Genomic DNA, 444,095 nt, shown 5'->3' with positions numbered 1-444,095 from the left:
ATCAAATCAGGGGGCGCAGCGCCAATCATCCCTCGTGAGCAGGCGGAGCGGGCGGTTCGCCCAGTGCATCGCCCATGCGGCGCAAGCGGGCGATCTTGTCGTAGAGCGGTGCCCAGTCGTCGCGCTCGTCGATGGCGGACCACAGCGTCTCGACCTCGTCGATCAGCATCGTTTCCGGTGCGCCCTCGCGCCAGTAATCGTGGCTGGAATCGAGAGGGCTGCTGCCTTCGAGGGCTTCTGCCAGCGCCCCTTGCGCGTTCCTGCCGCCGCGATGGCGATAGAAGAATTCGTCCGGCCCCATCTTGCCTTCCCGCATCGTGCCCTCGGCAGCATTGATGACAGCGGCATCGGTCTCCAGTCCGCGCTCCTCGATCCCCAGCCGCCAGCAGAACCGGCGCGCCATTGCGTGATGGTAGAGCGTGCCGAACCGCTCCAGCGCGGCGACCAGCGACTCTGCCTCAACCAGCGGGCGCAGGGCGATGGCGAACTGGCCGAGGTTCCAGCGGATCGCTTCGGGCTGGCGGCCGAAGGCGTAGAGGCCGGTCTGGTCGAAGTAGGCGGCGGTGAAGCCGGGGTCCCACCGAGGCAGCCAGCGCCACGGCCCGTAATCGAAGCTTTCCCCGCTGATGTTCATGTTGTCGGTGTTGAGCACGCCGTGGACGAAGCCTACCACCATGTAACTGGCGGCAAGGTCCGCCATCCGTTCCGTCACCTGGTGCATCAGCCGGATCGCAGGCTCGTCGCGTCCCGGCGCGTCTTCGGGCGGCGGGGGGCCGGGATAGGTGGCGAGGCAATAGTCGACCAGCCGGGCGAGGTGCTCGTTTTCCTCGAACGCCATCAGCCGCTGGAAGCTGCCTATGCGGATGTGCCCGTGGCTGAGGCGCACCATCACGGCGGAGCGGGTGGGGGAGGGCTCGTCCCCGCGTTCCAGCGCCTCTCCGGTCTCGACGATGGAGAAGGTCTTGGACGTGTTCACGCCCAGCGCTTCCAGCATTTCGGTGGCGAGAATCTCGCGCACCCCGCCTTTCAGCGTCAGGCGTCCGTCGGCGGTGCGGCTGTAGGGCGTGGTGCCGCTGCCCTTGGTGCCGAGGTCCAGCAGGCGGCCTTCGCCGTCCCTCATCTGCGCGAACAGAAACCCGCGACCGTCGCCGATTTCGGGGTTGTACACGCGGAACTGGTGGCCGTGATACCTGAGCGCGAGAGGCTGGGGCAGGTTATCGGGAAGTGGTTCGAACCTGCCGAAGTGGCGCAGCCAGTCCTCCTCCGACAGCGAACCCAGGCCCACGGCCTTGTCCCACCTTTCATTGCGGAAGCGCAGCACGTGCTTCGGGAAGTCGGCGGCAACAACCGGATCGGCGAGGAAATCCGCCACCTCTTCGATTCGTGTGTCGGGAGTGTACTTGGCCGGTTGCGGTTCGTGTCGCATCAATCCATTAGTGGCCCTTCGCAAGGCGCACCGCAAGGCGCGCGGGACAAAGGGACATGATTTGAGCGACGCGGCCTACTCGACAGGCACATGGGAAAGCAGCGACGGGCTGACGCTGCATTACCGGGACTATCCGGGACGGGCCGACCGCCCGGCGATCCTGTGCATCCCCGGCCTTACCCGCAACGCCCGCGATTTCGAGCCGCTGGCAGAGACTTTCGCGGGGGAATGGCGAGTGGTCTGCGCGGACCTGCGCGGGCGCGGGCAGAGCGACTATGCCAAGGATCCGGCCAGCTATACGCCTGCGCACTACATCGAGGACGTCACTGCCCTGATCGAGCAGGCGAACCTGGGTGAAGTGGTAGCCGTGGGTACCTCGCTTGGCGGGATCATCACCATGCTGCTGGCGCAGGCGAGGGTGAAATTCGCAGGAGCCGTCATCAACGATATCGGTCCCGTGATCGAGGAAGACGGGATGGCCCGCATTCGCGACTACGTGGGGCAGGGCCGCAGCTATCCAACGTGGATGCACGCCGCCTGGGCCACGCGCGACGGGGCGAGCCACATCTATCCCGGTTTCGATATCGAGGACTGGCTGCGCTACACCAAGCGGCTGATGTGCGTGTCGGGCAACGGGCGCATCGCCTACGACTACGACATGAAGATCGCCCTTCCGTTCGCGCAGCCCGGCGGCGGGCTGGGCATGGACCTGTGGCCTGCGCTCAAGTCTCTCCAGGGCCTGCCCTTGCTGGCCCTGCGGGGTGAACTCTCGGACCTGCTGTCGGATGCCACTTTCCGCCGCATGGGGGAGGAAGTGAAGGGCATGGAACTCGTCACCGTGCCCGGCGTCGGCCACGCGCCAACGCTGGAAGAACCCGCCGCGCTGGAGGCTATCGCGCGGCTGCTGGCCAAGGTGGCACAGGCATGAGCAAGACACCGAAGATACTGCACCTGCACTCCACTTTCGATCCAGGGGGCAAGGAACTGCGCAATGTCCGCCTCATCAACGAATGGGGCAAGGAAGTGGACCACGCCATAGTTTCGGGCGATCTGGAAAAGCGCGGCGCGGCAGCGATGCTGGGCAAGAAGGCGCGCGTCTCCTGGCCCAAGTTCCCTCCGCTGCAGGGCAGGCCCACGCCGGGCCGGCTGGCGGCACTGGCCAAGGCGATGCGGGGCTACGACCTGGTCTGCACCTACAACTGGGGCGCGATCGATGCGGTAATGGCGCACACGGTCTTTGCCGATGCCTTCAAGCTGCCGCCGCTGGTGCACCACGAGGATGGCTTCAACGAGGACGAGGCGAAGCGCCTGAAGAAGCGGCGCAACTGGTATCGCAAGATCGCGCTGGGCCGCACGGCGGCGCTGGTGGTGCCCTCTGCCAAGCTTGAGGATATCGCTCTCAACGTATGGAGCCAGCCGCGCACTCGCGTACGGCGCATTCCCAACGGCATCGATACCCGCGCCTTTGCCGCCCCGCCAAAGCGCGACATCCTGCCCGGCCTCATCAAGCACAAAGACGAGTTCTGGCTGGGCGCCATGGCGGGCCTGCGCGCGGTCAAGCAGCTCGACGTGCTGGTGCGGGTGATGGAATGGATGCCGCCCGAATGGCAACTGGTGATCGCGGGCGAGGGGCCGGAGCGCGATGCCCTGCTGGCCGAGGCGGAGCGCGTGGGCGTGGAAGACCGCGTGCACCTGCCCGGTTTCGTGGCGGAGCCTGCCAAGCTGATCGGCCTGTTCGACATGTTCGCGCTCTCCAGCCGGTCGGAGCAGTTTCCCATCGCCGTCGTGGAAGCGATGGCCGCCGGCCTGCCGGTGGTTGTGCCGCGCGTGGGAGATATCGGTTCGATGGTGTCGAGCGACAACGGGCCTGCATTGGTTGAGCCGGGTGACGAGACCGAACTGCGCCGGTCGTTGACCCGGCTGGCCGACGATCCCGCCACGCGCAAACGCATGGGACAGGCCAACCGCCAGAAAGCGCGCGAGGAATTCGACGACCGGCGGATGATCGAGCGCTACCGTGCGCTCTACTGGGGCCTGATGCAGAAATATCCGCGTGGCCAGTGACTTGGTCGCCCTGTTGGTGATCGTACACGCTTCATGGGGCGTTCACCACGACGGGGACACTCTCGCCTCTTCGATTGAAATGCCCGCGCCATCCGTTAAAGAGCGCGGCTTGATATCAAATCCGGACATGATCGAAAGCTAGTGGCCAAAGAACCGACCAACCCCAACGTGCCCGCCCGTTCGAAGTCGCGGGAACGCGCCGATGCCGAGCAGGACATGCTCATGCGCGAGGTGGACGAGGCCGTCCGTCAGGACGAAGTGGGCGATTTCGCGAAGAAATACGGCTGGCCGCTGGGCATTGCCTTCGTACTTGCCATGGCGGCCTTCGCCGGTTTCCTGTGGTGGCAGGGCAGCCAGGAAGGCAACCTGGAGGAGCAGTCCGATCAGTTGATTGTCGCCATCGACGAACTCGAGGCGGGCAACATCGATATTGCCGACGAGGAACTGGCGCTTCTCGCACAGGGCGAAGGCGGCACTGCCGCCATGGCCAAGATGCTGCGCGCCGGGATCGCGGTGGAACGCGGCGATGCCGAGGCAGGGGCCGCCCTGTTCAACGAGATCGCCAATGACGGCGACCTGCCCGCAGAACTGCGCGACGTTGCCACCATTCGCAGCGTTACCGCCCGTTTCGACGAACTGGACCCGCAGGAAGTGATCGACCGCGTCGGTCCGCTGGCCGTGGCGGACAATCCCTATTACGGCAGCGCAGGCGAGCTGGTGGCCCATGCCTACCTCGCGCAGGAAAAGAACGACGAGGCGGGCGCGCTGCTGGTCGACATTGCCGCAAGCGACGATGTGCCCGGCTCCATCCGGGAGCGCGCACGCCGCCTGGCCGGCTTGCTGGGCTTCGACGCCATCGAGGATGTCGATGCCACCCTTGCCGAAATGACCGGACAGGACCTCGAAGAGCCCGCCGTAGAGCTGGTCGAATAAGAGCGAGATTTATGACGATGACGAACCGCAACCGCCCTAACCGAAACGGGGCCCGTAGCTGGGCAAAGAGAACCGCCGTCCCCATGCTCGCGCTGGCTCTTGCCGGGTGCGCCGGTGGCCTGTTCGGCGGCGGCGGGGACGACGAGGACCAGACGCCCACCACCGGCAACCGCGTTCCCATCCTCTCGCGCATTGCCACCGATATCAGTGCCGACCCGGCGCTGGCGAACGTCGCGGTCGTGGTGCCCCCTGCGCAGACCAACGAAGCCTGGCCTCAGGCTGGCGGCAACGCTGCCAAAGTGCCCGGCCATGTCACGCTGTCCAACAATCCCACCCGCGCATGGACGGCCAGCATCGCCGGCACCACCAAGACCCGCCGTCTTGCCGCTGCGCCCGTGGTGGGTGGCGGAAAGCTGTTCGTGGTGGACACCGCAGCCGTCATTCACGCGTTCGACGCAGCCACCGGCGCGCGCCGCTGGCAGCACCAGATCGAGGTGTCGGGCGACCTGAGGGACGCGACCTTCGGCGGCGGCGCTGCCTACAGCGATGGCCGCGTCTACGCCACGAACGGCGTGGGCGACGTGGTGGCGCTGGATGCCGAAACCGGCGCCCAGCTCTGGCGCGCGAAGCCCGCCGGCCCGCTGCGCGGCGCGCCGACCATTGCGTTCAATGAAGTGTTCGTGATGACGCAGGACAACCAGGTCTTCGCGCTCGACACGGACGATGGCGAGATCGTGTGGCAACGCGCCGCCGCCTCGGGCCAGTCCGGCGTGTTCGGCGTGGCCGCTCCGGCCGCCGGGCAGGGCACTGTCGTTGCCGGGTTCTCGTCCGGCGAACTGGTGGCCTACCGTTACGAGAATGGCCGCGAACTGTGGTCCGACGCGCTTGCGCGCACCTCGATCAGCACGCAGGTCGGTACGCTGACCGACGTGGATGCCGATCCCATCATCGACCAGGGCCGCGTCTATGCGCTGGGCCAGGGTGGCCGCATGGCCGCCTACGAACTGCTGACCGGCCAGCGTATCTGGGAACTGACGCTGGCGGGCATCTCCACTCCCACCGTGGTGGGCGAATGGGTATTCACGCTGACCGACGATGCGCAGCTTCTGGCCATCCAGCGCAACACCGGCCGCATCCGCTGGCTCACCCAGTTCGATCGCTGGCGCGACGCCGAAGACCGCGAGGGCCCGATTTTCTGGACCGGCCCGGTGCTGGCCAGCGGCCGCCTGTGGATCGCCAGCAGCCGCGGCGTGGTGAAAAGCGTCGACGTGATGACCGGCGAGGCGACCGATTTCACCGAGCTGGATGACGGTGTCTCGCTGCCCCCGGTTGTGGCGAACAACACCCTCTATATTCTGGACGACAGCGGCGAAATTCACGCCTTCCGCTAAGCTGTTCCTTACAGGGACAACGGCGAGGGAAAGGGGCAAGGTGTTACCTGCCCTTTAACCCTTCGTTACTACCACGGCGGCGATGAGCGCAAAGGTGCAGGATTCGCGGCCCCCGGCCAGCGATGTTTCCCCGTGGGTGGGTCTAGTCGGCCTGATCACGCTGCTGTCCTGCATCCTGCTTGCGCGCAGCTGGCCGGAAATCTGCGAGTTCATGGGCTGGGCAAACGATCGCGGGCGGCTATCCGGTCCCAACGCTGCGCTCGCAACGATGGTGCTGACGGGCATAGCCATGGCGGCATGGTCGGTGCTGGTGGAAAAGGTCCACCGCAATCCCAGCACCGGCATAGACTGGTCGCGCCGCCGGCCGGTGTCAGAAGTGCTGGACGTGTCTACCACCAAGCTTGCCGGGCTGTGGGCCACGTGGTTCATCATCGGCGCGTTCTATATGCTTGGTCGCTGGTACTGGGACGGCAATTACCTGTTCGCCATGCAGGTGATCGGCTGGGCCGTGGTGCCCATGTGCGTCCTTTCCGTGCCCTACGTCATCTGGATCGACCGGGTGATGGTGAACCCGAGGGACCATTGCTGGCACTTCGGCGCCATGCTGGTGGGGCGCGAGGCGTGGGACGGCGAGCAGGTGAAGAAGCACTGGCGCGCATGGATCATCAAGGCGTTCTTCAGCGCATTCATGATCGGCATCCTCCCGCCCGGTTTCGCTGCCGTGGTGGAGGCCAGCGGCGCGGATATCCTGAACGATCCGGTCCGTCTTGGCGTGACGCTATTCGAATTGCTGTTCGTGATCGACGTGCAGATCGGCACCGTCGGCTATCTGCTGACGCTGAGGCCGCTGGACGCACACATCCGCAGCGGCAACCCGTTCCTTGCCGGGTGGGTGGCCGCGTTGCTGTGCTATCCGCCGTTCGTCTATGGCATCATGGGTGAGGGCGGGATGATCCAGTACGAATACAACACCGCCGACTGGGCCTACTGGTTCGCCGGAAATCAGCCAATGCTCTACCTGTGGGCGGCGTGGCTGGTGTTCCTTACCGGCATCTATGCGTGGGCGACGGTGGCTTTCGGCATCCGCTTTTCCAATCTCACCTATCGCGGGGTGATTACCAACGGGCCGTATCGCTACACGCGGCATCCGGCCTACCTCTCCAAGAACGCCTTTTGGTGGTTCTGCTACATGCCCTTCCTCGTCACTTCTGACACCCTGACGGATGCGATCCGCAATACCGTGTTCCTGGGTGTGGTCAGCGCCATCTACTACTGGCGCGCACGCACGGAAGAAGCGCACCTGCTGGCCGAAGATCCGAAGTATCGCGAATACTGCGACTGGATGCAGGAGAACGGCATCATCACCTCCCGCCTTGCGCGTCTCTTCCATCGTGCGAACCCGCGAAAGGCCGCCCCGGTGCCGCAACCCGCGGAATAGGTCGTCAGCCGCCCGCATTGCCCACAACGAAGCACGCGGCTGCTACCAGCGCGCCTGCATAGCGGTTCGAGCGGAAGCGGCTGAGCGGATTCATCGGATCGTCTCCGTCCAGCGTCATCACCTGCCATCCAAGGTGCAGGGCCGCTGGAACCAGCGCAAGCAGCGCGATCCAGTCTCCGCGCAATTGCCAGAAGGCCAGCGCCCAGAGCGCCACGGCGGCGGCATAGAAGCCCGCGACGCCCGGCTTTACCTTGTTGCCAAGGCGCAGGGCGGAAGACTTGATGCCCACCAGCGCATCGTCCTCCCGGTCCTGCATGGCGTAGATCGTGTCGTATCCCATGCACCAGAAGAACGCGCCCGCGTAGAGTGCCAGCATCACGCCGAGGTTGTCATCCCGCAGCGCCGTCCAGCCAACCAGCGCGCCCCAGGTGAAGACGAGGCCCAGCCACGCCTGCGGCCACCAGGTAATCCGCTTCATGAAAGGATAGGCCGCCACCAGTGCAAGACTGCCGAGCGCCACCAGTTGCGCCTGCCAGCGTAATTGGAGCAAGACGACGAGGCCCACGCCGCACAGTACCAGCAGCCATATCCACGCCTGGTTCCGGCTCACCCGGCCGCTAGCGATGGGGCGATTGGCCGTGCGCGACACGCTGCTGTCGAGATCGCGGTCGACGATGTCGTTGTAGACGCAACCGGCACTCCGCATGGCGATGCTGCCCAGCAGGAACCACGCGACAAGCTGCCATTGCAGGCCAGCGCCTGCCAGCCAGGTGCCCCAGGCGCAGGGCCAGAACAGGAGCCACCAGCCGATGGGCCTGTCGAACCGCGCCAGCAGGGCATAGTCGCGCGCGGGCTGCGGCAGGCGTTCGGCCAGCGACTTGTGCTCGCTGTCGGGAGTTACGGTTTCGGACTGGGCACGAGAGGGGGACATGGCTTGCCTGTTAGCCGCGCTTGGCCCTAGTGGAAAGCCATGCCCGCAACGCCAGCCTGGCCGCCCAAGTCCGCCCCGCGCCTGTTCGTGGAGACCGCCCTTGCCGAAGGGCAGGTGCTGTCCGTCGACGGTCAGCAGGGCCACTATCTCGCCAAGGTCATGCGCGTGTCGCCGGGCGATGCGGTGATCCTGTGCGACGACGTGACCGGCGAATGGCTGGCCACGGTTGATGAAGCTGGCAAGCGCGCCGTCTCGCTCACCGTCAGCGAAAAGCTGCGCGAACGCGAGGCCGTGCCCGACTTCTGGCTGTGCCCCGCGCTGCTGAAGAAAGACCGGTTCGACATGGTGCTGGAGAAGGCAACCGAGCTTGGCGTCGCCGCCATCCATCCCGTCGTCACCCGCCGCTGCGTGGCGGACAAGCTGAACCCCGACCGTGCCTGCACCATCGTAACCGAAGCGGCGGAGCAGTGCGCCCGCACCGCCTTGCCCGCGCTGGAAGCGCCGCAGAAACTCGATGCCCTGTTGCGCGATTGGCCGGAAGACCGCCTGCTGTTCTTCGCCGACGAGGAAGGCGGCACACCCGCGGCGGAGGCGTTCACCTTCACCAAGTATCCTGAACGCGGGGAGGGGGCGCACAAGGCTGCCATCCTCACCGGCCCCGAAGGCGGCTTCGACGATGCCGAGCGCGAGGCGATCCGTGCCCATCCGCAAGCCCGCCCGATTTCGCTCGGCCCCCGCATCCTGCGCGGAGAGACTGCTGCGCTGGCGGCGGTCGCCCTGTGGATGGGGCTGGCGGGCGACTGGGGTGGCGACGCCTGAACCGGGGCAAGGTCAATTTGCTGCTGGCTTCGGCGGCATGATCCGCTAGAGGCTGGCAACCATGAGCACGCGCAAGGCATCCGAGGGGCAGGAGCCCGTGATCGAAAGCCGCGACCAGCTGGTCGCACCCATGCAGGCTGGCGAGAAGCCACGCGAGAAATGGCGCATCGGCACGGAGCACGAGAAGCTCGTCTTCAAGACCGCAGATTTCCACGCGCCTTCCTACGACGAGGAAGGCGGCATCCACGACATCCTGATGTCGATGCGGCAGTTCGGCTGGGAGCCGGTGAAGGAGCGCGGGCCGGATGGCACCGTCAATACCATTGCCATGAGCGGCAGCGACGGCACCATCAGCCTGGAGCCTGCGGGCCAGCTTGAGCTGTCGGGTGCCCCGCTGGAAACGCTGCATCAGACCTGCGCCGAAACCGGTCGCCACCTCGACCAGTGCAAGCAGGTGGGCGAGGCATGTGGCGTCGGTTTTCTTGGCCTCGGCATGTGGCCGGACAAGGCGCGCGAAGACCTGCCGATCATGCCCAAGCAGCGCTACGAGATCATGCGCAACCACATGCCGCGCGTGGGCAACCTCGGTCTCGACATGATGCTGCGCACATGCACCATCCAGGTGAACCTCGACTATTCGAGCGAGGCGGACATGGCGAAGAAGTTCCGCACCGGCCTCGCGCTGCAACCGCTCGCCACCGCGCTGTTCGCCAATTCACCGTTCACGGAGGGTAAGCCCAACGGCTTCCTCTCCTATCGCAGCCACATCTGGTCGGACACCGATCCGCACCGCACCGGCATGCTGCCTTTCGTGTTCGACGACGATTTCGGCTACGAACGCTACGTCGACTACATGCTCGATGTGCCGATGTACTTCGTCTACCGCGACGGCACCTACATCCATGCCGCCGGACAGAGCTTCCGCGACTTCCTGAAGGGCGAACTGCCCGCGCTGCCGGGCGAGAAGCCGACCGCCAGCGACTGGGAAGATCACCTCTCCACCGCCTTCCCCGAGGTGCGCCTGAAAAGCTTCCTCGAAATGCGCGGCGCCGATGGCGGGCCGTGGAACCGCATCTGCGCGCTGCCCGCGCTGTGGGTCGGCCTGCTTTACAACGATGCCGCGCTCGATGCCGCCTGGGACCTGGTGAAGGGCTGGACGATGGAAGAGCGCGAGCACCTGCGCAATGCCGTGCCGGCGCAGGCGCTCGACGCGCCGCTGCCGCGTGGTGGAACCCTTCGCGACCTCGCCCGCCACGTGCTCGATATCGCGCACGACGGGTTGGTGGCGCGTGGACGGCAGAACTCGATGGGCGACAACGAAAGCGGCTTCCTCGCCCCGCTCAAGGAGATCGTGGAGAGCGGCAAGGTGCCCGCCCAGCGCCTGCTCGACAAGTATCACGGCGAGTGGGGCGGCGACATTTCGCGCGTCTACGAAGAAGCCTTCTGACGCCGCCCGGTCGCCGTCAGGCGTAGCTGGCGACTTCGAACTCGATCCCGTCCCAGTCGAAGAAATAGAAGCTGGTCGGGCCGGGATCGTAGGCGCCGTGGTTGAAGGGCTCCAGCCCTGCATCCCTGATAACGCGCACTGCCGCATCCAGATCGTCAACCACGAAGCCGACGTGGTTGAGCGGCTTGCCCTTCTCGCGCCGCTCGGCACCTTCGTCGTCGCTGTAAAGCGCGAGGTAGGTGTCTCGCTCGCCAAGGTGGATCGTACGACCGCCCAGTTTGGACGCCCCGCGCCAGCGTTCGTGCCAGCCCAACAGCTTCGTGAACAGCGCCGCCGAACGCTCGGCATCGCTGACGGTGAGATTGACGTGTTCGATTCGACCTTGCGACATGATGGCAGTTCCTTGTTCCAAGTTTCTGTTTCACAACGAGAACGTGATGTCATTTCAAGCCACCTGCGAATCGCTGCTTGCCCTTTCATGCAACCTCAAGCTAAGTTGAGGTCAAGCATTTGTGGAAATCGGGGATAGCGGGGACAAGTCTTGCAGGCGCACTTCATCAGCATCGGCCAGCTTTCGAAACGCACCGGCGTCGCGGTGTCTGCGCTGCGGTTTTACGAGGAGAAGGGGCTGCTCCATCCCCTGCGCAGCGGCGGTAATCAGCGGCGTTACCTGCGCAGCGATATCCGCCGGGTCAGCTTCGTGCTGATCGCCCAGAAACTGGGGCTGGGCCTTTCGGAAATCGAGGATCACCTCGCGCAGCTACCCGAAGGGCGCAACCCCACGCTTGAGGACTGGCGCAGGATCAGCCGCGCGATGCGCGAACAGATCGACGAGAAGATCACCCTGCTCAACCGCACGCGCAACCAGCTGGACCAGTGCATCGGTTGCGGCTGCCTCAGCCTGACGAAGTGCCAGCTCTACAACAAGGACGACAAGCTGGGCCTGAAAGGGCCGGGGCCGCGGGCGGTTCTCGACTGACGCAGCGGTCTCTTGCTGCACTGCGAATTGACTCTGGTGTAAAAAGATAGATTATTACGCCTGCCAATAGGGGGCAGCCAGTTTCTGGATGGGTCGCCCGTCTCCCGGCGCTGCTGCGGTGAATTCCCGCCGCGGCTCTACAGGGGGACTCTATCATGAATAATCTGATCAAATGCACCGCCGCCGCCGTTACCCTGGCTGTCGCGCTACCGGCCGCCGTCGCCGCACAGGAGCAGCCGTTGCGGCCTGCCGAATATGTCGACGTGAGCGCGATCCATATCGATGACGGGCACCAGCTCGAATATGCCAATCACCTTGCCAGCATGTGGCGCAGCTCGATGGATTTCCAGGTCGAGCAGGGCTGGATCGACAGCTACGAAATTCTCGCCAACACTTATGCCCGTGATGGCGAGCCGGACCTTTACCTGCTCGTCCGCTACTCCGAATGGCCATCGACAGAAGACGGGCAGGCGCGGGGCGAAGCCATGCGCGCGCACATGCAGATGACGAGGGAACAGATGCAGGAAGCATCGGCCGGCCGCGCCGAATACCGCCGGGTCGGCAGCGACATGCTGCTGCGCCGCCTCGTCTGGAACGACTGATCGACCAAACACCCGATCCACAGGGGGAAGGGGCGCTGCTTGCGGCGCCCCTTTATTATTCAGCTGCCATCGCTTCAGCTTCGCCCAGGTCCACGCTGACCAGGCGGGAGACGCCGCGTTCCACCATGGTCACGCCGAACAGGCGATGCATCCGGCTCATGGTGACGGCGTTATGGGTGACAATCAGGTAGCGCGTTTTCGTGTCGCGGTTCATCGCGTCCAGCAAGTCGCAGAAACGCTCGATATTGGCATCGTCCAATGGCGCGTCGACTTCGTCCAGCACGCAGATCGGAGCAGGATTGGTGAGGAACAGCGCGAAGATCAGCGCCGTGGCGGTCAGCGCCTGTTCGCCGCCTGAAAGCAGGCTCAATGACTGGAGCCGCTTGCCCGGCGGCTGGGCGTAGATCTCGAGGCCCGCTTCCAGCGGATCGTCGCTGTCCACCAGCGCGAGGTGTGCCTGCCCGCCGTCGAACAGGCGCGCGAACAGCTTGCGGAAATGGCCGTCCACTTCCTCGAACGCCTTGCGCAGCCGCTCGCGCCCTTCGCGGTTGAGATTGCCGATGGAACCGCGCAGCCGCGCTACTGCTTCGGCCAGTTCGGCCTGTTCCGCAGCGCTCGCGCCGTGCTCGGCCTCGATGCGCTCCAGTTCGTCGGCAGCGACGAGGTTGACCGGCCCGATCCGCTCCCGGCTGGCGGTGAGGCGATCCATTTCCTCGCTCTCGGCGGCGGAGTCCTTCACGCTTCCTTCGTCGAATTCGAACTTTGACGGCAGCAGTGGCGGCGGTGACTGGAAGCGTTCGCCGGAAAGCCGCGCCATTTCCTCGCGCCGCTGCTCCTCGTTTTCCGCGCGCGTGGCGAGCGTGGCGCGGTTCTCGCGCGCGGCGGAGAGCGTTTCGTTGACATCGTTGAGCTTCGCGTCGGCGGCGCGGGCCTGTTCCTCGGTTTCGCGCACGGCGGCCTCGGCTTTCGCCAATTCCTCGCCAAGCCGCGCACGCACGGTCTCGCCACCCTCAATTTCCTTCATCAGCCCGGCGGGCTTGGCGGCAATGACGGCGCGTTCCTCGGCGATTTCCTCGAACCGGGCTTCCATGCCGGCAAGGCGGTTTGCGGCATCGCCTGCGCGGGCTTGCCACGCGGCCATGTCCTTGCGCTGCGTGGCCACGCGTTCGCGCGACACCGCCAGCGCCTGGTCGTGCGAGGCAAGCGCAGCGGCGGCGGACTGGGCGGCCTCGCGCGCGGCCTCGTTTTTGGCGCGGGCGGCCTCCAGCGCAGCGCGGCCGCTCTCGGGATCGGGCAGGTCGGCCTTTTTCGCCCTTGCGGCTTCGAGGTCGGCGAGTGCTGCTGCTTTCTGTTCGTCCAGATCCTTGCCGCTTTCCGCCAGTTCCTCGCGCCGGGCGGCGAGGCGTTCGCGGCGAGCCTCCGCCTGGTCGAGCGCGCGCAGAGCCTGCCGTTCGGCCTCGGATGCCTCGTTGATACCGCGCTCCTGCGCCACCAGGTCGCGCTGGAGGTCCGACAGTTCCGCCTGTGCCGTGTCTTGAGCGGAAGTTGCCGCCTCGACGGTCTCGCGCAGCGCGGGCAATTCGCCCTCCAGCGCGGCGAAGCGATTGTCCGCTTCCAGCCGTGCCGCCTCGGCAGCGCCTTCGCCGCGAGCGACGAAACCGTCCCAGCGGCGCAGGAACCCGTCCTTCGTCACCAGCCACTCGCCGGGTTTCAGTTCGCGCCCGTCGTCGCTCTCGGCAACGTGGACCAGCGCCAGCCGCGCGGCGAGTTCCTGCGGGCAATCGCGCACGTGCGCGGCAAGGCTGTCTGCAACGGGGGCGGGGGACTTGGAGCCGGTCCAGTAGCGGCCTTCCGCCTTGGCATCGGGCGAACCAAGCGGCGCTTTCGCATCGCGGCCCAGTGCAGCGGCCAGCGCGCGTTCATAGCCCGGCTCGGCCGACACGCGATCGAGCGCGGCGGGCAGGCCGTGACCGCCCTTTTTCTGCCGCTCGCGCGCCTCGCGGTCGCGCTTCAGCGCCTGCCACTCGCGCTCCACGCCCGCGAGTTCGGCGCGGGCGGTGGACAGCTGCGAGGCGGCCTCGTCGCGCGCGTCGGCGAGTTCGTCCTTTCGGGAGCGGGCCTGTTCCAGCCCCTCGCGAAGCTGCGCCAGCCGCGCCGCGGCTTCTTCGGCGGACTTCTGCGCAGCGGCAACATCCTCCTCGGGATCGCTTTCGCCCAGAAGCGCCGCGCGTTGATCCTCCAGCCTCCGTTTTTCGGCCTCAAGCCGATCCACCCGCGATTGCGCCTGCGCGATCTCCGCTTCCGCCACGCGCCACTCCGCCTCGACACCGGCGTGGTCCGCCGTGGCCTTGGCCAGCGCGAGTTCGGCCTTGCGCCCCTCGCTCTCCGCCTTGTCGACGGCCTTGGCGATATCGGGGCGCTTCGCCTCGTCCGCCACCAGCGCCTTCGCGCCCTTGTCGAGCGCGGATTCGAGCTCCTTCAGGGCATTGGCGGCGTCGCGCGTCATGCGGTCCGCGTCGATCTTGTCTTCCTCGAGGCGGGTTTGCTGCCGATCGAGGTCTTTCAGGCGTTGCTCTGCCGCTTCCAGCTGGCTGACGAGCGCCGCCATGCGGTGCCCGTGGGCGCTGGCATCGTCGCGGCGGTCGGCCAGTTCGTCTCGCAATTCATGGAGCGATTCCGCCAGCGCGGCCTGCGCCTTCTGCGCTTCTTTCGCGGCGGCCTGCGCATCGGCAACCGCCTCGTCCGCGCCCTTTGCCTGCTTGCGCGCAGCTTCGGCCGCAGCGGCGGCATCGCGCCAGCGGGCGAAGACAAGCCGCGCCTCGGCCACGCGGATCTGGTCCGACAGCACCTTGTACCGCTCGGCCTGCTTTGCCTGCCGCCTGAGCGAGCCGATCTGCGAATCGAGGCTCGACATCAGATCCTCGAGCCGTTCGAGGTTCTTCTCCGTGCTGCGAAGCTTGCTCTCCGCGTCGCGGCGGCGAACGTGAAGGCCGGCGATCCCCGCCGCCTCCTCCAGCATCATGCGCCGCTCGGTGGGTTTGGCGGCAATGACCTGCGCGATCTTGCCCTGGCTGACGAGGGCGGGCGAATGCGCGCCAGTGGCGGCATCGGCGAACAGCAGGCCGATATCCTTGGCGCGCACGTCGTTGCCGTTAAGGCGATAGGCGCTGCCCGCGCCGCGCTCGATCCTGCGCGTCACGTCCAGCGGCTCACCCTCGTCGTCGACGGCGTGCAGCACGACCTCGGCAAAATCGCGCGGGGGGCGGTTGGCGGTGCCGGCGAAGATCACGTCTTCCATGCCGCCCGATCGCATGGACTTGGGGGAATTCTCCCCCATCACCCAGCGGATCGCTTCCAGCACGTTGGACTTGCCGCAGCCATTGGGGCCGACAACGCCCGTCAGGCCGGGTTCTATGCGCAGTTCGGCGGGCTCTACGAAGCTCTTGAAGCCGCTAAGTCTGAGCTTGCGAAACTCCATAAGCGCCCGCCGCTACCCCTTATCCCTCTGCCGGACGCGCGCCTGCGGTCTGCAGCACGCTTTCCAGGTCTTCCCAGCTACGCTCTTCCAGAACGCGGCCGTTGAGGATGAAGGTGGGGGTGGCATTGACGCCCAGTTCCTCGGACTGCTGTTCCGAGCGATCGCCGATGGCCATCACTTCCTCGGTATCGGCAAGGCAGGCGGCGGCCTGGTCGCGGCTGATGCCGCGGGCGGCGAAGAAATCGAGGAAACCGGCGGCATCGGCAATGGCGACGAACCGCTGCTCGTCCGGCACGTCGGACAGGTTGGCAAGCTGCGCCTGCCCGCCCTGCATCTGGCCCATCACGTCGTTGAAGTTCTTCCACACCTGGTCGGCCAGCGGGTGGAAGCTTTCCGGCGCGGAGCAGCGCACCAGCGCCGCCAGCGTCAGGTCGAAAGCGTTGTGCACCTGGTTGCGCAGTTCGAACGAGACGACGCCGGTGGAGACATAGTCTTCCTTCAACGCGTCGGCCCCGGTCTGCGCGAAGTTGGCGCAGGCGCCGCAGGTGAGCGAGCCGTATTCGATGAGCTTGATCGGCGCATCGGGATTGCCCATCAGGTAGCCGTCTGCGTCCGTCACCTGCACCATGTCGGTCCATGCCTGCCCATCGGGGGCCGCGATGTGTTCGATCGGTTCGCTGGAAGTGAGTTCGCCTTCTGCGCTGTCGCCGCATGCGGCGAGGCCCAGCGCCAGAGGCGCTGCGAGAGTGGCGAAAGCGATACGGCGCGAAATGGTCATGGCAATAATCTTCCCGTCATGATCTTGGCCGGCCCAATCAGGCGAATGCGCAGATTAGAACCGGATGGTTGGTGTTTGGAAAGCGCCTCTATGCGTAAATCGGCGCTTTTGCACAGGCTTGTCCCCTATTCGGTCTGCCCTATTCGTTATCCTGCCGCGCGGCGACCAGCGCCTGGCGCAGCGGCTGCCACGCGTGCACGCCTTCCAGCAGGGTGCCGTTGAGCACGAAGCTGGGCGTGCCCGGAACGGCATATTCGGCGACATTGGCCTCTGATTTCTCGGCGATTTCGAGCGCGCGGCTCTCGTCGTTCAGGCACGCGGAGACTTCGCTGGCGGAATAGCCGCGGCCTTCCATCAGGTCGTCGAGGCCGAGGTCCGAGGCAATGGCGCGCATCCGGTTGCCCACGCTGCCGCTGGCCCAGCGCGCCATTTGCGCCTGGGTGAGGCCGCGGGCGGTGGCGAGCCAATCGTCCTGCGTCGCCAGCACGGCCTTGTGATTGTCGAAGAAGCGCGAGGGGTTTCCGCATTCGGTCAGCAGCGCGGCGGCAAGGTCCACCGGGTTGCGGATCATGTGCCGAACTTCCACGGCGGCGTAGCCTTCGTGGACGTAGTGATAGCGCAGTTCCGCTTCCGCTTCCCTGTCGAAAGTGGCGCAGTGAGGGCAGGTGTAGCTGATGAATTCGATGATCTGGAGTGGGGCCTCGGGATCGCCGACGCGGTATCCCTGCTCCGTCTCGACCACTTCCGCGTTCCAGTTCTGCGCCGTGGCCGGGGCCATCGGCACGGCCATGGCCACCAGCGCGGCGGCTGCCCAGCGTGTCATCCCTGTTCGTCCTCTTCCTTCTGCGCGACCGTGCGCGCGAGTGATTCCAGTACCGCCCGCAGTTCGGGGTCGCCGATATCACGCAAGCTGTCTCCCAGTTCCATCGGAATGGGCTTGAGCGAGGGCGGGGTGGTTCTCTTCTCCTGAGCAGCAGGTGGCTTAACCGCACCTTGCCGCATCTTCACCTTGGCAACGGCGCGATAGCCGAAAAAGCGGTTCACCCGCTCCATGATTTCGGGGATCACGTGCTGGATCAGCGGCGCATGGGCGGGCAGCACGACGAGTTGCAGGATGCCTTCGCTCTTCTCGCCCGGCGGGAAACGGATGCTTTCAGGCGCGCAGACCTTGGCGTGATGTTCGCCTACGATTTCCGGCCAGCGGGTGACGACGCTCGATTGCACGAAGCCATAGCGGCGGAAAGCCGCGCGGCCGATCTGCGGCACCAGTTCGGAAACCGGCCTTGCCGGGCCGCCACGCGGCCGCTGGTAGGGCTTGGCGCCTTTCCTGGGCACCTTCCTGGCAGTCTTCCCCGATTTCGATGGCGTGTCGCGTTCCATGGCTGGCGCTCCCATGCCATAGGCGCGGCGTGTCCGCCACCGTTTCAGACAAGCTTTTGGCCTGGTACGATAGCCACGCCCGCGCCCTGCCGTGGCGCAGCACACCCGGCGCACCTGCGCCCGATCCCTATCGCGTATGGCTGTCCGAAGTGATGCTGCAACAGACGACCGTGGCCGCCGTCGCGCCCTATTTCGAGAAATTCACCAGGACCTGGCCAACGGTGGAGGCTTTGGCCGCCGCGCCGGACGACGATGTGATGGCCGCCTGGGCGGGCCTCGGTTACTATTCGCGGGCGCGCAACCTCGTGAAATGCGCGAAGGAAGTGGCCGCTCAGGGCGGCTTTCCCGATACAGAAGCCGAACTACGTAAGCTGCCGGGGCTGGGCGCCTATACCGCGGCGGCTGTAGCAGCGATTGCCTTTGGCAAGCGCGCCGTGGTGGTCGATGCCAACGTCGAGCGGGTGGTCTCCCGCCTGTTCGCCATTCGCGAGCCGCTTCCTGCATCGCGCCCGGCGATCCGCGCGGCGACCGACACGATCACGCCGGAGCGGCGCGCAGGCGACTTTGCGCAGGCCATGATGGACCTTGGCGCAACGATCTGCACCGCGCGCGATGCGCGGTGCCTGCTGTGCCCGCTTAATGCCGATTGCCGCGCGCGGGCGGAGGGCGATCCGCTGGAACTGCCGGTGAAGGCGAAGAAGAAGGCCAAGCCCAGCCGCACGGGTACGGCCTTCTGGATCGAGCGGGAGGACAGGGTCTGGCTGGTGAAACGTCCCGGCACCGGAATGCTGGGCGGAATGCGCGCCTTGCCGGACGACGGCTGGTCCGCTCGCGGTGATGGGGAGGGCGATGCGCCTGTGTCAGGGGCGTGGAGAGCGGCGGGCGTGGTGCGCCACGGCTTCACCCATTTCGACATCGAACTGGGCGTGGCCGTTCACGCAGGCGACGATCCTTCGCCGCATGGCGAGGGCGAGTGGTGGCCCGTCGACGCTATCGACGATGCCGGATTGCCGACGCTATTCCTGAAGGCCGCCCGGCTGGTGCTGGCGGGCCGGGAAACGGAATAGCTGCACCGGTGGGCGTAGCACACCGCAAGGCCATGCGGCCGCCCCGCAGCGGGCGCAGCAACGCTGCGCATCTAGCGAGGACGCTCACGCGGAGGCGTGAGCGCAAGACGAACTTAGAAAATCCCGCCGCCCAAAGTCAGGCGTACGGCAGCGATCAGCAGCACGATCAGGCAGAAATTGCGGCCCGAATTGCTGCTGGAAAGCTGTCCGATCACGATACCCACAACGATGAAGGGGAGGGCGATCCAGTTGGCCCAGCCCAGCAGCGGGATCTGCGCGGGGATGACGATGAGCAGGGACAGCAGTCCGATGAGAATCGAGATGATGTTCAGCATGTGTTATAGATAGGTAACACAGCAGGCGGGTGCAAGGTTGCGGCATCCATTTTCGCTGCCTAAGCCTTGCTTCACGCTACACGCTTGCCGAAGGTCGCCTGCCCGATGCTCCACGAATCCGCTTCCCAGTTCGTATCCCGCCGCACGATGCTGCGCTCCTCCGCCATGCTGGGGGCGGGGGCCGTTGCGGCCTCGCTGCCCTTCGCCGATCCGCTGTTCGCGCGCGAAGCGGCCGCCACTCGCTGGCCCACGGTTGCCAATTTCGTGAACGGCTATGTCGAGCGCGACATCGTTGCCTGCATGGTGGCGCGCGTGGGCCTTGGCCAGGGAGAGGCCGATACCATCGCTGCCGGCACACGCACGTTCGGCGGTCGCGGCGCGGTGGACGCGGATACGCTGTTTCGCATCTATTCGATGACGAAGCCGATCACCGGGATGGCCACGGTCATGCTGATCGCCGATGGCCTGCTGGAGCTGGACCAGCCGCTGGCAGACGTGCTGCCGGCCTTCGCCAACATGCAGGTGCAGCGCCGGTACGACGGGCCGATCACGCGCGACAACCTGGAGCCTGCGGCGCGGCCCATCACCATTCGCCACCTGCTCACCCACACGGCGGGCCTTGGCTACACCATCATTCAGGACGGGCCGATCAGCGCCGCCTACCGCGCCAACGGCATCGTGCCTGGCAAGGTCAGCAACATGGCCATCGCGCAGGAGATTTTTGGCGGTCAGCCCGCGCGTTCGCTGGCGGACTTCGCGGACGGACTGGCGGAGCTGCCGCTTGTCTACCAGCCAGGCACGCGCTGGAGCTATTCGGTCAGCCTCGACCTGCTGGGCCGGGTGATCGAGGTGGTGAGTGGGCAGTCGTTCGACAGCTTCCTGCAAGAGCGCATCTTCACGCCGTGCGGCATGACCTCCACCGGTTTCCGCGTGGCTCACGGCGACGTTCAGCGGTTTACCGGCAACTACTTCCTACTGGGCGGAATACCCGTGCCGATCGATCTGCCGCAAAGCTCGGTCTATCTGGACGAGCCTGCTTTCCCCTTCGGCGGGGCAGGGCTTGTTTCCAGCGCGCACGACTATGATCGTTTCCTGCAAATGCTGGCCGGACGCGGGGTGATCGAGGGTACGCAGGTCGCGAGCGAAGCGGCGGTGGCGCTCGCTACATCAGACCTGTTCCCTGAAACGCTGGCCGCTAACGGCGGGTTCGAGCGGAACGGGCGCCGTTTTGGTTTCGGTGCAGGCGGACTTGTCGGCACGGGTGCTGCAGCAGGGCTGTTCGGCTGGTTCGGCGCTGCGGGCACCGTAGGGCTCGTCAACACGAATTGGGGCCTGCGCCACACGCTGATGACGCAATACATGCCCGCCGATGCCTACGACGTGCAGGGCGATTTCCCGCTCGCCGTGGCGCGCGACGCAGCAAGGATGATGCAGGGTTGATGACCACACCACTCGCCTTCACCGGTCACGATCTCGACCGCGACGATCACGCCCGCGCCGACCCTGCGCAACTGGCGCAGCTTCGAGCAAGGGACGATGCGCGGCTGGTGGCCCTCGATGGCGTAATGCCACGGTTTGACGACGGCGGCGCGCTGCTGACGAGCGACCTTTCGGGCGTGAGCGAGGAAGCGGAACTCGTCTACCTCGGCCTGCGGGGCGGGGCGCCGCTGTTCGTCGCCGTACCGCCCGAGGGTGACATGCGCCAGGCCGTCACGATACGCGAGACCATGTTGGCTCTGATGCAACTGCCGGCCGAGGAATTGGCCCTGTTCGGCGGCGCGCGCTCCATCGCGGACTGGCACGCACGGCACCGCTTCTGCGCCCGCTGCGGAGAGCGCACGCACATTGCCAAGGGCGGCTGGCAGCGCAACTGCGGGTCCTGCGAGGGGCAGCATTTCCCGCGCGTCGACCCGGTCGCGATCATGCTGGTGGAGCGTGATGGCGCGCTGCTTGTCGGGCGCGGAAAGGGCTGGCCGGAACGCAGCTATTCCGCGCTTGCCGGGTTCATTGAGCCCGGCGAAAGTATCGAGGAAGGCGTGAAGCGCGAGGTGTGGGAAGAGGTTGGCGTGCGGGTGCGCGATGTGTCCTACATTGCCAGCCAGCCGTGGCCGTTCCCCAGCCAGTTGATGATCGGCTGCCATTCCTTTGCGGATAGCCGCGAACTCACCATCGACGAGACCGAGATCGAGGACGCGCGCTGGTTCACCCGCGAGGAGGTGGCCGATGCGATGGCGAACCCGAAGGACGCGCAGAGCTTCCTGCCGCCGCCGCACACGGCTATCGCGCATTACCTGTTCGAATACTGGCTGGAGAACATGGCATGAGCCATCCGATGATCGTCGATATCTGGTCCGACGTGATGTGCCCGTGGTGCCTCGTTGGCTGGCGCAGCTTTGCCGAGGGCGTGCGGCTGGCGGGCAGCGACGTGGAGGTGACGATCCGGTGGATGCCCTTCGAACTCAACCCGCAGATGCCGCCCGAGGGCAAGTTGCAGGCCGAGCACCTGGCCAAGACCTACAACCGCGGCGAGGACGAGATTGCCGCGATGCGCGCCGAACTGGAAGGCGCGGCGGAGCGTGTGGGTTTCCCCATCTCCTGGCAGGGCCAAAACGAAAATGGGGGCGAGGAACCGCCCGCGATGATGTGGAACACCTTCGATTGCCACAAGCTGCTGCGCTGGGCGCTGGCAGCCTACGGACCGGCAGAGCAGACGAAACTGAAGGAGACGATGTTCGCCGCGCACTTCCAGCAACGCCGCAACATGGCGGACCGGGACGTGCTTGTCGCTATCTGCGAAGAGGCGGGCCTTGATGGCAAGGCAGCGCGAAAGGCGCTGGACGACGAGGCGTTGGAGCTCGCTGTGCGCGCGGAGGAAGAACGCGGCGTGTCTGGCGGCATCTCTGCGGTGCCGACTTTCGTCATCAACCACAAGTACATGCTACAGGGCGCCCAGGAACCGGAAGGGTTCGCGAGCGCCCTGCTGAAAATCGCTTCGATGGAAGCGGCGGCCTAGTTACGAATCGTTGCGCTCGTCCTGGATGGCGGCGCGGGTCTTCGGGCCTTTCTTCGCGTCGTCTGCCGGATTGTCGCTGCCCACTTCGGGCTCGCGGTTGTCTGGGTCCGTGGCGCGATTGATCTCGTCGCGCGTGCCGACGCGGGTGTTCACTTCGCCGCCCGACCGGCTGCCCTGCGACGGCGTGGCACCATCCTGCATGCCTTCGATCAGGTCGTTGTCGGGGTGGCGGCTCTGGCGTTCTGGCATTTGCATTCTCCTTTCCCGTTCAACGGGATGGGGAGGGGCAATGTTCCGAACGGATTTCCATGAATGCCGCGCCGGTGGGCAGGTAAACGCGACCTAGGTCCGCGACAGCCGCTCTGGCGCAAGAAAGTTGATGGAAGCGCCCAGCGTAGAATGCTTGACTACGCGCTGCCCACGCTCGGCCACGTAGTCGCCATCATCCTGCGCACGCAAGGCAAAGGCGCTATGGGAATAGGACGGACGACAGGCCTCGTGCAGGCGGCGCATCAATGTCTGGTCCACGCGCGTGTCCTTCGAATTTGCCATGGCGACTGAACCGCCGGAGGGAGTTTTTGTTCCTCCTCTCGATAACGAGTTATGTTGCAATGCACAATGAGGTTGGGACGCGATAACTACCGGATTTCGAAAGAGTTGTCTCAGATAAGGCCCAACCGCTGGAGTTTCCCGGCCAGCTTGCCGGGCAGCACGTCGCCGATCTCCTCGCCGTCCTCCAGATCGCGCGGCGGCTCCCCTTTCAGGTATCGCCAGCCCTGGTGCGCCCGCTTGGGCCTTGGCATCACGCGCACGAGATTGGGCTCCAGCTCGATCAGCCAGCGGCCGTTGTCGGTTTGCGAAAAGCCGAGGATTTTCGAGCGGGCGACGATGTTGTGCTGGTGAATCCAGAACAGCGAACCGCCTATGCATTCTTCCCACCGGGTCGGCCGATAACGGGTGGTGACATGGGGACTGCGCCGCCCGGCGTACCAGCTTTCGATATCGGCGAAGCTCGCAGCGCCGAAAGCGATCTTGGTCAGGTGGGCGGGCATGGGGACAAGATAGGCACTCGGGCCCCGCCCTCAAGACTTGCATAGCGGCCCCCGCCGTCGCAGTCTGCGCAAAAGCAAAATGGGAGGGGATTGATATGCGTAAACTGGTATCCGCCACGGCGGCAATGGCGCTGGCCGCATGCACTGCGCAGGCCGACGATAGAGAAACGACGGAAACGGCAGAGCAGCTTTACACCGATCCGGACGCGGGCGCGCTTACCGGTCTCACCACCGCCATGGTTCGCGACGCGGCCGACCTCGTCACCGAAGGCAAGGTCTATCGGCTGGGCGTGGTCAGCGGGCCGGAAACGCCGGTCTGGGGCGATCGCACCTATTCCATGGAAATCTTCGACCTCGGCGTGAACGGACCGAACAAGGTGACAGGGCACGATGACCGGGTGGAAACCCACCTCGGCATCGGCACCCAGATCGACGGGCTTGGCCACATCGGGCTGGACGGCGTGCATTACAACGGCGTCGCCAACACCGATATCATGCGCGAGGACGGGCTGGTGCGCTACGGAGCCGAGAATATACCTGCCATCGCCACGCGCGGCGTGATGATCGACATGGCGGCCTACAGGGGCGTGGACGTGAACGAGCCTATGGATTCGTTCAGCGCAGCCGATGTGCAGGCGGCGGCAGAGGCGCAGGGCGTCACCGTTCGCGCAGGCGACGTGGTGCTGATTCACACCGGCTGGCTGAACCGGATCGACGAGACGGACGTGTTCATCAACCAGGCACCCGGCATCAATGCCGATGCCGCGGCATGGCTGGTGGAGCAGGGCGTGGTCGCCGTGGGATCGGATTCGGCGGGCGGCGAAACCAATGCACCCGATCCCGAAGGCCGGGTCCTTCCGGTCCACGCGATGCTGATTGCCGAGAACGGCATCTACATCCTCGAGACGGTCGATACCCGCGAACTGGCAGCAGACGGCGTGCACGAGTTCTTCTTCGTGCTGGGCGCGCCGCGCCTGAAAGGCAGCGTGCAGGCGATCATCAACCCTGTTGCCATTCGCTAGCCGGTAGCGCGATCTTCCGTTGAGGCAGGACGGCTTCGCGCGGCCTGCTCCAGCTGTTCGCGCGTTTCGGCAATGAACTGGCGCACGAGGTCCGCGGTATCCTGCGCTGCCCGCCGATAGCCTTGGCGGTCGTCTTCGATCTGCCGCGGCTGCCAGGCCAGCGTATAGGACATGAGCCTGATCCGCAGCGTTTCGAGGCGCCCCTGCAATTCATCATGCAGAGTGCCCTGGGCGGGCGCGTTCAGATCGTCACCAAGTGTGAGGAGCAGGGTGTCGAACTCGACGGCGAAACGCTGGCGCAGCGCAAGGATTGCCAAGAGGTCGGGCGGCGTGTCGGCGAGGGTCGCGGATACCAGCAGGTGGTAGACGTTCTCCAATCGATCAAGCGACTCAAAAGAATACAAGCAGCGGTCTCCGACTAGGGAATACGACCGCTGTTACAGTTCGCATGATCCGGGTGGTGTCCGGTGAGTATAATCAACCGGATTGCGACAGGTTCCTGACTGGGCCAAGTCGCCCCTGAAGGACAGAAAGCATTTATACTTAACGGCTTGCCTGAATGACAAAGCCGTTACGCCGTAATGCTAACCGAGTCGTTCGAGAACCACGATGGTGGAGCCGCTGTTGTCGCCGTACTTGGCCAGGTGCGGTCCGTGTTCTTCGGAAAGCACCTTTACCTTTCCGGCCTCGACACTGTCCGGCACCAGACGGGAATAGTCCGGGTCTTCCAGGCTCAGGTCGTTGAGCGAGAAGGCCAGCAGCGCGCCGGGCTTCATCAGCCCCAGCAAGTCGTCGTAGACGAAGGACGGGGCCGCGCCCTTGCTGATGACGCCGACGGCAGTGAAGACGCGGTAGTCGCCAAGCTGCGCGTCTAGGGGCTTGTCGGGATCGACGTGCTGCAGCTTGCGATAGACATTCCTCTCGCGGGCCCGTTCCAGCATCCCTGCCGAAAGGTCCGCCCCATCGATTGCCGTGAAACCGGCATCGGCGAGGGCTTCGCCCGAGAGACCCGTGCCGCAGCCATAGTCGAGGATGGGGGTGTCGCGCTCGGCTACGAAGCGGGCCAGCGTTTCCGCCAGCCGCTTGGGCGTCAGGTAGCCGTTGCCGACGACATCGTCGTCGTACTGCTCGGCCCATTCGTCGTAGATCTCGCGCATTTCGGAATTGCCGGATGCCTGGTAAACTCGGTCCAGGTGCTTGTTCGCCATGTGGATTTCCCTGTTCGCCATGATGGTGTCGGGGTTGAAAGTGCAGAGTCGCACCAGGATTCGAATGGATGGGTCGGACCCATGTTCCGAAATACCTCGGATAGTCCATTCTACATGGAGACGAGACCACTGGCGACGGCCAGGCCGAGGAAGGCGAAGAAGCCCATCGAATCGGTGATCATCGTCACGAACACACTGGAGGCCACGGCCGGGTCCTGGTCCAGCCGTTCGAACGCGACGGGCACCAGTACGCCTGCCATGCCCGATACGATGATGTTGATGACCATGGCTGCAGCAATCACGCCGCCCAGTTGCGGGGTGAAGATTGCCGCCGTCGCAAGCCCGATCAGCACCGCGATGGTCGCGCCGTTCATCAGCGCGACTTTCAGCTCTCGCAGCACGAGCCTGCGTGTGTTCGACTTGGTCAGCTGGTTCATGGCGATGGCGCGCACGGTTACGGCCATGGTCTGCGTGCCCGCATTGCCGCCGATGCTCGCGACGATCGGCATCAGCACGGCCAGCGCCACCAGTTGCTCGATCGCCGCGCCGAACCACGCGATGATCGCGCTCGCCACCACCGCAGTGCCGAGGTTCGCCACAAGCCAGCGCACACGCGCGGAATAGGCATCGCGCAGCGGTTCGTTGATGTCGCCTTCGCCCGCGCCGCTCATCAGCAGGGCGTCCTCGCCCGCTTCCTCGGAAATGATGTGGACGATATCGTCGACCGTCAGCTGGCCCACGAGCCGCCCGTTCTCGTCCACCACGGCGGCGGAGATCAGCGCGTATTTCTGGAAGCGCAGGGCCACCTCTTCCTGGTCCATGCCGACAGGGATCAGCGTCTGGTCACGCTTCATCACGTCGGTGATCTTCACGGAGCGCGGCGTGCGCAGGATCCACGAAAGCTGGCAGGTGCCGAGCGGATGGAAGCGGTGATCGACCACGAAGACTTCCCAGAACTCGGTGGTCAGGTTCTCCTCGCTGCGCAGGTAATCAATGAGGTCGCCCACCGTCATGGAATCGGGCACCGCGATCAGCTCGCGCTGCATCAGGCGGCCGGCGGTTTCTTCCGGGTAGGCGAGGGCGGTCTCGATGACCGCGCGGTCCTCCGCCTCCACTTCGGCGAGGATGGCGCGCTGGTCGCCCTCGTCGAGATCCTCGATCAGCTGGACGGCATCGTCGGTGTCGAGCTGGCCGACGATCTCCGCCACCGCTTCGGGCGGCAGGTCTTCCAGCATGTCCTCGCGGACGTAGTCGTTCAGCTCCGCCACCACCTCGCTGCTCATCAGGTCGGTGATGGCGGCGGCCAGTTCGCGGCGATCCTCGCGCTCCAGCAGCTCGAACAGGTCGGCGATGTCGGCGGGGTGGAGCGGTTCTACGAGGTCGTAGGTGCTCTCCTCGTTATCGTCGTTCAGGCTTTCGCGAACCTGCCGGACGAATTCCGGCTTCAGCCGGTTCTCCTCGTCGAACTGCTCGCCTTCGCCCTGCTGGGCTGCCTCTGCGTCATGTTCGTGGAGATCGGTTTCGGCCATGTCTGCGGGGTCTATGCACAATGGCCGTAAAAGCAAGGCGGGCCTTGCAGGGCGTGGGTGACTTTCCCCGCGCGATCATCTAGGCGGCGGGCAACCCTATCACAGGAGATACGTAAATGGCCGATGAGAAACTGACTTTCACCCTCGATTGCGGAGACGGGAAGGGCGGCGATGTCGTCATCAAGCTGCGCAGCGACGTTGCGCCCAACCACGTGGCCCGCATCACCGAGCTGGCGAAGGAAGGCTTCTATGACGGCGTGGTGTTCCACCGCGTGATCCCCGGCTTCATGGCGCAGGGCGGCGATCCCACCGGCACCGGCATGAGCGGTTCGGACAAGCCCGACCTGAAGCAGGAATTCAGCAACGTGCCGCACGTGCGCGGCGTGTGCTCGATGGCCCGCACGATGGACCCCAACAGCGCCAACTCGCAGTTCTTCATCGTGTTCGACGATGCCCGCTTCCTCGACAACCAGTACACCGTCTGGGGCGAGGTCGAGAGCGGCATGGAGCATGTCGACGCGCTGCCGACCGGCGAACCGCCCGCCAACCCGGGCAAGATCGTCAAGGCCACCGTCGCCTGATGTGAAAAGGGGCGCCCGCTGCGGCGCCCCTTTCTTTATGTGGTGAGGTGGCGGTGGGGCGATCAGCCCTCCGTCGGCACCACGTTGCGGCTGCGGATCAGCCACTCGCCGTCCACGCGCACCACGTCGTCCACGCCGCGGCCCACGGCGGCCACACGCGGCGCTGGTTCCACTCCGGCACCGCCGCCGAACAGCGTCTGCCAGTAGTAGTGGACGCGGGCGTGATCGGCATCGACGAACTCGATCCGCTGGTTCGACATTATGTGGTACATGCCCGCTCCCGGCATCTCGCCGCGCGCGAAGCGCCCGGCATTGCCTTCTTCCAGCGATGCGATCATCCCGCGCAGCGCGTCGCGGCCTTCCACATTGTTGAACGAACCGTCAGGCGTGAACACCGAGGCATAGGCGTCGGCGTCCAGCGTGTCCGTCGCTCTGACATAGCGCCACATCAGCTCCTCGATCGCGGCGCGGTCGGCCAGTTCCTGTTCCGGCGAGGCGGGAGCGGCGGATTGCGGCGGTGCCGATTGAGTTTGGGCAGGCGGCAGGGTGGCCGGGTCCCAGTGGACGTCGGCCTTGCCGTCGACGAAGCGCCAGGTGTCGAACCAGGTGGTGGTGTAGGTATCCTCCGGGTCGTCGCCGTAGGGAATCTCGCGCTTGATCAGCACCGTGACGAGGTCGTCCTCTGCCACCACGTCCACGATGGGGCTGGTGAGCTCGCCGCAATCGTCGATGCGTTCCACCTTGGCGACTTCGGTGAAGTAATAGATCACGCCTTCGAGGCCCGAGGCTGCCATGGGGTTGTGCTGGATATAACGGTCGGTCAACCACTCGCCCGCGCGATCCCACTGGTTGCACTGGAGCAGTTCGCGCATGATGTGCAGCGCGGCCTGCTTGTTGCGGTGCAGTTCCGGGTCGTCGCTGGTGAACAGGCTTTCAGGATCGGGGTGGGCCACCACCGGATCGTTCAACGCCCGCATCTGCGCAGCGGCAGGCGTGGCAAGCGTTACGGCGGCAGTGGCGGCAAGCAGGGTTGCAAGTTTCATCGGACAGTCCTCCCTCGTTGACTTTGCCCGACGATGCCCGATTTCGCTGATCTAGGCTAGAGGCCAGATTACAAACCTGCGTTGACGATCCAGTCGTGGAAGATACGCACCGGTCGCGCTGCTAGGTCGGCCTGACGACAGACGAACCAGTACGAATAGGGGCTTTCGATCTGCTTGTCGTAGATACGCGCCAGTCGCGGGTCGTTGATGCGGTTGAGGTGATCGTCGTGCATCATGGCGATGCCCATGCCCTGCGCTGCGGCCTCCAGAATGATCTGTCCCGAATCGTAATGGTCGATGGCGGCAGGTTGCAGCTTTTCCAGACCCAGTGCCGCTTTCCACGCATCGAAGCTCATCACCATGTCGGTATGGAGCAGGAAGGTCTGCTTGGACAGCACGTCGATCCCGGGGTTCTCGCCCATCTCCTCCGCCAGCTGGGCACTGGCAATGGCGTGAACCGTGTTCTGATCTAGCTGCACGGAATAGAGCGAGGGATCGGGCCGATGGGTCAGGGTTATGGCCGCGTCCAGCGTGTCGCCGACGCGGTCGATCAGGTGCGGGCCGGTGTCGATATCGAGGTGCAGGCGGGGATGTGCCTTGCGCAGTTCGATTAGCCGCGGGAACAGCCGCTGCGTGCCGAACAGCGGCATTACGCCAAGGCGCAGGCGCATCAGTTGCAGGTTCTCGCTCTGCGTTTCCACCGCGGCCGCCAGTGATTCCAGGTGCGGCGCCACGGCATCGTAGAACGCGCGCCCCTCGTCGGTCAGCCGCATGGTCTGCCCGGAACGGGAGAACAGCTTGCGCCCTGTAAAGCTTTCCAGATTGCTGATCCGCCGCGACAGGGCCGACGGGCTGAGGCCCAGTTCGGTGGCCGCCGAGCGTGCCGAACCCAGCCGCACCACGCGAATGAAGGCCTCGAGGGCGCGCAGGGGCGGAAGACGACGCATGTGCACAATGTCGAGTGAAAACCGGCCCCTGTCGAGACCGAAATTGCAGGACGGGCAGCTTTTTGCCGCACTGCACCCAAAAACTGTGCAGCGTAAAGGACTTGGCCGCCCGCTCTCGTTTCAGGCCTCTTCTGTCTCGCGTTCCCCGTCGGGGCTGTGGAGCCGCAGCCGAGTGACGTGGGTTTCGTCCCCCGCCGTCACCTCTATGCGCCATCCGCTCGGGTGGGTGAGAATCGTACCGGGCTGGGGGACTTCCTCCGCCAGCACGAAGGCAAGACCGCCCAGCGTGTCGACGGCTTCCTCGACCTCTGCAAGAGCCGGGTCGCCGACAACCTCGGCAACATCGTCCAGTTCCACGCTGGCATCGGCATCCCACACGCCTTCGTCGACGGCCACGACCTGCTCGATCGGGGCTTCGTCATGCTCATCCTCGATCTCGCCGACGATTTCCTCGACCAGGTCCTCGATGGTGATGATCCCGTCGGTGCCGGAAAACTCGTCCACCACGATCGCGAGATGGACGCGGCGCTGGCGCATGTCGGCCAGCACGTCCAGCGCGCCGCGTGCCTGCGGCACGTAAAGCGGCTGGCGCATCATCGTGGTCCAGTCCGGCGGCGGGGTCTTGCCGCTGGCGAGAACGGCGAACACGTCCTTCAGGTGCATCATGCCGATCACGTCGTCCAGCTGGTCGCGATAGACGGGCATGCGCGATATGCCGTGTTCGGCAAACAGGGCGACCATGTCGTCCCACGGCACGGTGGCTTCCACCGCGATGATCTCCTTGCGAGGGATCGCCACGTCGTCGGCATCGTGCTCGCTGAAATGCAGCAGGTTGCGCAGCATCGTCAGCTCGACGGAGGACAGGTCCCCCTTCGAAGGCTGCTCGCCGCCGTTGGCGGCCTCGTCCTCGTGCTCGTCGATGGCCTCTTCCAGCTGCGCGCGCAGGCTGGTGTCGCCCTGTTCTTCAAACAGTCCGCGGATCGCGTTCCATAAGCCGCCCCCAGTACCTGAGGGGCTGCTACTCTCCGATTCTCCGTTTTGGGAATCGTCAGGTCTGTCACTATCGGGCATTGCCCTGTTACTTTCTCCGTTCAGGATGTGGCCGCGCTATATGGGTCTGCTATCCCCAAAAGTGCAAGCGCCTTCACTTCCAGTTGCTCCATTTTGTCGGCGTCCGCGTCCGAAATCTCGTGATCGTGACCGGCAAGATGGAGCAGGCCGTGCAGGATCAGGTGCGCGGCGTGCGTCTCCAGATCAATGCCCTTTGCCTCGGCCTCGCGCTCGCAGGTCTCGTGGGCGAGAGCGATGTCACCCAGCATTTCTGGCGGGCCATCCTCGGGGTCGAGGTGAACGAGGTCGCTGCGCTCCAGCATGGGAAAGCTCAGCACGTTGGTGGGCTTGTCGCGCTGGCGCCATTCGCGATTGAGTTCGTGCACCCGCGCGTCGCTGGTAAACAGCAGGCTGGTGACGAGGCGGGGATTGGCGAGTTCCGGGGCGACCTGCTGCGCCGCCCCGGCAACGCGCTCGGCAAGATCTTCCCAGTCGTGCTCGGGCCAGTCTTCGATGTCGATTTCGAGTTCCAAGGGACTAGTCGGCGTGTCCGCGCCCTTCGGCAGGGCCTTCGTAAGCTTCCACGATGCGTCCCACGATCGGGTGCCGCACCACGTCGGCAGCGGTGAAGCGGGTCACGCCGATGCCTTCCAGCCCTTCCACGCGCTGCACCGCATCGGCAAGTCCGCTCATGCGGTCGCCGCCGGGAATGTCCACCTGCCTGGGATCGCCGCAGATCACCATGCGGCTGTTCTGGCCGAAACGGGTGAGGAACATCTTCATCTGCTCGCGGGTGGTGTTCTGCGCTTCGTCCAGAATTACGAAGGCATCGGCCAGCGTGCGCCCGCGCATGAAAGCGATGGGCGCGATCTCGATCTCGCCCGATGCGATGCGGCGGTCCACCTGTTCGGGCGGCATGCAATCGTAGAGCGCATCGTAAAGCGGGCGCAGGTAAGGATCGACCTTGTCCTTCATGTCGCCGGGAAGGAAGCCCAGCTTCTCGCCCGCTTCCACGGCTGGGCGCGAGAGGATCAGGCGCTGCACGCTGCCGGTGATGAGCTGACTGATGGCCTGCGCCACGGCAAGGTAGGTCTTGCCGGTGCCCGCGGGGCCAAGCGCGAAGATGATGTCGCGGCTGTTGAGCTGCCGCATGTAATCGGCCTGCGTGTTGCTGCGCGGGGTTATCGTCTTCTTGCGGGTGCGGATCATGATCGGCGGGCCCTTGGCCTTGCCCGTCACGATGCCGTCCAGCAGCGGCTCGTCCGCCATGGTGATGAGCGCGTCGATCGCGCCTGCGTCGATGTCCTCGCCGGTCAGCAGCTTCTCGTGCAGCTTGATGAGCACGTCGCGTGCGCGGGCGACGTCGTCTTCCGTCCCTTCGATGGAAACCGTGTCCCCGCGTGCGGCGATATAGACACCGAGGCGGTTCTCGATCTGGACGAGGTTGGCGTCGAATTCCCCGAACAGCGCGCCAAGCGTGGTCTGGTCGTCGAAAGAAACCTCCACCCTTGCTCGCCTTGACGCATCGCGTCGTTCCTCGGGATGGGCGATCGTGGCGGCATTGTCGCCGGCGTCACGGGGAGGTTTGCGGGCCATGCGGGTCTTGGCGATTCCTTTCGATTGGCTACCTGCGAAGATAGGCTTCGCCCGCGTTGAGGCAAGCCGGACGGGGCAAGATGACGGTGGAAAGTCGCCCAGCTGTCATATTGACCGGGTCCACCGACCTCCGCGCAGAAGCAGCCGGTCTTGCAAGGACGCCTTCACTTGCGGCAGTTTCTTACCCACCATCAGGGGAGAGTCGTGATGAAAGGTCTTCAAGCGTTCGCAGTTCTGGGTGCCATAACCGTTTCGGCCTGTTCGGCCAGCGAAGAGGCACCCGCGCCGGCAGAGACTTACACCGTAGAGGTGGCCGATACTGCGCCCGGCGGCCAGCCTTCGGCGCAGGAAGACATCCGGCGCTATCTCCTCCAGAACTATCCCGATGTGGCACCGGGGCAATTCGCCTACGCCCTGCACGATCTCGATGGCGACGGTGCCGATGAAGCGATTGTCTATCTCGCCAGCCGCTATTTCTGCGGGACCGGCGGGTGCAACACGCTGGTGCTGGCGCCGGCGGGCCCGATGTGGCGCGAAGTGGCGAACATCAGCGTCTCGCGCACGCCCGTCGCCGTCGCCCAAACGGCCAGCAACGGCTGGCAGGACCTGCTGGTATCGGTCGGCGGCGGAGGGGCCGAGGCAGGCATGGCACTGCTGAAGTTCGACGGCGATGCCTACCCGTCAAACCCCACGGTCCCGCCGGCGGAATTGACCGATCAGACAGGCGAAGTTCTGCTTGCCGAGGAGCCGGAGATGATCGCGCTGGAGGCCGAGGCCGCGTCGGGGGAATGACTGGGCAGCTTCCGAAACGCTCCTGATTGCGTGAAGCATTGAAAATCAAGGAGATTGTCACCAGCGCGATTGCAGTGCTAGTCGTGGGCTCATGAAAAGTCGCTCGAGCACCCGTATGGTACGCGTCTCGCATTCGATGTGCCTGCCTCTCGCGATTTTGGCCCTGCTGTACGCAGCCGGCAGCGGAGTAGCGGCAGCGCAGGATGATCCTGATGACAATTCCATTATCGTTCGCGGAACAACCGAGGAAGAAGCCGAGCGTGCGGTTCGCGACCTCAGCCGGGAGGTGACGCGGGACCGGCGTTTCGGCGAGCAGATGCCGCGGTTCCAGAGCCCTGTCTGCGTCCTCGTCTACGGCCTCCCGCGGGAGAATGCGGTCGCGCTGGTGGCCCGCGTCCGGGCGAATGCCGAGCGCGTGGGGCTGCAGGTAGGCGAGGATGGCTGCGAGCCCAACATCGTCATCGGCGTGGTGGAGGACAGTGAAGCTGCCGTTTCCTTGCTGCGCGAGGAAAAGCCGTGGCTGTTCGATTCCCTGCGCGAATACGAGATCGAGCGCGATCTTTGGCGCAGGCCGGTCGGCGCGGGCCTGGCACGTAATCGAGGAAACCCTTGCATCAGGGCGGGAAATCGATGTTGGTCTGGACCTTGAAGTCGGCAACTCCAACCCGTCAGAAACCGAGGCCGGGACAGGCGCTCCGATCACAGCCGACACCTATGCTACGCGTTTCCGACCCCCGACACAGGCGGTGATCGCACGCGGCATGGTGCTGCTGGAATACGATGCGATCCTCGGATTGCAGACCGAGCAGGTCGCCGACTACGCCTCGATGCGCATGTTCGCCTCCGTCGACGATGCGCCTATTGAGGGAGACGAGCCTCTCGACACGATCCTCTCGCTCTTCTCCGATCCAGAAAGGGCGCCCGCCGAGTTGACCCAGTTTGACCTCGCTTACCTGCAGGCACTCTACAGCACCGGCCGCAACGCCGGGGACGCGGCGCTGTCGCGCGCAGCATCGCGGGCCTATCGCAGGAACGTGTTCGACGGGGAATAGGTAGAGCGCGCCGCTATGCGGCCACACGCTCCAGCAGGCGGCCTTGCAGCGAGCTCGGCCCGGCGTGGACCAGTTCTGCCCGCACGGTGTCGCCGATCTGCAATTCGCTGTCGAAGAACACCGATTGCAGCCAGGGGGACTTGCCCAGCCACTGGCCCGGCCGGCGGCCCTTGCGCTCGATCAGGACGTCGCAGGTCTTGCCGACGCTGGCCTTGTTGAAGGCATACTGGTCGCGCCCGAGGTGTGCCTGCAGGCGTTGCAGGCGCTCGTCCATCACTTCCTTCGCCACATGGTTTTCCATGCCGGCGGCAGGCGTGCCGGGGCGGGGCGAATACTTGAAACTGAAGGCCTGGGCGTAACCAACGGCATCGACGATGTTCAGCGTTTCCTCGAATTCCGCCTCGGTCTCGCCGGGGAAGCCAACGATGAAATCACCCGACAGCGCGATATCGGGCCGCGCAGCGCGGAAGCGTTCGAGCAGCTTGAGATAGCTTTCGGCAGTGTGCGAGCGGTTCATTGCTTTCAGCACCCGGTCGCTGCCGCTCTGCACCGGCAGGTGCAGGTAGGGCATCAGCTTCTCCACCTCGCCGTGCGCGGCGATCAGGCCCTCGGTCACGTCGTTGGGGTGGCTGGTGGTGTAGCGGATACGCTTCAGATCCGGCAGTTTCGCCAGTTCGCGGATCAGCCCGTCGAGGCCGAGCGTGTGGCCCTTGGCATCCTCACCGCTCCAGGCATTGACGTTCTGGCCCAGCAGCGTGATTTCCCGCGCGCCTGCATCAACCAGTTTTGCAGCCTCGTCCACCAGCTCGCTATAAGGACGGGAGATTTCCGCGCCGCGGGTATAGGGCACCACGCAATAGGTGCAGAACTTGTCGCACCCTTCCTGCACCGTCAGAAAGGCGGTGGGGGACACCTTGCGGCGTTTGGGCAGGGCAGCGAACTTCGCATCCTCCGGCATGTCCGTATCGGTGGAGCGTTCGCCCTTCACGGCGCGGTCCAGCATGTCGCCCAGACGGTGATAGGCCTGCGGGCCGACCACCATGCCGACGGCAGGTGCGCGCTTCATGATCTCCTCACCCTCGGCCTGCGCCACGCAGCCTGCCACCGCGATCATCGGCTCCTTGCCCGCCTCCGCGCCGCTTTTCACCAGCCGGCCGATGTCGGAATAGACCTTCTCGGTCGCCTTCTCGCGAATGTGGCAGGTGTTGAGCACCACGAGGTCCGCCGCTTCACCCTCGGATGCGGGCGTGATGCCCTTGGCTTCCAGCAATTCGGCCATGCGCTCGCCATCGTAGACGTTCATCTGGCAGCCGAAGCTCTTGACCCTGTAGGTCCTGGGGGAACTGGTGGATTTCATGATGGGCGCGCTCTTAGGCGAAAGCGGGCCGCCATTCAATCGCTGCCGCTAACGGACCACCCCGCCGATGGCCGCCTGCGCGGCGGCGGTGATGGTCTTGCGGTTCGTCAGGTCCTCGCCGCTGACGGGCGGCAGGAAGTGCACGTCCAGCCGCACCGGGCGAAGGCGGGCGAGGATGCGCTTGAAGTTGTCGAGCCCCGGCTCTTCGCCGACCCAGCTCACTTCCGGCACGTCCTCGTAGACGAGGGCGACCGGCTGCACGACCGCGCCTTCCGGCAAGGGCTCCAGCGCGCCGAGCAGGCTGGACTTGAAAGGGATGATCCCGGTGCCGTCGCTGGTCGTGCCCTCAGGGAACAGCGTGAGCGTGCCGCCGTGGTCCATCGCCAGCCGGATCTGCTCCGCCTGGTTGCCGACGTCGGAACGCTTGTGCCGGGCGATGAAAACCGTCTCGTTCATGTCGCACAGCCATTTGAGCAGGCCGAACTGCGCCAGCCCGTCGTGCGCAATGAAGGCGCTGTTGGCGGCGTGGGAGAGCGCGGGGATATCCAGCCAGCTGACATGGTTGGAAAGCAGCAGCGCGCCGCGCTGTCGCTGGCCGTGGCGTTTGAGATCCAGCCCCGCAACAATGCCGATCCCGGCCAGGAAAACGCGCGGCCAGAACCGGTCGAGGCCAAGCAGCTTCCAGAGGTAGTGCAGCGGCACGCACACGCAGAGCAGCGCCACCATCAGCAGAAGGCGAAAGCCGATCAGCAACCAACCGAGGGAGGAAATCGCGGGCGCAGCGGGAGCCACAGCGGGTGCCATGGCGCGGCGCCTCAGTTCTTGTCTTCGCGGTCGATCCGCACGCCGTAGAGTTCCATGCGGTGGTCCACGAGGCGATAGCCCAGTTTTTCGGCGATCTGCTTTTGCAGGGCTTCCAGTTCGGGATCGACGAATTCCACGACCTTGCCGGTTTCCACGTCGATCAGGTGATCGTGGTGCGCTTCGGGCGCGGCTTCGTAACGGGCGCGGCCATCGCCGAAATCGTGACGGTCGAGGATGCCGGCCTCCTCGAACAGGCGCACGGTGCGGTAGACGGTGGCGATGGAAATCTTGGGATCGACCGCGCTGGCGCGTTCGTGCACCTTCTCCACGTCCGGATGGTCGGTGCTTTCCGACAGGACCTTTGCGATCACCCGGCGCTGGTCGGTAATCCGCAGGCCACGTTCGGCGCAAAGGGCTTCAAGATCGATCTGCTGGTGCAAGGCTGGTCCCGCATAAAAATGAAAACGCCCCGTAGCCATAGTGGCCCGGGGCGTTTCACTCAAGCTTGGGCCTTCGCCCATCTACAGGCGCTTAGGCAGCCTTCTTGCGGCCGCGCTTCTGACCGGGCTTGCGCCCGAGGCCGATCTTCTTCGCCAGTTCGCGGCGTTTCTCGGCATAGTCGGGGGCGACCATCGGGTAGTCGGCCGGCAAATTCCAGCGCTCGCGATACTCTTCCGGCGTCATGCCGTGATCGGTCATCAGGTGGCGCTTGAGCATCTTCATCTTCTTGCCGTCTTCCAGGCACACGAGATGATCGCTCTTCACCGAGGCGCGCACGGTTACGGCAGGCTCGGGACGTTCTTCGACAGTTTCTTCTGTGCCGAGGCCCGACAGAGCGCCGTAAACGCTCTCGATCAGGCCGGGCAGGGTTTCCCCGTCGACATTGTTGTTGGCGACGTGGGCGGTCACGATGTCTGCTGTCAGCGTGATCAGCATTTCGTTGGCACCGGTTTCGGATGTTTCCATTTGTACCTCGGTATTTTTGGGACCCGTTATTGACCCTTCCTCTTGGCGGGAAGGAAAGGCGGCATTTACGGAATTGCGCGCCGTTCACAAGGTCTTTGAGTTAGAAATACGGGAAAAAGCGTTCGAGAAATGCTTAACGAATTATCATTTCGCTTACTTTGCCTTTTGCTTCAGATATCTTTCGCAAAAGTAATGGCATCCAGCGGGCCGCCAACAGCGCCGCGGTAATAGCCAGCACGGTGACCGATCTTCTCAAAGCCGAATCCGCGATACAAGTGCTCTGCAGGGTTACCGTCGCGCATCTCAAGAAAAACGCGCGTAACGCTGCGATTCCGCGCGCGATCTATAACTTCCTGCAGCAATTGCTTGCCCACGCCCTTGCCGCGATGCTGGGGCAGGACGGCAATCAGCAGGATCTCCTCTTCATCCAGTACCTGCCGCGTCAGGGCAAAGCCGGTGACGCGGTCCGGATCGACGTCTTGCGCGCCTGCTGGATCGATCAGGGTAAAGAACACATTGCGCAGCGTCAGCGAATCCGCCACCTGCCGCCGCGTCCACGCCTCTCCGAAGCGTGGATCGAAGGCGCCTTCCATGACGGCCATGATGGCATCGAGCGCGTCCGTCACCGGCGCTTCTCCGGCAGCTTCGCGTCGGGACCGCGACCATAGATGGGCGCCAAATCCGGCGTCAGCCGCGCGTCGTCGAGGAGATGGGCGTAATTGGCATCCGGCAACAGGTCGAGCGCCAACCTGCCGTCCCCAAGCAGGTCCGCCAGTTCCTGCGCCCGGTTCCCGGCAATTACCGGATGCCGCGCGGCGTTGGCGGCCTCGGCCGGGGGCAGGGAGCGCACCTGGTCCTCGGCGCTCGCATCGGCGGCAAAGTTCTGCACGAAATACTCGCCGTGGCCGCCGTTCATGCACACGGTGACGGCGCGCGGTTGCGCTTGCCCGCTGCGGGCGCGCACCAGTTCCAGCGTAGGATAGCCCAGCACCGGCGCGCCCCATGCCAGTCCCAGCGCGCGGGCAGCGGCAAGACCGATGCGCACGCCTGTAAAACTGCCGGGGCCGAGCGAGACGAGGATATGGTCCGCGCGGCCCTTGTCCGGCAGTTCGGCTATCATCGGCACCAGCCGCTCGGCATGGCCGCGCCCGATGGTCTCGCACCGGCCATCGACCAGCTTCGCATCATCGAACAGGGCCGCCGAGCAAGCCTCCGTCGCACATTCAATCGCAAGCGTTCTCACGCGCCCCGGTTAGGGGGCGTTGGCGATCAGATCAATTGGTTGAAGCGGTCAAAATCCGGGCGCGGGCTGCGATCGAAGATCGTCGTGCGGTCTCCATACCCGATAGAGCAGAGCCAGTCGGCACGGTAACGCGGCTGGTCGGCGAAGAATTCCCTGGTCGTCGCGTCCTGGTCGAAGCCGGACATCGGCCCGCAGTCGAGACCGAGCGAGCGCGCCGCGATCATCAGGTAGGCACCTTGCAGCGCGGAGTTGCGGAAGGCTTGTTCGCGGCGGCCTTCCTCGTCGCCTTCGAACCAGCTTTTCGCATCGGTATGCGGGAACAGCCAGGGCAGTTGCTCGTGGAAGTCGAGGTCGTAACCGATGATCACGCAGACGGGGGCGGTGAGGATTTTCTCCTTGTTGCCTTCCATCGCGTGCTGCGCGAGGCGTTCCTTCGATTCCTTCGACTTGCACCACACGAAGCGGCCGGACTGCTGGTTGGCAGACGTCGGCCCCATCTTCAGCAATTCGTAGATCGCATGGATCTGCTCGTCGGTCACTTCCTTGTCGAGCCAGCCGTTCATGCTGCGCGCTTCGCGGAAGATCAGGTCGAGGTCGGCGTCGGATAGCGTATCGGTCATGTGCGGGGAAATCTCCGGTGAATTGGTTTCACGACCCCAACGCCGAACCCCCGCAATCGTTCAAACGCGTTTTTTCGATCAGGCTGCGCGGACTTCCTGCACTTCCGGCACGTAATGCTTCAGCAGCCCCTCGATTCCGTGCTTCAGCGTGGCGGTGGAACTGGGGCAGCCGGAACAGGCTCCCTGCATGGCAAGGTAGACGACGCCGGAGCGGAACCCGCGATAGCGGATGTCGCCGCCGTCGTTGGCCACGGCGGGGCGAACGCGGGTCTCGATCAGTTCCTTGATCTGGGCCACGATATCCTCGGTCCCCTCGTCATCGCCAAGGTCGGCCTCGTCGGCTTCGGGCGGCACGGAAATGCCGCTGGCATCGCCGCCGGTGAACAGCGGGGCCTGCGATACGAAATGATCGAGCAGCACGGCCACCACCTGCGGCTTCAGGTCCGCCCAGGCGACGCCCGGCGCAGCGGTGACGGAGACGAAATCGCTGCCGAAGAACACGCCGGTCACTTCGCCGGTATCGAACAGCGCCTGCGCCAGCGGGCTGGCCTCGGCCTCCTCCGGCGTGGCGAAATCGCGGGTGCCCGAAGGCATCACCTGCTGCCCCGGAAGGAACTTCAGGGTGGAGGGGTTGGGCGTGGTTTCGGTCTCGATGAACATGGGTGTCGATGTAGGCGCGGGGCAAGGCGCTCGCAAGAGCGGGAACCATGCAGGTGTCGCAAGGCTTTCCGTCATGGTTTAAAGACCACCTATTCACCCTTGCTTCATCGCTTCATGGCCTAAGGGGCAGCATGACCTTACTCTCGCGCATCGCAGGCGCCCTTCTTCCGCTCGCTCTTCTCGCACCGGCCCCTGCGCTGGCGCAGTATCAGGCCAGTTGCACCATCACCGCCACGGCGGAAGATGCGCCCCGATATGCAGAGCCGGACGATCCGTGGATCTATCGCGGCACCGATATCCCCATCGATACGCAGTGGCTGTTCGGCGAACTGCCCAATGGTGTGCGCTATGCCGTGCGCCAGAACGGCGTGCCGCCGTGCCAGATGTCCCTGCGCGTCGCGATCGATGCGGGCTCCATCCACGAGCGCGAGGAAGAGCGCGGCTTTGCCCACCTGGTGGAGCACCTCGTGTTCCGCGAGTCGGTCTATTTCGGCCCCGGCGAGGCGATCCCGCATTTCCAGCGGCAGGGCGCGGCGCTGGGCAACGATACCAACGCCACCACCAGCCCGACGCAGACGGTCTACAAGCTGGACCTGCCCAATGCCACGCGATCCAGCATGGACGATGCCGTGCGCCTGTTCACCGGCATGGTGACGCAGCCGACGCTATCGGCGCAGAACGTGGCGACGGACGTACCCATCGTCCTGTCCGAGCGGCGAGAACGTGCAGGCCCGGCCCGCCGCGTGCAGGAAGCCGTCACCGCCACGCTGTTCTCGGGCCAGCGCCTTGCCAGCCGCAGCCCCATCGGCACGGTCGAAACGCTGGAAGGCGCAACGGCAGAGGCCGTGCAGGCCTTTCACCAGCGCTGGTACCGGCCCGAAAATGCCACCGTCGTCCTCGTCGGCGATGCTGACGTGCAGGTGCTGGCCGCGATGGTGGAGAAGCACTTCGCCGACTGGGACGTGCCGGGCGAGCCCGCACCGGCTCCCGATTTTGGCGATCCCGTCGCGCCTCCCGGTGCCGACCCGGACAATCCCGTGGGGGAAGTGAACATCGTTGTCGAACCCGGCCAGACCCGCACGCTGACCTTCGCCGTCATGCGCCCGTGGGTGCAGGTGATCGACAACCTCGAATACAACCGCCGCAACCTGCTGATGCAGGTCGCCGCCGCCGTGGTGAACCGGCGGCTGGAAAACCGCGCGCGGGCCGGTGGCAGCTACCTTGCCGCCTCCGTGGGCCGCGAAAAGGTGAGCCGCACGGTCGACGGTACTTTCGTGTCGGTCACGCCGTCTGGAGAGAACTGGGAGTCCGCGCTGGCGGACGTGCGCGGGGTGATTGCCGATGCCCTGGCGCAGCCGCCCAGCCAGGCGGAGATCGACCAGGCCGTGGCCCTGTTCGATGTGGCTTTCGTGGACATGGTGGAGCAATCGCGCATCCAGGCCGGATCGCAACTGGCGGACCAGATCACGCAGGCCGTAGACATTCGCGAGGCCGTGGCGAGTCCCGAGACCTTCCTCGAGGTCTTCCGCTCCATCAGCGAACGCTTCACGCCCGCGCAGGTGCAGGAAGCGACGCAGGCATTGTTCGATGGCGAGGTGATCCGCGCGATCATGCTCACCCCCGATCCCATGGACGCGAACGAGCAGGAACTGCGCGCCGCGCTGCAATCGCCCGCCGTGGCACTGGCCGGTGGCCGGGACGATGCGGAACCCATCGATTTTGCCGACCTGCCGCCGATCGGCGATCCCGCGCTGCCATCGCTGCGCGAACCGCTGGGCGTGCTGGACGTGGAGCGGCTGGAATTCGAGAACGGCGTTCGCGCCCTGCTGTTCAGCCGCAACAACGAGCCGGGCCGCGTCACCGTGCGGGTCCGCTTCGGTGCTGGCTGGCGCGGGTTCGAGAAAGACGAGGCGGCCTATGCCCACCTCGCGCCCAGCGCGCTGGTGAATTCCGGCGTCGGCCCGCTGGACCAGAACGACCTCGACCGCGCGGCGGCAGGCAGCAAGCTGGGCTTCGATTTCCGCATCGAGGACGGCGCCTTCGTGTTCGAGGGGCTGACCCGGCAGGAAGACCTCGCCAACCAGCTTTACCTGTTCGCGGCCAAACTGCAGATGCCCGGCTGGGATCCTGCTCCCTTCGAGCGGGCCAAGGCCAGTGCGCTGCTGGGCTACGAATCCTACAGCCGTGATCCCAACGGCGTGCTCAACCGCGATCTCGACTGGCTGCTGCGCGACCGCGATCCGCGTTTCGTTACGCCGGGGCCGGACTTGATCGAGGATGCAACGGCGGAAGGTTTCCGTCGCACGTGGTCACGCCTGCTCTCGCAAGGTCCGGTGGAAGTCGCCGTCTTCGGCGATATCAACCGCGAGGAAACCATCCAGGCCCTGTCGCGCACGTTCGGGGCGCTCGATCCGCGCATGCCGCTGGCGCCCGAAGTGGCCAATCGCCCGCTCGAATTCCCCGAGCTGGGGGCAGGGCCGGTGCGCCTGACGCACGAGGGCGACCCCGATCAGGCCGCCGCTGTCATCGCCTGGCCCACGGCGGGCGGGTCCGGCGGGCTGGTGCAGAGCCGCAAGCTGGACCTGCTCTCGCAAGTCTTCTCCAACCGCCTGATGGATAACCTGCGCGAGCGGGCAGGCGCGGCCTATGCGCCCTTCGTCACCTCCAGCTGGCCGCTGGACACGCAGAGCGGCGGACTGGTGTTCGCCCTCGCGCAGATCGATCCCGCGCTGGTGCCCGCATTTTATGACGAGGCCGAGACCATCGTTGCCGACCTTGCCGAGAACGGCCCGACACCGGACGAGCTTGCCCGCGTGGTGGAGCCGATCCGGCAGCGTATCGAGCGCGCCAGTACCGGCCACACCTTCTGGCTGAACCAGCTGGAAGGCGCGGCCTTCGACCCGAACCGCGCGATCTACCTGCAATCGCTCTACAGCGACTATTCCAACGCCACGCCGGAAGAGATGCAGGCGCTGGCGCAGCGATACCTCGTCGCGCGGCCGGGCTTGCGGATTTCGGTGTTGCCAGAGGGTGCGGGCGCAGGCGCCGGGCAGATGACATCCGGGCGCTGAACCCGCTCGCTTGGCCCGCGTCCGTTTCTCAAGTAACCTTTGCGCCCTGCGGAACCGGGCTGTAGGAGCCGTGTCTCCCCAGCAAAATGGAAACTGATCGCCCGGCGGGGAGCGGGCGCGCATGGACGAGTAGAATACGTGGCACAGAACTGGACACCCGAGAGCTGGAAGCAGGACCGTTTCACCGCGAAGCACCTGCCCAAGTACGAAGACGCGGACGCGCTGGCCGAGGCCGAGCGCACGCTGGCAGGGTTTCCGCCGCTGGTATTTGCTGGCGAGGCGCGCAATTTGAAGGCCGACCTCGCGCAGGTGGCTGCGGGCCAGGCCTTCCTGGTGCAGGGCGGCGACTGTGCGGAAAGCTTCGCCGAATTCTCGCCCAACAATATCCGCGATACCTTCCGCGTGATCCTGCAGATGGCCGCCGTGCTGACTTTCGCCAGCAAGATGCCGGTGGTGAAAGTGGGCCGCATGGCCGGGCAGTTCGCCAAGCCGCGCAGCAGTGACACCGAGACGCAGGGCGACATGACGCTGCCGAGCTACTTCGGTGACAATGTGAACGGCATCGACTTCAGCCCCGAATCGCGCCGCAACGATCCGCAGCGGATGTTGCGTGCCTATTCGCAGGCTGCCGCCACGCTGAACCTGCTTCGCGCCTTTGCCGGGGGCGGCTATGCCAACCTGCGGCAGGTGCACCAGTGGACGCTGGATTTCATGGATCGCAGCGCCTGGACCAGCGAGTTCAAGCAGATCGCGGACCGCATCGGCGAGGCGCTCGATTTCATCGAGGCATGCGGCATCGATATTGAGGAGCAGCAGTCGCTCAAGACCGCGACGTTCTACACCAGCCACGAGGCGCTGCTGCTGCCCTACGAGCAGGCGATGACCCGCAAGGACTCGCTCACCGGCGACTGGTACGACACCTCCGCCCACATGCTGTGGATCGGCGATCGCACCCGCTTCATCGATTCCGCCCACGTGGAATTCCTGCGCGGCGTGAACAATCCGATCGGCGTGAAGTGTGGCCCCTCGCTGGAGCCGGACGCGCTGCTGAAGATGCTCGACGTGCTGAACCCGGCGCGCGAGCCGGGGCGCATCACGCTCATCAGCCGCTTCGGCGCGGGCAAGGTGGAAGAGGGCCTGCCGCCGCTGGTGCGCGCGATCGAGCGCGAGGGGCAGCCGGTGGTGTGGAGCTGCGACCCGATGCACGGCAACGTCATCAAGTCCGACAGCGGTTACAAGACCCGCCCGTTCGACCGCATCCTGTCCGAAGTGCGCGGCTTTTTCGCCGTGCACCGCGCGGAAGGCACCCATGCCGGCGGCATCCACGTGGAAATGACCGGGCAGGACGTGACCGAGTGCACCGGCGGGGCCGTTGCCATCACCGACGAGGGACTGGCCGATCGCTACCACACGCACTGCGACCCGCGCCTCAATGCCGCGCAGTCGCTGGAACTGTCGTTCCTGCTGGCAGAGATGATCAACCTGGAACTAGGCGAAGCGCGCGAAGCGGCGGAATAACGTTCCCGGATAGGGTGTTATCCCTATCCGGTCGTGGCGCGTCCGCTTACTCCTGAACCCTAAGGCATCCCCATCGCTATGCATGGGGAGCAGCCAAAGGTGCATGTCTGGCGCGCATTGCGCGAACCTGTTCTGGCAGGGGTGATCTGGTCGCTGACGGCGCTCGGCTGCCTTGCCTTGCGCGATGCCTTGGGCGGGGTGATCCTCGTCTGGGTGCCTTCGGGCGTGGCGGTCGCCGCTTTCTACGTGGTGCGGAAAAGGCACTGGGCCGTGCTGGCGCTGGCCATGCTGCCGATACAGGCCGCCACGATCTGGAGCGCGGGCATCCCGCTGGCCGAAGCGATCGTCTATTCCATTTCCAGCGTCGTGCAGTCCGCCATCATCGCCAGCCTCAGCACCATGGCGCTGGGCGGGCGCAGCCAGGTGCCGCGCAAGTTCCGGCAACTGGGCGGAGCCTTCGCGGCGGCCATCGCGGGATGCCTTGCCGGCGCGCTGATCGCCATTCCGTTCCGCGCAGAGCAGACCGTCGGGGAATTCTCGTGGTGGTTCATGGCGAATGTCCATGCCGTCATCATCTTCTCCCCGATCCTGCTAAACCTGGTGCGCAAGCTGACTGCGCGCGGAAACGATGTTGCGCGTTCGGGCGTCGAGCCTTCGCTCTACCCGCTGCTGCTCGCCTGCGCGGGGCTGGCCATGCTCGCCCTGCAAATCTCGCAGGTCACGCTGATGCCGCTGCTGGTGGCGGCCATGGTGATGATTGCCGTGCGCTATGGACAGGTGGCCAGCCTGCTGGTCGTGCTGGTCTACGCCGTGTGCGCCACGGCGCTCAGTATCTTTGCGGGCTCGCCGATGCCCCACCTCGGCGTGGGCGCAGGGGAGGCCACGCTGGTGTTCCAGACCTGGATGCTGACCATGCTCGCAACCGCCCTTCCGATCGCCGCCGCCCTGATGAAACGCCAGCAGTTGCAGCGCGAGCTGATCGCCCGCAACCGGGAGATGCGCGAAAGCCTCACCTTGTTCGACCTTGCGGAAGAAACCGCTTCCATCGGGCGTTGGCGCCTCGATCTGGTGACGGGAGAACAGGACTGGTCGCCCAAGATGCTGGAAATGAATGGCCTGCCGCGCTCCCTCGCGCCCGATCCCGGCGACCTGCGCCATCGCCTGCCCGACGGTGGCAGCGAGGTTTTCGGCCAGATTGCCAGGAACAAGGAGACGCTGGGCACCTACACCTTCACCTATCGCATCAGGCCGACGAACGAGCTGGAGCGGGTGCTGCGCATGACGATGCTGAACGAATTCGATCAACGCGGCAAACGCACCGCGGTGTTCGGTGTGGCGATGGACGTGACCGAGCAGGTGCGCCGGGAGGAAGCCCTCGATACCGCCCGCAGCCGGGCCATGCGGCTCGCTACCGAGGCACAGAAACTGGCCAACACAGATCCGCTGACCGGACTGCCCAACAGGCGTTGCACCTTTTCAAAGCTCGACAGCATGTCCCTGGTTGCAGAGAACTGCGGCAGCCCCCTGAGCGCGATGCTGTTCGATATCGACTACTTCAAGTCGGTGAACGACACCTACGGCCACCAGGTGGGCGACGAGGTGATCCAGCGGGTCGCCGAGATCGCCCGCGCGCAATCGCGCAAGGGTGACGTGGTGGGGCGCATCGGCGGCGAGGAATTCGTGTGGCTGATCGCGGGCACGCAGGAAAGCGCGGCGCGGCTGCTGGCAGAACGCCTGCGGCAGGCGGTCGAGCAGGGCTTTACCGGCACCCGCCTGCCCAGCGTGACGATCAGCGTGGGACTGGCCTATTTCCGCCCCGGAGACGATTGCGAAAGCCTTCTCGCCCGCGCCGATGCGGCGCTTTACGAAGCCAAAGGCTCCGGGCGCAACCGGGTCCAGCGCGCCGCCTGACGTCTCGCTTTCGGGATATTTTGTTCGGAACAGGGGTTTTAATCGGAAACCCGATAGGCCATTCGTTCGTAGGACGTTCACAGATCGTCTTCCGGGAGAGGGCCTTGTCTCAGACCAGTACCCGCCAGATTTTTGACCGGCCTTCCTCTCTGGCAGACCGTTTCGCCGCCACGCGCGCCGTGATGGAGGGCTTGCTCGAACCATTGAGCGAGGCCGATGCCACCATCCAGTCGATGGAAGATGCCTCGCCTGCGAAGTGGCATGCCGCGCACACCACGTGGTTCTGGGAAACCTTCCTGCTGCGCGATCACGTGCCGGGTTATCGCCTGTTCGACGAGCGGTGGCCCTTCCTGTTCAATTCCTATTACGAGGCCGAGGGCGAGCGGATCATGCGCGGCAACCGCGGCCTGGTGACGCGGCCCACGCTGTCGCAGGTGCTCGAATGGCGGGCCCATGTGAACGAGGCGATGCAGCCGCTGATGGCGGACGAGCGTTGCACGGACCTGATCGAGCTGGGCATCGCGCACGAACAGCAGCACATCGAATTGCTGCTGACCGATATCAAGCACGCCTTTTCCAGGAACCCGCTCGGCCCCGCGATCTGGGACAGGCAGCCCAAGGCGCGGCCCGCGCAGCAGGACGGCTGGATCGAGCATCCCGGCGGGATTGCCCGCGTGGGCCACCAGTCCGATGGTTTCGCCTTCGACAATGAAGGCCCCGCGCACCGCGTGCTGCTGGAACCCTTCGCGCTGTCGCGCCGCCTCGTCACAAACGGCGAATGGGCGCAGTTCATCGCCGACGGCGGCTATAAGGACCATCGCCTGTGGCTGTCAGATGCCTGGGCCTGGCTCGATCGTTGCAACATTTCCGCGCCGCTCTACTGGCGTGAGGGCGAGCATTTCACCCATGCCGGGTGGCAGGAGCGCGATCCCGATGCGCCGGTGTCGCACATTTCCTATTACGAGGCCGATGCCTTCGCTTCGTGGGCGGGATGCCGCCTGCCGACCGAGTTCGAGTGGGAAGCCGTGGCCCGCGGGCAGGACGCGCCGGAGACGGACCAGCGTTTCGATGCCGCTGCGGGCAACCAGCTCGATACCGCCGCGCCGCCGCTGCCGGTGGGCACGGGCGAATTGTTCGGCGACGTATGGCAGTTCACCCGTTCCGGCTACCTGCCCTATCCGCGCTTCAAGCCCGCCGAAGGCGCGGTGGGTGAGTACAACGGCAAGTTCATGGCCGGGCAGTGGGTGCTGAAAGGCGCCAGTTGCGTCACCGTGCGCGGCCACTCGCGGGCGAGTTATCGAAATTTCTTCTACCCCCAGCAACGCTGGCAATTCACCGGCCTGCGGCTGGCAAAGGACCTCTAAATGGCGAACTCTCAGGGAATCCAGCTCGTCGACCTGGACGAGCAGGGGATCGACCGTGCCTTCCGCGCCGACGTGCTGGCGGGCCTCGCGCAGGAGCAGAAGGCCATTCCCGCGCGCTGGCTCTATGACGATGCCGGATCGCAGTTGTTCGAGGACATCACGCAAGTCCCCGAGTACTATCCCACGCGGGCGGAGACCGAGATCCTGGAAAACCGTGGCGAGGAATTCGCCGAAGCCATCGGGGCGGGCCGCGCTGTCGTGGAATTCGGCTCAGGTTCCTCGGTCAAGACGCCGCTGCTGCTGAAGGCGATAGAGCCGGGCGCTTACGTACCGCTCGACATCGCAGGCGATTTCCTGCGCGCTGCGGCAGCCGACCTGTCCGCCAAGTTTCCCGGCCTGCCGGTCCATCCGGTGGAGGCCGACTTCACGAAGAAGGTGGAGCTTCCCGCCGAAGTGGCTGACATGCCCAAGCTCGGCTTCTTCCCCGGCTCCACCATCGGCAACATGGTGCCGCGCACGGCAGTGGACCTGCTGCGCTCCATGCGCGAGACGCTGAGCGACAGGGCCAAGCTGCTGATCGGCATGGACCTGATCAAGGACCGCAAGGTGCTGGAAGCGGCATACGACGATGCGGCAGGCGTGACTGCGGAGTTCAACCTCAACCTGCTGCGCCGTATCAACCGCGAACTGGACGGCACCATCCCGGTGGATAAATTCCACCACGAGGCGCGCTGGAACGACACTTTCGCCCGCATCGAGATGCACGCCGTTGCCGATGCCGACGTCGAATTCGCCGTGGCGGGCCAGACCTTTGCCATGCAGGCGGGCGAGACGATCCACACCGAAAACAGCCACAAGTTCGACGTGCGCAGCGCCAATACCCTGTTGCTGGCCGGGCACTGGACGCCCGTCGCCCGCTGGACCGATGCGGAAGGCCGGTTCTCCGTCATCCTTGCCGAGGCGACGATAAAGCGCCCCGCGCCCTGAGATCGTTCTTAACAAATTCAGGCGACGCACCCTATATTGCTTGTCATGGACGTTGCCGCCATCTTCGATCAGCTTGCCATGATGATCCGCGAGATTCCGCAATCGGGCCTGCTGATGGCCGCGGTGGCGGCAATGGTGGCTGGCGTTCTTGGCTCCCTGCTCCTTTCACGCGTGCCTGCGCTGGGCCGGCTGCTGCGCTATGCCAGCACGCTGACTCTGGTGGGCGTGCTGGTGCTGGTGGTGCTGCAACTCTCGCGGCTGGATCCGCGCTTTTCGATGGCCGTCCCCGAACTGGGCCTGCCCGAACAGGTGGTGCAGGGCGGTGAAACCCGCGTGCCCCTGTCGCGCGACGGGCACTATTGGCTGGAGGCAGAGGTCAACGGTAAGCGGTTTCCCTTCATGGTCGATACCGGCGCAACGCTGACCGCCGTCAGTCAGGAAACGGCCGAGGCCGCCGGGCTGGAAGCGCGCGACGGCGGCCTGCCCATCCGCCTGCAAACCGCCAACGGCACCGTCGCCGCCCACCTTACCAGCATCGAGAGCCTGCGCTTCGGCAACGTGGCGGCGAACGGTCTCGACGCGGTGATCGCGCCGGGGCTGGGCGAGACCAACGTGATCGGCATGAACCTGCTGTCTCGCCTTGCCAGCGTGCGCATCGAGCAGGGCGAGCTCATCCTCGTCCCCAACAACCCGCAGCCCGCGCTGGAAAGCGCCCGTTGACGTAAGCTTCGGACATCGTCAATCTCCCGCATCGAGGGAGAGGACATGGCCAGCATAAACGCCAGCACCGGCGAACGCGCGCGTTTCGACGTTGCCGAATACATCGACAATCGGCCCGTGGGGAAACGCGAGATAGCGACACTGGTGATCGTCTCCATCGTGCTGTTCCTCGATGGTTTCGACATGTATTTCCTCGGCAAGATCCTGCCCGCCATTGCCGAGGGGCTGGGCGGCACGTCGGTCGATATGGCGCCGGTCGTGAATTACCAGCAGATCGGCATGGCGATCGGCGCCTTCATCATGCCGCCGCTGGCCGACCGCATCGGCCGAAAGCCGGTGCTGGGGCTGTGCCTTTCGGTGTTCGGATCGCTGACCCTGTGGGCCGCGTGGGCCACCAGTTTCGACATGCTCGCGATCCTGCGCGGCGTTGCCGGCATCTTCTTTTCCGCGATGCTGCCCGTCGGCCTCGCCCTGCTATCGGAAAGCACGCCCAAGAAACGGCGCGCGCTGTTCATGTCTATTGCGCTGGTGTGCTTTTCCGGCGGCAACCTGGGCAGCGGGATCATGGTGAACCAGTTTCTGGACGAACTGGGCTGGGAGGGATTCTTCATCGTCGGCGGCGTGGTGCCGCTGGCGGCGTTGCTGTTCCTGCTGTTCATCCCCGAAAGCCTGTCGTTCCGCGTCAACCGCAACGGCCGCGACCCGCGCATTGCCGAGGCGATCCGTCGGCGCAATCCCGAGGTGCAACTGGCCGACGACACCGAGTTCTACATGGGCGACCAGGCGGAAGTCTCGAAATACGGGCCGCTCGCCATGTTCGGCTCGCGCTACCGGGTGCAGACCATCCTGCTGTTCGCGCTGTGCTTCTTCAGCCTCGGCAACATCGCCCTGCTGGCGAATTACCTCGCCACCTTCCTGTACGAATTTGCCGATCTCTCGCTGGAGACCTTCGCCTTCTACATGATCATCGGATACTTCGGCGGCGCGTCGGGAACGCTGGTGATGGGCTGGCTGATGGACCGGATGAACCCCTACTGGCTGATTACCGCCTACTTCGTGGTCGATGCCGTTGCGATCTTCTCGCTGGGCCAGATCCCGCCGCAGCTCGCCGTGGCCTTCGTCACCGCGCTGGTGGTGTGGAACTTCGCGCAGGTCGGCGGGCAGACCGGCATCAACAACCTCGCGACGCTCAGCTACCCGCCCGAAATGCGCTCCAGCGGGATCGGCTGGGCTGGCGGTTTCGGGCGGCTGGGCGGCATCGCCTTCCCGGCATTGGGCGGACTGGCGCTGGCGGCCGCCATGCCGCTGGAAATGATCATGACGGTAACGGCCATCCCGGCTCTGGTGATCGCCGCGCTCGTATTCGCGCTGGGCGTGGTAAACGGCGGCGTGATCGGGGGGCGGCAGGGCGCCAAGGCGTAAGAGCCGCTTCAGCCGAGCGGCTGCACCAGCTCGATCTCGTGCCCCTGCGGTGATTTCAGCATCGAGACGAGCACACCGCCCACGTCGAGCGGGTCCATCAGGGATGTCGCGCCAGATGCCAGCGCATGGGCATGGCTGGCCGCGATATCGTCGCAGACCAGCCCCACGGGCCCGTGGCCCGGCCCCACGGAAACGTCGCGCGCCGGCTTGCTCTCCACCAGCATCAGGCTCGGTCCGGCCTCGGCCTGTCCGGGCAGCGCCATGATGTGTTCGACGAAGCTGTCCTCGTCGTAGGTCTGCGTCACGGCGAACCCGAAGGCGTCTTCCCAGAAGGCGCGGGCTTCGTCGGCATCGGGCACGTTCAGCTTGAAGAAGGCCAGCCGGGCCGTGGGTATCGTCATCGTCGTGTCTCCCCTCCCGCCGACATCTGCCGCGCGCAGTTGGCTTTTGCAATTCCCGTCGCCGTGGGGCAGGGGCGGAGGCATCATGATGCGTCGTGCGCTACAGAACACCGGCTGGCTGATGGGCGCGCGCGGAATCAATGCGGTGCTCAGCCTTGTCTACCTCGCGCTAGCGACGCGGGCGCTGGGGCTGGAGGGCTTCGGCCAGTTCGTGATCGCCTTCACCTTCGCGCAGCTCGTGGTGGGCTTCACCAGCTTCCAGACGTGGCAGGCGGTCGTGCGCTGGGGACAGGACGAGGACGGGCGCAATACCGCGACAGGCTATGCCCTCGCGCTGGATGCGGTGACGGTAATGGTGGGCACGCTTGCCGCCGCACTCATTCTCGCATTGGCCGGGGACTGGCTGCCGATCCCGCCCGATTTGCGGCTGCCGACCTTCCTGTTCACATTCGTCTCGCTCCTCTCGATCCGCTCGACCCCCACGGGCCTCTTGCGCGTGCACGACAGGTACGCGCGCGCCGCCGCCGCTGACGCCACTACCAGCGTGATGCGCGCCGTGGGCGCTGCCGTGGTTGCCTTCACAGCGCCCAGCATCGCCGCCTTCCTCGTCGTCTGGGGCATTGCCGAGATTGCCACGGCCGCGATGTACTGGCGCATGGCCGGGCAGACCGAGACGATCCGCTGGCGCCGCTTCAGCCTCACCCGCCTGCCGAAAGAGCAGGCCGCGCTGACGGGCGGAACCTGGAGCTTCGTGATCGGCACCTCGCTCACCGGGATGCTCACCATCGCCAGCCGTCAGCTGCTGGTGCTGCTGGTGGGCGCGTTCGGCGGCGCGGCGCTGGCGGGGATTTACCGCGTGGCGGCGCAGCTGGGCGAGGGGCTGCTGAAGCTGGCGCAGGCGCTGCTGCGCGCCGTCTACCCCGAACTGGTGCGCAATCCCGAAAGCGCGCGCAAGCTTGCGGGCAAGATGACGAAGCTCGCTGTCGGCACCGGCGTGGTGGTGGTGGGCTTCGGCCTCGTCGCGGGCGAGTGGATCATCGTCGCCATCGCAGGCAGCGCCTTCCTTGCCGCCTACTGGCCGATGATCATCCTCGCCGCCGCCGCCGCGCTGGAACTGGCAGGGGCCAGTCTGGAGGCGTTGCTGCTGGCGCATGGCAAGGCGATCACCAATTTCCTGCTGCGCGGCATTCCGACGGCGATCGGCCTCGTCGCGCTGCCGTGGCTTGTCGACTGGCTGGGCGCGGCAGGCGCGGCGCTTGTAGTGCTGGGCACGAGCGTCTTCGCCGTCACCGGCTTCGTGCTGGCGACGCGGCGGGGTGTCGGCTGAGATCAGGGATGGATGGCTGGGGTGGCAGGGATCGAACCTGCGAATGTCGGTACCAAAAACCGATGCCTTACCACTTGGCTACACCCCAGCAGGAGGGCGCTCATATAGCGGGCCGCGCGCGCGGCGCAACCCGCCCTTTTTGGCTATATCCTCACACGTCGGCGCGCTTGCGCACGCGATCGAACAGGCTCTTGTCCTCGACATTGCCGAAATCGGCGGCGCTGTGGCGTTCGGGCATGGCCTTGGTGTTCACCAGCCGCCCACGGATCGCGGCGGGGCGGGCGTCGATTTCCTTCACCCAGCGGCCCACGTTCTCGTATTCGTGCAGCGATAGAAACCTGTCCGATCCGCTGTAGGCGCCGTGGTAGAGGTTGCCCAACCACGGGTAGGCGGCGATATCGGCGATGGTCAGCTCGTCACCGGCCAGGAAATTGGTCTTCGCCAGCTGGTTGTTGGCCACGTCGAAGATGCGCTTCGTTTCCATCGCGTAGCGGTTGATCGGGTATTCGTATTTCTCGGGCGCATATTCGTAGAAGTGGCCGAAGCCGCCGCCGATGAAGGGCGCGGTGCCGATCTGCCAGCTCAGCCAGCTCAAGGTTTCGGCGCGGGCCGGGTTGGTCTTCGGCAGCAGGTAATCGAACTTCTCCGCCAGGTGCTGCAGGATCGCGCCGCCTTCGAACACCCGGAAAGGCGTGTCGCCGGAACGGTCCACCAGCGCGGGGATCTTGGAATTCGGGTTGATATCGACAAAGCCGGACCAGAATTGCTCGCCTTTGGAAATGTCGATCTTCCATGCATCGTATTCCGCCTCGGCATAGCCGCGTTCCAGCAGTTCCTCGAACATGATGGTGACTTTCACGCCGTTGGGCGTGCCCAGAGAATAGAGCTGGAAGGGATGCTCGCCCACCGGCAGGTCCTTCTGCACCCGTGCGCCGGCCGTGGGACGATTGATGCCGGAGAACTGCCCGCCGCTTTCCGTCGGCTGCCAGACTTCGGGCGGGGTGTAGACATCGGACATCAATATTCTCCTGCAATCGGGTGTTGGCGCGCAACATGGGTCGTGGGCGCGGGTGCTGCAAGAAAGCTATGCTTGGGAAAGGGGCAAGCCGCGCTTTCGCGTCGGCGATGACGGGGCACCCGGTCTTTCGTCCAGCCCGCGGAACCGCCCGACATATCAGGCCGTTATCCGCGCACCATGGCAACGCGCCCTTCCAACCTCATCCATGTCGATGACACTCTTCCCGGCATTACCCGCAAGGGGGCAGGCAAGGGCTGGGCCTACTACGATCCCGACGGCAAGCTCATCACCGACCGGGCGGAGAAGAAGCGCCTCAACGCCATCGCCCTGCCGCCCGCCTATGTTGATGCGTGGTTTTGCCCGGTGCCCAACGGCCACATCCTGGCCACCGGCATCGATGCGCGCGGGCGCAAGCAGTATCGATATCACCCCGAATTCCGCATCTGGCGCGAGAGCGAGAAGTTCGACGGTTGCGTCGCTTTCGGCGAGAGCCTGCCGCTGCTGCGCAAGCGGGTGGAGGAGGACATGCGCGCTCGCGGCGTGCACCGGGAACGCGCGATTGCCAGCGTGGTGCGCCTGCTGGACCTCGGCGCGATCCGGGTGGGCAACACCAGTTACGCCCGCGAGAACCGCAGTTTCGGGGCGACCACGCTGCGCCGCCGCCATGCCGAACTGACCGGGCGGACGCTGCGCCTGCGCTTTACCGGCAAGGGCGGGAAGGATCGCGAGATGGAACTGTCCGACAGCGCGCTGGCATCGTGCGTGCGCAAGATGCAGGACCTGCCCGGCCAGCACCTGTTCTGCTGGGTGGACGAGGACAGCGCCGTGCACGAAGTCAGCTCGGGCGATGTGAACGCCTACCTTGGCGAGACGACTGGCGAGGCCTTCACCGCCAAGAATTTCCGAACCTGGCATGCAAGCGTGATGGCCCTGCGCCTGCTGGGAGAGGCGGGCGAGGTGCTGACGATCAAGGCGGTGCTGGAACGGGTGGCGGAATACCTTGGCAACACGCCTGCCGTGACGCGCAAGAGCTATGTGCACCCGGCGGTGATAGACCTGATCGCGCGGCAGGAGGAATGGCGCGCATCGCTGAAACTGCCGCGCCGCACGCAGTATCAGAACCGCTGGGAACGCGCGCTGCTGGAACTGCTGGAAGCCTCGCCCGCGGCGGAGGAATTGCTGGCCGCGGCCTGACCTTGCCACACGCCTGTCACGAAAGAGTCGTCGTCTCGTAATAAAACTCGTGTCTTTCGCGGGGCATGACCCGCATAGCCATCCTTGCCAGCGCCGCCGCTCTCTTCGCCATGCCGAGCCTCGCCCATGCAGGCGACCTTTCGGGCACGGTGAACGATTCGACCGCGCGCCCGGTGGCAGGGGCGCAGGTGACGATCCCGGCGCTCGGCCTGTCGACCATCACCGACGCCGATGGCACCTATCGCTTTGAGGGTCTGGCAGCGGGCGAGCACCGCGTGGCCGTGGAACTGGCCAAAGACGAGCGCCAGTTTGCCGAAGCCGACGTCCCCGAAACCGGCGAGGCGACGCGCAACATCTTCCTCTATTCAAGCGCCTCGCTGGATCAGGCCCGCAACGGCATCAACCCGGTGGAGGCCATGCTGGCCGAGGCCCTGATGGCGCAGGCGTGGGACGAAGCGCGCCGGATGATCGCGCAGGCCGAGACGCGCGAACCGCTCTCGCTGCCCGACTTTACCGGCTGAGCATCTCCACCTCGTCGACCCGCGCAGCCTGCCCGTGCAGGGTGCCGCTGGCGTCGCGCAGGTTCCATATCGTCGCATTTAGGATGCGAAAGCGCGACCCGTCCGAGGCTACGCGAAGGCCGGAGTAACCTGTCACGATGTCCTCCGCTTCCAGCTTGGCGAACATTGCGGCACGCTCTTCCCGCGCTTCCGGCTCGGCGGAGAGGTGGGAGGGCAGGCCGATCATTTCGTCGGCAGACCGCTTGAACAACGAAAGCGTGCGGGCGTTGGCGTAGAAAAACACAGGCGGCGCCGCGCGATCGTGCGCCAGCACCGCATGAGGCGCATTCCACAGCGCATCGGCATCGGCCGCCAGCGCCTCACCCGTCAGCCTGCGATAGCTTTCCAGCAGCAGCGCCAGCCGCTCGCCCGCGCTGGCCTGTATTCGTTCGAAATCCCCGCTTGTCATGGGCCGGGAATAGCTCTCCGTCGACGCAAGGCAAGCGCGTGACTTCGCGATGGCGCTCGGCTAGATGCTTGCGCCTGTTACCAGTTGGAGGAATACCCGAATGCGCCGCGCCCTCATCGCCCTATCGCTCGCCACCGCGCCCGTTGCCCTGCTGGCAGCGTGCTCTCCCACCGCCGAGCAGGCCGAGACCGGCGGCTACGACATGGCCGCGAGCCGCGCGAGCATTGCCGACGTGGAGATGGCGCCCGACACCAGCTACCTCACCGACGAGGAGCGGCAGGTGGTGAACCTGCTGATCGAGGCCAGCGGCTACATGGACGAGATATACCTGCGCCAGCGCGGCGGCGACCTGCCCGCCCTCCGCGAGGAGATCGAGGCGAGCGGCGATGCCGCCATGCTGGAAATGTTCGACCTGCACTACGGCCCGTGGGACACCGTGGCCGACAACCGGCCCTTCTACGGCGAGAACGACTGGCCCGAGGGCGCGGGCTTCTATCCCGCCGACCTGACGCGCGAGGAATTCGACGCCTACCTCGAGGCCAACCCGGACCAGCGCGAAGACCTGATGAGCCCCTACACCGTGGTGAAGCGGGATGGCGAAGGCGGCTTGGTCGCCGTGCCGTACAGCGAGGAATATGCCGAGTTCCTCCAGCCCGCCGCGGAACTGCTGCGCGAGGCGGCGAGCATCACCACCAACGAAAGCCTCAAGCGCTTCCTGAACTTGCGCGCCGACAGCTTCCTTTCCGACGACTATTTCGAAAGCGAAATGGCCTGGATGGACCTGACCGACACGCCCATCGAAATCGCCATCGGCCCCTACGAGGTCTACACCGACCGCCTCTACGGCACCAAGACCGCGTTCGAGAGCTTCGTGACGCTGAAGAACCCGGATGAGAGCGCCGCGCTCGATCGCTATGTCGGCTACCTGCGCGACATGGAGGGCAACCTTCCGGTCGACCCGCAGTATCACAATTTCGCCCGCGGCTTCGAAAGCCCCATCGCGGTGGCCGATCAGGTCCACGGCGGCGGCGACAACGTGCCGGGCGTGCAGACCATCGCCTTCAACCTGCCCAACGACGAGCGCGTGCGCGAAGCCAAGGGCGCGAAGAAGGTGATCCTCTCCAACGTGCTGGGCGCGAAGTTCGACCGCATCCTCGATCCCATCGCCGACGTTGTGTTGGCGCAGGAGCAGGCCGCACTGGTCAGCCGCCGCTACATGCAGCTCTTCACCCTCTTCCACGAACTCAGCCACTCGCTGGGTCCGGGCACGATCACCGTCGACGGCCAGCAGACCACGGTGAACGAGCAGCTGCGCGAACAGTATTCGGCGCTGGAGGAGAGTAAGGCCGATGTCATGGGCATCTACAATCTCCTCTACATGATGGAGCGCGGCGAACTGCCCGCCGCAGAGCGCAGCGAACTGCTGGCGACCTACGTCGCGGGCTTGTTCCGCTCAATGCGTTTCGGCATCGAGGAAGCCCACGGCAAGGGTGCAGCCGCGCAGTACGGCTACCTGCTGGACTACGGCGCCTACCGTTTCGACGAGGACAACGACCACTACGTCATCGACGAGGACAAGCTGGTCGAGGGCATCACCGAGCTGCTGCGCACCGAACTGATGCTGCAGGCCACAGGCGATTACGAAGGCACCAAGGCGTTCTTTGAACAGTACGCCCGGCTGGACGAACATGCAGAGGCAGCGATTGCCGGAATGGACGACATCCCGGTCGATATCCGCCCGATCTATCCCGACAGCGTCTGACGAACGGGAACGACGAACGGGGAACATAGCCGTTTCCGGGGGTGTTGGTGGAGAAAGGGCGCGGTTCGCGCCTGTATCGAAACTGCCACCAAACCCTCGGAGCGATCCCATGAAAGCCTACACCCTCACCGGATACGGTGACGCCAGCAAAGCGCAGATGCGCGAGGTCGAACGCCCCGTGCCCGGCCCCGGCGAAGTGCTGGTGCGGGTCCGCGCGGCGGGCCTCAACCCGGTTGATTACAAGATCCGCGACGGGATGCTGAAACCCATCCTGCGGCTCGACCTGCCCACGACGCTGGGCAACGAACTGGCTGGCGTGGTTGAGGCGAACGGCAAGGGCGCGCGCCGCTTCCTTCCCGGCAACCGCGTGATGGCGCGGGTGGGCAAGGAACGGCTGGGCGCATTTGCCGAATATGCCGTGGTGCGCGAGGAATTCCTCACCGACATTCCCGAAAGCCTCGATTTCAAGACCGCCGCCGCCATTCCGCTGGCGGGCCTCACCGCCCTCCAGGCATTGCGCGACGAATTGCAGGTGAAGCCCGGTTTCCGCGTGCTGATCACTGGCGGCGCGGGCGGGGTGGGCACTTTCGCCATCCAGATCGCCAAGCACCTTGGAGCCGAAGTCGTCACCACCGCATCCCAGCGCGGGCGCGACCTGGTGAAGGACATGGGCGCCGACGTGGTGATCGATTACGAGCACGAGAAGTTCGAGGACGTGATCGACCCCGTCGACGGCGCGTTCGACCTGATCGGCGGCGAGACCCTGTCGCGCACCTTCGGCGTGGTGAAGAAGGGCGGGCGCGTCGTCTCCATCGCCGGAATGCCCGAACCGCGCACCGCCACAAAGGACCTGGACGGACGCTATGGCCTCGCCGCGACGTTCTGGTTCGCCAGCCTGAAATTCCGTGCCCACGCGGCCAGGGCGGGCGTCGACTATCGCTACCTGTTCATGCACCCCAGCGGCAGCGAACTCGCCTACCTCGCCGAAATGGCGCACCGGAGGCTGCTCAAGCCCGTGATCGACAGCACCTACCCGTTCGAGAAGATCGACGAAGCGATGGCCGAACTGGAAGAAGGCCACGCCAAGGGCAAGATCGTGGTGACGCTGGACGGGTGAGGCGAGGGGGCTGACTGCTTCGGCGTTTTTCTTCGAAAAGTCGCGTGGAAGTGAGAGTAGAACAGAACTATTCGACAGGCCCGTACTTGGGGGTGTATTCCGCTCGTGGGCACATGACGGAACTTTAATGTTTCCTTATCCATGATTCTCTAGACCCGTAACCGAAGGCTCGAACGAGGGCCCGTGGTCACAAGGTCATGTCATGAAGCTGGCTCCTGAGACGCCTTATTGCACGATCTACCAGTTGCTCGACGAACTGCGTCTTGCGCAGTCCATTCCGGTCGGCGCGCTGGGACGTGTCTTCGAGGCGGTCGACACGCTGCGAACCACCGGAGCGCCCGCCTTCGACATTGCCATCGCCGAAAGGCTCTCGGTCGCCCTGCTGCGCTGGGGACACTCCGGCCGAACCCGCGAGGAAGCTTTCCGCACGGAACTCGCCGAGCTTACCGCAGACTGGCTGGAGGTCCGCCTGCCGCATCCCGTCCGGGTTCGGGTGCCGACAAACGCACAGGCGCCCATGGCCGCCCACGTCCGCTGACGGATTTGTCACTGTCGGAACCGGAAGCGGATTGTCAGCTAACGACCCGATTGCAGAAATTTCATTCTGCTGGAGTACCATTGCGATACGTACTTGCATTGGAGTATGTCCGACGGGGAGCAATGGAGCGGAGGTAACGTCGACTATGTACTCTCGCATTCTCGTCCCCGTAGATCTCGACGAACCCAGCTCGTGGGGCAAGGCTGTGCCAGTTGCTCAGGCGATGGCCAAGACATTTGATGCCATCGTGATCCTATGCACCATAGTTCCTGACAGGGTTGCCATGCTGGAGGCTCAGTGGTCGCGCTTGTCGATGCAGGCCCTGCTCGACAAGGCATCAGCCAGACTTGCCTTGCTCGCCAATGATCTGGACGCGAGGGAATTAGAGAGGGAAGTCTGGGTGGGCAGCATTGGCAGCGGAATATTGGCAGTTGCCGAGAAGGTTGATGCAGACCTCATCGTCCTCTCTTCCCACAGACCCGAGATGAAGGATTGGCTTCTTGCCGCTAACGCTTCGCGCGTCGTCCGTCATGCCAACTGCTCGGTTTTGGTGGTTCGCGACTAGCAGGGGTGGCGCGCAAAATCCGAAACCTGTTTGACGAGCATTCGCTTGAGCGCATTCGCAGTCGAGTAACCCGTCCTCGTGGAGAAAGCCCTCTGGGAGATTTCATGCTCGGCGGTGTCGACGGTGTCGTTACGACCTTTGCAGTGGTAGCCGGGAGTGCGGGTGGAAAGCTGGTCGCTTCGACAGTGATTATCTTGGGCATAGCCAATCTCGTGGCAGACGGCTTCAGCATGGCCGTCAGCAATTACCTTGGAACGCGTGCTCGTCAGCAGGAAGTCGAGCAGCAGCGCGAAGATGAAGACTGGCAAATTAAACATTTTCCGGAGGGTGAGCGTAAGGAGATACGCGAGATTTTTGCCAAGAAGGGTTTCGAGGGCGATACGCTCGACAAGATCGTCGATGTTATAACTTCGGACAGGGAGGTCTGGCTCGATACGATGATGGCCGAGGAACTACACCTGTCTGAGACTTCGGCTCGTCCCATGCGGGCCGCTTTTGTCACTTTTATCGCATTTTCAATTTGCGGCCTGTTGCCTCTCTTGCCCTTCTTCTTTGGCACCGGCGATTTCGACCAGACGTTCTGCGCCAGTACGGTGCTGAGTGCGGCAACGTTTTTCGCGTTGGGGATAGGCAAGGGACGGGTGCTCGGTAAATCGCCGCTCATATCCGGGCTGCAGACGCTCGGCATCGGGGGCGCTGCAGCGATCCTTGCTTACGCGGCTGGTTATTTGTTGCACGTAGTATTCGCCGCATGAACATTCGAGGGTCCGCTTCCCATCTGTGGACGCCCCTAAAGAAGCAAGGGTAAAAATCGGGCTTGGCTTTGGTCGGATGCTGCCATCTGTCCGGCCTGTTCTTGCGGCGTAGTTCCGCTGGCCTGTATGGGAGTTCGCGCACCGGATCCACATCACCCTAAGCGTGCTCTTGGGCACGGTGGAAAGCACTGGATGTCCGGTCCCGTCTCGCCGACTGTGGTGCCATACCCTCCTTCGTTCTCTTGCCTCTACCGACGCCTCCTAGTCCGCCCCGGCTTACGCCGCAGCTGCAACCGGAGCCCTGTAATCCTCCTTCTTCGCCAGCACTGCCCAGACGATCCGTGCCGTCTTGTTGGCGAGCGCGACGGTCACCAGCATGCGCGGCTTTCTGGCCAGCATCTGTTCGAGCCATGAGCCTTCGGGTGCCCCGCGCTTGCTGGCATGTAGCACCACCGCGCTGCTGCCGATGATGAGCAGCCGCCTCAGCGTGCGCTCCCCCATCTTGGAGATCGAGCCCAGCTTCTCCCGTCCCCCACTCGAGTGCTGTCTCGGCGTAAGGCCCAGCCATGCCGCGAAGTCCCGTCCCCTTGAGAAGGTCTCGACCGGAGGTGCCAGCGCCAGTAGCGCAGTGGCGGTGATCGGACCCACGCCGGGGATGGTCATCAACCTGCGTGCATCCTCATCCTCGCGCGCTCGCCGGGCGATCTCCTTGTCGAGCAGGGCAATCTCTTCATCGAGCCGCGCCAGCTGACCGGTCATCACCTGGAGCATCACCCGGGCTGCCTCGGGAAGCGATGCACCCAGTTCCTCTTCCTCGTCGAGCAGGCTCGCCAGCACGCTCACATGCGAGGGTCCCTTAGGCGCTACCCATCCGAACTCGGCGAGATGGCCGCGGATCGCGTTGATCAGCTGCGTCCGCTGACGCACGAGAAGGTCGCGCGTGCGAAACACCATGGCCGAGGCCTGCTGCTCTTCAGTCTTGATCGCGGCAAAGCGCATACTCGGGCGCTCGGCTGCTTCGCAGATCGCCTCGGCATCGATCGCATCGCTCTTGCCGCGCTTGAGGAAGGGCTTCACGTATGCCGGCGGGATGAGCCGCACATCATGACCCAGCGCCGAAATCTCTCGCGCCCAGTGATGCGCGCCGCCGCAGGCCTCGAGCGCGACCACGCAAGGTGCCTGCTGCGCGAAGAAGTCTAGCAGCCTTGCCCGGGTCAACCGCCGACTGAAGACCACCCGTCCCGAGGCATCGGCCCCGTGAGCATGAAAAACACTCTTCGCAATATCCAGACCAATCGTGCTAACCTCTGCCATGGACGCCTCCTTCGCTAGTGGTGTGTAAACACCTCCACTATGGCACATAAATGCCGTCGGGGGGCGTCCACCCCATCACCCAGTTTCGGTCATTCCTGCCATTCGCACGAATAGCCAGAAGCTGACGCAATCCCATTCGACAGAAGTGGCTGCCATCCCTTTCCTACTGCCGGGTGCGCGTGGTCGAGTGCTTCGTCATGCGCTCGGACAACCTCTCGACACCCGTCAACCATACCGTGCCGAAGTTGACACTTCGCCGCGCCGAGGGTGACGCCTGCACGGCTCAGGGTCACATTTTACGCTGCAAGGTTACGCGCCATGCCGCTAGAGTGACACTCCGGGCGGTTTTTGCCCCTGAACCCTGTTCCAGGTGTTCCAGGTGTTCCAGGTTCGCCCGCGCAGGGCTCTGGCATCGCCGTAGCCGGGCGGCTAAAGGGCGGCGCATGGCCAGCCCGCTTCCCATCGACAATACGCCCATCCGCGTCGCCGCGCTCTATCGCTTTGCCACGTTCGACGATCCCGCCGCGCTGCGGGGGCCCCTGCTGGCCGCCTGCCGGGAGGGCGGCGTGCGGGGAACGTTGCTGCTGGCGAAGGAGGGGATCAACGGCACCATCGCGGGCGCTCCTGCAGCCATCGACGCGGTGCTGGATCATATCCGTTCGCTACCCGGCTGCGCCGATATCGAGGTGAAGTTCTCGGGCGCTGTCACCATGCCCTTCCACCGCATGAAGGTGCGGCTGAAGCAGGAGATCGTCACCATGGGGCAGGGCGATCTGGACCCGGGCACCAATGCCGGCGTCTATGTCGATCCCGCCGACTGGAACGCCCTGATCGCCGACCCGGACACCATCGTGATCGACACGCGCAACGACTACGAGGTGGCCGTGGGTCGGTTCGAAGGCGCGATCGATCCCAAGACCCCCAGCTTCCGCGACTTCCCCGAATGGTTCCGCGCCGAGCGCGAGCGGCTGCTGGGCGAGGGCAAGCAGCCCAAGGTCGCCATGTACTGCACCGGCGGTATCCGGTGCGAGAAGTCCACCGCCTTCCTGAAGGCCGAGGGGGTGGAGGAGGTCTATCACCTCAATGGCGGCATCCTGAAATACCTCGAGACGGTGCCGGAGGAACTGAGCATGTGGCGCGGCGAGTGCTTCGTGTTCGACCAGCGCGTGACCGTGGGGCACGGCCTTGCGCTGGGCAGCTACGGCCTGTGCTTCGCCTGCCGCCGCCCTGTCAGCGCTGAGGACATGCAATCGGAGCACTACGAGGAAGGCGTCAGTTGCCCCGCCTGCTGGGACGAACGCACAGACGAGCAGCGCGCGGCCTACCGCGAGCGGCAGCGGCAGGAAGAGCTTGCGATGGCACAGGGGCGTGCCCACGTCGGGGCGGTACTGCCGAGCCAGCTCGTGAAAGACGAAGAACCGGAGCCAGAAGACCATTCCTGACCGCATCCTCTACAGCTTCCGCCGCTGCCCCTACGCCATGCGCGCCCGCCTCGCGCTGGTGGTGAGCGGGACGCAGTGCGAGCTGCGAGAGGTCAAGCTGTCGGACAAGCCGGAGGCGATGCTGGAAGCCTCGCCCAAGGGCACGGTGCCGGTGCTGGTGCTGCCCGATGGAACGGTGATCGAGGAAAGCATCGAGGTGATGCGCTGGGCGCTTGGCCAGAGCGATCCCGAAGGCTGGCTGGAGCGCGACGACCCGGACCTGATCGCCGACTGCGATGGCCCCTTCAAGCACGCGCTGGACCACTACAAGTATCCCAACCGCTACGACGATTGCGATCCGTTGCCGCACCGCGCACGCGGCCTCGAATTCCTGGAGATGCTGGACGCGCGGCTGGCCGACGGCGGGCAGCTATGCGGCAGGAAGCGCGGCATCACGGACGCGGCAGTGTTCCCCTTCGTCCGCCAATTCGCCAATCACGATCGCGACTGGTTCGACGCGGCCGACCTGCCGCATGTCCACCCGTGGCTGGAAGGGCACCTGCAATCGCCGCTGTTCAAGACGGTGATGCAACGCGAAAAACCGTGGAAGCCCGGACAAGAGCCGGTGGCTCTGGCGCTCTAGTCGAGCTTCATCACCCAGCCGTGGGTATCCTCCACGGTGCCGCGCTGGATGCCGACCAGCTTGTCGCGGATGGTTGTGGTGAGCTGTCCCGGCCCGCCGCTGCCGATGGTGAACTCGCCATCGCGTCCGGCAACCTTGCCCACCGCCGTCACGACCGCAGCCGTGCCGCAGGCGAAGGTTTCCACCAGCTTGCCGCTCTGCGCATCCTCGCGCCACTGGTCGATGGAATACATTTCCTCGGCCACGTCGAGGCCCTGCTCGCGCGCCAGCGTGATGATCGAATCGCGGGTGATGCCAGGCAGGATCGTGCCGCCCAGCGGCGGGGTGATCACGCGCCCGTCGTCGAACACGAAGAACAGGTTCATGCCGCCCAGTTCCTCCACCCACTTGTGCTCCGCCGCATCGAGGAACACGGTCTGGTCGTGCCCCTTGGCGAATGCTTCTCCGGTGGGCACCAGGCTGGCGGCGTAGTTGCCGCCGCACTTGGCAGCGCCGGTGCCGCCGGGGGCGGCGCGGGTGTATTCGCTGATCCACACGGACACCGCTGGCGCGCCGGACTTGAAGTAGTTGCCTGCGGGCGAGAGGATCACGATGAACTTGTACTTCGTCGCCGGACGCACGCCCAGGAAATGCTCGTTGGCGAACATGAAGGGACGGATATAGAGCGAACCGCCCTCGACGCCGGGGAACCAGTCGGCGTCTTTCTTCACCACCTGCTTCACCGCCTCGATGAACACGTCCTCGGGCAATTCGGGCATGGCGAGGCGCTTGGCGCTCTCGTTGAAACGCTTCGCATTCGCCTCGGGACGGAACAGCGCCATCGTGCCGTCGGCCAGCTTGTATGCCTTCAGTCCCTCGAAGATTTCCTGCGCATAGTGCAGCACGCTGGATGCCGGGTGCAGCGGGATCGGCTCGCACGGGCCCAGCGTGGCGTTGTGCCAGCCTTCACCTTCGTCGTAGTCGATCATCACCATGTGATCGGTGAAGACCTTGCCGAAACCGGGATCGGCAATCGCCTGCGCGCGTGTGGCACCGGGGACGGGAGCGGGATGCTGGATATGCTCGAACTTCATGGCACCGGCGATTAGTGGGCGGCGCGGGGAGAGGCAAGAGTTTCGCTTGCTTGTGAACCCCGGAAAATGAGAAGGCCAGCTCCACCTGAAGTGGAACTGGCCTTCGCATGGTCAGCGGTCAGTTAGACCGCCCACGAAACCTTACTCGGCGAGTAGGAAATTACCGAATATGCTCCGCATGGGTCATCACCGACCTCCCTGCTGAACCATGAGACATCGGATCACCTCCTTTCGCGCTTTTGAGCCAGAACCCTGCCGTTTCACCGGGGGCCAAGACCGCGTGGTTTCGCAGGTCTTGAACGCAGTTGTGAATCACTGAACAGGCGAACGCAAGTCTTGTATTATTGTTTTTCACAGTCAGAATAGAGCGCCTGTTCGAAGAGGCCGTGGCGCTCTCGATTTCCTAACCCCTGCAATCCTCGATCACCCGCGTGATCTCCGGCCAGGCTGGCGCGTAGACGGGGCTGGTGCCGGCCACGTCCACGGCGAAACGACCTTTCGAGAAAGCCATCGCGTCAAGCAACGGATCGCTGGCGGCAAGCTGTGCCACGATCAACCCGGCGCCGCCGCTCTGCATTGGGCTGGCGGTGAGGCGGCGGTCCTGCGTCTCGGTGCGCACCAGCATCTCCACCTGCCCGCTGGTAGTGCCGGCGCGGGCGATGCTGACGCGGCGCGAGGCGCGTTCGCAGCGCAGGATGAGCTGCACGGTATCGGGCGTGCGCCCGGTGCCGAATACGGCCAGCGTGTCCCCGCCTTCCGCAACATAGCGCCAGTCACCCGGCGTCTGAGGCGCGTCCATCCAGTTGTCGAAGCTGGGCGTCACCACCTGCGGCGGGGCGGCTTCGGGCTGGGCCTGCGCGGGTGTGGGCGTAGGCGTCGGCGAAGGCGAGGGGACCGGCGTAGGTTCGGGCGAGGGCGGCACGCAGGCCGAGAGCGCAAGAACGCCAAGAAGGGCGGAAGTGGCGGCGAGGAGTCGTTTGTTCATCAGCTGCATGCATCCAGTACGCGCGAGATGCCCGGATGTGTCGGGAACTGCATCTTTTCTCCGGTCGCATTGGTCAGCGAGACGACCTGCCCGGTGGTGGAGAAGGCATGGAAAATCGCGAGGCCCGGCTCGATCTCGGCGGAAAGTCCGCCTTCGACCGGTGCCATATCGAGCCGCGCGGCTTCACCGCCGGCATCCACGCGCCAGGCCTCGGGCGTTTGCGAGCTGCTGGCGACGTCGAGCGTCACCGTGCCGCTCATCGCGTCGCAGTTGAACGAGAGCGCGGGCGCTGCGCCTTCCTCGCCGAAGACCGCGCTGCCGCCTTCTGGCGTTTCGCGCACGTTCCAGGTGCCTGCCATCAGGGCGGTGCCGTCTTCTGCGGCAGTGGCCACCGGGGCAGGCGTCAGTTCCGGCTCGGGCGCGGCTACTTCCTCTGCCGGAGCGGCATCGTCGCTGTTGTTGCAGGCTGCCAGTGCGAGGGTGGCGAGGGGCAGGGTGAGAACGTGGGCAAGTTTCATCGCGGCGGTTCCTTCTGGACGGTTGGCCATGGTCGGCTCTATCGACTTCCCCATGAGTGAGCGCAAGCCGTCCCGTAACCGTATTGACACATTGCTGGTGGAGCGTGGGGAGGCAGAGAGCCGCACCCGCGCGCAGGCGCTCATCATGGCGGGGCTGGTGTTCGCCGGGCCTCCCGGGAAGCTCAGCCGGATCGACAAGTCCGGGCAACAAGTGCCTGATAGCTGGGCGGTGGAGGTGCGCGGGCGCGACCATCCGTGGGTCGGACGCGGCGGCATGAAGCTGGATCACGCGATCAGGGAATTCGGCCTCGATCCCACGGGCGCGGTGGCGATGGATATCGGCAGCTCAACCGGCGGCTTTACCGAGGTGCTGCTGCACCACGGCGCGGCCCATGTCTTCGCGGTGGACGTGGGCACTAACCAACTCGCCTGGAAGCTGCGGCAGGACGAGCGCATCACCGTGCTGGAACAGACCAACGCCCGCGCCCTGACGCCCGCAATCATCGACCGGCCCTGCAACTGGGTGGTGTGCGACGCCAGCTTCATCGGCCTTGCCAAGGTGCTGGAAGTGCCGCTGGCGCTGGCCGCGCCGCGATGCCAGCTCGTCGCTCTCATCAAGCCGCAATTCGAAGTCGCCAGGGGAGAAGTGGGCAAGGGCGGCATCGTGCGCGATCCGGCACTTCACCAACGCGTGTGCGACGAGGTGCGCGAATGGCTGGAAAGCGGCGGCTGGCGCATACAGGGAATTATCGAGAGTCCCATAACGGGAACGGAGGGTAACGTGGAGTACCTCGTGTCCGCCTTGCGTGATAGCTGACCGCCCGTCAGATTGACGCAACGAATCAGGGAGAGACCGATAACGATGAACCGTCTTGCGTCCCCGTCGCAATTGCGCGCCAGCCTGATCCGCTGGGCGCTGTTCATCGTGCCCACGGTGATGCTGCTGGGTTTCCTCTCCGGCCAGGTGGGCGGCAGCAGCGCCGACAGCCCCTGGTTCCAGGCGCTGGAAAAGCCCGCGCTGTTCCCGCCGCCCGCGACTTTCGGCATCGTGTGGACCGTGCTCTACTTCATGATGGGGCTGGCCTTCGCGATGGTCTGCGCCGCATGGGGATCGCGCCTGCGCAAATGGGCGATCATCGCCTTCATCGTGCAACTTGCCATCAACCTCGCTTGGTCGCCGACCTTCTTCGCGGCCCGCCAGATAGAGCAGGCGCTGTGGGTGATCGTGGCGCTGGACGTGGCGCTGATCGTCACCGTCGTGCTGTTCTTCAAGGTGCGCAAGTGGGCGGGCGTGCTGCTGCTGCCCTACCTCGCCTGGGCGCTGTTCGCGACGGTGCTGAACTGGCAGTTCCTCGAAGCCAATCCCGATGCGGGCGAGGGCGAGGGAACAGGCGCGGTTCAGCGCATGACGCTTTAGTTTTTCGATCGCGCCTCCGCGCGATCGTCCTCGCTAGACGCGCAGCAAGCTGCGCCCGCTGCAGGCGGCCGTTCGGCCTTGCGGTCCTGCGGTCCGTTTTCTCTTGCGAACCAACCTTCGACCGCCCAGATATACCGCATGCAGAGCCAGAACCCCCTGATCGCCGACTTCGTCAAACTCGCCAACAGCGCGGCTGGCACCTTTGCCGGCATGAGCCGGGAGGCCCGCGATGCCGGGCGCGAGAAGTTGAAGGAAGCCATGGGCGGCCTCGATTTCGTCAGCCGCGAGGAATTCGACGCGGTGAAGGACATGGCGGCGATCGCCCGCGAGAGGGTCGAGGTGCTGGAAGCCAAGATCGCCGCGCTCGAAGCGAAGCTGGCCGACAAGGGCTGATCGCCCGAACGGGCGCTTTTCCTTTCCGACAATCTGTGCTGTTTTCGGCCTTTCTCCAGAGAAGGGTCCGAATTCATGCGTCTTGTCGCCAGCCTGCTGATTTCCACTGCCGCCTTGGCAACAAGTGCCCAGGCACAAGATACCGCGTTCGGCGGCCAGTCTGGCCCGGACATGAGCATAGAGGCGATGGAGCCGGACGATTCCTCCGTCGACATCGGGCTTGCCGGAGAGCAGCCGGTCGACATCGCCCGCTACCTGCTGGCGAGCGGGGCGGGCGGGGCGAGGCTCTCTCCCGATGGCGAACTGGTCGCCTTCTCATCCAGCGTGACGGGTCAGCCCGAGGTGTGGATCGTGCCCGTCACCGGCGGCCAGCCGCGCCAGCTGACGTTCCGCACCAACCCCAGCGAGTTTCACTGGACGCCCGACGGCAGCGGCCTGCTCTATTCGGCGGACCGCAACGGCAACGAGCAGCCCGGCTACTTCTGGATCAGCCGTGATGGGACGCAGGAACGCGAAATCCTGCCTGCGGCGGAGGGGGATTTCCGCCGCTTCGGCGGGTTCGCAGACGATGGCAGCTTCGTCTATTCCTCCACGCTGCGCAACGGACGCGACTTCGACATCTGGCGCACCGATCTTAACGGCAATGCCGAGCTGATCTACGAAGGCACCTTCGGCTACTACGCGCAGAGCCTCTCGCCCGACGGCCGCCATGCCGTTGTTACCGAGGGCGTGGGCGAGGATGCCGACAACCTCTATCTCCTCGATCTCGAAAGCCGCGAACTCACCACCATCAGCGCGCCGCCGCTGGAGGACCGCGCCAGTCATTCGCTGGGCGGGTTCGAATGGACGCCGGATTCGACCACGTTCGTCTATTCCAGCAACGCCGGGCGCGAGTTCGGCGCGCTGACCGAATACAACGTCACCACCGGCGAAACTAACGTCTACCACGCGCCGGACCGCGATGTGGGCAACGTGGAAATGTGCGGGGACTTCATGGCCTGGACCGAGAGCCAGGACGGGTTCGACAGCCTGCACCTGTGGCACGGAACCGAGATGCGCGGCGTCGCCGGGCCGGACATGCCCGAGGGCAGCTATTCGCTCGATTGCGAAGGCGATACCGCCGTGGTCGGCGTGAACGGCTGGCAGACCCCCGGCGACATTTACAGCTTTACGCCCGGCGAGAGCGAGGCACAGCGCATCTACGCATCGAACTACGCGGGCCTGGACCCCGAAAGCCTCGTGCGTCCGCAGGTCGTGCGCTTCCCGGCGCGCGACGGGGTGGAATTGCAAGGAATGCTCTACCTGCCCGAGGGCGCTGGCACGGGCGAAGACGCGCCGCCCGTCGTCTTCAGCGTCCACGGCGGACCCAGCGGCCAGTCCGGCCCTACGTGGGACCCCGTCACGCAATACCACGTCGCCCGCGGCGTGGCCGTGTTCGAGCCGAACGTGCGAGGGTCCACCGGCCTTGGCCGCACCTATTCCACGCTCGACGACCGCGAGGCGCGGCTGGATTCGGTGCGTGACCTCGTGGACCTGCTGGCGGCGCTCGATACCCAAGGCCTGGTCGACGGAGAGCGCGCGGCGGTGATGGGCGGTTCCTACGGCGGGTATATGGTCAACGCCGTGCTGGCCGACTACCCCGATGCCTTTGCCGCCGGTGTCTCGCTGTTCGGCGTTGGCAACTGGATCACCGCACTGGAAGTCGCCTCGCCCGGCCTCAAGGCCAGCGACCGGATCGAATACGGAGACATCACTGAAGACCGCTGGCGCGATTTCTATGGCGAGATTAGCCCCGTCTTCCGCGCCGAGCAGATACGCGTGCCGGTGCTGTACTCGCACGGCGCGATGGACCCGCGCATCGACATTTCCGAGACGGAAATCATGGTGAAGGCCCTTCGCGAAAACGGCGTGCGCGCTGATTTCGTGCGCATCCCGGACGAGGGGCACGGCTGGCGCAAGCTGTCCAACAGGCTCTACTATTTCCGCAAGCAGGCCGAATTCCTGGAAGATGTTCTTGGGGAGGATGTGCTTGGGGAAGACGGCGCAGGCGACTAGGGGCAGCGGATGCACGTCCGCGCGCCCGCCATCCTCGTCGCCGCCCGCCAGCATGGCGAGACGGCTGTCGTGGCGCGGTTCTTCACCGAGGAATTCGGAATTGTCGCGGGCTATGTCGCGGGCGGCCGCGGGCGTAACTTGCGACCCGTGATGATCCCCGGAAACCTCGTGGACCTGCAACTCAGCGCCCGTTCGGCCAGCCAGTTGCCTTTCGCCAGGGTAGAACTGACCGAGAGCCGCGGACCATGGCTAGCCGAGCCGCTGCCCGCCGCGGCCATCGGCTGGATCACCGCACTCACCGCTTCCGCCCTGCCGGAGCGGGAGCCATATCCCCCGCTTTTCAGTGCCCTGGAAGGCACGCTTTCCGCCATCTGTCATGCGCCCAGCGCGCGCGGCTGGGCCAGCGCGCTGCTGGGTTACGAAGTGCTGCTGCTGCGCGAACTGGGCTATGGCGGAGCGGGGGAGAGGCCGCAGGGCGAGATGGCACAGGTGCTGGAGGCAATGGACGCGCTCGGCCCCGCGCTCGATCACTACCTGCTTGCCGACAGGCGCGCAGACGTTATGGCGGCGCGCAATCGCTTGAGAGAATTGCTGGGACGGATTGCCTGAGATGAAAATTGCACTGCTGGCTGGGGACGGTATCGGCCCTGAAATCATGGCGCAGGCGCGCCGCGTGCTGGATGCGCTGGAGCTGTCGGACCTCGACCTTGCCGAAGCCGACGTGGGCGGCGCGGCCTATCGCAAGCACGGCCACCCGCTGCCCGACGAGACGCTGGCCATTGCGCGCGATGCCGATGCCGTGCTGTTCGGCGCCGTGGGCGATCCCGGGTGCGACAACCTGGAGCGGCACCTGCGTCCGGAGCAGGCGATCCTCGGCCTGCGCTCGAACCTCGGCCTGTTCGCCAACCTGCGTCCTGCCAAGATGTTTCCGGGGCTGGAGGACATGTCCGGCCTGAAGCCCGAAATCGCCCGCGAGATCGACGTGCTGATCGTGCGCGAGCTGAATGGCGATGTGTACTTCGGCGAGAAGGCCATGCGCGTGCTGGATGATGGCAGGCGGCAGGGCTACGATTTCATGTCCTACGCAGAGGATGAGGTGCGCCGCATCGCCCACGTCGCATTCCGCGCCGCACAGGGCAGGGGCGGCAAGCTGTGCAGCGTGGACAAGGCCAACGTGCTGGAGACCAGCCAGCTCTGGCGCGAGGTGGTGATCGAGACTGCCGCCGACTATCCCGATGTCGAGCTCAGCCACATGTATGTCGACAACGCCGCCATGCAGATGGTGCGCAACCCCGGCCAGTTCGACGTCATCGTGACCGGCAACCTGTTCGGCGATATCCTGTCCGACCAGGCGAGCATGTGCGTCGGCTCCATCGGCCTTCTCGCCAGCGCGTCGCTGGGCGAGAGGCAGACGCAATACGGCACCTTCGGCATGTACGAACCGATCCACGGCTCCGCGCCAGATATTGCCGGGCAGGGCAAGGCCAACCCGATGGCCATGATCCTGTCGCTCGCCATGCTGCTGCGCCATTCGCTGGGGCTGGAGGACAAGGCCGCGCAGGTCGAGGCCGCGGTAGCCAAGGCGCTGGAGGACGGCGTGCTTGGCGGAGACCTTGGCGGCACGGCTGGCACGGCAGAAATCGGTGATGCGGTGGTGGCCCGACTCTGAGCCAAATCTGTCCCGCAGTAACCTTATGGTTAACAATTCGCCGTAATGCGGGCACATGAAGATGGTGACAGAGCAATTCCAGCAGCAGATCGAGACCGCCGCGCGGCTGGCGAAGGCGAACGGATCGCGCCCGCTGGAACTGGCCGTCGTGCTGCCCACGCTCAACGAGCGCGGCAATATCGCACCGATGGTGGAGCGGCTGGAGAAGGCGCTTGGCCCCTCTGGCTGGGAAGCGGTCTTCGTCGATGACAATTCGCACGATGGCACCGCGGAGGAAGCGCGCCGCATCGGCCAGACCGACCCGCGCATCCGCGTGATCCAGCGCATCGGCAGGCGCGGCCTCGCCAGCGCCGCGATCGAGGGCATGTGCGCCACCGCCGCGCCTTTCGTGGCCGTGATGGATGCCGATCACCAGCACGATCCTGCGCTGCTGAACGAGATGCTGGAAGCGGTGAAATCCGGCGAATACGACCTCGCCTACGCCAGCCGTTTCGCCGTAGGCGGCAATGCCGATGGCCTGTCCAGCAAGGGCCGCGAGACGGGCAGCCGCATTGCCAATGCGCTGGCGCGCAAGCTGACCGGCACCGAACTGACCGATGCGATGAGCGGCTTCTTCCTCCTGCGCACCGAGCAGCTGCGCAAGCAGGCGGCAAGCCTTTCCGGTATCGGCTTCAAGATCATGCTGGATATCCTCGCGACCGCCCAGCCACGGCTGAAAGTAAAGGAATTCCCGTTGAAATTTGCCGAACGCCTGAGGGGAGAGAGCAAGCTGGACAACGGCGTGGTCGTGGATTTCGTCGCCGGACTGCTCGATCGCTACCTCGGCCGCTGGATCCCTGTCCGCTTTGCGCTGTTCGGCATGGTCGGCGGGCTGGGCGTATTCGTGCACATGGCCGTGCTGGCGGTGCTCTACTGGCCGGAAGAAATCGGCTTCGGCTGGGCGCAGGCGATCGCCACGATGGTGGCGATGACATTCAATTTCTGGCTCAACAACCTGCTCACCTATCGCGACAAGAAACTGGGCGGGGCGAGCGACATGTTCTGGGGCTGGGTGAAATTCTGCGGCGCCTGCGCGGTGGGCGCTTTCGCCAACGTGGCCGTCGCCACCGTGCTGAACGACGAGGGGCTGGTCTGGTGGGCCGCCGCGCTTGTCGGCGTGGCGATTGCGTCGGTGTGGAATTACGCGCTGTCGAGCAAGTTCGTTTGGGGCCGGTTCCGGTAGGGTTGCGCTAGCGTATCAAGTCATTTTGTTACCGAAACATAGTTCAGGCGGCCCGGTTCGAAGCAATAAATGCGAACACTTCGTTGCGTGAAGAAAAGCCGGGCGCAGATTTAACCATATACTTGGCTATTCCTTGCTTAACAGCGGATTTCACTGTACATTTTGCAGTGCAGCAACAGGGAATCAGCGGCCGTGGCCAAGTCCATCGAAGCCTACGTCGACAATCGGGGTCATCTGCACATGACGCCCAAGAGCGCGGTGATCGGCGATATCGCCGCCGCGCTCGGCCGCGTGGGTGACGAAGGCGGCCTGACCGAAGGCGTCGCCCGCCTGATCTTGGAAAAGCGCGCGGAGATCGAGCAGGCCTTTGCCGACCTCGACACCATGGACGAACGCGAACCCGTTCGTATCGACCACAGCGAGGCCGACACCGTCGAAGTGTTCGACCTGGAAGACCGCCGCAAGAAGGGCTAGCGCCACCCTTCCGTCCACGCCCATTTCAGGAAGTCCTGCGGATCGTCCAGCGGGGCTGCCGTCAGGATCGGGAACCAGTAGAGGAAAAACCCCAGCGCGCCCAGCATCAGCAAGGCAGGAACAAGCCGCTCGCCGCGTTGCCACAGCCGCTCCACGCCCAGCGCCAGCGCCGCGCTGACCGCCATTCCGGCGAGGAAATAGTGGAAGTAGAACTGCACCGCCTTGGGCGCGACGATCCACAGGCCCAAGCTGGCCAGATAGATCACCACCAGCGCAATGCAGTCCCATCGCGGAGCTTCGGCGCGGCTGACCCATGCCGTCCAGGCGCACCACGCCATCGCGATCAGGCCGAACCACATCGTCAGCGGGTTGCCGATCAGCATGACGCCGCGCATCGCGCCATCCACCGGCTCGTAGAGATACCAGATCGCCCGGCGGTTGATCACCCAGTCCCACCACTGGCTCTGGTAGGGATGGGCCTCCGGAACCTGCGTCTGAAGGGCCAGCATGTGCCGGTGCAGGTCGACAAGGCCTGATGGATCGCCGCCCGGCACGCTCCAGTAGAGAAACGGCCAGTACGATGCGGCATAGACCAGCAGCGGCACGAGGCCGAGCCATACGCCCGCTTCCCACAGCGTCATCCCCCTGACGGGCGCACCGCGTGCCGACATGACCAGTCGCCGCCGTCCGGCTGTCCAGCGTGCGGCGAGGAAGGCGAGGCCCGGCAGCATGGCGAGGGGGATAGCGTTCCATTTCGATGCCATCGCGCAGCCCAGCGCCACCCCCGCAATCGCCAGCCGCCAACGGGCGGTCTCGTTCTCTCGCAAGGCCCCTGCAAACATCCATGCCGCCAGCATCAGGAAGGCGACCATGAACACGTCCAGCATGGCGATGCGCGCATGGATGAAGAGGACGAAATTCGTGCCGACGAACAGGCCGGTCAGAACGCTGGCGGCTCGCGAACAACTGGCGAACCACATGGCCCGCATGGATGCGAACAGCGCCAGCGTTCCGGCCACCACGCTGAAAATGCGCCAGCCGAAAGGCTCGTCCCCGAACAGCGCTATGCCCGCCGCCATGATCTGCTTGGCAAGCGGCGGATGCTCGACATTGGTGGCCTGGAACAATTCCAGTACCGCGCGAGCGGCGGGCAGATAATGCACTTCGTCGAAATAGGGTGTCGTCGGAATGCCGAGCCGCACGAGGCAGGCGAGCAGGAAGGCCAGCGCCATCGCACCATTCCAGAAGATCGGATCGCCGGACTGGCGGATTCGGGAGAGACTGGGCGCGGCGCTCATCGATGTGAGGGCATAGCAGGCGCCACGCTGATGACAATTGCCATCGGAACCAGGCGCAACCCCGGCACTTGATTCGGCATGGCCGACATCCTCTACCTCGTCTGGTTCGATGCGCCGTCCGGCTTGCCCGAAAGGTTCGAATGGCACGGTGATGCCCAAGCGCTGGCGGATGGCCTCTGGCTGGTCCGGTCCGACCTTACGCGTTCGGAACTCTATCACCGGATAAAATGGCAAATGCCGGAGGATTCGCCCCTGCTGGTCGCGCCGCTGGAAGACACGCGGGACGGCTGGCCCAAGTTCAAGGGTATGGAGGCGGGGGCACTGAAATGGTTGCGGCAGGGCTGACGCAGCTTGCTCCCGTTGGCGTGCCTGCCTAAACGCACAGCCGCAATGAAAAAGACGACCGGAACAGACCTCGCCATCACCGCCAAGTGGCGCCCTGCAACGCAGGCCGTTCGCGCGGGCACGCACCGTAGCGAGCATGGCGAGACGAGCGAAGCGCTCTACCTCACCAGCGGCTTCACTTTCGACAGCGCGCAGGAAGTGGCCGCGCGCTTCGCGGGCGAGGCGCAGGGGATGCAATACTCGCGCTTCAAGAACCCCACGGTGGAGATGCTGCAAAGCCGCATCGCCGCGATGGAGGGGGCAGAGGCGTGCCTGGTGCAGGCAAGCGGCATGGCGGCGATGACGAGTTCGCTGCTGTGCATGCTCTCCGCAGGCGATCACGTGGTGGCGGGCCGCGCGGCCTTCGGCTCGTGCCGGTGGATCCTCGACAACGTGCTGAACCGCTTCGGCATCACGCACACCGCGATCGACGGGACGGACAACGCTGCCTGGGAAGCTGCCGTGCAGCCCAACACCAAGGCGTTCTTCTTCGAAACGCCCGCCAACCCGACGATGGACCTGGTGGACCTGGAATTCGTCTGCGGCCTCGCGAAGTCGAAGGGGATCACCACCATTGTCGACAATGCCTTTGCGACGCCCATCCTCCAGCGCCCGATGGATTTCGGCGCTGACGTGGTGGCCTATTCGGCGACCAAGCTGATGGACGGGCAGGGCCGCGTGATGGCGGGCGCAGTGTGTTCCAGCCGCGAATGGATCGAGGAAAAGCTCTCCCCGTTCCAGCGCAACACCGGGCCGATCTGCGCGCCGTTCAACGCCTGGGTGGTGATGAAGGGGCTGGAGACGCTGCCGCTGCGCGCGCCCGCGCAAAGCGCCAATGCCCTGCAGGTGGCCAAGTTCATCGAGGATCGCGGTCTTCGCGTGCTGCATCCCTGGCTGCCGAGCCATCCGCAGCACGAGCTGGCCAAGCGGCAGATGGTGGCGGCAGGGCCGATCTTCGCCTTCTTCGCGCCGGGTTCGGGCGATCAGGCGAAAGAGAACGCCATGGCCATCTGCAACGCGCTGGAACTGGTCGATATCTCCAACAACATCGGCGATGCGAAAAGCCTGATGTGCCACCCGGCCACCACCACGCACCACAACATGGGCGCGGAAGGCCGCGCGGCCGCAGGTATCGAGGACGGGATGCTGCGTATCAACGTGGGGCTGGAAGACCCGCTCGACCTGATCGAGGATATCGGACAGGCGCTGGACAAGGCCGGGGTCTGATCCTCAACAGGCTTGCCTAAGTCCTTGGTTTCGCTATCGTCCACCCGGTCCGGGGATTGGGGAACGATTTTACCATGCGCGTTGTGAAACTGGCTGCGGCACTGTCTCTGGCAGCAGGGCTGATCCCTCTTGTGGCTCATTCCCCGGCAGCGGCCCAGTCGGTCGAGGCCCAGTCGGTCGAGGCCCAGACGGCAATTTCCGGAGATACCTCGACCATCCCGCCGATCATCCCGACCGGTGCATTCGCCGCGCAGTCGCAGTTGCGCGGAGCACGGCTTTCTCCCGACGGATCGCATTTCGCCTTCACCACCGTGGTGAGCGAGGACCTGTTCGTCACCGTCTTCGATGCGGAGACACTGGAGCTCGCCGATGCCGTGAAGGTAGGGGAGCAGGACGATTTCAACTGGTTCCGCTGGGCCGGCAATGACAGGCTGCTGATCTCCATGCTGATGGAGGACCGCCGCGAGACCTACAGATACTCGCGGCTGCTGGCCGTCGAGGTGGGCAGCGGCAATCTTGCGCCGCTCATCCTGCGGCGGATGTCGTTCAACGGCGACAACATCGTGCACATCGATCCGGACGGCAATTTCGTGCTCGTCTCCATGGGGCAGGGCATCGGGGCCTATCCCGGCGTCTATCGCTTCGATCTCGATAATCTCGCCGCCGGGCCGCCGGAAGGGGTGCTGGTGCAGCGGCCCGTCACGGGCCTGGTGGACTGGTTCGCCGACGAGAAAGGCGTCATGCGGCTGGGCTATGGCCGCCAGCGCGGCGGTCGGCGGCACCTCGAATACCGCAGCAGCGCGGCAGACGATTTCCGCACCATCGCGCGCACCCGCGTGGATGACGAGGATGCCTTCGAATACTGGAACTGGACCGGCCTGCGCTCAGGACGCGACAGCGCCTTCGTCTTCGCCAAGCCGGAGGGGAGCGACCGGCAGGCGCTGATGGAATTCGATTTCGCCACTGGCCAGCCCGGCGCGGTGGTCTTCGAATCGGCAGATGCGGACGTTGATTCGGTTTCTCTCGACCGGGACGGCGTCCCACTCGCGGTCGGTTATGCCGGAGACAATTTCCGCCGCGAATGGATCGACCCCGAAATCCGCGAATGGAAGCGCCAGCTTGCCGTTGCCCTGCCGGGCAGCCGTGTCACGATCCTCGGCATATCAGACGATCGCAGCCGCCTGCTGGTGCTGCAATCGGGTTCCGCCGATCCGGGCGCACTCTACGTTTTTACCCCGGAAGCCCGCAACCTTGCGCTGTTCGCGGAATACCGGCCGCAGGTGCGCGCGCAGAACCTCAGCGAACCGCGCAGCTTCCGCTACGAAGCGCGCGATGGCACCTCGATCCAGGCCTACCTCACCCTGCCGCGCGGTCGCGGGGAGAGCGGCTTGCCGCTGATCGTCAATCCCCACGGCGGGCCCTACGGTGTGCGCGACTGGGACGAATACGACGACATGGTACAACTGCTGGCCAACCGCGGTTACGCCGTGGTCCAGCCCAATTTCCGCGGCTCCGGCGGATTCGGCGAGAATTTCGAACTGCTCGGCAACGGCCAGATCGGGCGCGCCATGCAGGACGATCTCGACGATGTGGTGGCGCACCTCGTGGCGCGCGGGACAGTCGATCCCGAGCGGGTTTGCATCCTCGGGGCCAGCTACGGCGGCTTTGCCGCGCTGTGGGGCGCAATCCGCAATCCGGAGATCTACCGCTGCGCCGTGAGCTTTGCAGGCGTGACGCATTTCGAGCGGCAACTGCACTACAACCAGGACTTCCTGTTCGGCCGTAATCGCGGGCGCTGGTGGGACCGGGTTGACGGCGACCAGACCGATTTCGACCTCGACGACGTATCGCCCGCCGTGCAGGTGGGCCGCCTCACCCGGCCGGTACTGCTGGTCCACGGGGAGGAGGACGAGGTGGTTCCTTACTCGCAGTACGAACTGATGGTCAGCCGCGCCGAGCGCGATGGGATCGAGCTGGAAACGCTCAGCTTCGAAAATGCCGGTCACGGCTTCGACAAGCCGGAGGACGAGCAGGCCTATTACGACGCCATCTTGGACTTCCTGGGGCGCCACAACCCGGCGGACTGAGTCCAAAGGCCCCTTGTAGCGACCCGTAAACCCGCTACCTTGTGGGTGTAATGACTCACTCCGCGCTCTCCTCGCTTTTCCAGCACACGGCCATCACGGCGGGCGTTACAGTCCGCGTTGCCGTCAGCTTCATGCCGGAGCAGTCGCGCGTGGGCGCGGGCCGCTGGTTCTGGGTCTACCACATTCGCATCGAGAACGGCCGCGACGATACCGTGCAGCTCAAGAGCCGCCACTGGCGCATCACCGATTCGAACGGGATGGTGAACATCGTAGACGGCGAAGGCGTGGTGGGGGAAACCCCGGTGCTGACTCCCGGCGAAACGCATGATTACGTGTCCGGGTGCGAACTGACGACCAACATGGGCGCAATGGAAGGGCACTACACCTTCATCCGGGCCGATGGCTCGCAGTTCGAAGTCGCGATCCCATATTTCCCGCTCGCCGCGCCTGCGGATAGTTCTGTTTGATTTTCGAAGCCGCCTCCGCGGCTTCGTCCTCGATGATTATTCTTTGTTCCCTCAGACGCCGGGGCGGGGCATGTCCGTGCCCCTTGGCTTTCCTCGCATGAGTTCGGGCGCCCGTTCGGGCTTGCGGTCCGCTAGGCGCAGACCGAACCGGAGACCGCCATTGCTGGATGCGCGGGAGACGGCGCACGCCTAGTGCGCCGCAAGGGCGACTGCCCGCCCGCAGCGGGCGCGCAGCGAAGCGGAGCCGTATAGCGAGGACGATCCGGCGGAGGCCGGATCGAAAAACAAACAGTCGCGGAACCCTGGCTCTACTTCTTTACCTCACCCTGCTGGGCGCCACGATCACCGCGTTTGCGAGCAGCATGTCCAGACCGTCCATGTAGCCGCGCACGCTCGGGTCGTGGGCGAAGCCGATGGCGAGGCCCCGCCCGCTGGGCTGGGCGAGCATGTAGGGCTTGAACGCCATCTGGCGGCGGTTCTCGTCCCACACGTAGCCGGAGGCGACAAGTTCATCGGCGGCGGCATAGCGCACCACGTTCACCCCGTCCGTCAGGCTGAGCGGGGTGAGGATCAGCGAGCCGTCGGCGAACACCGTGGGCGCGCTGCCGTCGTAGCCTGCGGCGAGGAAGTTCTCCGGGTCCACTTCGGTATTCAGCAGCGCGCCGGGCAACGTGTCCGGGCGGCGGGTGGGGTCGGCAATGGCATTGCGGTAGTCGTCCACGCTCTCGATCGCGGTGCCGGGAGCGGTCTCGCCCTCGGCCTCCTCCTCGTCGGGATCACCGCCCAGAACTGTTTCGGCTCGGGTGGAGAAGAGGGCGTCGTCGCCGCCCGCAAAACTGCCGAGCGCGCCGCCGAAAGCCACCAGCACCCCACCGTCGCTGACATAGTCGGCAAGGGCAGGGCGGGCGGCGGAAGGCAGGTCGTAGCTGTCGGCCACGACGATCACGTCCCAGTCGGAAAGGTCGGCACTGGCGATGGAGCCGCTGCGAATGGGCGCGACCGGCAGGCCGAAGCGCTGTTCGATCACATAGCGGGCTGAGCCTGTGGAAAGCGGCGAGACGCCGTCGTCCCACACCATCGCGATGGTAGGCGCGGAAAGACGCACGAAGCTGTCGCTGCCAAGGTTCGGGCCTTCGTCCACCCAGCCCGATTCGAGCGCCACGGTTTCGGCCCCGATTGCGTTCGCCAGCGTCAGCAGGCCGTCCAGCGAGCCGTCGTTGTCAGCCAGCGTGAAGACCACGGTGCCGCGCGGGAACTCGCGGCCACCGATGGCGAAGGCGGTGTCGGTTGCCCGGCCCACGATGCCAGCCTTCAGCGCTTCGCCCACCAGCCGCACCTGGCCACTGTCGGTCCACGGTACGGCCACGCCGAAGGCACCCGGCGCGCTGGCAAGGGCGGGGATGGGGCTGTCCGCCACCACGGCGGTTCCGGCAGACGCGCTGGAGCACTGCGCCACGTCCAGCCCGCTCATCTGCCCGACGGACCACGCGGTCGTGTCGTAGATTTCGTGCGGCAGGTCGATGGCGCGGCGGTCCTCCTGTCCCTCGATGAAGTCGGCGGGCAGGGCGATGTCGTCGTCCAGCAGGCTGCGGATCAGCCGCGCGGTAGGCTGGCGCATGGATACCGAGAGATAGCCTTGCGGGTAGGAGCGGCCACAGGCGCTGGCGGGGCCATTCACCTTGCCCACGGCAATGCCCTGGTGCGCCAGCCTGCGAGCCAGCGCCTCGGCGTTCCAGCGACGATCCGCCAGGTCGATCACGAACCAGCCGCTGCCCGCCGCGCCATCGGCCGCGCTGCGACGATAGCTGGCATAGTCGGCAAGGAACATCGACGGGTTGCGCGCCACGGTTTCCGCCGTCGCCAGCGTGGTGACGAAGTGGTTGCGCACGCCTTCCGCATAGGTCAGCAATTCGCCGTTGCGGCGCTCCCACACGAGACCGCGCGAACTCGACTGCTCGAAAGTCATCGCGATGGAGCCGTTGAGCGTGGGCCAGGTGTCGCCGTAGCCGGGGTAGAAGGCGTCGAACACCTCGCGCGTGAAATAGGGCACGCCCAGCCGGTCCAGCCAGCCGGCGATATTGCGGCCCAGCACCACCTGCTTCTGCCGCTGGGCGGCGGTGATGTAGGGGTTGAACGGGTCCGCGCTGGGGGGGAAGAAGTAGGTCTCGTCGCCGCCCATCTCGTGCGCGTCCACCAGCACCACGGGCTGCCAGTCGCGCACGGCGGCCACCTTCCCTTGCGTTTCGGGCTGGGTCAGCGCGAACCAGTCGCGGTTTAGGTCGAACAGGTAGTGATTGAAGCGCCCGCCCGGCCACGGTTCGTCATGTCCTGCCGTCGCGCGGTTGGGAGAGGGGGCGATGCCGAGCTGCTGGTAATAGCTGTTCGTGAAGCGCGCCCGTCCATCCGGGTTCTGCATCGGGTCGATGATGACGACGCTTTGGGAAAGGATCGTGTCGACCAGCTCGTCACCCTGCGCCGCCAGCAGGTGATAGGCGAGAGCCAGCGCCGCGTCCGAACTGCTGATCTCGTTGCCATGCACGCCGTAGCTGAGCCACGTTACCGGCACGCTGTCCGGCCCCGGCGCGCCGCCACTGGCGATGCGCTGCATGTCGGCCTGGATCGCGTCGATCCGCGCCATGTTCTCGCGGCTGGAGATGACTGCGTAGACGAGCGGGCGGCCTTCCCAGCTGGTGGCATATTGCACCAGCCGCATCCGGTCGGGCGCGGCCTGCGCCAGTTCTTCCATGTAGTCGATCACCACGTCGGGCCGGGTGATCTGCTCTCCCGAACGGTGCCCCGCCAGCTGTGCCAGCGTGGGAATGTCGGCATCGAAGGTGCCTTCGAGGAAACTTTGCGCAGACGCGGGCGCGGCAAACATCAGTGCGGCGGCAGTGAGGCCGAGCAAGTGGCGGAACATCGATAACTCCCGGAATTCCCTGATGCGGGCAGCATTGTGACCAAGCGCGCCCCCGGTCAAGCCGCTTGCGGCGCACTGTCACCATGGCCTAGAGGCAGCTTCGACGATGAAACGCACACATTTGCCTTTGAACGCCCTGCGCGTATTCGATGCCGCGGCCCGGCACCTGTCGTTCACCCGCGCGGCGGACGAGCTGGCGGTGACGCCCGCTGCCGTGGGACAGCAGATCCGCGCGCTGGAGGATGTGCTGGGCGTGGTCCTGTTCCGCCGCACGTCGAAGGGGCTGGAACTGACGGACGAGGCCGAGGCGGGTCTCGATTCGCTGCGCGACGGGTTCCTGAAGTTCGAGGAAAGCGTGCAGGCGATGCAGGCCGGGCAAAGCTCGTCCAACTACGCGATTGCCTGCCCGCGCGAATTCTTCGCCCAGTGGCTCGCCCCGCGGTTGGCGGCTTTCCGCAAGGCCAACCCGGAAATCACCGTGCAGCTGACGGCGGACGAGAACGCCGACTTTACCGAGGCCAATCTCGACCTTGCCATCAGGCTGGTGGAAGGACCGGGCGAACTGGAAGGTTCGCAGCTGGTGAACGGCTGCAAGGTCATGGTGGCAGCGCCCGGCGCGCCCGATGCGTGGATCAGCTGGCCGACCTACGAAGCGCCCGAAGGCGCCGAGGTCGCCCTGCAGGTCGGCAATGCCGGGCAGGTATTGTCCTCCGCCATCGCCGGGATCGGTCGCGCGTGGCTGCCCCTGCCACTGGTGGAGGAAGCGCTGGCCGACGGCAGGCTGGAGGCATTGCAGGAACAGGAAGATTGCCGCCGCGCCTACTGGCTGGTCGCCCCGCGTCCGCAGTGGCGGCAGAAGAAGGTGAAGGCGCTGGTGGATTTCCTCACGGCACGCTAGCGGCACTTTCGCGCGATCAATTCCCGCCCCGCTCCTCGCTCTGGTCGAGGCCGAAGCTCTCGTCGACGATGCGCGCGGCCAGCACGTGCTTCTCGCTCGTGTCCTCCACGGCGATGACCGCCTCGAGCGGGGCGACGATCCGGTAGACCATCTCGCCGTCCTCGATCCGGCGCGTGGCTTCGCCTTGCAGGATCGTCGGGATCACCCGCGTCAGCAGCTTGGTGCCGAAACCCTCGGTTCGCGAGGCGTCGGAGATGCCCCCGATCGACTGGTCGTGCTCGCGCCACACGAGTTCGAACGTGTCGCCCTGCACGGCCCATGACACGTCGATCTCTCGCGTCTCGGAATCCACGATGCCGTATTTCTGGGTATTGGTCCCAAGTTCGTAGAGCGCGAGGCTCAATTGCTGCGCGGCTTCGGAATTCACCTTCACTTGCGGACCGGAATGGCGCACGCGCTCGGCATAGATCTCTTTCAGCCCGGCAAGCCCGTTCTCGACAACATGCTCAAGCTGGGCCGACGCGCCGTCGCTGCGGTTGATCTGCCGCGTGGCTTCGGCCAGCGCGCGGACCCGGCCGAGGAAGGTGTCGAGGAAGTCCTCGGTCCGCTCTTTCCCGCGCGCCGTCTGGTTGGCGAGGGACGACACCACGGCCAGCAGGTTGCCGCTGCGGTGCACGGCCTCGCGCGTTTGCACGGCAAGGGTCTGGTTCACGGTCTTGAGTTCCTTAGTCCGCTCCTCGACCTCTTTCTCCAGCGATGCGAGGGTCGCCTTGTGCGCGGCGATTTCCTGCGTGAGCCTGTCGTTCACCTTCTGCACGTCCGCCGGGGATGGAAGCGCGACGAGCGTGGGGACGAGGCGGAACAGCACGACGGCCGTGGTCATCGAGACGATGCCGGTCGCCAGCTTCACCCAGCCTACGATGGGATAGATCGGGTACCACAGCGTGACGATGCCGAAGAGGTGGGTGAGGCCGCAAAGCAGGATGAACGAGGCGAACAGCGCGATCAGTCCGCGGTGCGGCAGTTCCTTGCGCTGGCGCATGACGGAAAGCAGCGCAATGGGTATCGCGGTATAGGACAGGAAGATGAGCAGGTCGGACCCCGCCCACAGGACGACCAGCCACGGTTGCCACAGCAGGCACATCCCGTGCGGCATGTAATCGCCATATCTTACAATGTGTTCCATCGATCGTCCCACCATCCCGTCAGTCGCGTTCCCCTGTCTTAAACGAACCCTCGAAACAAGCCAGCGGCAGGAGAGCCGCTTTCGCAAATCCGCAGGAAATCGCGTCACGCCTTCGACAATGCCGCTGCGGGCGGTCTATGCACGGCGCCGCAATGACCAAGACACCTGCACTTGCCACCCCGCGCTTCAATTGCCGCCCGCTGCAACGGGGTGACGAGCGCGCGCTGTGGCCGGCCTTTTCCAGCGACGAAGCCATGCGCTACTGGGGCCGCGGGCCGTTCGACGATCGCGACGAATTTCGCGACTACCTGTTCGACAAGGGCGGTACTTGGGGCGGGCGCACCTGGGTGTGCGAGCCGAAAGAAGGCGGCGCTCCCGTATTCCGCATGGTCGCCAGCAGCGATGTGGAGCAGGTGGCGGAGATCGGCTACATCCTCGTGCCCGGCAACGAGGGGCGCGGTATCGCGCGAGAGTGCCTTACCGCGCTCATCACCCATCTTTTCCGCACCGAGGGCTATCACCGCATCTTCGCCGACGTCGACCCGCGCAATCGCCGCTCCAACGCGCTGCTGGAACGGCTGGGCTTCACGCGCGAGGGACACCTGCGCCATACGATGAAGACTCACATCGGCTGGTGCGACACGGCGCTGTGGGGCCTGCTGAGCGACGAATGGAACGAGGGTTAGGGGCGGATAACTTCGATTAAGCTTTGACGGCCTATCGTGGATATGCTGCCTGATCGCAGGCACCCGGAAACGGGCTACAAGGGGGAACATACCTGATGCACAAGACCATTCGCCACGCCGCCTTGTTTGCAGGTGCGGCCCTGATCGCCTCGACCGCCCACGCACAGGTGCGCAACCTTGACGGAGAGCAGAGCGATGTGCGCGTGTTCCAGGGCACGGTCGCCGGCGAAGCGGCGGTCTTCACCGTCACGCTGCCAGCCGATACCGGCCTTCAGGTGGACGCGATTGCGACGGGCGACCTCGATCCCGTCCTGCGGGTGAAGGACGGGAGCGGCGCATTGCTGGGCGAGAACGACGACTTCGGCGACGAGTTGAATTCCCGCGTGATGATCGGCGCGAGTGATCGCAGCCGCCGCCTCACCATCGAAGTCGACAGCTTCGATGCCGAATGGGCGGGCGACGGCGAAAGCTCCGGCGGTACGTTCGACCTGCGCCTTTCCACCAGCGACTATGTCGACGTTGGCACGCGCGCCGTCACCTATGGCGCGCGCGAGACCGGCACCCTGATGGGCGGGGAGCACCTGTTCACGATCCGCGGCGAGGCAGGGGAAGCCGTGGAAGTGGCGCTGATCGCCACCGACGACGCGCTCGACCCCTATCTCGAACTGCGCGACCCTGCGGGCGAGAGCGTGGCTTTCGATGACGATGGCGGCGGCGACCTCAATGCCCTGCTGCGCCACACTTTCGCGCAGGACGGCACCTACACCATCGTCGCCACCGGCTTTGGGGAGAGCACCGGCGCCTACCGCCTGCGCGTGCGCGAACAGCGCGAGGTGCCAGCGCAGTTGCCCTTGCAGGTGATCGGCATCAGTGACGAGGCGACTGGCGTGCTGGCCCAGGGCTGGGACGAGGCGGGCGATGCCACGCTGATGCCGAGCTATATCGACTACCAGTTGAGCGAGGAGGCGAAGGCCGCGATCCGCGCCGGCAACGGAGAACTCTCCATCCGCATGACCGGCGGCGGGGAAAGCGATCCCGATTTCGGTGGCACCATCGATCCCTATATCGAACTGGGCTTCGACACGCCGCTGGGCTTCGCCGTGGTCGAGAGCGACGACGACGGCGCCGGCGATCTCGATGCGCTGCTGCCGGTTGACCTGGGCCTGCTGGCCGGGGAGCCGGGCCTGCTCGACAAGCTGCGCATCCGGGCCCAGGGCTATGGCGGTTCGGGCGGCGAGTACACGCTCTTCATCACGCCGGGCATGGCAGAGCGCGCGGAGCAGGCGTGGAGCGATGCGGCCGCCATCGAGGAGGTCGCGGACGACTGAACCGCCTTTCGGTTCGAATCGGAAAAGCGGGTTTCGCGCCCCGCTCCTCGGTCAGATTGCTATTTGTCATAGTTTTCTGGTGATTGATTTATCCAAGTCTGATAGCGACTTGCATGTCGTCCGAACGCTAATTCGGACGTCCGGTCTTCATGGCCGAGGGGAACACAAATTCGAGAGGCACGTCGAATGCATGACGTCCGCAAGAATCACGTATCATCCGCAGAGCTCGTCCGCTCTTTCGCGAAATGGCGCGACACATCGCAGACGACGCCGGTTTTCGTCACCACCCACGGAAGACCGTCGCACGTCCTGACCAGCGAAGGCTATTCCAGCAGCTCACGCATGGCGCCGGGGACGAGAGCGCGCTGAGCGCGGAGGAGCAGCTTACGGGACTTGCCGACTGGCTTGGCGAAAGCGTGATCCTGTGCACGGCGCAAGAGGAGATCATCTACGCCAACGCGCGTGCCCGGCAGTATTGCCGACTGCCTGCGCTTCGGCGCGGACTCACGCTTGCCGAAGCGATGCCTTCCCTGGAAGGGAGCGTGATCCAGGTGCAGCACCGCCGCACCATGGCGACAGGGGAAGCGCTGCAGGCAGACATCCCCTCCGTATTCGCGAAGGATTGCTGGACCCACCTGCAGTCGATCCCACTGGGCGATCGCCTGGTCCTTGTCATGCGCGACATTACCGACGAGGTGGAACATTACCGGATGGCCGATGCGAAGCTTGGCTTGCTGGATGCCATCAGCCTCCATCCCGATGTCAGCTATGTGCGCATCACCCCGCGCGGGCTGATCGAAGCGACGGATCAATCGTTTCGCGATTGGATGGGAGTCGCGGACGCGAAGCTTATCGGCGTACGACTGGGGGATCTCGTGGTGCGCCAGCAGCGCCTGGCGTTCCGCAAGGCGCTGGACAGGGTATGCGAGGACAACGAGCAGGAACGGATCGAGATCGAACTGATGCCCAACAGGTCTGCCGCGCTGCGGGTAAGGCTCGCGATCGTCCCCCTCCACGGCGCCTACGGGCTGGAAGGCGCATCGGTCATCATGACCCGCGTTCCGGACTGATAGAGAAAGGGCGGGGAATCGCTCCCCGCCCCTGTCATCCGGGCCCCTTTTCGTATCAGCCCTCGGCTTCGTCCTCGTCATCGCTTTCGCTGCTGCCCACGGGAGGCGGGCCGGGGCGCGGACCGACGCCGGGATCCCAGTCGAAGGGCCGTGCGAAGCGGCTGCGGTCGTCGTTCTCGGCGGTGACGGGCTCCTCCAGCCCCTGCGCGATGCGCTCCTGCTGCGCGCGGCTGGCGCTGATGTAGTCGCGCGGCATGTAGTTGCCTTCGTGACAGGCGTATTCGAAGAACTGGTAGTCCTCGTCCCGGCTCCAGGCGATGCGCGTGGTCCACGGCTCCACGTAGACCTGCGGGTCGGAATAGGTGAGTTCATGGATGATGGTGTCCGGCCCGGTCATGGTCAGGCGTTCCACCGTCATCGCCTCGGTGCTCATCGGCACGGTGTTGAAGGCGGGCACGTCCAGCGTGCCAGTGAACTGGGTGGCCATGTTGAGCGGCGCGGCGGAGCGTTCGTAGACGTTTTCGGTGGCGCTGTCGCCGCTGACGATGTTGGTCGTCTCGATCACCAGCGTCTTGCCTTCCCACCACCCGCGCGAGTTGCCCATCCAGGCTTCCACCGGCTCCGCCCACTTGGCGGCGCGGGCTTCCTCGGCGCTGTCGTAGAGCTTCACCACGCGGGTGCCGAGCATCTCCAGCATGATGGTGATCTGGCCGGGCGACTGGAACACGCGGATGCCGTTGTTGTAGCGGAAGGGGTACATCGATGCGGGGAAGCCGCGCGAAACGCAGCGATCCCAGCTGTCGAAGTCGTCCACCCAGTCGTAGGCCTGTCCCGGCACCCAGCCGCTGCGGCCCTGCTGGAACAGCTCCATCGCCTGCGGGGTGAGGTCGGGCAGCTGTCCGTCGGCGGGGGAGACGAGCATGGCGGTGGACTTTGCCCAGTCCGTGTCGAGGAACCACTGCTCCAGACCCGTGGTGCCGCTGGCGCCGATGCCGGTCTCGTTCGCCTGCGTGAAGCTGGCATCGTCCCCGCGTGCGGAGGCGAGGCGGCGCTCGAACTCCTCGTCGTTTACCCAGAAACGGTTGCCGTACTGCTCGGGCCGCTGGAACAGGATGTGCCCCTGGTTGATGTTCTCGATCGGCCAGGTGCCGGTGAAATCGTAGTCGCCCCAAGGCAGGCGATCGGGCGTGTAGTCGGTGGGGACGGGCGGCAGCTCGGTGAGGTCCGCCGGGCGTTCCTGCGACACGACAGGCGCGGCGGCGAGCGCCAGGGTAGAGGCGGCAAAAGCAAGGGTAATGCGGCGGATCATGCAAGGTTCTCCCGGTAAGGCTCTTCGGCCAAATTGATTTTGTCCGGGTTGTAGATTGGAAATGGCCAAGGGACAAGACGGGAGGTTGCGCCAGGTGTCCGCGGGGATGTTTGTTTGTGTGAGCGCCTCCGCGCTCACATCCTCGCTAGACGCGCTCCGCTTCGCTACGCGCCCGCTGCGGGCGGGCGGTCGCCCTTGCGGTTGGCTAGGCGCCGACCGAACTCCAGCATGACTTCAAAGCGTGCGCGGGAAACGGGCGCGCAGCGACCGCAAGCGCGAATGCGCGCCAGAGCTTATGCGAGGAAAGCCAAGGGGCACGGACGTGCCCCGCCCGGCGCTTGAGGGAACAAACAAAAATTCCCGCGGAGGCGCTCACACAAACAAACTACGCCGCAGAACCTTCCCCCTTATCCCCCGCCAGCATCGCCTCTGCCGCCGCGCGGCGTTCGCGCATCTTGTCGAGCTTGGCGTTGAGGCGGGCGAGCGTCTCTGCCTTGCTGGGACGGCTGGCGTGGTATTCGGCCAGCACCTGCGCCTTGATCGTCTCGTAGAGCGGGCTGCCGGGCAGCACCTGCTTGCCATAGCGGTCCGCCCGGCGGCTGCGCAGGAAGAACATCACCAGCGCCTCGTTATGCCGCCGCTCGGTGCCCAGCACCTTGCCGGAGGAGACGACCATGCGCTCCTCCCCCTCTATCGCGCGGGCGAGCGCGCAATCCTCCAGCCGGGAGACGCCGCGATCCACCGCCATGTCCCACGCAGCGCGGAACTCCTCCGCCCCGGGCCGCTGGCGAAGCTTGTAGAGCGCCTCCAGACTGGCCCCGATATGGAGCGCGGCCTGCTTGACGATGCCGGTGGCGGCAAGATGGGCGATGAAGCGGCGCTGGCGATCGGGCGTGATGGAATTCCTGCGCGGAGCCGTGTGCGGCACCGGCGCAAAATCGAGCAGTGGATCGCACGGCTCGACCGGCGAGGGCGGGGCGGTGACGTAGGACGTGGCTTGCGAGGGCGTGGCGCGGGGACGATGAGGGAGGTTCTTGGTCATGCTCGGCGGTGGAGCAACTTACCCGCAGCGTAGGAAAGAGCTTTCTGGCTGGCGATGCTCGGCGCGCGTCAGCGCGCCGCAAGCGCAAACGCGCGCCCGGAGCGAAGCGGAGGAAAGCCAAGTGAGCGGACGCGAACGCCGGCGCTTGAGGCTGAACAAAAGATTGGGTGCTTGGTCATTTGTCGGCGTAGAGTATGCCCGGGGGGCTTATAGGGGAGGGCGACCGTAAAACACGATGCTAAACTCTTTGATCTTCTTGGTGGAAATGTAGCTCAGCCAACTTGAGGTTGATGCTACATTGGTTGAAGAGAGAGCATGATTGACTCAATAAGCGATCCTTGGGCGGACGATCTATTCGGTCGAAAGGATGACGCGAATGATCTAATTTCCTATATCCGAAGCGCTTATCGCTATGGCTCATTTGTTGGTGAAGAGCGTTCTCAGGTCATTGCTGTCGATGCAAGCTATGGAATAGGAAAGACGTTCTTTTTGAAGCGATTAGCTCGCCAGATTTCCTGCGAATCTCCCGTTGCATATCTTGATACTTGGTCTGATGATTTTGTCGGAGAGCCATTGATTTCGCTGGCTGCGACCCTCGAAGAAGCCTTCAAGAGTGAATCTTACACAAAAGAGATCGAAGATAGATGGACTAACTTTGCGAGTAAGGCTGGCAAGATTGCGCTAATAGGCGGGAAAGGTCTTAGTAAACAAGCTCTCAAATTCCTTATTACGCAAGGTGCTGTTGAAGGGATCGAGGCGGTTTGGGACGGCTCCGATGAGGAACTCCGGAGCGAGGTTAGAACGGCTACGGACGATGCTTTAGAAGACGCATCGGATGATCTAGCTAAGACTTCACCTTCGACATCATCGAGAGAGTATCTTCGCGAAAGGATTTTCGAGCATAAGCGCGCAAGAGGCCTAGTTAACGAATTACGCGCCGCTCTTTCGGAGTTAGCTAAGCAGGCTGAGAGGCAGGGTCTCTCATTGCCAGTCTTTATCATTATTGAAGAATTAGACAGGTGCCGCCCAAATTATGCAATCAAAGTGCTCGAAGAGATAAAGCACCTATTTAACGTCCCCGAAGTATATTTCATAATCGGGATAAATTCTGATCAGTTGTCCAGCTCTTTTTCGCATGAATACGGATCGCAGTTTGATGGTCGACAATATTTAGATCGATTCATTGATCGAACTTTCAGACTGCCATTTCCAAGCATGGAAAGCTTGGTTCAATCTATTTACCCATCCATCGCTCAATCTCATGATAATGAGCTTTGGTTTCCGCAGACACATATCGGCGACAATAGGAATTCACTGACTTCAATTCAGTGGCTAGCTTATCTATTAGAATTTCACCGAATATCGCCACGAGGCATCTTCAAATTCTTTGATCGGTTGCGCACGGCGTTAGCCTTGATTGAAAACCGCGTCGTTCCAATGAATTATTTATGCCAATTGATTGCGGAAGAAATTGCAGATGTGAAACCGTCTGGCGCACCGAAATGGCGAATGCTCATACCTGGACATTTCGGCAATTCTGGCGAGTGGGCTGAAGGGAACAAACTCTTTCAGACAATGAGGAATGTTTATGGCGTTCCGCGATCCGAAATGCGTAAGGTCCTTAACGACGAAACCCCCATTGGCGAATTGGTTTGGGAGTTTGTCGTGCAGCCGCCGCAGCTTGGCCCGGAGAGTTACGAGAAGCTTGTTCATCGACTTTCGAAGTTTGGCGACGTTGATGAGTAAGGCTAAGATCCAACTCTGCTAACGGCGCTCGCGTCTCCCCTTGACCCCCCGCCCAAATCCAACTATCTGCGCGCCCATCCGAGGCCGCTCTCGTAGCGAGTCCCCGGCCAGATAGAGCTGAACATTGCCGGTCATGTCCCGGGGCTCCCCGACAGGTGGAGCCTTTTTCTATTGGAGCGGAAACGTCCTGATTTGGACGCTACGCTTTCGGGGGCAGCCGTCAAAGTAACCCGGTGCTTCAGGTTTCCGGGTGGAGCGTTTCAGGCTCGCGCGATCCTTCGACAGGCTCAGGACGAGCGGTCGTATGGCGTCGCACGAACCCGATACATTCCATCCGGTCTGCCGATGGTGCCATCCACGGGTGAAGGGCATTTGCCGCACTCCCGTTCGTTCGCGAGCGAGGGAGGGGGCAAGGCTCCAGCCCACAAAACGGTGAAGAGATTTTATGCCGACTATTAACCAGCTGGTCCGCAAGCCGCGCCAGCCCATCGTCAAGAAGAGCAAGTCTGCGGCGATGGAATCCAGCCCGCAGAAGCGCGGCGTTTGCACCCGCGTCTACACGACGACCCCGAAGAAGCCGAACTCGGCACTGCGCAAGGTTGCCAAGATCCGTCTGACCAACCAGCGCGAGATCATCGCCTACATTCCCGGCGAAGGTCACAACCTGCAGGAACACTCCGTGGTGCTGATCCGCGGCGGCCGTGTGCGCGACCTTCCCGGCGTGCGTTACCACGTGCTGCGCGGCGTGCTCGACACGCAGGGCGTGAAGGATCGCAAGCAGTCCCGTTCGAAGTACGGCGCCAAGCGTCCGAAGTAAGTTTCACGCGGCGTCGGCGCGCTCCCCCACCCGGACACCTTACAAGGTATCCTCTGGGTGGCCGGGTGGGGGAGCGGGCTGGCACCGCAAGGCGGCCCGGAGGGGTCGCCGCATTCCGAAGGAATTGAAAGATGAGTCGTCGTCGTCGTCCCGAGAAGCGGGAAATCCTGCCCGATCCCAAGTTTGGTGATCAGGTGCTGTCGAAGTTCATGAACAACCTTATGCTGGACGGTAAGAAGGCCGTGGCCGAAGGTATCGTCTACACCGCGCTCGACACTGTCGAGAGCCGTGCCAAGAGCGATCCCGTCGCCCTGTTCCATGAAGCGCTGAACAACGTGAAGCCGCAGGTCGAAGTGCGCAGCCGCCGTGTCGGTGGTGCCACCTACCAGGTGCCAGTCGAGGTTCGCCCCGAGCGTGCCCAGGCGCTGGCCATCCGCTGGCTGATCAACGCCGCGCGCGGCCGTGCCGAAACCACCATGAGCGCACGCCTCTCGGCAGAGCTGATGGATGCCGCCAACAACCGCGGCAATGCCGTGAAGAAGCGCGAGGACACGCACCGCATGGCGGACGCGAACCGCGCCTTCTCGCACTACCGCTGGTAAAGTGTTCTGCTTGTGAGACCGGGGCCTCGGCCTCGGTCTTCAAGCGGTCACATTCGAGACTATATGGGGCGCGATCCTTTTCGCCCCGAACCTTTTGAGGAATTCAACATGGCCCGCGACTATCCGCTGGAGCGTTATCGCAACATCGGCATCATGGCTCACATCGATGCCGGCAAGACCACCACGACAGAGCGTATTCTCTACTACACCGGCAAGTCCTACAAGATCGGCGAAGTGCACGATGGTGCCGCGACGATGGACTGGATGGAGCAGGAGCAGGAACGCGGGATCACCATCACGTCGGCTGCGACGACCACCTTCTGGTCCGCCGAAGACGGCCAGGGACCCAAGCACCGCATCAACATCATCGACACCCCCGGACACGTGGACTTCACCATTGAAGTCGAGCGTTCGCTGCGCGTGCTCGACGGCGCGGTCGCCGTGTTCGACGGCGTGGCCGGCGTGGAGCCGCAGTCCGAAACCGTGTGGCGCCAGGCGGACAAGTACAAGGTTCCGCGGATGTGCTTCATCAATAAGCTCGACCGTACCGGTGCCGACTTCTACTATTGCGTGCAGTCGATCATCGATCGCCTCGGCGCAACGCCGCTGGTGCTTTACCTGCCGATCGGTGCGGAAAGCGACCTTCAGGGCGTGGTCGACCTCGTCAACATGCGCGGCATCGTTTGGGAATCGGAAGGCCTCGGTGCCGAGTTCAACTACGTCGACATTCCCGCCGACCTCGCCGACAAGGCTGCCGAATATCGCGAGAAGCTGGTTGAGACTGCCGTCGAGCAGGACGACGACGCGATGGAAGCTTACCTCGAAAGCGGTGAAGAGCCCGATGCGGCCACGCTGAAGAAGCTGATCCGCAAGGGCACCATGGCGCAGGCTTTCGTTCCCGTGCTGTGCGGCTCGGCGTTCAAGAACAAGGGTGTGCAGCCCCTGCTCGACGCCGTGGTCGACTACATGCCGAGCCCGATCGACGTTCCCGCCATCAAGGGCGTCGTTCCGGGTGACGAGGAGAAGGAAGAGACGCGTCCGTCCTCGGATGACGAGCCTTTTGCCGCTCTCGCCTTCAAGATCATGAACGACCCGTTCGTCGGCTCGCTCACCTTCACCCGCATCTACTCGGGCAAGCTCTCCAAGGGCACCGTGCTGAACTCGGTGAAGGACAAGCGCGAGAAGATCGGCCGTATGCTGCTCATGCACTCCAACAACCGTGAGGACATCGAAGAAGCATTCGCCGGTGACATCGTCGCCATCGCGGGCCTGAAGGAAACCACCACCGGTGATACCCTGTGTGCCCCGCAGCACCCGATCATTCTCGAGCGGATGGAATTCCCCGAGCCCGTGATCGAGCTGTCGGTGGAGCCGAAGACCAAGGCCGACCAGGAAAAGATGGGCGTTGCCCTCAACCGCCTGGCTGCCGAGGATCCCAGCTTCCGCGTGTCGACCGACCACGAATCGGGCCAGACGATCATCAAGGGCATGGGCGAACTTCACCTCGACATCCTGGTCGATCGCATGAAGCGCGAGTTCAAGGTGGAAGCCAACGTGGGTGCACCGCAGGTTGCCTACCGCGAATCCATCCGCAAGCCGGTCGAAGTGACCTACACCCACAAGAAGCAGTCGGGTGGCTCGGGCCAGTTCGGTGAAGCCAAGGTTCGCGTCGTCCCCGGCGAACGCGGCCAGGGCATCATCTTCGACGACCAGATCAAGGGCGGCAACATTCCCCGCGAATACATCCCGTCGGTCGAGAAGGGCATGCGCGAGCAGGCCGAGAGCGGCTACCTGGTCGGCTTCCCGATCATCGACTTCACCATCGAGCTGATCGACGGCAAGTACCACGACGTCGACTCGAGCACGGTGGCATTCGAAATCACCGGTCGCGGCGCGATGCGCGAAGCGGCCGAGCGTGCGGGCATCAACCTGCTCGAGCCGGTGATGAAGGTGGAAGTCGTGACTCCGGAAGAGTTCATGGGCGACGTGATCGGCGACCTGAACTCCCGTCGTGGCCAGATCCAGGGTACCGACAGCCGCGGCAATGCCCAGGTTGTCGAGGCTCACGTGCCGCTGGCGAACATGTTCGGTTACGTGAACGAGCTGCGTTCGTTCACCCAGGGCCGTGCCCAGTACACGATGCAGTTCAGCCACTATGACGAAGTTCCGTCGAATGTGGCGCAGGAGATCAAGGAGAAGCTTGCCTAAGCATGGGCAAGCGTCTAGGGGCGGCGCCTTATTCAACGGGTGCCGCTTCCTCTCCCGGTGAAATTCAACTTTTGACTAACAGAGGTTATTAGAAAAATGGCGAAGGAAAAATTCGAGCGGAACAAGCCGCACTGCAACATCGGCACCATCGGTCACGTTGACCACGGCAAGACCACGCTGACGGCTGCTATCACCAAGGTGATGGCTGAAACCTACGGCGGTGCTGCTGTCGATTTCGCAAACATCGACAAGGCTCCGGAAGAGCGCGAGCGCGGCATCACCATCTCGACCGCACACGTCGAGTACGAAACCGAAGCTCGTCACTATGCTCACGTCGACTGCCCGGGTCACGCTGACTACGTGAAGAACATGATCACCGGTGCTGCCCAGATGGACGGTGCTATCCTGGTTGTGAACGCTGCTGACGGCCCCATGCCGCAGACCCGCGAGCACATCCTGCTGTCGCGTCAGGTCGGCGTGCCGGCCCTGGTCGTGTACCTGAACAAGGTCGACCAGGTTGACGACGAAGAGCTGCTCGAGCTGGTCGAACTGGAAGTTCGCGAACTGCTGAGCGACTACGACTTCGACGGCGACAACATTCCGATCATCAAGGGTTCGGCTCTGGCCGCTCTCGAAGGTCGTGACGACGAAATCGGCAAGAACTCCATCATCGAACTGATGAAGGCTGTCGACGAGCACATCCCGCAGCCCGACCGTCCGGTCGACCAGGCCTTCCTGATGCCGATCGAAGACGTGTTCTCGATCTCGGGTCGTGGTACGGTTGTTACCGGCCGTGTCGAAACCGGCGTTGTGAACGTTGGCGACGAAGTCGAAATCGTCGGCATCAAGGACACCACCAAGACGACCGTGACCGGCGTCGAAATGTTCCGCAAGCTGCTCGACCGTGGCGAAGCCGGCGACAACATCGGTGCCCTGATCCGCGGCGTTGGCCGTGACGAAGTGGAGCGTGGCCAGGTTCTCGCGAAGCCGGGTTCCGTGACCCCGCACACCGAGTTCTCGGCTGAGGTTTACGTCCTGTCGAAGGACGAAGGCGGCCGTCACACTCCGTTCTTCGCCAACTACCGCCCGCAGTTCTACTTCCGCACGACCGACGTGACGGGCGAAGTGATCCTGCCGGAAGGCACCGAAATGGTGATGCCGGGCGACAACGTGACCATCTCGGTCAAGCTGATCGCTCCGATCGCCATGGACGAAGGCCTGCGCTTCGCTATCCGCGAAGGCGGCCGTACGGTTGGCTCGGGCGTCGTCTCGAAGATCACCAAGTAATCCGGCCCGCGCCACCAGGCGCGGCGGAATAAAGGGGCCCGGCACTCACATCGAGTGCCGGGCCCTTTTTATGAGGGCGGCCTCCTGTTTTCCCGCCGTTTCAACGGGGGAGGGGTGGTGTCCGAAAAATGACGCATTTCGGGGGTTGTCAGTTCACCCTCTCCCCCGTATATGCGCGCCAACAGAAAGAGATTCGTCTCTTTCAAAACGAATTTAAGGGAAGGCCGCCCGTTCCGGAATACCGGGTTAGAGCGGGGCGGGCCTTTTTATTTTTGGCGGGCCGGAGGCGGCAACTGTTGATGGCTCGCTTGGCTCTTTCGCATCGGTAGACGGAATTATGGACGCACAGAATATTCGTATTCGCCTCAAGGCTTTCGATCACCGCGTGCTCGACCAGGCAACTGGCGAAATCGCGGATACGGCACGTCGCACTGGCGCGCTTATTCGTGGTCCGATTCCGATGCCGACGCGTATCGAGAAGTTCACCGTGAACCGCGGCCCGCACATCGACAAGAAGTCGCGCGAGCAGTTCGAGGTGCGCACGTACAAGCGGCTGCTCGACATCGTGCAGCCCAACGCCCAGACGGTCGACGCGCTGATGAAGCTCGATCTTGCCGCGGGTGTGAACGTGGAAATCAAGCTGGCCTGAGTCAGCAACCGCTCCGGTCCTGCCGGAGCATACCGATCTCCAGATAGGGAGATCGCGAAGACAGCGCCCGGTGACACATCATCGGGACACAAGGAATACCGCCGGACCTTCCCTCGGGAAATTCATGGTCCGGGCTGCGTTCCCCGTCTCGCCCGATCGGCCTAGGCCGTGAAAGCAGTTCAGCCCGGACGGGGCTCGCAGCATAAAAATCGATGGGTTGGGCACGCACCTGGGGATGGTCCCCTTGTGCCTCTGTTTAAGGAGTTTGGATCATGCGCACTGGCGTGATCGCGAAGAAAGTCGGGATGACCCGCCTGTTCCAGGAGGATGGACGTCACGTACCTGTGACGGTTCTGTCGCTGGAAGGGTGCCAGGTCACCGGACAGCGTACGGCCGACCGCGACGGCTATTTCTCGGTGCAGCTCGGCGCCGGCGATGCGAAGCAGAAGAACGTCAACAAGCCGCAGCGTGAGGCCTTTGCGAAGGCCAACGTCGGCCTGAAGATGAAGGTTGCCGAATTCCGCGTGGAAAACGAGGAAGGTCTCCTTCCTGTTGGTGCCACCATCACCGCCGACCATTTCGTCGCTGGCCAGAAGGTCGACATCACGGGTCACACCGTGGGTAAGGGCTTTGCCGGCGCCATGAAGCGTTGGGGTTTCGGCGGTCTGCGTGCAACGCACGGCGTATCGATCTCCCACCGTTCGCACGGTTCGACGGGTAACCGCCAGGATCCGGGCAAGGTCTTCAAGAACAAGAAGATGGCCGGTCACATGGGCGACCGTCAGCGCACCCAGCAGAACCTCGAAGTCGTGCGCACCGATGCAGAGCGCGGCCTGATCTTCGTGCGCGGCTCCGTGCCGGGTGCCAAGAATGGCTGGTTGCTGGTTCGCGATGCCGTGAAGTTGCCGCTTCCCGAAGGTCTGCCGTTCCCCGGCGCCATGCGTCGTAACGCCGATGAATTCTCTTCCGAAGAGGCCGATGCAGGCCTGGTCGAAAGCGCGGCAGAACACGCTGTGAACCCCGAAGTCTCGCCCGAGCAGCAGGAAAAGCTGGCTCAGCAGCAGGACGCGGGTGTCGGCACCGAGAGCGGAACGCCCGAGGCCGAACCTAACGACAAGAAGGAGTCCTGATCGTGAAGGTCAAGGTCCAGAAAATTGACGGCAAGGCCGCCGGCGACGTCGAACTGAACGACGCTGTCTTCGGTGTCGAGCCGCGTGCCGATATCCTGCACCGCGTGGTTACGTGGCAGCTGGAAAACCGCCGCGCCACGGCCCGCCCGACGCGTGAGCGTTCGGACGTTGCCCGCACCGGCAAGAAGTGGGGTCGCCAGAAGGGTTCCGGCGGCGCTCGCCACGGTGACCGGGGTGCCCCGATCTTCATCGGCGGCGGCAAGGCCCACGGTGCCCGCAAGCGTGACTTCGAGCAGTCGCTCAACAAGAAGGTGCGCGCGCTCGGCCTGAAGATGGCTCTGTCCAGCAAGGCGAAGGATGGCCTGGTCATCCTCGACAGCCTGGAGCTGTCCGATGCCAAGACGAAGGCCCTCAAGGGTCACTTCGACAAGAATGGCTGGAACGGCAAGGTGCTGGTGATCGGCGGCGAAAGCGTCGACGATGGCTTCGCCAAGGCTGCCCGCAACCTTCCGGGTGTGGATGTCCTGCCGGCTGTCGGCGCGAACGTCTACGACATCCTCAACCACGACACGCTGGTCCTTACCAAGGATGCTGTCGAAAAGCTGGAGGCGCGTTTCAATGGCTAAGAAAGAAGCAATCGACGCGCGTCACTATGACGTGATTCTTGCTCCGCACATCACGGAGAAGGCAACGCTCCTGTCGGAAGACAATGCAGTTGTGTTCAAGGTGGCGAACGATGCGACGAAGCCGCAGATCAAGGAGGCCATCGAGGCTCTTTTCGATCGCAAGGTGAAGAGCGTGAACACGATCGTCTCGAAGGGCAAGAGCAAGCGCTGGAAGGGCAAGCTCTACAAGCGCAACGATGAAAAGAAGGCAATCGTGACTCTCGCAGAGGGTCAGGATCCGATCGACATCACGGAAGGCGTGGGCTGATCCGATGGCACTGAAAACATATAATCCGACAAGCCCGGCACGCCGCGGCCTCGTCCTGGTCGACAAGACCGGCCTCCACCGCGGTGGCCCGGTCAAGTCGCTCACCGAAGGCAAGCGCAAGACCGGTGGCCGTAACAACAAGGGCCATGTTACCTCGCGCGGCAAGGGCGGCGGTAACAAGCAGAAGTACCGCTTCATCGACTTCAAGCGTCGCAAGTGGGACATGGAAGCGACCGTGGAACGGATCGAATACGATCCCAACCGCACCGCTTTCATCGCGCTGATCAAGTACGAAGACGGCGAGCTGTCCTACATCATCGCGCCCAACCGTCTCGCACCGGGTGACAAGGTTGTCGCCGGCGAGAAGGTCGACACGAAGCCGGGCAACGCGATGCTGCTGGGCCAGATGCCGGTCGGCACCATCATCCACAACGTGGAGATGAAGCCGGGCAAGGGCGGCCAGATCGCCCGTTCGGCAGGCACCTACGTGCAGCTGGTCGGTCGCGACCGCGGCATGGTTATCGTGCGTCTGAACAGCGGCGAGCAGCGCTACCTGCGCGCCGATTGCATGGGCACCGTGGGTTCGGTTTCGAACCCCGACAACCAGAACCAGAACCTGGGTAAGGCCGGTCGTCGCCGTCACATGGGCGTTAAGCCCCTGACGCGCGGTGTCGCCAAGAACCCGGTCGACCACCCGCACGGTGGTGGTGAAGGCCGCACCAGCGGTGGCCGTCATCCGGTTACTCCGTGGGGCAAGCCGACCAAGGGTGCCCGTACCCGCAAGAACAAGCAGACGGACAAGATGATTATCCGTTCGCGTCACGCGAAGAAGAAGAGGTAAGCACCAATGGCACGTTCCGTCTGGAAAGGTCCGTTTGTCGAGCTGAGCCTTCTGAAGAAGGCGCAGGAAGCGCAGGAAGCGAACAACACCAAGCCGATCAAGACCTGGTCGCGCCGTTCGACGATCCTGCCCGATTTTGTCGGCCTGACGTTCAACGTCTACAATGGGCACAAGTTCGTGCCCGTCTCGGTCAACGAGGAAATGGTCGGTCACAAGCTTGGCGAGTTCGCGCCCACGCGCAGCTTCCCTGGCCACGCTGCCGACAAGAAGGGTAAGCGCTAATGGCAAAGGCTAAGTCTCCCCGCCGCGTGGCGGACAACGAGGCGCTGGCTGTCGGCACCACCATCCGTGGTTCCGCGCAGAAGCTGAACCTCGTGGCCGCCCTCATCCGTGGCAAGAAGGCCGAGGAAGCGATGAACATCCTCTCCTTCTCCAAGCGCGCGATGGCCCGCGATGCACAGAAGGTGCTCGCATCGGCAATCGCCAATGCCGAGAACAATCACGATCTCGACGTCGACTCCCTGGTCGTCGCCGAGGCGTCGGTCGGCAAGTCGATCACCATGAAGCGGTTCGCAACGCGCGGCCGTGGCAAGTCCACGCGGATCCTGAAGCCGTTCAGCCGGCTGCGGATCGTCGTACGCGAAGCAGAAGAGGCGTAAGATGGGTCACAAGAGCAATCCGATCGGTCTGCGCCTGCAGATCAACCGCACCTGGGACAGCCGCTGGTACGCCGAAGGTGGCGACTATGCCAAGCTGCTCAAGGAAGACATTGAGATCCGCAAGTACATCATCGATACCCTGCCGCAGGCAGCGATTTCGAAGGTGGTGATCGAGCGTCCGGCCAAGCTGTGCCGCATCTCGATCTATGCTGCGCGTCCCGGCGTCATCATCGGCAAGAAGGGCGCTGACATCGAGAAGCTGCGCGCCAAGCTGTCGACCATGACCGAAAGCGAAGTGAAGCTGAACATCGTCGAGATCCGCAAGCCGGAAATCGATGCCAAGCTCGTCGCCCAGGGCATTGCCGATCAGCTGGTTCGCCGTGTCGCCTTCCGCCGCGCCATGAAGCGCGCGATGCAGTCGGCCATGCGCCTTGGTGCCGAAGGCATCAAGATCATGTGCGGCGGCCGTCTGGGTGGTGCCGAAATCGCCCGCGTCGAACAGTATCGCGAAGGCCGCGTGCCGCTGCACACGCTGCGCGCCAACATCGACTATGCCGAAGCCGAGGCGCTGACCGCCTATGGCATCATCGGCATCAAGGTGTGGGTCTTCAAGGGCGAGATCCTGGGTCACGATCCGACCTCGCAGGACCGCCTGATGATGGAATCGCAGACGTCCGGCGTCCGCCCGGCTCGTTGAGGTAAAGAACCATGCTGCAACCGAAAAAGACCAAGTATCGCAAGGCCTTCAAGGGCAAGATCCATGGCACCGCCAAGGGTGGCACCACCCTCAACTTCGGCGCCTACGGTCTCAAGGCTCTCGAGCCGGAGCGTCTGACCGCTCGCCAGATCGAGGCCGCCCGTCGTGCCATCACCCGTGCGATGAAGCGCCAGGGTCGCCTGTGGATCCGCGTGTTCCCCGACGTTCCCGTGTCGAAGAAGCCTGCCGAAGTCCGTCAGGGTAAGGGCAAGGGTTCCGTCGAATACTGGGCCGCTCGCGTGAAGCCGGGCCGCGTCCTGTTCGAACTCGACGGCGTTCCCGGCCCCGTGGCCGCGCTCGCTTTCGAACGTGCTGCCATGAAGCTGCCCATCAAGACCAAGGTCATCGCCCGCTTCGGCGACACCTCGCACCTGGGAGGCGAATAATGGCTGACAAGAGCAACACCGAAGACCTGCGCACGAAGACCGACGACCAGCTGAACGAAGCGCTGACCATGCTCAAGAAAGAGCAGTTCAACCTGCGCTTCCAGGCTGCGACCAACCAGCTGGAAGGTCCGGCCCGCGTCAAGGAAGTCCGTCGCCAGATCGCGCGCATCAAGACGCTTCAGGGCGAACGCGCCCGTGAAGCAGCGAAAGCGTAAGGAGTAGACAATGCCCAAGCGTATCCTGACCGGGACTGTCACCTCCGACAAGACCGACAAGACCGTGACCGTGCTCGTCGAACGCCGCGTGAAGCACCCGCTTTACGGCAAGATCATCAAGCGTTCGAAGAAGTATCACGCTCACGACGAGAAGAACGAATATGTCGTTGGCGACAAGGTTCGTATCGAGGAGACCAAGCCGATCTCCAAGACCAAGACCTGGGCGGTGAAGGATCGCCTGGTCGCGAGCCGTGGCCAGGCCGTGGAAGCGGATCTGGAAGTCGCCGAAGCCACCCCCGGTGGCGCTGAGTAATTTGACGTAGGAACTGCCGGGCGCCGATGATCGGACCGTCCCGGCAAGCCAAGAGAAGGAACCGGATCGATGATCCAGATGCAATCCAATCTCGACGTCGCGGACAACAGCGGCGCAAAGCGCGTCCAGTGCATCAAGGTGCTGGGCGGGTCTAAGCGTCGTACCGCGTCTGTCGGCGATGTGATCGTGGTTTCCGTGAAGGAAGCCCAGCCGCGTGCCCGCGTGAAGAAGGGCGATGTGCACCGTGCGGTTATCGTGCGTACCAAGAAGGACGTTCGTCGTCCCGATGGCACCGTGATCCGCTTCGACAGCAACGCCGCGGTGCTCGTGAACAAGAACGAGGAGCCGCTTGGCACCCGTATCTTCGGCCCGGTCGTGCGCGAACTGCGCGGCAAGGGTTTCATGAAGATCATCTCGCTCGCTCCGGAGGTGCTCTGATGGCATCCGCTAAGATCAAGAAGGGCGACACGGTCGTCGTGCTCTCGGGCAAGGACAAGGGCCAGACCGGCACTGTCCAGAAGGTCATGCCGAAGGAAGGCAAGATCGTCGTCGAGGGCGTCAACGTGATGACCCGTCACCGCAAGCCTTCGCAGGCTAATCCGCAGGGCGGCATCGATCGCATGCCTGCCCCGATGGCAATCGCCAAGGTTGCCGTTGCAGATCCCAAGGATGGCAAGCCCACCCGCGTCCGTTTCGAGGAAAAGGACGGCAAGAAGGTGCGCGTCGCCGTCAAGTCCGGGGAGACCATCGATGGCTGATTACACACCCCGCCTGAAGAAGAAGTACCAGGACGAGATCGCGAAAGCGATGACCGAGAAGTTCGGTTACAAGAACCACATGGAGGTTCCTCGTCTGGAAAAGATCACGCTCAACATGGGCGTGGGCGAAGCGAGCCAGGACAAGAAGAAGGTCCAGACCGCTGCCGAGGAAATGGAACGCATCGCTGGTCAGAAGCCGGTGATCACCAAGGCCAAGAAGTCGATCGCACAGTTCAAGCTGCGCGACGGCATGCCCATCGGCTGCAAGGTGAACCTGCGTCGTGATCGCATGTACGAATTTCTCGACCGCCTGGTGACGATCGCAATGCCCCGCATCCGCGACTTCCGTGGCCTGAATCCGAAGAGCTTCGATGGCAATGGCAACTATGCCATGGGCATCAAGGAGCAGATCATCTTCCCGGAGATCAGCTACGACAAGATCGAAAAGGTGCGCGGCATGGACATCATCGTCACCACCTCCGCCAAGACCGACGAAGAAGCGCGCGAACTGCTGCGCCTGTTCGGTTTCCCGTTCCCGGCCGAAAGTGCCGAAGAGAAGGAAGCGGCGTGAGCCGTTCCCTTGAACTGAAGAAGCAAGAGAGAGCTTAAGTCCAATGGCGAAACTGAGTTCCATCAACAAGAACGAGAAGCGCAAGCAGCTCGTCAAGAAGTACGCGGAAAAGTACGCGAAGCTGAAGGCAATTGCCGACGATGAGTCGCTCGACGATACCGAGCGCCTCATGGCCCGCCTGAAGATGGCTGAGCTGCCGCGTAATGCGAACCCCACTCGTGTGCGCAACCGCTGCACCACCACCGGCCGCCCGCGCGGCTACTACCGCAAGTTCGGGCTTAACCGCATCGAACTCCGGAACCTGGCCAACAAGGGTCTGATTCCGGGCGTGACCAAGTCGAGCTGGTGAGGAAACGATAGATGGCTATGACCGATCCCCTGGGTGATATGCTCACCCGTATCCGCAACGGCCAGCAGGCGAAGAAGGACTCCGTCCTGTCGCCCGCTTCCAAGCTGCGTGCGAACGTGCTCGAAGTGCTGCAGCGCGAAGGCTACATCCGTGGCTACAGCGAAGACAGCAGCGGCAAGCACCCCGCACTGCGGATCGAACTGAAGTATTTCGAGGGCGAACCTGCGATCAAGCACGTCGCCCGTGTCTCCAAGCCGGGTCGCCGCATCTACTCGGGCAGCAAGGATCTGCCGGCAGTGCGCAACGGCCTTGGCATCACCATCGTCTCGACGCCCAAGGGTGTGCTTTCGGATAACGAAGCGCGCATCGAGAACGTCGGCGGCGAAGTGCTGGCGGAGGTGTTCTGATGAGCCGCATTGGCAAACGTCCGGTAGCGCTCCCCAGCGGGGTGACTGCCAAGATCGAGAACGGCACGCTGACCGTGAAGGGCCCCAAGGGTGAGCTCTCCATGTCGACGATCGACCTGATCGATTACAAGATCGAAGGCGGGGAAATCTCGGTGCAGCCCGCGAACAAGACGCAGAAGGCGCGTCAGTTCTGGGGTATGCAGCGCACCCTCGTGCAGAATCTCGTCGACGGTGTGACCGAAGGGTTCACCAAGGTGCTGGAAATCACCGGCGTCGGCTACCGTGCACAGGCCCAGGGCAAGAAGCTCAAGCTCCAGCTCGGGTTCAGCCACGACGTCGATCTGGATGTTCCGGAAGGTGTCGAAGTGAAGACGCCCGACCAGACCACGGTCGAGATTTCGGGCATCGACAAGCAGAAGGTCGGTCAGTTCGCTGCCGAGATCCGCGAATGGCGCAAGCCGGAGCCCTACAAGGGCAAGGGCGTGAAGTATCGCGGTGAGTATATCTTCCGCAAGGAAGGGAAGAAGAAGTAAGATGGCAAAGCTTTCTCTCTTTGAACGTCGCCGCCGCCGTGTGCGCACCGCGCTTCGCAAGCGTTCCGGCGACAAGCCGCGCCTGTCGGTGCACCGCACCGGCCAGCACATCTATGCGCAGATCATCGATGACAAGGACGGCCGTACCGTTGCCGCCGCCAGCACGCTGGGTGGCAAGGGCTCGGGCGCCAATGTCGATGCTGCCAAGAAGGTCGGCAGCGATATCGCCGCCGCCGCCAAGAAGGCTGGCGTGACGACTGTCGTGTTCGATCGCGGCGGGTTCCTGTTCCATGGCCGCGTCAAGGCGCTGGCTGATGCCGCTCGTGAAGGCGGGCTGGAGTTCTGATGATGGCTGACGAAAACAAGAACGAAGAAACCGGCGCCGAAGCGCAGGTCGAGCAGAACATCGAAGGTTCGACCCCGACTCCGACGACCGCAAGCACCGAAGCGGCCGACAACCAGTCGCCGGCGCACGCCGACGAAGGTCGTCCGCGCCAGCGTGGTGGCCGTGGCGGCAACCGTGACGATAATCGTGGCGGCGGCCGTGGCCGCGGTCGCGGTGGCCGTGACGATCGCCGTGGCAACCGTGGCGACGACGATGGCGAGGAGCTGATCGAAAAGCTCGTCCACATCAACCGCGTCGCCAAGGTGGTGAAGGGCGGCAAGCGCTTCGGTTTCGCCGCGCTCGTCGTGGTGGGTGACGGCAAGGGCCGCGTGGGCTTCGGCCACGGCAAAGCCCGCGAAGTGCCGGAAGCCATCAACAAGGCAACCGCCGCTGCCAAGAAGAAGATGATCCGCGTTCCGCTGAAGGAAGGTCGCACCCTCCATCACGACGGTCGTGGTCACTTCGGTGCTGGCAAGGTGAACGTGCGTTCGGCTCCGGCTGGTACGGGCATCATCGCCGGTGGCCCGATGCGTGCGGTGTTTGAAAGCCTTGGCGTTGCCGACGTGGTGACCAAGTCGATTGGCACGTCCAACCCCTACAACATGATCCGCGCCACCTTCGACGCGCTGGTGAACCAGTCTTCGCCGAAGTCGGTTGCCCAGCGTCGTGGCAAGAAGGTTGCCGACCTGCTGGGTCGCGGTGGCCAGGTGAGCGAAGCCGAGGCCCAGGCCGAAGCCGAAGCGATCACGGAGTAATTCAAGATGGCTACCATCAAGATCAAGCAGATCGGTTCGCCGATCCGTCGTCCCGAAAGCCAGCGCAAGATCCTGATCGGCCTCGGGCTGAACAAGATGCACAAGGTTGTCGAACTGAAGGACACCCCGGAAGTGCGCGGCGCCATCGCGAAGGTGCCGCACATGGTGGAGATCGTGGAGGGCTGAGGCCCTTTGCGACCCGCGAAACAATTTGACGGTCGTGGCCCGCTCGCGTAGCGGGCCGCTTCCATTTAAGCGCGAAGACAGCGAAAGCGAGTGCAGACTATGAAACTGAACGACATCCGTGACAACGAAGGCGCCCGCAAGGGTCGCATCCGCGTGGGCCGTGGCATCGGCTCGGGCAAGGGCAAGACCGGTGGCCGTGGCCAGAAGGGCCAGAAGAGCCGTTCGGGCGTTGCCATCAAGGGCTTTGAAGGCGGCCAGATGCCCCTTCACATGCGCCTGCCGAAGCGCGGCTTCAACAATCCGTTCGGCAAGGACTATGCCGAAGTGAACCTGGGCCAGGTCCAGAAGCTGGTCGATGCCAAGAAGCTCGACGCCAAGAACACCATCGACCACGAAGCGCTCAAGGCTGCTGGTGTGGCTCGTGGCGGCAAGGACGGCGTGCGCCTGCTGGCGAAGGGTGAACTCACCGCGAAGCTGACCTTCAAGGTTGCCGGTGCCTCCAAGGCCGCCGTCGAAGCCGTGGAAAAGGCTGGCGGTTCGGTAGAGCAGACCGCACCCAAGAAGACCGACAAGGCTTCCGGCAAGGACGCCGAATAATCGGATAAAGGGATGCGCGGGTTCGACATCGGGCCCGCGCACCCCTATCTAGCCTTCCTGAGCCGGGAGGGTCCGGCGCCCAATACCAGGATTTAGATATTTCTCATGGCATCCCGCGCCGATAATCTCGCAAGCTCGCTGAGTTTTTCCAACTTCAGCAAGGCCACCGAACTCAAGCAGCGCATCTGGTTCACCATCGGTGCGCTCATCGTTTTCCGTTTCCTCAGCTTCGTGCCGCTGCCTGGCGTGAACCCGCTCATCCTGGGAACGCTGTACGACCAGACGCGCGGTGGCATCCTCGACATGTTCAACATGTTCTCCGGCGGTTCGCTGGAGCGTATGAGCCTGATCGCGCTGGGCGTGATGCCCTATATCACCGCCTCCATCGTCATCCAGCTGGCAGCCTCGCTGCACCCCAGCCTGATGGCGTTGAAGAAGGAGGGCGAAGCCGGGCGCAAGAAGCTGAACCAGTATACCCGTTACGGCACGGTCTTCCTGTGCGCGATCCAGGGCTGGTTCCTCGCCAGCGGCCTCGAAGCCTACGGCGCATCCAGCGGTCTGCAGGCCGTCGTCGATCCCGGCATCATGTTCAAGGTCGTGGCCGTCATCAACCTGGTTGGCGGGACCATGTTCCTGCTGTGGCTGGGTGAGCAGATCACCGCGCGCGGCATCGGCAACGGCGTGTCGCTCATCATCATGGCGGGCATCGTCGCCCAGTTCCCGACCTTTACCGCCAATCTCTTCGAGGGCGGTCGTACCGGCTCCATCAGCGGCGTGCTGATCGGCGGGCTTATCGTGATGGTCGTCGTGCTGATCCTCGTCATCTGCTTCTTCGAGCGGGCCCAGCGTCGTCTGCTGATCCAGTATCCCAAGCGCGCTACCCAGCGCGGCGGGATGCAGGCGGACCGTTCGCACCTGCCGCTGAAGCTCAACACCGCAGGCGTCATTCCGCCGATCTTCGCCAGCTCGCTGCTGCTGCTGCCGCTCACGATTACGCAATTTGCAGGCAACTCGGTCGACACCGACAGCGCCTGGGGCAGCACGATCGTGACGCTGAACCAGTACCTGGCGCACGGGCAGCCGCTCTACATGCTGCTCTATGGCCTCGGCATCATGTTCTTCTGCTTCTTCTACACCGCCGTTGTCTTCAACCCGGAAGATACGGCGGAGAACCTGAAGAAGAACGGCGGCTTTATCCCCGGCATCCGTCCGGGCAAGCGCACCGCCGACTACCTCGACTATGTGCTCACGCGCATCACCGTGGTCGGTGCAATCTATCTCACCGCTGTCTGCATCATCCCCGAATGGGGTATCGCGCAGACCGGCCTGCCGCTGTTCCTTGGCGGCACCAGCCTGCTGATCGTCGTCAACGTGACCGTCGACACCATCAGCCAGATCCAGTCGCACCTGCTGGCTCACCAGTACGGCGACCTCATCAAGAAGGCGAAGTTGAAGGGGCGGATGCGCTAGTCTAGCGTCCGACTTCTCTTCACTCGGGGGAATCGCGTTTCATGAATATCATCCTTCTCGGCCCTCCGGGCGCAGGCAAGGGCACCCAGGCAAACCTGCTGGTCGAACATCACGGCATGAAGCAGCTTTCCACCGGTGACATGCTGCGCGCCGCCGTAAAGGCGCAGACCCCGGTCGGGGTCGAGGCCAAGGCGGTGATGGATCGCGGGGAACTGGTGTCCGACGATATCGTGTCTGCGCTGATCGATGCCGAACTGGCCGCGATGGGCGAGGATGTCGGCGCGATCTTCGACGGCTATCCCCGCACCGAGGCTCAGGCTGTCGCGCTGGACGAACTGCTCGCCAAGCATGGCCGCAAGCTTGCACACGTGATCGAACTGGTGGTCGACGAGGAGGCCTTGGTCGACCGCGTCGAGGGCCGCTACACCTGTGCGAATTGCGGTGAGGGCTATCACGATCGCCACAAGCAGCCCGAAGTCGAGGGCGTGTGTGACAAGTGCGGTTCCACCGAATTCAAGCGCCGCCCGGACGACAATGCGGAAACCGTGCGCACGCGCATGAAAGAATATCGCGCCAAGACCGCGCCGATCCTTCCCTACTACGAGCAACGCGGCATCGTGCAGCGGGTGGACGGCATGGCCTCGATCGACGAGGTAACGACCGCCATCGAGAAGGTCTTGGCCACCGCCTGACCTGCGCGCTATCCTTCCGTCAAAGGATGGAGGGACTCTTGCGGAATTTAGCTACAGCACTGGTTCTCGGCCTGCTGGCCGCGCCCGCTTCTGCCGAAGTCGTCGAATCGTCCACGGGTGGATTTGCCACGCACGACAGCGCCGTCGTCGCCGCGGATCGCCAGGCGGTCTGGGAAGCGCTGATCCACCCGGAGGACTGGTGGAGCCACACCTGGTCGAACGATTCGGCAAACCTTTCCCTCGATCCCCGCGCTGGCGGCTGTTTCTGCGAGACCCTGCCTGCCGCCGATGGCTGGGGGGAGGGTTCGGTCGAACACATGCGCGTCATCACGGTCATGGCGGGAAGCACGCTGCGGATGTCCGGATCGCTAGGGCCGCTCCAGGCGGAAGGGTTGACCGGAACGCTCACCGTCACAGTCGAGGATGCAGGCGCAGGCACGCGCATCAGCTGGGATTACGTGACCGGCGGCGAGGCGCGCTTTCCGGCAGCGCAGTTCGCGCCGGTGGTGGATTCGGTCCAGACCGAATTTCTGACTGCATTGGTCGACCGCCTCGGCGGAGCTGTGGAAGAACCGGGGCAGGGCGAGTGATGAGGGGTTTTGACTAGGCCGCAGACACGGGTTATACAGCCCTCATCGAAACCGAGGGGTTTCAGCAGCGCAGCGGAAGATTCCGTTTGCGCCCTTTCGCCTGTTGACGAACAGGCAGAATCACCCTATCTGCGCCCTCTATTCGTCCATTAGTATCGATAGTCACCATCAGGCGGCCAGCCACCGGCAAGCCTCCTGTTTTTTGCTTTCGAGGCGGGCGGATAGGTTTTTGTAGCGATGAGATAGGGGCGTCCGCAGCGATGATCCCCTGTGGAGCATGGAGATTTAAGTGGCTCGTATTGCCGGGGTAAACATCCCCACCAACAAGCGCGTTATCGTCGCGCTCACCTACATTCACGGTATCGGTCCCACCACTGCGAAGAAGATCGCCGACAAGCTCGGCATCGATCATTCGCGCCGCGTGCAGGACCTGACGGACGCCGAAGTCCTGCAGATCCGTGAAACCATCGACGCCGAATACACCGTGGAAGGCGACCTGCGTCGCGACACCGCGATGAACATCAAGCGCCTGATGGACCTCGCCTGCTATCGTGGCCTGCGTCACCGCAAGGGCCTGCCCGTTCGCGGTCAGCGCACTCACACCAACGCCCGCACCCGCAAGGGCAAGGCCAAGCCGATCGCCGGCAAGAAGAAGTAAGCTGCGGATTTCCGCGCTTTTCCCTTCTCAGGTTTAAAGGAACAGACAGATGGCACGCGAACCAGGCCGTATTCGGCGCCGTGACAAGAAGAACATTTCCAGCGGTGTTGCTCACGTCAACGCCAGCTTCAACAACACCATGATCACCATCACCGATGCGCAGGGCAATGCGATCAGCTGGTCCAGCGCCGGCATGATGGGCTTCAAGGGCAGCCGCAAGTCGACGCCCTATGCAGCACAGGTTGCGGCGGACGATGCGGGCAAGAAGGCCGCTGAACACGGCGTCCGCACGCTCGAGGTGGAAATCAAGGGTCCGGGTTCGGGTCGTGAAAGCGCGCTGCGGGCGCTGCAGGCGGTGGGCTTCACCATCACCAGCATCCGCGACGTGACGCCGATCCCGCACAACGGCGTGCGGCCGTCCAAGCGTCGCCGCGTCTGATCGAAGCCTGCCGCGGGGCCTTGTAGTTCAGGGCTCCCGCACCAAGTCACTCGCATCGGCCGCGGCGCTCCAGCGCTCCGCGGCCTTTGCGCCACGAAATACCTTTAGGGGAAGTCCATGTCCGTCAATACGAAGAACTGGCAGGAACTGAAGAAGCCCAACACCCTCGAGATCAAGGAAGGCTCCGACAAGAAGCGCAAAGCTACTTTCGTGGCCGAACCGCTCGAGCGTGGCTACGGCCTGACGCTCGGCAACGCCCTGCGCCGCGTCCTGCTTGCCAGCCTTCAGGGTGCCGCCATCACCTCGATCAAGATCGAGAACGTGCTGCACGAATTCTCGTCTCTCGCCGGTGTGCGTGAAGACGTTACCGACATTGTCCTCAACGTGAAGCAGATCGCGCTGAAGATGGAAGGCGAAGGCCCCAAGCGCCTGCAGCTTTCCGCTACCGGCCCCGGCGAAGTGAAAGCCGGCGACATTGCCGTTTCCGGCGATATCGAAGTGCTCAACAAGGACCTGGTGCTGTGCCATCTCGATGAAGGCGCCACGCTCAACATGGAGCTGACCGCCGACACGGGCAAGGGCTACTCGCCCGCCGTGCAGAACCGTCCCGCTGACGCGCCGATCGGCCTGATCCCGGTCGACAGCCTGTATTCGCCGATCAAGCAGGTGAGCTACAAGGTCGAGAACGCTCGCGTCGGGCAGGAACTGGACTTCGACAAGCTGTCGCTGACCATCGAGACCGACGGCACCGTAACCCCTGAAGATGCCATCGCCTACGCGGCGCGCATCCTGCAGGACCAGCTGACCCTGTTCGTCCACTTCGAGGATGGCATCCCGCAGCCTTCCAGCGCCATGATCGGCGTTGCCGCAGAGCCGCAGGAAAGCGACACCAACCAGCTCAACCGCTACCTCCTCAAGAAGGTGGACGAGCTGGAACTGTCGGTGCGTTCGGCCAATTGCCTGAAGAACGATAACATCATCTACATCGGCGACCTGGTCCAGAAGACCGAGGCCGAGATGCTCCGTACGCCGAATTTCGGCCGCAAGTCGCTCAACGAGATCAAGGAAGTCCTTTCCTCGATGGGTCTGCGTCTCGGCATGGACATCCCGGGCTGGCCGCCCGAGAACATTGAGGAAATGGCCAAGAAGCTGGAGCAGGAACTGCTCGGCTAATTGCCACTTAGGGGGCTTGGGCCGGACCCCGTTTTCCGGCCTGCACTGGGCTTTCCGTCAAACGGGCCCTTTTCGAACTGGAGTAAGTAACAATGCGTCACGGTATTTCCGGCCGTAAGCTCAGCCGCAAGAGCCAGCACCGCACCGCCATGTTCCGCAACATGGCTGCCGCGCTGATCAAGCACGAGCAGATCCTCACCACCACGGCAAAGGCCAAGGAACTGCGTCCCTATGTCGAAAAGCTGATCACGCTCGCAAAGCGTGGCGGCCTTTCCAACCGTCGCCTGGCGCACAGCCGCCTGATGGATGAAGCGCAGGAAAAGAAGCTGTTCGAAGTGCTGGCCGAGCGTTACGCCGACCGCAACGGCGGCTACACCCGCATCATCAAGGCTGGCTATCGTGCGTCTGACGCCGCTGCCATCGCCTACATCGAACTCGTCGACCGTGACGAAGATGCCAAGGGCCAGGACAGCGGCCCGGTGATGACCGAGGACGAATACGAAGACGCATAAGCGCATCGTAACCGAACAAGTGAGGGGCCGTCGGAGCAATCCGGCGGCCCTTCTGTTTTGCGCGGATGGCCTTCTTGCCGGAGTAGTCCAAAGGACCGCCTTGCATTCACTGGGGCGATGGTTACATCGTCAACCAACTGCTTATCCCGCGGAGAATTCATGCGTTTCCACATCCTCGCAGCAACGCTGCTTGCCGCTTCTGCAACACCCGCTATCGCCCAGGACATGACTGCACCAGACTATCCCGAAACCCGCCAGGGCGACGTTTCCGAGACATTCTTCGGCGAGGAAATTGCCGATCCCTACCGCTGGCTTGAGGAGGACGTTCGCAATAGAGAGGAGGTTGCCGACTGGGTGGAACGGCAGAACGCCGTGACCGATGCATATCTCGATGCACTGCCCGCGCGTGACTGGTTCACGCAGCGCATCGGCGAGCTTTACGATTACGAGCGCTTCTCCGTGCCCGTCGAGCGCGGTGGGCGCTATTTCTACACCGGCAATTCCGGCCTGCAGAACCAGTCGCCGCTCTACGTGCGCGATAGCCTGGATGCAGAGCCCCGCCTGCTGATCGACCCGAACGAATGGGCCGACGATGGTGCCACCGCGCTCGCAGGCTGGGTGCCATCGCCCGATGGCTCCAAGCTGCTCTACTCCGTGCAGGACGGCGGCACCGACTGGCGTATCCTGCGGGTGATGGACGTTGCGACCGGGGAGCAGATCGGCGGCGAGATCCGCTGGGCCAAGTTCACTTCGCTTTCGTGGGTGGGCAACGACGGCTTCCTCTACTCCCGCTTCCCCGAGCCGGAGGAAGGCGAGGACTTCCAGGCGCTAAACATGGACCAGGCGGTCTATTACCACGCGCTCGGCAGCGATCAGGCAGCCGACAAGCTGGTTTTCTCCACGCCCGACCATCCCGAACGCAACCACACCGCGCAGACCACCAGCGACGGCCGCTGGGCTATCGTCACGTCCTCCACCGGCACCGATTCCCGGTACGAAGTGAACGTGATCGACCTCGCCGCGGGATGGGATACGCGCGTGCTCGTACCAGGCTTCGAGAACAGTTGGAGCCTGATCGATTCCGTTGGCTCGCGCCTGTTCTTCACCACCAACCAGGGCGCGCCGCTTTATCGCGTGGTTTCCATCGACATGGACGCACCCGAAGCTGGCTGGACCGAGGTCGTCGCAGAGCGCGAACAGCCCATCGCCGATGCGTCGCTGGTGGGCGGCCACCTCGTGCTCGAATACCTCGAAGACGCCTCCAGCGCAGCCTACGTCTATTCGCTGGACGGGGAACTCGTGCGCGAGATGGACTTTGCCGGGATCGGCAGCGCCAGCGGCTTCTACGGCGATCCGGACAGTCCGGAAATGTTCTACAGCTTCTCGAGCTTCAATCGTCCGGCCACGATCTACCGGTATGATGTGGTGACCGGTGACAGCACGGTCTTCGCCGAGGCCGAACTGACGTTCGATCCCGACGATTTCGTGGTCGAACAGCGCTTTTACGAGAGCAAGGACGGCACGCGCGTGCCCATGTTCATCATGCGCAGCGCCGAAGTGGCCGCGAGCGGCGAAGCCGTGCCCACGCTGCTTTACGGCTACGGCGGCTTCGACGTCTCGCTCACGCCGTCCTTCTCCACCAGTCGCCTTGCATGGGTGGAGGCCGGCGGTGCCTTCGCGCTCGCCAACATTCGCGGCGGCGGCGAGTACGGCAAGGCATGGCACGATGCCGGACGCCGCGCGAACAAGCAGAACGTGTTCGACGATTTCATCGCGGCGGGCGAATTCCTGATTTCCGAAGGCGTCACGCCGGAGGATGGCCTTGCCATCCAGGGCGGTTCCAACGGCGGCCTGCTGGTCGGCGCGGTCGCCAACCAGCGTCCGGACCTGTTTGCCGCGGGCAATGCAGCCGTTGGCGTGATGGACATGCTGCGCTTCGACCAGTGGACCGCGGGACGCTATTGGGTGGACGATTACGGCTATCCCGACCGGGAAGAGGACTGGCGCATCCTGCGCGCCTATTCCCCGCTGCACAACATCCAGCCCGATACGGACTATCCCGCCTTGCTGGTGACGACCGCCGATACCGACGACCGCGTGGTTCCGGGACATTCTTTCAAGTACACCGCAGCCTTGCAGGCGGAGGACCTTGGAGAACGCCCGCAAATCATCCGGATCGAGACGCGTGCGGGCCACGGATCGGGCAAGCCGACCGACAAGGCCATTGCGGAAGCCTCTGATATCGCGGCTTTTCTTGCCTACTGGACGGGTCTGGAGCCGACGGAGTAGAGTGTTCAGGTAAGTCTTGGCTTTCCTGAACATCCGCTAACGCGCGAGTTCAGCGAGACCTCACTGCGACTCGGGTAGAACCTGTCTCAACGATGGCAATCCCGTCATCGGCACGAGAAGGAGAGACCCATGAAGTCCATTACCAAAGCTCTCGCCAAGGGCACGCTCGGAACAGTCGCGGCTGGCGCGATGGCAGTGGCCTCGGCGTCTCCCGCCATGGCGGACGACCATCGCTATCGCGATCGCGATCGTGGCGGCATTTCCGCCGGTGAAGTGATTGCCGGTGCTGTTGTCCTGGGTGGCCTCGCCGCCATCCTGTCTTCGCGCAACAACGACCGTTACGACCGCGATTATCGCTACGATCGCCGCGATTACCGTGGCAGCTATCGCGGTGGCTACGACAACGGGCGCTACGCCGTCGAACAGTGTGTCCGCGAAGTCGAACGCTATGCCCAGCGACGCACCGGCAGCCGCGCCGAAGTCTACGAAATCCGCGATGTCGACCGCGAACGTCGTGGCTACGAAGTCGAAGGTCGGATCGCCGTGCGCGACGACTACCGCTATCGCGACCGTCGCGGGTGGGGCCGTAACGACTACCGCCGTGGCTATCGCAACGATGGCTGGGATGAGGGCCGCTTCAGCTGCGACATCCGCCGCGGCCGGGTGACCGACATCGATATCGATGGCATCCGCGGCCTTTGATCGGCGCACCGTGATGCATCGCCGCCGGGCGGTTCAGGCTGACGTCAGTCTGGACCGCCTAGCCATGTCCGCAATCCGTATTCCCAAGGGGAACCGACCATGACATTCCGCCCAACCCGTCTCGCCAGCGTGGCAGCGCTTGCCGCTGCCCTGTCCATGGCCGCGACCCCGGCATCCGCGCTGGACCTGCCTTCGGCTGCTGTTCCCGCGAGTGTCGCCCCGCAGGCAGACGTCCTTACGATCGGCGCGGGTGAAGCGAACCAGTGGCGCCGTTATCGTCCCTATCGTCACCGCCATAACCGCGGCGTGGATGCAGGGGACGTGATCGCAGGCGTCGCCGTGGTGGGCGTTCTGGCGGCGATCCTCAGTTCGTCGAACCGCAACCGCGACCGGGATCGCTACGATGATCGGCGCGCGCGCGTGCGCTATGACGACCGCCGGGATCGTTACGATGGTCGCGGTATCGAAAGCGCTGTCGATATGTGCGTCGACCAGGTCGAATATCGCGACAACCGCGTGGAGAACGTCGACCGGGCGGACCGCGATGCCGGAGGGTGGAACGTCTCCGGTTCGCTGGAGAACGGCGAGCGCTGGACCTGTTTCATCGACAATTCGGGCGAAGTGCGCAGTATCGATTACGGCGGTGTCGCCTACTCGTCGCAGGCACCTTCGGCTAATGCCACCGGACAGCTGAGCGATGCGGCCTATTCCCGCGCCCGCGCCACCACGCGGACCGCGGCGGACGAGCCCTATTCGTATGATGAAGCTCTCGTCAGCGAGGTCCCCGGTGCCGGCGACCCGCGCCCGGCCTATCCCGGCGGCCCGCTGCCGGGCGAGGAAGGCTATGACGAGGACTGGCAGGTCGACGGCGACATCGAGGACGGCGAATGGGTAGGCGATGGCCGCTACACCACGGCGCAGGCCCCCGATTTCGAGCAGCTCGCCCGCTAGTCGGTGCCTTCTTTCGAATAGGCGGGCAGTTCTATCCGCCACACCATCGCCGCGCCGCGCAGCACGAAACCTGCCAGCGCGGCGATCCCCATGGCCCAGCCTTGTTGCACCCCCAGCAGCAGCATGATGCCGCATAGCGAGGAGGCGAGGGCGGCTGCGGTCACGTAGAGTTCCGGCCGCATCAGGATGCTGGGCACGCCCGCGATCACGTCCCTGACAACGCCGCCCACGCATCCCGTCACCACGCCGAGGATGATGGCGGGGAAGGGTGCAACGTCGAACGCGAGCGCCTTTGCGACCCCAAGCGTGCTGAACAGCGCCAGCCCCATCGCGTCGGCCCATTCCAGCCAGCTGTCCCGGCCCTGCCACCACTTGCGCGGAATGAACCACGCGATCAGCGCGGTGATCAGGATGACCGGGGCGACCCAGAAATCGCGCAGCCAGAAGGCGGGCACGCCCAGCAACGCATCGCGAACCGACCCGCCGCCAACACCCGTCAGCAAGGCGAAGAAGGCGCAGGTCACGAACGTCTGGTTCAGCCGCGCCGCCAGCAGTGCGCCCGAGAGCGCGAACACGGCGGTGCCGCCAAGATCGAGAAACGGGGGCAGGACGGGGGCGATCATGCGGGTACCTTCACGCGCGCTTTGCGGCGGCGGAACATCAGCATGCACCCCAGCAGCGATCCTGCCACGCCCAGCGCGGCGAAGATGATCAGGATCGGATGGCTGGTATCCTCGCGATCCTGCAGGTCCATGATGTGCAGGCCCCACATGAAATCGAACACCCGCCACCATCCGCTGCGCACAGCGAGGATCTCGCCGGTCTGCGAATGGATGTAGATGTGCGTGTCGTCCGCAAAGCGCGCCTGCCAGGCGTTCGTCCCGGCGCGCAGGTCCATCGGGTTGGCATCGCCGGGAAAGTAGGTTAGCGCTTCCAAGGCCGCATCTCCGGCATAGGCCGTCTCCGCAATGGCACGCGCGTCCCGTTCCAGTACGGGATTGTAGAGCCGCCCGTCCGTAGGCGAGTAGCGGTAGCGGCCGCCGTCCTCCTCCACCACGATCCAACCCGCACCATCGGGGAAGTTTTCCAACGTCACGCTCTGCACCGGGCCGCTGAGTTGCGGCAGGACCAGCGAGGCTGTCTCTACCGGCGGCAGTTCAGCACGCAGATGGTTGCCGCGCACGTATTCGATGGGATGCCACACCATGATGAGACCCGTGACGGTCCACATCAGCACGGGTACGCCCACAAGCCAGCCCAGCCAGATGTGCCACTTGGCGAACCGCTGCATGATCTTCTGCTTTGCCATGTGCGCCCGATAGTCGCTCCGGCGGCGGGCCGCTAGTGCGTGGCGAACAGTTTGGAGCGGTCGGCGAAGGCTTTCATCTCGATGGCGTTGCCTGCGGGATCGCGGAAGAACATCGTCGCCTGCTCGCCCGGTTCACCCTGGAAACGGATGCGCGGGGCGATGTCGAACTGCACGCCCTTTTCGATCAGCCGTTCGGCCAGCGCCTTCCATTCATCCATGTCCAGCACGATGCCGAAATGCGGCACCGGCACCTCGTCGCCGTCGACCGGATTGGTGCCGTGACCCGCCTTGGCGACGATGGAGGGCGCCTGGTGCGCCACGATCTGGTGGCCGTAGAAATCGAAGTCGCACCAGTCCTTGCTGGAGCGGCCTTCCTTGCAGCCCATCACGTCGCCCCAGAATTCGCGCGCGGCTTCCAGGTTGTCGACGGGGAAGGCGAGGTGGAAGGGCGAAAGCTGGGTCATCTCTTGGGTATCCTGTGCAGTCCTAGGGCAAGGCCGAAGCCGAGTATGGGCGAGGCGCCGTAGCCGATCAACGGTGTGGGATAGGTCGACATCAGGGCGAGCACGGCGAAGCCGAACAGCAGCCCGGCGAGGGCAAAGCGCTTTTCGCGGTCGAACGGAATCGCGAACAGCATCAGCGCAAAGGATGCAGCCAGCGCAAGGCCGAGGGCAATGGCGAGGAAAATGCTCATCCCGGCAGCCTCGACCAGCACGCGCTCGACGAATGGTTGCGGCGGCAGTTCACCGCGCAGGGCCATGTTGATCGAGGCGAAGAACCCGGCGATGGCGACCGCGCCCACTTTCCAGTCGCGGGTGACGTGGTGCAGTCCCACGGCGGCAAAGGTGAGGGCAAAGCCGGTCGCCGCATCGGGCTGGAACCAGACGCAGGCGATGGCCGCCAGCAGGATCGGTGCGCCAAGGGTGCGGTGCCGCGCCGCCAGCACGCACAGCGCGGGTGCCACCAGCATCCCCGTGTGCAGGTTGACCGAGCCGAGCGGGAACCAGCGCATCACGCGGTCGCCGGTCACGGATATCGCTTCCGGACTGACGGCAAGCGGGGTGAGCAGGGTGAACAGCAGAACGCCGGTCATCAGGTGGCGGCTGAGCGAGGTATGCGGCCCGCGTCCGCCGAGGATCCACAGACAGGCGATCGCCAGCGCGCCAAGATTGGCCAGCGCGTAGTGCGCGGGTGCTCCGGCCAGCGCCATGTAGAGCGCACCCGCCAGCACCGGGATCGCGAGCGCGAGAAGCGCGGGGACGCGATCCCGGAAGGGCACTTCAGATGTGGATCGGCTTGCCCTGCACGCCCATCGCAGCCTCTTTCAGGGCTTCGGCATGGGTGGGGTGGGCATGGCAGGTGTAGGCGATGTCCTCGCTCGTCGCGCCGAATTCCATGGCCAGCGCGGCCTCGGCGATCATCGTTCCGGCAACGGATGCGATGGCCCAGACGCCCAGCACGCGGTCGCTCTCGGCTTCCGCGATCACCTTTACGAAGCCGTCCGGTTCGTGATTGGTCTTGGCGCGGGAGTTGGCCATCATCGGGAACTTGGAAGTTTTGACAGCCTTCTTGTCGCCGCCCATCTTCTCCACGGCCTGCTCTTCGGTAAGGCCGACACCGGCAATCTCGGGCCAGGTGTAGACGACCGACGGGATCACGTCGTGGTTCACGATGCCGGTCTCGCCAGCGATCCATTCCGCCACGGCGATGCCTTCGTCTTCTGCCTTGTGAGCGAGCATGGGCCCGGGCACCACGTCACCGATGGCGCGCACGCCTTCGACCGCGGTGCGGAATTCGCCGTCGACTTCGATTTGGCCGCGATCGTTGGTTTCGAGGCCGATGTTCTCAAGGCCAAGACCTTCGGTATTGGGCTTGCGGCCGATGGACACGAGCACGCAGTCGGCGGTCATCGTTTCTTCGTCGCCGCCCTTGGCAGGCTCCAGCGTCAGCGTGGCCTTGTTGCCTTTCACCGATACGCCGGTGACCTTGGTCGACAGCTTGAACTCGATGCCCTGCTTCTTGAAGATCTTGCGCGATTCCTTGCGCACGTCGCCGTCCATGCCGGGCAGCACTTCGTCGAGGAATTCGACGCAGGTAACTTTCGCGCCAAGGCGGCGCCAGACGCTTCCGAGTTCGAGGCCGATCACGCCCGCACCGATAACCACCATGTGTTCCGGAACCTTGGGCAGTTCCAGCGCGCCAGTGGAATCGACCACCACGTGCTTGGAATTGTCGACCTCGACATTGGGAAGCGGCGTGACGCTGGAACCGGTGGCGATCACCACTTCCTTCGCCGTCACCTTCTCGCCGCCCACTTCGACGGTGTGCGCGTCCACGAACTTCGCGTGGCCTTTCTTCCAGTCGACCTTGTTCTTCTTGAACAGGAACTCGATGCCCTTGGTCAGGCCATCGACCGCTTCGATGCGCTGGCCGTGCAGCTTTTCCATGTTGAGCTTCGGGCTGACTTCGATGCCCATGTGCTCCATCGCGCCATTGGCGGCAGCATCGTAGAATTCCGATGCGTGCAGCATGGCCTTGGAAGGAATGCAGCCGACGTTGAGGCAAGTGCCGCCCAGCGTTTCGCGGCTTTCGGCGCAGGCGGTTTTCAGGCCCAGCTGCGCGGCGCGAATTGCCGCGACATAGCCGCCGGGACCGGCACCGATAACAAGGACGTCGTAGTCGTATTCAGCCATTGGTATTTCCTCAGAGGTCGATCAGCATCCGCATGGGATCTTCGATCGCTTCCTTCATGATCTTGAGCGCGGTCACGGCTTCGCGGCCGTCGATGATGCGGTGGTCGTAGCTGAGCGCGAGGTACATCATCGGGCGGATCACCACTTCGCCGTTCACGGCAACGGGGCGGTCTTCGATGCGGTGGAGGCCCAGCACGGCCGATTGCGGCGGGTTGATGATCGGGGTCGACATCAGCGAACCGAAAACGCCGCCGTTCGAAATGGTGAACGTGCCGCCGCGCATGTCTTCCATGGTCAGCTCGCCTGCCTTGGCGCGCTTGCCGAAGTCGGCGATGGCGAGCTCGATCTCGGCGAAGCTCATCTGGTCGATCGAGCGGACCACCGGGACCACGAGGCCGTTGGGCGCAGACACGGCCACCGAGAGGTCGACGTAGTCGTGGTACACGATCTCGTCGCCCTGGATCTGGGCATTGACGGCGGGGACATCCTTCAGCGCCAGAGCTGCGGCCTTGGCGAAGAAGCTCATGAAGCCGAGCTTGATGCCGTGCTTCTTGGCGAACACGTCCTTGTAGGCCTCGCGCGCTTCGATCACGGCGGTCATGTCGCAATCGTTGAACGTGGTGAGCAGCGCCGCCTCTTCCTGCGCGCCCTTCAGGCGCTTGGCGATGGTCTGGCGCATGCGCGTCATCTTCACGCGCTCCTCGCGGCGCTCGCCCTTGGCGGAGGGAGCGGGGGCGGGCGACGGAGAAGGCGCGGGGGCAGGTGCGCTCTCGCCCGAGCCCTTCGATTTGGCTGCGGCCAGCACGTCTTCCTTGGTCAGGCGGCCGTCCTTGCCGGTGCCCTTGATGGTTGTGGGATCGACACCGTGTTCCAGCACGGCGCGGCGCACGGCGGGAGACATGGTGGGCGCATCGCCGCCCTTCGCATCCTCGTCGGGAAGCTTCTCCATTTCCTTGGCGCTTTCCTTCGCCGCGGAATCGTCGGACTTTGCCGCAGCGGGCTTGTCGGCGGACTTGCCTTCCGCGCCTTCCTCGACACGCGCGATCACCGCGCCGACTTCCACCGTTTCGCCCAGTTCGACAGTGAATTCGGCCAGCACGCCCGCCACGGGGGAGGGCACTTCCACGGCGACCTTGTCGGTTTCGAGACTGGCAATCGGCTCGTCCGCTTCCACGGCATCGCCGGGCTGCTTCAGCCATTCGCCAACGGTGGCTTCGGTGACCGATTCACCAAGCGTGGGGACTTTTACTTCGGTTGCCATGCGGTGGGTTCCTTGGCTCTCTAATGCTTACTTCTTGCCGCGCGTCTTGCGCGATGCGGCGGTCTTGCCGCGTTCGGAAAGGCCCAGCGCCACGGAGACGAGCGCCTCCTGCTGTGCCTGGTGACGCTTGGCATAGCCGGTAGCGGGCGATGCCGCTTCCTCGCGGCCTGCATAGCGCGGGCGCATGCCATCGTGACCGGCGGCGGTCAGCGCATCCTCGATGCGGTTCTGCACGAAGAACCAGGCACCGTTGTTGTGCGGTTCTTCCTGGCACCAGACGACTTCTTCGAGGTTGGTCATGCGCTTCATGCGCACGGCCAGCGGCTCTCCCGGGAAGGGGTAGAGCTGCTCGATCCGCACGATGGAAACGTCGTCCAGTTCCTCCTCGTCGCGCTTTTCCATCAGGTCGTAGGCGACCTTGCCCGAACACAGCACGAGACGGCGAACCTTCTTGTCGTCGATCTCGGTCTTGTCGGAAAGGATACGCTGGAAGTGATGGTCCCCCATGAAGCGATAGGCATCGCTCTTGGCCTTGGGGTGGCGCAGCAGGCTCTTGGGGCTCATGATGACGAGCGGCTTGCGGAACGGGCGCAGCATCTGGCGGCGAAGCACGTGGAAGTAGTTCGCCGGGCTGGTGATGTTGCAGACCTGGATGTTGTCGTTCGCGCACAGTTGCAGGAAGCGTTCGAGGCGCGCGGAAGAGTGCTCCGGTCCCTGTCCCTCGTATCCGTGCGGAAGCAGCATCACGAGGCCGTTGGCGCGCTGCCACTTCACCTCGCCCGCGGCGATGAACTGGTCGATCATCACCTGCGCGCCGTTGGCGAAGTCGCCGAACTGCGCTTCCCACAGAACCAGTGTCTTGGGATCGGCGAGGGCGAAGCCGTATTCGAACCCGAGCACGCCGAACTCGCTCAGCGTGGAATCGTACACCTCGAACTTGCCGTGCGGCAGGGTCGCGAGGGGAATGTACTTCTCCTCAGTCTTCTGGTCGACCCAGATGGCGTGGCGCTGGCTGAACGTCCCGCGCCCGGAGTCCTGGCCCGAAAGGCGCACGCCGAAGCCCTCGGTCACGAGGCTGCCGAACGCCAGCGCCTCGGCCGTTGCCCAGTCGAATCCTTCGCCGGTCTTGAACATCTCGCGCTTGGCATCGAGCACGCGGCCTAGCGTCTTGTGAATCTCGTGATTTTCCGGAACCGTGGTGAGCGTGCGGCCGAGGCTGTCGAACAGCTTCTTGTCGAGCGCGGTTTCCACGTTGCGGCGCGCGGTTTCGGGGTCGGCGGGCTTGTGCAACCCGCTCCACCGGCCGGCGAACCAGTCGATCTCGTTGGGCTTGTAGGTCTTGCCGGCCTCGAACTCCTCGTCGAGGTGGGCGATGAACTCGGCACGCATTTCCGGCGCGGTGCCGTCTTCCAGCACGCCCTGTTCCTTCAGCCGTTCGGAGTAAAGTTCCGAAACGCGAGGATGGTCCTTGATCTCGTCGTACATCAGCGGCTGGGTGAACTTGGGTTCGTCACCCTCGTTGTGGCCGAACCGGCGATAGCACCACATGTCGATCACGATGTCGCGCTTGAAGCGCTGGCGATATTCGATGGCCAGCTTGCAGGCGAAGGTCACCGCTTCCGGATCATCGCCGTTCACGTGCAGGATCGGGGCCTGGACGCCCTTCGCCACGTCGGACGGGTAGGGGCTGGAACGAGCGAATTTCGGGCTGGTGGTGAAGCCGATCTGGTTGTTGATCACGAAGTGGATGCAACCGCCGGTGGAATAGCCGCGCACGCCGGAAAGGCCGAAGCATTCCCATACCACCCCTTGTCCAGCAAACGCCGCGTCGCCATGGATCAGCACGGGCAGCACCTGCTCGTGATTGTCCAGATCGTCGCGGAAGGCTTGCTGCGCGCGGGTCTTGCCCAGCACCACGGGGTTCACCGCTTCGAGGTGGGAGGGGTTGGGCACCAGGCTCATGTGCACCTTGATGCCGTCGAACTCGCGGTCCGTGCTGGTGCCGAGGTGGTATTTCACGTCGCCCGATCCGCCGACATCATCAGGGTTGGAACTGCCGCCGGAGAACTCATGGAAGATCACCTTGTAGGGCTTGGCCATCACGTTCGCGAGCACGTTCAGGCGGCCCCGGTGGGCCATGCCGTAGATGATCTCGCGCACGCCCAGCGCGCCGCCGTACTTGATGACCGCTTCCAGCGCCGGAATCATCGATTCCCCGCCGTCGAGGCCGAAACGCTTGGTGCCGACATATTTCTTGGCGAGGTACTTCTCGTATTCCTCGCCGCGGATGACGGCCTTCAGGATCGCCTTCTTGCCCTCGGGCGTAAACTGGATCGTCTCTTCCGGGCTTTCGAACTTGTCCTGCAGGAAACGCCGTTCCTCGGTGTCGGCGATGTGCATGTATTCGAGGCCGACGTGCCCGCAATAGGTGAGACGCAGCGCGTTGTAGAGCGTGCCCACCTTCACCCAGTCGAAGCCGAAGGCACCGCCGACGTAGACTTCCTTGTCCTGCTGCCCGTCGAAGCCGTGCCATTTGAGTGACAGCTCTTCCGGCTCGTCGGTGTGCGAGAGCCCCAGCGGGTCGAGCTTTGCCGCCAGGTGCCCGCGCACGCGGTAGAGCCGGATCAGCAGCATGGCCTGGATGGAATCGCGTGCCGCCGCCTCGATCGAGGCGGAATCGGTCGGCTTGCCGGCCTTGGCGGCCGCTTCCTTCACCACGGCGACCATGTCGGTCGGGTCCATGGCCTGCGACCACCCGCCCGCGTCGTCCGTCAGCGGCCAGCGCGGGTTGCTCCACGACGGTCCGGGCTGCGCGCCTTCCTGTGACGGCATCTCGGGGAGGAAGTTGTCCGGCTCTTTACCCATGGCTCTATCCTTTGGAGTCTAAAGGAACGGCGGTTACGCCAGTTCCTTCAGCAATGCGTCGAGCGTGGTGCCAAGTTCGCTGGGGGACTGGGCAACGCGGATTCCTGCGTCTTCCATCGCCGCGATCTTGTCGTCCGCGCCGCCCTTGCCGCCGGACACGATAGCGCCCGCGTGGCCCATGCGCCGACCCGGAGGGGCCGTGCGACCGGCGATGAAGCCGACCATCGGCTTGCGGCGGCCCTTGGCGGCTTCCTGCTTGATGAACTCGGCGGCTTCTTCCTCGGCGCTGCCGCCGATCTCGCCGATCATGATCATCGACTTGGTGTCATCGTCGTCGAGGAACATGTCCAGCACGTCGATGAAGTTGGTGCCGTTGACGGGATCGCCGCCGATGCCGACAGCGGTCGTCTGGCCGAGGCCGACCGCCGTGGTCTGGTGCACGGCTTCGTAGGTCAGCGTGCCCGAGCGCGAGACGACGCCCACGCTGCCCTTCTTGAAGATGGAGCCGGGCATGATGCCGATCTTGCATTCCTCAGGCGTCAGCACGCCGGGGCAGTTGGGGCCGATCAGGCGCGACTTGGAGCCGGTCAGTGCACGCTTCACCGTCACCATGTCCATCACGGGAACGCCCTCGGTGATGGTGATGATCAGCTCGATCTCGGCCTCGATGGCTTCGAGGATCGCGTCGGCTGCGAAGGGCGGCGGCACGTAGATGCACGAAGCCGTCGCACCGGTGGCTTCCTTCGCCTGGCGCACGGTATCGAACTGCGGCAGGCCGAGGTGCTCGGAACCGCCTTTGCCCGGCGTGACGCCCGCAACCATCTGGGTGCCGTAATCCAGCGCCTGCTGCGTGTGGAAGGTGCCGGTGTTGCCGGTCATCCCCTGGGTTATGACCTTGGTGTTCTTGTCTACGAGGATGGACATAATCTTCCTTCGACTAAATTAAGAGTGCAGCGGCGATCGTAGGGAATGCGACGACTATTAAGTAAATTACCAGAAATTCTAAAGCCCGACCCCGCCATCGCTTACGTCCGAATATGCCGAGTAGTGGCGGAACAAGCAGGACAAGGAGGAAAGACGGTGCGAGCCAAAGTATGCCATAAGCAAAAGCGAACGAGATGATGGCACCTAACCCATAGATTATGACCTTATCCCTGTGCGGAGAGGGTCCTATTCGTTGGGGGTAGCCAGACTTCGCCATTACGCCAGCGAGCTATCCAGACCCTTGCAGGCCTCGAGCAGTTCCTTGACCGCATCGATGCTGACCTGGAGGTTGTTCTTTTCTTCGTCCGACAGCTCGATTTCGACCACGCCTTCGATGCCGTCGGCACCGATCACGGCGGGCACGCCGACGTAGAGACCGTCAACGCCGTATTCGCCCGTCAGGTGCGCGGCGCAGGGCAGGATGCGCTTCTGGTCGCCCAGGTAGGCTTCGGCCATCGAAATGGCGCTGGTGGCGGGGGCGTAATAGGCCGAGCCGTTGCCGAGCAGGCCAACGATCTCGCCGCCGCCCTTGCGGGTGCGGTCCACGATCTCGTCGAGGCGGCTTTCGGAAACGCCCTTGATCTTGGCCATGTCCGCCACGGGGATGCCGTTGATGGTGGAATAGGAGAGTACGGGCACCATGGTGTCGCCGTGGCCGCCCAGCACGAAGGCGTTCACGTCCTTCACGGATGTGTCGAATTCCCAGGCGAGGAAGGTGGCGAAGCGCGCGGAGTCCAGCACGCCCGCCATGCCGACCACCTTGTTGTGCGGCAGGCCGGAGAATTCGCGCAGCGCCCAGACCATCGCATCCAGCGGGTTGGTGATGCAGATCACGAAAGCGTCGGGGCAGTTGTTCTTGATGCCTTCGCCGACGGCCTTCATCACCTTGAGGTTGATGCCCAGCAGGTCGTCACGGCTCATGCCCGGCTTGCGCGGCACGCCAGCGGTCACGATCACCACGTCCGCACCCGCAATGTCGGCATAGTCATTGGTGCCGGTGATCTTGGCGTCGAAGCCTTCGATCGGGCCGCACTGCGACAGGTCCAGCGCCTTGCCCTGCGGCATGCCCTCGGCGATGTCGAAGAGGACGACGTCGCCCATTTCCTTCTTCGCTGCGAGGTGGGCGAGGGTGCCGCCGATCATGCCGGCGCCGATAAGGGCGATCTTCTTGCGAGCCATGGAAAGTCTCTATCCTTCTCGGGCGCGTCTGCCTGCCTGTGGTGACTGCCCAGCGCCCACGCGGGACCAGTCACCCGGATTCGATATGGCCGCCCTAGGGCGCGGGGAAGGGCATTGCAACAGCGAAAAGGAATTGTTTTTGCAAATAGTTCGCAATAGCAATAACGCCCTGCAGCTCAAGCCGGATGCATAGTCACAAGACGCGGCAAGGCGCCAACGGTTCCCCGCCCTGTCTTGGCGGGACGCTGGCGTGCGAGTTGTCCGGTATTGTCGGGTATAAAGGGTGGTTCAGCCGCCGGCCTGCGCCAGCATGTCGATCCGGCTGGCCATGCGACGATCGAGCGCGCGGCAGATTTCCAGCCACCATTCGAAAGTCTCGCGATCACCGGCATCGGCGGCGGCAAGGGCCTGTTGCCGCGCGTGGTCTGCCGCGGCGAGCCCATGCTCTGCAAAGTGGCGCAGCGCCGCGTGAAGGTGAGGGCTGGAAACCTGCTTGCCGCGATTGTCGTTGGCAGGGCGGAAATGCATGGCGCGCGCTTTCTGGCGAGGCATCCGGCAACTGGTGCGATGGAGCGATGCGGCGAAGCGAATGGGCATGGTTTGCGAACTTCCGAATTTTCTCGACCTCGCCTCTGCGGGCGATGGCACGACCTCTAGCCACCCTCGCGCTAAGCGAAGGTTGGAAGGCATGGTTTCCGAATTGTTGAGGCTGTCCGGCCTGTTTGCTCAGGGCCGCGCTATCCAGCGTCCGCTGTTGGCATATTCGCTGCGCACCGTGCCCGAGGAAGGCAACAGATGGGTGTTGGCGGGCGCGGCAGCGGACGTCGCTGCCGGTGCGCTCTGGGGCGCGCCGGGCGGCGTTTCCGGTACCTCTGGCAGCGAAGTAGCCTGCGCCAGCGCGACCGGATTCGGCCCCTTCGCCGGTGCCCGCGAATGCCGCGTGGTGGCGCGGCCCGGCTGCGGCTCCCCGCCGACGTAGTTGAAGGCGAAAGCCGCGCTCTGCCCCGCCCCTCCCGGCCAGCGATAGAACACGTGCGCGCCGATCACCGTCGTGCGCGTCAGGCTGGGTGCCCAGTAGGGGTGCACGGCCAGCGTGTGGTAGTGGGTAGAGAGGCCCACCGGCGCGTAAACGCTGCCCGCAAGTGCCGCGCGGGCGATGCGGCTAGCGCGCTCCCACCCGCCGCGCGAGGGGCGACGGGCCAGCGAACCATCGCATGTAAAGGTGAACTGGCACCCGGTCCGGCGGGCCGATCCCTGGTAGACGACGCCGCACACGGTATTGGGCCATGCGCTGTGGGCCACGCGGTTCAGCACCACCTGCGCCACCGCGCGCTGGCCCGCATCGCTTTCGCTGGCGGCTTCGTAGTAGATCGCCGTCGCGAGGCATTCCTGCGCGCGCACCATGTCGCTGCCCGTTCCCATCGCCACCAATGCGGCGGCAGCCGGGCCGATGCCGGGCCGGGCGGACGGGACGAGTGCGGCGCTGTCCGGTGACGCACCGTTGGGGGTGTAGGAGTCAGCGGCAACTGGCGCGTCCTCCAGGTAGTAGAAGGCAGAGCCGGGAAAGCTCTGGCCCGGTGTCTCGTATCCCATCGGCTCGACGGCTACGGAGGGTGCCTGCCGGATCTCCGGCTCGAACGCGGTCTCCGCCGCCAGCGCCGGGACGGCAAGCATTGCGGCCACCACGCCCAGGCGGCGGTACAGCGCGGTCCGGCGCGCGGCGCGTGCACGGCGGCGCTCGGCGATCATCATCTGCGGAGTCGGGCGGGCATTCTGGTTCACGCGGCCGCCCATAGGGCCGGCAGCTTGGCCAGACATCAGCGCCGACAGGGCCGTTCCAGAGAGGGACGCCGCCTACCGACCCGTTAACCATGGGGCCGTTCACCATTGCCACTACGGCATTTGGACCATATGGCGGGCGCGACGTCACGGGTGTTCGTGCCGGAACTCTTCCGGAGCGAGCCTAAGAGGGAAGCGGGTGAAACACCCGCGCTGCCCCCGCAACTGTGACCGGGGAGCGACCTGCTCAGATGCCACTGTCTGCCTGATTCGACTCAGGGGGCGGGAAGGCGGGCGGAAAGCGACGATCCGGGAGCCAGGAGACCTGCCTGAGACGGTCGCTTACGCTATCGGGCGGGGTGTACCGACAGCCAGCGGGAGAGCGCATTTCCGCGCTCCCTCCGTCATGAGCGGCAAGCACGCTTTTGACTGGAGGTCTTGTGTACAAATATCTGTTTTTCGGCGTTTTCCTTGCATCTCTCGCCCATCCTGCATTCGCGCAGGACGAGGCGACCATCACCGTTACCGCCACCGGCACCCGGATCGAGGTGGTCGATACCGGACAAGCCGTCACCGTAATCGGCGAGGACGAGATCGGGGCGGTTCAGGGGGCTGACCTCACTCGCATACTCGAACGCGCACCGGGCGTTGCCATCAGTCGCAACGGCGGCACCGGCGGGTTCACCGGCGTGCGGCTGCGCGGCAGCGAGGCGGAGCAGGTGCTGACCGTGATCGACGGCGTGCGCGTTTCGGACCCTGCCGCACCCACCGGCGGATATGATTTCGGCAACCTGCTGGCGCTCGATCTCGACAAGCTGGAGATCCTGCGCGGCTCCAACTCCACCATCTGGGGATCGGACGCGATCGGCGGCGTCATCGTCGCCTCGACTCGCGCGCAAGGCGGAGTTCGTGCCATGGCCGAATACGGCGCCCGCGATACCGCGAGCGGCACCGTTTCCGCCGGATTGAGCGATGCCGATACGGGTTTCCTCGGTTTGTCGGGTACATGGTTCAGCACCGACGGCATCTCCGCGGCTGATGTGGGCACCGAGGCCGATGGGTTCGAGCAATGGGCGCTGAACGGCCACGCACGCTACTACTTCAACGACCGTTTCGAACTTTTCGCCCGCACCCGCTACGCCGAGGGCGAACTGGACCTCGACGGCTTTCCCGCGCCCGATTTCATCCTCGCCGACACCGACGAGGTGCAGGAAACCCGCCAGTGGACGGGCTCTGCGGGCGCGGTGCTGGATACGGGCGCGCTGTTCCTGTCTGCCGCCTACAGCTTTGCCGATACCGACCGAGACAACCTCGACACCGCGGGCGCGGAGACATTCACCAGCCAGGGCCGGTCCGACCGGATCGAAGTGCGCGGCGAGTGGCGGCCGATCGGACCCTTCCTGCTGCACTTCGGCGCGGAGAACGAGTGGACCAGCTACGCGACGGCTTTCGATGCTGGCGAGAATACTCGCAGCAGCGGCGCCTATGCGCAGGCGGGGATCGAATACAACGCGATTTCCGGCCACATCGGCGCGCGGGTGGACGACCACGCCGACTTCGGCACGACCGTCAGCTTCGGCGCCGATGCCAGCTATGAACTCTCGCCCGGCCTGCGCCTGCGCGCCAGCATCGGGGAAGGGTTCAAGGCACCCAGCCTGTTCCAGCTCTACTCCGACTACGGCAACCTCGCCCTCGATCCCGAGCAGAGCACCAGCTTCGACCTCGGACTTGCCTATGGCGAACGCACGCTGTCGCGCGAGCCGATCTACGGCGCGGTGACGCTGTTCCAACGCAACACCGACAACCAGATCGCTTTCGTCAGCTGCTTTGGCGAGACGACGGGCATCTGCACCGACCGTCCTTTCGGCACCTACGACAATGTCACCCGCACCCGCGCGCGCGGGATCGAGGCGGAACTGTGGGCGCGCGCTGCCGATGGCGTGTCGCTGGCGGCAGTCTACACGCTAACCGATACCGAGGACCGCGATACCGGCCTTACGCTGGCCCGCCGCCCGCGCCATGCGGCCACGCTGACGGGCGAATGGCAGCCGGTGCAAGCCGTCACGCTCGGCGCGGACCTGCGCGTGGTTTCGGACAGCTTCGACGATGCGGCCAATGCCGTGCGGCTGAACGGTTACGAAGTGCTCACCCTGCGCGGCAGATGGACCGTGAGCGAGCGCGTGGAACTGTTCGGACGGGTGGAGAACCTGTGGGACGAGCAATACCAGACTGCCGCCGGTTACGGCACGGCGGGCACGGGCGCGCACATCGGGGCAAGGCTGTCGCTTTGAGGGGCGCGGTCGTCCTCGTCCTTGTGCTGGCGGCCTGTTCCGGGCCGGTAGAGCGTGCGCAGGGCGATTATCCCACCGTGGTCAGCCTGAACCCCTGCGCAGACGCAATCCTCGCCGAAATCGTCGCACCGGGGCAGTTGCTGGCCGTGTCGCACTACAGCCACGATCCCGCCGCCAGCTCGATGCTGCCGCAGCGCGCGGCGCAGTTCGCCGGCACCGGGGGCACGGCGGAGGAAGTGCTGGCCCTCGCGCCCGACGTGGTGGTGGCCGACGTTTTCATCCAGCCCGCAACCCGCCGCGCGCTGGAACAGGCGGGCATCCGGGTGGTGGCACTGGGGATCGCTTCGTCGCTGGAAGCGAGCCTAGAACAGGTAGAACTGCTCGGCGCTGCGACAGGAAACGAGGTGCGCGCCGCGAAATTATCCGGAGAAATCGCGACGAGCTGGCAGACGCATCGCTGGAATGGCGAGCCTGCGACCGCGATCCTGTGGCAGCAGGGCGGCATCGTCGCGGGCGAGGGTTCGCTCGCCCACGATCTGATGCAGCAGAGCGGTTTCGCCAGCCTGTCCGCCGCGCGCGGACTGGGGCAGGGCGCCTACCTGCCGCTGGAGGAAGTGCTGGCCGACCCGCCGCAGGTCGTCATCACGGCGGGCGATGAACGCGCCTTCTCTCATCCGGTGATGGTCGAGGCCGACGGCACGGCGCATCACACGCTTGCATCCTCGCTGCTCTATTGCGGCGGGCCGACCATCCCGCGCGCGCTGGAACGGCTGGCGGAAATCAGGCGGCAGGTGCCATGAACCGCGCCAGCCTGATCTTTGCCGCCCTGCTGCTTATCGCGGTGCCGCTATCGCTGCTGGCAGGGCGGGTGTGGGTCGATCCCGACACGACGCCCAACGCGTTCGCGATCCTTGCCGAACTCCGCCTGCCACGTGCGGTGCTGGCCGTGGTGATCGGGGCGGGGCTGGGCGCTGCGGGTGCTGCCATGCAGGGGTATCTCCGCAACCCACTTGCCGACCCCGGCCTGTTCGGAATCGCGCCGGGCGCGGCGCTGGGCGCAGTGATCGCGCTCTACATCGGCGTTGCGAGCGCGATCCTGCTGCCGCTGTTCGCGCTGGTGGGCGCTGGCGGGGCCATGGCGCTGCTGGCGCTGATCGCAGGGCGCACGGCGAACCCCGCCAACGGTATCGCGCTGTTCACGCTGGCGGGCATGATGATCGCCAGCCTGGCAGGCGCGCTCACTTCGCTGGCGATCAGCCTTGCGCCCAATGCGTTTGCCATGAGCAGCATCGTAACCTGGCTGATGGGCGCATTGACGGACCGTAGCTGGGCCGACGTAACGCTGGCCACACCATTGACGCTGGCGGGCCTTGCCGCGCTGTGGTGGGCGGGACGCGACCTCGACGCGATGACGCTGGGCGAACCCGCTGCGCGTTCGCTGGGTGTCTCACCGGGGCGGCTGATGGCGCTGCTGGTTGTGGGCACCGGCCTCACCGTGGGCAGCGGGGTGGCAGTGGCGGGGATCATCGGTTTCGTCGGCCTCATCGTGCCGCATCTCGTGCGCCCGCTGACCGACAAGCGCCCCTCTAGCCTGATCGTCCCGAGCGCGCTGGCGGGCGCGCTGCTGGTGCTGGTGGCGGATGTGGTGGTGCGTATCCTGCCGCTGGTGACCGAACTGCGCCTCGGCATCGCGCTTTCGCTGATCGGTGCGCCGTTCTTCCTGATGCTCCTGCTGCGAATGCGGAGGGCGGCGTGATGCTGGAGACCGTTGATCTCTGCATAAGCGAACGCCTCACAGGCGTGACCACCGCGCTGCAACCCGGCACGATCACCGCAATCTGCGGACCCAATGGCGCGGGTAAATCGACGCTGCTTTCGGCGCTCGCGGGGCTACTGCCAGCGGACGAGGGCAAGGTGCTGCTCGACAGCGCCCCGCTATCTGCCATGCCGCCGCGAGAGCGGGCCAGGGCCATCGGCTACCTGCCGCAATCGGGCGAGGTCGCATGGGACGTATCGGTTGCCAACCTCGTCGCCCTTGGCCGCCTGCCGCACGGCGACGCGGGCAAGTTCGCCGTTGCCAGCGCGCTGGCCGCCACCGCCATGTCCGACTTTGCCGCGCGGCCCATGTCCACCCTTTCGGGCGGCGAGAAGGCGCGCGCGCTGCTGGCCCGCGTGCTGGCGGGAGAGCCGCGCTGGATATTGGCCGATGAGCCCCTCGCCGCACTGGACCTTGCGCACCAGATCGGCCTGCTGAAAGTGCTGCGCGCGCAGGCGGACAGCGGCGTGGGCGTGGTGCTGGTGGTGCACGATCTCGCCCTCGCCATGAACTACGCCGACCGGGTGCTGGTGCTGGACGAAGGACGCCTGAAAGCAGACAGCGCCCCCGAAGAGGCGCTGTCGCTCGATATCATCAACGATGTCTGGGGTGTGAAAGCGCGCTGGCTGGGCGAACCGGGCCAGCGCGCTTTAACCACGATTGAATAGGTCCGCTGGATAAGCGGCTATTCCGTCCAATGAGAACCCGGCTCATTACCTTCCCTGACAAAGCAGCTTCTGCAACGACGGAAGAGAAAGAATGCAGTGGGACTGAAAGAAAAATAGCGATCGTCGCAGTTCGGGCATTTGGAGAAAAACGGCAGGAGGATCACTCCGAGAACTGCAATGAAACCTGCAGCGAAACAGGCAATGAAAGCAATTGCTGCCCAAGCGGAATCTTGAGAACCGCTCGTCATCACAATCAGGAAACTGACCGGGAAGGCGAAGAACGCGGCAATGATGACCTTACGTTTCGCTTCCAGACCCATGCCGCCCAAATCTCTCAAGAAAGCGTGGCGGGGCATGTGCTTGCCCCGCCGATTGATTAAATTTCGCCTTCTGCGCCATCGACACCCGTTACGTCGTCATCCTCGGGGATCAGCCCCCGTGCCTCCAGCAGCGGCTCGACGCGCGGGTCGCGGCCGGTGAAGTCGCGGAACATCTGTTCGTAAGTCTTCGAGTGGCCCTGGCCGAGGAAGGTGTTCACGATGTGGTCGCCCATCTCGCGGGTCATGCCGCCGTTTGCCGCCACGTAGCTGTAGGCGTCGTGGTGCAGCATTTCGGTCCACGTGTAGGCATAATAGCCCGCATCGTAGCCGTGTTCGAAAATGTGACGGTAGTAGGGCGTGCGGTAGCGCGGCGGCACCAGGTCGCTGCGCAGGCCGATCCGTTCCAGCGCTTCGGCTTCGAAGGCCATCACGTCCGTCGGCGCGGGCTGGCTCGGGTCGAGCGAGTGCCATTCCATGTCCAGCAGCGATGCGGCGATGATCTCGCCGAAGCTGTGGCCCTGGTTGAACTTGCTGGCGCGGTCGATCGCTTCCACCAGTTCCATCGGGATCACTTCGCCGGTCTCGTTGTGACGAGCGTAGCGTTGCAGCACCTCGGGAACGGCGGCGAAGTTCTCGTGGAACTGGCTGGGGAATTCCACCCAGTCGCGCGCGGTGTTCGTGCCCGAGAGCGAGGGATACTGCTGATCGGCGAAGATGCCGTGCAGCGCGTGGCCGAACTCGTGGAACATCGTGGTCACGTCGTCCCAGGTCGCCAGCGCGGGTTGGCCGGCGGCGGGCGGAGCGATGTTCTGCGTGTTGGTGACGACAGGCTTCAGGCCTAGCAGGTGGCTCTGCTCGATGAAGTTACTCATCCACGCACCGCCACGCTTGCTCTCGCGCTGGAACGGATCGAAGTAGAACAGCGCCTGTTCCTCACCGTCGTGGAAGACGGTGTAGACCTTCACGTCCGGGTGATAGGTGGGGATGTCGGTGCGTTCCTCGAAGGTCAGGCCGTAAAGCTGCTCGGCCATGTAGAACACGCCGTCCTCCAGCACGTTCTCGACGACGAAGTACTGCTTGATCTCCTCGTTATCGAGGGCGTAGCGCTCTGCCCGCACCTTGCTGGCGTAATACTGCCAGTCCCACGGGGCGAGGGTGAAGTCGTGCCCGTCTTCCTCGATACGGGCCTGCAGCACGGCAGCCTCGCGTTCCTGCGTGGCGCGCAGGGCGGGAACCATGTCCGACATGAAGCCGATGGCGGCCGCGGGGTCGGAAACCATGCGGTCATACATCTGCCAGTTGGCGTGGCTCGGTTCACCGAACAGCTGGGCGCGGCGGTTGCGCAGCGCGACCACTTCCTGGATCAGCGGCAGCGTGCTGGCCTCGCCCGACTGGTTGCGGTTGATGCTGGCCTTGTAGAGCATCTCGCGCACGTCGCGGTTGTCGAGCTGCGCGAGCTGCGGGACGCCGGTTGTGTTGCTGACGTTCAACATGAACTCGCCATCGCGGCCCGCTTCGGCGGCGGCAGCGGCGGCGGACGCGATCTGGCCTTCGGAAAGACCGGACAGCATGGCCCGGTCATCCACGAAGATCGAGGCGTTGTTCTGGCCCGTCGTGATGCGCTGCGAGATCTGCGAAGAAAGCGAGGAAAGCCGCTCGTTGATCTGGCGCAGTTCGGTTTGCGCATTGTCGCCCAGCAGCGCGCCGCGGTGGACGAATTCGTCGTATGTCGTCTCCAGCAGCATCGCGTCTTCCGGCGTCATGCTCATCGCGGCGCGGTTGTCGTAGACGGCCTTCACGCGGGCGAACAGCTGCGGGTTGAGGTAGATGCTGTCGGTCATCGCGGCGACTTGCGGAGCGAGCTCCTCGTCGGTCATGGCGATGGTATCGTTGATGTTCGCCGAAACGATCTGGCTGAATGCGCCGTAGGCACGGCTGAACACCTGGCCCGAACGCTCCATCGCCACCAACGTGTTGTCGAAGGTGGGCGGATTGGGGTTCTCGGCAATCGCCTCGATCTCGGCCAGCTGGATGGCGATGGCTTCCTCGATGATGCCCTGCCACTCGCTGTCCTCGATCTGGTCGAACTGCGGGGCATGCATGTAGAGCGGGGACAGCTCGGCAAAGATGCTGGTCGCTTCGGGAATGTCGGGATTGTATTCTGCCGTATCGGGCAGGGCGGCAGGCGTGTTCATGCTGCCTTCTTCCATCGTTGTGCAGGCGCTGGCAAGCGCGGCGATCATGGTGGTGGCGAGAAGTTTGCTCTTGCGCATTCGGGCGTCTCTTCCTTCAGGATTTGGTCTTGGCGCGCCGGACGGCGCAGCTTTGTGGTTTCGACTGAAACTTGGCGCATAGTCCTACAGATGGAACCTGCCAAGAGCCTGAACGCGGGTTTCAGGAGGAGGTTTCCCCCTCCGTGGTCGTCGCCGCAGCAGCCGCTTCGGCCAGCGCCTGCCTGTTCACCGTCACCACGCGCGGACGGCCTCCCGGCTCACCGGGGCTGAGCCAGATCGCACCAAGTTCGAAGAAGCCGCCCTGATCGGGCACGACAGTCATGTCGCGAAGGTCCAGGCTGCGCATCAGGGCGAGCATTTCGGGGGAGAAGACTTCGGTGAACTCGCGCTCCGCAAGATCCGTTTCCATCATGTCGCGGCGGTTGCCGTCTGCATCGATGTAGAGCAGGGGGACGCCGATCTCGCCCAGCAGGGCGTCGCGATCCTCGCCGGTCGCGGCCTCGCGCAGGGCGGTGAGGGCGGCCTCGAACTGGCTCGCGCTCGTGCCTGTGGCGCAGGAGATAAGTCCGCCCTCGGCAGGATCGTTGGCACGGTCGAATTCGCGATCGGGAGAGACCTGCTGTTCCCACACCACCAGCAGACAATCACGCTCGGCCTCGGCAGCGGCGGAACCTGCGGGTGCGGGAATGTCCAGGCTGCCGGCCATTTCGCCAGACGCATCGACCGGAGGACCTTCCTGCGCCGAACACGCGCCAAGCATCGCAAGACCCGCCAGCGCGGCAACGATACGGGCCGGGGCGGGTCTTGCTGTCTGGTCTGTGCGGCTATGCAACATGGGCTGGCTTTTGGCCGGAGGAAATGCTGGGTTCAAGCTTCGCGTATCACGTGGTCGCCTGGCCACTCGTGTTGATTTCAATTGCGCGCGGGTCTTCATACTGGGCGCTCATGAAAATCGACTGACGACGCTCGGAACGAAATTCCAGTCCGCGCGCCACCTTGCCGGCGGCAGTCGTATAGGTCAGCTCTCGAGCGATCCCGTCATAATCCGCCATCTGGATAGCGGCATTGAGATTGGGGCTCTGGTCTTCGGAGACGTTCCCCTCACCGACGTTGTAGACAAGGTCCACAAGCGCATCGAACTCGTGCTGGTAGAGCGGCAGGTCGCCGACGAGGCGTTTCACACCCTGTTCGGCGCGGCGCAAGTCGGCTTCGAGGAAATCGAGCGCCTGGTCGTAAGTGATGCGGTCCCCGACACGAAGACCGTCTTCCGGGCGAACGAGGTGGCCCACACCAACGGTCGGATAACCTGCGACGTCGCGATAAACGGTCAGCCGCACGCCTTCCTCTTCGGCGAGCGCTTCCTTCATGGTGTCACTGGACACCAGTTCCAGCGCGTGAACGCGCGTTTGCGTCGGGTCGACCTGCTGGAAAGTGATCTTGTGCTGCGGATCGAAGGCCGCGATATCAACCGCGCCCGTGCTGAAGCCCATAACGGCGGCAGACATGGCGAGCGCGGCCTTGCGCTTGCGCATCCTGCCACGCAGGTTCTCCCCCTTGATGGAGCGGTACTTGCGGCGCATCCGGCGCACCAGTTCGCGCACCATTTCGCCGCGCATCCAGCTCAAGGCCGGTTCGAGTTCGTTCGAACTATCAGCCCTTTCCTCGTTCCCCTTCGTTGATGTTTCAGCAGACGAACGTGCGGGTTTGGGAGGGTGGGTCGAGCCGTCGCGCGGGTTCAAGCGCGGCGCCTGGGCGGCAATCGCGTGTGCGTCGATCGGGTTTTCTAGCGTCGTATGCGACATGGGAGTCCTGTTGTGCCTGTGGCAACCGGCGCGGATAGGAACTGTCGGCGGTCGCCGTGTATCGTTTCACCTTATCAACGGGTTGCAGAAAGGATCGGTCCACACTTCGTCCGATCAGGCCCACGGTTCACGAGTTGCGCGGGAACGAATGGCGCGGGACATGTGCCTTGAGAAACATTCTTAGACGTTTGGGTAAGTCACGGAAATTTCGTTATTTCCGAATATATCGCTCCGTTCGGCGTAAGGTCACTTTCGAACAGGGAAAAGCCATCCACTTGCCACGGGCCAAGGCTCAGTGCGCCGTTTGCGTGCAGCCAGTCGCCGATGAAGCCGCTGCCCGAATTGAGGCGCGCCAGCGTGATATGCGGGGTGAACCGGCGCGTTTCCGAAGGCAGTCCGGCGCGGCGGCAGGCCATCTCCACGCGCATCTGCAAAAGGTCCAGTTCCGCACTGGGGCCGATACGCGCCCAGATCGCGCGGGCACGGCCCTTGCCCTCGAAATGGCCGACGCCCGAGATGCGGATCGGGAAGGGGGCGAACAGCACGCTTTCCAGCGCGGTGGTCAGGTCTGCGGCCGTGTGACGGTCCACCTCGCCGACGAAGCGCAGGGTCACGTGCAGGTTGTCGGCATCCTGCCAACGCGCGCCGGGCACGCCTTCCATCGAGTCGAGCAGGGCTTCGGCGACATCTTCGGGAGGGCGAAGGGCGACGAAGAGGCGGCGTGACGACATGGGGAGCACATGGCGATTGCGGACATATTCGTCCAGCTTTCCCCGTGCCCTATGGACAATCCCGCGCAGCAGGCGCAGATAGCCGCCCACCCGGATATCTTCCATGCATTTCAATCGCCTCTCCCTCGCATCGGTCCTGTGTGCCGCGCTGATCGCGGCCACCCCTGTGCACGCCGCCGCGCAAGAGGTTCGGCAGGGCGAGCGTGGCGGGACCGAAACGGTAAACCTCACGCCCGCACAATTGTTCGCCTTTGCCGACGAGGCGCGCGATGCCGGCGATTTCGACACGGCAGAAACCGCCTATCGCGCCCTGGCGCAGCATCCCGAGATCGAACTGCGCACGGAAGCGCGCTTTCGCCTCGCCATGATGCTGGACGGGCAGGGCGAGACGCGCGAGGCGGCAACGATCCTGCGGCAGATCCTCGACGAAAAGCCCGATGCGGCGCGGGTGCGCGTGGAACTGGCGCGGATGCAGGCGGCGATGGGCAACCTGCGCGCGGCGGAGCGGGAACTGCGGGCCGCCCAAGCGTCGGGCCTGCCGCCGGAAGTGGAGCGGCTGGTGCGCTTCTACGCCAGCGCGCTCAATTCCTCGCGCCTCTACGGTGCCAGCCTCGAACTGGCGTTCGCGCCCGACAGCAACATCAATCGCGCCACCCGGTCGGACACGCTGGGCACGATCATCGGCGATTTCGACCTCAGTGACGATGCCCAGGCGACCAGCGGTCTCGGCCTCGCCACGCGCGCGCAGCTGTGGGGTCGCTTGCCGGTATCCTCGAAAGTGCTGCTGCGCGGCGAGGTGAACGCGGGCGGCTCCTTCTACAAGGAAAACCAGTTCGACGACTATTCGATCGGCGTGGAGCTGGGGCCGGAGCTGCAATCGGGCGCGGACCGTTTCGCCTTGACCGGCGTGGTGCAGTGGCGGTGGTTCGGCGGGGATCCCTATGCCTTCTCCTACGGCGCGCAGGGGGACTGGCGCCACCCGATCGGCCAGCGCACGCAGCTGCGCGTCGATGGCTCCGTGCTGCGCAGCGAGGACAAGTTCAACGATCTGCGCGATGCCACGCGATACTCGCTCTCGACCGGCGTGGACCGTGCCTTCTCGCAGCGGTTCGGCGGGGGGCTGAGCGTTTCGGGCAGCCGCAGCGAGGCGCGCGATCCGGGCTATTCCACCACGCGCGGCGGCATTGCCGCCTACGCCTATCGCGAGGCGGGGCAGACCACGCTGGTGGCCAATCTCGGCTATTCGCACCTCGAGGCGGACGAGCGACTGTTACTTTATCCCGAACGCCGCCGCGATGACCGTTTCGATGCGGGCATCTCCGCGACGCTGCGCGCGCTGCGCGTCGGCACCTTCGCGCCGGTGGCGCGGCTGCGGTACGAGCGGAACTGGTCGACGGTAGAGATTTACGACTACGACCGCGTCGCTGCGGAATTCGGCGTAACCGCTGCATTCTGAGTATTGCCAGAATTTAGAATCGGGGGCACTATCGCATTGTCAGGAAGGGGCGCTAAACCCTTCGGACAGGGGATCTTTCAGGGGCTTTCAGAAAATATGAATTCCAAGCGTCGGATTGCGGCCATGGCGTCGCTGTCGAGTCTTGCTCTTGCCTTGTCCGCATGTGGCGGCGGCAGCACCAGCGGCGATGGCGGGCCGATCATAACGCCGGGACCGGCACCTTCGCCGACACCGTCGCCCAGTCCGACACCGACACCGACACCGACACCGACACCCACGCCTACGCCTGCGCCGACACCAACGCCAACTCCGGCGCCAACACCGACGCCTACGCCCACGCCAACACCGACGCCCGCTCCCGGTGCGAATGCCGATCTCGTCGGCACGCTGCAGAGCCAGAGCTTCGGCAATACGTCCTTGCGCGGACAGGCAAGCTATCCCTCAGGGAACAGGTCCGTCGCCCAATCCGACGTGGTTTTCGAATACATCGCGTCCAGCAACAGTTACCGTGTCACAAGCGGCTCGGTCAGCCAGACCTTCCCGCTGTCGTCACGCAGTTCCGCGCTCAGCAGTGCTGAGGCGAACGTCTACGTCGTCACTTCCGGCACGCGTACGGACAGCCTGCTGGTCACCACCAATTCCGAAGATCTCGGCACGCCGGACAACCCGCTCTTCCGCTATGTCGGCGCGGCGATCTGGCAGCGCACTGACGAGACAGCAACCACGATCAGCGGGCAGATCGAGGCGATCGCCTATGGCATCGTGACGCCGATTGCCGACATTCCCACCACTGGCTCGGCGGATTACGAAGTGCGTCTTTACGGCACCACGGCCTTCGAGGATACCGTCCTGCCCTCGCGCGGCGATGGTCTGCTGACGGTGAATTTCGGAGGTGGCAGCATCGTTGGCACCGGAGAGCTCAGCACACTGAGCAATGGCTCTGTCACGCAGATCGACCCGTGGAGGGTGCAGGGCACGATCTACGGAGACACGAAGACCTTCGGCGGCATTTTCTCGGTCACCAACTACACCGGCGGCACGGTTTCGCTGGAAGGGCAATTCTACGGCCCGAATGCCGACGAACTGGGTGCGGTCTATTCCCACAACACCGGACTTGGCGGTCCGATTTTCTTCGGCGTCATGCTTGGCAAGGACACCAGCCTGTTCCCCACCAACGATTCGCTGCGCGCGATGGTGGTGAACGAGAACCTTGCCGAAATGGGCATGGAGTATCGCACCCAGATCGACACCGACACAGGGTTCAATTTCAACGGCGGAGAGCCCAATCCGCACACCTCGGACGGTTCATCGGTCAACTTTTCGGAGGGTGCCGGAACCTTCGTTTACACCGCCGGTGCGGGCACGGTTGAGCGTGCGCTTCCTGCCACGCGCAACGCATCGCTCAGCAATGCTGCCTTCGACGGTTACAGCTTCCAGACCACCCGCGAGGTGAATGGAGAGGACGTGGCCGAACAGCACACGGCCTATGTCCTGCGACCTGCAGACGACAATCCCGAACTCGCGCTGACCTATTCCAGCCTGCTCGCGTTCGAATACCGTTCGCTGGACCGGCTCACCTATTTCGACGTCGAGCAGGGCTACGTCGCATTCGGCCAGCTGACCCCGGCAGATGCGATCCCTCGCACCGGGCAGGCGACCTATGGCGCGCTGCTCTACGGCCAGTCCGACAACACCACCATGTCGAACGGGCGTGGCGGAAATTACGAGGTGACCGGCACCGGCCAGTTCGTCGTCAATTTCGGCGCAGGCACGGTGGGCGGCTCGCTCAGCCCGTGGCTTTACGATCCTATTGCCGGGACGCTGACGCAATTGGGTGATTACACGCTGGAAACCGGCCAGATCACATACGACAATTCCGAATTCTTCCCCGATCCCGCGTTCTTCGGCGGCATCGCCGGGCCGAACACGCCATCGGGCAGCGGGGGCTATTACCAGGGCCAGTTCACCGGTCCCAATGCCGAGGAACTGATCGCGCGCTGGTTCGCCCAGACGGTGGACCCCGTGTCGGGCGGCCAACTCGACATCTTCGGCGCGGCCGTGGGCAAGGCGGGGGCGAGCGTCTCCCTTCCGGACCTGCTGCCGGGTCGTGCAGATCCCACGCTGGTGACGCTGCCCAGCCTGCCGCCGGGCACCACGTCCCTGATCGATCCCGATGGCCGGTATGGCTTTGCGACGCGCGCCTCGCTGCTCAGTCTCGACACCAATTCCACCGGCGGCGTGGTGACGCAGCCGGAATCCGGCACCAGCAGGCTCGATATCGTCTACGATTCCGCCACCGGCAATTACGAAGTGGTGGTCGGTGCCGACACGGTCACTTTCGTTCCGGGCAGCGAGACGGGCAGCTTCGCGGCTGGCAACGTCAACTATTCGCGCTTCGTCAACGGCACCGGCAACAACCAGGATGTGCTGGTGGTCGCGGACTTCCCGGCAACGCCGGACAAGAACCTTTCCTATGTCACGCACGGTCTGTTCAGCAGCCGCAATCCTGCGGGCGCGGGCAGCGTGTTCGATGCCTACGGCTTCTACGCCGGTATCCCCACAGCGGCTTCCGAAGTGCCGCGCACGGGCTCTGCCAACTACTCGGTCTATCTCTATGCGATGGCCGGGCAGAACGGCGCGCCGACGGAACTGGTGCGCTCGCTCGTGCCCGGCACGATGGACGTCTATTTCCAGGGCGACAGCATCTACCTGACGGGCGATGCCGAGCGGTACAATCTGGCCACCGGCGCTTCGCTGGGCACGGTGAACTACAACGCCAGCGCCGACATTTCGGGCTTCGAAAACGACTTCGACGGCGTGTTCCGCCTGAACGGCGTGGAAGGAAGCTGGGAAGGGCTGTTCTTTGGCCCTGCTGCGCTGGAAGTCGCCGCCACGTTCCAGTCGCTGGGCGGCGGATATTCCTACGCCGGTTCGCTGGCTGGCTCTCGCGATCCCGCGTTCCGGGGCATTGCCACCAACTTTGCCGAGCTGACCGAGCCGACCGATTTCGGCGCGATCCAGCTGCGCACGCAGCAGTCGCGCTATTCGTTCAGCACCGAGGTTTACCAGCAGTTCGGCCAGGTGGGCGATTTCATGGAAGTGACCGGTGTCGCGCCCGTCAGCTACGATCCTGCCACCGGCGAATGGACCGTCGTGCGCGGGATCGAGGCAACATTCGACGAAACCGACATCAACGCCGCGCAGTCGAATGACCAGTTCATCGCCTATGGCGATACCGTGCTGGGCGAAACCGGGGTGGACCCGGTAAACGGCATGAAGCTGCTCAACCCCGCGGCTGGCAATTCGCTGGTGGAGCTGACCTACACCTCCTTCATCGATTACCAGGCGGGTGACGGCACGGTGGACCGTTATCTGCTCGTCTTCGGGTTCGAGACAGAGGACGTGGACGTGCCGACCACCGGCAGCGCCAGCTACACCACCACGGTCGTGGGCGTGGGGGCCAGCACCGGCTTCGACGGTGACGAGTTCTACACCGTGGATGGCACCAACGCGATCACGGTGAACTTCGGGGCAGGTTCGTGGAGCGCGGCTCTGGACCTGAACGGCACGAACGAGAACACCGGGGCCACGCGCGATCTGGGCACCTACACCACGGACCTTGGCTCGATCACCGGCAACAAGCTGAACCAGGCGAACCTGCGCGACGGGGCCGACACCGATGTGGGCGACATGTTCGCCTACTTCTTCGGCCCGCAGGCGGCAGAGATCGGCGGCGGCTTCGATATCTACACCCGCGACACCATTCGCGGCGGCGACAACCAGCTGGATATCGACGGCGTGTTCTTCGGCAAGAAAGACTGACAACGGGTTGGCGCGTCGCCCGCAGGGGTGGCGCGCCTGCTGGCATACCGGGCGCTCCCGCTAAGGCGCAAGAAGGGTACACATGCACTCCTTGAAGACGGTTTCGATCTCCAGCCTCGCGCTGGCACTGGCAGCGTGCGGCGGGGGCGGAACCTCAAGCGGCGGCGGCGGCCCGGTCATCACGCCCGGCCCCGCGCCCACGGCAACGCCGACACCTTCTCCAGCGCCGACGCCGACGCCGACGCCGACGCCGACGCCCACTCCTTCGCCCACACCCACGCCGGTGCCGACAGCACCGAACACCAGCGTGCAGCCGCCGCTGGAAACGGGCACATTCGCGACGCAGGCCGATATCACCGCCGTTACCTACGACCGCGGCGCGGCGCAGGCTTCTACGAAGGGCGATGGTTCGCAAGTCACCATCAGTTACGATGCGGCCGACAATGCCTACGTGATCGGGGTCGGGCCGCAGAATTACCGCTTCCTGCCGAGTGACGCGCTGCCCTCTGCCGGGAACTTCGCCTTTGCGAACAGCGCGAACGGAGAAGAGCGCAACCTCCTCCTCTCCACTGGCGACCAGGGGCTGATCGAACCGCGTCCGGAATACGTGCGGGAGGGGTTGTTCTACACCTCGAGCTACAATGCCATCGACGACGAGCGCGAATATTCCGCATCCAGCTTCGTCTTCGGCCTGCCCAGCGATGTGGCCGATATCGCGCCCAGGGGCCGGGCGGCGCATTTCATCACCCTTCGCGGCGCGCTGTCCGGGTCTTCCGCACAGGGTGCGCCGTACGACACGCTCTCGCTGTTGAGCGGCGTCGGCTCCGTCCAGGTCGACTTTGCCACCGGCAAGGTGACGATCGCCGCGAACACCTCGGTCAGCAACACGCAGGGCCAGTCGCGCGACGAGGCCAATGCGGGAACGCTGTCCGGCACAGCAGACTTGGCCTCGGGCGAGAACCTGTTCACCGGCAGCTTTACCGCCAACCATACCGACGGGGCCGGGGCGCTGGCGTTCAACGGCGACTGGTCGGGCCGGTTCTACGGGCCGGATGCGGACGAGGTCGGCGGCACGCTCTACGCAACCTCGGGCGACTACTTCTACAGCGCCAGCTTCGCGGGCCGCGAATACGATGCCGTCCTGCCCGGCGACACGCTGGCGAACCTCACCGGCGTCACACGTTTCCGCACCAGCCGCAATGCGAACCTGTTCCCGGAGGCAGGCGGCATCGAATCCCTGCTGAGCGAATATTTCCTCACCTACGACGCGGCGACGCAGCGGTGGGAAGTGGGGACGAGCCAGTTCACCATCGGCTTCGGCCCCGGCAACCGGGTCTCCGCGCAGGATGCGAACGACCTGCTTGCCTACCGCGCCACGCAGCCGGTGGCGGGTGGGGGCGAGGTGCAGTACGACATCGGCCTGTTCGACGGCAGTTCGCAGGGCGTGGCGCTGACCTATACCAGCTTTGCCCGCGTGATCGGCACCCGACTGGACGCGGGCGGCGCGGTGGAGGCAACCTCGCTCGACTGGATCGCCTTCGGCATTGCCACGCCGCTCGACCAGATACCGCTCACCGGCAGCGCCAGCTATACGGGGCGCACGGCGGGCACCCTGCGGCAGGGATCGGACATCCTGGCGGAGTTCGGCGGCACCTCGCTGCTGCGGGTGAATTTCGGCGACCAGACGCTGACCGTGCGGATTGCACCGAGCGGCGTAGACGCGGGCGGTGTGCCCATCGCCTACGGTATCTACGATTTCGCCGGCGCATTGTCGGCGGTGACGGGCGAGATCGAGGCGGACCTGAACGGCGGGAACGGCTCCCTGCTGGGCCGCTTCTTCGGTGATGCCGCGCAGGAGTACGGCGCCACCTTCAGGATCGAGGACGCAGGGCTGGGCACGCTCGACGGGGTCAGCTTCGGGAAGCGCGACTGAAAAAGAGAAGGGCGCGCCACCCGGCTGGGTGACACGCCCTCCTCCTGTCTGCCGATCTGGCGTTAGAAGCTGATACCGGCCCCGGCGCTGAAGCCGCCCTTGCCGTTGGTATCGATCGTGCCGCCCACGCTCAGCACGCCCGCGCCGTCGTTGAACGTGGTGGACGCGCCGATCGCAAAGGCCGTTTCGCCGCGGTAGTGGCCGATCGCGCCGCCAACCATCGAGCGGCCCGGATCCATCGTCTGCGGGACGCCCGCGAGAGCCATGGCGCCCGCGGTTCCGGCAAAGGCCTCGTCGCGCAGTTCGTCGAGGTCGAAGGCCAGCTGGTCCAGCCCGGCGCTGATGATGTCGAACCGCTGGTCGGTATATTCCATCGAGCTGCTCATCACGTCGGCAAGCCCCGCCTGCAACTGCCCCAGGTTCACTGCGTCGTTCGCTAGCGTGCCGTTGGCGACGTTGTGCACCCGCACCGGCGCGGAGGAGTCGAGGCCCACGAAGGTCACGTCCTGCGTGATCGTGCCGCCGTTGCTCTGCGTCGGGTTGTCGGGATCGGAATACTGCACCGCGACGACCGTGCTGCCCGAGAGGTTGGCATTGATCGTCGCGATGTCCGAGGTGTTCTGGTCGATATCCACACGGTTCTCTGCCACGGCTGCGTTGGTGGCCGCCAGCTGCGAACCGTTGACCGCGTCGGTCGACCCGGCTGCGACATTGCCCGCTGCCACGTTCGTCACGCGAACAGGATCGCCGCCGGCACCGATCAGCGCAGCGGTGTTGGTGGGCGTATCGCTCAGCATCGTGGGATCGGCATCTGCCACGTAGCCGATGGGGACGTTGGCAAGCTGCTGCTGCACTTCGACGATCGAGGTTTCGTTCACCGTCACGCGGTTGTCGATGTTGGCAATCGCGGTGCTGTTGTCCGCAATGTCGCCCTCGTTCACGGTAACGCGGGCATCGATGTCGCTGATATCGCCCTCGTTCACCGTAACCCGGTCGTCCAGGTTGGCGATCTCCGTAGTGTTGTTGGCGATATCGCCTTCATTCACCGTTACGCGGGCGTCGATATCGGCGATATCGCCCTCGTTGATCGTCACCCGGTCATCGAGATTGGCGATGTCGGTGGTATTGGTGGCGATGTCACCCTCGCTCACCGTCACGCGCGCGTCGATGTTGGCGATGTCGGTCTCGTTCGTGGTGACACGGTTGTCGAGGTCGACAATGTCGCCCTCGTTGGTGGTGACCCGCGTATCGAGATCGGCAACGGCCTCGTTGGTCTCGAACAGCTGGCTGCCGTTCACCGCTTCGTCGGACGTGGCGCTGACTTCGCCATCCCGGACATTGGCGAGCGTCGTGCCGCCGGCGCCGTCGAAGGTGACACTGGTGCGCGTCGCATCGTCATAAGTCACGCCCAGCGGATCGCCGTTGGTCTCGATCGCCAGGATAGCGTCGGCATTGGCCTGGATCGCCGCCGTGTTCGCATCCACCTGAGTGTTGGTGGCGAACAGCTGCGAGCCGTTGACGGCATCGCTGGAGCCTGCGCTGAGCGCGCCATCGGCGACATTGGTGACGGTCGTCCCGCCGGCACCGCCCAGGGTCACGCTGGCCTGGGTGGCATCGTCGTATTGCACCGCCGTATCCTGCAATTCCGCGATATCGGTGGTGTTCGTCGTGACGTCCGCCTGCAGGTTCGTAATGTCGGTGGTGTTTGTTGCCATGTCCGTCTGGAGATCGGCAATGTCGCCGGTATTCGCGGCTACGTTCTCGTTGGTTGCGAACAACTGGGAGCCGTTCACCGCCTCGTCCGACGTTGCGCTTACCTCGCCATCGGCCAGATTGCCGATGGTGGTGCCGCCGGCACCGCCCAGGGTCACGCTGGCCTGGGTGGCATCGTCGTATTGCACGGCCGTGTCCTGGAGCGCCGCGATATCGGTGGTGTTCGCCGCAACGTCCGTCTGCAGGTTCGTGATATTCGTGGTGTTCGTGGCGACATCCGTTTGCAGGTCGGCGATATCGCTGGCGTTCGCGGCCACGTCCTGATTGGTGGCGAACAGCTGGGAGCCGTTGACTGCCTCGCCCGACGTTGCGCTTACCTCGCCATCGGCCAGGTTGGCGATGGTGGTTCCACCGGCACCGCCCAGGGTGATGGAAGTCTGCGTGGCGTCATCGTATTGCACGGCATTGGCGACCGCGCCGCTGACGCTGTCGATGGCGGCCTGCACCTGTCCGACGGTCGCGGCATCGGTCGGGGCGGAGCCGGGGGCGACGTTGGTGATCTGTCGCAGCGCGCCCGGCGCGCCCACCGATACCGAACCGACGGAGTCGAATGTCCCGGCAAGGAAATCGGCGGTGTAGCCGGTCTGCGCACCGCGATCCGCAATGGAGCCTGCGCCAAGGGCCACGCTGTTTGCTGCCGTTGCGCTGGCATCCGTGCCGATGGCGATGGCACCGTTCGCGCCTACTGTGGTGGAAGCGTTGTTGCCCAGCGCAATGGCGTCGAGCTCTCCGGCCGATGCCGTCAGTCCTTCCGCTCCCAGCCCGGTGATCTGGTTGCCACCGATGGCAAGCCCTGCTTCGTCGCTCAGCGTGTAATTGTCTGCCTGGAGGTTGCAATCGCCGGGCGATACCAGGTTGCCGTCGGTATCGAGAACCTGAAGCGTAACCGCGTCTCCGGACGCAAGCGCCGCAGTGGTCTCCGCGATGCCGAGATCCACGTCGGGAATGTCGAGCAGGTCGATCGTGCCGATGCCGAGGTCCAGCTCGATACTGAGCAGATTGTCGTAAAGCGTTTCAAGCCCTGTCGCCGTGGGTACGACCGTGGTGTTCAGCACATCCGTCAGCACGGAATCGTCGAGGGATATTCCGGTGCAGACATCGACGACCGGCTGGAGAGCCTGGGCCTGGACGGGCTTGGTAAGTCCCGGTGCGGTCAGGCTGGCCACGCCAACCCCGGCCATCATCGTCGCTCGGAGAATCGCGGTGTTTGTCTTCCTCATTTCTCTTCCTCTCTCATTCCCGTCCAAGGTATTGAGATTATGGAGATTTTAGGAAGAGCCGCGTTAAGAGTATGCTACCGCGAATTAAGTGCAGATTGCGCAAAATGCGTACTCTTGAAAGATGGCAGATCGTCAGCCTACCTCGCCGGATCAGCGAAATTCAGCGGGTTTTCAGACGGCGGAAGAACAAACGGTTAATATTTGGTTAACCCTAATCGCGACTTGTTCACGCATATTGATAAATTTTCCGCGGTTCGATTTTCGAGCGTGATTTCAACGATTTCGGCCAGGCATAGCGTTACGGGAATCGCGCCAGCGGCGCACTACGGCTTTTGGGCTGCCTTGCGTCAGTTGCCGGAACATTATAGGAACAGATGCGGACCGGCCACCTTCGGTCAGGCACGGACTTCAGGCCCACTGGACTTGTGACATACAAGGCCCCACTTGGACGGCTTATGGCTCTTACCAAAATCTCCGTAAAAGGCGCTCGCGAACATAACCTCAAGGGGGTCGACATCGACCTTCCGCGCGACAGCCTGATCGTCATCACCGGGCTTTCCGGCTCCGGCAAGTCGAGCCTCGCGTTCGACACCATCTATGCCGAGGGGCAGCGACGCTACGTGGAGAGCCTCTCGGCCTACGCGCGCCAGTTCCTGGAAATGATGCAGAAGCCCGATGTGGAGCACATCGACGGGCTCTCTCCAGCGATCAGCATCGAGCAGAAGACCACGAGCCGCAACCCGCGCTCCACCGTGGCGACCGTTACCGAGATCTACGACTACATGCGCCTGTTGTGGGCGAGGGTGGGCGTTCCCTACTCGCCTGCCACCGGACTGCCGATCGAGGCGCAGACCGTCTCTAACATGGTCGACCGGGTGATGGAATTGCCCGAAGGCACGCGGCTCTACCTGCTTGCCCCCGTGGTGCGCGGCCGCAAGGGCGAATACCGCAAGGAACTGGCCGAGTGGCAGAAGGCGGGCTTTACCCGCGTACGCATCGACGGCGAGATGTACGCGATCGAGGACGCGCCTGCGCTCGACAAGAAATTCAAGCACGACATCGAGGTGGTGGTGGATCGCCTCGCGGTGAAGGAAGGGCTGGAAACGCGGCTGGCGGACTCGTTCGAACAGGCGCTGAAGCTGGCCGAGGGGCTGGCCTACGTGGACCTCGCCGATGGCGTGGTGCGGGGGCGCGAGGACGAGGCCGACAGCGGCGGCAACCTGAAAGGCGCAGGCATCCCTGCCAACCGTATCGTGTTCTCAGAGAAATTCGCCTGCCCGGTGTCGGGCTTCACCATCGAGGAGATCGAGCCGCGCCTGTTCTCCTTCAACGCCCCGCAAGGCGCCTGCCCCACGTGCGACGGCATCGGCGAGAAGCAGCTGTTCGACCCGCAACTGGTGGTGCCGAACGAGGAACTGAGCCTGAAGAAGGGCGCCGTGGTGCCTTGGGCCAAGTCCAACCCGCCGTCGCCCTACTACATGCAGGTGCTCGGCAGCCTGGCGGCGGAATACGGCTTCGACCTCACCACGCCCTGGAGCGACCTGAAACCCGAGCACCGCGATGTGATCCTCTACGGCACTAAGGGCAAGCGCGTGCCGCTCACCTTCAAGGACGGGCGCAAGGAATATACCGTGCAGAAGGCGTTCGAGGGGGTGATGGGCAACCTCAACCGCCGCATGGCGCAGACCGAGAGCGCGTGGATGCAGGAGGAGCTGGCCCGCTTCCAGACCGCGCAGCCGTGCGAGACCTGCGGCGGCGCGCGCCTGAATGAAAAGGCGCGCGCGGTGAAGATCGTCGATACCGACATTTCCCAGCCCACGCGCCTCAGCGTCTCCGATGCGCTCGAATGGTTCGAGGCGCTGCCGGAGAAGCTCACCGCCACGCAGAACCAGATCGCGCGCGCCATCCTCAAGGAAATCGTGGAGCGGCTGGGCTTCCTCAACAACGTCGGCCTCGACTACCTCAACCTCGACCGCACCAGCGGCACCCTGTCCGGGGGCGAGAGCCAGCGCATCCGCCTCGCATCGCAGATCGGCTCCGGCCTGTCGGGCGTGCTCTACGTGCTGGACGAGCCGTCCATCGGCCTCCATCAGCGCGACAACGACCGGCTGCTGGAAACCCTCAAGCGTCTGCGCGACCTCGGCAACACCGTGATCGTGGTGGAGCACGACGAGGACGCCATCCGTGCGGCGGACCACGTGGTGGACCTTGGCCCCGGCGCGGGCGTGCACGGCGGCGAGGTGGTGGCGCAGGGCACCCTGAATCAGGTGCTGAAGGCCAGGAACTCGCTCACCGCCGATTACCTGACCGGCCGCCGCAAGATCGAGGTTCCGGAAAAGCGCCGCAAGGGCAACGGCCACAAGCTCACCGTCCACGGCGCGCGGGCGAACAACCTCAACAACGTCACCGCCTCGATACCCCTGGGCACCTTCACCTGCGTCACCGGCGTCAGCGGGTCGGGCAAGTCCAGCTTCACCATCGACACGCTATATGCCTCCGCCGCGCGCACGCTCAACAACGCCCGCGTGGTGGCCGGCGCGCACGACAAGGTGACGGGCCTGGAATACTGCGACAAGGTGATCGAGATCGACCAGTCGCCCATCGGCCGCACCCCGCGCTCCAACCCCGCCACCTACACCGGCGCCTTCACCAATATCCGCGACTGGTTCGCAGGCCTGCCCGAAGCGCAGGCGCGCGGATACAAGCCGGGTCGCTTCAGCTTCAACGTGAAGGGCGGCCGGTGCGAGGCGTGCCAGGGCGACGGCCTGATCAAGATCGAGATGCACTTCCTGCCCGACGTCTACGTGACGTGCGAGGAATGCGACGGCAAGCGCTACAACCGCGAAACGCTGGAGGTGAAGTTCAAGGGCATGTCCATCGCCGACGTGCTGGACATGACGATCGAGGACGCGGAGGAATTCTTCAAGGCCGTGCCCCCCATCCGCGACAAGATGCACATGCTGAACGAGGTGGGCCTCAGCTACGTGAAGGTGGGCCAGCAGGCCACCACGCTATCGGGCGGGGAGGCGCAGCGCGTGAAACTGGCCAAGGAACTGTCGAAACGCAGCACCGGGCAGACGCTGTACATCCTCGACGAGCCGACCACCGGCCTGCATTTCGAGGACGTGCGAAAGCTGCTGGAAGTGCTTCACCGATTGGTGGACCAGGGCAATTCCGTGGTGGTGATCGAACACAACCTCGACGTGATCAAGACCGCCGACTGGCTGCTGGACCTCGGCCCGGACGGCGGTGTGCGCGGCGGCGAGATCGTCGCGCAGGGGACGCCGGAGGAGGTTGCCAGCGTGGAGGGGAGTTATACGGGGGCTTATTTGAAGCCGATGTTGGGGTAGTCGATTGAGCACACTCAAGTGAGGACGATTCCTTTCCAGTTGTCTGAATCACGGGAAAAATTGTCGAAACCGGTTGGGCAGGCTACGCCACTGATCATTAGGTAAGTCCAACGAGGAGGGCGATGTGTTGACAACAATCAGATCGTTTTTCGCCCGCGAGAAAGTCAAGCCGGTCCAAAAGGCGGAGCCGAAAAGCCACCATTATACAGGCCACATGGGTCATCGGCGCAGAGACTGCTGGTGGGACCCAATTCACAATCCGGATCTCGATGGAAATTTGACCGAGGGCAGCTGGGATTTCGATCAGACGGCTGGCCCCTGCGAGAAATACTTTATTGGACAGCACCTCGATGGCGTTGTTTCGCGGGGGGATACTTTCAAGATCATTGGTATTACATTCAAAAACTGCGATTTTCAGGGCCTTTTCGATTCGGACACACTGTTCATGTTCGACCGATGTATCTTTATCGGATGTGATTTTGCCTATTCGAGTTGGCGAGATACCCATTTCAGAAGTTGTTCGTTTGAAAGCTGCTCTTTCTCCCTATCGCATTTTAGTCGTTGTTAGTTTCGGAATAACACCTTCAAAAAAATAGGGATGTCAGGCAGCAAAACTGATTTTGATCGAACGTTTCTCACCAATCCAAGTGATTTGATTGAAGCCGGATTCAGCGGCGTTCAAGAAGATAGCGCAGGGATCAGAAACAGGTTGTATCAGTGGTTTAGACTTCAAGGCACGCGAGCACATCTCGCTAGGACCTTGCTGTCTTCACATGATTCCGTTGGTGACGATCACACCTTTTATAAGACTGCAAAATTACACGACCTTCAGCAGTCTAAGGCCAAGATTGCGTCTGATCTCTTTCACGTATTGTTCCCCGAGAACCGTAATCGGATTGCGTCCGCTTTTGGCTTGGTTTTCAACATTCTCGAGAATTTGCTTTTGCGGCTAATCGGAGTGCTCAATGGCTGGGGCGCCTCGGCATTGCGCCCATTGATGGGTATCGCCGCGCTATGGTTCGTAGCGGGATTGGCTTACTTACATCTCTTTGAATTCTCGCAGCCTTGGCGAAAGAGTTTCAACATCACAATCTTGGCTGGATATAGCAACGAATATGCTAGCGATCTGGGGTCTAATCTCGTACTTTTTCAGAGTATCCATGCGATGCTTGCGGTGATCTTCTACACCGTCTTTTTCGGTACGATTATCGCAAAATTGTCGAGGGTTAGATGAGTTTGGCTATCGTCCTCTATGGTAGTCGAGCAAGGGGTGATGCACGCGAAGACTCTGACGTAGATGTCTTGGTAGCTGCAAAAACAGGAAAGCTGTTGAGTCCAAGAAAATTTGATGGACTTAGCGTACATTTTTATCCGCAGGATTGGATGATTTCGAGGGCGGCGGAAGGAGACTTGTTCGCCTGTCACATTGCTTTCGAAGGTGTTTCGGTTTTTGAGGCGCAGAGTTTCCTTGATGAAATGCGTCACAGCTTTCAACGGAAGCGAAGTTATCAGAAGGAGCGCGATATTGCTGTCGCGGTTTTAAGCCTTACTGCGCGGTCGGATTGGACTTTCAACGATGAAATTCGACGGCGCTTCTTCTGGTCGATACGCACTCTTGCGCTGACGATTTTAGCTGAACGGAAAGAAGCCGATTTTTCACTGGCCGGTCTAGATCGCGCTCTTGGTAGGCAAGATGTAGCGGACCTTTTTCGGAATCGTGAGGGCGTAACATTCGAGATTTGTAAGCAGATCGCAAACGAAATTCTGCAAGATCACGATACGTACGAAGGAATCTCGACGAGTTCCCTCGTGCGATTTTTAATAAAACAGGGTGGTATCGGATTGAATACTGCCAAACTCGTCGAGATGGACGAAGCTATAAATGTTGGTTCACTCCCAACATATATCTGAAATCACTCCCCACGCCCCCCACACCCACCCTCCGGCACCTTCCTCCCCATCGTCCAGTTCCCCTGCATCCGCACTTTCGGGTTGGGCGCGCACCAGATTTCTCCGTTTTCATTGAGTGCCGTCACCCAGATCAGGTGGTGTTCGGGGCCGTAGTCGATCACCGCGACGGCGTAGCCCTTGCCCTTGTCGATGATCGTCACGGGCAGGGGCGGGTTCAGTTGGGTGAGCATGGGGCGGGTCCGGTCTGTACATGGGTTGCAGTCGTTAGGGGTTGCAGTCGTCAGGGGTGCAGGGTCGCAACGCGCCGCCCGCGCGAATGGGGGCGAGGTTGCTTTTTGCTAAGCGGGGCGGGTGACGGGGAGGCGTGTTGGCGCTTTCCTACCGGGGCGGCGCTGTGGCTCCCTCTCGCGGTCCTGACACTTACGGAGCCGCTCATGTCTCGCCATACGTCCATCGACCGTTTCACCCTTCCCAAAGACATTCCCGACCTCGCGCCCGAACTAGCACCGGGCGAAATTCCCTCGCCCACGGATGCCTGCTGGAGCCGGCCCGGCGGCGGCGATCCTGTCGATCACGCGCCCAGTCCCGCAAACACGCCCGCACGCCCGAAAACGTCCGCTCCGCACGGGGAAGCCGCGCGGGGCTATGTGATGCGCTCTGCCGCGGGGCGCGGGTGGGCGCCGGAGGGGGAGGTTCGCGAGCCTGTCACCATGATGGAGGGGTTGCCGTGCACGGCGGAGGACTTGCGGCTCATGGCGCTCGATGCTGCCCACCCCGCTGCGACTAACCTCGCCTGCGGCTCGGAAAGTCTCGCTCCCTTCCCGGTGGCGGGAGGGGCTGGGGGTGGGCCGTCCTCGCACGCCCGGCCCAAATCCCGCCCTGGCCCTGTGCCGCTGCTCACCCCGGCGAAGCAGGCGGCGTTCTGCTCGGCTCTGGCGGAGCATGGCAATGTGCGCCTCGCGTGCCGGGCGGTACAGGTCTCTCCGCAGACGGCCTACCGAGCGCGGCGGGCCTCATACGCCTTTCGCAAGTGCTGGGATGCGGCGCTGGTGCTGGCGCGCGACCATGCCGAGCAGGTGCTGGCCGACCGCGCGCTGAACGGGGTGGAGGAAAAGGTCTTCTACCACGGGGAGGAGGTCGCCACGCGCACCCGCTATTCCGACCGCCTGCTGCTCGCCCACCTGGCGCGGCTCGACAAGCGGGCCGAGGCGCGGGAGGTGTGCGACGATTGCCACGCGCCGCTGATGGCGGAGGAGGACTTCGACGAGGCGATAGAGGCGCTGGAAGCGGGCGAGGGGGAGGGTCCGGAATTTGCTTCAGGACAGTGTTCCATGTGTTCCACATTCGCCTGCGACGAGGGCGTGCCGGACACGCCGCCGGTGCCTTTGGAGCAGCGCCTCGCAGCGATGCAGGCTGCGCTGCCGCCCGATGCCGAGGCGCAAAGCGGCATGACCGACGCGCAGTGGCGCTGGGCGGAACCGGAGCGGCTCTGCGCTTACGAGGCTGGGGAGGAGGACTGGTGGCTGGCGCGCCCGGAAGAGGTGGGCGCGGCGGAGGACTAGGGGCTCAGCTGTCGAGCAGTTCCAGCTCCACCCGGCCATGCCCGGCGCGCACGATGCCGATCTCCTCTGCCGCGGCGCGCGACAGGTCGATATGCCGCCCGCGCACGAACGGCCCGCGATCGTTGATGCGCACCACGACGGAAGCGCCGTTGCGCGTGTTCGTCACCCGCACGCGGCTGCCGAAGGGCAGCGTCTTGTGGGCGGCGGTAAAGTCATGCATGTCGAACGCCTCGCCGCTGGCCGTGGGCCGACCGTGGAAGCGGCGGCCGTAGTAGCTGGCGATGCCGGGGCCGATGGGGGTGGCGGCGGGCTCGGCAGGCTCGATGGTGGTGATGTCCACCGCGTGATCGGGCAGGGCAGGCTCCGCCGGGATGTCGAACCGGGCGAAAGCGGTTTCGAACTGCGCTTCCTCGCTGGGCTGGAAGGCGGGCTGGTCCGGCTTGGCAACGGGCGCGAGATCGGCGCTCAGCGGCGCGGTCGCAGGCGCGTCCTGCGCAAGGCCCATGCCTCCGCCGCCCAGCAGGGCAAGTGCGGCAATCGGTGCCAGCCAGCGTCCGAAAGCGCGATGGGGATTGGTCCCGTCCATGGCAGGGGGCTTAGCGCAAGAAGGTTGAGACACCGAGTTCGGGCAGGGCCGGTTGCCGCTGAGCCGGGGCGACTGGTCGCGAAATGAGGCGAAAATGCGACGAACCGATGGGCCGAAGGGAACGCGGGCTGTCCTAACCACGAAAAATGGGGTCGGTATCGCTACCGACCCCACTCTCACCGGCGGTGGGTTCCTTGAAGGAACGCTTATCGCCTGGCGTGTCTCCGTCTGTTCCGCCCCCTTTCGGGTTTGGCCATCGGGATATGTCGCCCGGCGCTCGCGCCGGTGCCGGACCGGTGCCTTGACAAGTCAGGGGGCCTGAGGCCGGTCCCGACAGGTCTGGCTGCCTGTCCGCAACCGGGGCTGTTACTCTGGTGTCTCGAGCGGTTCGTGTTGCAGCAAGCTGCGCCTCGATCCATCGACACCGGGGTTCATCGCTCCGGCTGTCCGATGATAGATCTTCGCGGTCTCGACAGTCCGGGATGGTGTCGCCCGAAGGCTCCGTTTTCCCTTTCCTACTCCGCAATGATGCTGTCATCGCGTCGAGATCGGTTCGGTTTCCGTCTTCCTGTCTCGGCAGGCGATCCAGGGAGGCGATCCGTCTTCGCTCTCGATGAATTGAGAATGCGCCGGAGAGCCGAGTCGGGCAAGGGCGCGAGCGTCGACTTATCCACTTCTTGGCGAAATGCCAGTGGACAAGGGTGGATAAGTCAACGGCTCGGCGTAGATCGTGAAACTTTCTCGCTGTTGCAGCAGGAAAGTCACGTTTTCACTGGCCTAGCGGTCCCGCTGGGCGAGCAGGCGCAGGCGCAGCGCGTTCAGTTTGATGAAGCCTGCCGCATCAGCCTGGTCGTAGGCACCGGCATCGTCCTCGAAGGTGACGTGCGCCTCCGAGTAGAGCGAATTGGGCGACTTACGGCCCACGACGCTGGCAAGACCCTTGTAGAGCTTCAGGCGGACGGTGCCGTTCACCTTCTCCTGGCTGAGGTCGATCGCGGCCTGCAGCATCTCGCGCTCCGGGCTGAACCAGAAGCCGTTGTAGATGAGCTCTGCATACTTCGGCATCAGCTCGTCCTTGAGGTGCGCGGCGCCGCGATCGAGGGTGATCTGCTCGATCCCGCGGTGGGCGCGGGCATAGATCTCGCCGCCGGGTGTCTCGTACATGCCGCGCGACTTCATGCCCACGAAGCGATTCTCGACAAGGTCGAGGCGGCCGATCCCGTGCTTGCGGCCAAGGTCGTTGAGCGCAGCAAGCAGGGTGGCCGGGCTCATTGCCTCGCCATTGAGGGCAACGCCGTCGCCCTTCTCGAAATCGATGGTGATGTATTCGGGCGTGTCGGGCGCGTCTTCCGGGTGATCCGTGCGCGAATAGACGTAGTCGGGTGTCTCTTCCCACGGGTCTTCCAGCACCTTGCCTTCGGACGAGGTGTGCAGGAGGTTCGCGTCGGTGGAGAAGGGGCTTTCGCCGCGCTTGTCCTTCGGCACTGCGATCTGGTGCGCTTCCGCCCAAGCGATCAGCGCGGTGCGGCTGTTGAGGTCCCACTCGCGCCAGGGGGCAATCACCTTGATGTTGGGATCGAGCGCGTAGGCCGACAGCTCGAAACGCACCTGGTCGTTGCCCTTGCCGGTGGCGCCGTGAGCGATGGCATCGGCGCCGGTCTCGTGCGCGATCTCAACGAGGCGCTTGGAGATCAGCGGGCGCGCGATGGAAGTGCCGAGCAGGTAGTCGCCTTCGTAGCGGGCGTTGGCGCGCATCATCGGGAAGACATAGTCGCGAACGAACTCCTCGCGCACGTCCTCGATGAAGATGTGCTTGTCGGGGATGCCCATGGCACGGGCCTTGGCGCGGGCAGGCTCGATTTCCTCGCCCTGGCCGAGATCGGCGGTAAAGGTCACGACTTCGAGGCCGCGCTCGCTCTCGAGCCACTTGGCGATGACACTGGTATCGAGGCCGCCGGAGTAGGCGAGCACGACGCGTTTGATTTCAGACATGGCCGAATCCCGTTCACACAATTTGCGCGGCGGCGGTTAGCAGCGCATTTCGCTTACGGCAAACTAGGGAATCTCTCTGGCACCCAATTGAGGGTTCTTGCGGCTGATGTAGTTCAGCCATGCCTTCGGACGGCGCAGGTAGTCTTCCGGCACGTCCGCCTCCAGCCCGACAACCCGGGCAAGGGCGGCCACGAAGTGGATGCAGTTGTTCTCGTCGAGGTCGTAGTAGTCGCCGGGATAGTCACGCCAGGCGAGAACGGTGGCAAGCAGGCGACGGTATTCCCGGTCGCTCACCGTCACCGTGAAATGGCGGTTGGTCGCGGCAATGGTCCGCTCGGTCTCGGTCATGATCATGTGTTCGGCGGGGCCGGAGGAGATCGCCTGCGAGGTGTAGCGGGCGGAGAAGCCGTAATTGGCATCGACCTTCGTGCCGTCGTCCAGCTCGCCCTTCAGCACCACGAAGGTGTGTGGATAGCGACCCCAGAGGACCGAACCGTTGAAAGAATGGAACGAGACCTGCACGTCGGCCTGTGCCGGAGTGGCAAGACCCACGGCGGCGACGGCCAGCAGCACGGCGGCGACCATGCGGGCAGTAAAGCGTGAAAGCACCTGGGGGATCATGCGGATTTCGGAGCCCTTGTCTGGCGGATGTCCTTGAGCAGTGCGGGGAAATACAGTGCGAGGCCTCCTGCGCGCAAGAGATAGCTGGCCGTCATGGCGATCCAGGCGCCGGTGTTGTCGTAGGGACGCAGCAGCAGGTCCAGCGCAATGTATAGGGTCGTAGCGGCGCCCCCCGCATTCCGCAGCGCCCGTCCGCGCGTGGTGCCGATGAACACGCCGTCCATCATGTAGCTGGGCATCCCGATCAGCGGGATCAGCGCGGCAAAGGGCAGGTAGGTGCGGGCCACTTCGCGCACCTCTGCGTCCGTGGTGAGAAAATCGATCAACGGTCCGCCCAGAATGAAGAACGCCAGCGCCAGCAAGGCGCCGCTCAGCAGCGAGAACTCGCCTGTGAGCCGGATTGCGCGCATGAAGCGGTCGCGGTCTCCTTTGCCGTAGGCGCTGCCGACGCGCTCTTCTGCGGTAAAGGCGAAGGCATCGAGGATGAAGGCCGCGAAGCTGACGAATTGCAGCAGGACGTGGTTGGCCGCCAGCGTGGCTGCGCCGAGGCGCGCGCCGGCATTGGCGAACCACGTGAAGAGGATAAGCAGCGCGACCGTGCGGATCATGATGTCGCGGTTCACGGCGAACAGCTTTCCCAGCCGCGCACGGTCGGTGAGCAGCGAACGCGGCGTGCGCGAGACCAGCGCAAGGATGTTGGCTCCCGCCACGCGGCCCACGATCAGCAAGCCGAGTAGCAGCGCGATCCCTTCCGCGCAGGCCGTGCCGAGCCCGACCCCGTAGGCACCCAGGCCCATGCCCCAGACGAACCAGATATCGAGGCCCATGTTGGCCACGTTCATCGCGATCTGGAGCGCCAGCGCTTCCCTCGTGCGCCCAAGGCCCAGCAGCCAACCGTTGATGGCATAGACGGCCAGAGCCGCAGGCGCGCCGAGAAAGCGGCCCTGCATGTAACCGCTGGCCTCATCGTCTACGGCAGGCGTGCCGGACATGATAGCCAGCGCCGCCTCACGGATCGGCCAGCTGATCGCCAGCAGGACGAAGCCGAGACCCAGCCCGAGGGCAAGAGCGCGCAGCAGCAGCGCGTCCACTTCCGCCCTGTCGCCCGAGCCGTGCGCCTGCGCGGTCAGCCCGGTCATGCCCATGCGTAGGAACCCGAAGGTCCAGAACACCAGCGTGATGATCGTCGCGCCCAGCGCTACGCCGGCGAGCGCGGTCGCATCGCCGGTGCGTCCGATCACGGCGGTATCGACGATTCCGACGAGCGGCACCGATGCCTGCCCGAGCATGATCGGCCAGGCCTGCGCGAACACCGCGCGCCGGGTGAGGGGACTTGTTGCGGTCAAGACCTAGCTGGAAAGCAGCTTGCGCTCTGCTTGTTCCATGTAATCGCGCGTCAGCGGCAGGGCATAGCGATTGCGGCTGTACTGCACCTGGAAGTTGCACAGGCCGCCCCATTCGAAAGTGGACGTCGCGGCGGCAAGGTAGAAGGTCCACATGCGGAAGAACCGCTCGTCGAACATGGCGACGATCTCATCGCGGTGCTCCATGCAGCGGGCATACCATTCGCGCAGCGTCTTTGCGTAATGCACGCGCAGCACTTCCACGTCGGTTGTCATCAGGCGAACCTTCTGGCTCGCTTCCATCATCTGGCTGAGCGAGGGGATGTAGCCGCCGGGGAAGATGTACTTGCGCGTGAATGCCTCCGCCGCCACAGGGCTGCCGAAGCGGCCGATGGTATGGAGCAGCATCACCCCGTCGCCGCTCAGCATCTTCGCGCAGTCGCGATAGAAGGTCTCGTACTGCGGCACGCCGACATGCTCGAACATGCCGACGGAGACGATGCGATCGTAAGTCTCTCCGCGCGTGGCAAGGTCGCGGTAATCCACCAGTTCGAAGGCCACGCGGTCCGAGACGCCCGCGGCTTCGGCGCGTTCGCGGGCGAGGGCGAGCTGCTCTTCGCTTAGCGTAATGCCCGTGACCTTCACGTCGGCACGGCTGGCAAGAAAGATCGCCATGCCACCCCAGCCGCACCCGATATCGAGTACATGATTGCCCGGCTCCAACATCAGCTTGGCGGCGATATGGGCAAGCTTCGCTTCCTGCGCCTCGCCCAGCGTCATGCCGTCTCGCGGCCAATAAGCACACGAATACTGCATGTGCTCTTCATCAAGCATCAACTTGTAGAGATCGTTGCCGATATCGTAGTGATGCGAAACATTATCCTTCGATTTGAAGGGGTTGTTTACGCTGTCCTTGATATAGGCGAGCCGTTTCAGGAGCTTGCGATGCGGCGCCATACGGCCGAAGCCGCCCTTCGCCTCCCACGGGGCATTGCGGCGCGCGAGTTCGATCAGCTCCATGATCCCGCCGCGCTCGATGATGATGCGGCCATCCATGTAGGCCTCGCCCACGCCCAGCTTGGTATCGAGCGCAATGTCGCGGATTACCTTGCCGTCCGCCAGGCGAATTTCCACGTCCGGGTAGTCCGGATGCGGCGTACCGTAGGTGGACGTCCGCCCATCGTGCAGGGTGAGTTTCAGCGTGCCATACGTGATGGCCTTGCCGATCAGCCGGTCGATCAGGGTCTGGCTCATCCTGTCCCTCTCCGCTCTATTCAGCAGCTTCCTTCAGCGCCGGATCGAGATGCCAGCGCGGCGGTTCTTCGAGGCTGCGCAGGCGGGCGCTTTCCTCGTAGACATAATCGCCCGTCGTCGGGATCGCGTCACGCTCCTTCACGTACTGGATCTGCCAGTTCACCAGCGTGCCGTGGCGGAAGCTCTGCTCCGCGCCCGCAAGGTAGAACTGCCACATGCGGAAGAATTCCTCGTCGTAGAGTTCGACCAGTTCCTCGCGGTGCATGGTGGTGCGATTGTACCATTCCTCCAGCGTGTGACTGTAGTGGAAGCGCATGGCCTCCACGTCCATGATCTGCCAGCCGGCCTTCTCGCTTTCGGTCACGAGTTCGGACAGGGCGGGGATATAGCCACCGGGGAAGATGTACTTGCGCGTCCAGGCGTCGGTAAAGCCGGGAGGGCCCGCACGGCCGCAACAGTGGCTGAACATCACGCCCTTGGGCGCGAGCAGTTCGTGCGTCTTCTTCATGAACTGCGGGTAGTGCGGGGTGCCGACATGCTCCAGCAGGCCGACCGAACTGATCCGGTCGAACGTGCCTTCGACGTCGCGGTAGTCCATCAGTGCGAACTTCACCTTGTCGGAAACGCCCGCTTCCTTCGCCCGCTCCTTGCAGAAGGCGATCTGGTCCGGTGCGAGGGCCACGCCCAGCACTTCCGCGCCGTAATGCTTGTTGAGGTAGAGCGCGAGGCCGCCCCAGCCGCAGCCGATATCGAGCACGCGCAAGGGGCGATCCATTTCGCGCGCCTGCTGCATGTACATCTTTGCGGCGATGTGCGCCTTCTTGTCGAGCTGCGCCTTCTCCAGAGAGTTCGACGTGTCGCGGTAGTAGCCCATGGTGTACTGCCGATCCTCGTCGAGGAACAGCTCGTACAGCCGCCGCGTCAGGTTGTATGTGTGCTCGGCGTTCTTGCGCGCCTTGGTCTTCAGGTTGACACTGTCGATCTTCGCCGCGGTCTTCTGCGCCAGCCGTTTCAGCGTGCCCTGCGGTTGCAGCGCCTTGTCGCCGTGCGCCTTGGCCTGGCTGGTGACGTAGAGCACCATGTCACGAATATCGTGCGGCTCCTCCACCTCCAGCCAGCCCCACATGTAGGCCTCGCCTGCGCCGACCTGGGGATAGCGGGCGATGTGGCTGCTCGCCTTCTTGTCGGTGAGGCGCACCCTGATCGGCTCGCCATATTCGCCGTTTACGTTGCCACCGGGGCCGTATTCGTAAACCTTGCCGTCGTAGTCGGTGATCACGAGCTTGCCCGCCCGGATCAGTTTTTTCAGCATCTTGTCGAGCAGCCACATAGAGCCCGCGTCCCCCGGTCATTGATTTGGTCCGGCAAGGTTTGCGGACCGATTGGCCGCCTGTCAATTCTGCGCAAGGATATGCGCCGCTAAGCGCGGTCGGGGCCCTGTCCGATCAGATACCGGCATACCACCGGTAGCCGCGATCTTCCCAGTAACCGCCGCTGCCGCCCCCGATATCGTCGAGGCTGGCGACCGCTTCGATGCCGGTGAGGTACTTGGCGTGCTTGTACCCGAGCTGGCGCTCGATCCGCAGGCGCAGCGGCGCGCCGTTGCGCACGGGAAGGGGTTCGCCGTTCAATTCGTGCGCGATGATGGTCTGCGGGTGGAAGGCATCGTCCATGTCGCAGCTTTCGTAATAGTCCGCGCCGTTGAGATTATCGGCGCAGCGGAAGACGATGAAATTCGCCTCCGGCTGCACGCCTGCCGCATCGAGGATCTGCGAGAGTTGCGGGCCGGTCCATTCGCCGATCGCGCTCCAGCCTTCTACACAGTCGTGGCGGGTGATCTGCGTGCGCTGGGGAAGGGCGCGGATGTCGTCCATCGACAATTCGCCGGGATTGTCCACCAGCCCGCCTACGGCCAGTCGCCAGTTGGCAAAACCTTCTGCCTCCGCAGCACGGTAGGCATCGGTATCGACGGTGAGGCTGCCGTTGCCGCGAAAGTATGGAGAGAGGTCGGCGCGGGTATATTCCGGCGCCATGGGAATGCGACCGCCGCCCAGCGCGCGGTGAAGCTCGCGGTGCCAGCCCTGCGCGCCGTCCACTACCTTGCCGAACCAGTCCGACTTGCCGATTTCGTTGCACCCGGCAAGGAAGGCACCAAGGCCCGCGACCAGGAAATTGCGACGCTTCATGGCTCTTTCCCCCCGGTAATCATGTCCCTGATCTGCCTGATCGGACCGGACGCCAGCACCAGCAGCACATGCACCACGAAGAAGGCAAACAGGCCCCAGGCGGCAAGGAAGTGCAGAGAACGCGCGCTTTGCCTGCCGCCGAATACCTCGGTTAGCCACGGCCAGGCGGCTTCCATGCCGGGGCTCATCACCATGCCGGTGAAGATCATCAGCGGGATCAGCACCAGGATCACGCTGGCGTAGGCGATTTTCTGCAGGATGTTGTACTTGCCCTCGCCGTGTTCGAAATTGAATTTCAGGTGCTCGCGAATGTCGCGCCAGATGTTGGAAGGTTTCCACTCTTTCGCACGGGCGAAAATATCGCGCTTCAGGTGGCCGTTGATGAGGGCCAGCACAAGGAAGGCGAGCAGCGAGAAGCCGAATACGAGGCTGAACACCACGTGCCAGTCACGCGCTGCGGCCAGGCTGTAGTAATCGGGAATTGTCGCCCAACCGGGGAAGCGGGGCACTTCCAGCCACGCCTGCTCCGGTGCGAAACCGGAATCGCCCCAGTAGAGGCGGCGGTGGGCGTTCGAGATGTTGAGCCCGCTCATGAACAGCACGATCACGCTGACAACGTTGATCCAGTGCCACAGCCGCGTGGACAGGGCGTGGCGTTTCTTCGGTTTCGTCATTCCCCGTTCCCTTCGCGTTCAAGGTATATAACGTCTCGCGGCTGGTTGAGCAGGTGCTGGCCCGAATCGACGTAGATCGCCTGCCCGCTGGCCAGCGGACCCTCCGCCAGGAACAGCGCGGCATCGGCCACTTCGCTAGCAGCGGTATGCCGTTCCAGCAGGTTCAGCCGGTGAGAGCGCTGGGCTTCCTCGCTGCTCTGGTCGTGGCTTGGCAGGATAGCTCCGGGGGCCAGCGTGTACACCCTGTCGCGCCCTTCGTGCACCATCGCCATCATCCGTGCGGCAATGTCGGCGGCGGACTTGCTCATCGTGTAGCTGAAGAAATCGGGGTTGAGGTTGGCCAGCTTCTGGTCCGTCACCTGGATGACGCGCCGCCCGTCATGGCTGCGCGCGTAGGCGAAATAGGCTTGCGCCAGCAGGGCGGGTGAGGCCGCGTTGATACGCATCGCCTTGCGGTTCGTCTCGATATCGAGTGCGTCGACATCGTCGGGTTCGAAAATAGATGCCGAATTGACGAGGCAGCGCCAGTCTTCCTGCTTTTCCGCCAGGTTACGCACCATCGTCGTCGCAGCATCGAGATCGACGAGGTCGCACTGCACCACCTCCGCGCCCTCCAGTTCTGCCGCCAGCTGGTCCGCCGCATCGCGCGAGGTGTTGCAGTGAATGATAACGTGCCAGCCCGCCCCGGCAAAGCACCGACACATCGCGGCACCCACACGTTTTGCGCCGCCAGTGACGAGGACGGACTTGCGTGTCATCGAAAAATGGACAAAGTCAATGCGAAAGGGGTCGTCATGACCCTACGATAGTGACGGGCCACGGCGACACAACCGGGCTTTTGGTTTGGGGAGAGGAAAATGATCTGGCGCTTTGGCTTCACAGCAGGTGTCGCGGCATTGGCATTGGCGACGGGAACGGCATCGGCCCAGGAGGAGCCCGCCCCCGCAAGGCCGATGTTCCAGGGCGCGGACCTCGGCTCCGGGCCGTGGGATTCTCATACCGAGCACGGTCCCATCCACCTGGAACTCGTCGCCGAACTTGAACGACCCTGGGGAATGGCTTTCCTGCCGGAAGGCGGAATGCTGGTGACCGAACGCGTCGGGCGGCTGCGCCATATCGATGCCGACGGCACGCTCGATCCGCAGCCGATCGCAGGGCTTCCCGCTATGTACACGCTCGGCATCGCGGGGCTGAAAGGCATTGCGCTGCACCCCGATTTCGCCGATAACCGGTTGGTTTACATGGCCTATTCCAAGGTCGATCCGGATGACGAGCAAGTTTCCACCCTTGCCGTGATGCGTGGGCGATGGGCCCCCGGTGCGCATGAACTGACCGATGTGGAAGACATCTTCGTGGCGGATACCTGGTACGGTGCGCAGCCGTTGCCGGAGCGGTGCTGCGGACAGGGACCGGCCTTCGGTTCCTACGGCGGTCGGCTGCTGTTCGATCCGGACGGATACCTGTTCGTCACCAGCGGTGACCGCAACTGGGGAGAACAGGTGCAGGACCCGGCATCCCACTACGGCAAGATCTTCCGCATGACCGACGAGGGCGAAGTGCCGCCGGGCAATCCCTGGGTCGGCATGGAGGGACACGAGCCGCTAACGTGGTCCACCGGCCACCGCAACCCGCTTGGTCTCGCCTACAACAGCCTCACGGGTGAGCTGTGGGAGAGCGAATTCGGCCCGCGCGGCGGGGACGAAGTCAATCGTATCCTGCGTGGTGGTAACTACGGCTGGATGCCGGTTACACAGGGGATGCATTACAACGGGCAGCAGGCGGAAGGTCTCCGCAACGTTCCCGGCATGATCGACCCCGTGCTGGTCTACGGTCCGCAAAGCTTCAATCCCGGAAACCTGATGTTCTATACCGGCGATCTGCTGGAAGACTGGCTGGGCGACATGCTCCTGGGCAGCTTCACGCAAGGTCTCTTGCGCTACGACACCGATAACACGGGCATGCCGATCGGAGAGCCGGAGCGTCTGCTGCAGGAGATGGGCCAGCGCTGGCGCGACGTGCAGCAGGCGCCCGATGGCAGCATCTACCTGCTGACGGACCAAGGCGAAGGCGTGGTCCTGCGACTAAGTCCCGGCGAGTAGGCCTGATCTCAGCCGGCTCCTCTCAGCCGCCCACGTTCATCACGTTGTATTCCAGCACTTCATCATCGCTCAGGCAGTAGCGGGTGCTGGGATCGGCATCGGTGCCGACCGCCTGCACCTGGTACATGACCTCGGTCAGCAACAGGCGGCTGATGCCCATGCGGATCAGGAAGTCGTTGTCTTCGCTCGCCAGCAGGGCGGAGCTTTGCTCGATCGCGCCGATAAGCTCCGTGGTCGCCTCTGTGCCGTCCAGCACACTCTCGTTGATGACAGAGCGGTCGCCCGTGTGGGTGAACATGTGCACCATGAAGATGCCACCCGGGTCCACGTGACGGATACTGCCGCCCATGAACACGAAATTGCAGGCGGAGAAGCAGGCCCAGCCGCTGGGAATGCGCGTTACCATTCCGGGGTAGGAGCGGATGATGCGGCCCGCCTCGTTACCTGCGCGCGCGTCTCCCCCGCGAGACTTTATCCAGATTTCGCCGATCATCGGATCGGCCTCGATGGCTTCGCGCAGCCGATCGGGAAAACCCGTGTCCACCATTCCCTCGGCCACCAGCACGTTCATGTCCTCGCCCTCGCGGGTGGACAATTGCATGCGTTCGGCTGGGCCCCAGTCCGGCTCGGCCGGGCAGGTGGGATTGGCCGGGTCCATCGCCGATTGCGCCGCGCCTTGCGCTGACAGCGAGACCAGCGCGCCGATGGCAAGCAATGTACGGGAAAGCCGCCTCATGCGGCGATGGCGTAGCGCGGGGATGGCGGACGGCGACACATGCGCTTGTCGGCGCGGGTCTCTTCGCCCGAAACGATGATCACGTCGGATACGACGATGCAATCAAGGCCTTGCCCCGGACGTTCATCGCGGGACGTGACGGTGGAACGACCCGAGACACCCTCGCGCGTTTCCGATACCCACGCCGATGTCGCTCCGACTTCCGCACCGCTGCCATCGTCGGTGCCGCGCGTTGCCGCCATTGTCGCTTCCGCGGCCTGGCGCTGCTCTTCCGGATCGAGGCGGCAGGCGATGGCGCCGGTCAACTGGTCGGAAAACTCCGCCACCGGCAGGAAGGACGAAACGCCCGCCCGGTTGGCCACATCACGGCTCGCCCGCCCAAGGATGCCGCCGAGCACGGCCCGACCGACCGAGGGGCTGGAGTCCTGCACGCACTCTTCCTGCGTCTGCGGCTCGTCCTCGTCCTGGTTTTCCGCAGCGTTGCGGGCATCGTTGATGACGCGGCCAATCCCGCCGAACTGGGCGCTCGCCGGCGCGGCAAGTGAAGCCAGCGCAAAGGGCGCGAGGACGATACCTGCGATGCGAATGAGCTTTTTCATGTCGACTGCCCCCGCAGTTGCCTAAGGCATGGGCCGGATTATCCGGCAAACCTCCACACTTGCAGTAGTCTACGTGCCGCGGGCAGGCCCGTCAAACGGCGACCTGCACAGGTCAGTCGGGCAAGTTGTCGCGCAGGTCTGCCAGCCAGACGTCGGCCACGGCATCGCTGGGCGCGCGCCAGTCGCCGCGCGGCGACAACGCGCCGCCTGCGCTGACCTTCGGCCCGTTGGGCAGGGCGCTGCGCTTGAACTGGCTATACTGGAAGAACCGGCGGGCGAAGTTTTCCAGCCACTTGCGGATGGTGGGCAGGTCGTATTCGTTCTTCAGTTCCGGCGGGAAGGCGTGCGGCCACAGCCCCTCGTCCCTGTCGCGCCACGCGTGCCAGCACAGGAACGCGATGTGGCTGGGCGATTGTCCGTAGCGGATCGTGTGGTGCAGGAAGAAATCGTTCAGCTCGTAAGGGCCGATGATGCTTTGCGTGCTCTGGATCTCGCCGGTCGAGTCGGCAGGCACGAGCTCGGGGCTGATCTCGGTGTTCAGCACGGCTTCCAGCACCTCGTCGCTGCCGGGATCGAACTGCCGGCTGCTCACGGTCCAGCGGATCAGGTACTGGATCAGCGTCTTGGGCACGCCGGAATTGACGGCGTAGTGGCTCATCTGGTCGCCGACGCCATAGGTACACCAGCCAAGGGCCAGTTCGCTCAGGTCGCCGGTGCCGATGACGAAGCCCTTATGATGGCCCGCCAGGCGGAACAGGTAATCGGTGCGCAGCCCTGCCTGGACGTTCTCGAACGTCACATCGTAGTGCGGTTCGCCGTCGGCGAAGGGGTGTCCCATGTCCTCCAGCATCTGCCGGGCGGCGGGCCTGATGTCGATTTCCTCGGCCGTGCAGCCAAAGGCTTCCATCAGCTTCCAGGCGTTGGACTTGGTCTCGTCCGAAGTGGCGAAGCCCGGCATGGTGTAGGCACGGATGGTGGAACGGGGCAGGCCGAGCATGTCGCACGCCTTGGCCGCCACGATCAGCGCGTGGGTGGAATCGAGACCGCCCGAAATGCCGATCACGAGGCTTTCCGGCTTCGTCGCCGTGATCCGCCGCATGAGCGCATCGACCTGGATGTTGAACGCCTCGTAGGCGTCCTGATCCAGCATGTCCTGCCGGTTGGGCACGAAAGGGAAGCGGCGGATGGGGCGGCGAAGGCCGATGTCGCCGCGTTCGTAGGTGTGTTCGAAACCGATGGTGCGGTAGTTGTCCTCGGGCCGTCCGGCATCTTCGGCGGCATCGTTGAACGTGCCCATCCGCATCCGCTCGTTCAGGATACGACGCGTGTCGACATCGGTGACGCACAGCTCCGGCTCCAGTTCGAAGCGCACGCTTTCCACCATCAGGTCGCCCAGTTCGTAGATCATGCCCTGGCCGTCCCACGAAAGGTCCGTCGTGCTCTCGCCGAAACCGCTGGCGGAATAGGCATAGGCGCAGACGTTGCGGCTGGAACTGGCGCGGCTGAGCAGGTGCCGTTCGTCCGACTTGCCGATGGTAATGTTGCTGGCGGACAGGTTCAGGAGGATGGTGGCACCGGCGAGCGCGGCCATCGTGCCGGGCTGGACCGGGCTCCAGAAATCCTCGCAGATCTCGATGCCGAAAGTGAAGCCGGGCAGGTTCTGCGCAGCGAAGATCAGGTCGACACCGAAAGGCACTTCCGCCCCGTTCACGCCGATCCACAGGTCGCGGCAATTGTTGCCGCGCGCGAACCAGCGCTTTTCGTAGAACTCGCGGTAATTGGGCAGATAACTCTTGGGCACGGCGCCCAGCACCTCGCCGTGGGCGATCACCACGGCGCAGTTGTAGATGCGCCCATTGCGACGCAGCGGCGCGCCGATCACCAGCACCGGGGTCAAGTCCTCGCTGGCCGCTTGGATATTCTCGATGTGGGCCTCCACGCTATCCAGCAGGGCGGCCTGGATATGCAGGTCGTCCAGTGCGTAGGAGGACAGGCACATCTCCGGATAGAGCAGCAGGTCCACGTTCTGCTCGTGCGCCATCTTCGCCTGGGCGATGATGCCATCGGCATTGTAGGCTACATCGGCGGTGCGAACCTTGGGCGTGCTGGTGGCAACGCGAACGAAGCCGTGCGTGTGCAGGTCGAAGAAGGGGTGCGTATCGGCGCTCATGCGTCGATCTGCTCGGCGATGAGATCAAGCGCGGTGTCGAGTGCGGCAATGCGCACGCCCTGGCGACCCTGCGGGCCGAAATGGCATTCCTTGTGGTTCATCGCGCCACCTTTGCTGCAACATGCGAAATGGACAAGCCCTTCCTCTCCCTCGTCGTCTTTTCCCGGCGGGCCGGCGTAACCGGTGATCGACAGTGCCACGCGTGCCCTGGCGTGAGACAGGGCCCCGCGCGCCATCGCGATCGCCACCTCCCGGCTGACCGCGCCGCAATCCGTCACCATCTGCCGGTCCAGCCCAAGGAGATCGCACTTCGCCTCGTCGGAATAGACGATGAAGCTGCGCTCGAAGATGTGGCTGCAACCGGGAATGTCGGTGAGCAGGGCCGACAGCAATCCACCGGTGCAACTCTCGGCCGCAGTTATCGGCATGTCCGCCTCGCAGGCCTTCTCCAGGACGTCGCGAGCCTTTTCCTGCAGTTCGTGAGGCAAGGCTGGGCCAAGCGTCTCCGCCATCGGTTTTCTCCTGCATCCCAGTGTCGGGAATATACGAAAGGTGCCGGGGCGAAGTTCCGCGCGGATGCGGAACCGGCACCTGCGCGGCCCATTGGCAAGGGTAGGACAAGAGGAGACGTGCATGTCGCTCGAACGCTCGATGGGGCTGGGCAACCTGATATTCTATGGAACCGGCACCATCCTGGGGGCCGGCATATTCGTGGTAATCGGCGAGGTGATGGGAAAGGCCGGGCCGGGGGCACCGCTGGCCTATGGCGTGGCCGGACTTGTCGCCGTGTTCACGGCGCTGTCCTTCGCCGAGATCGGCGCACGGATTCCGACGGCGGGCGGCGCGATCGACTATGTGGAGGAAGCATTCGGCACGTCCCGCGCGCTGCCTTCCGTGGCAGGATGGATGCTGATCGCTGCCAACATCGTCTCCGGCGCGACGATCTCAACCGGTTTCGTCAGCTATCTCGCCAGTTTCGTCGACGTTCCGCACTGGATCGCAACGCTGGGCATCGTCGGCCTTGCGGGCGGCATCTCGATCGTCGGCATGAAGCAGAGCGCCTGGTTCATGACCATCACCACGGCGCTGGGCCTTGTCACCCTGCTGGCTATCCTCTGGCTAGCGCGGGACGGTCTCATGGCCTGGCCGGGCAAGCTGATGAGCGGAGAGGCATTCTCGGGCGGGCAGGCGTGGAGCGGCATCCTGGCGGGCGCTTTCCTCGCCATCTATTCCTTCATCGGGTTCGGCGACATGGCGCAGACTGCGGAGGAACTGAAAGAGCCCAAGCGCAACCTGCCGCGCGGCATCATCGTCACCATTGTCATCGTTTTTGTCTTCTACCTCGCCATCGCGGCTGCATTAGGCGGGCGGAGCGATATCGGCGAAATTGCCGAGGCAGATGCGCCACTCGTCTACGCCGCGGTGCAGGACCAGGGGATGCTGCAGACGGTGCTGGTGATTGCCAGCCTGCTGGTGATCGTCAACGGCGCTTTGACCCAGGTGGTTGCCGCCAGCCGCCTGCTGATGGACATGGGCCGCGACGGGCGCAGCGGAATGCCCGGCTGGCTTGGCTCAGTAAGCGAGCGGACGGACACGCCGGTGATCGCAACCCTGATTACGACCGGGATCGTGCTGGCGCTCGCGCTGTTCATTCCGCTGGGCACGCTGGCGAGCGGCACCAGCCTCGCCATCCTGATCGTCTTTGCCATGGTCAATGCGGCCCTGTGGCGATTGAAGAACCGCAACCAGCCCGACGATGTGCCGAACCTGTGGAAGGCGGTGCCGATTCTGGGCTGTGCGTTCTGCGTGCTCACCATCGTCGGACAGGTCATCTTGTGGACCACGGGCCTCTGACGAAAAACGCCGCCGCTCCGCAGGACTGGAGCGACGGCGTCACAGGAGAAATAACTCCGCTCGGGACTTAGCGGCAGCGAGCCTCGCCGCGGTCGATTTCGCGTCCGAGCACGGCGCCGAGCGCTGCGCCCAGGACGGTGCCGACGGTACGGTCGCCGCGGGTGTCGATGGTCCGTCCGACCAGTGCGCCACCGGCGGCACCGATGATCAGGCCGGTCGTGCCGTTGTCACGCTCGCAGTAGTAACGGCCATCGCGGCCCTGCCACACGCGGTCGCCGCGGCGCACGCGGCGCGGTTCGTAATAGCGGCCACGGTCATCGTAGACGCGATGGCGGCGGTCGCGGTCGCGATAGCGGCGGTCGCGGCGATCGTCGCGATCATAGCGGACCTCGTAACGGTCATAGCGGTCGTAACGGTCATGCCGGTCGTTGTCGCGATAACCATGCGCCGGTGCCCAAGGCGGCGGTCCGCCCTGCGCCATGGCGGGGGCGGCGGGAATGGCCAGCGAGGCGGCGGCGATTGCTAGAAGTGTCTTTTTCATGGGCTTTACCTTTCCGATTCGACATCGCTCGGGTGTCTGACAGCCCTTTTCGTTCAGACAGGTGATACTGAAGATGAACGGCCCGTTGGGTTTTGAAAATTGCGACGAGCCGTTATTTGCCGCGGTTCAGCCGTGTTTTCTTGCAGTTATGGCGATCCAGTCACGCTCTACCTTGTCGAGGCCGCCGTCGCGGTAATCCTCCACCTCTTCCAGGTGCCAGCCGGCATCGCCGTAGAGGTCGAGAAGATGCTGCCGGGGGGAGAAGTTATAGAGCCGCCCGAACTTGTCGCGATCGTCGCCGTCGCCCAGCTTGTAGTTGGCGAAGAACAATCCGCCGGGGCGGACGGCGCGACGAACGCGCGCCAAAACGTCGCCAAGCCCCGCCAACGGCTGGTGGTGCAGCGAGGCATGAGCCCAGACCGCATCATAGGCTTCCACTGCGTCGAGGTCCTCGAACCTCAGCAGGCGCACGTCCTGCCCGGTGCGCTCTCGCGCTTTCTTCGCCATGCCCTTCGAGCCATCGGTCATGTCGACGCTGAACCCGCGCTCGATCATTCGGCTGGCATCGCGCCCACCGCCGCAGCCGAGTTCGAGGATGTGCGCGCCGTCGGGCAACTGGTCGAGGAAAGCATCGAGATACCGCGCCGGCCCCTGCGCGAAGCTCATCGTATAGCTTGGCGCTTCCCGATCATAGAAGGCGAGGGTGGCTTCGTCGGTCATGAAGCAGATAACTAACGCGGGCTTTGCATGGCGGGCAAGCAGAAGTAGGCTTTCCGCTAAAGGGGGCGGTCATGGTCAATCACGCAAGCGGTGCAGCGCCCGTCACGGCCACGGAGCGGCTCGGCGAACTCGATGTCTTGCGCGGCTTCGCGCTTCTTGGGGTGTTGCTGGCCAATGTGCTGGAGGCTGCCTATCCGCCGTGGCTGGCGACCGAGGCGCAGCTTGCGGCCTTGCCGACTTCCGACCTGGACAGCACGGTATTCTTTCTCGAGCAGTGGCTGGTCTACGGCAAGGCCAACACGATCTTCGCCACTCTGTTCGGCATCGGTTTCTGGGTCCAGCTGGAAAGGTTGCGCGCACGCGGCGGTGATTTTGAACGCATCTACGTTCGGCGTTTAAGCATCCTGCTGGCGTTGGGCGCCTTTCACGCGATCTTCATCTGGGTCTGGGACATCCTGCACCTCTACGCCCTGGCCGGCTTTGCGCTGTTCTTCATGCGCAAGCTGAGCGCGCGCGCATTTCTCGTTCTCGGCCTGTTACTCGCCATTCTTGGCGAACCGCTGATCTCCCTCATGGTCGATACCGTCGGTTTGCCCGACTACGCGGGGCCCTATTTCAGCGATACTGCGATTGTCGCCCGGCAGACGGCAAGCCAGGCTGGCGACTATCTGGCGCTGCTGGAGATATTCACGAAGATAACCTTTTTTGCCTGGATCGGGCAGGGCGTGATTGTCGGCTGGGCATTGTACGCGCTCGGGCGCTTCCTGCTGGGTGCCTTTATCGCGCGCAAGGGATGGATCCGACGCGCAACCGAACTGCGCAAGAGCTATATCCTTACCTTGCTGGTAGCGCTCCCTGTCGGACTGGGCGGGCAGTATATCGTTGCGTCGGTTAACACCGGCGCGATGAACACGCCGGGCGACCTCGAGTGGGTGCTGACACTACTGCACGAGGTCAGCAAGCCGATCCTGAGCCTCGCCTACGGTTGCGCCCTGATCCTGGTGTTTCATTCGGCAGCGAGGCCACTGGTGGTGCTGTTCGGGCCGGTCGGGCGCATGGCACTGACCAATTACGTGTCGCAGAGCTTCTTCATCGGCTACCTGCTGTTCGGCATCGGGCCGGGCCGTGCGCTGGCGGGATACGCCGGAACCGCCCATCTGGCCGTCCAGTCGCTCTATTTCTTCGCGTTCCAGATAGTCTTCAGCGTCGTCTGGCTGAGGCTATTCAACTACGGGCCGCTGGAATACCTTTGGCGCTGGGCCACCTATGAGCAGCGTCCGCGCCTCGTGCGGTCGAGCGCGGCTGAAGCTCAGCCTGCGTGAGCAGCCGCTTCCGCCGCCTCGCGATCGCGCTGGGCCCGGCTCTTCTTTTCGGCAGCAGTCTTCAATTGGCCGCAAGCCGCGTCGATATCGCGGCCGCGCGGGGTGCGGACGGGGGCGGAGATGCCGCCTTCGAACACGATGTCGGAAAAGCGCTTGATCCGCTCCGGCGTCGAGCACTCGTACGCAGCGCCGGGCCACGGATTGAACGGGATGAGATTGACCTTGGCGGGCAGCTTGTAGGCTTTCAGCAGGCGGAGCAGTTCGCGCGCGTCATCGTCGCTGTCGTTCTTGTCCTTCAGCATCACGTATTCGAACGTGATGCGACGGGCGTTGCTCGCGCCGGGATAGTCCGCGCAGGCCTGCAGCAGTTCTTCCAGACCGTACTTCTTGTTGATCGGCACGATCTCGTCGCGGATTTCCTTGGTCACCGCGTGGAGTGAGACGGCAAGGTTCACGCCGATCTCCTCGCCGCAGCGGGCCATGGCGGGCACGACGCCGCTGGTGGACAGCGTGATGCGGCGCTTGGAGAGGGCCAGACCATCGCCGTCCATCACCAGTTGCAGCGCATCGCGCACGTTGTCGAAATTGTAGAGCGGCTCACCCATGCCCATCATCACGATGTTGGTGAGCAGGCGGCCGTCGGCAGTGTACTCGGCTTCGCTCTCGTCGCCCAGGTCGTCCATCCGGCCCTTGGGCCATTCGCCAAGAGAGTCGCGTGCGAGCATCACCTGGCCCACGATCTCGCCCGGCGTCAGGTTGCGCACGAGGCGCATGGTGCCAGTGTGGCAGAAGCGGCAGTTGAGCGTGCAGCCGACCTGGCTGGAAACGCACAGGGTGCCCCGGTCCGCATCGGGGATGAAGACCATCTCGAACTCGTGTCCGTCGCTGGTCTTGAGCAGCCACTTGCGCGTGCCGTCGGTGGAATGCTGCGCCTCCACCACGTCCGGGCGGCCGATGACGAAGCGTTCCGCCAGCCACGGGCGCATGGTCTTGGCGATGTCGGTCATCGCCTCGAAATCGGTGACGCCGCGGTGGTAGAGCCAGTGGAACACCTGCTTGGCGCGCAGCTTGGCCTGCCGCTTGTCCAGCCCTGCGCCTTCGAAAAGCGCGGTGATGTCCTTCTTCGGCAGACCGATCAGGTCTACGCGTCCATCCTCGCGCGGCGTGATGTCACGCGCGACGGGAACCGGATCAACCTGTCCGGGAATGCTCATCAGTGTCGTATCGGCCATGGGAACCGCGCATATAGGGATAAGCACCCCGTTTGGGAAGCGGGCGCGGAATCTGCCTTTCAGGGTTGGTTCCGCAGGCTGTGTCGGTGAGCCGAGAAGTATGATCGACTAGCTGCGGGGAACCGCGTTTTCCGCGCTGGATCGGGCTTCGCATGCGCCGAATTGTGTTCGATTGGTGCGCCCTTCGGGTTTTTCCGAAGCGTTCCCGCCGCTCGTCGAGCAAATATGTCGTTCTGTCGAGCAACAATGTTGCTGAAAAACCACACCGGAATCGTTGTGAAAGGTTAATGAAACGAAGTCCGCCTGCGCTTCATTCTGGCTGTCCAAACGCGGGAAAATCCGCGTTTTTGAATACGAATGGAGACTACAATGAAAAAGGGTATCGCACTCATCCTCGCAACCGCATCGGCAACCGCCCTGGCCGTTCCCGCCGCCGCGCAGGACAACTCGGCTTTCACCGGCCCGCGCATCGAAGGCATCGCCGGCTATGACATCAGCAAGGCCGGCAGCGACGTCGACAACGAACTGAACGACGAGGACGACGAGTCCATCGACGGCTTCATGTACGGCGTGGGCATCGGTTACGATTTCCCGGTGGGCGACCGCGTGGTGCTGGGTCTCGAGGCCGAAGGCACCTTCTCGACCGCTGAAACCGAAGTCGTCGATGGCGACCTCGAAGACCTCGGCTTCGGTGCCGAACTCGACACGGGCCGCGATCTCTACGTCGGCGCGCGTGCGGGTGTCGTCGCCGGCGAGAACCTGCTGCTCTACGCCAAGGGCGGTTACACCAACGCTCGCTACAACCTGCTGGCCGATGACGGGACGACCGAGCTCGAAACCGACGTCGACCTCGACGGCTGGCGCGTCGGCGCTGGCGCAGAATACGCCATGAGCGAGAACACCTTCGTGAAGCTGGAATACCGTTATTCCAACTACACCGAGGGTGAGTTCGACTTCAACGACGACGACTTCTTCGATTCCGACACCGGCGAAAGCGACCGCTTCGACGCAGACCTGGACCGTCATCAGGTTGCCGTTGGCTTCGGCCTGCGCTTCTGATCGAAGCCTGATGTGAATGAAACGGGGCCGGGAGGAGCAATCCTTCCGGCCCTTTTTCTTTGCGCGCTATCGAGAGGCGCAGCCCACGCTGGCGGCGTCGAGCGCTGTTGCAGCGCCTTCCAGCGAATAGCGATCGGTGAAGCGGTTGCCGCGATTGTCGGTGGCGCTGATGCTCATGCGGTTGCCGCTGCGCATCGCGGCGACAATGGCGGCATCATCGCTGCCATCCACGGCCCAGCCTTCGTTGCCGCCGCCTGTCAGGTCGAACCGCTGGCTGCCTATGGCGAGGCGCAGGCGCGGGCTGTCCGACAATTCCCGGCTCAGGCGGAAATGCACTTGTCCGCGCACTCGGCGCTCAGGCCAAGTGCCGACGCTGGCGTAGGGTTCGAAGTCGCGCCGGTTACGACTGTCCACCGCTTCCGCGATGGCATAGCAACGCGGCACCTCCGCATCGCGAAAAGCGCCCCAATGTCCGAACACGCCAAGACTATCCTTCGCGGCGACAGGCGTTGCGAAGGCTAGCAGGGCAAGCGGAATGAGAAGTTGCTTCATGCCTGTTCTATAGGCGACTGTATCGCGCCTGTGGAATCCCGAAAATCGTATCATCTGAATCCGGTTTTTCTGGAATTTTTGCGAGATTTCTGCAATATGAATGCAACGGGAAGGGGCATCCGGAAAAATTGACCCGAACTTGGAAAGGACGCCCTCGGCCGCTCGCCGGGTGGTGAGCGATACGATGAGCCTGCTTGCCGACTACAACCTGCCATTCGCGATCGCCTTTGGCCTGATGGTTTGTGCATTGGTGCTCCAGCTGATCGGCCTTGGCGACTTCGATTTCGGCGGCGACATCGAACTGGACGTCGACGCGCCGGACTTCGATGCGAACGCGGCGGAAGTGCCCGATGCCGGGTTTGGCGGAGCCTTGCTGACCCTGCTGGGGCTGGGCCGGGTTCCGCTGATGGTATGGCTGATGGTCTTCCTGCTGCTGTTCACCGTGGTGGGCATGGGCATCCAGGTGTTCGCGGAAGAACTCACCGGCAACCCGCTCTACCCATGGCTGGCCGCGCTGTTTTCCGGCGGGGCGAGCTTGCCAATCACGGCCACGCTGGTGCGTCCGCTCGGGAACATCCTGCCGCAGGACGAGACGAGCGCCGTGGGGCTGGGCAGCCTTGTCGGAAGGCGCGGAACCATCACCACCGGGAAGGCCGAGCGTGGCTCTCCCGCAAGAACGAAAGTGCGCGACCGTCATGGCCACGCGCATTACGTAATGCTCGAGCCACATGAGGATGCGAGCACGATCCACGAGGGGGACGAGGTATTGCTCGTGCGCCGCGAGGGAGGCGTCTTTTTCGGCGTCCCCCTGGCAGAGCGCAAGCTGGGGCCAGTGTCCTGACACTAGATAACGACAGGAGAAGACATGGAAGGATTACTGGATCTCGGCTTCGTGACATTGCTGGGAGGGGCCATCGCGGTCCTCGTCATCATCATCTTCCTGCTGAAGATGTATCGTCGCGCTTCGAAGGAAATCGCATTCGTGCGGACAGGCGTCGGCGGCGAAAAGGTCGTGATGAACGGGGGCGCGCTGGTGTTCCCGATCTTCCACGAGACCATGCCCGTCAACATGAACACGCTGGTGCTGAGCGTGGTGCGTCGGGATGGGGAAGCGCTGATCACGCTCGACCGGCTGCGCATCGACGTGAAGGCGGAGTTCTACGTCCGCGTGAAGCCCGACAGCGAAGCCATCGCCATGGCAGCCCAAACGCTGGGCCAGCGCACGATGCAACCCGAAATGCTGAAGGACCTGGTCGAAGGCAAGTTCGTCGACGCGCTGCGCTCCGTCGCTGCGGGCATGACCATGAACGAGCTGCACGAACAGCGCGCGGACTTCGTGCAGAAGGTGCAGCAGGTCTCGTCGAACGACCTCGCCATGAACGGCCTGGAACTTGAATCGGTCTCGCTGACCGGGCTCGACCAGACCAGCATCGAGCACTTCAACGCCAACAACGCCTTCGACGCCGAGGGCCTGACCAAGCTGACCGAACAGATCGAGGCGCGCAAGAAACTGCGCAACGATATCGAGCAGGATACCCGCGTGCAGATGGAGACGAAGAACCTCGAGGCGGCGCAGAAGAGCTTCGAGATCAGCCGCGATACTGAATATGCCCGGCTTGAGCAGGAGCGCGAAGTCGAAGTGCGCCGCGCCGCGCAGATGTCCGAGATTGCCAGCCAGCAGGCCGAGCGCCAGCGCGAGGCCGACGCCGCACGGATCGAGGCGAAGAAGCTGGTCGACGCGCAGCAGATCGAGGCTGACAGGCTGGTGGAAGAACGCCGGATCGACCAGGTCCGCGCGCTCGAGATCGCCCGCCAGGAGCAGCAGATCGCGGTGCAGAACAAGTCCCGCGAGGAAAGCCAGGCCAAGGCCGAAGCCGACGCTGCGCGCGCCAAGGCCGTCGCTGCCGAGGAACAGGTCGCCACGGCCCGCGAAAGCGAGATTGCCGAGCGTCAGAAGAAGATCGAACTGATCGAGGCGGCCAAGCAGGCAGAGCGGGACGCGATCAAGATCCGCGTCGATGCCGAGGCCGATAAGGATGCCGCCACCAACCGCGCCGAAGCTGCCCGCATGGCCGCCAAGGGCGAGGCCGACGCCACCAAGCTGCTGGCCGAAGCCGACCGCGTGAAGTTCGAAGTGGAAGCTGCCGGCCAGCGCGCCGTCAACGAAGCGGCTAACATCCTGTCGATGGAGCAGATCAGCCTGCAGACCAAGCTGGCCTTGCTGAAAGTGCTACCGGAAGTCATCCGCGAAAGCGCGAAGCCGATGGAAGCGATCGACTCGATCAAGATCGTGCAGGTCGACGGCCTTACGCAGAAGTCCGGCGCGCCCGGCACGACTGCAAACGGCTCTGGCGGCGGTTCGGGCAATCTTGCCAACGATGCCGTGGCCGCAGCGCTCGCCTACCGCGCGCAGGCACCCGTGCTGGACGGGCTGATGAAGGAACTCGGCCTCGATGGCAGCTCGCTCGGCAAGCTCGTGGAAGGCGCGGCCAACGGCAATGCCACGGCCGATTTCAGTGCCGAAGCGGAAGTGGCGGACGAAAAGAGCACGCCTTCGCTGTTCGAGGCTGAAGCCGAGGCTGGCGACAAGGATGGTAAAAGCGAAGCTGCCGAATAGTCGCAGTTCGTCTGGACAAGAAAGGGCCTCCGGCTCGCGCCGGGGGCCTTTTTGCTGGGGTGAAGACTACTCGCCGATCAGGTCGAGCCAGGCAACCACGTCGTTGTCGGTAGCGATGTAGAGGCCTTCCTGCACCTCCGCCGACTGCGCGTCGGCAATCTTCATCGCTTCCGCCAGCGGACCGTAGAACAGCGTGTTCGCCGCTCCGCCTTCGGGGCCGCCGTCGAGGTGATAGAGCCGCACGGTTGCATCCATGTAAGTCGTGCGCATCAGTCGTCCCGCTCCAGTTTCGCACCGTCCAACTGGCGTCGGGCACGCGTATCTTCCGCCTTTCGGGCCTGCTGCTCGGCCCTTCCCACGCCGTGCTGTGCGCGGGCAGAGGCGGCGTCTTTTTCCCTCGCCGCGCGGTCGCGCCGATTGCGGGCCATGCGCAGGTTTATCACTTCGGCCACGGCTCAGGCACCCTGGTCGGGATAGGTAATGGCAACCACTTCCCATTCCTTTTCGCCGCCCGGCAGGCGCACGGTGCGAAGATCACCCACCTGCGCGCCGCGCAGGGCACGGGCGATGGGGCTGGACCAGCCGACAAGGCCCTTGCCTGCGTCCTGCTCCTTGTCTCCCACGATGGTGAGCGTGCGCTCCTCGTCGTCCTCGTCCGCAATCGTCACGGTCGCTCCGAAGAACACCCGGCTCTTGTCCGGCTGCTGGCTGGGGTCGACCACCTTGGCGTGCTTCATCACCTTGGCGAGGAAAGCCAGTTCCCGGTCGATCTCGCGCATCTTCTTGCGGCCATACAGGTAATCGCCGTTCTCGCTGCGATCGCCGTTGCCGGCGGCCCAGCTGACGATCTCCACGATCTCGGGACGTTCCTTTCCCAGCAGGTGATCGTAACGGTCCTTCAGCGCGGCAAGGCCTGCGGGGGTGATGGGCTGGGTGTTGTCCGGAGAGGGCATGGACGCGCTATAAAACGAAACAGCGTTTGCTCAAGCTTTGCCGCTCGTCGAAGCCTGCGCCTCACGCAAACACGAGATGGGACGCGCCCATCGAAGCGGCGGCACTGCGCCCGCGCAACGCCGCCCTGTTCGCCTGAAACCGAGAAACCTAGCGCAGAAAGTCGGTCACGTGGCGCGGCTCTCCGGCGCGGCCGGTGCGGTCGGGATAGAGGTGTTCGTAGACCACCGCATTTTCCACCACGCGTTGCACGTAGTTCTTCGTTTCGAAGAAACCGATCTGCTCGATCCACTTGAGCCAGTCACCCGTCACCCGCGGGTCACCGTTCTCGCGCAGCCAGCGGTTCACGTTGCCGGGGCCGGCATTGTAGGCCGCGATGGCGAGCGGATAGCTGCCGTCGTAATAGGAAATCAGCCGCTCGATGTGGTTGGAACCCAGCATCATCGCATATTGCGGATCGTCGATCAGGCGGCTTGCCGAATACTGCACGCGGGCGCGGCGCGCCTCTTCCTGCGCGGTGGCGGGCATGAACTGCATGATCCCGCGCGCGCCTGCATGGCTGATGGCGTTCTCGGCAAACTGGCTTTCCTGCCGGGCAAGGGCATGGATCATGGTCCAGTTGGTGCCTGGCGGGGTATCCAGCGTGGGATAGCCGATGCGGGTAAAGCCCTCGTGCCCGTCCTCCATCGCCGAATCGGCGAGGTTCACTGCAAGGTCGCGGCGGCCGATATCGCGGGCGAGTTCGGCAACCAGCACATGCTCGGCCACTGTCTCCGCCTGGTCGGCGATGGAGCGGTAGAAGCGAATGCCGGTGCTCCACGGCGCATCGCGGGCGACTTCGGAGACAGCGCGGGTGATCGGCTTGTTGAGGAACGCCTGGCGTTCCGCCTCGGTCGGCGTGCCCTGCGGCATCCGGTCGAAGCTGGGCACGTCGCGGCCCAGCCGGTCGAGCGCCATCAGGCCATAGAACTTGTCGGCATAGTCGGCGGCCATCTCGTAATGGCGCGTCGCCTCCGCCGTGTTCCCGGCGCGGCGATAGGCCTCGCCTGCCCAGAAGAAGCCCTTGGAGCGGGTCTGCGGTGTGCGCGCGGCGGCGCCATACTGGTAGAACAGCGGCGCGGCGGCGGCGCCATCACCCAGCTGCCACAAAGCGTTGGTGCCGCCCAGCCACATCAGCGAGGTGTAATCGTCGCGCAGGCGGTATTCGCCGGTGGAGATGTCGTAGCCCGGCTCGAACGCCTCGATCGCGCGCTGCGCCACGCGGACGCTGTCGCGCGTGTTCGCGGCGCGGGCCACGGCAAGCAATTCGGTAATCCAGGCGGTCTGGTCGAGGGGAAGGGCGGCAAGCTGCGGCCCGTCCACGATCATGCGCACGGCTTCGCCGGAGCGACCTTCCTGGCGCAGTTCGCGGCTGCGGTTGAACAGATAGCCCGGATCGGCCGTCGCGCCCGGCGCGTCGGTCGCCCCGTCGCCGCCCTGAAGGATGGCGAGGCGCGCGGCGAAAACGCGGCGCTTGTTCGGAGAAACCCGATCGATCTGGCGCGCGGCGGCCTCGCCATCGCGCTGCCACAGCAGGGCGTCCATGCGCATGTCCTGGTCGGCCTGGGTGAAATCGCTGCCGAAATTGGCGAAGAGCGCGGCTTCTGCCGTCGGGCTCATCTCGCCGCCGCGCCATGCCTCCAGCGCCCAGCGCTCGGACGCGGCGCGATCCTGCCCCATCAGGGCCAGCGCATAGTGCGCCTTGGCATAGTTGGTGACGGGGTCCTGGTTCTCGAAGAAGCGCAGCAGTACGCCGGGCTCTGTGAATTCGGAACGCAGGCGCTGCTCGGCGCGGGCGCGTAGCGTCGTCTCGTCCGGGAAACCGGGGTTGGCGAGCAGGAAGTTCGCGTACTCGGTGAACGGCAACTGCGCCTGCCGATCATCCCACAAACGCTCCCACCGGGTGATTTCCTGCGCCATCGGGCCGGGCTGCTGGGCCACGAGCTGGGCGCGGTTGCGATTCCATTCGGCGGCATCCTGCGCCAATGCGCCGGAAGACATGAAAGCAGGGGCGGCCATGGCCGCAACGAGAGCTACAAGGGGAAGTCGAACCATGCTGGACATCCTATGGGGCGCATCCTTATCAGGCGCTGAATACATAATCCCTCCGAATGGGTAAGGCTATTGGGAAAGGGCGCTGTTTCGGCGCGATTTTCCTTCGAGTCGTCTTTTCACACCAACGCACGAGAGGCGTAAAATGTTCTCAGGTTCCATTCCCGCGCTCGCCACCCCGTTTGCAGGCGACGATGTCGACGAGGAAGCCTACCGCCGCTTCATCGACTGGCAGATCGAAAACGGGTCAAGCGCGCTCGTCCCCTGCGGCACGACGGGCGAAAGTGCCACGCTGGACAATGACGAGCACCACAAGGTCATCGCCGTGTGCGCAGAGGTCGCCAAGGGCCGCGTTCCGGTGATCGCGGGCGCAGGCTCCAACGATACGCAGACCGCGCTGTGGCACATCAAGGAAGCACAGACCGCCGGAGCCGACGCGCTGTTGCTGGTCGCGCCCTATTACAACCGTCCCTCGCAGGAAGGTCTGCTGGCGCATTTCAGCTACCTGGCGGAGCGGGCGGACCTGCCGATCGTGCTTTACAACGTGCCCGGCCGCACGGTGACGGACATCGCGCCCGAAACGGTGATCGAACTGCATCGCCGCTTCCCGGACAAGATCGTGGCGATCAAGGATGCCAGCGGCGACCTGTCGCGCGTCGTCACGCATCGCATGGGCGCAGGGCCGGACTTCTGCCAGCTGTCGGGCGACGATCCGCTGGTGCTGGCAGGCTACGCGCTGGGCCAGTCCGGCTGCATCTCGGTGACGGCCAACGTCGCGCCGAAGCTGTGCGCCGATTTCCACGCCGCCGCCGCCAGGGGCGATTTCGCAACGGCGCGCGAACGCAACGAGCGGCTCTACCCGCTGCACAGGGCGATGTTCGCCGACGCCAGCCCCGCGCCCGCCAAGTATGCGCTCAGCAAGCTGTTCGACTGGTTCAGCCCCGATGTGCGCCTGCCCATCGTGCCGTGCTCGGATGCCGCGAGGAAAGCGGTGGACGAGGCGATGGACCTTGCGGGGATCGCTGCGTGATCCGTCCCGTCCTCCTCGCCGCCAGCGCCCTCGCGCTCACATCCTGCGCCACCATGCCCGGCATCCAGCCGCCCGCGCTCGATGTGCTGGCGCGTGACTATTTGGCAATCCAACTGGCCATCGGCGAAAAGGACCCCGGCTACGTGGATGCCTATTACGGGCCGGAGGAACTCGCGACCCGCGCTGCCGAGCAGGACGACGACACCACGCTGCCGATGTTGCAGGCCCGCGTCACCGCGCTCGACGCGACGCTCGGGCTGATCGAGACGCAGCCCGGCACACTGGAAGCAGAGCGGGTGCGTTACCTGCGCGCAATGCTGTCCAGCGCCAAGGTGCGCCTGAGGATGCTGCGCGGCGAAGAAATCCCGTTCCAAGACGAAGCCGAGGGCCTGTTCGGCGTGCGCCCCGAACTGATCGACCTCACCACGCTGGACCCGGTGCTGGACCGCATCGAGGAACTGGTGCCCGGCGATCCATCAGACGGCCCGCTGAACGAGCGGCTCAATGCCTACCAGGACCGCTTCATCATCCCCAACGACCGCCTTCGCGCGGTGATCGACGCGGCGGTGGACGAGTGCCGCAAGCGCACCTTGCCGCACATTCCGCTTCCCGAAAGCGAGAGCTTCGACCTCTCCCTCGTCACCGACAAGCCGTGGGGCGGGTTCAACTATTACCAAGGCGACTATCACTCGGTGATCGAGATCAACACCGACCTGCCGACCCGGCTGGACCGCGCGGTGGATGTCGGCTGTCACGAGGCCTATCCCGGCCACCACGTCTATTCCACGCTGATCGAGCGGGACCGGGTGAATGAACTGGGCCAGATCGAATTCACCCTCCTGCCGCTCTATTCGCCGCGCGCGATCATTTCCGAAGGCAGCGCGGAATACGGCGTAAAGCTGGCCTTCCCCGGCAACAGTCAGCTGGAATACGAGCGCGACGTGCTGGCTCCGCTGGCAGGCATCGATGCCAGCGATATCGAGCAGTATTACGAGCTACGCGAGGCGCTGGAGGGACTGTCCGGCGCCTACTACACCATCGCTGCCGCCTATCTCGACGAAACCATGACGCGCGAGGAAGTGATCGACGCCTCGATGCGCTACCGCCTGATGAGCCGCGAACGCGCCGAACAGAGCCTGCGCTTCATGGATACCTACCGCAGCTACGTGATCAACTACGGGCTCGGCTCCGAGATCGTGGGCGCGGCCGTCGAGGCGGGAGACGCCGACATGGCGACGCAGTGGGATCGCTTCATCGGCATCCTCAGCAGCCCGACGCTGCCGGAGGATTTGATGTAGGCGCGAGGTTCCCGCTCCTAATCGGCCCTTGCCTATTGGCCTTTGCCTTTTTGCGGGGGCATCCCTACATGCGGCCACCTTATGGCCCGTCCCAAACACGCCACGTTCGACAAGCAGAAGGTCGTCGCAGAAAACCGCAAGGCGCGGTTCAATTATACTATCGAGGATACCTTCGAGGCGGGCATCGCCTTGCAGGGCACCGAGGTGAAGGCGCTGCGGGCGGGCGAGGGCTCCATTGCCGAGAGTTATGCCGAGGTGAAGGACGGGCAGGTGTGGCTGGTCAACGCCAACATTCCCGAATTCAGCCACGGCAATCGCCACAACCATGAGCCCAAGCGGCCGCGCAAGCTGCTGCTGCACCAGCGCGAGATCAACCGCCTGTTCGGCGCAGTCGAGCGCAAGGGCATGACGCTGGTTCCGCTGTCCGTCTATTTCAACGGACGAGGCCGGGCGAAAGTCGAGCTGGCGCTGGCCAAGGGCAAGCAGGCGCACGACAAGCGCGCGGCGATCAAGGACCGGGACTGGCAGCGCGACAAGGCCAGACTGCTCAGAGAACGATCCTGATGCGCGAAGCGGGCTGAATTCGCCTTCGATTGGAAGAATGCGACAGGCCGGGCGAAAATATCGCCTGAAATAGCGCGAGGGCCGTTAAGCGACGGTTGTCATCTGCTGGGCTAAAACCATCTATGAATGGCGGCGCAAAGGAGTATGGGCCAACCCATGATGAAAAGGGCGAGTCGATGGCTTTCGGCAAGGATGCCGAAAATGCCGGAGAAGGAAGAGATGGCGAGGAATCGCTGGCTCTCTCCTGTCGCCGGGACCATTGCGCGTTCGGAATTGTGGCGTTTCAATCGCCGCAGCGTGCCGCGCGGCGTGGCGCTTGGCGTGTTCGCCGCTTTCATCATCCCGTTGGGGCAGACGATCCTCGCGGTGGCGCTGGCCCTGCCTTCGCGCGCCAACCTGCCGCTTGCCGCCGTCACCACGCTGATCACCAACCCCTTCACCGTCGCCTTCTGGGCGGTAATCGCGCACAAGCTGGGCCAGTTCGTGCTGAAAATCGACGCCGCCACCACCGGCGCCGCGAACGAGCATGTGCAAAGCACCTGGTTCCAGGAATTCGCGCAGTGGGCGGAGATCGCGGGCGTTGCCGCTTTCGGCTTTGTCGTGCTGGCCGTGGTTGGTGCCGCTGTGGGCTACCTCGTGTCCAGCTTTGCCTGGCGCTTCGTGGTTGCACGCAAGTGGGGGCAGCGCCCCGGAAAACTGAAGACGCCGCAACCGGCCGAATGAACATTTTCGGGCATTGGCCTGCTATGCCGGCTAGGGCGCGGCAGGCGGCTTTGCTAGGGCTTTCGCAATGAAGATCGTCAATGCGAAGGAATCGGGCCGGCTGATCGATGTGATCGCCGTGGCGGCCGCCGTGCTGGCCAGCATCGCCCTTATCCAGCTTGCGACTTCCAACGTGACGGCAACGCTTGCCTACGCAGGCGGGCTGGTGGTGCTGGGGCTGATTGCCTTTGCAGCCGCGCGGGCGCGCGTCGGCGGGCACGCGCAGCCCGCTCTTGATACGCCCGACTGGTCAGTCACCGTTGCCGCCATAGAGCGTGCGGATCAGGCGGTTGCCATCACCGACCGTGCCAATCGGCTCGTCTGCGCAAACGCCACGTTCGAGCTGTGGTTCGGCTCCAGCAACGCGCCGCCGCGCCTGCCGGTCGACGGCACGAGTGCCGAAAAGCTCACGCGCCTGGCGCGCGCGGCCTGGCGCGACGGGCAGGGCGGGGAGCCGGTGGTCGTCGCCGACGAGGAGAAGAGCTGGGAAGCGCGCGCTGTGCGCGCAGGCGGCGGGGACGACTATCTCGTCTGGCGCTTCACCCCCGTTACCCGCACCAATCCGCTGGCCGGGATCGGCGGCCACATTACCGGCCTGTTCGGCCGCGTGCTCGGCTCCGCCGGGATCGCCGTGGCGCTGGTTTCGCCCGATGGCATGGTGCGCGCGGCCAGCCCCGCGCTCGCGCGCCGCGCTCTGGGAGACGAGAACGCCAGCATGTCGGGCCAGGAATTCGTGCGCCTGCTTCGTTCAGACGATCGCGAGCGCATCTTCTTTGCGCGCGAGGGGCAGAAGGGCTCTCCGCAAACGCTGGTGCAGGTGCCGCTGGTCGATCCCGATGTGGCGGCAGCGGAACAGGTGCCCGGCAAGGCTGCTGCCGAAGCGCCCTCGATCATGCTGCTCATCGATTCCGGCATCGGCCTTGGCGGCTGGGGCGGGGAAGCGAAGGGGCAGGCGGCGCAACTGGAAAGCTTGCTGGAACAGTTGCCGCTGGGCCTTGCCACGACCAATCGCGATGGCAAGTTCCTCTTCGCCAACCCGGCCTTCCGGCGTGCATCCGGTATCGGCGCGGACCTGCCGCCCTATCCCTCGGACCTGGTGGTGCCGCGAGACAAGACCGCCATGTCCGATGCCGTGCGACGCTATGGCCAGGGGCCTGCTTCCAGCGGCGACGTGGCCGTGCGCCTGCGCGGCGATCCGGACGAGCCTGTCAGCATCGGCCTTGCCGGTGTGCGCGGGCTGGGGGAAGCGGCGGTGCTGCTTTCGCTGGCGGACACGACGGAGGAAGCGCGGCTGAAGCGGCAGGTGGCGCAGGCCACCAAGATGCAGGCCGTGGGCCAACTGGCGGGCGGCGTCGCGCACGATTTCAACAACGTGCTCACCGCTATAATCGGTTATTGCGACCTCATGCTGCTGCGCCATACGCCGGGCGACAGCGACTACGACGATATCCAGCAGATCAAGGCCAACTCCAACCGCGCGGCCAGCCTGACGCGGCAGTTGCTCGCCTTCAGTCGCCAGCAGACGCTGCAACCCGAAGTGCTGCAACTGCCCGACGTGCTGAGCGAGGTCAGCCATCTGCTCAAGCGGCTGCTGGGCGCCAAGATCACGCTGAAAGTGCGACACGACCGCGGCCTCGGCCCCGTGCGCGCCGACCCGCGCCAGCTCGAGCAGGTGATCATCAACCTCGCCGTGAACGCGCGCGATGCGATCCAGGCCAGCGGCGGCGGAGAGGGTGCCAGCGGCACGCTGACCTTCGCCACCCGCCGGGTGGAAGCGAAGGATATCCGCCGCATGGGGAGCGAGATCATCCCCGCAGGCGACTACACCGTGCTGATCGCGGAGGATACCGGCGGCGGCATCCCGCAGCACGTGCTGGGCAAGATCTTCGAGCCGTTCTTCACCACCAAGGAGCAGGGCAAGGGCACTGGACTCGGCCTCTCCACCGTCTACGGCATCATCAAGCAGTCAGGCGGGTTCATCTTCGCCTCCAACGCCAAGGCGCCTGACGGCGGCATCAAGGGCGCGCGCTTCACCATCTACCTGCCCGTTCACGAGGCGACCGAGGAAGAGCTGAAACGCGCCGAGGTGGAAGAGAAGGGCCGCGACTGGTCGGGCGGCGGCTGCATCCTTGTGGTGGAGGACGAGGACATGGTCCGCGCCGTCGCCGAGCGCGCGCTGGCGCGGCAGGGCTACACCATCGTCACCGCCAGCGACGGGGACGAGGGACTGGAGATCGTCCAGTCCGGCAAGCACGAGTTCGACCTCGTCGTGTCCGACGTGGTGATGCCCAGCATGGATGGCCCCGCCATGGCCCGCGAGATTCGCAAGACCAATCCGGACCTGCCGATCCTGTTCATGTCGGGCTATGCCGAGGGACAGTTGCGCGACGAAATCGATATCGAGGCGATGCATTTCATCCCCAAGCCCTTCAGCGTCAGGCAGATCGCCGACAAGGTTGGCGAAGTGCTGGCGAACCCGCGCAAAGGCGGTTAGCGTGCTGATCGCAAAGGATGATTCCGGCGTTCACGTACGATACAGGTCGTGATACCTTATATCATCGTCGTGTAGAGGGAGGGACTGCCGACATGAAATTCACCCGCCAGGCCACAGCCGCAATTCTCGCTGCCAGCGCGCTGACGCTGCCTGCATCGGCCCAGCAGCAGGTGCAGGAGGGAACGGCGCAGGGCGACGTTTCCGTCACCATCTACCAGAACGGCCAGTCGCTGGTGCAGGATATCCGCCGGCTCGATATCCCGCGCGGCACAACGCGCATCGAGTTTCCCGATGTCTCCGCGCAGATCCGCCCGGCAACGCTCAGCTTCAATGCCGAGAACACCGCCATCGTCGAGCAGAACTTCGACTTCGACCTGCTGACACCCACCAAGCTGATGGAAAAGGCCATCGGCCAGACCGTAACGCTGGTGCGCACCAATCCTGCCACCGGCACCGAAGTGCGCGAGCGGGCCGAAGTCCTCTCCACCGCGGGCGGCGTGGTGGTGCGCATCGGCGACCGGATCGAGGTGCTGCGCGACGACGGCCTGCCCGTGCGCGTGGTGTTTGACGAGGTGCCGCCCAACCTGCGCGCGCGCCCCACCTTGTCCGTCACCCTGAATTCCACCAGCAGCGGTACGCGCGATGCCTCCATCCGCTATCTCACGCCGGGCCTTGGCTGGACGGCAGACTATGTCGCGCTGTTCGATGAAACGAACGGCACGGTGGACATGCAGGGCTGGGTCACGCTCACCAACACCACCGGCACCACGTTCCACGCTGCCGATACGCTGCTCGTGGCAGGCTCGCCCAATGGTGGCGGAGGCCCGCGCCGCGACATGGTGCGCCCCGGTACCCAGACTGCCGACCGCGAGCGGCTCGGCGATTTCTACCTTTACCCGCTGGAAGAGCGCACCACGATCGCCAACGCTCAGACCAAGCAGGTCGGCTTCCTCGACGCGCAGGGCGTGCCCGCGAGCCGCGTCTATTCGATCGGCGCCTACTGGCTGGCGAACGATGAGGACTTCCGCCCCGCCTCCACCGCCATCAGTTTCAACTCCAGCCGTGAAGGCGGGCTGGGCGATGCGCTGCCTGCGGGCACCGTCCGCTTCTACCAGCGCGATGCCGAGGGTAACCCGCAGTTCATCGGCGAAAACGGCATCGGCCACACGCCCATGGGCAGCACGCTGTCGCTGCGCACCGGCGATGCCTTCGACGTCTACATGCAGGCCGAGGTCGAGGACCGCGAACGCATCACCGCCGCCGAATACGAGGCGAGCCGTCGCTACCGCGTGCTCGAGGATGGCCAGGTGGTGCGCGAAGTCGAGGTGGAGCGCGCAGTCGACTATTACCGCACCACGATGAAATACACCTTCACCAATGCCAAGCCGGAGCCGGTTGTGGTGCAACTCACGCAGAACGGCCTCGGACAGTACTGGTGGGGTTGGGATTTCCGCGTGGTGAGCGAGGACGTGGAAGGCGAGCAGATCAACCGCGACACCCGCCTCTATCGCGTCTCCGTGCCCGCCAACGGCGAGCGCGAAGTGCGCGTGACTTACGAGACGCGGTTCTGAGGGGAAGGGCGGTGCGCCTCCCTACCTTGCTTAGTGCGACTGTCATGGCGTCTCTTGCCGTGGCCTGTTCGACAGCGGCCAACGCGCAGGATCGCGTGATCGTTGAGGCGAGCGAGCCGGAAAGCCTCGCCGTCACCGTCTATCGCGATCCCAATCGCGGCGTGGGCGGCACGATGAACACGCGCTGGCCGCAGGGTTTCGCGATGATTTCCGAAACCCGCACCGTTACCCTGCCGCCGGGGGAATCCCGCATCCGTTTCGAAGGCGTGGCGGAAGGCATGGTCGCCGTTTCCGCCATCGTCACGGGCCTGCCGGGCGGCACGATCGAGAAGAACCGCAACGCCGACCTGCTAAGCCCTGCCGCACTGGTGGACGGCACGCTTGGCAACCGCGTCACCATTACCCGCACCAATCCGGGCACCGGAGAGGCAGCGAGCGAGGACGCGATCATCCGCACCCGCGCCGACGGCGGTATCGTCCTGCAAACGCGGGACGGCTACGAGGCGGTGCGCTGCTCCGGCCTGCCCGAACGGCTGACGTTCGATGACATTCCCGATGGCCTCTCGTCCGAACCGATCTTCTCCATCGACACCCGCGATGCCAGCGGCGGCACATATACGGTCACGCTCTCCTACCTCGCCTGGGGCTTCGACTGGGAGGCGAGCTATGTCGCCACCCTCCACGAAGGCCGCGACGCCGACGATGTCCGTTTCGACCTGACGAGCTGGCTGACGATCCTCAACGACAACGGCCAGAGCTTCCCCGACGCAGAACTGATGGCCGTTGCGGGTACGCTGAACGTGACCAGCGATTTCGAGAACCTTGCCGATCCGCCGACTGCGCGGCCCCTTCGCCTTACGTGCTATCCCATCGGCAGCACCGCGCGCGGTTCACCCATCAATTATCCGCCGCCGCCTCCTCCGCCGCCGCCCCCTCCGCCGATGGCGATGATGGCGGACGGGATCGTCGTCACCGGCTCGCGGGTTCAGCGCGTGGCGATGGAATCGGCAGCGCCGGTGATGGCCGGGGAAGAACAGCTGGGCGACCTCAAGCTCTACCGCGTGCCCGTGCCGGTCGATGTGAACGCGCAAGGGCTGAAGCAGGTCGCATTCCTGCGCGAGGAGGGCGTCGAGGGCGAACTCGTTTACGAGAGCGATTGTACCCCGTGGAACTGGAACGCCGATCCCGCACCTGCGCGCCTCCTGCTGGAAACGGTGAACGACGACGAACACGGCCTCGGCGTGGCACTGCCCACAGGCACGGTCTCGGTCTTCGAGCGGGGGCCGCGCGGCGAGCTGCTGGTGGCGGAGGAGACGCTGCGCGATTACGCTTCGGGGCAGGATGTGGAACTCTCGCTGGGCGAATCCGCGCAGGTGTTCGTCGCCTGCAACCATGCCGGAGCGAAGGACCCGCGTGAGGCGGGCGCGCGCTGGATGGATGCGCGCGCGACTCTCACCAATGCCAATCCACATCCCGTCACCGTGCGCATCCAGCTTGGCTTCAACAGCCAGTGGCGGTTTCGCGGCCTGCGGGAGCGTTTGCGCAACGGCCAGCGAATCGTTCTGGTCAATGTTCCGGCAAACGGAACGCGAGTTCTGGATTGGCAGGTTGGGGAAGTCACTGACTAGGCGCGATTTCACGCCAGCAATGGCGGAAATCCGAGCCTGCCGGCCGAAATCCAACAAAAATTCTGTTCCACTCTTGTTCTTATGGAACAAAGTGGGTACATCTGCTGCTGTTGAAGAGTTAGACAAGACCCTAGCAAGCAGATGGAGGCCATGTCATGGCAGGTGCAAATCTGAAATTGGTTGAAAAGGAATCCAACGTGGACCGTCAGAAGGCGCTGGACGCCGCACTTGCCCAGATCGATCGCGCATTCGGCAAGGGCTCGGCAATGAAGCTGGGCCAGAAGGAAGCCATGCAGGTGGAATCGATTTCCACTGGCTCGCTCGGGCTTGATATCGCGCTTGGCGTGGGCGGCCTGCCCAAGGGCCGCGTGATCGAGGTCTACGGGCCTGAAAGCTCGGGCAAGACCACGCTGGCGCTGCACTGCATTGCAGAGGCGCAGAAGGCCGGCGGCACCGCTGCCTTCGTCGATGCCGAGCACGCGCTCGATCCCGTCTATGCCAAGAAGCTGGGCGTCGACATCGACGAACTGATCGTCTCGCAGCCCGACACGGGTGAGCAGGCGCTGGAAATCACCGATACGCTCGTGCGGTCGAATGCGATCGACATTCTCGTTGTCGACTCGGTTGCAGCCCTGGTGCCGCGTGCCGAGATCGAAGGCGAGATGGGCGACAGCCACGTCGGTCTCCAGGCGCGCCTGATGTCGCAATCGCTGCGCAAGCTGACCGGCTCGATCAACCGTTCCAAGTGCATGGTGATCTTCATCAATCAGCTGCGCATGAAGATCGGCGTGATGTACGGCAACCCGGAGACGACGACGGGCGGCAACGCGCTGAAGTTCTACGCCTCGGTCCGTCTCGACATCCGTCGCACCGGCCAGATCAAGGACCGCGACGAAGTGGTGGGCAACTCCACCCGCGTGAAGGTGGTCAAGAACAAGGTCGCCCCGCCGTTCAAGCAGGTCGAATTCGACATCATGTACGGCGAGGGCATCTCGAAGATCGGCGAAATTCTCGATCTCGGCGTGAAGGCCGGGGTGGTCGAGAAGAGCGGCTCGTGGTTCAGCTACGACAGCGTTCGCATCGGCCAGGGCCGCGAGAACGCCAAGACCTTCCTCAAGGAGAATCCCGAAGTTCGCGACAAGTTGGAGGCTGCTATCCGCGGCAAAACCGATGAAGTCGCCGAGGAGATGATGACAGGGCCGGACGCGGACCCCGAAGACTGATCTCCTCAAGAAGGCCGCCGGAGGTTTTTGCGTCCAGGACTGTGTTCCAGGTGTTCCAGGATAGTTGGAAACCGCCAGTCCGAATGGCCTTGCGAAACCGGAGCCGGCGAGCGGTGGCCCTCGTGCCCCCAACGCCGGCTTCTTCGCATCTTGCACATTGCCGAGTGCCGGGTCGCCCGATAACACCGGCGTCTCTAGGGGAGAAACGTGTTGGTCGACAAGAGCGAGTGGCAGGGCAAGAGCGGCGAGACCTGGGCTGCAGAATGGCGCAGGACGGATCGCAGTTTTACCCGCCTGACCGAACGGCTCCTCCAGAGAACCCGGGAGTTCACCTTCCGCAAGGTGCTGGACGTCGGCTGCGGCGCGGGCGAACTCTCCCTCGCGATCGCCCGCGGACGCCGGGACGTGACCGTCACCGGGGTAGATGTCTCACCGAAGCTCATTGAAGCGGCGACCGAACGGGGTAGCCATCTCGGGAACGTGCGGTTCATACTGGCGGATGCCGCCGAATGGGCCAGCGATCACGCGACCGCGCCTGATTTCCTGATCTCCCGTCACGGTGTCATGTTCTTCGGCGATCCCCCCGCGGCTTTTGCAAACCTGGCCAGGCAGGCCCAGAAGGACGCGGGACTGATGTTCTCGTGCTTCCGCGATGTATCCGAGAATCCGTTCTTCACCGAGGTCGGCAAGCTCCTTCCGGAAGCTCCACCCCCCATAGACGCGGCGGCACCTGGTCCTTTCGCCTTTGCGGACAAAGACAGGGTGACGTCCATCCTCTCGGCGGGAGGCTGGACCGATATCGCATTCGAGGCGGTCGACTTTCCGATGATCGCCGGAGCTGGCGAAAATGCCGTGGAGGATGCTTTCGCCTATTTCTGCCGCATCGGTCCCGCAGCCCGCGCTTCGGCCGAGCTTGAAGGCGAGGAGAAAGACCGGTTCCTTAGCCGCGTGCACGCTCTATGTGAGCGCCACGACCATGACGGGATCGTCGCCTTGCCCGCCGCTGCGTGGATCGTGACGGCAAAGAAGGCCAGTTAGTGGCGCAACGCGGCTTGCCGGAGGGCCAATTGCCCCCTAATTCGCCTTGCATGACTTCGACCAACGATATTCGCCGCACTTTTCTCGATTACTTCGCGGCCAACGATCACCAGATCGTCCCGTCGGCACCCCTAGTGCCGTACAACGATCCTTCGCTCATGTTCGTGAATGCGGGCATGGTGCCGTTCAAGAACGTGTTCACGGGTGTCGAGACGCCGCCCGCGCCGCGCGCCACCAGCAGCCAGAAATGCGTGCGTGCCGGTGGTAAGCACAACGACCTCGACAATGTCGGGTACACTGCGCGGCACCTGACGTTCTTCGAGATGCTCGGCAACTTCAGCTTCGGCGACTATTTCAAGGAGCGGGCGATCGAACTCGCCTGGAACATGGTCACGAAGGAATTCGGCCTGGATCCGAAACGCCTTACAGCCACGGTCTATCATACGGACGATGAAGCTTTCGACCTGTGGAAACGAATCGCCGGCCTGCCTGAAGAGCGCATCATCCGCATCCCCACGAAAGACAATTTCTGGGCGATGGGCTCCGATGGTCCCTGCGGTCCTTGCTCGGAAATATTCTGGGATCACGGGCCCGATGTGGCGGGCGGCCCTCCCGGCTCGCCGGAGGAGGACGGGGACCGGTTCGTTGAAATCTGGAACCTCGTCTTCATGCAGCACCTGCAGGAAGCCGACGAGATTACCGGAGACCTGCCGCGCCCCAGTATCGATACCGGGATGGGGCTCGAGCGCATTTCTACCGTCCTCCAGGGTGTCCACAACGTGTTCGAGACGGATACGTTCAAGACCATCATCGCAGCCAGCGAAGACCTCTCCGGCGCGCGCGCCGAGGAAGATAGCGCGCTGGCAAGCCACCGGGTGATCGCAGACCACCTGCGCTCCACGAGTTTCCTGATCGCGGATGGCGTGCTGCCGTCGAACGAGGGGCGCGGATACGTGCTGCGTCGCATCATGCGCCGCGCGATGCGGCATGCGCATCTGCTGGGCGCGGACAAGCCGCTCATGCACCGCCTCGTGCCGACGCTGGTAAGCGAGATGGGGCAGGCTTATCCCGATCTTGGCCGCGCGCAGGCGCTCATCACCGAAGTTCTCGAGCGGGAGGAAAGCCGCTTCCGTCAAACGCTGGAAAAAGGCCTGCGCCTGCTCGACGACGAAGCCGGCTCGCTCGGTGAAGGCGATAGCCTGCCGGGTGAGACCGCCTTCATGCTCTACGACACCTATGGCTTCCCCTATGACCTTACCGAAGACGCGCTGCGTTCGCGCGGCGTTGGTGTGGATCGCGAGGGCTTCGATGCCGCCATGGCTCAGCAGAAGGCCGCCGCACGTGCGGCATGGAAGGGCTCCGGTGCTGCGGCAGATGGCGACCATTGGTTCGACATCGCCGAGCGCGAGGGTGCTACAGAATTTACCGGCTATGCCTCCACGGAAGGCGAGGGCCGTGTTGTCGCGCTCGTCGTCGACGGCAAGGAAGTGAGCAGGGCAGACAGCGGGCAGGAGGTGACGATCCTGACCAACCAGACCCCGTTCTACGGCGAAAGCGGCGGGCAGACCGGCGATGCCGGCGTGATTACCGGCGACCATCGCCTGGAGATCGCGGTCTCGGATACCTCCAAACCACTTGGTCGCCTGCACGCGCACCATGGCAAGATCAATTCCGGTACCATCGCAGTAGGCGATACCGTCCATCTCGCCATCGATGCGGAGCGCCGCGACAAGATTCGCGCAAATCACTCGGCCACGCATCTGGTCCACGCCGCTCTTCGCAATCACCTTGGCGAGCACGTGACCCAGAAAGGTTCACTCGTCGCCGAGGACCGCCTTCGTTTTGACTTCTCGCATCCCAAACCGATCACGCCCTCGGAAATCGCTGCGATCGAAGCCGAAGTGAACGCCGAAATCCGCGCCAACGACGAAGTGCGCACGCAGTTGATGAGCCCAGACGATGCCATCGAAGCGGGCGCGATGGCGCTGTTCGGAGAGAAATACGGCGAGGAAGTGCGCGTCCTCTCCATAGGCCGGCCGAACTGGGAAGGCACCGGGCGCAATTACTCCGTGGAACTTTGCGGAGGGACACACGTGCGCGCGACCGGCGATATCGGCCTGTTCCGCATCATTTCGGAAAGCGCCGTCTCGTCGGGCGTGCGGCGGATCGAGGCCCTGACAGGCGAAGCCGCGCGCCAGTGGATCGTGAGCCGCGAGGAAGCTCTCAAATCGGTCGCGGCAACGCTCAAGACCGTACCGGACGAGGTCGAGGCGCGCGTGGCAGCACTGGTCGACGAACGTAAGACACTTGAACGCGAACTGGCCGAAGCGAAGAAGCAGCTCGCTCTTGGTGGGGGTGGGGCTGCCCCTCAGACCGACGAAGAGGTCGGCGGAGTCAAGTTTTCCGGCCAAGTGCTTTCCGGCATGAATTACAAGGAATTGCGCGGCCTGCTTGATGAGGCAAAGTCCCGCATGGGTTCCGGCGTTGCCGCGATCTGCGCGGTGAATGACGGAAAAGCGGCTTTTGCGGTCGGTGTTACCGACGACCTTACGAGCACGATCAGTGCAGTCGATCTCGTCCGGGTCGGTGTAGAGGCGCTTGGCGGAAAAGGCGGCGGTGGCCGACCGGACATGGCACAAGGCGGTGGGCCTGATGGCGGGAACGCAGATGCCGCCCTGGCCGCCGTGCGCGAGGCACTGGCGACCGAAGCGGCATAAGCTTCAGTAATCGGTCCGTACGGGAATCAGTCCGTGCGGTTTTGGGCGGCGCGGCGGCGGTCTCCGTCGCTGCCGCGCGGAACGTCCTTCATGTTGCGCGTTGCGCGGCCGTGCTCTTGGCCGTCGGCGACGTTCTTCGGCTTGAACTTCTCGTCGTTGGGAACGGGCTTCGTCGGATCTTTTTGTTCGCTCATGGGAAATTCTCCTTTCCCACCCAACGCGCCAATCCGTTTGAATTTCCGAGAATTTCAGCTTTCTGCCGTGCTTGTGCGCAGTTTCGGCTTGCTTTCCAGGGCGCCTTCCTCACGGATCTGCTCCCTGAATTCGTCGCGTTTTTCGTGGATGGACGCGATTACCGGCCCCATGGCGACGCCCAGGTCCACCAGTGCCGCTTCGGATAGCTGGAGTGAGCTCTCGAGGGTCTCCGGTACGGCGGTAGAGGCGCCGCTTCGGTAAAGCTCCGCCGCGTGGAAACTGTCGCGCGCTCGGGCGATGATCGGCATATCAGGACGTGCGGCGCGCAATTTCTTGACCAGCCTTTGCGCGAGAACGTGCTCGTCCATGGTCAGGATAACCGCCGGTGCGTTTTCAATGCCCAGCCTGTCCAGCGCGTCCGAACGCATGGCGTTGCCGTAAATGGCATAATAGCCTTCACGCCGCGCCCTTTCGATCAGGTCCGAATCGGCATCGACGCCGACGTAGGCCTTTCCGTGGGCATCCAGCATCTGCGCAACTAGCCTGCCGACGCGGCCGAAGCCCACGATGACAACCCGCGGCGTGGATGGATCGCCATCGATTTCCTCCAGCGAGGGGGCGGGCTCCACCCGGCCTGCCACGTGGCGCCCGAGAAGCGCGAGGAGCGGCGTGATGGTGAGGCCGATGGCGGTTACGATCTGCCAGAACTGGGCTGTTCCGGGCTGGATCAGCAGGGCGTTCGTCGCGGCCGCCAGGACGATGAGGGTCGTCTCCGAGGGGCTGGCCATCAGGATGCCGGTTTCCGTCGCCGTGCTGCGCCGCGCGCCCATCAGGCGCAGCAACACGCCGGTGACGACGGCTTTCAAGGTCAGCACGCCCACCACGGCAGCAAGTATCAGCCAGAGGTTGTCCCAGATCGTGGCGAGGTCGATGCTCATGCCCACGGTAATGAGGAAGATGCCCAGAGCGAGGCCCTTGAAGGGCTCCATGATGCCTTCGACTTCGGTGTGGTATTCGGTTTCGGCGATCAGCAGGCCCGCGATCAGCGCGCCCACGATAGGCGACAGGCCGACGAATGCCGTGGCAAGGCTCGCGCCGATTACGACCAGAAGACTGGCGGCAAGGAAGAGTTCCGGGCTCTTCGTACGGGCAGCCTGGGCAAACAGGCGCGGTAGCAGCAGGCGTCCGCCCACCATCAGCACTACGACGACGATAAGCCCATGCAGCAGCGTATCCCACAAACCGGTCAAACCTTCCGCCTGCGCGAACGGTGCCATCGCGCCGAGCAGGAAGATGACCGGGACGATCATGATATCCTCGAACAGCAGCATGGACAGTGCAGCGCGGCCCACCGGTGTATTCGTTCCAGAAATAGGCAGCACGAGGGCAGTGGAGGAGAACGCCAATGCCAGGCCCAGCGCCATCGCGCCTGTCCAGTACTGGCCCATCATCGACAGGATCGCCGCCATCAGCGAACCGATCACAAGCAATTCCAGCGCACCGAGGCCGAACACCAGCCGTCGTAACTGCCACAGGCGGTTGAAGCTGAGTTCCAGCCCGATGGCGAACAGCAGCAGAATGATGCCGAATTCGGCGAACGGCTCAAGCCGCTCCTGATCGGTGATGGTAACGTGCGACAGCCATTCGTATTCCATCACCATTCGGCCAAGCCCGTAGGGGCCGACCAACAGGCCAACGAGGATGAAGCCGATGATCGGGGTCACCCGGAACCTGGCGAAAAGGGGGATCACGATCCCGGCCGCGCCCAGGATAACAAGCGCGTCCTTCATGATCGGGGAAATTGCTTCAGCACCGTGCATTGTGCGTCATTATCAAAGATCGGCAGCGGGATAACAACCGTTATATTGCGCTGCAGCGGTCTGTCTCGAAAAGCTATGACAAAGTTGGCCGCAGCGGGTGACAAGCCTCGCGCGTTCTGTATGCATGCATCCCATGCAGACACCTACACTGATTGCACTCGCACTCTATTTCATCCTGATGCTCGGCATCGGGCTTTATGCCTGGAAACGCTCGACGGAGGACAGTGAAGGCTATCTCCTGGGCGGACGCGACCTGCCTCCGGCTGTCGCCGCGCTCTCCGCCGGGGCCTCCGACATGTCGGGCTGGTTGTTGCTGGGACTGCCCGGTGCGCTGTATCTCTCCGGGCTTGTCGAAGCGTGGATCGGTATAGGTCTCTTCCTGGGGGCCGTGGTCAACTGGATCGTGGTTGCGCCGCGTTTGCGCAAGCAGACCGTCCAGTACGGCAATGCGTTGACCATTCCCGAATTCCTCGCCAACCGTTTCCCTGACAAGGCCGTGGCCCTGCGGGTGACCTCGGCGATTATCATCGTGGTGTTCTTCGCGGTCTATTCCGCAGCGGGCCTCGTCGGCGGTGGACTCCTGTTCGAGAGCACCTTTATCGATGCGCCGGTCATGGGCTTCAGCCCCTATATGGCCGGCGTTCTGCTCACCGCGCTGGTGGTGCTGGCCTATACTATGGTCGGCGGCTTTCTGGCGGTCAGCCTGACCGACTTCGTGCAAGGCTGCATCATGGTTGTGGCGCTGGTGGTGATGCCGCTGGTGGTGCTGTTCGGCGACGGGTGGGGGACGACTGCGGATGTCCTGCGCGAAGTCGATCCGAACTTCCTGAGCTGGTTCGGCGGGCTTTCCGTCATCGGCTTCCTCTCGGCCATCGCCTGGGGCCTCGGTTATTTCGGGCAGCCGCATATCATCGTGCGGTTCATGGCCATCCGCGAGGGCGGGGTGAAGTCCGCCCGCAACATCGGCCTTGGATGGATGTTCATTGCGTTGATTGGTGCCCTGGGTGTCGGCCTTGCGGGCCGCGCGCACGTGGAAATGAACGGGCTGACGCTGGAGAACTCGGAGACGATCTTCATCCTGCTCGCCAACACGCTGTTCCACCCGTTCGTCACCGGCTTCCTGCTGGCCGCGCTGCTGGCCGCCATCATGTCGACGATTTCCTCGCAGCTGCTGGTCAGCTCCAGTTCGCTGACCGAGGACTTCTACCGCCTGTTTCTGAAGAAGGACGCCAGCGAGAGCGAAGCCGTGACCGTAGGCCGTATCAGCACGGCGTTGGTGGCCGTGGCCGCGATCCTGATCGCCAGCGATCCCGAAAGCGGTGTTCTGGCGCTGGTGGCCAATGCCTGGGCAGGCTTCGGTGCTGCCTTCGGTCCTCTGATCATCCTGTCGCTGACGTGGAAGCGCATGACCGGTGCGGGCGCCGTCGCCGGCCTGGTAGTCGGCGCAGGCGTGGTGATGGCGTGGATCGCCCTTGGCTGGAACAGCGAGTTCCTCGGCGGGCCGGGCGTCTACGAGATTATTCCGGGATTTGCCGCCTCTTGGCTGGCGATCTGGTTGGTGAGCAAGGTAACGGCAGGAGCGGCGGAGGGCGGCGCGCAGACCGTGTAAGGCGTTTTGACGTTTATGGGAGCGGCTAGCCCCCACCCGGCCCATGCTGCCGCGTCGGGGGCGGGCCGCTGATGTCGGTGGCGTCGCCGCCGGAGCCTTTCTGCTCCCACTCGATGCGATAGAGGTCGAAGCGGCGGTCTGCCAAATTGCGCACCGTGCCCTCGGCGCGGGCCCAGGCGAGATCCGCCAGGTTCACGTCGCTGATGGTCAGCGTTTCGACGTTCTCGCTCGCTTCCGCCGCGATACCGTCGCGGGCGAAGGGAAAGTCGCAGGGCGTCAGGATGCAGCTTTGTGCGTACTGGATATCCATGTTGGCGACGTTGGGCAGGTTGCCCACGTTGCCGCTCATCACGACATAGACCTGGTTCTCAATCGCGCGGGCAGCGGCGCAGTAGCGTACGCGCATGTAGCCCTGCCGCGAGTCCGTGCAGAACGGCACGAAGATGATCCGCGCGCCTTCGTCCGCCAGGCGTCGGGCGAGTTCGGGAAATTCGCTGTCGTAGCAGATCAGTACGCCCACGGGGCCACAGTCGGTCTGGATCACGTCCACGCTGTCGCCGCCGTGGATGTTCCACCAGTACGCCTCGTTGGGCGTGGGGTGGATCTTTTCCTGCTCGTGAATCGAGCCATCGCGCAGGCACACCATGGCGACATTGTGAATATCACCGTCCTCCATCCGCGTGGGGTGTGAACCGCCGATGATGTTGATGTTGAACCGCAGCGCCATCTCCGACAGCGCCTCGCGAATGCGCGGGGTGTATTCGGAAAGGCGTTCGATGCTTTCCAGAGGGGAAAGTTCCTTTTCCTCCGCGCTCAGCAGCATCAGCGTGAACATCTCGGGGAAGAGGATGAAGTCCGCTTCGTAATCCGCTGCCACGTCGACGAAATAGCGCACCTGGCGCATGAACTCGTCGAAGTCGGCCACCGCGCGGGCCTGCAACTGGCAGGTGGCGACGCGCACGTTCTCCACCCCGCGCGGCACACGGGCCTTGGGGCTTGCCTCCTGATCCACGAAGGGATTGCGCCACACCATGTGGGTGGCGAAAGCGCGGCTGCGCTTGTCCTCGGGCAGGTAGTTCTTGAGGATGCCGATTGGCTCGAACCCGTTGGCAAGCTGGAAGCGCACCACCGGATCGTGGATCTTGCCGGAGATGACCTTGTCGAGGTAATCCTGCGGCCCGTCCACCTTGCGCCACTGGCGCGAGAGGTTCGGCATCCGCCCGCCGAAGACGATGCCTTTCAGTTCCAGCCGCTCGGCCAGCTTGCGGCGTTCTTCGTAGAGGCGCCGCCCTATCCGGGTGCCGCGCGTCTTTGGATCGACGCAGAGCTCGTAGCCATAGAGCCAGTCCCCGTTGGGATCGTGGCGGCTGCCGTAGCCCTTGCCGGTGATCTCGTCCCATCCGTGCGGGCGCAGCGCCTTGTCCCCGCCGATGCGGATCGAGGCGCAATAGCCGATCAGCTCATCGTCGAGGAAGGCGACGAAGCAGCCTTCGCGGTAGTTGTTCAACTGCCCGCGAATTTCGCTCTGCGTGTATGGGACAAAGTCTTCGTATACCCGCTTGGCGAGAGCGGCGATATTGCGAATATCGCCGATCTTCGCCTGGCGGACTTCGAGGCGGGCCTTGGTCATCGACGTAAGGCCTTGTGGCTTACGCCAGCCCCTGCTTCTTCATCTCGGCTTCGAGGCCTTCGACGATGGCTTCGAAGAACTGCTCGGTCGTCATCCAGTTCTGGCCGGGGCCGATGAGCAGCGCGAGGTCCTTCGTCATCTTGCCATCCTCGACGCACTTGATGCAGACCTTTTCCAGCGATTCCGCGAAGGCGACCACATCAGGCGTGTTGTCGAAGCGGCCGCGATACATCAGGCCGCGCGTCCATGCGAAGATCGAGGCGATCGGGTTGGTGCTGGTGGCCTTGCCCTGTTGGTGCTGGCGATAGTGACGCGTGACGGTGCCGTGCGCGGCTTCGGCTTCCACGGTCTTGCCGTCGGGCGTCATCAGGACGCTGGTCATCAGGCCGAGCGAGCCGAAGCCCTGTGCCACCACGTCCGACTGCACGTCGCCGTCGTAATTCTTGCAGGCCCAGACGAACTTGCCGTTCCACTTGAGCGCGGCGGCAACCATGTCGTCGATCAGGCGGTGTTCGTAGGTGATGCCCGCTTCCTCGAACTTCTTGTCGAAGCCTTCGGTGTCGAACACTTCCTGGAACAGGTCCTTGAAGCGGCCATCGTACTTTTTCATGATGGTATTCTTGGTCGACAGGTACACCGGCCAGCCACGGTCGAGGCCGTAGTTGAAGCTGGCACGCGCGAAGTCGCGGATGGACTCGTCGTGGTTGTACATCGTCATCGCCACGCCGGGCTGGTCGAACTGGTGAACTTCCAGGTCGATGTTCTGGCCGTCCTCGCCTTCGAACACCATGCGCAGGGTGCCCTTGCCGGGGATCAGCGTGTCGGTGGCGCGGTACTGGTCACCGAAGGCGTGACGGCCGACCACGATGGGATCGGTCCAGCCGGGCACGAGGCGTGGCACGTTGTCGATCACGATGGGCTCACGGAAGATCGTGCCGCCAAGGATGTTGCGGATCGTGCCGTTGGGCGAACGCCACATCTGCTTGAGGTTGAATTCCTCGACGCGCGCTTCGTCCGGCGTGATGGTGGCGCACTTCACGCCCACGCCGTACTGCTTGATGGCGTTGGCGGCATCGACGGTGATCTGGTCGTCGGTCTCGTCACGCTTCTCGACCGAGAGATCGTAGTACTTCAGGTCCACGTCGAGGTAGGGCAGGATCAGTCGTTCGCGGATCCACTGCCAGATGATCTTCGTCATCTCGTCGCCGTCGATCTCGACAATGGGGTTCTTGACCTGAATCTTCGCCATGGGGTGTCCTGTCTGTTTCGTGGAGTTCGTATTCGTTTGCGGGCCTCTTAGCAGGGACGCGCCTTCGTGCAAGCCGGAGGGGGCTAGACTGGATTGGGAGCATCGATCCTGCAGTGTTCCGCGAGACGAGGTAGAAAGCCGGGCGCCAAACGGGCCAGGGCAGGTGCGGCAAGGTGGCCAAACCGTGTTTCGGCCAGACTGCGGGCGGCTTTCGCCAGTTGTACCGGAGGAAAAGCCCGCGCGGCAAAGGCGCGCTGGTAGGCGGGGGCAGCCTCAGCGCCGCCTTGCAGCCAGTAACGTGCGGCCATAGTGCCGCTGGCGAGGGCGATGGACATGCCTTCGCCTGCAAGGGACGGGATGACCGCGGCCTGGTCTCCCAGACGGAAAAAACCGTGCGGCGTGTCCTCGGCAATCCAGCCATAGGGCACGGCGCCGATAGTCTCGATCTTCGCGGAATGCCAGTCGCTGCCCAGGCGGTCGGCAAAGTGTCCATTCCTTTCGGCGACCTTCTCCAGCAGGCGCCGCGGATCGCCCCCGGCAGCGGCAAGCGCGGATTTGCGAAGCGCAAGGCAGATGTTGGCAGAGCCTCCTTCCTGAAGGACGATTCCCGCATAGCCGCCGCGAAACAGGTGCAGTTCGATGGCCGAGCCGATCAGGGAGCGGCGCTGGGAGGACGCCGGGAGACGAATGCGCAGGCCGAGAGCGGGGTCGCCCGCCGTGCGAGGGCGGGCTTGTTCTCGAACATCGTGCTTGCCGCTGGCGAGGAATATCGTCTCGGCCTGCCATTCCTGCGATTGCCCGGTTGCGAGACCCGGCACGACTGCGCGGATCGTGTCGATTTCCAGCTTCGCGCCTGCCTCAAGCGCGGCCTTGCGCAGCGCGGTATCCAGAGCGTGGCGGGACAGGCCGAGCGCGGTGTGGGGGAGGGGCGTCTGCGCTACGCGGTCGCCTGTAAAGAGCTTGAGATGATCGACCGTGTGGCCACCCAGGGTTAGTGGATCGACGCCCAGCGTCTCCAGTTGCGCAAGTGTGCGCCAACTCATGAAACCGCCGCACAAGGGGTCGCCCACTGACTCGCTGCGATCGATGAGGACCGGAGAGGCACCGGCGCGCGCGAGTTCAATCGCGGCCGCGCACCCCGCGGGGCCTGCACCCAGGATCAGCGGAGCCGCGAGACGCACAGTCGAAAGGGAAACTTGCGCGTGACTTGCGCGGAAGTGATCCCGGCCTCTTCCAGCAGCGCAAGCCACTCGTCACGGCGGAAGGATCGTGCAATCGAGGTCTGTCCGTCCATGCGCACGATGCGGTGCCACCCGGCAAGCTGGGCGAGCAGCGGGTAGCCGAGATAGCTGAAGCCATGACGGTGCAAGTCGTTCACGAACCAGCCGCGCCGCGCCTCGTTTTCCATCACCTGCAGGAACAGCACGAGCTCCTCGCGGCTCATGTGGTGGGCCACCAAGCTGGAGACGATGAAGTCCCACTTCTCGCTCGTCAGGTCGGCATAGTCGCCGGTGAGGTAGGTGATCGGCAGGCCGGGATCGGTAGCAGCGCGGGCCGCTGCCTCGCTGCGGGGGTTGAGATCGACGCCGACGAGCCTCGCCTTGATGCCGCGCTTGTCCGCCCAGTGAGCGATCTCGCGCAGCATGTCTCCTTGTCCGAATCCGACGTCGAGGAGAGTAAAACTCTCCTTTTTCGCTAGTGCCTTGCCAAGGAAATCGAGGGTAGGGCGGTAGGCCATCGTCATTCGGTTGACCTGTGCGAGATCGGCGAGGACCTGGCGATAGACCGCTTCCGGCAGGGCCGGGTCGTCCATCAGTTCCTCTGTTTCCAGCCGTTCCTCAAGCATCGCCTGTTACCCAACCGAACCGCAGGCCCTCCATTGCGAGGCCGGGGCCGAAGGCGAGTGCTATGCCTGTTTCGGGTTTGTCCGGCGCCAGTTTTTCGAGCACGAACAGCACGGTAGCAGACGACATGTTGCCGAAAGTGTCGAGAACGGAGCGGGACGCAGAAAGGGCGGCAGGGTCCAGGGAGAGGCCGCGCTCGACCGCATCGAGAACGGAGCGCCCGCCCGGATGAACTGCCCAAGCGACAGGCGGATCATCGCCCATGATGGCGTTGCAAACGGAAGCGTCGTCCAGCGCCTCGGCCAGCTTGCCGGGCACTTCGCCAGAGAGGTGCATCACGAAGCCGCTGTCGCCGATGGTCCAGGTAATCAGCTCGTCAGATTCCTCCAGCGCGAGCGACAAGCCTTTGCCCAGCCCGAGGCCTTCGCCTTGCGCGCTCACGATCACGGCTGCCGCGCCATCGGCGAACTGGCCCATGGCGAGCAGACTTTCGATATTGTCCGATTGCTGGAGATGCAGGGAGCAAAGTTCCACCGAAACTGCTAGCGCCCTAGCCCATGGATCCGAGCGCACGATATGCGCCGCTGTGCGCAGCAGGGTGACGCCGGCGTAGCAGCCCATGAAGCCGATGGAAACGCGCTCCACCCCGGTGGACAGACCGAGTCGCCGGGCAATGATCTGGTCCAGCCCCGGCGCCAGGAAGCCGGTGCAGCTGGCGATCACGATGTGGGTGATGCCCTCGGTGGACGGCAGGCCCGCGATGGCTTGCATGGCAAGATCGGGCGCGTGGGCGGCATAGCGTTCCATCCGGGCACGCGTGCCCGGTTCGTCGCCGCGCTTGTAGAAGCTGCCGAAATCCATCGCCGCGTCGCCGCCGGTGAGGACCGAGTAGCGATGCGAGATGCCGCCGCGCGATTCCATGCGGCGAAACAGCTTTGCCTTTCGTTCGTCGTCCAGTTGCGACGCTGCCCATTCGGTGTAACGCTCGTGTACATCGCAATCCGGCACTGCCGTTGCGATGGCGTTTATGCGAGGGGCAGGGCTGGCGAAATCGGCTGGCATTCAGCAGCTACAACGTCCTTGCGGGCTGCCTGTGCCAATCGATCCAGAAAATCTCACTGGCAGAAATTCGCCTTTGCCGCTTCGTATTCCGCGATCAATTGCTCGCAAATTGCCTTCGTCGGCCGAACATCGCGCACCGCGCCGGTACCGTGTCCGGCAGACCAGATGGTCTTCCAGGCCTTGGCTTCCTCGTTCAGCGACATTTCGCCCGGCGCATCGTGCAGGGTCGCCGCCTCCAGGCTGGGCGTCAGGAAGTTCGCGCCCACGCCCGTCACCTTGTTGGTGTAAGTGATGTCCTTCGCCGAAGCGCCGATCATCATGTCCTTCTGGTCCTGCGGTGCCATGCTTTCCTCTGCCGCGATGAAGTGGCTGCCGAAGTAGGCGAAATCGCAACCCATCATCTGCGCCGCAGCGATATGGCCGCCGTGACTCATCGAGCCCGACAGGATCAGCGCCCCGTCCCAGAATTCACGGATTTCGCTGGTGAGGGCGAAGGGGCTGAACGTGCCTGCATGGCCACCGGCACCAGCCGCCACGGCGATGATGCCGTCGACACCGGCCTCCGCCGCCTTTTCCGCATGGCGTCGCTGGATCACGTCGTGAAACACAAGGCCGCCGTAGGAATGCACCGCCTTGACGAGATCAGGCACCGCGCCGAGCGAGGTGATGATCAGCGGCACCTTGTGCTTGATGCACACCTCCAGATCGGCCTCGACCCGCGGGTTGGAGCCGTGGACGATCAGGTTCACTCCGTAAGGCGCGCCGCCGTCGCCCAGCCGCTCCTCGATCTCGTAGAGCCAGTCCTCGAAGCCTTCGGTCGTGCGCTGGTTCAGCGCCGGGAAAGTGCCGCAAAGCCCTGCCTTGCAGCTTTCCACGATGAGGTCCGGCCCGGAAACGAGAAACATGGGCGCAACGATGGCGGGCACTTTCAGCCCACCAGCGAAGCTATCGAGCGCCGGGTTGGCGGCGCGGCGCATCAGAATGCGTCCTCCGGCATGTCCATCATGCTGGCCTTGCCGCTGGTGATGGCCATCATCTGCGCCATGACCGGCGGCAACAGGCGATCGAAGAAGTAACGCGCGGTGATGATCTTCGCCTCGTAGAACGGCTTGTCATCGGCGCCTTCTTCCAGTCGCCTGTGGGCGATCTGCGCCGACTTGGCGAAGCAGTAACCCATGGCAACGAAGCCCAGCAGGCGCAGGTAATCGGTGGCAGCGGCAGCCGCTTCCTCCGGATCCTTCAGGCCCTTCTGCGCGATGTGCCCGGTGGACATCTGCAATGCGCCAAAGGCCTGCTGAAGCCCTGCGATCATCTTGCCGATCTTCTCGTCGCCCGCGTTGTCCTCGATATATTGCGAGACGGGGTGGAAGAAGCTGCGCAAATTGCGGCCCATGCGATCGGGCAGCTTGCGGCCGACCAGGTCGAGCGCCTGAATGCCGTTGGTGCCTTCGTAGATCTGCGCAATGCGGGCGTCGCGGGCGAACTGTTCCACACCCGTTTCCTGGATGTAGCCGTGGCCGCCGTAGACCTGCACCGCAAGGTGCGCGGTCTCGTGGCCGAGGTCGGTGAAGAGCGCCTTCACCACCGGCGTCATCAGCGCCACGAAATCCTTGGCGCGGGCGCGCGCTTCGGGTTCGGGGGAAGCGTGCTCTGCATCCAGCGCGCGGCTGACCCATGCGGAAACCGCACGGCTGCCTTCGTTGTAGGCGCGCATCGTCATCAGCATCCGCCGCACGTCCGGGTGGACGATGATCGGATCGGCGGGACCGTCAGGGTTCTTCACGCCCGACAGGGAGCGGCCCTGCAAGCGGTCCTTCGCGTAGTAGACAGCCGACTGGTAGGCGATCTCGCCCACGCCCAGACCCTGAATGCCCACGGCCACGCGTTCGGTGTTCATCATGGCGAACATGGCTTCCAGCCCGCGATGCGGCTTGCCGACCAGCCATCCCTTCGAATCCTCGAAGGTCATCTGGCAAGTGGCCGATGCCTTCAGGCCCATCTTGTGCTCGATGGCGGTGGGCTTGGCATTGTTGTGGTTGCCCAGCGTGCCGTCTTCGTTCGGCAGGAACTTGGGCACCAGGAACAGCGAGATACCCTTCACGCCCGGAGGTGCATCGGGCAGCTTCGCCAGCACCAGGTGGACGATGTTGTCCGCCAGGTCATGGTCTCCCGCGCTGATGAAGATCTTGTTGCCGGTGACGAGGAAGCTGCCGTCGTCCTGCGGCACTGCCTTCGTGCGCAGCATGCCAAGGTCCGTGCCGCAATGCGGTTCGGTAAGGCACATGGTGCCGCTCCATTCGCCGCTGGCCATGCGGGGCATGTAGAAGTTCTTCAGCTCGTCGCTGCCGTAGGCTTCCAGCGCCACCATCGCGCCGCCCGTCAGGCCGGGATAGAGGCCGAACGACAGGTTGGCGGAACAGGTCATTTCCTCCACCATCTTGCCGATGGAGTGCGGGGCACCCTGGCCGCCCCATTCCTGCGAGACGCCGAGGCTCGCCCAGCCGGCCTCGCAGAACTGCTTGTAGGCTTCCTGGAAACCCTTGGGCGTGCGAACGACGCCGTTCTCGATCCGGCAGCCTTCCTGGTCGCCGGGCCAGTTGATCGGCAGCAGCACATCGCGGCAGAACTTGTTCGCTTCTTCCAGGATTGCGGCAGTCACGTCCTCGTCGAAATCCTCGAACCCTTCGAGATTGCCGAAACCGTCGTCTTCATGCAGCTCGTTAAGGTTGAACAGCATGTCCTTGATGGGGGCTTCATAGACCTGCATTGGACAAATCCTCTCTGATCAATTGCGAAGCGGCTTGCCGGTTTCGAGCATGTGCTCGACCCGCGCCTGCGACTTCGGATTTCGAACGAGGCGCATGAACGCTTCCCGTTCCAGTTTCAGCATCTCGGCCTCGGTCACCACCTGGGTGATATCGGTATCGCCTCCGGTAAGCACATAGGCAAGCTCGCCCGCCACGGTCACGTCGTGGTCGGTGGCCTTGCCCTGCTTGTGGAAGCTCTCGACAGCCAGTTCCAGCGCGGCCTTGCCGCTGGGGCCAGGCAGGCGGTACTCGGGCTTTTCGGGGGCTTCATAGCCATCGACCATGGCGAGTGCGCGCTGCTTTGCGTCGTACAGCAGGCGATCGCGGTTCATGGTGATGCCGTCGTCGCGGCGCAGGAAGCCCAGTTCCTTCGCCTCGGCAGCGGACTTCGCAACCGTGGCGGTGGAAATGGTCTCGAACGCCTTCGACACGGCAGGCATCGGGCCAGCGGGATGGCGCGGATTGTCCTTCCAGCGGGAGATGAATTCGCCGCAGCCGCCCCAGCCGGGAATGATGCCCACGCCGCATTCGACGAGGCCGATATAGGTCTCGGCATGGGCCTGGATGGCATCGGAATTGAGGCAGATCTCGCAGCCACCGCCCAGCGCCATGCCGGCCGGAGCCGAGACGACGGGGAAGGGGGCATACTTCAGTGCCTTGTAGGCATCTTGTCCGCCCTTCACGAGCTTTTCCACTTCGCTCCACGCCGCGATATTCATCGCGAACATGGCGAGGCCGAGGTTGGCCCCTGCGGAGAAGTTGGAGCCTTCGTTGTAGACGACGAAAGCCTTGTAATCCTTCTTCACCACCGGGATGGCCTTCTGGATCAGCTTCATCACCTGCTCGTCCAGCGCGTTCATCTTGCCGGTGAATTCCAGCGCGACAACGCCATCGCCGATGTCCCACAGGGCGGCAGAGCCATTGGCCATGATCGGCTCGCTGGACAGCTTGATGTCCTCCAGCAGCAACACGCCGTCGGGGCGCACGATGTCGTGATATTCGCCATCGGTGCCGAGGTACTGGCGCTTGCCGTTCTCGACGCGGTAGAAGCTGCGGTCGCCCGCTATCTTCAGGATTTCGGGCACCGGAAGGTCGTCCGCCTCGAGGCGTTCGACCAGCTTGGCCGCGCCGATCTTGTCGATCATCTCGAACGGGCCGAACTTCCAGTTATAGCCCAGCTTCATCGCGTCATCCACGCCCACCACGGTGGCGGTCGCTTCGGGAACGATGCTGGCGGCATAGGACAGCGTCGGGCCGAGCACGGCCCAGGCGTAGTCGCCGACCTTGCCCTTCATCGAAATCAGCTTGCCGAGATCGCCCTTGGCGGCAGAGCCTCGCACCAGACCGGGACGCGCCGCGGCGCGATATTCGCCGGACTTCAGGTCCTTGGCCATCTTCGTGCGCTTGCCGTCTTCGCCCTTTTCCAGGGTGTAGAATCCGCCCTTGCCCTTGCGCCCGGTGTAGCCGCTCTCGATCATTTCCTCGATCAGCGGCTCGCTGCGGGCGATCTTCTGGTACCAGTCGTCCTTTGGCAGGGTGCTGGTAAGCGACTTCATCAGGTGCGGCATCAGGTCGATGCCGATGAGGTCGATGAGGCCGAAGATGCCGGTCTTGGGAACGCCCATCGGCTTGCCGCCGATCTCGTCCACTTCCTCCACCGTCATGCCCATGTCGAAGGCGGAGTTCACCGCCTGCTGAATCCAGAAGGTGCCGATGCGGTTGGCGATGAAGCCGGGGCTGTCCTCGGCATCGACCGGAGTCTTGCCCAGCTTCCGGTCCACGAATTCGCGGACCATTTCCAGTGTATCGGGATTGGTCTTGGGGCCTGCCACCAGCTCGATCAAACGCATGTAGCGCGGCGGATTGAAGAAGTGGGTGATCAGGAAATCGCGCTTGAACGCATCCGACCGGCCATCGGTCAGCTGCTCCAGCGGGATGGTGGACGTGTTCGAGGAAACGGCCGTGCCGTCTTTCCGCACCTCTTCCAGCTTGGCGTAAAGGTCCTGCTTGATGTCGAGCCGTTCGATGATGGCTTCCACCACCCAGTCGCACTCGGCAACCTTACCAAGGTCGTCCTCGATATTGCCGGTTTCCACCAGCTTGGCCGGACGCTTGCCCATGAACGGGGCCGGGTCGGTCTTGAGCATTTTCTTGACCGCGCCCTCGGCAATCGCGTTGCGGTTGTCGCCGTCCTTGGGGACGATATCCAGCAGCAGCACGGGCACGCCGGCGTTGGCGATCTGGGCGGCAATACCGGCACCCATCGTGCCGGCGCCGATCACGCAGACTTTCTTGATGGTTGCGTCAGCCATTATGCGGTCTCCAGGATAGTCGCGATGCCCTGTCCGCCACCGATGCACTGGGTGGAAAGGGCGTATTTCTTGCCTTCACGCTGCAGCAGGCTGGCCGCCTTGCCGACGATGCGCGCACCGGTGGCACCCAGCGGGTGGCCGATGGCAATCGCGCCGCCATCGAGATTGATGCGCTCTTCCTTGATGCCGAGGTCGCCGATGCAGGCGAGCGACTGGCTGGAGAAGGCTTCGTTGAGTTCGACGATGTCGATGTCGTCCATGGTCAGACCCGCGCGGGACAGGGCCTTCTTGGACGATTCCACCGGGCCCAGACCCATCAGTTCGGGCGCGCAGCCGGAAATGGCCATCGACTTGATCTTCGCCATCACCTTCAGCCCGTTCTTTGCGGCATAGTCCGCGCTGCACACCAGCACGGCGGCAGAGCCATCGGTGAGGGGGGAGGCGGTGCCTGCGGTCACGGTGCCATTCTCGTCAAACGAGAGCTTGAGGCCAGCCAGACCTTCGGCGGTGGTATCGGGGCGGGGCGTTCCGTCCACGTCGATCACGGTGCCATCGGGCAGGGTGTAGGGGACAATCTCGTCCTTGAAGGAGCCCTTTTGCACGGCTTCGCCAGCCTTCTTCTGGCTGGTGAGGGCGAAGGCTTCCTGCGATTCGCGCGACAGTTCGTACTTCTTGGCCACGTTCTCAGCCGTGTCGCCCATGCCGATGTAGGCGGCGCTGCGCTTGGCGAGTTCGGGGTTCGGCATCGGGTTGAAACCGGTCATCGGCACGCGGCTCATCGATTCGACGCCTGCCGCGATGAACACTTCGCCAGCGCCCATCGCGATCTGGCCTGCGGCATAGTGCACCGCGCTCATGGAAGACCCGCAGAAGCGGTTCATGGTCATGCCGCCGATGCTGAGAGGCAGGTCGGCCAGCAGCACCACGAGGCGCGCGATGTTGAAGCCCTGTTCGCCTTCGGGGAAGGCGCAGCCCATCAGCACGTCCTCGATATCCTCGGCGTTGACGCCGGTGCGTTCGATCAGACCCTTGATGGTGTTCGCCGCCAGGTCGTCAGGACGAACCTTGGCCAGCGCGCCGCGATGCGCGGGGTGGAACGGGGATCGGACATATCCTGCAATGACGACATCACTCATGGTTCTATTCTGCCTTTCTTTTTCGCGCATCGACCTTTGTTGACCTTTTGCGCCGAATGGTTACGATAAAGTCTGTGACCTGACGTATACGTCAAGCAAGGTGAAATCAAGACGCAGTTTGGCCAAAAACTGCGCCACAAATGGAAAGGATGATCGATGAACGAGGCCGCGGTTACGTCCCACCCGCTTGATCCCAGCCGGATCCTGGACGCGGAAGGGAACCTGCGTCCGCGACTGCTGACCGAAGCGTTCGACCGCGCGATCACCCAGTTTCCGAACCGCGTTGCCATCGATTTCCTCGGCAAGGAGTACACCTACGGCGAACTTGGCAAGGAAGTGGAGCGGGTTGCCACGGGCCTCCAGGCGCTGGGCTTCGAGAAGGACGACCGCTTCGGCCTGTGCCTTCCCAACACCCCCTATTCCATCATCCTTTATTACGCGGTACTGCGCGCCGGCGGCATCGTGGTGCAGTTGAACCCGCTCTATTCCGACAGCGAGATCGAATTCCTCATCACCAATTCGGGCGCCAAGATGGTTGCCGTGCCCGATCTGGAACTCCTGCATTCGAAGGTCGCGAATGCGTGGGGTGCGGAAGACTCCGCGATGGAGCGCATTGTCCTGTGCTCGATGGCCGACGTGCTGCCCTTCTGGAAAAGTATCGGCCTGCGCACGCTCAAGCGCTCCTCCCTCGCGAAAAAGCGGGCTGGCATCACCTATTCCGACTACAGCGATCTCGCTGCGCACCAGCCCAATCTCCGCTCCGTTCCGCAGAATCCGCGCGACGTGGCAGTCCTGCAATATACAGGGGGAACGACCGGGCTGCCAAAGGGTGCCATGCTCACCCACGCCAGCCTTGCCGCGAACTCGGCGCAGATGCTGCTGCACATCGGCGAAGAGCGTGACCAGCAGGAACGCACCCTGGGGGTGCTGCCGCTGTTCCACGTCTTCGCGCTTACCTGCGTGCTGAATTTCGGTGTCGAAGTAGCCGCCGAACTGGTGCTGTTGCCGCGCTTCGAGATGGATGAAGTGCTGGCCACCATAAAGCGCAAGCCGCCCACCATGATGTTCGGCGTGCCCACGATCTACAACGCGCTGGGATCGCTGCCGGACAACAAGGTGCCGGACCTTTCTGGCGTTCGCACCAGCATTTCGGGCGGGGCGCCGCTGCCGCTGGAAGTGCGTCACCAGTACGAGACGCGCACCGGCTCGCCGGTGTCGGAAGGCTATGGCCTGACGGAAGCTTCGCCCATCATCACCAGCAACCCTCTGCTGGGCCGCACGCCCGTGAAGGACAATTCGGCAGGGCCCGCTTTCCCGCACACCGTGGTCGAGATTCGCGATCCGGAAACCGGCGAGCTGATGGAGCAAGGCGAACGCGGCGAAATCTGCGCACGCGGCCCGCAGCTGATGAAAGGCTACTGGAAGCGTGACGATGCGACCGAGAAGGTCTTCATCGACGGCGCGCTGCGCACCGGCGACATCGGCTACCTCGACGAGGACGGCTATCTCTTCATCGTCGATCGCATCAAGGACCTGATCCTGTGCAGCGGATACAACGTCTATCCGCGCGTGATCGAGGATGCGGCCTACGAACATCCGGCCGTGAAGGAAGCCGTCGCCATCGGGATTCCCGACGAGTATCGCGGCGAAGCACCGAAGCTGTTCATCGCCCTGCACGAGGGGGAAGAGCTGGACGCGGCAACCCTGCACGCGTTTCTGAAGATGCGTCTCAGCCCGATCGAGATGCCAGACGCCTACGAGTTTCGGGACGAACTGCCGAAAACCCTCGTCGGCAAGCTGGAAAAGAAGGCGCTTGTCGCAGAGGAGAAGGCAAAGCGCGAGGCGGCGGCAGCCGAAGGGGGGACTGCATGAGCGAACAGCAGGAACGCATCTCGGGCGAACTGCCCGGCTTCGAGGATATGAAACAGGGCGATCTGAAGAGCATCGCCGAGGCATCCGAAGCGCTCGGCGTGACCCAGCGCACCTTGCGCTTCTACGAGGACAAGGGACTTATCCAGCCGGGCCGCGTCGGCTCCATGCGTGTCTATTCGCGCCGCGAGATGGGGCGGATGCAGCTCATTCTGCGCGGCAAGCGGCTGGGCTTCTCGATTCGCGAGATCGGCGAATTCCTGAGCCTTTACGATCATGACCCGGACCAGGTGGTGCAGGCCCAGCGGATGCTGGATGCAACGCAGGAACGCCTGGCGGAACTGCGCCACCAGCGCGAGGCCATCGACCAGACGATTTCCGAACTGGAAAGCATCGAGAAGATGTCGCGCCAGCACCTTGCCAAGAAGGAAAAGTAGTGGCGGATTACGCTGTTATTTCAAGGGAATGCGAATGGTGGGCGTAGCAAGGATTGAACTTGCGACCCCTACGATGTCAACATAGTGCTCTACCACTGAGCTATACGCCCACACCATTCGGGTGTTGCAGACCGTATTTCGGTCGGCAGGCGGGCCAGATAGCGCCGCCTCGTTCGTTTCGCAAGAGCCTACTTGCGCGTTATAGCGAAGCGACTGCACTATCCTCGAACATGCGCTCCACTTCCAGCACCAGGTCCTTCAGGTGGAAGGGCTTGGAAAGCATCTTTGCATGCGGGGCTTCACGGTTCGCCTTCAGGGCGACGGCGGCGAAACCGGTGATGAACATCACCTTGGTCGACGGGCTCAGCTCGTTGCAGCGCTGGGCCAGTTCGATCCCGTCCATTTCCGGCATCACGATATCGGACAGGAGAAGGTCGTAAATCTCGGTTTCCAGTAGCGGCATCGCTTCGGTACCGCAGGATACCGCCATGACCGAAAAGCCAGCCTGTTCCAGCGCGCGCTTCAGGTAGGTGCGCATCGCGGTGTCGTCTTCGGCCAGCAGGATACGGATCATGCTTCTTACTCTTCCCCGTGAATGTTCGTGAGGAGCGTCTTTAAGCAGATTCGCGTTAAGAATCTGCCCCCTCGTAAGACTTGCCCAGCATTGGGACAGCCACCGCACGGGGCCGCGCCCTTTGACAGTGACAGACTTCCCCGCCAGCAATGCCAAAGCAATGACCCAGCACGACAATGGCTCCCCTGATTCGCAACTGCAGGAAGGCGGACTGATCCCCGGCGGGGAGGGCCAGCCGGCCTATGTCCTGCATCGGCCACGCGCGCTGGCGATTCCCGTGCTGATCGCCGTCCCCCACGCCGGGCGCGAATATCCGCTCAGCCTCGTGAACCGGATGCGCCATCCCGGAGAGGCCGCGCCGCGGCTGGAAGATCGCTACGTCGATCTCGTCGCCCGCCAGGTGGCCGACGCGACCGGGGCAACGCTGCTGGTTGCCAATGCGCCGCGCGCGATGATCGATCTCAACCGCTCGCCCGAAGACGTGGACTGGGACATGATTACGGGCCCGCGCACGGGCTTCGTGCGCTCTCGCCTTGCCGCTGGTCGCCGCTCTCGCAGCGGGCTGGGACTGGTTCCGCGGCGACTGCCGGGCCTTGGCGAGCTATGGCGCCAGCCGTTGCCGTCCGCCGACCTTGCGAAGCGTATAGACCAGGTCCACGCGCCCTATCACCTGGCGCTGTCGCACACGCTGGAGGCGCTGCGGGACAAGTGGGGCGGGGCCCTGCTGCTCGACGTGCATTCGATGCCCCCGCTCGGCCCCAAGACGGGGGAGGGTGCTGCGGTGGATTTCGTCATCGGAGATCGGTTCGGCGCTTCGTGCGAAAGCAACCTCGTTTCCACCGCGCTCGACCATTTCGACGCACACGGCGTGCGGGCGGCGCACAATCGCCCCTACGCGGGCGGATACGTGCTCGATCGTCACGGCGCTCCGGCGCGGGGAATTTCTGCGATGCAACTGGAAATCTGCCGTGCGACCTATCTTGACCGGCACCTGCGCGAGCCGGGCGATGGTGTTGAGCCTGTTGGCACCATATTGGCCGCCCTCGTGCGCCGGCTGGCCGAAGAGGTGGCAAAAGGTGCGAGCGGCTTCGCCCAAGCTGCTGAATAGGCAAGAAAAAACCGCCCCGTGCACGATGCACGAGGCGGCCAAGGTTCAGGGAGGAGGCGCGCCGAAGCGCACCTATCCGGCCGGGCCATGAGGGGAGCGCCGACCGGACAATTCAAAGATAAGCCGAAGCGCAAATGTTTCAAGATCACATGGACCAAGGGCGGCCCTCCCGGACCGCCCCTAGCTGATGTCGTCCTCAAAAACGGGCGTCTCGTCGACGCCGCTCAGGAATGTCTGGTTACGCCTGGGGCGCGGTTGCCGCCATCGCGGCTTCCATGCCCTGCGGGCCCTTGCCCTGTTCAACCTGGCGCGCGAAGATCGTGCGCATCAGGTCCAGCGAGAAGAGGTGGGCGAAGATCAGCGGCAGCAGGCCGTTCTCGTTCCACTTGCGCAGCTGGTCACCGCGAAGCTGGCGCAGCTTTTCCTGGTTCACCATGCGGAAGCCGCGATAGACGAAGGGCTGGTCGGGCTTGTCCGAACGGTTGATGGCGATTTCGCCGTCCATCAGCAGGTCGTGGGCTTCCAGTTCCTGCATGAACAACTGGGTGCGGTTGCCCGCTTCCTCGAACTTCTCGCAGAACTGCAGCAGGCCCTTGGTGTGCTCGCTGGGTTCCTTGTCGTCGTTGAACAGCTTCTGGCCTTCGTCGAACTTGCCGATGAGGTCGCTGGTCGGATCGAAGCAGAGCGACAGGTTTTCCGAGTTCGGATCCAGCTTCGCCAGCAGGAACGGATAGCGGCGGATGTAGGCCGGAATGTACGGCGGCGTCGCATCGCGCGGGGCGCCTTCGTCGTCGAAGAACACGTTCACGCCTTCGTTGAGGCCCATCAGCGCCAGCGGCACCGAACGTTCACCCGAGGAGAACACGATTGGGAAGTTGCGCTGGGCGGAGGGAAATTCCTCGACGGTCAGCGGGATGGCGTGGTTGTTGACCACCCAGGGAGCCTTGTCGACCGAGCGGGCGTTCCAGTCGCCGTGGTCGTTGCTGTTGAGGGGGATCAGTTCGTTGTAGAAAACGGGCAAACTGGCTTTCGGCGCGCTGGCCATCATACTCTCCGATCAGGTTGAATTCGGCTGTGCGGCCAACAAGGCCCTTATCCGAAATAGAATCTCGTGAAACTGTTGGGGCGCGGCCTTAAAGGGGTTCGGTGCCGGTTTCAAGCGGCACCAGCTTGCCCGGATTGAGCAGGCCGGCGGGATCGAGCGCGCGTTTCACCTGCCGCATGATGCCGAGCTGCGCGGGGTCGCCCAGCCGCGCCAGTTCGTCACGCTTCAATTGCCCGATCCCGTGTTCTGCGCTGATCGATCCGTTCCACGCCGTCACCTCGTCGTGCACGAATGCGCTGATGGCCTTGCCTTCGCCAAGCTCCCACTTGCCCGGAACGGCGCCCTCCGGAGCGAGCACGTGGAAGTGGACGTTGCCGTCCCCAAGGTGGCCGAAGGCGACCGCGGTGGTGCCGGGGAAGGCTTTCTCCACCTTCGGCACGGCATCGGCGACGAATTCGGCCATGTCCGGCACGGGCACGGAGATATCGTGCTGCATGGCAGGTCCGATCGCGCGCTCGGCCGGGGCGATCTCGTCGCGCAGCATCCAGAATTCCTCCGCCTGCGCCTCGTTGCGGGCGATGGTGGCATCGGCGACCAGCCCCTCCTCGAACGCACTCTCCAGCAGCGACTGGGCGAGGGCGGGCAGGGCGTCTGCGCCGGATGCATCGGCGGTCAGTTCGATCAGCGCGTTCCATTCGTGATGGTCCTGCAAGGGCGCGCGGGCATTGGCGCTGTGAGCCAGCACGGCCTCCAGCGAGTGGCGCGGCATCACCTCGAAACCTTCCAGCGCATCGCCTGCCACGCGCTCTGCATGGAGCAGCAGCTTGCGCGCATCGCGAATGTCGCCAAGCCCCGCCCACAGCACGGCGCGGTCGGCGAGGGCGGGCAGCAGGCGCAAGGTGGCCGCTGTAACGATGCCCAGCGTCCCTTCCGAACCGATCAGCAGCTGCTTCAGATCGAAGCCGCGATTGTCCTTCTTCAGCGGTCGCAGCGAATCGAACACCGTGCCGTCGGCCATCACTGCCTCGATCCCCAGCACCTGCGCCCGCATGGAGCCGTGACGCAATACTTGCGTTCCACCCGCATTCGTGGAGATCAATCCGCCGATGGTGGCGGAACCCTTTCCGCCCAGCGTGAGCGGGAAGCGCAGGCGCTCGGCCTCAACCGTGTCGTGCAGCGTCTGCAGGATCAATCCGGCATCGCAGGTGATCTGCCGCGCAACCACATCGAAGCTGCGCACCTTGTCCATCCGCCTGAGCGAGAGCACAATCGCCTTGCCGGTATCGTCAGGCGTGGCCCCGCCCGACATGCCGCTGTTGCCGCCCTGCGGAACGATGGGCACGCCGTGCGCGGCGCACAGCTTCACGAGGTCTGCTACCTCCTGCGTGCTGGCGGGGGAGGCCATGCCCAGCGCATGCCCGGTAAAGCGTCCGCGCCAGTCGGTCAGCCAGGGTTCGATAAGCTCTGCATCGGTGGTAAAGCCGCGGTCTCCAAGCAGGCTGCTGGCGGCGGAAAGGAATTCGTCGGTCGTGCTCATGGTTTCTCGCGTTGCCAGCATTATGGCCGGGTTGCAAAGGTGCAAATGCAGGTTAAGCCACCATTCAATCCTTCCTGCTATCTCCAGCCCTCATCGCTGTGACAAGCGAGTGACGGGACGCCTGCCGACCAATTATCCGAACCCATGAAACGCCTTATCGCCATCCTCGCGCTTGTCGCACTGCTTGCCCCGATCTTCGCGGCGCAGGTGCCGGTGCGCGTGGCGGCGCAGGACAACGTGCGGCTGACGGGGCCGCAATCCGGCCTGCCCTTGGGTTTCGGGCCCTCGCAAGTTTCTCCCGGCACGCTGTTGGACGGGGCACACCGGGCGCAGGAGCAGAACCAGGTCCGCATTCGGCAGCGCGTGATCGTGCGGGTCTCGCCTGCACCGGCACGAGCCCGCTCGCAGATGATGGCAGACTTGCCGCGACGTCCGATGCGGCAGAGCTTCGCGGAAGTGGAGCATGATGACTGCGTCGAGGTGGATGACATCCTGGGCGTACAGCCCGCCGAGGGAAATCGCCTGCTGATGTTCACCCGTCAGCGCCAGATCCTGTCGGCCAGGTTAGGCGAGTCCTGCGTTGCAAGGGCCTTCTACGCTGGTTTCTATGTGGAGCGTAGCGACGATGGCCGCCTGTGCGTAGCGCGCGACCTGTTGCAATCGCGCGCCGGGGCCAGCTGCGAAGTGACCGAATTCAGCCGCCTCGTCGCCGTCAGCCAGTAGCGGCGATTTACCCGTAAATCTTGACTTTCTGCCCACCTGCTGCATAGGGCGCGGCGCATGCACCGTGCCGGGCGATCGGCACTCCCTCTTATTTCCGGATCTTACGATTTGACCACTTTTGCCGATCTCGGCCTTTCGCCTGAATTGCTCCAAGCCGTCGAGGAGGCTGGCTACACCGAGCCGACTCCGATCCAGGCAGAAGCGATTCCTGCGGTGCTGATGATGAAGGACGTGCTGGGCATCGCCCAGACCGGCACCGGCAAGACGGCCAGCTTCGTGCTGCCGATGATCGATGTTCTGGCCAGCGGCCGCCGCCGTGCGCTGATGCCGCGCAGCCTTATTCTCGCCCCCACGCGTGAGCTGGCCGCGCAGGTCGCCGAGAACTTCGAGAAATACGGCAAGAACCACGATCTCACCATGGCGCTGCTGATCGGCGGCGTGCAGATGGGCGAGCAGGTCAAGGCGCTGAATGACGGCGTCGACGTGCTGATCGCGACGCCGGGCCGCCTGATGGACCTGTTCGAGCGTGGCAAGATCATGCTCAACGCCTGCGAGCTGGTGGTGATCGACGAGGCCGACCGGATGCTCGACATGGGGTTCATCCCCGATATCGAGTTCATTTGCGACAAGCTGCCGGAAAAGCGCCAGACCCTGCTGTTCAGCGCCACGATGCCGCCGCCGATTGCCAAGCTGGCGAAGAAGTTCCTCGACAATCCCAAGCGGATCGAGGTGACGCGCGCAGCCTCCACCAACGAGAACATCACCGCATTCAAGATCCCGGTGGAGAGCCGCGAGAAGCGCGAGACGCTGCGCTGGCTGCTGCGCAACGACCTGGTCGAGAACGCGATTATCTTCTGCAACCGCAAGACGACGGTACGTGAGCTCAACAAGAGCCTGCAACGCCACGGCTTTGCCAGCGGCGAAATCCACGGCGATATCGACCAGAACCAGCGCAACGCGGAATTGCAGCGGTTCAAGAACAACGAGATCAACATCCTCGTCGCCAGTGACGTTGCCGCGCGCGGGCTGGACATCAAGGGCGTGTCCCACGTGTTCAACTTCGATACGCCCTGGCATCCGGACGACTACGTCCACCGCATCGGTCGCACGGGCCGCGCGGGGGCCAAGGGCCGCGCGTTCACTTTCGTCGCGCCCGAAGATGCCGAGGCCATCGAGAACGTCGAGAAGCTGACCGGCAGTGAAGTGCCGGTGTTCGGCAAGAAGGACGTGCGGGTCGAACTGCCAAAGGCGCAGCCCAAGAAGGAAGCGCCGAAGCAGGACGAGACCGAGAACGAGCAGGACGAGAAGCCGAAGCGCTCCCGCTCGCGCCGCAATGAGAGCCGCGACGACGATCGCCAGCAGGATGATCGCCAAACCGAGCGCGCACCCCGCCGGGAAAAGCGCGAAGATCGCTCTGGCTCGCGCTCGGGTGGTTCGAGGTCCGGCAACCAGTCGCGCCGCCGCGACCAGGACGATGAGCCGGTGCCTGCGGGTGAGTGGAACGGGCCGAAGCCCGATTTCCTCGGCGTAGGCTTCAACTGATCGGCTGATCCTAAAGCCGGGGCCGCACCAGCAGCCCCTTGAAGATGGTCTTGCTGGGTCGCACCGCGATCACCAGCACGCCGCTCACTGCCAGCGCCGCGCCTGCCAGCATCATCAGGCCAACGGGTTCGCGCGCCAGCGTCGCGCCCATAAGGATCGTGAACACGGGCGTCAGCAGCGTGATCGGTGCGACCACGCCTGCCTCGTTCTTCTGCAGAATGCGGAAGTAGACGGTGTGCGCGAAGACGGAAACGATGAGCCCCGAGAAAGCCAGCGCGCCTGCCAGTTCCAGCGGGGCCGCCAGCGAAGCCTCGATCTGGCCGCGTTCCAGCAGCAGGCTGAGCGGCAGCAGCAGCGCGGTGGAGAAGAACCCCGCCCATGCCATCATACGCAGGGCCGAAAGCTCGATTGTCTTGAGATAGACAGACCCAAGCGCACCGACGAAAGCACCGGCAAAGACGAACAGCAGCCCGGTGGAATTCTCCCAGCCCGACGGTGATGCAACCGCCAGCAAGACCCCGCCCAGCGCCATGACAATGCCGATGCCGCGCCGCCAGCGAACCTGTTCCTTGAGGATGACCATTGCCATCAGCACCGTCATCGGCGCACCGGCCAGCTGGACGATGGCAGCGGACGAAGCCGTGGCGTCCTGCAGGCCCACGAAAAGAAGGGCGAACCCGCCGCCGCTTACCGCCGTCGTTACCAGGGCCACGCGCCACCAGTCGCGCCCGGGCCATTTCAGCCACGGAGCGAGCGCCACCATCACGACGACCGTGCGCAGCGCGGCATACCAAAGCGGCGGCACGCCGAGGTCCGTCACGACCACGCGGCTCACCAGCACGTTTCCCGCCCAGATCAGGCAAAGGAGGACTAGCAAGGCAATGTCGCGGAACGGCATTGCTCGCCGTTAGACCTGCTTTCCGGCAAGGGAAAGCGCGCGGCGCAAAATCTCACGCAATTGACATATGTTGTCGCCCCCCGCTCTCGGCCTCTGCCAATGCTGGCGGCTTCGGGGTCACGCGGAAGGGGCGCACGTGTTCAGGAAAGACGGGATAGGCGGTGGCGGCGGTGCGCTGCCGAAGAACAGCTTTCGATTGCGCGGCAGTCGGCCCGACTGCGCGACCATCGAAGAGATGGTTTGCGAGGCTGCGGATATCGTCGAGGCCATCGGCATCGCAAGCCGGCATTTCGGTGTGGGCGAGGTCGAACTGCGTTGCTGGCGAAGCCGCGACTACGAAGTTCGCCTTTACGCGGACAAGTCCTGGTCGCTCAAACCCCTTTACACGCTGTAGCGTCGGCGCGGATAGAGGTCAGCCGTCGCGCGGGGTCAGATACAGGTAATCCGGATCGAACTGCGCGAGTTCGCTCAGGCCCTCCCAATCGTGGATCTTCACCTTCTGGGACTGGAGCGTCACCAACCCCTGCTCGCGCAATTCCCTCAGCATCCGGTTCACGTGCATCTGGGTAAAGCCCAGGCACTCGCCGATCTGCGTCTGGTTGAGCGGCAGCCAGTAGGAGTGATCGGTTGTCAGTCCCACGACCTTGCAGCGATGGTACAGTTCGCACAGCAGATGCGCGATCCGCGCCTTGCCCGAGCGGGAACCGATGTTCACGATCCACTGCCGGTGGATGGAGGCATCTACCATCGTGGTGAACCACATGATCCGCGCCAGGCGAGGGCTCTCGTCGATCAGGCGCGAGATTTCGGCATGGGGAAACTTGACGATCCGGCACTCCGACAGCGCGCAGATGCCATGGTCGAGCACTTCGAGCGGGTAGGAATGCAGGTCCACGAAATCGCCGGGAATCTGAATTTCCATGATTTGCCGCATCCCGTCGGGGCTGTCCTTGCAGCGGCAGGCGAACCCCTCGAGGATCAGGGAAGAGTAATTGATGCGGTCTCCTTCGCGCACCATGTATTCACCGGGCGCGAACACGGAGGTTTCCCGCATCGCATCCTTCAACAGACCGGCTTCTTCTTCGGAAAGTCTGAAACGCCGGCGAACCGTTGCGAGAAACTTCCAGATATCCGGTGTCGATTCCCGCCCGTAGGAATCCATGATGTCGCGATCGTCCTGCCGCAATTTTCCCGCCCTGCTGATGTTGATCCTTCCGCCTGATAACCCGAAGTCGGCGAGGCGCTATAACAAATATCTAGTCGGGGCGATTTTGGCGCTTGTGCCGGCGCTACTTCGCCAGTGTCACGAAACTGTCGATCACGCGCTTGGTCCCCGCCTTCTCGAAATCGATCTCGAGCTTGTTGCCTTCCTGCCCGATGACTTCCCCGTAACCGAACTTTTCGTGGAACACGCGCGCGCCGATTTCGACATCGGTGCGTGGCTTCGCCGCGAAGCTGGCGGCGCTGCGGCCCGGTTCCTTCAGGCGCGCAGGCTTCGTCTCATATCCCGTGGCGAGCGCACGTTGCCAACCGGGGCCGCGCGCGCTGGAACGGTCGGGTCGACTGGTGGACACGTGGGCAAAGGGGTCTTCGCTTTCGCTCCAGTTGGCCTGCCACAGCGACTTGCCGCCCGTCATCGTGGTTTCCTGCTCGATATGCTCGTCGGGCAGTTCCTCGATGAAGCGGCTGGGGATGGAACTCGTCCACTGGCCGTAGATGCGGCGATTTGCCGCGTGCAGGATGGTGCAGCGTCGTTTCGCGCGGGTGATGGCGACGTAGGCAAGGCGCCGCTCTTCCTCCAGGCTGGCAAGGCCGCCTTCGTCGAGCGAACGCTGCGACGGAAACACGCCTTCTTCCCAACCGGGCAGGAACACGTGATCGAACTCCAGTCCCTTGGCCGCGTGCATGGTCATGATGGTGACCTTGTCCTCGTCGTCGTTCGCGTCGTTGTCCATCACGAGGCTGACGTGTTCGAGGAAATCGCCGAGCGTTTCGTATTCCTCCATCGCGCGGGCAAGCTCGACGAGGTTGTCCGCGCGGCCTGCGCTCTCAGCGGATCGGTCCGCCTTCAGCATCGCATCGTAACCGGACTCCTCCAGCACGGCGCGCATCAGTTCGGACGGGCTGACTGCCTCGCTCATCTCGCGCCATCGCAGGAAATCGCCCATCAGCGCGGCGATGGTGTTGCGGGCGCGGGCGGGCAGTTCGTCGCTGTCGGCCAGTTCCAGCGCGGCGGCGGCGAGCGGTTGTCCGGTGCGGCGGGCGTGCTGGTACATCTTCTCCAGCGTTTTCGCGCCAAGTCCGCGCTTGGGCTGGTTGTAGATACGTTCGAACGCGAGATCGTCGGCGGGCTGGGCGATCACGCGCAGGTACGCCAGAGCATCACGGATTTCGGCGCGTTCATAGAAGCGGAAGCCGCCGATAATGCGATAGGAGAGGCCGATCTGGATGAAGCGGTCCTCGAACTCGCGGGTCTGGTACTGAGCGCGCACGAGGATTGCGGCCTGTTCCAGCGACAGCCCCTCGCGCTCAAGCCGTTCCAGCTCCTCGCCCACGCGGCGGGCTTCCTCGGGCGCGTCCCATACGCCGATCACGCGGACTTTCTGCCCCTCGGGAAGCTGCGTCCACAGCGTCTTGCCGAGGCGCTGTGAATTGGCTTCGATCAGCCCGCTGGCGGCGGCCAGGATTTGCGGAGTGGAGCGATAGTTCTGCTCCAGCTTCACCACCTTTGCGCCGGGAAAATCCTTCTCGAAACGAAGGATGTTCGCCACCTCGGCCCCGCGCCAGGAATAGATCGACTGGTCGTCATCCCCCACCACGCAGATGTTCTTGCGCTCCTGCGCCATCAGTCGCAGCCAAAGGTACTGCACGGCATTGGTGTCCTGGTACTCGTCTACCAGGATATATTTGTAGCGCTGCTGGTAGCTCTTCAGCACGTCCGTATGGCGGCGGAAGATGTTGAGCATGTGCAGCAGCAGGTCGCCGAAATCGCAGGCGTTCAGGCTCTTCAGCCGCTCCTGGTAGATGCGGTACATCTCCGCACCCCTGCCGTTGGCATAGCTTTCGTTGTCGACGGCTGTCAGATCCTCGGGGTTGAGGCCGCGGTTCTTCCAGCTGTCGATCAGCCCAGCGAGTTGGCGCGGGGGCCAGCGCTTCTCGTCCAGCTCCGCCTCGCGAATGAGCGTTTTCAGCAGGCGCAACTGATCATCGGTGTCGATGATGGTGAAGTTGCTTTCCAGCCCGACCAGTTCGGCATGGCGGCGCAGCATCTTGGCGCAGATCGAGTGGAACGTGCCGAGCCACGGCATCCCCTCCAGCGCGCCATTGGTGAGCGTGCCTACGCGCTCCCGCATTTCGCGCGCGGCCTTGTTGGTGAAGGTGACGCATAGGATCTCGCTGGGCCAGGCCATACGTTCCCGAACGATATGGGCGAGGCGGTGGGTGAGGGCGGCTGTCTTGCCAGTGCCGGCCCCTGCCAGCATCAGCACTGGCCCTTCCGTCGTCAGCACGGCATCGCGCTGCGGCGGATTGAGGTGCGCGAGCCATTCGGGTGCGCTGTCTGCGGGTAGTGAATCGGATGTGGAGGGGGACTGGGTCACTGGTGAACAACTAGGGAACAGGGGCGCGCCGTGCAAGGCCAGCGACGAACCGGGGAACCGCGTTTTCTCGGAACAGGCGCACGGTCCACCCCGTTTCAGGGGCAATCGCAACAACGCGAACCGACACAGGAGACCAGTGATGAACAAGACACTTTTGGCCGCCGCCACCGCGCTTTCGATGATTTCCGTGCCTGTCATGGCCGACCATCATGAAAGCGGCGAAATGACTGCCGACCAGCAGATGATGTACGATGAACTCAGCCCCGCTGATCGCGCCGAGTTCGATACCTATACCGCCGATCAGCAGACGATGTATTTCGGCTGGAACGATGCCCTTCGCGGCTACTACTGGTCGCTGAATGACGAACAGCAGGACGCATGGTGGTATCTGAACGATGAACAGCGCGCCACGATCTTCCAGATCCAGGCGCCTGAACAGCGGGCTGCAGCCTGGAATTCGGTGATTGCCCAGGTTTCGGAACTGGAAGATGGCAATGCCACGACCCAGCAGACCGCTGCGACGACCAGCACGACCGACATGCGCTTCGTGAGCAATGCCGTGGTGCAGGATGCACCGGCACCGCACCAGGGTGAATACCCCGTGTGTGAGAGTGATGCGGACGACAACTGCATCAACGCATGGGCCGCTGGACAGCGTGGTCCCGGTGTTGACCGTCCGCTCGACTACTGGCCGGGTGAGCCTGCCAGTTCGTAATAACTGACGAGCCGTCAAGACCTTGAAGGGCCGTTCGGGAAACCGGGCGGCCCTTCGTCGATTATGATATGCATTGCTGGTGTGCCGTGAGGAGAAGCGCCGTGAAATTCGCAATTGTCCTGCCTGTTATCGCCCTGTGCATCGGAACACCTGTTTTGGCCGACAATCACGAGGGTGAGGAAAAGCCGCAGGCCGAAGTCATCGAGCGAGACGAGGACGGGCGCGCAATGCGGGTCCGCGTCAATGGTTACGAAGTCGACGTTTGCCGCGAAGGCCAGCAGGACAACTGCATCAATCCGCGCGAGGCCGGCCTCGATTTCGGCGGTGTGCCGATCGATTACTGGCCCGGCAGACCGGCGAGCGAGATCGAAGACGGCCTACCGCCCGAAGCGCCGGCGCAGAAAACGGGAGACGGCGAGGGCTAGTCCGCGATTTCGGGCCAGCGGAGGAGGACCAGCTTCGCCGGGCCGACCTTGCGCTCGGTCTCGATGTCGAGCGCCTTGATCTTCACATCGTCCTTCGCGCCCACTTCCAGCGCGACCCACGTCGCAGGTCCGATCCAGCCAAGCCGGACCAGCCGATCGATCGCCACGGCGCCTGCGTTGGTGCCATACGGTGGGTCAAGCAGCACGAGGTCACGCGCAATCTTTGCCGGGCCTAGCGACATGACGGAGCCCGCCACCACTTCGCATTGTTGCTGGGCGCGCAGGGAGGCTATGTTCTGACGGATGCACCGGATCGCGGCGGCGTCCTGCTCCACGAACAGACAATTGTCGGCCCCCCGCGAAAGTGCCTCCAGCCCAAGCGCGCCGGAGCCTGCGAACAGGTCTGCCACTGAAAGTCCCTCGAAAGATCCGAGGCGGCTCACCAGCATGGAGAACAGCGTTTCGCGCGTGCGGTCTGCCGTGGGGCGCGTGGCTTCGCCCGCAGGCGCGCGGAGCTGGCGCCGTTTCCAGTCGCCTGCGATGATCCTCATTTCAGGCTGCTCCGGAAGCGTTCGATATCTTCCTTGCGGATTTCCTGCGCCGCGCCGCGCGGCAGGTCTGCCAGGCCGAAGGGGCCGTAGGCGGTGCGGATCAGGCGGCTGACTTCGAGGCCCAGGTGCTCCAGCACGCGGCGAACCTCGCGGTTCTTGCCCTCGGTCAGCGTCACCTCGATCCACTGGTTGCGGCCCGTGCGCCGTTCCAGGTTGGCATCGATGGGGGCATATCGCATCCCTTCGATCTCAATGCCGTCCATCAGGTCTTCCAGTTGTTCCTGTGTCACGTCGCCGAAGGTGCGGGCGCGGTATGTGCGGGGGATTTCCGTGGCGGGCAGTTCCAGCAGCCGCTTGAACTCGCCGTCGTTGGTGAGCAGCAGCAGGCCTTCGGTATTCATGTCTAGCCGCCCGACCGGCATCAGGCGGGGCGTGTCCTTGGGCAGGGCATTGCGAAGGGCGGTGTAGATCGTGGGACGGCCCGAGAAATCGCGTTCCGCCGTCAACAGCCCGGTGGGCTTGTGGAAGGCGAACAGGCGCGTGCGCTCGGGCTTGGCCACGGGCTTCCCGTCCACCGTCACCCCGCGCAAGCTTGTCAGAAAGGTGGCGGGCGTGGTGACGAATTCGTCGCCGATCTTGATGCGGCGATCGTCGATCATGCGCTCGATCTCGCGGCGGCTGGCAACGCCTGCGCGGGCAAGCAGTTTGGCGATGCGGTCACCCTCTGGGCGTTCTTCCTGGGACATTCGCCGGGCCTTAGTCGTTGATGGGCCGTTCATCCAGCCTTCCATTGCAATGGATTACGGCTAGACCGGCACGACGGGCACCAGAGCGGAGAGCAATTTATGGCCGAAGCGGCCGCCGATACGAAGAAATCCAAGCCCGGCTGGCGCACGCTGGCCCGTTCGCTAAAGAATCCCAAGAGCGGCTACATGGCGCTGTTCGGCTTTGCCAGCGGCCTGCCGTTCGCGCTGTTCCTTGGCACGCTCTACGCCTGGCTGTCCGAGGCCGAGGTGGAACTGGAGACGATGGGCGTCTTTTCCCTGATCGGGCTTGCCTATGCGTTCCAGTTCCTGTGGTCCCCGCTGATCGACAAGGTGTCCATCCCCGGTTTCCGCAAGCTGGGCCGGCGCAAGCAGTGGATCGTGCCCTCGCAGATCCTGCTCGGCGTTATCCTGATCGCGCTCTCGCTGTCGAACCCCACGAACGAGGCAATCGGCTGGTTCAGCCTGCTTGCCGGTATCGGCGCATTGGCCAGCGCCACGCAGGATATCGCCATCAACGCCTGGCGCATCGACGTGGCGGACGAGGAGGCGACGCTCGATATCCTCTCCACCGTTTATCAGATGGGCTATCGCCTCGCCGCGCTGGTGGGCGGCGCGCTCGGCCTGATCATCGCCGCGCGGATAGGCTGGCCACAGACCTACCTGATGATGGGCGGCATCCTGCTTGCCATCGGCATCGCGGGCCTGTTCGCGCCGGACAGCAAGGCGGGCGAAAACGTGGACGGCACGGTAACAGACGACCTGCTGCTTAGCCTGCGCAAAAAAGGCGAGTTGAAGCCTTCAGTCCGCGCCAAGGCGCTGGGCGCTGTCGGCCTGCTGTGGGCGCTGGCAATCGGCGTGGTGCTCACCTTCATGTTCATGTCGCTGGCCTATCCGCCGGAGGAGCGGCCCAACCCGACCGACTTCACACTGAACTACGGCCCGTGGATCATCGTGGCGACCGTGGTGATCCCGGCGCTGATCGCGGGCTGGCTCGCCTCGCAGAAGGCCAAGGGCGAGAACGTGATGACCGAGGACCTGGCCGAGCGTGCGGGCAATTCCTATGCGGTCGATCATCTCTACCGCGCGCTGGTGATGCCGCTGGTGGAGTTCGTCGGTCGCATGGGCTGGTCGCTGGTGCTGATCCTCTCGTTGGTGCTGACGTATCGCATCTGCGACGCGATCTGGGGCACCTTCGCCTATCCGTTCTATCTGGGCGAATTGAATTACACGAACGACGAGGTGGCCTTCGCTTCCAAGTTCTTCGGCGTTGGCGCAATTATCGCGGGGCTAGCGTTCGGTGGCTATCTGCTCACCGTGATCGGGCGCATGGCGACGCTGACGCTGGGCGCGCTGATCGCGGCGCTGACGAACCTGCTTTATGCCGACATGGCAATCGGCGGCGCGAACATGCAGGCGGCCAGCGACTTCATCGGCTTTTCCGCCCTGATCAACTTCATGGCTCCGTTCGGCTCCGAGGCCTTGCCGCGCCTGACGTTCACAATCATGTGGGAGAACCTCGCCATCGGTATCGCGGGCGCTGCCTACGTCGCCTGGCTCAGTTCCATCGTCTCGAAGAAGTATTCCGCCGTGCAATACGCGCTGCTGTCGTCGTTGACCCTGCTGGTCGGCACGCTGGGGCGCGGCGCGCTGGGCGAGATGATCGAGGACCGGGGCTATTACGACGTCTTCATCCTCACCACGCTGATCGGCTTCGTGGCGGTCGTGCTGTGCGTGTTCGAGTGGATTAGGGTGAGCCGCGCCGGGGCGAAGTCCGGCGTCGTCACGCCCGATCGCCACGATGCCGCCCCTGAACCGGCCGAATAGTGATGGCGAGAAAGCACGGCCCCTATTGCCCCGATTGCGGCACGGACGCGCCGTTCAAGCTGCTATTCTGGGGAATGGGCAAACCGTTCACCTGCAAGGGATGTGGTGCGCGGCTGATGGTGCCGAAGGGAACGGGGGGCGGCGTTGCGCTGCTCGGCTTTCTGGCCTTCTGGCAGTTCAAGGATGCCTACGACAGCGGCTGGTGGGTGCTGGCCCTGATTAGCGGCCTCATGCTGATTGTCGGCATCCTGAGCTGGTACACGATGAAAGTGCGCAAGCTGGAGCCGGAGAAGCCCGTCAGTCCGGAAGCTCCCGGTTCAGGCTGAGCACCTTGCCCGCAAGATAGAGCGAACCGAAGATCAGCACCGTGCCTTCGGTCGCCTCACCCAGCGTGCTGACAGCGGCGGGCACGTCCGCTGCGGTCGTAACCGTGACGATACCAGCCTCGCGTGCCAGCTCTGCAAGAACCTCGGGAGCGACGCAGTCGTTGCCGGGGATCGGCACCGCCGTGATCGAATCGATATGCGGCGCGACGATCGCCAGGAAGCGGCGTGCATCCTTCGCCGCCATCATGCCGATAATCGCATCGACCGGCTTTTCCGCCTTCGCTTCGAGATAGCGGGCGAGGGCATTCGCCGCATCGGGGTTGTGCCCGCCATCCAGCAGGAACCCGCGCTGAGGCAGCAGTTCGGTGAGCGGGCCATCGCCCAGCTTCTGGAGGCGCGCAGGCCAGCGGCAGTTGCGAATACCTTCGGCCATGGCGGCTGCCGACACCGGCACCGTGTCCTGATGGCGAAGCATGGCGACTGCCAGCGCGGCATTGTCCGACTGGTGCGCGCCGGGCATTGTGGGCAGGGGCAGGTCCAGTTGTCCGTGCCTGTCACGGTAGGCGATGGCATCCGGCCCTGATTCGGCCCACCAGTCGTGCCCGCGCATGTGCAGCGGGGCTCCGGCAAGGCCAGCACGGCGCTCCACCTCGGCCGCCACATCGGGCGAATAGCCCTGAGTCACCAGCGGCGAACCGGCGCGCGCGATGCCCGATTTCTCGAACGCGATGCGGACCATGGGATTGGCCTTGGGATCGGGTGCCTCGTGATCTTCGGTCAACAGGAACTGGTCGTGATCGATGCCGAGCGAGGCGATGCCGCAGGCAGCAGGCCGCTCCATCACGTTGGTAGCATCGAAACGACCCCCAAGGCCGACTTCGATCACGCAGGCATCGGCAGGCTCGCGCGAGAACGCGAGGAACGTCGCTGCCGTCGTCACTTCGAAGAAGCTGGGAGAAAGGTCTTCCGCCGTATCCAGCACTTCTTTCAGCAGGCTTGCCAGCATGGCATCGGAGATCAACTCGCCGCCGACGCGAATACGCTCGTTGTAGCGCACCAGGTGCGGCTTCGTGGCGACGTGGACCTTCAGGCCCTCCGCCTCCAGCATGGCGCGAAGGAACGCGCAGGTGGAGCCCTTGCCGTTGGTGCCTGCAACGTGGAACACGGGCGGCAGGTGCTTTTCGGGATTGCCCAGCCGCGCCAGCAGTTCGTGGATCACGTCCAGCCCGATGCGGCCTTGCGGCAGGGAGAGCGCGCCGAGACGGTCCAGCTGGCGCTGGACGTCCTCGTTATCCGAAATGGCGAAGTCTTTCATCGCGGGAAGGTCGCAGAAAGGCTCAGGCAGCCTTGGCCGGAGTGAGATACTCCAGCAACTGCGCCAGCCTTCCGCGCAGGTCCTTGCGATGCACCACCATGTCCACCATGCCGTGCTTGTGCAGGTATTCGGCGCGCTGGAAACCCTCGGGCAACTGCTCGCGAATGGTTTCCTGGATCACGCGCTGCCCGGCAAAGCCGATGAGGGCGCCAGGCTCTGCGATATGCACGTCGCCCAGCATGGCATAGCTGGCGGTGACGCCGCCCGTGGTCGGATCGGTCAGCACGACGATATAGGGCCTGCCCGCTTCGCGCAGGCGGCGAGTCATCACCGTGGCGCGCGGCATCTGCATGAGGGAGAGAATGCCCTCCTGCATCCGCGCCCCGCCAGCGGCGGTGATGCAGACGAAGCCGCACTTCTCGTCCAGCGCGCGCTGCGCCGCGTTGCAGAAGGCATCGCCCACGGCCATGCCCATGGAGCCGCCCATGAACAAGAAGTCCTGCACGCCCACGACAGCTTTCTGGCCCTCGATCGTGCCGAAGGCGGCGGTGAAGGCATCGTCATGCGGATTGCTGGCGCGGGCGGCCTTAAGCCGGTCGGTGTAGCGCTTGGTATCCTTGAAGCGCAGCGGGTCCTCGGTCACCTGCGGCGAGGGGAGCAGTTCGAAGCTGCCTTCGTCCATCACCTGGGAAAGGCGCTTGTCGGCACCGATGCGACCGTGATGCTCGCAATGCGGGCAGACGCTCATGTTCTGCTCGTATTCGGTGCGGAACACCATCTCGGTGCACCGCGGACACTTGATCCACAGATTGTCGGGCGATTCGCGCTTGTTGCCGAAGGGCAGGCGCTCTCGGACACGGGTTAACCAGCTCATGGATGGGGCCTATCGGGCAGAATGGACCGCATTGGCAAGTTTTTCGACCAATGCGCGAAGGTGCTGCGGGGCGTTTTCCCCATGCTCGGCGACGATCTCCACCAATGCGGAGCCGACAACGACGCCGTCCGCGACCCTGGCAATCGCCTCGGCCTGTTCGGGCGTGCGCACGCCGAAGCCGACCGCGACGGGCAAATCCGTGTGTTGTTTGATGCGGCTGACATTGGCCTCGATCGTATCCACTGCAGCCTGCTGCTTCCCGGTGATCCCGGCGACGGAGACGTAGTAGAGAAAGCCCGCCGACTTATCGAGCACCATGGGCAGGCGCGCGTCGTCGGTTGTCGGGGTGGCGAGGCGAATGGGGGCGATGCCCTTGTCGCGCAGGGCGGGACCAAGGTCCTCGTCCTCTTCGGGCGCGAGGTCGACGCAGATCACGCCATCGATGCCAGCCTTGTCCGCCGCATCGGCAAACCATTCCGGCCCGCGCCGGATCATCGGGTTGGCATAGCCCATCAGCACCAGCGGCACGTCCGGGTGGCGTGCGCGAAACTCGGTCGCGTGGCGCATCACGTCGGCAGTCTTGGTGCCACCGGTCAGCGAGCGAATGTTCGCGGCCTGGATAGCGGGGCCATCGGCCATCGGATCGGTAAAGGGCATCCCCAGCTCGATCACATCAGCGCCGCCTTCGACCAGCGCATCGAGATTGGCGGCAGTGTCACCATCGCCTGCGGTGATGAAGCAGACAAGGGCGGGGCCACGGGAGAAGGTGTCGGTAAAACGGGTCATGATGCCGGGCGCCATAGCCCCGCTGCCACGGCAATCACAATGGCAATTCCACCTGCATAGGGCGCAATCTGCGGCGCGCTGACCTCCTGCCCGGTGACGGCAAAGCCGAGAGCCGAAAGGATGAAGCCTATTGGCAGGCCGATCAGGAAGAAGACGCCAGCGCGGGCGGGGGAGAAGGTCACATCTCCACCCCGAGCGCCTCCGCCACGGTGAAGATGTCCTTGTCGCCCCTGCCACACAGGTTCGCGCAGATAATCGCGTCCTTCGGCATGGTCGGTGCGACCTTGGTGATTGCGGCGATGGCGTGCGAAGGTTCCAGCGCTGGGATGATGCCTTCGGTACGGCAGAGCAGTTGGAAGGCTTCCAGCGCTTCTGTGTCCGTCGCGTGAGTATATTCCACGCGGCCCGTTTCCTTAAGCCAGGCGTGTTCGGGTCCTATGCCGGGGTAGTCGAGGCCTGCCGAAATCGAGTGGCCTTCGGTGATCTGGCCGTCCTCGTCCTGCAGCAGGTAGGTCTTGTTGCCGTGGAGCACGCCGGGGAAACCGCCTGCCAAGCTGGCGGCGTGCTCGTCTCCGTCGAGACCGTGGCCCGCCGCTTCAACGCCCAGCATCTTCACCGAAGGGTCGTCGAGAAAGGGGTGGAACAGGCCGATGGCGTTTGAGCCGCCGCCGATGGCCGCCACCAGCAGGTCCGGCAGCTTGCCGGTGCGGTCCAGCAACTGGGCGCGGGCTTCCTTGCCGATCACGCTCTGGAAATCGCGAACGAGTTCCGGATAGGGATGCGGCCCGGCGGCGGTGCCGATGATGTAGAAGGTGTCGTGCACGTTCGCGACCCAATCGCGGAGCGCCTCGTTCATCGCATCCTTCAGCGTGCCGCGCCCGGCGGTGACGGGGCGCACTTCCGCGCCCAGCAGCTTCATGCGGAACACGTTGGGCGACTGCCGCCGCACGTCCTCTGCACCCATGTAGACCACGCAGGGCAGGCCGAAGCGCGCGCAGACGGTGGCCGTCGCCACGCCGTGCTGGCCCGCGCCGGTTTCCGCGATGATGCGCGTCTTGCCCATGCGGATCGCCAACAAAATCTGGCCAATGCAGTTGTTGATCTTGTGCGCGCCGGTGTGGTTCAACTCGTCGCGCTTGAACCAGATCTGCGCCCCCTTCCCGGGAGGGGCATTCTTGCCCAATTCTTCCGTCAGACGAGGTGCGAAATACATCGGGCTGGGGCGGCCGACGTAGTGTTCCAGCAGGTCGTCGAACTGTTCCTTGAACGCTGGGTCCACCTTGGCGGCGTTGTATTCACGCTCGAGGTCGAGGATCAGCGGCATCAGCGTTTCGGCGACGTAGCGGCCGCCGAACTGGCCGAAATGCCCGCGATCGTCGGGCTGGTTGCGGAAGGAATTGGGTTTGTTCTCGGTCATGGCCTGCCGATTGGCAGAGCCGTGCGGCCAAGTCCAGCGAGTCGAAAGCCCTAGGCCGCTTTCGCGCGCGCCTCTTTCGCGGCCTTGCAGAAGGCGGCGATCTTGGCGGGGTCCTTCTTGCCGGGCTCGCTCTCGAGGCCGGAGGAGGCATCCACCAGCGGCGCACCGGTGTAGCGGATGGCATCGGCGACGTTGTGCGGCCCAAGACCGCCGGCGAGGCCCCAAGGCAGGACGTGCCGATGGTTCAGCAGCAGCCGCCAGTCGAGCGCGAGGCCGTTGCCGCCAGGCAGGGCGCCGCCTGCAGCGTCGTAAAGGAGGCGATGGGCGCAGTCCTTGAACTTCGCCGCACGTTCCAGCGAGGCGCGGTCCTTCACGCCGACCGCCTTCCAGATTTCGAGGTTCGATTTCTCACGCAGCAGGGAAAGCCACTCGGGCTTCTCCGAGCCGTGCAGTTGCAGCACGTCGGGCTGGATTTCCTGGAGCGCCTCTGCCGTGGGTTTCGGCTCCATGTTCACCGTCAGCAGCACGACTTTCACGTGGTCCGGCACACGCGCGCGCAGCTTTGCCGCATCTGCGATCGACACGTGGCGCGGCGATTTCTCGAAATGGACGAGGCCGACGTGAGTCGCGCCGGCTTCCACCGCGGCGTCGATGCTCTCGCCTGTACTAAGGCCGCAAATCTTGATGAGCTGATCTGGCATATGGATGACTTAGTGAAAGCGGGACGGTTGGTGAAGGGTTAAGCCGTCACCGTCGTTCGCAGAAAATTTTCTACAAAGTCGCCTCGATCTCGCGCGCGGCCTGCAACGGATCGTCCGCGCGGCTGATCGGGCGACCGATCACCAGCACCGACGCGCCATCGTCGCGCGCCTGTCGCGGGGTGACGACACGCTTCTGGTCGCCCGTCGCCTTGCCGCCGGGACGCAGGCCGGGAACGACGAAGAAGCCGTCCTTCCACTGCTTGTGGACCGATTTGACTTCCTGGCCGGAGCATACGATCCCGTCCAGCCCGCTGTCCTGCGCCAGTTCGGCCAGCCGCATCACGTGATGGTGCGGCGTGCCCTGAACGCCTGTGCGTTCCAGATCGCGCTCGTCGAGGCTGGTGAGCATGGTGACGGCGACGACCTTGGTGTTCTCCCCCGCCGCCGCCTTTGCATCCTCCATCATCGCCCGCCCGCCGCTGGCGTGCACGGTCATGATGGCAGGCTCCACCACGTGCAGAGACTGCATTGCACCCGCCACGGTGTTGGGAATGTCGTGCAGCTTCAGGTCGAGGAAGATCGGCAGGCCGAGGTGGGCGATCTCGTGCACCCCGTGGGTGCCGTGGGCGCAGAAGAATTCCAGACCCAGCTTCACCCCGCCGATGTGGCCTTTCACCTTCTCGACCAGCGCCTTTGCCGCATCCAGCTGCGGCACGTCCAGCGCCAGGTAGACGGGATTGCTCATGCCTTGGATTCGCTCTCGCTGTCGGGCTTGTCGCTCTTGGGTTCGTCACTACCGAACAGCGGGCCGGGTTTGTCCGCCTCGGTGGGCTCGGTGGCCGTCGCCTCGGGGCCGATATGTTCGGGGGTGGTGGGCTTCAGCGGCGTGTCGGGATCGGCGCGCACGTCGGGTTCGGTGTTGACCGGCTCCTCATCATGCTCTTGCCTCATTGCGACCGGGGTTGCCGCAGCGGTTCGCGCGGCGTTTTCGAGGCTCGCGATCTTGCGATTGAGGCGCCACTTGCTCGCCCGGTGATAGAGCCACATCGGCACGAAACCGATGGCGAAGGACACGATCACGATCGCGGGAATCTTGGTGTCCACCACGATGCCATCCCAGATCCGCACGGTGACGGTGGGATCCCAGTTGGCGATGGAAAACAGCAACAGGCCTACAAGCAGCAGTACCCAGATGACGGTGCGAACGATTTGCATCGGCTTCTCTCTTCTGTCCGTTTCGCTTTTGGCCGCGATGCTAGGGCAGCAATCGGGCCAAGGGAAGGGCGCTGCGGCTTACTCCCCGAAGACGCGGGCGAAGATCGTGTCGACGTGCTTGAAGTGATAGTCGAGGTTGAACTTCTCCTCGAGCTGTTCCTCGGTGAGGGCTGCGGTCACTTCCTCGTCGGCCTTCAGCAGGTCCAGCAGCGACATCTGGCCGTCCGATTCCCACACCTTCATCGCGTTGCGCTGCACCAGGCGATAGGCGTTGTCGCGGGTGATGCCTGCCTGCGTCAGCGCCAGCAGGACGCGCTGCGAGTGGACAAGGCCGCCCATCTTGTCGAGGTTCTTCTGCATCCGCTCGGGATAGACCAGCAGCTTGTCGACAACGCCCGTCAGGCGAGCGAGTGCGAAGTCCAGCGTGATGGTGGCATCGGGGCCGATGAACCGCTCGACCGACGAGTGCGAGATATCGCGCTCATGCCACAGCGCCACGTTTTCCAGCGCCGGGATGGCATAGCCGCGGATCATGCGGGCCTGCCCGGTCAGGTTCTCGGTCAGGATCGGGTTTCGCTTGTGCGGCATGGCGCTGGAACCCTTCTGGCCTGGGGAAAAATACTCCTCCGCTTCCAGCACCTCTGTGCGCTGCAGGTGCCGTACTTCCACTGCGAGCCGCTCCATCGAAGAGGCGATGACGGCCAGCACGCTGAAATACATGGCATGGCGGTCACGCGGGATGACCTGCGTGGAAACCGGTTCTACCGTCAGGCCGAGCTGTTCGGCGACGTATTCCTCGACGCTGGGATCGATGTTGGCAAAGGTGCCCACCGCGCCGCTGATCGCGCAGGTGGCGATTTCGGCGCGGGCGGCCTGCAGGCGCGAGCGGCAACGGTCGAACTCGGCATAGGCCTGCGCCAGCTTGAGGCCGAAGGTCGTCGGCTCAGCATGGATGCCGTGGCTGCGGCCGATGGTGGCGGTATACTTGTGCTCTTCCGCCCGCCGCTTCAGCGCGTCCAGCAGCGCGTCGAGGTCTTCCAGCAGGATATCGGTGGCGCGGGCGAGCTGCACTGCCAGCGTGGTGTCCAGCACGTCGGAACTGGTCATGCCTTGGTGCATGAAGCGCGCTTCGGGGCCCACTTCGTCAGCCACCCAGTCGAGGAAGGCGATCACATCGTGCTTCAGCACGCGTTCCTTTTCATCGATGGCGGCGACGTCGATCTTCGGGTTCGTCGCCCACCAGTCCCACAGCGCCTTCGCGCCGCTTTCTGGCACTACGCCCAGCTCGGCAAGCTTCTGCGTCGCGTGCGCTTCGATCAGGAACCAGATCTCATACTTGGTCTCGGGCTCCCAGATGGCGGTCATGGCGGGGCGGGCGTAACGGGGGACCATCGTGAACTCCGGTTGTTCTGTGCTGGGAATATTGCTGGGCGGCTAGGGCCTGCGCCCGCGATTGGCAAGACGCCCGTTCGCCGCCGTTGCAATCGAAACCGGTTCGTGGTGAGAATACAGTAACATCGCCGCGTTATCCGCGTGCGATCAACAGGGGAAATTCATGCACCGTTCCGTCGCCGCCCTCCCGCTCGTGGCCATTGCCATCAGCGCGCCAGCCTACGCCGGGGAAGAGCCGCTTTACCAACCGGCGCCTGCATGGGTGGACGAAGCTGACGTCGCCGGACTGATCGCGGAGGATGGACCGGCAACGATCCTTTACGACTGGCAGCACCGGCTGGAGGACGGCGTGGCCTGGGGCTACATCGACTGGGTCCAGCGCATCGACAATCCGCAGTCCCTGATGCAGGTGAACACGCAGACGCTGGAATGGCTTCCGGACAAGGGCGACCTGATCGTCCACCGCATGGAAATCCACCGCGACGGCGAAGTGATCGACCTGCTGGAACAGGGCGTCACCTTCGACGTGCTGAGGCGTGAGCAGGGACTGGAGCAACGCCTGCTCGACGGCAGCCTTACGGCGACCGTCTCCGTTCCGGGCCTGCGCGAAGGCGACGTGCTGCGCATCTCGCGCACCGTTTCCACGGCTGACCAGGCACTGGGTGACGAGGTGCAGGCCACGCAGTACCTGCCGACGGAGCCGTGGCAGGTAGGCACCGCACGCGCCACTATGAGCTGGCCGGCGGACGAGGAAATCTACTGGGGCGTGGAAGACAAGGTCGACCTGCCGGAGCCCGAATTGCGCGATGGCTATCGCTATCTCAGCGTCGAACTTCCGCTGGCAGAGCCCGATCCGGTGCCGAACGACGCACCGCGCCGCTATCACCGCCCCGCGATTCTGCGCGCCGGCAGCTTTGCCGACTGGCAGGAAGTCTCCGCTGTAATGGCGCCGCATTTCGACCAGGCGGCAACCATCGCAAGCGATTCGGACGTGGCCCGGCTGGCGCGCGAGATCATGGCGCAGACCGACGACCCGCTGGACCGCACCGCCCGCGCCGTGCGCCTTGTGCAAGACGAAGTCAGCTACCTGCTCAACGGCCTCGACGGCGGCAACTACCTGCCGCAATCTGCAGAGGAAACGTGGGACATCCGCTATGGCGATTGCAAGGCCAAGACCGTGCTGCTGCTCGCCCTGCTGCGCGAGATGGACATTGATGCAGAGCCGGTGCTGGTCAGCTCACAGATGGGCGATGCCGTGCCCGAATTGCTCCCTCTGCCCGCCGCGTTCGATCACGTGATCGTACACGCTATGATCGACGGCACGGATTACTGGCTGGACGGCACCAGTTCCGCCACCCGGCTGGCCACGCTCGCCAACGTGCCGCCGTTCCACTACGCGCTGCCGCTGCGGGAAGGCGGGGCAGGGCTGATCCCGATGACCCAGCGCGACCTGGCCGTGCCGCAAATGCGCGCCAACATCACGATGGACCATTCCGCGGGGATCGATTTCCCCGCGCTGGTAACCGTGAATATCGAGTTCAGCGGCCCTGCCGCGGCCCAGATGCAGGCCATGGTCGATGCCGACGATCCGGCGATGTTGCAGACCCTGGCGCGCAATTTTGCCGGTGACGAGGCCATGGCCATGCAGGTCAGTTCGCTGACTCTCGACTACGAAGAGGACGATGCCGTCGCCACCGTGCAGGTGAACGGCGTGACCCAGCCGCAGTTCGAATGGATCGACGGACGCCTGCGCTCCAGCGTGGAGCCGGGCGAGGACGTCAACGATTTCAACCCCAATCGTGCCCGCCCGGCATGGCGCGACATTCCCGTGGCGACACCCGGTCCGATGCGGCAGCAGTTCGGCATGCGCATGGTCCTGCCGCAGGATGGCACGGGCTTCACGCTGGAGGGGGAGCGCGATGTTGAAATGGGCTTTGGCAACCTGCGCATCACGCGCACGGCCAGCATTGATGGCAACGAACTGCTGGCAACGGGCGAAACCTTCGCGCGCCTTGGCGAAATCGCCGCCGACGACCTGCCCGAAGCGCGCCGCGCCGCGCGCCGGATCAGCAGCAATTTGCTCGAACTCGTACCGCCCGAAAGCGTGACCTGGCGCTGGGAACTGTCCGATGCCGAGCGGTTTGAACGCGCGGCCCCGCTGCTCGAAGCCTACGATCAGGCCATCGATTTTGCGAAGGAAGATGATTTCCAGCCACTGATCGCCCGTGCACTGTTCCTGCGCTCTATCTACGATTTCGATGCTGCGATGGCGGATTTCGATGTGCTGGTGGAAGAGCAGCCGTCGTCGTGGGCCTTCCGTTCACGTTCCTGGCTGCACCGTACGCAGGGCGACAGGGACGCGATGCTGGCCGACATGCAGGCGGCTTACGAACTCGACCTTGATAACGGTGTGGCGCGCGAAGTCGCAGAGATGCTCGCATACGAAGGTCGCTTCGACGAGGCGCGCGAATTGATGCAATCGCTGGCCGTCGCGGACGACGATCTTATCTGGCACTATTCCACCCTTGCCACCATCGCTGCGGCGGAAGGCAAGCTGGAGGATGCCGAGGCGTTCATGTCCGATGCCGTGGCGCAGGCCCCGCAAAGCGCCGATGCGCTGAACGCGGACTGCTGGTTCCGCGGCCTGTGGAACACCGGGCTGGACGATGCCGTGGACGTTTGCACGCGATCTATCGAGCGCGCCAGCAATGCCGCCGCTGCGCTGGACAGCCGGGCGCTGGTCCGGTTCCGCGAGGGCGACTACGAAGGCGCGATCGCCGATCTCGACGGGGCGCTGGCGATCTCTCCGGGCCTCGCCGAATCGCTTTACCTACGGGCACTTGCCAAGATGCACGCCGACATCGACGGGGCCGAGGCCGACCGGACGATGGCCCTTCGCATGGCGCCGTACCTTGAAGATTTCTACGCCCGGCACGGTATCGCCGTGCCGGTGTCGTGATTTAGATCAGCCACTTGGCGCGCATGGAGATATGTCCTTCGCGCCCCACGATCACGTGATCGTGCACGGTGATACCCAGCGGCCTGCCTGCATCGGCGATACGGCGGGTGATCTGGATATCGGCGCGGCTCGGCTCCGGGTTGCCGCTGGGATGGTTGTGCACCAGGATCATGGCCGAAGCGCCAAGGTCCAGCCCGCGCTTGATCACCTCTCGCGGGTGGATCGCGGCTTCGTCCACCGTACCATCGCCGAAATGGTGATCCAGCAGCAGGCGATTGCGCGCGTTAAGGTATAGCACCCGCACGCGCTCTGTATTGAGGTGCGCCATGTCGATGGCGAGATAGTCCAGCAAAGCCTGCCAGCTACCCAGCACCGGCTTGTCCTGCACTTCGCTGCGCGCCATGCGCCGGGCGATCAGCGCGCCGATCTTGATCATGCCGACGCTGGCATCGCTGACGCCCTTCACCTGTTTCAGCGCGGCAGGCTCTGCATTCAGGACGCCCGCCAGCGTGCCGAAGCGTGCCAGCAGCGCCTTTGCCTGCGGCTTCGTGTCGCCGCGGGCCAGCGCCCCGAACAGCAGGTATTCGAGCACTTCGTAGTCGGCCAGCGCCTCCGCCCCGCCACCCAGCAGGCGTTCGCGAAGGCGCGCGCGGTGGCCCGAAGCCCCCGATTTGCCCGAGTTTTGAATATCCTGCGACACGTTTCGGCGCGACCCCCTCACGCCATGCATTGCCTTTGTCTCCGCTCTCGCGCAAGTGTGCCCGTGCAATGGCGCAATCTCCGCAAGAGACCGGGAATGCCCGTCCGAAGGGTCGCACGCGCCGCGCTTTGCGAGCGGGCTTTCGTGTGGCTGTCGTTGTCGTGCTGGTGGCGTTGGCCGTTCTGTGGTTCCGGCGCGAGGAGATCGCCGACGATTTCATCGCCGATACCTTTGCCGACCGGGACATACCTGCAGCGTACGACGTGGAGCAGATATCCCCGCGCCGCCAGGTCCTCACCAATGTCGTCATCGGCGATCCGCGGCAGCCAGACCTGACCGTTGAGCGTATCGAGGTGCTCATCGCTCCGCGCCTTGGCTTGCCCGACATCCGCGAAGTGCGCCTGACCAGGCCGCGCCTCTTCGGTACGTACCGAAATGGGCAATTGAGCTTCGGTGCGCTCGATTCGTTTATTTTCACCGGGAGCGACGATCCGTTCGAATTCCCCGCCATGCGCCTGGCCATCGACGATGGTCGCGCGCTGATCCAGACCGATTACGGCCGCGTCGGCATGAAGCTGGCGGGGAGCGGACACCTGCGTGGCGGTTTCGAAGGCGAACTGGCCGTTGCCGCTCCCGAACTGGCCATCGGTGACTGTGCGGCGGAGGATGCAACGCTCTACGGCCGCGTCGCCATCGATGCGGAGCGGCCCGAGTTTCGCGGACCTGTCCGCTTCGCCGCGCTGGAATGCGAAGGCAGCGGACTTGAGGTGCGCGATGCAGGTGTGCAGCTGGACCTGCAGGCCGAACGCAACCTCGTCGAATTCGAGGGCGACCTCGATTTCGTAGCCGGGGCAGTCGCCGTCGCCGATATGCAGGCCGCCCTGCGCGGCGATGGCCGTTTCACCTGGCGCGATGGTGATCTGAACGTTCGATACGATCTTGCCGCCGCCGATGCCGATACGCCGTGGGCAACGATCGGGAGCCTCGCGGTAGAAGGCCGGCTCCGCGCGCTGGACAATTTCTCACAGGCGGAGATCGAAGGCGAGATCGCCGGGGAAGACTTGCGGATGGGGCCCGAGGTCAACGATGCCATCGCTAATGCCGCAGATGCGACACAAGGCAGCTTGCTGGCGCCGCTGCTGAACCGCGTCGGTTTGAACCTTGCAAGGGACCTTCGCGGCAGCCGGCTTGCGGCAACCTTCAACGCTCGCCAGCGAGAAGGCCAGGCCAGCCTTTCAATCCCCGAAGCGCGGCTGCGCGGAGGAAGCGGCGAGACGCTGCTGGCGCTTTCGCGCGGGCAGGTGATGACAGGCGAGAGCGGTCTGCCCATGTTCTCGGGCAATTTCCAGACCGGTGGCGCGGGCCTTCCACGCATCGCGGGGCGCATGGAGCAGACGCCGGGCGGCGCGCTGGAACTGCGCATGGCCATGCGCGAATATTCAGCGGGCGGTGCGAGCCTCGCGCTAGCCGACTTGCGCCTGTTGCAAGGGCGGGGCGGAGAACTGGCCCTTAATGGCCGCGCCCTGGCCAGCGGGGAAATTCCCGGGGGTACGGTGGCCGGACTGGAGATTCCCATCGATGCCATACTCTCCGCCAATGGGACGGTGAGCCTCTGGCGGGGCTGCCGCGACCTGCGTTTCGGCAGTCTTACGCTCGCCAACCTGCGTCTCGGGCGCGAATCGCTTACGCTGTGCCCGCCCTCGGGTCGTCCTGTCCTGCGCTACGGCGCAAATGGCCTGCAATTCGCTGCGGGCGTGGACTCGCTGGACCTGGCCGGTGAACTGGCCGAAACGCCTATCGCCGTGCGCTCCGGTCCCATAGGGTTTGCCTGGCCCGGCGCGCTTGCCGCCAGCAATCTCGACATCCGCCTCGGCCCCGCAGACAGCCAGCAACGCTTCACCATCACCGACCTGCGCGCCGATCTGACTGCTGACGATGTTGGCGGCGAATTCTCCGGGGCCGACGTTCTCCTTGCTTCCGTGCCGCTCGATATCCTCGATGCCTCGGGCGCGTGGACTTACGCCGATGACCGCCTGATCATCACGAACGGCGCGTTGCAGGTGGAGGATCGCGAGGGAGTGGATCGCTTTGAGCCGCTGGTGGCACGCGATGCCAGCCTCACGCTGTTCGACAACCTGATCACCGCCGATGCCGTGCTGCGCGAGCCGGTGCTGGACCGGCCGATCACCCGCGTGCGCATTGCCCATGATCTTGTAACCAGCGCCGGCCACGCAGACCTCATCGTGAACGAGCTTGCATTCGACGATACGTTCCAGCCTGCGCCTTCGTACAGCCAGTGCCGGAATGGCGCGGCTCCGGAATTGCGCCCGCGCGGCCTAACGTGCCTTGCGCTTGGTATCGTCAGCGACGTGCAGGGAAGCGTGAGCGGAACAGGGCGGATCGACTGGGATGCGCAGGGCGTCACTTCAACCGGCACGTTCACCACCGACGGGATCGACGTTGCCGCACCGTTCGGCCCGGTAAAGGGCGCGCGGGGTACGATCGAATTCACGGACCTGCTGGGCCTCACCACTGCGCCTGACCAGCGCCTTTTCGTCGACGCGGTGAACCCTGGTATCGAGATCTACGACGGGGTCGTGAACTACCGGATCAGCGAGGGCGAACTGCTGCAACTGCGCGGCGGTTCGTGGCCGTTCATGGGCGGCACGTTGACCATGCGACCGGTCGATATCCGCTTCGGCGCATCGGAAGTGCGCGCCTACATCATGGTGATCGAAGGGCTGGAAGCCTCGCAGTTCGTGCAGAACATGGAACTGGGCAACCTTGCCGCGAACGGCGTGTTCGATGGCGTCGTGCCGATCATCTTCGACGAGAACGGCAACGGTAGGCTGGAGAACGGCGTGCTCACGTCCCGTCCGCCGGGCGGCAATGTCGCCTACATCGGCGAACTGACTTACGAGGACATGGGCTTTTTCGCCAACTACGCCTTCAGCGCCCTGCGCGACCTGAAATATGACCGGATGGAAATATTCATGGACGGGCCACTGACGGGCGAGCTCGTCACGCGGGTACGGTTCGACGGCATCGGGCAGGGCGAGACGGCCGAAAGCAATTTCGTCACCCGCGCCGTGGCCGACCTGCCGATCGAACTGCGCATCAACATCCGCGCGCCGTTCTACCAGCTCATCACCTCCCTGCGCAGTCTTTACGACCCGTCCGCCGTGCGCGATCCGCGCTCCATCGGGCTGGTGACCGAAGATGGCGTTCGCCTGCAGGAATCTGTGAACCAGCAGACCGTCGATGAACGCGATGCCGCGGCCGAGGCGGAAGAGGAGCGCCTCCTGCGCGAGGCGCTCGAACAGAATGACCCCGATATTCAGCCCCAGGAAAGCGAGCCTGTGCCATGACCACGACGAAATTGACGAATTGCGGCTGCGCTGCGCATAATCCCCGTATGAGAGGGGCAGGGCGCAATATGGTCGCGGTGGTGGCGATGGCGGCCACGGTCATGCTCGGCGGATGCATTACCTTGGAAGCGCCGGACGAGCCGATCGTGATCGAGTTGAACATCAACATCACGCAGGAAGTGATCTATCGCCTGGCAGACGATGCCGAGCAGACCATTGAAGACAATTCCGCGATCTTCTGATCGCGTGCCCTTGGGGAGCGAATGAAATGACCAGTGCCATGACCATGCTGAAATTCGCCGGAGCCGCCGCCATGCTGGGCCTGCTGGCCTCGCCTGCCGCTGCCCAGCGCGACCCTGCCTACCAGGCGGCGCGCGAAGCCGGGCAGGTGGGCGAGAAGATGGACGGCTATCTCGGCATCGTGGGCGCCGCGACTCCCGCGCTGCGCGACATGGTGAACGACATCAACAACCGTCGCCGCGCCGTCTATGCGGAGCAGGCACAGGCGAACAACGCTACGCTGGAGGAATACGCTTTCACCGCCGGCTGCCTCGCCATCTCGCGCACCTCGCCCGGCGAAATGTACCAGGCGCCCGACGGCACCTGGCAGCAACGCGGCAGCGGCGCACCGCAGCGCGACCCGCGCTGTCCCTGACGACATCAGCCTCGTAATTGCTGCAATCGCGAAGATATCGGCAAAACGAAGCCCTCCACCGGTTGACTCGTTCATACCCCCCATCTAAGGGGGCGGCGCCCTCGGCGGGTAGCGCGTTGCGCGTGTCATTTCCCTGACCTACAGGAGGCGGCATGAGTGACGAAAAGCCTGCACGGGAACCCATCGGCGAAGATGCGCGGATCGATGCGCTCGAAGGGCGGCTGAAAGCCGCACGCGAGCGAGAAGAGAAGCGCAACGCGCCGCAGGTCAAAGGCTCCGATGCCAGCTACAAGGCGGGCAACAAGGTGCTGGCGGATTTGCTTGGTGGGATTCTCGGTGGATGCGTTGTCGGATATGCCATCGGATGGCTGACCGGCACCAATCCCTGGGCCCTGTTGATCGGCTTGTTCCTCGGGATCGTGGTCGCCTTCAGGAATATCATTCGGTCTTCCAGCCAGCCGCCCTCGGGCGACTGAACGGACTAGAAACGCAAGGGTTTACAGAGACGTGGCAGCCGAAACCGCCAAGGTCGATCCGATGCACCAGTTCACCATCGAGCCGCTGCTCGGTGCGAACATGGATGTCGCCGGATTCAACATCGCCTTCACGAATTCCGCCCTGTGGATGCTGATCACGGCCATCGTGCTGTGGGTCTTCATGCTCGGCGGCATGAAGCGCGAGCTGGTGCCCGGCCGCTGGCAGATGACGGTGGAAACCTTCACCGGCTTCATCGACGACATGCTGGAAGCGAACGTTGGCAAGGAAGGGCGCAAGTACGTGCCCTACATCTTCAGCCTGTTCATGTTCATTCTGTTCGCCAACCTGCTCGGCCTGCTGCCGCTGGGCATCGTCGGCCTGCACCCCTTCACCTTCACCAGCCACTTCACCGTCACCGGCGTCCTGGCGATCATCTCCTTCTCGATCGTGCTGATCGTGGGTTTCTGGAAGCACGGCTTCCACTTCTTCAGCCTGTTCGTGCCGCACGGCACGCCGCTGCCCATGATCCCGGTCATCTTCCCGATCGAGCTTATCTCGTTCCTCGTGCGCCCCTTCAGCCTCGGCCTGCGACTGTTCGTTGCCATGATGGCCGGTCACGTGCTGCTGGAAGTGCTGTCCAGCTTTGTGATCGACGGCTGGAACGCGGGCGCCGGTTTCGGCCTGCTGGTGGGTGTCCCCAGCTTCCTGCTGATGATCGGTATCTGCGCGCTGGAAATCCTCGTCGCCGCGATCCAGGCCTACGTTTTCGCACTGCTCTCGTCGCTCTACATCAACGACGCCGAGAACCTGCACTAATCTCGCAATCCCTCTTAGTAACGAATTCTCTTGAAAGGATAATCTCATGGATATGGAAGCTGCCAAGCTGATCGGTGCCGGTCTTGCTGCAATCGGTGCCGGTATGGCCGCCATCGGTGTGGGTAACGTGTTCGGCTCGTTCCTCGAATCCGCCCTGCGCAACCCAGGTGCCGCCGACGGCCAGCAGGGTCGCCTGTTCATCGGCTTCGCCGCTGCCGAACTTCTCGGCCTGCTGGCGTTCGTCGTGGCGATGATCCTGATCTTCGTCGCCTGATCGAATTCGATCATCGGCTGGCCGGGCGAATTCGCGCCCGGCTGGCTTTCAAATTGTAATCTCGCGCTTACAGGCGGAATCCGTCCATGCCCCAGATAGCCCAATTGGCCGAAACCTATGCCAGCCAGATCTTCTGGCTGCTGGTGATCTTCGGCTTCGTCTATTTCGTCATCGGCCGCGGCATGGTGCCCAAGGTGATGGATACCGTGGGCCTGCGTGACAAGCAGATTGCCGACGACCTGGCCGCTGCCCAGTCCGCCCGCGATGCGGCTGACGAGGCGGAGGAAGCCTGGCGCAAGCGCGAGAACGCCAACCGTGAGGCGGCACAGGCGCTGGTGACGGAAGCCAAGGGCAAGGCCCAGGCTTCTACCGAAAGCAAGCTGGCCGAAGTGCAGGCTCGCATCGATGCGCAACTGGCCGAGGCCGAAGCGCGTATCGAGGAAAGCCGCGCCAAGGCTGCTGCCGAGATCGAAAGCGTCGCTGCCGAGGCCGCGCAGGATATCACTGCGCGCCTCGCCGGTGTGACCGTGTCCGACGCCGAGGCCCGCTCGGCAGTTCAGAAGGCGATGGCCCATGGCTAATTCCACCACCATCCCCGAAACGACAGAGGAACTGCCCGAAGTCTTCGCCACGCAAGAGGCGATGATCGAGGTTTCCGACGAGCACGGCGGCGCGACGCACGCCGAACCCGAGCTGCTGGGCCTCGTGCCGTTCCAGTGGGTCTCGATCGCGATGGCCGTGCTGCTGCTGATCGCGTTTGCCGGCATGAAGGTGCACAAGTCGATCGCCGGCGGTCTCGATGCCAAGATCAAGGCGATCCGCGACAATCTCGACGAAGCGAAGCAGCTTCGCGCCGAGGCAGAGGCTCTTCGCGAAGAGTATGCGGCGAAGATTGCCGGTGCCGAGAAGGACGCCGAGGCCATGCTCGACAATGCCCGCCGCGAGGCCGAACGTATCGTCGCCAAGGCCGAGGAAGACACAGCGGCCATGGTCGCCCGTCGTGAGCGCATGGCGCAGGACAAGATCGCCGCCGCGGAACGCCAGGCTCTGGCCGACCTGCGCGCCAAGGCTGCCGATGCGTCCACCGCCGCTTCCGCCCAGTTGATCCGCGACAAGCACGATGCTTCCGCCGATAAGGCGCTGGCCGACGATGTGATCGCCAGCCTCTAAGGCTTAACGAATGTCGCACATGAGGCCCTCGCTTCGGCGAGGGCTTTTTGTATGTGCGCTCCGCTTGCCTCATTTGTCCTTCACAAGGGGGGTGAAGGGCGGTTAGGCATTTGCCCGGTTAGCGAGTAATCGGAGAGCGGGAATGCATGTTGCGGTACTGGGAGCGAGCGGCAAGGGCGGCTCTGAAATCGTCAAGGAACTGGTGTCCCGGGGGCACACGGTACTCGGCATCGCGCGCGATCCTGCCAAGATACCCTCGCTCGACGGCGTGACGGCCAAGGCGGGCGATGCGGGCAAGCCGGACGAGCTTGCACCCATGCTGGAAGGCGTCGATGCCGTCATCAGCGCGGTGCATTTCGACATCGACTGCGACACGCTGCTGACCTCGGTGCGCAATGCGGGTGTCGATCGGTTGCTGGTCATGGGCGGCGCGGCCAGCCTGCTGGGGCCGGACGGCGTGATGCTCTACGATTCGCCCACTTTCCCGGAGCAGATCAAGCCGATGGTAAAGCCCGCGATCACCTTCCTCGAGGAACTGCGCAAGGAGAAGGACATCGACTGGACCTTCTTCTCGCCCGCCATGCTGATCTTCGAGGGAGAACGGCAGGGGCCCGGCAGCTTCCGCCTGGGCGAAGACGAACTGGTTACCGATGCCGACGGCAATTCGAAGATCAGCTATGCCGACTACGCCATCGCCATGGTGGACGAACTGGAGCAGCACCGCCACAGCCGGGCACGGTTCACGGCTGCCTACTAGGCAAGCGTCCTAGAAGTTGTCCTTCGCCTCGCGCAGGGCCGCGAAGGTCTCGTGCGGCGCATCGCCGCCCCAGCGGGCTTGCATCGCAGGATCGTCGGCGCGCAGGAACGGATTGGTTTCCAGCTCGCGTTCCAGCGGGAACGGCACCGTTGGCTCGCCCGCAGCCCGCTTCGTGTCGATTTCTTCGGCATAGGCCCGAAGCGCTTCGTTATCGGGGTCTGCGTACAGCGCGAACTTTGCGTTAGCCTTGGTATATTCGTGCGCGCAGTAGAGCGTCGTGTCGGCGGGCAGACGCTTGATGCGCGAGAGGCTGTCCCAGAACTGTGGTGCGGTTCCTTCGAACATGCGTCCACAGCCCAGCGCGAACACGCTGTCCCCCACGAAGGCCATGCCGCTTTCCGGCAGGTGATAGGCGATGTGGCCCATGGTGTGCCCGCTCACGTCGATCACCCAGGCGTTGTGCTCACCCAGCTTCACGAAATCGCCATCGCGCACCGTGCGGTCGACGCCTGCGATCTTCTCCGCATCCACCAGCGGAGCGACGATCGTGCAGCCGGTTGCGGCCTTGATCGCCTCGTTCCCGCCAGCATGGTCCGGATGCCAGTGGGTGTTCCAGATCTGCGTTATGGTCCAGCCCTTGGCCTTCGCCTCTCGCAGGTAGACTTCGGCATCGGGCGTATCGATGCAGGCCGTTTCGCCGCTTTCGGGATCGTGCAGCAGGAAACCGTAGTTGTCGGACAGGCAGGGGAACTGGTGAACTTCTAGCATGGGCACCATTCTACACGAGCCCCAGATGTAGGAAAGGCCCGCCCGGATCGTCCCGGACGGGCCTTTTCAGTATTTGCTTTGTCCCTCAAGCGCCGGGCGCAGCGCGTCCGCGCTGCTTGGCTTTCGGCCTAACCGGCCGACGGGCGGTTGCCCTTGCGATGCATCCTGCATCGTTCGGTGCCGACTCTCCTCGGTTGCGGAGCAACCGCAAGGCCGACGGGCCGCCCGCAGCTGCCGCTCAGTCCGAAGGACAGAGCGAACAGCGGCGAGGACGCTCCCACGGAGACGGGAGCATGAGACAAATCAGTCGTTCTTCTTCAGGGCTTCGCCCAGAATGTCGCCCAGCGAAGCGCCGGAGTCGGCAGAGCCGAACTGTGCCACGGCTTCCTTTTCCTCGGCGATCTGGTGCGCCTTGATCGAGAAGTTCGGCTTCTTCGAACGATCGAAGCCGGTGACCATCGCATCCACCTTCTGGCCGGTCTGGAAGCGGTCGGGACGCTGTTCGTCACGGTCGCGGCCCAGGTCCGAACGCTTGATGAAGCCGGTCGCGCCATCGTCACCCACCTGCACTTCGAGGCCGCCATCGCGGACTTCCAGCACGGTGACGGTGACGACTTCGCCGCGACGCAGCGAACCGGCGCCGGCAGCGCCTTCAGCCGAGGGAGCACCCTTTTCGAGCTGCTTCATGCCGAGGCTGATGCGTTCCTTGTCGACGTCGACATCGAGAACCACGGCTTCGACTTCCTCGCCCTTGCGGTGCAGGGCCAGCGCGTCTTCACCCGAGATGCCCCAGGCGATGTCGGACATGTGAACCATGCCGTCCACGTCGCCGGGCAGGCCGATGAACAGGCCGAACTCGGTGGCGTTCTTGACTTCGCCGGTAACCTGGCTGCCGACTGGATGCGCTTCGGCGAATTCTTCCCACGGATTGCGCTGGGCCTGCTTGAGGCCGAGCGAAATGCGACGCTTCTCGGAATCCACTTCCAGCACCATGACTTCCACTTCCTGCGAGGTGGAGACGATCTTGCCGGGGTGCACGTTCTTCTTGGTCCAGCTCATTTCGGAAACGTGGACCAGACCTTCGATGCCCGGCTCAAGTTCCACGAACGCACCGTATTCGGTGATGTTCGTCACCTGGCCGGTGACTTTCGCACCCACCGGGTACTTGGCGCCGACGCCTTCCCACGGATCGCTTTCCAGCTGCTTCATGCCCAGCGAGATGCGCTGCGTATCGGCATTGATGCGGATGATCTGGACGGTCACGGTCTGGCCGATCTCGATCACTTCGCTGGGGTGGTTGACGCGCTTGTAGCTCATGTCGGTGACGTGCAGCAGGCCGTCGATGCCGCCCAGGTCCACGAAGGCACCGTAGTCGGTGATGTTCTTCACGACGCCGTCGGTGATCTGGCCTTCTGCCAGCTTGTCGATCAGTTCGCTGCGCTGTTCGGCGCGGGTTTCTTCCAGCACGGCACGACGCGAGACGACGATGTTGCCGCGGCGACGGTCCATCTTCAGGATCTGGAAGGGCTGCGGCACGTCCATCAGCGGGGTCACGTCACGCACGGGACGGATGTCGACCTGGCTGCCGGGGAGGAAGGCCACGGCGCCGTCGAGATCGACGGTGAAGCCACCCTTCACGCGGCCGAAGATGCGGCCTTCTACGCGCTTGCCTTCGCCGAACTCGCTTTCCAGCTTGTCCCACGCGGCTTCGCGGCGGGCGCGGTCGCGGCTCAGCATGGCTTCGCCGTCGGCGTTTTCCACGCGGTCGACGAAGACTTCGACTTCGCTGCCGACGCTGAGGCCGTGCTCGCCGTCAACGCGGCTGAATTCCTTGAGGTTGACGCGGCCTTCGCTCTTCAGGCCAACGTCGATAACGGCCATGCCGTTTTCGATTGCGGTAACGGTGCCCTTGACCACGCGGCCTTCGAAGCCGCCCTCGGCGCCGCCGAGCTGTTCGTCAAGGAGAGCCGCGAAATCGTCGCGGCTGGGATTGGCAGAGGTTGCCATGTTTCTAGGTTCCTACTTCACGTTTTTTCCGGCCACCCGGTTGATCCGGGGGTCTTTTCTCCGCGCCTCGCGGGATTGCGAGAGGCGGGCCAAAGGGCCGAACTGCCCGTGCGGCCGAATACCGGCACAGGCGCTCTTCGAATGGCATGAGGGCGGGCGGGAAAGCAGCTGGCAAAGGCGTCGTTGCGCCCCGGTGGAAAGCCGACCATGCTGGCAATCACGCTCGCGGACATGTGATCCGTCCGTCGAACGAGCGCGCGCCTATGCGAAAATGCGCAGTTTGGCAAGGCGAAAGCGACTCGGGGGGAGGGCTGGCAGGCGCTAACCTGGAACACATGGAACACTGTCCTGAAGCAGAAAACCGCTCCCGCATTTCTGCGCGGTCCAAGGGCTTCCGGGAAAGGTGGGCGCGGGGTGTCGTCATGGCTTGTTTTGTGCCGTTCCAATTTCGGTGTAGGACAGGCAAATGACGACTGAGAACGGCCTTGCATGGCAGCTCGCGAAGTATCGCGATTACCACCACGATCATCGCAACGTGCTGACCCACGTGGTCGGCATTCCGCTGATCGTGCTCTCCATCACGACCCTGCTGGCCCCGTGGCAGCTTCCGCTTCCCGGCACCGCGGTTCCGCTTTCGCTGGTCGCGGCGGTCCTTGCGGCGGGCTGGTATCTCAGTCTCGATCTGAAGCTGGGTCTGCTGATGACCGCGCTGCTGGCCCTCTTCGTCGTCGCGGGAGCGCAGATCGCTTCCATTTCAACCGCAGCATGGCTCGGCGGCGGGATCGCGATGTTCGTCGTCGGCTGGGTGTTCCAGCTGGTCGGGCACAAGTTCGAGGGGCGCAAACCGGCGTTCGTGGACGATCTGCGCAGCTTCCTCGTCGGGCCGCTGTTCTTAGTGGTGGAGGGGCTGTTTGCGCTAGGCTTGATGAAAGGGCTGCGCCGTGAGGTGGAGACGCGCTGAACCACTTGCACAAGGGGGACATGGTATGAGGAATGTCACAGGGATCATCGCCGGAGGCATGGTGCTTGCATCCTGCGGCGCGGCGACGGAAAACACTGCCTCCGGGGGTAACGACCCGGTCGAGCAGCGCAACAAGGAGACCGCCCGCGCTTTCTACGAGGAGCTATGGTTCTCCGACAATACCGATGCCTATGCCGAATTCGTCGCCGACGAATATGTCGTCCACGATATCGGTGATCGCAAGAACGTGACCGAACCGGCCATCGAGCAGAAGAACGTCGCCGACCTGTTTCACAGCTTCGGCGACCTCAGCGGCGAGATCGATTGGCAGATGGCCGATGGCGACATGGTGGCAACGCGCTGGACCATTTCTCTCGATGCCTCGCCGGAGGCGGCTGAAATGGGCATGACCAGTGTGGAGAATGTGCCGATCATCAACGTCTTCCGCTTCAATCCCGAAGGCAAGATCGTGGAGATATGGAACCACCGTCACGATATCGACCTGCCGCAGCCGCCGGGACCGCCCCCGGAGACTATCGGCGCGATGTAATTCCGGCGCGCCCTACGGGCAGGGTTTCTGCCCGGTGGCTTCCAACACCGCATCGATTGCAGCAGCGATGCTCGCGTCCTTGTCCAGCGCGGTGGTGTCGAGGACGTAGGCATCGTCAGGCACCACCAGCGGTGCAGCGGTGCGGTTGCGGTCTCGCTCGTCGCGGCGGCGCAGGTCTTCCTCGATTTCCAGCAAGGTGTGGCTCTCGCCCCGGTCGCGCATTTCCTGCCAGCGGCGCTGCGCCCGCGCTTCCACGCTGGCGGTGACGAACAGCTTCACGTCCGCATTGGGAGCGATGACGGTGCCGATATCGCGTCCGTCCAGCACCGCGCCGCCGGGTTGTCCCGCAAAAGCCTGCTGCCGCTCCAGCAGCGCCTTGCGCACGCCGGGATGGACGGAAACGCGGCTGGCGAGGCCCCCCGTCGCCTCGCTGCGCAATTCCGGATGGCCAAGCAGTTCGTCGGCAAACCGCGTGGCGGCCAGCGCCTCGGCCGGATCGTCGGGATCGCCGTCGTAAAGCGAGACCTGGTAGCCCACCGCGCGGTAGAGCAGCCCCGTATCGAGGTGCGGCAGACCGAAGTGTTTCGCCAGCGCCTTGGCTATGGTGCCCTTGCCCGAGGCCGTGGGTCCGTCGACGGCGATGATCATGCCTCGCGCGCTCCTTCTTCGGTGCGCCTGCGACCGCGCAGCGCCTTGGTTAGGCCCCAGATGGCGATGGCGGCCCAGAACCCTTCCAGGATCAGGCTGGGCCAGTTTGTGTGTTTCAGCAGTGAGGTGAACAGCAGCGCAGCGCCGACGAGGTTCGTGCCGTGCAGCAGCCACGGGTTCGGCTTGTCGACCGCCGTCAGGTAGAAATAGGCGCCGATGATGCAGGCAGTGCCGATGAAGCCGATGAAGGCGAAGACGTCGAGTTCCGGACCCATTTCAGGCTCGGGTCACTCGTAGCTTGCGAAAACGGACATGCCCGCATCGCCGAAGGCAATCACCTGGTAGGGCTGGGTGCGGTCCCCCATTTCCATGCCGGGGGAGCCAATGGGCATGCCGGGCACGGCAAGGCCGCGCACGCCTTCGGGGCGCTCGGCCAGCAGCCGTTCGATCTCGGCGGCAGGCACATGGCCCTCGATCACGTAGCCATCGACGATCATGGTGTGGCAGGAGCGAAGCTGCGCAGGCACGCCGTGCTCGTCCTTCACGGCAGCCATGTCGGTGCTCTGCGTCACGGCGACTTCTGTCTCCATGCCTTCGCGCACGTGATCGGCCCAGTGGTCGCAGCAGCCGCAGTTCGGGTCCTTGAACATGGTGTAGGTCGCGGCCTGTGCGGCGCTGGAGCAGGCGGCCAGCGCCAGCAGGGCGGGGGCGACGAAGCGGCGGAAGGATCGGTTGGTCATGGACATGATCGTGGACGGGGCCTTTCGTTTCGATTGTAGCCTAGCTGGTGCCTGTAGCCTTCGCCAGCAAGGTCTCGAACGTGGGAAAGCTGGTGGCGACGGGCGCGGTATCGTCAACCGCCACGCCTTCGCGGCTGGCAAGACCCGCCACGGCCATCGACATGGCGATGCGGTGGTCGAGGTGGGTGGTCACTTCCGCGCCTGCGGGCGTACCCGGCAGCGGGTCGCCGCCGGTGCCGTGGATCACGAGGCCGTCCTCGCGCTCTTCCGCCCGCGCGCCTGCCAGCGTCAGGGCATTCGCCATGGCGGTGATACGGTCCGATTCCTTGACGCGCAGTTCTTCGAGGCCGGACGTGGTCGTGGTGCCCTGCGCCAGCGCGGCGGCGACGAACAGGATGGGAAACTCGTCCACCATCGCAGGCACGACCGCGGGATCGACCTCGACGCCGCTCAGCGCGGAATGGCGCACGCGCAGGTCCGCCACCGGCTCCCCGCCGACTTCGCGCCGGTCCAGCTCCTCGATCTGCCCACCCATGTCGCGCAGCACGTCGAACAAGGCGGCGCGGGTGGGATTGAGGCCAACGTTCTCGATCACGAGGTCGCTTCCCGGCACGAGCAGGGCGGCAACGGCAAAGAAGGCGGCGGACGAGGGATCGCCGGGCACGACGATGTCCTGCGGCTTCAGGTCAGCCTCGCCGTGAATCCGAATGATGCGCTCGCCGTTCTCTTCGCCAACCTCCAGCGAGGCACCGAAGCCGCGCAGCATCCGCTCGGAATGGTCGCGGGTGGGCACCGGCTCTATCACCGTGGTGGTGCCCGCGGTGTTGAGACCCGCCAGCAGCACGGCGCTTTTCACCTGCGCGGATGCGACGGGCAGGCGATAGGTGATCGGCACGGCGGGCGAGATTCCGCGCAGCATCAGCGGCAGGCGGCCGCCGGGGCTGGCTTCGAACGATGCGCCCATTTGCGAGAGCGGGTCTATCACCCGGCCCATCGGACGCTTCGACAGGCTGGCATCGCCGGTGAACATCGCGGTGATCGGGTGACTGGCGACCAGGCCCATCAGCAGCCGAGTGCTTGTGCCCGAATTGCCCATGTCGAGCGCCTGTTGCGGCTGCAGCAGCGATCCCACGCCCACGCCGTTGATGCGCCAGGTGCCGTCTTCGCCGCGCTCCACCTTCGCGCCCATTGCGCGCATGGCGGCGGCGGTGGCCAGCACGTCCTCGCCTTCCAGCAGGCCGGTTACGCGCGTTTCGCCCACGGCCAGCGCGCCCAGCATGATGGAGCGGTGGCTGATGGACTTGTCCCCCGGCACGCGGATGCGTCCGGTCAGCGGGCCGGAGCCGGAAAACCGTTTGGGCGAGGGCGGGTTGGAATGACTCAAGGTACTGCCTATCTCATCGTGTGTCGGCGCGGTGCTTTGACAGCGGCATGGCCCTATGGCAAGGCGCGCCCGCTCGCGATTCAGGGGCTACTCCGAAACGCAAAGAACGCTATTTACCCGGTCGTCCCGATCATGGGCGGGCCGGACGCAACAAGGATTTACTTATGGCGAAGGCAGAATGGGGCACCAAGCGCACCTGCCCCAAATGCGGCGAACGCTTCTATGACCTGGGCAAGGAAGACCCGGTCACCTGCATCGAATGCGGCAACGAGTGGACGCCCGAACCGGTGCTGAAGACGAAGCAGCCGATCCCGTTCGAGGAAGAGAAGAAGGACGACAAGAAGGATTCCGATTCGGATCTCGCCGATGACGATCTGGACGATATCGACGACGACGACGATTCGCCCGATAACGATGTCGACCTTGGCGGCGACGACGATCTCGGCGTCGACACCGGCGACGACGAGAAGGAAGAAGATAGCTAGGAGTTTGATTTGCGATCCGGCCTCCCCCGGATCGTCCTCGCTAGGCGCGCAGCAAGCTGCGCCCGCTGCGGGCGGCCGTGCAGTCTCGCGGTCAGCGTCAGGCTGACCGAAGCTTGCGCCGCCCATAGCAGTTCGCGCGGGAGACGGGCGCGAAGCGGCCGCAAGCACGAACGCGCGCCCGAGCTTATGCGAGGAAAGCCAAGCGGGCCGGACGGCCCGCGCCCGGCGCTTGAGGGGCTAAACAAAAATTAGGGCTTGCACCGCAAGCCCGCCTCTCATAAAGGGCCACCTCCCGACGCCGATGGGCTTCCACTGGCACAGGGAAACGGCATCTGGTAGGATGCTGCATATCGATGGTTAAGGGGCCTTAGCTCAGCTGGGAGAGCGCAACACTGGCAGTGTTGAGGTCAGCGGTTCGATCCCGCTAGGCTCCACCATCGAAGCATTCGATACGCACTTCGCGACAAGCGCGGTGTTCTGATTTAGCGGGCCGCCAATCATTTTTGGGGCTCACGCTGGCCGACGAGTTTTCGTCCGCCGGCGTTTTTCGCGTTTGGGCCGGTTTGGCTCGCACAGGAGTTTTAGTAGCGCATGTTCGATACGCTGTCTGATCGCTTGAACAATGTCTTCGACCGCCTGCGTGGTCGCGGGGCACTGGCCGAGCAGGACGTGCGCGATGCCATGCGCGAAGTGCGGGTCGCCCTGCTGGAAGCCGACGTGGCGCTGCCCGTAGCGCGCGATTTCATTGCCCGCGTCACCGAACGCGCCGTTGGCCAGGAAGTGCTGAAGTCGGTCACGCCCGGCCAGCAGGTCATCAAGATCGTCAACGACGAACTGATCGCAATGTTGGGCGGCGAGGATGCGGGCGCTGGCGAGGCTCCGCCGCTCAATCTCGACGTTCGCCCGCCTGCCGTGGTTATGATGGTCGGCCTGCAGGGTTCGGGCAAGACCACCAGCACCGCCAAGATCGCCAAGCTGCTGAAGGAAAAGCAGGGCAAGAAGGCGATGATGGCCTCGCTCGACGTCAATCGTCCGGCGGCGCAGGAACAGCTGGCCGTGCTGGGCGAACAGGCCGGTGTCGCCACCCTGCCGATCGTGCCCGGCCAGCAGCCTGTCGATATCGCCAAGCGTGCGCTGGAAAGCGCGAAGCTGCAGAACGTCGATGTCCTGCTGCTCGATACCGCGGGCCGCCTGCACGTCGACGAAGCGCTGATGGCCGAGATGAAGGCCGTTGCCGGTGTCTCGACCCCTGCCGAAGTGCTGCTGGTGGTCGATTCGCTGACGGGTCAGGACGCGGTGAACGTCGCGCAGAGCTTCACCGACGAGGTTCCGCTCACCGGCGTCGTCCTCACCCGCATGGACGGCGATGCACGCGGCGGTGCCGCGCTCTCGATGCGCGCCGTCACCGGCAAGCCGATCAAGTTCGCCGGTACGGGTGAGAAGCTGGACGCGATCGAGCGTTTCCACCCGGCGCGCGTGGCCGACCGCATCCTCGGCATGGGCGATGTCGTGTCGCTGGTCGAGAAGGCGGCGGAAACGATCAAGGCCGAAGAGGCAGAGGAACTCGCCAACCGCATGATGAAGGGCAAGTTCGACCTGAACGACCTTCGCAAGCAGTTGCAGCAGATGCAGAACATGGGTGGCCTGGGAATGCTGGCGGGCATGATGCCGGGCATGAAGAAGGCCAAGGCCGCGATGGCCAATGCCAACATGGACGACAAGGTCCTCGTCCACATGGATGCCATCATCGGCTCCATGACGGCCAAGGAACGCGCCAACCCCGCGCTGCTCAACGCCAAGCGCAAGAAGCGCGTTGCGGCTGGCAGCGGCACATCGGTGCAGGAGGTCAACAAGATCCTCAAGATGCACCAGGAAATGGGCCGCGCCATGAAGCAGATCCGCAAGATGGGCGGCATGAAGGGCCTTGCCGCCATGTTCGGCATGGGCGGCGGTGGCGGCGGCGCGGGTGGTGCGCCCAGCGGTGCGCCCGGATTGCCAGGGGGCCTTCCCGGTGGCGGAATGCCCGGATTGCCGGGTGGTCAGCTGCCCCCGGAAATGCAGGATTTTCTCAAGAAGAAATAAGACTATTCAAAGAATTGAGTTGGAAAGGTAAGTTACAATGGCAATTTCTCTTCGTCTCGCCCGTGGTGGCGCCAAGAAGCGTCCGTACTACCGCATCGTGGCTGCCGACAGCCGCCGTGCGCGTGACGGCAAGTTCCTGGAGCAGCTGGGTACCTACAACCCGATGCTGCCGAAGGATTCCGAAGATCGCGTGAAGCTGATCGAGGACCGCGTGCGTTACTGGCTGAGCGTTGGCGCGCAGCCGAGCGACCGCGTGCACCGTTTCCTCGATGCCGCCGGCATCCTGGAGCGTGCGCCCAAGAACAACCCCAAGAAGGGTGAGCCGGGCGAAGCCGCCAAGGAACGCGCCGAGGAAAAGGCTGCCAAGGCTGCCGAAGCCGAGGAAGCCAAGAAGGCTGCCGAGGAAGAAGCCAAGGCTGCTCCGGCCGAGGAAGAAGCACCCGCTGAAGAAGCTCCCGCCGAGGAAGCTGCCGAAGAAGAGAAGTCGGAAGGCTGATCTTGTCCGGATCCCGTCCCGTCACGCTTGCTGCTGTCACCGGCGCGCACGGCGTGACGGGCGAGGTCCGCCTGAAACTGTTCGGCGAGGGGTTTGCCTCGCTGAAAGGGCACAAGTCGTTCAACGCTTCCGGTTCGGGGGCGACCCTGACCCTGGAAAAGGTTCGCGACGACAACAAGGGCGGCGCCATCGCGCGCTTTGCCGAGATCGAGAACCGCACCGCCGCCGAGAAACTGCGCGGCACCACGCTCTCCGTCCCCCGCGAAACGCTGCCTCCACTGGAGGAAGGCGAGTATTACCACACCGACCTGATCGGCCTTGCCGCCGTGTCGACCAGCGGCGTAACGCTGGGAGAAGTGATCGACGTGCAGAACTTCGGCGCGGGCGACGTGATCGAGATCAAGCGCGAAAACGGCAAGACCTTCATGGTGCCGATGCGCGTCGAGGCCGTTCCCACCTGGGACGACGAGACTATCACCATCACCGACGATTTCGCCGATATCTAGGCGCGCCCTTGCGACAGGCGTTTTATCACGCTAATACACCTGCCGGGACGCAAGCTTTGGGGATCGAACATCATGTGGCTCTTGTGGGTACTGCTCACCATTTTCCTGATCGCGGCCATGTCTGCCGGGCTGGCGCTGGGCATGCACCTGCTGTTCCCGCGCATGGCGGAACGGGCGCGCATCATCTGGGCCGCGGGCCTCGCCGCCTTCCTGCCGATGAGCCTGGCTTTCGGCGGCTTCTTCCTCGAGGCGAACGTTGCCGACGATGAATTCCTGCTCAGCGTCGTCGCCCTGGTCCTGCTGACTTTCGTCATCCTCTCGGTCTGCTGCCTGCCGCCCGCATGGTATGCAACCACGCGGCTGGGGCGCGGCAAGGACGCGGCGCCGCAGATCGAGAATGACGAGCCCGAACTGATCGAGGGCTGATCGGAAACATCCTCGCGTCCGCCACGTTGCAGTGGCATGAGACACTGGATATCCGTTTCCGCCGCCGCTCTCATCGCCGCCTGTTCGGACGCGCCGGGCGATGACAGCGCACCGACTCCCGCTATCGAGACCGATCCTATCGCCGCCGCCCCATCTGCGCAGGCGGGCGCGCTCGCGATCGAAGGGCGGCTGGAGCAGGGCACCGAGTGCATGGTGCTGGTGACGCCGGATGGAGAGCGCTGGGCGATCTCCGGCGAGACCGACGGTGCAACCGTTGGCGATTACGTGGAAGTCTTCGGCGAACAGGCCGAGGCCAGCTTCTGCATGGAAGGGCAGGGCTCGATCATCCCCAGCAGCATCGACACGATGCAGCCCCCGGCAAGGGACCGCGACCCGGCGCGCGCAGGCGGCGTGGCGCTGACCCGCGCCTACGTGACAGGAAGCTGGGTGGCCAAGGGCGTCGAGGCCGACTGCGACCGGCCCGATTTCCAGATCACCGCCGGCCAGGGCGACAGGCTGGTGATCGAGACGAGCGTCAACGGCACCCCCGAAACGGGCCGCGTCGCGTTGGGCAATTACCCGGTCATCGACTGGGACGATCCGCTGCCCGACATGCCGCTGGAAAGCCGCGGGCCCGATAGCCTCGCCGTGCTGCGCCCCGCCACGGACGCGCGCTACGACCCCGTCGACATGGGCGGGGCGACCATCGAGGGCGACGGCGTGGAATTCGTGAAATGCGCCTGAAACGCGCTTCCGCCGTGCGAGGCTGATTGCGCAAAGGGGCAATCCTGCCTAACGCTGGAGGCATGACCGACCAGTTCCTGATCTTCTTCGCCGTGGTGCTCGTGCCCTTTCCCATCGGCTTCGTGCTGGCCCACTATCGTCCCGAAAGCCGCAGCCTGAAGAACGCCGCGCTCGCCGCGCTGCCCGTCAGCCTGCCGTGCTTCGCCTATGCGCTGTGGATCACGTTCTCCTACGACATGACCTGCCCGACCGAGGAGCCGTGCGAGAACATGGCGGTGCTTTGGGCAATGGCCTTCTACGTGATCGGCGTGCTGACCGCCGTGACAGGGTTCGGCGTGGGCTTGCTGGGCGATGCCTATGCGCGCAACCGGGCGAAGAACCGGTCTGAATGACTTTCGCCGCCACCATCCTAACCCTCTACCCTGAGATGTTTCCCGGCCCATTAGGCCAATCGCTGGCGGGGCGGGCGATGGAGCGGGGGGACTGGTCTTGCGAGACCGTGCAGATCCGCGACTTCGCGACCGACAAGCATCGCACGGTGGACGATACGCCTGCAGGTGGCGGGGCGGGCATGGTGCTGAAGCCGGACGTGCTGGCAAGCGCGCTCGATAGCGTGGCTGACAGCCGCCCGGTCCTCGCCATGACGCCGCGCGGAAAGCCCATCACGCAGGCACGCATCCGGGAGATCGCGGCGGGGCCAGGCGTTACCTTCGTGTGCGGCCGGTTCGAGGGGGTCGACGAGCGCTTTTTCGAGGCGCGGCCGCAGGTAGAACAGGTGAGCCTCGCCGATATCGTCCTCTCGGGCGGGGAACCTGCCGCGCTTGCCATACTCGACGCTTGCATTCGGCTGCTTCCGGGGGTAATGGGCGCGGCTTCCAGCGGGCATGAGGAATCGTTCGAGGACGGTTTGCTCGAATACCCGCAATATACCCGACCTCAGGAATGGGAAGGGCGCACGATCCCTGAAGTGCTGCGATCGGGGGATCATGCGAAGATCGCTGCTTGGCGCAAGGCAAGGAGCGAATACGATACACGGTCACGCAGGCCGGACCTTTGGGAGCGCCGCGGTGGTGCTCCGGGCCAGTCTGCCTCTGATGCGCAGCATGAAAACTAGAAGGAACGACCAATGGGTCTGATCCAGGAACTTGAGGCCGAAGCAATCCAGGGCCTCACCGAAGGCAAGGAAATCCCCGATTTCCGCGCCGGTGATACGGTTCGCGTCGGTGTGCGCGTTGTCGAAGGCCAGCGCACGCGTGTGCAGAACTTCGAAGGCGTCGTGATCGCGCGCTCGAACCGCTCCATCAACTCGAATTTCACCGTTCGCAAGATCAGCTTCGGCGAAGGCGTGGAACGCGTGTTCCCGCTCTACTCGCCCAACATCGACAGCATCACCGTGGTCCGCCGCGGCATCGTGCGTCGTGCGAAGCTGTATTACCTGCGCGGCCGCACCGGCAAGCGCGCACGTATCGCCGAACGTCGCGAGAACCAGCCGAAGTAAGCTTCGGGCGCGGTTTTCCGCACTGCAAACGAGAAGGGGCGGCTTCCCAGAAGGTGGAAGCCGCCCCTTTGTCGTTCTTGCGACAATCGATCTAACCAGGATCGACCTGGTGACTGAAGGCCAGGGTGTTCCGTGTCACCTTGCCCAGAATTGAAGGTGAACGGTTAACACCGAGTTACCGAACACGGTTAGCAGCAAGTTAACCACGAGCCATTGAGAGGGCCGCGCTTGCCATTGCGCCGCGCCGGTGCTTCACCCCCGCACATGAGTGGCACCAAGCTCAGCACCAACGCCGCCTTTGCCATGGCCGTTGGCGGGATGATCGGCGGCGGCATCTTCGCCACCATGGGCGTTGTCATCTCGGTGGCGGGCAAGTGGGCGTGGGCCAGCTTTCTCATCGGCGGGCTGATCGCTCTGGCCACGGCCCATTCCTACGGCTGCCTGACGCGGCAACTGGACAAGGCCGGTGGCGCTTTCGCCTACCTGCGCGATCTGGGGCACGACAAGGTGGCGCGCGTGGTCGCCTGGGCGCTGATGCTGGGCTACACGCTGACGGTATCGGTCTACGGCTATACCTTCGGGGCTTACCTGGCCCATGCCGTGGGCGGGCCGGGCTGGTTGCCGCAGGTGGCCGCCATCGCCTCGATCGCCATTCTCGCTGGCGTGAACCTGATGGGGGCAGGCGAGAGCAGCATGGTGGAAATCGTGGTGGTCTGGGGCAAGCTCGCCATCCTCGTGGTGCTGGCCGCCGTCGGCCTGGCGCAGTGGGACGCGGGCGAGCTTGTCGCCAGCGAAAGCACCGGCTCCGGCATCAGCGGCGCGATCATCGGCGCGGCGACCGTGTTCATGGCCTACGAAGGTTTCCAGTTGCTCGCCTACGACTACGACGAGATGGAAGACGGCAAGGCCATCGGCAAGGTGATGACCGTGGCCATTCTCGTCACCATTGCGGTCTATATCGTGGTGGTGCTGGGCACCGCGATGCTTGTGGGCGGCGATGCCATTGTGCAGCGGCAGGAGATCGCGCTGGCGGAGGCGGGACGGGCTGCTGCGGGCACCGCCGGGCTGGTGGCCGTCACGATCGCCGCGGTCTTCTCCACCGCGTCGGCCATCAACGCCACTATCTTCGCCACGGCGCGGCTGGGAAGGGAAGCGGCCGACGAGGAGGAAATGCCCGCCATCTTCGGCAGGACCGACAGCGAGGGCGTGCCCTACGCCGGCATCCTTGTCATCGCCATCGCCGCCAGCGCCATGGCCTTCTTCGGCGCGCTGGACCAGTTGGTGCAGGGGGCAAGCTTCGTTTTCCTGGCGGTGTTCGCCACGGTCAACTTTATCGCCTATATCCGCAATGTCGCGCACCGCGGCGTGGCCATCGCGGGCTGCCTCGGCGCGCTGGCGGCGATCGTCCTGCTGGCCCTGCATCTCGCCGGTATCGTATGAAACCGCAATTACGGTTGCATGTGCGAAAAGGCACGCTAGCTAGCGCGCGTCAATCAATGGAAGTGAGTTTGAAATGGGTTATCGTGTTGCCGTAGTCGGTGCGACGGGAAATGTCGGGCGCGAGATGCTCGCCATCCTGGCCGAGCGTGAGTTTCCGATGGACGAGGTGGCCGCAGTCGCCTCCGGACGGTCGACCGGCACCGAGATCGAGATCGGCGACACCGGCAAGATGCTGAAGTGCAAGAACCTCGAGCATTTCGACTTTTCCGGCTGGGATATCGCCCTTTTCGCCTGCGGTAGCGAGGCGACCAAGACCTATGCTCCCAAGGCGGCGGCTGCCGGTTGCGTGGTGATCGACAACAGCTCGCTCTACCGCATGGATCCTGACGTGCCGCTGATCGTGCCCGAGGTGAACCCCGACGCCATCGACGGCTATACGAAGAAGAACATCATCGCGAACCCCAACTGCTCCACCGCGCAGATGGTGGTGGCGCTGAAGCCGCTGCACGATGCCGCCACGATCAAGCGCGTGATCGTCTCCACCTATCAGTCGGTTTCCGGCGCGGGTAAGCAGGGTATGGACGAGCTGTTCGAACAGAGCCGCGCGATCTTCGTGGGCGACCAGGTGGAGCCGCGCAAGTTCACCAAGCAGATCGCCTTCAACGTCATCCCGCACATCGACACCTTCATGGACGACGGTTCCACCAAGGAAGAGTGGAAGATGGTGGTGGAAACCAAGAAGATCCTCGACCCCAAGGTGAAGGTAACGGCCACCTGCGTGCGCGTGCCCGTGTTCGTGGGCCACTCCGAAGCGATCAACCTGGAGTTCGAGAAGGAAATCTCCGCCGAGGAAGCGCAGGATATCCTGCGTGAGGCGCCCGGCATCATGCTGGTCGACAAGCGCGAGGACGGCGGATACGTCACCCCGGTGGAAAGCGCAGGCGACAGCGCCACCTACATCAGTCGCGTGCGCGAGGATTCCACCGTCGATAACGGCCTCGTCCTGTGGTGCGTCAGCGACAACTTGCGTAAGGGTGCGGCATTGAACGCCGTGCAGATCGCCGAGCTTCTCGGCCGTCGCCACCTGAAAAAAGGATAATGCCAATGCGCCGCCTTGCCCTGATCGCCCTTCCGCTGTTTCTCGCCGCCTGCGGCGATGCACCGGAGAGCGAAGGCGAGGCGGGCGCCGGGCAGGGCACGATCGAGCCGGTCGCCGACGCGACGCTGGAGCTACAGGGCACGGGCATCGTGATCCCCGCGCAGGCCGGCTTCGAGGAACTGGCCGTGCCTTTCGGCTCCGCCCGCGCGCCGACGGAGGCAACGCTGGCCAATCTCGTCGGCAGCGCCATCGACGAGAGCGACGAGCCGAACGAGTGCGGCCTCACCTTCACCAGTTTCGAGGGGCTGAGCCTCAATTTCCGCGACGGACAGTTCGTCGGCTACACCGCAGAGGCACCCTATGTGCCCGAAACCACGCGCGGAGAAATGCTGGCGGGTGATAATGTCACGATGGTGGAAGACAGCACCGTGGGCGAGGAATTCGTGATCGGCGCGGAAGCGGGGCCGGAGATTACCGGCCTGTTCTTGGGCGAGAGTGACGATGCCGCCGTCCAGATGCTGTGGGCGGGCGAGAACTGCATCGCGCGATGAGCGATATCCGCCGCGAAACCATCACCGCGCCTGACGGCACCCGCATCGCTGTCCATCGCATGGGCGAGGGCCGTCCGGTGCTCCTGTTCCACGGCCTGTTCTCCAGCGCCGAGATGAACTGGATCAAGTTCGGCCATGCCGCGCTGCTGGCCGAGAACGGCTTCGAATGCATCATGCCCGACTGGCGCGTGCACGGCGAAAGCGACGGCCCCACGGACGCCGCGCTCTACGCCCCCGGCGTGCTGGTGCGCGACGCGCTGCATATCGTCGAGACGCTGGGGCTGGAGGACTACGACCTCGTCGGCTTCTCTCTGGGCGCGCGCACGGCCACCAGTGCCGTGATCGCGGGGCTGAAGCCGCGCCGGCTGGTGCTTGGCGGCATGGGGATAGAGGGGCTTTCCAACTGGCAGGCCCGCAGCGCCTTCTTCGTCGACATGATCGACCGCTTCGACACCATCGAGCGCGGCGATCCCGCCTTCTTGGCGAAAAGCTTCATGAAAGGGCAGGGCATCGATCCCGTCGCCGCGCGCCTGCTGCTGACGCAGGGCGTGGAGGATATCGCGATGGAGGATCTCGCGAAGATCACCATGCCGACGCTGGTGCTGATCGGGGATGAGGACCGTGACAACGGCTCGCCTGAGAAGCTGCGCGATGCGCTTCCCGATGCGACGATGGCGGTCGTTCCGGGCAATCACATGGGTAGCGTCACCAAGAAGGACATGGGCCGCGCCATCCTCGACTTCCTTTCGTAGCGTGCGCTGCTAGGCTCCGCTCCGGGACACGGAACCGGAGAGCCAGCCATCATGCGCCTGCCAATCGCCATTACCGCCCTGTTCGCGCTTGCGGCTTGCAGCGCCGCCGCCGGGACGCAGGCGCCTGCTTCGTCTTCCGATGCCGCCACCGGCACGCTGTTCGTCGCCAACAAGCGCGGGGCCAGCGTGTCGCGCATCGATCTTGCCAATGGCGAGGAGACGCAGCGCGTCGACACTTGCGAGAACCCGCACGAGCTTTCGATCTCCCCTGACGGAGAGCGATTGATCGTGGCGTGCTACTCGGGACGATCGGCCGAGATCTATTCCATCGCAGATCTCTCCCCTGTCGAAGTGCTTGACCTGGGCGAGGGAGCGCGTGCGCACGTGGCGTTGTGGCTGGCAGACGACCGCGTCCTGGCAGGGGCAGAGGGGCGCGGCTCCATCGTGCAGCTGCTGGACGTGGGCGGGAGGCTGACGGGCACCTTCGAACATGAGGTCGGCGAGGTTGGCCCGCACCTGTTGGCAGTGGATGTCGCGGCGAACAGGGCCTGGGGCACGATCATCCCGACCGGCGAAGTGGTTCTGTGGGACATTACGCCGGGCGCGATTGGCGAACTGGCGCGAGCCCGCATCGGCAACGCGATCGAGGCGATTGCCCTTTCGCCGGACGCGAGCAGCCTGTGGGTTTCCTCCAACGAGGACAATGTGGCCTACCGCCTCGACCCGGTAACGCTGGAGGTGCAGGCCGAAGTCCCGACCGGCGAGGTGCCGATCCGCCTCGCCATGCACCCTTCCGGCGATTTCGTGGTGAGCAGCAATTTCGGCAGCGGCGATCTGACCGTGATTGACACCGCCACGAATGGGGCCGTGCGCACCATCCCCGTTTCCGGCAGCAGCGATGCGGTGCAGGTGACTCTGGTGTTTAGCGAAGACGGGGAGCGGCTCTACGCCGCCGAAACCGCGACGGACACGATCGCGGAGATCGACTTTGCCAGCGGCGAGGTGCTGCGCCGCCTGCCCACGGGGCCGGGCGGCGACGGGCTAGCCATCATCGATTGATCGCCCACGAAAAAGGGGCGCTGCCATCGCTGGCAACGCCCCTGTTTTCGTCAGCCGCGAAAGGCTCAGGCGTTCTCTTCGCCTTCTTCGCTCTCGGCGTCTTCGGCCGATGCGTCTTCGGCGAGAACTTCGGCACCTTCTTCGGCGCTGGGCAGGTCGCCCAGTTCACGATCGGGGTCGAGTTCTTCCTGGAAGCCTTCACCGGCGATGGCAGCAGCTTCTTCTTCGGCAGCCTGCTTGAGGATGTCGACGCCCTGGCTCTGCAGCTCGGCTTCGTCTTCCGAACGCGCCACGTTGGCCTTGATCGTCACCTCGACTTCGGGGTGCAGGCGGATGGTCACGTCGAACATGCCGATGGTCTTGATGGGCGCGCCCATGATGACCTGCTTCTTGTCGATGTCGTGGCCCTTGTCGGCGAGGCCGGCAGCCACGTCACGCACGTTGACCGAACCATAAAGCTGGCCGGCGTTCGAAGCGGCACGGATCAGGACGATCTCGGTGCCTTCGACCTTTTCGCCCTGCTTTTCGGCGTCGGTCCGACGTTCGGCGTTCTCGGCTTCCAGCTTCTCGCGGTTGGCTTCGAAGACCTTCTTGTTCGCCTCGTTGGCGCGAAGGGCCTTCTTCTGCGGCAGCAGGAAGTTGCGGGCGTAGCCGTCCTTCACGGTGACGATGTCACCGATCTGGCCGAGGCCGCCAACGCGTTCGAGGAGGATGATATCCATGTGTCTTGCTCCTCTTACTTCACGATGTAGGGCAGCAGGCCCAGGTGGCGGGCGCGCTTGATGGCCTTGGCCAGTTCACGCTGCTTCTTGGCAGAAACGGCGGTGATGCGGCTGGGCACGATCTTGCCACGCTCGGACATGAAGCCCTGCAGCAGGCGCACGTCCTTGTAATCGATTGCGGGGGCGTCCTTGGCCGCGAACGGGCAGGACTTGCGACGACGGTAGAACGGACGGGCCATCAGTTGCGCTCCTCACGGTCGGACCGCTTCTTCTTGTCGCGATCGTTCTTGCGCATCATGACGGACGGGCCGTCTTCGTGCTCTTCCACGGCGATCGTCAGCCAGCGGATGATGTCTTCGTTGATGCGGTTCTGGCGCTCCAGCTCGGCCACCAGAGAGCCGGGGCCCTCGATGTTGAGCATGACGAAATGCGCCTTGCGGTTGCGGTCAATCTTGTAGGCGAGGGACTTGAGGCCCCAGGTCTCGGTCTTCACGACCTTGCCGTCGTTGGCTTCCACGATTTCCGTGGCACCAGCGGCAAGCGCATCAACCTGAGCCTGGCTCAGGTCCTGACGCGCGAGGAAAACATGCTCGTAACGAGCCATGCGCGCTTCCTTTCACTTCCTGCCGATCGCTGACATTGGCACGGCGAATTCCGCGCGCGTCCCTCCGGCTTTCTTGGTTTTTCCGCCTGGGGCAACTTATGCCCCGATTCAGCAGAAGGCGCGCACATAGCGGGATTGGCGGAGATTGCAAGGGCGGTTACGGTCTCCGGCAAGAGGAGGGATTCGTCCAATGCGCTTAATACTGGCCGCCGTTGCAGCCGCCATTGCCACACCTGCTGCCGCGCAGGAAGCCCCCGTGCCGCCCGAACCGGGGCTGGAGCTGCTCTATCGCTCCGTCGTCACCCTTGGCGAAGTGATCCCGGTGGGGGAGACGCCGCGCGGCGTGCGCCGCATCATTCCCATCACCGGCGGCACCTTCGAAGGGCCTGACATGCGCGGCGAGATCCTGCCGATGGGGTGGGACTGGCAGCTCGATCGCTCCGACGGGTGCAGCGATATCGTGGCGGACTATTTCCTGCGCACCGACGACGGCGTCGTCATCAACGTGGTGAACACCGGGACGCTGTGCATGCCCGTGCCCGGAGAAGCGCCGCCGCCACCCGCGCGGACCAGTCCTGCCTTCGAGGCGCCGCTGGGCGAATACGATTGGCTCACCCGCGGGGCTTTTGTTGGCACGCTGGGCTTCGACCCTGCCGTGAGCGAACCGCACGTCGTCATCACTGTCTATCGGGCCAATTGAGAATCCTTCAGGGCGGATAGAAATTCGCTCCCGAACGTAGATGCCCATCCGAACTGTAAAGGAAATTCCATGCCCGGTGGCCTCGTAGCCCTGCTCGACGACGTATCCATCATCGCCCGCACGGCTTCCGCCAGTGTGGACGATATCGCCGCCGCCGCGGGGCGCGCCGGGTCCAAGACGGCGGGCGTGGTGATCGACGATGCGGCGGTTACGCCGAGCTATGTCACGGGCCTTTCGCCCGCGCGCGAACTGCCGATTATCTGGAACATCACCAAGGGCAGCCTGAAGAACAAGCTGTTGATCCTGCTGCCGGGCGCATTGTTGCTAAGCGAGTTCCTGCCGCAGGCGATCGTCTTCATCCTGATGCTGGGCGGCGCCTACCTCTCCTACGAAGGGGCGGAAAAGGTGATCGAGAAACTGGGCGGCGCAAAGCACGGCAAGACCGTGGACGACGAGATCGACGATCCCGTCGCGTTCGAGAAGCAGCGCACATCGGGCGCAATCCGCACCGACCTGATCCTGTCCGCAGAAATCATGGCGATCACGCTCAATGAAGTCGCCGCGGAAGACCTTCTCACCCGCGCGGGCGTGCTGGCGCTGGTGGGTGTTGCCGTGACCATTGCCGTCTACGGCGCGGTGGCGCTGATCGTGAAGATGGACGATGTGGGCCTGCACATGTCCAAGGAAGCCTTGACCGACGCGGGCAAGCGGTTCGGCCGTTTCCTGCTGAAGGCCATGCCCAAGCTGTTGGTGGCGCTATCCTTCATCGGCACCATCGCGATGCTGTGGGTCGGCGGCGGGATTATCCTGCACGGTCTCGCGGAAATCGGCATTTCCGGACCGGAGCACTGGGTGGAAGGCATCGAGCACGGCGTCTCCGCCATCGCGGGCGGACTGCTGGGCTGGCTGACCTTTGCCGGCCTGTCAGCGCTTACCGGCCTCGCGCTGGGCGCGGTAATCGTCTTCGTGCTCCACAAGGTACTGGGCCTCGGTCACGAGACCGGGGCGGGGCACTAGCCTCTTACGCGGCGCTGCGCCGCTGGCGGCGCTCGGCCTGCAGCCAAGCCTCTTCGGTCGGCCAGTTGCGACCGTCCTCGGCCTCCACGCGGCCATCGGGGTGGATGATGACCCAGCCATCCTCGTCCACCGCGCGCGGATCGAGCACGAGCGGGGTAAGGCGGCGGTCCTGCGCGATCTGCCAGCCGATCACGTTGCATTTCACCAGGTCCACCTGGTTATCGTCGAAATAGGCGTGGACCATGTAGGTGCCGGGCGCCGCATCCAGCATCCCCACACCGCTCTGGCGGTAACTTTTCTGCATTTTTACAGGCCCTTGCCTCTCGTTCGACTGCGATGCGAGAGCGCATTATGGCTCACAATCGTTGCAAAAGGCTTTCAGGTAAGATCGTGGCCACAATGGCCGCACGAGCGCGGCGGACGGTCCGGCCGGACGACATGGCCCGTTCTGCTGTCGCCTGCAATGTGGGCATCATTCACCGGCTCACGGCAATTCGGGCACCTCGGGAAAGCCCCGGCCACAAGAAAGCAGTTGATGTAGCCCACTATTCCTATGAGAAGCGCAGCCGGCGCGTCTTTGCCTTCAGCCCATTGCTGATACAGTCCGACAAGACCTGATATCGTGAACAGCGTCCATACGCCGTTGAATAGCTAAGCCTTGGCGTACGTGCTCACAGACGTTTCAGCAGCCCTTGCGCAAAGGTCGTCAGCGTATCGTCGCGCGCGCCCATCACTGCCACGCGGTCGCCCGTCCGGGCCAGTTCGACGATGCGATCGCCGCAGCCCTCTCGCGTTTCAATGTATTCGGCGTTCCCACCGGCCTCGCGGATCAGCTTGACAATCCGCTCGCTGCCCTCGCTGCGATCCACCGTGCCGCCGAAATAGACCGGCTCACACATGATGGTGAAGTCGTCCGGCCCCAGTTCCTCGGCAAAAGTGTGCGCCAGTTCCGTGCCCATCTGCTTGAGCGGACCGTAACCGTGCGGCTGGAAGAAGGCGATCACGCGGCCTTCCTGCGCTTTCAACGTGCGCAGGGTGGCGCGGGCCTTTTCCGGGTTGTGGCCGAAATCGTCGATCACGGTCACGCCGCTCTCGCTGGTGCCGATGACGTCGAAACGCCGGGCAAGGCCCTTGAAGGCGGAGAGCGCCATCGCCGCGTCGTGCACCGGGATGCCTGCCGCGACAGCCGCGGAAATGGCCGCCAGCGCATTCTCGAGATTGTGCCGCCCCGGCATGGGCAGGCGCAGCGAGTGGCCCACGTCCTTGCGCCGGTCGACGAGGATCGCATCCGTCTCGGTCTCGCTTTCGAAAATGGTCCCCGGTTCGATGCCGAAAGTCGCCTTGTGGTTGTCGATCCCGAAAGAGATCACCTTCTTGCACCTGCGCGCGAGAAACTCCGCGTCCTCATCGTCGAAGTTCACCACGGCCACGTCTGCGCGCAGCACGAATTCGCCGAACAGGTGGCGCAGTTCTTCCATGCTCTTGTGATCGAGGCTGACGTTCAGCAGCACGGCCACGGTGGGATTGTAGAGCGCGATGGAGCCGTCGCTCTCGTCCACCTCGCTCACGAACACGTCACTACGGCCGACCACGGCGCTGGCGAAGGGATTGTCGGGCGAGGCGAAGTTCTTCATCACCGCGCCGTTCATGATGGTGGGCGAATGGCCGGTATATTCCATGATCCAGCCGAGCATGGCGGTGGTGGTGGACTTGCCGCTGGTGCCGCCCACCGCCAGCGAGACGGGCGCGGCGTTGAACAGTTTCGACAGCAGTTCGGCCCGGGTGAGGCGCGGGCAACCCAGCGTTCGCGCGCGGATAACCTCGGGCACGGTGTCCTCGATCGCGGCGCTTGCCACCAGCACCTGGTTCGCGCTGGTGAGCCCGCTACCGTCCTGCGGAAACAGCTTGAAGCCGCGCCTTTCCAGCCAGGCGAACTTTTCCGGTGTGCGCCCCTGGTCGAAGCTGCGATCAGATCCGGCGACTTCCGCTCCCAGGCCTTTCACGATCTGGGCGAGGGGCAACATGCCCGAGCCGCCGATGCCGCAGAAGAAATACGATAGGGAGGACTTTTGCTCGTTCATCACCGTCCTCCTAGACATCTTGGGAAGGGTCGTGAAGGTGCGTTCTGTGCGGGCCTGCGGATCGTCCCGAAACGGCATCGTTGCAGGGGTGACGGAAAGCTACGGGCAGGCTAGGCGATGAACATGACGACGCGCATCACCTGTGTCTGCCCCGGCAAGCCGATCCGCCGCGAACGTGCCGACGCCGTGCTGGCTCTTGCCGAAGCCGAGTTCCCTCGCATCGAGCTGAGCTTCGCTGACCAGTGCTTTGAAGAACATGGCCATTTCGCAGGCGACGATTCGCAGCGGCTGAATGCCTTCCTTGCCGCCGCCAACGATCCGCAAGTCGACGCGGTGTGGTTCGCCATGGGCGGCTACGGCGCGATGCGTATTGCCGCGCCTGCCATCGCCGGGCTGACGCAGGCGGCGCGGGGCAAGACCTTCCTCGGATACTCCGATGCAGGCACCATGCTGGCCGCGCTCTACCGTGCGGGGATCGGCAAACCGGTGCACGGGCCGCTGGCAGGCGACGTGCGGCGCGAGGGCGGCGAGGACGCGGTGCGCCGCGTGCTGCGATACCTCTCCGGCGAGGAGGTGGCGCTGGAGGGAGGCCTCGACGAACGGCCCGTCGCGGCGTTCAACCTGATGACGCTGGCCATGCTGTGCGGGACCGAACTGATGCCGGATCTTTCCGGCCATGTCGTGCTGGTGGAAGAAGTGGCAGAGCACCTCTACGCCGTCGACCGCCTCTTCTTCCACGTGACGCAGCACCTTCGCGGCATTGCGGGCCTGCGCCTCGGCCGCATCGGCGACGTGCCGGAGAACGACCGGCCTTTCGGCATGACCGAGGAGGAAATCGCGATGTACTGGTGCGAGCGCAGCGGCATCCCCTACCTCGGGCGGGCCGACATCGGCCATGACGCGGCAAACGCAATCGTGCCCTTCGGTGTTGCACGAAGCGCCGTCGGGGCATAGGCCCCGCGCGCAAGAAAGGAATTCACATGATTGCATTCGTATTTCCCGGCCAGGGAAGCCAGAAGGTCGGCATGGGCGTGGAGCTTGCCGAAGCCAGCAACGTGGCGCGCGAGGTGTTCCAGGAAGTGGACGACGCGCTGAACCAGAAACTGGCGCAGCTGATGGCCGAGGGGCCCGAATCCGAACTTACCATGACGGCCAATGCCCAGCCCGCGATCATGGCCAATGCCATTGCCGTGGCGCGCGTGCTGGAAGACGGCGGCTTCTCGCTGGCGGAGAAGGGCGATTGCGTCGCCGGTCACTCGCTGGGTGAATACTCGGCGCTCGCTTCGGTGGGTGCTTTCACCCTGTCCGACACGGCCAAGCTGCTGCGCACGCGCGGCATCGCGATGCAGGATGCCGTGCCGATCGGCCTTGGCGCGATGTGCGCGCTGCTGGGCGCGGACCTCGAGAAGGCGCAGGCACTGGCGGAAGCCGCTGCCGAGGGGCAGGTGTGCGAGGTGGCGAACGACAACGATCCGACGCAGGTCGTGCTGTCGGGCCACATGCAGGCGATCGACCGCGCGGTGGAGCTGGCGAAGGAACACGGCATCAAGCGCGCCGTGAAGCTGCCGGTGTCCGCGCCGTTCCACTGCTCGCTGATGCAGCCCGCGGCGCAGCGCATGCAGTTTGCGCTCAATGACACGCCGCCCAACGCTTTCCGCCTGCCGCTCTATGCCAACGTGACGGCCGCCGAAGTGACCGATGCCGCCACGGAGAAGGATCTGCTGGTGCAGCAGATCACCGGCCGCGTGCGCTGGCGCGAGAGCGTGTTGGCGATGGAAGCGGCCGGCGTTACGCACTTCATCGAACTGGGCGGCAAGGTGCTTGGCCCGATGATCCGCAAGATCGCGCCCGATGCCACGGCCACCAGCGTGGTGAGCATGGAAGACATTGAAGCTCTGGCAAAGGAAATCTGACGATGTTCGACCTCAAGGGCATGACCGCTCTCGTTACCGGTGCCAGTGGCGGCATCGGTTCTTCCATCGCCTATGCCCTCGCGCGGCAGGGTGCGCGGCTGGCACTTTCCGGCTCCAACGGGCAGAAGCTTCGCGCTTTTCGCGAGCAACTCAACGAGGACGTGCCGCACCACGACAACGACGGGCACGTGGAAATCACCTGCAACCTCTCCGACTCGACGCAGGTCGAGGAACTGATGCCCGCCGCGCTCGATACGCTGGGCAAGGTCGATATCCTGGTGAACAACGCCGGGATCACGCGCGACAACCTCGCCATGCGCATGAAGGACGAGGAATGGGACGAGGTGATCAAGATCAACCTCGAGAGCACCTTCCGCCTGATGCGCGCCAGCGCCCGCCCGATGATGAAGGCGCGCTTTGGCCGCATCATCAACATCACCAGCGTGGTGGGCGCGACCGGCAACCCCGGCCAGATGAACTACTGCGCTGCCAAGGCAGGCGTGGTCGGCATGAGCCGTTCGATGGCGCAGGAACTGGCCGCGCGCGGCATCACCGTGAACTGCGTGGCCCCCGGCTTCATCCGCTCCGCCATGACGGACGCGCTGGACGAAAAGCAGAAAGACGCGATCAACGGCCGCATCCCCATGGGTCGCATGGGCGAGGGCGACGATATCGGCGCGGCTGTCGCCTATCTCGCCTCGAAGGAAGCGGGTTACGTGACGGGCCAGGTACTGCACGTGAACGGCGGCATGGCGATGCTGGGGTAGTTTTCCCCAAGGAATCCGTCGCTCTGCGTCCGAATCCTTGCCCGAGACTATGCCTGCGCTAAGGATGAACGAGCAATTTTACCGGCGCAGCCATGCGAATCCGGGCTCTCCCCGGCACCGCAGCGTCAGAGTTTGAGGAACGATTTGCGATGAAGGCCACCATCGAACGCGCGAAGCTGCTGCGTTGTCTCTCTCACGTCCAGTCGGTGGTGGAGCGGCGGAACACCATCCCGATCCTCTCCAACGTCCTGATCGAAGCGGACGAGGGCGGCCACGTGAAAGTCATGGCGACCGACCTCGACCTGCAGGTCGTCGAGAGCCTGGAAGCCAACAGCGTGGAAAGCGGGGGCGCGATCACCGTTTCCGCGCATCTGCTGTTCGACATCGCCCGCAAGCTGCCCGACGGCAGCGAGGTTTCGCTGGAAACCGCGGAGAACCGCATGACGATCAAGGCCGGGCGCAGCCGCTTCTCGCTGCCGACCCTGCCGCGCGACGATTTCCCGGTGATCGTGGAAGGCGACCTGCCGACCAGCTTCGAACTGCCCGCCGCCACGCTGGCCGAACTGATCGATCGCACGCGCTTCGCCATCTCCACCGAGGAAACGCGCTATTACCTGAACGGCATCTTCTTCCACGTGTCTGACGAGGATGGCGGCGTGCTGAAGGCGGCCGCCACCGACGGCCACCGTCTGGCGCGCTACACCCTGTCGCGCCCTGCCGGGGCCGAGGGCATGCCCGACGTGATCGTTCCGCGAAAGGCCGTGGGCGAACTGCGCAAGCTGCTGGAAGAGGCGATGGAGGGCAATGTCCAGATCGATCTCAGCCCGTCCAAGATCCGTTTCACGCTTGGCGGAGAGGGCGGCGTCGTCCTCACCAGCAAGCTGATCGACGGTACATTCCCGGATTATTCGCGCGTGATTCCAACGGGTAACGACAAGCTTCTAAAGGTCGATCCGAAGTCGCTGTTCTCCGGCGTTGACCGCGTGGCCACCATCGCCACGGAAAAGACCCGCGCTGTGAAGATGGGTCTTGAAGGCGACAAGGTGACGCTGACCGTCACCAGCCCCGACAACGGCAACGCGACCGAGGAAGTGCCCGGCCAGTACGGTGCCGACGGCATGGAAATCGGCTTCAACGCCGGATACCTGAAGGACATCCTCCACCAGATCGATAGCGACACGGTGGAAATGCACTTTGCCGACGCCGGTGCCCCGACGCTGATCCGCAAGGACGAAGGCAGCCCCGCACTCTACGTGCTGATGCCGATGCGGGTGTAAGGGTGGGCGCTTCGGCGCCTTCCAGATTGGCGCCTGCCTAGTCCGCCGCGCGGATCATTGCCTCGATATCGATGAACTTCTCTCGCGGGGATCCCTCGCGCGCGGCGGCGGCCTCGGCTTCCTCGATCTTCTTCCAGTCTCGGAAGGTGACGACGTCCAGCCCTTTCTCGGCAGCGAACGCGTCGAATCCCTCGCGCCCCTTCTTGTCGCCGCGTCCCAGTGAACCGCTGGCAATGTCGGCAGCGATCTTCTCCACGATGCCGAAGCCGTCGGGCTTGTTGGTGCCGATGGTTCCGGACGGGCCGCGCTTGGCCCAGCCGACGCAGTAAAGGCCGGGCAGGATACGCCCGTCGTCGTTGGCGAAGCGGCCCTGCCGCTCGTCGAACGGGACGCCCGGAATGGGCGCGGTGCGATAGCCGATGCAGCTGATCACCAGGTCGGCGGGCAGGCGCTCCACTTCGCCGGTGCCGACCGCGCGGCCCCGCTCCAGCCGGGTGTGCTCCACTTCCACCGCTTCAACCCTGTCCTCGCCCACCAGCGCGCGGGGCTGGACGAAGAAGGCAAATTCGATGGCGATGCGCTTCTCGGCGCGGATGTGTTCGGGCGTCGCGGCGAATTCGCGCAGCAGGGCGACGGATTTGCGCAGTCCCGGCTCCAGGATGGCATCCTCGGCCTCTTCGGGCAGGTCGCCTGTGTCTACATGCGGCGCAGCATGGTCGAGCTGGCCCAGTTCACCCAGTTCCTTGGGCGTCATCATGATCTGGTGCGGCCCGCGCCGGCCCAGCAGCACGATCCGCTCGATCTTGCTGGCGGTGAGCGCATCCAGCGCATGGCCGACGATGTCCGAACCGTCGAATTCGGCCCCTTTCTTGGCCAGCATGCGCGCCACATCCAGCGCCACGTTCCCCATGCCGATCACAACCGCAGTATTGCCCGACAAGTCCGGATCAAGCTCGGCGAATTGCGGATGGCCGTTGTACCAGCCGACGAAGGCCGCGCTGCCGAAGCAGTTCGCCAGCTCTTCGCCGGGAATGCCGAGCTCCCGGTCCTGCGGGGCACCGGTCGCCAGCACCACGGCATCGTACAGCTCCTGCAACTGCGCGATGGAAATGTCGCTGCCGATCGAGACATTCCCGACAAAGCGGACATTGTCCGTAAGCGCGGTTTTCTCGTAGCGACGGGCGACACCCTTGATCGATTGGTGATCTGGCGCAACGCCGGTGCGGATCAGCCCGTAAGGCACTGGCAGGCGGTCGAAAATATCGACGCGCACGTCCTCGCCAAACTGCTTCTGCGCTGCCTCGGCGGTGTAATATCCTGCCGGCCCCGAGCCGATGATCGCAATATGCCGCATCCAGCGCCTCTCCTGATCGAATGGTGCGTTGGGGAAAGTCTAGCGAATTAACCGTGTCCGGCAATGCGCGTCCGTCTCCAATACCTCGCGAAAACAGAACGAAGTCCTGCGCTGCAATTAACTGTTCCTCAAAGGGCTTTCTGGCATGGGTCTGTCATGGAGAGTACTGCAGGCAAAGCCGTTGACCGGATCAAGCGCGCTGCGGCTGCAGAGGTGCGGTCCGTCGCGGGCGCGTCCGCGCAACGCCTTGCCAGAGCGCGAAATTCCGCAGCCGCGACCGCCGATGGCGCAGCGGAAGGGGCGACACAGGCCGGTGCGCCAGGGGCGAGAAGGCCCGCCGGAAAGGCGGATCGACGTAGTGACGAGCGCCGCAAGGGCATGCGCAGCCACGACAATCTCCCACCGGAGCACGTGCTGGCGGCAAGGCAGCTGTTCCCGCGGACCTGGCCGTTCCTGCCGCTGACCGTGTTCCTCGCCGTGCTGGGCTGCGCGAATGTCGCCAGCGGTCCGCCCGGCCTTGCTTCGGGAATGGCGTTCGGCGTCGCCATCGTCATGCTGATACTCAGTCGCTTGGTGTACGACCTTGTCATCACCCGCGATTACCAGTTCCAGGTCATCGGCCTGCTTGTGGCCGTGGTGATGCCATTGAGCCTGGTGGGATACGGGTTCACGACCTGGGGTTCGGCTGGAACGTTGCCGCCTGTCTATCTGGGTGCCGCCGTGTCCGCGATCTTCGCCATTGCGGCGATCTACCTTCGCCGTCACGCGCTTGGCATCGTGGCCGCGCAGATCGGCCTTTATGCGCCGATGTTCTTCAACAACAACGTCGCCGGCGGCCTGCTCGGCTTCCTGATGGCCCTGACCCTGGCAATGATCCTGAGTCGCCGGGAAATGGAGGAACAGGCGCGCCTGGAGGAAGCGCGTGCTGCGCAGGAGCGGATCAATACCCGCGCGCAGGATATCCTGTGGGACTACGAGCAGACCGGGCAGGGCTGGTTCTGGGAAACCGATCGTCGCTCGCTGCTGACATACGTTTCGCCGCCCGTGGCAGAAGCGCTGCGGCTGAAACCGCACAAACTCGTCGGCCAGCCGCTGACCCGGTTGTTCGATCTTGCGGACACCGGCGAGGAGGGCGAGCGAACCCTGTTGTTCCACCTCTCCGCTCGCTCTGCCTTCAGCGAGCTGTCGGTACGCGCGGCTATCGTGGACGAGGAGCGCTGGTGGTCGGTATCGGGCCGCCCGCTGTACGACCATTTCGACAATTTCATCGGTTTTCGCGGTTCCGGCACGGACCTGACGGAGCGCAAGCGTAGCCAGGAACACGCCACCAGGCTGGCGCGCTACGATTCGCTCACCGGCCTCGCCAACAGGTTCACCATGAGCCAGTCGCTGGAGAAGATCCTCTCCGCGCCGCAGATCATCGATCGCAGCTGCTCGGTATTCCTGCTCGATCTCGACCGGTTCAAGCAGGTGAACGACACGATGGGCCACCCGGCAGGCGACGCGCTGCTGAAGCAGGTATCCAGCCGCTTGCAGCGCGCCGTGGGCAAGATGGGGCAGGTGGGCCGCCTTGGCGGTGACGAGTTCAAGGTCATCATTCCGGGCCGGGTGCAGCACGACAAGCTGGACGAGCTGTCGCGCGAGATCATCAATTCGCTCTCGCAACCCTACACGATCGAGGGACAACGCGTGGTGATCGGCGCCTCCGTCGGTATTGCCATCGCGCCCGACGACGGCGCCACCAGCGAGGAAATCATCCGCAACGCGGACCTTGCGCTCTATGCCGCCAAGGACGGCGGGCGCGGGCGGTCCCATTTCTATTCGCAGGAACTGCATGCCGACGCGGAAGCACGTTCGCAGATGGAGGAGGATCTGCGCGATGCCCTGGCCAAGGGGCAGTTGCAGATGTTCTATCAGCCGGTCGTATCCACCACGACCGAGACCATCACCGGGTTCGAGGCGCTGATGCGCTGGCATCATCCGGTGAAGGGGTGGATATCGCCGCAGCGATTCATCGAATCCGCCGAAGACACCGGCATGATCCAGCAGCTCGGCGATTGGGCACTGCGCCAGGCGTGCGAGCAACTGGCCAAATGGCCGGAGGAAATCCGCGTCGCGGTGAACGTATCGCCGCTACAGTTCGCCAATCCGCAACTGCCAAGCATCGTCGCGAACGCCATCGCGACCACCGGCATCCATCCCTCGCAGCTGGAACTGGAGATCACCGAGTCGGTGTTCCTCCAGGATAGCGCGGACACCGATGGCATGTTCAAGGCCCTGAAGAACATCGGCGTCCGCCTCGCGCTGGACGATTTCGGCACCGGTTATTCCTCGCTCGGCTATCTGAAGAAGGCGCCGTTCGACAAGATCAAGATCGACAAGAGTTTCGTGCGCGGCGTGACCGAGAAAGGCAGCCGCAACGCCGCCATCATCGCCTCGATCACCAGCCTCGCGCACTCGCTTGGCATGGAGACGACGGCGGAAGGGGTGGAGACCATGGACGAGCTGGAGCTGGTGCGAATGCACGGTTGCAGCCATGTGCAGGGTTACATCTACGAACGGCCGCTGGATGGAGAACAGGCAAGCGAGCGCCTGGCAGCCGGCCTGGAAGCCGTGGCCCGTGGCCCCAGGTGCAGCCGTGCGCCGCGCCAGAAGATGCTGCGCAAGGTGGTGCTGGACCATGCCGGCCATCTCTACAACGGCACCATCCGCAACATCTCCACCACCGGGGCGCTGATCGAAGGGCTGTGGAGCGTGCCGGTCGGCACGATCTTCAAGCTGCAGCTTTCGCACACCTACACCGTCACCTGCACCACGCGCTGGAGCGAGGATGACCGGATGGGCGTGGAATTCGCTAATGCTCTGGCGCGGGACTCTGCGGGACGCATCGCGGCCATCGAGGCGGCGGCGCCGTCACCAATCAAGGAAGGCCAGGCGAAGCAGGCCGGTTAACGGGCGGCTTTGCTTCGCACTGAAGAAGGACACCACAAGGCGTGGGAGTACGTGGCATATGGAAGGGATTCGGCGGTGAGGAGGCGAGGTCCGTCCGCGTGCCCGATGCGGAGCGGGCGGCGGCTCGTCTGCCGTCTCTCACCGATGCAGAGTGGCTGGAACTGTTTGGCAGCTTCGAGCGCAGCGACCTCGTCTGGTTCTGGGCGACGGACAGCAGCGGTCGCCTGACCTACCTGTCGCCAAGGGCGCTCGAGCAATTTCAGGCCGGACGACCCGTGTTCGGACAACCGCTGGCCGACCTCGTGCACACCATCCGGGATTCAGACGGCCCGGCGGAGGTAAAGCCGATCTCGTTCATGCTCAGCGCCCGGACTGCCTTCGTCGACGTCGTGGTCGGCCTGAAGGACGAGGGGAGTGACGCAGATGGAAAGAAGTGGTGGCAGCTGACGGGGCGACCGCAGTTCGACGCGCGGCGCGAATTCGCCGGATATCGCGGGATCGTGCACGACATTACCGCGACTTACGAAGAAAAGCGCCGGAAGAGCCGTATGGCGGCATTCGATGCCCTGACCGGCCTTTCCAATCGTCATCGCATGTCGCAGCGGCTGGCCGCCGCGCTGAATGCCAGCAGGCTGGAGAAGCGCAGCTGTGCGCTGATGATGCTGGATCTCGACCGCTTCAAGCAGGTGAACGACACGCTGGGCCATCCAGCGGGTGACGAATTGCTGAAGCAGGTTTCGCAGCGATTGCAGCGCGTGGCGCCCACGGGTTCGGAAATCGGACGCATCGGCGGCGATGAATTCCAGTTGATCGTTCCCGATATCGACGATCGGGGCAAGCTGGGCGACTGCGCCAACCGCATGATACAAATGCTCTCGCAGCCGTACTCGATCGAGGGCAGGCGGGCGATCATCGGCACCTCGGTCGGCATCGCGATTGCACCCTACGACGGGGTCGAACCCGACGAACTGGTGAAAGCGGCGGACCTCGCCCTCTATGCGGCCAAGGGTGGCGGTCGCGGGCGGTTCCGCTTCTATTCGAACGACCTGAAGGAAACGGCGGAAGATCGCCGCGAGATCGAGGAAGACCTGCGCGATGCCATCGCCGCCGGGCAACTGACCATGCACTACCAGCCCCAGGTCGGCGCGCGCGACAATGTGGTGCGCGGCTTCGAGGCGTTGATGCGGTGGGAACATCTGCATCACGGCCCGATCTCTCCTGCCACCTTCATTCCCATTGCGGAGCAGAGCAGCCTGATAGACGAACTCGGCTCCTGGGCGCTTCAGCAAGCCTGTCTCGATGCAGCGGAATGGCCCGGAGACCTGCCGGTGTCGGTAAACGTCTCGGCGCGTCAGTTCCTCAACAAGGACTTGCCCGAAGTGGTGAAGCTGGCACTGCGGAAATCGGGCCTGCCGCCGGCACGGCTGGAGCTGGAAATCACCGAATCCGTCTTCGTTGGCGACATCGGCAGTGCACAGGCCATGTTCGCGCAACTGCGAAAGCTCGGCGTGAAGCTGGCGCTCGATGATTTTGGCACCGGTTACTCGTCGCTGTCGTACCTGCGCAAGGCACCGTTCGACAAGATCAAGATCGACCAGAGCTTCGTGCGCGGATGCGCGCAGGACGGGGATACGGGCGCCGCCATCATCAAGGCAATCGCCAACCTTGCCAGCGCCATGAAGATGACGACCACCGCCGAGGGTGTCGAAGCCATGGACGAACTGGAAAGCGTAGGCGGGCTGGACGTGGATTTCGTGCAGGGCTTCATCTTTTCGCGCGCCGTTCCGCAGGCCGATGTGCTGGAAAAGCTTCGGTCGGGCGAACTGCGCTACGAACCTGTCGGCCCGGCGAGGCACCGGGCAGGGCGGCGCACGCTATACCGCCGCGTGGGCGTGGTGCACGAGGACCATCACTACGTCGCCATGTTGCGCGACCTCTCGCGCACGGGCGCACGGATCGAAGGGTTGCTCGACGTGCCGATCGGCACCGAACTGGTGCTGGACCTGGGCGAAGGGCAGATCGTGGTGGGCAGGGTGCGACGATCGCAGGATGCGACGCAGGGCATTGAATTCGAAGTGCCGCTGGTATCCGACGGGGCAGGCGGACTGTGCACCCGGCACCGCGTCTCGCCCTACATGCTGGCCGCCATCGGGATGCCCTTGAGGGCGCTCGGCAGCGGGCATCACCTCGCGGCGGCGGCAGCGGCGAGCGGGCACCCGCCATCGGGCAGACCGCGGTTCATGCAGGTCGACGTTGGCGGCGGCGCATCCCGGGCGGGTTAGGCAGGGCTGGCCTGCATATTCCGGCTGACAGTCCCTCGCCACGCGGCTAAAGGCGCGGCATGACCGACCTCGCGCACATCCGCAATTTCTCCATCATCGCCCATATCGACCACGGCAAGTCCACGCTGGCGGATCGCATGATCCAGCACTGCGGCGGCCTGACGGAGCGCGAGATGAGCGAACAGGTGCTCGACAACATGGATATCGAGCGCGAACGCGGCATCACCATCAAGGCGCAGACCGTGCGGCTGAACTACACCGCAAAGGACGGCGAGACCTACGAGCTCAACCTGATGGACACGCCGGGCCACGTCGACTTCGCCTACGAAGTGTCGCGCTCGCTGGCCGCCTGCGAGGGCGCGCTGCTGGTGGTGGACGCGGCGCAGGGCGTGGAGGCGCAGACGCTCGCCAACGTCTACCAGTCGATCGAGCACGACCACGAGATCGTGCCGGTCATCAACAAGATCGACCTGCCCGCCGCCGAACCGGATAAGGTGAAAGCCGAGATCGAGGACATCATCGGCCTCGACGCGAGCGACGCGGTGCTCACCAGCGCCAAGTCCGGCATCGGCATCGAGGACGTGCTGGAAGCACTGGTGAAGCGCATTCCGGCCCCCACCGGAGACCGCGATGCACCGCTGAAAGCCATGCTGGTCGATTCCTGGTATGACCCCTACCTCGGCGTAGTCATCCTAGTGCGCGTGATGGACGGCGTCATCAAGAAGGGCCTCGAGGTCAAGTTCATGCAGGGTGGCACGCAGCACCTGATCGACCGGGTCGGCTGCTTCAAGCCCAAGCGCACCGACCTGCCGGAAATCGGCCCCGGCGAGATCGGCTTCATCACCGCGCAGATCAAGGAAGTCGAACAGGCCCGCGTGGGCGACACCATCACCACGGTGAAGAACGGCGCTGCCGCTCCGCTCAAAGGCTACAAGGAAGTGCAGCCGGTGGTGTTCTGCGGCCTGTTCCCGGTGGACGCGGCGGATTTCGAGAAGCTGCGCGAATCCATCGGCAAGCTGCGCCTCAACGATGCCTCCTTCTCCTACGAAATGGAATCGAGCGCCGCGCTGGGCTTCGGCTTCCGCGCAGGCTTCCTCGGCCTGCTGCACCTGGAGATCATCCAGGAACGCCTCAGCCGCGAATACGACCTCGACCTCATCACCACGGCGCCATCGGTGGTCTACCGCGTGCACCTTGGCCACACGAAGAACGAGGATGCCAAGGTCATCGACATTCACAACCCCGCCGACTGGCCGGACGTGAACCGCATCGACATGATCGAGGAGCCGTGGATCAAGGCGGTGATCTACACCCCCGACGAATACCTCGGCGCGATCCTGAAGCTGTGCCAGGACCGGCGCGGTATCCAGACCGACCTGACCTACGTCGGCGGACGCGCGCAGGTGAGCTACGAATTGCCGCTGAACGAAGTGGTGTTCGACTTCTACGACCGCCTGAAATCGATCAGCCGCGGCTATGCCAGCTTCGATTACGAGCAGATCGGCCTGCGCGAAGGCGACCTCGTGAAGATGAACATCATGGTGAACGGGGAGCCGGTGGACGCGCTATCCCTGATCGTCCACCGCTCCGTTGCCGAGGAGCGCGGCCGCGGCATGTGCGAGCGCCTGAAAGACCTGATCCCGCGCCACCTGTTCAAGATCCCGATCCAGGCCGCCATCGGCGGCAAGATCATCGCCCGCGAAACCATCGCCGCCCTGCGCAAGGACGTGACCGCCAAATGCTATGGCGGCGACATCACGCGCAAGAAGAAGCTGCTGGAAAAGCAGAAGAAGGGCAAGGCCCGGATGCGTGAATACGGCAACGTCAGCATCCCGCAGGAAGCTTTCATCGCCGCGCTGCGCATGGGCGAGGAATAGCGTATGGCGGTTGCGACGAACTTCGTTGCTCCGATTTGCAAGGTTCTCGCAAACGAAACGGACGCGCAGCGACCGCACGGGCGAACGCCCGCCCGCAGCGGGCGCAACTTGCTGCGCATCTAGCGAGGACGAAGCCGCGATAGGGGGCTTCGAGAAACGAACCCTCAATTCACGCTGGCGTATTCGTCCTCGACGTGGCCAAACATCTCCGAAACCTCGGCGCGAACTTCGTTGAAGCTGCCGACGAGGGCCACGGCGATGAAGCTGGCGAGAAGGCCGTATTCGATGCCTGTCGCGCCGGTTTCGTCGGCAAGAAGGGCCTGGATATGGGCCATCGTTCAAGTCTCCTGTACTAACGCGGCGGTCCCCACTGCCGCTCATGCAAGATGGACGCGGCCGGTTGCCACCTGCTTTCGCAGCGTTGTTAAGGGGGATTTTACCGTGTTTGCGGCCCGTGCCCTGTCGTGGCGGCTGGCTCAGGCCGGTTTGCGGGCGGAAACGAGCGAATAGTAGCCCCCGCCGCTGCGGTGCGCGCGCACGTCCTCGAACCCGGCGGCTTCCAGAAGGTCGCGGAATTCGGGCAGTGTGTACTGCTTTCCCAGCGTGCCCAGCAGCATCATGATGCTGAAACTGGCGGCCTGCCAGGGGCCGGTGCCGTCGTCGTCCATCAGGATCTCGTGCAGGAAAATGCGCCCGCCCGGCTCAAGAGCTTCGAAGCTCTTGCGGGAAAGCAGCGCGTTCGTCTCCTCCGACCAGTCATGAAAGATGTTGGCGAAGAAGTGCGCGTCGTGCCCGGTGGGCCAATCCTCTTCGAACATGTTCAGCCCGCAAGTCGACACGCGCCCCGTCACGCCAGCCGCCTCAACGTGGTGCTGCGCCTCGGCCACCATCTCCTTGAGGTCCAGCAGCGTCACTTCCATGCGCGGATTGGCGCGCGCGAATTCGATGCCGTAGACGCCTGAGCCGCAACCAACGTCGAGCATGGAGCGCACCTCCCCGAACACGGGCTGCACGGCGACCCCGCGAGCCGGTCCCATCGAGTGGGCGTGCATGAAGTCCGAGATGCGCTTTGCAACCTCGGCGCTCATCGTGCCGCGTTCCCACTCCGGGCCGCCTGCAACCTTGTTCTCGGGCCGCACGCCGGTACGGACCATGGCGATCAGGTCTGCGTGGAGGGGGATGCTCTCGCGGAAGCGATAGAGGAAGCCGCCCCAGTATCCCTCGGCATCGGGGTGCAGCCACATGCGTGCAGGCGGCGTGGCGGACCAGCGCCCGTCGCGCTTCTCCACCATGTCCAGCGCTGCCAGACCGCCGAGCAACACTCCCAAAGCCCGCTCGTCCACCGCAAGGGCCTCGGCCAGGTCGGCAGTGGTCATGGCAGCATTGCCCAGATGGCGGAACAGCCCCAGTTCGTCGGCCACGGTCACGGCGGGCAGGGTGAACTGCGATTGCCAGATGTCCCAGATGGCACGATCGTCGGTGCCCGGCGGTAGCGGTCCCATAGTCTCTCCCCTCTCCCATGCGATGCGCTGCGCACGGCACTTGTCCGCAGGCGAGGCATCGTGGCATGATCCTAACGAGCGTTACAGACGACGGGAAGGGGAAAGCCATGGCCACTGTTGCAGCAGACACGATCGAGGACGAGGCGAGGGCGGTGCGCGCGATGATGCGCTATGTCGACGAGGGGGATTTCGTCACCCGCCGCTACGTCAGCCAGGGACGCGAGATCAACACCGGCACCTATTCGGACCACGAAGTAATGATCCGGGACGGGATGCCGATACGCGACCATTTCAGGCTCGATACCCACGGTTTCATGATCGCCCGCAGCACCAGCGCGGTGAGCGATTTCCATGACAAGGCAGAGGTCGAGCGGATTTACGAGCGCGAGGTCGAGGCGGATGTCCTGCGCCTGACGGGCGCTGACAAGTGCGTGGCGCGCGGATGGCTGCTGCGCACGAGCGGCGACCTGTCCGACCACGCCAGCAAGAAAGTGAAGGGCTACACCCACCAGGGCGGGCTGCAACCGCCCGCGGGGGAGGCCCACGTCGATGTAAGCACGGCGACGGCGCAGCGCATGGCCGAGGCGACCTATGCGCAGGCCTTTCCGGACGGGCCGGGGTTCAGCCGCTTCCTCATCACCAGCCACTGGCGCACGTTCTCGCCGCCGCCGCAGGACATGCCGCTGGCGCTGTGCGACGGGCGCACCAGCTTTGGCGGGGAGGAGAAGAACAACACGCTGATGGTGGTGGACGAGTTTCCCGAAGGCGACGCGCTGACGGCTCCTGTCGAGGGAGAGGAGAACCTGCTGGCGGCCACGATCTTCTCGTATCACCCGTCGCACCGCTGGTGGTATTTCGCCGGCATGGAGCGGGACGACGTGCTGCTGTTCAAGTTCCACGACAGCGATCACGACGTGACCTGGCGCTGCCCGCATTCGGCCTTCTTCGATGGTTCGGCCGAAAATCCAAATCCGCGCGAGAGCATAGAGTGCCGCAGCGTGGCCTTCTGGGAATAGTCCCGGACCATCCACAAACAATCCAGCGCACACCGATTTCAGGCGCAAAAAAAGGGGGGCCGTGAAGCCCCCCTTCCTTTTTGGTTCAATCCTGAAGCTTAGAACGAGCTACGCAGACGGAACAGGTACTCGCGGCCCAGGAAGCCGTCGGTGTACTGCGTGGTGCTGAAGCTCGGGAACGGCGGTTCGCTGTTCAGCAGGTTGTTCACCGTCAGCTGCGCCGTCACGTTGTCCGTGATGTCGAAGCCAAGGGTGGCATCCATGATGAAGTAGTCGCCAACCTTCGAGAACGGCTGGTCCTGTGCTTCCTGCAGATCGAAGGATGCACCCGAACGATAGTTGCCGGTGAAGGCAGCCATGAACGGACCGTAGGTGTAACGGATCGTGCCGTTCACTTCGTGCTTGTAGTCACCGATTTCCCCGGCGTCACGGTCGAGCACACCGACAACGGTGAACTGCGACTTGTCGAGGTAGAAGTAACGAAGCACCAGGTCGAGGTCGCCGGCGTCGTTGCCGTCGGCGAACAGGTCACCCGGGTTGAAGCCGTAACGGACCGAAGCCTGCAGACCGGCATACTCGAACGAACCGGCGTTCGACTGGCCAACCAGAGCGCCCGTGATCTGCCCGTCGGGGCCACGCGTGAACTGGTCACAGGTCGGAACGTTCGGGAAGTTCGGGTTGTCGTAGCACGAACGCAGAACGTCGGTGAGGTCCAGCGTGGTGATGGCGTTCGTCAGTTCGATGTCCACCCAGTCGACCGTTGCGGTCAGGCCTGGGATGAAACGCGGCTGAACGATCGCACCAACCGTCCAGGACTTCGAAGTCTCGTTGACGAGGTTCGGGTTGCCCGAGGAGGTGATTTCCTGGCTGGCTTCGTCAATGATCGAGTCGAAGTCTGCGGGCAGGCCATCGGCAGCGCAGTTGGCTGCGCGGGTGGCCGGAGAATCGCCGTCATTGATGAACTCGGCATCGCAGGGATCGTCAGCGAACGAGAAGATCGACACGCCCGGCAGGAACAGTTCGGTAATCGCCGGAGCGCGAACCGATTCCGTGTAGGAGCCGCGGAACGTGATGTCCTCGATCGGGGCCAGCTGGCCACCAACCGACCACACCCAGTCGTTACCGGCAATCGAATTGTCGATGTAACGAGCCGAACCGTCGAACTCCAGACGGTGAATGAACGTGTCATTGTACGGCTGGATGATCGGGATCAGGATTTCACCGAAGTACTCGTTGGTGTTGAACGAGCCATCAACCGGCGCAATCGCGACCGAACGGCCGAGGCCTTCTTGGAGGAACGCATCGGGGGTGAAGGTCTGACGCTCACGACGGTGTTCGTAACCGAGGTTGAAAGCCACTTCGTTGCTGAACAGATCGAACAGACCGCCACCGAAGTTGACGTTGAAGATCTGCTGGATGTTGCGCGATTCAGCCAGCGTTTCAGCCGTGACGAAGTCGATGGCTTCGGGGCTGGCAACGCCTTCACCGAACAGGTTCAGCGGCACACAGTCGGAAACAGCGCGCTGCTGTTCCGGCGTACCGGGCTGACCCGTGCCGAGTGGCGGCGGGGTGTCCAGGGTCACGCGGCAAACGATTTCGCCGGTGTCCGGATCACGCACTGCGTCGACGGCGTTCAGGAAGTTCGCCTGCACCAGTGCGGTGGATGACGAAACGGCCTGCGAACGACCATAGGAGTAGGACGCATTCCAGAAGAAATCGCGATCCATCAGCTGGAAGTCGCCTTCCAGGCCGGCCACGCCGCGGAACAGGTCAAGCTGCTGGAAGTTCGGGTTCGAACCGCCGAGCAGGTCGAAACCGGCACGCTGCAGGAAGAAACGCGTTTCGTCGTTCACGCCGTCGCCGTCGAGATCGAAGTTCGGAGCGGTAATGTTGCCCAGAACCACGTCACGAGCCTGATCGGTCAGGAACGGGTTGGAAGCCAGCACGCCCAGCGGACGGCTGTCGCCGCCGAACAGGGCCGACTGGTAAACCGGCTGGTTGGCCAGTTCGGTCGCTTCGGTGTTGGCGTAGTTGGCTTCGAAGAAGAAGCGGACGTTGTCGGTCAGGTCATAATGGCCGAGAGCGAACAGCGTGTAACGCTCGAGGTCCGAAAGAACCTGGCTCGAACGGTTCAGGTTGAGGCCGTCACCACCAGCGGAGCTTACGATGTCCTGCCGGTCGCCGAAGTCGTAGGGAACGAGGTTGCCGTTCACGTCGAACTGCACGGTGTCGCCGTTTGCGTTGGTCAGGAAGCCGAGGCCCTGGCCGTTGGAGGGCAGGCCGCCCGCGGTCAGGATGGCGATACGACGGTTGTAGAACAGGCTCGTAGGGCTGCCACGGAAAAAGTCGTTCTGGCCATACGGGGTGTCGAGCAGCAGCACGCCTTCCTGGCGGTTGTACTCGACATTGACTGCCACGTTGCCGCGGCCGTCGGCGAAGTTGCCGCCCACGGTGGCGCTGGCGGAGTAGGATTCGCCGTAGCCTTCTTCGAAGATGCCGTACTGGGCACGGGCTTCCATGCCTTCGAAGTCATCCTTGAGGATCAGGTTGACGGTACCGGCAACAGCGTCCGAACCGTAGGTGGTGGCACCCTTCACGGCCAGCACGTCGATACGATCGATCAGCGAGACCGGGATCACGTTCAGGTCGACCTGCAGGCCGGCGCTGGCGCCGCCGAAGTTCGACGCGGTGTTCGAGGACACGAAGCGACGACCGTTGACCAGGGTCAGGGTACGCTGCGAACCGATGCCGAACAGGTTGACGAAGTTCTGGCCGACCGAGAAGCCTTCCTGGGCGCCGGCGCTGGAGACCGGGGTGCCGAAGCCGGGGACTTCGTTCAGGGCGTCGGAAACGTTGGTGAAACCGCGGGTTTCGAGTTCTTCCTCGCCGATGGCGGCGATCAGCGGTGCTGCGCCTTCGGTTTCGGGGCGCACGATGCGCGAACCGGTAACGACGATGGCGTTGTCGGCAGTCGCGGGCGCGGTGGTTACAGGTTCAACGTCATCGGCATCCTGGGCGAAGACCGGAGCGCTGATAAGAGCGGTCGCGATCGCCAGGTTGGCCGACGTAAGCCTGGTGGCGGTTGAGAATTTCACGATAAAAGTCCCTTTCGTGAAGTTGGGTGGGGGATCCACTTTTCAAAAGCGATATCCGGCGCACAGCCAAAGAGATCGCCTTGGAAACCGAGCCTAATGCCCTTCCGAACCTGCAAGTAACAGACGAAAAGGTTTCACAACCAACTTCCACGCAAAGGCGTTGCATATTTGTGACAGATATACGGATGCGGGGGCGACCCAAAAGCCGCATCCGCAATCACGTCGTGCAACGAAAATTTCAACTTGGGCGATGCATTGCCGCCGCCGTCTCTCGCGAACGGAAGGAGCGGGCCGCATCTTGCCCTGCGTCCCGTTCCTACGCGCTTTTCGCGCGCCGGCGTGGCGGAATTGCCCGCCTCCGGTCAGCCGGCGGCGCGGCGCCGATCGATCACGAGCGCTACTTCGCGTTCGAGTTTTTCGAGCGTTTCGCGATAGCAGGCGCGCTGCTGGGTGGACGGCAGCTGGCGGTGCGCCATGTGGCGGCTGATGCCGCAGACCTGCATCGCGGCGCGGTCGATCCGGCGGTCCAGGGCGGCGATCCCGCTCGGGGAAGCAAGGTTGAGGTCGTTGTAGCTGACCGTCACCGACTCGCCCTGTTCGGCAAGCGCGGGAGTTGCAGTCATGGTGCCCGCGATCATCGCGGCAGCCAGGCTGGCCTTGATTGAAATGGCCTTCATCGAGATCGTCTTCATCGGTCTTCCTCCTCCTTCGGTGCCCAGCGCCGGGAAAGTCGGCGATCCAGAGCGATGACTGTGATCTAGGGGAGGGCGAGGGCCACTTCATGCGAGTCTCGACCGGGCCACGGGGGGACTCGACAAAGTCGCATCGCACTCGACAATCGGATGACTGCACCGGACAAGCGTCGATCCGCTTTCTGTTGCAACAATGATACACTCTGGCTTGCTGCAGCGTAACATTACGAATGCGCGGACCTCGCGAAGCAGGTCGTGAACACAAAGCGGCAAAGCGCGTCGTACTTCACTTGGCGTTCAGCGGAAGGCTAGTTATAGGCGGGCCATGACTGTGAAGCTTTCGATCCGTAACGCGCTGCTGGGCGCGGCTGGTGCAACGCTCCTTGCCGGCTGCGGCGGTGGCCCCGACACAGGCGCAAGCGACCTTGCCTACGTCGCGCGCGACGTTGAATCGCTTTACTCTGCCGCGAAGTACCGGCTCGATCGCGGCGACCTGCAACTGGCCGCCGGCCTGTTCGACGAGGTGGAGCGCCAGCACCCCTATTCCCCCTGGGCCCGCCGCGCACAGCTGATGAGCGCCTTTTCCTATTACGCCGCGCGCGATTACACCCGTGCCATCCAGTCGGCGTCGCGTTTCCTCTCGATCCATCCCGGCAACCGCGATGCGCCCTACGCCTATTACCTGATCGCGATGAGCTATTACGAGCAGATCAGTGACGTGGAGCGCGACCAGGCGATCACCGAACGCGCCCTACAGGCGATGAACGAAATCGTCCGCCGCTATCCCGAAAGCACCTATGCCGACGATGCGCGGCTGAAGATCGACCTGCTGAACGATCATCTGGCGGGCAAGGAAATGGAAATCGGCCGGTTCTACGAACGCACCGGGCAATGGCTTGCCGCGCAGCTGCGGTTCCAGAACGTGATCGAGGATTACCAGACCACCAGCCACACCGCCGAAGCGCTCTATCGCCTCACCGAAACCAGCCTTGCGCTGGGCATCCCGGAAGAAGCGCAGCGTTATTCCGCAGTGCTGGGTGCCAACTATCCCGGCAACGAGTGGTATCAGAAAGCCTTCGAACTGATGCAGGACCACGCGCCCGATCGCATCGGGGGCTGATCTTTCGGCAAGGATCAGGTGCCGTAGCGCCTGTCCGCGCCCGATTGCTCGCGGCGATTGAGTTCAAGAAGGTCGCGCATTTCCGGCAGGTGGAGCGAACGGTCGAGCCGGACACCGGCTAGGCCATCGTGCGCCCAGCGGATCGTGCCCTCTATCTCGATTTCGGCAGACGCGACGATCACGATCTGGTCGCCCGCCTCGTACCTGGTGCGCCCCAGATTGCTGATGCGCGCGCCCTGCTGGGACAGTTCGATCAGCAGACCCTTGGCAGCCTTGCGGCCATCACGGCGCAGCCTGACCGGCAGCCGGGTAGCGTAACGCTTGTATGCCCTGATCGTGAGCACCGACATCGCTGCCAAGCCCTCCTGAATTGCCCAAACCTCGAAATGCCAATGCAGTGTGAGCGGAAATGGTTAAGAAACGGTAGCCATCCACCTTTTGCCGCGCGGCAATCGTTGCGCTGGCTGGGGCGGCGACGTAAAGCCGGTCGCAGCTATGCTCACCGCGCTTTCTATCCGGAACATCGTGCTGATCGAAGCGCTCGACCTGGCGTTCGGGCCGGGGCTCGGCGTGCTGACCGGGGAGACCGGGGCGGGCAAGTCCATCCTGCTCGATGCGCTTGGCCTGGTGCTGGGCAACCGCGCCGATTCCGCCTTGGTTCGCGCGGGGGAAGAACAGGCGAGCGTGACCGCGACATTCGAATTCGGTGCGTTGCCGGTTCTGGTTAAGGAGGCGCTGGACGAGGCGGAAGTGGACGTCGAACCGGGCGAACCGCTGATCATCCGTCGTCGCCTGAAGGCCGATGGCGGCTCGAAGGCTTTCGTCAACGATCAGCCCGTCGGCGTTGCCCTGCTGCGCGCACTTTCCGCCGCGCTGGTGGAACTTCACGGCCAGCACGACGATCGCGGCCTGGTGAACCCGCGCGGCCACCGCGCCCTGCTCGATCGTTATGCGAATGCCGATGTGGCAGGCGTCTCCGCCGCGTGGGACGAGTGGCGCAAGGCGCGCGAGAAGCTGGCCGATGCGCGCGAGGCGATAGAGCAGGCAAAAGCCGATCAGGACCTGCTGCTTGCCCACCTTGCCGAACTCACCAACATCGAACCGCAGGAAGGCGAGGAGGAAAGCCTCGCCAATGCCCGCACCGACATGCAGAAGGGCGAGAAGCTGGCAGGCGACCTCGAAGACCTGCGCACCGTATGGGATGGGTCGGACTCGCCGCTTGCATCGCTGCGCGTGGCCGCACGCAAGCTGGACCGGATCGCGCCCGAGCATCCCCTTCTGGCCGAGGCCCTCGCCGCGCTGGACCGCGCGGTGATCGAGGCGGGCGAGGCGGAGGACAAGCTTCAGGCTGCAGGCGAGGCATTGCAGCACGATCCGCTGGAACTGGACCGTATCGAGCAGCGCCTGTTCGAACTGCGTGCCTTGGCGCGCAAGCACAACTGCCAGGTCGACGACCTGCCCGAAGTCATGCGCTCGCTTCGCGAGAATCTGGACGCCATCGAGCAGGGCGATGCCGACCTCGCCGACCTGGAAAGAGCCGAGCGTAGCGCACACGAGATCTATCGCGCCCGCGCCGAGGCTCTGCACGGAACGCGCGTGGCCGCCGCCATGCAACTGGACGAGGCGGTGGCGGCGGAACTTGCTCCGCTGAAGCTCGATGCCGCGCGGTTCAGGACAGCCGTGGCGGAGCAGCCGGAAGAGAAGTGGGGACCGCAGGGGATGGACTCGGTCGAATTCCTGATAGCCACCAATCCCGGCGCGGATTTCGCTCCGCTCACCAAGATTGCATCGGGCGGCGAACTGTCGCGCTTCATCCTCGCGCTGAAAGTGGCGCTGGCGGAGCAGGGCGGAGCGGCGACAGTCATCTTCGACGAGATCGATCGCGGCGTTGGCGGCGCTGTCGCTTCTGCCATCGGCGAGCGGCTGGCGCGGCTCGCGGGTGACGGCGGGCAACTGCTGGCCGTGACGCACAGCCCGCAGGTCGCCGCGCGCGGCCGCACGCACTACATGATCGCCAAGGCATCGTCGGGAACGGTAACGAAGACCTCGGTCGCGCTGCTCGACGAAGGCGGGCGGCAGGAAGAGATCGCGCGGATGCTCTCGGGTGCGGAAATCACCGACGAGGCGCGTGCGCAGGCGGACCGGTTGCTGGAGGGAGTATGATGAGAGGATTTCTGCCGATTGCGGTGCTTCTGCTGTCAGGGTGCATGACTCCCGGCCAGGATAGCGAGACCGCTGCCGATCCGCTGCCGCCGCTCGCCGTGCAGAAGGACGCGCCACGCCTTGCGATGCTGGAGCATGTGCTGGGCGGATATTTCTCCTCCGACATCACCAACCCGCCCACCGTCTGCGCCAGCTGGCACGACGGGCGTGAGGAAGAAGCGCTGCCGCCGGACGAGGAAGTGGCGCTGATCGCCCGTTTCCCGCAACTCGCCCCGATGACGCGCTGCATCCGCACCGACAGGGGCTGGCGCGATGCGGAAACGGAGCAGCCCGCGCTTGTCTTCACGGTGCACAATTTCACTTGCTCCAGCGAGACCTCGTGCAGTGCCTGGGCCGGTTACCGCTCTAGCGAAGAGAATTCGATGAGCTATCTCTTTCGCGGAGAATGGAACGGCGAGGAATGGCAGTTCACCCGCGACATGAGGATCATCGCGGAGTGAGCGAGACCATTACCGAAGCCGAGGCCGCCAACGAACTGATGCGGCTGGCGAAGCAGATCGCGAAGCACAACCGGCTCTACCATGCCGAGGATGATCCCGAGATTTCGGACGCTGAATACGATGCGCTGGTGAGGCGCAACGCCGAGCTGGAAGAACAATTCCCGCACCTTGTGCGCGAGGATTCGCCGAGCAGGGACGTGGGTCACGACGTCAGCGCCTCGCCGCTTTCCAAGGTGACGCACGAGGTTCGCATGATGAGCCTCGACAACGCTTTCTCGGACGAGGAGGTAGAGGAATTCGTCGCCCGCGTGCGGCGCTTCCTGTCGCTGGCCGAGGACGAGCCGGTCGCCTTCACTGCAGAGGACAAGATTGACGGTCTATCCTGCTCGCTGCGTTACGAGAGCGGCAAGCTGGTGCTCGCCGCCACGCGCGGGGACGGGCAGGTGGGCGAGAACGTGACGCCGAACGTCGCGCATATCGCCGATATTCCGCAGCAGCTGCGCGGTGAAGACGTGCCAGAAGTCTTCGAGGTGCGCGGCGAGGTTTACATGGCAAAAGAGGACTTTGCCGCACTCAATGCTGCGCAGGAGGAAGCAGGCGACAAGCTGTTCGCAAACCCGCGCAACGCAGCGGCAGGATCGCTGCGCCAGAAGGATGCAAGCGTTACGGCGAAGCGTCCCTTGCGCTTCTGGGCACACGGTTGGGGCGCTGCCAGCGAAGTGCCGGGCGATACGCAGCTGGACGTCATGCGGCGGATCGAGGCATGGGGCCTGCCCATTTCGCCCGATCTGAAATTGTGCAACGATGTGAAATATATGCTGCAGCATTATCGCAGCATTTCCGAAGGCCGGGCGGACCTGCCCTATGAGATCGACGGAGTGGTCTACAAGGTCAACCGCCTCGACTGGCAGAAGCGCCTCGGCTTCGTGGCGAAGGCACCGCGCTGGGCCATGGCGCACAAGTTTCCCGCAGAGCGCGCAGAGACGACGCTTGAAAACATCGACATCCAGGTTGGCCGCACGGGCAAGCTGACGCCTGTCGGACGGCTGGCCCCGGTGCTGGTGGGCGGCGTCACCGTGACCAACGTCACGCTGCACAACCGCGACGAGATCGAGCGGCTGGGTGTGCGCCCCGGCGACCGCGTGGTGGTCCAGCGCGCGGGCGATGTGATCCCGCAGGTGGTGGAGAACCTTACCCGCGACGAGGACCGGCCAGCATTCGACTTTCCCGCCGAATGCCCCGTCTGCGGCAGCGAAGCCGTGAGCGAGGAAGGCGAGGTCGACGTGCGCTGCACGGGCGGCCTGATCTGCAAGGCACAGCAGTTCGAAAGGCTCAAGCACTTCGTCAGCCGCGCCGCGCTGGATATCGAGGGCATGGGCGAGAAGACAATTGCCGAGTTCATGGAGCACGGCTGGCTGGACGAGGGACCCGCTGCGATCTTCCGCCTGCACAAGCGGCGCGACGACCTCCTGGCGCTGGAAGGCTGGAAGGAAAAGTCGGTCGACAATCTCATCGCCAGCATCGAGGCAAAGCGCGAGCCGGACGCCGCGCGGCTGCTGTTCGGCCTCGGCATCCGCCATGTCGGCGCGGTGACGGCGCGTGACCTGATGAAAAACTTCCACGAACTGCCGACCTTGCGCGAAACGGCGCAGCAGGCACGCGCGGGCGACGAGGATGCTGCAGCCGCGCTCACCAGCATCGATGGCATCGGCGGCGCCGTGGTGGAGGCGCTGGGCGATTTCTTCCACGAGGAACACAACCGCACCGTCTGGGACGACCTGCTCTCCGAAGTCTCTCCGCCGCGTTACGAGGTGGAGACGATGGACTCTCCCGTCGCGGGCAAGACGGTGGTGTTCACCGGCAAGCTGGAAACCATGAGCCGCGACGAGGCCAAGGCGCAGGCCGAACGGCTGGGCGCGAAGGCCAGCGGCTCGGTCAGCGCCAAGACGGACCTGCTGGTGGCAGGCCCCGGCGCAGGGTCCAAGCTGAAAAAGGCAGAGGAACTGGGGATCGAGGTGATCGACGAGGCGGGCTGGGCCGCCATCGTCGCAGCTGCTGGCTGACCTAGTCGTTCGGCATCAGGTGGATTTCGCGCACGCAGGACGTGTCCCGCTGGCCCAGCGCGAACACCACGGCATCGGCGATATCCTCGGGTTGCAGCTTGGTCGGCTTTCCTTCGTCGAAGAAGGGCGTGTCCACCATTCCCGGCGAAATGACCGTGCAGCGCCCGCCCCATTCGCGCATTTCCTCTGCCAGGTTCCCGGCAAAGCCATGCACGAACCACTTGGTCGCGCCGTAGATCGAGCCTTTCATGTGATCGCGTCCGGCCTTGGAGCCTGTGACGACGAACATGCCCCTGGTCTTGCGCAGGTGGGGCAGGGTGGCGTGGGCGGTGTAGAGCACGGCCAGGATGTTGAGGTGGATCATGTCGTGCCACTCGGCAGGATCGCCGTTCTCCACGCCGGGATTGTCCACGCCCTTTCCGGCATTGGCGAACACGCCGTCGAGGCCGCCGAAGTGGTCGACGGTTTTCGCCACCGCCTCGTTCACGGCGTCACGGTCTGTCACATCGCAGGCAAGCGCGAGGGCGGCATCGCCGATCTCATCGGCCAGCGTTTCCAGCTTGTCCTCGGAACGGGCGAGCAGGGCAACGTTCCATCCGGCCCTGGCGGCGGCGCGCGCGGTGGCCGCGCCGATGCCGGTGGAGGCTCCGGTGATAAGCAGGGTCTTGGTCATGATAGTCACTCTTGCATTGGGAGGGGAATGCAAGGGTAATGGCTGGCGAGGCTTCCCGGTTCCGCCGCCGAAACGGGCGCTCAGGTGTGGGAAGGGCCGCGCCTGTCGATCTCTCCCCTGCCCAGATCACGCAAGTCGAAATGGGCACGGATGTGGTCGAGCACGGCGGGGTACAGCGGGTTATCGAACAGGAGCCCGGCATATGGCTGCTCCTGCCAGCGGATAGTCGCATCGATGGGGCCCACCGGGCCGATCCTGATGGTGACGGCCTTGCCGGGCGTGAGGTATCCCATCCGGTCGAAGATGCGGCAGCCGCGCTCCGACAGGTCGACGATGGTCACATCGCGCTTGCCCGTACCGGTGCGTATCTTGCCGATGATGGAAATATCGTGTCGCTGCGCGTCGCGTTCCGTCATTGCGATCTTGCCCCGTCCATCGTTTCTGACCCCTGATCCCTGGACCTACAGACCACACTATCGCGCGGCAATGGCGAAACACGCAGGGTAACGCCGGTATTAACCCTTAGGTCTCGCGGTTTTCCGCCGTGCCGGGTTCGGGTATCCATTTCATCACCCCGCCGGCAAACGGCGTCCACATGCCCATCTCGATCCCGGCCTCGGCCAGGGCATTGCCGACCCAGGTGTTGCAGGTGTTGGCGAGCGTGTAGCTGCCTTTCGCATCGTAATAGGCATCGTCGACATAAGTGCCTGACAGGATCTGGCGCGTCTCTCCGGCAGGGACGGGAGGGAGCGCATCTTCTATGGCCGCGACGAGCCGCTCGTACTGGAGCAGCGAAATCTCGAGCGGGCGATGGTTCGGACCCGCGCCGGGGCGCACGTAATGGCTCACCCGCATCAGCGGATCGCCGCCGACCGTGGCGATACGCAGCGCGGTGGTGGCTTTCAGGTCGCTCCAGGTGGGCACGTTCAGGAAGACTTCGCGCTCGCCCCAGCCGATGGAAAGGTGCGTGGGCATCCGACCAAGTTCGTCCGCCTGTGATGCGCTGGGAAATGTCTCCCGCCAGTCCTTGCTGGCGGACACCACCGGCACGATGATGCCCGTGTGCGTGCCGTTCGTTTCCACCATGATGGTGACCGTTTGCGGCGCTGCAGCCTCGCTTTTTACCGTCTCGTGGCCGGGGATCGAACTGCCGACCCATGCGGCAAGCGGATAGCCCACGACCAAGGCGAGAAGCACTGCGAGCACGATCAGCGCGCCGCGCAACAGGCGCCGCCCTATGCCCGGACGCTCTACCCCTGGAACCGGTGCCGCAGCCACAGGATGCTCCAGTCCCCGTTCACGATCCGTCGGTGCAGGCGGAAGCCCGCCCGGCGATAGGCGGCGCGCACGCTCTCTTCCTGCTTTTCCAGCAGGCCCGCCAGCAGGATGCTGCCGCGCGGCGAGACGGCCCCGGCGAAATCGTGCGCCATGTCGATCAGCGGACCGGCCAGGATGTTGGCGATCAGCAGGTCGTAAGGTGCGCGCGCCTGCAGGGCAGGGTCGTCCATCCCGTCTGCGATCACCATGGCCAGCTGGCCGCGATCGGTGCCGAGGGGAATGTGGTTCAATTCGCAATTGGTTACGACGGCAGGGCCGCACACCGGATCGATGTCGCTCGCCGTGGCAAGAGCCAGCGGCCACAGGTCCATTGCGGCAAAGGCGAGGAGGCCGGTGCCCGTGCCGATATCGGCGACGTTGCCGGGCAAAAGCCCCTGTGCCTTCATGATGTGCAGCATTTCGAGGCAACCGGCGGTCGTCTCGTGCTGTCCGGTGCCGAATGCCTGCGCTGCGGGAATGACGAATTCGGTCAGCAAAGGATCACCCAGCGCGGAGTGATCGGGCGTGCGCACGCGGAAACGGCCTGCGCGAATGGGTTCCACGCCTTTCTGGCTTTCGCTGACCCAGTCGGTGTCGGGCAGCTTCTCCGCGAGGATCGGCGGCACCGGCTCGTTGAACAATTCGTGCAGGGCCTTGCGCTCTGCTTCGGTGGGCTTGCCTTGCGTATAGGCTTCAAGCCGCCATACGTCAGGCTCCTTGGGATCGACCTCGTATGCGGTGAGGACGATGTTCTCGTCCCAGCCGATGCTCTCGTCGCGCCGGTCCAGCGCGGCATCGACCTGCGCTTTCGAAGCGAGGGCGGACAACTTCCAGCTCATTGCGCGGCTTCCATCGCCAGGCGTTCCTCCAGTACGGCCAGCCTGTCTGCGGCATAGGCGGCGCAGGTCATACCGCTTTGCCAGTCACTTGCCAGCACCTTGTCGCGCATGCCGCTGGCGGACGGGTGGGGAGTGAGGAGAATGTCGCAGTCGAGCGCGGCGAGCCGGGCAAGGCCATCGCGGAAAGCCTGCACGTAGTCCGGATGATCGGTGAAGCGATATTTGTCGGCACTGATCGCGGAGAGGCTGTCGGCATAGACTACGCTCTTGCAATAACCCGCCTCGCAGCTTTCCCACTGCCACGTCAGCGCGCCGGGCGTGTGGCCGGGCGTGGCGACGGGCGTGAAGGTGAGCTCCGCGATGCCGATCGGCGTGCCGGGCGTGATGGCGGAAACGACGGCGCGCGGCACGGGATGCATGGGATCGTGCATGCCGAATTGCGGGTCTTCGGGATGCTCCTCGCCGCTTTCGATTACCTCAAGGGCTTCTGGCGAGGTATAGATCGGCGCGCCGGTGTTCTGGTGCACCCACCAAAGCCCGCCGACATGATCGAAATGCTCGTGACTGGTCAGCACGCCGCGCAGGTTCTGCGGCTGGAAACCCAAAGTGCGGATATTGCTCAAGACCACGCGCGCGCCGTTGCGGGTGCCGCTGTCGATCAGCACGTGGCCCTCCGGCCCGGCGACGAGCACGGCGGAAATGCCGCAGGTGCCCACGTGATAGGTGTCGCCGTACACGCGAAAGGGCTGGGCGCGCTTGTCCCACTCGTCCCAGTCGGCACATTCCTGCGCCCAGGCAGAGCCGTCGTCCGCATTGGCACGCGCGGCTTCAAGCGTGGCTGCGCTGGTCCGCGGCACCGGCGGCTGCGGAGCGACGCAGGCCGCCAGCGACAGGCTGGCCAAGACCGCCAGAGACCTAGCGGACATAGCTGGCACCATTGGCGTCGATCACCGCGCCGGTCATGCTGGGCGGGGCGTCGAGCGAGCAGAAGACGGCGATATCGGCGATTTCCTCCGGCTCCGCCACGCGCCCCAGCGGAATATCGGCAAGCAGGCCGGGGCCGCCCCGGCTTTCCAGGTAGTCGCGTGCCATGGAGGTGTCGGTGAAGCCCGGCGTGATGGCGAAGGACAGAATGCCTTCCGACGCATAGCCGCGGGCGATGGTCTTGTGCATGGCCACCATGCCCCCCTTGGCCGCGGCGTAATGCCAGTGCGCCGGGCTGTCCCCGCGATAGGCCGCGCGGCTGGAGATGTGGACGATGCGCCCGCCGCTTCCGCGCTCCTGCCAGTGGCGCACGGCGAACCGGCTGAGCTGGGCCGCGGCGGTCAGGTTGATGCGCAGCGTATCCTCCCACCGGTCCAGCCACTCGATGTCGCTGGCGATGAGGGGGATCTGCTCGAACAGTCCGGCATTGTTCACCAGCACGTCGATCCGGCCATCGAGGCGGTCCAGCGCTTCGTGCCACAACATCTGCGGCGCGGGCGGATCGGCGAAGTCGGCGGCGATGGTGCGCGAATCGACGGCCCGCGTGGCGTGGCCCATCACGTTGCAGCCGCGTTCTGCCAGCTGGTCCGCTATCGCCTGGCCGATGCCCCTGCTGCTGCCGGTTACGAGAATGTTTGTCATGGCACACGGTCATAGCGGCGGCCAAGCTGCGGGGAAAGTGCAGGAAATGCGACAGGTAAGGCGCGAAGGATTATGCACGACCTGCCCGAAGGGCCGCTTGTAACGCGCGTCACAATCGCTAGAGGGATGGCACGAACCTTTGGGCTCACTTACACGCAATGGGACGTTACATGGCAAATCGCCCGCTTTCACCGCACCTGCAAATCTGGAAATGGGGGCCGCACATGGCGGTATCCATCCTGCACCGCGTCTCCGGCGACGGCATGGCCATCATCGGGCTGGGCGTGCTGCTGTGGTGGCTGGGATCGCTGGCGAGCGGTCCCGAGGCTTACGAAAGCTTCGCCGGGCACGCGGGCAGCTGGTACGGCACCATCGTGCTGATCGGCCTGACCTGGGCCTTCTTCACCCACATGTGCTCCGGCCTGCGCCACTTCGTGCTGGACCTTGGCGCGGGGTACGAGCTCGACACCAACCGCAACTGGTCGGTCATCTCGATGGTCGGCGGCGTTGCGCTGACCGTGGCCTTCTGGGCCTTCATTCTGCTGGCTTGAGGAAGGGATAGACACCATGGGTAACGGAACTTCCATCGGCCGGGTACGCGGCCTCGGCGCCGCCCACCAGGGTCCGCATCACTGGCTGGTGCAGCGCTTCACCGCCGTCGGCAACCTCGTGACGGTGCTGTTTCTCGGCCTGTCGCTGGCACTGCTGGGCGACTATTCCTACGCCAGCGTTTCCGGCTGGCTGTCTTCCCCGCTGCCCGCCTTCATGGTGACGCTGCTGGTGATCTCCACCTTCTGGCATGCCAAGCTGGGCCTGCAGGTCCTGATCGAGGATTACCTGCACGAAGCCGGCACCAAGTTTGCCGCCATCCTCCTTTTGAACATCGCCAGCTTTGCAGGCGCCGCTTTCGGCCTGTTCTGCATCGCTCGCCTCGCATTCTCCGCAGGAGCTGCCTGACATGGCAAACAAGGCCACTTTCGAAATCAACGGCAAAGCCTACCCGATCGTCGACCATACCTATGACGTGGTCGTCGTCGGCGCGGGCGGCTCGGGCCTGCGCGCCACGATGGGCGCGGCAGAAGCAGGTCTCAAGACGGCCAACATCTCCAAGGTCTTCCCCACCCGTTCGCACACCGTTGCGGCGCAGGGCGGCATCGCCGCTTCGCTGGGCAACAACACGCCCGACCACTGGCAGTGGCACATGTACGACACCGTGAAAGGTGCCGACTGGCTGGGCGACCAGGACGCCATCGAATACCTGGCGCGCGAAGCCCCGCAGGCGGTCTACGAGCTGGAGCATGCAGGCGTGCCCTTCAGCCGCAACGAGGACGGCACGATCTACCAGCGCCCCTTCGGCGGGCACATGCAGAACATGGGCGAAGGCCCGCCGGTGCAGCGCACCTGCGCCGCGGCCGACCGTACCGGCCACGCCATGCTGCACGCGCTCTACCAGCAGAGCCTGAAGTACAGCGCCGATTTCTACATCGAATACTTCGCCATCGACCTCATCATGAAGGACGGTGCCTGCGTCGGCGTGATCGCCATGTGCCTGGACGATGGCTCCATCCACCGCTTCCGCAGCCACGGCGTGGTGCTGGCAACGGGCGGCTATGGCCGCTGCTACTACACCGCCACCTCCGCCCACACCTGCACGGGTGACGGCGGCGGCATGGTGCTGCGCGCGGGCCTGCCCTTGCAGGACATGGAATTCGTGCAGTTCCACCCCACCGGCATCTACGGCGCGGGCGTGCTGATCACCGAAGGCGCGCGCGGCGAGGGCGGCTATCTCACCAACTCCGAGGGCGAGCGTTTCATGGAACGCTATGCGCCGTCCGCAAAGGACCTCGCCAGCCGCGACGTCGTCTCCCGCTCCATGGCGCTGGAAATGCGCGAAGGGCGCGGCGTGGGTCCGGACAAGGATCACATCTACCTGCACCTCGATCACATCGATCCCAAGGTGCTGGCAGAGCGCCTGCCCGGCATTACCGAAAGCGGCAAGATCTTTGCCGGCGTCGACCTGACGCGCCAGCCGCTGCCCGTCACCCCGACGGTGCACTACAACATGGGCGGCATCCCCTGTAACTATCACGGCGAAGTCGTGACCATCGGTGCGGACGGAAACCCCGATACCGTGGTGCCCGGCCTCTTCGCCGTGGGCGAGGCGGCCTGCGTTTCGGTGCACGGCGCGAACCGCCTCGGTTCCAACTCGCTGATCGATCTCGTGGTGTTCGGCCGCGCGACGGGCTTCCGCCTGAAGGAACTGATCACGCCGGGCCAGAGCCACGACGAACTGGCGCCGGACAACGCTGATTTCGCGCTGACCCGCCTCGACCACTTCCGCCATGCCAACGGCGATTCGCCGACGGCTGCGGTGCGCGCGGACATGCAGAAGACGATGCAGAAGCACGCCGCCGTGTTCCGCGACAGCGAACTGATGGCAGCGGGCGTCAAATCTCTGGCCGAGACCAACAAGCGGATGCAGGACATCAAGGTTCACGACCGTTCGCTGATCTGGAACTCCGACCTGATCGAGACGCTGGAACTGGACAACCTGATGGCGCAGGCCGTCGTTACCATGTCCAGCGCCGAAAACCGCAAGGAAAGCCGCGGCGCCCACGCGCACGAGGACTTCCCGGAGCGCGACGATGCCAACTGGATGAAGCACACCGCGGCCTGGTTCGAAGGCTGGGGCGGCAGCAGCGGCGAGGTGCGGATCGATTACCGCCCGGTGCACGAATACACGCTGACCGACGACGCGACCTACATCGAGCCGAAGAAGCGCGTTTACTGAGGCCGCGCTTCCAGTGACGCGAAAGCCTCCATCGAAGTCTCCGGTCAGTAAGCGCCTCGATGGATACTGGAAGCTCGAAGTCGCCAACGCGGCGCTGATCCCCGCTTTCGTGGTGGCCATGAGCCACATCTATGGCGAGGGCGCTGGCTGGCTTACGTGGCTGGCGCTGTTTCCGACGGCGGGCCTGCTGTTGGTCGGCGGCCTCTACTGGCGCGGCAAGCTGCGCGCGCTGGAAGGCAGCGAACGGGCTCTCGATGCTGCGTTACGGCTGGCCGACAAGGCGCAATGGCCCTCCCTTGTCTTGTCGCTACTGTCAGTCTCACTCGTGCTCGCAGACCTGCTGATCGGCCTGCCGGGTGTAACCGGCACCGATCGCTGGGCGGCGGGCGGTTCCGGCATACTGGCCCTGCTGGAGTACGTGAATTACTACCACCGCCAGTTGCAGCACTTTGATAATGCGTCGGATTTCAAGCGCTTGCTCACCGGGCGCGGGATGCGGCCCGCAAAGATGGCCGTCGACCTTGCCGCATGGCGTGGCGATTGACATTTGCGCCGCGCAGGCGCGAGAACACATCGATGCGCACCGCTCTCGCCTTGCTCGCCCTGCTGTCCACGGCCACCCCCGCCGCCGCCCAGCTTTCTCCCGCCGAAGAGACCATGGTCCGCACGGTGGAGGCGCATTTCGAGGAGGACGTGACGCTCCTCGAACGCATCACCAACGTCAATTCCGGTACGCACAACCACGAGGGTGTGCGCGCAGTGGGCCAGATGCTTGTGCCGGAGTTCGAGGCGCTGGGCTTCGACGTCGAGTGGATCGACCAGGCGCACGTCGACCGGGCAGGGCACCTGTTCGCCCGTCGCGAAGGCGATAGCGACGCGCCGCGCATCCTGATGATCGGCCATATCGACACCGTTTTCGAGCCGTCTTCCCCGTTCCAGCTTTTCGCGCGTGACGGCGACAGGGCGACCGGCCCCGGCGTGGTGGACGACAAGGGCGGGATTGTCGTGATCCTCGCCGCTCTGCGCGCAATGGAGGCGGCGGGCACGCTTGAAGGTGCGAACATCGTCGTCGCGCTGACGGGGGACGAGGAGGACGCAGGCGATCCGATCGCGCAATCGCGCCAGCACCTGATCGAGGCGGGGCAGTGGGCCGACGTGGCGCTGGGGTTCGAGCAGCTTTCGACGGACGAGGGGCGCGACATGGGCGTGGTTGCCCGGCGGTCCTCCAACAGCTGGACGCTGACGACGAGCGGGCGCACCGGCCATTGCTCGGGCGTGTTCAGCGAAGGCGCGGGATATGGCGCGATCTACGAGATGGCGCGCATCCTCGATGCCTTCCGCGTGCAACTGCCGGAGGAAAACCTCACCTACAACGTGGGCTTCATGGCGGGGGGCACGCCTGCCGAAATGGGCGCGGACAACCTCTCCGCGACTGCCGTCGGCAAGACCAATATCATCCCCGACAGCGCCGTGGCGCGCGGCGACCTGCGCACGCTGACTCAGGAACAGACCGACCGCGCGGTGGCGGCGATGCAGGCCATCGTCGATGCCAACCTGCCGGGCACGGACGCGCAGATCGAATTCGCCTTCCGCTATCCGCCGATGGCACCCACCGAGGGTAACACCGCCCTGTTCGAAACGCTGAACGCCATCAACGCGGACCTGGGGCTGGAGCCGATGGGCGTGTTCCCGCCCGCAAGGCGCGGCGCAGCCGACATCAGCTTCGTCGCACCTTTCGCCGATGGCCTAGCCGGGATGGGGCCCGAGGGTTCGGGCAGTCATGCCGAGGGGGAAAGCGTGGACCTGCGCAGTGTCACCCGGCAGGCGCAGCGCGCCGCGATCCTGATGAGCAGGCTGGCGGAAAATCCCGTCGCACGGGAAGAGTAGAGAGGGTTATTCGACCCCTGCGGTTCCGGCAGGTTCCACCACCCGCGCCTCGACGATCTCGACAGGCTCGGCCAGCATCTGGCCTCTCATCCAGCCTTCTCCCTTGTCCGGATCGGTCGGCAGGGCGTGGATCGCCTCGACCACGTCCATGCCTTGGGTGACATAGCCGAACACGGCATAGCCCGCCCGTCGCGCGGGATCGTCCGACGTGGGATCGGCGTCCAGCCCGGTCTGGTCGCCCAGCATGATCGAGAAGTCGCCGTTCGCCGTGCCGGGTTCGCCCATGGCCATCGAGAGCGCGCCGCGTGAATGGGTGAGGCCCGTTTCGCTGGTCGGCTCGTGCTCGATTCCGGGAAGCACGCGTTCCGGATCCCACTGGGTGCCGCCCTGGATCAGGCCGTTGGGCTGCTCGCCCCAGTCGAGCGGCATGGCGCGGTAGAACACGGTGCCGTCGAAGCGGTCCTCCTCTACGTAGCGCAGGAAATTGGCCGCCGTGATCGGTGCGCGCTCCATTTCCAGCGCGATCACGATGTCGCCCATCGTGGTCTGCAACACGACGTCCCTCGTCTCGTAATCCGCTTCCGGTGGCACCTCGGCAATGTCCTGCGCGGCGAGCGGGGTGGCGAGGAGCGAGAGCGGCAGGACGAATCGTTTCAGCATGTCCGCCATCCTGCACCGGCGTGCCTCGCGCAGCAATGAACAGGTCCCCGCGAGTTCACTTGGTATTCAGTTCGTCGCTCTCAATGCACGTTTCATCGCAAATATCGAAGGAGAGTGCGCGATGAGACGAGAACGAACACCCGGCATGAAACTGTTGCTGGCGGGATTGGTGGCAGCCGTGCTGATCGTGCCGCTGCTGATGGTCTATGCGCTGGTCTACGACCGGCAGGAGGAGTCCGAGCGGGCGCAGGAGCAGATCACGCGCGGCTGGGGCGGGGCGCAGACGATCACCGGCCCGGTGCTGGTCATCCCGTTCACGGACGAGGTGGTGGAAGCCGAAACGGTCGATGGCGTCACGACGCAGCGACGGCGGCAGGTGCAGCGCGAACTGTTCGTCTCTCCGCAGCAGCAGGACATTGCGACGGCGCTCGATCCCGACCGCAAGGGCTATGCCATCTACGAAAGCGTGGTCTATTCCGGCACGCTGGAAGGCACGGCGCGTTATGCGCTAACGAGCGAGCTTGAGCGCCTCGATATCGACCGGGCGGACCTGATGTTTGACGAGGCCGAACTGCGCTTCGGCATTTCCGATACGCGCGGACTTTCAGACGGGGCCAGCGTTTCCGCCGACGGAAATGCGCTGGAACTCAGCCCGGGCAACGGTCCGCTGGCGACCGGCGGCGCGGGCTTTTCCGCCGCCGTCACGGGCTGGACGGGCGAGCAGCCGCTTGATGTGCGCTGGAGCTATGGCCTGCGCGGCACGCGTTCGCTCTCGCTGGTCCCGCGCGGGGGAGACACGCAATGGCGCGTCACCTCGCCATGGCCGCACCCGAGTTTCACCGGCGGATACCTGCCCGAACCTTCGCAAACCGAAACCGGCGAAGGCGGCTTCACCGCCGTCTATCCCGGCATCACCAACCTTGCGCTGGGTCAGAGCCTGCTGTCCGTGGCGGACCAGCCGGCGTCCGAAGGCGAGGCCACGCAGCCTGCCACCATCGGCCTTGTCGAGCCGGTCGATCTCTACAGCCAGGTGGACCGGGCGGTGAAGTACGGCTTTCTCTTCATCGGCTTCACCTTCGCGGCGCTGCTGATGTTCGACATCGTGGGCGGCGCGCGGGTCGCCTCGGCGGAATACCTGCTGAACGGCGCGGGCCTGATCCTGTTTTTCGTTATGCTGCTCGCCTTTGCCGAGGTGATCGGGTTCGGCCTTGCCTACCTCCTCGCCGCCGCAGCGATCATCGCTCTGCTTACGGCCTACAGCGCCGCGGTGCTCGGCACCTGGAGGCGTGCCGCGTTCATCGGCGCGATGCTGGCGGGCCTCTATGCCGTGCTCTACGTGCTGCTGAACGAGGAGACGTACTCGCTCGTCATCGGTTCGCTGCTGCTGTTCGCCGCGCTGGCGGGCGTGATGTATGCCACCCGCAACGTGGACTGGTCCGCCGTGGGCCGTAACGGCGACGAGGCCGCAGCCTAGTCGCAAGAAGCAGGAGCTGGGTCAGATCACTTCGGCGATCAGGCCCAGCTCCTTCGCTTTCTCGCAGCCGATGTACCAGTTCTCCGGCGCCCGGTCGCGCACGTCCTCGAACGAGACGTCGCTGCCTTTCACGATATCGCGAAAGCCCGCTTCCTCGATCTCGATGGAATGCTCGATCTCGTTCAGGGCGGCTTTCAACTGATAGATGCAGCTTTTCAGCGGACCGGACAGGTTGATCGTCTTGGCGATCTGGCGTTCGTGAATCAGCAGGCTGGAATCCCTGGTCATGAACCGATGACTGACGGGGAAGCCCGCCATGAAGGTGGCCCCGGCGGAATAGACGGCGGACTTGCCGAGAAAGTAGATCTCCCGCCCTGGTTCGCGCAGCAGGCGAATGTCGTCGGCCATCGTGCGGGCGACTTCGGGATTGCCGCCCAGCGTGGTGATCGCCACCACCAGCGGGCCTTCGGTCGGCGCATTGGCGAGCTGGTCGCGGAATTCGGCGTACATCGCCTCGTCCACGCTGCCGATCAGGCGGAGCTGCGGGCTGGTGAGGACGGTCTGGCGCTTGCTTTGTTCACTCATGCCCATCCAACAGGCGGGAATGGTGGACGTTCCGTTCAGCGCCAGCGAATGTTGTCGCGCGACAATTCTGCCGGGCTGGCCTTGCCCATCAGCTTCATGGTGCGGGCAATTTCCTGCGAGAGTATGCCAACGGCACGCTCCACGCCGTCCTCTCCCGCCGCCGCCAGAGCGTAAAGATAGAGCCGTCCGCCGCTTGCCGCCTTTGCGCCCATGGACAGCGCCTTCACCACGTGGCTGCCGCGCGTCACGCCGCCGTCGAGGATGACCTCCACCCGGTCGCCCACGGCATCGACGATCTCGGCCAGCTGGTCGAACGGGGCACGCCCGCCATCCAGTTGCCGCCCGCCGTGGTTCGATACCATGATGGCATCCACGCCCATGTCCGCCGCACGGCGCGCGTCGCCGACGGACATGATGCCCTTGAGGCAGAACGGTCCGCCCCAGTCGTCGCGCAACTGCTCCGCCGCCTGCCAGTTTAGGCCGGGATCGAGCATGGAGTCGAAATAGTCCTGAATGGAGATCGCCTTGCCGCTGCCCGCGTCCACGTGGGTGGAGAGGTTGGGCAGGTCGAACTTCTCGCGAAAAAGGAAATTCAGCGCCCACTTCGGGTGGGCGGCGTAACTCAGCACGTTGGCGGGGGCGAAGCGAGGCGGGGTGGTGAAGCCGGTGCGCTTGCAGCGTTCCCGATTGCCGGAAACGATGGTGTCCACCGTCAGCGTGATGGCATCGAACTTCGCCGCTTTCGCCCGCTCCACCAGCGCGGCGTTGAGGCCGCGATCCTTGTGGAAGTAATATTGCAGCATCTTGGGGCCGCTCCACCGCTCGCCCACTTCCTCGATACTGACGGTGGAGAGGCTGGAGATGCCGAACCACAGGCCGTATCGCTCCGCCACCGCTGCGACGGCGCGCTCGCCCTGCCAGTGGAAGATGCGTTGCAGCGCCGTAGGGCTGAGCATCAGTGGCAGCGCGGTTTCGCGGCCCATGATCGTGGTGGAAAGGTCCAGACTGTCCGCGCCCACCAGCACGTCCGGCACCAGGTCCACGTCGGCGAAGGCGGCAGTGTTGCGATCGCGCGTGGCCTCGTCGTCGGCGGCGCCGTCGATATAGTTGAACACGGGGAAGGGCAGGCGTCTCCGCGCAAGCTCGCGGAAATCGGCGATCTTGTGGCAGTCGGACAGGCGCTGCACGGAATAGTCGTTCCGGTCTTTCACGCGGTTGTTCCCCTTCCTGCGCCAGAGGCGGCGTGCCTGCCAGCCTTCGTGTACGCAGGCAAGTGGCGAGAAAGTTCCAGGGGAAACTTGCATTCAGAGGGCATTCAGATTACAGGCGTAATCGTACTGCCTACAAACGTAATCGTTCGGGGAGGGCGATGTGACGACAAGGACCGACAACGACCACGCGGAAACGGGTGCCGAGCGCATCAGCGATGCCGAGCACGCGGTGATGGAGGCGCTGTGGAAGCGCAGCCCGCAGACCGCCGCCGAAGTGTGCGAAAGCGTCTGCAAGGAACGCGGCTGGTCCATCCCCACGGTGAAGACCCTGCTTTCGCGCCTCGTGCAGAAGGGCGCTCTGGCGACGCAGCCCGATGGCCGCCGCTATCTGTACACTCCGCTCATTGCCCGCTCCGCCTATGTCGGCACCGAAAGCAAGCGGCTGGTAGAACGCCTGTTCGGCGGGCGCGCCGCGCCGCTGTTCGCGCATTTGGCGCAGGCCGAGGCGCTGAGCGAGGATGACATCGCGGAAATCGAACGCCTCCTGAGGGAGATGAAGAAATGACCGGCTTCTCTGACTGGATGGTCGACACCTTCATTTACACAGGGCTGCTGATTGCCCTTGTCCTGCTGCTGCGCCGTCCGGTGTCGCGCTGGTGCGGGCCGCAGGTGGCCTATGCGCTGTGGGCGCTGCCGTTCCTGCGCTTCGTCATGCCGCCCATCGTGCTGCCGGCGTGGATGGCTCCGGCAGAGCCAGAGGCGGTGGCGGCAACGGCTGCCGAGCCATTGATGGTCATTATCTCCGACCCTGTCGAGACTGCCGCCGCCACGCACGCCGCCGCGGCTCCGGTGGTCGGCCTGGCCGTGTCGGACCTGCTGCTGCCGCTATGGATCGGTGGCGCGCTGGTGTTCCTTGGCTGGCGCGTGCGCGAATACTTCCAGATGCGGCAGAGCCTTCTGGAAGACGCGCGCCCCGTGGGCGAGGCGGGCAAGGTGCGGCTGGTGGAAACGCCCGCCGTCACCGGACCCGTTGCTTTCGGCATTGCCGACAAGGTGGTGGCCCTGCCGCCTGAATTCATGGCGCATTACGACATTACAGCACGCGATATGGCCATTGCGCACGAACTTGCGCACCATCGCGGTTACGACCTCGTTGCCAACATCGCGGCGCAGCCGCTGTTGGCCTTGCACTGGTTCAATCCGCTCGCCTGGTGGGGCTGGCGAGCAATGCGCAGGGATCAGGAGGCGGCGTGCGATGCGCGCGTCGTCGCTGGCCGGGCGCAGGGAGAGAAAGCAGCCTACGCGCAGGTGATCGCCGGTTTCGCCACCGGGGACCATCATCTTGCCCTGGCTGCTCCCATGGCTTGTCCGGTGCTTGGAGAGAAATCCATCATTCACCGTTTGAGGAGCCTCACCATGTCCGAAGTTTCATCCGGCCGTCGCCGCCTTGGCATCGCCGCGATCACCACCACCGCTCTGGCCCTGCCGCTGACCGCGTCGATCAGCTATGCCCACGAGGAAATGCCCCTGCCGCCGGAGCCGCCTGCCGCGCCGCTGCCGCCGGAACCGCCCGAGGTGCCGCTGGCACCGGGCGCGCCGTTGCCGCCGCAGGCGCCGGAAGCGCCTTCCATCGAAAGCGTGGACCCGGACGAGCACGTCTATGTCCGCGTCGACGACGACGGCGAGCGCCGCGTGATCCGCCAGCGCATCACCCGGGGCGGCGAACCGATGTCCGAGGCCGAACTGGAAGCGCACATGGCGCGTATCGAGCGCGAGATGGAAAGCCGCGAGGCCGAGATCGAAGTGATCGTGGAGCGCGCAATGGCCCAGGCGGAACGGGCGCAGGAAATGGGCGAACGCGCCCGCGAAATCGCCGCCCGCGCTCCGCAGGTCGAGATGGATTGTGACGGGGTGGACGAAAGCGGCATCGTGGAGCGCGAGCTTTCCGACGGACGCCGCGCTATCGTGATCTGCGAACGCATGATCCACGAAAGCGCTCGCGCCGGATTGCAGGGCGCTGTCACCGGCCTTCAGGCGGCGATCCGCGAAATGCGCCGGAACGACGAGATGCCCGCAGATCTGCGCGAGGAAATCATCCGGAGCTTGGAAGAAGCCGTCGAGGAGATGCAACGCGAAGGCGTGACCGCCGCGCGCGTTCGGGCCAAGGCCCAGGCCCGCGTCGTGGCTCCCGTATCGCGCGCTTCTGCCATGGCTTTGCGCTGGCAGGGGCGGATGGTCTCTCCCATCCAGGTTTCCACGCCCGTGCGCGTACAGATGCCAGAGCCTGCCTTCGCTCCTGCCGCGGAAGAAGAGTGCGACGAAAACCAGCGCGTCGTGCGCGCCTGATCTATTCGACTTCCTGGACGACGGGGCGCGAAACGAAGCGCGTCCCGTCCTCGCCCACAGTGGTGATCTGCCAGTCCGGTTCTGCCGGCACCGTCGATTCGCCCTCCTGCATCGCCGCCAGCATTTCGGGCGGCATCGGGCGGGCGGGGTAGGGGCAGCCACGCGCTTCGCCCAGGCCCTTCAGGTAGGCGCGGCGCATCAGCCCGGCGGCAATCGCCTGGCGGAACTTGTACTCGTGCTCGTTCGCGCCTGAAATCTCGCGGATGATGCCGCGAAACGGGATGAACATGCCCACCGCGCGCTGCGCGACGCCGGTTACGGTCAGGCGGCGCTCTTCCTCGGTCTCGGTATCGGCGTCGTCGCCAAGTACTGCGTCGAGGTCGGCGATGCCGCTGCGGATGTTGGCGCAGTCTTCCAGCCCCTCGTTGGCGTAGGGGTTCTCGTTCGCCCACAGCAGGATCGGCGGGATCGGATCGCGCGCCAGGTTGAGGTCCGAGAGCGGCGTCATGGCGACGTCCAGCGCGTCCGGTTCGCGGTCCGTCACGTCATCCTGCGCCATGGCCGGAGCGGTAAGGGTCAGGAGGGGGAGGGCTAGGAGAGTTGCGACCCGGTTCATATCATGCTCGCAGGTAGGCTGCATCGCAGCGGTTGTCGTCGGCGCTTTCCATGCCGAGGCGCAGGGCTTCCATGCGCTGCTGGCTGGTGCCGTGGGTGAAGCTTTCCGGGCCGACGCGGCCCTGCGTCAGCGTGTCGTCGCCGATGGCGGCGGCGGCGTTCATGCCTTCCTCGAAATCGCCGCGCTCGATCAGGTTGCGGTTACGGCCTGCCCACACGCCCGCATAGCAATCGGCGTGCAGTTCCATGCGTACCGACAGCTGGTTCTGCATGCGCGGGTTCTGCGCCTGCAGGCTACGAATCTGGTCCGACACCCCGGTGATGGTCTGCACATGGTGCGCATATTCGTGCGCCACGACATAGAGCCGCGCGAAGTCGCCGCCGTCGCCCGCCATCTGCGCGAGCTGGTCGTAGAAGGCGACGTCGATGTACATGGTCTCGTCCGCCGGGCAGTAGAACGGCCCCATGCCGACAGAGCCGGTGCCGCATCCGGTGCGGAACTGCTGCGCCGTGGCAAAGCGCAGGGTGGGCTGGCGAAACTCGTTGCCGAAACCGGCTTCCTCGAACCGTTGCTGCCACGTCTCGTTAAGCGAGGTGAGAGCGGCGCAGCTTTCCTGCGCATACTGGTTTGAATTGCAGATCGCCGCCTCATCCTCGCCCTGCGGCGCAGATTGCTGCTGCTGGCCCTGCTGCATCCCTTCCACCGTGGCGGCGGTCTGCATCGGGTCCAGCCCGAAAGCGAAATAGCCGATGGCTGCGATGATGATCGTGCCGCAGCCAAGCCCTCCGGCCTTGCCCATTCCACCCCGGCCACCGGTGGTGCCGACCTTGATCTTGCCGGTGTCGAAGGGATTGAGTCTCATGCTGCGGTTACTCCCCGATTTTCATAATTTTGGCTGGACCATAGCCGCCATCCGGCTACCACCCTAGCCGCAATTCAAATCATTTGGAGACTTCAATGTTCCTCGAAGGAAAGCGTGCCCTCGTCACCGGTTCGACCTCGGGCATCGGCCTCGCCATCGCTCGCGCGCTGCGGGCCGAGGGGGCCGAGATCGTGCTGAACGGCTTTGGCGAGGAGGCCGAGATTGCAAAGCTGTGCGAGGAACTGGACGCGATGCATTCGGGCGCGGACCTTACCGACGTTGCCGCGATCGAGACGATGATGGGCGATGCGGGCGGCGTCGATATTCTGGTGAACAACGCAGGCATGCAGCACGTTGCCCCGGTTGAGGACTTCCCGGTCGACAAGTGGAACAAGATCATCGCGCTGAACCTTTCCGCCGCCTTCCACACCTGCCGCCTCGCCGTGCCGCACATGAAACAAGCGGGCTGGGGCCGCATCATCAACACCGCCAGCGCGCACTCGACCACGGCGAGCCCCTACAAGGCGGCCTACGTTTCGGCGAAGCACGGCATTGCGGGCCTCACCAAGACCATCGCGCTTGAGCTGGCAGAGCAGAACATCACCGCCAATTGCATCAGCCCCGGCTACGTCTGGACCCCGCTGGTGGAAAGCCAGATCCCCGACACGATGAAGAGCCGCGGCATGACGCGCGAGCAGGTGATCAACGACGTGCTGCTGGAACGCCAGCCCTCGAAGAAATTCGCCCAGCCCGAGGACGTGGGCGCGCTGGCCGTGTTCCTGTGCCGCGACGTGGCGCAGAACATCACTGGCGCCAACTACGAGATCGATGGGGGGTGGACGGCGCAGTAAATGCGATCGGGCAACCGCAAAGCTGACATCTTGTTGGCCCTCAGCTTAGCTGCGTTGATTGCATTCGTCGTAGGCGTGTTGTGGTTGAAGGACGTCGGCCCGACGAAATTTGAGCAGGCCAAAATTTTGGAAATGCGACTTTCACCTGGTGCATATGGCGACAAGGCACGGGTGAAAGTCGAGACCGTATCTGGCGAAATCCGCTACATAGCAGCGCCTCCGCGCTTGATGAACAAGTGCAGCATCGGTGACGAGGTGGAGCTTATTCGCCGTCGTTTCGCTACGAAAGTGGGGCCGCGCGGCTGCTCGCTCCAAGAATAGGCCCCCACCCCCTACCAAATGCCACACAGCGCGTTTACATGGGCCGCCACGAATCACCCGAGACACAGAAGTGGCGCCCCCAATGGAAATCCGCACCGGCCTTACTTTCGACGACGTGCTGCTGCAGCCCGCCGAAAGCAACATCCTCCCCTCGCAGGCCAGCACCAAGACGCAGCTGACGAAGGACATCGGGCTCAACATCCCGATCATCTCGTCCGCCATGGACACGGTGACGGAAGCCGAGATGGCCATCGTGCTGGCGCAGCTGGGCGGCATGGGCGTGCTCCACCGCAACCTGACGATCGAGGAACAGTGCGCTGCCGTGCGCCGGGTGAAGCGCTTCGAAAGCGGCATGGTGGTGAACCCCATCACCATCACCCCCGATGCCACGCTGGGCGATGCGCAGGAACTGATGACCCGTCACAACATCAGCGGCATTCCCGTGACGGACCCCAGCGGCAAGCTGGTGGGCATCCTCACCAACCGCGACGTGCGCTTTGCCGACAATCCCGGCCAGCCGGTGAAGGAACTGATGACGAGCGAGAACCTCGCCACCGTCAGCGAGCAGGTGACGCAGGCCGAAGCGCGCAAGATCCTGCACCAGCGGCGCATCGAGAAGCTGCTGGTGGTGGACAAGGACTATCACTGCGTCGGCCTGATCACGGTGAAGGACATCGAGAAGGCCGTGCTCAACCCCGATGCCACCAAGGACAAGGGCGGCCGCCTGCGCGTTGCCGCTGCCACCACCGTGGGTGACAAGGGTTTCGAGCGGACCGAGGCGCTGGTGGATGCCGAGTGCGACGTCATCATCATTGATACCGCGCACGGCCACAACAAGGCCGTTGGCGAGGCGGTGGACCGGGTGAAGCGCCTCTCCAACTCGGTGCAGGTGATCGCGGGCAACATCGCCACCGCCGCTGCCGCCAAGTCGCTGATCGACGCTGGTGCGGACGCGGTGAAGGTGGGCATCGGCCCCGGCTCCATCTGCACCACGCGCATCGTGGCGGGTGTCGGCGTGCCGCAGCTGACCGCAATCATGGATGCCGCCAGCGTCGCGGGAGACGTGCCGGTGATCGCCGATGGCGGGCTGCGCACCTCGGGCGATGCGGCCAAGGCGCTTGCCGCCGGGGCCAGCACGGTGATGATCGGCAGCCTTCTTGCTGGCACGGAAGAGGCACCGGGCGAGACGTTCCTCTACCAGGGCCGCGCCTACAAGGCCTATCGCGGCATGGGCAGCGTCTCTGCCATGGCGCGCGGTTCTGCCGACCGTTACTTCCAGCAGGACATCAAGGACCAGATGAAGCTGGTGCCCGAAGGCATCGAGGGCCAGGTGCCTTACAAGGGTCCGGCGCGCGACATCATCCACCAGCTGGTGGGCGGCATCAAGGCGGCGATGGGCTACACCGGCAGCGCCACCATCGCAGACCTGAAGAAGAACGCCGAGTTCGTGCAGATCACCAACGCCGGTTTGAGCGAAAGCCACGTTCACGACGTAAGCATCACCCGCGAGGCGCCGAACTACCCGACGCGGTAATGTGCCCGGCGGGCCGGTTTCCTACCGTTGCCGGGGGGCCTAGCTTGCCCGGCAGGACACACGTTCTCGTCCCGACCGCCGCGTTTCGCGCAAAGGTTACAGGTCCAACAACCGGTTCTTCGTGCAAGTTTCTGCGAAGAAACGGAAATTCGGGCGAGACAATATTTTCAAAGAGGGGCCATAGGCGTTCCACAATGGTGACAGAATGACCCCTTCCGCCCGCCTCCAGGCCGCTATCGAGATCCTCGATGGAGTGATCGACGCCGCCCGTTCCGGCGGTGCCCCGGCAGACAGGCTGGTGGCCGACTGGTTCAAAAACCACCGCTTTGCCGGCTCCAAGGACAAGCGCGCCATTCGCGAGCACGTCTACGACGCGATCCGTGCCTGCGGCCCGGTGCCCGCCAGTGGCCGCGCTGCGATGCTGGGTCTGGCCGAAGAGAAGCCGGAGCTTCGCGACCTGTTCGACGGCTCGCAATACGGCCCCGCCGCGATTGGCGAGCGCGAACGCCCGGCCGAGGGCGGCATTGCGCCCGAATGGCTGGAGGATCGCCTGATCGCCAGCGGCATCGGGGAGGACGAGGCTGCGGCGCTGCTGGGCCGCGCCCCGCTGGACGTGCGGATCAACCGGCTGAAAGTGTCCGGCGCGCTGGAGGGCTTGCCAGAGGAAGGTGAGGCGCTGGCGCTGCCCGGTGCGCTGCGCTTTCCCTCCGGCACGCAGGTCTCGGCGTGGGACGCGTTCGCGCAGGGCCTGATCGAAGTGCAGGATCTCGGCAGCCAGGCCGCATGCTTGGCGGTGGGCGCGCAGCCGGGAGAAACCGTGGTGGACCTGTGCGCCGGGGCCGGGGGCAAGACCCTCGCGCTGGCCGCGGCAATGGCGAACGAGGGCACGCTGGTCGCCGCCGATACCGACAAGCGCCGCCTCTCCCAGCTTGGCCCGCGCGCCGAGCGGGCAGGGGTGCTGATCGCGCGCGAAGTGCTGCTAGACCCCGGCAAGGAGGCCGCGGCGCTGGAAGCATGGCTTGGCGAGGCCGACCGCGTGCTGGTCGACGCGCCGTGTTCCGGCACCGGCACGTGGCGGCGCAATCCCGAAGCGCGCTGGCGCCTGTCGGAGGGCGAGTTGCAGAAGCTCACCGCCTTGCAGGCGCGGCTGCTGCGGATCGCCGCAGACCTGGTGAAACCGGGCGGCACGCTGAACTATGTCACCTGCTCGCTGCTGGACGAGGAAGGGGCGGGCCAGGTCGATGCTTTCCTGAAACAGAACCCCGGATGGAGCGCACAGAAGCCGGACCTGCCGCTCGGTGCACCGCGCGGCGAGGGAATACGCCTCTCCCCGAGGCGCGATGCGACGGATGGATTTTTCATCGCACGTCTATGTAAGGCGTGATAACACTCCCCAGATGGACGAAATCAATCTCTCTCATGCGTCCAAATTGAAGGAGTACGCCATGCGCTTCGCACCCGTAGCCGCCGCCCTGTCCCTTGCATTCGCCACCACGGCCAGCATCGGGCAAGCCAGCGACTACGAAGCCGATCCGCGGGCCGTGGCGCTGGTGGCCGAAGGCAACGCCGCGCTGGAGATGGGCGAAACGCAGGCGGCGATCGACGCGTTCGAGGCCGCGCTCGCCATCGATCCGGGCTACACCGACGTCTACCTGGACCTTGCCAGTGCCGCTCGCATCGAAGGGCTGCAGGGCAAGGCGATCCACTTCTACCGCGAGGCGCAGGAACGCGATCCCGAGAACCTTGCCGCCATCACCGGTGAGGGCGAAGCGCTGGTGGAGAAGGGCGCGCTCAGCGCCGCGCGGGAGAACCTGACGCGGCTGCAAGACCTGTGCGGCGAAACCTGCACGGAAACCGTGCAACTCGCTGCCGCCATCGATCGCGGTCCGCCGGTGATGACGGCGGAAGCCGTCCCGTCCGACGAGGACATTGTCCAGAACTGAAGAAAAGCGCTTGCCTACAGGTGCGGTTTGAAGGCTGAGACCACCGTCTCGTAAACCTCGCGCTTGAATGGCACGATCAATTCGGGAAGCAGGTCCGGGTCGACCCATTTCCATTCGCAGAATTCGGGGTGCTTGAAAGCCTCGAGGTCGATGTCGCTATCCTCGCCGGTGAAGCGCACCAGGTACCATGCCTGACGCTGGCCCTTGTACTTGCCGCCCCACAGCTTGCCGTGCAGTTCCTTGGGCAGATCGTAATAGAGCTCTTCTTCCATCCGGTGGACGATCTGCAGGTGGCGGGTGGTGACGCCCGTCTCTTCCCCCAGTTCCCGGAACATGGCCTCGTCCAGGTCCTCGCCATCGTCGACGCCGCCCTGCGGCATCTGCCACCAGTCGCCTTCCTTGTTGTCGATCCGCTTGCCGACAAAGGCTTCCCCGGCGGAATTGATCATCATCGTGCCAACGCACGGGCGATATTGCAGCTTGTCCGGTCTGGTCATGCCGCTGCATCTAGGATGGTGGAGAGGTGAAAGCCAGCTATTGCCGCCGAAACAGAAAAACTTGATTGTCTTGGGGCGGAGAGGAACCTAGGTCGCCCGCATACGCTGGGGCTAGAAGCCCCGACGCGGCAGGAAGAATTTACAATGGCAACACAGACGGCTGAACAGCAGCCCGACACTCAGGCACTCGATTCAATGGTGGTCCGCTTCGCCGGCGACAGCGGCGACGGCATGCAGCTGACGGGCGGACAGTTCACGCTGTCCACCGCGCTGGCGGGCAACGACCTGGCGACTTTCCCCGATTTCCCCGCCGAGATCCGCGCGCCGCAAGGTACGCTGTTCGGCGTTTCGGCGTTCCAGATCAACTTCGGCAGCCGCCAGATCAACACCGCGGGCGACGCGCCGGACGTGCTGGTGGCGATGAACCCGGCGGCGCTGAAGGTGAACCTCGCCTCGCTTAAGCCCGGCGGCCTGATCATCGCCGATAGCGGCGCCTTCACCAAGCGTAACCTGGAAAAGGCGCACTACGAGGAAAACCCGCTGGAAGACGGCAGCCTCGCCAAGTTCGACCTGCTGGCCTTCGACATTTCCCAACGCACGATCGAGGCAGTGAAGCCGTTCGGCCTTGGCAACAAGGATGCCCTGCGGTCCAAGAACATGTGGACGCTCGGCCTCGCGCTGTGGATGTTCGACCGTCCGCGCGAGCCGCTGCACGAATGGCTGAAGGCCAAGTTCAAGAACAAGCCCGAGATTGCCGAGGCGAACATCGCCGCGCTCGATGCGGGCCACGCCTATGGCGAAACGGCGGAGCTTTCCGGCCCGCTGAAGCAGGTCCACATGCCGCCGCGTCCGGTGGAACCGGGTCTCTACCGCACCATCACCGGGGCGGAGAGCGTGTCGCTCGGCCTCGTGGCGGGCGCGCAACTGGCCGAACTGCCGATGTTCTTCGGCGGCTATCCCATCACGCCCGCATCGGCGATCCTCCATCACCTCGCGCGGCTCAAGGAATTCGACGTTACCACTTTCCAGGCGGAAGACGAGATCGCCGCGATCTGCGCCGCCATTGGGGCGAGCTATGCAGGCCAGCTGGGCGTCACCAGCTCCTCCGGCCCCGGCATTGCCCTGAAGACCGAGGCCATGGGCCTTGGCATCATGGTGGAACTGCCGCTGGTGATCGTGAACTCGCAGCGCGGCGGTCCGTCCACCGGCCTGCCGACGAAGACCGAGCAGAGTGACCTCTACCAGGCCGTTTACGGCCGTAACGGTGATGCGCCCATGCCGGTGATTGCCGCGCGCAGTCCTGCCGATGCATTCGATGTCGCAATTGAGGCCTGCCGCATCGCCACGCAGTACATGACGCCCGTCATGCTGCTGACCGACGGTTATATCGCCAATGCCGCGGAGCCGTGGAAAGTCCCCGATCCTTCCGCATACGAGCCGTTCCCCGCGACCTTCCTCGAAGAATTGCCGGAGGGCGAAGAGTTCCTCCCCTACAAGCGCGACGAGAAGGGCGCGCGTCCCTGGGTGAAGCCCGGAACGCCCGGCCTGATGCACCGCGTGGGCGGTATCGAGAAGCACGAGACGACCGGCAACATCGACTATTCGCCCGCCAACCACCAGCGCATGACCGAGCTTCGCCGCGACAAGGTGGCGAACCTCGCCGTGCCCGATCAGGAAGTGTCCTGGGGCGAGGAAACCGGCGATCTCGTCGTGGTCGGCTGGGGCAGCACCTACGGCCCGATCAAGCAGGCGGTAAACCGCTGGATCGAGAAGGGCGCGAAGGTCTCACACGTCCACGTGCGCCACATCTGGCCGCTGCCGCAGAACCTCGGAAAGCTGCTTTCCGGCTTCAAGCACGTGCTGATGCCGGAAATGAACACCGGCCAGTTCAAGACCCTGCTGCGCGACCAGTTCCTGATCGATGCCGAAAGCCTGACCAAGACCAGCGGCCAGCCGTTCCAGATCGCGGAACTGGAAGAGGCCATCGGGCGCTGCCTCGAAGAGAAGTGCGGCGGCAAGATCGGCACCAATGACGACCAGCTTCCCAATCCGGTGGGAGTCGAGAAATGAACGAGATGACCAAGATCGAGACCACGCTGAAGGACTGGGAAACCGACCAGGAAGTGCGCTGGTGCCCCGGTTGCGGGGACTACGCTATCCTCAAGGCCGTGCAGCGCACGCTGCCGCAGCTTGGCGCAGACCCCAAGAACACCGTCTTCGTATCGGGCATCGGCTGCTCGAGCCGCTTCCCCTATTACATGGAAAGCTACGGCTTCCACACGATCCACGGGCGGGCCCCCGCATTTGCCACGGGCATCAAGCTCGCCAATCCCGATCTCGACGTGTGGCTGGTCACGGGCGACGGCGATGGCCTGTCCATCGGCGGCAATCACATGATGCACGTGCTGCGCCGCAACGTGAACATGCAGATCATGCTGTTCAACAACGAGATCTACGGCCTGACCAAGGGCCAGTACTCGCCTACCAGCCGCGAGCATACGCGCACGCCGTCGACGCCGCTCGGCTCCGTCGATCACCCGGCCAACCCCTGCGCGTTCGCGCTCGGCAGCGGCGCCCGTTTCGTGGGCCGCGGGATCGACGTGTCCAAGAACCTGCCCGACGTGCTGATGGCAGCCCACGCCCACCAGGGCGCGGCCTTCATCGAGATCTTCCAGAACTGCATCGTCTACAACAAGGACGTGTTCGACGATTTCGCCAAGCCGAAAGGCGCGGAGCAACAGCAGCTGTGGCTGTCCCACGGTGAGCCGATGCTGTTCGGCAGCGAGAAGACGGGCGGTGTGAAGGGGCTGAAGCTCAACACGCAGGCATTCGCGTTCGAGGTTGTCGACGTGGCCGATGGCGACTGGCAGGCCGCCGGCGTGCAGGTGCACGATGCCACCAACCGGATGCTCGCCCACATGCTGGTGGAACTGCCCTTCGGCGAATTTCCCATGCCGCTGGGCGTGATTTACGACGATCCTGCACCCACTTACGAGGCGGCCGTCATGGCCGAGAAAGAGCGCGCCAGCGCCGGCAAGGACACCAGCATCGCGCGCCTGCTGGCGAAGGGGCAGACCTGGACGGTGAGCGGAACGGCTTCCGACCCGGTGTAGCCCCGTGCTTGCGCAAGGGCCACTTGCGGCTTAAGGCATTCCGGTTTCCGGAAACATCGGCATCGCCGTGCGTTGCGGTAAGTCTTTGTTTCGAATTGCGTGCGGGGTAAGTTGGGTCATGCTGATGGCAGCTCCTTCAGAGCTGGTCCACGGGGGGCGGAGCGTTTTTCGCTCGTTCCTGGTGCAGGTGCTGACCTGTGTCGTGCTCGGTACGATCCTGCCGCCGTTCATCTATTTCGGCGCCAAGCTCTCCATTCTCGACAACCCGACCTTCCAGAACAGCGTGATCGCCTCGATCATTGCGCTGGTGGCCGGCATCTTCTTCGCCCGTCGCGTCAATATCTATCCCGGCGTCAAGCAATTGGGCGCGGTGCTGCCCACATTCATCGCCAGCTTCGGCGCCGTGGCGCTGTGCATTCTTGCCTTCCGCTTCGAGTATTCGAACCAGGTCCTGCTGTTGAATTCCGCCGTTTCGGTGCTCGTCTACATCGGCGTGATGAGCCTTGCGACGAAGGCCGACCGCTCCATTTTCTACGCCGTGCCCGGCGGCCGCATCAAACGCCTCAAGAACGTCGGCCTGATCGTGCGCGATCTTCCCGCACCGACCCTGCCCGTGCACGATGGCGCCATCATCGTGGCCGATCTTCACGCGGAACTGGATGACGACTGGGAGCGGCTGCTGGCCACCGCCGCGCTGGAAGGCGTGCCGGTTTTCCACTTCAAGCAGGTTTACGAGGCCGCCACCGGCAAGGTCTGGGTGGAGCATCTTTCGGAAAACAGCTTCGGTTCGCTGCTACCGAACATGAGCTTCATGAGGCTGAAGCGCCTGTTCGACATCGCGCTGGTGCTGGTCCTGCTGCCCCTGCTCATCGTGCCGCTGCTGGTGGTGGCGCTGCTGGTGCGGCTGGATTCGCCCGGTCCGGTGCTGTTCCGGCAGGAGCGGGTCGGTTTCCGCGGACGGCCGTTCAACGTCTGCAAGTTCCGCACGATGCGCTGCGAGGAGCTGTCCATGGATGCGGAGGAACAGCGCGCCCAGGCGATGACGGGGGAAAACGATCCGCGCATCACCAGGCTTGGCGCGTTCCTGCGGCGCACCCGCATCGACGAGCTGCCGCAGATGCTCAACATCCTGCTGGGTCACATGAGCTGGATCGGCCCCCGGCCCGAAGCCCTGGCCCTGGGCATCTGGTATCAGAAGGAAATTCCCTTCTACGACTAACGGCATATCGTGCGCCCCGGGATCACGGGCTGGGCGCAGGTCAACCAGGGTCACGTGACCGAGCTGGAGGACATCGACCACAAGCTCCAGTACGACTTCTACTACATCAAGAACTTTTCGTACTGGCTGGATTTCCTCATCCTGATGCGCACCGCGCAGGTGGTTTTCACCGGGCACGGCGCCCGTTAGGCATCATTAGATCAGACGCTGGCGACGCACGTCGCGCGCGACCAGCAGACCGGATAGCAGCAGCGCAACGGCCGCACTGACGGCGATGATCAGGCGCCAGTCCGGCACCACCGGGCGCGTGGGCGGCACGGCAGCCGCGATTACGCGCGAAGTGGTCGGCATGTCTCGGCTTTCAGACGTGGCGAGCCGACCCAGCAGCAGGCTGTAAAGTTCCCTCTTCTCAAGGACGTCCTTCTGCAGGTCGGTGAGGCCGAGCCCGGCGGTTCCGCGCTCGGCAACCTCGTATCCCAGTGCCTCGATCTGTGCCCGAAGATCGCTTTCCTGTATCCGAAGTCGCCGTGCTTCGTCCGCGCGCTCCTCCGTGATACGCACGGCTTCGCGAGATAGGGTTGCGTCGATAACGTCGATCCGCTCGCGCAGGTCCAGCGCCGCCGGGTAATCCTCACGGAACTGTTGCGTGATGCGGTCGTACTCCTGCTCCAGCCCCTCGCGGCTTTCGCGCAGCTGCGCGATCACCGGGTCGCTCGAATCCACCGCGCCGCTGGCGATGGCCGCTTCCATACTGTCCAGCCGCGATCGCACGAATGCCAGCTGCGATTGCAGTGCATCGCGCGCTTCGGCTGTCAGCGCGTCGTCGCCGTCCACCGTGACCAGCCCGGCCTCGTCGGCGGGCAGGGCGACGATATCGGCCTCGGACATCCCCTCGGCAAGGTTGCGCTCTGCCTCCTCGAGTTCCGTGCGCACCTGCGCGACGAGGGCTTCGAGTTCCGCGCGCGAATTGCCGTCAATGCCCGCCAGCCGCTCTGCGTCGGCAGGAACGAAGGCTGTTGCCAGCGCATTCGCAATGTCCGCCGCCAGCGCGGGGTCGGGAGACCTGTAGGCAATGGCGGCGATGGAGCCGCCGTCATCGATCTCGGTTCGCGTGTTCTGCAACAACAGCGATGCCGCGCGCACGCGCCGCTCGGCAATGTCGATATCGCCTGTGTCGAGGGCGGGGTGGACGGTGAGGAAGCGCGGGTCCTCCAGCAGGCCAAGCTCGGTCACAGCCCTGGTGGAGACCGCGCTGGACCTCGCGGCTGCGATGCGTTCGCCCGGCAGCGGGATTTCCCCGACGTCCGCCAGGTTGGCCGGCGTGATCAGCTCAACCTCGGCTTCCGCTTCGAAAAGCTCCTGCGTTGTAAGGCCGATGAAGGCGGCAATCCCGCCCGCGACAAGGAAGATCGCGACGACCGGCAGACCGAGGCGCAGCCACGTGGGGCGCGTGCGCACACGGCGCGGCGCCGTGGATAGGTAATCCGCCTCGTCATAGGTCCCCGTCATGGCGATTGCCTAGCCGCAAGGCGGCTGGCGATAAAGCGGTTGTTGGGGCTAGTGCTTTGTAAGTCGCGGCTTAAGGTTGCGGGCGATGGACAATCTCACGCATTCGCTCACCGGCGCGCTGATCGGGCAGGCGGGCCTCAAGAAGAAGACGGGCCTTGCCATGCCGGCCCTCATCATCGGCGCGAACCTGCCCGATGTGGATGCCGCGTGTTTCTTCTGGCTGGAAGGAGTGGAGCATCTCGCCTTCCGCCGGGGGATAACGCACGGGCCGATTGCCCTGCTGCTGCTGCCATTTGTGCTGGCAGCATTGCTGTCGGGCCTGGACAGGTGGCAGACGAAGCGAGGTAAGAGGCCCGAGGGTCGGCTGCCGGTTCACTTCGGCTGGCTCTATGGCCTTTCGCTGATCGGCTGCCTCACGCACCCGGCGCTGGACTGGCTGAACGTCTACGGCATCCGCCTGCTGGAGCCGTTCTCCAGCCGCTGGTTCTATGGCGACGTGCTGTTCATCATCGACGTGTGGCTGTGGGTCATGCTGATCGCGGGCACGTGGATTTCCCGGCGGGCGGAAAAGCGCGGCGGCGACTGGCGCAAGGTGGCGCGCGTGGCGCTGGGCTTCTGCCTCGTATACCTTGTCGGCAACTTCGCGATTTCGCAGGCCGACCGGATGGCGAACACCTCGTTCGTCGAGACGATTTCCTCGCCGCCGCCGCTGGCCTTCTGGGAGCGGGAGAGCATCGGTGTGAGCGGCAGCGGCAGCTATTTCATCGATGGCGAAAAAGTGGGCAACGTGCCTCTTTCCGCCTGCGACCTGGAGACTGCGAAAGCGCAGAGCGAGCAGGTCGCCGCCTTCCTGTTCTGGAGCCGCGCGCCGGTCGTCACCCGGTTGGAAGACGGCGCCTACTTGCTGGGAGATGCGCGCTATTACGGCATCGAGGAAGGGCGCTTCAGCGTGACCCTGCCCGATGGTCTGTGTTCGGAACCTGCGGGAAGTTGATACCGTTGCCCTCTTGAAGGGGAACCCGAACTTGTCCGAACCACAGATAGTCTGGCTGCGCCGCGACCTGCGCCTCACCGACCATGCCGCTTTCACCGCCGCCGCGCAGGCCGGGCCGGTGATCCCGGTCTACATCCTCGATGACGAAACCCCCGGCGAACGCAAGCTGGGCGGGGCGAGCCGGTGGTGGCTGCACCACGCGCTGGAGTCGCTGCAGAAGGACCTTGGCCGCCATTCCTCGAAGCTGATCCTGCGGCGCGGCAGCGTGTGCGACGTGTTGCCGAAACTTGCGGAGGAGACGGGCGCAAAGACCGTCCACGCCATCCGCCATTACGACCCGTGGTGGCGCAAGGCGCAGGGCAAGCTGAAGGACGAGCTGGACCTGCAACTCCACGACGGCAATTACCTGCTCCCGCCCGGCAGCGTAACGACGGGCTCGGGCAGTCCCTACAAGATCTTCACGCCGTTCAAGGATTCGATGTTCGATGCCATCCACGGCTTCGACATCCTGCCAGAACCCAGCCTGTCCAGCCCCGATAGCTGGCCCGAGAGCGACACGCTGGAAGACCTGGACCTGTTGCCGACGAAGCCCGATTGGGCCGGAGGGATGCGCGCGTTCTGGGACGGCCAGCACGGCACCGCTGCGGCGATGGAGCGGTTCGACAGGTTCCTCGACGTCAGCAAGGACTACATCGACGATCGCAACCTGCCGAGCGAGGATGCGACCAGCCGCCTGTCCCCGCACCTGCACCACGGCGAGGTCTCGCCGCGCATGCTGTGGGATGCGATGGGCAATTACACCAGCGAAGGCGCGCGCATGTTTCGCGCCGAACTAATCTGGCGCGACTATGCCCAGAATCTGATCTGCCAGTTTCCCAAGTATGCGATGGAACCCTATCGCGAAGGATACGACGACAACTTCTGGCGCAATCCCAACCGCGGTCACCTGATCCAGGAAGAACTGGAGGCATGGCAGATGGGCCAGACCGGATATCCCATCGTCGATGCCGGGATGCGCCAGCTCTGGGCGACCGGGTGGATGCACAACCGCGTGCGGATGATCGCCGCCAGCTTCCTCGTCAAACACCTGCTGATCGACTGGCGGCACGGCGAGAAGTGGTTCTGGGACACGCTGGTGGATGCCGATTACGGCTCCAACGGCACGAATTGGCAATGGGTCAGCGGCACGGGCGTGGACAGCAACATGTTCGTGCGGATCATGGCCCCGCTCAGCCAGAGCGAGAAATTCGATGCAGGCGACTACATTCGCGAATGGGTGCCCGAGCTGGCCGACCTGTCCGACAGGGACATCCACGATCCGTCCGACAGCTGCCGCCCGAAAAGCTATCCCGCGAAGCTGATCGGGCACAAGGAAGCGCGCGAAAGAGCGCTGGAAACCTACCGCGCCAGCAAGGACTGAGAATTGCTGCAAAGACGCCTTGAGTAGCAAGCGGACCCTCGCCATAAGGCGCGGCCATGAAAGCGGGTCACGCACGCGGAGAGGAATTGCTGGAAGCCGGTAAGCGGTTCGGGCTCGGGCCCGGCGCGGCTTCGCGGCTGTTTGCCCCTGCCGTCTCCCGCATTCTCGACAGGATCGATGCCGGCCTTGCCAGCGGGGCCATTCACGCCACGCTGCCCGACGGCACCCGGCGCACGCTGGGCGGCAATGCGCCCGGCTTCGAGTGCGAGGTCGCCCTGCACGACTGGCGGGCGCTCGTGCGGCTGGCGACGGGCGGATCGGTAGGCTGGTATCAGGCTTGGGAAGCGGGCGAATGGTCAAGCCCGGACCCGGTGCCGCTGTTCGCGCTGTTCATGGCCAATGCCGTGTCGCTGGGTGATGCCGCGCGGGCGAAGGGACCCTGGCGGTTGGCGGCGCGCGCGATGCACGCGCTGAAGCGCAACACGCGATCCGGTGCTGCGAGGAACATCCACGCGCACTACGACCTCGGCAACGATTTCTACGCCAGCTGGCTCGACCCGACGATGACCTATTCCAGCGGGAAGTGGTTTGCCGAAGAGGGTTCGCTGGAAGCGGCCCAGCGACGCAAGTGGCAGGCGCTCTCGAAGCGGATCGGCCGGGCCGACAGCGTGCTGGAAATCGGTTGTGGCTGGGGTTCGCTGGCCGCGCACCTGGTGGCCGAGGGGCGCGACGTCACCGCGATCTCCATCTCCGACAGCCAGCTTGAATGGGCAAGGGAACACAACCCCGGCCCGGACTACCGCAAGTGCGACTACCGCGACATGGACGAGAAGTTCGATGCCATCGTCAGCGTGGAGATGGTGGAAGCGCTGGGCCGCCGGTACTGGCCCAACTTCATGGACTGCTTGGCGCGAAACCTAAAGCCTGGCGGCCGCGCGGTCATCCAGTACATTTCCATCGCCGAGCCGATCTTCGATTCCTACGCCGCCAGCGCCGATTTCATCCAGGCCTATGTCTTCCCCGGCGGCTGCCTGATCCGGACGAGCGAATTCCGCCGCCTGACGCTGGAGCGCGGCCTGCGGTGGAGCGACCAGCGCGATTTCGGGCAGGACTACGCCGAAACGCTGAAAAGCTGGCGCGAACGCTTCGATGCCGCCTGTGACGAGGGACGTTTGCCTGCCGGTTTCGACAAGCGCTTCACGGACTTGTGGCGCTATTACTTGATGTATTGCGAAGGCGGTTTCCGCGGCGGCGGGATCGACGTGCACCAGGTCACGCTTGTGAAGGACGCATGATGAAGAAGTGGATTCTCGGCATTCTCGCGCTACTCGTAGTGGCGGGCGGGGCGTTCTGGCTCTCGCTGGACGAGGATCAGCGCGGCATTCTTGCCAACATGCCGACGGACCGGGACGTACTGTTCTGGCCCGAGGACACCCGCAACGCCGCCTTCCGCGCTCTGGACGCCTTCCCCGCGCTGGCAGAGGCGCGGGTGATCGAGGCGGGCGAGGCGACCTATCCGCTGCCCGATGGCGAGCCGCTGGACCTTGCCGGCTTCGATCTCGACGCTTTCATGCAAAGCCAGAACTCTGCCGCCGTCGTCGTGGTGCATGACGGCGAGGTGGTGCTGGAACGCTATGGCCTCGATTTCGATGCCGACGGCAAGTGGACCAGCTTCTCCGTCGCCAAGAGCCTCACCTCCACGCTGGTCGGCGCTGCGCTGGCCGAGGGTTATATCGACAGCCTGGACGATCCCGTCAGCAAGTACCTGCCCGACATGCGCGGCTCCGCCTACGACGACGTGACCATTCGCCAGCTCCTCACCATGAGCAGCGGCGTGAAGTGGAGCGAGGACTATTCGGACCCGGCGAGCGATGTCGCCGTCTTCGCCGAGCACGAGAGCACCGAGGAAGGCGTCGATTCGCTGGTGGATTACATGCGCCAGCTTCCACGGGAGGCGGAGCCGGGCACGCGCTGGCAATACAACACCGGGGAAACCAACCTGATCGGCGTGCTGGTGCGCGAGGCGACGGGCAAGAACCTCGCCGACTACCTTTCGGAGAAGGTCTGGGCGCCCTTCGGCATGGAGCAGGACGCGACCTGGTTGCTGTCGAACACCGGCAGCGAAATCTCCGGCTGCTGCATCCAGGCCAGCCCCCGAGACATGGCGCGCTTCGGCCTGTTCGCGATGGGCGGCGGCATGGCAGGCGGCGGGCGCGTCGTGCCCGAGGGGTGGTTCGAGGCAGCCACGACGCCAGCGTTCGAGACCGGGCGCTTCGGGCGCGGCTATGCCTACCAGTGGTGGACCTATCCGGGCGGTGCCTATGCCGCCAGCGGCCTGTTCGGGCAGGGCATCTTCGTCGACCCGGCGCGCGACCTGGTGATTGCCACGAATTCCAACTGGCGCCAGTCGACGGGCAACGACGGGGCAGGGGAGGAGCGCAACCGTTTCTACGAGGCCGTGCAGGCCGCGATCGATGCAAAGCGCGGCGTGGAGGGAACCCGCGTGGGAGAACCTGCCGAACCCATGGTACGATAACGCCCGCGACGACCTGAGTCGTTGCAACGCCTCGCGCAAGGCGCGGCAGGCGATAGAGGAACCGATCAGGAAAGACGGCGTTCGCAGTTCATGGCCACCAAACCCTCCCGAAAATCAAGCGCCTTCGAGCGCAGCATTCTCCAGCGCGCAGCAGTTGTCATCGCCGTGATCTTCCAGATCGGCGCGACCTTTCTGCCGGCCCTCGGTATCGGCGAGGAGATCGGCAGCAGGTCGGATGCGACACGCACGCTCGTCACGCCGGCGGGATGGGCTTTCGCAATCTGGGGGCCGCTATTCGCAGGTACGGTGGCCTTTGCAATTTACCAGGCGCTGCCGGCGCAGCGGCGGGACGACCTGCTCAATTCGATTGCCTGGCCAGCCGCAGGGGCGTTTCTCGGCAATGGACTGTGGGCGATCTACACGCAGTTGTACGCGCTGAGCGCGATATCGGTGCTCATCATCGTCTTCACGCTCATCTGCCTGCTGACCGTCTATCGCCGTCTCGTGGCCTTCAGGCGCGATTTCGTGACGGCGGAGCGCTGGCTGGTCGTGCTTCCGCTCAGTGCCCTGACAGCCTGGCTGACGGCGGCGACCATCGTGAACATCTCCGCCTCGCTGAAGTTCTACGGGGTCGGTTCAGGGCAAGCGAATATCGTGCTGGCTACGGGCGTCGTGCTCGTCGGGGGCGTGATCGCCTCGCTTGCCATCGGGCGGGGCCGGGGCAATCCGATCTACGCAGCCGTATTTCTCTGGGCCCTGACGGCCATCTACGCATCCGGCGGACAGGTAGCGCCCGCCATCGCCTATGCGACCATTGTCTCGGGCGTCCTCGTGATCGTGACGACCCTGTTCAAGCTTCGCGACGTCGGGAACCGCCGTCACTGGCTTGGCTAGGGCGGCTCTGCCCGGGTTCGTCGTCACGATAAGCGGGCAGGACCGCGCCTCACTCTTCGGCGACAGGCGTGCGGGTAATCAGCCGCTGTTCGGCCGCCTTCGTGCGGCTGGTCGCCATGACCTGGTCCACCCCCTCCACGGTGATGGCATACTGGCCTTGTTCGTTGATCCTCACGAAGCCCTTCGCCTTGAGATACCATCCGTGGAACTCGAATGTCTCATCGGAGCAGCCCAGTTGCTCCTGGATCAGCCAGCCGACGATGCCCGCGTCCGTGGGGAACTCACGCCGCCGCTGGTACAGGATGTTGAGGATCTGGGCGTGGATCTCCGCATCGGCCTGCGCGGTTGCCTCGTCGATACCATGTATGCCCCCCGGGGGCGTATGAGCGCGGTCGGTAACTTCGGCGTGTAGCTGATCGTATTCTGCGCGCTTTGCCGGATTGCGCAGGACATTGTAGGCCTCGCTGACCTGGTGGAACCTGGCCATGTCCGCCGTTTCGGCATTGTCCGGGTGATACATCTTCGCGAAGTAATGAAAGGCGACCTCCAGAATGCGTTGATCGCATCCGGGATTGACCTGCAACAAGTCGTAATAGTCGACGAAATCCTCGGTATCCGGCACCTGTAGCCCCCTCTGGTGTCTCAATGCTGGCGTATACTGATCAAGCCAACAATAAAGGAAGAACAGGCGAGGCGTTAGCCCCAACAAGACATAAATTATTGATTTGCATTATTTGCAAGAAAAAGGGGTGCCGAAGCACCCCTTTGATACGCCCCCCGTTTGCGAACAGCGTTTGCGAAGCGTCAGCCGCGATAGTTTCCCTCGCCGCGATAGCGGGCCAGGATATTGTCGTGCACGATGGGAGAGAGAAGGTTGGTGAAGGCGCAGCCGGCCATGCCATTTTCCCACCACACCACTTCGGCCTGAAGGGATTCGAGGCCCGGCAGCGTCAGCCAGCAGACCGAACCGGGGTGCATCCGGTTGAGCGCCGTCGCCGAAAAGCCCGAGAGCGAAAGATCGTTCACCACCGTCTGGAATGCGCGCATGCCCGATCCGCGCAGCTGGGCGGGGATCATGATCTTGGTGCGTGGTGCGCTGCGGTCTTCCTGTGCGGCTACATCGTAGCGGCCCATGGTGTTCTGCATGCTCATGGCGGCGAGTTCCCGTAATTCGCGTGGTACCGAGGACGCCCCTTCGAAGGGCCTTGCTTCACGCAGGATGTCCCAGCACGCTTACCAGCGAACTAACGGGGAGGGTTAACGCTGCGTTTCCACTCGTTCGCGGTGCAGATTGGGGAAATCCGCGATCAGCAATTCGGCAATACGCTCGCCCACAACCTCCGGCGGCTTCACCGACTCGGGGTCTTCGCCGGGGTAGGCGCGGGCGCGCATGTCGGTGCGAGTCGCGCCCGGATCGATGATGGCGAGGCGCGTCTCGGAGATGCGCTCGACTTCCTTCGCATGGCTTTCCAGCAGGTTGTCGAACGCGGCCTTGGTCGCGCCGTAGGCGCCCCAGAACGGGCGCGGTTCGGCACCTACGGAACTGGTGAGCCCGATCACGCGGCCCGCCTCGGCACGCTTCAGCAGCGGATCGAAGGCCGCCAGCAGCGCCTGCGTGGCAAGGACGTTCAGCGTCAGCGCCTGGTTGAACTGCTTGGAGTCGATCTGAGTGACCGGCGTGAGCGTGGGAAGCTGCGCTGCGGCAATCACGAGGATGTCGAGCTTCTCGTACCGCTCGGCAATGGCCTGCGCGAGGCGGCCTATGCTTTCGCCGTCGGTCAGGTCAAGCGGGGCGATGGTGGAGGTGCCACCGGCATCGTGGATCGCGTCTTCCACGCCTTCCAGGTCCTTCACCTTGCGCGCCACCAGCACCACGTGGGCACCCTTTTCAGCCAATGCCTTCGCAGTAGCCGCGCCGATCCCGCGACTGGCGCCGGTCACGAGCGCGATCTTTCCCGCGAGGGGTTTGTCTGCGGCGGTGTCAGTCATGTCAGGCGACCTTGTTGACGGGAAGGGAAAGCTGCGCATCCTTGTCCTTGCGGCCTGCAAGGTCAGTCAGCGGAGTGGGGTATTCGCCGGTGAAGCACGCGTCGCAATACTGCGGGCAGGCCTTGTCGCGGCCTTCCAGGCCCACGGCGCGGTAAAGCCCGTCGATCGAGACGAAAGCGAGGCTGTCGGCCTGGATGAACTCGCGCATCGCTTCCAGGTCCATGCGACCTGCCAGCAGCTTCGAGCGTTCGGGTGTGTCCACGCCGTAGTAGCAGCCGTGACCGGTGGGCGGGCTGGCGACGCGGAAATGCACTTCCTTCGCACCTGCATCGCGCATCATCTGCACGATCTTGAGGCTGGTGGTGCCGCGCACGATGGAATCGTCGATGAGGACGATGCGCTTGCCTTCCACGATCTTGCGATTGGCGTTGTGCTTGCGCTTCACGCCCGCGTGGCGCGCGCCGTCGCTGGGCTGGATGAACGTGCGCCCGACATAGTGCGAACGGATGATGCCCAGTTCGAAAGGAATGCCGCTTTCCTGTGCGTAGCCGATGGCGGCAGGCACGCCGCTGTCGGGCACCGGCACGACGAGGTCGGCATCGCAGGGCATCTCGCGCGCCAGTTCCATGCCGATGTTCTTGCGGCTTTCGTAAACGCTGCGCTTGTTGAAAATGGAATCGGGCCGGCTGAAATAGACGTGCTCGAAAATGCACGGGCGCGCCGGGGTATTGCCGAAAGGGCGGTGCGAGCGGATGGTGCCGTCGAAGTCCACCTCGATGAACTCGCCGGGCTCCACCTGCCGGGTGAATTCCGCGCCGACCACGTCGAGCGCCACGGTCTCGCTGGCGAACACCACGGCATCGCCCAGCTTGCCCATCACCAGCGGGCGGATGCCCATCGGATCGCGGCAGGCGGCCATGCCCCTGGGCGTCATCACCACCAGCGCATAGGCGCCTTCGACAAGGCGCAGCGCGTCCGTCAGCTTGTCGAGCATGGTGGGATATCGGCTGGTGGCGACGAGGTGGATGATCACCTCTGTATCGCTGGTCGACTGGAAGATCGCGCCCTTGCTGACCAGCTCCTGCTTCAGCTGCATCGCGTTGGAGATGTTGCCGTTGTGGGCGACGGCAAAGCCGCCACTGGCCAGGTCGGCATAAAGCGGCTGCACGTTGCGCATGCCTGATCCGCCGGTGGTGGAATAGCGAACATGGCCGCCCGCCATCTGGCCGGGTAGTTCGGCTATCGATTCGGCGCTGGAGAAATTGTCCGCCACGTGGCCCAGCCCGCGACGGGTGAAGAACTCCGTCCCGTCGAAACTGGTGATGCCCACGGCTTCCTGCCCGCGATGTTGCAGGGCATGCAGGCCCAGCGCACAGGCCGCAGCCGCGTCGGGCGCGCCAATGATGCCGAACACGCCGCACTCTTCGTGCAACTTGTCGTCACCGTCTCCGTCCAAAAAGGGATGGGTGAAATTCATCGATTTCCGTTTGTAACCAGCAGCGCTGCCCCAATGGCGATGTTGCGGTTCGATTACAAGGGGCGGCGAGGGGCGATGCCCAGACTCCGCATGAGAAATTTTTGCAAAATGGTCGGGGAGAGAGGATTCGAACCTCCGGCCCCTGCCTCCCGAAGACAGTGCTCTACCAGGCTGAGCTACTCCCCGACCGGTGCGTTGCGGAGGCGAACCCCCGCGAGGCAGAGGCGGCCCTATAGGGACACAGTTTCGCGCTGGCAAGCCTGCCGTGAGCGAAGTTGGAAAAGGATCGCGAATATCGGGCTGCACGCGCTTGGCGTGAGCGGAGTCGCGGTGGTAGCGGTGCCTTCCATGAACAAGTCCGACACCCGCCACCCCGAATGGCAGTACCTCGACCTGATGCGTCATATCTGGGAGCATGGCGACGAGCGCATGGACCGCACGGGCGTGGGCACGCGCTCCGTCTTCGGCACGATGCTGCGGTTCGACCTTGGCGGAGACCGTGTGCCGCTGCTCACCACCAAGCGCGTCTACTGGAAAGCAGCGGCGAAGGAGATGCTGTGGTTCCTGACCGGCAGCACCAATATCCGGCCGCTGCTGCAGGAAGGCGTGACGATCTGGAGCGACTGGCCGCTGAAGAAATACCGTCAGGCAAGCGGTGAGGATATCAGCCAGGAAGAGTTCGAGGCGCGTATCGTCGCGGACGAGGCTTTCGCGAAGAACTGGGGCGATCTCGGCCCGGTCTACGGCAAGCAATGGGTCGACTGGCCCACCTATGAATACGGGCCTGACGGCAAGTATCAGAAGGGGCCGGGCATCAATCAGGTGGCGCAGGTGGTGCAGAGTTTGAAGACCAGTCCCGGCAGCCGCCGCCACATCATCGAGGGCTGGAACGTGGCCGAGCTGGACCGCATGGCTCTGCCTCCGTGTCACAAGACCTACCAGTTCCATGTTGCGGGAGAGGGAGACGAAGCGCGTCTCAATTGCATGTTGTACCAGCGCAGCTGCGACGTGGCGCTGGGGCTGCCGTTCAACCTGTTCGGCGCCGCTCTGCTGACGAGAATGATGGCAGCGCAGACGGACCTGCTGCCGGGAGAGCTGGTGTGGAGCGGCGGCGATACGCATCTCTACCTCAACCACACCGACCTGGTGGAGGCGCAGCTGGAACGGGAACCGGCGGGCGCGCCGAAACTTGTTCTCAAAAGGGTGCCGCCGACAATTTTCGACTACCGTTTCGACGATTTCGAGGTGGTTGATTACGAACCGCAAGGAGTCCTGCGCGCGCCTGTGGCTGTCTGAGAATTCCTGTGCTAGGGCGGATTGACCGTTACAGATGTAACTAATATAATTTCGCCTTACGGGAATAATCTGATGCGAACTGGGAGAGCAGGCGATGGCCGATAAGCACGACGAGAAGGGCACCAACCGCCCGAAACTCGCCCTGCACGTGCCGGAGCCGAAATACCGCCCCGGTGACAAGGTCGATTACAGCCACCTCGACATTCCCGAGCCGGGAAAGCAGCCGCGCCCGGACGAGGCCTGCGAGCCGAAGGAAACCTATCCGCTTTGCGACGACCTGATCCGCGTTCTGGGCGACGACAATAAGGCGCATGGCCCATGGGACCCGCGTCTCGATGCCGAAACGCTGCGCCAGATGCTGCGCGAAATGGCTCTGGTGCGGGCGTTCGACAACCGGATGTACCGCGCCCAGCGGCAGGGCAAGACCAGCTTCTACATGAAATGTACGGGCGAAGAGGCGACGAGCGTGTGCGCCACGCATGCGCTGGACGGGGACGACATGATCTTCCCCAGCTATCGCCAGCAGGGCTGCCTGATCGCGCGCGGTTATGAACTCACCGAGATGATCAACCAGATCTACTCGAACAAGGCGGACAAGCTGAAAGGTCGTCAGCTGCCGATCATGTACTGCTCGAAGCGGCTGAACTTCTTCTCGATCTCCGGCAACCTTGCCACGCAGCTGCCGCAGGCGACGGGGTTCGCCATGGCGAGCGCCAGCAAGGGCGATTCGCGCATCGCCGCAACCTGGGTGGGGGAGGGGAGCACGGCGGAGGGCGATTTCCATTCCGCGCTGACCTTCGCCACGGTCTACAACGCGCCGGTCATCTTCAACGTCATCAACAACCAGTGGGCGATTTCCTCGTTCTCCGGGTTCGCCGGGGCAGAGCGTGCCACCTTTGCCGCGCGCGCCATCGGCTACGGCATGGCGGGCCTCAGGGTGGACGGCAACGATCCGCTGGCCGTGTTCGCCGCCGAACGCTGGGCTGCGGACCGTGCCCGCGCCAACGCCGGGCCGACGCTGATCGAACACTTCACCTACCGCGCGGAAGGGCACTCCACGTCCGACGACCCCAGCGCCTATCGCAGCGCCGAGGAGCGCGACGAGTGGCCGCTGGGCGATCCCGTGATGCGTCTCGCGCGGCACCTGATCGAACTGGGCGAGTGGAGTGACGAGCAGCAGGAAGAAATGGACGCTGAACTGGATACGAAGGTTCGCACCGCGATGAAGGAAGCCGAAAAGAACGGCATCCTCGGCCACGGCCTGCACCACCCGTTCCACACCATGTTCGAGGACGTTTTCGAGGAACTGCCCTGGCACCTGGAGGAACAGGCCGAGCAGGCGATTCGCGAGCGGCAGATCAAGTTTCCGGGAGACCCGGCGGAATGAACGACATGACCACCGAGACCGCTCCCGCCGCCGATACGGACAGCGGCGAAGTACGCGAAATGAACATGATCGAGGCGATCAATTCCGCGCTCGACATCATGCTGGAGCGGGACGACAACGTCACCCTCTTGGGCGAGGATATCGGCTATTTCGGCGGCGTGTTCCGCTGCACCGCCGGCCTGCAGGAGAAATACGGCAAGACCCGCGTGTTCGATACGCCGATTTCCGAATGCGGCATCATCGGCGTTGCCGTGGGGATGGGGGCCTATGGCCTGCGTCCCGTGCCGGAAATCCAGTTCGCGGATTACATCTACCCCGGTCTCGACCAGCTCATCAGCGAGGCCGCGCGCCTGCGCTACCGCTCCGCTGCCGAGTTCATCGCGCCGATGACGGTGCGCAGCCCGTTCGGCGGCGGTATCTTCGGCGGCCAGACGCACTCGCAATCGCCCGAGAGCATCTTCACCCACGTCAGCGGCCTGAAGACGGTGATCCCGTCCACGCCCTACGACGCGAAGGGCCTGCTGATCAGCTGCATCGAGGACAATGACCCGGTCATCTTCTTCGAGCCCAAGCGCATCTACAACGGCCCGTTCGACGGATATTACGACAAGCCCGCAAAAAGCTGGAAAGGGTTCGACGCGGCGCAGGTGCCGACGGACTACTACAAGATCCCGCTCGGCAAGGCGCGCACCGTGCGCGAGGGCGAGGCGCTGACGATCCTTGCCTACGGCACCATGGTGCACGTGGTGGAAAGCGTCGCGCGCGAGAAAGGCGTCGATGCCGAAGTGCTCGACCTGCGCACGCTCGTGCCGCTCGATATCGAGGCCATCGAGGCATCGGTGAAGAAAACCGGCAAGTGCCTGATCGTGCACGAGGCGACGCGCACGAGCGGCTTCGGCTCCGAACTGTCCGCAATGGTGCAGGAGCGCTGCTTCTACCACCTCGAAGCCCCGATCGAGCGCGTGACCGGCTTCGACACACCCTATCCCCACAGCCTCGAATGGGCCTATTTCCCCGGTCCTGTCCGCATCGGCGAGGCCATCGACAAATTGCTGGAGGCCTGAGGCCATGGCCAAGTTTACCTTCAACCTGCCCGACATCGGCGAAGGCATTGCCGAGGCCGAGATCGTGGCCTGGCACGTCAAGGTTGGTGACACCATCGAGGAAGACGGCCAGCTGGCCGACATGATGACCGACAAGGCGACGGTCGAGATGGAAAGCCCGGTTGCGGGCAAGATCCTCGAAGTCGCGGGCGAAGTCGGCGACACGGTGGCTATCGGCGGGATGCTGGTGGTGATCGAGGTCGAGGGCGAAGTGCCCGAGGACGTGCTCGAGGAAAACGAAGCGGCAGCCGAAGCTGCGGAAGATACCGCGCCTGCGCCGAAAGCGGACGAAGTCGAGGAGCGGATCGAGGTGGAGAATCCCGATCCTTCCGACCAGGAAGATGCGGCGGCAGCCGCGAGGGAGGAGAAACCCCTCCCGACGCCGACGCCCGCGCCCGAGCCCGCATCTTCGGATGCAAAAGTCCTCGCCAGCCCCGTCGTGCGCAAGCGCGCGAAGGACCTCGGCATCGACCTGTCGCAGGTGAAGCCGCACGAGGATGGCCGCATCCGTCACGCCGATCTCGACGCGTACATTTCTTATACCGGCGGTTTCTCCGGCGCCGCGCCAGCGCGTTCGGACGAGCAGATCAAGGTGATCGGCCTGCGCAAGCGGATTGCCGAGAACATGGCCGCGGCCAAGCGCAACATCCCGCACTTCACCTATGTGGAAGAGTGCGACGTGACCGAACTGGAGCGCACGCGCGCACAGCTGAACGAGAATCGCGGAGACCGCCCCAAGCTCACCATGCTGCCGCTGCTGATCACGGCGATCTGCAAGGCGCTGCCCGATTTCCCCATGATCAACGCCCGTTACGATGACGAGACGAAGGTCGTCACCCGTCACGGCGCGGTGCATCTGGGCATGGCCACCATGACCGACAATGGCCTTATGGTGCCGGTGATTCGCGATGCGCAGGGCAGGAACCTGTACCAGCTGGCGAACGAGATCGTGCGGCTGGCTGAAGCCGCGCGTGACGGCAGTGCGAAGTCGGATGAGCTGTCCGGCTCCACGCTCACCGTCACATCGCTGGGGCCGCTGGGCGGGGTCGCCACGACGCCCGTCATCAACCGTCCGGAAGTCGCCATCATCGGCCCCAATCGCATTGTCGAGCGGCCCATGTTCGTGACCGGACCGGACGGGCAGGAGCGCATCGAGAAACGCAAGCTGATGAACATTTCCATCAGCTGCGATCACCGCGTGGTGGACGGCTACGATGCCGCCGCTTTCGTGCAGGAATTGAAGAAACTGATCGAGGCTCCGGCGCGGATTCTGGCGGCCTGATCGATCGATTTCAAATATGTTTCAAAAAGCCGCTTCTGGTGTGTTGACAGGGTTGGAACCCTCCACTAGATGCGCGGCTCCCAAGAGGCGCTAGCCGCTTAAATGCGCGGGTGTAGCTCAGTTGGTTAGAGTATCGGCCTGTCACGCCGAGGGTCGCGGGTTCAAGTCCCGTCACTCGCGCCACTTGGGACCTTTTCCTTTTTATGCCCTGGCCTGATGGCTGTCGCAGTGAAACGCACTGCGACCGGCAACCTTGCTTTTGACGATGCTGCCGCCGCAGCGCGGGCAGTCCGCCCCGTCCTGGCGATCCGCAATCAGCCAGGTGCGCGGAAGCTGCGAATAGTCGGCGCCGGCTTCGCATACGCCGGTCAGCACATCGCGCATCACCTTGAACATCTCCGACAACTGGCCGTCTGTCAGGTCGCTGGCCGTGGTTTCGGGATGCACGCCTACCTGGAACAGGATCTCGTCGGACCACAGGTTGCCGATGCCTGCCAGCTTCTTCTGCGCCATCAGCGCGCCCTTGATCGTGCCATTCGTGCCGCCGATAACTTCCGCGAAGCCGTCTTCGGAAATTTGCAGCGCGTCCGGGCCGAATCCGATGCGTTCGATTTCCTCGTCAGGCGAATCGATAACCCGCACCCAGCCAAGCTTGCGCGGGCATCGGAACGCCAGCCTCCGGTCGCCCTCGAAGCGAATCAGGAATTTGGTGTGGTCGGGCGGATCGTCCGGCGCGTCGAAGGGCAGCAGCTTGCCAGTCATGCCGAGGTGGACGCAGATCCACGGTCCGCTCCGCGATCCTGCGAAGATCAGCTTGCCGTGACGGCGTGTCTCGGTGAACTGCCTGCCGACAAGGCGACCGCGCTCGTTGTCGCCGGGAAGTTCGATGTAGGTGACGTTATCGCCGAGCGCTGCTTCTTCGATGGTGCGGTTCAGGCACTGGCTTTCGATACGGCGGCGGTTGGCTTCGGCTTCAGGCAGTTCTGGCATGAAGCCCGAACCGCCGACACGCAACCGGGGTTCCGAATGCTAGTCCTGCCTCGGCACGCCCCAGTGGCCGGTTTCCATCCAGATCAGGAAGTTCCGCAGCGGCTTCAGCCAGATGATCCCGAGGACGAGGTAGACCAGCGTCTGCGCCCAAGTGGGCCAGTCGCCGATGATACCCGGCGCATAGCGGGCGATGATGAAGCCGTAGAGAATCAGCCCGGCAATCAGGCCGAGTATGCCGACGGGTATGCGCCAGGTGGGTTCGGTGCGCATCAGAACGGTCCGTAAATGCGGGTGGGGGTGACGATGGCGGTCAGCGGCATGTCATGGTCCTCTATCGGCAGTTCGTCCACGCGCTGCACGTCCCACGCCATGCCGATGGCAAGGGTGTTCGGGTGGTCGGCCAGCCAGCGGTCGTAGAAGCCGCCGCCCTGGCCGATACGCTCTCCGCGCTCGGTAAAGCCGACCAGCGGCATGAACAGGACTTCCGGCTCTACCACCGGCGCGTCCGGTGCGGGTTGCATCAGGCCCATGGGCCCTTCGACGAGATCGGATTCGCCGTAGGGATCGGTGTGGAGGTGGAACTGCATCGGGTCTTCGAGCTTGCCGATGCGGGGCAGGGCGATTTCGTGGCCCGCTTCCATGAAGTGCCGGGCGTATCCGCCGGAGGGCGCTTCTCCGGTGTCGGCGCGGTAGAGACCGATGGTCGCGCCTTCGGGCACGAGTTCGCGCAAGGGTGCGGGCGGGGCGCGGAACACCAGCGCGCTTACCTCTTTCGGAAGGCTGGCGGCGTGTTCGCGCCGGGCCTTGCGCAGAGCCTTGCGGATGGCGGCTTTCTGTTCGGATATATGGGTCACGGATGTCTAGCTAGTGCGACAGTCCACCGCCCTCAAGTAGCGAAGCGGTAGGGCACATATCATGTGGCGGAACCACCATGGGTCGTTTTCCGGGAAATCCTCTGACGCCTTCACGTCAGGTGGGCGCCGTATATCCAGGGCCGCCAGGACGAACCCGTGACCCCGGTAGGGACAGCTCCCTTGGATTGCTTATAGCCTCAGGGATATCTCAAGCGGCTCGTGCCGGGCAGTCCCGCCGAGACCTATCTAGGCGCTGGCAACACCACTCTCAAGACGCTGCGCGAGAGCTTCCAGCCGATCGGCCATTTTTTCCAGCGTTTCGGCCTGTTCATCGTCGGCGGGGGTCGGCGCGGACGCTTTTTGCGCCTCGTGCAGTTCGTCCGCCAGCAGCAGCGAGGCATAAAGCAGTACGCGCTCGGCAGACTGGCCGCGCAGGATGTCGAGCTGGGCCAGTTTCTCGCCGATGGAGCGGCCCAGACTCTCGATATGCCGTTCCTCGCCCGGCGCGCAGGCGACGGTATAGCGCCGACCAGCAATCTCGAGCGTCACGTTGCTGGTGCTCATGGGGAGAAGCTTTCGATCAGCGCATCAACTTCTTCCAGCGCGCTTTCCGCCTCGCGCCGCAGTCGGTCGTAGCGGGCCTGCAGGTGCGGATCGGACGCCGCGCAGCCGCCCGCCGCCGCCTCGATCCGTGCCGAGGCCGCTTCGATGCGGGCCAGCGCCCGTGCGATGCGATCGCCTTCCATGGCTGCCGAGTTACTCCGAAACCGCGCATCGGCAAAGGGTTGCAGCGGCAAGCTGTGAATAACTCTCGGCGGGTGAATTGACGCTTGTCCCATAACAAGGGGCTCTTGCTTGACCTTGGGGCCTGCCACCATCACACAGCCCCCAACCGAATCGATGCCCGCACAAGGGCACAGCCCTTCCTGGAGGCTACAGAGCATGAGCGACGACACTGCCCGTTTCACCAACATGGCCAATGCCATACGCGCCCTTTCGATGGATGCGGTGCAGGCGGCCAATTCCGGCCACCCCGGCATGCCGATGGGCATGGCCGATGTCGCCACCGTGCTGTGGAACGATTACCTGAAGTTCGATCCCAAGGCGCCCGACTGGGCCGACCGCGACCGTTTCGTGCTTTCCGCCGGCCACGGCTCGATGCTGATCTACTCGTTGTTGCACCTCAGCGGCTACGAGCAGCCGACGCTGGACGACATCAGGAACTTCCGCCAGCTGGGCAGCCCTTGCGCGGGGCACCCTGAAAACTTCCTGCTGCCGGGCGTGGAGGCCACCACCGGTCCGCTGGGACAGGGCCTGGCAATGGCCGTGGGCATGGCCATGGCCGAGCGGCACCTCAATTCGCAGTTCGGTGACGAGCTGGTCGATCACCGCACATGGGTGGTCGCGGGCGACGGGTGCCTGATGGAAGGCATCAACCACGAAGCCATCGGCATTGCCGGGCACCTGAAGCTGGGCCGCCTGATCGTGCTGTGGGACGACAACGACATTACCATCGACGGCAAGGTCTCGCTCTCTTCCTCCGAGGACATTCCCGCCCGTTACCGCGCCACCGGCTGGCACGTGGCGGAGTGCGACGGACACGACCCCGCTTCCATCAGCAAGGCGATCGACGAGGCCGTGGCCGAGACCGGCAAGCCCTCGCTGGTTCGCTGCACCACGATCATCGGCAAGGGCGCGCCCAACAAGCAGGGCACCAGCGCCACCCACGGCGCGCCGCTGGGCGAGGACGAGATTGCCGCCGCGCGCAAGGAACTGGGCTGGGAGCATGGTCCGTTCGAGGTGCCGGAAGACATTCGCGCCAACTGGCTCGCCACCGGCACCCGCGGTGCCACGGCCCGCGCCGAGTGGCAGGAGCGTCTCGACGCCAGCAAGCAGAAGGCCGAGTTCACGCGCCGCATGGCGGGCGACCTGCCGAGCGGAGACAAGGCGGCAAGAGCTTTCGCCAAGTGGCTGGAAAGCGCCGAGAAAGTTGCTACCCGCAAGGCCAGCGAGAACGCGCTGGAAGTGCTCAACCAACTGGTGCCGGAAATGGTCGGCGGCAGCGCCGACCTCACCGGCTCCAACAACACCAAGGCGGGCGGCATTACCGCGTTCACGGCGGACGACTACTCGGGCCGCTACGTCTATTACGGCATCCGTGAATTCGGCATGTCGGCGGCGATGAACGGCATGGCGCTGCACGGCGGGATCATCCCCTACGGCGGCACCTTCCTGATCTTCACCGACTATGCGCGCGGCGCGATCCGCCTCTCCGCCCTGCAGGAAGCGCGCGTCGTCTACGTGATGACGCACGATTCCATCGGCCTTGGCGAGGACGGCCCGACGCACCAGCCGATCGAGCACCTGCAGAGCTTGCGCGCCATGCCCAACGTGCTGGTGATGCGTCCGGCGGACCGGGTGGAAACAGCCGAGTGCTGGCAGATCGCGATCGCCCAGAAGGACCGCCCCTCGGTCATCGCGCTCAGCCGCCAGGGCCTGCCGCAGGTTCGCAATTCGCCGGAAGAAACGGACATGTGCTCCAAGGGCGGCTATCGCCTGAAGCGCGCGGGCAACAAGCGTCGCGTCATCCTGATCGCGACGGGTTCCGAGGTTTCGCTGGCGCTGGAATGTGCGGAGCAACTGGAAAAGCAGAGCGTGGGCGCGGATGTCGTCTCGATGGTCTGCACCGAACTGTTCGACGAGCAGGACGCGGCCTACAGGGAAGATATCCTTCCCAACGTCGGGCCGGGGGAGATCCTGCGCGTCAGCATCGAGGCGGGCACCACTTTCGGGTGGGAACGCTATACCATGGCAAACGGCCTGAACTTTGGCATCGACCGTTTCGGCGCATCGGCACCGGCAAGCGACCTGTTCAAGAAATTCGGCCTCACCGCCGATCAGATCGTGCCGCAAATCATCAGCAAATTGAACGACTAAGCAGGAGTTTTTGACAATGGCCACGAAGGTTTCGATCAACGGTTTCGGGCGCATCGGGCGGCTTGTCGCGCGCGCTATCCTGGAGCGTGACGACCACGATCTCGAACTCGTTGCGATCAACGACCTGGCGGATACCAACGCCAATGCCCTGCTGTTCGGTTTCGACAGCACGCACGGCCGTTTCCCCGGCACCGTGGAAGTGGACGGCAACAACCTGGTGGTGAACGGCAAGACCATCGCCGTGACCAGCGAACGCGATCCGGGCAACCTGCCGCACAAGGACATGGGCGTGGACATCGTGCTGGAATGCACGGGCTTCTTCCAGAGCCACGAGGCTGCCAAGCCGCACCTCGATGCAGGTGCCAAGCGCGTGCTGATTTCCGCACCGGCAAAGAACGTGTCGGCCACCGTCGTTTACGGCGTGAACCACGAAGTACTGACCGCCGACGACGTGATCGTCTCCAACGCCAGCTGCACCACCAACTGCCTCTCCCCGATGGCCAAGGTGCTGCACGAGACCGTGGGTATCGAGCGCGGTTTCATGACGACGATCCACTCCTACACCAACGATCAGCGAATGCTGGACCAGATGCACGGTGACATGCGCCGCGCCCGTGGCGGCGCGCAGAACATGATCCCCACCACTACGGGTGCTGCCCGCGCAGTGGGCCTGGTGCTGCCGGAACTCGCCGGCAAGCTGGATGGCTCGTCCGTCCGCGTGCCGACGCCGAACGTCAGCCTGGTGGACCTGGTCTTCACGCCGGGTCGTGACACTTCTGCCGAGGAACTGAACGAGGCGCTGAAGGCTGCCGCCGAAGGCAAGATGAAAGGCGTGCTCGACTACACCGACAAGCCGCTCGTCAGCAGCGACTTCAACCACTATCCGGCAAGCTCCACCATCGACAGCCTCGAGACGTCCGTCATGGAAGGCAAGCTGGCCCGCGTGGTGAGCTGGTACGACAACGAGTGGGGCTTCTCCAACCGCATGATCGACACCGCCGGTGTGATGGCGAAGTTTTTGTAAGCGACATTCTCCCCTCCCGCGTGCGGGAGGGGTTGGGGGTGGGCATGGGCCTGCAAGGCCCACCCCGCTGCGACTAGGCAGCAAGCTGCCAAGTCTCGCTCCCCTCCCGCAGGCGGGAGGGGGGAATGGGAGCGAATAGTGACGTTCAAAACCCTTGATGACCTTCCAGACGATCTTTCCGGCCAGCGTGCCCTGGTGCGCGTGGACCTGAACCTGCCGATGAAGGATGGTCGCGCCACCGATCTCACCCGTGCCCGCGCCGTGGCGCCCACGATCCTCGAACTGAGCGATCGCGGGGCCAAGGTGCTGCTGCTGGCGCACTATGGCCGCCCCAAGGGCGAACGCCATTCGACGCTTTCGATGAGCGAGATCGTCGGCGAACTGGAGCGGGTGATCGACAAGGAAGTGATGTTCATTCCCGAAGTCGAAGGGCCGGTGGTCGAACAGTCGGTCGGCATCCTGTCGGCAGGCGATATCGGCCTGCTGGAAAACACCCGCTTCTGGCCGGGCGAGGAAGCCAACGATGCCGATTTTGCCAAGGCCATCGCGGCCAATGGCGATTTCTTCGTCAACGATGCCTTCTCCGCCGCGCACCGCGCTCATGCGACCACAGAGGGGCTGGCGCACCTGCTGCCGTCGTACGCGGGCCGCGCTATGCAGAAGGAACTCGAAGCGCTCGACGCGGCGCTCGGCAACCCCACGCCGCCCGTTGCCGCTGTTGTCGGCGGGGCGAAAGTTTCCACCAAGCTGGCCGTGCTCGAAAACCTTTCCCGCCGGGTGCAGCACCTCATCATCGGCGGGGGCATGGCCAATACCTTTCTCGCCGCCAATGGCGTGGACGTGGGCAAGAGCCTGTGCGAGCACGACCTGACCGACACCGCCCGCGCCATCATGGATGCAGCGGACGGGGCGGGCTGCACGATCCACCTGCCTTACGATGTCGTCGTGGCGAAGGAATTTGCCGCCAATCCGCCGTCCCTGCGCACCTGCAACGTCCATGAAGTGGCCGCAGACGAGATGATCCTCGACATTGGCCCGCAGGCGACGGAAGCGTTGGGCGATGTGCTGAAGACCTGCGCTACGCTGGTATGGAATGGCCCGCTCGGCGCGTTCGAGACGCCGCCGTTCGACGAGGCGACCGTGGCGCTTGCCAAGACGGCGGCCGCGTTGACGCAGGACGGTTCGCTCACATCGGTCGCGGGCGGGGGCGATACCGTCGCCGCGCTGGCCCATGCCGGGGTGACGGACGACGTGACCTACGTCTCGACCGCTGGCGGCGCGTTTCTCGAATGGATGGAAGGCAAGGAACTGCCCGGCGTCGCCGCGCTGTCTGCCTGATTTTCCTCAGCGATATTCGGGATTGGGCCAGCCGGGCTTTTGCCCCTCGCCCCAGTCATCGGCCACGTTTCCACAAGCGGGATAGCCGCCGTTGTCCTTCAGCATGCGCGCTGCGTGCAGCAGGTTGAACGCCATGAAAGTGGTGTTCTTCTGGGTGAACTCGTTGTCGAAACCGGCGCGGCTGCCGTCGTCCAGCTCGTCACCGTAAGAAGGGCCGGGGCCTGCTTCGCCGATCCAGCCGCAGTCGGCCTGCGGGGGAATGGTCAGGCCCACGTGGCTCATGGAATAGAGCACGCCTGCAGCGACGTGCTTGATGCCGTCCTCGTTGCCTGTCACCACGCAGCCGCCGACCTTGCCGTAGAAGGCGTATTGCCCGTCGTCGTTCGTCTGGCCGGAATGGGCGTAGAGCTTCTCGATGAAGGCCTGCGCCAGCGAGGATTTCTCGCCCAGCCAGATCGGCGTGCCGAGGATCACGATATCGGCTTCGAACACGTCGGGGGAGAGCCTGGGCCAGTCGTCATGCTCCCAGCCGTGTTCTGTCATGTCGGGGTAGACGCCCGGCGCCAGCCTGTACTGCGACAGGCGATGCCGCTTTACCGAGACTGATTGGGTGGCGAAGATTTCGGCCACCACATCGGACAGGGTGTCAGTGTGCGATGCCTGTTCGGGCGGTTTCAGCGTGGCGTTGAAGATCACCGCCCTGAGGTCCGAGAAATCGGTCTCGCAAGTGTCGCAGATTTGCTGCTGTTTCTCGCCCAATGCCATGTCGTGCCTTTCGCTTGCCTATGGGTGGGCAAAGGCTGGCGAGCGGGCCTGTTCCTCGAAATGGCACTTTCCTACAAGGCGCGCGCCGTGCTTGGGGCGGCGCCCCACGAGTACTCGCCCACGGATGTATTTCATCAACTTGCCATGCCCTTCCAGCCCGCATAGAGCCGCCTCAAATCCAATCCGGAACTGAGGAGCTTCCGCATGAACACCAAGGAAATGACCGACAAGATCGCCGCCGGCCAGGGCTTCATCGCCGCGCTGGACCAGTCCGGCGGCTCCACCCCCAAGGCGCTGGCTGGCTACGGCGTCAGCGAGGACGAGTGGAACGGCGAGGACGAGATGTTCGCGAAGATCCACGACATGCGCTCCCGTGTCATTACCTCGCCAAGCTTTGCCAGCGGCAAGGTGATAGGCGCGATCCTGTTCGAGAAGACGATGGACGGAGAAGTGGATGGCAAGCCGACCGCCGATGCGCTGAAGGATCGCGGCGTGGTGCCCTTCATCAAGATCGACCAGGGCCTGGCCGACGAAGAGAACGGGGTTCAACTGATGAAGCCTCTCACGAAGCTGGATGCACTGCTGGAAAAGTCGGTGGCGAAAGGCATGTTCGGCACCAAGGAACGCTCCGTCATCAAGTCCGCGAACCCTGCCGGGATCGCCGCCATCGTCGCGCAGCAGTTCGAAGTCGGCAACCGGGTGATCGATGCAGGGCTCATGCCGATCCTCGAACCGGAATACGACATCAAGGCAGCGGACCGCGCCGAGGGTGAGGACATTCTCAAGGCGGAAATCCTGAAGAACCTCGAGACGCTGGCCGATGATCGCCAGGTGATGCTGAAGCTTTCGATCCCGGTGAAGGCCAATCTCTACAAGGAACTGGTGGACCATCCCAAGGTGCTGGCCGTGGTGGCCCTGTCGGGCGGCTACTCGACGGAGGAAGCCTGCGCCGAACTGGCAAAGAACGACGGAATGATCGCCAGCTTCAGCCGCGCCATGCTGCAGGACCTGCGCGCGCAGCAGAGCGACGAGGAATTCGACGCCACATTGGGCAAGGCCATCGATTCGATCTGCGCGGCCTCGGTCGCCTGATCTATTCGCTGTCTGAGTAGGTGAAGCGGTAGTCCGATGGCGCTATCGCTTCACCCGTCATCGCGGCAGGCGACGCGCTGGTCAGGGTCAGGCGGGTGCCGTGGGTTGCGTATGGTTCGCCCAGCGTCAGGTAAGCGGTCTCCCGCCAGCCCGCTCCGTCGATGCGGGTGAGGACGATGACCCGGCCGGCCCACACGCAGCGGGCGTTGGCGGGGCAGCGGCTATCCTCGTGGACCTCCATCGGAGTTGCCACGAGATTGCCTGCCACGACGGGTTTGCCGAGCGGCACGGCGGTTCCCGCGCTGGCGGCCGGTCCGTTGGAAACGATCGGGGCATTAGGCACGGTGGCGCAGGCCGAGATTGTCGAGCCGATCAGAACGGCGGCGGCGAATCGAAGGGGCGAGAATGGTTTCATTGCTGCCACATAAACCCCTCCACCATGCCTGGAATGTGAATATCGACGAACGACCTTCCTGAGGATACCAAGACTTCCATGACCGATCAGCCTTCCTGCCAGCTCTACCTGATATCCCCGCTCGAAGTGGGAGGCGATTTCGCCGACCGGCTCGACCGCGCCCTCGCCGCCGGTAAGGGGCTGGCGACAGCCTTCCAGTTCCGCGTGAAGGATGTGGACCAGCACGAAGCGGCGCGCCTTGCCGCGCCATTGCAGGAAATTTGCGCGGCGCGTGAAGTGGGCTTCATCGTCAACGATAGCGTCCCCCTGGCCAAGCGGCTGAAGGCGGATGGCGTTCACCTCGGCCAGGCGGACGGGGACGTGCGCGAAGCTCGCGAGGAACTGGGCCGCGAAATGCAGATCGGTGTCACTTGTCACTCCAGCCGCCACCTCGCGATGGAAGCGGGCGAGGCCGGGGCGGACTACGTCGCATTCGGGGCTTTCTTCCCCAGCGAAACCAAGGCGAGCGACCATCGGCCAGAGCCGGATCTGTTGCAATGGTGGAGCAGCCTGTTCGAAATTCCTTGCGTGGCGATTGGCGGGATCACGCCCGGCAATTGCGCCCCCCTAGTGGAGGCAGGTGCCGATTTCCTGGCCGTCTCCCACGCCGTATGGGGCGGAGACGAGGTGGTCGCGATTGAAGCATTCAGGAAGGCGATGGCTTGAAGCCGCGCTTTAATCTGTGGCGCGCGATCGTTCCGGCGCTGATCGGCTGGGTCGGGGCGATCGGCTACTGGATTGCCGTCGGCCCCGAAGAGGTGCCCGATGCTCGCGCAGACGTGGCCATCGTTCTCGGTGCCGCGGTCAATGGCGAAGAGCCTTCGCCGGTTTTCCGGGAAAGAATTGCTCACGGCATAGCGCTCTACAAAGACGGGCGCGTCCAGAAGCTGCTTTTTACCGGCGCGCGAGCAGAGCGTGAAGTTATTGCTGAGAGCGAGGCTGGACTCAGGATGGCGCTTGCCGCCGGAGTGCCGGGGGAAGACATCCTCACGGAAAATGAATCCGTCACGACCATGCACAATTTGGTCGAGGCCCAGCTGGTGATGCGTGATGCCGGTGCCGAGACCGCCCTGATCGTGTCCGACCCGCTGCACATGCGGCGGGCCATGGAAATGGCGGAAGCCCTAGGCCTCGATGCCGAGGCGAGTGCAACGCCGACGTCGCGTTATCAGTCGCTTTCGACGCAGGCACCGTTCCTGCTGCGCGAGATCTATTTCATGCATCGCTTCTGGCTATTTGGCGAATAGCCGCCGATTACAGCGACTTTGGCACCACGAGCAGCTTAGGATATAATCGGCACTTATGGCATCACCGTTCGTCGAGAAATTGCAGGTCGCAGCTGTCACCGCCACACTGGTTTCGGCGGGGTGGATCGTTGCAGGCGCATTCGTGCTGGACCGGGCGGAAACGGCGGAAATGGAGCGGGAGATCGCGGCCAAGCAAAGTCCGACGCCAGAGCCCAATCCTGCACCGAGTGATGAGGCAATCATCCCGCAGGAGGATCGCAACGAGGCCTCGGTCCCGCCGGAGGAAGAGACAGCGACGCTGATGATTCCCGTGATAAACGTGGCGGCGACTGATCTTGTCGACACCTTTACCGACGAACGAAGCGGTGGCACGCGCCTGCACGAAGCGCTGGACATCCCCGCGCCCGCAGGCACATCGGTCCGGGCATCGGCTCCCGGCACGATCGAGCGCCTGTTCCGCTCCGATGCGGGTGGTAACACGATCTATGTGCGCTCCGAAGATCGGGAAACGATCTACTACTATGCCCATCTTGCCGAGTATGCGCCGGGTCTGAACGAAGGACAGAAGGTGCGCAGGGGACAACGACTGGGCACGGTCGGCTCCACCGGCAATGCGGAGCCTGATGCGCCGCACCTTCATTTCGAGGTCATGCGTACCACGCCAGATGCCGAGTGGTGGGAACCGGCGACATCGGTCAATCCGTACCCGATGCTCGTGCGCCAGCAGCGCTGAGCCGCGCAGCTATTCTCCCTGACGCACGCAGCGCAGGCGACTGGGCTGTCCGTTGACAATCTTTCGCAGGAATCCACGCGAGACGATCTGGTAGCTATCGCCGTTACGCGGGCCGCTGGTCATAGTCAGCCGGTCGCCGCGGCGCAGGTAGGTTCCGCCACCCTGGACGGAAGAGTAGCGCGACGCGCTGCGTATGGAAAAACTTTCCTGCGGCTGCTCGATGCCCACAGCGCCCGCTGCATCGCCCGGCAATTCGCACACGTAGGTGCCGCGCTCGATGGTATCGGGCTGGCCCTGGCCCGCAGCAGGCATGGCGAGGGCAAGGGCGGGGAGGGCCGCGACGAGGAAAAGCCTGTTCATGCCCGCGCCCATAGCACCGCAGGCTGAGCGCGTCATGAACATCTAAGCCGGCTTTCTGTCTGCGCTTGCCGCCGCGCCCACCCTCAGGTAGTGGGCGCGCCAACTCCTGAAAAACGCAAGGCTAGTGATCATGAAAATCAGCGGCGTGGACATTCGTCCCGGCAACATCATCGAATATGAAGGCGGCATCTGGAAAGTTGCCAAGATCCAGCACACCCAGCCGGGCAAGGGCGGCGCCTACATGCAGGTCGAGATGAAGAACCTGATCGATGGCCGCAAGACCAACGTCCGTTTCCGCAGCGCCGACACGGTGGAAAAGGTTCGCCTTGATACCAAGGACTACCAGTTCCTCTATGAAGACGGTGATATGCTGGTATTCATGGACACTGACACTTACGAGCAGATCAACCTGCCGAGCGACCTTCTGGGCGATGCGCGCCCGTTCCTGCAGGACGGCATGCAGGTATCGCTGGAACTGTGGGAAGAGCGCCCGATCAGCGTGCAGCTGCCCAGCCAGATCGAGGCCGAGATCGTCGAGGCCGACGCCGTGGTGAAGGGGCAGACCGCATCTTCCAGTTACAAGCCTGCCGTGCTCGACAATGGCGTTCGCATCATGGTGCCGCCGCATATCGAAAGCGGCACGCGCATCGTGGTGGACGTGTACGAGCAGAGCTACGTCGGGAAGGCTGGCTAAAGTCCCATGGCTGCAATTTCAGGTCTTATTCGCGTGATGGAAAAGGCTGCCCGCAAGGCGGGTGGCAGGCTCCGTCGCGATTTCGGTGAAGTCGAGCATTTGCAGGTCAGCCGCAAGGGGCCGTCGGATTTCGTGTCCAAGGCAGACCAGGCGGCAGAGCGCATCCTGTGGGACGAACTCAAGGCAGCTCGCCCGGGCTGGGGCTTCCTGCTGGAAGAAGGCGGCGAGATCGAGGGTGACGAGGGCCAGCCACGTTTCATCATCGATCCGCTCGATGGCACCAGCAACTTCCTCCACGGCATTCCCCATTTCGCGATCAGCATCGCGGTGCAGGAACGCAAGCTGGGCAGCGATGACTGGGGCGACGTGGTTGCCGGGATGGTGTACCAGCCGATCACCGACGAGACATTCTGGGCCGAGAAATCGCGTGGCGCATGGCTGCACGATGGTCGCCTGCGCGTGTCGGGCCGCCGTCACCTTGATGAAGCGCTTATCGCCACGGGCACGCCCTACCAGGCGCATGGCGATTTTGCCGAGTGGGCTCGAATTTTTGGTGCCGTCGGCCCCAAGGTCGCCGGGATTCGCCGCTTCGGTTCCGCCGCGCTTGACCTCGCATGGGTCGCCGCCGGTCGTTACGACGGCTTCTGGGAAAGCGACCTTTCGCCGTGGGATACTGCGGCCGGGTGCCTTCTGGTGCGCGAGGCGGGCGGCTTCGTTTCCGACTATCGCGGCCGTTCGCAGCCGATCTGCGACAAGCAGGTGATTGCCGGTAACGACCAGATGCATTCGCGCTTGCACAAGCAGATCGCCGCCGCGCTCAAGTAGCGAAGCGGTAGCGCGGATAAGCAATTGCCGCCGCGCGCAAGTAAGGCTAAGCGGCCCCAACTGTCCGGTACGCCTCTGTGGCGGAATTGGTAGACGCGCTCGACTCAAAATCGAGTTTCTTCGGAAGTGCCGGTTCGAGTCCGGCCAGAGGTACCAGACAGGCATTGATCCTCTGACATCGCAGTTTCCCGCGAATTTGCTTGATCTTGCGCCCGGGCTTTGGGAATTGTCTGGACGACCGTGATCGAAGTCCCATCCTTCCATGCCATCGCCGCAATGGTGCTGACAGTGGGCGTGTTCATCGCCTTCGCGCGGGGACGCGTTTCCACCGAGATCATCAGCCTCCTGACGATCGCGATCATTGCCGTGGGGCTGTATTTCTATCCCCTGCCGCATACGCAGCCGACCGACGGTCTCGTTCTGGCTTTCGGCGGGTTCGGTCACTACGCGCTCATTACGATCTGTGCGCTCATGATCATGGGGCGGGGGCTGGTCGTCACGGGAGCGCTGGAGCCAGCAGCGCGGGCGCTGGAACGCGTCTGGAAGGTGAACCTCCAGCTTGGCCTGCTGGTCTCCTTGCTACTGGCGCTCTTTCTGTCGATGATCGTCAACGATACGCCGGTCCTGGTCCTGTTGCTGCCGATATTTGTCGCCCTAGCCCAGCGGGGCGCCATGCCGGCTTCCAAGACGCTGATCCCCCTCAACGCCGCTGTCTTGATCGGGGGCATGGCCACGACGATCGGCACCTCCACGAACCTGCTGGTCGTTGGGATCGCCCGCGACCTTGGTATGCCGCAAATGTCGGTGTTCCATTACACGCCGATCGTGCTGATGGCCGCGCTGGTGGCGTTCCCCTATCTCTGGCTGGTCATGCCCCGCTTGCTGCCCGACAATTCCGTGGATCAGCAACAATTCGAGCGGCGGTTCTACACCCGCCTGCGCGTCACCCCCACCAGCGATCTGGCGGGCAAGCATTTCGACGAGATCGTTGATCGCCTGCCCGATGATTTCCGTTTCGAGGAGCGTCCGGACGGTACGTTCGAAGTCGGACAGCGGCTGCTGATTTCCGGTACGCACCGCGGCCTGGAAGACGCCATGCGCGTGTTGCGCGGCGAAGTCGCACCGAACTGGGTGGTGGATCGTATTTCCCGCCGCTCGCGCACACAGGGCGAGGATATCCAGGTCGTCGAGATGGTGGTGACGGCTGACAGTCGCATTCTCAACCGCACGCTAAGCAGCTCCGGCATCGCCGATCACTATGGCGTGGCCGTGCTGGGCATCCACCGGCCGGAACGCCTGATCGGTACACAGTCGCCGGGCTCCGCCGAAATCCGCTTCGCAGAAGGCGATGTCCTGCTCGTAACCGGCCTTCCTGACGGTCTGGCTGCGTTCGCATCGGGTGACAGCCTGTTGCAGCTCGAAGGTGCCAAAGTCGTGCCGCGCCGGTCCAAGGCAACGCTCGCCGCCGTAATCATGTTCGGCGCCGTGGCGCTGGCGTCCGTCGGCATTCCGTGGATCGGCAGCGACGGTTTCTACCTTCTCAAGATGCCCATCGCCATTTCGGCGCTGGCGGGTGCGATCCTGATGTTCGTGACCGGCTGCGTGAAGTTCGACCGGGTGGGAAGGGCGCTTTCGGGCAAGGTGATCGTTCTCGTCGCCGCCTCGATCGCCATCGGTCGCATCATTCTGGACAGCGGAGCCGCGGCATGGCTGGGTGAACTGATGGCGGTGGGCCTGCAGCATTTGCCCCCCGCGGGCGTGCTGGCGGCGATCATGCTGTTCGTGACGTTGCTCACGAACTTCGCTTCCAACGCCACTGCCGCCACGGTGGGTACACCGATCGCTTTCAACATTGCGACACAGCTAGGCCTGCCGCAGGAGCCGCTGATCCTGGCAGTCCTGTTCGGATGCAATCTCTGCTACGCAACGCCCATCGCCTACCAGACGAACATGTTGATCATGGCTGAAGGCAACTACTCGTTCGCGGATTATCTGCGCACGGGCGTTCCGCTTGTGCTGATAATGGTGACGACCCTGAGTATCCTGCTGGCGCTGTCCTACGGAATGTAGCGACAGGACTTGCCAGTTATCGCTACCAGTCGTTGCATTAATTGTCTTTTCCCAGTTGAGCGACGCCGAAATCGCCAGGGACAACGCCGTGGCCCATGCTGCGACAATCGTAGGTGACGCCGTGCAGGATACGGGCAACGCCGCGCAGGATGCGGCGGAGGACTTTTCGAAATAGCTTTACAGCGCTCGCAGGGTGGGACTGTAAAGTTTACCGACATTTCATACCTCGCCGTTAACCGAGGCCATGAACCGGAAATTCCTCCGGCAATTGGTTGGTGCAGCGATGGTTCGCCTGTTCAAACACTATATCCCCCACGCCGTCCTCCTGCTCGGCTTGGCGGACCTGTTGCTGCTCTTGCTGGCAGCAGACCTTGGCTGGGTGCTGAGGTCGGGGCAGATCGGAACCGACGCCGGAACTCCGTTCTCGCGTCTGGGCGCGCTCATTGCTTTCGCGACGACGACGCTTGCCGCCATGATTGCGGTGGGGGTTTACGGACCGGAATCGCTACGATCGTTGCGCTTCGCCTGCGCTCGGCTGCTGGTGGCAGTCACCCTTGCCATCCTGGCATTGGCGCTGCTCGATTTTCTTCTGCCCGGGCACACCTACTGGCGCTCCACCCTGCTGTACGCGATGGTGCTGGCAACTTTCATGCTGGTTCTGAACCGCGTCATCCTGGGCAACCTGCTTGGCACCTCTGCATTTCGTCGCCGTGTCCTCGTGCTCGGAACCGGTCCTCGTGCACAGCGTCTCAAGGCGCTGTCAGAAAAAGAAGGATGCGGTTTTACGATAGTTGGCTTCATCAGCATGACCCAGCCGAGCGAACAGGTGCCCGAGGCTGTAAAGCGCTCGACAATCTCAGACCTGTCGGCCCATGTCTCCGGGCTGGACGTGACCGAGGTTGTGCTGGCGCTGGAGGAAAGGCGCAATTCCCTCCCGCTGAAGGACCTGCTCCGTGTGAAAACAGCCGGAGTGCATGTAAACGAATTTTCGACCTTCCTTGAGCGGGAAACCGGCCGCGTCGATCTCGATACGCTCAACCCCAGTTGGCTCATCTTTTCGGACGGATTCTCTTCGGGGCGAGCAATTTCCTCCTTCGCCAAACGCGCGTTTGATATTCTTGCCAGCGGCCTGCTCTTACTGCTGGCTTTCCCTGTCATCGCCTTGTTCGCCCTGATCGTGAAGCTCGACAGCAAGGGGCCTGCCTTCTTCCGGCAGAAGCGCGTCGGGCTTTACGGACAGACCTTCGAGATCGTGAAACTGCGCTCGATGCGATCCGATGCGGAGAAGGACGGTGCGAAATGGGCGGAAAAGAACGACAGCCGCATAACCCGCGTCGGTGCGTTCATCCGCAAGGTGCGGATCGATGAATTGCCGCAGGTCTGGACGGTTCTCACCGGGCGGATGAGTTTTGTCGGGCCGCGCCCCGAAGTCCCCGTCTTCGTCAACGATCTGGAGGACAAGCTGCCTTACTACGCGGAGCGGCATATGGTGAAACCCGGCATCACCGGCTGGGCGCAGATCAATTATCCCTATGGTGCCAGCATCGAGGACGCGCGCCACAAGCTCGAATACGATCTTTACTATGCAAAGAACTACACGCCTTTTCTCGACCTGCTCATCATGTTGCAGACGTTGCGCGTAGTCCTGTGGCCGGATGGTGCCCGGTGACGATGTCGTTCTGGGACCTTGCCAGCAACCTGGCGTTCCTGCTCGTCGCATGCAGCGCCGTGGCGTTGGCGATGTGGCTGGCCACCAGCCAGCGGGCGCACGGGCCGGCAATCAACGCCTGCGCCGCAGCGCTGTTCATTGCAGCGCTTTGGGCCTTCTCCGTGGTCGGGCTAGGCTACGCCAACGTCGCGACGGCCTTCCTCGGCGTCGCAGGCAACCTTGCCTGGCTGTGGATGCTCTACAGGCTTTTCGGACATGGAGACCGTGACAAGCGGCTGGGCCCGGTGCGACCGATGGTGCTTTCGCTCGGATTGGTCGAACTGCTGCAGGTCGCCCTGTTGTTTGCCAGCGCGCGGCTTTCCGGCTTCGCAGAAGCCTCGGTCCTGCTCCTGCAATTCGGGATAACCTTCAGGTTGCTGTTCTGCATCGGAGCGCTTGTTCTCGTTCATAACCTTTATGCCAGTGCCTCGGCGCCGGCACGGCAAGGATTGCGCTGGCCGGCCTCGGCTCTCGCGGTCATCTGGCTCTACGACCTGAACTTCTACACGATCGCCTACCTCGGCGATGGACTGCCCGTCATGCTGGTGGAACTGCGCAGCGTGGCGCTGGCCGTCGTGGTAGCCCTTCTCGCGATGGGTACCCTGCGCAGCAAGGGAGAATTGCAGTTCCGCCCTTCGCGCAGCTTCACGTTCCAGTCGTTCTCGCTGCTGCTGATCGGGGCTTACCTCGGGGTGATGGTCGTGATCGCCCAGGGGCTGACCTATATCGGCAGCGATTATGATCGAATTCTGCAAACTGGGTTCGTCCTCCTAGCCAGCGTGCTTGCATTGACAGTCCTGCCTTCGAAGAAGCTGCGCGGCTGGCTGCGGGTGACGGTGTCCAAGAACCTGTTCCAGCACCGCTACGATTATCGGGCCGAGTGGCTGCGTTTCACCGATACCATAGGCCGTGCCGGTCCTCAGGCCGCCCCGCTGCCGGAGCGTATCGTGCAGGCCGTGGCGGATATCACCGATAGCCCGGCAGGATTGCTGCTCACACCCCGCGAAGAGGGCGGCCTGGCGCTGGAAGCGCGCTGGCAATGGCGCGATATCGAAGTGCCTGCGCTTGCCATCGATGCGCTTGGTGCGCGCTTCCTGTCCGACAACCAGTTCATCGTTGATCTGGATGACGTGCGCGCCGGCGAAGAAGTCGCGGTGCCCGAAGTCGCGACGCCAAGGTGGCTCCTGGAAGACGAGCTCGGCTGGGCACTCGTACCGCTGCTTCACTACGAGCGTCTGGTCGGCGTCGTCGTGCTGGCGCGCCCCGCCGTGGCCCGGCGGCTGGATTGGGAAGACTTCGACCTGCTGCGCGTCGTGGGACGACAGCTGGCCAGCTATCTTGCTGAGCGCAACAGCCAGAACGCCCTGGGAGAAGCGCAACAGTTCGACGAGTTCAACCGGCGCATCGCCTTCGTCATGCACGACATAAAGAACCTTGCGAGCCAGCTTTCCCTTCTGGCCGGCAACGCGGAGAAACACGCCGACAAACCCGAGTTTCGCGCGGACATGATTCTCACCTTGCGGAATTCGACCGACAAGTTGCAGGCGCTGCTCGCAAGGCTCGGGCGCTATGGTGGCCACGGTGCGAAGGACCGCGAGGAAGTGGCACTCGATTCGCTGCTGGAACGCATCGAGGCGCAGTACAGGGGTAAGCATCACATCGTCTTGCCGCAGCGCGCGCCGTGCAGGGTGAAGGCCGATGCTGAAAGCCTGGAGCAGGCCTTGGTTCACCTGGTGCAGAACGCAATCGAGGCGAGTGACGAGAAATCGCCGGTCTTGCTCAATCTGCGGAGCGAGGGGGGCAGTGCGATTGTCGAGGTCGTCGATTCAGGTGCGGGTATGAGCCCGGATTTCATCCGCACCAGGCTTTTCAAACCCTTCCATTCATCCAAGCCCGGCGGCTTTGGCATCGGCGCATTCGAAGCGCGCGAATTGGTGCGCGCAATGGGCGGCCAGCTCGATGTCGAATCGCGCGAGGGGCTTGGCACGCGCTTCATGATCCGGCTGCCGCTCAGCGAGACGGCAGACATGATCCGAACAATGAATGCAAAGGAACAAGCCAGCGAGGTTGCATGATGGCAGATCACAAACCCAAGATCCTCATCGTCGAGGACGATCCCGGACTGCAGGCCCAGTTGAAATGGGCCTACGAGGATTTCGAAGTGATAATCGCAGGCGATCGCGATAGTGCCATTGCGGCGCTCAGGGCCGAGGCACCGCCGGTGGTGACGCTCGACCTTGGCCTCCCGCCCGATCCCGACGGCACGAGCGAGGGCTTTGCCGTGCTGGATGCCATCATGGCATTGAAGCCGGACACCAAGGTCATCGTCGCATCGGGCCACGGAGCCCGTGAGAGCGCGCTGAATGCGATCGAGCGCGGAGCGTACGATTTCTACCAGAAACCGGTCGACATCGACCAGCTCGGCCTGATCGTCCGGCGGGCCCTCAACCTGCATCGTATTGAGGAAGAGAACCGCCGCCTTGCCGCGAAGTCGGGGGAGGGGAATACCGTGCTCGGCGGCCTGATCACCTCGGCACCCGAAATGGTGAAAGTTGCGCGCACGATCGAACGCGTGGCGAATACCAACGTTTCGGTCATGCTGCTGGGCGCCAGTGGCACGGGCAAGGAATTGCTCGCCCGCGGCGTTCACGAGGCGAGCGAGCGCAAGAGCGGCAGTTTCATTGCCATCAATTGCGCGGCGATCCCGGAAAACCTGCTGGAGAGCGAGCTTTTCGGGCACGAGAAGGGCGCCTTCACCGGCGCTGTGAAAACTACCGAGGGCAAAATCGAGCTGGCCGATGGCGGCACGCTGTTCCTCGATGAGGTGGGCGATATCCCGCTGCCATTACAGGTAAAACTGCTGCGCTTCCTGCAGGAACGCACGATCGAACGCATCGGTGGGCGCAAGTCCATCGCGGTAGACACGCGCATCGTCTGCGCCACGCACCAGAACCTCGAAAGCATGATCGCCGATGGCCGCTTCCGCGAAGACCTGTTCTACAGGCTGGCAGAAGTGGTGGTGAAGATCCCCGCTCTGGCAGAGCGTCCCGGCGATGCGACCTTACTCGCAAAGGTCTTCCTCAAACGGTTTGCAGAGGAAATGAACCCTGCCGTCACGGGTTTCGCGCCCGATGCACTGGCGGCAATCGACGGGTGGAACTGGCCCGGAAACGTGCGCGAACTGGAAAACCGCGTGAAGCGCGCGGTCATCATGGCCGATGGCAAGCTCGTGAAGGCGGAGGATCTCGACCTTGGCGACACCGAGGAAGAGGACGCGCAGGCGCTGAACCTGAAGAGTGCGCGCGAAAAGTCCGATCGCAAGATGATCCGTCACGCACTGGCTCGCAGCGAGGGAAACATTTCCAGCACCGCCAAGCTTCTCGGAATCAGCCGACCGACGCTGTATGACCTGATCAAGCAATACGACTTGCAGACCTGACCCTCCGTCGGCACAGCGCGCGGCAATGATTGCGCGCCTGAAAACCCTGTTCGATCCGCTGGTAAGGCTGCTGCTGCTCGCCATTGCGCTGGCTACTGTCTTGCCGGTGACGGGGGAGGGGCGGGCGGTGGTCCGCGTGGTGTCGGACGCGGCCATCTTCTTCCTGTTCCTGCTGAACGGCCTGCGCCTGCCACGTGATCAGGTGCTTCACGGCATGCGCAACGCGCGTTTCCTGCTGCCGCTGATCGTCTGGGTGTTCGGCGTCATGGGACTGGCGGGCCTGGGCCTCTCGCGGCTTGGCGAGGGGGTCTTGCCGTCGACCGTTGCCCTCGGCCTGCTGTTCCTCGGCCTTCTTCCTTCCACCGTTCAATCGGCCACGGCCTACTGTTCGATCGCGGGAGGGAACGTTGCTGCCTCGGTTGTGGCGGCGGCCGTCATCAATATCCTTGGCGTGTTTGTAACCGCGCCACTGCTGGCCCTGGCGGCGGGCGGCGATGTCGGGATAGACCTAGCGGGGCTTCAGCGGATCGGCCTGATCCTGCTGCTGCCTTTTGCCATCGGACAGATGCTGCAAAAGCGTCTTGGACACGTCGTGGCCGAGAACAGGATCCTGCTAAGCTGGGCGGATCGCAGCGCAATCGCGATTGCCGTTTATGTCGCCTTTTCTGCCGCAGTGGAGCAGGGACTGTGGACCTTGGTAAGCCTGTCGGCCTGGGTTTGGCTGGCGCTCCTGATCGGTGCTTTCCTGCTGCTGGGATTTGCCGGTTCGTGGTTAACCGGCGGCGCGCTTGGGCTGGCGAGAGGAGACCGCATCGCCTTTCTGTTCGCAGGGGCGCAAAAGAGCATCGCACTGGGCGCGCCGCTGGCCAGTGTGCTGTTCCCGCCAGCGACCGCAGGTCTCGTGTTGCTGCCGGTGCTGGCCTACCATCTCGTGCAGATGATCATTTCAGCTCCGATCGCGGCGAGGCTCAGCCGGGCGTAAGCGCATCCTTCACGCCTTCGGCCTCGCGCCGATTATGGCGCAGGGACCACCAGAAGGAGATGCCGATCAGACCACCGCCAATAAGGCCGGTGATTGTCTCGGGGATGTGCAGCACTGCCGAGGTCAGCATGATCGCGCCCAGCACGATGATCGCCCAGAAAGCGCCATGCTCCAGGAAACGGTATTCCGAAAGCGTGCCCTTGCGCACCAGGTGGATAGTCATCGAGCGCACGAACATGGCACCAATGGAGAGGCCGAGCGCGATGATGATCATGTTGTTGGAAAGCGCGAATGCCCCAATCACCCCGTCGAAACTGAACGACGCATCGAGCACTTCGAGGTAGAGAAAGCCGCCAAGACCCGAGCGCATAACCTCGCCCGATGCGTTCTTGCGCGTCTCCTCGCGCAAGTTGAGGTATTCCCCCAGCGCGTCGACCGCGATGTAGGTGACGAGGCCAAGGACGCCCGCCGTCAGGAAGGTAAGCGCTTCGGCATCCGGCAGTTGCAGCGAGATCACCCACAGCACGAGAAGGAGAACCCCGATCTCGATAGCGGGCAAAACGGCCACCTTGGAAAGGTTGCGCTCGACCACCGCGATCCAGTGCACTTCCTTGTCCGCATCGAAGAAGAACTTGAGGCCGACCATGGCAAGGAAGGCGCCGCCGAAACCGGCGATACCAATATGCGCTCCCGACACGATCTGTTCGTATCGCTCGGGATCATTCAGCGAGAGGTCTATCGCCTCCATCGGCCCTATCCCCGCCGCGATTGCCACGATGGCAAGCGGGAAGACGATACGGGTGCCGAACACCGCAATCGCGATACCCCAGACGAGGAAGCGTTGCTGCCATTTCTCATCCATCTCCTTGAGAATGGACGCATTCACCACCGCGTTGTCGAAACTCAGCGAGATTTCGAGTATCGAGAGGATGAAGATGATCCACATGATCTCCAGCACGCCCGAGACGGTGCCGGTGCTGGAAATGCCGTACCACAGGCCGAGCGCGAAGCAGGCTGCGGTAAAGACGAGCGAGAACTTGTAGTAGCGCAGCAGGGTCGCCATGCGAGTGGTGGTCCGTTGCAAGAGAGATTGGGCAGGCAACGCCCCTAGGGCGTGAAAGGTCCGGAGTCTATTTCGGCTGGTAAAGCTGGTCCGGGCCGGGGAAGCTGCGATCGCGCACTTCGCTGGCGTACCTGGCGGCCGTTTCCGAAATGGTCTCTGCCAGATTCTCGTACTTTTTCACGAAGCGCGGCACGCGCTCGAACATGCCCAGCATGTCGTCCACCACGAGCACCTGGCCGTCGCATCTGGCGGATGCCCCGATGCCGATGGTAGGGCACGAAACCGCCTCGGTCACGGCGATCGCGATTGGTTCGACAACGCCTTCCACGACGATCGCAAAGGCCCCGGCGGCCTCCAGCGCCTTGGCATCGCCGACGATCTTGTCGGCTTCGGCATCGCTGCGCCCGCGCGCGGCGTACCCGCCCAGCACGTTAACCGCCTGCGGGGTGAGGCCGACATGACCCATCACCGGGATGCCGCGATTGACAAGGAACTCGACCGTCTCGGCCATCGCTTCGCCGCCTTCCAGCTTCACCGCCGCCGCGCCGCTCTCTTTTAAAAGGCGCGCTGCGCTGTCGAAGGCATCTTCGGGAGAGGCTTCGTAGGAGCCGAACGGCATGTCCACCACGACGACCGAATGATAGCTGCCGCGCACCACGGCAGCGGCATGGTTGGCCATCATCTCCATGGTGACGGGAATGGTGGAGGGCAGGCCGTAAATCACCTGACCCAATGAATCGCCCACCAGTAGCAGGTCGCAATGCGGATCGAGCAACTGCGCCTGCCGCGCGGTGTAAGCCGTCAGCATGACCAGCGGTTCCGTGGTCACGCCATCGACCTTGCGTTCGCGGATTTTGGGCACCGTGAGCCTTCGCATCGGTTGCGGGGTGGGGTTGGCGCGGCTGGTGGACGTGTCGAGTTGGAAAGTCGTGGACATGGGATGGCCTAATTTATGCCGAAGGGATGTGACGTGAAGGCGCGATAGCGCGCCGAGCCTGGCAATTGCAATGCGCGGCGTCGAGCGTGGTGAGAAGAGTGCCCCCTCGACGCGGGCGCAAAATAGTTGCATGACGCTACCAATTCGGGTCGAGAGGACGAGATTTTATGGCACTTTCGCAGTCGGGCGCCACCAGGGATCACTGGTCGTCACGAAGCGCGTTTATCCTTGCGGCGGTCGGCTCCGCCGTGGGGCTCGGCAATCTCTGGCGCTTTCCGGCAGAGGCCGGGGCCAATGGTGGCGGCGCTTTCGTATTGTTCTATATCGCCTGCGTCCTGCTGATCGGCCTGCCCATCCTCCTGTCGGAAACCTTGATCGGGCGTCACGGGCAATCGGCCGCGCCGGAAAGCGTGCGCCGCGTTGCCAGCGCGTCGCGCGCCAGTCCGCGCTGGGATATCCTCGCAGGCATGGGCGTGCTCGCAGCGTTCCTGATCCTCAGCTTCTACTGCGTCGTGGGGGGATGGGTCCTCTATTACATCGGCGTTTTCATCGGCGACATCTTTACATCGGGGATCGCAGGCGGGGCATTCGAAGGGCAGTCGGCCGAAGCAGTCGAGGCGCTGCTTCCCGATCTTTTCGCGAACGGTCCGATGATGGTCGGCATGAACTTCGTGTTTCTTGCCGTGACGCTGTATTTCGTGGCTCGCGGTGTCAGCGGCGGTATCGAGATCGTCGCCAACTACATGATGCCAGCGTTCTTCATCCTGCTGGTGGCGATCACCATTTACGGTGCGTTTGGCGGTGCCTTCACGCAGACGCTGGACTACCTTTTCACGTTCGAGCCCGAAAAGCTGACCGGCCCCGTCATGTTGGCGGCGCTGGGGCAGGCGTTCTTCTCGCTGTCGCTGGGCGTGGCTGGCATGATTACCTACGGCGGCTATGTCGGTCGCAATGTGAACCTTGCGGGCACCTCTGCGATCATCGCGAGCGCCGATACCCTGGTGGCGCTGCTGGCGGGTCTTTGCCTCTTTCCCATCGTGTTCGCGGCCGGCCTTGCCGTGGGTGCCGGACCGGGCCTGATGTTCCAGACCCTGCCGCATGCCTTTCAGGAAATGCCGTTCGGCTCCGTCGTCGGCCTGCTGTTCTTCGTCATGGTCGGTTTTGCAGCGCTCACCAGCTCGGTGGCGCTGCTGGAAGTGCCGACCGCGTGGATGATCGACCGCTTCCGCATCGTGCGCCCCCTGAGTGCGATCATCGTGGCCGCTGGCGCCATGACACTCGGCGCACTGGCGGCATTGTCGTTCAACGTGCTGTCGGACTGGCATCCGCTGGGCTTCATCCCCGTTTTCGAAGGGCAGGGCTTCTTCGACGTGCTTGACGGGCTGACGGCAAAGTTCTTCATGCCCATCGGGGCCATTCTTACGGCGATCTTCGTGGGGTGGGTGGCCGATCGCAAGCTGATCGACATGGAGAACGGTCTGGGTGGTGCGCTGCACCTGTTCTGGCTGTTCCTGGTGCGCTTCCTTTGCCCGATCGCGCTGGTCGGCATTTTGGTGGTGGGTATCTTCCCCGGTCTGTTCGACTGACCGGGCGCCAGCAACGCAAAAGGGCCGCTGCTCCGATATGAGCAGCGGCCCTTTGCTTGCTTGGTAGAAAGCTCTTACAGGACGGTTTCGGTATGCTCTTCGCGGGCATCTTCGCGCACGTCAAAGCCGAAGAGCATCTTGGCGTTATCTACGAAGCCAAGGTCGCTGTTCCAGATCTCCGCTTCGCCCAGGTCCATGCGCAGCATCAGTAAGTTGGGATCATCCTTGCCGTCGGGGAACCATGCTTCAACCACATTGCTCCATTGCTTTTCCAGGCGTTCCTTGCTGGTTTCCTCGCGTAGCGTACCGCTGAAGCGGGCGAACATGTCATGCCCCTTGCCGGCGAAGGTCGCCGTGGCGGGGCCACCCTTGGCAAAGGTGTGATCCTTGGTGGTGAAGAACCAGATCGCGGAGTTGGCATCCTTGTCCAGCTGCGCCGTCATTGGCACGGCGGTTTTCGGATCGGCATCCAGTTCGAGGAAGATGAACGGGCTGTCGGCCAGCGATTTCCAGAACTTCTGTTTGAGGTCGTGTGTCGAGGTCATGAGAGTCTCCTTTGCCCGATCAACGATATGGGCGGGGGTGTGGTTCCGACCTTGCCCGAAGGCCCATAGTGGAACATAATAAGAACATAGGAGTCGATTCGTCATGGACACCAGCACACTGCCAAAAGCGGCTGAGCTGGCCACCCGCGCTGCCCGCAATCCCCGCTGGCAGCCCGACGCGGCCTTGCCTCTGCACAGCGAGATATTCGCCCCCGCCACGCAAGGCGTCGGGGCAGGGGCGGCGCTTGCCTTTGTGCAGCAGGCCTTGCGGGCGGGCGAGGGTTCCTCGCTGGAAGAGCGCAGCGTGCTGTGGGTGCAGGATGCCCGCGCTATCAAGCTGGGTGGGCGTCCCTATCGCGCGGGCCTGCCCGAAGCCCTGCGTCACCGTCTGATCCATGTTGCCGCCAAGACGCCGGAGGACGCCCTGTTCGCCATGGAGGAGGGGCTGCGCTGCCGTGATCTTGCCGTGGTGGTGGGGGAAGTGGCGGGCAATCCGCGGGCGCTGGATTTCACCGCCTCGCGCCGCCTGACCCTGACGGCGCAGAAACACGGCATTCCGCTGCTGCTCGTCCGCCTCGATGCCGAGGCCGATCTCAGTTCTGCCCGGATGCGCTGGCGCATGGCGAGCGCGCCGTCATCCCCGCCGCGCTGGAACGTGGCTGCACCCGGTCGCCCGGCCTGGCATGCGCAGCTGTTCCGCGCCCGTGCCCACCCTCCCGGAGAATGGATACTGCGCGATGAGCCAGAACGCCTCGCCGCGGAAAGAGCCCCGGAAACCACCGCGCCGGATCATGGCGATCTGGTGCGCGGACCTGGCGCTCGATCGCTGGCGGCACTCTGAAAACTGTCGGCGCGAGGAAGGGCCGGATGCCGCCCCGCTGGCGCTGATAACCGAAACCGCCCACGGTCCGCGCATCGATGCCGTGAACCCCGCCGCATGCGCTGCGGGCGCGGCGAAAGGCATGATGCTGGCCGATGCCCGCACCCTGTGCCCGTCGATAGAAGTGCGCCCCAGCGATCCGGTGGGGGACCTTGCCTTCCTGGAACGCCTTGCCCTGTGGGCCATGCGCTGGGGCCCGTGGAGCGCGATGGACGCGCCTGACGGCGTGCTGGTGGACGTGACCGCCGTTGCTCACCTGTTCGGCGGGGAGCGGCGTCTGCTGGCCGACGTGGAGGCCCGTTGCAGCGCCCGTGGTCTCACCATCCGCGCTGCCATCGCGCCCACCGCGGGGGCGGCCTGGGCGCTGGCGCATTTCGCCGCATCCGGCGCGATCCTTGGTCCCGAGGAAGATTTGCAGACCCGCCTTGCCGACCTGCCGGTGGCCGCGCTGCGCCTCGACAACGACGTGCTGCTCGTCCTCAAACGCCTTGGCCTGAAACGGCTGGGCGACCTTGCCGGTATCGAGGAGGGGCGTGATCGGAAAGGCAGCGGAAGGGATGCCATCCAGCGCCGGTTCCGCAACCGCAAGTCGCCCTCTGCCAACCCGCTCGTCCGCATGGACCAACTCCTGGACCGGGTGCCGGAGCCACTACTGCCCGTCGTCCCCGTCACCGCGCCGATGGTGCAGCGCCGCCTGCTGGAGCCGATCCGCCACCGCCAGTTGCTCGATACCGTGGTGAGCGATCTGGCGCAGGACATGGCGCGCACGCTGGAAGCGAAGGGCGAGGGCGCACGCCGCCTGCAACTGGGTCTGTGGCGGGTGGACGGTGAAGTGCTGGTGCGCGAGCTGGAAATGGCCGCCGCCACTCGCGATCCCGATCACATGGTCCGCCTGTTTGCCGACAGGCTGGACGATATCGATGCAGGGTTCGGTATCGAAATGCTGCGCCTGCGGGCCTCGTGGTCGCAGCCGCTGGGGCTGGACCAGTCGGACCTGGAAGCGGCAGCAGAGCAGCACGGCACTTCGCTGGCGGCCTGCATGGATCGCCTCACCACGCGCCTTGGCACGCAAGCCGTGCAGCGCCCGGTGCCGCGCGCCAGCCATATTCCCGAACGCGCGCAAGGATGGCAGCCGCCGCTGGAGCCCGAACCTGCCGAACAGCACCAACTCGCCTTCCACACCCGGCCCCTGAAGCTGCTGGAAAGCCCTGAGCGCATTTCCGTCCTCTATGCCGCGCCCGAGGGCTATCCCCGCCGCTTCAGTTGGCGTGGGCAGGTATGCGAAGTGGCCCGCGTGGAAGGCCCCGAACGCATCGCGCCCGAATGGTGGCGCGAGCGCGGCTCCACTCGCCTGCGCGATTACTATCGTGTGGAAGACGAGGCGGGCCGGCGCTACTGGATCTACCGCAACGGCCTGCCGACCGACGGACGCGGAGGAATGCCGGACTGGTATCTACAGGGGTTGTTTGGCTGAACATCCAGCCGGGGCGACATTCAATGCCGGACCCAAGAAAGTGGCGTCTAAGCAGTCTCTGCCCAACGCTTCTCAAGCCACTGACGCACCGGCACGTCGTACCACCTGTAGATCGCCGCAGAGACAAGCACGAGCGCGATGCAGGTTGCGACGACCGCGACTGCGGAATCTTCGGCCAGTTTGATGATCGGATGGTGGATTGCATACAGCGGATAGGAAAGATTGCCGAGCCAGACAGCCAGGCCATTCGACGCCGGCTGCAAGTGCGCCAGCACGAAGATCGCCAGGGGAAGCACCACCGTGACGACCAGCAGTTCGACCAGCGGGCTGCCGGGCTGCAACAACGTTACCGCAACGATCGTGAGGCAACACCACACTGCAAGATAAGGGCTGATCGGGTGGCGTCCGCGGCAAAGGTAATAGATTACGATTCCGGCGCTGAAACCGAAGGCCGTGCGCCCGAGCCCGGCACCGAAAGCGCCGCTGAAGAACCCCAGATCGGCCGTGCCTGCCTTCAGCACCCCGAACGCGAAGATGGCCAATCCCACGAGAAAGAATGCGGCCAGCATCGGTTTCCCGAAGAGGTGAAACAGGCCGAATGCCACGCTTGCAATGGCTTCGAAGAGAAGCGACCAGAGAGGCAGGTTCGCAGGGTAAAGTATCCCGTTCGTCTCCGGTATCAGCAGAAGTGTTTTCAACGACCCGCCATTGATGGCCAGACCGACCAGCGCACCCAGAAACATGACCGGATAAAGGCGTATTGCGCGTTTCACGAGAAAAGAGACGATCTCCTCTCTGCTCCGCAATCGGCCGCGATAGGCATGAGCGAGGACAAACCCGCTTAGGATAAAGAACAAGTCCACCGCGAAATAGCCTGCCGGGACGAGGCGGTCGCCATGATAAAGTACGACGGCAATTGCAGCGAAGCCGCGCAGGAGGTCGAGCATGTAGAAGCGTTCGTCCGCCTGGACCGTGGTCTGCAAGGCCGAGGAAGCAGGAGCCAACTCGCCAGTTGCGCTCGGAACAGTCCGGCTTTGCATACAATAACCCCCACGGCTTCGCCGCATGTCGCGGCATAGGGGATTACCCTTAGGGCAAAGGGGTTAAGCCGAGACGAATCGCGCCGATGCTATCGGGCGGGTCGCTCCCCGTTGATGGTCACGCGGTGCATGATCCGCCTGTGACCGTGGTAATCGTTCAGCGCGTAATGCAGGCATGCACGGTTGTCCCAGAAGGCGACGTCGCCTGCCTGCCAGCGCCAGCGACACGTGAAGGGCTCGCGGGTCGCCTGGTACATCAGGTAGTCGATGATCGGGCCGCTTTCCTCCTCGGTCTGGTCCTTAAAGCGCGGGGTGTAGGCGCCGCTGACGTAGAACAGCTTGCGACCGCTTTCGGGATGGGTTCGCACTAGCGGGTGCTCGACCTCGTAATGCGCGGCTTCCGTGGGCGATGATTTCATCGAACTGTCCTTGCTCCAGTCCATCGACTTGGTGCCGTAGATCAGCGCGGGCGTGTGGATCACGGTGAGCGGATCGATCATCGCGCGGTAGCCTGGAGATAGGTCTTCGTAAGCAAGGTAGAGGTTCGACCATAGCGTGTCTCCGCCAACGGGCGGCACCTCCTTGGCGTAAAGGATGGAACCGAGTGGCGGTTCAGGCAGGTAGGTCACGTCGCCATGCCACGCCCCGCCGAAATTGCGCGTGTCGGTGGGTTCCTGTCGCACTTCGATGATGTCCGGGTACTCGTCCATTCCCTTCACCTGGTCGTGCTGGTTCAGCGTACCGAACCGCTTGGCGAAGGCGAGGTGCTGCTCGGGCGAGAAATCCTGCTCGCGGAAGAAGATCACCTGGTGCTCGATCAGCGCGCGGCGGATTTCGGCGATGGTGGCATCATCCTGTTCCTGCGCGATGTCGACCCCGCCGATGACGGCGCCCAGCGCGCCTGCGTAGGGTGTGACGGTTATGCGCTCGTATTCGCCGCCAAGGTTTTGCGGGCTGATACGGCGACCTGCGATAACGACCATGGTTAGGACTCCTTCTTGCGGGCGGGCGGGATGTGGTTGTCGATGATGAATGCGGCGGGGAACACCAGCAGTGCGATCGCGATCAGCGTGGCGAAATAGATCACGAAGCTGTCGCCCCCCAGGTTCAGCAGCCAGCCTCCTGCAAAGACCATTGCGATGGAAAACACGCGGCCGGAGGTGATGACGAAGCCTATCCCACCGGAACGGCAGGCCGAGGGGTAGCCATAGGCCATGACGACGTAGAACAGCGAGATCATCATGGAGACGAGGCCGACTGCAAGTCCTTCGAGAACGACGATGACGTTGATCTGCGATGGCGAGGGCGGCCCTTCCAGCCCCTCCACCATGAACGCCAGTGCGACGATAGTACCGGTAATCAGCATGGCTCCGCCAAGGATCATTGCGCGCGAGCCGAAAGTGCGCACGGTGAAGCCCGCAGATATGCCGCCGATCATCGAGAGAATGCCTTGCCACGATGTCGCTCGCAGCGCCTCCTCCAGCGTGAAGCCGGCAGAGGTGAGCAGTTCGGTCGTCCAGTTCAGCAGTCCGTAGACGAGGGTCGTCGCGGCGGAGAAGCTGACGAACATGGCGATGTTGAGCCGCGTGTTGCGCTGGTGGAAAATGCCGATGCGCTCGCCCGTCTCGGCGAAATCCGCATCCTCGGGTTCGGGCGCGAGTTCGATGTCGCTGTCGATCACGCGCGCGGCGCTTTTCTGCGCTGCATCGGTATTGCCCTTGGCAAGGTAAAAGGCAGGCGGCTCACGCAGTACCAATCGCATAAGCGCGCCAAAAACGAGTGATCCCACGCCGAATATGACGAACGCCCCGCGCCAGCCGTGGTCCGGTAGCAGGAGTGGAAGCAGTTCGGCTGCCACCGTGATGCCGACCGGGATGCCAACCGAGAGCAATGCGATGGCGTGCGGTCGATGGCGGTCGGAAACCCAGTCGCTCACCAGCGCGAGGGCGTTGGGATAGGCGGCGCCGAAACCCAGCCCGCCGATGGCGCGCACTGCGCTCATTTCCCATACGGTGTTCGTGTAGGCGGCCGCGATGGTTGTGGAGCCGAAGATGAGTGAGGCGATGAACAGCGTGTTCAACCGCCCGATCCTGTCCCCCAGAAGGCCGCCCAGAATGGATCCGAAACCCATGCCGAACAGCGACGCGGCAAGCGCGGGGCCGAACAACGCGCGGTCGATCTGCCATTCGTCGAGGATCAGCGGCGTCACCAGCGCCAGCGATTGCAGGTCTATCCCGTCGATCACCAGGAAGGCGAGGCCGAACGCGGCAACCACGATCTGGAACGGGCGCAGCGGCGCATCGGCAATCGCCGCGCTGAATGGCATTCGCTTCAATCGGCCTCTCCCAAGGCATACCTCTCTTGCGGAGGCAATCGGGAAAGTTGTGTCACGCCAATTGCAGCGCGTCCAGACTGAAGATTGACTCTGTCCTAGCCGACGAAGCGCGTGGGCGGGCGGGGAATGCCTCCGTTTCTGTCGTCATCGGTAGCCCGGTGAACCAGGCGCGGACCTGTGCCCGCTTCCTCGATCAGTTCATCGAGCACGCGCTGGGGCAGGGGGCGGTCGAATTCCACGCCGCACATTCCCGGCTTCGTCCAGATCACGTGGCAGTAGGCTTCGTGCAGGCTCCAGTCGAGGATCGCGGAAACGCCCTTGGCCGGTGGATCCTGTGTCGTCAGGCGAGCACCTGTGGTGGAGATGTCGAACAGACGTCCGCTGCGGTTGCCGCTGGGCATCAACATCGTGGCAAGGCAATCCACGCGCGTTCGCGGCCCGCTGCGTCGCTCGGGAGCGGACACGGGTTTCGTGCGCGCGAACAGTTTCATGGCTTGCCCCTTTTTCTCATGAACGCCCTGCGTGCGGCAAGGTTGGTTAAACCCGCCCCAAGATGCGTGGTTAATTCCACTTTTCTCCGGGTCGCGTCCTTGGACAATTCACCGCGGAGTTATCGCGAGTTAGCGGCAATGGCTTGGCGAATCGCGCACAAGAACATATAAGGAACAAATGGCCGCGCTCGAAACCATCCAGAAGCTGGAAATCCTTGCCGATGCAGCGAAATACGATGCCTCCTGCGCGTCGTCGGGAACGGCGAAGCGCAACTCCACGGGCGGCAAGGGTGTCGGTTCGACAGAAGGCATGGGCATCTGCCACGCCTACGCGCCCGATGGTCGGTGCATTTCGCTGCTGAAGATCCTGCTGACCAACCACTGCATCTTCGATTGCCACTACTGCATCAATCGCAAGAGTTCGAACGTGCGCCGCGCGAAGTTCACTCCGCGCGAAGTGGCGGACCTGACGCTCACCTTCTACCGCCGCAACTATATCGAGGGGCTGTTTCTCTCTTCCGGTATCATCAAGAGCTCCAACCACACGATGGAACTGCTGGTGGAAACCGCACGTATCCTGCGCGAGGAGCACGATTTTCGCGGCTACATCCACCTCAAGACCATTCCCGAAGCGGACCCGGAACTCGCGCACCAGGCGGGCCTCTATGCAGACCGCGTTTCCATAAACGTCGAACTGCCCACCGACACCGGGCTGACGCGCCTCGCGCCGGACAAGAATTCGCGCCAGATCGAAGGTGCAATGGGTGGCATGAAGATGGCGATCCGCCAGTCGAAGGACGAGCGCAAGCGGTTCAGGCACGCGCCGCGTTTCGCTCCGGGTGGCCAGTCGACACAGATGATCGTGGGTGCCGATGCCGCGACCGACAGCGATATCGTGGGCAAGGCCAGCCGCCTCTACGGCAATTTCAAGCTGCGCCGCGTCTATTACAGCGCCTTCTCACCCATTCCCGATGCCAGCGCAGTGCTTCCCCTGAAGCGCCCGCCTCTGATGCGTGAGCACCGGCTTTACCAGTCGGACTGGCTGATGCGCTTCTATGGCTTTGCTCCACAGGAAGTGATGCAGGCGACCGAGGCGGACGGGAATCTGCCGCTCGACATCGATCCCAAGCTGGCCTGGGCGCTGAAATTTCGCGGTCGTTTCCCGGTGGACGTAAATCGCGCGAGCCGCGAAGACCTGCTGCGTGTGCCGGGGCTGGGTACGCGGGCCGTGGGGCAGATCCTCGCCTCGCGCCGTCATCGCACCTTGCGGCTGGACGATGTGGCGAAGCTGACGGTGTCCGTGGCGAAAGTGCGTCCGTTCATCTGCACCGCCGACTGGCGGCCCACGCTGCTGACAGACCGGGCGGATTTGCGCAGCCTGCTTGCGCCCAGGCAGGAGCAACTGGAACTGTTCGCGGCATGACTGCGCTCCAGCACGTAAAGCTCGGCACCTATTACGTGGTGCACCTGCCCGAGCCGGACGACTTCGCCTTCTGGCGGGAGCGGGCGCGGCAGTTGATCCAGTGCGATGTGCCGCCCGACCGTGTCGCTTGGGTGGAGCCGGGCGGTAATGGCTCGCTGTTCAGTCACGGCGACAAGCGGCTGCCTGTGCCCGAGGACGACAAGCGCATCATTCGCGCCAGCAAGCGGTTCCTTTCGATTGCCAGGAATGTCGCTCATCATTCTGACCCAGAACGATTTTCCCTTCTTTATGCGATGCTGTGGCGTTTGCAGTCCAACCCGCGGCTGATGGAGGACAAGGCCGATAGCCAGGTGCGCCGGCTGGAGGACATGGACAAGGCCGTGCGCCGCGATGCACACAAGATGCATGCCTTCGTCCGCTTCCGCATGGTGGAGGACGAGGAGGGGAACGAGCATTACGTCGCCTGGTTCGAGCCCGATCATCACATCGTGCGGCGCGAGGCGGGCTTCTTCGTGCGCCGCTTTGCCAACATGCACTGGTCCATCCTGACGCCGAAGGGCTGCATCCACTGGGATGGTGAGACGCTGCGCGAAAGCGGACCTGCGCAGAAGTCCGACGCACCGCAGGGCGATCCGGCGGAGGACCTGTGGCGCAAGTATTACGCATCCATCTTCAACCCCGCGCGTTTGAAGATCGGGGCCATGCTGAAGGAAATGCCCCGCAAGTACTGGAAGAACATGCCCGAAGCCGCCCTGATTCCGGAGCTGGTGGCAGGCGCGCAGAAGCGGGAGAGCGAAATGGTGGATGCAGGCGCACTCGAGTTTGAGGACCGGCCCGAGACGCTGGAAGCGATCGACAAGGCCATCCACGCTTGCCGCAAATGCCCCATCGGCAATCTCGACAACCAGGCGGTGATGGGGGAGGGGCCGGACGATGCCGCTCTGATGATCGTGGGCGAGCAGCCCGGCGATCAGGAAGACCAGACCGGAAAGCCCTTCGTCGGCCCGGCGGGGCAAGTGCTTGATGCCGGGCTGGAGCAGGCCGGGATCGAGCGGCGCGAGGCCTATGTCACCAATGCGGTGAAGCATTTCAAATATGTCCAGCGCGGCAAGCGCCGTCTGCACCAGTCGCCCACCGCGAAGGAGATTGACGTGTGCCGCTGGTGGCACGAGGCCGAGCGCGCCATCGTGAAGCCCAAGGTGGTGCTGGCCCTTGGTGCCAGTGCAGCGCGCGCGATGCTGGGCAAGACGGTGAGCATTTCGAAAGTGCGCGGCGAGCCCATTGCGCTCGACGATGGCAGCGAGCTGTGGGTGACGGCACACCCGTCATACCTCCTGCGCCTCGATGGTGAGGCCAAGGCGGAGCAGGAACGTCTGTTCGCGGCCGATCTGGCGGCGGTGAAGGAGCGGCTCGCGGAACTGGCGCAGTGATAGCGTGACGTGCCCGACAGCGATCTCCTCCCCAAGCGCACGATCGAGCTCGACCCCGATCAGGTAGACGCACCGCCGTACGCGGCCTTCGTCGAACTCGGTCTCGTCAGTTGCTTCACATTCCTGCGCGGTGCGTCCGATGCAGTGGACCTAGTGCTGACTGCGCGCAGCCTCGGCTACGATGCCATCGGGATCGCCGATGCCAATTCGATGGCCGGCGTCGTGCGCGTGCACACGGAAGCGAAAACGCTGAAGATGCGGCCGGTGATCGGGTGCCGCATCGAAACCGTCGAGGGTCTTGCCTTCCTCGCCTATCCTAGAAACCGCGCTGCCTACGGGCGGCTCACCACGCTGATATCCGCAGGTCGCATGGCGACGCTGGACGGTGGGTGGCAGGACAAGGGCGTGTGCGAGATCAGTTTGCAGATGCTCGCCCGCCATGCCGAGGACGTACAACTGGTCCTCGTTCCCCCGCGCACTTTCGAGGAGAGCTTCACCGTGCCGGGCTGGGCCAGCAATGTCGTGGCGCTGGACGGCACGCTGCGCGAGGGCGCAGTGACGGGCACCCTGTCCGACATCCTGCCGCACCTTGTCGCCGGATTGTCTACGCTGCGCCACCTTGCGGCCAGCTACCTCTACATCGGTGACGATATTGCCCGGATCGACCGGCTCGATGCTCTGGCCCGCGCCAATGGCCTGTCGCTGCTGGCAACCAACGACGTGCACTACCACGCGCCAGAGCGCCGCCCGTTGCAGGACGTGATGACGGCCATCCGCCACAAGACCACCGTGGCGCGGGCCGGGCATCTGCTGCACGCCAATGCCGAACGGCACCTGAAAAGCCCGGAGCAGATGCAGATGCTGTTCGCGCGCTGGCCCCATGCCATCAGTGCTGCGCGCGAGGTGGCCGATGCCTGTGAATTCAGCCTCGATGAACTGAAATACGAATATCCGGAGGAGATTTATCCCGACGGCATGAACCCGCAGGCTCATCTGGAAAGCGAGACCTGGAAAGGCGCAAAACGTCGCTATCCCAGTGGTTTGCCAGACACGGTTAAGAAGACGCTTGAGCGAGAACTGGCGCTGATCGGCAAGTTGGACCTTGCCCGCTACTTCCTCACCATCAAGGATATCGTCGATTTCGCCCGCTCGGTCGATCCACCGATCCTGTGCCAAGGGCGCGGCAGCGCGGCGAACTCGGCGGTGTGCTACTGCCTCGAGATCACCTCCGTCGATCCGGCCAAGCACCAGCTTTTGTTCGACCGTTTCATCTCCGAAGAGCGCAAGGAGCCGCCCGATATCGACGTCGATTTCGAGCATGAGCGGCGCGAGGAGGTGATCCAGCACATCTACGAGAAGTATGGGCGCCACCGTGCCGGCCTTACTGCCACCGTCATCCACTATCGCCCGCGCATGGCCATCCGCGAAGTGGGCAAGGCCATGGGCCTGTCCGCGGATGTCACCAGCGCTCTGGCGCGTACCGTGTGGGGCGGGTGGGGCAAGGAGGTGAGCGAGAAGCACGCCGCCGAGACCGGCATGGACATCAACGATCCGCACTTACGCCGGGTTTTGAAGCTCACCGAGCAAATGGTTGGCATGCCACGGCATTTGTCGCAGCACGTGGGCGGTTTCATCCTGACCGACGGCCCTCTCACCGAAACCGTACCCATCGGCAATGGTGCCATGCCCGATCGCAGTTTCATCGAGTGGGACAAGGACGATATCGAGGCGCTCGGCATCCTGAAGGTCGACGTGCTGGCGCTGGGGATGCTCACCTGCATCAAGAAGTGCCTCGACCTGTTGGAGGATCATCATGACCGGGCGCTGTCTCTGGCCAGTGTGCCGCGCGAGGACCCGGAAACCTACGAGATGCTGCGCAAGGGGGATTCGCTCGGCGTGTTCCAGGTCGAAAGCCGGGCGCAGATGAACATGCTGCCGCGCCTGCGCCCGCGCGAGTTCTACGACCTGGTAATCCAGGTTGCCATTGTGCGGCCCGGCCCGATCCAGGGCGACATGGTGCATCCGTACCTCAAGCGCCGCCGGGGTGCCGAACAGGTGCAGATCCCCGCACCGTCACCCCAGCATGGCCCGCCTGACGAGCTATCCAGCATCCTGGAGCGGACGCTGGGCGTGCCGATCTTCCAGGAACAGGCGATGAAGATCGCGCTCGATGCGGCCAAGTTCTCCAGCGCCGAGGCGAACCGCCTGCGCAAGGCCATGGCCACTTTCCGCAGCCGGGGCATGGTGGATGAGCTTCAGGACATGATGGTGGAGCGCATGGTGACGCGCGGTTACGACCGCGACTTCGCCCAGCGCTGCTTCAACCAGATCCGCGGCTTTGGCGAATACGGCTTTCCCGAAAGCCATGCCGCCAGTTTCGCGCACCTCGTCTATGTTTCCAGCTGGCTGAAATGCCATTTCCCGGCCGCTTTCGCCTGCGGCCTGCTCAACTCCCAGCCGATGGGCTTCTACGCGCCCGCCCAGATCGTGCGCGATGCGAGGGAGCACGGCGTGCAAGTGCTGCCGGTGGATGTGAACCGCAGCGAATGGGACTGTACGCTGGAGGTGATCGGCAAGGCGGACGATGCGAAGGGCGGCCGCCTGGATCGGCACATCGCGCTCCGCCTGGGCCTGAGGCAGGTCGATGGCCTGCCCGAACACGTGGCGGCAGCGCTTGTCACCGCGCGCGCAGAGGGCGGTCTCTATGCCGATGTTGCCGAACTGCGAGACCGGGCGCGCATCCCTGTAGGCCATATCGAGCGCCTCGCCAGCGCCGATGCATTCGGCTCGCTGGACATGTCGCGCAGGCAGGCGCTGTGGGATGCGCGCAGCCTTGTCGGCGGCTCGGACCTGCCGTTGTTCGCCCATGCCGATGAGCGCGACGAGGGTGCCGAGCAGGGCCGGGCGATCCTGCCGAAGATGCCGCTGAGCGAAGAGGTGGTGGCCGATTACCAGACCACGCGGCTCAGCCTGAAGGCGCATCCCATGTCGTTCCTGCGCGCCAGCCTGGCAGAGCGCGGCTTCGTGCGCGCTTGCGACCTGCGAGCGCGCAAGTTCCGTTCGATGGTGAATGTTGCTGGTGTGGTGCTGATTCGCCAGCGCCCCGGCAGCGCGAAAGGCGTGTGCTTCATCACGCTGGAGGACGAGACGGGTGTCATCAATCTCGTGGTATGGCCTGACCTGAAGGAAAAGCAGCGCACCGTGGTGATGGGATCGCGGCTGATGGAAGTGCGCGGGAGGGTGGAATACGACGACGAGGTGATTCACGTCATCGCCCATCACATGACCGATGCGACACAGGAATTGCATCGCCTGTCGGACGACCTGCTCAACGCGCCCGTCGCTCGTGCGGACCATGTGAACAGCCCGCTACAGGGACGGCTCAACCCGCGGGACGACTTGCGCAGCGGCTCTGACGACCCGGCCAACCAGGCGATTCGCCCGCGCGATCTTATCGACCAGTTGCCCAATACCAGAAGCCATCCGCGAAATGTGCGGATCATTCCCAAGTCCCGCGACTTTCATTGAGGATGACGCGCAAACGCAAATGGCCCCGGCCTCCTACCGATGACCGGAAACTGGCCATTGCGCTGATCCTGCTGGCGCTGCTGCTGGGCGCGCGCGTCTTTCTGGCCGAGAATCCGCAGCACAACCCGTGGGCCCCGCTGGACCTGCGCGACGACCGTGGCTGGGCAACGCAGACAAAGCTCTCAGGTCTGCGCGGCGACCGGGAGGGTTGCAGGACTGTGCTGGATCGTAGCGAGGTTGCCTTTTCTACCTTGTCCGCGGCGGGCGAGGGGGAATGCCGCCGTGACGACCGACTGACGCTAGATACGATGCCATTTGCTCCGCGTTTTCCGGAGGTGACGTGCCCGGTCGCCGCTGGGATGGTGCTGTGGCTGGAAAAGGATGTGCAGGCGCTTGCCAAGGATATTCTCGGCAGCAGCGTCGAGCGTGTCGAGCAACTGGGTACTTACAGCTGTCGCCGGATGTATGGGGATGCCGATGCGGCGTGGAGCGAGCATGCAACCGGTAATGCAATCGACATTGCTGGCTTCCGCCTTTCCGATGGACGAACTGTCAGTGTGCTGGAGGACTGGGATAACGGCGGCGCCGAAGGCCGCTTCCTGGCGGCGGTGCGCGATGCTGCCTGCGACAGCTTCGGCACCGTCCTCTCACCCAATTACAACGCCGCCCATGCAGACCATTTCCATCTGGACCAGGGACGCAACCCTGCGATGGGTGCCTGCCGCTGATGGGTCTGCGCGACGTTTGCTGCAGACAACAAAAAACCCCCGCCGAAGCGAGGGTTCTTCGTATTCAGTGCGACGCTGATCAGGCGCTGACCGGCACGTCTTCGTCTTCGTTGTCTTCGATCAGAAGAACGATGCCAACGGCTGCAGCCGCAGCGAGGGCAACAACGAGGACCGTGCCAGCGCCACCTTCTTCACCGAACTCTTCGTCGTGGGTGACGGCAGCAGCATCACGCACCGTCGGCGCTGCAGCTGCGGTAAGGGTCGTACCGGCGATAAGGCCAGCGGCGATTGTGCTTGCAATAATCTTTTTCATTCTTTTCCCTCCTAAATCGGAGGCACTTTACTTGAGTATGCCTTACTCGGGTAACTCGTTATTGTGAAGCCGCATCAGCGCCTTTCGTTCCGGATTGAGCCTAATTTGCGACGAAGCGTTGCAAACGGGGCACATGAGGTCGTTCGAAAACAACCACTTCCATCACGAACCTGATATCCGAAGCGGCGCTGCAATGCAATATAGAGATACTTCCGTAAAAGCCCTCAGCCGAACCCCTATACTGGCTCCAGCGCATAGCCCGCCGAGCGTACGGTGCGAATCGGATCGCGCGTGTTTTCCAGCGAGATAGCCTTGCGCAGGCGCCGGATGTGGACGTCCACAGTGCGCTCTTCGATCTCGCTGCCGGTGCCCCAGACCGCATCCAGCAATTGGCCGCGAGAAAAAACGCGGCGCGGATGCTCCATGAAGAACTTGATAAGACGGTATTCGGTCGGCCCGATCTGCAGGGCCTTGCCGCGTCGCTCTACCCTGTGTGCAACGGGGTCAAGCTTCAGGTCGCCGGCCTCGATCGTTTCTCCGGCAAGGGCAGGGCGTACGCGCCGCAGCACGGCGGACACGCGTGCCAGCAATTCACGCGGCGAGAACGGCTTCGTCAGGTAATCGTCGGCGCCGGTTTCCAGGCCTCGGACTCTGTCGTCTTCCGCTTCGCGCGCTGTCAGCATGATAATTGGGACATGCGCGGTGGCCTTGTCGCGGCGCAGGCGGCGGCACACCTCGATGCCGGTGGTGCCTTCGATCATCCAGTCGAGGATCACCAGGTCCGGCGTATCCTCTGCTGCCATGATCAAGGCATCGTCGCCATCGGCCGTGACGCGAACATCGTAACCCTCGCTCTCGAAACGGTATTCGAGCAGTTCGGCAAGCGCAGTATCGTCTTCGACAAGCAACAGTTTCGGCGCGGACATTTTTTATCGGACCCCCTGGATCGCGGCATTGGATGTAATGCCGTCAGGGGCCTGATATTTCAATTCTGTGTCAGATTTGTTGCACGCACGCCGATAAGCGCCGTGATCGTGCAATTACCGCTCGATATCGTCCGGATAGGAACCGGTGGCGGAGTAATGCACCATCTCGGCCACGTTCGTCGCATGGTCCCCGATCCGCTCCAGATTACGGGCAATGAACAGCAATTGCGCCGCGCTGCTGATGGTGGCCGGGTTCTCCACCATGTGGCTGACCAGGTTGCGGAAAATGCTGTCGTAGAAGGCATCGACCTTGTCGTCGCGCTGGATAACCTCGCGCGCCATAACTGGATCGCGTGCGGCGTAGGCGGTGAGAACGTCGTGGACCATTTCGGCCGCCACTTCGCCCATGGCAGGCAGCAGGGTGAGCGGTTCGAACTTGGTGCGCCCCTCGATACGGCCCACGCGCTTGGCGATGTTCTTCGCATAGTCGCCGATGCGTTCCACCACGCCGCCGATCTTGAGTGCGGCCACGATCTCGCGAAGGTCGTCCGCCATCGGTGCGCGCAAGGCGAGCACGCGCACGGCCATGGCGTCCACTTCGGTTTCCAGCGCGTCGAGCTTGGCATCGCGCTCCACCACTTCGGCGGCGAGCGCTTCATCGCCGTTTACGAGCGCCTGGAGCGCCTGCTGGATGGCGACCTCGGCAAGCCCGCCCATCTCCGCGATCAGGCCGCGCAGGCGAGTGATGTCTTCATCGAATGCCTTTACTGTATGCTCGACCATCAGCCGTACCGTCCCGTGATGTAGTCCTGCGTGCGTTGTTCCGCAGGGTTAGTGAAAATGTCCGACGTGTGTCCATATTCCACCAGGTTCCCGAGGTGGAAAAAGGCCGTTCGCTGCGAAACGCGCGCGGCCTGCTGCATCGAGTGGGTGACGATCACGATACCATAACGACCGCGCAATTCGTCGATCAATTCCTCGATCTTGGCGGTGGCGATGGGATCCAGCGCCGAACACGGCTCGTCCATCAGGATAACTTCGGGATCGACCGCGATGGCGCGCGCGATGCACAGGCGCTGCTGCTGTCCGCCGGAAAGCGCCGTGCCCGAATCGCTGAGCCGGTCCTTGACCTCGTCCCAGAGGCCCGCGCGGCGCAGACTCTTCTCCACGATGTTGTCGAGATCGGGCTTCGCATCGGCGAGGCCATGGATCTTGGGACCGTAGGCGATGTTGTCGTAGATCGACTTGGGAAACGGGTTCGGCTTCTGGAAAACCATGCCGACGCGGGCGCGAAGCTGCACCACATCCATCCCGCTCGCGTAGATATCCTCGCCGTCCAGCTCGATCTTGCCGGTAACGCGGGCCGAGGGGATGGTGTCGTTCATGCGGTTGAGCGCGCGCAGGAACGTGGACTTGCCGCAGCCGGACGGGCCGATGAAGGCGGTCACGAACTCGGTGTAGACGTCGATATCGACGCTATCGATGGCCTTCTTCTGCCCGTAGTATACGTCCACATCGCGGGCGCGCATCTTCGGTTCGCCAGTCTCGACGTTCTCGTGCTCAAGCGACTTGTTCGCCTGATTTGCGAGGGGGCTGTCAGCTATGTCGGCCATCACCACTTCTTCTCGAATCGATTACGCAGGTAAATGGCCAGGCCATTCATCAGCAGGAGGAATATCAATAGCACGATGATCGCCGCGCTGGTGCGTTCCACGAAACCGCGGTCGATCTCGTCGGACCACAGGAAAATCTGCATCGGCAGGACCGTGGCATTGTCGGTAAAGCCCTCGGGCGGGCTGGCAACGAAAGCGCGCATGCCGATCAGCAGCAGCGGTGCGGTTTCGCCCAGTGCACGAGCCATGCCGATAATCGTGCCTGTCAGGATGCCGGGCAGGGCGAGCGGCAGCACGTGATGAAACACCACCTGCACCGGCGAGGCCCCGATGGCGAGCGCACCGTCGCGAATCGAGGGCGGCACGGCCTTGATGGCGTTGCGCCCGGCGATCACGATCACCGGCATCGTCATCAGCGCCAGCGTCATGCCGCCGATCAGCGGGGCGGAGCGATAGCTTGGGAACATCCACAGGAACACCGCGAGACCCAGGAGGCCGAAGATGATCGACGGTACTGCGGCCAGGTTGTTGATCGACACCTCGATCAGGTCGGTCCAGCGGTTCTTGGGCGCGTATTCCTCGAGATAGAGTGCTGCCAGGACGCCGATGGGAAAAGCCAGCAGAAGGGTGACGATCATCGTCAGGATCGAGCCCTTGAGTGCGCCCCAGATACCCACCAGCTGCGGGTCGGTGGCATCCGAACGCGACAGGAAGCCCGCGTCGAAATTGTCGGCAAGATGGCCTTCTTCGGCGAGTCGGCGTGCGAGAGGCTGGAGGTCTGCGCTACCGTCGCCTGCATAGGCGCTGGCCAGCGACTCGTCGGTCGGGAGCCAGAACTCCTGTTGTCCGCGCGCAAGGCTGGGGTCGGCCGCGATTTCCTGCGCGACCAGGCGCCAGGATTCGCTGTTCACATGTGCCGCGCCTTCTTCGCCCAGCGCCTGCTCCGCGCTGAAGATAATGATGTCGCGCATGCCCTGCCGTTCGAGCGACTGGACGACCGCACGTTCATCTTCCGCGTTGGCGGGGATCGTGACGGGCGCATTGGTGAAGTCCACCGGCACGCGCAGTTCCGTGCGCTGGAACCCGCCGATGCCGTTCATCGCCATGGTAACCAGCAGGAAGACCAGCACGGCGATCGAGAAGACGATCGCGCCAAGGCCAATCGCCTTGAAGCGCTTCTCCGCCGCATAGCGTTTCTTGAGGCGCGCTTCGAAAGCGGCCGTGCGCGTCGGGCGGACGTTGTGGGCCACGTCATTCATAAGCTTCGCGGAACCTCTTAACGATGCGCAGCGCGATGATGTTGAGAACCAGCGTCACCAGGAACAGCACGAAACCCAGCGCGAAAGCGGCAAGGGTAGAGGCCGAATCGAGGCTCGCTTCACCCGTCAGATTGGCCACGATCTGGTACGTCACCGTGGTCATGGCTTCCAGCGGGTTGGCGGAAAGGCGCGCGGTGGCGCTGGCAGCCATCACCACGATCATGGTTTCGCCGATGGCGCGGCTGATCGCCAGCATGATGCCCGCAACGATGCCGGGCAGGGCGGCAGGCACCAGCACGCGCTTGATCGTCTCGTTCTGGGTTGCACCCATGGCGAGGGAGCCGTCCTTCATCGCCTGCGGTACGGCGGCGATGGAGTCGTCAGCCATGGAGGAAACGAACGGAATGATCATCACGCCCATCACCAGACCCGCAGCCAGTGCGCTTTCGCTGGACGGGTTCTGCACCCCCAGCGACATGGCGATGTCGCGAATGGCAGGAGCAATGGTGAGCGCGGCGAAATAGCCGTAGACGACGGTCGGCACACCCGCGAGCACTTCCAGCGCGGGTTTCAGCCATGTGCGCACGCGCGGTGCGGCATATTGGTTGAGGTAGATCGCGCTCATCATGCCGAGCGGAATGGCGACGATCATGGCGATAACCACGCCGATGAAGAAGGTGCCCCAGAACAGCGGCACAGCGCCGTAGCGCTCCGGATCGGGGTTCGAACCGTCGGTCATCGGGTTGGGAGACCAGTTGACGCCGGTCAGGAAATCGATCGGATTGACCATGCCGAAGAAGCGCACGGTTTCGAACACCAGGCTGGCAACGATGCCGAGCGTGGTGAGAATTGCGACCAGCGAGGCAAGCAGCAGCACGCCGAGTACGGCGCGCTCGACACGGGTGTGGGCGCGAAAATCGGGCTTGAGGCGCAGGAACGCCCACGCGCCCCCGGCCAGTGCGATCAGGATCGTCACGACCAGGCCGATGATGTTGTAGCGGGTGAGCGCTTCGTCGAAAGGCTCGACCAGGGCCGCTGCTTCCGGATTGAAGACGCCGGGCGCGGCACCGGTGGCTACGGCGCGGGCTTCGGCGAGCATCGTCTCGCGCTGCATACCAAATGCAGGCAAGTCCGCAGCCGCCGGGCTCGCCAGAACGTGCTGGATGACCAGGTTATCCGCGATCTGCGCCCAGATCAGCGCGAACAGCAGGGTAGGGACAACGATCCACAGCGCGGCATACCACGCGTGGTAATTGGGCAGGGAGGCAATGCGCTTGCCCCCATTGGCGCGCCGGAACATCGCGGCGCGCGAACGGGCGACCAGCCAGCCGGCCAGCCCCAGTCCAAGGACTAATAGGATCAGGGTACTGGCCGACATGGGTCTAGGTTAAAGTCCTACTGAAGGTCAGATGCGGCGAGCGGGGTAAACTCGGTCGCGGCGGTGTTCTGGCGTGCCATAACGTCTTCAGGGTTCGGCACAAGCCCAACCTCGGCCAGCGGACCGCCCTCTCCCCAGGACTCGACCCAGGTTGCGATGAATTCGCGAAGCCCGGGAATGGCATCGAGGTGGGCGTTCTTCACGTAGATGAACAGCGGACGCGCGCCGACATAGTTGAAGCTGGCGATATTCTCGTAGGTCGGCTCCACGCCGTTCACGGTCAGGCCGTGGATACGGTCGAGGTTTTCCTCAAGGTAGGAGAAGCCGAACACGCCAATGGCATCTGCATTGCCTTCGATCTTCTGCACGATCAGGTTGTCCTGTTCGCCCTGCTCCACATAGGCGCCGTCGGTGCGTACTTCTGTGCAGATCGCCTCGAAGCGCTCTTCGTCCTGCTCTTCCAGCTCGGCCATGCCCGCACCGGCTTCGCAGCCCGGGACCAGCACCAGTTCGACCAGCGCATCGCGCGTGCCCGAGGTGGCGGGCGGGCCGTAGACGAGGATGGGCTTGTTCGGCAGCGAAGGATCGATGTCGCTCCACATCTCGGCGGTCTGCTCTTCCCCATAAGGATTGGCGGCAACCGCGCGGTAGACGATCTCAGGCGTCAGGTCGAAATCGATCCCGCCGTTGGCGGAAGCGAAAGCGATGCCATCCATGCCGACCTGGATCTCGGTGATGTTTTCCACACCATTGGCCTGGCAGGTCTCGAACTCGCCGGGCTTCATGCGGCGCGAGGCATTGACGATGTCGGGCGTGGATGCGCCGACGCCGGCGCAGAACAGGCCCATGCCGCCGCCGGTGCCGGTCGATTCGATCAGCGGGGAGGGATTGCCGGTGTTGCGGGTGAAGGCCTCTGCCACGCGGGTGGCGAAGGGATAGACGGTGGAAGAGCCAACGGCGTGCACGGAGTCGCGTGCTTCGCCACCGCCTGCGTTGTTACATGCAGCGAGTGCCAACAGGGCGAGAGCCGATGCGGCTGTACGGAGATTGAGTGTCATGATTATCCTCGTTTCGGTTCAGATGGCAGACCGCTAGGTCTAACGTATGACGACTTTGCGACAAACCGGCGTTCGGTTCGTGACCGAACGACATATTCGTCGCCAGGCTTTGCGGATGGTGTTCTAGAAGTCGATCTGCGCCCGCATCCCAAGCACATCGACGGAGTAATCACGGTCGCCCCCGGCTGCCGCGTGCACGGCATCGTTATAGTCGAGGCGACCATAGTTGATCAGGAACCGGGTGTAGTCGGTAGGCACCCACACGAGGCTCGCCATGTAGCCGTTCTGCGTTCCGCCGACGATGCCAGCACCGGTGTCGGTCAGGTCAAGGAAATCGTAGCGCAGGTTCAGCTGGAATGCACCCATGCCGCCTTCGTCCACCGGATTGGCGGGGCGGGTGCGGTTGAACGTGCCGCCCCGATAGCCGCGGCTGTCGCCGCTCGTCAGGAAAAGCCCCGCCTCGGCATATCCGCCGAAGAAATTGGCGTCTTCCATACCGGAAACCAGGTTGCTGCTCTGCCAGAAGCCTTCGGCAACGGCGTGGAACGGACCGGAAATGAACGCCGTTTCGACGCCGGCACCGAACTCGCTGGCGGCGGGCATGTTGCCGGTGTTGATGAAGCGTTCGCCGGTGAAGTGAACCAGCGGGCGCTGGCGGTAACGCACAGTGTCGCCTTCGGGCACGTCGGTGTAGTGGACGCTTGCGCCGAGGTGCAGCTGGTTTTCGCCGAATTCCGGCATGAAGACGACGCGGCCATCGGCGCTCATCGCCTTGCCCGGCAGGTCGCCGATATTGTCGGAGAACAGGCCGCCCTGGATCAGCACGGTGTCGCTTGGTTCCAGTTCGACCGAAACGCCGAGGCGACGCTCGAACCCGAAGGCATCGGTGAAAGCCGCGCGTTCGATGAAGGAGGACCAGCGGCTGCTGGTGAGTTCTTCCAGCGACTGGAAAGTGTTGTGCTGGCCGACATTCACCGTCAGCGGGCCGTCTTCGTAAGTCAGGATGGCGTCGGTAACTTCGACCTCGTTGCCGGCAACGTCGATCTCGAACTTGTAGCCGAAACCGCCTGGAATATCGCCTTCCACGCCAAGACGCGCACGGCGGATCTCGCTGTTGAAGCCGTCCTCGCGGCCAGTCGAATCGGGCGCGTTGAAGCTGCCTGCATCGATGTTGAGTCGGCCGCGCGGCTTGAACGACCAGCCGCCTTCACCCTCGATCTCGGGCGCTCCTGCCCAGCTGATCTCGACCGGCGCACCGGAAGTCACGCTGGGGGCAGGGCGCGCGGCGGCGGTTTCCTCGATCGCGGCGACTTGCGCTGCCATTGCGGCCTGTTGGGCAACCGATTCGGCCTGCTGCGCTTCGGTCTGCGCCTGCTCCGCTTCGAGTTCTGCCACGCGCTGATTCAGCCGGGCAACCTCTGCGGCGAGAGCGGCAACCTGCTGTTCCAGCGAGGTTTCCTGCGCAAGGGCAGTACCCGGAGTCAGTGCGGTCCCGGCGAGCAGGGCGACTGCGACAAGCTTTTTCATGTCAATCTGGTTTCACTTTTGTTGCGAAGTTGTGTGCCCGCTATGACTGCATTGTGACGCCTTTGTTACAAAGGGCACAAAGGCCCCTTCGCCTTGGGGAAAAGCTGTCGATAAATGCGATTCGCCGAAGCGTGGCCGCCTCGCGGGGAAGCTTACTGCTCTTCGAGAACGAGCGGGAGGCGCACTGTCACTGTGGTGCCATCACCCAACCTGGACTCGATATCCAGCCTGCCGCGGTGGCGTTCGACGATGTGCTTGCAAATCGCAAGGCCAAGCCCTGTACCGCCCTGTGCACGGCTACGCCCGGGATCGGTGCGATAGAAGCGGCGCGTGAGGTGGGGCAGGTGTTCGGGGCCGATGCCCTCGCCATGATCGCGCACGGTCAGCACCGCCATGTCGCGCTCTCCGCGTCTCAGGACAACTTCCACCGGCTCGCTTTCGCCGCCGTATTTCAGGGCATTGTCGACGAGGTTGCGCACGAGCTGTTCGAGCTGGCGATGGTCGCCGCGCACTTGCAGGCTGGCATCCGCGATGTCGAACTGCACGCGATCGAATCGCTCATGCCCCGCGCCGTCGCGCGAGGCCTGCTGGACCAGCGGGGCGAGGGCGAGCGGTTCGCGTGGCGTATCGTGCTTCTCGGCTTCGACCCGGCTCAGCGACATCAGGTCATCGACCAGCGTTTGCAGGCGCCGTGCCTCACGCAATACGGTGGAGTAGAACTTGCTGGCCTGCTTTGGATCGATGTCCTCGCCTTCGTCCTCCAGCGTTTCCATGTAACCGATGATGGAGGCAAGCGGTGTGCGCAGCTCGTGGCTGGCATTGGCGACGAAATCGGTGTGCGCGCGGCTGACATCGGCTTCCGATGTCCGGTTGATCAGCTCGATCAGCGAATAACGCTCGTCGATTTTCTGGCGTGTCATCTGCCAGTTGCTGCGCGGCCCGGTGAGACCCTGCACGGTGATACTCCCGCCTTCCGGCCTGGAAAGCAGGTCAACCGCGGCCGGGTGTCGCAGGGCAACGCGCGCATCCTGTCCGAGGATATGCTTGCCGATCGCCTCGCGCGCATGGGCATTGGCGATGACGATGCGGTTGCGGTCGACCAGTAGCAGAGGCAGGCCGGAATGCTCGATCAGGTCACGCATTCCCGAACGGGTGATGTTGAGCGATTCCTGTGCGGATTCGCGCGCCTCTGGCGGGGGCGGGTTCACCAGCCAGAACGAAAGGATCCACACACCGACAAAGGCCAGCGAAACCCCTATACCGGCACCCGAAAATATCAGCACGCCGCCGCAAACGACGGCCAGCATGATCGCGGCAACGGGTATGCGTGACGCCTGCATGGCAGGCCTAATGGGGGAGTTTTGTGACAGTTTCCACCGCTAAGGTGAAATGATCCACGCCACGGTGCAAGGCAGCGTTGTGGTGGTGACCCCTACGGGAATCGAACCCGTGTTTCAGCCGTGAAAGGGCCGCGTCCTAACCGCTAGACGAAGGGGCCAAGCCGATGCTTCGGCCAGTTTAGCGGCGCGAAATGTCGGGATAGCATTCCATCGCTGGTGACCCCTACGGGAATCGAACCCGTGTTTCAGCCGTGAAAGGGCCGCGTCCTAACCGCTAGACGAAGGGGCCACGTGCGATGGAGCGGCGCAATTAGGGGGATGGGCGCGCGTGGTCAAGCCCCACTTTCAACAATCTCGCGAACGCCCGCCTCAGTCGGCCCAGGCGGCGTCTTCCAGGTGCAGTTCCGCCGCCGGCCGGGCACCCCAGTCGTCGATCTTCGCCCGGCCCGCCAGCCATAGCCTCCGACCCCTCGCGCCGTGCAGGATCGACTGCCCCATTTCGCTGTTCGCGGCCTGGAATGCGATGGCCTTGAAGCTGCGTCCGTCTTGCCCGGCGGCAATGATGCGCAGGTGATCGTTGCCCACCACGTCGGCCTTGACGATGTGCACCGGCCCCACGGCCACGCGAGGCCCTGGCCAGCCAACGCCGTAGGGGCCTGCGCCTTCGAGGGTCTCCACCAGGTCCGGTGTCAGCCCGCCCGGCGCGATGGATATGTCGAGCAGCATCGTCTGTTCTGCGCTGGCCCTGGCGACCTTGTCAGCCAGTTTCTCGTCCAGCCATTCGGAGAAGGCTTCAAGTTGTTCGGCTTCGACGGTCAATCCTGCGGCCATGGCATGGCCGCCGCCGGCCACTAGCAGACCCGCCTGGCGCGCGGCGATGATCGCAGCGCCAAGGTCCACTCCGGGGATCGAGCGGCCCGAGCCCTTGCCCTGGCCGCTTTCCGCATCCAGCGCGATGGCAAGGCTGGGCTTGCCGGTCTTTTCCTTGATCCGTCCCGCGACGATGCCAATCACACCGGGGTGCCACCCCTTCCCCGCGACGCAGATCACGGCGCGGTTGGGCTGCGCGGCAAGCTGGGCCTCCGCCTCTTCCTGCACCGCCGCCTCGATAGCGCGGCGCTCCTCGTTCAGTTGCGAGAGCTGCGCGGCGATCTCGCGCGCTTCGTCGGGGTCCTCCGTGGTGAGAAGGCGCACGCCGAGCGTCGCCTCACCCACGCGCCCCCCGGCATTGATGCGAGGGCCCAGGGCAAAGCCGCAATCGCTGCACTTGGGCGCGGCTTTCAGGCGGCTAGCATCGATCAGAGCAGCCATGCCGGTGTTGGCGCGCTTGCCCATCACTTTCAGGCCCTGGGCGACGAATGCGCGGTTGAGCCCGCGAATGGCGGCAACGTCTGCCACGGTGCCCAGGGCCACCAGGTCCAGCAGCGCCATCAGGTTCGGTTCAGGACGATCCTTGAAATAGTCGCGTTCGCGCAGCGTACGCACGACGGCAACGGCCAGGAGAAAGGCGACGCCCACCGCGGCAAGGTGCCCGTGCGAGGCCGCGAGGTCGTTCTCGTCGAGGCGGTTCGGATTGACCAGCGCGTAGGTCCGCGGAAGGTCGGGCGAGCACTTGTGGTGATCCACCACGATCACGTCGATCCCGGCCTCATGCGCCATGCCCAGCGCCTCGTGCGCCATGGCACCGCAGTCCACCGTGACGATCAGGCTGGAGCCGTCCTGTCCGATCTTCAGCAGCGCCTCGCCACTCGGGCCGTAGCCTTCAAGGAGACGGTCGGGGATGTAGTGCCGCGCATCGTGCCCCAGCATGCGCAGCAGCCGGATCATCAACGCGGAGCTGGTAGCACCATCTACGTCATAATCGCCGTATATCGTCACGGTCTCTTGCGAGATAACGGCGTCGGCAATGCGTTCGGCCGCACGCTCCATATCGCTGAACTGGGAGGGATCAGGCAGGAAATCACGCAGCGAAGGCTGGCGATGCCGGTCGAGGTCATCAGGAGAGACCCCGCGGGAAAGCAGCAACTGTGTGGTGATGTCATTGCCTAGCGCATGGACATCGCCATCCACCTGCATATTGCCGCCGCGCCATTGCCAGCTCTTGCCGGAAAGGGAGCGTTCGACACCGAGAATCGCAGATCGTGTGGCCATTGCGCCGATCTAGCCTGTTTGGCAGTCCTCTCCAATCTGGAGGCTATCGAACTCGACAGCAATATCATTCACGGCGATATCTGCGTTCTGAGATTAGTGAGCAATTCCGGGACGTTGCCTTGCCGGGACTCGACCTGAAAAGCTTTTGCCGTAAAAAATGCCAGCAGGACCAGTGGGGTAAAGACGATAGCAAGCGCCGAACGCCTTGATCAGGACAAGACCGATTCGGCAGTCTCGCTGCTATTTGCGCCCGGAGCACGTCCGCGCGCCGCTGACGTGCGCCGCCTGGCCGACACCGATGGACAGTTCTCGATCAGCTTCGATCCCGCTGGCGAGGGCGGACAGGAGGAGGGCTGGCTGGAATTGCTGGCCAACGGCCTGACATTCGATTGCACCGGCCTTGCCCCGCAAGTGGGCAGCGAAGTTCCCGAGCTTGCCCATTCCTATGCCGTCTCGCAGGATTTCAATGCGGCGGAGCGGCAGGCAATACTTATTCGTCCCGGGCCCCACCTTTCCGCGGGCGGAACGATGTTCCCCGTCGTGCGAACGCTGGCGATGATCGCGGCGAGCCTTGCCGCGCTGGAGGGCGTGCAAGCGGTTGTGTGGCATCCCGCGCGCTCAGCCATCGAAGCTGGGTATTTCCGGCGCAGCGTGATGCGCTGGATTGAGGGAGGCGCTTTCCCCGCCCTCGGTCTTACAGCGCTGGCCAGCGACGGTAACGGCGGCCTCACGAGCGAGGGGCTGTCGCTGTTCACCGGGCAGGAGCTTTACCTGCGACCTGAAGTGGCAAGCGACACGGGCGAGGGGGCGAAAATCGCGTTGCGCCTGATCGACTGGCTGGTTGAAAATGGCCGGATAACCGAAAGTTTGGCGTTCACCGGGCCATCAGGCGAAACATTACGACTTGAACCTGTGGATAACCTCGGCATTGTCGAGGTGTGGAGAGGGTCGCACTAAACCACCTTGCCCGGCGGGCAGAGGTGACGCGCGTCGTCGTGCGACGACCGAAGCTCTCGTTCCGCTCGGTAAACGTGAGGGGCAAGCCCGGTTATCAGCCCGAAATGCAACGCCATCACCTGTTGCCGCAGCAGTTGCTGGCCACGGCTGGCCTCGCGCAGATGCTCGATCACCTTGGCAGGGGGCAGGTGGGATTCGACGATTTTCGCTGCAATGGCCTGTTGTTGCCCGCCAGCGAGGCAGCGGCACTGCGCGCCGGCATGCCGCTCCATCGCGGCCCGCATCGCCAGTACAATGCGATGGTTGCGGAGAGAGTAGGGCAGATCGAACAGGAATGGGCGCAGAGGGTAGGGCGCTGCCCACTCGTTGCCCGTCGCGATGCGATCTTTCGTCTCGCTCTGCTGCAACGGGCCTTGCGGCGCCGATTGCTCGACACCGCCCGCGGCCGGCTGACCCTGTGCAGCAAGGACCCCATCGCGAACCAAAAGGATTTCAGTGAACTCGATGCCCTGGTGGACCAGCTCTGGCCGGCAACCGGTTTCTAGATTGCGTCAGAACCTCGGGGTGCCAGGACCGTGCGCGGCGCCGTTGGCGGCCGACAGGATCGCGCGCACGCTGGCCGTGGCCACATCTTCGTCAATACCCACGCCCCAGCCGCTGCGGCCGTCGGGCAGGGTCCACTCGATGTAGGCCGCGGCCCGAGCATCGACGCCCGTGCCCATGGCATGTTCCGAATAGTCGCAGACTTCGAAATCCAGGCCGTAGGTTTCACGAATGGTAGCGAGGACCGAGGAAATCAGTCCCTTGCCGCGACCGGAAACGCGCTGCTCCTCGCCATCCACTTCGATTGTGCCGCTGAACACTCGGTCTCCATCGGCGGCGCGGGCTTCCTCGTAATCGATCAGGCGGAACTTTCGCTTGTCGACCTTCAGGTAATAGGTCTGCTTGAAGCAATCCCAGATGTCCGCCGCGTTGATCTCGCGGCCCGTGTTGTCCGCCATGTACTGCACGTGCTTAGAAAAATCGGCTTGGAGCTTCTTTGGGAGTTTCAACCCCTGCGTCTGCTGCAAAACCCAGGCGAAACCGCCCTTGCCGGATTGCGAGTTGACGCGGATCACGGCCTCGTAATCGCGCCCCAGGTCTGCCGGGTCGATGGGCAGGTAGGGGACGCGCCACTGCTCGTCATTCTGCCGCTCGTGCGCTTCGAAGCCCTTCTTGATGGCATCCTGGTGGCTACCGGAGAAAGCCGTGAAGACCAGTTCGCCGCCGTAGGGATGGCGCTGGTGCACGGGCAGTTCATTGCAGTATTCCACCGTCTCGATCACCTTGTCGATGTCCGAGAAATCGAGGCCGGGATCGACGCCTTGCGTGTACATGTTGAGCGCGACGGTCACGAGACAGCAGTTGCCGGTACGCTCGCCATTGCCGAACAGGCAGCCTTCCACCCGGTCCGCGCCCGCCATCATGCCAAGCTCCGCTGCCGCGACGCCGGTGCCGCGATCGTTGTGCGTGTGCAGGCTGATGACGGCCGCGTCGCGATTGGGCAGGTTGCGGCAGAAATACTCGATCTGGTCGGCGTAGATATTGGGCGTCGCCGCTTCCACGGTGGCAGGCAGGTTGAGGATGATCGGCCAGTCCTTCGTCGGGCCGACGACGTCCATCACGGCCTCGCAAACCTCGAGGCTGAAATCGAGTTCGGCGGTCGAGAACGTCTCGGGCGAATATTCGAACTGCCACTTCGTGTTCGGTCGTTTCGCCGCTTCATCCACCAGCAACTGCGCGCCCTTGACGGCAATCTGCTTAACTTCGTCCTTGCTCATGCGGAAGACGATGTCGCGCCAGGCGGGGCTGACCGCGTTGTAGAGATGAACGATCGCCGAGTGTGCGCCCTCGAGGCTTTCGAAGCTGCGCTTGATCAGGTCTTCGCGCGACTGGGTGAGCACCTGCACCACCACGTCTTCCGGAACCTTGTCCGACTGCACGAGCCAGCTGATGAAGTCGAACTCGGTCTGGCCGGCAGCGGGAAAGCCGACTTCGATTTCCTTTACGCCCACTTCCACCAGCAGGTCGAAGAAGCGCGTTTTCTTGGCGCGGTCCATCGGATCGATGATCGACTGGTTGCCATCGCGCAGGTCCGTGGAGAGCCAGCGGGGCGGGGCGGTGATCGTGCGGCTGGGCCATTGCCGATCCTGCAAGGGAACCTGCGGAAACGGACGGTACTTGGCCGAGGGATCGGACAACATGGGCATTGTGAAAACAGCTTTCTTCGACTTTGCACCGCGCGGGTAGCGACCGGTGCGAATTAATCAACCTGTGGTGGATTAGCCCTTAGGAGTGGTCCCGGCACATCAGGCACGGGAAATGGCACGCCTAAGGGCGAGTAAGTCGAAGCAGGGATAGGCTGTAGGCCTGCGTCATGAGGACCAATCTTAAGGACGATTGGTTAACAGGTCCAGACACAATTGGGGCCGCAGAACGGAAATGTCGGTCCTGCGGCCCCGGATATACTTTCAATTGCAATCAGTTCTTTTCGAACGCTGCCGTGATTTCCAGCTCGACCTCGTCACCAAGACCGAAGGGGATGCCCCAGCCGAGATTCCATTCGGACCGCATGATGGTCGTCTCTGCGTGGAAGCCCACGGTTTCCTTCTGGTTCATCGCATTGGTGCCCATGCCGGCGAGCTCGGCATCCAGCGTGACTTCCCTGGTGACGCCGTTGAACGTCAGGTTCCCGGTGATGTCCGCCGAGGTGTCGCCGGTCGGCGTGACCGAGGTGGAAACGAAGCGGGCGGGTTCGGGGTTGGGGCCGAAGAAATCGGGATCTGCGCCGTCCGTACCGGCGCGCAGCAGGTGATCCTTCAGGCCGGCGCTGGCCACGGTCACGTCAGCGATCGGAATGGAAACGTCGACGCTGGAACTGGAAAGGTCTGCCGTATCGAGTTCCAGCGTGCCGGTGATGTCACCGAAAATGCCGAAGTAATCGTTAAAGCCGAGGTGATCGAGGCCCCAGACGACCAGGGTGTGGGCCGGGTCTGCGGAATAGGTGCCGGAGGTGATGGCGCTGGTATCTATCTCGCCGCCTTCGTGGTTATCAGCGTTGGCGCCGCTGATCGCGAAAGTCGAAATGGCTGCTGCGCCTGCAAGGGCCAGAATTGTCTTACGCATCAGAAATATCTCCCGGTGAATGGGTAAGGGGGTGCCGCGCAAGATGGCGAGCCTGTTTGACAATGTCTACCGGGGTTTGCCTTTACGTGCCTAAAGTCCATCCTCTGACGGTTTTGGTTGCCGCAGGATTGAATCCAGCTTCTTGCCCCGCGCAAGTTCGTCGACCAGCTTGTCCATGTAACGCAGCTCCCGCATCAGTGGGTCTTCCACGTTCTCCACGCGAACGCCGCATACGACACCGGTTATCAGCGCCCTGTCGGGATTGAGCGGTGCTTCCTCGATGAAGGTGCGACAGTCGACCTGCACTTCGATCTGATGCTCGAGCCGGTCCTGCGAATAGCCGGTGAGCCACCGCAGGACCGTGTCGAGTTCGTCCTTCGAGCGCCCCTTCTTCTCGACCTTGCTGACGTAGAGCGGGTAGATACTCGCGAACGTCATCGAGAAGATGCGGTGCTCGGTCACAGGCTGACGCCTTAGTTCTTTTCCTTGTCCACCAGCTTGTTGGCGCTGATCCAAGGCATCATGGCGCGCAGTTGCGAACCGGTCTGCTCGATCGGGTGGGCTTCAGCGCGTTTGCGGGCGGCCTTCAGCTCCGGCTGACCGGCGCGGTTGTCGAGAACGAAATTCTTCACGAAACGGCCCGACTGGATATCGTCCAGCACGCGCTTCATCTCGGCCTTGGTTTCCTCGGTGATGATGCGCGGGCCGGTGGTGATGTCGCCGTATTCGGCGGTGTTGCTGATCGAATAACGCATGTTGGCGATGCCGCCTTCATACAGCAGGTCGACGATCAGCTTGGTTTCGTGCAGGCACTCGAAATAGGCCATTTCGGGCGCGTAACCGGCTTCGGTCAGGGTCTCGAACCCGGCCTGGATCAGGTGGGTGATACCGCCGCACAGCACGGCCTGTTCGCCGAACAGGTCGGTCTCGCATTCCTCGCGGAAGTTCGTCTCGATGATGCCCGAACGGCCGCCACCGACGCCGCTGGCATAGGCGAGGGCGAGGTCGTGCGCGTTGCCGCTGGCATCCTGGTGGATCGCGATCAGGCAGGGGACGCCGCCGCCGCGCTGGTATTCGCTGCGCACCGTGTGGCCGGGGCCCTTGGGCGCGATCATGATGACGTCGATATCCTCGGGGGCTTCGATCAGGCCGAAGTGGACGTTGAGCCCGTGGGCGAAAGCGAGGGCAGCGCCCGGCTTCATGTTGCCCTTGAGATCGTTCTCCCAGATCGCGGCCTGGTGCTCGTCCGGCGCGAGGATCATGAGAATGTCGGCCTGCTCGGCAGCCTGCTTGTTCGAAAGCACCTCGAAACCGGCGGCCTCGGCCTTCTTCGCGGTGGCGGAGCCTTCGCGCAGGGCGATGGCGACGTCCTTCACGCCGGAGTCGCGCAGGTTCTGGGCGTGGGCATGGCCCTGGCTGCCATAGCCGAGAACCACGATCTTCTTGTCGGTGATCAGGTTGAGATCGGCGTCGGCGTCGTAATAAACTTTCATGGTTCGTCCTGTTATATTCTCGAGTGTTCTAATGGCGGGTGGCATAGGCCTCCCGGTGAATGATTGGAATGGGTGGCCCTTACGCCCCCTCGCTGCCGCGCATCATGCCGACGATGCCGGAGCGGCCGACCTCGACGAGGCCAAGACCGCGCATGAGCGCGATGAAACTGTCGATCTTGTCCTTTGCGCCGGTCAGCTCGAAAACGAAGCTCTCGGTCGTGGTGTCGACCACGCTGGCGCGGAAAACGTCGGCGATGCGCAGGGCTTCCACGCGGTGCTCGCCCGTGCCCTTTACCTTCACCAGTGCCAGTTCGCGCTCCACGTGCGGGCCTTCATCGGTGAGATCTGTCACGCGGTGGACGGGCACCAGCCGCTCCAGCTGTGCCATGATCTGATCGATGACCTGAGGCGGGCCGCCGGTGACGATGGTGATGCGACTGATGGCATGGTCCTCGGAAATATCCGCCACGGTCAGGCTGTCGATGTTGTAGCCGCGGGCGGTGAACAGGCCGGTGATCTTGGCGAGAATGCCCGGTTCGTTGTCCACCACCACGGTCAGCACGTGGCGCTCGGCTGCGCGATGTTCGATCTTCATTTCGCGTGTTTCCTTACACCAGGGCCTTGGCTTCGTCGGCCATGGTGCCGCCGTGCTGATCGCCATAGAGCAGCATTTCGGTATGCGCCGCGCCCGATGGAATCATCGGGAAGCAGTTGGCTTCCTTCGATACGTGGCAATCCACGATCACCGGCCCGTCATGGTCCAGCATGGCACGTATGCCGTCTTCCAATTCGTGCTCGCCCGTGATGCGGATGCCCTTCCAGCCGTAGCTCTCGGCCAGTTTCACGAAATCGGGCAGGCTATCGGAATAGCTGTTCGAATAGCGGCTTTCGTAGGTGAGTTCCTGCCACTGGCGAACCATGCCCATGTATTCGTTGTTGAGGATGAAAACTTTCACCGGAAGGCGGAACTGGCTGGCAGTGCCCAGTTCCTGGATGTTCATCTGGATCGAGGCTTCACCGGCAATGTCGATCACGAGGCTGCCCGGATTGCCCAACTGCGCACCGATCGCAGCGGGCAGGCCATAGCCCATCGTGCCGAGACCGCCGCTGGTCAGCCACTTGTTCGGCCCCATGAAACCGAAGTACTGAGCCGCCCACATCTGGTGCTGGCCCACTTCGGTGGTGATGATGGGGTCGCGGTCCCTGGTCATGGCGAACAGCGTCTCGACCGCCTTCTGCGGCATCAGCGCTTCACCCTTTTCCGGATAGGCGAGACTGTCCCGCGCTTTCCAGCCGGTGACGCGGGCCTTCCATTCGCCAAGGTCCTTCGCCTTGCGGCTGCCCCAGCACTCGATCATCTGTTCCAGCACGGTGCCGCAATCGCCGACGATGCCGAGGTCGACCGGCACCACCTTGTTGATGCTGGCCCGGTCGATATCGATGTGGATCTTCTTCGAATCCGGCGAGAAGGCATCGAGGCGGCCCGTCACGCGGTCGTCAAAACGAGCGCCCACGCAAATCATCACGTCGCACTGGTTCATCGCCATGTTGGCTTCGTAGGTGCCGTGCATGCCCAGCATCCCAAGCCAGTCGGGATGATCGGCGGGGAAGGCGCCAAGGCCCATCAGCGTGCTGGTGAGCGGCGCGCCGGTCAATTTCTGGAACCTGCGCAGCGCCTCGGATGCAGCCGGGCCGGAATTGATCACGCCGCCGCCCGTATAGAGCACGGGACGCTCAGCATTTGCGATAAGCTCCACCGCCTCGGCGATTTCCTCTGCCGAGCCGACGGTGCGCGGCTGGTAGCGCTTTTTCCGTTCCGTCGCGCCTGCAGGCATCGCAGCCGTAGCAATCTGCACGTTCTTGGGAACGTCGATAACGACAGGGCCTGGGCGCCCGCTGGAAGCGATTTCGAACGCCTCCTCGATCGTGGCGGCAAGATCTGCAGGGTCCCTGACCAGGTAGTTATGCTTCGTGCAGTGCCGCGTCAGGCCGACGGTATCGGCTTCCTGGAAGGCATCGGTACCGATCAGATTGGTGGGCACCTGCCCGGTGATCACGACCAGCGGGATCGAATCGAGGAAGGCATCGGCAATGCCGGTGATGGCATTTGTTGCGCCGGGGCCGGAGGTGACGAGGACCACGCCGGGCTTGCCGGTGGAACGGGCATAGCCTTCCGCCGCGTGCGCCGCGCCGGCCTCGTGCCGTACGAGGATGTGGCGGATACGCTGGTCCGAGAACAGTTCGTCGTAAATGGGGAGCACGGCGCCACCGGGATAGCCGAACACGAATTCGACACCCTGCCGCACCAGGCTTTCGACCAGTATCGCAGCGCCGCTGCGTTCATCCGACACGTTACTCTCCTTGCATGATCCACGCGATCCCGGCTCGCCGGAAAAGATTGACCCGGCACAATCGCTTGCGCCGGGTCATCCTCTCCTACTCACCGAGAGCGTCACTATTGGGAATATTCTGTCTTGTCAACCGCTATCTGGAAAACAATATTTCAAATTGGGTTCTCAAATCGACACTTTCGGGCGACAAGCGAGTCCAATCTTCCGGAGGCTGGTGGCGCAGCCAGGTGTACTGGCGCTTCGCATAATTTCGCGTGACCTGCTGGCCGAGCGCGATCGCCTCATTCCGTGACAGCTCGCCGCGAAGGAAGGCGGCGATCTGGGGCACGCCGATCGCGCGCATCACCGGAAGGTCTTTGGGCAGGCCTCGGGTGAGCAGGCGCTTGACTTCCTCGACTGCGCCATTCTCCATCATCAGGGCAAAGCGCCTGTCGCACCGCTCGTAGAGCCACTCGCGATCCGGCAGCAGCACTAGCGGGGCAAGGGTTATGGCGCGGCCAATGCCGCCGACCTTCTTCTCTTGCCACGCGTGCAAGGGCTTGCCGGTGGATCGGACGACCTCGAGGGCGCGGGCAAGACGCTGGGTATCACCAGCGTGGAGTCTATCCGCCGCTGCGGGGTCTTCTGCCTGCACGGCCTGATAGAGAGCCGAGGCATCCAGAGACCGGACTTCAGTCCGGATGGTCTTGTCGATGGCTGGAATGGGTGCGATCCCTTCCAGCAAGGTTCGTAGGTAAAGGCCCGTGCCGCCGACGAGGATCGGCACCATTCCGGCAAGGTGTGCATTCTCGATCTCGCGTTTGGCGGCATCTGACCAGTCGGCGGCGGAGCAGGGCTGTGCGCCGTCCCAAGCGCCAAACAGGCGGTGCGGCACGCCGCGCATGTCGTTTTCGCCTGGCCGCGCGCTCAGCACCTTCAGATCGGCATAGACCTGCGCGCTGTCGGCGTTGATGACGAGTGCCGAGCGGCCCGCGTTTTCCAGAGCCAGGGCGAGGTCCACCGCCAGATCGCTCTTGCCGCTGGCGGTTGGCCCTGCAATGAGCGCCACCGGTTTCGATACTGGAGATGCCAACTTGCTCATTGCCCGGCTGATAGCAGACCCCGCCACACTGGAAAGTCGCCTCGACGCGATGACGGCCGCGCTCGCTGGCACGTCCGTGTCCGTAGCCCATGCCGCGATGCTCGATTTCTGCGGAGAGGTTCTGCAGATCGAAACGCCGGGCGACGACCTGGAAACCCTGCGCGAGGCGATCGACACGCATATCGCCCCCAGCGATGCGATCATCGCGCGCGACTTCTTCCGCGTGCCTGAACTCTTCATCTCCGACATGGACTCCACCATGATCGGACAGGAATGCATCGACGAGCTTGCCGATTTCGCTGACCTGAAAGCGCAGGTCGCCGACATTACCGAGCGCGCCATGCAGGGCGAACTCGATTTCGAAAGCGCCCTGCGCGAACGCGTGGCCCTGCTGGAAGGGCTGGACGAAGACGCGATCTACCAATGTCTGGATGATCGCATCCGCCCGAATGAAGGCGCGCGCATACTGGTCGAGACTTTGCGCGCGAAAAGCTGCCGCACCGTGCTGGTGACGGGCGGCTTCCACCATTTTGCAGATGTAATCGCGACCCAGCTTGGTTTTGATCGCGTGGTCGGCAACCGTCTCGAAGTGGTCGGCGGCAAGCTGACCGGTGGACTGGTTGGCGGAATCACCGACAGTTCAGTGAAGAAATCGGTCCTGCTTGAAGAAATGGGCAAGCTGGGCGAGGAAGCGCAGAGCATGGCTGCCGGAGACGGCGCGAACGACATCCCGATGCTGGAAGCCTCCACCTACGGCATCGCTTATCGTGCCAAGCCAAAGGCACGCGCGGCGGCGAATGGCTGGGTGGATCGCGGCGACCTGACGACGCTGCTCAAACTGCTGGAAATCCGCGAAGAGGAGTGGGTGGCCTAGAGCCAGCTTGAAATCTGCTCAAGCGGCTTTTTCTTCAGCGCGTGCTCGGGAACAATCGCGTCCTCGGCTGCATGGCCCACAACGACGATCATCAGCGGCTTTTCATTCGACGGGCGACCACACAGGTCGCGCAGGAAGCCCATGGGTGATGGCGTGTGCGTCAGCGTGGCGAGTCCCGCTTCGTGCAGCGTGGCAATCAACATCCCGCAGGCAATGCCGACGCTTTCGTTGACGTAATAGTTCTGCGTCTGCCCGTCTTCCTCGATCCCGCCGGTGCGCTGCGCGAAGCAGACGATCAGCCACGGTGCGGTTTCGAGGAACGGCTTGCTCGCATCGGTGCCGATGGGGGCGAGGGCCTCCAGCCACTCCTCGCTCGCCTTGGGCTTGTCACCGTCATCGCCGTAGAAACGACGCTCTTCGGCTTCCGCTGCCTCGCGGATGGCGCGCTTGTTTTCCGCCGAACCGATGACGGCGAAGTGCCACGGCTGGTGATTGGCGCCACTGGGCGCCGTGCCGGCGGCACGAATCGCGTATTCTATCACTTCGCGCGGCACCGGTGCGTCCGTGAAAGCGCGACAGGAGTGACGGGTTCTCAACTTTTCGAACGCAACGCGGGCGCGGGCCACCCGTTCTTCATCCGATAGGTCGGGCAGGGGTGGAAAAGGCTGGTGCGTGTCGCTCATCGCAATTCCTTGCGGATCACGAGTTTCAGGCCCGACCACACTTCGTCCATCGCGCATTTCTTGGTGTCGACGAAACCGAGTTCCAGGCCGGTAGCGCGCACATCATGCTCGTTGATCGTACCTTCCATGCCCGCCCCCTTCTTGGGCCAGCTCACCCAGACCTGGCCGTCCGTGGCCAAGGCTCCGCGCAGTCTTGATAAGACGCCCACCAGTGCCCCGGGCTCGGTCACGAAGACATGCGCGGCATCCACGCCTTCCTCAGGCTCCGCAACGAAGGTCAGGTCGAGCGCGTATTCGGCGATCTCCTGCTCGACGCTGTCCGGCATTCCGCTGAACCACACCCGCTGCCCGTCACGCAGGTTCAGCTTCTTGGCGAGAGGCGTATCGGAATAGCCGCCGGGTAGGTGAGAGGGCATCAGCCCTCCATCCATTCCTTGAAGAAGCTGCGGTGCGCGGTGCGCATGTCATCCAGCGAAACGCCGAGCAGGCTGTCGCCGCCGGTCGTGCCGAGGCGGCGGAATCCCACGCGAGCCTGGTCCTCGTCCTCGGTGCCCTTCGCCAGCGCCTCGTTCAGTGCCTGCGGATCGGGAACCGTGACGACGTAGCGGCCCTGGTCCTCGCCGAACCACCACTGCGCAGCGGTGTATTGCTCGTTCTGCTCGACGTCGGCGCCGATGCCGCCGGCCATGGCCATTTCGGCCAGCGCTACGGCAATGCCACCGTCGGATACGTCGTGCACTGCGCTCACCAGACCCTCGGCGATCAACTGGCGCACGATCTTACCAGCAGCCTTTTCCAGCGTCAGGTCGACAGGCGGGGCGCGACCCTCGTCGCGGCCATGCACCACGCTGAGCCACAGCGACTTGCCGAGGTGCGAGCGTTCGGGATCGGGCGTGGCCCAGGCTTCCGAGCCGATGAGGTAGATCGTCTCACCCTCGGCCTTGAAGCCCATGGTCATCATCGTGTCGTAATCGTCGATGATACCCACACCGCCGATGGCGGGTGTCGGAAGGATCGCCGACCCGCCGCCGGTCGCCTTGCTCTCGTTGTAGAGAGAGACGTTGCCCGACACGATCGGGAAATCGAGCTCCCGGCAGGCCTCGCCCATGCCGTCCAGCGCATGGACGAACTGGGCCATGATCTCGGGGCGCTGCGGATTGGCGAAGTTGAGGCAGTTGGTGACCGCCAGTGGACGCGCGCCCACGGCGCACAGGTTGCGATAGGCCTCGGCAATTGCCTGCTTTCCCCCCTCGTAAGGGTTGGCATGGACATAACGCGGCGTACAGTCGGTGCTGATCGCCAGCGCCTTCTTGGTGCCGTGCACACGCACAACGCCAGCGTCGCCGCCGGTCTGCAATGTATCCGCGCCCACCTGGCTGTCGTACTGTTCCGAAATCCAGGCCTTGGAGGCGAGGTTGGGGGAGGCCAGCAGTTCGAGCAGGTCCTTGCCCGGATTGCCGCTGTCGGGACGTGCTACCATCGGCTCGATACCGGCCCAGTTCGCGTATTCCTCTTTCGAGAGATAGGGGCGGTCGTACTCCGGTGCGTCGGCAGCCAGCGGGCCGAGCGGGATGTCGCAGACGACTTCGCCGTCGAATTCCAGCACCATGTGGCGGGTGTCGGTCACTTCGCCGATCACGGCGAAATCTAGCTCCCACTTCTCGAAGATGGCGGCGGCCATTTCTTCCTTGCCGGGCTTCAGCACCATGAGCATCCGCTCCTGGCTCTCGCTCAGCATCATCTCGTAAGGCGTCATGCCTTCCTCGCGGCAGGGCACCTTGTTCATGTCGAGCCGGATGCCCGCCTTGCCGTTGGTGGCCATTTCCACGCTGGAGGAGGTGAGGCCCGCAGCGCCCATGTCCTGAATGGCGACGATGGCGTCGGTCGCCATCAGTTCGAGGCACGCCTCGATCAGCAGCTTCTCGGTGAAGGGATCGCCCACCTGCACGGTGGGGCGCTTTTCCTCGGCATCCTCGCCGAAGTCGGCGCTGGCCATGGTGGCACCGTGAATGCCGTCGCGCCCGGTCTTGGAGCCGACATAGACGATGGGATTACCGACGCCCGTTGCGGCGGAGTAGAAGATCTTATCGGCATCGGCGACGCCAACGGTCATGGCGTTCACGAGGATGTTGCCGTCGTAGGCCGGGTGGAAGTTCGTCTCGCCAGCCACGGTGGGCACCCCCACGCAGTTGCCGTAGCCGCCGATACCCGCAACGACGCCCTGCACCAAGTGCTTCATCTTGGGGTGGTCGGGACGGCCGAAACGCAGCGCGTTGGCGTTGGCCACCGGCCGGGCACCCATGGTGAACACGTCGCGCAGGATTCCGCCGACGCCCGTCGCCGCGCCCTGGTAGGGCTCGATGTAGGAGGGGTGATTGTGGCTCTCCATCTTGAAGATGGCGGCCTGTCCGTCGCCGATGTCGATCACGCCCGCGTTTTCGCCGGGGCCGCAGATCACCCAGGGCGCCTCGGTCGGCAGCTTCTTCAGGTGTAGGCGGCTGGACTTGTAGGAGCAGTGCTCGCTCCACATGACCGAAAAGATGCCCAGTTCCACAAGGTTGGGCTCGCGGCCAAGAGCGTGCAGGACGCGCTCGTATTCTTCCTCGGACAGCCCGTGCTGGGCGACGACTTCTGCGGTGATCTCTGACATGGCGAGCGCCTTAGCCCCGGCGTCGACGCTTCGCCAGTCCCCTGATCGCCAATTTTACCCAGATTAGCGTGTGGGGATCAGCTCGCGAACCGCAGCGCGGCCCACGTCGCCACGCTTGCGGCAACGGCTGTGGCGAAGGCGCCCCACGTAATGTCGATCAGCGAAAGGTGGGTGGACCACACTTTCAGCACGGCCTGGCTGGTGAGATCGAACGTGGCGTAGCACAGCCCGCCCAGCAGCGCGCCGTTGAGCAAGGCAGTGCCCACGCTGCCCGCCTCTATCCCCGGCTTCACCGCGAACCACAGCATTCCCGCTATGTATATAAGGTAGAAGGCAATCGCCGCGCCCATGCGGAACTCTTCCGCCAAGATGGAGCCGATCACCGGACGATAGAGATTGTCCGCCGCCCAGCGCAGGTAAACCGCATCCAGCGCGCCGAAAGCCAATGCAGCGGCGATATAGGCGATAATCCACTTCATTACGGCTCTCCTGCTCCTCGCGCAGCTTGACCCTGCGCCCTGCCACCGTCAATGGTCCCTGCATGGCAGACAGTGGTCCCGACATTTCGGCGATGAGCTTTGAAGAGGCGCTCCGCAGCCTCGAGGACGTGGTGCGCAGGCTGGAAGGCGGCGAAGTGCCGTTGGACGAGAGTATTGCGCTTTATGAACGCGGCGAGGCTTTGCGCCGCCATTGCCAGGCGCGGCTGGACGCAGCGCAGGAGCGGATCGAGAAGATCGTCGCCGGTCCCGATGGCAAACCCACGGGCACCGCGCCCTTCGACGCAGGGTGACGGCGATGGGGCTGGTAATGGCGGACGACGTTCTCGGCAGGGGGCTCCAGCGCGTGCAGCGCGAGGTGGATGCCTGCTTCGACCAGTTGCTTCCCGTTCCCGACGATGCCCGCGCCCCGTTGGTCGAGGCCATGCGCTACGCCATGATCGACGGCGGCAAGCGGGTGCGCCCGATGCTGCTGGTGACGGTGGCGGAAATGTACGGCGCCAGCCGCGATGCCGCCGTGCGCGCAGGCTGCGCGATCGAGGCGATCCACGTCTATTCGCTGATCCACGACGACCTTCCGTGCATGGACGATGACGACCTGCGCCACGGCAAGCCCACGCTGCACAGGCAGTATGACGAGGCGACAGCGGTGCTTGCGGGCGATTCGCTGCACGCGCTGGCCTTCGAGATCCTTGGCGGCACGCTGGTCAGCACCGATCCTTTCATCCGGGCAGAGCTTGTCCACGCGCTCGCCAGCGCCAGCGGCCACAACGGCATGGCTGGCGGGCAGGTGATGGACATGGCTGCCGAGAAGGAACAGTTCGACCTGCACGGCGTCACCCGCTTGCAGCAACTCAAGACCGGCGCGCTGCTAGGCGCTGCCGTCGAAATGGGCGCGATCCTGGCGAAAGTACCGGAAGACGCGCGCGGCCACTTGCGCAATTACGCTCGCGACATCGGCCTTGCTTTCCAGATCGCGGACGACCTGCTGGACGAGGAAGGCGACGAGGAAAAGGCCGGCAAGGCGCTGCGCAAGGACGCGGGGCAGGGCAAGGCTACGTTCGTATCGCTGATGGGCGTGGAAGGTGCACGGGCGCAGGCTAGGGCGCTGTCGGAACAGGCCATCGGGCACCTTTCGGGGCACGGCAAAGAGGCTGACCTGCTGCGGGCATTGGCGCGGTTTATCGTCGAGCGGGATCGGTGATGACAGAACGCATCGGCCTTTATCCCGGCACCTTCGACCCATGTACGCTAGGCCACGCCGATATCATCCGGCGCGGGGCCAAGCTGGTGGATCGGCTGGTGATCGGCGTCACCACCAATCCCAGCAAGAACCCGATGTTCACGCCTGAAGAGCGGATGGACATGATGAAAAGTGAGATCAAGCGGCTCGGCCTGAAGAATGTCGAGATACGCGGTTTCGACGCGTTGCTGATGAAATTCGCCAGCCATGTTGGGGCCAGCCTGATCGTGCGCGGGCTGCGCGCCGTCGCCGATTTCGAGTACGAGTACCAGATGGCGGGCATGAACCAGCAACTCGACGACTCCATCGAAACTGTCTTCCTGATGGCCGACATCTCGCTGCAACCCATCGCCAGCAAACTGGTGAAGGAAATCGCCCTTTACGGCGGCGATATTGCGCCTTTCGTCAGCCCGGCCATCAAGCAGCACGTGGAAAAGCGTGTGCAGGAAATCGGTCGGCGCGGCGAGCTGTAGGAATCGCGCATCCATTATGTTCATTGAACTGTCAGCCCCCAGCCGATAGGGCTGCATCCCAATTCACCTTTCACTTTCGGACGGGACCATGATCCGCCACTTCGCGCTGACGGCCATCGCTGCCGCTTTCACCTTCTCCGCCGCTCCTGCCGCCGCGCAGGACATGTCGCTCACCCCGGCCGTGGAGAACGTCGAGTCCACCAACGAGCAAACCCGGCAGCTCCCGATCCGCGTCAATTTCGACATGCAGGAAGACCGCGAGAACATCCTCCTGCTCGACCTGTCGACTGGGGAGCGCGTGGCGATCCGGCTGGTGCCGGAATGGGCGCCCAACCACGTGGAGCGGATCAAGACGCTGGCGCGTGACGGGTTCTACAACGGCGTGCCGTTCCACCGCGTCATCGACGGGTTCATGGCGCAGACCGGCGACCCGACCGGCACCGGGCAGGGCGGCTCCACGCTTCCCGACCTGGAGGAAGAGTTCAACATGCTGCCGCACGTGCGCGGCACCGTTTCAATGGCCCGTGCCGATTCAGAGGACAGCGCGAACAGCCAGTTCTTCATCGTTTTCTACCCGCGTTTCGCGCTGGATCGCCGCTACACCAATTTCGGCCGCGTGATTAACAACATGGCTGCCGTCGACGCCATCCAGCGGGGCGAGCCGCCCAGCAATCCCACGCGCATCCTGCAGGCGAGCATTGCGGCAGACAACGTGCCGCAGGTGATGCCCTCCCAGACGCCGCAGCGCGAAGAGCGCATCACGCTCGACATGCTCAACGCCGCCGGCAACGAGTAAGCCAGCTCGCCCATGCGGGCCCTTCGACAGGCTCAGGGTGATCGGTGGTTAGCTGATGCGCGTTGATCTCTTCGATTTCGACCTGCCGCAGGAATTGATCGCGCTGCGCCCGGCGCGGCCGCGCGATGCCGCGCGCATGCTGGTCGTGAATGGTGACGAGCCAATTGCCGATTGCGGGGTGCTCGACCTGCCGAAGTTGCTGCGGGCAGGCGATGTTCTGGTGTTCAACGATACCCGCGTCATCCCTGCCCAGCTCGAGGGGCGGCGCGGGGAGGCGCGCATCGGCGCGACGCTGCACAAGCGCTTGGACTTGCGTCGCTGGCAGGCCTTCATCCGCAATGCCAAGCGCCTGAAGCCCGGCGATCGCATCGAGTTCGGGGCAGACGTGTTCGCCGTGGCGGAAGATCGTCACGAAGACGGCAGCTTCACCCTGGCCTTCGAAGGCGAGGAGCCTGTCGAGATCTTGCTGGAGCGGGCCGGGCGAATGCCGCTGCCGCCCTATATCGCGGGCAAGCGAGAGACGGACGCGCAGGACCGCGAGGATTACCAGACGATGTTCGCGCGCGAGGATGGCGCTGTTGCCGCCCCCACGGCCGCGCTGCATTTCACTGACCGCCTGATCGCCGCACTGGACGAGGCGGGGATCGGCCGTGAGACGCTTACCCTGCACGTGGGGGCGGGCACGTTCCTGCCGGTGAAGGCGGAAGACACGGACGACCACCGTATGCACGCCGAGTTCGGTACGATCTCGGCCGAGACTGCCGACCGCCTCAATGCTGTGCGCGCGGACGGTGGCCGGGTGATCGCAGTAGGCACCACCAGTCTCAGACTGCTGGAAAGCGCGACCGGAGAAGACGGCATGATCCGCCCGTTTTCCGGCGATACGTCGATCTTCATCACGCCCGGTTACAAGTTCCGGGCAGTGGACGGCCTGATGACCAATTTCCACCTGCCCAAATCAACGCTGATGATGCTCGTCTCCGCCCTGATGGGCACCGAGCGGATGCAGGAAGTCTATGCCCACGCCATCGCGGAAGGGTACCGGTTCTACAGCTACGGCGATTCCAGCCTGTTGATCCCATAGGGCCAGCTTGCAATTCCCGGCTCCCGCCCCACAAGGGCTTTCATGTCCGAACCGATTCTCGACATTCGTGGCCTTGAGAAAACCTACAAGGGCGGCGTGAAGGCGCTTGACGGCGTCGATCTCACTATCAAACGGGGCGAGATTTTTGCGCTGCTGGGGCCAAACGGCGCGGGCAAGACGACGCTGATCGGCTCCGTATGCGGCATGGTACGTCCCACCGGCGGCACGATCACGGCATTCGGCATGGACCTGGCGAAGCACTGGAAGCAGGTGCGCCGCGATATCGGGCTGGTGCCGCAGGAACTCAGCTTCGACATGTTCGACAAGGTCATCCGGCAGGTGCGCTACTCGCGCGGCATGTTCGGCTGCGCGCCCGACGAGAAGCGGATCGAGGAAGTGCTGCGCAGCCTCAGCCTGTGGGACAAGCGCGATGCCGCCATTCGCGAGTTGTCGGGTGGGATGAAGCGCCGTGTGATGATCGCCAAGGCACTGGCGCACGATCCGCAACTGCTCTTCCTCGATGAACCGACCGCCGGTGTGGACGTGGAATTGCGGCGCGACATGTGGCGCCAGATCGACGCGTTGCGCGAGCGCGGGACCACGATCATCCTCACCACGCATTATATCGAGGAGGCCGAGGAAATGGCCGACCGGGTGGGCGTCATCAACAAGGGGCGCATCCTGCTGGTGGACGAGAAGGACGCTATCATGGCCAAGCTCGGCCGCACGGAGGCGCATTTCACCTTCGATAAGCCGCTGGCTGAAGTCCCAGCCTCGCTTTCCGGCTTCGCGCTGCACCTCGAACAGGGCGGTGCCTGCCTGGTATACCGCGGTGGCGATGGCACCGGACAAGGCAAGCGCGACGTGGCGGAAATCGCACACACCATGACGCGTGAAGGCCTCGTCTTCACTGGAATGGAAACCCGCGAAAGCACGCTGGAGGACATTTTCGTCGACCTGCTGAATGAGCGGGAGGTGACGGCATGACATTCAATGCTCGCGGTGCTTTCGCGATTTTCAAGAACGAACTGATGCGCATGTTCCGAACGGCGTTCGGCTCCATTGCCTCGCCCGTCATCACAACGTCGCTCTACCTGGTGGTCTTCGGCGCGGCGATCGGCAGCCGCATGGAGCTGCCGGGCGGCACGGACTACGCCAGCTTCATCGTCCCCGGCCTGCTGATGCTGACCTTGCTGACCGAAAGCACGAGCAACGCCAGCTTCGGCATCTACATGCCCAAGTTCACCGGCGCGATCTACGAGCTGCTGTCTGCGCCGGTGGGTGTGGCCGAAACGCTGATCGGCTTCGTGGGCGCGGCAGCGGTGAAATCCCTGATTCTTGCCGTAGTGATCCTCGGCACGGCGGCGCTGATCGTGGATTACCAGTTGCAGCACCCGGTCTATGCGTTCTTCTACATCCTGCTGGTAGCAGCGACGTTTTCCCTTCTCGGTTTCATCATCGGCCTGTGGGCGGACGGGTTCGAGAAGCTGCAGATCGTGCCGCTGCTCATCATCATGCCGCTCACTTTCCTTGGCGGCACGTTCTATTCGCTGGACATGCTGGGTGAACCGTGGCGCTCGGTCGCGATGATCAACCCGGTCGTCTATCTGGTGAATGGCCTTCGCTGGACCTTCCTTGGCCAGTCGGACTTCCCGATAGCCATTTCGCTGGCCGCGACGCTGGGCTTCCTGCTGGTTTGCGTCGCCATCATCGCGTGGATTTTCAAGACAGGGTGGCGATTGCGCGAATGACGCGCTAGCGGGGTGCAGTCATGACGAAACTGCCTCTTCTTGCCCTTCCAGTCCTGCTTTTCTCCGCCCCTGCTGCGGCGGAGCTTCCCGAAGCCGCGCGCACGATGATCGATGCCGCTATTGCCAGCGGCGATGCCGAACGGGTCGAGGCCGTGGTGGCCACGGCCCGTGCTGCCTTCCCCGGCGATGCAGGCGAAATCGACGCGATCTGGACCCAATACCAGGCCGACCAGGCGGAAATCGCCGCTGCGCAAGCCGCGCAGGAAGAGGCCGAGCTTCGCCAGGCGGGGCTGTTCGACAACTGGAGCGGGGAAGGGCAGATCGGCGCTTTCCAGTCCAGCGGCAACACCGATGAGTTCGGCGTCACGGCAGCGCTGGCGCTCGAGCGCGAGGGCATCGACTGGGAGCACCGCCTGCGCCTGACGGCGGACTATCGCCGCCTGAACGGGGCAACTTCGCGCGAACAGTTCCTGGCCCGTTACGAGCCGCGATACCAGATCAGCGAGCGCCTGTTTGCCTATGGTCTTGCCCAGTACGAGCGTGACCGGCGACAAGGCTATTCCTCGCGCTATGCGCTGTCCGGCGGCATTGGCTACAAGGTGATCGACGAGGAGAACATGGAGCTCTCGGTCAAGGCAGGCCCGGCCTATCGCATCACCCAGTTCACCGATGGCACCAGCGCGAGTCGCCTGGCGGGTCTGTTCGGCGCCGATTTCGCCTGGGATATCTCCGACAACCTCAAGTTCACGCAGGACGCCAGTTCCACGGTGGAAACCGGCGGAGAGGCGCTGGTGATCGTGGATAGTGCCAACACCAGCATCTCCGCCACCACGGGACTTGAAGCCGGGCTGACCGACGCGTTGAGCGCTCGTCTTTCCTGGACGATCGAATACGACAGCAACCCGCCCGCAGGCGCGGTGAAGACCGATACGCTGTCCCGCTTCACGCTTGTTTATGGCTTCTGAGCGCCCGCGCTTCGCTTTCACCGTCCACGCAACGGACGGCAAGGCGCGCACCGGCGCAATCGTCATGCGGCGCGGCACCATCCGCACGCCTGCCTTCATGCCGGTGGGCACCGCCGCGACGGTGAAAGCGATGAAGCCCGAGGACGTGCGCGCCACCGGGGCGGACATCATCCTCGGCAACACCTATCACCTGATGCTGCGCCCGGGCGCCGAGCGGGTGGCGAGGCTTGGCGGACTGCACCAGTTCATGCGCTGGGACCGCCCGATCCTGACGGACAGCGGCGGATACCAAGTGATGAGCCTGTCCGAGCTTCGCAAGCTGACCGAGGAGGGCGTAGAATTCCGCAGCCACATCGATGGCTCGAAACACATGCTCAGCCCCGAACGCTCGATGGAAATCCAGCGCCTGCTCGGCAGCGATATCGTGATGTGCTTCGACGAATGCCCGCGTGCCGACCGCCCGATGGAAGAGATCGAAGCGAGCATGGAGCTTTCGATGCGCTGGGCAAAGCGCAGTCGCGATGCTTTCGACGCGGGGGGCAAACATGCGGAGAGCAGCGCGCTGTTCGGTATCCAGCAGGGCGCGCTTGACGAGAACCTCCGCGCGCGTTCGGCCCAGGCGCTGCGGAAGATCGGCTTCGACGGCTATGCCATCGGCGGCCTAGCCGTGGGGGAAGGGCAGGAAGCCATGTTCGGCGTGCTCGACTATGCGCCCGGGCAGTTGCCCGAGGACGCCCCGCGTTACCTTATGGGCGTGGGCAAGCCCGACGATCTCGTCGGCGCGGTGGAGCGCGGGGTAGACATGTTCGACTGCGTGCTGCCCACCCGCTCGGGCCGCAACGGACAGGCTTTCACCTGGAACGGCCCGCTCAACCTGCGCAACGTCCGTCATGCAGAGGATAGCGGCCCGCTGGACGAACGCTGCACCTGTCCCACCTGCGCGAAATATTCACGCGCCTACCTGCACCACCTGCAGAAGTCGGGCGAGATGCTGGGTGCCATGCTCGTCACCGAGCACAACCTCTCGTTCTATCAGCAATTGATGCAGGCCATGCGCGATGCCATCGCAAACGGGGATTTCGCTCATTTTGCGGACAGTTTCCGGCGAGACTACCTTGCAACGCGCTAAGTGATTGATAAGCTGACCCCTCAATAACACTCGGGGACGCTTTCATGACATCGAAGACTATTCTTGCCGCGGGCGCGGCTCTGGCCTCATTTGCCCTTCCGACAGTCGAGGCGGCAGCGCAGGAAAGCATCGAAGAGGTAGCCTCGGCCTTCGGCGTGCGTCCGGACGTGCTCGACATCTCCATTGCGCCGTCAGGCGAGAAGATCGCCTACATTTCCCCGAACCCGGACGGGTCAGAACTGGTCTACGTGGTTGATCTGGCCACCGGCGAAGGGGCGGGAAGCCCGATCACCCGATATGCACAAGCCGGTGCCGATCTCACGCGCTGCGAATGGCCGACGGACGAACGCCTGGTGTGCCGCGCCTATGTCGTCAGCCCGACCGACAACAATGTGCTCATTTCGTTCACCCGCATTTTCTCGATGAAAGCCGACGGCACCGATTTTCGACCGCTGACGGCTCCCATCTCCTCGCGGTCCACCTCATTCAATTATCATGGCGGGTCCATCGTGGCGCTCGACGTGGAGGGGGAAGAAAACAAGATACTCCTCTCGCGCGATTGGGTGGAGGAAATCACCACCGGTTCGCGGATCGCCAGCGATGACGAGGGACTTGGCGTCGAATTGATCGATATCGAGACCGGGCGCCGCACCCGCGCGGAAGCGCCCGATCCCAACGCCATCAGCTACATTGCTGACGAGAACGGCAACATTCGCCTTAAGATCGCGCGCGCACAGAACAGCGCGGGCACCGAGGGCGGAAGCCAGCGCATCTTCTATTACCGGGAGCCGGGCAGCAACCGCTGGCAGGAAATGTCGCGTTCCGACAGGTTTGCGGGATTTGTCGATGGTTTCGAACCCTACTCGATCGATAGCGCGAGCAATGTCGCCTACGGATACATGGTTCGCGACGGATACGAAGGCGTCTATTCGCTCGCACTGGATGGCAGCGGCACCGTTCAACCCGTTCACGTGGAAGAGGGCGTGGACGTCGATCGTATCGTCCGCATCGGTCGCCAGCGCCGCGTTGTCGGCACCAGCTATGCTACGGACAAGCGGTATGTGAACTACACCGACGAGGAGCTGGGCACGCTGGCCGGGCAACTCTCGCAGGCGCTGCCTGGGAATCCTTCCATCAATTTTGTCGACGCGACAGCGGATGAGCGCAAGTTGATCATCAAGACGTCCAGCGACGTCGATCCGGGCATGTTCTACCTGCTGGATCGCGACACCATGGCCCTGACGGAGATTATGCCGGCGCACAGCTCGCTCAGTGGCCGGACCTTGGCCGAAATGCGCTCCGTCACCTATCCGGCAGCGGATGGCACGCAGATCCCCGCTTACCTGACTTTGCCGGTCGGATCGGACGGGACGAACCTGCCTGCCATCGTATTGCCCCACGGCGGCCCGAGTTCGCGCGACGTGTGGGGTTTCGACTGGCTGGTGTAGTTCTTTGCCGCGCGTGGCTATGCCGTCCTGCAGCCGAACTATCGCGGTTCTGCGGGCTATGGCCTGAACTGGATGCAGCGCAACGGCTTCCGCGACTGGGAAATCGCCATCGGCGATGTGAACGACGCCGGCCGTTGGCTGGTGAGCGAAGGCATTGCCGACCCGAAGAAGCTGGCAGGCATCGGCTGGTCCTACGGCGGCTATGCCGTGCTGCAATCGCAGGTGCTTGATTCCGAACTGTTCCAGGCGATCGTCGCTATCGCCCCGGTCACGGACCTCGACGCGCTGGTGGAAGGCCGCCGCTACTACTCCAACTACCGTGCGTGGGACGAATTCATGGGTGACGGACCACACCGGCAAGAGGGCAGCCCCACGCGCTACGCCGCGCAGTTCCAGGCGCCCGTCCTGATGTTCCACGGCACCTACGACCTGAACACCTGGGTCGAGCAGTCTCGACTGATGGAGCAGCGCCTCCGCAGCGCGGGCAAGCCGGTGCAACTGGTGGAGTACGACGAGCGCGACCACAGTATCCGCGATGGCTGGGCACGCGCCAACATGCTCCGCACCATCGATACTTTCCTGGAAGAGAACCTGGCGGACTAGGTTCCGGCCGGCTTTCCTCAGTCTCCGGGCCAGGCCTTGCTGCGCATCTGCAGGATAGTGCCGCGATAGGCGACGAACTGTCCGGCCTGGTCGAGGAAGCCGGCACCCAAACGCTGCGCATGGGTTTGCGCCATGGCAAGCGTATCGTACCACTTGCCGCGGCGTTTGGGGGTGATGAAGCGATACTGTGTCATGGCTTCGACTGAATTCGCGAGAGCGCAACCGGTTCCGGCCAAGACGTTGAACCGAAACAAAAAAGGGCGGCCCCGAAGGACCGCCCTTTCTGCGTAACCGGATGCGTAATCCGGTTCGGATTAGCGCGAGTAGAACTCGACGACCAGGTTCGGTTCCATCTGCACCGGGTAGGGCACTTCATCCAGCGTGGGAACGCGGCTGAAGGTGACCGAGTCGTTGCCTTCCTGGGCAACGTAATCGGGAATTTCACGCTCGGGCAGGCTCTGCGCTTCGATGATCAGGGCCATTTCCTTGGCCTTGTCACCCAGCGAGATCACGTCGCCCACGTCGCAGCGACGCGAGGCGATGTTGCACTTCACGCCGTTCACCTTGATGTGGCCGTGCGAAACGATCTGGCGAGCAGCGAAGATCGTCGGCGCGAACTTGGCGCGATAGACGATCATGTCGAGACGACGCTCGAGCAGGCCGATCAGGTTCTGGCCGGTGTCACCCTTCATGCGGGTGGCGTCCTTGTAGGTGGCGCGGAACTGCTTTTCGGTGACGTCGCCGTAATAGCCCTTCAGCTTCTGCTTGGCGCGCAGCTGCAGACCGAAGTCCGACATCTTGCCCTTGCGGCGCTGGCCGTGCTGGCCGGGGCCGTAGGAACGCTTGTTAACCGGAGAATTGGGACGACCCCAGATGTTTTCGCCCATCCGGCGGTCGAGTTTGTGCTTGGCGCGCGTGCGCTTCGACATGAGTCACTTCCTTCATTTGCTGGACTGCCCCATCGGCAGCCATTCAACCCGGCATCGCACCGCCTGACCAATCGTCAGGCGCGGCCACCGCTTCACCGGGGTGCGGAGCCAATTTCAGCGAAGGCGCGCATTTAGCTGCGCAGGCGTGGAAGTCAAGTGGGCAGCAAGGCTCAGCAGCCGCCGAACGCGTCCTGGCGGCATTCGACCCCGCCCGAGGCGTTGCGGCCCGACCGGATCATGTCGTCACGCGTCCGGGCCTCCACCGCGGCCCACTCGTCGCGGGTCATGCACGTGCGGGTTCGGCGGGTCAGCGATCCGGTGACGCGTTCGGTCCGGCAGACGACCTCCTGTCCGCGCTCTTTCTCTTCCTCGCTGCGCTCGTCTTCTGCCGGCTGCGAGGCCGCCGACTGCGTGGCGGTTGCATCTTGCGGCTGCCCATCCTGCGCCAAGATGGGTCCACCGATCACCAGTGCCGCGACTGCCGGGTAAATGCTGAATTTCATGCTGCTTTCTCCCCCAAAGCTTTACGCACGCTACCAAGCCTTGCCAGCAATGTCAGTAGGGAAGTTGAGCAATCAATCTTCGCGCGGTTTGCGCTCCAGCGAGGACAATACACCGCGCAGGGTGCGCACTTCCAGATGGTTCCAGCCCGGCTTCGTCAGCACGCCTCTCAGCGTTCGGCGGGTCGCGTCGGCGCGGGTTTCCGGAAGGAAATAGCCCTTGGGCTCGAGCATTCGCTCCAGATGCGCGATCAGTCCGTCGAGCTCATCCTGCGGTGCCGGGGGCAGGAGGTCCTCCTGCGTCGGCATCACCAGGTCGGCGTGCTTCGAAAGTTCGTAAGCCACAAGAATCACGGCCTGGGCGAGATTGAGTGAGCCGAATTCCGGGTTGATCGGTGCGGTAATGATCGTGCGGGCAAGCGCCACGTCCTCGGTCTCGAGACCCGAACGCTCGGGCCCGAACAGGATTGCGCTGCGCCCGGCTTGCCGCGGAATGTCGCGCGCGGCTTCTTCAGGCGTCTGCACCGGCTTGGTGACGCCGCGCTTGCGCACGGTAGTGGCATAGACGTGCGCGCAATCGGCCACCGCTTCCGCCGTGGTTTCGAAAACCTGCGCCTTTTCCAGCACGATATCGGCACCCGCCGCCGCCGGACCGGCCGAAGGGTTCGGCCAGCCGTCGCGCGGGCTCACCAGCCGCATCTCGGTCAGCCCGAAATTGAGCATCGCCCGCGCAGCCTTGCCGATGTTCTCGCCAAGCTGCGGACGGACGAGAACGATGACCGGGGAATTGTCAGCCAAGGTCGTCAGTCGCTCAGGCTGCCTTCGCGGACGCCTGCACCCATCTGGTAACGGGTCTGCTCATTCATGAACTGCTCGGCCTCGATCCGGTCCATTTCCCATTCCTTGTTGGTCTTGCACGTGCGCCGGCCGCGCAGGCGGCTGCCTGTCTGCGGCTGCGTACGACGGCAGACGACCTCGTCCGGATCGACCTCTTCCTCGCGATCCCGTTCGACGAGGAGTTCGGAATCGACAGCAGCGGGTTCGGCCGTTTCATCTTCCTGGCGTTCCTGAACAGCTTCTTCCTGTGCGGAGGCGGGGATGGCGAACAGGCCAAGAGCGGCAGCGGCGATAGCGAAGTGAACGCGCATGGTAATCTCCTAAGTGGCGACCGTTACAGCAAATGTGCTCTCTTGCCGAGAGCGCGCTGCCAACTCAGTCGTTGCCGCCGCCTGCCTGCTGAATGGTGCTGGCAAATTCCTCGAAATCGCGCGCCTCGGAGAAATCGCGATAGACCGATGCGAACCGAATGTAGGCGACCGAGTCCAACTGGCGCAGACCCTCCATCACCATTTCTCCGATGCGGGCCGAGGGGATCTCGCTGTCGCCCGCCGTCTCGACCTGCCGCTGGATGCCGGACACGAGTTGGTCGATACGCTCCTGCTCGATCCCGCGCTTGCGGCATGCGAGGGCGACCGACTGTTCGATCTTGGACCTGTCGAAGCTCTCGCGCCGGGGCGGGGTGCCTTCGCCGGTGGATTTCAGCACGGTTACGTCGCGCAGTTGCACCCGCTCGAACGTGGTAAAGCGCGCGCCACAGCCTTCGCACTGGCGACGGCGACGGATGGCCGTGTTGTCTTCGGTAGGGCGCGAATCCTTGACCTGGCTGTCTTCGTTCGCACAAAACGGGCAGCGCATGGTCTAGGGTCGAATCCGCTTGTAGATCATGTATCCCGCACCCGCGATCAGGCCCACCGGCCAGGTGACGACCGGCAGCAATCCGCCCGCCACCGCGCCGACGGCGGCACCAGTCAGCACGGGCTTGGAAGACGGGTGAGCCAATCCTTCCTTACCCATGGCCTTCACCTCGTCGACGGCGTCGGCAAGGATACGGTTGTCGATGGGCTTTTCAGGGTCGGTCATGGGTTGCCTTTCGGAACTTACCTGCCGGGATAGACGGGGAATGCCGCGCACAGGTCGCCCACTTCGCGGCGCACCCGTTCCTCGACCTGCGCATCGCCTTCATCGCCGTTGCGGGCCATGCCGTCGATCACCTCGGCCATCAGCGCGCCGACCTTGCGGAATTCTGCCGGACCGAAACCGCGCGTCGTGCCGGCGGGCGTGCCGAGCCGCACGCCGCTGGTAACGAAGGGTGAGCGCGGTTCGAAGGGAATGGCGTTCTTGTTGCAGGTCATCAGGGCGCGGTCGAGGCCCTTTTCGGCTGCCTTGCCGGTCACGTCCTTCGGCGTGAGATCGGCCAGCATGAGATGGTTGTCCGTACCGCCGGAAACGATGGTGATACCCGCTTCGGAAAGGCTGGATGCCAGCGCCTTCGCGTTCTCAGCCACGGCCTGCGCGTAGAGGCGGAATTCGGGGCGCAGCGCTTCGCCGAAGGCCACGGCCTTGCCGGCGATGGTGTGCATCAGCGGGCCGCCCTGCATGCCGGGGAAGACCGCCATGTTGATCGGCTTGGTCAGTTCCTCGTCGTTCCACAGGATGATGCCCGAGCGCGGACCGCGAAGGCTCTTGTGCGTCGTACTGGTGACGACGTGCGCGTGCGGAAACGGCGAAGGATGCTGGCCGCCCACGACAAGGCCGGAGAAGTGCGAGATATCGGCCAGCAGGTATGCGCCAACCTCGTCGGCGATCTTGCGGAACTCGGCAAAGTCCCAGGTGCGCGGGTAGGCCGTGCCGCCCGAGATGATCAGCTTGGGCTTGTGTTCGTGGGCGAGGCGGCGAACCTCTTCCATGTCGATGCGGCAGTCCTCGCGGCGCACGCCGTAGGGGACCACGTTGAACCACTTGCCGCTCATGTTGACGGGCGATCCGTGGGTCAGGTGTCCGCCGCTGGCAAGGTCCAGCCCCATGAAGGTATCGCCGGGCTGGAGCAGGGCGAGGAACACCGCCTGGTTCATCTGGCTGCCCGAATTGGGCTGCACGTTGGCGAAGTTGCAACCGAACAGCTGCTTCGCGCGCTCGATGGCAAGGGTTTCCACCTCGTCGGCGAACTCGCAGCCGCCGTAGTAGCGCTTGCCGGGATAGCCTTCCGCATACTTGTTGGTGAATACGCTGCCGCAAGCCTCCAGCACGGCGGGGCTGGCGATGTTCTCGCTCGCGATCAGTTCGATCCCGTCGCGCTGGCGGCCAAGTTCGCGCCCGATGATCGCGGCGACATCGGGATCGGCGGCCTCAAGGTCGTCGCTCCAGAAGCGGTCGAGCCAGGTGGCGGAAGGGGCGGTTTGGGTTGCGGTGGTCATGTCAGATCTTTCAGGACGGATTGGACAGCTTGTCGACGCGGCGCTGGTGCCGACCGCCTTCAAACTCCGATTGCAGGAATGCCTCAATACAGGCTTTCGCCATATCCGGCCCGATCAGACGGGCACCCATGGCAATGACATTGGCATCGTTGTGCTCGCGGCAGAGCCGGGCTGAGACAGGTTCCGACACCAGCGCACAGCGCACGGCTGCGTTGCGGTTGACTGCCATCGAGATGCCGATGCCCGACCCGCACAGCGCGATCCCTCGATCCACCGTGCCTTCCGCGACGACGCCCGCAAGCAGGTAGCCGAAATCCGGATAGTCGACCGAATCGGCGGTGTCCGGCCCGAGGTCGGCGACTTCGTGACCCAGTTCGATGAGCCATTCGCGCAAGTCGGCCTTCAGGTCGAGCGCGGCGTGATCGGAAGCGATGGCAATCTTCATGGGCGCCCACATAGTCGGCAGCGGTCAATTTCGCCACCCGAAAAGGCCCGCAGAAAGGCTTTCTCCCCGACAAGCGAGGCTGTAGCGTCCTCCCAATGAACGAAACCGATTATCACCGCTATGTCGAAGCCTTCAACGCACGGGACTACGGCACGCTGGAAACTTTTTTCGCCGACGATTTCGTGCTGGAGAATGCCGGGTTCGCCGTAAGCGGTAAGCCGGCTTTCCGCGATTTCTACAGGTTCTTTCACGAATTCTGCCGCGAAGAGGTTGAGTTCCGGGAGTTTTTCCCCGGCCGGCAGGGGTTCGTCGCCAATGTCGTCATCCACTTCACCGGGCTGAAGGAACTTTCGCAGGACGAACTGGACCGGCGCGGGTATTCGGGAATGACGCCGGTTCCCGTCGGCGTGACAGTGCCGGTGGAATTCTACATCCACTACCTGCTGAATGACGCGGGGCTGATCCGCTACATCAAGGGCGCGGTTTGGGTGGCCGAGCCGGACTAGGTGCCCGCTTGCTGCATCCGCGCGAATGCGGCTTTGATCGATTCGACGGAATAAGGTTTGGCTACCGTTTCGACGCGCGCCAGATCGGCGGGCAGCGGCTCCACGCCGTAACCGGTGGCAAAGACGACATCGACGCCATCCTCCAGCAGGCGGCGCGCGAGCGGATAGCTGTTGCGGCCGTGCAGGTTCACATCCAGCACGGCAGCATCGAACGTGTTCGCTTCCGCCAGGGACAGTCCCTCGTCGAGCGAGGACGCAAACCTGGTTTCGGCGCCTTCGGCGATCATCATGTCCTCCAGAGCGAAGCCGATTACAGGCTCGTCTTCTACTAGCAGGAACTTGCGCCCGGCGATCGTCATATCGCTTCCTCCACGAGTCTGGCGGTGATGGTGCAAACCAGGCCCTCGGGGCGGAATTCCATCTCCACTTCACCCTGATCGGCCGAAAGCCCGCGGGATATCAGTCGCGTGCCGAACCCGCGCCGGGAGGGTTCCTCGACCGGCGGCCCGCCGCTCTCGCTCCAGACCAGGCGCAGGGTAGGCTCTCTCTTGCTGTCGTCTACGTCCCAATGGACTGAAACCGAACCGCTGTCGGACGAAAGCGCCCCGTACTTTATGGCGTTGGTGCAAAGCTCGTGCACGATCATCGCCAGCGATACCGAAGTCTGCGGGGGCAGGGTAAGGGGCGGGCCACTGATATCGAAGCGCTGGATCAGGTCGCCGGCCGTCGCCTCCGCCGATCCGGTGACGATATCGTGCAGCGAGGCGGAGCCCCAGCTCGTTTGCGTCAGCAGGTTGTGTGCGGCTGCAAGCGCCTGCAGACGGCCGTTGAAAATGGCTTTCGCTTCTTCGGACCCCTCGACAGTGCCAAACGACTGGCCGGCCAGTCCTTGCACGATCGCAAGGGTGTTCTTCACCCGGTGGTTCAGCTCGTTGATAAGCAGGCGCTGGCGCTCTTCGAACTCGATTTCCTCGGTGATATCGTAGCCCTGCACCATGATGCCGGAGACACCCTGGTCCCCGTCGAAGATCGGCTGAAAGATGAAGTTGAGGAACCGCTTCGAGGCCCCTTCGCCCTTCTCGCTCTCCAGCAAGACCTGCTCCCTGCGACCGACATAGGGTTCGCCCGTGGCGCGTACGGTATTCAGGATATCGACGAAGCCCTGGTCCACGATCTCGGGCAAGGCCTCGCGAACGGGCAGGCCGAGGATATCGCTTCGCCCCACGAGCTCGCGATAGGCTTCGTTGGTCATGCGGAAGCGATGTTCCGGACCCTCGAGGACGGCGACGAAGCCGGGCGCCTGTTCGAACAGCTCCGTCATACGGCGCGATTCTTCCTGCAAGTCGCGGTTGCGCGCCTCTACGGCGTCGGCCCGCCGCACGACACCCATTTCGTCGCGCAGCTGCCGCAGCTTGTGCAGTTCGGTCACGTCGACGGTATGCTTGAGAATGTACTCCACCTTGCCGTCATCGCCCAATAGCGGCGTGTGAGTCGCGCTCCAGAAGCGCACGTCGAGGCCGCCGTCGGGGCGGGCAATATCGTATCGGATCAGCGCAATCTCATCGACTTCGCCGGTGCCCAGCACGCGCCGCAGAGACCTGTTCAATTGCCGGAAACTCTCGGTGTCGGGATCGCTGGGAAAGGCATCGAACATCTTGCGCCCGATGATGTCTTCGCGCTGACGCATGGTGGCGCGCAGGTACGCCTCGTTCATCCAGACGAGGTGAAGATCCGTATCCATGATGACATAAGGGTTGGGCGACAGGCCCAACAATGCCTCGAAATCAATAGGCAACGATTACGCTCACGCTGATTTTTCCCTCAATCCGGTATCTTCAGCGTTCCGCAGCGAACCTAGTTCCCGTTACCGCCAACAAGCTGCGGGTGGGTCATAACGATCACACGACTTTCCTGACCCACTTCCATAGCGCGTCGACTTCCTGCGCGGCCTTGCCGCCCGCATCGATCTCGCTGGCGACTTCGCCTTTCGAGGAGGAGTGGTGGAAGTCTGCGCGCTCTCCAAATGTTACGGGGCAGGCCTGCAACCCGAGCTTTTCCGCCGCTTCCTGTGCCTCTGCAACCATTCTGGTTGCCCGGGCCGGTACACCGTTGAATACGACGAAAGCCGGTTTGCCGGTGAATGTCACCATGTCGGCAATACCCTCCAGCGCATGGAGATCGAAAGCGCGCGGGCGCGTGGGAATGAGGACGAGGTCTGCCGCCTTCACCGCCTCGCGCATGGCGGCCTCGGCATGGGGCGGAGTGTCGATTACCACCAGGTCCAGCCCTTCGCGTCCGGCATTCTCGATGGTGCGGGCAAGCCGCGCTGGCGGACTGGTGACGACGGCGGGCAGGAAGTCGCCGCGCCAGTCACCCCAGGCGGCGGCCGTGGCCTGCGGATCGGTGTCGATCACGCACGACGGCATCTTCTTCTGCACGGCGATGGTGGCAAGATGTAGGGCGAGCGTGGTCTTGCCCGAGCCGCCTTTCTGGCTGACGACAGCGATGACCTTTGGGCGGGTTTCTGGCACGAAAAGAGCGCTCCTGATTACTGAACCTGCACTCCTCTCCTCGGGCGCTTTTATGTCAGGAGTTTGGTTGTGCGTCCATCACCTGATTGCTGCATTGCACCATTTCCCCGGTTCCAGCCCGTCGAGGCTCCAGTCACCGATTGACCAGCGCACCAACCGGAGGGTGGGGTGGCCCACGGCGGCGGTCATGCGGCGCACCTGCCGATTGCGCCCCTCGGCGATAGTCAGGCGCAGCCACGTGTCGGGCACGGTCTTGCGGAACCGGACCGGCGGATCGCGCGGCCACAGGTGTGGGTCTGAGATGATCTCGGTGAGGGCAGGGCGGGTGAGGCCGTCTTTGAGTTCAACACCCTTACGCAGTTTCTTGAGCGCGGTTTCGTCAGGTTCGCCTTCCACCTGCACGAGATAGGTCTTGGGCAGCTTGAATTTCGGATCGGCAATGCGTGCCTGCAGCTTGCCGTCGTCGGTCAGCAAGAGAAGCCCCTCGCTGTCGCGGTCCAGCCTGCCAGCGGGATAGACGCCCGGCACGTCGATGAAGTCCGACAATGTGGCGCGCGTCGTCGGGCTGCCGCGGTCGGTAAATTGCGACAGCACGTACATGGGCTTGTTGAAAAGGATCAGGCGGGGCATGGCGCGCCCCTTCTAGTCGCTGCCGATTTTCGCGATGTCTGCTTGCAACTGCTCGATGAGTTGCGGCATGCGGGAAAAGTAGTCTTGCATGTAGGCCTGATTGGCTGCGGCGAAAGCCGGATGTCCGTTGACTTCAGCGGTCCGTGCCAGGAAGCCATGACCTTCCGGCGTCATGATGAATTCGTGCAATCCACGAAGCTCGGCCTCGTTGAACTGGTCAGCATAGGCGACAACCAAGCTGTCCATGATCGCGTCGATATGGTCCGAAAGCACTTCCATGCTGGTAGCGCGCACACGCTCTGCGTGACGGTCGAAAACGGCAGCCCTGCGTGGATCGTCCTGAATGTTCGGCAGGGATGCGCGCATCTGGCCGAGGAGCTGGTCGATCACATCGTCGAACATCCCCATCCGCGTTTCGGGTGGGAATCCATTCTCGATGATTTCTTGCGCTAACTGAATTTCCACCGTTTTCGTTGCGGTCGCCGAAGCATCCTGGGCGTGGGCCGCAGTAGGCACGGCAAGCGCAATTGCCGCGGCGAGCGCAAGCGTGGATGGAAATTTCATGACGAGAACCTCTTACTGATCGAGGAACGAGCGCATCTTGCGGCTGCGGCTCGGGTGCTTGAGCTTCCTCAGCGCCTTGGCCTCGATCTGGCGGATACGTTCGCGGGTCACCGAGAACTGCTGCCCGACTTCTTCAAGCGTGTGATCGGTGTTCATGCCGATGCCGAAGCGCATGCGCAGCACGCGTTCCTCGCGAGGCGTAAGCGAGGCGAGCACGCGGGTGACGGTTTCCTTGAGGTTCGACTGGATCGCAGCGTCCACCGGGATGACGGCGTTCGGATCCTGGATGAAATCGCCCAGGTGCGAGTCTTCCTCGTCGCCGATGGGCGTTTCGAGAGAGATCGGCTCCTTGGCGATCTTCATCACCTTGCGCACCTTCTCCAGCGGCATGGAAAGGCGCTCCGCCATTTCCTCCGGCGTGGGTTCGCGTCCCTGCTCGTGCAGGAACTGGCGGCTGGTGCGCACCAGCTTGTTGATCGTCTCGATCATGTGAACGGGGATGCGGATCGTGCGTGCCTGGTCCGCGATCGAGCGGGTGATCGCTTGCCTGATCCACCACGTGGCATAGGTGCTGAACTTGTAGCCGCGGCGGTATTCGAACTTGTCGACCGCCTTCATCAGGCCGATGTTGCCTTCCTGGATCAGGTCGAGAAACTGCAGGCCGCGGTTGGTGTATTTCTTGGCGATCGAGATCACCAGGCGCAGGTTCGCCTCGACCATTTCCTTCTTGGCGATGCGCGCCTCGCGTTCGCCCTTCTGCACCATGTTCACGATGCGGCGGAATTCGTCGAGACTCATGCCCGTCTGGCTGGCGATGTCGGCGATTTCGGCGCGAATGCGTTCCACCGCTTCGGCTTCCTTCTCGGCGAAGGCGGCCCACTTCTTGTCCTTCTTCGCGCGTTCCAGCAGCCAATTTTCGTCCAGCTCGTTGCCGACATAGCTGTTGAGGAAGTCGATGCGCTTCACCTTGTGACGTTCGGCAAGGCGCAGCATCTGGCCGCCCAGCGCCGTCAGGCGGCGGTTGAAGGCGTAGAGGTTGTCGACCAGGTATTCGATCTTGGTCGCGTGGAACTGCACGGACTCGACTTCGGCGGTCAGCTCTTCGCGCAAGCTCTCGTACTTGTTTTCCTTGGCCTTGGGGAAATCTTCCCCGCGACCCAGCACCTCGACACGTTCCGCCTGCAGCTTCTCGAACTTCTTGAACAGGTCGGTGATGCGGGCGAACCGCTCCAGCGCGTCGGGCTTCAGCGCGGCTTCCATCTGGGCGAGGGACATGGTGTTGTCTTCCTCGTCATCGTCGTCGCGCTTGCGGCCTTCGCCTTCCTCGCCGTCTTCGCCTTCCGCGTCGTCGTCATCATCGTCGTCGTCGTCATCGCGGATGGTGGGGCCGGCGGTTTCCTCGGAAATCTCGCCGTCGTCGTCGTCCTCGCCCTCTTCCATCTTGTCTACGGGGGGTTCCTTGGACAGCATGGCGTCGAGATCGAGGATCTCGCGCAGCTGCATTTCCTCGGAATTGAGCGCTTCGGACCACGTGATGATTGCGTGGAAGGTGATCGGGCTTTCGCACAGGCCCATGATCATGGTGTCGCGGCCTGCCTCGATACGCTTGGCGATGGCGATCTCGCCCTCGCGGCTGAGCAGTTCGACCGCGCCCATTTCGCGCAGGTACATGCGCACCGGGTCGTCCGTGCGGCCTTCGCCGGCGGTGGACTTCTTCTTTTCCGGCACGTTCTGCTTGTTGTTGTCGGAGGCCTGCGATTCAGAACCCGTCGGCGCGATTTCCTCGGGACCGTCGTCGTCCTCGTCCTCGGCTTCCTCGGCATTCTCGACGATCTGGACACCCATGTCCGAAAGAGCGGACTGGATATCCTCGATCTGGTCAGAACTCATCTCGCCCGAAGGCAGCGCCTCGTTCAGCTCATCGTAGGTGATGTAGCCCTTGCGCTTCGCTTTCGCGATCATCTTCTTGATCGATGCCTCGTTGAGGTCGATCAGCGGAGCATCGTCGTTCTGCTTGTTCTTGGCCTTGGACGCCATAGGGGTTGTCAATCCGTTTCCTGTTCGGCCGCCGTAGTTTCGCTGGCGGCTACATCGTCTTTGTCCAGCGCCTCCGAAGCGGCGCGTTTTCTTGCCATTTGCCCGAGTCGCGAATCGATTTCCAGCTTTCGTTTGCGCAAGCGTTGCTGCTCCGCAAACGCGCCTTCGGGGTCTGTATCGAAGTGACGCGTGGCCTCTGCAATAGCCGCTTCGAGTGCGGGCCTTTCGACCAGCAGGGCAACGGCTTCGGCCAGATCCTCTCGCGCCTCGTCCGGATCGTGGCCTTCCATCAGGAAGGAGAATCTGGTGTTATCCGGTGCAGGCGGCAGGTTGTCTTGGCCAGATATGGGCGAATTTGCGCTCGCTTCAAGCTCTTGGGCGTGATCGAGAAGAAAATTCACCGCCTGCGCCAATTTCGCATCACCCCTGGACAGACCCAGCAGGGCATCGGCGTGGCGGTGGATTTCGCCCGGGTGTCGCGCCAGCCCGTTGAGGACGGCGGCAGTTAGCATGTCGCGAAAGGCTCCCGTCGTGGCCTTGCGCAGGCGTTGCGCGACGTCGGGCGGGGTGCGCTGCGGAGCGTTGCGATCGAACGGGCGATTGCTCCGGAAACTGCCTCTCTGAAACTCTCGGGGAGGGTAGGCGAAGGCACCGTATCGCTCCAGCAATTCCCGGCGGTAGAGCGAGCGTATATCGGGATGCTGGATGGCCTCGGTGTGCTCGATCAGGCGCGCTTTCAGCCCGGCCTTGTCTTCCGGAGAGGTGAGGGTGGATGCGTCGCGCTCGTGCTCCCAGATCAGGTCCAGCAGCGACTTGGGCTCCTCCAGCAGCTTGTCCATGCCCTTGCGCCCGTCGCGCTTGATGAGGTCATCCGGGTCGAGGCCGGTGGGCAGTTGCACCACGCGCAGCGAATGGCCGGGGCGCAGCAGGGGCAGGGCGCGTTCCGCCGCGCGCATGGCGGCGCGGGTGCCGGCCTTGTCGCCGTCGAAACACAGCACCGGTTTGTCCGCCATGCGCCAGAGCAGTTCGATCTGCTGTTCGGTCAGCGCGGTGCCCATCGGGGCGACAGCATCCTCAATCCCGGCGGCGGCCAGCGCGATCACATCCATGTAACCCTCGGCCACGATCACGCGGTCGGTCTTGCGAGAGGCAGTTGCGGCGCGGTGCAGGTTGTAGAGCGTGCGGCCCTTGTCGAAGAGCGGCGTGTCCGGGCTGTTGAGATACTTCGCAACGCCCTCGCGGTCTTGCAGAATACGCCCGCCAAACGCGATCGCCCGCTCGCGCGCATCCTGGATGGGCAGCATCACGCGGCCGCGAAAGCGCGAGTAGGGGACCTTGTCCTCGACCTCGATCAGCAGCCCCGCCTCGATCAGCAGCCGCTCGTCGAATTTCTCAAGCGCCTTCTTGATCGCCTGCTTGTCATCCGGCGCCCAGCCGAAGCCGAAACGGCGGATCGTGTGTTCGCTCAGCCCGCGCCGTTCGAGGTAGGCGCGCGCCTGCTGCCCCGCAGGGCTGGCAAGTTGCGCCACGAACCATTCCTGCGCCGCCGCCATAACGTCGTGCAGGGTGGCGCGCTGCTCGGCTCGCTGCGCCGCGCGTGGATCGGGAGCGGGCACTTCCATCCCGGCTTCGGAGGCAAGCTCCTTCACCGCATCTATGAACGGGAGGCCGTGCTGCTCCATCATCCAGTCGATCGCGCCGCCGTGCTGCTGACAGCCGAAGCAGTGGTAGAAGCCCTTCTGGTCGTTGACGTAGAAGCTGGGCGTGTTTTCCGAATGGAACGGGCAGCACGCCTTCCACTCCCGCCCGGCGCGCTGCAGCTTCACCGTCCGCTGGATAAGCGTGGACAGCGTGATCCTGCTTTTGAGTTCATCCAGCCATTGGGGAGAGAGCGCCATGGCCGCATCCTAACCGCGCAGGTGATTCGCTGCGAGGGGGCTGGGGATAGTTCCCTAGCTCAGCGATTCCTTCACCCAGCCGCTAGCCCGGCCCATGTCGAGCTGCGTGCCGTGGCGGGCTTTCAGTTCGCCCATCACCTTGCCCATGTCCTTCATGCCCTCGGCCCCGGTGTCCGCCTTGATCTGCTCGATCGCGGCCTTTGTTTCGGCCTCGCTCATCTGCTGCGGCAGAAATTCCTCGATCACGGCCAGCTCGCCCTTTTCCTGCTCGGCGAGTTCGGTGCGGCCGCCGTCCTCGTACATCTGGATCGATTCGCGGCGCTGCTTCGCCATCTTCTGAAGCACGTCGATCACCAGCGCATCGTCGTCGGCAACGTCGCCCTTGGTGCGCTGCTCGATATCGCGGTCCTTGATCTTGGCGGAGATCAGGCGCAGCGCGGCGGTGCGTTCCTTGTCCTTCGCCTTCATGGCGGTGACGGTTTCGGCCTTGATGGTGTCGCGGATCATGGTGCTCTCTTGTCCAAGGGATTGAAGTTTCGAGGCCCCATGTAGGGCCGGGAAAAATAAAGCCAAGCCTCACGCTTGACGGGTGGCGGACTGGTCTCTAGCGGCTGGGACTTAGCACACATTGTCGGTCCACTGATTCACGGGAGCCACCCATGGCCTTTCTCGCCTCTTCGTCTGCGCCCAAGGGAGCAACGGGTGTTCTTGTTCTTGCCGACGGCACCATTGTCTGGGGCAAGGGCTTCGGCGCCACCGGCAGCGCGGTGGGGGAAGTCTGCTTCAACACCGCGATGACGGGCTACCAGGAAGTGATGACGGACCCGAGCTACGCGGCCCAGATCGTCACCTTCACCTTCCCCCACATCGGCAACGTCGGCACGAACGAGGAAGACTTCGAAAGCCGCGTCGAGGGCGCGCTCGGCTGCATCGTGCGCGAGGAAGTGACGCGCCAGTCCAACTTCCGCTCCGAAGGGGAGTTCGTCGAATGGATGGCGAAGATGGGCAAGATCGGCCTTGCGGGGGTCGATACGCGCGCGCTGACCCGCCGCATCCGCCTGTCGGGCGCGCCCAACGCGGTGATCGCGCACGACCCCAAGGGTAATTTCGATATCGACGCGCTGCTGCAACGCGCGCAGGAATGGCCGGGGCTGGAGGGCATGGACCTTGCCCAGCGCGTCAGCCGCGAGCACCAGGAGGACTGGGAAGGCGGCTACTGGCGGCTGGGCCACGGCTACGGCACGGCGGAGCGCGAGGGAAAACCCCACGTCGTCGCCATCGACTACGGCAGCAAGGACAACATCTTTCGCAACCTCGTGAAAGCGGGCGCGCGGGTCACGGTGGTTCCGGCGAAAACCTCGCTGGAGGATATCCTGGCACTGAAGCCCGACGGCGTGTTCCTCTCCAACGGCCCCGGCGACCCGGCGGCGACGGGCGAATATGCGGTGCCGGTGATCAAGGCGCTGCTGGAGGCGGACATGCCGCTGTTCGGCATCTGCCTCGGCCACCAGATGCTGGCGCTGGCAGCGGGCGCGAAGACGGTGAAGATGCACCAGGGCCACCGCGGCGCGAACCACCCGGTGCAGCGCGTGGGCGAAAGCTGGGGCGAAACCCGCGACCTCGTTGAGATCACCTCGATGAACCACGGCTTCGCAGTGGATGGCGACACCCTGCCTGCGGGCGTCGAGCAGACGCACGTGTCGCTGTTCGACGGCTCCAACTGCGGCATCGCGATCAGCGGCAAGAAGGCCTTCGGAGTGCAGTACCACCCGGAAGCCTCGCCGGGGCCGCAGGACAGCTTCTACCTGTTCGAGAAGTTCGTGGGGATGTTGGGGTGATGAGGCGGCTGCTGATAACATTTGCGATTCTCGCGCTTTCCGCGACCCCAACCGCTCTAACCGCTCAAACTGACGAATGGTTCGTTGGCTCACACCCTGATTATCATGGTGCTATGGTTCGAGACATCGATGGCATGTTTGTTGCGATCTATGTCGCGAAAGAACCTTCGATCTACGCTTCACCCCTGTTGATGGAGACGGTGGTTGCATCCTGCGATACCGAGCGACCGATCGAGCTTCATAGCACGAGTGCTATAATGGCAGACGGCGCGACGGCATCGGAGCGGCTGGATGAAGTTCGCCGGGTCGTCGAGAACTTCTTTGATCGGAGCGTCGAAGGGTGTGAGGTCGCAGACGATCTTGAGTCACGCTTCTTCTACCGCTTTGACGATGCTTATCTCGCCACGGACGGAATCCTCGTTGAAGCGGGCATCTTTCCGCTGAGCAATGAGGAAGCCGAAACCGGGGAAGAATCAGATAACCAGACCATGGACGCCACTGACTAATGCCCAAACGCACTGACATCTCCTCCATTCTCGTTATTGGCGCCGGTCCGATCATCATCGGGCAGGCCTGCGAGTTCGACTATTCCGGCACCCAGGCGATCAAGGCGCTGAAGGAAGACGGCTACCGCGTCATCCTGGTCAATTCCAACCCGGCCACCATCATGACCGACCCGGAATTTGCCGATGCGACCTATGTCGAGCCGATCACGCCGGAAATCGTCGCCAAGATCATCGCCAAGGAAAAGCCCGACGCGGTGCTGCCCACGATGGGCGGGCAGACGGCCTTGAACTGCGCGCTGAAGCTGGAGGAGATGGGCGTCCTCAAGGAGCACGGCGTGGAGATGATCGGCGCAAAGGCCGATGCCATCGACAAGGCCGAGAACCGCCAGCGCTTCCGCGAGGCGATGGACAAGATCGGCCTTGAGAGCGCGCGCAGCGGCGTGGCGCACACCATGGCCGAAGCCTACGAGGTGCTGGAGCGCACCGGTTTGCCCTCCATCATCCGCCCCAGCTTCACCCTTGGCGGCACCGGCGGCGGCGTGGCCTACAACAAGGCAGAGTTCGAGCGGATCGTGAAGAACGGCCTCGACGCCAGCCCCACGAACGAGGTGTTGATCGAGGAAAGCCTGCTCGGCTGGAAGGAATACGAGATGGAGGTCGTGCGCGACAAGCACGACAACGCCATCATCATCTGCGCCATCGAGAACGTGGACCCGATGGGCGTCCACACCGGCGATTCCATCACCGTCGCCCCGGCGCTGACGCTGACGGACAAGGAATACCAGATCATGCGCACCGCCAGCATCGAGGTGCTGCGCGAGATCGGCGTTGAGACGGGCGGTTCCAACGTGCAGTTCGCGGTCAATCCCAAGGATGGCCGCCTGATCGTGATCGAGATGAACCCGCGCGTCTCGCGCTCCTCCGCGCTGGCATCCAAGGCCACCGGCTTCCCCATCGCCCGCGTCGCCGCGAAGCTGGCCGTTGGCTACACGCTGGACGAAGTGACGAACGAGATCACCGGTGCAACGCCCGCCAGTTTCGAGCCCACCATCGACTACGTCGTCACCAAGATCCCGCGCTTCACCTTCGAGAAGTTCAAGGGCGCAGAGCCGCTGCTGTCCACCGCGATGAAGTCTGTCGGCGAAGTCATGGCCATCGGGCGCAACATCAAGGAATCGATGCAGAAGGCGCTGCGCGGCCTCGAGACCGGGCTGGACGGGTTCAACCGCGTGCCCGAGCTGGAAGGCAAGAGCCGCGACATCATCACCGCCGCGCTGTCCAAGGCGACGCCGGACCGCATTCTCAACATCGCACAGGCCTTCCGTGAAGGCTTCACGGTGGAGGAGGTGCAGGAGATCACCTTCTACGATCCGTGGTTCCTGCGGCATATCGAGGAGATCATCTACGAAGAGAAGATGATCGGCGCAGAGGGCCTGCCCAACAACGCTGCCGAACTGCGCCGCCTGAAAGCCATGGGCTTTTCCGACAAGCGGTTGGCGACGCTCGCCGTGCGATCCGTGGGCGTTGCGGGCGGCCTCGGCGAGACGCAGGCCAAGCGTTCCGGCCTGCTGCACGATGCCCTGCGCGCCATGGCGGGCGCCACCAGCGAGGACGAAGTGCGCAAGCTGCGCCAGAAGCTGGGCGTGCTGCCGGTCTACAAGCGCATCGACAGCTGCGCCGCCGAGTTCGAGGCGATCACGCCCTACATGTACTCGACTTACGAGGCCCCCAGCTTCGGTGAGCCGGAAAACGAGGCCTGGCCGAGCGACCGCGAGAAGATCGTGATCCTGGGCGGCGGCCCGAACCGCATCGGGCAGGGCATCGAGTTCGACTACTGCTGCGTCCACGCCTGTTTCGCGCTTTCGGAAGCCGGCTACGAGACGATCATGGTCAACTGCAACCCGGAGACGGTTTCGACCGACTACGACACCTCCGACCGCCTCTATTTCGAGCCGTTGACGGCTGAGGACGTGCTGGAAATCCTTCGCGTCGAGCACTCCAAGGGGACGCTGAAAGGCGTGATCGTGCAATTCGGCGGACAGACCCCGCTGAAGCTGGCCGGACCGCTGGAGCAGGCGGGCATCCCCATTCTCGGAACAAGTCCGGATGCGATTGACCTTGCCGAGGACCGCGAACGCTTCGCCAAGCTGGTCAACAAGCTGAAGCTGAAGCAGCCCGAGAACGGCATTGCCTACTCGGAGCAGGAGGCGCTCGCCGTGGCGCACCGCATCGGATACCCCGTGCTGCTGCGCCCCAGCTACGTGCTGGGCGGGCGCGCGATGGAAATAGTGGACAGCGACGCGCAGCTTATCAACTACATCAACACCGCCGTGGAAGTATCGGGCGACAGCCCCGTGCTGGTGGACCAGTACCTGCGCGATGCCATCGAATGCGATGTCGATGCGCTGTGCGATGGCGAGGATGTGGTGATCGCGGGCGTCATGCAGCACATCGAGGAAGCGGGCGTGCACTCCGGCGATAGCGCCTGCTCGCTGCCGCCCTACAGCCTGCCGCAGGACATCATCGACGAGATGGAGCGCCAGGCCGACGCGCTGGCCCGCGCGCTGAAGGTTCGCGGCCTGATGAACGTGCAGTTCGCGGTGAAGGATGGCGAGGTCTACCTCATCGAGGTGAACCCGCGTGCCAGCCGCACCGTGCCCTTCGTCGCCAAGGCCAGCGGTTCGCAGATCGCCAAGATCGCCGCGCGCGTGATGGCGGGCGAAATGCTTGCCGACCTGCCCAAGATCAAGCGCGACCTCGACTACGTGGCCGTGAAGGAAGCCGTCTTCCCCTTCGCCCGCTTCCCCGGTTCAGACCCCGTGTTGACCCCGGAAATGAAGTCCACAGGCGAAGTGATGGGCATCGACCGCGATTTCCCCACCGCCTACACCAAGTCGCAGATCGCCGAAGGCAGCAAGCTGCCCAAGGCGGGCACGCTGTTCGTGTCCGTGAAGGACAGCGACAAGGCGGCCATCGTCGGCCCGGTGAAGCAACTGGTGGACTTCGGCTTCGACGTGGTCGCGACAGGCGGCACGGCGGACTACCTGAAGGAGCAGGGTCTTCCGGTGGAGCAGGTGAACAAGGTGGCGCAGGGCCGCCCGCACATCGTCGACAAGATCAGCGATGGCGAAGTGGCGCTTGTGTTCAACACCACCGAGGGCTGGCAGAGCCACAAAGACAGCCAGTCCATCCGCGCATCGGCACTGGAAATGAAGGTTCCCTACTACACCACCGCCGCTGCATCGGCTGCCGCCGCCAATGCCATCGTATCCGTAAATGCAGACGAACTTGAAGTGCGTTCGCTGCAGGACTATTATGGGTAGCGACTAGACACTCATTTCTCCCCAATTCCGGCCTTCGCAGCCGCCCGGCAGGGCGGGGCAGGGCCGTTTTGACGGGAGCGGCCAAACGGCAAGACCAGAAAGCAGGGAAGACAATGCAGAAAGTGCCGATGCTGGCGGAAGGCTACGAAAAGCTGACCGCGGACCTGAAGGCATTGCGTGAGGAGCGCCCCAGGATCGTCGATGCGATCGAGGAAGCGCGTGCCCACGGCGACCTTTCGGAGAATGCCGAATACCACGCCGCCAAGGAGCGGCAGGGCCAGGTGGAAGCGCAGATTGCCGAGCTGGAGGACAAGACCAGCCGGGCGCAGATCATCGATCCCGCCACGCTTTCGGGCGACAAGGTGGTGTTCGGTGCCACCGTCACCGTGCTGGACGAGGACGACAAGCCGCTGACGTACCAGATCGTGGGCCAGGCGGAGAGCGATGCAAAGCGCGGTCGCGTCTCCTACGAAAGCCCGCTGGCGCGTGCCCTGATTGGCAAGAGCGTGGGCGACGAGGTGGAAGTGACCGTCCCGAGCGGCGAGAAGTTCTACCTGATCGACAAGATCGAATTCAAGTAAGCTGCGAGACATCGCCAGCTACGAAAAGCCCCGCATGACGCGGGGCTTTTTTGTTTCTCGGTTGGGCGCGCGATCACTTGCCGGGCAGGTCCGGCTCCAGCAGCTTGTGCAGGTGGACGATCACGTACTTCATCTCGGCATCGTCCACAGTTCGCTGTGCCCAGCCGCGCCAGGCTTCTTCCGCACTATCGTAGTCCGGGAAGAATCCGACGACGTGAATATCCTTCAGATCCTGGAATTCCGCGCCGCGCGGATCGACCACGCGGCCGCCGATGACCATGTGGAGAAGCTGCTGTTCGTGCTCTTCGGACATGCGAGAGGCCTTTCGGTTGCGAGTGAAATGAAAAAGTCCCCTCGGCTCTAGGCGATCAGCACCAGAGCGCAAGGGGACTCGTAACCGTTCCTGTCCGTGAAAGCGGTGATCAGCGCTTACCGAAAGCCCTCGCGATACGCTTGCCGGTTTCGCGGCTTGCAATGCGGGCGGCGTCGCCTGCACGATCGGCCTGGTAATTGGCGTTACGACGGATCGATCGCGCACGGTCTCCGATGGCATCTCCCACGTCTTCGGCGCGGCGTGCGCCCGAACGGCCTACGTCCTTTGCATCGTCCAGCAGTTCGCTGGCGAAGGCAGAAGCGATCTCGGCGCCGATGGCGGCAAGGCCGACGGCCTTGGTGCCTCCACGCACCGCTGCGCGGCGCGGGCCCTTGAACATGCCCGCGACGAGGATGCCGAGCGCCAGCCCACCAGCGGTGGCGGCGATCGGATGCTCCTTGACGAAGCTTGTGAATGCGTCACCCGCTTCGGAGGCCTTGTCGGCAACCTTCTGCGTAGTCGACTGTTCTCGCTTGGCCTCTTCGCGCGCCTGTGCGGCAGCGATGCGGGCCTTGATTTCGGCGCGTTTCGGATCGTTCATCGGGTGTCTCCGGGTAAAGTGTTATCTATTCGAATAATGAACGGGCGTCTTCGGCCAATTGTTCCGCCTTCTCAGCCGCCTCTTCCAGCGGACCTTTTTCATGGAACAGGTTGTAGACGGCATCTGCCAGCCGGTCGCGGAAAATCCATCCGGCGAAGGCTGCTGCGGCAATGAAAAAGCCGGTGCCGACCTGCAGGCGATGCTCACCGGCATAGTCGGCGGTATTCTCGGCGATATCGGCTGCGCCATCCTTTGCGCGGCCCGCAATGCGGCCGCCGATGCCCTTTTCGGCCATGTCGCCCTTGACGAAACCGAGATCGGCCTTGACCAGACGCTTGGCCGCATTGCGCAAGGCACGATCTTCATGAAGCTGCTGTTCGATGTCAGCCATTGTTCGCTGCGTCCTGTTGTTCCTTCATCGCGCCCATCATCGAATTCCAGGCCTGCCCCGCCTTTCGCACCAGCAGGTAGGCGATGAGCAGGATGCCGAGAACCACCACGGCAGTCGCGCCCCAGGCTGTGATGATGGGGGTCAAGGCAATGATCAGCCCCACGGTCAGCCCGATCAATGCCAGTACGGCGAGAAACGCCGCTACTGCACCGAAGGCGATGGTCTTCTTCAGCCTGTCGGCGACGAAGCCGGCGCGGGTTTTCTGGTAGGACAATTCCGCATCGAGATAGATGCGAGCATCCTCGACCAGTGCCTCGAGGTCGTCGGCAAGTGAGCGCGTACCCGCAGCATGATCTTCGGCAAGTGCCGGATCATCCTGCGGGTAATGTGCGCCTGGCGCAGCGTCGCTGGCGTGCAGCGGGTCTACGCCGCTATTCTCGTCCCTGACTTGCACCGAAACTTAGCGGAACAGGCGCGCGAAGAGGAAGCCGACCAGTGCTGCAAGGCCGACGGCAGCTGCCGGGCTCTTGCGGATCGCTTCACGCGAATCCTCGGCCAGCTCGTCCAGACTCTTTTCATCCAGCTTGCGGGCGTTGTCCTGCAGGGATTTCGATGCCGAGCGGGCATAGTCGCCGTATTTCGGACCAAGCTTCTCGTCGAGCGAGGCTGCGTTCTCGTCGATCACGCGCGAAAGGCCGGTCATTGCTTCGCTGGCCCTGTGCTTGCCTTCGTTGGCGAGATTGCCTGCGGTGGACTTGGCCTCGGTCGACCATTCCTGGCCGCCGGACTTCGCTTTCTCGCGATAGGCACCGACGCGCGCCTTGGCTTCGTCGCCCAGCGCGGCGGCACCGGCCTTCGCTTCGTCCAGCGCGGCATTGAAGCGCGACTTGGCTTCGGCGGTGTTGGGGGAGGTGGTATTGGAAGTGGTCGCTACCGTTTCGGGTTCTGCGGCAGGGGTCTTCGTCGTGGTTGCGGGTTTCTTGGCTGCCATTGTCGTTTCCCTTCCTGAGATCACTCGGTTGGTGTCCCTCGTTGTATTATGGGGCTAAGACACCCCGGTTCAATAGCTCAACGCGTGTTGCAGTGCAAAGTTCCGGGCGATAGGAGGCGTCCGACCACGTTTCCAGGAGTCCGTTTCCATGACCGCTATCATCGATATCCACGCCCGCGAAATTCTCGATTCCAGGGGCAATCCCACGGTGGAAGTGGACATCCTGCTTGAAGACGGCAGCTTCGGCCGCGCCGCCGTTCCCTCGGGTGCCTCAACCGGCGCGCACGAAGCTGTGGAACTGCGCGATGGCGACAAGGACCGTTACTTCGGCAAGGGCGTGAAAAAGGCCGTGCAGGCGGTGAACGGCCCCATTTCCGAACTCCTCGTTCTCGGCCCCGATGCGGAGAACCAGCGCGATATCGACATGGCCCTGATCGATCTCGACGGAACGGCCAACAAGGGCAAGCTGGGCGCGAATGCCATCCTCGGCGTCAGCATGGCCGTCGCCAAGGCGGCGGCGAATGCGCGCGGCCTGCCGCTGTGGGCCTATGTCGGCGGGGTTTCGTCCCATGTGCTGCCGGTGCCGATGATGAATATCGTGAACGGGGGCGAGCACGCCGACAACCCGATCGACGTGCAGGAATTCATGGTGATGCCGGTGGGCGCCGATTCGATTGCCGAGGCCGTTCGCTGGGGCAGCCAGATCTTCCACACCCTGAAGAAGGGCCTGTCGGAAAAGGGCCTGGCAACGTCGGTAGGCGACGAAGGCGGCTTTGCGCCAAACCTTGCCAGCACCCGCGACGCGCTGGACTTCATCATGACCAGCATCGAGAAGGCGGGCTTCACGCCGGGCGAAGATGTGGTGTTGGCGCTGGACTGCGCCTCCACCGAGTTCTTCCGCGACGGCAAGTACGAGATTTCGGGCGAGAAGCTTTCGCTGACAAGCGACGAGATGGCCGCCTACCTCGCTAAGCTGTGCGAGGACTATCCGATCAAGTCGATCGAGGACGGCATGGCCGAGGACGACTTCGAAGGCTGGAAGGCGCTGACCCAGATGATCGGCGACAAGGTGCAACTGGTGGGTGACGATCTGTTCGTGACCAATCCGGAACGCCTGAAAATGGGCATCGAACAGGGCATGGCCAATTCCCTCCTGGTGAAGGTCAACCAGATCGGCACGCTCACCGAAACGTTGACCGCGGTGGACATGGCGCACCGCGCGGGCTTCACCTCGGTGATGAGCCACCGTTCGGGCGAGACGGAGGACGCGACGATTGCCGATCTCGCCGTTGCCACCAACTGCGGTCAGATCAAAACCGGCTCGCTCGCCCGTTCGGACCGGCTGGCGAAGTACAACCAGTTGATCCGCATCGAGGAAGAGCTGGGTGACAGCGCGAAGTACGCCGGGCGAGGCTGCTTCGGCAAACTGGGATAACAGCTCATCAGGATGCGTCGCTGAGCGTTTGTCGGCGACGCATCCTTCAGCTGTCTAATTCTCGCTGTTCTTCGGGTGAAACCAGTATTGCCACACGCCCCAGGCATTGATCAGCAACAGCACGAAATTCATCGCCGCGATCGGCATCGATCCGCCGGTCAGCCCTGACACGATCCACGTGATCGAGACGACGCAGAAAAGTACGAAGCCCCAGGCCGTTGCGCGCCTGCCGAGGTCGAAAGCAATGAGTGATGCCGCGATCATCGTGCCGATTGCGGCAATCCATTCAAGTGGTCCATCCATGCGCGATTGAGCGCGCAAATCGCGATCCGGTTCCGGCCAAACTGCACAATGCACGCGCGGGCCCCAGGCCGACACCGTGCTGTCCGAGATCGGACCCTTGCCGCCCCTTTCTTGTCACACCACAGTGTGATCGATCCTGGCAATTAAAGGGCGTTCGTTAATCGGGAAACCTGCTCGTCGGAAAGCTCAAGCTTGGTGAATTCAAGCAGCGTCTCGAGCTGATCGACATTGCGGGCGCTCGCGATGGGGGCGGGAATACCGGGCTGGCGGACAAGCCAGGCAAGAGCGATGGCCGGTAGGCTGGCCCCGGTGTCAGCGGAAATATCGTCCATCACGGCAAGAACGGGCGGACCGCTTTCGGCATAGTCCTTCGTGCGATATCCGCGCTGGTTCGCCTCGAAGTCCTCGGGCTTGCGGTACTTGCCGGTAAGGTAGCCCGCAGCAAGTCCGAAGAAGGGCAACATCGCAATGCCGCGCGAGGTGCACATTGCCTGCAGGTCAGGTCCGTAGGAATCTCGCGCCACCAGATTGTATTCATTCTGCAATGCGGAGAAGGGCACCTTGCCCGCAGCGTCGGCATGGTCCAGCGCTTTTCCGAGCCGGTCGGCGTTGAAATTTGACGCACCCAGAGCGCGCACCTTGCCGGTGTCGACCGCGCCGTTGAACGCATCGACGATCTCGCCGACCTCCAGCTCTTCGTAATCGCGGTGCGCGTAGTAGAGATCGACGTAATCGGTCTGAAGCCGGTCCAGCGAAGCGTCGAGATGGGCCAGAACCTCCTCTGGCTTGTAGAGTTCCGGATCGCCCATGGAGCCGGGATTGCTGGGCTTCTTCTTGCTCAGCATGCCGGTTTTCGTGTGAATACGCATTTCTTTGCGCACCCCGCGCGAGGCGAGCCACTTGCCGAGGTAGGCTTCGGATTCGCCGCCTTCGTGTCCGTCAATCCACGCCGAGTAGACATCGGCGGTGTCGATCATCCGCCCGCCGGCCTCGTAAAAGGCATCGAGCACGGCGAAACCTTCGTCGCCATCGGCGGTCCAGCCAAACACGTTGCCACCAAGGACCAGCGGCAGGCCGGCGATGAAATCATGCGACTTCATGCGAATTCCTCCCGCAGTTCCAGCAGGCGGATCGCGGCCTGAGCCGCTTCGCCGCCCTTGTTTTTCTGTGCAGGGTCGGCACGGACCAGGGCCTGCTCCTCGTTCTCGGTGGTGAGGATGCCGTTGCCGATGGCGATACCGTCCATCGTCAGTGCCATCAGCGCACGGGCGCTTTCCCCGGCGACGATTTCGAAGTGATAGGTCTCTCCCCGGATCACCACGCCGATCGCGACGAAGCCGTCGTACTGGCCGCTCTCGGCGGCCATGGCGATTGCGCCGGGCACTTCCAGAGCGCCGGGAACGGTGATGACGTCGGCGTCATGCCCCGCATCCTTCAGCGCGGTCTTTGCGCCGTCGATCAGCATGTCGTTCAGGTGGCCGTAGAAGCGGGCTTCCACGATCAGAAAGCGGGCCATCAATCGTTCTCCTCGGTATCGATCGGACGCTCGCCTACGATGGAGAGGCCGTATCCGTCCAGTCCGACCAGCGAATGGCTGGTGTTGGTCAGCAGTACCATGTCGCTTACGCCCAGTTCGGTGAGGATCTGCGCGCCCACCCCGTAGTCGCGCTGTTCCTCCGCAACGGGTGGTTCTTCGCGCGAGACCTTGCCCGCCAGCCTGCGTACCGCGCGGGAGGCATAGTCCGGGTTTGGCCGGTTTATCAGCACGACCACGCCGGAGCCTTCCTCCGCGATGATCCGCATGGCGCCTTCCAGAAGGCCGCTACGCTGCGAATCGCGGGCGAATACGTCGTCGAAAATCGACAGGGCGTGCATCCGCACCAGTGTGGGCTTCTCGCTGTCGATGTGTCCCTTAACCAGCGCCAGCGTCTCTCCGCGGGTGGCCGTGTTGTAGAAGCTGATCGCGCGCCAGTCGCCGCCCCATTGGCTGGTGAAGCGCTCTTCCTCGCGCTTCTCGACGATGTGGTCGTGCTTGCGGCGATAGGCGATCAGGTCGCGGATGGTGCCGATCTTCATGCCGTGCTTGCGACCGAAGCGGATCAGGTCTTCCAGCCGCGCCATCGAGCCGTCCTCGTTCATGATCTCGCAGATCACGCCGCTGGGGTTGAGGCCGGCGAGGCGGGAAATGTCGACGGCGGCTTCGGTATGTCCGGCGCGAACCAGCACGCCGCCCTCGCGCGCTATCAGCGGGAAGACGTGGCCGGGCGTGACGATATCGTCAGGCCCCTTGGACGAATCGATGGCGACCGAGACCGTGCGGGCCCGGTCTGCCGCGCTGATGCCGGTGGTGACGCCCTCGCGCGCCTCGATGGCGACGGTGAAAGCGGTCTGCTGGCTCTCGCGGTTGCGGTTGCTCATCATCTGCAGGCCCAGTTCCTCTCCGCGGCGGCGGGTGAGGGAGAGACAGATGAGGCCGCGGCCATGCGTGGCCATGAAGTTGATCGCATCAGGTGTCGCCATCTGCGCCGGGATGATGAGGTCGCCTTCGTTCTCGCGGTCCTCGTCATCCACCAGAATGTACATCCGCCCGTTGCGCGCTTCCTCGATGATTTCCTCGATGCCGACGAGGACCGGGGAATCGTCGTTCTCTGTCAGGAAGCGGTCGAGCTTGCCGAGGGTCTCGCTGGTGGGGTTCCAGCCGTCCTCGTTGCAATCGCGCAAGGTGTTGGCGTGCAGACCGGCGGCGCGGGCGAGGCCGGCGCGGGTCATTTTTCCTTCCGCGATGATCTCGCGGACTCGGGCTATGATGATGTCGCTCATGCTTGGCGTGTATCACACTATGATGTGATGGCAATGGAGGTGTATCACATTGCCTCGGCAAATTGCCCCTTGCGCCGCGACTCGCCAAGCCGCAAAGAGCGAACATGAGCGATGCAGGACAAAGCGAAGCCGACCTGGTTGACGCCTTCCGTGAAGCGATGCGTCACGTTGCCGCCACGGTCTATGCCGTAACGACGATAGACAACGGAGATCGCTACGGAATTCTTGCGACCGCGGTCAGTTCCCTAAGTTTCGAACCGCCTTCGCTGCTGGTTTGCGTCAACCGTACCGCTTCTCTCCATGATCCGCTGGAACGCGCGGAGCGCTTCTGCGTGAACGTGCTGGGCCTGGGCAACCGGGACGTGGCCGAACATTTCATGATCCCGCATGCCGATCGCTTCGCGGTTGGCGAGTGGGAGGACCATCATGGAACCCCGGTGCTCACCTCCGCGCAATCGAGTCTCGTCTGCCGTACGGTGCACCGTCACGTGTTCGGCACACACACGATCTTCATCGGGGAATTGCTGGCGGCGAAGCACCGGCAGGACGCTACACCGCTCACCTATTTTGATCGCAATTACATTGATATAAGTGCTGCGCCGCAGCGCTCCGGGCGCGGCGACTAGTCGGCTGCCAGGCTCCGGTCGCGCAGTTCAAGCAGGTGGCCTGGCCAGCTGGGCCCGCGGCGTGAAGGCAGGAACATCGCAATTTCCCGCTCGACGATCTGCGCGCGCGCGGCTTGGGAGGGATAGACGAAGCTCGGCATCGCTCCGCCCCCCGCACGGATGCCTTCCGGCGTTTGCCAGAACTGGGGAACGATCATCGGATCGTAACCGGCATTGGCAAGCAGGTGAGCAGACATGCGATCCGCTTCCACCTCGGCGCGCCGGTTGACCTGCTGGTTACGCCCGACATGGCGCAGGATGCTGCCGTTATCGATCCCCAGCGCTTCCTTGCGCCGGCGGTGTTCCAGCACGGTATGCGCCAGTTCATGCGCGAGAACGACGGCCATCTGTTCGTCCGACAAACTGGTGGCAAAATCATACTGCAACTGGATCACGCGGCCATCGGACCGGGCGTTGGGACCATCGGCCACGAGTATCTCCACCAGCGAACGGCACCCGCGCGGCGCGCTGAAATTGATCATCAGGACTTCCTCTCCGCGAACCACCGTGAGGGCGACCGGTTCGCTTACCGCGGTGTCGGCCAGCAGGAAGAAAGCGAGCTCGCGCAAATGGTCCTCCCCTTGCGGGTTGAGGTGAGCAACCGGTGTGCCGTTGATCGCGGCGATCGAGTCTCCGGCGCGAAGATCGGCCTGGTCTGCGACGGAGTCCGGTACGACCTGGGCGATTGCCAGCGGACCGTTCGCGAAAAGCGCCTGTGCCCCATCGCCATATTGGTCCGCGCTGTGGAGGATCATCCCCGTTACCGGCATCGTTTGGCGGCACAGCCTGGAATTGCCCACCAGCATGGCGTCGGCAATGCGGGCGAGGCGCAGGTCCTGTGCGGCAAGTTCCTCGCTCGATTGCGCGCCGACAGCGGCGGGCAACAGCACGAGGAGCACGGCAAGTACATATTTCATGGCGTCGGTGCCTAGCAGCAATCAGGCAAGGGCGCTGCTATCGATTTGTTCCACGGAGGTGAGCCCCAGCATGGCCATGGTGCGCGAGGCTTCGTCTCCCAGCAGCGCGATCGCGCGAGTTGCGCCTGGCTCTCCTGCTGCGGCCATGCCGTAGAGCGTAGCGCGTCCGACCATTGCGCCGTCCGCGCCCAGAGCCAGTGCTTTCACCACGTCGCTGCCACGGCGAATGCCGCTGTCGAGCAATACGCTCATCCTGCCTCCCACTGCGTCAACGATGTCGGGCAGGGCATCGATGGCAGCAATCGAATGGTCGAGCGCCCGCGCGCCGTGGTTGGAAACGACCACCGCGTCTGCCCCCGCTTCCTGCGCCAGGTAGGCATCTTCGGGGTGCAGGACACCTTTCAGCACGAGCTTGCCCGGCCACATGTCGCGCAGCATCTTCACATCGTTCCAGTCGAGGTTGTCCTGCTTGAACAAGGCGCCGGGCTTTGCACCGCGTGCGACCGAATGTTTCATTTCGCGAGGCAGGTTGGCTTGCTGCGGCAGTCCGCCATCCAGCATGTAGCGTCCGATGACGCCTGCAAACCAGCGCGGGTGCGCAAGGATATCGGGCACGTTCCTGCGATTCAGCTGGAAAGGCATGCCGAAACCGTTGCGCCACAGGTATTCGCGATTTGGGGGGACGGGCAGATCGAGCGTGACGAACAGGGCCTCGCATCCGGCCTCGTGCGCACGGCGCACGACGTCGAAGGAAAGCTCGCGGTTCTCCCACATGTAAAGCTGGAACCAACGCGTGCCCTCCATGCCCGCGAATTCCTCCACGTCCATCGTACTGGCGCTGGAAATGCAGAACGGGATGCCCGCTTTCGCCGCTGCCTTGGCAAGGGCGAGATCGCCGCGATACCACATCATGCCGGCGGCACCGGTTGGCGCGATGGCGAAGGGCAGGGCGCTTTCAGCACCCAGCAGACTGGTGGAAAGGTCGATCCGGTCTACCTGGCGCAGCACGCGCGGGCGGAAGCTGATCCGCTCGAACGCCTCGCGATTGCGCGTCATGCCGGTCTCGTCCTCGACGCCGCGCTCCAGGTATTCCCACACGCCGCGCGGCAGACGCCTGCGCGCTTGCTGGCGCAGGTCCTCGATATTCCAGCAGTCGCGCGCTGCGCCCACTATCCGCGTCCGAGGAAGGGCAACTTGTTCTGCACCACCAGCGCTTCGTAGAAGTTCAGGTGGTCGGGCAGGTCGCACATGTGGACGATCACCTCGGCGATCTCCTCCGGCGTGGCTGCGAAGTTATCGGGCAGTTTCACAGAGCCCGGCATGATCTCGGTCGCCACGATGCCGGGATGGAAGATCGATACGGCGATGTTGTGATCGCGCCCGTCGACCGCCAGCGCATGGGTCAGCCCCTGCAGGCCGAACTTGCTGGCGGTATAGCTGGGGCATTCGCTGCGCGGCACCTTCGCAGAGATCGAGCCGACATTCACGATGCGACCGTGGCCGCCTTTCAGGAAGATCGGCCAGGCGTGCTTGGCCCCCAGGAAGGCACTGGTGAGGTTGGTGTCGATCACCTTGTGCCAGTGTTCGAGTGAGGATTCGTGCACTGGAGTGTTCTCGGCAATCCCGGCGTTGTTGATCAGCACGTCGACCGTGCCGAACCGCTCCACCGCTTTGGTGAACAGCTGCTCGATATCCGCTTCGTTGGTGACGTCGGTAACGACGGCCAGCGCCTGTCCGCCGAGCGCCTCCAGCTTTTCCACCAGCGCATCGAGCCGGTCCTGTCGGCGGGCGGCAAGCACCACTTTCGCGCCCTTGTTCACGAATTCGACCGCGCAGGCCTCGCCAATGCCAGAACTCGCGCCAGTCACTACCGCAACGCGGCCATCCAGAATGCTCATTGACTTTGTTCTCCCGTATCCAACGCCTGTTGGCGAATGAGCGTAGGCCAAGTCAACACGCTATCGCCTCAAATCGAGCCTTGGCATTCGTAATTCTTTGCCTAGTCTGATGCTCCGTTTCAGGAACAACCGGGGAGATTACATCGATGGCAATTCGCAACACCGGACTGGCGGCGGCCGCTCTGATCGCGCTGACCGCTTGCGGCTCGAATGACGAAGCGGCGTCCAGCGATTCACCCGAACCCGCCGTGATCGGTGAACGGCAGGACAATTTCGAGCAAATCGGTGATGCCTTCCGCGTGATCCGCGGCGAACTGGAAAACGATGCTCCGGACATGGCCGTTATCTCCGCCAACGCCGAGATCATCAACGCCAACGCGATGAAGATCGAGGGCCATTTCCCCGCAGGCACCGGCATGGACGATGGTTTCGACAGCGAGGCGCTGGCAACCATCTGGGAGCGTTCCGAAGAGTTTGCCGCGGCGCACGAGAGGCTGGTATCGGCCAGCGAGGCTTTCCTCGCGACGGCCAACGCCGGTGATTCCGCCGCAGTCGCAGAGGGTGTTCCGGAACTTGGCGCCGCCTGCAAGAATTGCCACGACACCTTCCGCCTCGATGACGAGTGACGCCGTGAAGGTGTGGGATGGCTGGATACGGCTGTTTCACTGGGCGATCGTCCTGATCATCCCTGCCATGTGGTGGACGGCCGAGAACGGCGAGATGACCTGGCACATGCGCCTCGGCATGGTGCTAATGGCTCTGCTGCTTTTCCGCATCCTGTGGGGATTTGTCGGTAGCACGACGGCCCGTTTCGGCTCCTTCGTCGCAGGGCCAGGGGCCGTGCTATCCTACCTGACAGGCAACAGGCGCGAGGAGGCGGAAGGCATCGGCCATAATCCCGCCGGCGGCTGGAGCGCCCTGGCGCTGCTTCTCGTGATGCTGGCGCAAGTCGGTCTCGGCCTGTTCTCCGGCGATCCATACGACGGAGCGACGGGGCCACTCAATCACATGGTGGGTGCGATGACGGCAGGCTGGATGACGGACTGGCACGAGATCGGTTTCAACGTGCTCCTCGGCCTGATCGGCCTGCACGTAGCTGCCATCCTCTTTTATGTCTTCGTGAAGCGGGAGAACCTTGTAACGCCGATGGTGACGGGGAAGCGGAAAGGTGGAGCAGGGGTCGGTGGCATGGAAAGCCCTTCGGTGACGCGCGGGATCGTTTGCCTGGCCATTGCGGCGGTCATTCCGCTGTGGATCTGGTTCGGAGCGGGCTGATCCCAGCATTGGTGCGGCGAGGATCGTGAAGCCGGACCGGTGCGCATCCGAAGGTTAGCCAATTGATCGAGTGCTGGTGTTGCGCAAGTATCCTCCGAAGGGCTCTGTTGCAAACATGGGGCACGGCCGCGCGGCGTCACCCAGTTGGGGGATTAGGCAGCATTGGCGAAA

At 64.1% G+C, this 444,095-nt stretch carries 443 protein-coding genes, 8 tRNA genes, 2 pseudogenes and 1 riboswitch; of the genes and pseudogenes, 240 read left to right on the top strand and 213 right to left on the bottom strand.

The features are described 5' to 3' along the window. Positions 1–25: 25 nt before the first annotated feature. A complete protein-coding gene (locus tag ABFX23_RS06875; RefSeq protein ID WP_346032346.1) occupies positions 26–1,426 on the bottom strand; it encodes a protein adenylyltransferase SelO family protein in 1,401 nt (466 codons plus the stop codon). A 61-nt stretch (positions 1,427–1,487) separates the two neighbouring features. Between ABFX23_RS06875 and ABFX23_RS06870 the strand changes: the two genes are divergently transcribed. The 5 genes from ABFX23_RS06870 (at position 1,488) to ABFX23_RS06850 (ending at position 7,252) form a co-directional block, all read left to right on the top strand. Further along, the gene (locus ABFX23_RS06870; protein WP_346032558.1) at positions 1,488–2,354 is read left to right on the top strand and encodes an alpha/beta fold hydrolase; all 867 of its coding nucleotides are present in this window, start codon (positions 1,488–1,490) and stop codon (positions 2,352–2,354) included. Next, on the top strand, positions 2,351–3,490 hold the full coding sequence (locus ABFX23_RS06865; RefSeq protein ID WP_346032345.1) for a glycosyltransferase: 1,140 nt from the start codon (positions 2,351–2,353) through the stop codon (positions 3,488–3,490). Before ABFX23_RS06870 ends, ABFX23_RS06865 begins: the two co-directional genes overlap by 4 nt. A gap of 141 nt (positions 3,491–3,631) precedes the next feature. Next, positions 3,632–4,423 (top strand): tetratricopeptide repeat protein, encoded by a 792-nt coding sequence (locus ABFX23_RS06860; RefSeq protein ID WP_346032344.1) that lies wholly within the window; start codon positions 3,632–3,634, stop codon positions 4,421–4,423. A gap of 83 nt (positions 4,424–4,506) precedes the next feature. Further along, entirely contained in the window at positions 4,507–5,814 is a 1,308-nt protein-coding gene (locus ABFX23_RS06855; RefSeq protein ID WP_346032343.1) for a PQQ-binding-like beta-propeller repeat protein, read from the top strand. An 82-nt stretch (positions 5,815–5,896) separates the two neighbouring features. Next, positions 5,897–7,252 carry a methyltransferase family protein gene (locus ABFX23_RS06850; RefSeq protein WP_346032342.1) on the top strand — a complete coding sequence of 452 codons (1,356 nt, stop codon included), beginning with the start codon at positions 5,897–5,899 and terminating at the stop codon, positions 7,250–7,252. 4 nt (positions 7,253–7,256) lie between these two features. Here the strand turns inward: ABFX23_RS06850 and ubiA are convergent, their stop codons facing one another. Next, positions 7,257–8,183: a 4-hydroxybenzoate octaprenyltransferase gene (gene ubiA / locus ABFX23_RS06845; RefSeq protein ID WP_346032341.1), complete on the bottom strand. Its 927-nt coding sequence runs from the start codon at positions 8,181–8,183 to the stop codon at positions 7,257–7,259. A gap of 39 nt (positions 8,184–8,222) precedes the next feature. Here ubiA and ABFX23_RS06840 point away from each other — a divergent pair, with 39 nt between their 5' ends. Continuing rightward, entirely contained in the window at positions 8,223–9,002 is a 780-nt protein-coding gene (locus ABFX23_RS06840) for a 16S rRNA (uracil(1498)-N(3))-methyltransferase (RefSeq protein WP_346032340.1), read from the top strand. Between the two features lie 61 nt (positions 9,003–9,063). Next, entirely contained in the window at positions 9,064–10,449 is a 1,386-nt protein-coding gene (locus tag ABFX23_RS06835; RefSeq protein ID WP_346032339.1) for a glutamate--cysteine ligase, read from the top strand. A gap of 16 nt (positions 10,450–10,465) precedes the next feature. Here the strand turns inward: ABFX23_RS06835 and ABFX23_RS06830 are convergent, their stop codons facing one another. After that, entirely contained in the window at positions 10,466–10,840 is a 375-nt protein-coding gene (locus tag ABFX23_RS06830; RefSeq protein WP_346032338.1) for a VOC family protein, read from the bottom strand. A 150-nt stretch (positions 10,841–10,990) separates the two neighbouring features. Between ABFX23_RS06830 and soxR the strand changes: the two genes are divergently transcribed. Together soxR and ABFX23_RS06820 are read left to right on the top strand one after the other, a co-directional pair. Then, on the top strand, positions 10,991–11,428 hold the full coding sequence (gene soxR / locus ABFX23_RS06825) for a redox-sensitive transcriptional activator SoxR (RefSeq protein WP_346032337.1): 438 nt from the start codon (positions 10,991–10,993) through the stop codon (positions 11,426–11,428). Between the two features lie 155 nt (positions 11,429–11,583). Beyond that, the gene (locus tag ABFX23_RS06820) at positions 11,584–12,030 is read left to right on the top strand and encodes a hypothetical protein (RefSeq protein WP_346032336.1); all 447 of its coding nucleotides are present in this window, start codon (positions 11,584–11,586) and stop codon (positions 12,028–12,030) included. 55 nt (positions 12,031–12,085) lie between these two features. Here ABFX23_RS06820 and smc read toward each other — a convergent pair whose 3' ends face one another. From smc to ABFX23_RS06800, 4 genes are all read right to left on the bottom strand, one after another. Beyond that, positions 12,086–15,508 carry a chromosome segregation protein SMC gene (smc, locus tag ABFX23_RS06815; RefSeq protein WP_346032335.1) on the bottom strand — a complete coding sequence of 1,141 codons (3,423 nt, stop codon included), beginning with the start codon at positions 15,506–15,508 and terminating at the stop codon, positions 12,086–12,088. A 19-nt stretch (positions 15,509–15,527) separates the two neighbouring features. Further along, positions 15,528–16,286, bottom strand: coding sequence for a thioredoxin domain-containing protein (locus tag ABFX23_RS06810; RefSeq protein ID WP_346032334.1), 759 nt, complete (start codon positions 16,284–16,286; stop codon positions 15,528–15,530). A gap of 139 nt (positions 16,287–16,425) precedes the next feature. Further along, a complete protein-coding gene (locus tag ABFX23_RS06805) occupies positions 16,426–17,109 on the bottom strand; it encodes a DsbA family protein (protein WP_346032333.1) in 684 nt (227 codons plus the stop codon). Further along, complete coding sequence (locus ABFX23_RS06800; RefSeq protein WP_346032332.1) at positions 17,106–17,666, bottom strand: DUF721 domain-containing protein; 561 nt, start codon at positions 17,664–17,666, stop codon at positions 17,106–17,108. Before ABFX23_RS06800 ends, ABFX23_RS06805 begins: the two co-directional genes overlap by 4 nt. Here ABFX23_RS06800 and mutY point away from each other — a divergent pair. Continuing rightward, positions 17,648–18,733 (top strand): A/G-specific adenine glycosylase, encoded by a 1,086-nt coding sequence (mutY, locus tag ABFX23_RS06795; protein ID WP_346032331.1) that lies wholly within the window; start codon positions 17,648–17,650, stop codon positions 18,731–18,733. The two genes, ABFX23_RS06800 and mutY, sit on opposite strands and share 19 nt — an antisense overlap. A 113-nt stretch (positions 18,734–18,846) precedes the next feature. Here the strand turns inward: mutY and ABFX23_RS06790 are convergent, their stop codons facing one another. Beyond that, positions 18,847–19,068: a hypothetical protein gene (locus tag ABFX23_RS06790; RefSeq protein WP_346032330.1), complete on the bottom strand. Its 222-nt coding sequence runs from the start codon at positions 19,066–19,068 to the stop codon at positions 18,847–18,849. Positions 19,069–19,173: 105 nt separating this feature from the next. On the opposite strand from ABFX23_RS06790, the gene ABFX23_RS06785 reads away from it, so the two are divergent. Genes ABFX23_RS06785 through ABFX23_RS06775 form a run of 3 tightly spaced genes read left to right on the top strand, consistent with a single transcriptional unit; the run spans position 19,174 to position 22,081 of the window. Continuing rightward, positions 19,174–20,508 (top strand): serine hydrolase domain-containing protein, encoded by a 1,335-nt coding sequence (locus ABFX23_RS06785; protein WP_346032329.1) that lies wholly within the window; start codon positions 19,174–19,176, stop codon positions 20,506–20,508. After that, a complete protein-coding gene (nudC, locus tag ABFX23_RS06780) occupies positions 20,508–21,392 on the top strand; it encodes an NAD(+) diphosphatase (protein ID WP_346032328.1) in 885 nt (294 codons plus the stop codon). The genes ABFX23_RS06785 and nudC overlap by 1 nt, the downstream gene beginning before the upstream one ends. Then, entirely contained in the window at positions 21,389–22,081 is a 693-nt protein-coding gene (locus ABFX23_RS06775; protein ID WP_346032327.1) for a DsbA family oxidoreductase, read from the top strand. Before nudC ends, ABFX23_RS06775 begins: the two co-directional genes overlap by 4 nt. Here ABFX23_RS06775 and ABFX23_RS06770 read toward each other — a convergent pair whose 3' ends face one another. The 3 genes from ABFX23_RS06770 to ABFX23_RS06760 all read right to left on the bottom strand — a co-directional run bounded on the left by ABFX23_RS06770 (position 22,082) and on the right by ABFX23_RS06760 (position 23,133). Next, positions 22,082–22,330 carry a hypothetical protein gene (locus tag ABFX23_RS06770; protein ID WP_346032326.1) on the bottom strand — a complete coding sequence of 83 codons (249 nt, stop codon included), beginning with the start codon at positions 22,328–22,330 and terminating at the stop codon, positions 22,082–22,084. Between the two features lie 93 nt (positions 22,331–22,423). Then, positions 22,424–22,633, bottom strand: a complete 210-nt coding sequence (locus tag ABFX23_RS06765) for a hypothetical protein (RefSeq protein WP_346032325.1) — start codon at positions 22,631–22,633, stop codon at positions 22,424–22,426. Between the two features lie 110 nt (positions 22,634–22,743). Continuing rightward, positions 22,744–23,133 (bottom strand): DUF1489 family protein, encoded by a 390-nt coding sequence (locus ABFX23_RS06760; RefSeq protein WP_346032324.1) that lies wholly within the window; start codon positions 23,131–23,133, stop codon positions 22,744–22,746. A gap of 95 nt (positions 23,134–23,228) precedes the next feature. On the opposite strand from ABFX23_RS06760, the gene ABFX23_RS06755 reads away from it, so the two are divergent. After that, positions 23,229–24,155: a cyclase family protein gene (locus ABFX23_RS06755; RefSeq protein ID WP_346032323.1), complete on the top strand. Its 927-nt coding sequence runs from the start codon at positions 23,229–23,231 to the stop codon at positions 24,153–24,155. On the opposite strand, the gene ABFX23_RS06750 is transcribed toward ABFX23_RS06755, so the two are convergent. The 3 genes from ABFX23_RS06750 to mgtE form a co-directional block, all read right to left on the bottom strand. Then, positions 24,152–24,559 carry a hypothetical protein gene (locus ABFX23_RS06750; protein WP_346032322.1) on the bottom strand — a complete coding sequence of 136 codons (408 nt, stop codon included), beginning with the start codon at positions 24,557–24,559 and terminating at the stop codon, positions 24,152–24,154. The genes ABFX23_RS06755 and ABFX23_RS06750 overlap by 4 nt on opposite strands. A gap of 180 nt (positions 24,560–24,739) precedes the next feature. After that, entirely contained in the window at positions 24,740–25,363 is a 624-nt protein-coding gene (locus ABFX23_RS06745) for a class I SAM-dependent DNA methyltransferase (RefSeq protein WP_346032321.1), read from the bottom strand. 110 nt (positions 25,364–25,473) lie between these two features. Beyond that, on the bottom strand, positions 25,474–26,892 hold the full coding sequence (mgtE, locus tag ABFX23_RS06740) for a magnesium transporter (protein WP_346032320.1): 1,419 nt from the start codon (positions 26,890–26,892) through the stop codon (positions 25,474–25,476). A 116-nt stretch (positions 26,893–27,008) separates the two neighbouring features. Between mgtE and ABFX23_RS06735 the strand changes: the two genes are divergently transcribed. Then, positions 27,009–27,473 carry a peptidylprolyl isomerase gene (locus tag ABFX23_RS06735; protein WP_120078076.1) on the top strand — a complete coding sequence of 155 codons (465 nt, stop codon included), beginning with the start codon at positions 27,009–27,011 and terminating at the stop codon, positions 27,471–27,473. Between the two features lie 62 nt (positions 27,474–27,535). Here ABFX23_RS06735 and ABFX23_RS06730 read toward each other — a convergent pair whose 3' ends face one another. From ABFX23_RS06730 to ABFX23_RS06710, 5 genes are all read right to left on the bottom strand, one after another. After that, positions 27,536–28,516 carry a nuclear transport factor 2 family protein gene (locus tag ABFX23_RS06730; protein ID WP_346032319.1) on the bottom strand — a complete coding sequence of 327 codons (981 nt, stop codon included), beginning with the start codon at positions 28,514–28,516 and terminating at the stop codon, positions 27,536–27,538. A 68-nt stretch (positions 28,517–28,584) separates the two neighbouring features. Then, positions 28,585–29,463: a LysR family transcriptional regulator gene (locus ABFX23_RS06725; protein ID WP_346032318.1), complete on the bottom strand. Its 879-nt coding sequence runs from the start codon at positions 29,461–29,463 to the stop codon at positions 28,585–28,587. A gap of 120 nt (positions 29,464–29,583) precedes the next feature. Continuing rightward, entirely contained in the window at positions 29,584–30,534 is a 951-nt protein-coding gene (locus ABFX23_RS06720; protein ID WP_346032317.1) for a hemolysin family protein, read from the bottom strand. A 20-nt stretch (positions 30,535–30,554) separates the two neighbouring features. Beyond that, on the bottom strand, positions 30,555–31,046 hold the full coding sequence (ybeY, locus tag ABFX23_RS06715; RefSeq protein ID WP_346032316.1) for an rRNA maturation RNase YbeY: 492 nt from the start codon (positions 31,044–31,046) through the stop codon (positions 30,555–30,557). Between the two features lie 4 nt (positions 31,047–31,050). Further along, positions 31,051–32,109, bottom strand: coding sequence for a PhoH family protein (locus tag ABFX23_RS06710; protein ID WP_346032315.1), 1,059 nt, complete (start codon positions 32,107–32,109; stop codon positions 31,051–31,053). Positions 32,110–32,316: 207 nt separating this feature from the next. On the opposite strand from ABFX23_RS06710, the gene ABFX23_RS06705 reads away from it, so the two are divergent. From ABFX23_RS06705 to ABFX23_RS06695, 3 genes are all read left to right on the top strand, one after another. Beyond that, complete coding sequence (locus ABFX23_RS06705) at positions 32,317–32,901, top strand: hypothetical protein (protein WP_346032314.1); 585 nt, start codon at positions 32,317–32,319, stop codon at positions 32,899–32,901. A 91-nt stretch (positions 32,902–32,992) separates the two neighbouring features. Then, on the top strand, positions 32,993–33,550 hold the full coding sequence (locus ABFX23_RS06700; protein ID WP_346032313.1) for a hypothetical protein: 558 nt from the start codon (positions 32,993–32,995) through the stop codon (positions 33,548–33,550). Between the two features lie 112 nt (positions 33,551–33,662). Beyond that, complete coding sequence (locus ABFX23_RS06695; RefSeq protein WP_346032312.1) at positions 33,663–33,953, top strand: hypothetical protein; 291 nt, start codon at positions 33,663–33,665, stop codon at positions 33,951–33,953. Between the two features lie 13 nt (positions 33,954–33,966). On the opposite strand, the gene miaB is transcribed toward ABFX23_RS06695, so the two are convergent. From miaB to ABFX23_RS06655, 8 genes are all read right to left on the bottom strand, one after another. Continuing rightward, positions 33,967–35,310 carry a tRNA (N6-isopentenyl adenosine(37)-C2)-methylthiotransferase MiaB gene (miaB, locus tag ABFX23_RS06690; protein ID WP_346032311.1) on the bottom strand — a complete coding sequence of 448 codons (1,344 nt, stop codon included), beginning with the start codon at positions 35,308–35,310 and terminating at the stop codon, positions 33,967–33,969. 48 nt (positions 35,311–35,358) lie between these two features. Then, positions 35,359–36,114 carry a lysophospholipid acyltransferase family protein gene (locus ABFX23_RS06685; protein ID WP_346032310.1) on the bottom strand — a complete coding sequence of 252 codons (756 nt, stop codon included), beginning with the start codon at positions 36,112–36,114 and terminating at the stop codon, positions 35,359–35,361. A gap of 11 nt (positions 36,115–36,125) precedes the next feature. Further along, the gene (locus tag ABFX23_RS06680; RefSeq protein WP_346032309.1) at positions 36,126–36,554 is read right to left on the bottom strand and encodes a Fur family transcriptional regulator; all 429 of its coding nucleotides are present in this window, start codon (positions 36,552–36,554) and stop codon (positions 36,126–36,128) included. Between the two features lie 91 nt (positions 36,555–36,645). Then, positions 36,646–37,080, bottom strand: coding sequence for a Ros/MucR family transcriptional regulator (locus tag ABFX23_RS06675; protein WP_346032308.1), 435 nt, complete (start codon positions 37,078–37,080; stop codon positions 36,646–36,648). A 170-nt stretch (positions 37,081–37,250) separates the two neighbouring features. Next, positions 37,251–37,706, bottom strand: coding sequence for a GNAT family N-acetyltransferase (locus ABFX23_RS06670; RefSeq protein WP_346032307.1), 456 nt, complete (start codon positions 37,704–37,706; stop codon positions 37,251–37,253). Continuing rightward, positions 37,703–38,323 carry a tRNA (adenosine(37)-N6)-threonylcarbamoyltransferase complex dimerization subunit type 1 TsaB gene (gene tsaB, locus ABFX23_RS06665; protein WP_346032306.1) on the bottom strand — a complete coding sequence of 207 codons (621 nt, stop codon included), beginning with the start codon at positions 38,321–38,323 and terminating at the stop codon, positions 37,703–37,705. Before tsaB ends, ABFX23_RS06670 begins: the two co-directional genes overlap by 4 nt. Before the next feature lie 26 nt (positions 38,324–38,349). Further along, positions 38,350–38,943 carry a malonic semialdehyde reductase gene (locus ABFX23_RS06660; protein ID WP_346032305.1) on the bottom strand — a complete coding sequence of 198 codons (594 nt, stop codon included), beginning with the start codon at positions 38,941–38,943 and terminating at the stop codon, positions 38,350–38,352. Positions 38,944–39,021: 78 nt separating this feature from the next. Beyond that, complete coding sequence (locus tag ABFX23_RS06655) at positions 39,022–39,603, bottom strand: NifU family protein (RefSeq protein ID WP_120078089.1); 582 nt, start codon at positions 39,601–39,603, stop codon at positions 39,022–39,024. Positions 39,604–39,734: 131 nt separating this feature from the next. On the opposite strand from ABFX23_RS06655, the gene ABFX23_RS06650 reads away from it, so the two are divergent. The 7 genes from ABFX23_RS06650 to ABFX23_RS06620 all read left to right on the top strand — a co-directional run bounded on the left by ABFX23_RS06650 (position 39,735) and on the right by ABFX23_RS06620 (position 50,596). Further along, positions 39,735–42,674 carry a M16 family metallopeptidase gene (locus ABFX23_RS06650; RefSeq protein ID WP_346032304.1) on the top strand — a complete coding sequence of 980 codons (2,940 nt, stop codon included), beginning with the start codon at positions 39,735–39,737 and terminating at the stop codon, positions 42,672–42,674. Positions 42,675–42,812: 138 nt separating this feature from the next. Beyond that, a complete protein-coding gene (locus ABFX23_RS06645) occupies positions 42,813–44,192 on the top strand; it encodes a class II 3-deoxy-7-phosphoheptulonate synthase (protein WP_346032303.1) in 1,380 nt (459 codons plus the stop codon). A 117-nt stretch (positions 44,193–44,309) separates the two neighbouring features. Then, a complete protein-coding gene (locus ABFX23_RS06640; protein ID WP_346032302.1) occupies positions 44,310–46,103 on the top strand; it encodes a sensor domain-containing diguanylate cyclase in 1,794 nt (597 codons plus the stop codon). A gap of 104 nt (positions 46,104–46,207) precedes the next feature. Then, on the top strand, positions 46,208–47,467 hold the full coding sequence (gene egtB / locus ABFX23_RS06635) for an ergothioneine biosynthesis protein EgtB (protein WP_346032301.1): 1,260 nt from the start codon (positions 46,208–46,210) through the stop codon (positions 47,465–47,467). Continuing rightward, complete coding sequence (gene egtD, locus ABFX23_RS06630; RefSeq protein ID WP_346032300.1) at positions 47,468–48,454, top strand: L-histidine N(alpha)-methyltransferase; 987 nt, start codon at positions 47,468–47,470, stop codon at positions 48,452–48,454. It abuts the gene before it with no gap. 45 nt (positions 48,455–48,499) lie between these two features. After that, positions 48,500–49,174: a retropepsin-like aspartic protease family protein gene (locus tag ABFX23_RS06625; protein WP_346032299.1), complete on the top strand. Its 675-nt coding sequence runs from the start codon at positions 48,500–48,502 to the stop codon at positions 49,172–49,174. Between the two features lie 45 nt (positions 49,175–49,219). Further along, positions 49,220–50,596 carry an MFS transporter gene (locus ABFX23_RS06620; RefSeq protein ID WP_346032298.1) on the top strand — a complete coding sequence of 459 codons (1,377 nt, stop codon included), beginning with the start codon at positions 49,220–49,222 and terminating at the stop codon, positions 50,594–50,596. 8 nt (positions 50,597–50,604) lie between these two features. On the opposite strand, the gene ABFX23_RS06615 is transcribed toward ABFX23_RS06620, so the two are convergent. Further along, positions 50,605–50,997, bottom strand: a complete 393-nt coding sequence (locus ABFX23_RS06615; RefSeq protein ID WP_346032297.1) for a VOC family protein — start codon at positions 50,995–50,997, stop codon at positions 50,605–50,607. 85 nt (positions 50,998–51,082) lie between these two features. On the opposite strand from ABFX23_RS06615, the gene ABFX23_RS06610 reads away from it, so the two are divergent. Continuing rightward, a complete protein-coding gene (locus tag ABFX23_RS06610) occupies positions 51,083–52,324 on the top strand; it encodes a lipopolysaccharide biosynthesis protein (protein WP_346032296.1) in 1,242 nt (413 codons plus the stop codon). A gap of 13 nt (positions 52,325–52,337) precedes the next feature. Here ABFX23_RS06610 and ABFX23_RS06605 read toward each other — a convergent pair. Further along, a tRNA-Gln gene (locus ABFX23_RS06605) sits at positions 52,338–52,412 on the bottom strand. Positions 52,413–52,475: 63 nt separating this feature from the next. After that, complete coding sequence (yghU, locus tag ABFX23_RS06600) at positions 52,476–53,342, bottom strand: glutathione-dependent disulfide-bond oxidoreductase (RefSeq protein WP_346032295.1); 867 nt, start codon at positions 53,340–53,342, stop codon at positions 52,476–52,478. A gap of 177 nt (positions 53,343–53,519) precedes the next feature. Here yghU and ABFX23_RS06595 point away from each other — a divergent pair, with 177 nt between their 5' ends. Both ABFX23_RS06595 and ABFX23_RS06590 read left to right on the top strand, forming a co-directional pair. Then, positions 53,520–54,536 carry a DNA topoisomerase IB gene (locus ABFX23_RS06595; RefSeq protein ID WP_346032294.1) on the top strand — a complete coding sequence of 339 codons (1,017 nt, stop codon included), beginning with the start codon at positions 53,520–53,522 and terminating at the stop codon, positions 54,534–54,536. 65 nt (positions 54,537–54,601) lie between these two features. After that, positions 54,602–55,057, top strand: coding sequence for a carboxypeptidase-like regulatory domain-containing protein (locus ABFX23_RS06590; RefSeq protein ID WP_346032293.1), 456 nt, complete (start codon positions 54,602–54,604; stop codon positions 55,055–55,057). Here the strand turns inward: ABFX23_RS06590 and ABFX23_RS06585 are convergent. Continuing rightward, positions 55,047–55,505 carry an MEKHLA domain-containing protein gene (locus ABFX23_RS06585; protein WP_346032292.1) on the bottom strand — a complete coding sequence of 153 codons (459 nt, stop codon included), beginning with the start codon at positions 55,503–55,505 and terminating at the stop codon, positions 55,047–55,049. The genes ABFX23_RS06590 and ABFX23_RS06585 overlap by 11 nt on opposite strands. A gap of 100 nt (positions 55,506–55,605) precedes the next feature. Here ABFX23_RS06585 and ABFX23_RS06580 point away from each other — a divergent pair, with 100 nt between their 5' ends. From ABFX23_RS06580 to ABFX23_RS06560, 5 genes are all read left to right on the top strand, one after another. Continuing rightward, positions 55,606–57,267 (top strand): dipeptidyl-peptidase 3 family protein, encoded by a 1,662-nt coding sequence (locus ABFX23_RS06580; protein ID WP_346032291.1) that lies wholly within the window; start codon positions 55,606–55,608, stop codon positions 57,265–57,267. 109 nt (positions 57,268–57,376) lie between these two features. Beyond that, positions 57,377–58,384 (top strand): NADP-dependent oxidoreductase, encoded by a 1,008-nt coding sequence (locus tag ABFX23_RS06575; RefSeq protein WP_346032290.1) that lies wholly within the window; start codon positions 57,377–57,379, stop codon positions 58,382–58,384. A gap of 202 nt (positions 58,385–58,586) precedes the next feature. Beyond that, a complete protein-coding gene (locus ABFX23_RS06570) occupies positions 58,587–58,922 on the top strand; it encodes a hypothetical protein (RefSeq protein ID WP_346032289.1) in 336 nt (111 codons plus the stop codon). A gap of 145 nt (positions 58,923–59,067) precedes the next feature. Then, complete coding sequence (locus ABFX23_RS06565; RefSeq protein ID WP_346032288.1) at positions 59,068–59,487, top strand: universal stress protein; 420 nt, start codon at positions 59,068–59,070, stop codon at positions 59,485–59,487. A gap of 5 nt (positions 59,488–59,492) precedes the next feature. Next, positions 59,493–60,242: a VIT1/CCC1 transporter family protein gene (locus ABFX23_RS06560; RefSeq protein WP_346032287.1), complete on the top strand. Its 750-nt coding sequence runs from the start codon at positions 59,493–59,495 to the stop codon at positions 60,240–60,242. Between the two features lie 276 nt (positions 60,243–60,518). Here ABFX23_RS06560 and ABFX23_RS06555 read toward each other — a convergent pair whose 3' ends face one another. Next, positions 60,519–61,556, bottom strand: coding sequence for an IS110 family RNA-guided transposase (locus ABFX23_RS06555; protein WP_346032286.1), 1,038 nt, complete (start codon positions 61,554–61,556; stop codon positions 60,519–60,521). Between the two features lie 443 nt (positions 61,557–61,999). Between ABFX23_RS06555 and trhO the strand changes: the two genes are divergently transcribed. Then, positions 62,000–62,998 (top strand): oxygen-dependent tRNA uridine(34) hydroxylase TrhO, encoded by a 999-nt coding sequence (gene trhO, locus ABFX23_RS06550; protein ID WP_346032285.1) that lies wholly within the window; start codon positions 62,000–62,002, stop codon positions 62,996–62,998. Further along, a complete protein-coding gene (locus tag ABFX23_RS06545) occupies positions 62,991–63,620 on the top strand; it encodes a glutathione S-transferase (protein ID WP_346032557.1) in 630 nt (209 codons plus the stop codon). Before trhO ends, ABFX23_RS06545 begins: the two co-directional genes overlap by 8 nt. On the opposite strand, the gene ABFX23_RS06540 is transcribed toward ABFX23_RS06545, so the two are convergent. The 3 genes from ABFX23_RS06540 to ABFX23_RS06530 all read right to left on the bottom strand — a co-directional run bounded on the left by ABFX23_RS06540 (position 63,617) and on the right by ABFX23_RS06530 (position 66,226). Then, a complete protein-coding gene (locus ABFX23_RS06540) occupies positions 63,617–64,693 on the bottom strand; it encodes a branched-chain amino acid aminotransferase (protein ID WP_346032284.1) in 1,077 nt (358 codons plus the stop codon). The genes ABFX23_RS06545 and ABFX23_RS06540 overlap by 4 nt on opposite strands. A 403-nt stretch (positions 64,694–65,096) precedes the next feature. Beyond that, entirely contained in the window at positions 65,097–65,678 is a 582-nt protein-coding gene (locus ABFX23_RS06535; RefSeq protein ID WP_346032283.1) for a hypothetical protein, read from the bottom strand. Continuing rightward, positions 65,678–66,226 (bottom strand): hypothetical protein, encoded by a 549-nt coding sequence (locus ABFX23_RS06530; RefSeq protein WP_346032282.1) that lies wholly within the window; start codon positions 66,224–66,226, stop codon positions 65,678–65,680. Before ABFX23_RS06530 ends, ABFX23_RS06535 begins: the two co-directional genes overlap by 1 nt. 22 nt (positions 66,227–66,248) lie before the next feature. Between ABFX23_RS06530 and ABFX23_RS06525 the strand changes: the two genes are divergently transcribed. The 8 genes from ABFX23_RS06525 (at position 66,249) to ABFX23_RS06490 (ending at position 73,426) form a co-directional block, all read left to right on the top strand. Beyond that, positions 66,249–67,013 (top strand): TlyA family RNA methyltransferase, encoded by a 765-nt coding sequence (locus tag ABFX23_RS06525; protein ID WP_346032281.1) that lies wholly within the window; start codon positions 66,249–66,251, stop codon positions 67,011–67,013. Positions 67,014–67,058: 45 nt separating this feature from the next. Continuing rightward, complete coding sequence (locus ABFX23_RS06520) at positions 67,059–67,613, top strand: TspO/MBR family protein (protein ID WP_346032280.1); 555 nt, start codon at positions 67,059–67,061, stop codon at positions 67,611–67,613. A 138-nt stretch (positions 67,614–67,751) separates the two neighbouring features. Next, the gene (locus ABFX23_RS06515; RefSeq protein ID WP_346032279.1) at positions 67,752–68,006 is read left to right on the top strand and encodes an accessory factor UbiK family protein; all 255 of its coding nucleotides are present in this window, start codon (positions 67,752–67,754) and stop codon (positions 68,004–68,006) included. 75 nt (positions 68,007–68,081) lie between these two features. After that, on the top strand, positions 68,082–70,061 hold the full coding sequence (locus ABFX23_RS06510) for a S9 family peptidase (RefSeq protein ID WP_346032278.1): 1,980 nt from the start codon (positions 68,082–68,084) through the stop codon (positions 70,059–70,061). A 9-nt stretch (positions 70,062–70,070) separates the two neighbouring features. After that, complete coding sequence (recO, locus tag ABFX23_RS06505; RefSeq protein WP_346032277.1) at positions 70,071–70,670, top strand: DNA repair protein RecO; 600 nt, start codon at positions 70,071–70,073, stop codon at positions 70,668–70,670. Position 70,671: 1 nt separating this feature from the next. After that, on the top strand, positions 70,672–71,730 hold the full coding sequence (gene leuB, locus ABFX23_RS06500; protein ID WP_346032276.1) for a 3-isopropylmalate dehydrogenase: 1,059 nt from the start codon (positions 70,672–70,674) through the stop codon (positions 71,728–71,730). A gap of 55 nt (positions 71,731–71,785) precedes the next feature. Next, entirely contained in the window at positions 71,786–72,952 is a 1,167-nt protein-coding gene (locus ABFX23_RS06495; RefSeq protein ID WP_346032275.1) for a glycosyltransferase, read from the top strand. A 192-nt stretch (positions 72,953–73,144) separates the two neighbouring features. Further along, entirely contained in the window at positions 73,145–73,426 is a 282-nt protein-coding gene (locus ABFX23_RS06490; protein WP_346032274.1) for a Cas5 family CRISPR-associated protein, read from the top strand. Here ABFX23_RS06490 and ABFX23_RS06485 read toward each other — a convergent pair. Then, the gene (locus tag ABFX23_RS06485; protein ID WP_346032273.1) at positions 73,423–74,724 is read right to left on the bottom strand and encodes a glycosyltransferase family 39 protein; all 1,302 of its coding nucleotides are present in this window, start codon (positions 74,722–74,724) and stop codon (positions 73,423–73,425) included. The two genes, ABFX23_RS06490 and ABFX23_RS06485, sit on opposite strands and share 4 nt — an antisense overlap. Before the next feature lie 78 nt (positions 74,725–74,802). Between ABFX23_RS06485 and ABFX23_RS06480 the strand changes: the two genes are divergently transcribed. The 4 genes from ABFX23_RS06480 to apaG all read left to right on the top strand — a co-directional run bounded on the left by ABFX23_RS06480 (position 74,803) and on the right by apaG (position 78,889). Beyond that, on the top strand, positions 74,803–75,069 hold the full coding sequence (locus tag ABFX23_RS06480; protein ID WP_346032272.1) for a hypothetical protein: 267 nt from the start codon (positions 74,803–74,805) through the stop codon (positions 75,067–75,069). 45 nt (positions 75,070–75,114) lie between these two features. Then, positions 75,115–76,335, top strand: coding sequence for a trans-sulfuration enzyme family protein (locus tag ABFX23_RS06475; protein WP_346032271.1), 1,221 nt, complete (start codon positions 75,115–75,117; stop codon positions 76,333–76,335). Between the two features lie 74 nt (positions 76,336–76,409). Continuing rightward, positions 76,410–78,422: an alpha/beta hydrolase family protein gene (locus ABFX23_RS06470; protein WP_346032270.1), complete on the top strand. Its 2,013-nt coding sequence runs from the start codon at positions 76,410–76,412 to the stop codon at positions 78,420–78,422. Positions 78,423–78,472: 50 nt separating this feature from the next. After that, positions 78,473–78,889, top strand: coding sequence for a Co2+/Mg2+ efflux protein ApaG (apaG, locus tag ABFX23_RS06465; protein WP_346032269.1), 417 nt, complete (start codon positions 78,473–78,475; stop codon positions 78,887–78,889). A 316-nt stretch (positions 78,890–79,205) separates the two neighbouring features. On the opposite strand, the gene ABFX23_RS06460 is transcribed toward apaG, so the two are convergent. Then, positions 79,206–81,806 carry a M14 family metallopeptidase gene (locus tag ABFX23_RS06460; RefSeq protein ID WP_346032268.1) on the bottom strand — a complete coding sequence of 867 codons (2,601 nt, stop codon included), beginning with the start codon at positions 81,804–81,806 and terminating at the stop codon, positions 79,206–79,208. A gap of 106 nt (positions 81,807–81,912) precedes the next feature. Between ABFX23_RS06460 and ABFX23_RS06455 the strand changes: the two genes are divergently transcribed. After that, the gene (locus ABFX23_RS06455; protein WP_346032267.1) at positions 81,913–82,704 is read left to right on the top strand and encodes a LysR family transcriptional regulator; all 792 of its coding nucleotides are present in this window, start codon (positions 81,913–81,915) and stop codon (positions 82,702–82,704) included. A 16-nt stretch (positions 82,705–82,720) separates the two neighbouring features. Here the strand turns inward: ABFX23_RS06455 and ABFX23_RS06450 are convergent, their stop codons facing one another. Then, positions 82,721–83,890 (bottom strand): sensor histidine kinase, encoded by a 1,170-nt coding sequence (locus ABFX23_RS06450; RefSeq protein WP_346032266.1) that lies wholly within the window; start codon positions 83,888–83,890, stop codon positions 82,721–82,723. Between the two features lie 152 nt (positions 83,891–84,042). Here ABFX23_RS06450 and ABFX23_RS06445 point away from each other — a divergent pair, with 152 nt between their 5' ends. The 3 genes from ABFX23_RS06445 (at position 84,043) to ABFX23_RS06435 (ending at position 86,974) form a co-directional block, all read left to right on the top strand. Continuing rightward, entirely contained in the window at positions 84,043–84,576 is a 534-nt protein-coding gene (locus tag ABFX23_RS06445; RefSeq protein ID WP_346032265.1) for a GNAT family N-acetyltransferase, read from the top strand. Positions 84,577–84,671: 95 nt separating this feature from the next. Further along, positions 84,672–85,904, top strand: a complete 1,233-nt coding sequence (locus ABFX23_RS06440) for a hypothetical protein (protein ID WP_346032264.1) — start codon at positions 84,672–84,674, stop codon at positions 85,902–85,904. 245 nt (positions 85,905–86,149) lie between these two features. Then, positions 86,150–86,974 (top strand): PAS domain-containing protein, encoded by an 825-nt coding sequence (locus ABFX23_RS06435; RefSeq protein WP_346032263.1) that lies wholly within the window; start codon positions 86,150–86,152, stop codon positions 86,972–86,974. Between the two features lie 55 nt (positions 86,975–87,029). Here ABFX23_RS06435 and ABFX23_RS06430 read toward each other — a convergent pair whose 3' ends face one another. Both ABFX23_RS06430 and ABFX23_RS06425 read right to left on the bottom strand, forming a co-directional pair. Next, positions 87,030–88,283 (bottom strand): hypothetical protein, encoded by a 1,254-nt coding sequence (locus ABFX23_RS06430; protein WP_346032262.1) that lies wholly within the window; start codon positions 88,281–88,283, stop codon positions 87,030–87,032. Positions 88,284–88,668: 385 nt separating this feature from the next. Continuing rightward, positions 88,669–89,325 carry a hypothetical protein gene (locus ABFX23_RS06425; protein ID WP_346032261.1) on the bottom strand — a complete coding sequence of 219 codons (657 nt, stop codon included), beginning with the start codon at positions 89,323–89,325 and terminating at the stop codon, positions 88,669–88,671. Between the two features lie 315 nt (positions 89,326–89,640). On the opposite strand from ABFX23_RS06425, the gene ABFX23_RS06420 reads away from it, so the two are divergent. The 36 genes from ABFX23_RS06420 to ABFX23_RS06245 all read left to right on the top strand — a co-directional run bounded on the left by ABFX23_RS06420 (position 89,641) and on the right by ABFX23_RS06245 (position 115,885). After that, positions 89,641–91,071 (top strand): KAP family P-loop NTPase fold protein, encoded by a 1,431-nt coding sequence (locus ABFX23_RS06420; RefSeq protein WP_346032260.1) that lies wholly within the window; start codon positions 89,641–89,643, stop codon positions 91,069–91,071. A gap of 445 nt (positions 91,072–91,516) precedes the next feature. Further along, on the top strand, positions 91,517–91,888 hold the full coding sequence (gene rpsL / locus ABFX23_RS06415; protein WP_120078126.1) for a 30S ribosomal protein S12: 372 nt from the start codon (positions 91,517–91,519) through the stop codon (positions 91,886–91,888). Positions 91,889–92,019: 131 nt separating this feature from the next. Continuing rightward, on the top strand, positions 92,020–92,490 hold the full coding sequence (gene rpsG, locus ABFX23_RS06410; protein ID WP_120078127.1) for a 30S ribosomal protein S7: 471 nt from the start codon (positions 92,020–92,022) through the stop codon (positions 92,488–92,490). A gap of 108 nt (positions 92,491–92,598) precedes the next feature. After that, positions 92,599–94,698, top strand: coding sequence for an elongation factor G (gene fusA, locus ABFX23_RS06405; protein ID WP_346032259.1), 2,100 nt, complete (start codon positions 92,599–92,601; stop codon positions 94,696–94,698). 96 nt (positions 94,699–94,794) lie between these two features. Further along, positions 94,795–95,985, top strand: coding sequence for an elongation factor Tu (gene tuf, locus ABFX23_RS06400; RefSeq protein ID WP_346032258.1), 1,191 nt, complete (start codon positions 94,795–94,797; stop codon positions 95,983–95,985). 337 nt (positions 95,986–96,322) lie between these two features. Beyond that, a complete protein-coding gene (gene rpsJ, locus ABFX23_RS06395) occupies positions 96,323–96,634 on the top strand; it encodes a 30S ribosomal protein S10 (RefSeq protein ID WP_120078130.1) in 312 nt (103 codons plus the stop codon). Between the two features lie 272 nt (positions 96,635–96,906). Then, positions 96,907–97,764 carry a 50S ribosomal protein L3 gene (gene rplC / locus ABFX23_RS06390; protein ID WP_346032257.1) on the top strand — a complete coding sequence of 286 codons (858 nt, stop codon included), beginning with the start codon at positions 96,907–96,909 and terminating at the stop codon, positions 97,762–97,764. 2 nt (positions 97,765–97,766) lie between these two features. Then, positions 97,767–98,390, top strand: coding sequence for a 50S ribosomal protein L4 (rplD, locus tag ABFX23_RS06385; protein WP_346032256.1), 624 nt, complete (start codon positions 97,767–97,769; stop codon positions 98,388–98,390). Continuing rightward, complete coding sequence (locus ABFX23_RS06380) at positions 98,383–98,697, top strand: 50S ribosomal protein L23 (protein ID WP_346032255.1); 315 nt, start codon at positions 98,383–98,385, stop codon at positions 98,695–98,697. The genes rplD and ABFX23_RS06380 overlap by 8 nt, the downstream gene beginning before the upstream one ends. 4 nt (positions 98,698–98,701) lie before the next feature. Then, the gene (gene rplB / locus ABFX23_RS06375) at positions 98,702–99,538 is read left to right on the top strand and encodes a 50S ribosomal protein L2 (RefSeq protein ID WP_346032254.1); all 837 of its coding nucleotides are present in this window, start codon (positions 98,702–98,704) and stop codon (positions 99,536–99,538) included. A gap of 6 nt (positions 99,539–99,544) precedes the next feature. After that, positions 99,545–99,820 (top strand): 30S ribosomal protein S19, encoded by a 276-nt coding sequence (gene rpsS, locus ABFX23_RS06370; RefSeq protein WP_120078135.1) that lies wholly within the window; start codon positions 99,545–99,547, stop codon positions 99,818–99,820. Then, entirely contained in the window at positions 99,820–100,197 is a 378-nt protein-coding gene (rplV, locus tag ABFX23_RS06365; protein WP_120078136.1) for a 50S ribosomal protein L22, read from the top strand. The genes rpsS and rplV overlap by 1 nt, the downstream gene beginning before the upstream one ends. Position 100,198: 1 nt before the next feature. Beyond that, positions 100,199–100,894, top strand: a complete 696-nt coding sequence (gene rpsC, locus ABFX23_RS06360) for a 30S ribosomal protein S3 (protein WP_120078137.1) — start codon at positions 100,199–100,201, stop codon at positions 100,892–100,894. A gap of 11 nt (positions 100,895–100,905) precedes the next feature. Next, entirely contained in the window at positions 100,906–101,340 is a 435-nt protein-coding gene (gene rplP / locus ABFX23_RS06355) for a 50S ribosomal protein L16 (protein ID WP_120078138.1), read from the top strand. Then, entirely contained in the window at positions 101,340–101,555 is a 216-nt protein-coding gene (gene rpmC, locus ABFX23_RS06350) for a 50S ribosomal protein L29 (protein WP_120078139.1), read from the top strand. Before rplP ends, rpmC begins: the two co-directional genes overlap by 1 nt. A 10-nt stretch (positions 101,556–101,565) precedes the next feature. Beyond that, on the top strand, positions 101,566–101,868 hold the full coding sequence (gene rpsQ / locus ABFX23_RS06345; RefSeq protein WP_346032253.1) for a 30S ribosomal protein S17: 303 nt from the start codon (positions 101,566–101,568) through the stop codon (positions 101,866–101,868). Between the two features lie 69 nt (positions 101,869–101,937). Further along, entirely contained in the window at positions 101,938–102,306 is a 369-nt protein-coding gene (gene rplN / locus ABFX23_RS06340) for a 50S ribosomal protein L14 (RefSeq protein WP_120078141.1), read from the top strand. After that, positions 102,306–102,626 (top strand): 50S ribosomal protein L24, encoded by a 321-nt coding sequence (rplX, locus tag ABFX23_RS06335; protein ID WP_346032252.1) that lies wholly within the window; start codon positions 102,306–102,308, stop codon positions 102,624–102,626. Before rplN ends, rplX begins: the two co-directional genes overlap by 1 nt. Then, positions 102,619–103,197 (top strand): 50S ribosomal protein L5, encoded by a 579-nt coding sequence (rplE, locus tag ABFX23_RS06330; protein WP_120078143.1) that lies wholly within the window; start codon positions 102,619–102,621, stop codon positions 103,195–103,197. The genes rplX and rplE overlap by 8 nt, the downstream gene beginning before the upstream one ends. A 43-nt stretch (positions 103,198–103,240) precedes the next feature. Continuing rightward, positions 103,241–103,546 carry a 30S ribosomal protein S14 gene (rpsN, locus tag ABFX23_RS06325; RefSeq protein ID WP_119584483.1) on the top strand — a complete coding sequence of 102 codons (306 nt, stop codon included), beginning with the start codon at positions 103,241–103,243 and terminating at the stop codon, positions 103,544–103,546. An 11-nt stretch (positions 103,547–103,557) separates the two neighbouring features. After that, complete coding sequence (rpsH, locus tag ABFX23_RS06320) at positions 103,558–103,953, top strand: 30S ribosomal protein S8 (protein WP_346032251.1); 396 nt, start codon at positions 103,558–103,560, stop codon at positions 103,951–103,953. Further along, positions 103,953–104,486 (top strand): 50S ribosomal protein L6, encoded by a 534-nt coding sequence (gene rplF / locus ABFX23_RS06315; RefSeq protein ID WP_346032250.1) that lies wholly within the window; start codon positions 103,953–103,955, stop codon positions 104,484–104,486. The genes rpsH and rplF overlap by 1 nt, the downstream gene beginning before the upstream one ends. A gap of 1 nt (position 104,487) precedes the next feature. Then, entirely contained in the window at positions 104,488–104,832 is a 345-nt protein-coding gene (gene rplR / locus ABFX23_RS06310) for a 50S ribosomal protein L18 (protein ID WP_120078147.1), read from the top strand. A gap of 2 nt (positions 104,833–104,834) precedes the next feature. Next, positions 104,835–105,626, top strand: coding sequence for a 30S ribosomal protein S5 (gene rpsE / locus ABFX23_RS06305; RefSeq protein ID WP_346032249.1), 792 nt, complete (start codon positions 104,835–104,837; stop codon positions 105,624–105,626). A gap of 6 nt (positions 105,627–105,632) precedes the next feature. After that, positions 105,633–105,812 (top strand): 50S ribosomal protein L30, encoded by a 180-nt coding sequence (gene rpmD, locus ABFX23_RS06300; RefSeq protein WP_119584472.1) that lies wholly within the window; start codon positions 105,633–105,635, stop codon positions 105,810–105,812. A gap of 99 nt (positions 105,813–105,911) precedes the next feature. Continuing rightward, a complete protein-coding gene (gene rplO / locus ABFX23_RS06295) occupies positions 105,912–106,409 on the top strand; it encodes a 50S ribosomal protein L15 (RefSeq protein WP_346032248.1) in 498 nt (165 codons plus the stop codon). A gap of 105 nt (positions 106,410–106,514) precedes the next feature. After that, a complete protein-coding gene (gene secY / locus ABFX23_RS06290; protein ID WP_346032247.1) occupies positions 106,515–107,879 on the top strand; it encodes a preprotein translocase subunit SecY in 1,365 nt (454 codons plus the stop codon). Positions 107,880–107,920: 41 nt separating this feature from the next. Continuing rightward, positions 107,921–108,571, top strand: a complete 651-nt coding sequence (locus ABFX23_RS06285) for an adenylate kinase (RefSeq protein WP_346032246.1) — start codon at positions 107,921–107,923, stop codon at positions 108,569–108,571. A gap of 38 nt (positions 108,572–108,609) precedes the next feature. After that, positions 108,610–109,161 carry an SRPBCC family protein gene (locus ABFX23_RS06280; protein ID WP_346032245.1) on the top strand — a complete coding sequence of 184 codons (552 nt, stop codon included), beginning with the start codon at positions 108,610–108,612 and terminating at the stop codon, positions 109,159–109,161. Between the two features lie 289 nt (positions 109,162–109,450). Continuing rightward, positions 109,451–109,819: a 30S ribosomal protein S13 gene (rpsM, locus tag ABFX23_RS06275; protein ID WP_346032244.1), complete on the top strand. Its 369-nt coding sequence runs from the start codon at positions 109,451–109,453 to the stop codon at positions 109,817–109,819. A gap of 49 nt (positions 109,820–109,868) precedes the next feature. Next, entirely contained in the window at positions 109,869–110,258 is a 390-nt protein-coding gene (rpsK, locus tag ABFX23_RS06270) for a 30S ribosomal protein S11 (RefSeq protein WP_047003266.1), read from the top strand. A gap of 117 nt (positions 110,259–110,375) precedes the next feature. Then, complete coding sequence (locus ABFX23_RS06265; protein WP_120078153.1) at positions 110,376–111,431, top strand: DNA-directed RNA polymerase subunit alpha; 1,056 nt, start codon at positions 110,376–110,378, stop codon at positions 111,429–111,431. A gap of 92 nt (positions 111,432–111,523) precedes the next feature. Then, positions 111,524–111,943 carry a 50S ribosomal protein L17 gene (gene rplQ / locus ABFX23_RS06260; protein ID WP_120078154.1) on the top strand — a complete coding sequence of 140 codons (420 nt, stop codon included), beginning with the start codon at positions 111,524–111,526 and terminating at the stop codon, positions 111,941–111,943. A gap of 225 nt (positions 111,944–112,168) precedes the next feature. Further along, positions 112,169–114,232: a prolyl oligopeptidase family serine peptidase gene (locus ABFX23_RS06255; RefSeq protein WP_346032243.1), complete on the top strand. Its 2,064-nt coding sequence runs from the start codon at positions 112,169–112,171 to the stop codon at positions 114,230–114,232. A gap of 129 nt (positions 114,233–114,361) precedes the next feature. Next, entirely contained in the window at positions 114,362–114,934 is a 573-nt protein-coding gene (locus tag ABFX23_RS06250; protein ID WP_346032242.1) for a hypothetical protein, read from the top strand. A gap of 99 nt (positions 114,935–115,033) precedes the next feature. Beyond that, positions 115,034–115,885: a hypothetical protein gene (locus tag ABFX23_RS06245; RefSeq protein ID WP_346032241.1), complete on the top strand. Its 852-nt coding sequence runs from the start codon at positions 115,034–115,036 to the stop codon at positions 115,883–115,885. Here ABFX23_RS06245 and ABFX23_RS06240 read toward each other — a convergent pair. The 11 genes from ABFX23_RS06240 to ABFX23_RS06190 all read right to left on the bottom strand — a co-directional run bounded on the left by ABFX23_RS06240 (position 115,882) and on the right by ABFX23_RS06190 (position 127,958). Continuing rightward, positions 115,882–116,508 (bottom strand): trimeric intracellular cation channel family protein, encoded by a 627-nt coding sequence (locus ABFX23_RS06240; RefSeq protein ID WP_346032240.1) that lies wholly within the window; start codon positions 116,506–116,508, stop codon positions 115,882–115,884. The two genes, ABFX23_RS06245 and ABFX23_RS06240, sit on opposite strands and share 4 nt — an antisense overlap. Then, positions 116,505–117,194 carry a PepSY domain-containing protein gene (locus tag ABFX23_RS06235; RefSeq protein ID WP_346032239.1) on the bottom strand — a complete coding sequence of 230 codons (690 nt, stop codon included), beginning with the start codon at positions 117,192–117,194 and terminating at the stop codon, positions 116,505–116,507. Before ABFX23_RS06235 ends, ABFX23_RS06240 begins: the two co-directional genes overlap by 4 nt. A gap of 32 nt (positions 117,195–117,226) precedes the next feature. Further along, the gene (locus ABFX23_RS06230) at positions 117,227–117,658 is read right to left on the bottom strand and encodes a VOC family protein (protein ID WP_346032238.1); all 432 of its coding nucleotides are present in this window, start codon (positions 117,656–117,658) and stop codon (positions 117,227–117,229) included. Then, positions 117,655–118,473, bottom strand: coding sequence for a hypothetical protein (locus tag ABFX23_RS06225; RefSeq protein ID WP_346032237.1), 819 nt, complete (start codon positions 118,471–118,473; stop codon positions 117,655–117,657). The genes ABFX23_RS06230 and ABFX23_RS06225 overlap by 4 nt, the downstream gene beginning before the upstream one ends. 1 nt (position 118,474) lies before the next feature. Next, positions 118,475–119,887 carry a dihydrolipoyl dehydrogenase gene (lpdA, locus tag ABFX23_RS06220; RefSeq protein ID WP_346032236.1) on the bottom strand — a complete coding sequence of 471 codons (1,413 nt, stop codon included), beginning with the start codon at positions 119,885–119,887 and terminating at the stop codon, positions 118,475–118,477. Positions 119,888–119,897: 10 nt separating this feature from the next. Continuing rightward, positions 119,898–121,148: a 2-oxoglutarate dehydrogenase complex dihydrolipoyllysine-residue succinyltransferase gene (gene odhB / locus ABFX23_RS06215; RefSeq protein ID WP_346032235.1), complete on the bottom strand. Its 1,251-nt coding sequence runs from the start codon at positions 121,146–121,148 to the stop codon at positions 119,898–119,900. A 27-nt stretch (positions 121,149–121,175) separates the two neighbouring features. After that, complete coding sequence (locus ABFX23_RS06210; RefSeq protein WP_346032234.1) at positions 121,176–124,013, bottom strand: 2-oxoglutarate dehydrogenase E1 component; 2,838 nt, start codon at positions 124,011–124,013, stop codon at positions 121,176–121,178. Positions 124,014–124,046: 33 nt separating this feature from the next. Then, positions 124,047–124,937 carry a succinate--CoA ligase subunit alpha gene (sucD, locus tag ABFX23_RS06205; protein WP_346032233.1) on the bottom strand — a complete coding sequence of 297 codons (891 nt, stop codon included), beginning with the start codon at positions 124,935–124,937 and terminating at the stop codon, positions 124,047–124,049. 276 nt (positions 124,938–125,213) lie between these two features. Continuing rightward, on the bottom strand, positions 125,214–126,176 hold the full coding sequence (gene mdh / locus ABFX23_RS06200; RefSeq protein ID WP_346032232.1) for a malate dehydrogenase: 963 nt from the start codon (positions 126,174–126,176) through the stop codon (positions 125,214–125,216). Between the two features lie 288 nt (positions 126,177–126,464). After that, positions 126,465–126,773: a hypothetical protein gene (locus ABFX23_RS06195; RefSeq protein WP_346032231.1), complete on the bottom strand. Its 309-nt coding sequence runs from the start codon at positions 126,771–126,773 to the stop codon at positions 126,465–126,467. 129 nt (positions 126,774–126,902) lie between these two features. Continuing rightward, a complete protein-coding gene (locus ABFX23_RS06190; RefSeq protein WP_346032230.1) occupies positions 126,903–127,958 on the bottom strand; it encodes a cell wall hydrolase in 1,056 nt (351 codons plus the stop codon). Between the two features lie 131 nt (positions 127,959–128,089). Next, a riboswitch (cobalamin riboswitch) is annotated at positions 128,090–128,302 on the top strand. A gap of 93 nt (positions 128,303–128,395) precedes the next feature. On the opposite strand from ABFX23_RS06190, the gene ABFX23_RS06185 reads away from it, so the two are divergent. Genes ABFX23_RS06185 through ABFX23_RS06165 form a run of 5 tightly spaced genes read left to right on the top strand, consistent with a single transcriptional unit; the run spans position 128,396 to position 133,110 of the window. Beyond that, a complete protein-coding gene (locus tag ABFX23_RS06185; RefSeq protein ID WP_346032229.1) occupies positions 128,396–130,246 on the top strand; it encodes a TonB-dependent receptor plug domain-containing protein in 1,851 nt (616 codons plus the stop codon). After that, positions 130,243–131,046, top strand: a complete 804-nt coding sequence (locus ABFX23_RS06180) for an ABC transporter substrate-binding protein (RefSeq protein WP_346032228.1) — start codon at positions 130,243–130,245, stop codon at positions 131,044–131,046. The genes ABFX23_RS06185 and ABFX23_RS06180 overlap by 4 nt, the downstream gene beginning before the upstream one ends. Further along, the gene (locus ABFX23_RS06175) at positions 131,043–132,002 is read left to right on the top strand and encodes a FecCD family ABC transporter permease (RefSeq protein WP_346032227.1); all 960 of its coding nucleotides are present in this window, start codon (positions 131,043–131,045) and stop codon (positions 132,000–132,002) included. Before ABFX23_RS06180 ends, ABFX23_RS06175 begins: the two co-directional genes overlap by 4 nt. Next, complete coding sequence (locus ABFX23_RS06170) at positions 132,002–132,730, top strand: ABC transporter ATP-binding protein (RefSeq protein WP_346032226.1); 729 nt, start codon at positions 132,002–132,004, stop codon at positions 132,728–132,730. Before ABFX23_RS06175 ends, ABFX23_RS06170 begins: the two co-directional genes overlap by 1 nt. Positions 132,731–132,759: 29 nt before the next feature. Next, positions 132,760–133,110, top strand: a complete 351-nt coding sequence (locus ABFX23_RS06165; protein WP_346032225.1) for a hypothetical protein — start codon at positions 132,760–132,762, stop codon at positions 133,108–133,110. Here the strand turns inward: ABFX23_RS06165 and ABFX23_RS06160 are convergent. The 4 genes from ABFX23_RS06160 to thpR form a co-directional block, all read right to left on the bottom strand. Beyond that, on the bottom strand, positions 133,107–135,323 hold the full coding sequence (locus tag ABFX23_RS06160; RefSeq protein ID WP_346032224.1) for a M3 family metallopeptidase: 2,217 nt from the start codon (positions 135,321–135,323) through the stop codon (positions 133,107–133,109). The genes ABFX23_RS06165 and ABFX23_RS06160 overlap by 4 nt on opposite strands. A gap of 121 nt (positions 135,324–135,444) precedes the next feature. Further along, positions 135,445–136,119, bottom strand: coding sequence for a hypothetical protein (locus ABFX23_RS06155; protein ID WP_346032223.1), 675 nt, complete (start codon positions 136,117–136,119; stop codon positions 135,445–135,447). A 46-nt stretch (positions 136,120–136,165) separates the two neighbouring features. Continuing rightward, positions 136,166–137,086: a lysozyme gene (locus ABFX23_RS06150; RefSeq protein WP_346032222.1), complete on the bottom strand. Its 921-nt coding sequence runs from the start codon at positions 137,084–137,086 to the stop codon at positions 136,166–136,168. 197 nt (positions 137,087–137,283) lie between these two features. Continuing rightward, on the bottom strand, positions 137,284–137,922 hold the full coding sequence (gene thpR, locus ABFX23_RS06145) for an RNA 2',3'-cyclic phosphodiesterase (protein WP_346032221.1): 639 nt from the start codon (positions 137,920–137,922) through the stop codon (positions 137,284–137,286). On the opposite strand from thpR, the gene ABFX23_RS06140 reads away from it, so the two are divergent. Continuing rightward, a complete protein-coding gene (locus ABFX23_RS06140; protein ID WP_346032220.1) occupies positions 137,921–139,273 on the top strand; it encodes a surface lipoprotein assembly modifier in 1,353 nt (450 codons plus the stop codon). The genes thpR and ABFX23_RS06140 overlap by 2 nt on opposite strands. Before the next feature lie 77 nt (positions 139,274–139,350). Here the strand turns inward: ABFX23_RS06140 and ABFX23_RS06135 are convergent, their stop codons facing one another. Next, positions 139,351–139,659 (bottom strand): hypothetical protein, encoded by a 309-nt coding sequence (locus tag ABFX23_RS06135; RefSeq protein ID WP_346032219.1) that lies wholly within the window; start codon positions 139,657–139,659, stop codon positions 139,351–139,353. Between the two features lie 85 nt (positions 139,660–139,744). Here ABFX23_RS06135 and ABFX23_RS06130 point away from each other — a divergent pair, with 85 nt between their 5' ends. Next, entirely contained in the window at positions 139,745–143,095 is a 3,351-nt protein-coding gene (locus tag ABFX23_RS06130) for a transferrin-binding protein-like solute binding protein (RefSeq protein ID WP_346032218.1), read from the top strand. Between the two features lie 60 nt (positions 143,096–143,155). Here ABFX23_RS06130 and ABFX23_RS06125 read toward each other — a convergent pair whose 3' ends face one another. After that, positions 143,156–143,398 (bottom strand): hypothetical protein, encoded by a 243-nt coding sequence (locus ABFX23_RS06125; protein WP_346032217.1) that lies wholly within the window; start codon positions 143,396–143,398, stop codon positions 143,156–143,158. On the opposite strand from ABFX23_RS06125, the gene ABFX23_RS06120 reads away from it, so the two are divergent. Beyond that, a complete protein-coding gene (locus ABFX23_RS06120) occupies positions 143,379–145,028 on the top strand; it encodes a HupA family protein (RefSeq protein WP_346032216.1) in 1,650 nt (549 codons plus the stop codon). The two genes, ABFX23_RS06125 and ABFX23_RS06120, sit on opposite strands and share 20 nt — an antisense overlap. Before the next feature lie 62 nt (positions 145,029–145,090). Here the strand turns inward: ABFX23_RS06120 and ABFX23_RS06115 are convergent, their stop codons facing one another. Next, a complete protein-coding gene (locus tag ABFX23_RS06115; protein ID WP_346032215.1) occupies positions 145,091–148,021 on the bottom strand; it encodes a YadA family autotransporter adhesin in 2,931 nt (976 codons plus the stop codon). A 455-nt stretch (positions 148,022–148,476) separates the two neighbouring features. On the opposite strand from ABFX23_RS06115, the gene uvrA reads away from it, so the two are divergent. Then, positions 148,477–151,371 (top strand): excinuclease ABC subunit UvrA, encoded by a 2,895-nt coding sequence (gene uvrA / locus ABFX23_RS06110; RefSeq protein ID WP_346032214.1) that lies wholly within the window; start codon positions 148,477–148,479, stop codon positions 151,369–151,371. Between the two features lie 97 nt (positions 151,372–151,468). On the opposite strand, the gene ABFX23_RS06105 is transcribed toward uvrA, so the two are convergent. Further along, positions 151,469–151,879, bottom strand: coding sequence for a hypothetical protein (locus ABFX23_RS06105; RefSeq protein WP_346032213.1), 411 nt, complete (start codon positions 151,877–151,879; stop codon positions 151,469–151,471). Here ABFX23_RS06105 and ABFX23_RS17745 point away from each other — a divergent pair. From ABFX23_RS17745 to ABFX23_RS06095, 3 genes are read left to right on the top strand one after another with little or no spacing between them, the layout of a single operon-like run. Next, a complete protein-coding gene (locus ABFX23_RS17745) occupies positions 151,832–151,939 on the top strand; it encodes a pentapeptide repeat-containing protein (RefSeq protein WP_428831651.1) in 108 nt (35 codons plus the stop codon). The two genes, ABFX23_RS06105 and ABFX23_RS17745, sit on opposite strands and share 48 nt — an antisense overlap. A 30-nt stretch (positions 151,940–151,969) precedes the next feature. After that, complete coding sequence (locus tag ABFX23_RS06100) at positions 151,970–152,605, top strand: hypothetical protein (protein WP_346032212.1); 636 nt, start codon at positions 151,970–151,972, stop codon at positions 152,603–152,605. Beyond that, positions 152,602–153,282 carry a nucleotidyltransferase family protein gene (locus tag ABFX23_RS06095; RefSeq protein ID WP_346032211.1) on the top strand — a complete coding sequence of 227 codons (681 nt, stop codon included), beginning with the start codon at positions 152,602–152,604 and terminating at the stop codon, positions 153,280–153,282. The genes ABFX23_RS06100 and ABFX23_RS06095 overlap by 4 nt, the downstream gene beginning before the upstream one ends. A 2-nt stretch (positions 153,283–153,284) precedes the next feature. On the opposite strand, the gene ABFX23_RS06090 is transcribed toward ABFX23_RS06095, so the two are convergent. Further along, positions 153,285–153,512 carry a hypothetical protein gene (locus ABFX23_RS06090; protein WP_346032210.1) on the bottom strand — a complete coding sequence of 76 codons (228 nt, stop codon included), beginning with the start codon at positions 153,510–153,512 and terminating at the stop codon, positions 153,285–153,287. 204 nt (positions 153,513–153,716) lie between these two features. On the opposite strand from ABFX23_RS06090, the gene ABFX23_RS06085 reads away from it, so the two are divergent. Continuing rightward, the gene (locus ABFX23_RS06085) at positions 153,717–154,844 is read left to right on the top strand and encodes a hypothetical protein (protein WP_346032209.1); all 1,128 of its coding nucleotides are present in this window, start codon (positions 153,717–153,719) and stop codon (positions 154,842–154,844) included. Between the two features lie 4 nt (positions 154,845–154,848). On the opposite strand, the gene ABFX23_RS06080 is transcribed toward ABFX23_RS06085, so the two are convergent. The 9 genes from ABFX23_RS06080 to ABFX23_RS06040 all read right to left on the bottom strand — a co-directional run bounded on the left by ABFX23_RS06080 (position 154,849) and on the right by ABFX23_RS06040 (position 164,258). Then, positions 154,849–155,430 carry a septal ring lytic transglycosylase RlpA family protein gene (locus ABFX23_RS06080; protein ID WP_346032208.1) on the bottom strand — a complete coding sequence of 194 codons (582 nt, stop codon included), beginning with the start codon at positions 155,428–155,430 and terminating at the stop codon, positions 154,849–154,851. Between the two features lie 777 nt (positions 155,431–156,207). Next, entirely contained in the window at positions 156,208–157,422 is a 1,215-nt protein-coding gene (locus ABFX23_RS06075) for an argininosuccinate synthase (protein ID WP_346032207.1), read from the bottom strand. Between the two features lie 63 nt (positions 157,423–157,485). Then, entirely contained in the window at positions 157,486–158,043 is a 558-nt protein-coding gene (locus tag ABFX23_RS06070; protein WP_346032206.1) for a hypothetical protein, read from the bottom strand. Continuing rightward, positions 158,040–159,389, bottom strand: coding sequence for an MATE family efflux transporter (locus ABFX23_RS06065; RefSeq protein ID WP_346032205.1), 1,350 nt, complete (start codon positions 159,387–159,389; stop codon positions 158,040–158,042). The genes ABFX23_RS06070 and ABFX23_RS06065 overlap by 4 nt, the downstream gene beginning before the upstream one ends. Before the next feature lie 3 nt (positions 159,390–159,392). Beyond that, the gene (locus ABFX23_RS06060) at positions 159,393–160,640 is read right to left on the bottom strand and encodes a class I SAM-dependent methyltransferase (protein WP_346032204.1); all 1,248 of its coding nucleotides are present in this window, start codon (positions 160,638–160,640) and stop codon (positions 159,393–159,395) included. 16 nt (positions 160,641–160,656) lie between these two features. Next, positions 160,657–161,970, bottom strand: coding sequence for a class I SAM-dependent methyltransferase (locus tag ABFX23_RS06055; RefSeq protein WP_346032203.1), 1,314 nt, complete (start codon positions 161,968–161,970; stop codon positions 160,657–160,659). A 115-nt stretch (positions 161,971–162,085) separates the two neighbouring features. Then, positions 162,086–162,826, bottom strand: a complete 741-nt coding sequence (locus ABFX23_RS06050) for a molybdopterin-binding protein (protein ID WP_346032202.1) — start codon at positions 162,824–162,826, stop codon at positions 162,086–162,088. Further along, positions 162,823–163,500 (bottom strand): cytochrome b/b6 domain-containing protein, encoded by a 678-nt coding sequence (locus tag ABFX23_RS06045; RefSeq protein ID WP_346032201.1) that lies wholly within the window; start codon positions 163,498–163,500, stop codon positions 162,823–162,825. Before ABFX23_RS06045 ends, ABFX23_RS06050 begins: the two co-directional genes overlap by 4 nt. Beyond that, a complete protein-coding gene (locus tag ABFX23_RS06040; RefSeq protein ID WP_346032200.1) occupies positions 163,497–164,258 on the bottom strand; it encodes an SDR family oxidoreductase in 762 nt (253 codons plus the stop codon). Before ABFX23_RS06040 ends, ABFX23_RS06045 begins: the two co-directional genes overlap by 4 nt. A 99-nt stretch (positions 164,259–164,357) precedes the next feature. Between ABFX23_RS06040 and ABFX23_RS06035 the strand changes: the two genes are divergently transcribed. Beyond that, the gene (locus tag ABFX23_RS06035; RefSeq protein WP_346032199.1) at positions 164,358–165,599 is read left to right on the top strand and encodes a PQQ-dependent sugar dehydrogenase; all 1,242 of its coding nucleotides are present in this window, start codon (positions 164,358–164,360) and stop codon (positions 165,597–165,599) included. Between the two features lie 22 nt (positions 165,600–165,621). On the opposite strand, the gene ABFX23_RS06030 is transcribed toward ABFX23_RS06035, so the two are convergent. From ABFX23_RS06030 to ABFX23_RS06015, 4 genes are all read right to left on the bottom strand, one after another. Then, positions 165,622–166,335, bottom strand: a complete 714-nt coding sequence (locus tag ABFX23_RS06030) for a COG3904 family protein (RefSeq protein ID WP_346032198.1) — start codon at positions 166,333–166,335, stop codon at positions 165,622–165,624. Further along, positions 166,332–166,934 (bottom strand): hypothetical protein, encoded by a 603-nt coding sequence (locus ABFX23_RS06025; protein ID WP_346032197.1) that lies wholly within the window; start codon positions 166,932–166,934, stop codon positions 166,332–166,334. Before ABFX23_RS06025 ends, ABFX23_RS06030 begins: the two co-directional genes overlap by 4 nt. 112 nt (positions 166,935–167,046) lie before the next feature. Continuing rightward, positions 167,047–169,104, bottom strand: coding sequence for an NAD(+) synthase (locus ABFX23_RS06020; protein WP_346032196.1), 2,058 nt, complete (start codon positions 169,102–169,104; stop codon positions 167,047–167,049). After that, on the bottom strand, positions 169,101–169,616 hold the full coding sequence (locus ABFX23_RS06015) for a CinA family protein (RefSeq protein WP_346032195.1): 516 nt from the start codon (positions 169,614–169,616) through the stop codon (positions 169,101–169,103). Before ABFX23_RS06015 ends, ABFX23_RS06020 begins: the two co-directional genes overlap by 4 nt. Before the next feature lie 121 nt (positions 169,617–169,737). Here ABFX23_RS06015 and ABFX23_RS06010 point away from each other — a divergent pair, with 121 nt between their 5' ends. Then, positions 169,738–170,958, top strand: a complete 1,221-nt coding sequence (locus tag ABFX23_RS06010) for an APC family permease (RefSeq protein ID WP_346032194.1) — start codon at positions 169,738–169,740, stop codon at positions 170,956–170,958. Positions 170,959–171,025: 67 nt separating this feature from the next. On the opposite strand, the gene ABFX23_RS06005 is transcribed toward ABFX23_RS06010, so the two are convergent. Together ABFX23_RS06005 and ABFX23_RS06000 are read right to left on the bottom strand one after the other, a co-directional pair. Next, positions 171,026–171,499, bottom strand: a complete 474-nt coding sequence (locus tag ABFX23_RS06005) for a glycine zipper 2TM domain-containing protein (RefSeq protein ID WP_346032193.1) — start codon at positions 171,497–171,499, stop codon at positions 171,026–171,028. Between the two features lie 126 nt (positions 171,500–171,625). After that, the gene (locus ABFX23_RS06000; RefSeq protein WP_346032192.1) at positions 171,626–172,219 is read right to left on the bottom strand and encodes a class I SAM-dependent methyltransferase; all 594 of its coding nucleotides are present in this window, start codon (positions 172,217–172,219) and stop codon (positions 171,626–171,628) included. A 71-nt stretch (positions 172,220–172,290) separates the two neighbouring features. On the opposite strand from ABFX23_RS06000, the gene ABFX23_RS05995 reads away from it, so the two are divergent. Further along, positions 172,291–173,541, top strand: a complete 1,251-nt coding sequence (locus tag ABFX23_RS05995; RefSeq protein ID WP_346032191.1) for a DUF418 domain-containing protein — start codon at positions 172,291–172,293, stop codon at positions 173,539–173,541. Here the strand turns inward: ABFX23_RS05995 and rlmN are convergent. Then, positions 173,529–174,773 carry a dual-specificity RNA methyltransferase RlmN gene (gene rlmN / locus ABFX23_RS05990; RefSeq protein ID WP_346032190.1) on the bottom strand — a complete coding sequence of 415 codons (1,245 nt, stop codon included), beginning with the start codon at positions 174,771–174,773 and terminating at the stop codon, positions 173,529–173,531. The two genes, ABFX23_RS05995 and rlmN, sit on opposite strands and share 13 nt — an antisense overlap. Positions 174,774–175,142: 369 nt before the next feature. On the opposite strand from rlmN, the gene ABFX23_RS05985 reads away from it, so the two are divergent. After that, entirely contained in the window at positions 175,143–175,832 is a 690-nt protein-coding gene (locus tag ABFX23_RS05985) for an outer membrane protein (protein WP_346032189.1), read from the top strand. Positions 175,833–175,898: 66 nt separating this feature from the next. Here ABFX23_RS05985 and ABFX23_RS05980 read toward each other — a convergent pair whose 3' ends face one another. Further along, positions 175,899–176,384 carry an invasion associated locus B family protein gene (locus ABFX23_RS05980; protein WP_346032188.1) on the bottom strand — a complete coding sequence of 162 codons (486 nt, stop codon included), beginning with the start codon at positions 176,382–176,384 and terminating at the stop codon, positions 175,899–175,901. 139 nt (positions 176,385–176,523) lie between these two features. Between ABFX23_RS05980 and ABFX23_RS05975 the strand changes: the two genes are divergently transcribed. Further along, on the top strand, positions 176,524–177,225 hold the full coding sequence (locus tag ABFX23_RS05975) for a YqiJ family protein (protein WP_346032187.1): 702 nt from the start codon (positions 176,524–176,526) through the stop codon (positions 177,223–177,225). A gap of 24 nt (positions 177,226–177,249) precedes the next feature. Continuing rightward, positions 177,250–179,001 carry a flotillin family protein gene (locus ABFX23_RS05970; RefSeq protein WP_346032186.1) on the top strand — a complete coding sequence of 584 codons (1,752 nt, stop codon included), beginning with the start codon at positions 177,250–177,252 and terminating at the stop codon, positions 178,999–179,001. 66 nt (positions 179,002–179,067) lie between these two features. Here ABFX23_RS05970 and ABFX23_RS05965 read toward each other — a convergent pair whose 3' ends face one another. From ABFX23_RS05965 to ABFX23_RS05950, 4 genes are all read right to left on the bottom strand, one after another. Then, the gene (locus tag ABFX23_RS05965; protein ID WP_346032185.1) at positions 179,068–179,271 is read right to left on the bottom strand and encodes a hypothetical protein; all 204 of its coding nucleotides are present in this window, start codon (positions 179,269–179,271) and stop codon (positions 179,068–179,070) included. After that, complete coding sequence (locus ABFX23_RS05960; protein WP_346032184.1) at positions 179,271–179,453, bottom strand: DUF4169 family protein; 183 nt, start codon at positions 179,451–179,453, stop codon at positions 179,271–179,273. Before ABFX23_RS05960 ends, ABFX23_RS05965 begins: the two co-directional genes overlap by 1 nt. A gap of 3 nt (positions 179,454–179,456) precedes the next feature. Continuing rightward, a complete protein-coding gene (gene greB, locus ABFX23_RS05955; RefSeq protein WP_346032183.1) occupies positions 179,457–179,954 on the bottom strand; it encodes a transcription elongation factor GreB in 498 nt (165 codons plus the stop codon). Positions 179,955–180,102: 148 nt separating this feature from the next. Then, positions 180,103–182,046 carry a lytic transglycosylase domain-containing protein gene (locus ABFX23_RS05950; protein ID WP_346032182.1) on the bottom strand — a complete coding sequence of 648 codons (1,944 nt, stop codon included), beginning with the start codon at positions 182,044–182,046 and terminating at the stop codon, positions 180,103–180,105. 142 nt (positions 182,047–182,188) lie between these two features. Between ABFX23_RS05950 and dapA the strand changes: the two genes are divergently transcribed. The 10 genes from dapA (at position 182,189) to alaS (ending at position 196,368) form a co-directional block, all read left to right on the top strand. Then, positions 182,189–183,073 carry a 4-hydroxy-tetrahydrodipicolinate synthase gene (gene dapA, locus ABFX23_RS05945; RefSeq protein ID WP_346032181.1) on the top strand — a complete coding sequence of 295 codons (885 nt, stop codon included), beginning with the start codon at positions 182,189–182,191 and terminating at the stop codon, positions 183,071–183,073. Beyond that, positions 183,070–184,371, top strand: a complete 1,302-nt coding sequence (locus tag ABFX23_RS05940; protein WP_346032180.1) for a hypothetical protein — start codon at positions 183,070–183,072, stop codon at positions 184,369–184,371. The genes dapA and ABFX23_RS05940 overlap by 4 nt, the downstream gene beginning before the upstream one ends. Before the next feature lie 81 nt (positions 184,372–184,452). Further along, positions 184,453–184,935 carry an SsrA-binding protein SmpB gene (gene smpB / locus ABFX23_RS05935; protein ID WP_346032179.1) on the top strand — a complete coding sequence of 161 codons (483 nt, stop codon included), beginning with the start codon at positions 184,453–184,455 and terminating at the stop codon, positions 184,933–184,935. Positions 184,936–185,136: 201 nt separating this feature from the next. Further along, positions 185,137–185,658: a DUF2062 domain-containing protein gene (locus ABFX23_RS05930; protein WP_346032178.1), complete on the top strand. Its 522-nt coding sequence runs from the start codon at positions 185,137–185,139 to the stop codon at positions 185,656–185,658. A 67-nt stretch (positions 185,659–185,725) separates the two neighbouring features. After that, positions 185,726–188,191: a response regulator gene (locus tag ABFX23_RS05925; RefSeq protein ID WP_346032177.1), complete on the top strand. Its 2,466-nt coding sequence runs from the start codon at positions 185,726–185,728 to the stop codon at positions 188,189–188,191. 92 nt (positions 188,192–188,283) lie between these two features. After that, positions 188,284–189,762: a DUF4139 domain-containing protein gene (locus tag ABFX23_RS05920; protein ID WP_346032176.1), complete on the top strand. Its 1,479-nt coding sequence runs from the start codon at positions 188,284–188,286 to the stop codon at positions 189,760–189,762. Between the two features lie 44 nt (positions 189,763–189,806). Next, positions 189,807–191,390, top strand: coding sequence for a DUF4139 domain-containing protein (locus tag ABFX23_RS05915; protein ID WP_346032175.1), 1,584 nt, complete (start codon positions 189,807–189,809; stop codon positions 191,388–191,390). Between the two features lie 155 nt (positions 191,391–191,545). Continuing rightward, complete coding sequence (gene recA, locus ABFX23_RS05910) at positions 191,546–192,613, top strand: recombinase RecA (protein ID WP_346032174.1); 1,068 nt, start codon at positions 191,546–191,548, stop codon at positions 192,611–192,613. Between the two features lie 210 nt (positions 192,614–192,823). Beyond that, on the top strand, positions 192,824–193,651 hold the full coding sequence (locus ABFX23_RS05905) for a class I SAM-dependent methyltransferase (RefSeq protein ID WP_346032173.1): 828 nt from the start codon (positions 192,824–192,826) through the stop codon (positions 193,649–193,651). Positions 193,652–193,701: 50 nt separating this feature from the next. Further along, entirely contained in the window at positions 193,702–196,368 is a 2,667-nt protein-coding gene (alaS, locus tag ABFX23_RS05900) for an alanine--tRNA ligase (protein ID WP_346032172.1), read from the top strand. 26 nt (positions 196,369–196,394) lie between these two features. On the opposite strand, the gene ABFX23_RS05895 is transcribed toward alaS, so the two are convergent. Both ABFX23_RS05895 and ABFX23_RS05890 read right to left on the bottom strand, forming a co-directional pair. After that, the gene (locus ABFX23_RS05895) at positions 196,395–196,562 is read right to left on the bottom strand and encodes a hypothetical protein (RefSeq protein ID WP_346032171.1); all 168 of its coding nucleotides are present in this window, start codon (positions 196,560–196,562) and stop codon (positions 196,395–196,397) included. 54 nt (positions 196,563–196,616) lie between these two features. Beyond that, positions 196,617–198,383, bottom strand: a complete 1,767-nt coding sequence (locus ABFX23_RS05890; RefSeq protein WP_346032170.1) for a cation:proton antiporter domain-containing protein — start codon at positions 198,381–198,383, stop codon at positions 196,617–196,619. 133 nt (positions 198,384–198,516) lie between these two features. Between ABFX23_RS05890 and putP the strand changes: the two genes are divergently transcribed. Then, positions 198,517–199,992, top strand: coding sequence for a sodium/proline symporter PutP (gene putP, locus ABFX23_RS05885; protein WP_346032169.1), 1,476 nt, complete (start codon positions 198,517–198,519; stop codon positions 199,990–199,992). 25 nt (positions 199,993–200,017) lie between these two features. On the opposite strand, the gene ABFX23_RS05880 is transcribed toward putP, so the two are convergent. The 9 genes from ABFX23_RS05880 to ABFX23_RS05840 form a co-directional block, all read right to left on the bottom strand. Continuing rightward, positions 200,018–201,622, bottom strand: coding sequence for a GNAT family N-acetyltransferase (locus tag ABFX23_RS05880; RefSeq protein ID WP_346032168.1), 1,605 nt, complete (start codon positions 201,620–201,622; stop codon positions 200,018–200,020). Positions 201,623–201,641: 19 nt separating this feature from the next. Further along, positions 201,642–202,871 (bottom strand): NADP-dependent isocitrate dehydrogenase, encoded by a 1,230-nt coding sequence (locus ABFX23_RS05875; protein WP_346032167.1) that lies wholly within the window; start codon positions 202,869–202,871, stop codon positions 201,642–201,644. A gap of 83 nt (positions 202,872–202,954) precedes the next feature. After that, positions 202,955–204,052, bottom strand: a complete 1,098-nt coding sequence (locus ABFX23_RS05870; protein ID WP_346032166.1) for an NAD(P)/FAD-dependent oxidoreductase — start codon at positions 204,050–204,052, stop codon at positions 202,955–202,957. After that, on the bottom strand, positions 204,031–204,717 hold the full coding sequence (locus ABFX23_RS05865) for a methyltransferase domain-containing protein (RefSeq protein ID WP_346032165.1): 687 nt from the start codon (positions 204,715–204,717) through the stop codon (positions 204,031–204,033). Before ABFX23_RS05865 ends, ABFX23_RS05870 begins: the two co-directional genes overlap by 22 nt. Continuing rightward, positions 204,710–205,777, bottom strand: a complete 1,068-nt coding sequence (locus tag ABFX23_RS05860; protein ID WP_346032164.1) for a type III polyketide synthase — start codon at positions 205,775–205,777, stop codon at positions 204,710–204,712. Before ABFX23_RS05860 ends, ABFX23_RS05865 begins: the two co-directional genes overlap by 8 nt. A gap of 53 nt (positions 205,778–205,830) precedes the next feature. Next, positions 205,831–206,754 carry an NAD(P)H-dependent flavin oxidoreductase gene (locus tag ABFX23_RS05855; RefSeq protein ID WP_346032163.1) on the bottom strand — a complete coding sequence of 308 codons (924 nt, stop codon included), beginning with the start codon at positions 206,752–206,754 and terminating at the stop codon, positions 205,831–205,833. After that, the gene (locus ABFX23_RS05850) at positions 206,754–208,544 is read right to left on the bottom strand and encodes an acyl-CoA dehydrogenase C-terminal domain-containing protein (RefSeq protein ID WP_346032162.1); all 1,791 of its coding nucleotides are present in this window, start codon (positions 208,542–208,544) and stop codon (positions 206,754–206,756) included. Before ABFX23_RS05850 ends, ABFX23_RS05855 begins: the two co-directional genes overlap by 1 nt. A gap of 18 nt (positions 208,545–208,562) precedes the next feature. Further along, positions 208,563–210,896 carry a 3-hydroxyacyl-CoA dehydrogenase/enoyl-CoA hydratase family protein gene (locus ABFX23_RS05845; RefSeq protein ID WP_346032161.1) on the bottom strand — a complete coding sequence of 778 codons (2,334 nt, stop codon included), beginning with the start codon at positions 210,894–210,896 and terminating at the stop codon, positions 208,563–208,565. Beyond that, positions 210,896–212,032: a thiolase family protein gene (locus tag ABFX23_RS05840; RefSeq protein WP_346032160.1), complete on the bottom strand. Its 1,137-nt coding sequence runs from the start codon at positions 212,030–212,032 to the stop codon at positions 210,896–210,898. The genes ABFX23_RS05845 and ABFX23_RS05840 overlap by 1 nt, the downstream gene beginning before the upstream one ends. Positions 212,033–212,188: 156 nt before the next feature. Here ABFX23_RS05840 and ABFX23_RS05835 point away from each other — a divergent pair, with 156 nt between their 5' ends. Both ABFX23_RS05835 and ABFX23_RS05830 read left to right on the top strand, forming a co-directional pair. Beyond that, complete coding sequence (locus ABFX23_RS05835; RefSeq protein WP_346032159.1) at positions 212,189–213,904, top strand: long-chain-fatty-acid--CoA ligase; 1,716 nt, start codon at positions 212,189–212,191, stop codon at positions 213,902–213,904. Beyond that, on the top strand, positions 213,901–214,338 hold the full coding sequence (locus tag ABFX23_RS05830; RefSeq protein ID WP_428831648.1) for a MerR family transcriptional regulator: 438 nt from the start codon (positions 213,901–213,903) through the stop codon (positions 214,336–214,338). Before ABFX23_RS05835 ends, ABFX23_RS05830 begins: the two co-directional genes overlap by 4 nt. Before the next feature lie 35 nt (positions 214,339–214,373). Here ABFX23_RS05830 and ABFX23_RS05825 read toward each other — a convergent pair. Both ABFX23_RS05825 and cpdR read right to left on the bottom strand, forming a co-directional pair. Beyond that, positions 214,374–214,448: transfer RNA gene (locus tag ABFX23_RS05825), tRNA-Val, on the bottom strand. An 89-nt stretch (positions 214,449–214,537) separates the two neighbouring features. Further along, entirely contained in the window at positions 214,538–214,912 is a 375-nt protein-coding gene (gene cpdR, locus ABFX23_RS05820) for a cell cycle two-component system response regulator CpdR (protein ID WP_120078275.1), read from the bottom strand. A gap of 160 nt (positions 214,913–215,072) precedes the next feature. Between cpdR and ABFX23_RS05815 the strand changes: the two genes are divergently transcribed. After that, positions 215,073–216,020, top strand: coding sequence for an N-formylglutamate amidohydrolase (locus ABFX23_RS05815; RefSeq protein ID WP_346032158.1), 948 nt, complete (start codon positions 215,073–215,075; stop codon positions 216,018–216,020). 238 nt (positions 216,021–216,258) lie between these two features. On the opposite strand, the gene ABFX23_RS05810 is transcribed toward ABFX23_RS05815, so the two are convergent. Next, a complete protein-coding gene (locus ABFX23_RS05810) occupies positions 216,259–217,065 on the bottom strand; it encodes a SapC family protein (protein WP_346032157.1) in 807 nt (268 codons plus the stop codon). Positions 217,066–217,153: 88 nt separating this feature from the next. Next, positions 217,154–218,602, bottom strand: a complete 1,449-nt coding sequence (locus ABFX23_RS05805) for an FAD-binding oxidoreductase (protein WP_346032156.1) — start codon at positions 218,600–218,602, stop codon at positions 217,154–217,156. A 144-nt stretch (positions 218,603–218,746) separates the two neighbouring features. On the opposite strand from ABFX23_RS05805, the gene ABFX23_RS05800 reads away from it, so the two are divergent. Continuing rightward, positions 218,747–219,325: a hypothetical protein gene (locus ABFX23_RS05800; RefSeq protein ID WP_346032155.1), complete on the top strand. Its 579-nt coding sequence runs from the start codon at positions 218,747–218,749 to the stop codon at positions 219,323–219,325. 108 nt (positions 219,326–219,433) lie between these two features. Then, positions 219,434–220,867 (top strand): DEAD/DEAH box helicase, encoded by a 1,434-nt coding sequence (locus ABFX23_RS05795; RefSeq protein ID WP_346032154.1) that lies wholly within the window; start codon positions 219,434–219,436, stop codon positions 220,865–220,867. Between the two features lie 10 nt (positions 220,868–220,877). Here the strand turns inward: ABFX23_RS05795 and ABFX23_RS05790 are convergent, their stop codons facing one another. After that, complete coding sequence (locus ABFX23_RS05790) at positions 220,878–221,765, bottom strand: DMT family transporter (RefSeq protein ID WP_346032153.1); 888 nt, start codon at positions 221,763–221,765, stop codon at positions 220,878–220,880. Positions 221,766–221,901: 136 nt separating this feature from the next. Here ABFX23_RS05790 and ABFX23_RS05785 point away from each other — a divergent pair, with 136 nt between their 5' ends. Further along, positions 221,902–222,159 carry a hypothetical protein gene (locus ABFX23_RS05785; RefSeq protein WP_346032152.1) on the top strand — a complete coding sequence of 86 codons (258 nt, stop codon included), beginning with the start codon at positions 221,902–221,904 and terminating at the stop codon, positions 222,157–222,159. A gap of 18 nt (positions 222,160–222,177) precedes the next feature. Here ABFX23_RS05785 and ABFX23_RS05780 read toward each other — a convergent pair whose 3' ends face one another. Both ABFX23_RS05780 and ABFX23_RS05775 read right to left on the bottom strand, forming a co-directional pair. Continuing rightward, complete coding sequence (locus ABFX23_RS05780) at positions 222,178–222,951, bottom strand: Crp/Fnr family transcriptional regulator (RefSeq protein WP_346032151.1); 774 nt, start codon at positions 222,949–222,951, stop codon at positions 222,178–222,180. 103 nt (positions 222,952–223,054) lie between these two features. Next, positions 223,055–225,364 (bottom strand): ATP-dependent helicase, encoded by a 2,310-nt coding sequence (locus ABFX23_RS05775; protein WP_346032150.1) that lies wholly within the window; start codon positions 225,362–225,364, stop codon positions 223,055–223,057. Positions 225,365–225,503: 139 nt separating this feature from the next. Between ABFX23_RS05775 and ABFX23_RS05770 the strand changes: the two genes are divergently transcribed. Next, on the top strand, positions 225,504–226,079 hold the full coding sequence (locus ABFX23_RS05770) for a hypothetical protein (protein ID WP_346032149.1): 576 nt from the start codon (positions 225,504–225,506) through the stop codon (positions 226,077–226,079). Positions 226,080–226,180: 101 nt separating this feature from the next. After that, on the top strand, positions 226,181–226,504 hold the full coding sequence (locus tag ABFX23_RS05765; RefSeq protein WP_346032148.1) for a hypothetical protein: 324 nt from the start codon (positions 226,181–226,183) through the stop codon (positions 226,502–226,504). On the opposite strand, the gene rsmD is transcribed toward ABFX23_RS05765, so the two are convergent. Both rsmD and ABFX23_RS05755 read right to left on the bottom strand, forming a co-directional pair. After that, positions 226,501–227,055 (bottom strand): 16S rRNA (guanine(966)-N(2))-methyltransferase RsmD, encoded by a 555-nt coding sequence (rsmD, locus tag ABFX23_RS05760; RefSeq protein WP_346032147.1) that lies wholly within the window; start codon positions 227,053–227,055, stop codon positions 226,501–226,503. The genes ABFX23_RS05765 and rsmD overlap by 4 nt on opposite strands. Continuing rightward, complete coding sequence (locus tag ABFX23_RS05755) at positions 227,052–227,801, bottom strand: pseudouridine synthase (protein WP_346032146.1); 750 nt, start codon at positions 227,799–227,801, stop codon at positions 227,052–227,054. The genes rsmD and ABFX23_RS05755 overlap by 4 nt, the downstream gene beginning before the upstream one ends. Positions 227,802–227,900: 99 nt before the next feature. On the opposite strand from ABFX23_RS05755, the gene ABFX23_RS05750 reads away from it, so the two are divergent. Beyond that, positions 227,901–229,646 (top strand): AmpG family muropeptide MFS transporter, encoded by a 1,746-nt coding sequence (locus ABFX23_RS05750; protein WP_346032145.1) that lies wholly within the window; start codon positions 227,901–227,903, stop codon positions 229,644–229,646. A 2-nt stretch (positions 229,647–229,648) separates the two neighbouring features. Beyond that, positions 229,649–229,972, top strand: coding sequence for a hypothetical protein (locus tag ABFX23_RS05745; RefSeq protein ID WP_346032144.1), 324 nt, complete (start codon positions 229,649–229,651; stop codon positions 229,970–229,972). Here ABFX23_RS05745 and ABFX23_RS05740 read toward each other — a convergent pair. The 9 genes from ABFX23_RS05740 to purB all read right to left on the bottom strand — a co-directional run bounded on the left by ABFX23_RS05740 (position 229,944) and on the right by purB (position 237,672). Beyond that, positions 229,944–231,287, bottom strand: a complete 1,344-nt coding sequence (locus tag ABFX23_RS05740) for a bifunctional folylpolyglutamate synthase/dihydrofolate synthase (protein WP_346032143.1) — start codon at positions 231,285–231,287, stop codon at positions 229,944–229,946. The two genes, ABFX23_RS05745 and ABFX23_RS05740, sit on opposite strands and share 29 nt — an antisense overlap. Positions 231,288–231,309: 22 nt before the next feature. Then, positions 231,310–232,161, bottom strand: a complete 852-nt coding sequence (gene accD / locus ABFX23_RS05735; RefSeq protein WP_346032142.1) for an acetyl-CoA carboxylase, carboxyltransferase subunit beta — start codon at positions 232,159–232,161, stop codon at positions 231,310–231,312. 9 nt (positions 232,162–232,170) lie between these two features. Beyond that, entirely contained in the window at positions 232,171–232,947 is a 777-nt protein-coding gene (gene trpA / locus ABFX23_RS05730) for a tryptophan synthase subunit alpha (protein WP_346032141.1), read from the bottom strand. Continuing rightward, the gene (locus ABFX23_RS05725; RefSeq protein WP_346032140.1) at positions 232,944–233,129 is read right to left on the bottom strand and encodes a hypothetical protein; all 186 of its coding nucleotides are present in this window, start codon (positions 233,127–233,129) and stop codon (positions 232,944–232,946) included. Before ABFX23_RS05725 ends, trpA begins: the two co-directional genes overlap by 4 nt. Then, positions 233,126–234,364, bottom strand: a complete 1,239-nt coding sequence (gene trpB / locus ABFX23_RS05720; RefSeq protein ID WP_346032139.1) for a tryptophan synthase subunit beta — start codon at positions 234,362–234,364, stop codon at positions 233,126–233,128. The genes ABFX23_RS05725 and trpB overlap by 4 nt, the downstream gene beginning before the upstream one ends. A gap of 50 nt (positions 234,365–234,414) precedes the next feature. Beyond that, positions 234,415–235,065 (bottom strand): phosphoribosylanthranilate isomerase, encoded by a 651-nt coding sequence (locus tag ABFX23_RS05715; RefSeq protein WP_346032138.1) that lies wholly within the window; start codon positions 235,063–235,065, stop codon positions 234,415–234,417. 70 nt (positions 235,066–235,135) lie between these two features. Then, positions 235,136–235,810: an orotidine-5'-phosphate decarboxylase gene (gene pyrF, locus ABFX23_RS05710; RefSeq protein WP_346032137.1), complete on the bottom strand. Its 675-nt coding sequence runs from the start codon at positions 235,808–235,810 to the stop codon at positions 235,136–235,138. Next, on the bottom strand, positions 235,807–236,280 hold the full coding sequence (locus ABFX23_RS05705; RefSeq protein WP_346032136.1) for a LapA family protein: 474 nt from the start codon (positions 236,278–236,280) through the stop codon (positions 235,807–235,809). Before ABFX23_RS05705 ends, pyrF begins: the two co-directional genes overlap by 4 nt. Positions 236,281–236,358: 78 nt before the next feature. Then, positions 236,359–237,672, bottom strand: a complete 1,314-nt coding sequence (gene purB, locus ABFX23_RS05700) for an adenylosuccinate lyase (RefSeq protein ID WP_346032135.1) — start codon at positions 237,670–237,672, stop codon at positions 236,359–236,361. A 163-nt stretch (positions 237,673–237,835) separates the two neighbouring features. On the opposite strand from purB, the gene ABFX23_RS05695 reads away from it, so the two are divergent. Then, positions 237,836–240,631 (top strand): DUF3857 domain-containing protein, encoded by a 2,796-nt coding sequence (locus tag ABFX23_RS05695; RefSeq protein WP_346032134.1) that lies wholly within the window; start codon positions 237,836–237,838, stop codon positions 240,629–240,631. A 1-nt stretch (position 240,632) separates the two neighbouring features. Here the strand turns inward: ABFX23_RS05695 and radC are convergent, their stop codons facing one another. After that, positions 240,633–241,331, bottom strand: a complete 699-nt coding sequence (gene radC / locus ABFX23_RS05690; protein WP_346032133.1) for a RadC family protein — start codon at positions 241,329–241,331, stop codon at positions 240,633–240,635. A 146-nt stretch (positions 241,332–241,477) separates the two neighbouring features. On the opposite strand from radC, the gene ABFX23_RS05685 reads away from it, so the two are divergent. The 9 genes from ABFX23_RS05685 to ABFX23_RS05645 all read left to right on the top strand — a co-directional run bounded on the left by ABFX23_RS05685 (position 241,478) and on the right by ABFX23_RS05645 (position 248,848). Further along, entirely contained in the window at positions 241,478–244,699 is a 3,222-nt protein-coding gene (locus tag ABFX23_RS05685; RefSeq protein ID WP_346032132.1) for an intermembrane phospholipid transport protein YdbH family protein, read from the top strand. Between the two features lie 47 nt (positions 244,700–244,746). After that, positions 244,747–244,941 carry a YnbE family lipoprotein gene (locus ABFX23_RS05680; RefSeq protein WP_240624743.1) on the top strand — a complete coding sequence of 65 codons (195 nt, stop codon included), beginning with the start codon at positions 244,747–244,749 and terminating at the stop codon, positions 244,939–244,941. A gap of 26 nt (positions 244,942–244,967) precedes the next feature. Beyond that, positions 244,968–245,354 (top strand): YdbL family probable chaperone protein, encoded by a 387-nt coding sequence (locus tag ABFX23_RS05675; RefSeq protein WP_346032131.1) that lies wholly within the window; start codon positions 244,968–244,970, stop codon positions 245,352–245,354. A 152-nt stretch (positions 245,355–245,506) separates the two neighbouring features. Beyond that, a complete protein-coding gene (locus ABFX23_RS05670) occupies positions 245,507–245,830 on the top strand; it encodes an AtpZ/AtpI family protein (protein WP_346032130.1) in 324 nt (107 codons plus the stop codon). Between the two features lie 31 nt (positions 245,831–245,861). Then, the gene (locus tag ABFX23_RS05665; protein ID WP_346032129.1) at positions 245,862–246,647 is read left to right on the top strand and encodes a F0F1 ATP synthase subunit A; all 786 of its coding nucleotides are present in this window, start codon (positions 245,862–245,864) and stop codon (positions 246,645–246,647) included. Positions 246,648–246,693: 46 nt separating this feature from the next. Next, positions 246,694–246,921 (top strand): F0F1 ATP synthase subunit C, encoded by a 228-nt coding sequence (locus ABFX23_RS05660; protein ID WP_057884388.1) that lies wholly within the window; start codon positions 246,694–246,696, stop codon positions 246,919–246,921. 86 nt (positions 246,922–247,007) lie between these two features. Continuing rightward, on the top strand, positions 247,008–247,502 hold the full coding sequence (locus ABFX23_RS05655) for a F0F1 ATP synthase subunit B family protein (RefSeq protein ID WP_346032128.1): 495 nt from the start codon (positions 247,008–247,010) through the stop codon (positions 247,500–247,502). Further along, positions 247,495–248,091, top strand: coding sequence for a F0F1 ATP synthase subunit B (locus ABFX23_RS05650; protein ID WP_346032127.1), 597 nt, complete (start codon positions 247,495–247,497; stop codon positions 248,089–248,091). Before ABFX23_RS05655 ends, ABFX23_RS05650 begins: the two co-directional genes overlap by 8 nt. Positions 248,092–248,233: 142 nt before the next feature. Continuing rightward, on the top strand, positions 248,234–248,848 hold the full coding sequence (locus tag ABFX23_RS05645; RefSeq protein ID WP_346032126.1) for an NAD(P)-dependent oxidoreductase: 615 nt from the start codon (positions 248,234–248,236) through the stop codon (positions 248,846–248,848). Between the two features lie 9 nt (positions 248,849–248,857). On the opposite strand, the gene gloB is transcribed toward ABFX23_RS05645, so the two are convergent. Both gloB and rpsA read right to left on the bottom strand, forming a co-directional pair. After that, on the bottom strand, positions 248,858–249,616 hold the full coding sequence (gloB, locus tag ABFX23_RS05640) for a hydroxyacylglutathione hydrolase (protein WP_346032125.1): 759 nt from the start codon (positions 249,614–249,616) through the stop codon (positions 248,858–248,860). A gap of 303 nt (positions 249,617–249,919) precedes the next feature. After that, positions 249,920–251,623: a 30S ribosomal protein S1 gene (rpsA, locus tag ABFX23_RS05635; RefSeq protein ID WP_120078343.1), complete on the bottom strand. Its 1,704-nt coding sequence runs from the start codon at positions 251,621–251,623 to the stop codon at positions 249,920–249,922. A 466-nt stretch (positions 251,624–252,089) separates the two neighbouring features. Between rpsA and ABFX23_RS05630 the strand changes: the two genes are divergently transcribed. Together ABFX23_RS05630 and ABFX23_RS05625 are read left to right on the top strand one after the other, a co-directional pair. Further along, positions 252,090–252,584 (top strand): Mpo1 family 2-hydroxy fatty acid dioxygenase, encoded by a 495-nt coding sequence (locus ABFX23_RS05630; RefSeq protein WP_346032124.1) that lies wholly within the window; start codon positions 252,090–252,092, stop codon positions 252,582–252,584. Between the two features lie 25 nt (positions 252,585–252,609). After that, positions 252,610–253,134 (top strand): ester cyclase, encoded by a 525-nt coding sequence (locus ABFX23_RS05625; protein ID WP_346032123.1) that lies wholly within the window; start codon positions 252,610–252,612, stop codon positions 253,132–253,134. A gap of 12 nt (positions 253,135–253,146) precedes the next feature. Here ABFX23_RS05625 and ABFX23_RS05620 read toward each other — a convergent pair whose 3' ends face one another. From ABFX23_RS05620 to aroA, 4 genes are read right to left on the bottom strand one after another with little or no spacing between them, the layout of a single operon-like run. Continuing rightward, positions 253,147–253,782, bottom strand: coding sequence for a (d)CMP kinase (locus ABFX23_RS05620; protein ID WP_346032122.1), 636 nt, complete (start codon positions 253,780–253,782; stop codon positions 253,147–253,149). After that, positions 253,779–254,057 (bottom strand): CBU_0592 family membrane protein, encoded by a 279-nt coding sequence (locus ABFX23_RS05615; protein WP_346032121.1) that lies wholly within the window; start codon positions 254,055–254,057, stop codon positions 253,779–253,781. The genes ABFX23_RS05620 and ABFX23_RS05615 overlap by 4 nt, the downstream gene beginning before the upstream one ends. A gap of 12 nt (positions 254,058–254,069) precedes the next feature. Then, positions 254,070–254,528 (bottom strand): DUF411 domain-containing protein, encoded by a 459-nt coding sequence (locus ABFX23_RS05610; protein WP_346032120.1) that lies wholly within the window; start codon positions 254,526–254,528, stop codon positions 254,070–254,072. A 34-nt stretch (positions 254,529–254,562) separates the two neighbouring features. Continuing rightward, positions 254,563–255,906 carry a 3-phosphoshikimate 1-carboxyvinyltransferase gene (gene aroA, locus ABFX23_RS05605; RefSeq protein WP_346032119.1) on the bottom strand — a complete coding sequence of 448 codons (1,344 nt, stop codon included), beginning with the start codon at positions 255,904–255,906 and terminating at the stop codon, positions 254,563–254,565. A 164-nt stretch (positions 255,907–256,070) separates the two neighbouring features. On the opposite strand from aroA, the gene ABFX23_RS05600 reads away from it, so the two are divergent. The 15 genes from ABFX23_RS05600 to ABFX23_RS05530 all read left to right on the top strand — a co-directional run bounded on the left by ABFX23_RS05600 (position 256,071) and on the right by ABFX23_RS05530 (position 267,044). Further along, positions 256,071–256,391 (top strand): TIGR02300 family protein, encoded by a 321-nt coding sequence (locus ABFX23_RS05600; RefSeq protein ID WP_346032118.1) that lies wholly within the window; start codon positions 256,071–256,073, stop codon positions 256,389–256,391. A 361-nt stretch (positions 256,392–256,752) separates the two neighbouring features. Beyond that, positions 256,753–256,828, top strand: a tRNA-Ala gene (locus ABFX23_RS05595). A gap of 154 nt (positions 256,829–256,982) precedes the next feature. Then, the gene (ffh, locus tag ABFX23_RS05590) at positions 256,983–258,473 is read left to right on the top strand and encodes a signal recognition particle protein (RefSeq protein ID WP_346032117.1); all 1,491 of its coding nucleotides are present in this window, start codon (positions 256,983–256,985) and stop codon (positions 258,471–258,473) included. A gap of 37 nt (positions 258,474–258,510) precedes the next feature. After that, positions 258,511–258,969, top strand: coding sequence for a 30S ribosomal protein S16 (gene rpsP / locus ABFX23_RS05585; RefSeq protein ID WP_346032116.1), 459 nt, complete (start codon positions 258,511–258,513; stop codon positions 258,967–258,969). A 2-nt stretch (positions 258,970–258,971) separates the two neighbouring features. Further along, positions 258,972–259,475, top strand: coding sequence for a ribosome maturation factor RimM (gene rimM / locus ABFX23_RS05580; protein WP_346032115.1), 504 nt, complete (start codon positions 258,972–258,974; stop codon positions 259,473–259,475). 72 nt (positions 259,476–259,547) lie between these two features. Beyond that, positions 259,548–259,901 (top strand): hypothetical protein, encoded by a 354-nt coding sequence (locus ABFX23_RS05575; protein WP_346032114.1) that lies wholly within the window; start codon positions 259,548–259,550, stop codon positions 259,899–259,901. 36 nt (positions 259,902–259,937) lie between these two features. After that, the gene (locus tag ABFX23_RS05570; RefSeq protein WP_346032113.1) at positions 259,938–260,645 is read left to right on the top strand and encodes a DUF5818 domain-containing protein; all 708 of its coding nucleotides are present in this window, start codon (positions 259,938–259,940) and stop codon (positions 260,643–260,645) included. A gap of 62 nt (positions 260,646–260,707) precedes the next feature. After that, a complete protein-coding gene (locus tag ABFX23_RS05565; protein WP_346032112.1) occupies positions 260,708–261,037 on the top strand; it encodes a hypothetical protein in 330 nt (109 codons plus the stop codon). Beyond that, the gene (gene trmD, locus ABFX23_RS05560) at positions 261,034–261,759 is read left to right on the top strand and encodes a tRNA (guanosine(37)-N1)-methyltransferase TrmD (RefSeq protein ID WP_346032111.1); all 726 of its coding nucleotides are present in this window, start codon (positions 261,034–261,036) and stop codon (positions 261,757–261,759) included. Before ABFX23_RS05565 ends, trmD begins: the two co-directional genes overlap by 4 nt. Before the next feature lie 12 nt (positions 261,760–261,771). Next, positions 261,772–262,143, top strand: coding sequence for a 50S ribosomal protein L19 (rplS, locus tag ABFX23_RS05555; RefSeq protein WP_120078357.1), 372 nt, complete (start codon positions 261,772–261,774; stop codon positions 262,141–262,143). 264 nt (positions 262,144–262,407) lie between these two features. Next, positions 262,408–263,583: an APC family permease gene (locus ABFX23_RS05550; RefSeq protein ID WP_346032110.1), complete on the top strand. Its 1,176-nt coding sequence runs from the start codon at positions 262,408–262,410 to the stop codon at positions 263,581–263,583. A 73-nt stretch (positions 263,584–263,656) separates the two neighbouring features. Continuing rightward, positions 263,657–264,682 (top strand): aspartate-semialdehyde dehydrogenase, encoded by a 1,026-nt coding sequence (locus ABFX23_RS05545; protein ID WP_346032109.1) that lies wholly within the window; start codon positions 263,657–263,659, stop codon positions 264,680–264,682. Positions 264,683–264,687: 5 nt separating this feature from the next. Then, positions 264,688–265,233 carry a hypothetical protein gene (locus tag ABFX23_RS05540; RefSeq protein WP_346032108.1) on the top strand — a complete coding sequence of 182 codons (546 nt, stop codon included), beginning with the start codon at positions 264,688–264,690 and terminating at the stop codon, positions 265,231–265,233. Next, positions 265,230–265,985: an alpha/beta fold hydrolase gene (locus tag ABFX23_RS05535; protein WP_346032107.1), complete on the top strand. Its 756-nt coding sequence runs from the start codon at positions 265,230–265,232 to the stop codon at positions 265,983–265,985. The genes ABFX23_RS05540 and ABFX23_RS05535 overlap by 4 nt, the downstream gene beginning before the upstream one ends. Before the next feature lie 51 nt (positions 265,986–266,036). Then, on the top strand, positions 266,037–267,044 hold the full coding sequence (locus ABFX23_RS05530; RefSeq protein WP_346032106.1) for a YncE family protein: 1,008 nt from the start codon (positions 266,037–266,039) through the stop codon (positions 267,042–267,044). A 65-nt stretch (positions 267,045–267,109) separates the two neighbouring features. Here the strand turns inward: ABFX23_RS05530 and rplI are convergent, their stop codons facing one another. From rplI to rpsF, 3 genes are read right to left on the bottom strand one after another with little or no spacing between them, the layout of a single operon-like run. Further along, positions 267,110–267,766: a 50S ribosomal protein L9 gene (rplI, locus tag ABFX23_RS05525; RefSeq protein WP_346032105.1), complete on the bottom strand. Its 657-nt coding sequence runs from the start codon at positions 267,764–267,766 to the stop codon at positions 267,110–267,112. 14 nt (positions 267,767–267,780) lie between these two features. Then, positions 267,781–268,005, bottom strand: a complete 225-nt coding sequence (rpsR, locus tag ABFX23_RS05520; RefSeq protein ID WP_119584342.1) for a 30S ribosomal protein S18 — start codon at positions 268,003–268,005, stop codon at positions 267,781–267,783. Then, the gene (gene rpsF, locus ABFX23_RS05515) at positions 268,005–268,370 is read right to left on the bottom strand and encodes a 30S ribosomal protein S6 (protein WP_346032104.1); all 366 of its coding nucleotides are present in this window, start codon (positions 268,368–268,370) and stop codon (positions 268,005–268,007) included. Before rpsF ends, rpsR begins: the two co-directional genes overlap by 1 nt. A 190-nt stretch (positions 268,371–268,560) precedes the next feature. Here rpsF and ABFX23_RS05510 point away from each other — a divergent pair, with 190 nt between their 5' ends. Both ABFX23_RS05510 and ABFX23_RS05505 read left to right on the top strand, forming a co-directional pair. After that, entirely contained in the window at positions 268,561–269,070 is a 510-nt protein-coding gene (locus ABFX23_RS05510; protein WP_346032103.1) for a DUF3237 domain-containing protein, read from the top strand. A 69-nt stretch (positions 269,071–269,139) separates the two neighbouring features. Next, on the top strand, positions 269,140–270,087 hold the full coding sequence (locus ABFX23_RS05505; protein WP_346032102.1) for a DUF808 domain-containing protein: 948 nt from the start codon (positions 269,140–269,142) through the stop codon (positions 270,085–270,087). A gap of 4 nt (positions 270,088–270,091) precedes the next feature. On the opposite strand, the gene ABFX23_RS05500 is transcribed toward ABFX23_RS05505, so the two are convergent. Next, on the bottom strand, positions 270,092–270,391 hold the full coding sequence (locus ABFX23_RS05500; protein ID WP_346032101.1) for a hypothetical protein: 300 nt from the start codon (positions 270,389–270,391) through the stop codon (positions 270,092–270,094). A 47-nt stretch (positions 270,392–270,438) separates the two neighbouring features. On the opposite strand from ABFX23_RS05500, the gene ABFX23_RS05495 reads away from it, so the two are divergent. Next, positions 270,439–270,705 carry a hypothetical protein gene (locus tag ABFX23_RS05495; RefSeq protein ID WP_346032100.1) on the top strand — a complete coding sequence of 89 codons (267 nt, stop codon included), beginning with the start codon at positions 270,439–270,441 and terminating at the stop codon, positions 270,703–270,705. Positions 270,706–270,758: 53 nt separating this feature from the next. On the opposite strand, the gene ABFX23_RS05490 is transcribed toward ABFX23_RS05495, so the two are convergent. Continuing rightward, positions 270,759–272,168: a Mur ligase family protein gene (locus ABFX23_RS05490; RefSeq protein ID WP_346032099.1), complete on the bottom strand. Its 1,410-nt coding sequence runs from the start codon at positions 272,166–272,168 to the stop codon at positions 270,759–270,761. A 123-nt stretch (positions 272,169–272,291) separates the two neighbouring features. On the opposite strand from ABFX23_RS05490, the gene ABFX23_RS05485 reads away from it, so the two are divergent. From ABFX23_RS05485 to dnaN, 4 genes are all read left to right on the top strand, one after another. Beyond that, positions 272,292–273,122 carry an LD-carboxypeptidase gene (locus ABFX23_RS05485; RefSeq protein ID WP_346032098.1) on the top strand — a complete coding sequence of 277 codons (831 nt, stop codon included), beginning with the start codon at positions 272,292–272,294 and terminating at the stop codon, positions 273,120–273,122. 26 nt (positions 273,123–273,148) lie between these two features. Further along, the gene (fabD, locus tag ABFX23_RS05480; RefSeq protein WP_346032097.1) at positions 273,149–274,081 is read left to right on the top strand and encodes an ACP S-malonyltransferase; all 933 of its coding nucleotides are present in this window, start codon (positions 273,149–273,151) and stop codon (positions 274,079–274,081) included. Between the two features lie 2 nt (positions 274,082–274,083). Further along, positions 274,084–274,848, top strand: a complete 765-nt coding sequence (fabG, locus tag ABFX23_RS05475) for a 3-oxoacyl-[acyl-carrier-protein] reductase (RefSeq protein ID WP_346032096.1) — start codon at positions 274,084–274,086, stop codon at positions 274,846–274,848. 149 nt (positions 274,849–274,997) lie between these two features. Then, positions 274,998–276,125 (top strand): DNA polymerase III subunit beta, encoded by a 1,128-nt coding sequence (gene dnaN / locus ABFX23_RS05470; RefSeq protein ID WP_120078371.1) that lies wholly within the window; start codon positions 274,998–275,000, stop codon positions 276,123–276,125. A gap of 37 nt (positions 276,126–276,162) precedes the next feature. Here dnaN and ABFX23_RS05465 read toward each other — a convergent pair whose 3' ends face one another. Next, positions 276,163–277,479 carry an FAD-dependent oxidoreductase gene (locus ABFX23_RS05465; protein ID WP_346032095.1) on the bottom strand — a complete coding sequence of 439 codons (1,317 nt, stop codon included), beginning with the start codon at positions 277,477–277,479 and terminating at the stop codon, positions 276,163–276,165. 156 nt (positions 277,480–277,635) lie between these two features. On the opposite strand from ABFX23_RS05465, the gene ABFX23_RS05460 reads away from it, so the two are divergent. Genes ABFX23_RS05460 through lepA form a run of 3 tightly spaced genes read left to right on the top strand, consistent with a single transcriptional unit; the run spans position 277,636 to position 284,590 of the window. Then, entirely contained in the window at positions 277,636–280,431 is a 2,796-nt protein-coding gene (locus ABFX23_RS05460) for an EAL domain-containing protein (protein ID WP_346032094.1), read from the top strand. Positions 280,432–280,472: 41 nt separating this feature from the next. Further along, positions 280,473–282,713: an EAL domain-containing protein gene (locus tag ABFX23_RS05455; RefSeq protein ID WP_346032093.1), complete on the top strand. Its 2,241-nt coding sequence runs from the start codon at positions 280,473–280,475 to the stop codon at positions 282,711–282,713. A gap of 59 nt (positions 282,714–282,772) precedes the next feature. Further along, positions 282,773–284,590 (top strand): translation elongation factor 4, encoded by a 1,818-nt coding sequence (lepA, locus tag ABFX23_RS05450; RefSeq protein ID WP_346032092.1) that lies wholly within the window; start codon positions 282,773–282,775, stop codon positions 284,588–284,590. A gap of 164 nt (positions 284,591–284,754) precedes the next feature. Here lepA and ABFX23_RS05445 read toward each other — a convergent pair whose 3' ends face one another. Next, on the bottom strand, positions 284,755–284,925 hold the full coding sequence (locus ABFX23_RS05445) for a Flp family type IVb pilin (RefSeq protein ID WP_346032091.1): 171 nt from the start codon (positions 284,923–284,925) through the stop codon (positions 284,755–284,757). 141 nt (positions 284,926–285,066) lie between these two features. After that, on the bottom strand, positions 285,067–286,092 hold the full coding sequence (locus ABFX23_RS05440; protein ID WP_346032090.1) for a methyltransferase: 1,026 nt from the start codon (positions 286,090–286,092) through the stop codon (positions 285,067–285,069). Positions 286,093–286,199: 107 nt separating this feature from the next. On the opposite strand from ABFX23_RS05440, the gene ABFX23_RS05435 reads away from it, so the two are divergent. After that, the gene (locus ABFX23_RS05435) at positions 286,200–287,108 is read left to right on the top strand and encodes a CmcJ/NvfI family oxidoreductase (RefSeq protein ID WP_346032089.1); all 909 of its coding nucleotides are present in this window, start codon (positions 286,200–286,202) and stop codon (positions 287,106–287,108) included. A 98-nt stretch (positions 287,109–287,206) separates the two neighbouring features. Here the strand turns inward: ABFX23_RS05435 and ABFX23_RS05430 are convergent, their stop codons facing one another. Together ABFX23_RS05430 and ABFX23_RS05425 are read right to left on the bottom strand one after the other, a co-directional pair. Next, on the bottom strand, positions 287,207–290,203 hold the full coding sequence (locus ABFX23_RS05430; protein ID WP_346032088.1) for a TonB-dependent receptor domain-containing protein: 2,997 nt from the start codon (positions 290,201–290,203) through the stop codon (positions 287,207–287,209). A 362-nt stretch (positions 290,204–290,565) separates the two neighbouring features. Next, a complete protein-coding gene (locus ABFX23_RS05425; protein WP_346032087.1) occupies positions 290,566–290,895 on the bottom strand; it encodes a UrcA family protein in 330 nt (109 codons plus the stop codon). A 325-nt stretch (positions 290,896–291,220) separates the two neighbouring features. On the opposite strand from ABFX23_RS05425, the gene ABFX23_RS05420 reads away from it, so the two are divergent. Then, complete coding sequence (locus ABFX23_RS05420) at positions 291,221–292,015, top strand: outer membrane protein assembly factor BamD (RefSeq protein ID WP_346032086.1); 795 nt, start codon at positions 291,221–291,223, stop codon at positions 292,013–292,015. A 14-nt stretch (positions 292,016–292,029) separates the two neighbouring features. Here the strand turns inward: ABFX23_RS05420 and ABFX23_RS05415 are convergent, their stop codons facing one another. Further along, positions 292,030–292,365 (bottom strand): PilZ domain-containing protein, encoded by a 336-nt coding sequence (locus ABFX23_RS05415; RefSeq protein WP_346032085.1) that lies wholly within the window; start codon positions 292,363–292,365, stop codon positions 292,030–292,032. Between the two features lie 145 nt (positions 292,366–292,510). Here ABFX23_RS05415 and recN point away from each other — a divergent pair, with 145 nt between their 5' ends. Genes recN through ligA form a run of 3 tightly spaced genes read left to right on the top strand, consistent with a single transcriptional unit; the run spans position 292,511 to position 296,741 of the window. After that, positions 292,511–294,178 (top strand): DNA repair protein RecN, encoded by a 1,668-nt coding sequence (gene recN, locus ABFX23_RS05410; RefSeq protein WP_346032084.1) that lies wholly within the window; start codon positions 292,511–292,513, stop codon positions 294,176–294,178. Next, positions 294,178–294,678 (top strand): hypothetical protein, encoded by a 501-nt coding sequence (locus ABFX23_RS05405; protein WP_346032083.1) that lies wholly within the window; start codon positions 294,178–294,180, stop codon positions 294,676–294,678. The genes recN and ABFX23_RS05405 overlap by 1 nt, the downstream gene beginning before the upstream one ends. Before the next feature lie 38 nt (positions 294,679–294,716). Continuing rightward, on the top strand, positions 294,717–296,741 hold the full coding sequence (gene ligA / locus ABFX23_RS05400) for an NAD-dependent DNA ligase LigA (protein ID WP_428831650.1): 2,025 nt from the start codon (positions 294,717–294,719) through the stop codon (positions 296,739–296,741). A gap of 1 nt (position 296,742) precedes the next feature. On the opposite strand, the gene ABFX23_RS05395 is transcribed toward ligA, so the two are convergent. The 6 genes from ABFX23_RS05395 to ABFX23_RS05370 all read right to left on the bottom strand — a co-directional run bounded on the left by ABFX23_RS05395 (position 296,743) and on the right by ABFX23_RS05370 (position 301,196). Beyond that, positions 296,743–297,414, bottom strand: a complete 672-nt coding sequence (locus tag ABFX23_RS05395; protein ID WP_346032081.1) for an SDR family oxidoreductase — start codon at positions 297,412–297,414, stop codon at positions 296,743–296,745. Between the two features lie 80 nt (positions 297,415–297,494). After that, positions 297,495–297,830, bottom strand: a complete 336-nt coding sequence (locus tag ABFX23_RS05390; protein ID WP_346032080.1) for a PilZ domain-containing protein — start codon at positions 297,828–297,830, stop codon at positions 297,495–297,497. A gap of 106 nt (positions 297,831–297,936) precedes the next feature. Continuing rightward, the gene (locus ABFX23_RS05385; RefSeq protein ID WP_346032079.1) at positions 297,937–298,692 is read right to left on the bottom strand and encodes a DUF2459 domain-containing protein; all 756 of its coding nucleotides are present in this window, start codon (positions 298,690–298,692) and stop codon (positions 297,937–297,939) included. Beyond that, positions 298,665–299,570: a 50S ribosomal protein L11 methyltransferase gene (locus ABFX23_RS05380; protein ID WP_346032078.1), complete on the bottom strand. Its 906-nt coding sequence runs from the start codon at positions 299,568–299,570 to the stop codon at positions 298,665–298,667. The genes ABFX23_RS05385 and ABFX23_RS05380 overlap by 28 nt, the downstream gene beginning before the upstream one ends. Next, positions 299,567–300,496, bottom strand: a complete 930-nt coding sequence (gene bla / locus ABFX23_RS05375) for a subclass B3 metallo-beta-lactamase (protein ID WP_346032077.1) — start codon at positions 300,494–300,496, stop codon at positions 299,567–299,569. The genes ABFX23_RS05380 and bla overlap by 4 nt, the downstream gene beginning before the upstream one ends. Then, on the bottom strand, positions 300,486–301,196 hold the full coding sequence (locus ABFX23_RS05370; RefSeq protein ID WP_346032076.1) for an SDR family NAD(P)-dependent oxidoreductase: 711 nt from the start codon (positions 301,194–301,196) through the stop codon (positions 300,486–300,488). Before ABFX23_RS05370 ends, bla begins: the two co-directional genes overlap by 11 nt. 170 nt (positions 301,197–301,366) lie before the next feature. On the opposite strand from ABFX23_RS05370, the gene sdhC reads away from it, so the two are divergent. The 5 genes from sdhC to ABFX23_RS05345 are packed head-to-tail and all read left to right on the top strand — an operon-like array spanning position 301,367 to position 305,874. Further along, a complete protein-coding gene (gene sdhC, locus ABFX23_RS05365; protein WP_346032075.1) occupies positions 301,367–301,747 on the top strand; it encodes a succinate dehydrogenase, cytochrome b556 subunit in 381 nt (126 codons plus the stop codon). Positions 301,748–301,763: 16 nt separating this feature from the next. Further along, positions 301,764–302,153, top strand: coding sequence for a succinate dehydrogenase, hydrophobic membrane anchor protein (gene sdhD, locus ABFX23_RS05360; RefSeq protein WP_346032074.1), 390 nt, complete (start codon positions 301,764–301,766; stop codon positions 302,151–302,153). Position 302,154: 1 nt separating this feature from the next. Next, positions 302,155–303,987, top strand: a complete 1,833-nt coding sequence (sdhA, locus tag ABFX23_RS05355) for a succinate dehydrogenase flavoprotein subunit (RefSeq protein WP_346032073.1) — start codon at positions 302,155–302,157, stop codon at positions 303,985–303,987. 13 nt (positions 303,988–304,000) lie between these two features. After that, a complete protein-coding gene (locus ABFX23_RS05350; RefSeq protein ID WP_346032072.1) occupies positions 304,001–304,531 on the top strand; it encodes a hypothetical protein in 531 nt (176 codons plus the stop codon). 32 nt (positions 304,532–304,563) lie between these two features. Next, positions 304,564–305,874, top strand: a complete 1,311-nt coding sequence (locus ABFX23_RS05345) for a M20/M25/M40 family metallo-hydrolase (protein ID WP_346032071.1) — start codon at positions 304,564–304,566, stop codon at positions 305,872–305,874. Between the two features lie 6 nt (positions 305,875–305,880). On the opposite strand, the gene ABFX23_RS05340 is transcribed toward ABFX23_RS05345, so the two are convergent. Further along, the gene (locus ABFX23_RS05340) at positions 305,881–306,534 is read right to left on the bottom strand and encodes a peptidylprolyl isomerase (protein ID WP_346032070.1); all 654 of its coding nucleotides are present in this window, start codon (positions 306,532–306,534) and stop codon (positions 305,881–305,883) included. 121 nt (positions 306,535–306,655) lie between these two features. On the opposite strand from ABFX23_RS05340, the gene creD reads away from it, so the two are divergent. Beyond that, positions 306,656–308,008: a cell envelope integrity protein CreD gene (creD, locus tag ABFX23_RS05335; protein ID WP_346032069.1), complete on the top strand. Its 1,353-nt coding sequence runs from the start codon at positions 306,656–306,658 to the stop codon at positions 308,006–308,008. A 21-nt stretch (positions 308,009–308,029) separates the two neighbouring features. Here the strand turns inward: creD and ABFX23_RS05330 are convergent, their stop codons facing one another. Together ABFX23_RS05330 and ABFX23_RS05325 are read right to left on the bottom strand one after the other, a co-directional pair. After that, positions 308,030–308,593: an ATP-dependent Clp protease proteolytic subunit gene (locus ABFX23_RS05330; protein ID WP_346032068.1), complete on the bottom strand. Its 564-nt coding sequence runs from the start codon at positions 308,591–308,593 to the stop codon at positions 308,030–308,032. 35 nt (positions 308,594–308,628) lie between these two features. After that, entirely contained in the window at positions 308,629–309,804 is a 1,176-nt protein-coding gene (locus tag ABFX23_RS05325) for an alpha-hydroxy acid oxidase (RefSeq protein ID WP_346032067.1), read from the bottom strand. A 160-nt stretch (positions 309,805–309,964) separates the two neighbouring features. Here ABFX23_RS05325 and ABFX23_RS05320 point away from each other — a divergent pair, with 160 nt between their 5' ends. Beyond that, positions 309,965–310,369: a BlaI/MecI/CopY family transcriptional regulator gene (locus ABFX23_RS05320; RefSeq protein ID WP_120078398.1), complete on the top strand. Its 405-nt coding sequence runs from the start codon at positions 309,965–309,967 to the stop codon at positions 310,367–310,369. Then, on the top strand, positions 310,366–312,150 hold the full coding sequence (locus tag ABFX23_RS05315) for a M56 family metallopeptidase (RefSeq protein ID WP_346032066.1): 1,785 nt from the start codon (positions 310,366–310,368) through the stop codon (positions 312,148–312,150). The genes ABFX23_RS05320 and ABFX23_RS05315 overlap by 4 nt, the downstream gene beginning before the upstream one ends. Before the next feature lies 1 nt (position 312,151). Here the strand turns inward: ABFX23_RS05315 and ABFX23_RS05310 are convergent, their stop codons facing one another. Together ABFX23_RS05310 and ypfJ are read right to left on the bottom strand one after the other, a co-directional pair. Then, positions 312,152–312,766, bottom strand: a complete 615-nt coding sequence (locus tag ABFX23_RS05310; RefSeq protein WP_346032065.1) for a hypothetical protein — start codon at positions 312,764–312,766, stop codon at positions 312,152–312,154. Between the two features lies 1 nt (position 312,767). Continuing rightward, positions 312,768–313,628 (bottom strand): KPN_02809 family neutral zinc metallopeptidase, encoded by an 861-nt coding sequence (ypfJ, locus tag ABFX23_RS05305; RefSeq protein WP_346032064.1) that lies wholly within the window; start codon positions 313,626–313,628, stop codon positions 312,768–312,770. Positions 313,629–313,723: 95 nt separating this feature from the next. Between ypfJ and ABFX23_RS05300 the strand changes: the two genes are divergently transcribed. From ABFX23_RS05300 to ABFX23_RS05280, 5 genes are all read left to right on the top strand, one after another. Beyond that, positions 313,724–314,479 carry a 3-hydroxybutyrate dehydrogenase gene (locus ABFX23_RS05300; RefSeq protein ID WP_346032063.1) on the top strand — a complete coding sequence of 252 codons (756 nt, stop codon included), beginning with the start codon at positions 313,724–313,726 and terminating at the stop codon, positions 314,477–314,479. Then, positions 314,480–314,800 (top strand): hypothetical protein, encoded by a 321-nt coding sequence (locus ABFX23_RS05295; RefSeq protein WP_346032062.1) that lies wholly within the window; start codon positions 314,480–314,482, stop codon positions 314,798–314,800. A gap of 82 nt (positions 314,801–314,882) precedes the next feature. Then, complete coding sequence (gene guaB, locus ABFX23_RS05290; RefSeq protein ID WP_346032061.1) at positions 314,883–316,334, top strand: IMP dehydrogenase; 1,452 nt, start codon at positions 314,883–314,885, stop codon at positions 316,332–316,334. Between the two features lie 205 nt (positions 316,335–316,539). After that, positions 316,540–317,718, top strand: a complete 1,179-nt coding sequence (locus ABFX23_RS05285) for an RsmB/NOP family class I SAM-dependent RNA methyltransferase (RefSeq protein WP_346032060.1) — start codon at positions 316,540–316,542, stop codon at positions 317,716–317,718. A gap of 61 nt (positions 317,719–317,779) precedes the next feature. Continuing rightward, positions 317,780–318,277, top strand: coding sequence for a tetratricopeptide repeat protein (locus ABFX23_RS05280; RefSeq protein WP_346032059.1), 498 nt, complete (start codon positions 317,780–317,782; stop codon positions 318,275–318,277). Positions 318,278–318,291: 14 nt separating this feature from the next. Here ABFX23_RS05280 and ABFX23_RS05275 read toward each other — a convergent pair whose 3' ends face one another. Further along, a complete protein-coding gene (locus ABFX23_RS05275; protein WP_346032058.1) occupies positions 318,292–318,774 on the bottom strand; it encodes an RNA pyrophosphohydrolase in 483 nt (160 codons plus the stop codon). A gap of 144 nt (positions 318,775–318,918) precedes the next feature. Here ABFX23_RS05275 and ABFX23_RS05270 point away from each other — a divergent pair, with 144 nt between their 5' ends. The 3 genes and pseudogenes from ABFX23_RS05270 (at position 318,919) to ABFX23_RS05260 (ending at position 323,295) form a co-directional block, all read left to right on the top strand. Then, a complete protein-coding gene (locus tag ABFX23_RS05270; RefSeq protein WP_346032057.1) occupies positions 318,919–320,844 on the top strand; it encodes a 2-oxoacid:acceptor oxidoreductase subunit alpha in 1,926 nt (641 codons plus the stop codon). Further along, positions 320,841–321,887 carry a 2-oxoacid:ferredoxin oxidoreductase subunit beta gene (locus ABFX23_RS05265; RefSeq protein ID WP_346032056.1) on the top strand — a complete coding sequence of 349 codons (1,047 nt, stop codon included), beginning with the start codon at positions 320,841–320,843 and terminating at the stop codon, positions 321,885–321,887. The genes ABFX23_RS05270 and ABFX23_RS05265 overlap by 4 nt, the downstream gene beginning before the upstream one ends. 118 nt (positions 321,888–322,005) lie before the next feature. Further along, positions 322,006–323,295 (top strand): annotated as a pseudogene (locus ABFX23_RS05260) (exopolysaccharide biosynthesis polyprenyl glycosylphosphotransferase). Between the two features lie 6 nt (positions 323,296–323,301). Here the strand turns inward: ABFX23_RS05260 and ABFX23_RS05255 are convergent. Then, entirely contained in the window at positions 323,302–324,615 is a 1,314-nt protein-coding gene (locus tag ABFX23_RS05255) for a GumC family protein (RefSeq protein ID WP_346032055.1), read from the bottom strand. An 85-nt stretch (positions 324,616–324,700) separates the two neighbouring features. Here ABFX23_RS05255 and ABFX23_RS05250 point away from each other — a divergent pair, with 85 nt between their 5' ends. From ABFX23_RS05250 to ABFX23_RS05230, 5 genes are all read left to right on the top strand, one after another. Next, positions 324,701–325,609, top strand: a complete 909-nt coding sequence (locus ABFX23_RS05250; RefSeq protein WP_346032054.1) for a metal-dependent hydrolase — start codon at positions 324,701–324,703, stop codon at positions 325,607–325,609. Between the two features lie 31 nt (positions 325,610–325,640). After that, positions 325,641–327,029 (top strand): cryptochrome/photolyase family protein, encoded by a 1,389-nt coding sequence (locus tag ABFX23_RS05245; RefSeq protein WP_346032053.1) that lies wholly within the window; start codon positions 325,641–325,643, stop codon positions 327,027–327,029. Positions 327,030–327,085: 56 nt separating this feature from the next. Further along, complete coding sequence (locus ABFX23_RS05240) at positions 327,086–328,324, top strand: class I SAM-dependent methyltransferase (RefSeq protein ID WP_346032052.1); 1,239 nt, start codon at positions 327,086–327,088, stop codon at positions 328,322–328,324. Further along, entirely contained in the window at positions 328,324–329,565 is a 1,242-nt protein-coding gene (locus tag ABFX23_RS05235; RefSeq protein ID WP_346032051.1) for a serine hydrolase domain-containing protein, read from the top strand. The genes ABFX23_RS05240 and ABFX23_RS05235 overlap by 1 nt, the downstream gene beginning before the upstream one ends. A 90-nt stretch (positions 329,566–329,655) precedes the next feature. After that, positions 329,656–330,459 carry a hypothetical protein gene (locus ABFX23_RS05230; RefSeq protein ID WP_346032050.1) on the top strand — a complete coding sequence of 268 codons (804 nt, stop codon included), beginning with the start codon at positions 329,656–329,658 and terminating at the stop codon, positions 330,457–330,459. Positions 330,460–330,508: 49 nt separating this feature from the next. Here ABFX23_RS05230 and ABFX23_RS05225 read toward each other — a convergent pair whose 3' ends face one another. The 5 genes from ABFX23_RS05225 to ABFX23_RS05205 form a co-directional block, all read right to left on the bottom strand. Beyond that, complete coding sequence (locus ABFX23_RS05225) at positions 330,509–331,105, bottom strand: J domain-containing protein (protein WP_346032049.1); 597 nt, start codon at positions 331,103–331,105, stop codon at positions 330,509–330,511. Between the two features lie 158 nt (positions 331,106–331,263). Then, positions 331,264–331,611: a PilZ domain-containing protein gene (locus tag ABFX23_RS05220; RefSeq protein WP_346032048.1), complete on the bottom strand. Its 348-nt coding sequence runs from the start codon at positions 331,609–331,611 to the stop codon at positions 331,264–331,266. Positions 331,612–331,716: 105 nt separating this feature from the next. Next, the gene (locus ABFX23_RS05215; RefSeq protein ID WP_346032047.1) at positions 331,717–332,448 is read right to left on the bottom strand and encodes an SDR family NAD(P)-dependent oxidoreductase; all 732 of its coding nucleotides are present in this window, start codon (positions 332,446–332,448) and stop codon (positions 331,717–331,719) included. Position 332,449: 1 nt separating this feature from the next. Further along, positions 332,450–333,925 carry an amidophosphoribosyltransferase gene (purF, locus tag ABFX23_RS05210; RefSeq protein WP_346032046.1) on the bottom strand — a complete coding sequence of 492 codons (1,476 nt, stop codon included), beginning with the start codon at positions 333,923–333,925 and terminating at the stop codon, positions 332,450–332,452. A 109-nt stretch (positions 333,926–334,034) separates the two neighbouring features. Then, positions 334,035–334,111 (bottom strand) — tRNA-Pro (locus ABFX23_RS05205). 162 nt (positions 334,112–334,273) lie between these two features. Between ABFX23_RS05205 and thyA the strand changes: the two genes are divergently transcribed. From thyA to ABFX23_RS05180, 5 genes are all read left to right on the top strand, one after another. Beyond that, positions 334,274–335,221, top strand: a complete 948-nt coding sequence (gene thyA, locus ABFX23_RS05200) for a thymidylate synthase (protein WP_346032045.1) — start codon at positions 334,274–334,276, stop codon at positions 335,219–335,221. A gap of 94 nt (positions 335,222–335,315) precedes the next feature. Further along, the gene (locus ABFX23_RS05195; RefSeq protein ID WP_346032044.1) at positions 335,316–336,608 is read left to right on the top strand and encodes a 3-methyl-2-oxobutanoate dehydrogenase (2-methylpropanoyl-transferring) subunit alpha; all 1,293 of its coding nucleotides are present in this window, start codon (positions 335,316–335,318) and stop codon (positions 336,606–336,608) included. Further along, positions 336,605–337,672 (top strand): alpha-ketoacid dehydrogenase subunit beta, encoded by a 1,068-nt coding sequence (locus tag ABFX23_RS05190; protein WP_428831647.1) that lies wholly within the window; start codon positions 336,605–336,607, stop codon positions 337,670–337,672. Before ABFX23_RS05195 ends, ABFX23_RS05190 begins: the two co-directional genes overlap by 4 nt. A gap of 4 nt (positions 337,673–337,676) precedes the next feature. After that, entirely contained in the window at positions 337,677–338,993 is a 1,317-nt protein-coding gene (locus ABFX23_RS05185; RefSeq protein WP_346032043.1) for a dihydrolipoamide acetyltransferase family protein, read from the top strand. Positions 338,994–339,099: 106 nt separating this feature from the next. Further along, positions 339,100–339,176, top strand: a tRNA-Asp gene (locus ABFX23_RS05180). 18 nt (positions 339,177–339,194) lie between these two features. On the opposite strand, the gene ABFX23_RS05175 is transcribed toward ABFX23_RS05180, so the two are convergent. The 5 genes from ABFX23_RS05175 to ABFX23_RS05155 form a co-directional block, all read right to left on the bottom strand. Then, the gene (locus tag ABFX23_RS05175) at positions 339,195–339,983 is read right to left on the bottom strand and encodes a DNA-formamidopyrimidine glycosylase family protein (protein WP_346032042.1); all 789 of its coding nucleotides are present in this window, start codon (positions 339,981–339,983) and stop codon (positions 339,195–339,197) included. A 39-nt stretch (positions 339,984–340,022) separates the two neighbouring features. Next, a complete protein-coding gene (locus ABFX23_RS05170; RefSeq protein WP_346032041.1) occupies positions 340,023–340,253 on the bottom strand; it encodes a DUF2842 domain-containing protein in 231 nt (76 codons plus the stop codon). Further along, a complete protein-coding gene (locus tag ABFX23_RS05165) occupies positions 340,253–340,837 on the bottom strand; it encodes a 5-formyltetrahydrofolate cyclo-ligase (RefSeq protein ID WP_346032040.1) in 585 nt (194 codons plus the stop codon). Before ABFX23_RS05165 ends, ABFX23_RS05170 begins: the two co-directional genes overlap by 1 nt. Before the next feature lie 246 nt (positions 340,838–341,083). Beyond that, on the bottom strand, positions 341,084–341,401 hold the full coding sequence (locus tag ABFX23_RS05160) for a cell division protein ZapA (protein ID WP_346032039.1): 318 nt from the start codon (positions 341,399–341,401) through the stop codon (positions 341,084–341,086). Next, entirely contained in the window at positions 341,398–341,583 is a 186-nt protein-coding gene (locus ABFX23_RS05155) for a hypothetical protein (protein WP_346032038.1), read from the bottom strand. The genes ABFX23_RS05160 and ABFX23_RS05155 overlap by 4 nt, the downstream gene beginning before the upstream one ends. Positions 341,584–341,779: 196 nt before the next feature. On the opposite strand from ABFX23_RS05155, the gene tkt reads away from it, so the two are divergent. The 3 genes from tkt (at position 341,780) to ABFX23_RS05140 (ending at position 346,136) form a co-directional block, all read left to right on the top strand. Continuing rightward, on the top strand, positions 341,780–343,774 hold the full coding sequence (tkt, locus tag ABFX23_RS05150) for a transketolase (protein ID WP_346032037.1): 1,995 nt from the start codon (positions 341,780–341,782) through the stop codon (positions 343,772–343,774). A gap of 16 nt (positions 343,775–343,790) precedes the next feature. Beyond that, the gene (gap, locus tag ABFX23_RS05145) at positions 343,791–344,798 is read left to right on the top strand and encodes a type I glyceraldehyde-3-phosphate dehydrogenase (protein WP_346032036.1); all 1,008 of its coding nucleotides are present in this window, start codon (positions 343,791–343,793) and stop codon (positions 344,796–344,798) included. Positions 344,799–344,933: 135 nt separating this feature from the next. Then, positions 344,934–346,136 (top strand): phosphoglycerate kinase, encoded by a 1,203-nt coding sequence (locus ABFX23_RS05140; RefSeq protein WP_346032554.1) that lies wholly within the window; start codon positions 344,934–344,936, stop codon positions 346,134–346,136. A 6-nt stretch (positions 346,137–346,142) separates the two neighbouring features. On the opposite strand, the gene ABFX23_RS05135 is transcribed toward ABFX23_RS05140, so the two are convergent. After that, a complete protein-coding gene (locus ABFX23_RS05135; protein WP_346032035.1) occupies positions 346,143–346,901 on the bottom strand; it encodes a flavodoxin family protein in 759 nt (252 codons plus the stop codon). 204 nt (positions 346,902–347,105) lie between these two features. Here ABFX23_RS05135 and ABFX23_RS05130 point away from each other — a divergent pair, with 204 nt between their 5' ends. Beyond that, complete coding sequence (locus ABFX23_RS05130) at positions 347,106–347,993, top strand: fructose bisphosphate aldolase (protein ID WP_346032034.1); 888 nt, start codon at positions 347,106–347,108, stop codon at positions 347,991–347,993. A gap of 1 nt (position 347,994) precedes the next feature. On the opposite strand, the gene ABFX23_RS05125 is transcribed toward ABFX23_RS05130, so the two are convergent. Continuing rightward, a complete protein-coding gene (locus ABFX23_RS05125) occupies positions 347,995–348,408 on the bottom strand; it encodes a hypothetical protein (protein WP_346032033.1) in 414 nt (137 codons plus the stop codon). Positions 348,409–348,486: 78 nt separating this feature from the next. Between ABFX23_RS05125 and thiE the strand changes: the two genes are divergently transcribed. From thiE to ABFX23_RS05110, 3 genes are read left to right on the top strand one after another with little or no spacing between them, the layout of a single operon-like run. Beyond that, positions 348,487–349,113 carry a thiamine phosphate synthase gene (thiE, locus tag ABFX23_RS05120; protein WP_346032032.1) on the top strand — a complete coding sequence of 209 codons (627 nt, stop codon included), beginning with the start codon at positions 348,487–348,489 and terminating at the stop codon, positions 349,111–349,113. Beyond that, positions 349,110–349,694, top strand: coding sequence for a YdcF family protein (locus ABFX23_RS05115; RefSeq protein WP_346032031.1), 585 nt, complete (start codon positions 349,110–349,112; stop codon positions 349,692–349,694). The genes thiE and ABFX23_RS05115 overlap by 4 nt, the downstream gene beginning before the upstream one ends. A 55-nt stretch (positions 349,695–349,749) precedes the next feature. Beyond that, the gene (locus ABFX23_RS05110) at positions 349,750–350,427 is read left to right on the top strand and encodes a M23 family metallopeptidase (RefSeq protein WP_346032030.1); all 678 of its coding nucleotides are present in this window, start codon (positions 349,750–349,752) and stop codon (positions 350,425–350,427) included. Between the two features lie 9 nt (positions 350,428–350,436). On the opposite strand, the gene ABFX23_RS05105 is transcribed toward ABFX23_RS05110, so the two are convergent. Beyond that, complete coding sequence (locus ABFX23_RS05105) at positions 350,437–350,787, bottom strand: elongation factor P (protein ID WP_346032029.1); 351 nt, start codon at positions 350,785–350,787, stop codon at positions 350,437–350,439. Positions 350,788–350,917: 130 nt separating this feature from the next. On the opposite strand from ABFX23_RS05105, the gene efp reads away from it, so the two are divergent. From efp to ABFX23_RS05065, 8 genes are all read left to right on the top strand, one after another. Then, complete coding sequence (gene efp / locus ABFX23_RS05100) at positions 350,918–351,481, top strand: elongation factor P (RefSeq protein ID WP_120078441.1); 564 nt, start codon at positions 350,918–350,920, stop codon at positions 351,479–351,481. A gap of 6 nt (positions 351,482–351,487) precedes the next feature. After that, positions 351,488–352,306 carry an inositol monophosphatase family protein gene (locus ABFX23_RS05095; RefSeq protein ID WP_346032028.1) on the top strand — a complete coding sequence of 273 codons (819 nt, stop codon included), beginning with the start codon at positions 351,488–351,490 and terminating at the stop codon, positions 352,304–352,306. Positions 352,307–352,377: 71 nt separating this feature from the next. Further along, positions 352,378–352,462: transfer RNA gene (locus ABFX23_RS05090), tRNA-Leu, on the top strand. An 84-nt stretch (positions 352,463–352,546) separates the two neighbouring features. Next, entirely contained in the window at positions 352,547–354,376 is a 1,830-nt protein-coding gene (locus tag ABFX23_RS05085) for an SLC13 family permease (protein ID WP_346032027.1), read from the top strand. Positions 354,377–354,659: 283 nt separating this feature from the next. Next, on the top strand, positions 354,660–356,045 hold the full coding sequence (locus ABFX23_RS05080) for a TIGR03013 family XrtA/PEP-CTERM system glycosyltransferase (protein ID WP_346032553.1): 1,386 nt from the start codon (positions 354,660–354,662) through the stop codon (positions 356,043–356,045). A gap of 2 nt (positions 356,046–356,047) precedes the next feature. Beyond that, on the top strand, positions 356,048–358,159 hold the full coding sequence (prsK, locus tag ABFX23_RS05075) for an XrtA/PEP-CTERM system histidine kinase PrsK (protein ID WP_346032026.1): 2,112 nt from the start codon (positions 356,048–356,050) through the stop codon (positions 358,157–358,159). Continuing rightward, entirely contained in the window at positions 358,159–359,523 is a 1,365-nt protein-coding gene (gene prsR, locus ABFX23_RS05070; protein ID WP_346032025.1) for a PEP-CTERM-box response regulator transcription factor, read from the top strand. The genes prsK and prsR overlap by 1 nt, the downstream gene beginning before the upstream one ends. A 25-nt stretch (positions 359,524–359,548) precedes the next feature. Then, positions 359,549–360,505 carry a bile acid:sodium symporter family protein gene (locus tag ABFX23_RS05065; protein WP_346032024.1) on the top strand — a complete coding sequence of 319 codons (957 nt, stop codon included), beginning with the start codon at positions 359,549–359,551 and terminating at the stop codon, positions 360,503–360,505. On the opposite strand, the gene ABFX23_RS05060 is transcribed toward ABFX23_RS05065, so the two are convergent. Beyond that, the gene (locus ABFX23_RS05060) at positions 360,492–361,568 is read right to left on the bottom strand and encodes a DUF475 domain-containing protein (protein WP_346032023.1); all 1,077 of its coding nucleotides are present in this window, start codon (positions 361,566–361,568) and stop codon (positions 360,492–360,494) included. The genes ABFX23_RS05065 and ABFX23_RS05060 overlap by 14 nt on opposite strands. Positions 361,569–361,635: 67 nt before the next feature. Then, positions 361,636–362,505, bottom strand: a complete 870-nt coding sequence (gene panB / locus ABFX23_RS05055) for a 3-methyl-2-oxobutanoate hydroxymethyltransferase (protein ID WP_346032022.1) — start codon at positions 362,503–362,505, stop codon at positions 361,636–361,638. A gap of 167 nt (positions 362,506–362,672) precedes the next feature. Between panB and ABFX23_RS05050 the strand changes: the two genes are divergently transcribed. Further along, entirely contained in the window at positions 362,673–364,091 is a 1,419-nt protein-coding gene (locus ABFX23_RS05050) for a sodium-dependent transporter (protein ID WP_346032021.1), read from the top strand. 74 nt (positions 364,092–364,165) lie between these two features. On the opposite strand, the gene ABFX23_RS05045 is transcribed toward ABFX23_RS05050, so the two are convergent. Continuing rightward, positions 364,166–364,636 carry a pyridoxamine 5'-phosphate oxidase family protein gene (locus ABFX23_RS05045; RefSeq protein WP_346032020.1) on the bottom strand — a complete coding sequence of 157 codons (471 nt, stop codon included), beginning with the start codon at positions 364,634–364,636 and terminating at the stop codon, positions 364,166–364,168. A 103-nt stretch (positions 364,637–364,739) separates the two neighbouring features. Here ABFX23_RS05045 and ABFX23_RS05040 point away from each other — a divergent pair, with 103 nt between their 5' ends. Continuing rightward, entirely contained in the window at positions 364,740–365,477 is a 738-nt protein-coding gene (locus ABFX23_RS05040; protein ID WP_346032019.1) for a hypothetical protein, read from the top strand. Then, positions 365,428–366,990, top strand: coding sequence for a DUF6504 family protein (locus ABFX23_RS05035; protein WP_346032018.1), 1,563 nt, complete (start codon positions 365,428–365,430; stop codon positions 366,988–366,990). Before ABFX23_RS05040 ends, ABFX23_RS05035 begins: the two co-directional genes overlap by 50 nt. Positions 366,991–367,037: 47 nt before the next feature. Here the strand turns inward: ABFX23_RS05035 and ABFX23_RS05030 are convergent, their stop codons facing one another. The 4 genes from ABFX23_RS05030 to ABFX23_RS05015 form a co-directional block, all read right to left on the bottom strand. Continuing rightward, positions 367,038–367,937, bottom strand: coding sequence for an acyltransferase family protein (locus ABFX23_RS05030; RefSeq protein ID WP_346032017.1), 900 nt, complete (start codon positions 367,935–367,937; stop codon positions 367,038–367,040). 182 nt (positions 367,938–368,119) lie between these two features. Continuing rightward, positions 368,120–369,013 carry a TauD/TfdA dioxygenase family protein gene (locus tag ABFX23_RS05025; RefSeq protein ID WP_346032016.1) on the bottom strand — a complete coding sequence of 298 codons (894 nt, stop codon included), beginning with the start codon at positions 369,011–369,013 and terminating at the stop codon, positions 368,120–368,122. 2 nt (positions 369,014–369,015) lie between these two features. Continuing rightward, entirely contained in the window at positions 369,016–370,356 is a 1,341-nt protein-coding gene (locus tag ABFX23_RS05020; RefSeq protein WP_346032552.1) for an MFS transporter, read from the bottom strand. Between the two features lie 104 nt (positions 370,357–370,460). Continuing rightward, entirely contained in the window at positions 370,461–370,856 is a 396-nt protein-coding gene (locus tag ABFX23_RS05015; protein WP_346032015.1) for a PilZ domain-containing protein, read from the bottom strand. A gap of 178 nt (positions 370,857–371,034) precedes the next feature. Between ABFX23_RS05015 and ABFX23_RS05010 the strand changes: the two genes are divergently transcribed. From ABFX23_RS05010 to ABFX23_RS04995, 4 genes are read left to right on the top strand one after another with little or no spacing between them, the layout of a single operon-like run. Then, positions 371,035–372,279, top strand: a complete 1,245-nt coding sequence (locus ABFX23_RS05010; RefSeq protein ID WP_346032014.1) for a putative DNA modification/repair radical SAM protein — start codon at positions 371,035–371,037, stop codon at positions 372,277–372,279. Next, positions 372,276–373,709, top strand: a complete 1,434-nt coding sequence (locus ABFX23_RS05005) for a UdgX family uracil-DNA binding protein (RefSeq protein ID WP_346032013.1) — start codon at positions 372,276–372,278, stop codon at positions 373,707–373,709. Before ABFX23_RS05010 ends, ABFX23_RS05005 begins: the two co-directional genes overlap by 4 nt. 9 nt (positions 373,710–373,718) lie before the next feature. After that, positions 373,719–377,237 (top strand): error-prone DNA polymerase, encoded by a 3,519-nt coding sequence (locus ABFX23_RS05000; protein WP_346032012.1) that lies wholly within the window; start codon positions 373,719–373,721, stop codon positions 377,235–377,237. 2 nt (positions 377,238–377,239) lie between these two features. Next, positions 377,240–377,965, top strand: a complete 726-nt coding sequence (locus ABFX23_RS04995) for an extensin-like domain-containing protein (protein WP_346032011.1) — start codon at positions 377,240–377,242, stop codon at positions 377,963–377,965. A 79-nt stretch (positions 377,966–378,044) separates the two neighbouring features. On the opposite strand, the gene ABFX23_RS04990 is transcribed toward ABFX23_RS04995, so the two are convergent. The 12 genes from ABFX23_RS04990 to recJ form a co-directional block, all read right to left on the bottom strand. Further along, the gene (locus ABFX23_RS04990) at positions 378,045–378,278 is read right to left on the bottom strand and encodes a hypothetical protein (RefSeq protein ID WP_346032010.1); all 234 of its coding nucleotides are present in this window, start codon (positions 378,276–378,278) and stop codon (positions 378,045–378,047) included. Positions 378,279–378,514: 236 nt separating this feature from the next. Further along, positions 378,515–379,204, bottom strand: coding sequence for a phosphate regulon transcriptional regulator PhoB (gene phoB, locus ABFX23_RS04985; protein ID WP_346032009.1), 690 nt, complete (start codon positions 379,202–379,204; stop codon positions 378,515–378,517). Positions 379,205–379,318: 114 nt separating this feature from the next. Further along, a complete protein-coding gene (gene phoU, locus ABFX23_RS04980) occupies positions 379,319–379,987 on the bottom strand; it encodes a phosphate signaling complex protein PhoU (RefSeq protein ID WP_205689509.1) in 669 nt (222 codons plus the stop codon). Continuing rightward, positions 379,987–380,733 (bottom strand): phosphate ABC transporter ATP-binding protein PstB, encoded by a 747-nt coding sequence (gene pstB / locus ABFX23_RS04975; protein WP_346032551.1) that lies wholly within the window; start codon positions 380,731–380,733, stop codon positions 379,987–379,989. The genes phoU and pstB overlap by 1 nt, the downstream gene beginning before the upstream one ends. A gap of 83 nt (positions 380,734–380,816) precedes the next feature. Beyond that, positions 380,817–382,076, bottom strand: coding sequence for a phosphate ABC transporter permease PstA (gene pstA, locus ABFX23_RS04970; RefSeq protein ID WP_346032008.1), 1,260 nt, complete (start codon positions 382,074–382,076; stop codon positions 380,817–380,819). Further along, complete coding sequence (gene pstC, locus ABFX23_RS04965) at positions 382,069–383,454, bottom strand: phosphate ABC transporter permease subunit PstC (protein ID WP_346032007.1); 1,386 nt, start codon at positions 383,452–383,454, stop codon at positions 382,069–382,071. Before pstC ends, pstA begins: the two co-directional genes overlap by 8 nt. Positions 383,455–383,471: 17 nt before the next feature. Beyond that, on the bottom strand, positions 383,472–384,512 hold the full coding sequence (locus ABFX23_RS04960; RefSeq protein ID WP_346032006.1) for a substrate-binding domain-containing protein: 1,041 nt from the start codon (positions 384,510–384,512) through the stop codon (positions 383,472–383,474). A 123-nt stretch (positions 384,513–384,635) separates the two neighbouring features. Next, positions 384,636–386,039 (bottom strand): porin, encoded by a 1,404-nt coding sequence (locus tag ABFX23_RS04955; protein WP_346032005.1) that lies wholly within the window; start codon positions 386,037–386,039, stop codon positions 384,636–384,638. A gap of 152 nt (positions 386,040–386,191) precedes the next feature. After that, a complete protein-coding gene (locus tag ABFX23_RS04950; RefSeq protein ID WP_346032004.1) occupies positions 386,192–387,379 on the bottom strand; it encodes a sensor histidine kinase in 1,188 nt (395 codons plus the stop codon). A gap of 83 nt (positions 387,380–387,462) precedes the next feature. Continuing rightward, positions 387,463–387,537, bottom strand: a tRNA-Glu gene (locus ABFX23_RS04945). Between the two features lie 56 nt (positions 387,538–387,593). Beyond that, positions 387,594–387,668: transfer RNA gene (locus ABFX23_RS04940), tRNA-Glu, on the bottom strand. 80 nt (positions 387,669–387,748) lie between these two features. Continuing rightward, positions 387,749–389,530, bottom strand: a complete 1,782-nt coding sequence (recJ, locus tag ABFX23_RS04935; protein ID WP_346032003.1) for a single-stranded-DNA-specific exonuclease RecJ — start codon at positions 389,528–389,530, stop codon at positions 387,749–387,751. A gap of 276 nt (positions 389,531–389,806) precedes the next feature. Here recJ and ABFX23_RS04930 point away from each other — a divergent pair, with 276 nt between their 5' ends. Together ABFX23_RS04930 and ABFX23_RS04925 are read left to right on the top strand one after the other, a co-directional pair. Continuing rightward, positions 389,807–390,487, top strand: a complete 681-nt coding sequence (locus tag ABFX23_RS04930) for a hypothetical protein (RefSeq protein ID WP_346032002.1) — start codon at positions 389,807–389,809, stop codon at positions 390,485–390,487. A 23-nt stretch (positions 390,488–390,510) separates the two neighbouring features. Then, positions 390,511–391,032 carry an AHH domain-containing protein gene (locus ABFX23_RS04925; protein WP_346032001.1) on the top strand — a complete coding sequence of 174 codons (522 nt, stop codon included), beginning with the start codon at positions 390,511–390,513 and terminating at the stop codon, positions 391,030–391,032. 6 nt (positions 391,033–391,038) lie between these two features. Here the strand turns inward: ABFX23_RS04925 and leuA are convergent, their stop codons facing one another. The 7 genes from leuA to miaA form a co-directional block, all read right to left on the bottom strand. Next, on the bottom strand, positions 391,039–392,736 hold the full coding sequence (gene leuA / locus ABFX23_RS04920; protein WP_346032000.1) for a 2-isopropylmalate synthase: 1,698 nt from the start codon (positions 392,734–392,736) through the stop codon (positions 391,039–391,041). A gap of 271 nt (positions 392,737–393,007) precedes the next feature. After that, entirely contained in the window at positions 393,008–393,652 is a 645-nt protein-coding gene (locus ABFX23_RS04915) for a YceI family protein (RefSeq protein ID WP_346031999.1), read from the bottom strand. Positions 393,653–393,742: 90 nt separating this feature from the next. After that, positions 393,743–394,114: a DUF2200 domain-containing protein gene (locus ABFX23_RS04910; protein WP_346031998.1), complete on the bottom strand. Its 372-nt coding sequence runs from the start codon at positions 394,112–394,114 to the stop codon at positions 393,743–393,745. A gap of 11 nt (positions 394,115–394,125) precedes the next feature. Continuing rightward, positions 394,126–395,145 (bottom strand): ketol-acid reductoisomerase, encoded by a 1,020-nt coding sequence (gene ilvC / locus ABFX23_RS04905; RefSeq protein ID WP_346031997.1) that lies wholly within the window; start codon positions 395,143–395,145, stop codon positions 394,126–394,128. A gap of 79 nt (positions 395,146–395,224) precedes the next feature. Next, on the bottom strand, positions 395,225–395,740 hold the full coding sequence (gene ilvN, locus ABFX23_RS04900; RefSeq protein WP_346031996.1) for an acetolactate synthase small subunit: 516 nt from the start codon (positions 395,738–395,740) through the stop codon (positions 395,225–395,227). A 13-nt stretch (positions 395,741–395,753) separates the two neighbouring features. Then, the gene (gene ilvB / locus ABFX23_RS04895; RefSeq protein ID WP_346031995.1) at positions 395,754–397,496 is read right to left on the bottom strand and encodes a biosynthetic-type acetolactate synthase large subunit; all 1,743 of its coding nucleotides are present in this window, start codon (positions 397,494–397,496) and stop codon (positions 395,754–395,756) included. A 133-nt stretch (positions 397,497–397,629) separates the two neighbouring features. Further along, positions 397,630–398,577, bottom strand: a complete 948-nt coding sequence (miaA, locus tag ABFX23_RS04890; protein ID WP_346031994.1) for a tRNA (adenosine(37)-N6)-dimethylallyltransferase MiaA — start codon at positions 398,575–398,577, stop codon at positions 397,630–397,632. Between miaA and serB the strand changes: the two genes are divergently transcribed. Further along, positions 398,534–399,451, top strand: a complete 918-nt coding sequence (serB, locus tag ABFX23_RS04885; protein ID WP_346031993.1) for a phosphoserine phosphatase SerB — start codon at positions 398,534–398,536, stop codon at positions 399,449–399,451. The two genes, miaA and serB, sit on opposite strands and share 44 nt — an antisense overlap. Here serB and ABFX23_RS04880 read toward each other — a convergent pair. The 4 genes from ABFX23_RS04880 to ABFX23_RS04865 all read right to left on the bottom strand — a co-directional run bounded on the left by ABFX23_RS04880 (position 399,448) and on the right by ABFX23_RS04865 (position 403,263). Continuing rightward, positions 399,448–400,134, bottom strand: coding sequence for a nitroreductase family protein (locus ABFX23_RS04880; protein WP_346031992.1), 687 nt, complete (start codon positions 400,132–400,134; stop codon positions 399,448–399,450). The two genes, serB and ABFX23_RS04880, sit on opposite strands and share 4 nt — an antisense overlap. After that, entirely contained in the window at positions 400,131–400,550 is a 420-nt protein-coding gene (locus tag ABFX23_RS04875) for a DUF3052 family protein (RefSeq protein ID WP_346031991.1), read from the bottom strand. The genes ABFX23_RS04880 and ABFX23_RS04875 overlap by 4 nt, the downstream gene beginning before the upstream one ends. After that, positions 400,550–402,784, bottom strand: coding sequence for a phosphoribosylformylglycinamidine synthase subunit PurL (purL, locus tag ABFX23_RS04870; RefSeq protein WP_346031990.1), 2,235 nt, complete (start codon positions 402,782–402,784; stop codon positions 400,550–400,552). The genes ABFX23_RS04875 and purL overlap by 1 nt, the downstream gene beginning before the upstream one ends. 77 nt (positions 402,785–402,861) lie before the next feature. After that, positions 402,862–403,263 (bottom strand): DUF2177 family protein, encoded by a 402-nt coding sequence (locus ABFX23_RS04865; protein ID WP_346031989.1) that lies wholly within the window; start codon positions 403,261–403,263, stop codon positions 402,862–402,864. A gap of 62 nt (positions 403,264–403,325) precedes the next feature. Between ABFX23_RS04865 and ABFX23_RS04860 the strand changes: the two genes are divergently transcribed. From ABFX23_RS04860 to ABFX23_RS04810, 11 genes and pseudogenes are all read left to right on the top strand, one after another. Beyond that, a complete protein-coding gene (locus tag ABFX23_RS04860; RefSeq protein WP_120078778.1) occupies positions 403,326–403,574 on the top strand; it encodes an exodeoxyribonuclease VII small subunit in 249 nt (82 codons plus the stop codon). Between the two features lie 17 nt (positions 403,575–403,591). Next, complete coding sequence (locus ABFX23_RS04855; protein ID WP_428831646.1) at positions 403,592–404,485, top strand: polyprenyl synthetase family protein; 894 nt, start codon at positions 403,592–403,594, stop codon at positions 404,483–404,485. Further along, the gene (gene coaD, locus ABFX23_RS04850; RefSeq protein ID WP_346031987.1) at positions 404,485–404,997 is read left to right on the top strand and encodes a pantetheine-phosphate adenylyltransferase; all 513 of its coding nucleotides are present in this window, start codon (positions 404,485–404,487) and stop codon (positions 404,995–404,997) included. The genes ABFX23_RS04855 and coaD overlap by 1 nt, the downstream gene beginning before the upstream one ends. Before the next feature lie 88 nt (positions 404,998–405,085). Then, positions 405,086–405,793, top strand: coding sequence for a peptidylprolyl isomerase (locus ABFX23_RS04845; protein ID WP_346031986.1), 708 nt, complete (start codon positions 405,086–405,088; stop codon positions 405,791–405,793). A 55-nt stretch (positions 405,794–405,848) separates the two neighbouring features. Beyond that, positions 405,849–406,877, top strand: a complete 1,029-nt coding sequence (queA, locus tag ABFX23_RS04840; RefSeq protein WP_346031985.1) for a tRNA preQ1(34) S-adenosylmethionine ribosyltransferase-isomerase QueA — start codon at positions 405,849–405,851, stop codon at positions 406,875–406,877. Between the two features lie 42 nt (positions 406,878–406,919). Next, on the top strand, positions 406,920–407,864 hold the full coding sequence (locus ABFX23_RS04835) for an ABC transporter ATP-binding protein (protein WP_346031984.1): 945 nt from the start codon (positions 406,920–406,922) through the stop codon (positions 407,862–407,864). Continuing rightward, positions 407,861–408,628, top strand: coding sequence for an ABC transporter permease (locus ABFX23_RS04830; RefSeq protein ID WP_346031983.1), 768 nt, complete (start codon positions 407,861–407,863; stop codon positions 408,626–408,628). The genes ABFX23_RS04835 and ABFX23_RS04830 overlap by 4 nt, the downstream gene beginning before the upstream one ends. Before the next feature lie 20 nt (positions 408,629–408,648). Beyond that, complete coding sequence (locus ABFX23_RS04825) at positions 408,649–409,593, top strand: DUF481 domain-containing protein (protein ID WP_346031982.1); 945 nt, start codon at positions 408,649–408,651, stop codon at positions 409,591–409,593. Next, complete coding sequence (gene tgt / locus ABFX23_RS04820; RefSeq protein WP_346031981.1) at positions 409,583–410,722, top strand: tRNA guanosine(34) transglycosylase Tgt; 1,140 nt, start codon at positions 409,583–409,585, stop codon at positions 410,720–410,722. Before ABFX23_RS04825 ends, tgt begins: the two co-directional genes overlap by 11 nt. Before the next feature lie 44 nt (positions 410,723–410,766). Beyond that, a complete protein-coding gene (locus tag ABFX23_RS04815) occupies positions 410,767–412,170 on the top strand; it encodes an alpha/beta hydrolase family protein (protein ID WP_346031980.1) in 1,404 nt (467 codons plus the stop codon). Positions 412,171–412,182: 12 nt separating this feature from the next. Further along, a pseudogene (locus tag ABFX23_RS04810) lies at positions 412,183–412,773 on the top strand (alpha/beta hydrolase family protein); the annotation flags it as partial. A 17-nt stretch (positions 412,774–412,790) separates the two neighbouring features. Here the strand turns inward: ABFX23_RS04810 and ABFX23_RS04805 are convergent. The 9 genes from ABFX23_RS04805 to rpiB form a co-directional block, all read right to left on the bottom strand. Further along, the gene (locus ABFX23_RS04805; protein WP_162925345.1) at positions 412,791–412,967 is read right to left on the bottom strand and encodes a hypothetical protein; all 177 of its coding nucleotides are present in this window, start codon (positions 412,965–412,967) and stop codon (positions 412,791–412,793) included. Between the two features lie 120 nt (positions 412,968–413,087). After that, positions 413,088–413,702 carry a 30S ribosomal protein S4 gene (gene rpsD / locus ABFX23_RS04800; RefSeq protein ID WP_120078490.1) on the bottom strand — a complete coding sequence of 205 codons (615 nt, stop codon included), beginning with the start codon at positions 413,700–413,702 and terminating at the stop codon, positions 413,088–413,090. A 170-nt stretch (positions 413,703–413,872) separates the two neighbouring features. After that, entirely contained in the window at positions 413,873–414,205 is a 333-nt protein-coding gene (locus ABFX23_RS04795) for a hypothetical protein (protein WP_346031979.1), read from the bottom strand. A gap of 72 nt (positions 414,206–414,277) precedes the next feature. Then, positions 414,278–415,000, bottom strand: coding sequence for an RNA methyltransferase (locus ABFX23_RS04790; RefSeq protein WP_346031978.1), 723 nt, complete (start codon positions 414,998–415,000; stop codon positions 414,278–414,280). Between the two features lie 5 nt (positions 415,001–415,005). After that, complete coding sequence (locus tag ABFX23_RS04785; protein ID WP_346031977.1) at positions 415,006–415,350, bottom strand: hypothetical protein; 345 nt, start codon at positions 415,348–415,350, stop codon at positions 415,006–415,008. Between the two features lie 64 nt (positions 415,351–415,414). After that, complete coding sequence (nrdR, locus tag ABFX23_RS04780) at positions 415,415–415,897, bottom strand: transcriptional regulator NrdR (protein ID WP_346031976.1); 483 nt, start codon at positions 415,895–415,897, stop codon at positions 415,415–415,417. Between the two features lie 3 nt (positions 415,898–415,900). Continuing rightward, complete coding sequence (locus tag ABFX23_RS04775; protein ID WP_120078494.1) at positions 415,901–416,122, bottom strand: hypothetical protein; 222 nt, start codon at positions 416,120–416,122, stop codon at positions 415,901–415,903. A gap of 17 nt (positions 416,123–416,139) precedes the next feature. Continuing rightward, positions 416,140–417,456: a serine hydroxymethyltransferase gene (gene glyA / locus ABFX23_RS04770; protein WP_346031975.1), complete on the bottom strand. Its 1,317-nt coding sequence runs from the start codon at positions 417,454–417,456 to the stop codon at positions 416,140–416,142. Between the two features lie 10 nt (positions 417,457–417,466). Continuing rightward, a complete protein-coding gene (rpiB, locus tag ABFX23_RS04765) occupies positions 417,467–417,901 on the bottom strand; it encodes a ribose 5-phosphate isomerase B (protein ID WP_346031974.1) in 435 nt (144 codons plus the stop codon). A gap of 95 nt (positions 417,902–417,996) precedes the next feature. Here rpiB and ABFX23_RS04760 point away from each other — a divergent pair, with 95 nt between their 5' ends. Further along, complete coding sequence (locus tag ABFX23_RS04760) at positions 417,997–418,407, top strand: nuclear transport factor 2 family protein (RefSeq protein ID WP_346031973.1); 411 nt, start codon at positions 417,997–417,999, stop codon at positions 418,405–418,407. Here the strand turns inward: ABFX23_RS04760 and ABFX23_RS04755 are convergent. From ABFX23_RS04755 to ABFX23_RS04720, 8 genes are all read right to left on the bottom strand, one after another. Then, complete coding sequence (locus ABFX23_RS04755; RefSeq protein ID WP_346031972.1) at positions 418,404–418,766, bottom strand: response regulator; 363 nt, start codon at positions 418,764–418,766, stop codon at positions 418,404–418,406. The genes ABFX23_RS04760 and ABFX23_RS04755 overlap by 4 nt on opposite strands. Then, entirely contained in the window at positions 418,763–420,181 is a 1,419-nt protein-coding gene (locus tag ABFX23_RS04750; RefSeq protein WP_346032550.1) for a sensor histidine kinase, read from the bottom strand. The genes ABFX23_RS04755 and ABFX23_RS04750 overlap by 4 nt, the downstream gene beginning before the upstream one ends. Before the next feature lie 124 nt (positions 420,182–420,305). Further along, entirely contained in the window at positions 420,306–420,938 is a 633-nt protein-coding gene (locus ABFX23_RS04745; protein ID WP_346031971.1) for an AAA family ATPase, read from the bottom strand. 78 nt (positions 420,939–421,016) lie between these two features. Further along, a complete protein-coding gene (locus ABFX23_RS04740) occupies positions 421,017–421,568 on the bottom strand; it encodes a pseudouridine synthase (protein WP_346031970.1) in 552 nt (183 codons plus the stop codon). 12 nt (positions 421,569–421,580) lie between these two features. Next, positions 421,581–422,084 (bottom strand): DUF2059 domain-containing protein, encoded by a 504-nt coding sequence (locus ABFX23_RS04735; protein ID WP_346031969.1) that lies wholly within the window; start codon positions 422,082–422,084, stop codon positions 421,581–421,583. A gap of 60 nt (positions 422,085–422,144) precedes the next feature. After that, on the bottom strand, positions 422,145–424,169 hold the full coding sequence (gene rpoD, locus ABFX23_RS04730; protein WP_346032549.1) for an RNA polymerase sigma factor RpoD: 2,025 nt from the start codon (positions 424,167–424,169) through the stop codon (positions 422,145–422,147). Positions 424,170–424,177: 8 nt separating this feature from the next. Beyond that, a complete protein-coding gene (dnaG, locus tag ABFX23_RS04725) occupies positions 424,178–426,067 on the bottom strand; it encodes a DNA primase (RefSeq protein WP_346031968.1) in 1,890 nt (629 codons plus the stop codon). Between the two features lie 54 nt (positions 426,068–426,121). Beyond that, positions 426,122–426,574, bottom strand: a complete 453-nt coding sequence (locus ABFX23_RS04720; RefSeq protein ID WP_346031967.1) for a GatB/YqeY domain-containing protein — start codon at positions 426,572–426,574, stop codon at positions 426,122–426,124. Between the two features lie 152 nt (positions 426,575–426,726). On the opposite strand from ABFX23_RS04720, the gene carA reads away from it, so the two are divergent. The 4 genes from carA (at position 426,727) to greA (ending at position 432,315) form a co-directional block, all read left to right on the top strand. After that, positions 426,727–427,905, top strand: a complete 1,179-nt coding sequence (gene carA, locus ABFX23_RS04715) for a glutamine-hydrolyzing carbamoyl-phosphate synthase small subunit (protein WP_346031966.1) — start codon at positions 426,727–426,729, stop codon at positions 427,903–427,905. Further along, positions 427,905–428,411 (top strand): hypothetical protein, encoded by a 507-nt coding sequence (locus tag ABFX23_RS04710; RefSeq protein ID WP_346031965.1) that lies wholly within the window; start codon positions 427,905–427,907, stop codon positions 428,409–428,411. Before carA ends, ABFX23_RS04710 begins: the two co-directional genes overlap by 1 nt. Continuing rightward, on the top strand, positions 428,411–431,734 hold the full coding sequence (carB, locus tag ABFX23_RS04705; RefSeq protein ID WP_346031964.1) for a carbamoyl-phosphate synthase large subunit: 3,324 nt from the start codon (positions 428,411–428,413) through the stop codon (positions 431,732–431,734). Before ABFX23_RS04710 ends, carB begins: the two co-directional genes overlap by 1 nt. 113 nt (positions 431,735–431,847) lie before the next feature. After that, a complete protein-coding gene (greA, locus tag ABFX23_RS04700) occupies positions 431,848–432,315 on the top strand; it encodes a transcription elongation factor GreA (protein WP_346031963.1) in 468 nt (155 codons plus the stop codon). A 73-nt stretch (positions 432,316–432,388) separates the two neighbouring features. Here the strand turns inward: greA and ABFX23_RS04695 are convergent, their stop codons facing one another. The 5 genes from ABFX23_RS04695 to ABFX23_RS04675 form a co-directional block, all read right to left on the bottom strand. Then, the gene (locus ABFX23_RS04695; RefSeq protein ID WP_346031962.1) at positions 432,389–432,628 is read right to left on the bottom strand and encodes a DUF4170 domain-containing protein; all 240 of its coding nucleotides are present in this window, start codon (positions 432,626–432,628) and stop codon (positions 432,389–432,391) included. Positions 432,629–432,737: 109 nt separating this feature from the next. After that, on the bottom strand, positions 432,738–433,229 hold the full coding sequence (locus ABFX23_RS04690) for a hypothetical protein (protein ID WP_346031961.1): 492 nt from the start codon (positions 433,227–433,229) through the stop codon (positions 432,738–432,740). A 25-nt stretch (positions 433,230–433,254) separates the two neighbouring features. Continuing rightward, on the bottom strand, positions 433,255–433,620 hold the full coding sequence (locus ABFX23_RS04685; RefSeq protein ID WP_346031960.1) for a hypothetical protein: 366 nt from the start codon (positions 433,618–433,620) through the stop codon (positions 433,255–433,257). Continuing rightward, on the bottom strand, positions 433,613–434,074 hold the full coding sequence (locus ABFX23_RS04680) for a phage holin family protein (RefSeq protein WP_346031959.1): 462 nt from the start codon (positions 434,072–434,074) through the stop codon (positions 433,613–433,615). The genes ABFX23_RS04685 and ABFX23_RS04680 overlap by 8 nt, the downstream gene beginning before the upstream one ends. A gap of 6 nt (positions 434,075–434,080) precedes the next feature. Next, the gene (locus ABFX23_RS04675) at positions 434,081–434,611 is read right to left on the bottom strand and encodes a hypothetical protein (protein ID WP_346031958.1); all 531 of its coding nucleotides are present in this window, start codon (positions 434,609–434,611) and stop codon (positions 434,081–434,083) included. Positions 434,612–434,759: 148 nt separating this feature from the next. Between ABFX23_RS04675 and eno the strand changes: the two genes are divergently transcribed. Next, the gene (eno, locus tag ABFX23_RS04670) at positions 434,760–436,046 is read left to right on the top strand and encodes a phosphopyruvate hydratase (protein WP_346031957.1); all 1,287 of its coding nucleotides are present in this window, start codon (positions 434,760–434,762) and stop codon (positions 436,044–436,046) included. Positions 436,047–436,100: 54 nt separating this feature from the next. On the opposite strand, the gene ABFX23_RS04665 is transcribed toward eno, so the two are convergent. The 4 genes from ABFX23_RS04665 to ribB all read right to left on the bottom strand — a co-directional run bounded on the left by ABFX23_RS04665 (position 436,101) and on the right by ribB (position 439,169). Beyond that, positions 436,101–436,349 (bottom strand): hypothetical protein, encoded by a 249-nt coding sequence (locus tag ABFX23_RS04665; RefSeq protein ID WP_346031956.1) that lies wholly within the window; start codon positions 436,347–436,349, stop codon positions 436,101–436,103. Positions 436,350–436,492: 143 nt separating this feature from the next. Further along, the gene (locus tag ABFX23_RS04660; protein ID WP_346031955.1) at positions 436,493–437,449 is read right to left on the bottom strand and encodes an aldo/keto reductase; all 957 of its coding nucleotides are present in this window, start codon (positions 437,447–437,449) and stop codon (positions 436,493–436,495) included. Further along, on the bottom strand, positions 437,446–437,865 hold the full coding sequence (ribH, locus tag ABFX23_RS04655) for a 6,7-dimethyl-8-ribityllumazine synthase (RefSeq protein ID WP_346031954.1): 420 nt from the start codon (positions 437,863–437,865) through the stop codon (positions 437,446–437,448). Before ribH ends, ABFX23_RS04660 begins: the two co-directional genes overlap by 4 nt. Continuing rightward, positions 437,865–439,169: a 3,4-dihydroxy-2-butanone-4-phosphate synthase gene (gene ribB / locus ABFX23_RS04650; protein WP_346031953.1), complete on the bottom strand. Its 1,305-nt coding sequence runs from the start codon at positions 439,167–439,169 to the stop codon at positions 437,865–437,867. Before ribB ends, ribH begins: the two co-directional genes overlap by 1 nt. 104 nt (positions 439,170–439,273) lie before the next feature. Here ribB and ABFX23_RS04645 point away from each other — a divergent pair, with 104 nt between their 5' ends. Then, a complete protein-coding gene (locus ABFX23_RS04645) occupies positions 439,274–439,795 on the top strand; it encodes a flavin reductase family protein (RefSeq protein WP_346031952.1) in 522 nt (173 codons plus the stop codon). Here ABFX23_RS04645 and ABFX23_RS04640 read toward each other — a convergent pair. From ABFX23_RS04640 to ABFX23_RS04630, 3 genes are read right to left on the bottom strand one after another with little or no spacing between them, the layout of a single operon-like run. Further along, positions 439,792–440,751 carry a PDZ domain-containing protein gene (locus ABFX23_RS04640; protein WP_346031951.1) on the bottom strand — a complete coding sequence of 320 codons (960 nt, stop codon included), beginning with the start codon at positions 440,749–440,751 and terminating at the stop codon, positions 439,792–439,794. The two genes, ABFX23_RS04645 and ABFX23_RS04640, sit on opposite strands and share 4 nt — an antisense overlap. A gap of 21 nt (positions 440,752–440,772) precedes the next feature. After that, positions 440,773–441,921: an alpha-hydroxy acid oxidase gene (locus tag ABFX23_RS04635; protein ID WP_346031950.1), complete on the bottom strand. Its 1,149-nt coding sequence runs from the start codon at positions 441,919–441,921 to the stop codon at positions 440,773–440,775. Then, positions 441,921–442,649 carry an SDR family oxidoreductase gene (locus ABFX23_RS04630; RefSeq protein ID WP_346031949.1) on the bottom strand — a complete coding sequence of 243 codons (729 nt, stop codon included), beginning with the start codon at positions 442,647–442,649 and terminating at the stop codon, positions 441,921–441,923. The genes ABFX23_RS04635 and ABFX23_RS04630 overlap by 1 nt, the downstream gene beginning before the upstream one ends. A 146-nt stretch (positions 442,650–442,795) precedes the next feature. Here ABFX23_RS04630 and ABFX23_RS04625 point away from each other — a divergent pair, with 146 nt between their 5' ends. Together ABFX23_RS04625 and ABFX23_RS04620 are read left to right on the top strand one after the other, a co-directional pair. Continuing rightward, positions 442,796–443,275, top strand: a complete 480-nt coding sequence (locus ABFX23_RS04625) for a c-type cytochrome (RefSeq protein WP_346031948.1) — start codon at positions 442,796–442,798, stop codon at positions 443,273–443,275. Further along, entirely contained in the window at positions 443,265–443,924 is a 660-nt protein-coding gene (locus tag ABFX23_RS04620) for a cytochrome b/b6 domain-containing protein (protein ID WP_346031947.1), read from the top strand. The genes ABFX23_RS04625 and ABFX23_RS04620 overlap by 11 nt, the downstream gene beginning before the upstream one ends. The last annotated feature ends 171 nt before the right edge of the window (positions 443,925–444,095 follow it).

The sequence above is a fragment of the Erythrobacter westpacificensis genome (assembly GCF_039542285.1).
GTDB classification, from domain to species: domain Bacteria; phylum Pseudomonadota; class Alphaproteobacteria; order Sphingomonadales; family Sphingomonadaceae; genus Alteraurantiacibacter; species Alteraurantiacibacter westpacificensis.
Note: the sequence above shows the minus strand (reverse complement) of the source record. Positions and strands in the feature narration are given on the sequence as shown.

Excerpts from the sequence above, each read along its gene's own strand:
- rplI (WP_346032105.1), bottom strand. The coding sequence starts at position 267,766 with ATGGATATCATCCTCCTCGAACGCGTTGGCGGCCTCGGCCAGATCGGT.
- ABFX23_RS06245 (WP_346032241.1), top strand. The coding sequence starts at position 115,034 with ATGACATTCCGCCCAACCCGTCTCGCCAGCGTGGCAGCGCTTGCCGCT.
- ABFX23_RS06830 (WP_346032338.1), bottom strand. The coding sequence starts at position 10,840 with ATGTCGCAAGGTCGAATCGAACACGTCAATCTCACCGTCAGCGATGCC.
- ABFX23_RS06615 (WP_346032297.1), bottom strand. The coding sequence starts at position 50,997 with ATGACGATACCCACGGCCCGGCTGGCCTTCTTCAAGCTGAACGTGCCC.
- ABFX23_RS05345 (WP_346032071.1), top strand. The coding sequence starts at position 304,564 with ATGCGCACCGCTCTCGCCTTGCTCGCCCTGCTGTCCACGGCCACCCCC.
- ABFX23_RS06570 (WP_346032289.1), top strand. The coding sequence starts at position 58,587 with ATGAAGCTGGCTCCTGAGACGCCTTATTGCACGATCTACCAGTTGCTC.
- ABFX23_RS06470 (WP_346032270.1), top strand. The coding sequence starts at position 76,410 with ATGCGCGTTGTGAAACTGGCTGCGGCACTGTCTCTGGCAGCAGGGCTG.
- ABFX23_RS05105 (WP_346032029.1), bottom strand. The coding sequence starts at position 350,787 with ATGAACAGGCTTTTCCTCGTCGCGGCCCTCCCCGCCCTTGCCCTCGCC.
- coaD (WP_346031987.1), top strand. The coding sequence starts at position 404,485 with ATGACAGAACGCATCGGCCTTTATCCCGGCACCTTCGACCCATGTACG.
- ABFX23_RS05135 (WP_346032035.1), bottom strand. The coding sequence starts at position 346,901 with ATGGCATTGGGCGAGAAACAGCAGCAAATCTGCGACACTTGCGAGACC.
- ABFX23_RS05565 (WP_346032112.1), top strand. The coding sequence starts at position 260,708 with ATGACCGACCAGTTCCTGATCTTCTTCGCCGTGGTGCTCGTGCCCTTT.
- rpsG (WP_120078127.1), top strand. The coding sequence starts at position 92,020 with ATGAGTCGTCGTCGTCGTCCCGAGAAGCGGGAAATCCTGCCCGATCCC.
- mutY (WP_346032331.1), top strand. The coding sequence starts at position 17,648 with ATGGCGTGTCGCGTTCCATGGCTGGCGCTCCCATGCCATAGGCGCGGC.
- ABFX23_RS05300 (WP_346032063.1), top strand. The coding sequence starts at position 313,724 with ATGTTCCTCGAAGGAAAGCGTGCCCTCGTCACCGGTTCGACCTCGGGC.
- ABFX23_RS05370 (WP_346032076.1), bottom strand. The coding sequence starts at position 301,196 with ATGACAAACATTCTCGTAACCGGCAGCAGCAGGGGCATCGGCCAGGCG.
- ABFX23_RS06000 (WP_346032192.1), bottom strand. The coding sequence starts at position 172,219 with ATGACCGACGAAGCCACCCTCGCCTTCTATGATCGGGAAGCGCCAAGC.
- ABFX23_RS05170 (WP_346032041.1), bottom strand. The coding sequence starts at position 340,253 with ATGCGCACCGAACCCACCTGGCGCATACCCGTCGGCATACTCGGCCTG.
- ABFX23_RS04860 (WP_120078778.1), top strand. The coding sequence starts at position 403,326 with ATGGCAGACAGTGGTCCCGACATTTCGGCGATGAGCTTTGAAGAGGCG.
- ABFX23_RS05570 (WP_346032113.1), top strand. The coding sequence starts at position 259,938 with ATGAGACACTGGATATCCGTTTCCGCCGCCGCTCTCATCGCCGCCTGT.
- rsmD (WP_346032147.1), bottom strand. The coding sequence starts at position 227,055 with ATGAGGATCATCGCAGGCGACTGGAAACGGCGCCAGCTCCGCGCGCCT.
- ABFX23_RS05285 (WP_346032060.1), top strand. The coding sequence starts at position 316,540 with ATGACCCCTTCCGCCCGCCTCCAGGCCGCTATCGAGATCCTCGATGGA.
- ABFX23_RS06115 (WP_346032215.1), bottom strand. The coding sequence starts at position 148,021 with ATGAGGAAGACAAACACCGCGATTCTCCGAGCGACGATGATGGCCGGG.
- prsR (WP_346032025.1), top strand. The coding sequence starts at position 358,159 with ATGGCAGATCACAAACCCAAGATCCTCATCGTCGAGGACGATCCCGGA.
- tgt (WP_346031981.1), top strand. The coding sequence starts at position 409,583 with ATGGCTTCTGAGCGCCCGCGCTTCGCTTTCACCGTCCACGCAACGGAC.
- mdh (WP_346032232.1), bottom strand. The coding sequence starts at position 126,176 with ATGGCTCGCAAGAAGATCGCCCTTATCGGCGCCGGCATGATCGGCGGC.
- ABFX23_RS04825 (WP_346031982.1), top strand. The coding sequence starts at position 408,649 with ATGACGAAACTGCCTCTTCTTGCCCTTCCAGTCCTGCTTTTCTCCGCC.
- phoU (WP_205689509.1), bottom strand. The coding sequence starts at position 379,987 with ATGGTCGAGCATACAGTAAAGGCATTCGATGAAGACATCACTCGCCTG.
- ABFX23_RS05875 (WP_346032167.1), bottom strand. The coding sequence starts at position 202,871 with ATGGCGAAGATTCAGGTCAAGAACCCCATTGTCGAGATCGACGGCGAC.
- accD (WP_346032142.1), bottom strand. The coding sequence starts at position 232,161 with ATGAGCTGGTTAACCCGTGTCCGAGAGCGCCTGCCCTTCGGCAACAAG.
- ABFX23_RS06425 (WP_346032261.1), bottom strand. The coding sequence starts at position 89,325 with ATGACCAAGAACCTCCCTCATCGTCCCCGCGCCACGCCCTCGCAAGCC.
- ABFX23_RS05740 (WP_346032143.1), bottom strand. The coding sequence starts at position 231,287 with ATGAAAGACTTCGCCATTTCGGATAACGAGGACGTCCAGCGCCAGCTG.
- ABFX23_RS05790 (WP_346032153.1), bottom strand. The coding sequence starts at position 221,765 with ATGCCGTTCCGCGACATTGCCTTGCTAGTCCTCCTTTGCCTGATCTGG.
- ligA (WP_428831650.1), top strand. The coding sequence starts at position 294,717 with ATGCGGCTGGCGAAGCAGATCGCGAAGCACAACCGGCTCTACCATGCC.
- ABFX23_RS05160 (WP_346032039.1), bottom strand. The coding sequence starts at position 341,401 with ATGAGCACCAGCAACGTGACGCTCGAGATTGCTGGTCGGCGCTATACC.
- ABFX23_RS05670 (WP_346032130.1), top strand. The coding sequence starts at position 245,507 with ATGAGTGACGAAAAGCCTGCACGGGAACCCATCGGCGAAGATGCGCGG.
- smc (WP_346032335.1), bottom strand. The coding sequence starts at position 15,508 with ATGGAGTTTCGCAAGCTCAGACTTAGCGGCTTCAAGAGCTTCGTAGAG.
- leuB (WP_346032276.1), top strand. The coding sequence starts at position 70,672 with ATGAAAATTGCACTGCTGGCTGGGGACGGTATCGGCCCTGAAATCATG.
- rpsD (WP_120078490.1), bottom strand. The coding sequence starts at position 413,702 with ATGTCGAAGCGCACGCGCGCCAAGCACAAACTCGACCGCCGGATGGGC.
- ABFX23_RS05965 (WP_346032185.1), bottom strand. The coding sequence starts at position 179,271 with ATGCGCACGACTTACATGGATGCAACCGTGCGGCTCTATCACCTCGAC.
- ABFX23_RS04665 (WP_346031956.1), bottom strand. The coding sequence starts at position 436,349 with ATGGATGGACCACTTGAATGGATTGCCGCAATCGGCACGATGATCGCG.
- ABFX23_RS06100 (WP_346032212.1), top strand. The coding sequence starts at position 151,970 with ATGTCAGGCAGCAAAACTGATTTTGATCGAACGTTTCTCACCAATCCA.
- ABFX23_RS05575 (WP_346032114.1), top strand. The coding sequence starts at position 259,548 with ATGTGGCTCTTGTGGGTACTGCTCACCATTTTCCTGATCGCGGCCATG.
- ABFX23_RS05265 (WP_346032056.1), top strand. The coding sequence starts at position 320,841 with ATGAACGAGATGACCAAGATCGAGACCACGCTGAAGGACTGGGAAACC.
- fusA (WP_346032259.1), top strand. The coding sequence starts at position 92,599 with ATGGCCCGCGACTATCCGCTGGAGCGTTATCGCAACATCGGCATCATG.
- miaA (WP_346031994.1), bottom strand. The coding sequence starts at position 398,577 with ATGAGCAAGTTGGCATCTCCAGTATCGAAACCGGTGGCGCTCATTGCA.
- ABFX23_RS04995 (WP_346032011.1), top strand. The coding sequence starts at position 377,240 with ATGACGCGCAAACGCAAATGGCCCCGGCCTCCTACCGATGACCGGAAA.
- ABFX23_RS05415 (WP_346032085.1), bottom strand. The coding sequence starts at position 292,365 with ATGTCGGTGCTCACGATCAGGGCATACAAGCGTTACGCTACCCGGCTG.
- ABFX23_RS05460 (WP_346032094.1), top strand. The coding sequence starts at position 277,636 with ATGGAGAGTACTGCAGGCAAAGCCGTTGACCGGATCAAGCGCGCTGCG.
- ABFX23_RS06755 (WP_346032323.1), top strand. The coding sequence starts at position 23,229 with ATGCGTAAACTGGTATCCGCCACGGCGGCAATGGCGCTGGCCGCATGC.
- ABFX23_RS05130 (WP_346032034.1), top strand. The coding sequence starts at position 347,106 with ATGAACACCAAGGAAATGACCGACAAGATCGCCGCCGGCCAGGGCTTC.
- yghU (WP_346032295.1), bottom strand. The coding sequence starts at position 53,342 with ATGTCCGATGTCTACACCCCGCCCGAAGTCTGGCAGCCGACGGAAAGC.
- ABFX23_RS05315 (WP_346032066.1), top strand. The coding sequence starts at position 310,366 with ATGACCGGCTTCTCTGACTGGATGGTCGACACCTTCATTTACACAGGG.
- rplS (WP_120078357.1), top strand. The coding sequence starts at position 261,772 with ATGGGTCTGATCCAGGAACTTGAGGCCGAAGCAATCCAGGGCCTCACC.
- ABFX23_RS06025 (WP_346032197.1), bottom strand. The coding sequence starts at position 166,934 with ATGAAAAAGCTCATTCGCATCGCAGGTATCGTCCTCGCGCCCTTTGCG.
- ABFX23_RS06710 (WP_346032315.1), bottom strand. The coding sequence starts at position 32,109 with ATGGCCCGCAAACCTCCCCGTGACGCCGGCGACAATGCCGCCACGATC.
- ABFX23_RS06170 (WP_346032226.1), top strand. The coding sequence starts at position 132,002 with ATGCTGGAGACCGTTGATCTCTGCATAAGCGAACGCCTCACAGGCGTG.
- egtD (WP_346032300.1), top strand. The coding sequence starts at position 47,468 with ATGGCGAACTCTCAGGGAATCCAGCTCGTCGACCTGGACGAGCAGGGG.
- ABFX23_RS05660 (WP_057884388.1), top strand. The coding sequence starts at position 246,694 with ATGGATATGGAAGCTGCCAAGCTGATCGGTGCCGGTCTTGCTGCAATC.
- ABFX23_RS06235 (WP_346032239.1), bottom strand. The coding sequence starts at position 117,194 with ATGGCAAAGCAGAAGATCATGCAGCGGTTCGCCAAGTGGCACATCTGG.
- rplE (WP_120078143.1), top strand. The coding sequence starts at position 102,619 with ATGGCTGATTACACACCCCGCCTGAAGAAGAAGTACCAGGACGAGATC.
- ABFX23_RS04775 (WP_120078494.1), bottom strand. The coding sequence starts at position 416,122 with ATGACCGACCCTGAAAAGCCCATCGACAACCGTATCCTTGCCGACGCC.
- rplN (WP_120078141.1), top strand. The coding sequence starts at position 101,938 with ATGATCCAGATGCAATCCAATCTCGACGTCGCGGACAACAGCGGCGCA.
- ABFX23_RS05095 (WP_346032028.1), top strand. The coding sequence starts at position 351,488 with ATGGCTGCAATTTCAGGTCTTATTCGCGTGATGGAAAAGGCTGCCCGC.
- rpsQ (WP_346032253.1), top strand. The coding sequence starts at position 101,566 with ATGCCCAAGCGTATCCTGACCGGGACTGTCACCTCCGACAAGACCGAC.
- ABFX23_RS06060 (WP_346032204.1), bottom strand. The coding sequence starts at position 160,640 with ATGAGCCAGACCCTGATCGACCGGCTGATCGGCAAGGCCATCACGTAT.
- ABFX23_RS05435 (WP_346032089.1), top strand. The coding sequence starts at position 286,200 with ATGGCCACTGTTGCAGCAGACACGATCGAGGACGAGGCGAGGGCGGTG.
- ABFX23_RS04620 (WP_346031947.1), top strand. The coding sequence starts at position 443,265 with ATGACGAGTGACGCCGTGAAGGTGTGGGATGGCTGGATACGGCTGTTT.
- nudC (WP_346032328.1), top strand. The coding sequence starts at position 20,508 with ATGACCACACCACTCGCCTTCACCGGTCACGATCTCGACCGCGACGAT.
- rplO (WP_346032248.1), top strand. The coding sequence starts at position 105,912 with ATGAAACTGAACGACATCCGTGACAACGAAGGCGCCCGCAAGGGTCGC.
- ABFX23_RS06095 (WP_346032211.1), top strand. The coding sequence starts at position 152,602 with ATGAGTTTGGCTATCGTCCTCTATGGTAGTCGAGCAAGGGGTGATGCA.
- ABFX23_RS06090 (WP_346032210.1), bottom strand. The coding sequence starts at position 153,512 with ATGCTCACCCAACTGAACCCGCCCCTGCCCGTGACGATCATCGACAAG.
- phoB (WP_346032009.1), bottom strand. The coding sequence starts at position 379,204 with ATGTCCGCGCCGAAACTGTTGCTTGTCGAAGACGATACTGCGCTTGCC.
- ABFX23_RS06030 (WP_346032198.1), bottom strand. The coding sequence starts at position 166,335 with ATGAGGCGGCTTTCCCGTACATTGCTTGCCATCGGCGCGCTGGTCTCG.
- sdhC (WP_346032075.1), top strand. The coding sequence starts at position 301,367 with ATGGCAAATCGCCCGCTTTCACCGCACCTGCAAATCTGGAAATGGGGG.
- ABFX23_RS06480 (WP_346032272.1), top strand. The coding sequence starts at position 74,803 with ATGGCCGACATCCTCTACCTCGTCTGGTTCGATGCGCCGTCCGGCTTG.
- ABFX23_RS06175 (WP_346032227.1), top strand. The coding sequence starts at position 131,043 with ATGAACCGCGCCAGCCTGATCTTTGCCGCCCTGCTGCTTATCGCGGTG.
- ABFX23_RS05025 (WP_346032016.1), bottom strand. The coding sequence starts at position 369,013 with ATGGTCGTTATCGCAGGTCGCCGTATCAGCCCGCAAAACCTTGGCGGC.
- smpB (WP_346032179.1), top strand. The coding sequence starts at position 184,453 with ATGGCCCGTCCCAAACACGCCACGTTCGACAAGCAGAAGGTCGTCGCA.
- ABFX23_RS04785 (WP_346031977.1), bottom strand. The coding sequence starts at position 415,350 with ATGCGCGTTCACTTCGCTATCGCCGCTGCCGCTCTTGGCCTGTTCGCC.
- ABFX23_RS05810 (WP_346032157.1), bottom strand. The coding sequence starts at position 217,065 with ATGGCCAGCGCGCCGAAAGCCAGTTTGCCCGTTTTCTACAACGAACTG.
- ABFX23_RS05865 (WP_346032165.1), bottom strand. The coding sequence starts at position 204,717 with ATGCTTGAGGAACGGCTGGAAACAGAGGAACTGATGGACGACCCGGCC.
- recN (WP_346032084.1), top strand. The coding sequence starts at position 292,511 with ATGCTCACCGCGCTTTCTATCCGGAACATCGTGCTGATCGAAGCGCTC.
- ABFX23_RS06685 (WP_346032310.1), bottom strand. The coding sequence starts at position 36,114 with ATGGCACCCGCTGTGGCTCCCGCTGCGCCCGCGATTTCCTCCCTCGGT.
- ABFX23_RS06730 (WP_346032319.1), bottom strand. The coding sequence starts at position 28,516 with ATGAAACTTGCAACCCTGCTTGCCGCCACTGCCGCCGTAACGCTTGCC.
- ABFX23_RS05540 (WP_346032108.1), top strand. The coding sequence starts at position 264,688 with ATGCGCCGCCTTGCCCTGATCGCCCTTCCGCTGTTTCTCGCCGCCTGC.
- ABFX23_RS06040 (WP_346032200.1), bottom strand. The coding sequence starts at position 164,258 with ATGACACGCAAGTCCGTCCTCGTCACTGGCGGCGCAAAACGTGTGGGT.
- dapA (WP_346032181.1), top strand. The coding sequence starts at position 182,189 with ATGTTCTCAGGTTCCATTCCCGCGCTCGCCACCCCGTTTGCAGGCGAC.
- ABFX23_RS05465 (WP_346032095.1), bottom strand. The coding sequence starts at position 277,479 with ATGCGGCATATTGCGATCATCGGCTCGGGGCCGGCAGGATATTACACC.
- ABFX23_RS05545 (WP_346032109.1), top strand. The coding sequence starts at position 263,657 with ATGGGTTATCGTGTTGCCGTAGTCGGTGCGACGGGAAATGTCGGGCGC.
- guaB (WP_346032061.1), top strand. The coding sequence starts at position 314,883 with ATGGAAATCCGCACCGGCCTTACTTTCGACGACGTGCTGCTGCAGCCC.
- rlmN (WP_346032190.1), bottom strand. The coding sequence starts at position 174,773 with ATGGCCGATACGACACTGATGAGCATTCCCGGACAGGTTGATCCGGTT.
- pstB (WP_346032551.1), bottom strand. The coding sequence starts at position 380,733 with ATGCGCGCCCGCGATGTGGACGTATACTACGGGCAGAAGAAGGCCATC.
- ABFX23_RS06835 (WP_346032339.1), top strand. The coding sequence starts at position 9,064 with ATGAGCACGCGCAAGGCATCCGAGGGGCAGGAGCCCGTGATCGAAAGC.
- ABFX23_RS05755 (WP_346032146.1), bottom strand. The coding sequence starts at position 227,801 with ATGTCCCAGGAAGAACGCCCAGAGGGTGACCGCATCGCCAAACTGCTT.
- gloB (WP_346032125.1), bottom strand. The coding sequence starts at position 249,616 with ATGCTAGAAGTTCACCAGTTCCCCTGCCTGTCCGACAACTACGGTTTC.
- ABFX23_RS04955 (WP_346032005.1), bottom strand. The coding sequence starts at position 386,039 with ATGAAAAAGCTTGTCGCAGTCGCCCTGCTCGCCGGGACCGCACTGACT.
- ABFX23_RS06700 (WP_346032313.1), top strand. The coding sequence starts at position 32,993 with ATGAAAAGTCGCTCGAGCACCCGTATGGTACGCGTCTCGCATTCGATG.
- fabG (WP_346032096.1), top strand. The coding sequence starts at position 274,084 with ATGTTCGACCTCAAGGGCATGACCGCTCTCGTTACCGGTGCCAGTGGC.
- ABFX23_RS05745 (WP_346032144.1), top strand. The coding sequence starts at position 229,649 with ATGGCGAGAAAGCACGGCCCCTATTGCCCCGATTGCGGCACGGACGCG.
- ABFX23_RS06530 (WP_346032282.1), bottom strand. The coding sequence starts at position 66,226 with ATGGCCAACCGTCCAGAAGGAACCGCCGCGATGAAACTTGCCCACGTT.
- purF (WP_346032046.1), bottom strand. The coding sequence starts at position 333,925 with ATGAATTTCACCCATCCCTTTTTGGACGGAGACGGTGACGACAAGTTG.
- rpsA (WP_120078343.1), bottom strand. The coding sequence starts at position 251,623 with ATGGCAACCTCTGCCAATCCCAGCCGCGACGATTTCGCGGCTCTCCTT.
- ABFX23_RS04755 (WP_346031972.1), bottom strand. The coding sequence starts at position 418,766 with ATGACGATCGCCGGGCGCAAGTTCCTGCTAGTAGAAGACGAGCCTGTA.
- pstA (WP_346032008.1), bottom strand. The coding sequence starts at position 382,076 with ATGAATGACGTGGCCCACAACGTCCGCCCGACGCGCACGGCCGCTTTC.
- rplF (WP_346032250.1), top strand. The coding sequence starts at position 103,953 with ATGAGCCGCATTGGCAAACGTCCGGTAGCGCTCCCCAGCGGGGTGACT.
- ABFX23_RS05020 (WP_346032552.1), bottom strand. The coding sequence starts at position 370,356 with ATGCCATTCAGCGCGGCGATTGCCGATGCGCCGCTGCGCCCGTTCCAG.
- ABFX23_RS06850 (WP_346032342.1), top strand. The coding sequence starts at position 5,897 with ATGAGCGCAAAGGTGCAGGATTCGCGGCCCCCGGCCAGCGATGTTTCC.
- ABFX23_RS06485 (WP_346032273.1), bottom strand. The coding sequence starts at position 74,724 with ATGAGCGCCGCGCCCAGTCTCTCCCGAATCCGCCAGTCCGGCGATCCG.
- ABFX23_RS06725 (WP_346032318.1), bottom strand. The coding sequence starts at position 29,463 with ATGCGTCGTCTTCCGCCCCTGCGCGCCCTCGAGGCCTTCATTCGCGTG.
- ABFX23_RS05550 (WP_346032110.1), top strand. The coding sequence starts at position 262,408 with ATGAGTGGCACCAAGCTCAGCACCAACGCCGCCTTTGCCATGGCCGTT.
- rplB (WP_346032254.1), top strand. The coding sequence starts at position 98,702 with ATGGCACTGAAAACATATAATCCGACAAGCCCGGCACGCCGCGGCCTC.
- ABFX23_RS04660 (WP_346031955.1), bottom strand. The coding sequence starts at position 437,449 with ATGAAGTCGCATGATTTCATCGCCGGCCTGCCGCTGGTCCTTGGTGGC.
- eno (WP_346031957.1), top strand. The coding sequence starts at position 434,760 with ATGACCGCTATCATCGATATCCACGCCCGCGAAATTCTCGATTCCAGG.
- ilvC (WP_346031997.1), bottom strand. The coding sequence starts at position 395,145 with ATGAAAGTTTATTACGACGCCGACGCCGATCTCAACCTGATCACCGAC.
- ABFX23_RS06240 (WP_346032240.1), bottom strand. The coding sequence starts at position 116,508 with ATGATCGCCCCCGTCCTGCCCCCGTTTCTCGATCTTGGCGGCACCGCC.
- ABFX23_RS06285 (WP_346032246.1), top strand. The coding sequence starts at position 107,921 with ATGAATATCATCCTTCTCGGCCCTCCGGGCGCAGGCAAGGGCACCCAG.
- rpsF (WP_346032104.1), bottom strand. The coding sequence starts at position 268,370 with ATGGCTCGTTACGAGCATGTTTTCCTCGCGCGTCAGGACCTGAGCCAG.
- ABFX23_RS06775 (WP_346032327.1), top strand. The coding sequence starts at position 21,389 with ATGAGCCATCCGATGATCGTCGATATCTGGTCCGACGTGATGTGCCCG.
- ABFX23_RS04685 (WP_346031960.1), bottom strand. The coding sequence starts at position 433,620 with ATGGCTGACATCGAACAGCAGCTTCATGAAGATCGTGCCTTGCGCAAT.
- ABFX23_RS05310 (WP_346032065.1), bottom strand. The coding sequence starts at position 312,766 with ATGAACCGGGTCGCAACTCTCCTAGCCCTCCCCCTCCTGACCCTTACC.
- ABFX23_RS05530 (WP_346032106.1), top strand. The coding sequence starts at position 266,037 with ATGCGCCTGCCAATCGCCATTACCGCCCTGTTCGCGCTTGCGGCTTGC.
- ABFX23_RS06855 (WP_346032343.1), top strand. The coding sequence starts at position 4,507 with ATGCTCGCGCTGGCTCTTGCCGGGTGCGCCGGTGGCCTGTTCGGCGGC.
- ABFX23_RS06785 (WP_346032329.1), top strand. The coding sequence starts at position 19,174 with ATGCTCCACGAATCCGCTTCCCAGTTCGTATCCCGCCGCACGATGCTG.
- ABFX23_RS04915 (WP_346031999.1), bottom strand. The coding sequence starts at position 393,652 with ATGCGTAAGACAATTCTGGCCCTTGCAGGCGCAGCAGCCATTTCGACT.
- ABFX23_RS05250 (WP_346032054.1), top strand. The coding sequence starts at position 324,701 with ATGGACAATCTCACGCATTCGCTCACCGGCGCGCTGATCGGGCAGGCG.
- ABFX23_RS05080 (WP_346032553.1), top strand. The coding sequence starts at position 354,660 with ATGGTTCGCCTGTTCAAACACTATATCCCCCACGCCGTCCTCCTGCTC.
- ABFX23_RS04795 (WP_346031979.1), bottom strand. The coding sequence starts at position 414,205 with ATGAAATTCAGCATTTACCCGGCAGTCGCGGCACTGGTGATCGGTGGA.
- rpoD (WP_346032549.1), bottom strand. The coding sequence starts at position 424,169 with ATGGCGTCCAAGGCCAAGAACAAGCAGAACGACGATGCTCCGCTGATC.
- rpsS (WP_120078135.1), top strand. The coding sequence starts at position 99,545 with ATGGCACGTTCCGTCTGGAAAGGTCCGTTTGTCGAGCTGAGCCTTCTG.
- ABFX23_RS05445 (WP_346032091.1), bottom strand. The coding sequence starts at position 284,925 with ATGGCCCATATCCAGGCCCTTCTTGCCGACGAAACCGGCGCGACAGGC.
- ABFX23_RS05835 (WP_346032159.1), top strand. The coding sequence starts at position 212,189 with ATGAACGAGGCCGCGGTTACGTCCCACCCGCTTGATCCCAGCCGGATC.
- leuA (WP_346032000.1), bottom strand. The coding sequence starts at position 392,736 with ATGCCCATGTTGTCCGATCCCTCGGCCAAGTACCGTCCGTTTCCGCAG.
- ABFX23_RS06770 (WP_346032326.1), bottom strand. The coding sequence starts at position 22,330 with ATGCCAGAACGCCAGAGCCGCCACCCCGACAACGACCTGATCGAAGGC.
- ABFX23_RS05615 (WP_346032121.1), bottom strand. The coding sequence starts at position 254,057 with ATGGGTCCGGAACTCGACGTCTTCGCCTTCATCGGCTTCATCGGCACT.
- ABFX23_RS06015 (WP_346032195.1), bottom strand. The coding sequence starts at position 169,616 with ATGGCGGAGACGCTTGGCCCAGCCTTGCCTCACGAACTGCAGGAAAAG.
- rpsH (WP_346032251.1), top strand. The coding sequence starts at position 103,558 with ATGGCTATGACCGATCCCCTGGGTGATATGCTCACCCGTATCCGCAAC.
- ABFX23_RS04675 (WP_346031958.1), bottom strand. The coding sequence starts at position 434,611 with ATGGCAGCCAAGAAACCCGCAACCACGACGAAGACCCCTGCCGCAGAA.
- ABFX23_RS05015 (WP_346032015.1), bottom strand. The coding sequence starts at position 370,856 with ATGAAACTGTTCGCGCGCACGAAACCCGTGTCCGCTCCCGAGCGACGC.
- ABFX23_RS06160 (WP_346032224.1), bottom strand. The coding sequence starts at position 135,323 with ATGCGCAAGAGCAAACTTCTCGCCACCACCATGATCGCCGCGCTTGCC.
- ABFX23_RS06695 (WP_346032312.1), top strand. The coding sequence starts at position 33,663 with ATGGTGCTGCTGGAATACGATGCGATCCTCGGATTGCAGACCGAGCAG.
- ABFX23_RS05855 (WP_346032163.1), bottom strand. The coding sequence starts at position 206,754 with ATGCGCCGCGCCGCCAACCCGGCGCTCGATAGCTTCGCTGGTGGGCTG.
- ABFX23_RS06590 (WP_346032293.1), top strand. The coding sequence starts at position 54,602 with ATGACCCGCATAGCCATCCTTGCCAGCGCCGCCGCTCTCTTCGCCATG.
- ABFX23_RS06250 (WP_346032242.1), top strand. The coding sequence starts at position 114,362 with ATGAAGTCCATTACCAAAGCTCTCGCCAAGGGCACGCTCGGAACAGTC.
- ABFX23_RS06810 (WP_346032334.1), bottom strand. The coding sequence starts at position 16,286 with ATGACCATTTCGCGCCGTATCGCTTTCGCCACTCTCGCAGCGCCTCTG.
- ABFX23_RS06005 (WP_346032193.1), bottom strand. The coding sequence starts at position 171,499 with ATGAAAAAGACACTTCTAGCAATCGCCGCCGCCTCGCTGGCCATTCCC.
- ABFX23_RS05425 (WP_346032087.1), bottom strand. The coding sequence starts at position 290,895 with ATGAAGACGATCTCGATGAAGGCCATTTCAATCAAGGCCAGCCTGGCT.
- ABFX23_RS05050 (WP_346032021.1), top strand. The coding sequence starts at position 362,673 with ATGGCACTTTCGCAGTCGGGCGCCACCAGGGATCACTGGTCGTCACGA.
- ABFX23_RS06595 (WP_346032294.1), top strand. The coding sequence starts at position 53,520 with ATGGCAACGCGCCCTTCCAACCTCATCCATGTCGATGACACTCTTCCC.
- ABFX23_RS05950 (WP_346032182.1), bottom strand. The coding sequence starts at position 182,046 with ATGGTTCGACTTCCCCTTGTAGCTCTCGTTGCGGCCATGGCCGCCCCT.
- ABFX23_RS06765 (WP_346032325.1), bottom strand. The coding sequence starts at position 22,633 with ATGGCAAATTCGAAGGACACGCGCGTGGACCAGACATTGATGCGCCGC.
- ABFX23_RS06070 (WP_346032206.1), bottom strand. The coding sequence starts at position 158,043 with ATGATCCCCCAGGTGCTTTCACGCTTTACTGCCCGCATGGTCGCCGCC.
- ABFX23_RS06820 (WP_346032336.1), top strand. The coding sequence starts at position 11,584 with ATGAATAATCTGATCAAATGCACCGCCGCCGCCGTTACCCTGGCTGTC.
- ABFX23_RS06140 (WP_346032220.1), top strand. The coding sequence starts at position 137,921 with ATGCATTTCAATCGCCTCTCCCTCGCATCGGTCCTGTGTGCCGCGCTG.
- ABFX23_RS04640 (WP_346031951.1), bottom strand. The coding sequence starts at position 440,751 with ATGAAATATGTACTTGCCGTGCTCCTCGTGCTGTTGCCCGCCGCTGTC.
- trpA (WP_346032141.1), bottom strand. The coding sequence starts at position 232,947 with ATGACCCGTTTTACCGACACCTTCTCCCGTGGCCCCGCCCTTGTCTGC.
- ABFX23_RS06210 (WP_346032234.1), bottom strand. The coding sequence starts at position 124,013 with ATGGGTAAAGAGCCGGACAACTTCCTCCCCGAGATGCCGTCACAGGAA.
- ABFX23_RS05980 (WP_346032188.1), bottom strand. The coding sequence starts at position 176,384 with ATGAAGCAACTTCTCATTCCGCTTGCCCTGCTAGCCTTCGCAACGCCT.
- ABFX23_RS05405 (WP_346032083.1), top strand. The coding sequence starts at position 294,178 with ATGAGAGGATTTCTGCCGATTGCGGTGCTTCTGCTGTCAGGGTGCATG.
- ABFX23_RS05815 (WP_346032158.1), top strand. The coding sequence starts at position 215,073 with ATGACCCAGCACGACAATGGCTCCCCTGATTCGCAACTGCAGGAAGGC.
- serB (WP_346031993.1), top strand. The coding sequence starts at position 398,534 with ATGAGCGCCACCGGTTTCGATACTGGAGATGCCAACTTGCTCATTGCC.
- rpsJ (WP_120078130.1), top strand. The coding sequence starts at position 96,323 with ATGGACGCACAGAATATTCGTATTCGCCTCAAGGCTTTCGATCACCGC.
- ABFX23_RS06035 (WP_346032199.1), top strand. The coding sequence starts at position 164,358 with ATGATCTGGCGCTTTGGCTTCACAGCAGGTGTCGCGGCATTGGCATTG.
- ABFX23_RS05930 (WP_346032178.1), top strand. The coding sequence starts at position 185,137 with ATGCCGGAGAAGGAAGAGATGGCGAGGAATCGCTGGCTCTCTCCTGTC.
- ABFX23_RS06105 (WP_346032213.1), bottom strand. The coding sequence starts at position 151,879 with ATGGGTATCTCGCCAACTCGAATAGGCAAAATCACATCCGATAAAGAT.
- ABFX23_RS06555 (WP_346032286.1), bottom strand. The coding sequence starts at position 61,556 with ATGGCAGAGGTTAGCACGATTGGTCTGGATATTGCGAAGAGTGTTTTT.
- ABFX23_RS05680 (WP_240624743.1), top strand. The coding sequence starts at position 244,747 with ATGAGAGGGGCAGGGCGCAATATGGTCGCGGTGGTGGCGATGGCGGCC.
- pyrF (WP_346032137.1), bottom strand. The coding sequence starts at position 235,810 with ATGAGCAATCCCGTCTACCTGGCGCTGGACGTGCCGCAGCTGGATGCG.
- sdhA (WP_346032073.1), top strand. The coding sequence starts at position 302,155 with ATGGCAAACAAGGCCACTTTCGAAATCAACGGCAAAGCCTACCCGATC.
- lpdA (WP_346032236.1), bottom strand. The coding sequence starts at position 119,887 with ATGGCTGAATACGACTACGACGTCCTTGTTATCGGTGCCGGTCCCGGC.
- ABFX23_RS05490 (WP_346032099.1), bottom strand. The coding sequence starts at position 272,168 with ATGAACGAGCAAAAGTCCTCCCTATCGTATTTCTTCTGCGGCATCGGC.
- ABFX23_RS06525 (WP_346032281.1), top strand. The coding sequence starts at position 66,249 with ATGAGTGAGCGCAAGCCGTCCCGTAACCGTATTGACACATTGCTGGTG.
- ABFX23_RS04740 (WP_346031970.1), bottom strand. The coding sequence starts at position 421,568 with ATGCCCCGCCTGATCCTTTTCAACAAGCCCATGTACGTGCTGTCGCAA.
- ribB (WP_346031953.1), bottom strand. The coding sequence starts at position 439,169 with ATGAGCGACATCATCATAGCCCGAGTCCGCGAGATCATCGCGGAAGGA.
- ABFX23_RS04845 (WP_346031986.1), top strand. The coding sequence starts at position 405,086 with ATGATCCGCCACTTCGCGCTGACGGCCATCGCTGCCGCTTTCACCTTC.
- ribH (WP_346031954.1), bottom strand. The coding sequence starts at position 437,865 with ATGGCCCGCTTTCTGATCGTGGAAGCCCGCTTCTACGGCCACCTGAAC.
- ABFX23_RS06080 (WP_346032208.1), bottom strand. The coding sequence starts at position 155,430 with ATGGACGGGACCAATCCCCATCGCGCTTTCGGACGCTGGCTGGCACCG.
- ABFX23_RS06450 (WP_346032266.1), bottom strand. The coding sequence starts at position 83,890 with ATGGAACACATTGTAAGATATGGCGATTACATGCCGCACGGGATGTGC.
- cpdR (WP_120078275.1), bottom strand. The coding sequence starts at position 214,912 with ATGATCCGTATCCTGCTGGCCGAAGACGACACCGCGATGCGCACCTAC.
- carB (WP_346031964.1), top strand. The coding sequence starts at position 428,411 with ATGCCCAAACGCACTGACATCTCCTCCATTCTCGTTATTGGCGCCGGT.
- rplV (WP_120078136.1), top strand. The coding sequence starts at position 99,820 with ATGGCAAAGGCTAAGTCTCCCCGCCGCGTGGCGGACAACGAGGCGCTG.
- ABFX23_RS06515 (WP_346032279.1), top strand. The coding sequence starts at position 67,752 with ATGCAGAGCCAGAACCCCCTGATCGCCGACTTCGTCAAACTCGCCAAC.
- rplX (WP_346032252.1), top strand. The coding sequence starts at position 102,306 with ATGGCATCCGCTAAGATCAAGAAGGGCGACACGGTCGTCGTGCTCTCG.
- ABFX23_RS05485 (WP_346032098.1), top strand. The coding sequence starts at position 272,292 with ATGACGACGCGCATCACCTGTGTCTGCCCCGGCAAGCCGATCCGCCGC.
- ABFX23_RS04720 (WP_346031967.1), bottom strand. The coding sequence starts at position 426,574 with ATGATCCGCGACACCATCAAGGCCGAAACCGTCACCGCCATGAAGGCG.
- ABFX23_RS05195 (WP_346032044.1), top strand. The coding sequence starts at position 335,316 with ATGGCCGATAAGCACGACGAGAAGGGCACCAACCGCCCGAAACTCGCC.
- ABFX23_RS05235 (WP_346032051.1), top strand. The coding sequence starts at position 328,324 with ATGAAGAAGTGGATTCTCGGCATTCTCGCGCTACTCGTAGTGGCGGGC.
- ABFX23_RS05995 (WP_346032191.1), top strand. The coding sequence starts at position 172,291 with ATGGTCAATCACGCAAGCGGTGCAGCGCCCGTCACGGCCACGGAGCGG.
- ABFX23_RS05255 (WP_346032055.1), bottom strand. The coding sequence starts at position 324,615 with ATGACGGGGACCTATGACGAGGCGGATTACCTATCCACGGCGCCGCGC.
- panB (WP_346032022.1), bottom strand. The coding sequence starts at position 362,505 with ATGTCCACGACTTTCCAACTCGACACGTCCACCAGCCGCGCCAACCCC.
- apaG (WP_346032269.1), top strand. The coding sequence starts at position 78,473 with ATGACTCACTCCGCGCTCTCCTCGCTTTTCCAGCACACGGCCATCACG.
- putP (WP_346032169.1), top strand. The coding sequence starts at position 198,517 with ATGCAGACACCTACACTGATTGCACTCGCACTCTATTTCATCCTGATG.
- ABFX23_RS05395 (WP_346032081.1), bottom strand. The coding sequence starts at position 297,414 with ATGACCAAGACCCTGCTTATCACCGGAGCCTCCACCGGCATCGGCGCG.
- ABFX23_RS06620 (WP_346032298.1), top strand. The coding sequence starts at position 49,220 with ATGGCCAGCATAAACGCCAGCACCGGCGAACGCGCGCGTTTCGACGTT.
- miaB (WP_346032311.1), bottom strand. The coding sequence starts at position 35,310 with ATGAAATCCACCAGTTCCCCCAGGACCTACAGGGTCAAGAGCTTCGGC.
- recJ (WP_346032003.1), bottom strand. The coding sequence starts at position 389,530 with ATGGCCACACGATCTGCGATTCTCGGTGTCGAACGCTCCCTTTCCGGC.
- lepA (WP_346032092.1), top strand. The coding sequence starts at position 282,773 with ATGACCGACCTCGCGCACATCCGCAATTTCTCCATCATCGCCCATATC.
- rpsE (WP_346032249.1), top strand. The coding sequence starts at position 104,835 with ATGGCTGACGAAAACAAGAACGAAGAAACCGGCGCCGAAGCGCAGGTC.
- ABFX23_RS04990 (WP_346032010.1), bottom strand. The coding sequence starts at position 378,278 with ATGAAAAAGATTATTGCAAGCACAATCGCCGCTGGCCTTATCGCCGGT.
- ABFX23_RS04710 (WP_346031965.1), top strand. The coding sequence starts at position 427,905 with ATGAGGCGGCTGCTGATAACATTTGCGATTCTCGCGCTTTCCGCGACC.
- ABFX23_RS06075 (WP_346032207.1), bottom strand. The coding sequence starts at position 157,422 with ATGTCTGAAATCAAACGCGTCGTGCTCGCCTACTCCGGCGGCCTCGAT.
- rpiB (WP_346031974.1), bottom strand. The coding sequence starts at position 417,901 with ATGAAGATTGCCATCGCTTCCGATCACGCCGCGCTCGACCTGAAGGCC.
- ABFX23_RS05240 (WP_346032052.1), top strand. The coding sequence starts at position 327,086 with ATGAAAGCGGGTCACGCACGCGGAGAGGAATTGCTGGAAGCCGGTAAG.
- ABFX23_RS05655 (WP_346032128.1), top strand. The coding sequence starts at position 247,008 with ATGCCCCAGATAGCCCAATTGGCCGAAACCTATGCCAGCCAGATCTTC.
- alaS (WP_346032172.1), top strand. The coding sequence starts at position 193,702 with ATGACTTCGACCAACGATATTCGCCGCACTTTTCTCGATTACTTCGCG.
- pstC (WP_346032007.1), bottom strand. The coding sequence starts at position 383,454 with ATGTCGGCCAGTACCCTGATCCTATTAGTCCTTGGACTGGGGCTGGCC.
- ABFX23_RS06610 (WP_346032296.1), top strand. The coding sequence starts at position 51,083 with ATGATGCGTCGTGCGCTACAGAACACCGGCTGGCTGATGGGCGCGCGC.
- ABFX23_RS05045 (WP_346032020.1), bottom strand. The coding sequence starts at position 364,636 with ATGACCTCGACACACGACCTCAAACAGAAGTTCTGGAAATCGCTGGCC.
- ABFX23_RS05695 (WP_346032134.1), top strand. The coding sequence starts at position 237,836 with ATGCACCGTTCCGTCGCCGCCCTCCCGCTCGTGGCCATTGCCATCAGC.
- ABFX23_RS04830 (WP_346031983.1), top strand. The coding sequence starts at position 407,861 with ATGACATTCAATGCTCGCGGTGCTTTCGCGATTTTCAAGAACGAACTG.
- carA (WP_346031966.1), top strand. The coding sequence starts at position 426,727 with ATGGCCTTTCTCGCCTCTTCGTCTGCGCCCAAGGGAGCAACGGGTGTT.
- ABFX23_RS05895 (WP_346032171.1), bottom strand. The coding sequence starts at position 196,562 with ATGAGCGAACAAAAAGATCCGACGAAGCCCGTTCCCAACGACGAGAAG.
- ABFX23_RS06475 (WP_346032271.1), top strand. The coding sequence starts at position 75,115 with ATGAAAAAGACGACCGGAACAGACCTCGCCATCACCGCCAAGTGGCGC.
- purB (WP_346032135.1), bottom strand. The coding sequence starts at position 237,672 with ATGGTCCCCCGTTACGCCCGCCCCGCCATGACCGCCATCTGGGAGCCC.
- ABFX23_RS05295 (WP_346032062.1), top strand. The coding sequence starts at position 314,480 with ATGCGATCGGGCAACCGCAAAGCTGACATCTTGTTGGCCCTCAGCTTA.
- dnaG (WP_346031968.1), bottom strand. The coding sequence starts at position 426,067 with ATGGCGCTCTCTCCCCAATGGCTGGATGAACTCAAAAGCAGGATCACG.
- ABFX23_RS06495 (WP_346032275.1), top strand. The coding sequence starts at position 71,786 with ATGAAGATGGTGACAGAGCAATTCCAGCAGCAGATCGAGACCGCCGCG.
- ABFX23_RS05380 (WP_346032078.1), bottom strand. The coding sequence starts at position 299,570 with ATGAGCTGGAAGTTGTCCGCCCTCGCTTCGAAAGCGCAGGTCGATGCC.
- greB (WP_346032183.1), bottom strand. The coding sequence starts at position 179,954 with ATGCCCTCTCCGGACAACACCCAGCCCATCACCCCCGCAGGCCTTGCC.
- ABFX23_RS06760 (WP_346032324.1), bottom strand. The coding sequence starts at position 23,133 with ATGCCCGCCCACCTGACCAAGATCGCTTTCGGCGCTGCGAGCTTCGCC.
- ABFX23_RS05840 (WP_346032160.1), bottom strand. The coding sequence starts at position 212,032 with ATGAGTGATGTCGTCATTGCAGGATATGTCCGATCCCCGTTCCACCCC.
- ABFX23_RS05915 (WP_346032175.1), top strand. The coding sequence starts at position 189,807 with ATGGCGTCTCTTGCCGTGGCCTGTTCGACAGCGGCCAACGCGCAGGAT.
- ABFX23_RS05220 (WP_346032048.1), bottom strand. The coding sequence starts at position 331,611 with ATGAGCATGCAGAACACCATGGGCCGCTACGATGTAGCCGCACAGGAA.
- ABFX23_RS05535 (WP_346032107.1), top strand. The coding sequence starts at position 265,230 with ATGAGCGATATCCGCCGCGAAACCATCACCGCGCCTGACGGCACCCGC.
- efp (WP_120078441.1), top strand. The coding sequence starts at position 350,918 with ATGAAAATCAGCGGCGTGGACATTCGTCCCGGCAACATCATCGAATAT.
- nrdR (WP_346031976.1), bottom strand. The coding sequence starts at position 415,897 with ATGCGCTGCCCGTTTTGTGCGAACGAAGACAGCCAGGTCAAGGATTCG.
- ABFX23_RS05270 (WP_346032057.1), top strand. The coding sequence starts at position 318,919 with ATGGCAACACAGACGGCTGAACAGCAGCCCGACACTCAGGCACTCGAT.
- fabD (WP_346032097.1), top strand. The coding sequence starts at position 273,149 with ATGATTGCATTCGTATTTCCCGGCCAGGGAAGCCAGAAGGTCGGCATG.
- ABFX23_RS06585 (WP_346032292.1), bottom strand. The coding sequence starts at position 55,505 with ATGACAAGCGGGGATTTCGAACGAATACAGGCCAGCGCGGGCGAGCGG.
- creD (WP_346032069.1), top strand. The coding sequence starts at position 306,656 with ATGAGACGAGAACGAACACCCGGCATGAAACTGTTGCTGGCGGGATTG.
- ABFX23_RS05110 (WP_346032030.1), top strand. The coding sequence starts at position 349,750 with ATGGCATCACCGTTCGTCGAGAAATTGCAGGTCGCAGCTGTCACCGCC.
- ABFX23_RS05330 (WP_346032068.1), bottom strand. The coding sequence starts at position 308,593 with ATGAGTGAACAAAGCAAGCGCCAGACCGTCCTCACCAGCCCGCAGCTC.
- ABFX23_RS04625 (WP_346031948.1), top strand. The coding sequence starts at position 442,796 with ATGGCAATTCGCAACACCGGACTGGCGGCGGCCGCTCTGATCGCGCTG.
- ABFX23_RS04760 (WP_346031973.1), top strand. The coding sequence starts at position 417,997 with ATGAACGAAACCGATTATCACCGCTATGTCGAAGCCTTCAACGCACGG.
- ABFX23_RS04835 (WP_346031984.1), top strand. The coding sequence starts at position 406,920 with ATGTCCGAACCGATTCTCGACATTCGTGGCCTTGAGAAAACCTACAAG.
- ABFX23_RS05830 (WP_428831648.1), top strand. The coding sequence starts at position 213,901 with ATGAGCGAACAGCAGGAACGCATCTCGGGCGAACTGCCCGGCTTCGAG.
- rpmD (WP_119584472.1), top strand. The coding sequence starts at position 105,633 with ATGGCTACCATCAAGATCAAGCAGATCGGTTCGCCGATCCGTCGTCCC.
- ABFX23_RS05185 (WP_346032043.1), top strand. The coding sequence starts at position 337,677 with ATGGCCAAGTTTACCTTCAACCTGCCCGACATCGGCGAAGGCATTGCC.
- ABFX23_RS05620 (WP_346032122.1), bottom strand. The coding sequence starts at position 253,782 with ATGATCATCGCCGTCGACGGACCCACGGCCTCGGGCAAGGGCACCATA.
- ABFX23_RS06745 (WP_346032321.1), bottom strand. The coding sequence starts at position 25,363 with ATGGCGAACAAGCACCTGGACCGAGTTTACCAGGCATCCGGCAATTCC.
- ABFX23_RS05175 (WP_346032042.1), bottom strand. The coding sequence starts at position 339,983 with ATGCCAGAACTGCCTGAAGCCGAAGCCAACCGCCGCCGTATCGAAAGC.
- ABFX23_RS06020 (WP_346032196.1), bottom strand. The coding sequence starts at position 169,104 with ATGAGCGCCGATACGCACCCCTTCTTCGACCTGCACACGCACGGCTTC.
- ABFX23_RS05715 (WP_346032138.1), bottom strand. The coding sequence starts at position 235,065 with ATGCCAGATCAGCTCATCAAGATTTGCGGCCTTAGTACAGGCGAGAGC.
- ABFX23_RS06255 (WP_346032243.1), top strand. The coding sequence starts at position 112,169 with ATGACTGCACCAGACTATCCCGAAACCCGCCAGGGCGACGTTTCCGAG.
- ABFX23_RS06660 (WP_346032305.1), bottom strand. The coding sequence starts at position 38,943 with ATGACCGATACGCTATCCGACGCCGACCTCGACCTGATCTTCCGCGAA.
- ABFX23_RS05060 (WP_346032023.1), bottom strand. The coding sequence starts at position 361,568 with ATGGCGACCCTGCTGCGCTACTACAAGTTCTCGCTCGTCTTTACCGCA.
- sdhD (WP_346032074.1), top strand. The coding sequence starts at position 301,764 with ATGGGTAACGGAACTTCCATCGGCCGGGTACGCGGCCTCGGCGCCGCC.
- ABFX23_RS05920 (WP_346032176.1), top strand. The coding sequence starts at position 188,284 with ATGAAATTCACCCGCCAGGCCACAGCCGCAATTCTCGCTGCCAGCGCG.
- tuf (WP_346032258.1), top strand. The coding sequence starts at position 94,795 with ATGGCGAAGGAAAAATTCGAGCGGAACAAGCCGCACTGCAACATCGGC.
- ABFX23_RS06420 (WP_346032260.1), top strand. The coding sequence starts at position 89,641 with ATGATTGACTCAATAAGCGATCCTTGGGCGGACGATCTATTCGGTCGA.
- ABFX23_RS05495 (WP_346032100.1), top strand. The coding sequence starts at position 270,439 with ATGGCTCACAATCGTTGCAAAAGGCTTTCAGGTAAGATCGTGGCCACA.
- rpsK (WP_047003266.1), top strand. The coding sequence starts at position 109,869 with ATGGCACGCGAACCAGGCCGTATTCGGCGCCGTGACAAGAAGAACATT.
- ABFX23_RS05010 (WP_346032014.1), top strand. The coding sequence starts at position 371,035 with ATGGCCGCGCTCGAAACCATCCAGAAGCTGGAAATCCTTGCCGATGCA.
- thyA (WP_346032045.1), top strand. The coding sequence starts at position 334,274 with ATGAACAAGTCCGACACCCGCCACCCCGAATGGCAGTACCTCGACCTG.
- ABFX23_RS06085 (WP_346032209.1), top strand. The coding sequence starts at position 153,717 with ATGTCTCGCCATACGTCCATCGACCGTTTCACCCTTCCCAAAGACATT.
- glyA (WP_346031975.1), bottom strand. The coding sequence starts at position 417,456 with ATGACCACCGCAACCCAAACCGCCCCTTCCGCCACCTGGCTCGACCGC.
- ABFX23_RS05650 (WP_346032127.1), top strand. The coding sequence starts at position 247,495 with ATGGCTAATTCCACCACCATCCCCGAAACGACAGAGGAACTGCCCGAA.
- ABFX23_RS06875 (WP_346032346.1), bottom strand. The coding sequence starts at position 1,426 with ATGCGACACGAACCGCAACCGGCCAAGTACACTCCCGACACACGAATC.
- ABFX23_RS04855 (WP_428831646.1), top strand. The coding sequence starts at position 403,592 with ATGGCGGACGACGTTCTCGGCAGGGGGCTCCAGCGCGTGCAGCGCGAG.
- ABFX23_RS05850 (WP_346032162.1), bottom strand. The coding sequence starts at position 208,544 with ATGCAGGTCTATGAAGCCCCCATCAAGGACATGCTGTTCAACCTTAAC.
- odhB (WP_346032235.1), bottom strand. The coding sequence starts at position 121,148 with ATGGCAACCGAAGTAAAAGTCCCCACGCTTGGTGAATCGGTCACCGAA.
- ABFX23_RS05390 (WP_346032080.1), bottom strand. The coding sequence starts at position 297,830 with ATGACGGAACGCGACGCGCAGCGACACGATATTTCCATCATCGGCAAG.
- ABFX23_RS05705 (WP_346032136.1), bottom strand. The coding sequence starts at position 236,280 with ATGCAAATCGTTCGCACCGTCATCTGGGTACTGCTGCTTGTAGGCCTG.
- tkt (WP_346032037.1), top strand. The coding sequence starts at position 341,780 with ATGAGCGACGACACTGCCCGTTTCACCAACATGGCCAATGCCATACGC.
- ABFX23_RS06510 (WP_346032278.1), top strand. The coding sequence starts at position 68,082 with ATGCGTCTTGTCGCCAGCCTGCTGATTTCCACTGCCGCCTTGGCAACA.
- ABFX23_RS05675 (WP_346032131.1), top strand. The coding sequence starts at position 244,968 with ATGACCAGTGCCATGACCATGCTGAAATTCGCCGGAGCCGCCGCCATG.
- ABFX23_RS05155 (WP_346032038.1), bottom strand. The coding sequence starts at position 341,583 with ATGGAAGGCGATCGCATCGCACGGGCGCTGGCCCGCATCGAAGCGGCC.
- uvrA (WP_346032214.1), top strand. The coding sequence starts at position 148,477 with ATGGCTCTTACCAAAATCTCCGTAAAAGGCGCTCGCGAACATAACCTC.
- ABFX23_RS06720 (WP_346032317.1), bottom strand. The coding sequence starts at position 30,534 with ATGCCCGATAGTGACAGACCTGACGATTCCCAAAACGGAGAATCGGAG.
- ABFX23_RS06050 (WP_346032202.1), bottom strand. The coding sequence starts at position 162,826 with ATGAAGCGTCGCAATTTCCTGGTCGCGGGCCTTGGTGCCTTCCTTGCC.
- ABFX23_RS05215 (WP_346032047.1), bottom strand. The coding sequence starts at position 332,448 with ATGACTGACACCGCCGCAGACAAACCCCTCGCGGGAAAGATCGCGCTC.
- ABFX23_RS04690 (WP_346031961.1), bottom strand. The coding sequence starts at position 433,229 with ATGAACGATCCGAAACGCGCCGAAATCAAGGCCCGCATCGCTGCCGCA.
- ABFX23_RS05800 (WP_346032155.1), top strand. The coding sequence starts at position 218,747 with ATGAAACGCCTTATCGCCATCCTCGCGCTTGTCGCACTGCTTGCCCCG.
- ABFX23_RS06010 (WP_346032194.1), top strand. The coding sequence starts at position 169,738 with ATGTCGCTCGAACGCTCGATGGGGCTGGGCAACCTGATATTCTATGGA.
- ABFX23_RS04875 (WP_346031991.1), bottom strand. The coding sequence starts at position 400,550 with ATGCCCTCTCACCTACCCGGCGGCTATTCCGATACGCCTCTCGCCAAG.
- ABFX23_RS04950 (WP_346032004.1), bottom strand. The coding sequence starts at position 387,379 with ATGCAGGCGTCACGCATACCCGTTGCCGCGATCATGCTGGCCGTCGTT.
- ABFX23_RS05510 (WP_346032103.1), top strand. The coding sequence starts at position 268,561 with ATGCGCTTAATACTGGCCGCCGTTGCAGCCGCCATTGCCACACCTGCT.
- ABFX23_RS06265 (WP_120078153.1), top strand. The coding sequence starts at position 110,376 with ATGTCCGTCAATACGAAGAACTGGCAGGAACTGAAGAAGCCCAACACC.
- ABFX23_RS04815 (WP_346031980.1), top strand. The coding sequence starts at position 410,767 with ATGACATCGAAGACTATTCTTGCCGCGGGCGCGGCTCTGGCCTCATTT.
- ABFX23_RS04695 (WP_346031962.1), bottom strand. The coding sequence starts at position 432,628 with ATGTCCGAAGAGCACGAACAGCAGCTTCTCCACATGGTCATCGGCGGC.
- rplC (WP_346032257.1), top strand. The coding sequence starts at position 96,907 with ATGCGCACTGGCGTGATCGCGAAGAAAGTCGGGATGACCCGCCTGTTC.
- recA (WP_346032174.1), top strand. The coding sequence starts at position 191,546 with ATGGCAGGTGCAAATCTGAAATTGGTTGAAAAGGAATCCAACGTGGAC.
- ABFX23_RS06535 (WP_346032283.1), bottom strand. The coding sequence starts at position 65,678 with ATGAACAAACGACTCCTCGCCGCCACTTCCGCCCTTCTTGGCGTTCTT.
- trmD (WP_346032111.1), top strand. The coding sequence starts at position 261,034 with ATGACTTTCGCCGCCACCATCCTAACCCTCTACCCTGAGATGTTTCCC.
- queA (WP_346031985.1), top strand. The coding sequence starts at position 405,849 with ATGCGCGTTGATCTCTTCGATTTCGACCTGCCGCAGGAATTGATCGCG.
- ABFX23_RS06445 (WP_346032265.1), top strand. The coding sequence starts at position 84,043 with ATGACCAAGACACCTGCACTTGCCACCCCGCGCTTCAATTGCCGCCCG.
- ABFX23_RS05505 (WP_346032102.1), top strand. The coding sequence starts at position 269,140 with ATGCCCGGTGGCCTCGTAGCCCTGCTCGACGACGTATCCATCATCGCC.
- dnaN (WP_120078371.1), top strand. The coding sequence starts at position 274,998 with ATGAAGGCCACCATCGAACGCGCGAAGCTGCTGCGTTGTCTCTCTCAC.
- ABFX23_RS04805 (WP_162925345.1), bottom strand. The coding sequence starts at position 412,967 with ATGACACAGTATCGCTTCATCACCCCCAAACGCCGCGGCAAGTGGTAC.
- ABFX23_RS05125 (WP_346032033.1), bottom strand. The coding sequence starts at position 348,408 with ATGAAACCATTCTCGCCCCTTCGATTCGCCGCCGCCGTTCTGATCGGC.
- ilvN (WP_346031996.1), bottom strand. The coding sequence starts at position 395,740 with ATGAAGATCGAACATCGCGCAGCCGAGCGCCACGTGCTGACCGTGGTG.
- ABFX23_RS06150 (WP_346032222.1), bottom strand. The coding sequence starts at position 137,086 with ATGTCGCATACGACGCTAGAAAACCCGATCGACGCACACGCGATTGCC.
- purL (WP_346031990.1), bottom strand. The coding sequence starts at position 402,784 with ATGTCAGAGATCACCGCAGAAGTCGTCGCCCAGCACGGGCTGTCCGAG.
- ubiA (WP_346032341.1), bottom strand. The coding sequence starts at position 8,183 with ATGTCCCCCTCTCGTGCCCAGTCCGAAACCGTAACTCCCGACAGCGAG.
- ABFX23_RS06520 (WP_346032280.1), top strand. The coding sequence starts at position 67,059 with ATGAACCGTCTTGCGTCCCCGTCGCAATTGCGCGCCAGCCTGATCCGC.
- ABFX23_RS06675 (WP_346032308.1), bottom strand. The coding sequence starts at position 37,080 with ATGGAAACATCCGAAACCGGTGCCAACGAAATGCTGATCACGCTGACA.
- ABFX23_RS06440 (WP_346032264.1), top strand. The coding sequence starts at position 84,672 with ATGCACAAGACCATTCGCCACGCCGCCTTGTTTGCAGGTGCGGCCCTG.
- ABFX23_RS05600 (WP_346032118.1), top strand. The coding sequence starts at position 256,071 with ATGGCGAAGGCAGAATGGGGCACCAAGCGCACCTGCCCCAAATGCGGC.
- sucD (WP_346032233.1), bottom strand. The coding sequence starts at position 124,937 with ATGTCCATCCTCGTAGACAAGAACACCAAGGTCATAACCCAGGGGATG.
- ABFX23_RS05925 (WP_346032177.1), top strand. The coding sequence starts at position 185,726 with ATGAAGATCGTCAATGCGAAGGAATCGGGCCGGCTGATCGATGTGATC.
- recO (WP_346032277.1), top strand. The coding sequence starts at position 70,071 with ATGCACGTCCGCGCGCCCGCCATCCTCGTCGCCGCCCGCCAGCATGGC.
- rpsN (WP_119584483.1), top strand. The coding sequence starts at position 103,241 with ATGGCGAAACTGAGTTCCATCAACAAGAACGAGAAGCGCAAGCAGCTC.
- ABFX23_RS05890 (WP_346032170.1), bottom strand. The coding sequence starts at position 198,383 with ATGCACGGTGCTGAAGCAATTTCCCCGATCATGAAGGACGCGCTTGTT.
- mgtE (WP_346032320.1), bottom strand. The coding sequence starts at position 26,892 with ATGGCCGAAACCGATCTCCACGAACATGACGCAGAGGCAGCCCAGCAG.
- ABFX23_RS05420 (WP_346032086.1), top strand. The coding sequence starts at position 291,221 with ATGACTGTGAAGCTTTCGATCCGTAACGCGCTGCTGGGCGCGGCTGGT.
- ABFX23_RS05275 (WP_346032058.1), bottom strand. The coding sequence starts at position 318,774 with ATGACCAGACCGGACAAGCTGCAATATCGCCCGTGCGTTGGCACGATG.
- ABFX23_RS06380 (WP_346032255.1), top strand. The coding sequence starts at position 98,383 with ATGGCTAAGAAAGAAGCAATCGACGCGCGTCACTATGACGTGATTCTT.
- ABFX23_RS06460 (WP_346032268.1), bottom strand. The coding sequence starts at position 81,806 with ATGTTCCGCCACTTGCTCGGCCTCACTGCCGCCGCACTGATGTTTGCC.
- ABFX23_RS06430 (WP_346032262.1), bottom strand. The coding sequence starts at position 88,283 with ATGATCCGCCGCATTACCCTTGCTTTTGCCGCCTCTACCCTGGCGCTC.
- ABFX23_RS05770 (WP_346032149.1), top strand. The coding sequence starts at position 225,504 with ATGAACAAGACACTTTTGGCCGCCGCCACCGCGCTTTCGATGATTTCC.
- ABFX23_RS05645 (WP_346032126.1), top strand. The coding sequence starts at position 248,234 with ATGCATGTTGCGGTACTGGGAGCGAGCGGCAAGGGCGGCTCTGAAATC.
- rpsR (WP_119584342.1), bottom strand. The coding sequence starts at position 268,005 with ATGGCCCGTCCGTTCTACCGTCGTCGCAAGTCCTGCCCGTTCGCGGCC.
- ABFX23_RS06800 (WP_346032332.1), bottom strand. The coding sequence starts at position 17,666 with ATGGAACGCGACACGCCATCGAAATCGGGGAAGACTGCCAGGAAGGTG.
- ABFX23_RS05880 (WP_346032168.1), bottom strand. The coding sequence starts at position 201,622 with ATGACCAAGGCCCGCCTCGAAGTCCGCCAGGCGAAGATCGGCGATATT.
- ABFX23_RS06865 (WP_346032345.1), top strand. The coding sequence starts at position 2,351 with ATGAGCAAGACACCGAAGATACTGCACCTGCACTCCACTTTCGATCCA.
- ABFX23_RS05845 (WP_346032161.1), bottom strand. The coding sequence starts at position 210,896 with ATGGCTGACGCAACCATCAAGAAAGTCTGCGTGATCGGCGCCGGCACG.
- ABFX23_RS06230 (WP_346032238.1), bottom strand. The coding sequence starts at position 117,658 with ATGACCCAGCTTTCGCCCTTCCACCTCGCCTTCCCCGTCGACAACCTG.
- ABFX23_RS05625 (WP_346032123.1), top strand. The coding sequence starts at position 252,610 with ATGAGGAATGTCACAGGGATCATCGCCGGAGGCATGGTGCTTGCATCC.
- ABFX23_RS05040 (WP_346032019.1), top strand. The coding sequence starts at position 364,740 with ATGGACACCAGCACACTGCCAAAAGCGGCTGAGCTGGCCACCCGCGCT.
- ABFX23_RS06045 (WP_346032201.1), bottom strand. The coding sequence starts at position 163,500 with ATGACGAAACCGAAGAAACGCCACGCCCTGTCCACGCGGCTGTGGCAC.
- ABFX23_RS04880 (WP_346031992.1), bottom strand. The coding sequence starts at position 400,134 with ATGAGCGACACGCACCAGCCTTTTCCACCCCTGCCCGACCTATCGGAT.
- ABFX23_RS04960 (WP_346032006.1), bottom strand. The coding sequence starts at position 384,512 with ATGACACTCAATCTCCGTACAGCCGCATCGGCTCTCGCCCTGTTGGCA.
- ABFX23_RS05440 (WP_346032090.1), bottom strand. The coding sequence starts at position 286,092 with ATGGGACCGCTACCGCCGGGCACCGACGATCGTGCCATCTGGGACATC.
- ABFX23_RS06650 (WP_346032304.1), top strand. The coding sequence starts at position 39,735 with ATGACCTTACTCTCGCGCATCGCAGGCGCCCTTCTTCCGCTCGCTCTT.
- ABFX23_RS05030 (WP_346032017.1), bottom strand. The coding sequence starts at position 367,937 with ATGCTCGACCTCCTGCGCGGCTTCGCTGCAATTGCCGTCGTACTTTAT.
- trhO (WP_346032285.1), top strand. The coding sequence starts at position 62,000 with ATGGCCAGCCCGCTTCCCATCGACAATACGCCCATCCGCGTCGCCGCG.
- ABFX23_RS05860 (WP_346032164.1), bottom strand. The coding sequence starts at position 205,777 with ATGCCAGCCGATTTCGCCAGCCCTGCCCCTCGCATAAACGCCATCGCA.
- ABFX23_RS06625 (WP_346032299.1), top strand. The coding sequence starts at position 48,500 with ATGGACGTTGCCGCCATCTTCGATCAGCTTGCCATGATGATCCGCGAG.
- ABFX23_RS06540 (WP_346032284.1), bottom strand. The coding sequence starts at position 64,693 with ATGAAGTTCGAGCATATCCAGCATCCCGCTCCCGTCCCCGGTGCCACA.
- ABFX23_RS06055 (WP_346032203.1), bottom strand. The coding sequence starts at position 161,970 with ATGTGGCTGCTCGACAAGATGCTGAAAAAACTGATCCGGGCGGGCAAG.
- ABFX23_RS06165 (WP_346032225.1), top strand. The coding sequence starts at position 132,760 with ATGAGAACCCGGCTCATTACCTTCCCTGACAAAGCAGCTTCTGCAACG.
- trpB (WP_346032139.1), bottom strand. The coding sequence starts at position 234,364 with ATGACCGAGAACAAACCCAATTCCTTCCGCAACCAGCCCGACGATCGC.
- ypfJ (WP_346032064.1), bottom strand. The coding sequence starts at position 313,628 with ATGAGACTCAATCCCTTCGACACCGGCAAGATCAAGGTCGGCACCACC.
- ABFX23_RS05280 (WP_346032059.1), top strand. The coding sequence starts at position 317,780 with ATGCGCTTCGCACCCGTAGCCGCCGCCCTGTCCCTTGCATTCGCCACC.
- rplP (WP_120078138.1), top strand. The coding sequence starts at position 100,906 with ATGCTGCAACCGAAAAAGACCAAGTATCGCAAGGCCTTCAAGGGCAAG.
- ABFX23_RS05035 (WP_346032018.1), top strand. The coding sequence starts at position 365,428 with ATGGCGATCTGGTGCGCGGACCTGGCGCTCGATCGCTGGCGGCACTCT.
- ABFX23_RS06735 (WP_120078076.1), top strand. The coding sequence starts at position 27,009 with ATGGCCGATGAGAAACTGACTTTCACCCTCGATTGCGGAGACGGGAAG.
- rpsP (WP_346032116.1), top strand. The coding sequence starts at position 258,511 with ATGGCAATTTCTCTTCGTCTCGCCCGTGGTGGCGCCAAGAAGCGTCCG.
- ABFX23_RS04645 (WP_346031952.1), top strand. The coding sequence starts at position 439,274 with ATGAGCGATGCAGGACAAAGCGAAGCCGACCTGGTTGACGCCTTCCGT.
- ABFX23_RS06790 (WP_346032330.1), bottom strand. The coding sequence starts at position 19,068 with ATGCTGAACATCATCTCGATTCTCATCGGACTGCTGTCCCTGCTCATC.
- rpsC (WP_120078137.1), top strand. The coding sequence starts at position 100,199 with ATGGGTCACAAGAGCAATCCGATCGGTCTGCGCCTGCAGATCAACCGC.
- bla (WP_346032077.1), bottom strand. The coding sequence starts at position 300,496 with ATGTCCGCTAGGTCTCTGGCGGTCTTGGCCAGCCTGTCGCTGGCGGCC.
- rpmC (WP_120078139.1), top strand. The coding sequence starts at position 101,340 with ATGGCTGACAAGAGCAACACCGAAGACCTGCGCACGAAGACCGACGAC.
- rplR (WP_120078147.1), top strand. The coding sequence starts at position 104,488 with ATGGCAAAGCTTTCTCTCTTTGAACGTCGCCGCCGCCGTGTGCGCACC.
- ABFX23_RS05805 (WP_346032156.1), bottom strand. The coding sequence starts at position 218,602 with ATGAGCACGACCGACGAATTCCTTTCCGCCGCCAGCAGCCTGCTTGGA.
- ABFX23_RS06805 (WP_346032333.1), bottom strand. The coding sequence starts at position 17,109 with ATGACACGCTGGGCAGCCGCCGCGCTGGTGGCCATGGCCGTGCCGATG.
- ABFX23_RS05970 (WP_346032186.1), top strand. The coding sequence starts at position 177,250 with ATGGAAGGATTACTGGATCTCGGCTTCGTGACATTGCTGGGAGGGGCC.
- ABFX23_RS06195 (WP_346032231.1), bottom strand. The coding sequence starts at position 126,773 with ATGCCCATTCGCTTCGCCGCATCGCTCCATCGCACCAGTTGCCGGATG.
- gap (WP_346032036.1), top strand. The coding sequence starts at position 343,791 with ATGGCCACGAAGGTTTCGATCAACGGTTTCGGGCGCATCGGGCGGCTT.
- ABFX23_RS06705 (WP_346032314.1), top strand. The coding sequence starts at position 32,317 with ATGAAAGGTCTTCAAGCGTTCGCAGTTCTGGGTGCCATAACCGTTTCG.
- ABFX23_RS05230 (WP_346032050.1), top strand. The coding sequence starts at position 329,656 with ATGGCCACCAAACCCTCCCGAAAATCAAGCGCCTTCGAGCGCAGCATT.
- greA (WP_346031963.1), top strand. The coding sequence starts at position 431,848 with ATGCAGAAAGTGCCGATGCTGGCGGAAGGCTACGAAAAGCTGACCGCG.
- ABFX23_RS05500 (WP_346032101.1), bottom strand. The coding sequence starts at position 270,391 with ATGCAGAAAAGTTACCGCCAGAGCGGTGTGGGGATGCTGGATGCGGCG.
- ffh (WP_346032117.1), top strand. The coding sequence starts at position 256,983 with ATGTTCGATACGCTGTCTGATCGCTTGAACAATGTCTTCGACCGCCTG.
- ABFX23_RS05005 (WP_346032013.1), top strand. The coding sequence starts at position 372,276 with ATGACTGCGCTCCAGCACGTAAAGCTCGGCACCTATTACGTGGTGCAC.
- ABFX23_RS06580 (WP_346032291.1), top strand. The coding sequence starts at position 55,606 with ATGCGCCGCGCCCTCATCGCCCTATCGCTCGCCACCGCGCCCGTTGCC.
- ABFX23_RS04630 (WP_346031949.1), bottom strand. The coding sequence starts at position 442,649 with ATGAGCATTCTGGATGGCCGCGTTGCGGTAGTGACTGGCGCGAGTTCT.
- prsK (WP_346032026.1), top strand. The coding sequence starts at position 356,048 with ATGTCGTTCTGGGACCTTGCCAGCAACCTGGCGTTCCTGCTCGTCGCA.
- ABFX23_RS06565 (WP_346032288.1), top strand. The coding sequence starts at position 59,068 with ATGTACTCTCGCATTCTCGTCCCCGTAGATCTCGACGAACCCAGCTCG.
- ABFX23_RS06435 (WP_346032263.1), top strand. The coding sequence starts at position 86,150 with ATGGCGCGACACATCGCAGACGACGCCGGTTTTCGTCACCACCCACGG.
- ABFX23_RS06655 (WP_120078089.1), bottom strand. The coding sequence starts at position 39,603 with ATGTTCATCGAGACCGAAACCACGCCCAACCCCTCCACCCTGAAGTTC.
- ABFX23_RS06575 (WP_346032290.1), top strand. The coding sequence starts at position 57,377 with ATGAAAGCCTACACCCTCACCGGATACGGTGACGCCAGCAAAGCGCAG.
- ABFX23_RS04865 (WP_346031989.1), bottom strand. The coding sequence starts at position 403,263 with ATGAAGTGGATTATCGCCTATATCGCCGCTGCATTGGCTTTCGGCGCG.
- thiE (WP_346032032.1), top strand. The coding sequence starts at position 348,487 with ATGACCGATCAGCCTTCCTGCCAGCTCTACCTGATATCCCCGCTCGAA.
- ABFX23_RS05750 (WP_346032145.1), top strand. The coding sequence starts at position 227,901 with ATGGCCGAAGCGGCCGCCGATACGAAGAAATCCAAGCCCGGCTGGCGC.
- ABFX23_RS05985 (WP_346032189.1), top strand. The coding sequence starts at position 175,143 with ATGAAAAAGGGTATCGCACTCATCCTCGCAACCGCATCGGCAACCGCC.
- ABFX23_RS05610 (WP_346032120.1), bottom strand. The coding sequence starts at position 254,528 with ATGTCCATGACCAACCGATCCTTCCGCCGCTTCGTCGCCCCCGCCCTG.
- rpsL (WP_120078126.1), top strand. The coding sequence starts at position 91,517 with ATGCCGACTATTAACCAGCTGGTCCGCAAGCCGCGCCAGCCCATCGTC.
- ABFX23_RS05340 (WP_346032070.1), bottom strand. The coding sequence starts at position 306,534 with ATGCTGAAACGATTCGTCCTGCCGCTCTCGCTCCTCGCCACCCCGCTC.
- ABFX23_RS05065 (WP_346032024.1), top strand. The coding sequence starts at position 359,549 with ATGATTGCGCGCCTGAAAACCCTGTTCGATCCGCTGGTAAGGCTGCTG.
- rplQ (WP_120078154.1), top strand. The coding sequence starts at position 111,524 with ATGCGTCACGGTATTTCCGGCCGTAAGCTCAGCCGCAAGAGCCAGCAC.
- ABFX23_RS06155 (WP_346032223.1), bottom strand. The coding sequence starts at position 136,119 with ATGTTGCATAGCCGCACAGACCAGACAGCAAGACCCGCCCCGGCCCGT.
- thpR (WP_346032221.1), bottom strand. The coding sequence starts at position 137,922 with ATGGAAGATATCCGGGTGGGCGGCTATCTGCGCCTGCTGCGCGGGATT.
- secY (WP_346032247.1), top strand. The coding sequence starts at position 106,515 with ATGGCATCCCGCGCCGATAATCTCGCAAGCTCGCTGAGTTTTTCCAAC.
- ABFX23_RS05630 (WP_346032124.1), top strand. The coding sequence starts at position 252,090 with ATGACGACTGAGAACGGCCTTGCATGGCAGCTCGCGAAGTATCGCGAT.
- ABFX23_RS06455 (WP_346032267.1), top strand. The coding sequence starts at position 81,913 with ATGAAACGCACACATTTGCCTTTGAACGCCCTGCGCGTATTCGATGCC.
- ABFX23_RS06840 (WP_346032340.1), top strand. The coding sequence starts at position 8,223 with ATGCCCGCAACGCCAGCCTGGCCGCCCAAGTCCGCCCCGCGCCTGTTC.
- ABFX23_RS05190 (WP_428831647.1), top strand. The coding sequence starts at position 336,605 with ATGAACGACATGACCACCGAGACCGCTCCCGCCGCCGATACGGACAGC.